This window comes from Chitinophagaceae bacterium (genome assembly GCA_016710165.1).
GTDB lineage: Bacteria > Bacteroidota > Bacteroidia > Chitinophagales > Chitinophagaceae > Ferruginibacter.
On record JADJLJ010000001.1, the window covers coordinates 1,672,472 to 2,133,844 of the forward strand.

Consider the following 461,373-nt stretch of genomic DNA (forward strand, 5'->3'; position numbering starts at 1 on the left):
CAAATCTGAGTTCAATGCCCTCAATTTCAAACAGGCGGGTGAATTGCTTGATGAGTGAGTTTTTGGGCTCGGTCAATATGCTGCGGAGTGTTTCTGCATCCAACGGATTGAGATAGGTAACTACGGGTAAACGGCCCAGCAATTCAGGTATCAATCCAAAATGCTTAAGGTCAACCGCATTTACAAAATGCAGCAGGTTATCGTGCTGGTATTCCTGCAGCTCCTTATTTACATTAAAGCCTATTGCATTGGTATTAACCCGGCGGGCAATGATCTTATCCACGCCGTCGAATGCGCCACCGCAAATGAAAAGGATATTCTGTGTATTTACCTTTATCAGTTTCTGTTCAGGATGTTTGCGCCCCCCCTGTGGCGGAACCAGTACTTCTGTTCCCTCCAGTAATTTCAGCAGGCCCTGCTGCACCCCTTCACCACTAACATCCCTTGTAATGGAAGGATTATCGCTTTTACGGGCGATCTTATCTATCTCATCAATGAATACAATTCCTTTTTCAGCAGCAGCCACATCATAGTTGCACGCCTGCAACAAACGGCTGAGCATACTCTCCACGTCCTCGCCCACATAACCGGCCTCGGTGAACACGGTGGCATCCACAATGGCAAAGGGCACGTTCAGCATCCGGGCTATGGTTTTTGCCAGCAGGGTTTTGCCGGTACCCGTTTCGCCGACCATGATGATATTGCTTTTTTCAATTTCCACATCATTGTCCAGCTTTTGGTTAAGGCGCTTATAATGGTTATATACCGCAACCGACAGTATTTTTTTGGCATCGTCCTGCCCGATCACGTAGTCATCAAGGAATTTTTTTATCTCGATCGGCTTTTTTACACTGAGCTTATGACCCTGTGCATTCTGGTGTTTATTGTCCGAAGAACTACCCAGTTCCTGTTCGATGATCTCCACGGCATGTTCAACACAGTTTTCACAGATATGCCCATCCTGGCCGGCAATGAGTATTTTAACCTCATCACGGCTACGCCCGCAAAATGAACAATGTAGTGTTTGCTGTTTGGCCATATTAGTGTTTTCGTTTACCTGTGTGTTCAAACGACCAGCACAAAGGTAATAAAAGCAAATAATTACAGTGATAAGACAAGCTTTATGTTTATAACGTTGCTTATAATTTATTATGATGAAAAAAGCCTCTAAAAGAGGCTTTTACATATGATTTTGATTTAATTCCCTCAGATTTTGGTCAAAACGGCATCCACAATGCCGTATTCTACAGATTCTTTGGCATCCATCCAGTAATCCCGGTCAAAGTCTTTCATTACCTTTTCAACGGTCTGGCCGCAGTTCTTTGCCAGAATTTCGGCACCCATCAGCTTGGTTTTGCGGATCTGGTCAGCCATGATCTCCAGGTCTGCGCTGGTACCCTGTCCGCCGCCGCTTGGCTGGTGTATCATCACTTCCCCATTCGGGAAAATAAACCGCTTGCCCTTTGCACCACCGCTGAGTAATATACTGCCCATACTGGCAGCCATACCCATGCAAACGGTACTTACCGGGGAACTTATCATCTGCATGGTATCATAAATTACCATACCGCTGGTTACAATGCCACCCGGACTGTTGATATAAAAAGTAATTTCTTTTCCAGGGTCAATGGCTTCCAGGTACATGAGCCTGTTGGTAATGTCCTTTGCACTCTTATCATCCACCACACCCCACAAAAAGACCTTGCGCTGTTCAATAAACTTTTTATCGAATTGCCAGCTGCTCATCATTTTTTCCATCGGGTTCTCCGGCTGAACATCCGGCTTGTCTTCATCATCCATACGGGTAACATTATTCCTGTAGAAATTCATACGAAGTGTTTTTTATTTCTGTTCTTTTTTATTTTTTTCTGGTTGATGAGCAATACTTCATCAAGCAATCCATATTCTTTTGCTTCCATGGCTGTCATCCAGTGGTCACGGTCGCAATCAACAGCCACTTTATCGCTTGGCTGGCCGGTATGAAACGCAATGATCTCGTAAAGTTCTTTCTTCACTTTCTTCACTTCATTAACTGTGATCTCTATATCACTGGCCTGGCCGCCGGCACCGGCACTTGGCTGGTGCATCATGATGCGGCTGTGTTTGAGTGCTGTACGTTTGCCTTTTGCACCCGCACACATCAGCACGGCACCCATACTGGCAGCCATACCGGTACAGATGGTCGCTATATCGGGGGTGATGAACTGCATGGTGTCGTACATCCCCAGTCCTGCATATACTCCGCCACCCGGACAATTGATATACATCTGGATATCCCTGCTGCGGTCAGTGCTTTCCAGGAATAATAACTGGGCTGTAACTATGTTAGCCACTTCATCGTTGATGGGATAACCCAGGAAGATGATCCTGTCCATCATCAACCGGCTGTACACATCCATCACGGCAACATTCATGGGGCGTTCTTCAATGATGTTGGGAGTAAGATTGGTCACATTGTGTTTGATGTATCCATCCAGCATGTTGCTGCTTATTCCCCTGTGCCTGACTGCGTATTTCTCAAATTCTTTTCCAAAATTCATAGTGAGCGATTGCTTTTTTTAAATAATACCTTTAGCAAATATAGTTGATTGTAATGCCTCAAAAATAATTTTGCTTAATCCCTGCTTCTTGACTGGTAGATCAATATGTACTGAACAAGCATGGCGATCGAAGCCAGTGCGGCAACCACATAAGTAAGTGCAGCCCATTTCAAAGCATCCTTTGCCTTTGTGTGCTCCGTATTGGTTGTGATGCGTGCCCCATCAAGCCATTTCAAAGCCCGGGATGAAGCATCAAATTCAACCGGCAATGTAATTACAGAGAAAAGGGTGCTGACGGCAAACAGAACAATGCCTATCAGCAGAACAGTGGGGTTTCCGCCACCAAAGCCAAACATACCCAGGCCTGCGATAATCACCCACTGCGATAAGGTACTGCTGATCTTGACCGCCGGAACTAGCTTGCTCCGCAGCATAAGCATTGAATAAGCGGTGGCATGCTGCACCGCATGCCCGCATTCGTGTGCTGCCACAGCGGCAGCAGACACTGTCCTTCCTTCAAAAACATCCGGGCTGAGATTCACTGTTTTATTTAACGGATTGTAATGGTCGGAAAGAAAACCATCTGCCGAAATAACCTGTACATCATAGATGCCATTATCCTTCAGCATCTTTTCTGCCACTTCCCGGCCACTCATGCCGCTGCTGGTAGCAACCCGGCTGTATTCCGAGAATTTACTTTTTAAACGATACTGAACCAGCATACCGATAAGCATAAATACCACCGATATGGCTATTATTCCAATTGTCATGTTGCTATTTTTCTGTAGGAAATCGCAAACAGCAAGCCAGACCTTTTTTTATGCCATTTCGGCAAGGCAACAAAAAAGAGAGGATCGCTCCTCTCTTTATGCTACTATATTCAGTTTATACTTTTATGCCTTATACTGGCCAGCCAGCCCTGCTGCCAGCTCTGTCATCTTCTTCAGCCCGTCTTCCGGCAAAGCGCCTTTTTTGAATTCAGCCAGGATTTCAGGGTGCTTGTTCTCCATTTCCATCAGGAAGTGCTCTTCGAATGCCTTGACATTCTTTACAGCCACATCCCTCAACAGGCCCTGTGTACCGAGGTAAATAATGGCAACCTGCTTTTCAACGGTCATGGGTGAATACTGTAACTGCTTCAGCACTTCCACGTTTCTTGCGCCCTTGTCAATTACGTTCTTGGTTGCAGCATCCAGGTCGCCGCCAAATTTAGAGAAGGCTTCCAGCTCACGGTAAAGAGCCTGGTCAAGTTTCAGTGTACCTGCTACTTTCTTCATGGATTTGATCTGTGCATTACCACCCACCCGGCTTACCGAGATACCTACGTTGATAGCAGGCCGGATACCGGCGTTGAACAGGTTACCTTCCAGGAATATCTGGCCATCGGTGATGGAGATCACGTTGGTTGGAATGTATGCAGATACGTCACCCGCCTGCGTTTCAATGATCGGCAAAGCCGTCAGGGAACCACCGCCTTTTACCAGGTGCCTGATGGATTCAGGCAGGTCATTCATCTTTTGTGCGATCTCGTCTTTGGAAACCACCTTGGCAGCCCTTTCCAATAAACGGCTGTGCAGGTAGAATACGTCTCCCGGATAAGCTTCACGTCCGGGTGGCCTTCGCAGCAACAGGGAAACCTCCCGGTAAGCCACCGCCTGCTTTGACAGGTCATCATAAATGATCAGGGCAGGACGACCGGTATCCCGGAAGAACTCGCCGATAGCAGCGCCGGCAAATGGTGCATAGAACTGCAACGGGGCAGGATCAGAAGCAGAAGCCGCTACAATGGTCGTGTAAGGCATTGCTCCGTTCTCCTCCAGTGTTTTCATTATACCTGCAATGGTAGAAGCTTTTTGGCCAATGGCCACGTATATGCAATAAACCGGCTTTCCGGCTGCGTAAAATTCTTTTTGATTGATGATGGTATCAACCGCAATGGCGGTTTTACCTGTCTGCCGGTCACCGATGATCAGTTCCCTTTGTCCACGGCCGATGGGGATCATGGCGTCAATTGCCTTGATACCTGTTTGCAGGGGTTCTTTTACGGGTTCCCGGAAGATCACACCCGGCGCCTTACGTTCAAGAGGCATTTCATACAACTCGCCTTTAATGGGGCCCTTGCCATCGATCGGTTCTCCCAGGGTGTTGATCACACGACCGCTCATTCCTTCGCCTACTTTAATGGAGGCGATCTGGCCGGTACGCTTTACTTTATCCCCTTCCTTGATTTCGCTGCTGTCACCCATTAATACCACACCCACATTATCTTCTTCCAGGTTGAGGGCAATGGCTTTTACGCCGTTGTCAAATTCAACCAGTTCACCGGAACGAACATTGTTCAGTCCGTAAACACGGGCAATACCGTCGCCCACCTGTAATACTGTTCCCACTTCCTCCAAACTGGCACTGGCGTTAAAATTGCTCAACTGCTGGCGAAGGATCGCTGAGATCTCGTCTGGCTTGATTTCTACCATAATTATTTAATTGATATGTTTATTAAAAGGCCTTTTTAAATCGGCTGCAAAGGTAGGGGAACAGGGGCGGAATGGCAAAAAAAGGGGGAAGTAAATTGAAAAAAACATATCCGCATAACTGGTAGGGAAATAGCATGCACAAGGCCCGGGAACGAACAAATTGGTAATTACAAATGTTGATTATTAAATGCCTGAATGTTCCTAAAAACGATTCATTGGGACCACGATAAAAACGCCAGAAATTGTTATGCGCATAGTTTTAAAAATTTCAAACCGGGACTATAAAAAAATTTAACTTAGTGGACTGAATTGACCTGCTTTTTTACAGGTACCTTCCATTAATTCTAAAAGGGTATACTTATGAAAATTTTTACAACAGAGAATGTATCTGGACATATTTACAATACTTTACTGCTCCTATGCTTGGTGATGCCAGTCATGACCGGCTACGGACAAACTGATCCGGATATCCCGGATTTTGCCAAATATAAAACTGATAAAGAGGAATTTATGAAACGCCGGGCAGAAGCCATTGGCATGAAAAGGGGCTTTGATACTGCAAGACCAGTTGATCCCGGCTTGCGGATCATGGCCATCCGGCAAATGGAAGATCACCGAAGAATGATCCTGGCCGGCCAGGCACCCTATGAAAGCAATCTGATCAGTGAAGCCTGGATGCCTATTGGTCCGGCACCCATTCCAAATGGCCAAACACAATTTCCACCTACTACCGCTGTTTCCGGGCGGGTAACGGCTATTGCCATTCACCCGGCAAATGCCAATATCGCTTATGTAGGGACTGCCCAGGGTGGTCTATATCGCACAACTGATGGTGGCACCAACTGGACCCCTTTAATGGATAATGCGTTAAGCCTTGCGATCGGCTCGGTAGCCATCTCCCCGTCACAGCCCGAAACAATTTACATCGGGACAGGGGAACCAAACTTTTCTGCTGACAGTTACTTTGGAGTGGGCGTTTACCGGATTGATAATGCCAGCACAACAGCCAACCTGAGCGGACCTTTTAACCAGACCGCAGCAGCGGCTGATATATTTACCGGGCGATCAATAGGTAAGATCATTGTACATCCCAGCGACCCCAATACAATTTTCGTTGCTTCCACGTCCGGCGTTGGTGGAATTTTTTCTGCGGGTATTGCAGCCGGCAACCGGGGAATTTACCGGTCAACGAATGCAACAACGGCAAGTCCTACATTTACCCAGATCGGTGTACTTCCATCCCCCAATAATAATTTCAGTGTACGGGACATCTCCATTGATCCCCTTGATCCGAATATCATGGTGGCAAACCTGGTAGCTAGTGGCGGGGGAATTTACCGGTCAACAAATGCGTTAGCCGCAACCCCTACTTTCACCAATGTTCTTACGTTTACCGGGGGAACAAGTGATGTTACCGCTGAATTTGCTGTTCACCACACGGCAGGCCCGGATGCAACCTTTTATGCAGCAACAGGCTTTGGTGGGGGGAGGGTATACATATCCGTTAATGGCGGTGCAACCTGGACCCAGCAGATCGATAATAATTTCTGCACCGGGCAATGCTTTTACGATATTGCGATCGCAGTAGATCCAACCAATGCCAATACGGTTTACCTCGGCGGAAGTCCAACTATTATTTCAGCCAAATCTACCAATGCTGCCGTTTCATTTACCGACAATAATGCGGGTGTGCATGTAGATACGCATGTTCTTACCGTTTCCCCATCAGACCCCACCCAGGTATGGATGGGAACGGATGGGGGAATTTACAAATCCACCAACAGCGGCTTATCATGGACCCCATTGAATAATTCCCAATTCAGTGCAACCCAGTTCATGAGTATTGCGGTACACCCCACCGACCCGAATTTTTCCATCGGCGGTACGCAGGATAACGGCACAAATTTTTACCAACCCGGCGGAACATGGACCCGTGCAGATTTTGGAGATGGAGGATATGCCCAGATAGATCAAAATGCTCCTGACAATACGAATGTGAGGATGTATCATACTTATTTCAATGCAACAACCCTCCAGGGGTACGGCACGGTGGCATCAACGGCGTCAGCTTCCGATGGTTTGTGGTCATTCAGGGGATGCCAGTCTGCCGGTGCTACCGTCAATGGAATTACCTGTACCGGTACCATTAATTTCTATGCCCCCCTGGAACGTGGGCCGGGAAATCCCAATACGATCTATTATGGCAGTGACCGATTGTACCGTTCTGCAAATACCGGTACTACCCATACGGTTGTCAGCCAAAATCCAATTGTGGCAGGAGTTCCGATCAGTGCTATCGGGATCTCCCCCCAAAACGATGATGTGCGTATGGTAGGACTTAACAACGGAGCTTTGTATGGTACCAGTACAGGGGCAAACCCGTTGGTTGATCTCGACCCCTTAAATACGATCCCGAATGTAGCTATCGCCCGTACGATCATAGACCCCAACAACCAAACAACGGCATATGTTACCCTTTCTGCATTTGGCCAAAGCAGTGTCTGGAAGACAACAAACCTGAACAACAATCCTCCAACCTGGAATGCTGTATCAACCGGGCTTCCTGCTGTACCTGTAAATGCATTTGCCGTAAATCCATTGAATTCAAACGAAATCTTTGTGGGGTCAGATGTTGGAGTATTTTCTTCTGTAAATGGAGGCACATCCTGGTTCCCTGCCGGTACGGGTTTGCCGGTTGTTGCTGTATTTGGAATGGCCGTTACCGCGGGTGCTAAATTAAGAATAGCCACGCACGGCAGGGGCATGTGGGAAATCAGTGTAGCCGGTGCACTCCCTGTTACTTACCGCTCCTTTAATGCGTATGAAAAGCCGCAGGGAAAAGTCACACTGGAATGGAGAACAGCTTCCGAGAATAATAATAAAGGATTTGAAATTGAAAGAAGCATTTACCGTGATAATAATACAGCATTGAACTTTGAAAAGACCGGGTTCGTTGCCGGCAACGGCACTTCTTCTGCCGAACATGGTTATTTACATATAGACGAGCCAACCGGCGGAAATAAATTCATGTACCGGTTAAAACAAATAGATTATGATGGAAGGTTTAAATATTCAGAAACCCGGCTTGTTACTTTATCAGGATTAACAACCCAATTATATAACGCTTACCCCAATCCGGCTGATGCCAGCAGTATCATTAAATATCAATTGGCGAATGATAGCAAGGTGGACATTGCTTTATATGATCTAACGGGTAAAAGGATAAGATCATTAATAAATACCCGGCAGGAAGCGGGCATATACCAGGTACCATTAAAAACCAATGATCTACCTGCCGGTGCTTATATTTATAGAATGTCGGCAGATAATATGCAACTGGCTAATAGAATTATTATCCGTCATTAATCAAATTTGATATTACGGAATTGGCAATTTCTCAGCCCGGTATAGCTTAATTAAGCTATACCGGGCTGATTTTTTTATACCCTCTTACAGCAACTGAGTAAATGGATGATTAAAAAATAAAACTCCCTTCATACTTTTTGTATAAAGGGAGTAATATATAATAATACAAATGAACTAATTATTGCAACCTTCTCATCCGTGGCCGTTGGTTGTTCCGTTGCCTGTATTGCTCCAATAGTTTGCGTTTAAATTCGCCGTCCATCCGGAAGAAACGTTCGCAACGGTTCGTACCGAGTATCCTGGAGAAATTCTCCTGGTATCTTTTTTTCACATCCAGGTAAGCCTGTTGCTTCTGAAGTTCGGGCAGTTCTTTATTTACGCCGCGGATGTCATTTTCAAACTGGGTATGCACCGGCCAGAATTTCTGAGCTTCATCGGGCGTTAACTGCAACTGTTCTGATACATACGCAACATACAGGGCTTTGATCTTTTTCTGGTTGTTCTGTTCATCACCCGGTTGATTTTCCTGCGCCCCGGCAAAAGAGAAACCACCAAGAACCAGTGTCAGTATAAGTAGATATTTTTTCATGATCGTATTTTAATTTTTCAGATCCCCTAAATTGATATTGTTAAGATATTTATCCAATGCCTTTTCGTCCATCAGGTATTCTTCCTGCGAAGGCAGTTCGTTCTCATCAACACTGTTGGCAACGATCGCCGCTTTTACATCACTACCTTCCGCTTCCAGGTATTTCACGATCTCATCATCAGAGATCTTTGAAAACTCCTGGTCAATATTTTCAATCTTCAACCCGGCCATAACATAGTCGGGCAATGCTGTTTTAGACGGACCGGTTAACTTAAAAACACCCAATGCCATCACGCCGGTAAAGGCAGCGGCCACTGCATATTTGAAGAAAGTGGTTGTACGCCTTTTCATCACCACTATTTTAGCCTGCTGTGGCGTAAGCCTGCTGATCACTGCATTACTTAACTCCTCAAAATACCCGGCAGGAACTTCAAAAACATTTTCATTCCGGATGCTGTACAACATGGGTGATAAAGCCCTGGTCTCTTCTGATGCGGTTTCCACCTGGGTGGATTTTATCTTTCCCATGATGGTTTCGGCCAATGAATCAAAATAGCCATGGGGTACCTCTTCAATTGAACCAGAACCGGTATCGCCATCCGTATTTCCTTCATTCCTTACTCCCGCCAGAATATCCTCACTCAAGAGATCAAAATACCCTGCCGGAACCGTAAATACATTCAATTTTTCCATGCCGGCCAAAACCGGGCTTAGTTCCCTTAATTCTTCCAATATGTCATTTGTGCTTTTCATCTGTTCTTTCTGACACTTTTAATTGCTAATAGTTTAACTATTCAGTATAAAATTCTCAATTTTTTTCACGGCGTGGTGATAGCTTGCTTTTAATGCTCCCTCACTGGTCTCCAGTATCCTGCTCATTTTCTCGTAAGGCATCTCGTCATAATATCGCAAATTAAACACAACTCGTTGTTTTTCAGGCAATTGCTGGATAGCTACCTGTAGCTTCCATTCCAGTTTATTGGCATCAAAGTGCTTATCTGCCTTCAACCGGTTACTTAACCCGTTTTCCACATCGCTCAGTGAAACGGATGATCTTTTTTTCTGTTGTTCCAGGAAACTAAGGCATTCATTGGTGGCGATGCGGTATAGCCAGGTGTAAAGTTGGCTGTCTTCCCTGAAATTCCCCAATGCATTCCACACTTTAATGAACATATTCTGTAATACATCATTGGCGTCCTCGTGAGAAACCACCATACGCCGGATATGCCAGTATAGTTTTTCCTGGTATTTTTTAATGATGAGGGTAAAGCTGCGTTCTTTCGTAGCAGGCTCCCTGAACTGCATAAGCAGTTCTTTATCGTCGATTTGTTCTTTCATAATGGTTGAGCAGTAAAAATAAAAAAACCAACCGTAAGATTGGTTTTATCTGCAAAAGTTTAATGGGGGTCACTTCCTCGAAATGGCTTTTTCGGCTGCGGCAACAATATGCGCAGTATCCAGCCCGTATTTTGTAAGCAGTTCAATGGGTTTACCGCTTTCGCCAAACGTATCGTTGGTACCTATGTACTCAATGGGTACCGGGCAGTTTCTTGCTGCAGCCTGTGCAATGCTGTCACCAAGCCCGCCAATGATATTATGCTCCTCGGCGGTTACGGCACATTTTGTTTTACTGATTGAAGCAACAACAGCCGCTTCATCTAATGGCTTGATGGTATGAATATTCAACAGATCAACACGAATGCCTTTTTCCTGGAGAACTTTTGCGGCTTCAATTGCTTTCCACACCAGGTGGCCGCAGGCAAAGATCGAAACATCTGAACCAACGGAAAATTGCTGGGCCTTGCCTATAACAAAATCTGCTTCGTTGGTAAAAATGGGCCAAACCGGCCGTCCAAAACGCAAATAAACCGGCCCTTCATAATCAGCAATGGCCATGGTTGCCGCCTTTGTCTGGTTATAATCTGCCGGAACGATCACGGTCATGCCCGGCAACATTTTCATCAACCCGATATCTTCCAGTATCTGGTGGGTTGCTCCATCCTCTCCCAGGGTAAGTCCGGCGTGCGAAGCACAGATCTTTACGTTCTTGCCGCTGTAAGCAATGCTCTGGCGTATCTGGTCGTAAACCCTGCCGGTAGAAAAATTGGCAAACGTGGTTGTATAAGGGATCTTACCCCCTACGGTAAGCCCGGCAGCAATACCCATCATGTTGGCTTCGGCAATGCCGCACTGGATAAAGCGATCCGGGAATTCCTTCATGAAGCCGTTCAACTTCAATGAGCCTGCCAGGTCGGCCGTAAGGGCCACGATATTGGGATTTTTCCGGGCTGCTTCCAAAATTCCATCCCCAAAACCGCTGCGGGTGTCTTTATTGCCGGAAACCTGGATATTGTTGAGCATACTTGAACTTTTATTCGGTTTTTTAATTGCCGCAAAGTAAAAGAAAGATTTGCAGGGCGTCAAAAGAGAATGAAAAAGTTGCCCACATAGTTTTTAAGTAAATACACACCGGTGATCAAGATGACGAAAAGCAATGATCAGTTCAGGTCGGCATTTTTTGCATTGAATATATTCTCGTCTTCTTTCAGTTTCAGTTCCCATTGCCATGCAGTAGCCATCATCTGGTGCAGGTTGTATTTGGGAACCCAGCCCAACACATTACGGGCCTTGTCATTATTGGCATAAATGGCAATCACATCACCGGGGCGGCGGGGACCAAGGCGGTAGTTCAGTTTTACACCACTTGCCTTTTCAAATTCCTGGATGAGCTCCAGAACAGTATATCCATTTCCGGTACCCAAATTAAAGATCTCACAATTGCCTTCATTTTTATCCTGCAACAGGTAATTGAACGCCAGCGTATGGGCATGCGCTATATCACATACATGAATATAATCTCTCAGGCAACTTCCGTCCCGGGTAGGATAATCGGTTCCAAAGACCTGCATCATAGGCAGTTTACCGATGGCTGTTTGTGTAATGGCCGGGACCAGGTTTTCCGGTTTGCCAAGCGGCAGTTCACCAAGCAATGCAGAAGGATGAGCGCCTACCGGGTTAAAGTAACGGAGTAAGATCGCCTTGCTGTTGTTGCAATTCACTGCTTCCCGTACGATCTGTTCGCCCATTTGCTTGGTGGCTCCATAGGCCGATTCAGCAGCCTTCATCGGGCTTTCTTCAGTGACCGGTATATTATCCGGGTTACCATACACGGTGCAGGAAGAGGAGAAAACAAAATTGTCGACGCCAAACTCATCGGCACATTTTAAGATATTGATGAGCGAGTTCAGGTTATTCTCAAAATAAAGGAGGGGTTTTTTGACGGACTCGCCAACCGATTTGTATGCAGCAAAATGAATGATACCGCTGATATCGGGATTTTCCTGGAAGATGGCCACGGTATCATCATAGATACAAAGGTCGACCTTATAATTCTTTACTTTTTTGCCGGTTATCTTTTCAACCGATTCAAGGATGGTATCGCTGCTTCTGGAGTTGTTATCGGCAGAGATCACCTCAAAGCCGTTCTCTATCAGGTCTACCAAAGTGTGTACGCCTATGTATCCACAGCCGCCGGTAACAAGGATTTTATTCATGGTACAAAGAAAACAAAAAATCACTCATGGTGATGAGTGATTTTTTATGGCCGTTTGTTTATAATTTATAAGATCAGGTTTACGATATAATAGATCCCTGCAGCCAGTAAACCACTCACCGGTATCGTTAATATCCAGGCCCAGAGTAAATTCACCGTAACCCCCCAGCGCACGGCCGACAATCGCTTTGTGGCGCCCACCCCCATGATGGAACCGGTAATGGTATGTGTAGTGGAAACCGGTATACCCATCTGGCCGGTAAAGAATAAAGTGAATGCACCGGCTGTTTCTGCTGCAACCCCTTCCAGCGGGGTAACTTTTGTGATCTTTGTACCCATTGTTTTTACGATCTTCCATCCTCCGCTCATGGTTCCTAACCCGATGGCAAGATAACAGGCAACCGGTACCCAGTTAGGCAGGTCAGAAAAATTCTGGATGGACCCGCTTGCGATCAACGCAGCGCCGATGATACCCATTACTTTCTGGGCATCGTTTCCGCCATGGCCGATACTGAATGCGGCTGAACTGAACAACTGCAGTTTCTTGAACATATTGGCAACCTTGAATGCCGTCGGGGTCCTGATCTTCTCAACGTATAGGTAAACCAGGCAAAACAAAACGGAAGTGAAAATAATACCCCAAACGATCGAACTGTTGTCTGCCTTATCAATGTCCTTGGCCAGGGCCTTTTCGATACTGAACCCTTCGATCTTCTTTCTTACTTTTTCCTTATTGACCTCCTTGATCGGGTAAATGGCATGCAGGGCAGCCATCGTACTGTCGAGACCGATCTCCTGGTTGAAATATTTTTTTAAAGGATCCTTATAATTTTCGGTAGTGTTCTTCGCCGCATTGTATTCTGCTTTTACTTTTTCATCGCCGGTGGATCTTGCTTCCAGTACCAGGAAGTCATTGGCATTGCGGATATCATCTTTTAACCGGCTGGCTTCAATGTCTTTCAGCCACCCTTCATCAGAAGCTTTCTTTGCGATGGCTTTGGCGCCGAGCTTATCAAAGTCTTTGACGAGCGCATCGATCTTTTCATAATTGGGCAATGCCTCATCCAGCTTTTCTTTGGCAGCAGTATAAGCATTCAATGCCACAGTATCATTCGGATCGGCCTCTTTTTTCGCCAACGCGGCCTTTACTTCCTTTTTATATTTATCGATCTTTAAAAACTTCTGAAGGTTCTCCTCCATCTTGCTGCTTTCAAATTTATCGAACAGGAAAACAGTTAAGATGGTAGCCAGCGCAATGATCCCGATCCGGGCCCAGATATTCCGCATGACCGTGACAATGGTGATAAAAATGGAAATGATCATGCCGATGATGGGCGCCAGGAAGATAAATATAACGGTATTGAATATGATGCTTGATTCCACGATTTTGCCCCAGCTGAACCCCAGCCCCTTTTGCATCAATGCATGGGCGATGGCAGCGCCGGCAAACGCACCGATCAGCGTGTGGGAAGAAGAGGAAGGGATCCCATACCACCAGGTAAGCAGGTTCCAGAAAATGGCGGCTATCAGCCCGGATAAAATTACCGGCAGGGTGATGAATTCCTTGTTAACTGTTTTGCTGATCGTATTGGCAACCGCATGATCCTTAAAAATAAAATAAGCCGCACAATTAAAAATAGCCGCCCATACCACGGCCTGGAAAGGGGTAAGCACTTTGGTGGAAACAACCGTAGCGATCGAATTGGCCGCATCATGAAACCCGTTGATGTAGTCAAATATCAGGGCAAGGGCTATAATTAAGATTACTAAAGTCATGTGTTGTGTAAGATTTGAGATTTGCCAATTAACTTAAGCGTATTTCACAATGATACTCTCAATCACATTCGCTGCGTCTTCACACTTATCGGTAACAATTTCCATTACCTGGTAAATCTCTCTCTTCTTGATCACCTCCTTGGCATCGGGTTCTTCGGCAAACAATTTTTCGATGCTCATATCAAAGATATCGTCGCCCTGGTTCTCTATGCTGTTGATCTGGACCAGTGCATCGGTGATCTGGCGCATGTTTTTCATATTCCGTAATTCCTTTACTGCATCATGCACTGCCACACAGCCCTGCGCAATGATATCGGCCATTTTCTGAATGCCTGTATCATTGGGATTCACCCGGTAAAAATTTATCTTTTTGGCAGATGCCTGTATATAATCAGCAATATCATCCAGGGCAGAAGCCAGGTAATGAATGTCTTCCCGGTCAAAAGGGGTGATAAAATTCCTTCCCAGTTCGGTGAATATCTGGTGGGTGTAATCGTCATTCGTATGTTCCATATCCTCAATTTCCTTGATCAGCTTTGCCCGTTCGTCAAAATCAGGTTCATGAACCACTTCTTTCAGTTTTTCGCCCATTTTCACCAACACATCAACTACGCTTTCGAATAGCTGAAAGAACACCCTGTCTTTTGGTAAGAATATCTTTAAGATCGAATTTATGCCTGCCATATCTATGCTTTTTTTGCTGCAAAGGTTAACTTTTAGGCCAGATAAAGTAAAGTACCTTTTAAATGATAATGATTTGTTAACACAGGGGTAACATTAATTTGTTATTCCTTTGTCGCCAAATTTGCTAAATGCTTAAGAAACGACTTCCATTACTGGTAGCCATGCTCCTGTTTTACCAGTGCTTACAAGCCCAGTTTTTGATGGATATGGTGGATACGACCAAGGAAACCGGCAGGGGACTCCTTGCTGTTTATAAGAAATTCGATCACCTCCGTATTGGGGGATACATTCAGCCACAGTTCCAGGTGGCCTCAGCAAAAGGAGTAAAGAGTTTTGAAGGAGGCGATTTTGCCGCCCAGGTGAACAACCGTTTCATGCTTCGCCGCAGCCGGGTTCGGATTGACTATGTTCATTTTGGTAAGGAAACCAAACCGGGGGTGCAGATCGTTTTCCAGTTTGATGCCAATGAACGGGGGTTTACCGTACGGGATGTCTGGGGAAGGATCTTTGAAAATAGATTCAAACTCTTTTCTTTCACAACCGGCATGTTTGCCCGGCCATTTGGTTACGAGGTCAACCTGAGCAGCAGCGACCGGGAAAGTCCGGAACGGGGCCGCATGAGCCAGTTGCACATGAAAAGTGAACGGGACCTGGGCGCCATGCTCAGTTTTGAAGTAAGGCAAAAGGAACACCCGCTGAAAAATATCAAGATCGATGCCGGCTTCTTTAATGGCCAGGGTATAAATGCATCCGGAGATTTTGATAACATAAAAGATTTCATTGGCCGCATTTCCCTGAAACCGTTGCATCTCAGCAAATCAGTGCAGTTAACGGCAGGGGCATCCATTTTGTCTGGTGGGCTCCAAAATAACACCAAATATATTTTTACAACCTCCACAACTGCCGGCATCAAAAAAGTGGTCGTCGACTCCACGGCATCCAACACCGGAACAAGATCGCCCCGCCGCTATTATGGCGCCGATGTTCAGTTGAAACTCAGGAACGGCGCAGGTCGGTTTACTGAACTAAGAGCTGAATTTACTGCCGGCACCCAAACCGCCACAGTCAGCAACCCGGAAACGCCCAACGCTTTGCTGACAGGCACCGATGGTTTCCATCAAAGGAATTTCAACGGGGCTTACTTCTATTTACTGCAACACCTGTTCTCTCCCAACCACCTGCTGATCTTAAAATACGACTGGTATGATCCCAACAGTAAAGTAAAAGGAACAGAGATCGGTGTTCCCGGTTCAAACTTTACGGCTGCCAATATCAAATATTCCACACTGGGTTTGGGATATATGTATCACATAAGCGAGAACATGAAACTGGTATTATACTATGCCCGGGTTTGGAATGAAAAAACGCAGCTGGCAGGATATACAACCGATGTAAGAGACAATGTATTTACCTGCAGGATCCAGTTCAGGTTCTGAACCTCTTTCCTTTTACAGCATAAAAAAACCTACTCCCAGGACCAGGATCATTTTAAACCGGGTCGGTCTCTGCCCCATTTATCGTAATATTGCAATATTAAATTAAAGTAATGGGGGCAACAAAGACTGAATGGTTCACGGGCAAACACAATTCCATTGCCACGATGGCCAAAGCACTGGGGCATCCGGCAAGGGTTGCCATCATTGACTATTTATTATCTGTTGACACCTGTATCTGCGGTGATATTGTAAATAAACTGCCGTTGGCCCAGCCTACTGTTTCGCAACACCTGAAAGAACTCAGGAACGCAGGACTTATTAAAGGAAGCATCGAAGGCAATGCCATCTGTTATTGCCTTGATGAAAAGGCCATTGCCCGGATGCAAACATACTTTGCCGCCATTGCCGCCCGGCTGGAAAAGAAAAAAAATGATTGCTGCTGATACTAAAATAACAGGACCATGACCGCAAACAACTGTGCGCCGGCACACGAAAGAAAGAAACTTGGATTTTTAGACCGCTATCTCACCCTGTGGATCTTTCTGGCTATGGCACTTGGTGTAGCAATCGGCTATTTCTTTCCGGCATCATCAACGTTTATCAATTCATTTTCTTCGGGTACAACAAATATTCCTTTAGCAGTAGGATTGATACTTATGATGTACCCGCCTTTTACAAAAGTGAAGTACGATAAACTGAAGGAGGTTTTCAAAAACACCAGGGTACTTGGCGTTTCATTATTGCTTAACTGGATCATTGGCCCGGTCCTCATGTTCATCCTGGCTATCACATTTTTACAGGATTATCCCGAATACATGGTGGGATTGATCCTTATTGGTCTTGCCCGCTGCATTGCCATGGTGATCGTGTGGAATGAACTGGCAGATGGCAGCCGGGAATATGCCGCCGGTTTAGTTGCATTGAACAGCATCTTCCAGGTTCTCCTGTACAGTGTATATGCCTGGTTTTTTGTAACGGTACTCCCGCCCTGGTTTGGCATCACCGGTTCGGTGGTGGATATAACGATCGGGCAGATCGCAGAAAGTGTTGCCATCTATTTGGGCATCCCTTTCCTGGCAGGATTTCTTACCAGGTATTTCCTGTTAAAATGGAAGGGGAAAGAATGGTACCAGGCAAAATTCATCCCCTTCGTATCTCCCATAACACTGATCGCCTTACTCTTTACCATTGTTGTCATGTTCAGCCTGAAAGGCGAACTGATCGTTCAGATCCCGCTGGATGTATTGCGGATCGCTCTTCCGCTGGTCATTTACTTTGCCATCATGTTCCTGGTAAGTTTTTTCATAGGTAAACGAATGGGTGCTGATTACTCCACCAATGCATCCATCGCTTTTACGGCCGCAGGCAATAACTTTGAACTGGCCATCGCGGTTGCCATTGGTGTATTCGGCATCAACAGCGGCCAGGCCTTTGCCGGCGTGATCGGCCCGTTGGTGGAAGTGCCGGCATTGATCGCCCTGGTGAATGTTGCTTTCTGGTTCAGGAAAAAATACGATGCTTTATGATCCCCCCGCAGGCGATGGGCCCTCACAGCTGTATACCTTCCCTTAACAATTACGTAATATACAGGTAACACTACGGTAACATTCAATTCATGCTGCGATAACATGAAAGTTGTCCTTTTGCAGTAAATATTTACGGCATGAAATCACTGTTACTTCTACTTGCTTTTTTTACCCTCTCTTTCACCCTGAATGCCCAATCCGGAAAGATCGAAGGAAAGGTCACCGACTCAAAATCCGGCGCTGCTTTGTCGGGTGTTTCTGTTTCCGTGAATGGAAGCAAATCCGTTTCAGCCACCAATATGGATGGTTTCTTTGTCATCACACTGGAGGCAGGGAAAAATATACTCTGCAGTTAACTTCGGTAGGTTACCAGCCAAAAGAACTGACCGACGTGGAAATAATTGCCGGCCAGGTATCAAGAATTGACATTAACCTGGATAAGCTTGCCAAAACAGAGGATGCGGTTGTGGTAAGAACAACGTCGGCCCGGAAGGAAAGTGCAGCTGCCCTGATCACGTATCAAAGAAATACTTCTGTGGTGGCCCAGGTCATCAGTGCTGAAACCATTAAACGGTCTCCGGATAAAAACACCGGTGAAGTACTGAAACGGGTTACGGGCACTTCTGTACAGGAAGGAAAATACCTGGTGGTACGTGGTTTAAGCGACCGTTACAATATGGCCATGCTCAACGGCATTGCACTGAGCAGCACCGAACCCGACAGGAAAACATTCAGTTTCGACATTTTCCCCGCTGCCATGATCGACAACATCGTGATGAACAAGACCTTCATTCCCGAACTGCCGGGTGAATGGGCAGGTGGTCTGGTACAGGTACAAACAAAAGATGTTCCGGCTGCTTCCTTTCTTAACGTTCAGTTAGGGACCGGGTTTAACAGCAATACCATTGGCAGGGATTTCCAACAGGCACCGGGGGGGAAATTAGACTGGCTGGGTATTGATAATAAAGAAAGGGGCTTACCTGCTTCTATACCGGTAAAATCCGAGTTCAGCGCATTATCTCCTGCCGAAAAGGCGGCATTGGGAAAAAATTTCAGGAATAACTGGGTTGCAAAATCCGGTAATGCTCCCATCAATTCCTCTTTCCAGGTAAATGGTGGGGGAAGTACAAGGATATTCGGTAAAAAAATTGCCGGCATCTTTGCACTTACCTATAATCAATCCAACAAACGTACTCCTTTTGACAACATCTTTATTGCCAATAACGAGGGCGATGTTGAAATAAGGTACAACAACAATAAATACAGCCGGGATGTACTGGCCGGCGCCCTTGCCAATGTTACCCTGCAACTGAACAACAACAACAAGATCTCGGTAAAGAATCTACTGAATATCAATACCAGCGATTTTGTCAGTGACCGGTACGACGGAAGGGATTATATCATAAGCGGTGGCGGAAACGGAGACCGTGTTAAAGCAACCGAGATTGGCTTCAGGCAAAATACTTTTTTCAATACACAGCTCATTGGCGAGCATAATTTACCAACGCTGCAAACAAAGATCAAATGGTATGGCGGGTTCAATATCCTTGATCAGTACATACCCGACCAGCGCAGGCTGTTCTATACCCAGGACGGGAATGATCCTTCTGCACCTTACTATGCTTTACTGGGCCTGGGCGCAGGACAAAAAAGCGGGAGCATTTTCTACAGCTTCCTGAATGATTATATCTACAATGCCGGCGGCGATGTGACCAAATCACTTAACATCAAAGGAAAGACCCACAGCGTAAAAGCCGGTTATCTTTTCCAGGTAAAGGACCGCTTGTTCGACAGCCGCCCCTTTTATACCAACACGGCCAGCAATGCGATAAAATTACTTTCGCCAGACCAGTTGTATGCACCGGAGAATTTTGGTACGGGCAACGATAAAGTTCAGTTTGACGAGATCAATGGCAATGCGTACCGCTATGTGGCCAATACCATTTTAAATGCTGTTTACCTGCAGTTTGACAATCCCATTGGCAACAAATTACGGCTGGTATGGGGAGCCCGGTTTGAAAGCTATGACCAGTTGGTTGGAAGTGTAAGGAAAGATGATCCCCGGCATGTGAATAGCCTGGTAAAGGATTTTCTGCCCGGACTAAACCTTACCTATAAACTGAATAACAAGACCAACTTCCGTTTTGCAGCAAGCCAGACCGTGATCAGGCCCGAGTTCAGGGAATTGAGTCCTTTTGCCTTCTACGACTTTGAATTGGGAGCCCAGGTGGTGGGTAACAAATCAGCAGAGCGTACCAAGGTCTCGAATTTTGACCTTCGCTATGAATTATATCCGCGTGCAGGGGAATTATTCACCGTTGGCGCTTATTTCAAGCATTTCGACAAACCGATCGAATATTATTTCAACAGAACAGGACCTGGCACCAACACTTTCAATATCCTGAACACCAAAAATGCAACGGCATATGGTGCAGAACTGGAATTCAGGAAAAAACTTGATTTCATAAGTGCCCTTAAGAACTTTACGTTCAGCGGTAACCTGAGTTATATCTACAGCCGCGTTAAAGACACCACCGGAACCGTGGACAGGCCATTACAGGGACAAAGCCCTTATCTCATCAATTTCGGTTTACAGTATGACGTGGAGAAGATCGGGTTCAGCAGTACATTACTGTTTAACCAGATCGGCCGCAGGATCTTATTCGTGGGCAACGAAGCGATCTCCGATATATGGGAAGCCCCAAGGCCCCTGCTGGACCTGCAGCTTGCGCAAAAGGTCTTTAAAAGAAAAGGAGAAATCAAACTCAACATCAGCGACATCATCAACAGCCGGGCCAATTTCTATCACGACCTGGACAATAATAAGAAATACAGTAAGACATCCAAAGATGTTTTAGCCATCAGCAGGAATTATGGCACCAACGTTTCACTCAGTTTTGCATATACCATTAAATAAAAACGCTTAAAAAAAATAAACATGAAAAAGTTATTCCTTGCAGCTACCATTTTAGGTTTAGCAGCAACCAGCTGCCGTAAGATTGAAGTGGATGGCACCACCACCGTTGTAACGGGCGGCGGCGGAACCACTACCGAAAACACCATCCTCGAAGGAAGGATCATTGAGAACCGTACCTTAAAAGCGCAGTATACGTACAAACTGCGTGGCCTTGTGTATGTAACGAACGGGGCTGTGCTTACCATTGAACCGGGTACTAAAATAGTAGGGGAAACGGGTAAAAGCGGCGGTCTGATCATTTGCCGGAGTGCAAAAATAATAGCCGATGGCACACCGGACAAGCCAATTGTATTTACATCTGAAGCCGCTACCCCTTCATCTGGCGACTGGGCCGGCCTGGTAATTTTAGGCAATGCCCCAACCAATTCATCCTTTAATGGACAGGCTGGGATTGGTGAAATCGAAGGTGGCAGCAACAATAGTGACGGATTGGGATTATATGGCCTTGGAGCCAGCAGCAACCCGGCAGATAACAGCGGTGTTTTAAGATATGTACGCATCGAATATGCTGGCTATGCATTCCTGCCCGATAAAGAAATAAACGGTTTAACCCTCGGTGGTGTAGGTAACCAGACCATCATTGATTATGTACAGGTTTCCCGTGCCAATGATGACAGTTTTGAGTGGTTTGGCGGCACGGTGAATTGTAAACACCTGATCGCTTACAAGGGTCTAGATGATGACTGGGATGTTGATAACGGCTTTTCCGGTAAAATTCAATTCGGGATCAGTTTACGCGATAGTTCGGTTGCTGATATAAGCGGAAGCAACGGTTTTGAAGTTGACAATGATGCCAGCGGCAGCACCAACAATCCGCAAACCAGCGCCGTATTCAGCAACATGACGGTTATAGGTCCCCGGGCTACTTTATCCAATATTGGAAACAGCAATTTTAAGCGGGCCATGCATCTCCGCCGCAACAGTTCGATCAGCATTTTTAATTCTGTTTTCATGGGCTGGCCCACCGGCTTGTTGGTAGACGCTTCGACCGGAAGACCCATCGATCTGAATATCTCGGGTGGCTCTATGGTGATCGCAAATACCATCCTTGCCTCAAATAACACGCAGTTCTCTTATACGGCAAGCGCAAGCGCCCCTACCGGCTGGACAACTGCCGACCTTACCAATTATTTTAACCTGCCTGCAAACGGTAACAGTGTGTTGGCTACCAACAACGATGTGGCTTTGACCGCTCCATTTAAATACGACAACACCGTTGATTTCAACCCGGCAGCAGGATCGCCAGCACTAACGGGTGCAACATTCACCAGCCCCAAACTGGCAACCGGTTTTACAGCAGTAACCCACAAAGGCGCTGCCGCTTCCGGTGATACCTGGTGGAAAACCTGGACAAAGTTTGGCTTATAATCAAATACTTCTTTTTGAAAGGGCATCCGCTGTAAAAGCGGGTGCTTTTTTTTAAATTTACTTTTCAGCTTATGAAAATTTTTATTCTCATAATCGTTGCTGCTGTACTGGCGATACCTGGTTGTACGCAAAGGGAAAATAAACCTGCACAGAAGATGACCGTTAACAGGGCATGGCTGGATTCCATCCTAACAATAAGCGACAGCAGTTACGTCAAAGCCTATAAAAGAGGTCATTTTGATTCGGCTTTCTATTATATAAATAAAAAAGATTCCTCCATTTGTCAGCTAATGAAGGATCCCTCGCAGAATATCCGCCAGGTCATCATTGCCCGGAAAAATGTACGCAGTTTTTTTGCTGCATATTATACCAATGGCCAGTTACAGGCCGATCTGCCCCTGGATGCGTTTGGCCAGTATCACGGCAGGGCTACTTATTATTTCGCCAACGGTGGTACTGAAAGCACCGGCAATTATGAACACGGAATAAAAACCGGGACCTGGAAATATTTTGATGAAAAGGGCAAGCTTGTTTCTACGGATACCTATGATGATAACGGGCAAGTAGTTAAATAAGCCGGGGCAGGATATAACAATCCCTTAATCTTCCGGTAATACTGTGGTAAACCACGTTCAGGACCTTGCAGCAGGTTAAAGAAACAGCTTGCAGTCGTTTCAAATTTCTTAAGCAAATAGCAAGTTTCTCATGCTTGTGCCAGCTTTATTCTTATCGCTGGCCTTTTTTTTAAACAGGTATATTAAGTTAATGTTACCAAATTGTTACTACACACATTTAAATCACATTCTTTTTCACATCCGGTAATTGCCATGCTTTGAAATTATATTCACATATTCTATCTTACCAAACCAAAATCAAGCATATGAAATGGGTCAGCGTTAATAATGGTTCGGCCAACGAAACCTTCGAACTGTGGGAAGCCAATGAAAAACTGGCCAATATTTCGTTCAGCGGACGCACCCGGTTTGCCAGAATGGTAAGCCGCCTCGGTAAACGTATTTTCTCTTTTGAGGACCGGGGATTATTCTCTCCCAGGAAACTCATCCGGAACGAATACGGGATCGGGATGGGTAAGGTGGAAGAATTAAAGCCCGGATCCGGTAAAGGATTTGTGGAAATGGATGAAAAAAAATATTTCTTTGTATATAACCAGGATAACTCAGGTGAGCTGACCCTCTATGATGAATCCATGCAGAAAAACCTGTTAAGCTGCAGTTTTAACTCCATCAACCATCGCTTAAGCAAAACAAAGTCTTTATTGACAGAAGGTAAATTTGCCAGCCTCCTGCTGGTGCTTTGCTGGTATGCATTTCAGCCGCACAGCGCTTCTTCTGCACCCGGGATTGCAAAGCAGCCCGACTTAATGTTACCATAATACCTGGTTAATACTGCGTTTATATTGCCGGTGTTTCTTTGTTAAACGCCCGTGCATGAAAATCCGCATACTGCTGATACTCTCTTTTTTCAGCTCCCCCGTTTTTTCACAAACAGATTCCCTGCCAAATATTTTTATCATCACTACCGACGGGTTCCGCTGGCAGGAAATTTTTAACGGGGCCGACCCCGCTATCATCAGTAACCCCAGGTATGTAAAAGACACGGCATTACTCCGGCAAATGTTCTGGCACGAAGACCCCGTAGAAAGAAGAAGGATCCTGATGCCCTTTATATGGAAAACCCTCGCCAGGCAGGGATCTTTGTATGGCAACAGGAATTATGAGAATAACGTAGCCGTGGCCAATCCATACCGGTTTTCTTATGCAGGCTATAATGAACTCCTGACCGGCTATGCCGACCCGGCCATCATTGCCAACCGCAAAAAACGGAACAGCAATGAAACCCTGCTGCATTTCATGAACAACCAGCCGGGTTATAAAAACAACGTAGCGGCATTTGCAAGCTGGAACCTCTTCGATTACATTCTCAACAAGCAGCCTGCTGGTATTTACCTGAACAGTGGCTACAGGAATATTGCGCATGATTCGCTAACAACCAACGAAACACTGATCAATACCATACAGCAACTGGCAGTGAATAACCGGCAACAAACCAGGAATGACATGCTTACTTTTGTTGCGGCCAAAGAGTATATACAGGCCAGGCATCCCAAAGTGGTATTCATAGGTTTTGGAGAAACCGATGAATATGCCCACAGCGGCCGGTATGATGAGTACCTGCAGAGTGCTCACCTCTTTGACGAATTCATTTCACAGCTCTGGTACCTGGTGAATAAAGACCCGTTTTATAAAAACAATACCAGTTTTATCATTACCACCGATCATGGGCGTGGAGCCAGGCCCGGAAACTGGACAAAACACAGTATGTTCATTAACGGCAGCAACAATACCTGGCTCCTGACCATCGGCCAGGGCCTTGATTGCAAAGGAGAAGTAAAAAACAAGGAAGAAATTTATATTGAACAGCTGGCACAAACAATCACCCGGCTGCTCGGGCAAACCTTTACTGCCCCTCACCCTGTAGGTGATCCCCTGTACCTGTCCTTCAATGAAAAATGATATTAATACTGGCTTAATACAGGATTAACAATTTGGTAAACGGCGGGATATAAATTGCAAACCAAACAACCTGCTGATGCAAACCAACCCATTCTCTATCCGAAAGAATAAAATTTACTTCATCGGACTCCTGGCTTCCCTATTGACTGCAGCAGTTTTTTTACTCGCCAACGGCAAGGCCGCTGCTTTCATTTCTCTCAACAGTTATCACCCTTTTCTTTTGAACATTTTTTTTATCAATTACACATTTATGGGGGATGGTATCTTTGCTCTGTGCCTGGTTGCTGTAATGTTCTTTTATTTAAAAAAGAAAAACCAGGGTTTTGCATTACTCTACTCCTTTTTGATTTCCGGGTTAGCTGTACAGGTGATCAAAAATCTCATCAGCGCTCCCCGACCCAGGTTGTTCTTTGAACAGGGGCAGTATTTATTTTTCATGGATGGAATCAGCCTGGCCAATAATTCAAGTTTTCCTTCGGGCCATACTGCCACAGCTTTTGCCATTGCAACCGTTTTTGTGATGATGCTGAAAAACAAGAACTGGCAATGGCTGATCTTACCAGCGGCCCTGCTGGCGGGTTACTCACGTATTTACCTGGCTCAGCATTTCTTACTGGATGTGATCATTGGAGCAATATTAGGCAGTGTTTCCGGCATCATCGCTGTTTACCTGGCATTCAACCCGGCAGGCAACCGGGTATTGCTGAAGAAAATATTCAAACTAATCCAGGGCCGGCCCTCATCACCGGCATCCATGCAAACTGTATGAGCGGAGCCATTCATACACAGTTTATTAAGTTCGGTATGGTTGGGATAAGTGGAATGGCACTGGATTTTTCTGTAACCTGGCTTTGTAAGGAAAAACTCCGCCTTAATAAATACATTTCAAACTCAGCCGGGTTTTGTTTAGCGGTGGTAAGCAATTTTTTATTGAACCGTCGCTGGACCTTTGAAAGCATACAGCAGCCTGCTGCAAACCAATTCGTATATTTCACTCTGGTATCGGTTACCGGTCTGTTGATAAACAACCTGTTCTTATACCTGCTTTTGAAATATGCAAAAAAGAATTTTTATTTTTTGAAATTGGTTGTTACCGGACTTGTCTTTTTCTGGAATTATTTTATGAACCTGCTGTTCACATTTAACCAACCGTAGTGAATTATAGAAATAAAACCGTGGTGCTTATTCTCGTGGCAACACTGGTTCGTTGCATCACCGCCTTTTGTTTGGAACTGGGCAATGATGAAGTATACTACCGCATGTATGCCCAGCACCTTCAATGGAATTATTTTGATCACCCTCCCATGGTGGGCTGGATGATACGGCTTACCACCGCCAACCTGTTGTTTGACAATGAATTTTTTATACGACTGGGCGCCATCATTTCTGCCGCTATAACTACCTGGTTCATCTTTTTGAGCGGCAAAAAACTGAATAATGCCTACACCGGTTATTTGGCAGCAGCAATTTATACCGCAACCATTTATGGAAGCATTGTGGCGGGTACATTTATCCTGCCCGATTCGCCCCAAATGATCTTCTGGGCAGCAGGCCTGTACCTCCTTATCGATATAGCACATTACACAACCATAAATCGGGTGAAGAAGAGAAAGCTGTTGCTGTTTGGGATCATTGCCGGACTAGGTATGCTTTGTAAAATTCATACTACGTTCCTGTGGGCCGGCTTACTGCTTTACCTGCTCCTCAACAACAGGCAATGGTTTAAAGAACCTGTCCTGTACCTTTCAGCCATAACCACCCTGCTGATATTTTACCCGGTCATTAAATGGAATATTGATAACCACTTTGTAACATACCTCTATCATGGCCAACGGGTGAATGTGACCGGAAGCGGCTTTAATTTCTCTGGTTTTCTGAGCTTTGCAGGCGGACAGGTATTGTATTGCAACCCGGTCATCTTTTTTCTCCTTATTCCGGCAACCATTGCTGCCATTAAGAATGAACTGCCTGTTCTGTCATCGCAAAAAGGAATGTTGCTGCTCTGCAGTTTGCCATTACTGATTATTGCTACAATCATTTCTTTTTTTAAGCCGGTACTCCCCCACTGGACCGGGCCTGCATACAGCGGCCTGGTCTTACTTACAGCCTGCTACCTGGACAAACGAAAAAGAACATCCCTGTTTGAAAGAAGAATAATGCCCAAGCCCCTGTTGGTTGCAAATACATTTCTCTTCGTATTGATCAGCTCCGGCATCCTGCTTATCAATTTCATGCCCGGCACAGCAGGCAGTAAAGCCAACCCGCATCTGGGAGATGGAGATTTTACGCTGGACATGTACGGGTGGAAAAAATTCAAAAAAGAGTTTCAAAAAATGATCGAATCAGATCTGCAAAAAGGCCTCGTGAAAAGAAATGCCTGCATCATAAGCAACAAATGGTTCCCGGCTGCTCATCTTGATTATATTGCAGCCTTGCCACTAAAAAAAGACCTTATTGCCCTTGGCGATACGAATGATATACACCAGTATGCATGGATCAATACAGAACGGAGGTTATTGCTGCCCGGCGATGATGCTTATTACATAGCTCCTTCCAACAACTATGCAGATGCCAAAGAATTATACGGTAACCGGTTTACAACAATTCTACCGCCCCAGGTAATTGAACAGGAAAGAGGTGGAAGGATATGCCGTCGTTTTTATGTCTGGCGCCTGAAAAATTTCAGGCCATAAGAAAACCCCCGTTTATAAAAGCAGGGGTTTCTTTTACTTCCCAAAACTGATCCGAAAAAACTGCATGGTGAAAGTAGGCCCGGTTCATTACCGGCATATAAATCCTTCGTTAAGCAATTATTATTTCACAATGCAGCTTCATTTTCCCATATTTCTGCCGATGCGGCCAGTGTATCTTTTAAAAACCGGCTGTACCACCGGCCAGAGTCTTTGACCGTTCGTCGCTGGGTGGCAAAATCAACGTGTACCAGTCCAAACCGGGGATAAAACCCTTCTGCCCATTCAAAATTATCAAGCAGCGTCCATACAAAATATCCATTAACCCTTACCCCCTCTCTTTTGGCAAGCAGTACCTGTGCAATATGGTCCTGCAGGTATTTTACCCGTCTATAATCATCCACCTTCCCGTTTTCAAGAACATCTTCAAAAGCAGCCCCGTTCTCTGTTACGATGATCTCCTTCACCCCCGGGTACCCATTGATCCTTTTCAATGCTTCATAGATCGCCGGTGGGTAAACCTCCCAGTCCATCACCGTATGGTCCACATTTCTTTTGCTTGCTTTAATCAGCTTTGCCCTCACAAAGGGCATCAGTGGCGCATAGGCCACCATTTCCCGTGTATAATTCTGCAGGCCGATAAAATCCATCTCAAAAGCAAGTTTTTTCTCATCATGCGGGTATATGAACCGTTCGATGCGCTCAAGGATCCGGAGGTCCCTGGTGGGATATCCCAGTCCAAGCAGCGGCTCTATGAAAAGGCGGTTAAAGAGAGCATCCGCCTTTACGGAAGCCTTTACATCATTTTCCTCGTAGTGCCTGTAGGGCTCAATATGTGAATAGGAAAATGTGGTTCCCACTTTACAATCCTGCCGCAGCGACCGTATGATCCTTCCTCCTTCTGCCTGGCACAAAGCAGCATGGTGGACGGCTGCCAAAAAACTGCTCAATCCTTTTTTGCCCGGTGCATGCACTCCTAAAAAATACCCCGCCCCGGTAAACACCATCGGTTCATTAAGTACCATCCAGTGCTTTACCCGGTCGCCGAAAGTGCTTTATACAGCAGTCAACATAATAACTGAACCAATGAATGATATCCCGGTTTGTCCATCCTCCCTTCTGCTGCAGGGCTTCCGGCAGGTCCCAATGATACAGGGTTATCCAGGGCTCTATCCCCAACTCCAGGCAAAAGTCAATTACATGATTGTAGAAGTTAATGCCTTTGTAGTTTACCGCTCCTGTTCCATTGGGTAAAATACGGCTCCAGGAGACAGAGAAGCGATAGTTGGGAATGTTGAGGTTATAAACAAGCGCCAGGTCTTCGGCGTAATGGTGGTAAAAATCACAGGCCGTATTGCCGTTATCGTTGTTTGCTATTTTTTTTTTCTTTTGAGAGAATACATCCCATATTGAAGGGCCTTTTCCATCTGCATTATGCGCCCCTTCTATCTGGTAAGCCGCCGTAGACACGCCCCATTTAAAATCTTCCCCAAAATCATTCTTTGTAAAGAGCATGATCTATCCCCCCAGTTGGTTTAATATTTTTCCCAGGCTCTTGTCCTTTAATTTCTTTACCGAATAAATAGCATCGCCCAGTTTAATTTCCTTTTTTATATCCGGAGCTGCATGTTTCCGGATGATCATGCTGATGATCCTTTCGGTACTGTTGGGATAATTAACGGTGATCACCTGCTTTCCCGTTATCCACGCCCTGATCTTATCCGTATGTTTCTTCTTCAGGCTTTTGATCACCGGCACGCCCATATCTTTCAGGGCAGCAGCATTGCATTGCTGTTCATATTGTCCTTTCATAGGGATCACCATCAGCTTCTTTTTCAGGTACAGGGCTTCGGCCGGCGTTTCAAAACCGGCGCCGCATAAAATACCCGTGCAGTGGATAAGGCTCTCAATAAAATCATCATTATTCACCGGCCGGATGTGAATATTCTTTTCCCGGTATTCTTTTTTGGAGTGCTTGCTGAACACCTGCCACCGGATATCCTTTATTTCACCCAGTACCTTGATGATCCGTTGATCACTGTAAGCAGGCAGGTAAACACTGTAATGATCCTTATTCTCCGGTTTTGCCTGTCTTACCTGGCTCCGGATCACCGGCGGAAAAATATTTTTATCATACATACCAAAATGAAAACCATAGGATGCTGTTACGGGCGCATAATTGTTTAAAACCGCTTTACCAACCAGGTCCTTCTTTTTGGGCCGGGGCGATCTTTTATTGATCACGGCTGCCTGGTGGCTGAGCCCGATACAATCCTTTTTTTTCATCTTGCAGGCCCAGGCACTCACGGGTTCAAAATCATTGATCACCAGGTCATAGTTTTCAACAGGCAGGCTTTTGATCTCTTTGTAGAGCTGTTTTAAATTGCTTTTTTTATACGTCGCCACAAGGTCTATACCGCCCTTCTTCCCGAAAATAAAACTGAGCCCTTTGAATTTATATTTCACCGGGTAAGGCAACTCTACATCCGCCTGTATGCCGCTGACCAGGATATCTAGTTCTCCTTTTTTCTGCAGGATGGGGATGATATCCCTGGCCCTGCTCAGGTGACCATTGCCTGTACCCTGTATGGCATATAATATCTTCATGATTGCTTCAACAGGTTGAATTCTTCCACCAGGTTATCAAACAACTGGTTATTGTTCAGTTCTTCTTCCTGGTCGTGTATGCTCATGTTCAGCATTTCAATTTCATCAAACCGGTAAATCTCCCATTTGCCGCCGGCGTACTCCAATGCGGTCAGGTTCTCGATCCAGTCGCCGCTGTTCAGGTAGATTATTTTACCCTCCTCGTTTACGATCTCTTTTATTTCGGGCTGGTGAATATGGCCGCAGACCACATAATCGTATTTGTTGCTGATGCCGATATCAGCGGCCGTTTGTTCAAAACTGTTAATGAACTTCACTGCACTCTTCACACTGTTCTTTATTTTCTTCGACAGGGATAATTTTCCGCGCCGGAATATCTTTTCTGAGATAAAATTGGCTACCCGGTTAATAAGGATCAACGTATCGTACCCCACGGCACCCAGTTTTGCCAGCCACTTGCTGTGCTGCATGGTTACATCAAATACATCGCCGTGAAAGAACCAGGCCGTCTTCCCCTCGTCCAGTTCCAGTATCACTTTGTTAACAATTTTCAGAGAGCCCATCTTGAAACCTGCGAACTTCCGCAGCATCTCATCGTGGTTGCCGGTGACGTAATAGATCTTCACTCCCTTTCCCATCCAGCTCATTAATTGTTTTACCACTTTCATATGGCTTTTAGGCCAGTAGCGTTTGCTGAACTGCCAGATATCAATGATATCTCCATTTAGGATGACCGTTTTGGGCCTGATTGTTTTCAGGTAAAGCAATAATTCCTTGGCGTGGCAACCATAGGTACCGAGATGTACGTCCGACAGTACCAGTATATCCAGTTTTCTTTTCTTTATTTTATCCACTACCGGATCTTATGAAATTTCAACGGCGGATAAAAGGCAGAAAGCATGGGCAGGAATATTCGTACGGATAGTTCCAGGAAAAAATAATGCAGTTTTTTCATAAAAGACCGGGGTTAGTGTTCATGCAAAGTGCACAGATCGTGTGACCAAATGTTTATGCCAATATTATGAACGTGTTAATTCACGCATTAATTATTTGGTAACATGTGCTTAATAACTCCTTAATAATTCTCCGGCAGTTTTGCTGTACGTAAAAAAAACACATGAAAAAAACAGCCGCACTGCTACTCCTGATTTCCGTATTCACTGCATGTAAGAAGTCAGATGAGATTCCGGGCGAGGTCATCGTAAACGAAGACCCGGCCACGTACAAAGAGATCGCTTCCCTGAACCTGGGAGGCCTGGGTTCAGCAGAGATCACCACATTTGACCCGCAGACAAAAAGGTTATTTGCTGTAAATAACGGCACCGTCAACAAGATCGATGTTATAGACATTGTCAATCCCGCTTCCATCACCCTGGTTCATTCCATCAACCTGGGTACCTATGGCGGTTATGTAAACAGCGTGGATGTAAGCAATGGCAAACTGGCCGCAGCCATTGAATCGGCAACCAAACAAAACAACGGCAAAGTGGTAGTATTTAATACCACTACCTATGCAGAGGAAAAAGTAATTACAGTAGGCGCTTTACCCGACATGGTTGTATACAGCCCCGACGGAAAATATATACTCAGCGCCAACGAAGGGGAACCCGATGCCCCATATACCAATGACCCCGAAGGAAGCGTTTCCATCATCAGCGTGGAAAACAATTACAGTGTCACTACACTCAATTTTGCATCCTTCGCCCCGCAGTTAACTGCACTTAAAACGAAAGGCTTCCGCGTATTTGGTCCGGGCAATGATATTGCCAAAGATGTGGAACCGGAATATATTTCCGTTTCATCCGATTCCAGAACGGCCTGGGTTACCCTGCAGGAAAATAATGCCATAGCGGTCATTGATATCGCAACCAAAACGATCACAAAGATATTACCGCTTGGATTCAAGGATTACAATGTGGCGGCCCATGCGATCGACCCAAGCGATAAAGAAGGCGGTATAAATTTCAACCCCTGGAAAGTATACGGAACGTATATGCCCGATGCGGTTGCTTCCCTGAATTATAACGGCATTCCCTATCTATTTACTGCGAATGAAGGAGATGCAAGAGAATACACTGGATTCAGTGAGCTAAAACGGGTAAAAGATATAGCCCTGGATGCAACAGCCTTTCCGGATGCGGTTACGCTTAAGCAGGATATTCAATTAGGAAGACTGAACATTACCACCACCCTGGGCGACACCGATGGCGATGGGGACTTTGATGCGTTGTATGGTTTCGGCGCCCGTTCATTCAGTGTATGGAATGGTAATACGGGCGACCTGGTATATGACAGCAGGAACGAACTGGACGTTAAAGCCAAAGACCTGGGCATCTATGATGATAACCGCAGTGATGATAAAGGAACAGAACCCGAAGCGATAACACTGGGCAAGGTAGGAACCAAAACCATTGCTTTTGTAGGCATGGAAAGAGCAGATGCCATTGCGGTTTATGATGTGACAAACCCAACCGCTCCTGTCTTTATAAAAATGTTTGCCACCGGTGATGCCCCGGAAGGAGTGCTTTTCATTCCTGCTTCAAAAAGCCCCATACAACAAAGCCTTGTTGTGGTAAGCAGCGAAAATGACGGAGCCATTAAAATTTACAAAGCAGACAAGTTGTAGTACTACAGCTAATAACAAACCGTACCATATACAAGTTCATAAAAGGCTTCCGGAGTTTTGAATATTCCGGAAGTCTTTTTGTTTACGAAGCGGATCATTTATACGTTACAAACCTACTCTTTCCTGCTTTGCAACGTAAATCCAAACGTAGTGCCCACATCTATCTTACTGCGAACATGAATGGTCTGCCCGTGTGCCTCAATGATGTGTTTGCAGATGGCAAGGCCCAGGCCGCTGCCGCCCACTTTACGGCTGCGCGCCAGGTCCGTCCGGTAAAACCTTTCAAAGATCCTGTGCAGGTGTTCTTCGGCAATACCGGCACCGTCGTCACTTATCTCGATCAGTACTTTTGCTCCATCCACTTTATAAAAACTGGCTTCCACAATGCCGTTTTGTTTGCCATACTTGATGGCATTATCAACCAGGTTGATGAATACCTGGCGCATCTTCTCCTTATCGGCATAAACCGTTAACGGAAGTTCACATCCCTTTTTAATAATGCACCTGATCTCTTTTTCATCCGCCTTGATGGACAGGGATTCATACACCTCTTTCAACAGGTCCTGTATCACAAAGCTGTCTTTCAATAAAAGCTGTTCGCCGCTTTCCAGTTTAGAGATGGCATCCAGGTCATCCACCAGGTTCACCAGGCGATCAATATTGCGGGATGTGCTTTGCAGGAATTTCTTATTCACTTCGGCGTTTTCGAGCGCCCCGCTTAACAAGGTATCCACGTACCCTTGTATGGCAAAGATGGGTGTCTTCAGTTCATGGCTCAGGTTCTGCAAAAATTCCTTACGGTACACTTCATTCTGCTGCAGCACTTCGATCTCTGCTTTGTGCTGATCGGCCCAGGCCTCTACATCCTCTCTTACTTCATCAATGCCTTTCTGTGGCAGGAGATTTTTGTAATAAAACTCTTCTTTCTTACTGGCCTTGGTCTGATAAATTAATTTATAGATGAGTTTTATTTTCCGGTAAATGAAGGACTGCAGGATGTATAAGATCAACCCGAAGGAACCAAGGAATACCACGACCAGGGAGATCAGCGCAATCCACCATACGGGTTTAAGCACAAAGATACCCAGGGCTATTGGTATAGATAAACCCAGCGCCGTTAATGCGGATAATTGTTGCGGGGAAGAATTTTTTGAAGACGGCATTAAGTAGTCATTTGTCATTAAGTCATTAGAAGATACGTAAAGTTAGCGTCAAAAAGCGACTCAATGACTATTGACTTAATGACCAATGACCAACTGCTATATCTCAAACTTATACCCAACGCCCTTTACCGTGGTGATGCAGTCGAGGTCCAGTTTCTGGCGGATCTTGCGGATATGTACATCAATGGTGCGGTCGCCCACGATCACTTCGGTTCCCCAAACCTGGTTCAGTATCTCATTGCGGAGGAAGACCTTTCCCGGCTTACTGGCAAGCAGGGCTAGCAGTTCAAATTCCTTACGGGCAAGTATGATATCGTTGCCCTGGAAGTTCACGATATATTTTTCCCGGTCTATTTTCAGGTCACCTACCTGCAAAATGCCGGTCTCTTCTTTATTGATGCGCCTGAACAGGGCATTCACCTTACTCACCAGTACCTTGGGACTTACGGGTTTGGTAAGGTAATCATCTGCGCCGGTCTCCAGTCCCTTTATTTCGGTCCCTTCATCACTCAATGCGGTAAGGAATATGATCAGGGTATCGTTAAAAGCAGGTTGCATGCGCAGGAGGTTGCATACTTCAATGCCGGTTTTACCCGGCATCATGATATCAAGGATGATCAGGTCGGGGTTGAATCGTTTCGCAAGGTCCAGTGCATCGTTTCCGTTCTTTGCCGTGGCCACTTCATATCCTTCGTTCTTCAGGTTGTACTGGATGATCTCCAGGATATCCGGCTCATCGTCGGCAATTAATATTTTCTTAACCGTATTTGACGTACTCATATTGGGTGCAAAAATAGTCTTTACCATTAACCAGCAGGGTGGTTTTAACCCCTGCCGGTATTATCAAATTGTTAAGCAAATACAGGGCATTAACAATAATTTTCATCTTAACCGGCGGGCAACATGCAGCCCCTCGCCTATTTTCAGCATCTTTGCAGCAGAACTGACCATGAAAAGAAACCTGCTTCTCTCCCTGTTCCTGCTGTTGGCTGCAAATATCTTTGCTGCCATTGATACTGTAAAAGTGCCCATATACCGCCAGTTATTTCACGACCGGATAAATGAAGAACAACGCCTGCTGGACAGGATGGATGGCAAGGCAGACGGCCTGGTGAAAGCCACGCACAATACCGAGATCAACCTGGCCATAACCGACGTTATGTTCCGGAAGATAAACGAACTGCAGGACCTTGTGGAAGCCAATGCAAAACTGGTGACCAATAACCAGAAGATACGGTACCTGAGCTACATTGAAAATGTGGTCAGGGCCTTCAAAAACAGGATAAAAGGGAAAGAGTTAAGCCCGGTTTACGCCCCCATGCTGGTGGAGAATTTTGAAAAGATAATGATGGCAGACATCGACAGCCTCAGTATGGCCGGCTTTATACAAGAGGTTCCCTACCCCGTAGGTAAAATAAATGCAGAGATATTTTCGGAGAACAAAGGTTATGAAGAGAGTAAAAAGATCCTCTACCAGAAATTCTGTGCCCTTAACCCCGATAAGATACTGCAAACAATAGAACCCTACATCAATGAACCTTTTGCCGACAACCTTATTGTGATCAGTTGCCGGTTCAATCCCACTTCCATTTATTCCATCGCCCAGGCGCCTGATTCAAAAATGGGCGCATTGATCCACCGGAATAAGGATCCCCTGGTTGTGGCGGTGGTGGAACTGAGCAAAACGCCCAATGCCCTTTTATACTTCCCCTTCCTGGATGACCTCTTAAAAGGAAGAAAAACCGTTGAAAGCATTAAAAAATATGTGGGCGATGGTGAACTGGGATACGACAGCGTGGGCTATTTCAAATTACTGGTAAGGACCGAAATCGAATATTTTACCCGGATGACCTCGCCCGCCAGGGATACCCCCATTGCCATGTTTGGCCCCAACGGGTTAAGAGAAGTACTAAAGAACAAGGCGCTGCAGCATTTTGTTACTCCCATCAATACCCTCCACGACCTCAGCAATCTCAACATGCGGATGAAGGCAACCGACTCCTTGTCGGCCGTTGACCTGTATTATATGATGGTACTGAGCGAAAATGAGATCTATACATCCAGTTATAAGCACAGTTTTTTCCGCATGCTGCAACGGATGGGTACCGAACCAAGAACAGATTCCTTATTACTGAGCGTGCATTTTGATTTCTTCAAGAAGTTCATCAAGATGGCTGCCAATTACAACAAGCTGGATACGTTCCTGAAATTCATGCCCAAACAGGCTTCCGAAACACTGATGCGTGGGTTCATTGCCAACCTCGACAATACCGGTAACCTGGAAGACGCCGTGGATGTGGCAGATTCGTACAGCAGCATCAATGATCAAAAGCTGCAGGAAACCATCCTGGGCTATGTGATGGAAAACGAGAAATTATCCATCCGCAATAATAACAACCGCGGCAGGACCATTTATGGTTTATTGAAATCAATTTTCCTGTCGGCCGACAGTACCAATAAGATCGACCTGACCTCGAAACTGGGTATCCCTTCTATTTATGAAATAGAGAACAAAGACATGCGGGACGACAGTGCACGGATCATTCAGCAGGTTTACTGGTATGGGGATGAGGACGGGAAAAAATTCTTCCCGGGTTTTATCAGTTCCTTTTCTCCCAAAGAATGGATCATCACCCCCGGTAAGGAATGGTATGAGATAAGATCGAAGAAAGGAAATGTTTGGGTTTATGCAAACAGGCCATTGGACAATGATGCCAACCTGGACGACAGCGCCCAGGTGCACCTGAACGATTACCTGGCCGAGAACGGTCTTCAACCTGTGGTAGTTGTTCATCGCGGACATAGTTACTGGCTTCCCCGTACCATAAAACGCATGTCGGGCAATGCAAAGATCGTTATGCTGGGATCCTGTGGCGGGTACAAGAACCTGAACGACATCATCGACATTAACCCGGACGCACACATCATTTCTACCAAAGAGATCGGCACCGGGGATATTAACCGGCCCATACTTAATTACCTGAACCAGACATTTGAGTCGGGCAATAAACTGGTCTGGAAGACGATGTGGACCAGCCTCACAAAATTATTTTCTACCGATCCCAGCAAAGCGGTAAGGGAAAGCTGGGAAGATTATATTCCGCCTTACAAGAACCTGGGCGCCATTTTCCTGAAAGGATACAATAACCTGATACAGGAAGAGTAATGGAAAGCCGCAATTGATTGAACCACCCAGGAACATAGTACACATAGTTTGTCTCGCGCAGCTTCCCCTATCGTTCAGTTTTTTTATGAATGGCAATATGTTCAGCCTTCAAACTCCCGTATTTTTGCAGGATGAGTGATACGCCGACTGCCAAACGGAAAATTTTCAATTTTTCATTACTCCGCCGGGTATTCCGTTTTGCAGCGCCTTATAAGAACAAGTTCTATGGATCGTTGATCCTGGCCATTGTATTGGCCGTCATCTCACCGGTACGGCCTTACCTCATTCAATTGACGATCAATGACGGGATAAAAGGGAATACCGCCTCCCATTTCATCAACTCCCCGGGCGGATTCATCATTGAGATCACCATCATACAGATCCTGTTGCTGGTGCTGGAAACCGGCTTCCGTTTCTTTTTTACTTTCCTCACTGCTTCGCTTGGCCAGAGCGTGGTTAAAGACATGCGGGTGAGTACTTACAATAAAATACTGCACCTGAACCTCTCGCAGTACGACAAAACCCCCATCGGCACCCTCACCACCCGGACCATCAATGACATTGAATCCATCAACGATATCTTCAGCGACGGGCTGATACCCATCATTGCCGACCTGTTAGCGATCTTCTCCATACTCACGTATATGTTCTATGTTGACTGGCGCTTAACGCTAGTGTGCCTGGCACCTTTTCCCTTTTTGATCATCGCCACATATTTTTTTAAGGAGAGTGTCAACAAGTCTTTCATCCGGGTGCGTAATGCGGTTGCCAACCTGAACGCCTTTGTGCAGGAACACATTACGGGCATGGCCATCGTGCAGGCATTTGCGGCTGAAAAAAGGGAGTTCAGCAAATTCAACAGCATCAACAAGGAACACCGTAATGCGAACATAAAAGCAATTTTTGCGTACTCCGTTTTCTTCCCGGTGGTGGAACTGGTCATGGCATTGTCTATTGGCCTGCTGGTTTGGTGGGCTGCCAAAGATGCGGTGTATCCGGCACAGGCCGAAAAAGTGGCCGGGGTGATCACCGCTTTCATTCTTTGCCTGAACCTGTTGTTCAGGCCGCTACGGGTGATCGCCGATAAATTCAATGTGCTGCAGATGGGCATGATCGCCAGTGAACGGGTCTTTAAAGTATTGGATAACGAAGACAGCACCATCAATGAAGGAGATAAAAAAACCGACGGGTTGAAAGGAAAGGTTGAGTTTGATAAAGTATGGTTTGCCTACAACGAAGAGAACTATGTTTTGAAAAATATCTCCTTTTCCCTCAATGCCGGCGAAACGCTGGCGATCGTGGGACATACCGGCAGCGGCAAAACATCCATCATCAGCCTGCTGAACCGGCTGTACCCGTTAAATAAAGGCTGTATAAGAATTGACGACATCAATATTTAAGACTTTCACCTGGATGCACTCCCGGCCAAAATAGCCGTGGTGCTGCAGGATGTTTTCCTTTTCAGCGGAACCGTGGCTGACAATGTAACCCTGCGCAACCCGGCCATCAAACAGGAAGACGTGGTACGGGCCGCCAGGCTCATCGGCATCCACGACTTCATCATGCAATTGCCCGGAAACTACGATTTCAATGTAATGGAGAGGGGGGCCACCCTGTCTCTTGGTCAACGCCAGCTCTTATCCTTTGTACGGGCTTTATTATACGATCCCGCCATCCTGATCCTGGACGAAGCCACTTCCTCGGTGGATACCGAAAGTGAGGCCCTGATACAGCACGCCATTGAAAAACTGATCGCCAACCGCACTTCCATCGTGATAGCGCACCGGCTGTCAACCATCCGCAAGGCCAATAAGATAATCGTGCTGGACAAAGGCGAAATAAAGGAAATGGGTACCCACGAAGAACTGCTTGCCAGGCAGGGTTTCTATTACCAGTTGCACAAAATGCAGTTTGAGAAACAGGAAGCGGCGATCTGAAGATCTGAAAACTGAATAAACGGATGCTATTCGCCGGTTAATAGCCAAATCCAGGAGGTTTGAAGGCCTGCATCCGTTCTCAGGTCTTCCGGTCAGCAAATCGCCACATTTTTCTCCCGTAATTTCATATTTCCCCCCTCCAACCTTATCTTTGCGCCAAAATTAAGGCAGAACATGAGATCTAAGAGCATCAAATCATTACTGGCAGCGGTTTTCAGCCTCGGGATACTGTTTTTTTCACAGCCTGCAAAGGCCCAGGGCGGGGAGCATGGTGAGCCAGCCGGGGAACCAGCCAAAAAAGAGAAGATATTTGATGCAAACGAGGTTATTTTCGGTCACATCATGGATGCCCATGAATTTCACTTTTTCTCATACAAAGGGTCCGATGGCCATCAACACCATGCCACCATCCCCTTGCCCGTTATCCTTTACACAAAGGAAAAGGGCTTCTCCTTCTTCATGTCCTCTGTATTCCACCACGGGGAGCATAATCATGATGGTTTCGGTTTACTCACCAATGAGAAGATCGATGCATTAAAGCTTGACAGGAATAAATACGCTGCCGGACATATCGTTGCCGTTAATGCAGCAGGTGAGATCGACGGATCCGTTAAGGTATACGATTTTTCCCTCACCCGGAATGTGGTTCAGATGCTGCTGGCCCTTACATTACTTGTCTTCATTCTCATAAAAGTAGCCCGGAGATATGGTACGGGCGCCGGGGTGACTTCTGCTCCCAAAGGAATGCAGAACACCATGGAAACCATTGTGAACTTTGTGAATGATGAAATTGCAAAACCGAACCTGGGCGCCAAAAGCAGTAAATACCTGCCTTACCTGTTAACCGTTTTCTTATTCATTCTCATTAACAATATTGTAGGCTTGATACCGGGTACAGCCAATGTTACCGGTAATATTGCTTTCACCTTTGTATTGGCCATCATTTCATTTGTTGTGATACTGTTCAGCAGCAACAAACACTACTGGGGCCACATCTTCAATCCGCCGGGAGTTCCAGGCTGGGTTAAAGTGATCCTGGTGCCGGTGGAAGTGCTGGGTATATTCACCAAACCCTTTGCACTTATGATCAGGTTGTTTGCCAACATGGTGGCAGGGCATATCCTCATCATCTGCCTGATATCGCTCATATTCATCATGGCGGCTCTGAACCAATATGTTGGCTGGGGCTTTTCACCATTTTCCATCGCCTTTACCATTTTCATTTATTTTATCGAGGTGCTGGTTGCTTTTTTGCAGGCCTTCATCTTTACCATATTAACAGGAGTATTTATCGGGCAGGCCATTGAAGGTGCACATGATGATCATGCGCATGCAGCCGCTCATTAATAACACGCGTTTTTTTTAACCAACATAAATTCACAATTATGAATTTTTTCTTATTAGAAGCTATGGCTAATGCAGGAGGTGCTATCGGCGCCGGACTGGGAGCTATCGGTGCCGGTGTAGGTATCGGACAGATCGGTAAGGGTGCATTGGAATCCATTGCACGCCAGCCGGAAGCGATCAATGACATCCGCAGCAACATGATCCTTACTGCCGCTCTGGTGGAAGGAGCAGCATTGTTTGCGATCATCATTGGTTTCCTGGCCATGGTACTTTAAACCTTTTACTGCATCCGAAGCACAGGGCGGAGGATGCAGTATTTTTTGCACAGCGCACTGAGCGAAGTCGAAGTGAGAAGTGCATAGGTTTCGAGCGAAGTCGAGAAACGGGCGAAGCCGGGAAACAAATTAAAAACAACTGAATTTAAATACCCATCGGGGAATTAACTATGCAATTACTTACACCGGCCTTAGGCCTCATCGTCTGGACGCTTTTAGCATTCCTTATCGTTTTTTTCCTGCTGAAAAAATTTGCATGGCCCATGATCATTGGTGGCCTGGAAAAAAGGGAGAAGACCATTGCAGATTCTTTGGCTACTGCGGAAAAGATAAAACTGGAAATGGCCCAGATGAAGAATGACAACGAAGCCATCCTTGCAAAAGCACGTGAAGAAAGAGCTACCATGCTTAAGGAAGCAAAGGAAACAAAGGATAAGATGATCAACGAAGCAAAGGAAGAAGCAAAGGTACAGGCAGCCAAGATCCTGGCCGATGCACAGGCTTCCATCACCAACCAGAAAATGGCAGCACTTACCGAGATCAAGAACCAGGTAGGCAGCCTCGTGCTGGAAGTGAGTGAAAAAGTGCTGCGGAAAGAATTAAGCAACAAGGCAGAGCAGGAGAATTATATCAAGACCCTGGCTGCAGAGGTCAAACTGAATTAACCCCTATCCCCTGAAGGGGGAAATGGAGGAAATAAATATTTTTAACCATCGGTGTTTAAATAAAATAAATGCTGATACAAATCAAGTTCCCCTTTAGGGGACAGGGGTATGAATAATCCACGTTTAGCAGGCCGGTACGCAAAGAGTTTACTTGACCTGGCGACAGAACAGAACCAGGTAGATGTGGTATATGCCGACATGAAATGGCTGCACCGCATCTGCAAAAGCAACGCCGATTTTGTGAATGTACTGCGCAGCCCGGTCATCAAGCCTTCTGCCAAGGCAAGCATCATCGAATCGGTCACCAAAGAAAGGGTGAGCAAACTTACCAGCGCTTTCATCCAGTTACTGGTAAGAAAGAACAGGGAACTGAATTTACCCGAGATCGTAAACAGTTTTATTGACCAGTTCAATACACTGCGCAATATTCATAAAGTGAAGATCACCACCGCCGATCCCATTTCGGAAGAAATGAAGGCAGCCATCATGTCGAATGTAAAAGCCAATGCTGCTGCAGGCCAGACCTTTGAAGTGGAGACACATGTTAAGAATGAACTCATCGGGGGCTTTTTACTGGAAACAGGAGGAGTGTTGGTTGATGCCAGCATCTTAAGAGACCTGAAGGATATCCATAAGCAGTTCATGAATAACGATTACCTGCACAAGATACGTTAAAGTAAATCAGAAATATTTTTGGAGAGCTGTTACTGTGTAGCAGCTTTTTTAGTTTGGGGGGTCTACATCGTTTAAGGGTTTAAAGGTTTAAGGGTTGTGGCCCTGTAACTTTAAACCTTTCAACCTTAAACCATTAAACGAAAGAGTACACCGGCATCTTAATATCATGGTAAAATAAGAAAGTCCATTTTTCTTTCTCTCCCTGCTGCCACCACTGCTGGCGCAATTCCATACATTTCTTCCCGTCGTAATCGTATTTGGCAATGAACCGGTTCTTCATCTGCTGCAGCTGGGGTGCCACATCGCCGCCGTAAAATATTTTCTGCCCGTCTTCTTCTATCCAGAACACCTGGTGGAAGGGACTGTGTGCACCGGTCACGTGATAGCTGATATAATCATCGATCCTTCCATCTCCCTCCAGCAAAACAACCTGGTCGGAGTTCTGCATTCCGTCAAAATCTGACAATCGGTAAGAAGGCGGCCCTTTCTTCAACGCAAATTCCATTTCATCCTTATGCACATAATAGGTGGCGCCGGGAAAACCCAGGAATTTCTGTTTCAGGATCTCATCATTTTTATAAATACCGCCTGCATGGTCTTTATGCAGGTGACTAAGCAATACTTTCGTTACTTCCATCGGGCCAATGCCGTTATTCAGTAAGTTTTGGTGTATCTGCAATGTACCATCCGGGTTTGAAAAACCCAGGCCGGTGTCCAGGATGATGATGTCTTTGGAAGTAATCACTGCAAAGGGTTGAATTTCTACCAGTAAACTGCCTGTCGTGCGTTGCTGCAGGTCATCTTTTGCCTTGTTGAAGGGAATAAATTTCTTTGTGGCATCAATGGTAAAAGCGCCTTCGCTGAGTGGAATGATCTTCATAGGGTAAAGTTAATTGGTTAATCAGTTAATACGTTTATACGTCATAACTAATTAACGGATTAACCAATTAACGGATTAACCGATTAACAGATTAACGGATTAACGCAACACCATCTGCCTGTCGGCATCCAGTTTTATCAGAATGAAAAGAAGAATGGTAAACGTGAGCAGGGACGATCCTCCATAGCTCATCAGCGGAAGGGTGATACCGATCACGGGCGCCAGGCCAATGGTAACGCAGATATTTACCGACACATGGAAGAAAATGATACCTGCCACCGAATACGCATATACCCTGCTGAATGTACTTCGTTGCCGTTCCGCAATGCGGATGATACGTAATAAAAGGAAAAGGTAGATCAGCATCAGCGAGCCGCTGCCCCAGAAACCAAAGTTCTCCCCCACGGAAGTAAAGATAAAGTCGGTATGCTGCTCCGGCACAAAATCACCCTGTGTCTGGGTCCCTTTTAAAAAACCCTTACCGGCAAAACCACCGGAACCGATTGCGATCTTCGACTGTTTAACATTATAATTCTGCTGCTCCGATTTTTTTTGTTTTGTTTTTGCTTCTTCGGTACCGGCCGATTCAACAACGGTCTTATCGGCAAACGGATTATCCACCCCTACCATGCTGAATATCCTGTCGGCCTGGTACTGTTTAAACACATGCTTGAATGTAAAGGGTACCGCAAGGCCTACAAATGCCACACCAAAACCCCATGCAAATATGATGACCAGCAGCAAGCGGCTGTTTCGTCTTATCTGTCGCCGGTAAGCATAGATGGCCAGCAGTGCAATGACGGAAAAAGCGATCAGCAGGGTCTGGGTTCGGAATAAAAGCGACGCAACCAGCAATACCGCCATGGAAACGCCGGCGACCAGGTAACCCGGGGGCAATCCTTCCCGGTACATGGGGATCAAAAAAGAAAAGTAAACCAGTGCCAGCCCTGTTTCGCCCTGCAGAATGGAGAACACGGCCGGCGTAAACGCGATGGCTGCAGCGATCAGTTGCGATTTTGGTTTTTCAAAATCGGTTTCCTGCTGCGATAAATACTTAGCCAGTGCCAGCGAAGTGAATATCTTGCATAGTTCCACCGGCTGCAGGTTCATGAACCCGAGCGGTATCCAGCTTTTGGAACCTTTTATCTCCTTGCCCACCACAAACGTTGCCAGGATAAGTAATATGCCCACCAGGTAAGAGAGGTTGGATGTTGCAGTAAAAAGCTTGCTGTCGGTAAGCAGGATAAAAATGGCCAGCACCGCACAGGCAGCAAAAAAATACAATTGCTTGCTGTAGTTCTTTTTAAATCCCAGCAGGGTTTGAACAACATCATCGCTGCTCCGGTACTCTACCGAAAAAATACAAAGTATGCCGATGGCCACCAGTATGGCATACAGCCACACCAGCACCCAGTCAATGCCTTTTGATATGGAAGGATTTTTTTGATACATACTTTTCGTAAGTCGTGAATCGTGAGTCGTCAGTCGTGAATCGTTGGTTGATGTTCTTTTGTTTTCAACTCACGACTGACGACTGACGACTCACGGATCAGGGCTCATTTTTAACTGAATCTTTTAATTCCGGTCTCTTTTTTTCGGCTGGCAATATCGCCTCGGTGTGGATGACCATTTTTTTATCCCCGCTGTCTTTTGCCGGTTTGTTCTTCTTTATTTCCTCTTTATCTTTCTTGATCTGGTCCAGGGCATCCTGTTCGTCTGCATCATCCACTTCCATCGTATCCTTTATCTGGCGGATATATCCTTTGGCCATCAGGTATGCCGAGTCTTTCGCATGAAGCAGGGAATCCAGGGTCTTCATCTCGGTGTAAACACGCGGGGGAATAAGGTTAAGGTTCGTGAATTTATCAACGATGGCCTGCCTGTTGGCAGCAATGGTATCGTTCAGGTACTTTTCGATCATCAGGCCAACAATCGGTGCGGCATAGGTACCTCCAAACCGCCCGCTGTTCTCCACCACGCACATGATGGCGATCTTCGGATTATCCCGGGGAGCAAATCCGCAGAAGAAAGCATGGTTGGGTTGTTTCACTCCCTTGTAATAGTTCTCAACGGTACCGGTCTTGCCACAAATGGCAATGCCCGGAACTTTTGCACCGGCACCCGTACCTCCATCCACCACGGCCTGCATGCCATCGTGCACCACTTCAAACACCGTGTCGGGTATATCCATGGCACTGTGCTTTTCCCTGAACTTCGATAACATGTCGAAATTATCCCCGCCTTCAATAGAATCAACGAGGTGCGGGATCTTATACCAGCCTTTGTTGGCGATGTAAGCCATTTCGTTTGCTACCTGAATGGGAGTAACATCCACCTCTCCCTGCCCGATACTCACCGAGCGGAAGTTGCAGTAATTCCACCTGCCTTCGCCATAGGTTTTATTATACAAAGCAGGTGATGGAACAAGGCCCGGCTTTTCGGAAGGCACATCTATACCCAGTTTATGCCCAAGGCCAAAGGCATACATATACTGGTCCCATTTGGCAAGGCTGCTGTCCTGGCTCGGGTACTTCGGGTTTGTGATCACCCGTTGCATGACGGTGGCAAAATAGGTATTGTCAGACATACGGATGGCATTCCGCAGATCGAAAGTGCCAATATCCAGGCACTTCATGGGCCTGCCGCCACCGCAACCGTAAAAAGCGCCGGAACAGGTAACACGGAAATCGGTTGAGATCACTCCTTCATGCAGCCCGATAAGCGCCTGCAAGGTTTTGAATGTAGAGCCGGGAGAATACGTAGCGCTTACCGAACGGTTGAACAATGGCCTGGCCGGGCTCAGTAATAATTCGGCAAAATGTTTTTTTCTTTCGGCACCCGTCAAAAGTTTTGGTTTGTAGGTGGGGCTGCTCACCATGCAGATTATGCCTCCGGTCCTGGGATCAACAGCCACAATGGAACCCAGTTTGTTCTCCATCAGTTTCTCCCCCAATGCCTGCAGCTCTATGTCAATTGATGTGAACATGTTCTGCCCGGCAACGGCCGCTGTATCAAACTTGCCGTTTTCGAGCCGCTCGGTGAGCCGGTTCTTATTGTCTCTTTTCCAGAACTCGATACCCCGTTGCCCCATCAGCACTTTTTCATAGGTCCTTTCCAATCCTGCTTTGCCGATATAGTCGCCCATAACATACCCCTGGTATTTCGGGTTCTTTAAAATATTGGAGTCCACTTCACCCAGGTAACCAAGGATGTTTCCTCCGGCATCATAGGGATAATCCCTTACCGAACGTTCCTGCAGGTAATAACCGGGGGCCAGTTTATACATGATCTCATTGAGCTTGGCCATTTTTTCATTGCTGAGCAATGGTTCGAAAATGGATGCCCGGTAACTTTTATTTTTAATGATGGCGGTGATGATCCGCTTCCTGAATTCTGACGTATCGATATCTAATATCCTGCAAAGGGTCATCGTATCCGTGCCCTTGATCTTCCCGGGAGTCACCATCAGGTCGTAGATGACCGTATTCTGGAGAATAGATCTTCCTTTCCGGTCGTACACGATCCCCCGGTCGGGGTAGATCACTTTGCGGAAAGTGCCCTGGTCATCGGCCTGTATGCGGTACTTGGTGGAAAACAACTGCAGGTTCACCAGTTGTAAAAGAATGATGACAAACATGCCGATGAACACCAGCATGATCACATTCTTCCTTGATTGATTAAATACGGGCACTTCTGTTTATGTTTTGAAGATCATTTTTCTTTATGCTGACTGAACCCGCTGCTATGCCGTGTTGGTCCGGAAGGATTGCTTACGGGCGAACAACAATTCAGTTACCAGTATCAACAGCAAACTGATGGCTGTTGACAACAGGGTCTTTAAAATAAAATACCAGATATTCCCAAACTGCCAGGCTTCCAGCAAAAACAACCAGCCATGATGGATCAGCGTAAGCACACCCACGAAAATGAAATAGGGTAAAAAACCTCCCATGCTTTTAAAGGAAGGTTCTTCGTAATTGGTATCAGCCCCTTCCTGCGGAATGAGGAGGTTTACCAGGAAAGGACGGATATACGCGATGAGCACACAGGCCGCCGTATGAAAGCCGGGATGGTGACGGAAACTGTCCAGGGTAAATCCCAGCGCAAAGGCGATCAGCATCTGCCAGGTACGCTTCATGCGGAAAGGCAGCCACAGGATGAACAGGAAATAGATATAGGGGGTTACCATCTGGTGCAGGTGGATCTTATCCAGTACATACACCTGTACCAGGATGAAGAGTGCGAACCGGACAATATTTCTTACCAGTGTATTCATGGGCTGATTACTGGTTTTTATTCTTTACGTTATCCAACATGTCTTTTATATTTTCTGCCTGTTTGTTCTCTATCACATAAACATATTCCAGGTTATAAAAATTGGCTGCCGAGCGGAATTTTATCAGGTAGTTGCTGCTGCTTTTTTCCGGAATGGCCTCCAGCACCGACCCGACCATCATGCCCCTGGGAAAACTGGTACTGAATCCGCTGGAAATAATGGTATCTCCTTTTGCAACTTTTGCACTCTTTGCAATGCCGGTCAGGGAAATGATGTTTGGGGTCTTCCCGTCCCAGTTCAGTGTCCCCGTCTCGCCTCCCTTTAATAATTTACCGCTGATGCGGCTATCCTTATGCAACAGGCTCATCACAACGGCAAAGTCCTTGCTTACGTCTGTTATCACACCCACCACCCCGCTGTTGGGATCAATAACGCCCATCCCGATCTTTACCTGTTGTGCCAGTCCCCGGCTTAATACAAGGTAGTTGTTTTGTGCGGCCACAGAATTGTAAACCACTTTGGCCGGGTAATACCGGTATTTGCGGTATCCTTCTATGGAATCAACCTTCAACGAATCAATAAATACCTTTGCCGTGGTGTCGGGCAGTTCAAAATCGGCTTTTAGTTTATTATACAGTTTGGCATTGGCCTTCACCAGGGAGTCATTGGTCTTTTTAAGCTGAAAATAATATTCCACCCGGCTGAACTGTTTATTTACCTTCCCCGTAAGCTGGTTGCTGGCACTGCTGAATATGGCATTGTGATAACGGCTGTAGTGAACGATCAGATAAATGCTGAATACCTGCAGAAAAAGGAATAAGAGAAGATTGAAATAACGGCGGATGAAAAGGAAGATATTACGCACAGTCCAGGTTTATAAAGTATATGAAGTAAATAAGTATTTATGCAAATAAGTTTGATGAAAACCGGACATGACTTTACTTTATTTACTCCTTTACTTTATATACCCTATTTACTTACGGAAATCATCTCATCACGAACGGATAGCGGTCATAATGCTTCAAGGCAATGCCTGTTCCCCTTACCACACTCTTCAATGGATCGTCTGCCACATGAACCGGGAGCTTGATCTTTGCATTCAGTCTTTTATCCAGTCCCCGCAACAAAGCGCCACCACCTGTTATATATAATCCCCGGCGGTAAATATCGGATGCCAGTTCCGGAGGGGTTGTTTCCAGGGCCTTCAGGATGGCTTCTTCAATTTTGAATATGCTTTTATCCAGTGCTTCGGCCACTTCCTGGTAGCTTACCATCACCTGCTTGGGAATGCCGGTAACCAGGTCACGGCCATTAACCGGTATATCATCCGGCGGATTATCCAGGTCTTTCATGGCAGCGCCAACCTGTATCTTGATCTGTTCTGCGGTACGTTCCCCGATCAGCAGGCTGTGGTAGCGCCGGAGTGCTTCCATGATGTCGGCAGTGAATTCATCACCGGCAATACGGATACTCTGGTCGCACACGATACCGGCCAGCGCAATTACGGTTATCCCCGTAGTACCGCCGCCAATATCAATGATCATGTTTCCAACGGGCTCTTCCACATCAATGCCGATACCCAAGGCTGCAGCCATGGGCTCATGGATCAGGTACACTTCCTTGGCGCCGGCCTGTTCGGCACTATCCCGTACGGCACGCTTTTCCACTTCGGTGATGCTGCTGGGAATGCAGATCATCATACGCCAGCTTGGGGCAAAAAGGGGTTTCTTGGGGTAGATCAGTTTTATCATTTCCCGGATCATCAGTTCGGCAGCGTTAAAGTCGGCGATAACGCCGTCTTTCAGCGGCCGTACGGTCCGGATGCTTTCATGGGTCTTTTCATGCATCATCAGGGCTTTTTTACCCACGGCTAAAATGTTCTTCGGGTTATTCCGGTCAAGCGCCACAATGGATGGTTCATTTACCACGATCTCGTCGTTGTGGATTATCAGGGTATTGGCGGTTCCCAGGTCAATCGCGATCTCCTGGGTAAAAAAATTAAAAAGGCCCATATTGGTGTGTGTGAAAAAGGATTTTAATCAATGCAGGCAAAGTTGGTGGAAAATATTTGAAATAACAACGGCAAACCCTTTATTTTTCAACATTTACAAGAAAGTTGTGAATTGCCGTACCGGGCATAAACCCCGCGACAGAAGAAGCATGGAATGCGGGAGAAAGAAACGTTGAAAACCGTGTTACCCGTTTTTGAATTCATACCCGATATCCGGGCGGTAATACATCTTTTCAAAAAATAATTGTTCCATCACATAATTTGATTGCTCCACCGCTTCGGTGATATTATCGCCGAATGATGTTACCGCCAGTATCCTTCCGCCGTTGGTCAGGATCTTATCGCCTTCTTTGATTGTTCCGCACTGGAAAATAATGGTATGCTCAATTTCCATCTCCGCCAGCCCGGTAATTTCTTTTCCCTTTTCGTAATCACCGGGATAGCCCCCGCTTACGGCCACCACCGTGGCGGCAGACCGGTCTTCGGTCTCAATGCGCACTTTATCCAGTTTTTGCTCTGCCACCGCCACCAGTATTTCCACCAGGTCATTTTTTATCCGGGGGATCACCACTTCTGTTTCGGGATCGCCCATGCGGCAGTTGTATTCAATAACACCGGGCTCACCATTGTCGTTCATCAGCCCGAAGAAAATAAATCCCTTGTAATCCAGTTTTTCTTTTTTAAGCCCCGCAATGGTTGGCTCAATTATCTTCTTCTTTACTTTTCCCAAAAAAGCATCATTCACAAAAGGCAGGGGACTTACGGCTCCCATACCGCCGGTATTGAGACCGGTGTCGCCCACGCCCACCCGCTTATAATCTTTTGCTTCCGGCAGCAGCACATAATTCTCCCCGTCGGTCAGAACAAAAACACTCAGTTCTATTCCCTTTAAGAATTCTTCTATCACCACTTTTTTTCCTGCCTCCCCGAATTTTGAACGGTACAGCATCAGTTCAAACTCGGAAGTTGCTTCCAGGTGGTTCTGGCATATCAGTACCCCTTTGCCGGCTGCCAGCCCGTCGGCCTTTAAAACGATGGGCAGCGAATGGGATTTGATGTAATTCACCCCCTCCATATAATTATCTGCATTGAATTCGGCGTACGCTGCGGTAGGAATGCCATGCCTCGTCATGAAAGCTTTTGCAAATGCCTTGCTTCCCTCCAGCTGTGCCGCTTCTTTGGAAGGACCAATGACTTTGATATTCTCAAGCCCGGGCCGGTTCTTAAAAAAATCGTAGATGCCTTTGACCAGGGGATCTTCGGGCCCGACCAACACAATACTGATCGCATGTTCCTTACAGGCTGCGGCCAACGCTTCAAAATCGGTTACGGCAATGGGCAGGTTGGTGCCGCAGGAAGCCGTACCTGCATTACCCGGCGCTATGAACAAACCATCGCACAAAGGGCTTTGTTTCATTTTCCAGGCCAGTGCATGTTCCCTGCCTCCCGAACCAATTAAGAGAATATTCATCGGTGATCTGAATTTTGGATAAGCCTGAACTTTAGGATTGCGAATTTAAAATTATGACAGCGTATTTCAATATATATTTTTATGAACGGCACCGGGCTGCATGTCTTTCTGAACGCTTCCTTAAAAAATAGGGATGTTCAAATTGACTGTTCTAAACATAATTTCACTATTTTGGACTAATAAACCAACTAACAAGCATCTAAAAACTTCATTTATGACAGATCAGATAAAAACAGGCAAACACCCCCGGGCACTGTATGTTTTATTTTTTACAGAGATGTGGGAACGCTTTGCTTATTATTTAATGGTAGGGATCTTACTTCTTTACATGATCGACACCAAAACCGGTGGCAAAGGCTTTGATGAGAAGATAGGCGCTGATATTGTAGGAAGTTTCATCGCATTGGTTTATTTAACGCCATTCCTGGGTGGCCTGATCGCCGACAGGTATCTCGGCTACATAAAATCCATTTTTTTAGGCGGAAGCCTGATGGCAGCAGGCTATATAGGTTTGTCCTTACCCGGCAACACCGCCATGTTCATATCCTTATCGCTGGTCATTGTGGGCAATGGCTTTTTTAAACCCAATATCTCTACCCTGCTGGGAAATATCTATAACCGGGAAGACCTGAAACCCCTGAAGGATAATGCCTACAATATCTTTTACATGGGCATCAATATCGGGGCCTTTGTCTGCAATTTTGTGGCCGCTTACCTGCGTAACAAGTACGGATGGGGATGGGCATTTTCTGCTGCCGGTGTTGGCCTGATCATAGGACTGATCTTTTTGGCAAGCAACCTTAAATCCGTACGGGTTGGTGATGTTAAAAAACCTGCTCAAAAAGAAGATATGTCCATTGCCCAGGTTTTGGGTTATGTTTTTTTACCCGCAATTATAGCCGCTGTTATTGGCTGGTTCTTACCGTTGATGGTATTTGGGACCACCGTGATGGGCACCCAGGCAAATGATGCATTCATATTTGCCTGTCTGCCCATCATTGCGTTCTATATCTCACTGTGGGTAAAGGCAACAGGTTCCGATAAAAAAGCCATTGGCTCCCTGTTGTTCATTTTTGCCATTGCCATTGCGTTCTGGACGATCTACAACCAAAATGCAACCGGCCTTACCTTATGGGCCGAAAAACATACCGACCGGGTTGCATCTGAAACTACGGCGGGTATAACCGGGGCATTATTTCCGATGCAGGAAGTATCGGACACTCCCCGGATGGTAAATAAGGTAAATGAATATTTTGTAGATGTGAAAGATGCCGAAGGAAAAGCTGTGCAGGTAATGGGCCCCGATCCGTATTTCAACAACGTACCAAAAGACCAATGGCCCGGGGGAAAATCGGTGAAACTTACGAATACCGAATTGTTCCAGTCGATCAATCCTTTATTCATTGTTCTGCTTACGCTGGTATTTGTACCGTTGTTTGACTACCTGCGAAAAAAAGGAAAAGAACCAACCACGGCATCCAAGTTCGGGATGGCTATGTTCATATCCGGTCTTTCGGCATTGGTAATGGTCTTTGCAGTGATGTCTGTGCCATCCATCTATTTGTACAAAGCTTCTCCGCTGTGGCTTTGGGGCACCTATTTTGTGTTTACCATCAGTGAAATATTCTTAAGCCCCATCGGTTTATCATTTGTATCAAAACTTGCGCCGGCAAGGTTGACCGCCCTGATGATGGGAGGATGGTTTCTGTCAACTTCCATCGGCGGAAAAGTGGCGGGTGTGATGACGGGTTTCTGGGATGACTTTACCGACAAAAAAATGTTCTTTCTTATTTTAGTGATCGCCGCATTCATCGGCGGCATCCTGATCTATTCAAAATTAAAATCACTGAACCAGATCGTACGGGAAAGAACCGGTTCTGATTAAAATACGCACTTCAGTTAAAGGCGGTACATCTTCTGTATCGCCTTTTTTATTTATCTTACTTTTTTAAAACCAACTGCCATGCCTGAGAAAAAAATATTCCAGCCTTTTGTTTCTCCCCAAACCATCATGAAGGAACTGACCGTTAAGTCGATCCTGCTGGGTAGTTTATTCGGGGTGATATTCGGCGCTGCCACCGTATACCTTGCCCTCAAAGCAGGATTGACCGTGTCTGCTTCCATTCCCATTGCGGTTATTGCCATCACGCTGGGCAGGAAGTTCTTCAAAACCACGATCCTGGAGAATAATATCATTCAAACAACCGGCAGCGCAGGGGAGAGCATCGCCGCCGGCGTGGCTTTTACCTTACCCGGATTTTTGTTTCTTTCTTCGCCCGACAGCGCCTCGTATTTCAATTACCTCACCATACTGATCCTGGCCATTGTAGGTGGCATGCTGGGCACTTTACTGATGGTGCCCCTGAGAAAAGCACTGATCGTAAATGAACATGAGACCTTGCCGTATCCGGAAGGAACCGCCTGCGGGGATGTTTTAAAGGCCGGGGAAAAAGGCGGTGATTTCGCCAAAACCGCTTTCTGGGGCCTGGGGGTCGCTTTCAGTTATGCCATTCTGCAAAAGATATTACATGTTATTGCAGAAACCCCTTTCTGGATCACAAAACAAACCAACAAATTTTTCCCGTCGGCAAAACTAAGCGGCGAGATAACCCCTGAATATTTAGGCGTGGGTTATATCATTGGCCCACGCATTGCCGGTGTACTGGTTGCCGGCGGCGTTCTAAGCTGGCTGGTACTGATCCCGCTCCTTTCTTCTATTGTACCTGCAGATACCATCGCCATCCAGTTGGCAAAACTGGGATACCTGGCCGATATCACAAAAGACGGCGGCAAAGGAGGATGGAATGCTGCCACCCATACTTTTAATGATTATTCTGCGGCCATTTATTATGCCTTCATCCGCCAGATCGGTGCGGGTGCAGTTGCGGCAGGTGGTATCATTACGCTGATCAAAACAGTACCCACCATTGTAAAATCCATCAAAGGCAGTGTCAGTTCCATGAAAAATAATGCTGCTGGTGGATCCAACGGTATTTTAAGGACCGAAAGGGACCTGAGTCTAAAGATCGTAGGGCTGGGAAGCCTGGCACTTGTTGCACTTATCGCCGTATTGCCCCAGGTGCCGGGTGACAGTATATTACAGAAAATACTGATCGGGATACTGGTATTGATCTTTGGCGCATTATTCGTAACGGTCTCTTCCAGGATCGTTGGACTGATCGGTTCCTCCAATAACCCCATCAGCGGCATGACCATCGCCACGGTGATGGGAACCAGTTTGATATTCATTGCTGTAGGATGGACAGGCGAAACCTACGAACCACTGGTTTTGGTTGTTGGCGGCATGATCTGCATCGCAGCTGCCAATGCCGGTGCTACTTCGCAGGACCTGAAAAGCGGCTATATTGTCGGCGCCACACCACGTAACCAGCAAATTGCCTTGTTCGTCGGAGCCATTGTATCCTCCATTGTTATTGGCATCACGATCAAATACCTGGATAAACCGAACAGTGAAATGATCGCACAGGGGATCAATCATGCGATCGGAACAGAAAAATACCCGGCGCCACAAGCCACGTTGATGGCTACCCTGATCAAGGGAATCCTGTCTTTTAACTTAGACTGGCAATATGTTTTTGTAGGCGTTTTTGTGGCCGTGGTAATGGAACTGTGCGGCATCCGGTCGCTTAGCTTTGCAGTGGGTGCATACCTGCCCCTTTCCACCACATTACCCATTGCCATCGGAGGCGCCATCAAAGGGCTAGTTGACCGCAGGAAGAAAAAAGAGAATATCCCCACCGGTCCGGAAGAAGATGAACTTGGAAAAGGCAGTTTATTTGCAACCGGACTGGTTGCCGGCGGAGCTGTTGCCGGGGTTGTCATTGCTTTCATTGTGGGCAGCGACAGCGGTGAGAAGTTATTGAAATCAATAAGTATGGAAGAAAGCATAAGCAGTGGCATTGGCACCAATCTGTATTATTTACTGGGGGTGTTGTTCTTTGCGGCCATGGGATGGATCTTATATAAAACGGCCATGAAAAAATAAACAACCCGTTCAAATCTTATTAAGGCGATCTGACCATCGCCTTTTTTATTTATCTTGAAAATAAAAATCACCGCATGAGCCAGCCAGCTAAACACCCCAAAGCCCTTCCCTATTTATTTTTCTCCGAAATGTGGGAACGTTTTGGTTATTACCTGATGATCGGTATTTTTTTATTGTACCTGAAAAATGTGGAGCATGGTTTTGCCATGACCAACACCGAAGCTTCTGATCTCTACGGCACGTTCATTGCCCTGGTCTTTCTTACGCCCTTCATCGGGGGCCTGCTGGCCGACCGGTATTTTGGTTACCGCCGGTCCATCATTGCGGGCGGGCTGATGATGGGCGCCGGTTACTGCCTGATGGCTGTGCACAGTTTACCCATGCTCTATTTATCCATGACCCTGGTCATCGTCGGCAATGGTTTCTTCAAACCCAATATATCCACCCTGCTTGGTAATTTATATTCCACGCCCGCATTTGAAAAAAGAAAAGATGAAGGGTACAATATCTTTTACATGGGCATCAATATCGGTGCATTCATCTGTAATTTTTTCAGCACGGCCATCATCATCATCTGGGGCTGGAAATATGCTTTTGTTGCCGCAGGCATCGGCATGTTCCTGGGGGTGATCATTTTCATGGCCGGCACCAGGCATTATGCATCCGGCGATGTGAAAAAGCCCATGACAAAAGAAGACATGCCCTTTTCAAGGATCGTTCTTACGATCTTATTCCCTTCCGTTATTGCAGGCATATTGGGCTGGATGATCCCCGGTAATATTTTCCAGTCAGACAGCAATGATGCATTCATTTTCGCCTGCATCCCGGTGATCTATTTTTATTCATCCCTTTACTTCCGTGCCGAAAAATCAGAGAAGCGGCCCATTGCTGCACTGCTTGCAATTTTTGCTGCGGTGGTCTTATTCTGGGCCGTGTTTAAACAGAACGGAAGTGCTCTTACCATCTGGGCAGATAATTATACCAACCGGCATGTGACCGGTGAGGCGGCGGAAGTATTTAATGCGGTGAAGCTGGCGGAGAAAAAAGAGTTTAAAAAAGACTCTGTGGTACTGTACGATAACCAGTTCAGGATACAGAAAAAGAACGGGGTGGTTTTAAAGGAATATGATTACCCGCCTTATTTTAAAAATGTAAGACCGGAAGAACTGCCCGCAGCCAATAGCCAGGCCACCCTTTGGTCAACACCCCTGACGCAGTCCATAAACCCCGGCTGGGTGATCCTTCTAACACCGCTGGTCATTGCCTTCTTTGCTTATTTAAGAAGGAACGGTAAAGAACCATCTACGCCAACCAAGATCGCATTTGGTTTATTGCTCTCTGCCTTATCAGTATTGGTCATGGTGGGAGCGGTCTATGTATCGGGCAATGGAGCAGAAAAAGCCAGTGTATGGTGGTTAATAGGCACCTATGGTGTTATAACGATCGGCGAATTGCTGTTGAGCCCGATGGGATTGTCCATCGTTTCAAAACTCAGCCCCGTCCGCATCACTTCATTGATGATGGGCGGATGGTTCCTGGCAACCTCCATTGGCAATAAACTGTCCGGCCTGCTGGCCACCCTTTGGGATGGGTATGAGAACAAGGCAAATTTCTTCTGGGTGAATTTCATCCTGCTGATGATCGCCACCTTTATCCTTTTTGCCATGCTGAAATGGCTTAACCGCATCATGAAGGAAAAGGGGGTGAACTGATCCTGTTCATTTCACCGCATGGTTTTCCCGGTATTTGTTACCGGTCCGGCACCGGCAATAAACTGTTCCTGCCCCCAAATGCAGGCTGCATAATACCGCCCGGGTAGTGTCCTATTTTGAATATTTTGTGACCTGTCATGCTGAGCCTGCCTGCCGGCAGGCAGGCTCAGCATGACAATCATTCAAAATAGGACACCACCATCGCCCGGCAATACTATAAAATACCCGGTTTAATCCTTAACTTACAGTATCGGCATACTGCATCAGAAAACACTTCCCTCAATTTATCCTCTGTACCCAATTGTTGTCTGGCATAATAAAAAGTTTTTATGAAGCTGAAGATCACAACCGATAGTATACTGGTAGCCACCATTATTTTACTGCTGCTGTCTGTAGCCACCCTGGTAGCCATTTCCATTTCGGAATCGAAGCAAGTGGATAATACAGCTAAAATGGTGGCCCATACCAATGAAGTGATTATGCATGCCGAAAGCCTGTTATCTTCCGTAAAAGACAATGAATCCGGTTCCAGGGGTTATGTACTTACCGGCCAGGGAGCCTTTCTTGAACAGGTTGAAAGATCAAAAAAACGTACCCTGGAAGAACTGCAGGTGCTCAGGGAACTGACTGCCGGTAATCCGGCACAACAGAAAATGGTCGACTCCCTTTCTGTTCACATCAACAACCGCGTTGCTTTCTCTGATAATAATATACGTACGTATGACCAGCAGGGTGCAGCAACAGCGATGGAGATCGTGCGGTCAGGCAGGGGGCGCATCATATCAGAACAGGCAAGGCGTGTAATTGATACGATCCTGTCGGCGGAAAATGAATTGCTGCTTCAGCGTAAGGAAGAAAATGAACATAAGGCAAGAAATTTAACCGGCATACTCAGTACGGGAGTGATCGGCATCCTGCTGCTGCTGGGTGTTTTTATACAGAAGATACGTACCGATTACAGCGAAAAAAGAAAGGCCGCCGCCAAACTGGCAAGGCTTAATGAAGAACTGGAAGAACGGGTACAACAACGAACGAATGACCTGGCAAGGTCACAAAAGGTTTTATCCCAGACCTTTGAACGCATCACCGATGCTTTCCTGGCGCTCGACCGGAACTGGTGCTTTACCTATGTAAATAAGGCCGCCTGCGACCTGACCCGGCGAAACCCGGAATCACTCATCGGGAAAAATATATGGGAGGAGTTTCCCGAAGCCGTTGGCTCCGATACCTACAGGGTTTTTCACAAAGCCATGCAGGAACAGCGGTATATGTACAATGAAGATTACTTTGAACCCCTGCTGCTCTGGCATGAGAATTATATTTATCCTTCCCCGGAAGGCATCTCCGTTTTCATTAAAGACATCTCCGAAAGAAAAAAAGCAGATGAAAAGATAGAAAAGGCAAACCGGCTTTATTTCTTCATCAGCCAGGTGAACCAGATGATTGTTCGCACTACGGATGTAGAAACCCTTTTTAAGGAAGCCTGCCGTATTGCGGTAGAGCTTGGGAAATTTTCGATGGCCTGGATCGGGATGGTGGATGAAGCATCACAAACTGTGATCCCCGTTGTTCATGCGGGTGAAGACCAGCAATATTTTTCTGAAATTACACCCATATCCATTAAAGCCGTGCCCGAAGGCATGGGGCCAACAGGCAGTGCGATCCGGGAAGGAAAATACCATATCTGCAACGATATTGAAAGCGATCCGCAAATGATCCCCTGGAAAGAAGCAGCCCTGGACAGGGGGTACCGGTCTTCCATGGCCCTGCCCATCATTAAGTTTGGAAAAGTGGTTGGCGCTTTTTCTTTCTATGCCCCGGTAAAGGATTTTTTTGATGAGACCGAGATTGCCCTGCTGGAAGAAGCGACCGGTGATGTTTCCTTTGCCCTGGAGGTACTTGAAAAGGAAGACATGCGTAAAAAAGCTGAGCAGGCCGTATTGGAAAGTGAACGGCGTTACCATACGCTGGCCGAAGTATCACCGGTAGGAATTTTTCATACCGATGCAGCAGGACTAACAACCTATGTCAACCCGCGCTGGTGCCGGATTTCCGGTTTGTCTTATGAAGAGGCCATGGGCAATGGCTGGTTCAAAGCGGTTCATGAAGAGGACAAGATGAAAGTGAAAGAAGAGTGGGAAAAAGCCACCCAACAGAAAGATGTCTCCTTTTCTGAATACCGTTTTGTACGCCCCGATGGAACCAACGCATGGGTGATCGGGCAGGCCATCCCCGAAAGGGATGCGGATGACCGGGTGGTGGGCTATGTTGGTACCATAACAGATATTACCGAACGAAAAAAGGCAGAAGAAGCCATACAGCAGACATCAGGGCAGTTGCGCCTGCTAACAGCCCACCTGCTCAACATACGGGAAGAAGAAAGAAGAAGGATCGGCCGTGAAATACACGACGAACTGGGCCAGCAGCTTACCGCCATTAAAATGGATGTGACATGGATAGATAAAAAAATAACCCCGGAGAATGAAGCCATCAAAACGAAATTAAAAAATGTGATCGCACTCCTGAATGGAGGTAACCAGTCCATCCGCAGAATATTGAATGAATTAAGGCCGGTCATCCTGGACGAGTATGGTTTACCCGAAGCCCTGAAATGGCAGGCTGAACAATTCACCAAAAATACCGGTATACCGGTTGAGTTCAGGGCCGGTGAAACACAGATCAAAGTGATGGAAGATATTGCCACCTGTGTTTTCAGGGTTTACCAGGAAGCCCTTACCAATATCACCCGGTATGCCCGGGCCGGCAAAGTGCTTACTTCACTGAATATTGAAAACAACAACGTTATCTTATCGGTGGAAGATGACGGAGCAGGATTTGATACGGAATCAGTGAAGGACAGGAGGTCGTTCGGTATCCTGGGTATGAAAGAGCGGGTTCATTCACTCGATGGGAGTTTTGAGCTTTTCAGCACCCCCGGAAAAGGAACAAGACTAAAAATCAGTTTACCTTTAACCCGTTAAATATTCAGCAACTTTTTACATGCAGATCAAACGCATCATACTGGCAGACGATCACAGTTTTATCCGCCTTGGGTTGATACAGATATTGAAGGATGAATACCCGAATGCAGAAATAAAACAGGTCAGCGATGCAGAGTCACTTATCCGGGAAGTATCCCTGCACGAATGGGACCTGGTAATATCAGACCTGGATATGCCGGGCCGCAGCGGACTGGAAGCGCTGGAACAGATAAAAATACTCAACCCAACCCTGCCTGTTCTTATCCTCAGCATTTACCCCGAAGACCTTTATGCCGTGAGGGTACTAAAGGCAGGGGCCGCCGGGTACCTCAATAAGAATTCTGCACCGGAAGAACTGATCATTGCCATACAGCGTATTGCAATGGGGAAAAAATACATCACCCCCGAGATCGCCGAAAAATTCCTTTACACCGACCCGGAAAAAAAACCGCATGAATTGCTTTCAAACCGGGAATTTGAGGTTTTTAAACTGCTGGCCTCCGGCAAGACCGTAAGCCAGGTTGCTGAAATGCTTTCTGTAGCCTTAACTACCGTGAGTACGCACCGCAGCAGGATCATGGAAAAACTACACCTGAATACCAACTCAGATCTTACCCGGTACGCCATCGCTCACCACATCATCTCCGATATAAGCATGTAGCTGAAACAGTATGACAGTAGTGGTATTACTACAGTCGCTTTTATGATCTTTCTACCCGGGTTAAACCGCTGCTGCTATAGTATTACTGGTAATCCTGGCGGTTCTTCGCACTGCGAAAAAAAGCATTACATGAGAATTTTGATCGTTGACAGTTCGGCCTGGATACCTGACCGGATCGCTAACCTGCTTACCGAGACCCCGCTGAAAAAGACCTTATATAAAGCCCTGTCCCATAAAGAGGCCCTTGAATCATTTTATGAATCCGTACCGGATGTGGTGATACTCGACAAAAGCCTGCCCAATAATGGTTCCATCGCCCTTTTGAAGGAAATAAAATCAGTAAAAAAACATACGGTGGTCATCGTGCTGTCCCTGCATGTTGACCAGAACACGGAACAACAATGCAAAGGGGCAGGTGCTGATTTTTTTTTGGATAAATACAATGAGTTTGAAAAATTACCGGAGATCATTGATGATGTTGCCGGGGCAGTAAACAGTAAAGACATATAAGAAAAACCAGGAACAGGAAAATACACAAACAGTTAAACCAACCGTTGGCAGGGATTGGCAGGAAGGGCGTTTTGCTGTTTGTGTTGTTTTCCTTGCTTCTTACTACAGCTACTGCACAGGAAAAGTCCGGCATACCGGTGGAAAACGATGCTGCCCTTCCGCTGGTCCTTAAATAAAATCCAGGTGGTTGTACTGCCTGCCCAATATCAGTTTATCATCTGCCCCCAGCCACCTGTTCAATACGGTTGCATAAACCTCTTTAAAGTCAACTTTGTGTTTCAGGTCACCCTCGTTCAGATCGGCCAGGTCGGGCATGGCATTTAAAACACCCTTTCCTTTCAGCCCACCGCTTATTAAGAACATATTGTTGGCTGTACCATGATCGGTACCATTGCTTGCATTTTGCGATACCCGCCTGCCAAACTCACTGAAGGTCATCATCAGCACATCCTCAAACCGGTTATTCTTTTTAAGATCGGCCGTGAATGCCTTTACTGCTTCATTCAGTTCGGTGAATAGCCTGGTTTGCTGGTTATCCTGGTTCACATGCGTATCAAAACTGCCCAGGCTTACATAATACACTTTGGTGTTTATATCTGAAAAGATCAGGGATGCAATTGTTTTCAGGTCCTTACCTAATTCAGAATTGGGATAGGTTTGACTGGTAGGGTGTACCCTGCTTTGCCGGTAGATATACTCGGCGCTGCTCAGCGTTTCACTCATTGTTTTGTATAAATAATCCACATTTTCTTCGCTGTGCCGGTGATCGCTGTTTACATCTTTCATGAACCCGCCATTGCTTATATTATACAGTCTCCCGGGGTCTTTAAATGCAAGTCCTTTATTTTCTTCTCCTTTCAGCGCCAGGCTGAGTACATCATCTATCTCTACTGCCTGTGTAGGCTTGTCGCATCCTTTGCACTGGGCATCCAGGTAGCGGCCCAGCCACCCGGTGTTCACATACTCATTGCTGTTGCTTGCACTCTGCCAGATATCCATGCTCCTGAAATGAGAGCGGTCGGGGTTGGGATAACCGACACTGTTGATGATCGCCAGGCTTCCATCGTCATACAATCCCTTCAATGATCCCAGGGCCGGGTTCAGGCCGGTCTCATCAGTCAGCAGCAGGGCCTTGTCTTTGGCAATACCCAGCCGTGGCCGCTCCCGGTAATAGATATCATTCCGCACCGGTATCACCGTGTTCAATCCATCATTGCCCCCGCTGAACTGGATAACCACCACCACTTTATTTCCCGGCGGCACCATCACCGGTCTTTCAAACGCCTTTAAAAACTTCGGCAGCATGAATGATGCGGTGGCCAACGAACCAACCTGAATGAACTCTTTTCTTTTTATGAGCATAACAAATAAATTAAAAATGAAGAATTAAGAATGAAAAATGTTTCAGGTCACCAGCAATTTTTAATTTTTCATTCTTAATTTCTAATCAGCACAGCTGGTATTCCGGTGTACTCATCAGGTTTACGATCGAACTCTTGATGTAGTTTTCCCTGCTTGCAGCATTCAGGTATTTTTCCAGTACCGTATTGCTGACCCTGGTTTTGGTTTGCAATACGGTTGCTGATATGCTTTCCAGTAATTTCTCCCGCTGCTGCTTTTCAAATATCCGGTTCACGGCTGTCCATTCGATGGTTGCTGTACCGCCCTTTGTTGCTTCCCTTAAACGTTTTTTCCCGGCCTGCATCATTTGTCCCATCTGCACATCATCATCCGATTTGGGGCGGATATCCATCATTTCATTTGCCGCCAGTACCTGGGGGATCCGTAGCCGGAGCATCAATGAACTGCTGTCGATCCAGCTCCTGCCACCGGGCCACCCGGCCACATTGGGCGGATAGAACAATACCTGCCCCAGGGCCCGTTCAAAAAGCAATTGTGACTGGTCGTTCTCAAGCCGCATGGGTAATAACCTTCGTATTCCCGCCAGCAGTTCAACGGGCGATTTTATTTTGGTGCCTATATTTTTTTCCGCGTAGAACCAGTCGCTGGTATAAATATCTTCCAGCAGTTTTTTTATGTCGTAGCCGTTTTGATAAAACCGGTTCGCCATCCAGCCAACCCTTGTTTCATCTGCGGTATCATTAACAAAGTACCGGTATATCTTTCTGCTGATGTACACGGCGGTCTGTTTTTGTTCAAGCAGCAGGTCAATGATAGCATCGCCGTCAAAGTTCCCGGTCTTGCCCAGCACGGTCTTACTTCCCTCATCATGCTGGTTTTTTCGGAACATGAATTCGCCCTGGGGGTTAAAGCCCCAGCCGGTGAAAGCCCTTGCTGCTTCTTTAATATCATGCTCCGTATAATTGCCCCTGCCCATGGTAAAGAGTTCCATTACTTCCCGGGCAAAATTTTCGTTGGGTTTTTGTTTGCGGTTTTGCTGGTTATTTAAAAACTGCAGCATGGCAGGGCTTTTACTCACTGCCCGGAGCAGGTCTTTAAAATTTCCCAGGGCATTTTCCCTTACCAGTTGCAGCATTTCCTGCTGGAAAAAACTGTTGTTCACCCGGCAGGCAAAATGCCCATGCCAGAAAAGGCTCATTTTTTCCCTTAACTGGGCCTGGCTGTTGATCATCAGGTCAAGCCAGCGGAGGTTAAGCTCTTTCAATGCCTCCCTCGACATATCCTGCATCTCTTTCCGTTGCTCTTTGGTCAGTTCCTTGCGCTGCATACCCTCATTACCGGAAAAATACAGGTCGATAATATTTTGGGATACATTGATCTTTTCGGGTTTATTCTCCGAGGTCTTTACCAAAAGCTGCCACAGGGCCTTTTGGGAGATCGTATCAAGCGAAGCTGCATTTTCGGCCATGGGGCCAAAAGCCGCACGCCATAATAAATGCTGGTTCTTTAAACGGTTGGATGCCGGCATAATGAAAGAATGAATGTTAGCTGATCAATGCAATGGGGGTTAAGACTGCATTAAACCCCCAAAGTTTAAAACATAAATTTACAATAATAACCGTTGACATAAATCAATCCGGTTTCAGTAACTTGTATACTTAATTCTTATGCAGGCAAGAGCTTTTAAATACGCATCTCCCTTAATTGTATACGGGATGGCCTGGATGGCCTTTACCGGAAATGGATGGCTGACCTGGCTGCCCATGATCTATGCCTGGGTATTATTACCCCTGGTGGAGTTATTCATCCACCCCGATGAAAAGAACCTGTCTGCCGCAGAAGAGGAACTGGCCAAACAAGACAGGATATATGATTACCTGCTTTACAGCATCGTTATACTGCAATATCTTGCCTTATTTGAATTCTTACGATCCATGCAAAACCCACAGCTTCTCTGGTGGGAAACTGCCGGGAGGATATGCAGCATGGGGCTTCTGTGCGGAACATTCGGCATCAACGTAGCACATGAACTTGGCCACCGGGTGAACAGGTACGAACAGGTATTTGCCAACGCATTACTGCTTACATCGCTTTACATGCATTTCTTTATTGAACACAACAAGGGCCATCATAAAAATGTGGCCACGCCGGAAGACCCCGGCAGCGCCCGCTACAATGAACCCGTTTACATTTTTTATTTCCGCACGGTTATCTTCTCCTATATCTCGGCATGGAAGATCGCAAACAGTGAAAGGAGGAAAAAGGGATCCCCGGTACTGCATTGGAAGAATGAAATGCTGCAGACGCAGTTCATCCAGCTCTTATTTATTACAGCCATTTTTTTATTGTTTGGCTGGCTGATAACGGTGTATTTTTTAATGGCCGCAACCATTGGCTTTTTACTTTTGGAAACCGTAAACTATATTGAGCATTATGGCCTGCAGCGTAAACAGACCGCCGAAGGGAAATACGAACGGACGATGCCTGAACACAGCTGGAACAGCAATCATATCCTTGGCCGGCTCATGTTGTTTGAGTTGAGCAGGCACAGCGACCATCATTACCTGGCAAGCCGGAAATACCAGGTACTGCGGCACCATGATGCAGCGCCCCAGCTGCCTACGGGTTACCCGGGCAGTATGATACTGGCCATGCTGCCTCCCTTGTGGTTTTACGTGATGAATAAAAAATAAAGAACCTGGGAACACCGGATTGATACAACTACTTTACACTTATTAAATTACAATTTATGAGGATCATTAAAATTTTAAGCTGCTGTTTATGCCTGCTTTTTACTGAACCGGTATTTGCTCAAACCATGTGGAAATATTTTACAGCAGATGATTTTGCTGCCCGGCGGAAAAAAGTAATGGAAAAGATCGGGGATGGTTTTGCCGTGCTGCTGGGAGCAGAACTGACCGAATCCTATACCAAATTCAGGCAGGACAATAATTTTTATTACCTCTCCGGTGTGGAAGTGCCCGATGCAGTATTGATCATTGATGGCAGGAACAGGCAATCGCTCTTACTGGTACCGGACAATATATCCAACGACATTAAAACAGAAGCCCTCATAAAACCAGGCAAAGAGGCTGCCACTGCCTACAAATTCGACATGGTCATGTCACGAAGTTCGTTGAGCAGTATATTGCAACGGTATGCTTCCGGGGGGCAATCCTTTTACCTGCAGCAATCGCCGCAGGAGCTGGCAGAAATGAGTCGTGACCGTTGTACACTGATCCGGACCAGCAGGACCAATGACCCCTGGGATGGACGCATTTCCAAAGAAGTGAATTTCATCAATAAAATAAAGGAGCGTTTCCCGGCAAACGCGGTCAATGACCTCACTCCGATACTGGATGACATGCGCTGGGTGAAAGACCAGAAAGAGATCGCAGTACTCCGGGAATGCGGAAGGATCGGATGCCTGGGAATTAACGAGGCCATTAAGGTAACCAGGCCCGGCATTTATGAATACCAGACCGTAGCAGCCTGTGATTTCATTTATGGAGACATGGGTTCTGCAGGCCCTGCTTATTATGCCATTGCTGCATCCGGCGAAAGAGGATTGATCTGGCACTACAATGCAAACAACCATTTACTGGAACCGGGTACCGTACTGCTGATCGACTATGCGCCCGAAGTCAGTTATTACGTGACCGATATTACCCGGACCTGGCCCGTGCAGGGAGAATTCACGGCAGAACAGCTTACATTCTACAATTGTGTCAAGGACGCCCGTGATGAAATGATCAAGGCCATGAAACCGGGCGTAACCTACAGCGACCTTCAGAAAGTGGGTGAGCAGGTATACAAAAAGCATGGGCTTGAAAAATACTGGTTCGGCTACGTAGGACATTTTGTAGGCATGGCCGTACATGATGTGGGCAGCCGCGACAAACCTTTTGTGGAAGGCGTGGTATTCAATGTAGAACCCATCCTTGAAGATAAGGACAAGAAAATACATATCCGGCTGGAAGACACCATCGTCATCACTGCAACCGGATCAGAAAATCTTACCCCCGGGTCGCCGGTTGATCCCAGGGCAATTTATGCCCTGATGAAAGAAAAGGGAGTTGGTGAGAAATAAGGGATCGGTATAAAGAAAGCCAGAAGCGGAAGATGCTGAACTATTTTTTAGCATTCGCTTTCACATACTCATACACATTGTTCCGCTCTGTTTCTGTTAAGTTGGCCTTGGGCGCCATTACGGCCAGTATGTTTGCCCAGCGTGTAGCTGTATAATCACCTGCCACTTTTAAACCATGGCAACGGCCGCATTTTGCATTGAAGGTTGCCTGGCCGGCGATCGCAGCATTTTCTTCGGGAGATCTTTCCCGGGAGGCCGCCGTTTTTGTACCCTCGATACCCGTACTTCCCGTGGGCGTAGTGCCGGCAGACCCGGTGATGGTTTCTGCAGGTTTGGTTTCATTAATGACCGATCCCGTGTTTGACGCAGGAGGCGGGGTTTCTGTTTGCGTGGGTGTCATTTTTTTCGCACAGCTCCAGACGAAAATGGCCAGGGTTAAAACGGGTATTATTTTTTTCATGTGTTTATGTTTATTTTTTGAATGCTAAAATAAGGGTTTAATTTTTTTATTCAGGAGCATTAACATGTTTTTTACCGGATGCTATCCCCGCCAAAATAACCATGCAATGTTTTGGGCAGAACGACGCCTGCTTCTGTCTGGTTATTTTCCAATAAACAGGCTACAATACGTGGCAGTGCCAGCGACGAACCATTCAGGGAATGCAGCAATTGTGTTTTGTTATCCGCATCTTTGAACCGTATTTTCATCCGGTTGGTCTGAAAACTTTCGAAGTTGCTGACGGAGCTTACCTCCAGCCATTTTTGCTGTGCGGCGCTGTACACTTCAAAATCAAAGGTTAGTGCCGAAGTGAAACTCATATCGCCGCCGCATAATTTCAAAATGCGGTAGGGCAGTTCCAGCGACTGCAATAATTTTTCAACGTGGTTCAGCATTTCATCCAGCACATCATAACTCTTGCCGGGATGAACCAGCTGTACAATTTCCACCTTGTCAAACTGGTGAACCCTGTTCAACCCCCGTACGTCGCTTCCAAAACTACCGGCCTCTCTCCGGAAGCAGGGTGTGTAGGCGGTCATCTTAACGGGCAGGTCGGCCTCTTTCAGGATCTCGTCCCGGTAAATATTGGTAACCGGTACCTCAGCGGTAGGTATCAGGTAAAAATTATCAACCGTTACATGGTACATCTGCCCTTCCTTATCGGGCAACTGGCCGGTACCATAGGCTGTGGCTTCATTTACCATCAACGGCGGCAGGTATTCGGTATAACCGGCGGCGGTATTATAATCCAGGAAATATTGAATGATCGCCCGTTGCAGTTTGGCGCCCCTTCCCTTGTACAATGGAAAACCACTGCCCGTTAATTTGGCTCCTGTTTCAAAATCAACCAGGTCGTATTTTTTGATCAGTTCCCAGTGTGGCAGGGCTGATGCAGGCAGGGATGGTTTTTTTCCTCCCTCTCTTACTACTTCATTGTCTTCGGGTGTCTTACCTTTTGGAACAGATATATGAGGGAGATTTGGAAGTTTAATAATTTCAGACTGCAGGTCTTTTTCGTATATATCCAACTGGCCATTTAAATTCTGGATGTAGTTCTTTTGTACTGAAACCTGTTGTTTTCTTTGCTCCGCTTCTTCCTTTTGTCCTTTTCCCATTAACATACCGATTTCCTTACTTGCAGTATTCATAGCGGCCTGCGCAGTCTCTGCTTCAACTTTTAGCTTGCGAACCTCTTCATCTAATTTCAGGATTGTGTCAATTACGGACAGGTCGCTGAAATTCTTAACCGCCAGTTTTTCTTTAACCAATGCCGTGTTCTGCCTGATATAGTTGATTTGTAGCATCTATTTCAAAAATTTGAGCAAATATACAATTTTGATGTGGAGCGAAGGATGGAACACGGATGACACGGATAATACTGATCAACGCTGATTTAATCTGTGTAAATCCGTTCCATCTGCGTCATCCGTGTTCTATCATTATATTTGCAGCATGCAACAGGCTCAGGACGATCTGCAGGTACGGTGGCTGAAATTACGGATCAGGATAAAAGAACGCTTTGGCATAAAGCCCGATATGGACGGCATCCTCTTCCTCATTGGCATACAGGAACTGGGCAGCGGCCGGCAGGATTTTACCAAGGAAGAGAAACAGGACCTGATGCACATAGCTGTCTGCACCGTACTTTCGCCAAGCGGCTATTACATACCGGAAGGAAATGATGAGGAAGGATGGCCGCATTTTAAACAGCTTAAGCCCCTGCCCGTTTTTACTATGATGGAGCAGGAAAATTTTTTAAAAGACCATATTTTACTTTATTTTCAAGACCAGGATTTTATTGATTAATCATTATAGCATCATGAACAGACTCAGAATTGGATTTACAACACTGCTTTTATTGTTTACCTGTTTTGCCGGCCATGCACAAACAAAAAAACCGGCGGTAAAAAACCCGGCTGCCAAAAAAACCACCGCAGTGAAAAAAACAACCAAACCGGTTGCCAAAGCCCCCAAACAGGTGCACATTCCCGGGGTGCGGGTTAAAGTAACAACGGATTCCGGCGTTATCGTCATCCGTCTTTATGATAAAACACCAAAGCACCGGGATAACTTCATCAAACTGGCCAATGAACATTTCTTCGACAGCCTTTTGTTTCACCGGGTGATCAATGGTTTTATGATACAGGGCGGCGACCCGTCGAGCAAATATGCCCAGCCGGGTGTTCCGTTAGGCAGCGGCGATGTTGGGTATACCATACCGGCAGAGTTTGATACGGCATTGTACCATAAGAAAGGTGCCCTTGCGGCGGCCCGTACCAACAACCCCGAAAAAGCAAGCAGCGGTTGCCAGTTCTACATTGTGCAGGGAAAGGCTTATACCGATGCCGACCTGAACATGATCGAAATGCAATACGGGACAAAGCTTTCGCCGGCCAAAAGAAATGTATATAAAACCAGTGGCGGTACCCCCTTCCTTGACATGAACTATACCGTTTTTGGTGAAGTGGAAAGCGGCCTGGAAGTGATCGATAAAATTGCTTCGGTGCCTACCGCACCCGGCGACCGGCCTTTGGGCGATCTCCGCATGTTCATAGAAGTGATAAAATAGTTTACTCCCGATGGCCATCGGGAGTGGCTATCGGGATAAAAAACTTATTTTGCAGCCGAATCAGTTAACATCAAATCATATAAAATGAATTTTCCAGAAAATCTCCGCTACACCAAAGACCACGAATGGGTTTCGATAGATGGCAATACTGCCACCATTGGTATTACCGATTTTGCCCAGCGTGAGCTGGGTGATATTGTTTACATCGACATCACCTCAAAAGGAAAATCGCTGAACGCCGAAGATGTATTTGGCACCGTAGAAGCCGTTAAAACAGTAAGTGACCTTTTTCTGCCCGTTGCCGGTACCATCACCGAAGTGAACCCGCTGCTTGATTCAAAACCCGAACTGGTAAATACCGATCCGTATGGCGAAGGCTGGATGGTGAAGATGACGGTGAACAACCCGGCCGATGTAGAGAAGCTGATGGATGCAGCAGCTTATGCAGGTGTGGTGGGATAACCAATGTGAAATGAGCCAACCCGAAATAAAGGATATCCCTGCAAAAAAATTCTATCCAGGCATTGCCTGGTTTTTTCTTATACTGATACTCGTTTGTATTCCCGGCTACGACCTGCCTGAAGTGGACGACTGGCTGATCGAGATAAATTATGACAAATTAATCCACACCGGGCTTTTTGCAATTCTGGCTTACCTGTTCATGCTGCCGGTAGCAAAATCTGATCTGCCCCAAAAAGAAAAATGGAACTGGTTTTTCAGGGTTGCCATTGCCACGGTACTTTGGGGCATAACCACCGAATTCATTCAGAAATTCTTTGTCCCAGGCCGGAGCTTTACCCTGGGTGATTGGCTGGCAGACGGGCTGGGCGGAGTAGCCGCATTATTATATTTCAAATTTCGCCGTACCAGAGCGGGTATTCAGCAAAGGAAATGAGGCCACGCCTTGTTCCCATCATTTTAAACCGTACATTTGTATCATGCAAAATGTCGAGAACATGGAGTACAATACCACCAGGAACCATTTGATCATGAGGGAATATGGCAGGCATATCCAGAAAATGGTAGAATACCTGCTGACGATCCAGGACAAGGAAGAAAGGCAGCGCAATGCCTATGCCGTGATCGAACTGATGGGTTTCCTGAATCCACACCTGAAGAACGTAGAGGATTTCCGTCATAAACTCTGGGATCATCTTTTCCTCATCAGTGATTTTACGCTGGATGTGGAGAGCCCCTATCCCATCCCGACCCGGGAAACATTGAAGGCAAGACCGGAACCGCTCCGTTATCCGAAAAAATATCCCCGGTTCAACCACCTGGGCAAGAATATTGAAGTGGTGATCGACAAGGCCCTCAAAGAAGAGAACCCCGAAAAGAAACAGGGATTTGCCAATGCCATTGCCTATTACATGAAACTGACCTACAGCAACTGGCATAAAGAACTGGTACACGACGATTCCATACAAAGCGAACTTTCGGCCATCACCAAAGGCGAACTGGAATTCAATAACCGGCCGTTTGTAAAACACCGGGTGGAAGATACCCGGGATGATTATGGAAAACGGGCCAGCGGTAACTTCCGTAAAGGTTTTGGCAGCCGGGGTGGCCAGGGCGGTGGTGGAAGAGATAACCGGGGCGGAAGGGATAACCGGGGCGGAAGAGGCGGCGACAGCCGGAATGGTGGCGGCCGGAACTTCAAGAAGAGGTATTAGCAGTTACACGGATCAGACGGGATCACACGAATTTATAAATACTTACCTGATGCTTACAAACGTCAGGTTTTTTTATTTACGTTTGCCATAATTCGTGTAACCTGTCTGCCGACAGGCAGGTCCGTAAAATCAGTGTAACAAAAAATATGCAATCATTTGAAGTAAGAGGCGGCAAAAAATTATCGGGCGATATTACACCCCAGGGAGCCAAGAATGAAGCACTGCAGATTATCTCTGCGGTACTGCTCACACCGGAAAAGGTCACCATTAAAAATATCCCCGATATCATTGACGTGAACCTGCTGATAGAACTGCTCGGGGAGATGAACGTGAAGATCAGCCGGGTAAGCCGGGATACCTGTACTTTCCAGGCTGATGACGTGGACATTGACTACCTGCACAGCGAAGCGTATCATAAAAAAAGCGGTAAGTTAAGAGGCTCTGTAATGCTGGCCGGCCCGATGCTGGCACGATTTAAAAAAGCGTATATACCCAGGCCCGGGGGCGACAAGATCGGCAGAAGAAGACTGGATACCCATATCATCGGATTTGAAAAAATGGGGGCGGATTTTTCTTACCACACCGATGATGGGTTCTTTCATTTACAGTCAACGGGCCTCAAAGGAACAAACATGTTGCTGGATGAACCCAGTGTTACGGGTACTGCCAATATCTTAATGGCAGCTTCCATGGCAGGCGGCACTACCACGATTTACAATGCCGCTTGCGAACCTTATGTGCAGCAACTTTGCAAAATGCTGAACCGTATGGGTGCAAAGATCAGCGGCATTGGCAGTAACATGCTTACCATAACCGGGGTGGATTACCTGGGTGGGACCGAACACCGGATGCTGCCCGATATGATCGAAGTAGGATCTTTCATCGGGCTGGCTGCCATGACACAAAGCGATATCACCATCAAAAGTGCCGGTATTGAACATCTCGGTATGATCCCGGATAAATTTCAGCAACTGGGCATTGCCATGAATTTTAAAGGAGATGACATCCACATCCCTGCACAGGACCATTATGAAGTGCAGAAATACCTGGATGGTGGCGTACTCACGGTTTATGATCATCCCTGGCCCGGGTTCACACCCGACCTGCTGAGCATTGTTCTGGTAACGGCCATACAGGCAAGGGGCAGTGTACTGATTCACCAGAAGATGTTTGAAAGCCGCCTGTTCTTTGTAGATAAACTGATCGACATGGGCGCCCAGATAATTCTCTGCGATCCGCACCGTGCAGTGGTGATCGGATTGGAAAGAGAACAACAATTGCGGGGCATTACCATGAGCAGCCCGGATATACGTGCTGGTGTAGCACTGTTGATCGCTGCATTGAGCGCCCAGGGCAAAAGCACCATCCAGAATATTGAACAGATAGACCGTGGTTATCAGAATATAGATGAACGCCTGAGAGATCTTGGCGCAGATATTAAAAGAGTATAAAAACCTATAAGGTCTGCAGCGCTGCAAAATCTTCCCGGCAGACCTTATAGGTTTGAAATCACATGAAAAAACCAGTGATCATATCAGCAACAGTTCTATGCATATACTTTTTTCATTCCTGCCAAAATAAAACCCAACAGTTACTGACCAAAAAATGGGACTGCATAAAAGTGGATAACCCGGATCTTGCCAATGAGCGCTTTCAGGGTCCGGAAGATTCGATCAGTACCGTGCAATTGATAGCTGCTCTTGAATCACTTAGCTGGACCTTTAAGGAGGATCATGCATATGAATGTACGATCGGAAGCAGGGTTACGGTCAAAGGAACCTACGGCATTATGGACGATGGCAGAACCCTTATTTGTACGCCGGATAGCAGGAATACCATTAACCGCTATACCATCAATACGCTAACAGAAAACGACCTGGTATTAAGCAGCAGTACAGGCAATGCACCGCTGGTGCTGCATTTTAAACCGCATTAGCCAAAATGAAATTTTAATAGTTTCTTTGCGCATGAGTTCGATACACCAGAAGATACTGATCATTACGGCTCCATCGGGTGCCGGAAAAACATCTATCACCCGCCACCTGATGAATGTTTTTCCCGTGCTGGCATTTTCCGTTTCTGCCGCCACCCGCAAATCAAGAGGCAATGAAAAAGACGGCGTGGATTATTATTTCATAAGCGTGGATGATTTCAAACAGAAGATACAGAACAAGGAATTTGCCGAATGGGAAATGGTATACGAAGGAAAATACTACGGCACATTGAAATCAGAAATGAAACGCATTTGGGCGCTTAATAAGGTTCCGGTTCTTGATATCGACGTTAAAGGAGCCATTCACATACAACAGCAATATCCCGAAAATACCCTCAGCCTTTTTATAGACCCCCCTTCGGTAGATGAACTGAAAAAAAGACTTCTCAGCCGCGGCACAGAAACGGAAGAATCATTGGGCGCCCGGATAAATAAAGCCTCCTATGAAATGTCTTTCAAGGATCATTTCAACAAGACCATAGTAAATGACAACCTGCAACGTGCCTGTGCAGAAGCAGAACAGATCGTGCGTGAATTCCTGCTGCAATAACCACTAAAAGGGCTTTTTAAAAACTCTTTCTTATTTTTACTGCATGGATTGGATAACCCCCGTTGCCATCATCGCCTCCCTGTTGCTTATCGGTTTTTTCGCCGGAATAGAAATAGCCTTTATTACGGCCAACAAACTTTCCATAGAACTGAACCGTAAACAGGGCACCCGCAGCGGAAAGGTATGGGGCTATTTTTCCGACCGCCCTGCCCGTTTCATAGGTACCACCCTGGTAGGCATCAACATCGTTTTTGTGGTATATGGCCTGCTGGTGGTAGATATGCTGTTCCCCATCTGGCACTGGATCGAGTCCAAACTGCCTGATTCATTAACCGATTCCGTAAAGTACATCAAGCTATTTGTTGAAACCGTTCTTTCCACACTGATCGTTCTTTTTGTGGAGTTCATTTGTAAGGCTTTTTTCCGGGCAAGGAACAATGATGTGATGAATTCCACCACCATCAGCTACATCGTCCGCTTCTTTTACTGGCTGTTCTCTTCCCTGGCATCTTATTTTGTTGACATCTCCGAATGGATACTGAAATACATTTTCAATGTAAAGATCAACCCTAAAAAGATATGTTCAGCAAAGTAGACCTGGAGCATTTCATGCAACAGAGCGGAAGCCATGAAGAGGAGGATAGCAATGAAATAAACAAAGAGCTGTTCGAGAATGCCCTGTCGCTGAGCGAAACAAAACTCAGGGAGTGCCTCATTCCCCGGAAGGAGATTGAAGCGGTGGGTATCAACACATCCATCGATGAAGTAAAGGGCAAATTCATTTCCACCCAGCTGAGCAAACTGGTGGTGTACGAAAATAACATCGATAACATCAGCGGTTATATTCACCAGCTCGACCTGTTCAAGCGCCCGGCATCTGTAAGGGATATTTTGTTGCCCATCCCTACCGTGCCCGAGAGCATGAGTGCCACCGACCTGATGAACAAATTCAGCAAGGAACACAAGACCATTGCCTGGGTGGTAGATGAGTTTGGCGGCACCGCCGGAATTGTCACCATGGAAGACCTGCTGGAAGAGATATTCGGCGACATTAAAGACGAATACGACACCGAAGAGTTTGTGGAAAAGCAACTGGCAGGTAATGAATTCATCTTCAGCGGCAGGCTGGAACTGGATTACATAACGGAGAAGTACAAACTGAACTTCCCGAATGACGAAGAAACGGAGACCCTGTCCGGCTATATCATCAAAAACCATGAAGAGATCCCCCGGTTGAAAGACCATATCATCATGGGTAATTATGAGATCGACATTTTAAACGTAAGCGATACCCGTATTGAGATGGTGAAACTGAAGGTCATCAAATAGTTTTTGCTTCCGGATTTTTATTTTAACCTGCCTGTGCACATGATAATTGCCATTGATACAAGATTTTTAGGCACAGGCCGCCGCGATGCCGGCAGGAGCTTTGATGTGGATCAGCTGCTTCCGTTCGTCAAAGAAAATGACCAGCACCGGTTCCTGTTCCTGTCCGATAAGGTTTTTGACGCTGAGATGACTTTTCCAAAAAATGTGACTGCATTGGTAACCGGCCCCGGGATAAAGAATGGTTTATTGATGCAGTACTGGTTCAATTACAGGTTACCCCCGTTGTTAAAAAAACAAAAGGCAGATGTTTTTGTGAGCTTGGATGGCATTTGTTCATTACGTACAGAAATTCCCCAGTGCATTGTGATCCCCGACACTTCTTTCCTGCAATACCCTTTGTACTTCAGAAAAGCAAATGCCCGTTATTATAAAAAGAATACCGCTGCTTTTATTGCCAAAGCAAAAGCCGTGGCAACCGTTTCGGAATTCTCAAGAAAAGTACTGGTTGATCATTGTAAAACGGATCCGTCAAAAATTGAAGTGATCCACGAAGGGGCTGCCGGAATGTATGTACCCCTTGGCCAGGAAGAAAAAGAGAACGTCCGGGAAACCCATGCTGATGGAAAAGAATACTTTTTATGTTCCGGGAACGACAACCCACGCAGTAACCTGGTCAACCTGCTGAAAGCCTTTTCATTTTTTAAAAAAAGGCAGAAGAGCAGTATGCTGTTACTGGTCACCGGCAACCCGGGAGAAGATCTTATGAAAAGGCTCAAAACATACAAATACAGGGATGAGGTGAAAGTATTGCAGCGCCTTACCGGAAATGAACTGGCAGGAATAACCGCCGCTGCCTGTGCGGTGGTTCACCCGGTTTTGTATGAAGATGCCGCCCTGGTCCCTTTCCGGGCCATGCAATGTGGTGTGCCGCTGGTATGCAGTGCTGCCGGCTCCCTGCCCGAAGTTTGTGATGATGCGGCTTTGTATGCGAACCCGGATGATTTTGAGGATATTGCCCAGATGATGATGACGGTATTCAAAGACGAGGATAAGGCCCGGGATATGGCCAGGACAGGAATGAAAAGAGCTGGTATCTTTCAAAATAGCAAGGCAGGTGAGTTGTTGGGGTCGCTGATAAAGAAAGCCGTCAATGGCTAATTTCAGTTAATTTTGCAGCGCATAAACAAAACCGGTCTTAGCTAAAAATCACCCCGTATAGTATGAACAAATCAACAATAAAGATCGACGTCCTGCTTGACCCGGATAAAATGCCGGAGCAAATAAACTGGCAGGCAAGCGACAGCACCGCCGATATGGTGCAAAAGGCAAAAGCCATGAGTGTGGCTTTTTGGGACGGAACAGATAAATCAGCGCTGCGGATCGACCTCTGGACCAAGGACATGATGGTGGATGAAATGGCCGACTTTTATTACCAGATGATGATGGGTATGGCGGATTCATTTAAGCGGGCCACCCGCCAGGAGGAAATGAGTGATGACATGAAAAAATTTGCCAAAGAGTTTTTTGATAAATTCAGGGCAATACAACTGAAAGAACAGGGATAGAAATAAGCCGTAAGGGGGAAGTGGCAAGGTACAAGATCTTACATACAGAGATCTTATCCTGATAGCAAACCAAAAGGATGTTTTTTAGTAAAGACCTATCCCGTGCAGCCAGCAGCTACTTCCCTGATTTTAAACCAAGTAAAACATACCACCATGAGTTTAGAACAACAGATAATGGCCGAAATGAAAGAAGCCATGAAGGCGAAGAACGAAGGAGTGTTGCGTGGCTTGCGGGCCATCAAGGCAGAGATCATCAAAGCAAAGACCGAACCGGGTGCCGGAGGCGGGATCAATGAAGCAACCGAACAGAAATTCCTGCAAAAGATGATGAAGCAACGCAGGGACTCGCTGGAGATATTTGAAAACCAGGGAAGAGAAGACCTGGCTGCCAAAGAAAAAGAAGAGATGGCCGTGATCGAAAGATTCCTGCCCAAACAATTAAGTGAAGCAGAACTGAAGGAAGCACTGAAAAAAATAATTGCTGATACCGGCGCCGCTTCTGCAGCAGATATGGGCAAAGTGATGGGAGTGGCCAGCAAACAACTGGCAGGGCTGGCCGATGGAAAAACCATCAGTACGGCAGTAAAAGAATTACTGGCCGGGTAAAAAATAATCTACACAGATACCATATGCTGATAGACCTGGTTTTCGCAGTGCTTATTGTAATGGCCGTAATCAAAGGTTATCAAAAGGGGTTTGTCATAGCTGTATTTTCTGTTCTCGCCTTCATCATCGGCCTGGCAGCCGCTTTAAAATTGTCAACCGTAGTTGCTGCATACCTGAAAGACAGTGTGAGCATCTCAGCCAGGTGGCTGCCCGTTGTTGCCTTTGTACTTGTTTTCCTGGTGGTGGTCATCCTGGTAAGGCTGGGCGCCAAATTCATCGAAAAGACCATTCAGTTTGCATTGCTCGGATGGGCGAACCGGGTAGCCGGTATCTTATTGTATGCTGTACTTTACAGCATCATTTTCAGCATTGCTGTATTTTATGCAGAAAAACTGCAGTTGATACGGCCGGATACCATTCGATCATCGCTGACCTATGGCTTTATAAAGCCCTGGGGGCCTGTGGTAATGGATAATTTTGGCAGGGTCATACCTGTTTTCAAAGACATGTTTACCGAATTAGGGGATTTTTTTAATACGATACCTGACAAAATTCAGCATTAATTTCAGGCATTATCTTATTTGACGTAATTTTAGCCCGGATCGCCGGTTTCATAATATAAAGATTGAGATGGCGCTTTATATTAAACAATTTGTATTTACGGATGAGTTACGAAATAAAACAAGACGGGAAATTTAAATTCATTGAAGAGGGCGATGGAGAACCGCTGATGCTGTTGCATGGGTTATTTGGTGCACTCAGCAATTTCCAGTTCCTCATTGAGCATTTTCGCAAAACCAATAAGGTGGTGGTACCCCTGCTGCCTTTACTCGACCTTGACCTGCTTCATACATCCGTAGGCGGTTTACAGAAGTTTGTACAGCGCTTTGTTGAACACCGCAATTACGATAATATCCACCTGCTTGGAAATTCATTAGGCGGCCATGTGGCGCTGGTTCATATTTTAAAGCATCCCGAACGCATCAAATCCCTTATCCTCACCGGAAGTTCGGGCCTGTTTGAGAACGGAATGGGCGATACCTATCCGAAAAGGGGCGATAAGGAATACATACGTAAAAAGACACAACTTACTTTTTATGACCCGGCCATGGCCACCGAGGAACTGGTGAACGAGGTTTTTGAGATAACCAACAACCGCATGAAGGTCATCAAGATCATTGCCCTGGCAAAAAGCGCCATACGCAATAACCTGGGTGAAGAACTGAGCCAGATAAAACAGCCCGCCTGTCTTATCTGGGGAAACAACGATACCATCACACCCCCCTTCGTGGCGAAAGAATTCAACCGCCTGATACCGAACAGTGAACTGCATTTTATTGATAAATGCGGCCATGCTCCCATGATGGAAGTACCGGAAGAATTTAACAGGTTACTTGACCAGTTTTTATGCAAAGTTTAAGACTGCGGCTGCAACAATTTAAAAATTAAATTGTCCATATAATTTATACCAGAATTCATCGTTATTGGCATAGCGGCAATTAACCCAACCCGGTAATATGTTAACCATTGAACTGATAAATAGCAATATCCCACGCCTGCAACTGAAAGACTCTGTAAGCAAGGCCCTGACCCTCATCAGCGATTTCCGGCTTACCCACCTGCCGGTAGTAGAAGACGAGAAATACCTTGGCCTGGTAAGTGAAGACGACCTGCTGGACGCGGAAGAACCCAAAATGCCTGTAGAACTGTTGCAGGAGAACTTCCTGAAAGCTTCTGTTCACGATAACGAACATTTCCTGAATGCCGTAACCTGCTGCAACCAGTTTGATACTACGGTGGTGCCCGTTGTTAATGAAGAGAATGAACTGGTGGGTGTGATCACCGCCAGCGATCTTTTGAAAACGCTGGGCAATTTTGCAGGCACCAACGAAATTGGCGGCATCATCGTGCTGGAAATGGAACGGAGCCAGTTTGCCATTTCAGAAATAAGCCGCATCGTGGAGAGCAACGATGCCACCATCCTTCACCTGAATACAACGGTTCATTCCGAAACGGGAATGCTTACCGTGACCATTCACCTGAATAAAAAAGAGATCTCGTCCATCGTAGCAACTTTTGAACGGTACGAATTTGACGTGATCTATTATTTTGGCTATGAGAATTTTGAAAATGAGATACACAGCAATTATCGCCACCTGATGAACTACCTTGATATTTAAAGATATTCTTCTTCCCTGTTTTCCCTGCAGCAGCTATCTTTATATTCCTGTCAGGCAGTAAAGTTTTGATGCAATGACCGATCTGATAAAAATAATGCTTTGCTGCCTCCTGCTTTTTCCTGCCCTGTCTTCGCAGGCACAAAAACAAAAAACGCCCCCCGTTACCATGAACAACATATCGGTGCTTCCTTCCGATTCAAACCGAAAGGTCTGCATCAACAGCCTGGAAGTAACCGGAACAAAAAAAACCAAGATATACATTGTTTACCGGGAGATGCATTTCAAAAAAGGCGATTCCCTGCAGGTATCTTCCCTGCAAAAAGAAATGGAACAGGCCCGGCGGCAGGTTTACAACACCACCCTTTTTAATGAAGTGAGCTTTGTGCTGACGGTTGTGGATTCGCAGCACGTGAACATAGCCGTACATGTTACCGAGCGCTGGTACTTTTACCCCGTTCCGCTGTTTCAGCCGGTTGACCGGAATTTTAACGAATGGTACAAGACCTACAACGCCCGTTTTGACCGGGTGAACTACGGGATAAAATTTGTGCATTATAACCTGAGTGGCCGCCGCGACCAGTTGCGTATCTACCTGATCAACGGGTATACCCGGAATATTTCCTTTTCATACAGCAACCCGTACAGCAACCGCTCCCTTACCAACGGGTTCATCGTAAATGCGGGTTACTCTCAAAACCGGGAGACCCCTTACAAAACAGATTCCTCCAACAATATCCTTCTTTACAAAAAAGATGATTTTACCAGAAAGACGATATACGCCGGCGCCGGGTTCATAATCCGCAAGGGCCTGTTCAAAAGGCATATCTTTTCGGCAAGTTATACGTACATCAAAGTGGCGGATTCCATCATCAACATAAAATACAACCCGGATTATTTTAACGGCCCGGTCACTTCAAAGAATATCGTTGAGTTCACATACCAGGTCCAGTACTCCAATGTAAACAATGTTTCTTACCCGCTGACCGGCAGATCCGCCTTTTTGAGTTTCCAGAAAAGAGGGCTTGGCATATCGGGCGGAATAAATGTGCTTACCCTGGAAGCCGGTTACAACAAATACTTCAGCCTGGGCAAGAACTGGTACAGCAGCATCTACCTGAATGGAAAAGTAAAACTGCCGTTCGACCAGGCATACATCAACCAGCGGGGGCTCGGGTATGGCGAGAATTACCTGCGGGGGCTGGAATATTATGTAATTGACGGGGTTGCCACGGCCCTGGTTAAAACAACATTGAAAAAGAAGATCGTTTCATTCAATATTCCATTCACCCTCTTCCCGAAGGTAATTACAAAGATCCCCTTTACCTTCTTTGCGAAGACCTATGCCGATCTTGGTTATGCATACAATAAAAAAACAACCTACACATACCTGAATAACCGGCTGCTTTACACCGGTGGTTTTGGCATCGATGTACTCACCCTGTATGATATAAACCTCCGCTTTGAATACAGTTTCAACCAGTTAAAAGAAAACGGCCTGTTTTTACATAACCAATCCGGATTTTAGGGGTATATTTACTGGCACTTTACTAAAACCATCTCCGCCGGGGGTATGAAAATAGCGATCTACAGCAGGGGCATTAAGGAAAACCAGCACCAGGACATTATACAACTGCTGGATGAACTGGCATTAAGCAATGTAGAACCCGTATTTTACCAGGATTTCTTCAACCAGTTTTATTCTTCCATTGATATCAAGACAAAGTATTCCACCTTCAATTCATCCGACGACCTGGATGAGAGCATTGACTGCATGATGAGCCTTGGAGGTGACGGAACCCTGCTGGATACCGTGACCTTTGTTAAGGACAGCGGCATTCCCATACTGGGCATCAATTACGGCCGGCTTGGTTTCCTGGCAAATATCAGCCGGGATGAACTGCACCTGGCCGTACAGGCCCTGGTTGACCGGACCTATGTACTGGATAAAAGAACACTCATTCATTTAGACGCCAACATTCCCCTGTTCGAAGACGGACCCTCTGCACTGAATGAATTCACCCTGCACAAAAAAGATACTTCGCCCATGATAAAAATTCACACTTACCTGAATGGTGAATTTTTAAACACGTACTGGGCAGACGGGTTGATCGTGGCCACGCCTACCGGTTCAACCGGTTATTCGCTGAGTTGCAATGGCCCGGTGGTCTTCCCCGACAGCGGAAGTTTTGTAATTACACCGGTATCTCCGCATAACCTCAACATACGCCCCATCGTGGTGCCCGACAACAATGTCATCTCCTTTGAAGTGGAAGGAAGAACAGACGGCTTCTTATGCTCCCTTGACAGCCGCCGGGAAGTAGTACCCAAAGAAATTCAATTAGCCGTACGAAAAGAGAATTTTATGGTGAACCTGATCCGCCTTAACGAAAATAATTTCCTCCAAACGCTGCGGAATAAACTGAGCTGGGGGCTGGATAAAAGGAACTGATCACCCGGACAGCATCTGTCTTTTCAACATACCTTTGCAGAATTCCTTTATGCCCGACAAGACAAAAAAACTCCGACTGGTATTTTTTATTTACTGGTTCCTGCTGGCTTACATACTGGCAGCATTGGTCTGGTGGTTCATTGCCCTGAACCGGCAAAACCGGCTGATGACAAAATATGAAATGGAACAACTGCACCCGGCTGATCCCGGTTACGAGGCAGAAGCCGAAAAATTCCGTTCGCTGGAAAAAAGAAAGTCAGCGCAATACATGGGAGAAGGCATCACTTTTTTCCTGCTCATCATAGCCGGGGCGGTATTTGTTTACCGCGCTGTACGCCGTCAGTTGAAACAAAGCCAGGACCAGCAGCATTTTATGATGGCCCTTACCCATGAATTAAAAACACCCATCTCCGTTGCCAAACTGAACCTGGAGACCATACAGAAAAGAAAGCTGGATGAGCAGCAGCAGCAACGGCTTTTGCAAATAACCCTGCAGGAAACCAACCGGCTCAATGCGTTGTGCAATAACATGCTGCTCTCTTCCCAGATAGAAGCAGGCGGTTACCGCATCACCAACGAAGAAACCAATTTCAGCGAACTGGTAAGTACCTGCGTACAGGATTTTATGACCCGTTTTCCGCAGCACATCATCCGGCCGGCTGTAAACGAAGAATTGTTTGTGCAGGGCGACCGGCTGCTGCTGCAGATGCTGGTGAACAACCTGATCGATAATGCGATCAAATATGCCCCAAAGGAACTTCCCGTTACAGTAGATCTTCATGAAGAAAATAACAGGATCATCCTGCAGGTGAAGGATGAAGGCAAGGGTATATCCGATGAGGAGAAACAAAAAATATTCACCAAGTTTTACCGGGTAGGGAACGCTGCAACCAAAGCGGCAAAAGGCACCGGGCTGGGACTTTACCTCTCAAAGAAAATTGCCCGGCAGCACAATGCAAACATTTCTGTGACAGATAATACACCCGCGGGTTCTATTTTTACGGTTGAATTGAATTCATTTACTGAAAAAAGGTAGCTTAGCACAATGGCCGATAAAAAATTTTCCATACTACTGGTTGAAGACGAAGAGAATTTGCAGGAAGCATTGAAACTTAACCTGGAACTGGAAGGCTACGAGATCACCAGCGCTTACGACGGCGCAGAAGCATTAAAGGCGGTAACAAAAGAACATTTCGACCTGATCATACTGGATGTGATGCTGCCCGAACTGGACGGTATCACGGTTTGCGAAACCGTCCGGCTCAGCAACCCGGACATTCCCATCCTGATACTGAGCGCAAAGAACAGCAGTGCCGACAGGGTGCTGGGTTTGAAGAAAGGAGCGGATGATTACCTGACCAAACCCTTTAACCTGGAAGAGCTACTTCTGCGGGTGGACAAGCTCATCAAAAAAAGTGAGCGGCTGAGTGTTAAAGTGCCCGTCCCGGAAATTTATGAGTTTGGTAAGAATAAAATTGATTTCAAGGCATCGGAAGCATATACAAAAAGCGGTGAGCGGGTAACGCTGACCAAAAAAGAGATCATGCTGCTGAAGCTGCTCATCGAAAACAAGAATGAAGTGGTGACCCGGGAAAAGATACTGCAGGTGGTTTGGGGATACAATGTTTACCCTACCACCCGCACCATTGACAACTTCATCCTCAACTTCCGCAAATATTTTGAAGAAGACAGCCGGGCGCCGGAATATTTTCATTCAGTAAGGGGAGTGGGATACAAGTTCACTCATGCATGAGCATGATAGGTATTGAGTAACTGAACAACCTCATTTGCTTTCTCATACAACGCCTTTCTGTTTTCATTTTCCACAACGGGAGTATAAAGCTGGAATTCAATTTCGTCCACCAGGCCGTACACCTGCATGGATGTTTCATGAGCAATGCCCATCTTATCCATCCGGGAGGCTATCGTTCTCCTGTTCAGGTCTTCGGCCGGGATGGAAAGCTTTTTTGCCAGGTATTTTTTCAACTCCTCATTCAGGGTCATGTAAAATAATTTCCCGTCAGCATGTTGCAAAAGTTCATTGGCCTTCGTAAAAGGATTTTGCTGGCCATCCATGATCTCCTGTACCGGTTTTTCATCAACCTCAGGCCTGATCTCTTCTGCTGCCAGTACCTGTTTCTCTTTTTTAAAATCCCGCTTCAGCCAGAATATAAGTCCGCAAATGATGAGTATTGCCACCACACTAATGACCCGCAGGCGGTTCTTAAAAAAAAGGACGAGGTAAGAATCTTCTTTCCGGACCGGGTTCTCCTCTTTGATCACTTTAGGCCTTCCCGTACCGGGCATCACCGTGATAGGTATTGGTTTCGTTTCAACCGATCTGTACACCCCCTGCCGGGGATCGAAGAAACTGAATGAGAATGCCGGGATATTATACGTACCGGGCCTGGAAACCGTGAAGGGGAATTCAAATATTTTTCTTCCGCCCACCGGCACGGTCCCTTTATACAGGTCATCTGTTGCTTTAGGATCAAATCCTTCTATACCTTCCGGCCATGAGATCCCGGGAGCATTTATCATCTGAAGGTTCCCTTCGCCGCTGATGATCACCGCCAACCTGCCACCGTCATCTGTGGTGAAATTATTTTTTTCAACTCTTGCCCCAATGGTAAAGTTGCCTACTGCTCCTTTAAAATTGGCCGGCTTGTTCGTTTCCGGCATGGGTTTCACAACTATCACTACCGGTTTGTTCTTCAGGGTGACTTTCTGCAGTTCCATCCCTTCCGGCGGGATCATCGCATCGGAAAAATCGGGTAACATGCCGTCAAAAATATCAGGGCGCTGGTTGAGGTATTCTGCTTTAATAAAGCGGACATTGTTCTCGATCTCTGCCACTCCCAGTTCCAGGTCGCCGGGCAGCAACGGGTATAGTTGCACCTTACGGATGATGTACACATTATACTCCCTGCCGTCTTTTTTTTCAACCTGGTAGCTGGTATTATCCGGTTGCTGCAGGTCAATTACCGAAAACCCGTTGAAAGAAGGATTCCGGATCAGGTTGCTTTCGCTCTTCAACCGGGTGTACAATTTGTACGTGGCCACAACAGGTTCTCCCACATAACAGCTTTTCCGGTCCACTTCCAGCGCAACAAACATGTTCCTGTTTATTTTCTCCAGGGGATCCTCTCCTTTTTTCAGAATGAAATCCCGGTTCGTTGACCTCGGCGCCGGTTCATCAAAGGGGTTCATGCCGGCAAAAGGGTTGCCGGGGGTATTAAGTTGCTGCGTGTTCCCGGTAGAAGTTGCCACCACTTTAATGGTAACGCCGTTACTCCTGTACATAGCCCCGTCGGCCCTTGCCATGGCAGGTGGAATGAAAAAATTTCCTGTCTGCTTCGGTTTGATGATATAACTCAATGCAATGTATCTTTTTACATTCCCGTTCACCATGCTCATCCCGCTCTCCTGGCTGGGTCCGCTTATAACAGTAAAATCCTTTAAGGGCGGAGGTTCTATCTGCTGCACTTCCCCCGCATTTTCAACCATCAGTTTCAGTTGTGCAAATTCATTCTTTCCGATCACGGCGGGAGCAATACTGGCTGTAAACCTGACCTGTGCGGTTGCGGAATACCCGCAGCATAAGAAGAACAGTAAGAATAGTTTTTGTAGACAATCTTGCATGATAACTGGCATCAAAAATAACGGATTGCCAACTGCCTCAGAAGTTAAACGTAGATAAACGGACGAAATAAATTGTTAAACCAACCCCGGAAGGAATTACAGGTCGCCCAACTGGGGCCGCAGTATTATCTCTTCCACACAGGCCTTTGCAGAGAGTTGAGCGGCGGCGTACAGCATTCCGGCAATATCCGATGCCTCCATGATGCGGTTGGGGTCTACACCGCTTCCGCTCCAGGAATCGGTGTAGGCGGCGCCGGGAAGCACATGGGTGACCTTAATACCGTAGGGCTTCATCTCTTCCCGCAGGTTTTTGCTGAAGCCATACAAGGCATATTTGCTGATGCCATAGGCCCCTCCGTTGGGATAGGCATTCAGGGATGCAATGGAACACATATTGAAGATGTGGCCGCTTTTGGCCTTTATCATGGCAGGCAACAACAGCCGGGTAAGATGATAAGCACTGTAAACATTTATTTCCATCAGGCTTTCCAGGTTTCCGTCATCCTCGCCATAAGCACTCCCGGGCAGGTAAATGCCGGCATTATTTACCAGTATGTCTGTTTTACCGCATTGGCTTTTCACCCAGTCTGCAAATTCCAGCAGCTGATCTTTATCCGACACATCACAAACCCTTGTATACACGTTCACTGCAGGAAAACGATCCCGCAATGCTGCGCCGGTAGCTTCCAGTTCATTTTTGGTCCGGGCACATAGGAACAACTGGTGTGCCTGTCCATCTGCAGCAAACCGTTCAGCAATGGCCTTGCCCAATCCCCTGGATGCACCGGTTATTACGATATTCATCTGTAAAAGTTAATTGGTTATCTTGCAATGATAAGTAAAGTTACTATTCCCCCATTTAAATACGCATGCCCCGATACAAGCACCTGTTCTTCGACCTGGACCACACCCTTTGGGATTTTGATGCCAATGCCCGGGAAACACTGGGTGAGTTATATTCCCTGTTCAGCCTTTATGAAAGGATAGATACCCCGTTTGAAGATTTCTACCCAAAATATTTATTTCATAATGAAGTACTATGGGACCGGTATCACAAAGGGCTCATCAGTTCGGAAGAATTAAAATGGAAACGTATGTGGCGTACATTGCTCGATTTTAAAGTGGCCGACGAGCCCCTTGCCCGCGACCTGAGCGCCAAATTCCTGGAAATACTTCCTACAAAAAAACTGCTGTTTCCTCATACCACAGAAATACTCAACTACCTGACTGACAAAAATTACGTTTTACACCTCATCACCAATGGTTTTGAAAAAACCCAGTGGAGCAAATTGAACAACAGCGGGCTGGGCAGTTATTTTACCCATGTGATCACTTCGGAAGCCAGTAACAGCCTCAAACCCAAGAAAGAGATCTTTCATTATGCCATGGACAAGGCAAAAGCATCCTTGCCCGAAAGCATCATGATCGGTGATAACCTGGATGCGGATATACAGGGCGCCATGAATGCCGGCATGGATTCGGTGTTTGTGAATCACATCAATGCCGTGACCCAATTAAAACCTACCTATACGGTTACACATTTAAAGGAACTGGAAGATATCTTCTGAGCGGGGAAATAAAAAACCCCATCCAGGGATGGATGGGGTTTAGAAAAGATCTTGTGAATTACATCTTAGCGGTTGCTTTTTCTTTGTCTTTGCAGCAGGACTTATCGGTCTTTGCTTTTGCTTCTTTGGTGCAGCAGGTTTTTCCTTTAGCACATTTCTTCTTTTTTCCTTTGTCGGCCAACGCTACGCCGGTAACAAACATAAATGCAGTCGCTAATAAAAGTACTTTCTTCATGAACTAAAATTTTTTGTTTGATTAATCAACGTAAAAATAGGGCAGAAATTGCAGAGTGCCAAGCCTGATTTGTTAAAAATCAGAGGGTAGCTATCACGGTTACCCCGCCCTTTACGGCCTGGTTCAGCTTCACATTCACCCTGGTGCCCGCTGGCAAAAGCAGGTCAACCCGGCTGCCAAACTTGATAAAACCCATTTCATCGGTCTGGCTCACTTTTTGGCCCACCTGAAGATAATTTACAATACGTTTGGCCAGGGCCCCGGCTATCTGCTTTACCAGGATCTCGGTGTTCCCCTGCCGGATGACCACCGAATGCCGCTCATTTTCGGTAGAGGATTTGGGATGCCAGGCCACCAGGTATTTGCCTTTGTGATACTGGTTATACACCACTTCGCCGCTGATGGGATTGCGGTTCACATGTACATTGGCAGGGCTCATGAATATGGAGACCTGCAGGCGTTTGTCTTTAAAATATTCCTCATCGGTTGTTTCTTCAATTACTACCACTTTACCATCGGCTGGAGCAATAACCGCATTTTCACGGATGGTCAGTTTCCGGTTTGGGATGCGGAAAAAAGATATGAGGAATAATAACAGTCCCAGGGTAAGAATGAAAATGATATTACAAAGCCACATCATAGAAGCGCTGAGAAAATAATATACCGATAAGTTTATCGCCCCGAAGATCAGTGTGGCAATGCCGATGCTTTTGTATCCTTCCCTGTGTATGGTCATTATGCTGAGTTAGACCGCAAAGATAATGAGTTATACGTTTGTGGTTTGTAGTTTGTGGTTCAGTCTCTCCTGAAGTAACCATTTCACTCATTTCAGGAATACCTGTACATAAACCCATACAGCAGGAACGGCAAAAAGGAGGGAATCAAACCGGTCCAAGAAACCACCATGACCCGGCATAAAACTGCCGCTGTCTTTAACCCCGGCCATGCGTTTTAATTTACTTTCGAAGAGATCACCGAAAGTGCCGAAGATGCCGCAGAGGGCAGGAATGAAAAACCATGTATTCGTTGGTGCGGATGATACACGCAGTTCCTCTCCAATTATCAGGGGATATAAAAAACCCATAACAATCACACAAAGAATGATACCCCCGATAGTTCCTTCCCATGTTTTCTTAGGCGAAATTTTTGTCAACGGCGTTTTTCCGATAAAAGAACCTACCAGGTAAGCCATCGTATCATTAATCCAGATGGAAAAAATGATGCAAAGAGGAATTTCTGTATCAAGAATCAATTTGTTTTCATATCCGAGCGTATATATTTTGGAAAATGTCCGTAAATCAATCATCATTAAAACAGGTATTGATATATAAATCAATCCCAGTAAACAATAGCCAAAATATTTACCAGCATATATCTTCTTCATCAGTTTCACAAACTCATACCAGCACCCGAAATGGATCACCGTAAACAAAACCAGGAAACTCCAGAAATTCCAGAGCAAACCAGCCAGCATCACCGCTACAAAAAGCAGCGCTGTTAATGCACGGGTCTTAAAGGTCTGAAGGTTGAATGCCACGGTTACACTTTTTTATTTTCAGGGAAATGGTGCAGCAGGTCTTTCTGTTCAAACAGGTCCTGCTCTTCAAAAGCGATCTGCCTGCGGTTCTTAACCGATACCTTTTCAAACAGGATGAACAAGCCCCAGGTGATGACAAGTGCTATCAGTGCGCCCCACATCGGTACTTTGGGGTCCAGTTTGTCTACTTCTACCTTCCCTGCATTCCTCGATATCCAGAACAGTTGTATCACCGCCACAGTATTGTTTAAAAAGTGCGCCACAATATTCACCCAGAGGTTTTTACTCCGCTGGTACATCAGTCCCAATACGAACCCCAGCAATGCACGGCTAAGGAAAAGATAAAGGGACATGTGGATGAAACTAAAGAACAGCGATGTTACCAGTACCGCCAGTAATGGCATCTTCCACCAGCGCTCCAGCAGGTTCTGTAAAGCTCCCCGGAAAAAGATCTCTTCAAACAGCGCCGGGAAAAAAGCCATGATGACAATGGCCATAAAAAATTCGCCCCAACTTTTAAGGTTGCTCAATACAAGCACCTGTTCGGTATAGGCATCTTCCATCTGCTGGGCCATTGCTTTAATGCCGGGAAAATCAGCCAGGGCCATTTTGCTGAGGTCTGCCAGCGGGTTGGCCAGCACATTGGCCAGGAAGATGAGAAAGAAACCGAGTATGACCTGGCGGCTATTGATATGCCTGTTAAAGCCGAGCCAGAAAAAATTCTTACCATGGCAAACCAGTAAATAAAGCACCGCAGGAACAAATAAGAGAAAAAAAGTACCCAGCACCTGGCTCAGCCTGGCATAACCAACATTGGCCGGGTTCGACATTGCTTTTATCAATTCATCCCCCACTTTCTCCAGGGGAGTGCCTGCGGGCATCATTTGAAGCCCGATCAGGAACTGAACAGCACCAGCCATTAAAAAGCCTGCTCCCAAAAAGATCAATAGCATACCCAGCTGGGCCCATCCGTTTAAACCTTTTACACTGCTGTATTGCATAGCTACGCCGATTAGTTGTAAATTTGCCACCGCAATATACAATGAGTAAAAGGTTTAAAAAATAAAATGCCAAGCATCGGTCATATACAACTGCCTGATTTCCCGCTCTTACTTGCGCCCATGGAGGATGTAAGCGACCCGCCGTTCCGGGCCGTATGCAAAGATCATGGCGCCGACCTGATGTATACAGAATTCATCAGCAGTGAAGGGTTGATACGGGATGCAATCAAAAGCCGGAAAAAGCTTGACATTTTTGATTACGAGAAACCCGTTGGCATACAGATCTTCGGCGGGGATGAAGAAAGCCTGGCGCTTGCTGCAAAAATTGTGGATGTCACCAACCCCGATCTGCTGGACATCAATTTCGGATGCCCGGTAAAAAAAGTGGCATTGAAAGGAGCCGGTGCAGGCGTATTAAAAGACCTTGACCTGATGGTGCGGTTGACAAGCGCCGTGGTGAAATCAACGTCATTGCCCGTTACCGTTAAAACAAGGCTCGGTTGGGATGAGAATACCAAAAACATAGAAGAGGTTGCCGAACGGCTGCAGGATGTTGGCATCAAAGCCCTGGCCATTCATGGAAGGACAAGAACCCAGATGTACAAGGGGGAGGCAAACTGGGAACTGATCGGAAAAGTAAAGAGCAACCCAAGGATCAACATTCCCATTTTTGGGAACGGGGATATCGACAGCCCGGAAAAAGCGTTGGAATACAAAAACAAATACGGTATCGACGGCATCATGATCGGCCGTGCCGCCATTGGTTATCCCTGGATATTTAACGAGATAAAACATTTTTTAAAGACAGGCGAACATCTTCCCGCTCCTTCCATTGAAGACCGGGTTGCTGTTTGTAAAAAGCACCTGCATAAATCATACGAATGGAAGGGTCCCAAGGTCGGCATTTTTGAAATGCGAAGGCATTATACCAATTATTTAAAAGGAATGCCGGGCATTAAGGATTATCGTTTAAAACTGGTTACGCTTGAAACGGTGGAAGAAATTGATGCCGTACTGGATGAGATCGTTGTGAAATATGAAGGGTACCAGTTTGAAAAGGCGCCCATTGAACTGATCAACTACCACGAAAAGTGCCCGGTGAATTAGGGTCGGGACGCTACCAGCGGCCTGAACCATTGACTTTCGGAAGAAGAATTTCACCAATCTTAAACGGAAAAAAAACTAAAAAAACGGGACACTACCAGCTTCCTGAATCATTTCGCCTTTGTACTTTTCTCTCCTATGCATTTAACAGCAGGCGAATTCTACCACATTTATAACAGGGGCAATAACCGTCAACCTGTTTTCTTTAACGAAAGCAATTACCTTTTCTTTATTAAAAAAATGAGTGAGCAGCTTGTACCTGCATCAGATATTATCTGCTATTGCCTGATGCCCAATCATTTCCATTTGATGATCAGGGCAACGGAAGAAAGTATAAAAACAAGGCCATCTTTTGGCGGAAAGGCAATGCAGGAATTCCCGTACCGGGTTGGAATCCTGCTAAGCAGTTATTCCCAGGCCATAAATAAACAAAATGGCACTACCGGTTCTTTATTTCAGCAAAAGACAAAAGCAAAAATATTAAGCGAACAGGTTGAAGGAGAAAAAATAAATTATATCGAAAGTTGTTTCTTCTATATTCATCAAAACCCGGTTAAGGCCAAATTGGTAGCTAGTATAAAAGACTGGAACTATTCTTCCTGGCTTGATTACACAGGTGAAAGAAATGGGACACTTTGCAATAAAATTTTCTTTTTCAACTGCACTGGCTTAACTGAAAAAGATATCGTATCAAGGCTAGGAGAAAACTCTACAGAAGATGATCTAAAGAAGTTTTATTGAGAGGATTCAGGCCGCTGCAGCGTCCCGACTCTAACCAACAGGGTCGGGGCGCTGCAGCGACCTGAACCCTTGAAGCCTGTCATTTCACCAGGTTTTCTAACTCCTCAGTATAAACCCCTCCCCTTCTTTCTGCAAAAAAATCAGCGCCCAGCATAAGAAAAGCCTGTATGGCCAATGTAATGCCCAATCCGTACCAGAATGACCGATCCGGGTTTGTCCTGAAAAGAAATATCAATACAATACCTGTAACGATCAAAGCGATCTCCACCCAGCGGTAGATAACGAAATTCTTCATCACGGTTTCCATCCTGGGTAATTCCTGTGTCCTTGTATAAGACACCGGTTCCATACCGATATTGTAGGCAACCTCGTTCATTTGTTTATCTGACCGGGCGTAAACGGCGAACCCTACCACGCACTGAATGATGCCGATTGCCAGCAGGGGTATGGCCGCTCCTTTATAGAACAACGGATTGGACCTGATGAAAATGAAAAATATAATGGCGAGCATGATGGCGACAATGCCTACTATGAGAAACAAAAGGCTTTCCTGTTTTTCAGCTATAAAATATTTGTAGATGAAATTAAAGTCGCGTTGTTCAAACATAAAAGGATTTATTGATTTATTACCTGAATGATCTCATTACCCGTCGGCTCAACCGTGGATGCAAAATAATTTGTTAAGCGTCCGTTCTCATCCACAATATACTTACAAAAATTCCAGGACGGCTGCTGGCTGTTCCAGCCGTTTTGCGCCGGGTCGGTAAGCCATTGAAACACTTTATTCTGTTCGGGGCCTTTCCGTACACTGCTTTTTTTCATCAACGGAAATCCAACGCCAAAGTTGAGTCTGCAGAATGCCGCAATTTCTTCATTGCTTCCTTTTTCCTGCTCTTTGAAATTGTTGGCCGGGAAACCGATAACAACCAGTTTGTCCTTATACTTTTCACTTAGCTTTTGCAGGTCGTCGTATTGCCCGGTATAACCGCAATCGGATGCGGTATTCACCAGCAATACCTTCCTGCCCTTCAGTTGAGCAAAATCAAACGCGGTTCCGTCGATCAGGGTATCCTTTAATGAGTAGAAGGAGACCAATGGCTTTGCATTTTCATTGGATGTTCTCTTTGTATTGAATCCCCGCTTATTTGCCCACCAGATCCACAATGGGTAAACTGCCTTTAAAACTTTCTGCCGGCCGGTCATATTCTTTGAATTTCGGTTTACAATTTCAACATAACCCCAGGAACTGATCATCAATAACGGTATTACAACTAAAACTATTTTCAGTCCCCTGTATTTATTCTTCTTTTTTCCCTCTTTCATTACTTACCGGATGATCCATTTAAACAGTTTCAGCTTCCCTTTAAATGGCGGGTATTTTATCGCCGGGTCAAACCAGGTGGGCGTTCTCATCACAGCTTTTTTATGACTGAAGGTATCAAAGGAGTACTTTCCATGACAATTTCCACTGCCGCTGAAACCCCTGCCGCCAAAAGGCAGGTGATGATTGGTAAGGTGCCAGCTGGAATTATTCACACAGCCGCCGCCGAAGGCCACGCTGTTCAGCCAGTCCTTTTCCTTTGCCCTGCCAGATGTAAAGACATAAAAGGCCAGCGGGTTTTTATTTTGCTCAATTATTTTAAGGGCCTCTTCCTTTGTGCTGAACGGGATAATGGGAAGCACGGGTCCGAAAATCTCATCTTTCATCACATCGGAATCCATGCTCACATTATCCAGTACCGTTGGTTCTATGAACAGTTTGTCTTTATCCGTTCTGCCCCCATAGATTATGGTTCCCTGTTGCAGGTAATTTATCAACCGGTTAAATTGTTTTTCATTGATGATCTTTCCATAATTGTAGCTATCCTCCGGCCTGTCACCGAAAAAATCATGAATGGTCCTTTTCAATGCGGCAATCAATTCTTCCTTTTTGCTTGCATGCACCAATACATAGTCAGGCGCCACACACATCTGTCCGGCATTACTGAATTTTGTAACAGCGATCCGCCGGGCCGCCACGTTGATGTTGGCATCGCTTTCAACGATGCAGGGGCTTTTTCCGCCAAGTTCCAGCGTTACGGGCACCAACCGTTCTGCAGCCATTTTATAGATCTGTTTTCCCACCGCAGTGCCTCCCGTAAAGAACACATGATCGAAAGTGAAATTGTTCATCATCCCGGGTATTACTGTTGCGCCATCTCCTTCAGCAACCTGTATATAGTGCTTCTCAAAAGTTTCTTCCATCAACTGTCTTATTACTGCAGCCGTTGCAGGAGCAAATTCCGAAGTCTTTATGATGGAACAGTTTCCGGCAGCGATGGCACCCACCAGGGGGGTAAGCAATAACATCAGCGGGTAATTCCAAGGGCTAATGATCAGCACGACGCCCAACGGCTCCTTCATTACAAAACTGGAAGACGGGATGTTTACCAGGTTCGTCGGTACGTGGTCTGCGTGCATCCACCGCTTCAGATTCCGGATGGCATTATTGATCTCGGCAAGCAGGAACCCTGTTTCGGTTACCCAGCATTCTTCGGGACTTTTCTTCAGGTCAATGTACAACGCCTCATGGAACTGCTTTTCGTATTTCCTTAAAGCATCCCTGAACTTCATCAATTGTTCCCTCCGGAAAGCATAGGATCTTGTAATGCCGCTTTCATAATACCGCCGCATTTGCAATAAGTCTGCCATTAAACATAAATTTGCTGAAAGGTAGCAAAATCGTTTTATGACTGATGAACAATATATGCTGGAAGCGCTGAAAGAAGCACAGAAGGCTTTTGAGAAAGACGAAGTGCCGGTAGGTGCTGTCATTGTGATGAATGATAAGATCATAGCCCGTGGCCACAACCAGGTGGAGCTGCTGAATGACAGTACCGCCCATGCCGAAATACTGGCCCTTACCACGGCCTTTAATTTTTTGAGCAGTAAATACCTGCCCGAAGCCACCCTGTATGTAACAGTGGAACCCTGCCTGATGTGTAGCGGCGCCTTGTACTGGAGTAAGATCGGCAGGATCGTGTATGGTGCAACCGATGAAAAGAACGGCTACCGGAGATCGACGGGACACAAAAACCCTTTTCACCCCAAAACAGAATTAGCAGGCGGTATTTTGAAAGATGAATGCGGCCGGCTTATGAAGGATTTTTTTAAAAGCAAGCGTTAGTTTTCGAGATAAGAAAGAAATAACAGTCCGTAATTCATAATCAACCTTCCCTTCGTAAATTTGTTATTCCTTTACAGGACAGAAATAATCATCTAACATTCAAAACAAATAATTATGGCATTTACACTACCGGCTCTGCCTTACGCATTTGATGCATTAGAGCCACATATCGACACCCGGACCATGCAGATACACCATGGCAAACACCACCAGGCCTACGTAGATAACCTGAATAAAGCCATTGCCGGGACCGAACATGAAAATAAAACCATCGAACAACTGGTAGCTGCTGCCGGGAGCATCAGCCCTGCTGTGCGTAACAATGGCGGCGGGCACTGGAATCATAGTTTTTTCTGGGAGAGCCTGGCGCCCAACGCCGGCGGAACTCCCCCGGCAGGCGGAAAACTTGCAGATGCCATCAATGCAGCATTTGGCTCTTTTGATGGGTTCAAAGAAAAATTCGCTGCAGCCGGAATGACAAGATTTGGAAGCGGATGGGCATGGCTGATCGTAAAGGATGGCAAACTGGAAGTGACCTCTACTCCTAACCAGGATAATCCCTTAATGGATGTTGCAGATGTGAAAGGAAAACCAATTTTAGGTTGTGATGTCTGGGAGCATGCTTATTACCTGCATTATCAAAACCGCCGTGCAGATTATCTGGCTGCGTTCTGGAATGTGGTGAACTGGAATAAGGTGGCAGAAAGACTCTGACCCCTGCCCTAAAGAGGAATAAATGAAATTCAGCCGTGACCGTAAAGGATCACGGCTTTTTTCAGATACATACCGAAGTAATTAATCTATAGATCTCCCCATGCCTGCCCCTTTAGGAAACGGGCTATGGTACCGGGTCATAGCCATGTCCGCCCCAGGGATGGCATTTGCTCACCCGCCTGATGGTAAGCCAAAGTCCTTTTACGGGCCCGTATTTTTTCAATGCCTCCACGGCATAATGTGAACAGGTTGGTGTATAGCGGCATTTTTGTCCCAGCCACGGAGAGATGATCCATTGGTAAAGCTTTATCAGCATGATAAAGGGGAAACTAAGTATCTGCCAGACTGTTCTCATTTACGATTTTTATAAGTCGCTTTATTACGTTCCCTGTTTTCTCAAACAGGAATGGCGGATCCGGCAATTCATTCCCAACATAAATAAAGAAAACAGCCAGGTGCTTATCGCTGTTTTTCAACTGTTGCCGAAGTGTGTTTCTTTGCAACCGGTATGCTTCCCGTACCAGGCGTTTGATCCGGTTCCGGTCAACTGCCTTTTTGAACTGTTTGCTGCTTACGGTAAAACCAGCCTGTAATTCAGCGCCCGCATTTTCAGTAAACTTCCAGATCACCTTAAAGGGGAAAATGGAAAACGACCTGCCCTCCCTGAACAATAGTTCAATTGTTTTCCGGCTTTTGAGCTTTTCCTCTTTCTTAAATGTATGTCGTTGTTTGGGTTCCAATTCCTCAAAATTAAAAAAGTCCTGCCGGTAAGCAGGACTCAAATATATTGACCAGGTTCCCGTCCGGGAAACCGGTGATCTTATTTTTTATCTCCGTGTTCGCTGGAAACGGTCAGTTTATGACGTCCTTTTTTACGGCGGCTTGCCAATACCTTACGGCCATTGGCTGTCTGCATACGCTGGCGGAAACCATGTACAGATTTTCTGCGACGTTTGTGCGGTTGATAGGTTCTTTTTTTACCTGGCATTTTATTACGTTTTTCCCTGCCTGATGACGGCAGGCAGGCTTTTACAAATTAATTTCCGGATCTATTTTTACACGCAGCAGGGCACCATCCCTGTTGTTTGTGAAAGGACGGCAAAGGTAAGGGAAAACAAGGTATCGGAAACCAGTAATTTGAAGCTTTTTTGCCATTTAAAGCGCCAAATGGGCCGATTGTACGGGCTTTCCGTAGAAAATGGCGGCATGACTGTCAAAATCCTCGGTGGAATCAGTGGTAAAAAAAGCGATCTGGCCATTTTTACTGCAATCCGCATCGATCTCCTTATGCCTGCTCAAGTAGTCCTTCAGGCTTTCGGCCACTATTTCCCCCTGGGACAATATGCTCATGCCGGGCGGCACCGCCTTTTTTATCTTCTCCATCAGAAGCGGGTAATGGGTACAGGCAAGTAAAATGCTGTCGATACGGCCCGATTGGCCCAATAGGTTGCCAATATTCTTTTGTATGAAGTAATCGGCCCCGGGTGAGTTGTATTCATTATTCTCCACCAAGGGCACCCACATGGGGCATGCTTCCTGGTAAACCTTTATCGTGGGATAAAATTTATTTATCTCGATCGGGTACGAGTTTGAGATCACGGTACCACTGGTAGCCAGTATACCCACTTCACCGGTTTTGGTGAACTGGCCGATGATCTCGGTAGTGGGCCTGATAACCCCCAACACCCTTTTACCGGCATCCATTTTTGGAAGGTCATTTTGCTGAATGGACCGCAACGCTTTTGCAGAAGCGGTGTTACAGGCAAGTATCACCAGCGTACACCCCTGGTTAAATAACCACTTTACGCATTCCAGTGTGTATTCATACACGGTCTCAAAACTCCGTGTACCATACGGAGACCTGGCATTGTCGCCGAGGTAGATATAATCGTACTGCGGAAGTTTGGCTGTTATTTCCTTTAATACGGTCAATCCGCCGTACCCGCTGTCAAAAACACCAATGGGCTGTTGCTTCATTTACCAAAAATAACAAAGCCTCCCGAAGTAACGGGAGGCTTTGCGTTTATTCTTTTTTAAAAGATCAGTTCTTGGCGCCGGCAGGTTTCGCTGCTGGGGCCGGGTCCTTTATACCAAGTTTTGCCTTAACCGCAGCCAACAGGTCATCGCCCGGAGGTGCAACTAGCAGTGAATTGGTGGATTCATCCAATACATATGAATAGCCTTTCTCTTTTGCAACATTCTTGATCGCTTCCATCGCTTTATCACGAACAGGGCCAATCTTATCCTGGGCATACCTGCTGGCCTTTTCCTGGGCTTCCTGGTCGTAGTTCTGTAAACGGGTGAACAGCTTAACAAGTTCATCCCTTCTTATCTCTTTCATGCTGGCAGAAAGCGTAGCCGAATCTTTAAAATATTCATCCCTTTTTTTATCTGCATCGATCTGAAGGGCTTGTCCCTGTAACTGGAGGGATTGCTGGTATTCCCTTAACTGGGAATCCACTTTGGCTGCTTCGGGCATTAAACTGATCAATACATCGGTATTAATGTAACCGATCTTTGTTTGTGCTGAGGCACTTAAAGCACTGAACGCCATCACAGCTCCTACGATTAACTTTTTCATTTTTGTTTTACTATTTATTGGTTTGTTTTATAGTTTGTTTTTCAGTCACAATAGCTGCCCCGGGGCAACTATTTAGATATTATTTAACACCCAGATTCCTCAATACGTCGGCGCTCCTGTCCAGTTTGGGGTCGGCAAAGATAACGGTAATTCCTTCACTTTTATCCAGTATGAAATCATATTGTTTTTCAACGGCCAGTTTCTGAACGGCATTATAAACCCGGTCCTGGATAGGTTTTATCAGCTCCTGTCTTTTTTTAAACAGGTCGCCTTCAAATCCAAACCGCTTTTTCTGAAGGTCCCTCAGTTCTTTTTCCTTGTTATACAGTTCATCTTCCCTTTTCTTTTTCAGCACATCACTCAGCATTACCTGCTCGGCATCATATTCCTTGAACATCTTGTCCACCAGCGCCTGTTTCTGGTCTATTTCCTGCTGCCATTGCTCGCTGAACTGGTCAAGCATTTTCTGGGCATCCTTGTATTCCGGCAGCTTATCTAAAATGTATTTAGAGTCAATTACTGCATACCGTTGTGCCGTGGCGGTAAATGCGGTAAGCATTACACAGCAGGCGATGAATAAAATCTTTTTCATTGTTACTCTTTTTATGATTGACAATTACTCGGGTTCCTGTCCCAACATGAATGTGAACTTGGCTGCTCCTTTAAATCCGCTGGTCTGGTTATACCGGTCAAAGCCTATGCCGTAATCAAAGCCCAGCAGGCCGAACATGGGCAGGAAGAAACGCAATCCCAATCCTGCCGAACGGCGTAACTTGAAGGGATTATAATCTTTGAAACTATACCACCCGTTTGCCGCTTCAAAAAACGCCAGTCCGTATATTGTACTTCCGGCACTGGTGCTGAACGGATAACGCAGCTCAACCGTATACTTGTTGAAAATAGTAAAGAATTGTGATGGGGTGATGCCATCCGGGTTTACCCGTGGGTCTGATTTATCATAAACAGGGTACCCCCGGTGTGCGATGATGTCATATCCCAGGAGGGCGAAGTTATTGCTCAGGCCTGCATCACCCAGCTGGAACCGTTCGAACGGTGAAATACTGATGTCTTTATTATACCGGCCAATGAACCCGTATTTGGCGGCTACTTTTAAAATGAACTGTTTGTTCTTTTCTTCTCCTCTTGCCATGCCGATCGGCACATACCACTCCCCGTTCATACGCCACTTATGGAATTCAGGAAGGCGGTAACTGTTGTCGGAAGCTGACGTGATGCCCATGAGTGAATACGGAAGGGTAAACTGCCCGCTCAGCAGGAAGTTGGATCCGCTGGTAGGGAAGATGGGATTTGGCCCGGCTGAGTTACGCACCAGGGATACTTTCAGGCTGATATTGGTTGATGTACCGTTACTGATACCCTGGAATATGTTTGAATAATTGCGAAGCTTGTATCGCTGAACGTTGAGTGAATAAATAAGGTTGAAATAATCATCCGGCCATTTCAGCTGTTTTCCAAGACCAATGCTGAAACTGCTGGTCTTGATATAGGAAGTATCCCCGCATTTCCGGCAATAGCTTCCAAACTGATCGTATGCATTGGCATATTTGGTATTGGAGTACGCAATGGTAAAAGAATTACGTTTCTTTCCGCCCAACCATGGCTCGGTAAATGAAAAATTATAAGAGCGGAAAGCCTTACCATTGGACTGGATCCTTGCCGTAAGTTTTTGCCCGTCGCCGGATGGCAGCGGATCCCAGGTAGACCGTTTGGTAATGTTTTTAATGGAGAAATTATTGAAGGAAACACCGAGTGTTCCCGTGAGGCCGATGCCACCCCCAAAACCGGCAGACAATTCCAGCTGGTCGCCCGATTTTTCTTCGATGCCCCAGTTGATATCCACGGTACCGTTTTCGGCATTGGGCACCACGTTCGGATTGATCTTCTCCGCATCGATGAATCCAAGCTGGCCCAGTTCCCGTTGGGTACGGATGATGTCCGAACGGCTGAATTTTTCACCGGGTACGGTTCTTAATTCTCTCCGGATGACATAGTCCTTGGTCTTCTTATTGCCTGAGATGGTTATGTTGCCATACGTGGCCTGCGGGCCTTCTGTCATACGTATCTCAAAATCGATGGTGTCATTGTATACGGCTGTTTCCACCGGGTCTACCCGGAAGAAAAGATATCCATCGTCCATATAAAGACTTCCGATATCGGCACCCTCGGCAGAAAGTTGTTTGCCCAGGCGTTTGTTCAACAGTTCCAGGTTATAGATATCCCCTTTTTGGATACCCAGTAAGGCATTCAAAAGAGAGTCGCCGTATTTGGTGTTCCCGCGCCATACAATGTTGCCAAAATAATATTTTCTTCCTTCTTCCATTTTGATGAAGAGGTTCAGGTTATTTCTCACATCGGTTATTGAAGTGTCCTTCAGAATGACAGCATCCCGGAAACCTTTGGAGTTGTAATAGTCAAGTACCTTTTCTTTATCCTGTATGTATTTGGTCTCATTGAATTTGGCGCCGCTGAATCCCCTTATCCGGAAATAGGGGTCAACATAATCCCCGGTTTTGGTAATGGAAAGAAAATCCATTTTACCGATATATTCTTTGAACGAGGTTTTTGATACCGTATCACCGAACGGATTTTTGATCACCACCGGGAAAAGGGTAATGCGGTTCATTTCCTTGGTGTCTTTCATCTGCTTTTTCAGCTTCTTGGCTGCAAGGCTGTTGTTACCGCTGAAGTTGATGGAATTAACACGTACTTTCCGTCCCTTGCTGATCGTAAAGATCAGCGAAACTGCATTATTCATGAAGGTGACCGGCTCTTCCTTCAACTGGATATCTACATTACGGTAACCCTTGCCATAATAGAATTTCCGTATGGCCTCGATGGCACTCAGTTTCATGTTCTCTGTCACCACCCTGTCCTTCACCAGGGCAACCTTGGGTTCCAGGTCATCCTTTTCTCCCTTTTTTATCCCCAGGAATTTAAAATCAGCAAGCCGGGGCCTTTCGGTAAGGGCCATTTCTATATACAGGTCCTTGCCCTCCAATCTTGTAAAGCTGATCTCGATGTCTGAAATGAGGTTTTGTCTCCACAGTTTGGAAATGGCCTTCCCAAAAACATCGGTACCGGGGATCTGAACCTTATCGCCAACGGCAAGGCCCGAAATGGAAATAATGAGGTTGGGATCAAATGCTTTGGTTCCGGTAACATGAATGCCGGCAATGATATATTCCTTCGGCGTTTTTGAATTGAATATGGCTTGTAATTCCGGGTTAACCGATACAGGGATGGTGTCGTTCTGGGCCGAAACAAACTGGCTGCTAAATATCAGGGTGGCAATAAAAAAAAATCCTTTGTAGATCCTCTGCATCAATTGGTTTTTACGTGCGGCAAATTAAGCCCATTAATTAAAACTATTTGTTAACCTCATCCTAAATCATTGCGTTAACGAGTATCGGGAACGGGTATTTTCAATCTTTGGAACGTATTGTTAACCAGCGGTTTCCTCGTTCTTTATCTGTTCCCCGGTTTTCCCAAAACGCCTTTCTCTTCCCTGGTAATCCAGTATCGCTTCATACAGGTTTTCTTTCCTGAAATCGGGCCAGAGAGTATTGGTAAAATACAATTCAGAATAGGCAAGCTGGTATAATAAAAAGTTGCTTATCCGGTATTCCCCGCTTGTCCGTATCATTAATTCCGGGTCCGGGAAAGCATGTGTTGCCAGGTATTGCTGTATCGTTTCCTGTGTGATCGAATCCGCATTCAGTTTCCCTTCTTTTACATCGCCTGCAATTTGCCTGACCATATGAACGATCTCCCAGCGGCTGCTGTAACTAAGGGCCATGATAAGGTTTAAACCGGTATTCTTACTGGTCTCGTTCAATGCCTCTCTTAATTCGATCTTTGCCGCTTCGGGCAGCATACCGATGTCACCGATCACATGCAGCCTGATATTGTTCTTATTGAGGGTAGGCACTTCTTTGTGAATGGTATCCACCAGCAGTTCCATCAACCCGCTAACTTCATATTCAGGCCGCTCCCAGTTTTCCGTGCTAAAGGCATAAAGAGTAAGGTATTTAACACCCAATTCCGCAGCGCCTTCCACCACATCCCGCACGCTTTCCACTCCATGCATATGCCCATACAGACGGTCTTCGCCTTTTTCCATTGCCCACCTGCCATTGCCATCCATGATAATGGCAATATGGCTCGGCAGCCGCTGTATATCTATTTTCTCTTTCAGGCTCATAAAATGCTAAAAATGAGTAGTCACGCTCATAGCGTGACTTGGGCGGGCAAAAGTAATAAATTTTAGCTGGAATAAGCTTTTTAGGGTTAAATCTTACAGCTTTATCAACTTACCGGTAAACTCTTCTCCGTTCACCATGACCTTGTACAGGTAAAGGCCGGCCGGCACTTTACTGATATCAAACTGTTTAACATTCTTAAAATTACCAACCCTGGTGCCCTGGGTATTGATGACAGTGATCTCATTGGCCGTTAACACAGCCCCGTTTTGAAGGCAGTTGAACACGCCTGTTGACGACGGGTTTGGGTATAATACCGGGGTTGACGTCTTTGAAGGTAACGGGGCACCCGTGGCACAGGCCTGCCTGGCCTTGAGATAATCCGCATCATCGCCGATACGTTTTGTTACGATGCAGTCAACCCCGTTTGACAAAGTTACCATTGCATTCGGAGAACTGTAATCGGGCAATTCCACCACCACCTGGTTTGAGAACCGCAGCGTACGGCCCATGTCGGAGACTTCCCACTCCAGCTGACCGGAGTTTGAAGCAGCAACCAGCTGGGTAATACAATTGCCATTGCGGTTGATGACAGAAATGCTGAAATTGGCATTACTGCATGGGGCAGGCTTTGGTTCGGCATACCATAAATGGTTACTGATGTTGGCAAACACCAGGTCATAGTTCCCCTTTTTCGTGATCCTGCAAAACCTGCCCTTACTCTCTGCAGGAATATCAATAAAAAATAAAGAAGAATCGTTGGGGGTTACGAACCGTGCTTTTAAAGATTTACTGTTATGATCTATAAAAGCAAATGCGTTATTTATTTTTTCTTCTGTTGCAAACCCGCTGCCGGCAGCATAACTGTTACTCATGCTGAAATACAGTTTGCTTATCCCGGCGGGTATGTAAAAATATCCGGGCAAACTGGCTAAGTCACCGGAATAGATCTCTGTTGCCTTTCCAAAAAAGGCCCCGCTCTTGTAAAAGATATTCTTATTGGTCAGGATCTCCAGGTCCACGGCAGACTGGTATCTGGAAGTAACGGTCAGTTTATAGCTGCCTGCTGAAGGGAGCGGTATCATCAGGCTACCCGCCGGAGAATTCCTGCTGAGCGAAAAATCGTTGATCACATCCAGTGCCCGTTCGGTTGATTCAACGGTGAAATTGATATATCCCTTTCCCGCCATATCGAAAGCGGGCTTATAGATGATGGTAAAACTTCCGGCAGCAGGCGCCTGTATCATGAATTCACTGCGGTTGTAATAATCCTGGCCGCTGGTGTATTTGAGTTGAACATTGATCTTTTTCAGGGGGCGGATATTGCCGGCATCAAACTTATCCTTTACAAAGGAAGCGGCTTCAAACTTATGATCACGGATAGTCCCGCCAAAAGCTGCCAGATCGCTTTGAAAATGAGTATCAATTTCTGCTGAAGTTATTAAAGGCAGGTTGCCATTTTGGTATGCAGACCCGTTTACGTTATTATACTGAACATGGAACGGGCTTCCTGCCGGGTACCTGCTGGCAATTACTGCAATAAGATAATAACTGTTCACCAGTTGCAGCCTGTTTGTTTTTGCCAGGTAAATGCATAATGCTGCTGCCTTATCCATTTTTGCGATGGCAGGCCGCGGGTCTGCGGCCCAGTCGAAATACAGTACCATATAGTGTATATATGCCTTCAACTCACGGAGCCTCTCCTTTACCACTTCCGGTTCATGCAGTGTCTTTCTTTCTGCGTCTTCGACCATTTGCAGGTACATGGGGATCCGGTACTTACCGGAGATACCCCCTGCCATGCTTTTTTTCGTCCGTCCAGAACTGCAGCAGGCTGTAAATTGTTTTACCTCCAGCGGCAAACATATTATTACAGAATTCCTGCAGGGTGCTGTCTATTGAGATCTTATCATTCAATAAAGAATTGTTGGCTGCCAGTAAGTAGGGCAGGCTTGCAAATTTTGCAGGAGATGCTTCCCAAACCAACCCCTGGCTTTTTTTATCTTTTGCGATCTGCACGGTTGCTTTAAGATCATTCAGGAAAAAGGCCGGTGTTTCACCACTCCAGTTCGAAAGGTTCAGATAATTGTATTCAGAAATATTATTGGTCCGCTCAAACCAGCGTTTCCTCAGCCCGTTGGTACTGGTCAGGTTCTGGTAAACCGAAGGTATCAGCTGAACATCAATATTATCATTGATGGAAATGCCGGGAGAAGGGACATCTGCATGTGTTGAATACGCGTATACCTGGAAACGCATCCCGGGGTAAACAGCGTTGATGCGCCGGGCGGTAAAATCAGCCAGGGTGAACTGCTGGTCGCTTTCCGTTGAATACCCTGTGTTCTGGCACCCGGTATTGTCCTTTGTATTTCCCCACCTGGCCCCATCCGGCACTTCAATACCTATATACCGGTATGCATACTCAAAGTTCCTGTATTGATTTACATACAGGGCCTTGTTGCTGAAAATATTATTCCTGTACTGGGTATATTTCTGCTCAATGGTTGTTGCCCACAGGCTCATAGACGCCTGGCTGTTAACATCCGGAACCGACTGGGTATTTGCTGCCCGTGAATTATTGAAGCATGCCACGTAACATGGGTTGTTTTGCAAAGCAGAAAGGTAATTTCCCGTCATGATATCGCCCCGGTGCCCTGCAAAACGGTAAGCGCCCGCCATGCCGTTGCGGCGCTGGTACAATGCCCAGTTATGGCCATTATCACCAAAATAGGTATCCCAGTTGAATGAGGTATTGTTATCCATCGCCCAGCGGTTGTGGCCACCACTGACCACCCAGGTCTTATACCGGAAACTGTTTGTATAAACACTGTCGGACTTCTTATAAGCCGAATGTAAAACAGGAATGATCTCCCAAATGGACCCGGGCTGATAAAACCGGAAGCCGAGGTTTTGCAGGTACTGGTATACCCCGAAGCACAATCCATTATCCTGCGAAGCAGAGAATTTTATGAACCCGGCCCCGTCGCTTTGCACGATGCAGGCCTGGTTATCTGTAATGGTTGAATCGTAAATTAAAATTATTCCTGAAGACGGTATGCTGTTGTAAGGCTGTATGGTGAATTGGCTGCTCCGCACTGCTTTCTGTAACAGCATAGCTGCATCCTCTGCAGTTGACCTGAGCAACTGAGAAGCTCCTTGCGGATAGTACACGGTCTGTGCCTTTGTAATGAACATACAAAAAGCCAATACCGCTGTGGTAAAGCAGCAGCGAATGAACGCCATAGTTTAATGTTTGTGCGGATTGAAACTATGGTCTCATCACAGAAATACAAGGATTTACACGTTGTTCTTCTTTGGTTGGGATATATCAGATAAGGGGGTTTATCTGCGTTACTTGAGGGACTGTAAAAATAGACGTTTTTATTTAAAAACAAAATCTATTGCTGCAATTATTTTGCTGCCGGACATTTATAGCTGCTGATATTAAGAGAAAGTCCTATTTCAGCAATGATATACTGATCCCTTTGCTTACTCCAGCCCCGTTGCCTGCCCTCAACGCCGATAATATTATCCGGGTCAATTTCATAGGATCGGTCCTGCAATAATCCGGCTGTGGATAATGGGGCAAACCGGCTGGCCCCGATATAGGTGGTACTCACATCGTCTAAATAATCGGTGGTGGTAAACCGATGGGCTATCTCAAAAGACAGGTTCAGCCTGTCGGTGATATTGTACTTGATACCTACGCCCAATGGAATGCATATGGCCAGGGTACTGTATTGTTTCCGGCCGTCATAGCCAATCAACTGGCCCTCGGTACCAAGCGGCCTCAGAAATTCTTTTTTACCGTTCAGGTATGCATACGGATCATAGGTAAATGCGCCTATACCCAATGTTATATATGGAGTGAACTGGTAATACGGGTCTCCGGGAATGAATTTGAAGAAATTGAAATCTCCCTGTAAAGCCAGTTCCCATATATTGGAATTGAAACTGAGGTTCCTTGACTTTTGATATTCGTTCTTGCTGTATGTATCGCTGTAACCCAATTGGGCATAATGGGCGCTGATACGCAGCCCAACATAATTACCAAACTGTTTGCGGAAAAATGCACCTACTGCCGGCTTGGGTCTGTTGATGGCAGCACGGGTATTCAGGTCTCCAAAATAATGGGCGGCACCGACCGTGATGCCAAACTCTCCTTTCTGTACATATTCATAACGCTCATTTTGGGCACTGGCATTTAAAGCCACCAGGGTTACGGACAAAATGATCAGGAATTTCATTTTCATAATATGCAAAATAAAGAATTGTTTCGAAAAAAACGGGTTGCAGCGGATTTTGTGCCCAAGGCAATGTTAATCTTTATTGGGTTCTTTCTTTTCGATCCTTAACCCGGCACTCATGATATTCAGCAGCGGATCATCCCGCATGATCTGCGCTATACTGAAGTGATAGGTACCCGCCTTCCGGAACCTGCGTGGCTTGCCATTCAGCAATTTTCTCACTTCCCATATGTCATTCATACCGGCCCCTTCCCATCCATTGGCATCATCGCCCAGTTTCAGGTCAACTTTTTGTTTAAAAAGGCTGTCGCCGGGTGCCTGTAACCCAATGTTAAGCCAGATGTTATTGTACTTATATGCATCGGTATGCCGCAATACCAGGTAAATGCTGTAATAAGAAGTTGTATCGGTGACCAGGAAACTACCCGTGGCGGTAAAGTCGCTTTTCCATTCATACTGCGGTATCACGGTGTTCTGCTCAAAAATCTCCGTCTGTTTGCAGGATGTGATGAGGAACAGGCAACAGGCAATGGGTAATAAGCAGATCTTACGTTTATGTTTATAGGTGGGGTTCATTGAATGAAACGATAATTTTTGCCTGTTTTTACAATACATTCAACACCTGTTCCTTGGCCTTTTCCAGTTCATCCTTCATTTTAACCACACATTTCTGAATGTCGGCATCATAGGCTTTGCTGCCGGTGGTATTTATCTCCCTGCCGATCTCCTGTAAAATAAAAGACAATTTTTTGCCTTTGCCTTCTTCCGGCTCCTGTAAGATCGACCGGAAATATTCACAGTGCTGCCGGAGCCTGATCTGCTCCTCGTGTATATCTATCTTTTCCATGTAGTAGATCAGTTCCTGCTCCATGCGGTTGTTATCAATATTCTCCTTGCCCACGTTTTTTTCCAGCAGCTGGTTGATCTCTTCTTTGATCCTTTTTTTACGGTTTGGCTCCAGTTTCAATATGGCCTCTTCCTGTTCATTGATATTGGTGATGCGTTTTACAAGGTCTTTTTCCAGAACAGACCCTTCCTCCACCCGGTGCAGGTTCAGGTCATTCAATGCCCCCTGCAGCACTTTTTTAAAATCATCAAAATCGGTTTCACTTAAAACATCGTTGGTAGGGGTCACTACTTCGGGCAACCGGAGCAATGCACTTAAAACGGAATTGGTATCGATCTTTAATTCCGCTGCCAGGTTCTCTATCTGGTGGTAATATGCCTTGATGAGATCGGTATTGATATTCACCGGTTTTGAAGTTCCGTTCTGCTTGATGGTGATGGTGCAATCAATGGTACCCCTTACCAGGTTTTCCTGCAGCGCATTCCTTATTTCAAATTCATAAGGCCGCAACAGCGGTGGCAATTTCAGCTGCAGTTCAAATTGCTTTCCGTTCAGTGCCTTTATCTCTACCAGAAATGTTTTCTCGTTTACAGTCTGTTCTGCCCTTCCGAAACCCGTCATTGATTTAAGCATGTGATTTTTATTTTTCTGCAAGTTACAGGATAAAGTTATGAGTTGATTTGCGGATATTCCTCAAAAGGTCTCCTGCCCATGATCCGGTCTGGTTTATCAAGCGGGGTGAACCCGAACTGTGCATAGAGGCCCTGTGCATCCCGGGTGGCCAGCAACCACCTGCGCAGGCCCTGCAGGTCCGGGTGGTTCATAATGGTTCCCATCAGCCATTTGCTCAAGCCTTTGCCCCGGTAATCCGCAATAACAAAAACATCTGCCAGGTATGCAAAGCTGGCATGATCGGTGATCACCCTGGCAAAGCCCACCTGCCTGCTGCCATGATAAATTCCAAAACAAAAAGAACCTTCAATACTTTTTTCAACCACCGGCATCGGGATATTTTTTGCCCAGTAACTTTCATGGCATAAGTAATGATGAATCAATTCCACATCCAGTTTTGCTTTATCGGTGCTGATGATAAAATCATCTTTTATTGTTTCCTGAATCTTCATGTGACATGCATTATAAAATTAAAAACAACAAGTAATAAAAATAATAAAGCCCGGCTTTTGACTGCCAGGCTTTGCTATATAGATGGGTTAGTAAGTACCGGGAACCAAATTCCCTACACAATATTAAAAAGAAATTTTCCTAACCAAAAAATATTTCCGGAATTTTTTATTAACATTTTTTTTTGCCCTGTGGATAAGGAACATTTTTTTTCAGGCAGAACGGCAGCATCTTTTTTAACCGGTGCAGGTCATTCGTTGATCTCTTCTTCTATTCAATGACCGGATCTGTGAATGAAACCATTGATTTCACTGGTGTTTCAGAAGACCGTATTTTTATTTTATGCATTGCTACTCACTGCAAATTGAAAATTTCTCTTTCGTAATGTTGATCCGGTAACCCGTTTTACCTTCCGTTTTCCCGGCCGGAAATACAGAAAAAATATTTTTACAAAAGCTGACCGAAAAGCTGTTTTTACAGCTTTTCCCGAAAAAACAACTAAAAGCAAAGCAGTGTACCTTTGGGAAAATTTTAGTGTATGCAATTCCCTTCTCCTGTTTCATTGCAATGGATCGCAACATTCATCCAGGCAAAATTAGTTGGCAACACCAATGCCCAGGCAACCGGCATCAATGAAATTCACAAAGTTGAAGAAGGCGACCTGGTCTTTGTGGATCATCCGAAATATTATGCTACGTGCCTGAACAGTGCAGCCAGTTTCATCATCATAAACAAAGAAACAGATGTACCGGAAGGAAAAGCCCTATTGATCGTAGAAAATCCTTTTGAAGCCTATTGCAAAATCGTAAACCACTTCCGGCCTTTTGAACCGGCCGGTAAAATGATCAGTGATTCGGCGGTGGTCGGGGAAGGGACATTCATCTATCCCGGTGCATTCATCGGCAATCATGTACGCATCGGAAAGAACTGCATCATTCATCCCAACGTGAGCATCATGGACCATTGCATCATTGGCAACAATGTCATCGTCCAGGCAGGAACGGTGATCGGCAGTGATGCCTTTTATTATAACACGAAAAAAGACCGGGAACTCTGGTACAAAAAAATGCCCAGTTGCGGCCGGGTAATAATAGAAGATGATGCGGAAATTGGCGCCGGCTGCACCATTGACCGCGGCGTTAGCCACGACAGCATCATTGGCAGGGGAACCAAGATGGATAATATGATCCATATCGGGCACGATACCGTAACCGGTAAGAATTGCCTGATCGCTGCGCAGGTTGGTATCGCCGGTGTGGTAACACTGGAAGACGGTGTAACGCTTTGGGGACAGGTTGGTGTAAGCAAAACACTGACCATTGGTGCCAATGCCGTTATTTATGCCCAGAGCGGTGTTGGAAAAGATACCGAAGGCGGAAAGGTTTATTTTGGCAGCCCCATTGAAGATGCCAGGGAAAAGATGAAGGAACTGGTTTGGGTAAAACGGATACCGGAGCTATGGGAAAAAGTAATGGGCAAATAAAATTACATCCCGGTCCTTATTTTACTGTCCTTGTTTCGATCGCCATTAAATTCACTCCATTGGCCTGCTGCAGCCGTGTATAGGAAAATGCTGTGGCGCTGATCACGATATTCTCCAGGTTTACAATAAGCGGCGTGGGATATTGCATGATCATCCGGATCTTTGTTCTTTCCGCATTGCTGTAATTCCAGGTGAATTTATAATCCTGCCCGTTGAACGTCCAGGTACCTGTATTATCTGTGTTGAACCTGTAAAGATCATTATCCAGATTGATCGTGTTCTCCTGTCCGCCCCTTTTGTAATACGAAACATTATTGCCCTCCATTATCCGGCTTTCTTCCGTTTTCCAGGCCAGGCCGGTAAGAGGGTCTGCTGACCGGGTCTCCAGTTGTGGTACAACAGAAGGGGACGTTACCACTTCTTCTTTTGTCACAGCCGGTCCCGGTGTGTCTGAAAAATTATAGGGCAGCATATCGGCCACTTTCTCCCATGCCCAGTAACCGGTGATGGTTATGTTACTCTGTTCATAGTAATAGCCATTCTGTTCGATCTCCAGGGACTCATTCGGAAGGAATGACACTACCGAAAGCTGGAATTTGGCCGACGCTTCCGTGTTTGCCTCCAGGAATAATTTTGAAGGCTCTTCCCCCTTATAAAGAACCGCCACCTCTTTCTGGTTGGGTACGATCGCAACTGTTTTGGCCGTATCATCCATCTTATAATTAACCGCGCTGTAAAAATTCTTCAGCGGGATGGCTCTTTCCTTTTCATTCTCCTTCACCAGAAACTGTATCTCAAAACCCTCTTCCTTCAGTTTTTTCCGGTACATACTGCGCATAAAGTGGAGGATGGAGCCATTGTATGCAGTGGCCCGGTTTGATTTCCAGGTGTTCCTTTGCTCTTCGTTTGCGGGTTCCAGTTCCTTAAACAACGGGTACCCGGTATAAAGGCTCACCTGTGTATTATACTCATGCGTAAAGGAATCAAGTGTATATTTAACGGAATACCCCAATGCATCATTCACTATTTCAACCGGTGCATCGGCCAGTATCTTCAGCCGGTTCTTTCTTTTATAATAAAAGAAGTGCAGCACTTCTCTGTTCCTGATACTGCACAGCCGGCTGTTGGTGGTTTTTCCAATAAAATTTTCCAGGAAAAAATCACCGTATTTCTCCCACCCGTCCTTTACTTCAAAACTTGCCTTGACAACCACATCTTCCAGTTCTTTTTCCTTTTGCCCCAGTTCGATCAAAATGGAGTTATTGCCATCATCCCCGGACGTGATGCGTTTTGTTTCCGTCTGGTAACCGGTAAATGTTATAACGAGGTTATACCCGCCGTTGGGCAGGTACAATGAAAAACTTCCATCTGCATCTGTGGCGGTCCCCAACGTGGTGTTTTCGGCAAATACCGATGCCGCCTGCAGTGGTTGCTTTGTAACTGCATCCAGTATCTTCCCTTTGGCAATAAAATAGGATTGGGAAAAAGATAAGGCCGGAACAAAAAATGCCAGCAGGCTAAAGGTGATTTTTTTCATCAGGTATTCTTTTGGATCAAACGTATTGTGAACCGCTAATTTACATCAACGGCTGTTAAGTTTTTGTTGAAATGCGGCGCAGGTGTCAATAATACTGTCTTCAATGCTGCGATAGGTATACCCGGGGAGGAACTTTTTCAGCTTGCTGTTATCAAAGCTGGCCTTTGTCAACGCGGTGGCAGCAGTTTCCTTTGTCACCAATGGGTCATTTCCCGTTATCATGCTTTTTATAGCTTCCCAGCGCCATACGATCTTTGCCAGGAGGGGAGTAACTTTTTTATACGGGGGCTTTTTGCCAAATGCTTTTGCCATCAGGTCAAAAACTTCCCGGTAGCTCCTGTTCTCTGCACTGATGATGAACCGTTCAGCAGAAATATCGCTTTGCATGAGTTGTATCATAGCAGCAACCACATCCCGCACATCCACAAAACCGGTTGTACCATCCGGGTACCGGGAAATCCGTTGTAAATATTTTTAAAGATGGCCGAAGATCCGCTGTGCCAGTCGCCGGGTCCGAATATGATCGTTGGGTTCACCATCACCGCATTCAACCCTTCGCCGATACCACGCCAGACCTCCATTTCGGCCAGGAATTTACTTTGGCCGTAGGCGCTGTTGCTGGTCTCTTCCGACCAGTTCATGGTTTCATTTATCACCTGTTTTTCCCGGATGCGGCCCAGTGCGGCAACAGAGCTTACATAGACCATTTTCCGCACCCCCGCATCCAACGCAGCGTTCACCACGTTGGCGGTTCCTTCAATATTTATCTTGTACATCTCGTTCCGGCGCTTTGGATTGAACGTAACAATGGCAGCACAATGATAAACCTCTTCCACTCCCTGCATGGCTTCTTCCAGGCCGGTCACATCCAATATATTGCATTGCACCTGTACCAGGTTGGTGGAACCAAAATCCGGTAACGGTGTTTTGTTGTAAAGAGCAATGACTTTTTTTCCCTTATCCAGCAGTTGCCTGATAAGTTCTGCCCCAACTAAACCTGCACCGCCGGTTACAAGCACCATATATTATTTTGAGATTTTTACGTGATGACTGGTTACGAAGATAAACCAACTTGCCTTCCGGCAGGCAGGCCGTTCTTTTAATAGGAATAATAACCCTTCCCCGTTTTTTTGCCCAGTTCTCCATCAGCAACTTTTTGTTGCTGTAAAGGTGATGGCCTAAAACGTTCAGCAAATCCACTGGCTTCGTACAGTGACTGAGAAACAGCCAGGTTGATGTCATTTCCGATCAGGTCCATCAAACGGAAGGGTCCCATTTTAAAACCCGTTGCCTCCATGATGTCGTCTACATTTTCAATGCCTGCAACACCTGTTTCAACCAGTTTCATCGCTTCCAGGTAATAATGACGGGCAACCCGGTTCACGATAAAACCCGGGGCATCTTTACACATCACCGGCGTTTTATTCATCTGCAGGCAAAGGTCATAAATGGCTTTGGCAACGGCATCTGATGTCTGTTCTCCTTTTACCACTTCCACCAGTTTCATGATGTGGGCAGGATTGAAAAAGTGCATGCCAACCACCCGTTGCGGGTGCATGACCTTAGCCTGTATCTGGGAAACAGACAGAGAAGAAGTGTTGCTGGCAAAGATCACTTCCGCATGATTTACTTCTGCCAGTTGATTGAAGATGGCCACTTTGGCCTCCGGCTTTTCAACAATAGCCTCTATGATCACATCGGCCAGGCAATCGTTGGTATCGGTGATGAACTGAATGCGGTTGATAACATTTTCTTTTTCCCCGGCTGATATTTTTTGTTTGTCAACCAGGAACTGCAGGTTCTTTTGAACGGAGGCCCTTGCTTTTTCCAGTACTTCGTTATTGATATCGAACAACAACGTATAAAAGCCACTATGTGCCGAAGCCAGAGCAATGCCGCTTCCCATGGTGCCGGCACCGATGACGCAGATGCTGTTTATTGATTGAGCCATTTATATTTTTATTGCTGAATAGAGAAATACGGTACAAGTGAGTTCCGATAGTTATCGGAACAACGATGATGACCAATGAACAAATGTTTGTCCCATCAACAGGTTACTTCGGTCGTTCCTCCCTCGTAATGACGTTATACCGCTCCTGTAAACTGATCTAAAAACCGTACATCATTCTCACTGAACAGGCGCAGGTCCCTGATCTGGTATTTGAGCATGGTTATCCGTTCGATGCCCATGCCAAAGGCAAAGCCGGTGTATTTGTTGCTGTCGATGCCGCAGTTCTCCAGCACATTCGGGTGCACCATGCCGCAACCCAATATCTCCACCCAGCCTGTTCGCTTACAAACGCTGCATCCCTCGCCACCGCAAATGAGGCAACTGATGTCCATTTCTGCACTGGGTTCCGTGAACGGGAAGTAACTGGGCCGGAAACGGATCTTCACCGTTTCGCCGAACATCTCCTGCACAAAAAAGTAAAGGGTTTGTTTGAGGTCGGCAAAGGAAACGTTCTCGGCAATATATAATCCTTCTACCTGGTGAAAGAAGCAATGTGCCCGGGCACTGATGGTCTCGTTGCGATAAACACGTCCCGGGCAAATGATGCGGATGGGCAATTTTCCTTTTTCCATTTCACGTACCTGCACACTGGAAGTATGCGTACGTAATAACCAATCGGGGTTTTGTGAGATATAAAACGTGTCCTGCATATCACGGGCAGGGTGGTTTTCGGGTAAATTAAGGGCGGTGAAATTATGAAAATCATCTTCGATCTCCGGCCCCTCGGCCACCGCAAATCCAAGCCGCTGAAAAACCGATATCATCCGGTTCTTAACCAGGCTGATGGGATGACGGCTGCCCAAAGGCATCGGGTCACCGGGAAGGGTGAGGTCAATTTCGTTGGCCGTTGATTGTTGGCCGTTGGCCGATCGCGATTTTAGTTCGGTATATTTTTCTTCAGTAAAGAGTTTGAATTCGTTCAATAACTGGCCGGCTTCTTTTTTATTTTCAGCCGCCACATTCTTCATTTCACCCATCATGGCTTTTACGAGGCCCTTTGTACCCAGGTATTTAATGCGAAAGGTCTCGGCATCGCCGTCGTGATAAGCCGCAATTTCTTTTTTCAGCTCTTCGATCTGTGATAACAACTGTTCCATGCCGCAAAGATAAGAAAGTTGTGGCCGGTAGCGTACATACCAAATGGGAAGAAATAACGTTTTTTTAGGTGATAAACCTTTAATTTTATCTCCAAAATTTAATAATATGGAACTGTTTAAATCAGGTAATCCCGCCTTATCTGAAAAAAGATTCAAGGATACCGTACTTGCGGATGTGGTAACCCACGAAAATGCAATGACCGTAAAAGGCACCCTGCAGAAATTCGGATTTTTGTTTTTGATGGTGCTGGGCACCTCCTTTTATTCCTGGAAAGAATTTGCGGAGGGGGGAAATGTTCAACCCCTTATTTATATTGGCGCTTTTGGCGGATTGGTGGTGGCCATTGTATTGATGTTTAAAAAAGAATGGTCGCCATACCTGGCCCCGGCTTATGCCTTGCTGGAAGGACTGTTCCTTGGCGCAATTTCCGCGTATTATCAATATGCTTTTGCCGAACAGGCTCCCGGCATTGTCATCAATGCCATCGGCCTTACTTTCGGAACCGCCATTGCCATGTACCTGCTTTACAGTTTCAGGATAATAAAAGCCACTGCTAAATTCAAAGCGATCATCATAACAGCCACCGCCGGCATCGCCATTTTCTACCTGATCGCCATCGTGCTTGGCCTGTTTGGTATCCAGATCCCTTTTTTGCATGAAGGCAGTGCCATGGGAATAGGTTTTTCTGTTTTCGTTGTTGCTCTCGCTGCACTGAACCTCATCCTGGATTTTGATATGATCGAACGGGGTGTTGAACTGGGCGCTCCCAAATACATGGAATGGTACGGCGCTTTCGGATTACTGGTGACCATTGTCTGGTTATACCTGGAGATACTGCGCCTGTTATCCAAGATCAGTAAAAAATAATCTGCTTCAAGTAATAAAAAAGGTCGTCCCGCCTGCGGCGGGACGACCTTTTTTATTTTAGCTCATTCAACAGCTCTTTTACTTTACCCGAAATAAGGTCCCTTACCTCATTGAACTGTTCCGGTTCCATGTGCTTCGGATCGGGTATCTGCCAGTCGATGAATTTCTTTGCCGGCATCCAGGGACAGGCATCGCCACAACCCATGGTAACCACGGCATCAAAAGGAGCAAACTGCTTTACCTCATCAAGGCTTTTGCTGTCATGCGTACCCAGGTCATACCCTAATTCCTTCATGGCTGCAATGGCTTTGGGATTTACCAGCCCGCTGGGTTTGCTGCCGGCGCTGTAGGCTTCCACATCATTCCCGCCCAGTATTTTGGCAAATGCCTGGCTCATCTGGCTACGGTTGCTGTTTTCGATGCAGACAAAAAGGATCTTCTTTTTCATTCGTTATATACGTTTTTTCATTACCACTGCGGTTGACGGGCAGAGCGCAGTGAATTGCGCTGTCTGCATTATGCTTCCGGGTGTTGCTGCCCGGTCAATTGCACAATATCCCTGGCGGTCAAAAAAGTCTTTTGCTGTGGTGGTGATCAGATAGAGGCAGTTAATGCCGCTTTCCTTTGCATACTTTTCCATACCGTTGTTGATGATCCTGCCCAGGCCCATTCCCTGCGCCTCCTTTATCACGCTTACGCTGCGGAGCAGGGCACAGTCATCAAATATTTCCAGGCCCGCCGTACCGATCATTTTTTCTCCATCCAGCAATACATACAGCAGGGTATCTTCTGTGATATCAGAAACGGGTAACTGCTGCTGCGTTAATAAACCAATTGCTTGCTGCCTCTCTTTTTCGCTTACTACGATCTTTAATGAAACTGTTGGTGCTTCTTTCATGGCTTTACTTTTTGTCCGCAATCCTTTCCCCGACTTTGATCGGGACGGGCTTTTATCGGAGCGGTTAGGAGATAATTTTGTTTTTCAGCAGCATCCGCTCCCGGGTTCACAGCATTTCCGGTCATCCTTCGCAGGCTTTTCAGCATATACCGTAATGCTGGTGATCCGGGTATTGCCTTTTTTATAGGTTGCGATCTCCTCTGCACTGAGGTAATTGGCAAGAATATCGTCCGGGATATTTATGGTCTTGTCTTTTTGCAGGGTGATGTTATTAAACCCGGCCTCTTTGATCATTTCCAGGTACACCTGTTTTTGAACTGCGCCCGAAACACAACCTGCATAGAGCTCTGCCACTTCTTTCCATTTGGCGGGCAACTCCCCTTCCAGTACAATATCCGAAATGGAAAAATGACCGCCTGGTTTCAATACCCGGTAAATTTCGCTGATGACCTTGTATTTGTTGGGCACCAGGTTCAATACACAGTTGCTTACGATCACATCGGCATAACCCGAGGTAACCGGCATATCGTCAATATCGCCCAGCCTGAACTCCACGTTGTTAAAGTTCAGTTTTTCGGCATTGGCCCTTGCCTTTTTGATCATGGCTTCGGTAAAATCAACCCCCAGTACCTTTCCATTCTCCCCCACGATCCTGCGGGCAATAAACGCATCGTTGCCGGCGCCACTGCCCAGGTCGATCACCGTATCACCGGCTTTGATCTTTGCAAATTCGGTTGGCAGGCCGCATCCAAGGCCCAGGTCGGCATCGGGGTTATAGCCTTCCAGTTTTGTGTAATCATCTGCCATTATGTTATAGACCTCATCACCGCAACAGGCGGATGTGGCGCCGCAGCAGGAAGCGGCATTCTGATCCTTGTCCTGCTCCGCAATGGCGGCATACTTTTCTTTTACCAGTTCTTTGATCTGAGATTCGTTGTTCATGACATTATTATTTAGTGTTGAAATTTATTTTAGCAGCAGGCTTTTTCGTTCTGTACTTTCAGTTTATTGAACAGGAAGCTGAATTCGCCCATGAACTTGTCAAAGGCCTTCCAGTTGATGCAGTAACAGCTTCTCGGGCCGTCAATATTTCCGTCAATGAGCCCGGCATTCTTCAGTTCTTTTAAATGCTGGGATACGGTGGATTGCGAAAGGGGCAACCCGTCCACTAGTTCACCGCAGATACATTCATTCCGCTGTGCCAGTAATTTAAGAATGGCAATGCGGGCCGGGTGAGCCAGCGCTTTGGCAAAAGCGGCCAGGTCCTGTTCCTTTTGGGAGAATTCTTCTTTTTTGTGAATGGCCATGTTTTTATTTTATATCGCAAATATACGATAAAAGAATTCAGACCGCCAAATTTTTTCCATAAAAAAAGTCAGGCGGCTGACCTGACTTTTACTAAATCCCTGGAAATGAAGTCCCGGGGAATGAAATTTTTTTAGAAAATTTATTCTCTTCCGTCCAACAAATTACCCAGCCCCCCTAAAATACTTCCTTCTTCCTTCCGCTTATACGTACCGTATTGCATGATGCGGCCCGCCAGGCGGCTGATGGGCAGTGACTGCAGCCAGACCTTTCCCGGTCCCTGCAATTTGGCAAAGAATAATCCTTCCCCGCCAAACATCCAGTTCTTGATCCCCCGCACAAATTCAATGTCAAAATCCACCCCTGCGGTATAGGCAACCACACAACCCGTATCTACTTTCAATATTTCGCCGGCCTGCAATTCCTTTTCTACTACGTACCCGCCTGCATGTGCAAATGCCATTCCATCGCCCTCGATCTTTTCCATGATGAATCCTTCCCCGCCAAAAATTCCGGTGCCAAGCCTTCGTTGAAACTCAATACCGATACTCACCCCTTTTGCTGCACAGAGAAAAGCATCTTTCTGTGCGATGATCTTACCCCCCAACCGGCTCAGGTCAAACGAGATGATCTTTCCTGTGTAAGGCGCTGCAAAGCTTACCCGCTTTTTTCCCTGTCCCACATTGGTGAAGGCGGTCATAAATAAACTTTCCCCTACCAGTAATCTTTTGCCGGCACTGAATAATTTACCGAGTATGCCGTTATCCTGCTGCTGGCTTCCGTCTCCAAAGATGGTGTTCATCTGGATACCGTTGTCCATCATCATAAAAGCGCCGCTTTCGGCAATGGCTGTTTCATTGGGGTCCAGTTCAATTTCCACAAACTGGAGTTCTTCCCCGTAGATCCTGTAGTCGATTTCGTGATTTGATATCATGGCTTGATTTTTTTTGTGAAGTTAAGGCCTGTTCATAAAATGGAACCATTAAATCAGGATGAATGGAAATAAAATGCTGTCCCGCCAAAGGTGGGACAGCATTTTAAAAACCAGCTCACCGGTTTTCAGGACCTCATTTCTTTCAATGTTCCGTTCCATACCTTTTTGCCCTGTATCTTTCTTACTAAATACATGATACCTGCAAATATGAAGAAGAACGGACCGGAAAAACCCAGCAGGGCAATATACTTTGTGCCGTAGAATTTTTCCATCGGCCTTCTTAACCGTTCAGCGATCAGGTACATGCTTGGCACCATGATCAATGTGAGGAAGAAGGCGAATATCAACCCGAATATGATCGTCCAGCTCAACGGCCCCCAGAACACCACACTGTCTCCCCCGAAGAAAATATGCGGATTCAGGTGCTGGAAGAAAGAGATGAAATTGATATTGAACCCAACGGCCAGCGGCAATAATCCCAGCATGGTAGCCAGGGCTGTCAGCAACACCGGGATGATACGGATCTTTCCCGCCTGTATCGCAGCCTCTCTCGTTTTTACTCCCCTTCCACGCAATTCATCCGTAAATTCAATTAACAGGATACCGTTCTTTATCACAATGCCTGCCAGGCCGATCACCCCTACCAGCAACATGATGGTGGCTATGGTCATGCCCGTAAAAGCATAACCCAGCAAAACACCGATCACGGAGAAGAATATTTCTGTCAACACAATGAATGGTTTGCTCATAGAGTTGAACTGCAGGACCAGTATCAGGAATATCAGTCCCAGCGCCAGGAAGAATGCCGTAACCAGGAACGTATTCGTTTCCGCTTCCTGTTCTCCCTGCCCGGTTTGTTTTATAATGACATTATCGGGTATTTTGTTCTTTGACCTGAAGTCGGCAATTTTATCTGCCAGTTTTTTATTGATCTCGCCGGTCATGGTTGGATCCAGCACATTCGACTGAAGCTGGATGGTACGCTTTACATTTTTACGGGCGATGGCGCCGGATGTATTGGTATAGTCGATCGTAGCCACTGCACTCACCGGAACTGATTTTATCATCATGGTATTCATATCCATGAATGTGATACGCATGTTCATCACATCGGTGATATTCTTTCTTTGCAGGTCTGCATAACGTAACTGAATCTTATACTCGTCCTCTCCCTCTTTCAGTTTGCTTACTTCTTTTCCAAATACCGCAGTACGTATTTCCGAACCTATCTGACCGGTGCTCAATCCTTCCATCATGGCCCGTTCCCTGTCAACGTTTATCGTTATTTCCGGGCTGTTCAGGTCAACATCCATTTTCAGGTTTTCAATACCATAGATCTGGTTGGTGTCGAGATAATTAGACAGGTTACTGGCCACTTTTGAAATTTCTTCAAAACTGTCTCCCACAATTTCTATGTTAACCGGGGGGTCGGTTGGCGGGCCACCGTCTTCCTTTGCCACTTCAATACTGGCGCCGGGAATTCCTCCCATTTGTTTCCGTATCTCGTCAAGATAAGGTTTGGTGTGTTTGCCATGCCGCTTTTCAAACTCCACAAACGAAACCTGTATCCTTCCCAGGTTAGGCTGTACACTGCGGTTATTACTGCGTGGGTTATTTGCACTGTTGGCCACGTTGGCGATGATACTTTCCACGATGCTGCCCTCGGTTCCGGGTTTTTCTGCTTCCAGCACTTTGTAAACCCTTTTCTCAAGAACTTGTGTAACGCTGTCCGTTACTTTTACATCGGTACCCACCGGCATTTTTAAATACACATATATAAAATTGGGATCGCCGTCCGGGAAGAATGTCCTGTCATTACCCCGCAACACCAATAAACCAAATGCCACCGGGAACAGAATGAATAAACTCACCAGCATCCAGATCGGCCTGCGGCCATGCAATACCCAGCGTAATAATGTTTCGTAACGCCGCATTAAACCAGGCAATACCCTGTTCTGGAAATAATGAATGATATCCCTGAATACAAAGCGATTGAGTATATTAAGCAATGCCATGAACAAAAGGAAGTTTGCAAAACCATGCCATCCTGCAAAATGAAGCAGTACGCCAAATATCACAGAAAGCCAGAAATACGGCTTTTTGAACAATGCCTTTTTAGGTTCATCAAATTCCCTGCCCTCGGGTTTCATAAAGCTTACGGCAAACACCGGGTTAAAAATGAACGCCACGATCAGTGATGCTGCCAGCGTAAGTATCAGCATCGTGGGCAGGTAGATCATGAACTTACCGATGATCCCCTTCCAGAACAGCAGCGGAAAGAATGGCGCCAGCGTGGTTGCCGTACCTGCCAGTACCGGGATGAAGATCTCACCGGCCGCTTCCTTGGCGCTCCGGATGATCGGCATCTTACCATTACTATAAATACGGTGGGTGTTTTCAATCACTACGATCGCATCATCCACAATAATTCCCAACCCGAACAGCAATGCAAACAACACAATGAAATTGAGTGTTACAGAAGTACCAACCACGAAGTCGGCCACCGGAAGGAATAGGAAAGCGACGAACACACTCAGCGGCACACTCAACGCCACAAAGAAGGCATTGGTAACACCCATGAAGAACATCAATACCACCAACACCAGTATGAACCCGATTATGATGGTATTGATCAGTTCATTGAAGGAAGTAGCCGTAGCCTTGCTCTGGTCGCCAGTGATGACCACTTTCAGGTCCCTGGGTAATTCCCCCTCGTCTTTCATCCCGGTAACAATGTCTTTCACTTTTCCGGCAGCACTTATCAGATTTTCGCCGGCACGTTTTACTATGTTTATGGTGATCACATTTTTCCCATCCAGCCGGGCATAACTTTCTTTTTCCTTAATGGTATCTTTCAGTTCGGCAATATCTTTCAGATAAACAGATGCTCCCCGGGCACTGCTTCGTACCACAATATCCTGCAGGTTCAAAGCGCTGGTGAATTGTCCTTTGATCTTGATGGTACGCTTCATGTCACCCACTTCCAGCAGACCGCCCGTAATATCCCGGTTCTCGCGGCTGATGGCATTCTCAATATCCATGAACGATATCCTGGCAGCCTGCATTTTGTATGGGTCCACGTTTACCTGTATCTCTCTTTCGGGGGCACCCACAATTTCAGCACGGGTGATCTCCGGCAGTTCTTCAAAGTGATCCTGCATCTTATCGGCATATTTCTTCAGTTTGATGCCATCGTAATCACCGCTGATATTTACGAACATAATGGGCATTTCGCTGAAAGCGAATTCCTGTGCATTCGGTTGAGAAGTGAGGTCCGTGGGCAGGTCTGACTTTGCCTTGTCAATGGCATCCTTCACTTTTACCTTAGCCACTTCTGTCTTCACATCGGTATCAAATTCAATTACGATCAGGCTGAAGTCCGTTTGCGAAGTGCTGGTTATCTTTTTTACCTTGGCACCGCTGATCCCCTTCAGTTGTTTCTCAATGGGCCTGGTCACCAGGTTCTCAATATCCCTGGGAGAGTTGCCTACATAGACCGTAGTTACACTGATGGTGGGTACCACGATGTCGGGAAACTGCTCTTTAGGAAGTGTATTAAACGTTATCAACCCATAAGCCGAGATCAGGATCGCAATGATGTAAACTGCCGTACGGTTATTGATCGCCCAGCTTGTTGGACCGAATTCTTTAAATTTTCTTTTTGCTCCTTCTATAAAACTCATAAAATTATTTTAGTAATCCTCCGTTAGTTATCTTTTCGTCTCTTACAACATTGTACTCAATTATTTTATCGTGGTGCTGATCAGCTGACCGTCATAAATATTCTGGTATCCCTCAGTGATCAGTTCATCGCCTGCTTTCAGTCCTGACCTGATCTCCACATTCGTACCATATACTTCACCGATCACTACGGGTTGTTTTTTTGCCACGGTTTTACCATTGCTGAGCCTGGTGAGCAGGTAAACGTATTTACTGTTCTCATCACTCTGTACCGTATTCACCGGGATCACCACCGCATTGGGTGCTGCGTAATCGAGTATCTTAATGATAGCCGATTGATTGGGTTTTAAAGCAGGATCAACGGGTATCTTTGCTTCTGCAATAAAGCCCCTTAATGTTGGATCAATGGACTGGCTGATGAGCGAGATGCTGGAGGTAACTTTTTTATTGGCATCCGGTATGCTGATCTCAACCACCGAACCTTTATGTAACCGGGTAAGATAATTCTCCGGGATATTGGTCACCACTTTCAGGTTGCTGGTGTTCACGATCTTTATCTGTGGACCAGCCGCTGTCATTCCCTGGAAAGTTTCACCCACTTTTACATTCACAATATCCGCCACCCCGTTCACATCGCTGTATACATTGGTGGTCTTCATTTGCTCCACGGCCACCTGCACCTGTTCACCTGCTGATTTCAACTGGTTCTCCAGTGCTTCCACATTATTCTTTGCAGAGATCAGCTGCACTTCGGTGCCAATACCCTGGTCCCAAAGATTTTTCTGGCGTTGGTAAATGTTCCTGGCAAAACTCAGTTGTGTTTTAATGCCTTCTGCTTGCTGTTTGGCGGCCGTTACCTGTTGCTGAACGATGGCATCATCCAATTTCAATAACAACTGGCCTTTCTTTACATACTGGCCCTGCACCACGTATACGGCTTTCACCTGGCCAGGCATTCCCCGGGGAGATATGTAAGAGATATTCTCCGCATCCACATGGCCCTGCAGGTCGATGTAATGCTTGAAGTCCTGGGTAGTGACTGCTGCTGTACCTACTAATTTGATCTTAGCTGTATTGGCCGAATTGCTGTCAAGCTTCTCCAGTTCAGCCTGCAGTTTTTTTATCTCCTCTTCATTCTTTGCACTTTGTACTTTCAATTTCTCAATGGCAGCCTTTTTGTCATTGATGATGGCGGCGTTGTCCTTTTTACTGTTGTTGCAGGATGCCATGAGCAGTATCGCTGACAGGGCAATGGTTATTTGTGTTGCTTTTTTCATCTGTATATAGTTGGTCATTTAGTATTAAAGTTTTCCGGTTGCCTTTAAGAAATCAACCTTTGCAATGATGGCATCCTGCAGGGCTGTGATGTAGTTGGTCTGTGCGGTTTTCAGGTCAAGCTGTGCCGTATTGATCTCGGTGGCAGAGCCGGTGCCTATTTCATATTTCTTTTTGTCTGGTTGTATACCTTTTCTGCCAGCGCCATGTTCTTCTTTTGAAAGTCCATGGTGGCGATGGCAGCAATAAAATTATTCGTTGAACTCTCCACTTCCCGGTCGATACTGATCTTCAATGCTTCTGTTTGATTTTGCGTTTTCTGCAATTGCAATCTTGCCTGTTGCTTCCTTGCCTGCAATGCAAATCCATTGAAGATGGGAACCTTCATCTGCAACCCGATATACGAGCTGGTAAACCAGTCGCCTTTGCCGAAAATATCAAACTCGTTTCGCTGCGCCTGCTTGCTGTAACCGCCAACCAGCAGGAAAGTTGGGACCTGGCTGAGCTTATACCTTCTTACATTCAATCCATTGAGTTTATTGGTTACCTCAGCTATCTGGTAGTCTTTCCGGTCGCTGTATTTGAACTGGCTGGCCTCCAGCACGCCTTCCTTCACCTGGTTGTCATCCAGGGTATCGGTGAGCACAAGGCTGTCTTTTATCGGCATGCCCATCAACAGTTTTAATCCCGAGTAACCGTTCCGGAGCATGTTATCTGCTTTCAGCTTTTCTGTCTGCAGGTTGGCGATCTGTACAGATAATTTATCAATATCTATTCTTTCGGTGAAGCCGTTATCAAACATGATCTGAACATCGTGCTTTAGTTTCTCCAGCCGGCTGATATTGGCATCCAGCAACCCGATCTGAACCTTTCCGGCAACCAGCTGGTAATACACTTTATATACATTGGCCCGTATACCCTCTTCGGTCAGTTCAGCGATCCGTTCCTGCAAACTGATGGTTCCGTTACGTGCCTTCAATGCAATAAACACCTGGCCGTCAAAAACGATCTGGCTTAAGGTAACCCCGGCATTTGCATTCCAGGGATTCCCGAAAGGGAAAAGCAGGTTGCTAAAGCCGCCGGAAGGAACTGTTATGGGATTACCGCCGGCATCCCGTACATCTTCGTTCTTCAGTACATCGTATACCTGGTAACTTATAAAATCCGGTATGGTCTGTACCGGGATATCAATATTCCGGGTAATGGATGCACTACCGTTTATCTGCGGCAGGGCAATGGATGTAACGTCCCGGTTCACCTGTTTTTGGATCAGTATGTCCAGTAAGGCATTTTTTACCTGCACGGAATTCTGTTTGGCATAATCCACCGCCTGCTGCGCCGTAAAGGAATTTATCTTTTGTGCATTCATATCCTTGTTCTGCATCAGCAGGGCCAGCATGAACAGGCTGTACTTCGTTATTTTTTTCATCGCCGCTATTTTATTACTTGTCATTTTTTATCTCTGTTTTGGCTTTTTGTTCCATGTACTTCAATATCAGTTCATATCCTTTCAGGGTCACCAACCCAAACAGGAAATGAACGATGATCTCATCCTGTATCTTGGCCAGGCTGTGTTTGAGGCCCTGCTGAAACTCCGGGTTGAAGGGGATGAACATCGTTTCCACCCGGTACTTGCACAGAATGTCGATGGCTATTTCGGGGCGGTACAATTCTTCCCTTAACCCCCGTTCTGCATTCTGCCTGCAAACATTGTAGAGGAACTCGTTCTTGTGCTTCATGAATTTCCGGAATGCAGCAGGATGGTATTTCTGCATATCAAACAGGATGGAGGGGTTCATCGTTTTGAACATTTCGGCCATCATGTCCATCACCAGGAATATTTCATGGATGGCATTTTCGGCCTTGTCCCTGTCGGCATTGCATTCACACTGGTTGGTAATGATCACATCATCCACCACCGCTTCTACCAGTTCGTCCTTGTCTTTAAAGTACTGGTAAATGGTCTTTTTACTCATCCCGAGATTGGCGGCAATATCATCCATGCTCACGCTGCGGATACTGTACTGCATCACCAGGTCGTGGGCTGCTTTCTGAATGCGTTGTTTTGTATCTGGTATTATCATAATCGGGGCACAAAACTATGGAAACTTTTAATGTAACCAAAGTTTCCATCATCTTTTTTTGCCATTCATAATAAAAAATTAACCGTGGTGAATGTAAAAGCCTGTTTTTCACTGCTTAGAAAAAGGGAACCCAATCAGTTATCTTTGATACATAAAATGAACCATCATGACCAGGAATTTTCACTATAAGAAGGTGTTGCAATACTTTCTGCAGGGGCTTTTGATACTGGGCCCGGTTACCATCACCGCCTACTTTATATACTGGGCGGTCACCACCATCGACAACCTGATACCCATCTTCACTTATACGGATGCCCAGGGCGTGGTGCGTGTGCAGAACTACGGGATCGGTTTCCTGCTGATCATCGTGGCGCTCATTGTGATCGGGTATTTCAGTTCCTTTTTCATTACCACCCGCATCCTCAATTTTTTCGACAAACTGCTGGAAAGGACCCCGGGCATCAAGCATATTTACTCCACCACCCGTGATTTTTTTGAAGCCTTTGCGGGAGACAATAAGAAATTCACCAAGCACGTACTTGCCAATGTAGACGACAATGATGTATGGCGGTTTGGTTTTGTGACCCGGGAGGAAATGGAGGATTTTGGCCTGCATGAATACGTCACCGTCTATATCCCCATGGCCTATTCTGTTGCCGGAAATGTGTACGTGATACCAAAGAACCGGGTGAAGCCGATCTCAAATATCACGGCGGCACAAACCATGAAATTTGCCGTGAGCGGTGGGGTTACCGACATCGATGAAGATGAGGCAAAAAAATAAAACACCATACTTTAACCGGAAAAAAAACAGGGAAAGCCGGAATGATTGATTCAACTTGAGACGACTCAATCGTGTACAATGAAAAAAGCCATCCGGTACTGCTTTCTTCCTTTCGTTCTACTGCTGTTGAATTACCCGGCATACTGCTGGGGATTCTATGCCCATCAGAAAATAAATTATTATGCTGTTTTTCTGTTGCCGCCTGAAATGATGCTTCTGTATAAACCCAACATCGTCTTCCTCAGCGAACATGCCGTTGACCCCGATAAGAGAAGGTATGCAGTGCCGGAAGAAGGGCCAAGGCATTATATTGACATAGACCAGTACGGTGCGTACCCGTATGACGCACTGCCCCGGAAATGGGATGATGCGGTTGCCCGGTTCGGTGAAGACTCATTGAAACGGCACGGCATTGTACCCTGGCATATTCAAACCATGCTGTACCGGTTGACGGAAGCTTTCAAGACAAAGAACTTCCCCCTGGTCATGAAGGCCAGTGCAGAGATCGGTCATTATATTTCCGATGCACATGTGCCCCTGCATGCCTGCAGCAACCACAATGGTCAGTTCACCAACCAAAAGGGGATCCATGGTTTTTGGGAAAGCCGGGTGCCGGAACTGCTTGCAGAAAAAGAATTCGATTTCTTTATCGGCAAAGCGGAGTATATAAAGAACCCCGGTGATTTTATCTGGAAACGGGTCCTGGAAAGCGCCAAAGCAGCAGATTCTGTATTACGCTTTGAACGGGAGCTTTCCCTTCAGTTCCGGGATGATAAAAAATATGCTTTTGAAGAACGAAACGGGAAGCTGATCCGTCAATATTCTTCTGCCTTTACAAAAGCATACCATACTAAACTAAACGGCATGACCGAACGCCGGATGCGGCAATCGGTCTTTACCATCGCTTCGTTCTGGTACACGGCCTGGGTCAATGCAGGCCAGCCGGACCTGAAAGGACTGGGCGGCCGGGAATTCTCCGAAGCCGACCGGAAAGAATTTGAACAACTCAATGTACAATGGGCATCCGGCGCAAAAATGATCGGGAGGGAAGAACAATAAACCCATGAGGTTTTAAAAACCTTATAGGTTTGTTACGTTTTGGGTATTTTTGCCCTTCAAATTTTAAACATGAGTGTTTTAAATTCCAAAATCCTGAGCGACGCCGAAGGAAGGGGGCCGGGGGGCATGGTTCATAACTTTAATGCAGGTCCGTCCATTTTACCCAAAACTGTTTTTGAAGAAGCATCACAGGCTATCCTCAATTTTAATGATACCGGTTTATCCATTTTAGAGATCGGCCACCGTACCCCCATTTTCCAGGATGTGATGGATGAAGCAAGGGCCCTGGTCAGGGAATTAATGAACCTGGATGATGACCATGAAGTGTTGTTCCTCCACGGGGGCGCTTCCACCCAGTTCATGCAGGTACCCATGAACCTGCTGGATGATAAAGAAACAGCCGCATACACCGATACCGGCGTATGGAGCACCAAAGCCATCAAAGAAGCAAAGCTCTTTGGCAAAGTGGAAGTGGTTTGCAGCAGCAGGGAAAGCAATTTTACATATATCCCGAAAGATTTTGCCGTACCCAATGACGCAAAATACCTGCACATCACCACCAACAACACCATCTACGGTACACAATGGCAGCAGATCCCAAAAACAAGCAACAGCCTGGTGGCCGACATGAGCAGCGATATACTCAGCCGGGTGCTTGATTTTAATTCCTTCGACCTCATCTATGCCGGCGCACAAAAAAATGTGGGAGCAGCAGGTGTGAATTTATTGGTAGTGAATAAAAACATCTTAGGAAAAGTAAAACGTACCATTCCCACCATACTGGATTACCGCAACCACATCAGGGAAGGTTCGATGCTGAACACTCCGCCGGTATTTGCCGTTTATGTATGCATGCTCACGTTACGCTGGCTGAAAGACCAGGGCGGTGTTGCGGTGATGGAGAAACGGAACAATGAAAAAGCTGCATTACTTTATAAAGCCCTCGATGAAAATCCTCTTTTTACCGGAACCGCAAATAAGGAAGACCGGAGCAGGATGAATGTTTGCTTTGTGATGAATGACCCTTCATTGGAACAATCCTTTCTGCAGTTCACCAAAGAAAACGGCATCGTCGGCATCAAGGGACACCGGCTGGTTGGCGGATTCAGGGCTTCGCTTTACAACGCATTGCCGCTTGGCAGTGTACAGGTACTGGCCGGGCTGATGAAAGAATTTGCCTTGCAGCATGCTTAAACAATTTCAATACATTTACAACTGATAACCAAACGGAACATGGTAACGATTCATCCTTTTAAAGCATTGAGGCCTGCGGCAGAACTGGCAAAACAAGTGGCATCACGTCCGTACGATGTACTCAACAGCAAAGAAGCCAAAGTGGAAGCAAGGGGTAACAGCGCCAGTTTCTTACACATCACCAAAAGTGAAATAGACTTACCGGATACGACCGATATTCACTCACAGCAGGTTTATGATAAGGCAAAGGAGAACCTGGAAGCCTTCATCAGCCGTAAGATCCTGTTCAGGGAAAGCAAACCCTGTTATTATATCTATCAACTGGTAATGAACGGCAGGAGCCAGACAGGGCTTGTTTGCGGAAGTTCGGTGGATGATTATGAGAATGACCTGATCAAAAAACATGAATTCACCCGGCCGGAAAAAGAAAAGGACCGGATCAACCATATCAAAATAACCGGCGCACAAACAGGCAATGTTTTCCTGGCCTACCGAAATGTGGCTGAGATCGATGCCCTCATTAACAAATGGAAGGAAAAAAGCCCGGTGTATGATTTTACGGCAGACGACGATATCCGCCATACCATCTGGATCGTGAATGATGACGATACCATTGAAAAGATATCATCGCTGTTCAAAGAGAAAGTTCCGTGCACCTATATTGCCGATGGCCACCACCGGGCTGCCTCAGCAGCCAAAGTGAGGGCCGCACTTGGCAGCAATGCACAGGAAGGCGCTGATCATTTCCTTACCACCCTGTTCCCGTCAAACCAGTTGCAGATCATGGATTACAACCGGCTGGTAACCGACCTCAACGGTTTGAATGAAGCGGATCTTTTATCGGCCATCCGGAATAAATTCTCGGTACAAAAGGCAGACAAGGCATTTTCACCAGCCAACCTGCATGAATTTGGAATGTATTTAAATGGCCAGTGGTACCGGCTAACTGCCAATGAAGGCAGTTACAGCAACGACCCGATCGGTATACTCGATGTAACCATTCTGCAGGATAATCTATTAGACCCGGTTCTGAATATAAAGGACCAGCGTACGGACAAACGGATCGACTTTGTCGGCGGCATCCGCGGACTGGGCGAACTGGAAAAAAGAGTAGACAGCGGCGAAATGGCCGTGGCATTCAGCCTGCACCCGGTGAGCATACAGCAACTGTTTGACATAGCCGACAGCGGCAAGGTGATGCCCCCAAAGAGCACCTGGTTTGAACCCAAACTGAGGGATGGTTTGCTTACACACCTGATCGACAATGCAAATGCAGGTAATGAGTAAGAGGGCGTATCTGGCTTATTCTAAATTTTATACTGAATGAAAAAACTTTTTCTGTCCGTTGCTGTTGTCCTGGTCCACCTGTCATTGACAGCACAGGATGCAGCCGAACTGCATAAGACCGCCAGGGCTTATATGCAGCAGGGAGATCACTCCAATGCCATCATCGTGCTGAACAGGGCCGTGGCCCTGCAGCCGGGGAACATGGAGATCTCCAAGGACCTTGCACTCAATTATTATTTTTCCAAAGACTATAAAAAAGCGCTGGATGTGCTGAATCCCTTACTGGATAAGGATAATGCAGATGACCAGTTTTTCCAGATCGCAGGCGATTCATACCTGGCGCTCGAGCAGGTAAAAGAAGCTGAAAAACTTTACCGGAGGGGAATTAAAAAACTGTCCGGCAGCGGCGTCCTGTATAATGAACTGGGAAAGATACTCTGGTCGCAGGGAGATCTTTCAGCAATAAAACAATGGGAAAAAGGCATCGAATCCGATCCGGGGTTTGCGGGCAATTATTACAATGCAGCCAAGTATTATTACTTCAGCACCGACAAGGTATGGAGCCTGCTTTATGGGGAAGTGTTCCTGAATATGGACCCCCTGAATGCATACGCCCCCGAAATGAAAAATATCCTGCTGGAGGGTTATAAAAAATTATTTACCGATGCCAACCTGGAAAAACACAACCCGGAAAAGAACAGTTTTGTGGCTGCCTTTCTAAATACCATGAACAAACAAAGTTCCGTTGCATCTGCCGGCATCAATGCCGAAACACTTACGATGATACGGACCCGGTTCATTTTAGACTGGTATGCCTCACATGCCAATAAATTCCCGCACAGGCTTTTCGACCTGCAACGCCAGTTGCTGCAGGATGGATTATTTGATGCCTACAACCAGTGGTTATTTGCTGCTGCTCAAAACCTGCCCGCTTATCAAAACTGGATAAACGCCCATACAAAGGAATACAGCGAACTGAGCCGTTTCCAGAAAAACAGGGTGTTCAGGATGGGGGCCGGCCAATATTATCATTGATCCCGTTCAATGGTCCTGCTGGCACCCTGTCCGTATGGGTGCAAGTGATGTTTTTTTATTAACTTGTCTATAAAATATTCTTTATGGAAGAGCAACGCGATGAAAAATTATGGCAGATCGCCAAACGCCGGGCCGATTTCCAGGACAGCCTTATCGGGTTTATCGTGATCACCGTTATTTGCTGGGCCGTTTGGTTCTTTACCAGCGGGCGCCATGGATTCACGGATGTAACCCCCTGGCCCCTCTGGGTGATGCTGGGCCTGGGCATTGGCCTGGTATTCAAATTCATCAAAGCCTATAAAACAGATAAAGATACCCTGGCGGAAAGGGAATATGAAAAGCTGAAGAACGGGAACAAATAAACCTTGCTTAATACCAACGATTGCTTATGAATGAAAATTCAAGAATATTTGATTTTGTAGACTACCAACTGAACCGGTTCCCTAAAAAGGATATGTTTTGCGGAAAGGAGAACGGGCAATGGGTACCAACCAGCACCGCCGAAGTAAAACAGCTCATCAACCAGCTGAGTGCCGGGCTGATGAAACTGGGCATAAGCGGCCATGACATGCGGATAGAGAACCAGGATAAGATCGCACTCATCTCAAAGAACTGCCCCGAATGGCTGATACTGGACATGGCCTGCCAGCAGATCGGCGCAGCCATCTGCCCCATCTATCCCACCACCAACATCAATGAACTGGAATTCATTTTCAACGATGCTGCTGTAAAATATGCTTTCATAAGCGGGCAGGAAATAGCAGACAAGGTGAGCAACATACGTGACCGGGTGCCAAGCCTTATCAATGTTTACAGCTTTGATGAACTGCCGGGAGTGAACCGCTGGAAAAAACTCCTGGAAGATATTACGGATGCAGACCTTGCAAAAGTGGAGGAAATAAAGAAAGGTATCCGGGCCGAACATTGCGCCACCATCATTTATACATCCGGCACAACCGGTACACCCAAGGGAGTAATGCTCAGTCACCGCAACATCGTAAGCAATGTGATCAATTCGGTAAAAAGTTTCCCGTTTGAAGAGAACACCAATGCACGTGCGCTGAGTTTTTTACCCCTGAACCACATTTTTGAGCGGATGATCTCATTCATATACATCATCAGCGGCATCTCCATTTATTATGCGGAAAACCTGGATACCATTGCCGAAAATCTGAAAGAAGTAAAACCAACTTTATTTGCCACGGTGCCCCGGTTGCTGGAGAAAACCTATGAAAAAATAATGGCAAAGGGCGCTGAGCTTACGGGTATAAAGAAAAAATTATTCTACTGGTCGGTGGGCCTTGCCAACGAGTATGATAACATCCGGCCAAAAGGTATCGGGTACAACATGCAGCTGGCCCTTGCCAATAAACTGATCTTCAGCAAATGGCGGGAAGCGCTGGGCGGGAACATTGAGCTTATTGTAACCGGCGGGGCAGCCTGCCAGGTAAGGCTGATACGCATTTTTACCGCTGCCCGGATCCCCATTTATGAAGGCTATGGGCCCACGGAGAACAGCCCGGTGATCAGTGTGAACCGGAAGGCCCGGGGAGGAACAAAATTCGGGACCGTTGGCCCGGTGATAGAAGGGCAGGAAGTAAAACTGGAAGCCGACGGCGAAATATGTGTTAAAGGCCCCAGCGTGATGATGGGCTATTACAAACGGCCCGACCTGACTGCCGAAACCATCATTGATGGCTGGCTGCATACCGGTGATATCGGCATCTTTGAGGACGGGATCTATTTAAAGATCACCGACCGGAAGAAAGAACTCTTTAAAACCAGCGGCGGGAAATATGTGGCGCCGCAGCCCATCGAAAATAAAATGAAAGAATCGCCCTTTGTTGAACAGATGATGGTGGTGGGTGCCGAACAGAAATTTGTAGGCGCCCTGATCGTTCCTTCCATACCCAATTTAAAAGAATGGATGCAGCATAAGGGAATAGCCTTTACCACGGCGGAAGATGCGGTTCATAACCCAAAAGTGCTGGACCTGTATAAGGAACTGGTTGATTCGTTCAATAAGTTCTTCAACCACGTGGAGCAGATCAAGAAATTTGAGTTGCTGCCCAATGAATGGACCATCGAAAGCGGTGAACTTACTCCCACCCTGAAACTGAAGCGCAAAGTGATCATGGAAAAATACAAACCGGCCATTGACCGGTTATACAACTAAAAGAAAACCGGGGATCCTGATTAAAATTATTGATCGGGATCCCCGGCTGGTTTACTCATGCCTGTAAGTACATTCATTCAAGGAACCTGGATAAAACAGTAAGGTTGATTTTTCATTAAGTTATAAGGCCATTAATACATCGGGGTTAATCATAGTATCAATATCTTGATTTATATACTTTCCAATATCCCGGGTATAAGATCAAAGTCTTTCGACTTATCGATAAACCCAGCCGCTCCCGTCTTCCTGCACAACCGCTGGTAATACTCACTGGTGTGGTTACTGATCATCACCACTTTTATACCGGGATGATCCCTGGTAATGAACCTCAATAACTCCAGCCCGTTCCTGCCAGGCAACTGGATATCGAGCAATACGATACCGGGACTTTCTTCTGTTAAGATCTTCACTGCATCATTGTAACTGCCTGCGGCAAATACCTGCCCAATGTTTTTTACGTCTTTCAATATGCCCCTGATCCGTTGCACGATCAATACTGAGTCATCTACAATTAATATAGATTGTCCATTAGTATTAGGCATAAGGTAATAGCTGCCGGCAAGTTATTCATTTACGTGGGGCTGTGTGTAGTTGAAGCATGGTTGATGCTGTAGGGCTAATACTACAGGATTGCGCCTGGTGAAGAACCCTAGATCAGTTTATGTTCAATGGCGTATTTGGTAAGGTCTGAATTGGATTTCAGGTTCATTTTTGCCATAACCCTTGCCCGGTAGGTACTTACGGTGGTAACGCTTAAAGAAAGCATTTCGGCAATATCGGATACGGATTTTCCATTGGCCAGGAGTTTCATCACATCAAACTCCCGGTCGCTGAGGGTTTCATGCGGGTGTTTTATTGCAGGGGAAGAAAAGGAGTCGGCCAGTTTTTCGGCAATGGATTGTGAAATATATTTTTTGCCAAGCAATACTTTTTTAACTGCTTTCACCAGTTCGTCCGGGGCCGTGTCTTTACTGAGGTAACCGGCTGCACCTGATTTCAGGGCACGCAGGGCATATTGTTCCTCGGGGTGAATGCTCAGGATAAGCACGGGCAGTTCGGGAAAGCTGATCTTGATCTGCTGCAGGGCATCCAGCCCGCTGCGGCCCGGCATGGAAAGGTCGCTTACCACCACATCCCATTTTTCTGCCATCACCTTTTTTATCAGTTCTTCCGCATCGGGTACTTCATCAATGACGGCATTGGTAAATTCCTCCAGCAGGATCTGCTTCAGGCCTTTGCGTACAACGGTATGATCATCTGCTATTAAGATCCGCAACATAAGTAAGTTTTAAACAGAGGTTTTTACATGTTCAAGGGGGATCGATATCACAATTTCTGATCCCTGGCCGGGTTTACTTTTTATCTCATAGGTTCCGCCAATCAGCAAACTGCGTTCTTTTATTCCCAGTAAACCCAGTGTTTTTTTGCCCTTTATCGAGTTTACATCAAACCCCACCCCATTATCACGTATGCTAAAGTACAAACTTTTATCATCGCTTTCCAGGGTGGCGTTTACCTGTGAAGCCCCTGCATGGCGGGCAATATTGGTCAGCACTTCCTGGTATATGCGGAACAGGGCCGTTGCGGCATGCGGCACTACCGAAATATCACCCGCCTCATTGGTAAATACCACTTTAGTTCCCGAACGCTTTTCAAATTCCTCGCTCTGCCATTCCAGGGCAGCCAGCAGGCCAAGGTCATCCAGGATACTTGGCCGCAGGTCGGTAGCAATTTTACGGACGGTGGCAATGGTGGAATTAACCAGTTCAATGCTGTCCTTCATCTTCTTATTGATCTCCCCGTCGGTACTTTGTATTTTTCGGTTCAGCCAGTGCATGTCCATTTTAAGCCCGGTAAGCTGCTGCCCCAGTTCGTCGTGTATCTCCCTGGCAATATTCGTCCGTTCATCTTCCCGGATGCTTTGCAGGTTGGATGCCAGCTGGCGGATCTCTTCATAGGATTTTTGCAGGAGTACCTTTGCCTTGTGCTGCTCGGTCACGTCATGCGATAACCCCAGCCACACCATCCGGCCCTCGTACATGATCTGGTGGCTGTATGTTTCCACATGGATGACGGTACCGTCCTTCTTTTTGTGGCGCCAGGCCCGCACGTTAATGACATCCGGTTTCATCTTAGCCACTTCCTTTAAAAAGTCGCTCACATCTTCTTCGGGACGTAACTGCTTTGTACTCAGTTGCAGGAACTCCTCCCTGGAGTATCCATACTGTTTGATGGCTGCTTCATTTACATCAATGATCCTCAGATCGGGTATGGTCACCATCCACATCGGCAATGGATTATTGTAAAACAACAGCCGGTATTTCTGTTCAGAAAGATGCAGTTCCTCCATTGATTTCTTCCTTTCGGTTATGTCTTCTGCATACCCGTACTCTATTTTACCGCCCCCGGCATCCTGAACCACATTCGTCTTGGCCGAGATCCACCGTATCTCACCATCGGGCCTTACAATACGGTATGAAATATTTATTTTGCGTGTATTGCCTATATTTTTATGCGCTTCCTCCAGAACCGCCTTATCACCAGGGTGTACCGAGTTGATGAAATCGGCTGGGTTTTTATAAAGGTCTTCGCATTTCAATCCCCAGATGGTTTCATACGACGGGCTTATATAAAGCGTCTGGTATGTTTCCAGGTCATTCACCCAGTACACTCCCGAAATATTCTCTACCAGGTTTTGAAAGAGTTTTCTTGATCTCAATATCTCCGCTTCTGCTTTCTTACGTTCGGTGATATCAATGATGCTTCCCCGGATGAGCACCTTATCTTTGGAGGGTAACCGCACCAGCCATACTTCGCAGGGTATTGTGTTCCCCTTGGCATCGCAATGCGTCCATTCAAAAACAGGTTTTTCTCCCTGGACGGCCTTTGTGATATATGCAAGTGCCGCTTCCGGAGATGGCCGCCCGTCGGGCTGGTATGCAGGACTTACCTGTACCGGGCCGATCTTCAGGAGTTCTTCCTTCGGGATCCCAAAGAGCTTTGCGGCGCTTTCACTTACACTCACAAAATTTCCATTTTCCACGTCAAACACAACCAGTGCCTCCGGGGCGTTCTCAACCAGCACCCGGTAACGTTCTTCACTTTCCCGTATGGCTTTTGCGGCATCTTCCTTTTCCGAAATATCAAATCCAACACCCATCATGCATGGTTCTCCTTGGTATTCTATTGCCAGGCCCGTGAAGTAATAAGGAATGATCTCTTTGTTTTTCAGCAACAGGTTTACTTCCACACTGTCTTCTCCTGCTGCAAATACATTCCTCACTTTTGACCGCATCAACTCCTGGTCTTCTTCTTTAAAAAAGGTCATGGGATGCATGCGGGCGAATTCATTGGCAGTATAACCGGTCACGGTCTCAAAATTCTTATTCCACCGCAAAAATTTCCCTTCTTTATTGAACAGGTAAAATACACCGGGCAGGCTGTTGATGATGGTATCGGAAAGTTCCTTTTCCTTCAAGATCTGCTTTTCACTATGTTCCCTGTCGGTAACGTCCTGCATGGCTCCCAATATCCGCTGGGGCCTGCCATCTGCACCATATTTGATATAGGCCCGGTCATAAAATGTCCGGTATTCACCGGTTGCTGTTTTAAAATGGAACTCCTCCGCTATGGAGTGCTCAGATCTTCCGATGGCATCCTGGAGCCTTTTTACAATCCCATCCCTTTCGTCCGGGTGGATCCGCTGGATGAACATTTGAAAATCGATCTTCGCATTTACAGAATCAAACCCATATAAACTGTATAATTTTTTATTCCCCCACGTTTCATTCTTTGTAAAATCATGGTCCCATACGGCATCGTTGGTGGCCTGTGCAATGATCTCAAACCGCTCATTGGATTTTTGTATCTCCTCTTCTGCATTTTTCCTGTCCGTGATATCCTTGCTGGTTATGATAAAGCCGGCAACAGCCCCCTCCTTATCCTTTAAGGCATTGATACTGCTCAATAAGTGGGTTTTACGTTTTGTTTTGGGCTGAATGAAATCAAATTCCCCCCTCCAGCGCCCGTTCGTGTACACCTGCCTGAAAACCTCCTCATTGCTGGTTCCCGGGTATTCAAATGTTACCAGTTCGGGTATCCTTTTTCCCAATGCTTCTTCCGGTGTAAATCCATACAGTTCTTCACAGGCCTTGTTCCAGCTTACGATGTGGCGGTTAATATCGAGCGAAGTGACGGCATCGGTCACGCTTTCCAGCAGGCGGGCCTGGTACCGCAATGTATCTTCACTTTTTTTGCGTTCTGAAATGTCCCGTATAAAGCCGATCAGTGTATGCGTGGTGGCCATTTTCGAATTCACTTCAATATCCAGCGCCGTGCCATCCTTTTTCAACAACCTCCGTTCATACAACAAGGCCTTGCCCTGCATCAGTTCTTTGAACCGGAGGGGGTTTAAATCTGTATCCTCTGCCGGTAAAAATTTGATGATATGTTGCCCAAGCACTTCGGCTTCACTGTACCCGCTCATAGCGCAGAGGCTCTTATTCACTTCCAGGATATTACCGTCGAGGTCGGTGATCACTATCCCATCCGATGCCTGTTCAATAAGGGTCCGGTATTTTTCCTCACTTACCTTAACCAGCAACTCTGCTTTTTTCATCGCCGTGATATCGATCACGCTGGTAAGCCAGTTTGTGCTGTTTACCAGGTCCAGGCGTTCAATTGAGAGCAGCACGGTAAAAGGTTCTCCTTCCCTGGACAGGATCTCTGTTTCATAATTCCGGAGCTGGCCTTCTGCATCCAGTATCCTTTCTATCTCCTGGCTTACCGCTTCCCTTTTTTCCACGTTGATCCTGCTTATCAGGCCTGCTTCATCGGAGGTTTTACCGATCAGTTCACCGGGTGTTGTTCCCAAAATAGCTGCATAAGGCCTGTTGATGTCCAGTATCCTGAAATCCTTGTCGTAAACGGCAAAACCAACCACGTTGGAATGAAAGGCCTTTAAAAACCTTTCGTCACTTTCTTTCAGTTGCCGGGTACGCACTTTAACAAGCTCATCGAGTTTTTGGGGTCGTATCGCAACGGTATAAACAAATGCACCGCCAAGCAGGGATACAAGCACTCCCAGCACCGCAAGCAGAACAATATCCCCATAGGCCTTGTACGGCCGGGATGGTGCCAGCGATAATTTCCATTCAGCATTACGCACATTTACTGATACCGAAGAGCTGCTTTTAAATTCCTTGCGGTATGGTAAAAAGAACTCTTCCTTCTTTGTATCGGGATTCAGTTTGGAAAGTTGAAAGTAATAACCGTTGCTTCCGGATGTATCGATACCTGCCGCCTTAAGCAGGGTGGGCATTTTTATTACAACGGCCGAAAAACCCCAGAAATCATTGTTCCGGAAAACCGGCAGCCTGCCTACCACACCCATACCACCCTGCCTGAGTTCAAAAGGCCCGGCAAAATACAGTTCCTTTTTTTCGATGGCCTTCAATGCTTCTTTATTTCTTGACGGGTCCTTTAAAATATCATACCCGATCACATTTTCATTACCCTTTAATGGATATACATACCGTATCACCCCGCCGGGCACCAGCTGCAACGCATCGATATCAATACCTGCCTTGAACAACTGGACTGCCACCGAATCAAAGTTTTTAACCGATCCGTCACTGTCAATGAAAAAAGAAAGCGTTTTGGTGGCCGATAAACTGTATGCCAGTGTTTGCTGGAGTTTGTCGCGGCTGGCATTCAATATCTCATACGCTTCATCATTCTTTGCTTCCTTCAGGATCGTATAACGCTGGTAAATAAGAATACTGAATAGGATGGCCAGGATGACAAATGCCAGGATACCCAGCCTGACGGGTTTATTCAATCCCAAATCAGTTTTACCAGGATAACCAGGTAACCCGCTTTCCACCTGCCTGCTGTTTGTTTTTTTGTCTGTCATTTCTTTCTGAGGGCATGCAAAGCAACTGAATTTTCAGTTACCAACAAGATGAATTAACGGGAACGGGTTTCATTACCTATCCTTTTATGAACCTGCCGGTTTTGCTGTAAACTAAATTTAACTGAAAAACCAGGGCCGTCATTTTTTTTCTACCTAAAATAAATGCGTATTACTATAACAGCACCCGGGATAACAGGATGCCTTTTTTTGATTTTTTTTTTTGCTTTTGCCGGCAAGGATAACCGTAAGACCGGGTATGCGTAATGCCGTAACCCGGTATTCCTTTTACAGAAGCGCTTTAAATACCATGGCCTGTTTTGCAGAAGATGGTCCTGGAACAACAATGACCCCCTGGGATAAAAAAGAACCCGGGAATACCGGGGGTTTTTATGAGCAACGGTATATCAACCCAGCGAGGGGAGCAGTTTTATCTCATTGCGGTAAAGAATGATCTTCTTATCGTTCTCCAGTTGCTTAAGCAGCCGGGATACCACTACCCTTGAGGTAGCGAGGTCATCGGCGATCTGGTAATGTGATGCTTTTACCACACTGGAGCCGGTAAGCCGTTGCTTTTCTTTCAGGTAAGCGATGAGTCGTTCATCCAGTTTATGAAAAGCAATGCTCTCGATGGAACGCAGCAATTCCAGGAAACGTTCATTAAAACTGCGCATGATATAACTCTTCCAGCTGGGATATTTGCAAAGCCATTCTTCCAGTTTGATGTGGGGAATAGCGATCAGTTCCACATCGTCTTCCGCAATGGCCTTTACCTCGCTCTTCTTGGCTTCCATGCAGCAACTGTATGCCATGGAACAGCTTTCGTTGCTCGACAGGTAATACAGCAATATCTCTTTTCCTGTTTCATCCATGCGGAACACTTTGATGGTTCCCTTGAGGATGATCGGCATCATGCGGATGTATTTGCCATAGTCCATGATGAGATCCCCTTCACTGAATTGCTTTATTTCTCCGAACTGGTACATTTCCTTTACCAGTTCGGGTTCAAAGATTGCGCTAAAACTGAGCTTGTCCTGCATCATGTTTTAAAAGTGATAGTTCAGTACAAAATTATACAGAATCATATTCACTTTATTAAATTCATATTTTGGGTTATTGTAAGTCTCACCACTCCTTAATTTCGCCACAACCAACAGCTGGGCATCGAGGCCCTTTAAAAAACCCCCGAATGCATAGCGGGCATCTGCATTTACCTGTGTGTAGGAAGGTAATCCATATTTATTTAACCGGTAATTCCGCACATCCGGCAAATGGTAATACCCTGCTGCCAAGGATGTCTTTATCCCCGTACCGGGTATATGGTAATTAACCTTTGCCATAACAGCATGTGCATCACCAAAGCCTTCATTGCGTTCGCGGGGTAAAAAAGTAAAGAAGGGTTCCCGGCCCCATTCCCGGGGCATTAAATAGCGGCCATTACCTGTAATGCGGTTGTAGTTGAGCGTAGCTTCCCAGGTTTTATTTTTCCAGCCTGCTTTTGCCCCAAAGCTGATGGAACCGCTTCCTTTTTCAAAATAGGTCTTGGCAGCATCTGCATTCCCGCCATTGTTTATCGCATCCTGTTTTATGAACTGTGCAGCGGCAATGATCAAACTGCCATTCTTTTGCGGAAATACCAGGTCAGCCTGTACCATGGCCGTATTAAAAACATTATCTGTAAAAATATCCCAGGCCTGCAGTTTTAAATTTTCATGGGCCTTTACCTGTATCCCAACCAGGCCCACCACTTTACTGTTGATATTCTGATTGTACATTGCTTTTGTTCCATCTACATTCACCCCGGTTGAATAAACACCCAATGACTCCCCGATCCCAAACCATGCAGTGGTTCCCCGGGGGGAAAGCGCATAGAGCAGGCCGCCTTCTGCTTTTATTTTTTTGGCATCGTCAAATTCCATCCAGATGCCTTCCACGGCGGTAGGCCTCATCCTGCCATCCTGTAAATTAATAAAGGGTGTATTCAGTAATTGCCGGCCAAAAGTGACGGAAGCATTTTTATACTGGTACTTTAAATAGAATTCCTCCAGCCTGTCTATATTCTTCTTATTGCCCGGGTCACGCACATCAAACAATACTGCTTCATAACGGTTGAACTGGCCGGTTACCGTATCTGCCTTTGAAAGATCGGATGAGCCGATATTAAACGTATAAAAGCCGCTGACCGCAAACCGGAACCCGTGAAAGCGGGCTGTTTCGTACCGGATACCACCCCCTGCTGCATTGGCAAAATAATCGGTAAGGCCGGCCTTATTATCGGTGGCCATAAAAAAATACCTGAAGTGACCGTTGAAATGGCCTCTTTTAAAGGCAGACAATATGGACGTAGTGTCCACTGCCTGGACCTGTTTGCCTTTATACATATCTGGTTTTTCCGAAACCTCCTGGTGCTGTGCCGATACACTGCTCCCTGCAAGCAACATCCATGATGCTACCAGTATCTTTTTCATCTTACGTTAAATTTTACGGAAACTAAAACCCTGATTTAATATAACTCCATCCCTGCTCCTGCTTTGTTACGATCTCAACAATACCTGCTTTAACAAAGCCGGCTTCGGGTATGATCTTTTCTTTCGGTATGTTCCTTTCACTCATGGAAAATTCACAGGCCACGAATTCAACACCCTTCATTTTCATTTGCTGTATTTTTTCCTGCGCTACTGTTTTGCCAATGACCAGCATGCTTAACCCCGGGCCATGACATACCACTTCTATTTTAGTTCCCGGGGCAACCGTAGTAATGTTATTCAACTGTTTCATCAGTGCCTTGTGGGCTAACGTATCATCAATGCTAAGTTGAAAAACAATTTTATGCTGCTGGTTTCCCGCAGTCATTGACCCGGAGGAAGGAACCTGTGCTGTTACTGTTTGAATGGCATTGGCCATCATAAGGACCACGAGTGCTGAAAATATTCTTTTCATTTGTTTGTTTTTTTATTTAATGAAACCGGTAATCCACCCCGGTCACCTGCGTAAGCAGTGTTTGCGGTGCATCCAGGATATCGGCATTTTCGGGCGGCACGGGCGTAACCGGTGAATTGACCGCCAGGTAATCCCTCATCACCGAATGCAGGGTATGGTTGGTGTTCTTTGCATTGGATACATTCCTCATCCGGCAAAGCATATCACTGGGATCCCCATCCCGTTCACAGGCACATATCCTGTATGTTTTATCCAGGTCAAGTGCGGTGGTTTCCACGTTCACAGACTGCACCCTTTTACCCTTTTCCGCAAAAGCATTGAACGTCACTTTCATTCCTTTGAATTTTATGGCCCAGCCACCAAAACGTTCAGAAGCATCTTTTGCAAATACATTGTGCAGTTCACTTTCCAGCCAGTCGTGAATTTGTTTACCGGTCACCATCCCGGTCCGCACCGTGCTGTCAACCGGGAGCATGTCATAAATAAAGCCTTCCGTGATGGGAATGTTCCCGGTATGGTCGGGTGTGGTACGCGGCGGACAAAACCGGAAACCATTCGACAATACTATATCCACATCCGGTTCCTTCCACTTTAATGCATCCAGTATCATGGTATCAATGGGGTTTTCCACCACAAAATACCGGTACAGGGGTATGGTGCTGTAACCTACCACCGAATAAATATCCTTTTCAAATGGCTTTTCATTCTCTTTGATCAAAGCGGTCATTTCAGCGGATGGCCCGAATCTGCCTGCCGCTATTTCCACCAGTTCGTATTTGTCTTTGATCACCTTGCCGTTTTGAATGGTAAGATCCAGTTTACCTACAAATGAACCAAAAGCACCGGGTTCCACCACCTTGCTGTACGTACACTGAATGGGTTTACGAACCCTTTCATGCGTATCGCCGCCAAGGATGTAATCAACCCCTTTGCACTCTTCTGAATTTGCCAGGTGGATCTGTTGTGATAATCCTAAATGGGCCACTATCAAAACATAAGCGCATTGCTCCTGGTTACGTAATACATCCACGTAATGTGCCAGGTTCTCTTCGGGCTTGGTGTAAATGATGCCTTTGCTGTAATTGGGTGATTGGCGCAAGGGAACCAGTGGGTCGGTATATCCCAGGAAACCGATCTTTACGCCCTTGATATTCCAGATATAATAGGGAGGAAAGATCAGTTCCCCCTTTTTATTATCGCCCAGGTCGTGATACATATTGGCACAAACCTTCGGTGCATTCAATGAGCCCAACAGGGTCTGCATGGCCTTTTTATAATAAATGACCTCCCAGTTCCCGGGAAGATAGAGGTCGTAACCCAGTGCATTTAAAAGGGGCACCATTGCCTTGCCGGTGGTTTTAACCGATAGTTCACTTCCCTGGAACATGTCGCCGGTATCAATTAAAAAAGAATGGGGATTCTTCTTTCTTTCTTTATGCAGGTAAGTAGCCAGGTGTGCGTACCCGCCAGTTTTACGGAATACGGCTTTGTCATTTTCCCAGAATAATTCATCGTGCGGATGCACCTGGCAGTGCACATCGGTGGTTTGCAGAATGGAAACGGTAAATGGTTTTTCATCCCCGGGTTCTTCATCGCTCTCCTTTTTGCCGGCTGTTCCGGCCATGGAAAGAATGGGTGTTGAAGCGAGCAATCCTGCCCCGCCAAGGGTGCTTAACTTTTTAATGAAATCTCGTCGCTGGTTTTTCATATGCCACATTATTTTTTTTCTGAGGATGTTTTTTGTTTTACTGCTTCTTCCATTTTCTTTTGTGCTTCCACGATGGGTTTGAAAGGACCGTACTTGTGCTGCGCTTCCGTAAAAGCATCTGCATACGGGCCAAATGGATGATCAGCCGGTTTTTTTGAAATATCGGGCCAGTCTTTCGGAACATTGATGTGCGGTCTTGCCTGTGAAACAACAAAAGCCGCTACATCCCATGCTTCTTCATCGGTGAGTTGCGGATTCTGGTGTGTTACGCCCAGCGGCATATTATATTTTATGTATTTGGCAAAATTGCTGATGCGGTACAGACCGGCACCATCATTAAAACTGTTCTTGCCCCATAAGGCCGGGTACGTATATTCTGTTTTATCCAACGTAAAGACCCCTTCGCCGTTTGCCTGGTGGCAGCTCTGGCACTTTGCAGTATAAACAGACATCCCGTTCTCAGGACTGGCGGCACGGTCAAGCCAGGCAAGGTCTTTAAACCCCGAACCTTCTGCTTTTTTCCCTTTCTCCACATTCGATCCTACAAAGTTGATGTACGAAACAATGGCCTGCATCTCCTTACTTGTTTTAGGCAGGGCTTTACCGTTCAGGCTCCGCTCAAAGCAATCATTCACCCTTTTATAGATATCTTCCACCCCACCGCTCCTTGCCCTGAATTTTGGATAGAGTGAAGCCACGGAACCATAGTTGTTGCCAAAGACAACGGTGCCTGCCTGCAAATGACAATTCTGGCAATTCATGCCATTGCTTATCTGCATTACAGAACCATTGGGGCCAAGATATCTGGAAGTATGTGCAATTAATTCCTGGCCGTATGTTACCTGTTCTTTTTGTTTGGCATCAGGGATGGTACTGATATCAGGTGCCGTCCAGTAATTACCTGCATCCGCTTTCGGTGTACCTGGCTGAGCAGTCGCATCCTGCGTTTGCTCCACGGATTTTCCGGGTTTACCCGTGTAATATAAAATAAATGGTATGGCAACAATGGTGATCACCAATACCACCACAATAAACATCAATCTATTGATGACGGAGACCAGCCCCTGTGTTATTTTACCTTCCTCCTGTTCGTTGTGCATAAGGAATGATTTAAAAATTAATGAGGCAATTTATCCCTGAAGTATCCATATAAGAATGTTCCGATAATGGCGAACAGGAATACGATCGTCATTGTTAAAAAGCCATACCCGATATTTACCACCATCGGACCGGGGCATGCACCGCTCAGTGCCCAGCCCAATCCAAAAATGATACCTCCCGCGAGATAACGTACAACGGATCTTTCTTTTGGATAGAAGGAGATCTGGTTCCCGTGAAAATCCCTTATCTTAAACTTCTTTATCAGTGCCACCCCAATAACACCCAGTGTGACAGCAGTACCTATGATGCCATACATGTGGAAAGCCTGGAAACGGAACATCTCCTGTATCCTGAACCAGGAAATGGCTTCTGATTTAGCCATTACAATTCCAAAGACAATACCGAGTACAAGAAATTTTATAAACTTCATCTGATCAAAATATTAATGGTAGAATTAAAAAGGTCATTGCGAGGCCACCGATAAAAAATCCGATCACTGCGATCAGGGAAGGCAACTGCAGGTCGGATAAACCGCTGATGGCATGACCGGAAGTACAACCACCGGCATACCGGGAACCAAAGCCCACCATCAGTCCACCCATTGCCAGCACAAGAAAGCCTTTTACAGAAAGCATGGCATCCAGGCTGAAAAGTTCGTCAGGCTGTAAGGAGGCTGGTGCTGCAATGCCCAGTTTTGCAAGGTCACCGATGGTTTCCTGCGAGATCTGAACGGGGGCATCGGTTGACAGGAACTGTTTTGCAATAAAGCCGCCAATGATGGCCCCTATCAGAAAAACAAGGTTCCATACCTGGGTCTTCCAGTTAAAGTCAAAAAGTTTGGCTTTCTTTCCCAACCCTGCCACAGCACAAATGGTTCTTAAGTTGGACGAAAAACCGAATGACTGGCCAAAGTACAAAAGAAAGAACATGATCGCTGCAATCATTGTACCGGAGAACCACCAGGACCAGGTTTGTGTTATCACCTCTCTCATGCGATGTATATTAGTCGTTTAAATGAAATGAAATAATGGGTTTGAATAAATGATTGATGAGTTTTTCCGTTGCACTGTGATGGAAGAAACCACCTTTGCCATGAGTACCGATGCAGATGATATCCATATTGATCATCTGGTTAAAATGTATGACCCCGTTCTCCACGTCCTTATCATTTATCAGGTGGCATTCGTAATCGGTTATATTATTCAGCAAAGCAAATTCTTTCATATTGGCTTCAACGGCTGACCGCTCTGCGTCCACGTTGCCGGATGTTATCTGCAGCAGGTGCAGTTTTGTGCCGAAGGCGCTGATCAGTTTATGCATCAGCGCCAGGTCTTCGGGCACCGGGTTGCCGAAATTATGTACCAGCAGTATATTCCGGATGACGAGGTCTGAACGGTCGCACATTAATGAAAGCAACGGTATCCTTGACTTACGGGCGATCATTTGTGTTTCGGAACCGGAGAGTTTTTCCTTTATGCCCCATGCCCCTTTGGTTCCCATTACGATGATATCAAAATGATTTGCCTCGGAAAAATCCAGGATCGCATCGGTCACTTTTCCCAACAACAGGTGTGTCTGGATATGACTGCCATACAATGTTTTAAGATTGGCCAGTTTCCGTTCTGCTATTTCCTTTTGCTTTATCACATAGTTCACGTCGATCTCCCCGCAGGTCTGAATATCCCCATTGGAACCCATGGTTACTGTATCCGGCACAGCCAGAACATGCAGGAAGTGGATCTCGATCGCTGTCTTTTCTTCCAGTTTTTTCACCATCAGGTAAGCAAATTCTGCCTGCACTGAAAAATCGGTCGGTATCAGTATTTTAAAATTTTCCATATTCCTTAAATTACAGGTTTTATACTACTATTTGCACTCAATATTCTGCCAGGCGCCTTTGTTTTCCACATTTTTAATCCCCGCCTGCTCAAGCAATTCCCTGGCAACTCCGGCACGGCTCCCGCTGCGGCAAACCACGATCACCTTATCATAGGCCTTCAATGACCCGATCTTTGCTTCCAGTTCATTCAACGGGTAGTTGACGCTGCAGGTTGCATGGCCGTCGTTATTCCATTCCTCAACAGTCCGTACATCTACAATAATGGTTTTTGTGGCGGCCGTATCAATTGATCGCGTTTCCGTTGTACCGGGTGTTTCCCCGCTGTTTGTGCAGGACAACAGGCCAGCCATAAGCGCAACGGCAAAAAGATATTGTTTTACGTATCTCATTTTACATACTGATTTACGTCCTCCCAGGTACCACCGTTCACCACGTTGGTAAATCCGTTTTGCTCCAGGATCATTTTTGCCTGGCCGCTCCGGTTACCGCTGCGGCAAAATACAATAATGTTCTTTTTGTCTTTGAACTGTGCGATCTGCTGGGTTACGCTGTCTAAAGGAATGTTTACCGATCCTTTTACATGCCCGGAAGAATATTCCCCGGGAGTTCTTACGTCTACTAAAAATGCACCCTCTTCGATCTTCGCTTTCAGATCTACCTGGGAACTGCCACCAAATAATTGTTGTAAAATGTTCATGGTTTTATTTTTATACAGTGAATTTTTTAATTACCCCGATCAGCCCGGCTTTAGGTACCACACCGCTTTGCCTCCAGAGTGGTTTGCCATTCTTGAACAATATCAGCGTAGGCACACCCTGTACCTGGTATTCGTGGGCCGCCTGCGGACTTTTATCCACATCTACCTTTATGATGGTAGCGGCATCGCCCAGTTCTGCTTTTACATCTTTTAAAATGGGAGCCATCATTTTGCAGGGGCCACACCATTCGGCAAAGAAATCTACCAGCACCGGCTTGTCAGAATTTATGATCTCGTTAAATGTCATTTTCGCTGTTTTTTTCTTTTGCGGAACTCCCTTTGTATTCCTTTTTAAACATCCCGAACAGCAAAGCCCCCATCACCGCCCCATACAGCGTGCTGTTCAACGGCTTTGATGTAATGGCACAGGTTCCGGATACACAACCTACCTGCTGCCAGTAAATATACCCGGCTACCGCACCCACGGCTGCGCCAATAAAATAGAGCAGGTTGTTTTTAAACCACTTCTTCATACTGAATTTCTTTTGATACTGATTTATCCTTTACGGGTGGCGCCGCACAATTACCGGCTGCACAACATCGCATGTTAAAAACAGCCATCCCGGTAAATAGTATACCGGCTATTCCAAACAGAACGTCTTTTGCCATCATCCCCTGCACCACTATGGCTATTCCCATAACCAGCCTCAACACCCTTATAAAATTCCAGTTACGGAAGATTGCCTGTTTCATAATAATGTATTTTCCTGTTTTCCCGACAAAGTTAAACCACGCAACCCCTCCCCTACGTAACAAAGGTTACATAAAAAGCAGCCGGTTGGCTGCTTCAAAAAATTAACATCTTACTGTGCTTTCAGCTGGTTTACATACCGGTTATTTCTTTAAAAATGCCGAATACATCCATACCAGTTTTTCCTGTGCCCGGATATAGTCGCTCATTAAAGCATTGGTTCCTTCATCGTTGGCACCTGCGGCCAGTTCCAGTATCTCCCGCTGGATGATGATGATGGTTTTAAATGCCTCCAGGATCTGCTCCACGGACCTTATCCCATCGGTAACCCGGGGGCTTTCCTTGATACCCGAGACCCGGGCATAAGCCGAATAGTTATGTTCCGGGGTAAAGCCCAGGGTAAGGATCCGCTCGGCCACTTCATCTATCTTAAGCAGCAGGTCGTTGTACAGTTCTTCAAACTTCCCGTGCAGTTCAAAGAATTTATCCCCCTTGATATTCCAGTGATAGCCCCTGGTATTCTGGTAAAAGATGGAGTAGTTTGCCAGCAGTACATTCAGTTTTTCTGCCAGCTGTTGGCTCTTTTTCTTATCGAGTCCGATCGCGTTCATGGTTGTCATTTTATATTTAAAATTAATTTTTCTTTCCGGTATTTTCCGTAACATTAGTTACATAAATGCCCTAATTCCCGGTTTACTGCAAATGATAAGCGGTACCATATTTCACTTCTGTCATGATAAAAGAACTCTGTACCGTACCGATATTGGCCAGTTTTGCCAGTTTGTTGAGGATAAAGTCGTGGTAAGCTCCCATATCATCCACTACGATCTTCAGCAGGTAGTCATAAGAACCCGTCATGTGATGACATTCCATTACTTCAGCCAGTTTCACTACTGACTTTTCAAAATCCTTCAGCATCAGGTGGGCATGTTCCTTCAACTGCACATTGGCAAAGGCCACCAACCGCTTCTCAATTAATTCCCGGTTCAAAATAGCCACGTACCCGCTGATATATCCTTCCTTTTCCAACCTCCGGATCCGTTCATAAACGGCGGTAACCGATTTACCCAGTTTGTCAGCGATCTCTTTTGTTGTAAGCCGTGCATCATGCTGCAACAGCATTAAAATGCGCTTATCGGCCAGGTCATACTTTGCCATCTGGATTTTTTATCTAAAAATAAAACATTTCCCAGACTTTTTATCTAAGCGGCCGGTTGTTTGTCCCGGTTAATAGTTTTGTTTTCGGTCATAACCTCCGTCATTTTTTTTCCGGGGGATTCATGTAACCTTTGGTAAAAAATATACCATGAGCAAAAAGATCTTTGCAACCGAAACCCTCATGATGGGGTATGGTTATAAACCTGCATTAAGCGAAGGCGCCGTAAAGTGCCCGGTCTTTCAAACATCCACCTTTGTATTTAATACGGCCGAAGAAGGAAAAGCATTCTTTGAAATGGCCCATGGGAAACCGGGACACGAGGGAGAACAGATGGGTTTGATCTACAGCCGCATCAATAATCCGGATATGGAAATACTGGAAGAAAGGCTGAAATTATGGGATGGCGGGGAGGCTGCCGCTGCTTTTTCCAGCGGCATGAGTGCCATTGCCACTTCACTGGTCAGTTTTTTACAACCCGGCGACATTTTGTTATTCAGCAATCCCATTTACGGGGGTACACACAAATTCATTCATTTTATGCTGCATAACTGGGGGGTCACTTCCATTGGATTTAATGCAGGGGACAGCAAGGAAGATATCATTAAGTTGCTGGAATCAAAACAGGCAGGCGGCAGACTCAGGATGATCTATGCTGAAACACCGGCCAACCCTACCAACGATCTGATCGATATTGAAATGTGCAGTGAAATAGCCGCCCGGTATTCCACCCCCGGGAAAAAAGTATTGGTGGCCATTGATAATACGTACATGGGGCCATTGTGGCAACATCCATTAAAACACGGCGCCGACATAGTATTATACTCGGCTACCAAATATATTGGTGGTCACAGCGATCTTATTGCCGGTGCAGCGGTCGGCAGTACAGAAATCATAAAAACAATAAAAAAGAACCGCACGGTATTTGGCACCATCATTGACCCGCACACCAGCTGGCTGCTGATGCGAAGCCTTGAAACCCTGAAAATAAGGATGGAAACTGCGGCGGCCAATGCTGCCAAAGTAGCTCAGTATCTTTTATCCCATCCCAAAGTTGAAAAGGTCTATTACCTGGGATTCACGGAAACGAATAATCCCGGGCAGGCCGGCATCCTGAAGAACCAATACCTGAGTTACGGCGCTATGCTGAGTTTTGATGTGAAGGGGGGTGAAAAGGAAGCATTCACTTTTTTAAACAACCTTACGCATATCAAACTGGCCGTAAGCCTGGGTGGGACCGAAAGCCTGGCTGAACATCCTTTCAGTATGACACATGCCGATGAACCCGCAGAAGAAAAAAACAGGCTCGGACTTACTGATAAAATGGTCAGGCTCAGTGTGGGAATCGAAAACCCGGAAGATATTATCTGGGACATCGAACAGGCTTTGGCAGCTGTTCAGGAAAAAAACCAGGGTATGTCAGAAACGCGATCGTTTCGGGAACAGGACATAAATGCATGAACCAATACCTCCGCAACACGGGTTATAGCGGAATAAAACCCGCCCAGGAAATTGGTCAATCTTAAATTTTAAAGGGCCCGGCTACGGAAAAATAAAATGCCGGATGGTCTCCGGCATTTTATCTACGGGCTTATATCACATCAAAAAGAATAATTCATTCCGATCATGACCATGTCGGTGGTCATTTTATACGATACGTTGCTGCCGGGAACGGCTCCGTATATATTGGTAGGACTTTTCATCATCGGGCTTAATAAAGGGCCGCTGACAGAACCACTGCTGGTTCCGTGGTGATACACTGCATTCAGGTTAAAGCGGCTATTGAATTCATAGCCAAAACCTACCTGGAATGCATTTTTAATAACCGCTGTTGCCGGAATGGAGAAAAATGCCAACTCACTGCTGATCGGGTTAGAGCTGTATGTATACCCAACTCTTACCGGCAATTTATTGATGCCTTTGAACTGGATCCCGGCAGATATTATGGAAACGTCTTTCCAGCCAAAACCGGCTACGGAAGCAGTGTTTGTCCATCCTTTATCCTTGAACCCTGCTGTATTTTTGTAGTTCACAAACCGGTAATCAACCGCCACATCAATTTTATTCTTTGAATAGCCGATGCCTGCGGAGAGAATACCGGGGTAATTCATTTTAAATTTCACATTGGGAGCTTTACTGCCATCCAGGTAGGTGTTTTCAAAATCAAAGCTGCTGAAATTTTGCGGCGTTTTATAAGAGGCCCCCAGTTTTATTCCTTTACCGGAATTGTAGAACACACCAAACTGTCCACCCATTCCAACGGCTTTTCCTTTATCACTTACCGGGTATCCCAATGCCGGGTTGGGTGATGAAAGAGGGTTTGGCGCCAGTTTTAATGTTGCATAATTAAAAGTAGGAGCCAGTCCAATTGAAAATTGCTCAGAAATCTTATATGCGTATGTCACTCCAACCTGCAGAAGCTGGTAATCTGATTGTATTCGCCCAAATCCGCCCTGGCTTTGCGGCATGTTAACAGGATTTGAATTGCTTTCCGGGAAAGTAACTCCAAATCCACTGATGCCAAATGCAGACAGGCCAAAGGTATGTTTACTGTTCTTTTTGCCCCATACCATTGCCAGTGCCGGCATTACTGAAACGCCCCGGTCATCTTTGGTCATACCACTCATGGGTCCGCCGGGTGTGGGTACCGTTGAATATAAGACCGGTGAAGAAAAGAATAACCCTGCATTCACTGATAATATCCTTGAATCAAAGGCCGAAATGGCTGCTGGGTTCCATTGCAAAGCTCCATTTATATCAACAGGCTGGGCGGTTGCAGCGCCCCCCATGGACATGTTGACAGCACCGATTCCCTGCATAATATGACCCGCCTGTGCAAATAAAATAAAAGGCAGAAACCCCAATCCCAATGTTGCTAATAACTTTTTCATAATCGTAGTTTTTAACTGCATTGACTGCAGTATTGAAATAATTTTTTTGTTGCTATTCCAGCCTGCAAATTGCTTTACCAGGCTGGATAGAAAGATCCTGATCTATACAAAAAGCATATGCACTCCCTCGCCCTGGCTCTGCTTGTAAAAATCCCCCACGGTTATCACATCCTCCACACCTTCATACAGATCTTCTTTCTTGTAATGGAACATATCCATGGCCAGTTTGCATGCCCACAGTTTAACCCCCGAAGCGGTCAGGATATCTAAAAATTCATGCACATCCGGCATATCAATTTTTTCCATTTCTTTTTTCATCATCGTACTTGCCAGCGCTTCCATACCGGGTAAACCACCCAGCATGGTTGGCATGTGCATGGCAGGGTTACCTACGGTTGCCACGTGCAGGTGCTCCAGTTTTCTTTTATGAATTGCTTCCAGTCCGAAAAAAGTAAAGAATATTTCTGATGCGATCCCTTCCATACGGGCCCCGTTGGCCAATACAAAAGCAGCATACACATTCTCCAATGTTCCCTTTGATAGAATGATCATCATTTTTTTAATGGCTCCGTTATTCTCGTTCATAACTGACATATTTTAAGTGGTTAAATACAACTGGCCGGTTTGGGTATGCCGGCAATTTTTGTTGCGGTTTTTAATGGGGCTGTTGGAAATAACTGGTAGAACTCTTTAATGTCCAATACGCCGCTTTTACCAATACGCCGGATACTGAGTGCCACCTGGTTGCTGTGTTCCTTTTGCAGGTACTTTAAGATCTCCCAATGCCTCGGGGTTAAAGCCACTCCTGCTTCTGCTGCAATTACTTCACCTATGCATTCGTCCCATTGACCAAAATCGGTCAGGTAACCTTCTTCGTTTATGGTAATTTGCTTACCTGCTATTGTTTTTTCCATGATCTTTTTATTTTAATGATTTACTAATTTATGCGTACTGTTTCCCGCTTTCAGACATGGTTGCTGAAACAAATGGAATATGTGTTCCTTTCAATAAAACATTCCAGTATATCCACCGGAAGGCCAGTTTACCCATGTGATTCATCCTGCTTTCTTTTAACAACCGCAAAGGCCCGATGCCTGCAAACGGGAAGGTCCCTTCAACCGGCTCATGGGTATAATTAAAATCTATCAGCAGCGCCTTACCATTGCCTGTTTCCACAAAGCAGTTCGCATGCCCGTCAAACTCCTCTTTCAGGGGTTCCCCTTTTACATAAAGCAGAATATTATCGGTGAGTATCTCTGCTTCAAAGTGTGCAACAGAACCGGCTTTGGAAGCGGGTATATCGCTGGCATCACCTAATACAAAAATATTTGCATACGCTTTTGACTGCAGGGTTGCTTTATGCGTAGGTACATAATTCAGGTCATCGCCCATACCGGATCTTTCCATTAATGCATCGCCTTTGTTGGTTGGTACCGTTACCAGCAGATCAAACGGAACGGTTTTACCCCCGTAATCCACAATCTCTTTCTTCTCATTATCAACCCGCTCAATGGCAAAATCGGGTTCAATGTTGATGCCCTTTTCGTGTAACAGATGTTCAAGCGTTTCCGTGGCTTTTGGTTTCGTGAAGGCACCGCTTAAGGGGGTAACATACGTGATCTCCACTTTATCACGCATGTGTTTATGTTTGAAGAATGAATCGGCTAAAAAAGCAAATTCCAGGGGCGCCACGGGGCATTTGATGGGCATCTCTGTAATATGTACCACCAGTTTACCGCCTTCCCATTCTCTTAATTTATTCCGCAAAGCCAAAGCGCCTTCGAAGCTGTAAAAATCAAAAACGGATTTTTGCCACTCGGGCCCTTGCATGCCTTCGGTCTCCTCCGGGGCTATTTTGGCACCGGTGGCTATTATTAAGATGTCATAGCCCAATGCATCGCCGCCATCGAGCTGTATCTTATTTTCCGCCGGCAGGATGCGGCTGATCTGCCGTTTGATCAGTTTTACATCTTTTGGTATGAACTCGTCAATGGATTTAATGATATCTTCCGGCGTATAAATATCAAAGGGTAAAAAGAGATAACCGGGTTGATAGTGATGTTCCTCTTTTTCATCAATAATGCTTATCTCCCAATCGGGTTTTTTCAGGTGATGATGCAGGTGATTGGCCATCATGGTACCCGCTGTACCAGCTCCCAGGATCACAATATGTTTCATAATTGTTGGTTTTAGATTGTTGCTAACGGCCCGGTAATTTTTAGTGCCGGCCTGAAAATGATAGTTGACCGGACAGAATTAGAGACCAGGCAGGCTGCTTCTGCTTTTTCCAGGATACGCAGCGCCTTTTCCTTGTCCGAACCTGGGAGTATGGTCAACACCGGGGATAAAACAATTTCGCTGATCATGTATTTTCCATCCACTTTTTCCAGTTTACCATCGGCGTTGCTTTCAAAATCCATGAAATCGAATTTGAAATTTTCTGCGATCGCCAGGAAGGTTGTCATCAGGCAACTGTTCACTGCAGCCACCAGTAAATGCTCCGGTGACCAGATGCCCTCCATTCCTTTCGGAAATTCAGGCGGAGTAGCCACTTCTATGTTTGAATGTAAGACGGGAGAACTCATTAATCCTTTCCGGTCAGATTCCCAGTTCAGTTTTACTTCGTAGTGATGTGTGATGTCCATAAAATTCAGTTTTGGTTTAAAATCGAATTACAGGGCTAAATTCAAAAAAAACCGGCGCTGAATGTGTAACTTATATCACACAATACCCAACAATGCCGAGCTTCATGAACGAAGATGACGTTGGTCATGAAAGCAGTTAACCAGGGTCAGGAAACGGGAGAAAAGAAGGAGAAGGACGGGAGAAAACTACAAATTTTAAAGCAGGTGTGAAGAACTGAAATAACCCATTTTGCCGGAAATAGAAAGGCTGTTACAGGTTTTATGTAACCCGCAACAGCCGGCACCAATGATTCAACTGGATGCATTAACCCTTTTTAGCCGGGCAGGTATTCAACCCTACCAGGGAATACAGCGGGCAAAAGCTGATTAAACTGGTCAGTACAAATACAGCACCCAGCACCAGCAGCACAATACCCAATGTACCGGTAACGGTATTGGTAAAGTACAGTACTGCAAAAACGGCTGCCAGCAGTAACCGTATTATGCGGTCGGCATTTCCCATGTTCTTTTTCATAATAATTGTTTTATTTTTTAAATGATTGAATAGCCCAAACAATTGCTGTAATCATAGCTATGCAAAACAAACATACCAACAATAACCTGACGATTTTTTGCTTCATTGAAAAACGCTATACAGCAAACAAAGAGGAAAAAGACCGTACCCACCCGTTCAGTTTTTCAACCGGCATCAATAATATCACGGTGTTTTCCTCGGTTATTGCAAAAACCTTACTCGGGCTGTTCTTTAACCCTGCATTGAATGACATGATACAGCTCTCACCACGCTCAATATAATACAATAATAATTCCCTGTCCGCATGCCGGGTAAATACTTTTACCATTCCTTCCAGTACCAGTGGCACAAATTTTACAAACGCACCATCCCGGATGATCTCAGTCTGAGCCGGGAATTCCTTTACAATTCCAAATCGTTCCAATTCATCAATAAAACCGGCGGGCAAAACAGGCAGGTACTGCTGTAATCTTTTCATGCACTCCTTGTATTAAATGCAAGCTATTTAAAAAGCCCGACATCCATGTGGTGGAACCCTGCCGGGAATCAAATTACTTGAGCAGCCCAGCCGGCTTATCCTTTCTTAATAAACACCTTAATGATCTTCCCGTTTGCTTTACTTTCCCTTCCGGTGTTATCCCAAAATATGTTTTTACTGCTGCTGTTAATTCCGCCTACGATGTACCCGATAAGTGTTTCATTTTTTCCCAGGGAATGCATATCTGCAATTCCTTCCTTAACCATTTTAATATCGGGCCTAAAAATGAACTCGGCAGCTGCGCCGGTATATCCCGGCATCTGAACCGGCAAATAAATTTCCTTTTGCTTTCCGTCCTTCCGAATGATAACACCGATGGTCCTGGTAAAAGGCACATCTTTATTATCAATTATTCTGCCATTAGCATCCGGGTAATACCGGGCTATGCCGCCAAAAAATACGGAGTACATGGCTGCTGAAGCCTTGTCATATATGGGCAATACGGCACTGTGATAATGATTGAATTTCTGATCAAACCCTTTACTTACTTTATGGCTTCCCTCAACAATATCTACAAAACTGGTGAACGGTATATCCTCTTCATACTGAAATACGCCTGAAAACATGGTAAAACCCAATTCGTCATTTTTAAATACCTGTGGCACCAGATTATAATCCCTCCGATGAAGATTGATGGTATCCTTTATTGCTGAATAGTTCTTTATGACCGGTGTGTCATTCTCATATTCGATCATAAATTTCCTGATCTCATTTGTGTACTCCTGCACAAAACCAGGGCCATGATCCGGGCCATGCGGGTTATACCTGCCCTCAAACCTTTGTCCCCCGGCCAGCAGGAACGTATCATTTATTTTTGCAAGCCTGCCCCCCGTTACGGCCATTCTTTCATCCCTGATCTGTATAAATAAAGAACCTGCCGGATCCCTGTTCATAATAGCCGTTATCAGCTCATCTACTTTTATTACCACCAGGTACGGAAATGTAATGTGGTCATTGGCAGTTTTGCTATACCCATATCCACCGGTTAACACAAGCCTGTTACCCGTTTGCCAGAACTCCATATTGGTACTTTGCAGTTGCTCTGCAAGGGGGGCAGGTAAATCTTCCAAAGACCGTTTCCACAGTTTTTTATTCAGGGGATCCACCACATAGAGATAGGTGTTTTGCCCTTCTTCATTAAAACTGGCAAAGGGTTGCCTGCGGTGAAGGCCGTCTTTTCTGCCCCCAACCAATAACCATTTCCCCTGCCAGGTTGCATATGCATACGATTGCAATGCAGGCAAATCATTAATTTCCATTGATTCCAGTCGAATAGTAAATGGAAATTGCTTTGCCTGGCTTTGAGCCCCTGCAATCAGTATGATAAAAAGGGAGGCTATGGTAACTACTATATTCTTTTTCATATGCAAATGTTTTTACTGAGCTGACCGGCTGGTTCCCTAGTCAACATGAATCTGTATCCCCTGATCTAATGAATCAATTTTCAGAATCCGGTTTCCATCGGACTATTGATAATGGCATCAAACTCAGCCTGGGTAATATACTGGGGGATGTATGTACCTCCAACATTCAGGATATTACCATAGAATGACCGCATGTGATTACGGCTTCCCTTGGCAAGCATATTATACACCAAACGGATATCCTGGTTGTCAACACTGATCAATGCTTTTGTCAGATCATAAATATCAAGGTCTTCAATGGTAGCACCCACTTTATACGCATTCAACAGGCTGGCAGTGCCTTGTGCCACAAGCTGATGATAAAGATTCTGCAAGGATGCATTGCTGAAAACACCAACGGGATTGGATCCAACCGGGTCTGCTAAGCCATACTTATTCAGCAGCATCAATACTGCATCCATATGTGTTTGCTCGCTGTTGGAAATATTTGAGAAAATAGTTGAACCCCACTTGCTATACAACGTGATATAAACATCCCTCGCAAGTTTTTCTTCTTCCCGCATAAACGGGAGACTTGTTAATTCAGCCGGGCTTAATGGTTCATTCGGCAAACTGTTAACCTGTGCCTGGAGATTAACCATATTACCATTCCCGTTGTTGCCTGTATTATTGGAAGGGTCATCGTCCTTGCTGCAGGAGAAGACTGAAAATATGAGTACGGCCCCTATTAAATAAGAAGCGATTGCTTTTAATCTATTTTTCATGATCAGGTGTTTTAATTATGATTAATTTTTTACGTTATGAAGTTAGCCCGGTAAACAGCTGAAATCAGTAACAAGTGTTACATAGGCTACAACCGGTACAGAATATTTGCCATTGCCCCGGTTATATGCATCCATTTTACTGTGTTTTTCCAGTGATTACTATGACCAGGCGCTCCTGAAAAAAGTACAAGTATTGGCGCAGGTTTCTGAAAAGCAACCAGGATACTTTGCCGGAACCTATCTGATAAGCAATAACTGGCTATCCCGTATTCCTTTTACCAGGTGTTTTACACCTGCTTCGATATTCACATAAATACCGGGCAATAAGATCACTTTTGCCCCCTTTTCATTTTCAAAAACCACTTCTCCGGTCACACAAATCAAAAGGGCTGCTGTTTTGGTCTGGTGCTCCTTCAGGACCTGGCCGTTTAGGATCTGAATAGCTGTCACAGATCCTTCTTCTGCTTTAAAAAGAGGAATAGCGGAAACAGGTTTTAGTCGTGCATGCAGATCGCTTATGTTCATCATGGTCGTTTTTTATCTTTTTCCATTTCCACCACCCAAAGCCCTCTCACTTCAAAAGGGTACAGTTTTTTTATTTTTTCATACGTGGCGGACGTGATATCTGTGTCTTTATTCCCATGGCATTGCAGGCACATTGCATTTGTCAAGATCGGGTAGTATCCAACCATTTTCCCGTTCATGGCTGTCATCTTTGCTACAAGGCTGTCGCCTTTGTTCATCTTATCTTTAAGTACCCGGATATATGTCCGTTCATTTTCATTGGCCTGGTTGCGGGGATTCCTTGGTTTGTCAGTTACTCTTCTGATACCGGCATTCAGTGAATGAGCCATGCTGTCAGTCAGGTGTATGGCCGTTGTGTTACAGAATTCAATGGCATATTCAGTCCCGGCTTTCTGAATGGCATTAACCAGGTTTTTTGCCAAAACAGATTGTGCCTGGGTTGCGGCATTTTTGCCTATCGCCCTGTAATCGTTTTCTGTTTTTCCGGTTTCGGCATCAACAGGATGATCGGCACCCGAACCATTGCAGGCATGAATGAATGCTATCGATAAAAATAACACCCCAGCTATGACAAATGATTTTTGTTTCATGGAGATTTGTTTCCGCACAAATAAAGGTATTTTTATATACCCTGGTAAGTAACTTTTGTTGCACAGCAAGATGATCCTGGTCAGTGAATTTCCAGTCAACCAATATTGTAAAGCCGGTCTTTATATAAATGGGATAAAAAAAAGCCGGGGTATAAACCACCAGCTGTGTATCAATATCAACAAACTGCTTTTCTTACGTTATTTACTCTTCACTTCTTCTGAAACCAGCAATTTCTCCTCTATTATTTTTTTGAAAACATGTTTTGGAAAGGCACCCGGCTGCATCATGGGTTCTCCGTTGGCATCTATAAAAAGTATAGTAGGTATGCTTTGAATTCCAAATACAGCGGATAATTCCTGCTCAATATCTGTATTCACTTTATAGATCACCACCCTGCCTTCATATTCCTTGGAAAGCTCTTCCAGCACCGGGGCCACCATTTTACAGGGGCCGCACCAGTCGGCATAAAAATCAATGATGGCTGGTAATGCTCCCTGGTATTCCCAGTCCTGCTTTGTATCGTAGTTAAACACTTTATCTTTAAAATCCTGCGTGGTCATTTGCATCGTTGCCATAATTGTCATTTATTTCTGTAAAGGTAATATAACCGTAATACCTGCCAGGTAACTTATGTTACTTTTATACAGGTATTAACTGCGGCAGATGGTACGATATACAGCATTTTTTGAAAAGCTGGTTCCTGCATCCGGGTACAAATTAAAGACCGAAGTAAAAAGAGGCAACCTTTCGGCTGCCTCTTTCTCTTTCTATGTTCCTTAACCCTTCAAAAAGTATACTGCAACTACATTCATACTTTCATCACTTTACTCTGGCACACATAATCCGTACGGGGAATAGCTGTATTACTGATCGCCTTGAAGCCTCCTTCAATTTCAGTAAAGTTATGATAGCCCCGTGCCTGCAAAACAGAGGCTGCGATCATGCTCCGGTATCCCCCGGCACAGTGTACAAAAAAGTGTTCGTTGGGATCAATATCATTTATCCACTCATTGATATACGCCAGTGGTTTGTTGTAGGCGTCTTCCACGTGCTCTGCGGCATATTCCGACTCTTTTCTTATATCAATCACTTTATCCTGGCCTTGTCTGAAACTTTTTTCAAACTGTTCTGCTGATATCCTGTCTACCACATCCACCTGTTTGCCTGAGTCGAGCCAGGATCTGAAACCACCCTTCAGGTGACCTACCAGGTTATCAAAACCCACCCGGCTCATCCGGGTCACGGCCTCTTCTTCGTTCCCCTCTTCCGTTACCAGCAGGATCGGCTGGTTCACATCAGCGATCAGCGCCCCCACCCAGGGAGCAAAATCGCCATTAAGCCCAATATTGATCGACTGGGGGATAAAGCCTTTATAAAAAATCCCGTTGTCCCTTGTGTCTATGATCAGCGCTCCTGTTGACTCTGCAGCCATTTCAAAAGCATCGGGGGTCAATGCCCTCAGCCCGTTGTTTAAAACATTCTCAAAACTTTCGTATCCTTTTTTATTCATGGCCACATTCATCCCGAAATATGCCGGGGGCGGCAGCAGGCCATCCGTCACTGCTTTGATGAATGATTCCTTATTGGGCTGGTTGAGGGCGTAATTCATTTTTTTCTGGTTGCCCAATGTGTCCACCGTTTCTTTCATCATGTTTTTACCACAGGCGCTTCCGGCTCCGTGTGCCGGGTAAACGATCACATCATCCGCAAGAGGCATGATCTTGTTGTTGAGGCTCTCATATAATAATCCGGCCAGTTCCTCCTGTGTCATGTGTGCGGCTTTTTGTGCCAGGTCGGGACGGCCCACATCGCCTAAAAACAATGTATCGCCACTGAATATGCAATGATCTTTCCCGTTCTCGTCCTTCAGCAAATACGTGGTGCTTTCCATCGTATGGCCCGGCGTGTGCAGTGCCTTGATGGTTATGTCGCCGATCCGGAACTCCTCATTGTCTTTTGCCAATACCGCATCAAATTCGGGATTGGCATTGGGACCATACACGATGCGTGCTCCTGTTTTTTTACTTAGGTCAACATGACCACTTACGAAGTCGGCATGAAAATGGGTCTCAAAAATGTATTTCAGTTTTACACCGTCCTTTTGCAACCTGTCGATATAAGGTTTTGTTTCACGAAGCGGATCAATGATGGCCGCTTCTCCATTGGATACGATGTAATAGGCACCTTGTGCCAGGCATCCGGTATAGATTTGTTCTATGTGCATAGTTTTTGTTTTTATAGGGCAAAGTTGGGCATTTTTTTCCGGACCGTTTGGTAACATTTGTTGCATTTAAAAAGCCCCGGAACGGGTCCGGGGCCAGTCACTAAACGTTCCTCTTTCTATCACTTTTATAACAAAGTTGTAGGACATACATACGCTGTTTTCGGGACATTTGTTTTTGCCATTTCACTGAAGCCCCCGCTCACATCTGCAAAATTATCCCAACCCCTTTGCTTCAATATGGATGCTGCTATCATGCTCCGGTAGCCTCCTGCGCAATGCAATACAAAGGACCTGTCTTTTGGAAATTCGGCCAGGTGGCTGTTCAGCTGGTTCAGGGGTATATTCACCGCATCGATCACGTGCTCTGCATCGTACTCGCTTTTCTTACGGATATCAATTACCAGCGGCTTCTCCGTTTCATACAATGTTGCAAATTCTTCAGCGGTCATACGTTTAACAGACTCTGTTTCTTTGCCGGCTTTTTTCCAGGTTTCAAACCCGCCGTCCAGGTAACCCATTGTATTATCATAACCTACCCGCGACAAGCGGATAATGGACTCTTCTTCCCTTCCGGGATCGGTTACCAGTAATATTTCCTGTTTCACATCGGGTATCATTTCACCCACCCATTGTGCAAAATTCCCGTCGATACCGATGTTGATGCTGTTGGGAATAAAGCCTTTTGCAAAATCCGAAGCAGCCCTGGTATCCAGTATCAATGCCCTGGTCTCGTTGGCAACTATTTCAAATTCGGAAACGGCCATTGGCCTTTTTCCCCGTTGCATGATCGTATCCAGGCTTTCGTACCCCTTGATATTCATCAGCACATTCTGAGGGAAATAAACCGGTGGGGTGGTAAGACCGGTAAGCAGTTGCCGGATGAATTCCTCTTTCGTTAAAGAAGGATCCAGTGCATAGTTCACTTTTTTCTGGTGACCCAGTGTATCCGTGGTTTCCTTACTCATCATTTTACCACAGGCGCTTCCGGCACCATGATTCGGGTAAACGATGAGGTCATCGCTCAGGGGCATGATCTTATTCCGGAGTGAATCATACAGGTGACCGGCCAGTTTTTCCTGGGTAAGGTCGGCGATCACGTGCTGGGCGAGGTCGGGCCTGCCTACATCGCCGATGAACAAGGTATCACCGGTAATGATCCCGTGTTCCTTTCCCTGCTCATCGATCAGCAGGTAGGTAGTGCTTTCCATGGTATGACCGGGAGTATGTATCACTTTAACCGAAGCGTTCCCTATTTTAAAAACCTGCCCGTCTTCAGCAACAATGGCCTCATAAGCCGGTTTGGCGGTGGGGCCAAAAACGATCTTTGCCCCGGTCTTCTTCACCAGGTCTAAATGACCGCTTACAAAGTCGGCATGAAAATGTGTTTCAAAAACGTATTTGATCTTTGCATTGTCCTTCAGCGCCCGGTCAATATAAGGCTGCACTTCCCTGAGCGGATCAAAAATGGCAGCTTCGCCATTGCTTTCCAGGTAATAGGCTGCGTGTGCAATGCAGCCGGTATAGATCTGTTCTAGTCTCATATTTTTTAAATTTTTTTAGTGAATGATCATTACAATACAACTGATGGTTCGCAATTCCCCCAGGTTCAAGGACACCTTGCCCGGCAGGGCATCATTATGTTAATTTTCCTGGTCATGATTTATTGATATGTTTCACAAAAATTCAAAACAATCGGGTTTTGTAACAGTAACTATTGTTACAATAGAACATGATCTTTGTCATGTTTTAAACTTTTTGGCATAAAAAAGGCTGCCGGGGCAGCCTTGAAAAGATCAATTCTGTATTCTATTAATGACCACCGGACGGGAAGAATATCTCCTTCACTATGATATAGATGCCCATAACAAGTACAAACCAGCCGAATCCTTTTTTTAGTTTATTGCCCGGTATTTTTTTAGAGAGGTATATGCCGATAAATATCCCCGCCACGGCAAATGCGGTAAAACTGCCCAGCAGTTTCCAGTCAATGATCTCTTCTCCCTGCAGGTCGCCGATGAAACCGATCAGTGATTTGGCAGCAATGATGAATAAGGAGGTGCCCACCGCCAGTTTCATCGGCATGCGGGCAAGCAGTACCAGTGCCGGTATGATCAGGAATCCGCCGCCGGCTCCAACCAGCCCGGTGAGGATCCCCACAACCGTCCCTTCCAGTAAGATCATCGGGTAGTTATAGTGGAGCGCTGCGTTCTCATCCGGCTGGGGTTTCTTGCCGGACCGTATCATACTTATGGATGCCAGTATCATGACCACGGCAAATAATAACATCAGGGCAATGGCTTTTGTAATTACGAGTGAGCCTATTGAAAACAGTTCTTTGGGTATATGGGGTACCAGCCACATGCGGGTGGCATACACGGCTGCAATGGAAGGGATGCCAAAAATGAAAACGGTCTTGAAATCAACTTTTTTCTGCAGGGCATTCTGAATCCCGCCCACCAGCGCCGTGGACCCTACAATGAACAACGAATATGCTGTTGCCAGCACCGGGTTCACCCCCATCACATATACCAGGATGGGTACCGTTAAAATAGAGCCGCCACTGCCTATTAAACCCAATGATATGCCCACTAAAGCTGCTAAAATATATCCCAGTATCTCCAAGATCGTTTTATTTAAAGTACCGCAAAGTTGTGATTGTTGAAATAAACGGACTGTTACAATAGTTACAATTCATTTTGCTGCCTGTTTCCGTTGTTCCTGCGACTGTAATATATTCCCAGCACATATACTATCAGTAAAGGTATGGTGAGCAGGGCAGAAACAACTGTCAGGAACATCAGTACAAAATAGGAACTGTCGTGTGGGGTCGGGTCCCGTACGCCACCCATTAAATTGAATACCACCCGGTGCAGATTAAGTGCTGTTAAGACCGAGATGATAAGGCAGATAGGCATTAATGTAACAGTAAGGATATTGCCATAGCTCAGCCGGGTAAACCGCCTTAAAAAATAATTCAGCAGCAAAAGCCGCCAGGCAGCCACGATGGCCAGGAACCAGACATTGATCTTATTTGCTGTACCGATGCTTACAAATTTCTCTACCGGAATGGTATACAGGATAGCCGGGAAGGAAGTGAGGCCAATGAATGTGACTACTGTAAAATAATCCCATTTATCCGCCGGGAATGGCTTAATGATGAGCCATATGAATGCTGCCAGTACAAAGATGTAGATTACAGACCCCAATCCCAGGTGCTGAAGCAGGCCTGCCCGTTCATCGTCCCAGTAGCGGCCCATCCCAACAATCCATGTGCCTGTGAGCCCCGCTGCAAAATGTCTTTTATCAAATTGCCCTATTTCTTCCCGGGTGATCCGGAAGGTTAAAAGCCTGAATATCGTTTTCCATACACGCATACCGGGTGTAAGGTATTTTTTTACAGCAAATAAAAAAAGCCCCTGACCTGTCTGTTCAGGGGCTTTTAATGATGGTGGCCTCGCCAGGAATCGAACCTGGATCTGGAGCTTCGGAAACTCTTATACTATCCATTGTACTACAAGGCCGGGGGCCGTAACTCGTTAATTAGTTAATCGGTGGGCAAATGAATTTTGCAAGCCCTATATTTATCAAACTCTATCCCGGATTAACCAATTAACAGATAACGTATTAACATCATCATTTTCCCAAATGCGTGAAATTACTTCCGAATATTTTTACCGCAATGGCCAGCAATATTACGCCAAAAAATTTTCTGATTACCACCATGCCGTTCGGACCCAGCATTTTTTCTATCCATTTCAGGGAATGCAGGACCAGGTAAATGAAAATGCAGTTGATCAAAATGCTGATGAGAATATTAATATCGGCATAATTTGCCTTCAGGCTCATGATGGTGGTAAGCGTGCCCGAGCCGGCTATCAACGGAAATGCGATCGGAACCACGCTGCCGCTTTTGGGGTTCCCGTCCGGCTTGAAGAACTCAATCCCCAGCACCATTTCCAGGCCGATGATAAAGATCACAATACTTCCTGCCACGGCAAAGGACTGCACATCCAGGCCAAGGATATTCAGGAACTGCTGGCCCACCAGCATGAACAATATCATCAATCCCCCCGAGGCAAGCGTGGCCTGCAGGGACCGGATCTCGCCTCCCATTTTAGCCCTCAATGCTGCCAGCACGGGTATATTACCCACCATGTCGATCACCGCAAAAAGGGTGAACGAAACGGTCAGTATCTCTTTTGCCGAGAGGTTATCGAATGTCATCCTGTTTATTTGTGCAAAGATAATCAGCCTTGCGGTAATCCCCGTGGATCATCCTTTTTTGGGTAGTGCATCAGTTTGAAAATATTAAACTAAAATCCTGTCATGCTGAGCTTGTCGAAGCAAATTGTACTGCTAAATCGCCTTCGACAAGCTCAGGCTGACATCTACTTTTTCAAACTGCTACACTACCCTTTTTTGAAAACAGCCGCTGCAGGCTCCGCAGGCAATGGATGCAAAGGCAATCGTCGTAACCGGCCTCTATATATGCCCGTTCTTCTTCCGAGAGGCTAACCCCACTGCACTGGCATTGCGTGATGCTGCCGGGCTTACACTCAAATACTGTCTTACAACGGGGGCAATGCTTTTCTTCGTGTTTGCACATTATACCGCAGTTTTAATCAGCAGGTAAGGCGGAAAGACGTCATGATCAAATCAAAGAAAAATAAATGATCCCGTCTTCCTGCCTTCCCGGCAATGAGATCATAAACCCAGGTTAACCCCGGCCATAAAATTAAACCGGCGGCTGTTGTATCCCCGTACCTCTGCATATTTTTCATCGGTGATGTTCTTCAGGTCAACAAATACTTTTGCGTTCTTTGAAATGGTATAGGTTGAATAGAGGTTCCAGGTATAATAAGCCGGCATTTCAATAGGTGCAGACATGTAAACCACTTCGTAGCGTTTACTCACACTCTGGATGCCGGTATTCAGGTACCAGTTCCTGGTAACCGCAATACCCAGGTTCAGGTTAATGGTTTGTCGTGGCCGGCGGTAAAGATTAAAGTAGGAAGTATCTTTTGCGCCTGTCTTTGTCTCAATCTTTCCATCCAGGTTCACATAATTGGCCGTGAGGTGTACGTTGCCAAGATCCACACTGGCTTCCAGTTCCAGCCCCCTGTCCTTCTGTTTTTCGGCATTGGTATAATAGCTGGCATACGTGGGCGCACCGGCGCTGTAAAAAATAATATTGTCCTTAATATTCCGGCTGAAGTAAACAGCCCGGAGATTCACATTGTTGTTTGCATATTGAATACCCCCTTCAACACCCAGGGATCTTTCCGGTTTAAGTTCCTGCACCTGGTTGCGGTATTCAGAATATACCTGGTATAACGAAGGCGTTTTAAAGCCAGAACTGATGTTTCCGAATATTTTAATGTGGCTGGTGAATACATAAGAAGGATTGAACGAAAAGGTGAATACATCGCCGTAACTGTTAAAATGATTGTACCGGCCACCCAGTTCCACATTAAAGCCGGCCAGTTCTTTTACAACCACCGAGGCATAAACACCCAGTTGATCTACGTTGGCGCTGTCACCACCTAAAGGTGTGGATGCATAAGGCCCGAATGCGCTTACTGAAAAATAACGCTGATCCGTAAGCTGCTTACGGTAATCGGCGCCCGCCAATACATCCACATTCTTTGTTACAGCCATGTTGCTGTATACTTCTGCAAAATGCGATCTGCCCGTATACTCCCCCTTGCTGTAGTAGGAAAATCCTCCGCGGCTTGCTGAATCATCGAGGTATGTTCTTTTGGTTGCATTGTAATTATAATTGACGTGCAGGATGCTTTTACCAATTGCAAAACCGGCACCAATACCTGCCAGCACATTCCTGGTGCGATTGCTGTAGTCGGCATCATCCGTGAATGGTCCCGCATCCCCGTCCGTCTTATAATGGCTGAATTGTGTATTGGCACGGATCGTGATCTTATTTTTGATCTTTTGGATAACGGATGCCTTAAAAACATCCTCATTCATCCCGTCTTTGTCAAAATCCTTTGTTCCGGCCTGGTCCTCTGCCGTAGAAAATCCTTTGCTGTACAGCTTACTGTACTGTGCCGTATAGGCGGTTTGCCTGATCGTTCCGTTAATGCCGGCAGCCGCTTTGAACGTGTTATATGATCCGGCAGCCAGGTTCAGGTTTGCATTTAATTTCTTTGTGCCTGCTTTTTTGCTGATCACATTGATCACAGCGGCCATGGCATCGCTCCCATATAGGGTCGACTGGCTTCCCTTTAATATCTCCACCCGTTCTACCTGGTCGATGGAAATAAAGTTCAGGTCAAAGGCCCCGCTGATACCGGAGGCATCGTATACCGGGATGCCATCGAGCAGGATCAGTGTTTTTCCGGCGGCGCTGCCCCGTACATATACATCCTGGTTGGTACCCAATGTATTTGTGTTCCCGTTCACAATGATACCGGCCTGGGTGTTTAATACCTCCGCCAGTGTTTTACCATTGTTGCGTTCCAGTTGTTCCCCGGTGATCACGGTTACCACTTTACCCGTAAGGGATTGCTTGATGGGAAATTTGGTGGCCGTGACCACCACTTCATTTAAATGCCTGGCACTGTCTTTTTGTGCAAAAAGGTTGCTGCTGAAGAAAACAGCAGCCGCAATAAAAATTTTCTTTTTCATTGTTGAAAAATTTTTTTGTGACTGCTTCCTGGAAAAAAAGAGATAGAGATATAAAAGCCGTTAAGCCGTTACATTTCCTGCCTTTCACCCGAAAGCGTAGAATGATTGTTGATGGACCAGGCAGGTCTTCTGGCTTAACGTTTACTTTACCTTCCCGTCTGCCTGAAGCAAACAGTGGTTGGAGAAAAGTGCCTTTCCTGAACCCCTTCCTGGAGGGGCCTGGGAGGCCGTCTTACAGCTACGGGGATAGCTCCCGACTTGAACGGGATTCCCTTTTAATCCCCCGCCTGAGGCGGGGAAACCAAATCTGCTGCAAATGTAACGGAGAATAAAAAGAAAGTTTAAAAAGATATCCAGTGTATGTGAAAAAATAAAAGAACCGCTGCTGTGCAGCGGTTCTTAAAGGATCTGTAACGGTTTTATTCTTCCGCTTTGCGGCATTCGCCAACAAGGGTATGAAAAGTACCGTGTGCCTCCGTGATCATTTTCTTCAGTTTCTCATTGGAAGCCCTGCTGTCCACCGCTTTTTTAATGGCACTGCATTGGGTCACCAGTTTAGCCAGGGTTGCCCTGGTTTTTTCCGGTTTAAAATCGGCCGGAATGGCGGATGCCTGCCAGTTCTTTGCTGCGATCAGCAGGCTGTCGGCCTTTTCCTTAAGTGGCACAAAATTTCCTTCTTCAGCCGGGTGGAAAGTAGATGACATGAAAGAATGAAAGGTTTTCAGTTCGGGCCATTGGGCCTGGTCGCCTTGTGAAAAGGCAGTTGAGATACCGCATAGCAGAACGGTTGCCAGCAGCATGATCTTTGATTTCATTTTTTTATTTTTTAGTAGTTAAATATTGTTCGGGGTTCTTTAAAAAATCCTCTTTGCACTCCCTGGCACAAAAACCATACACTTTTCCCTTATAGTGTGCTGTATCTTCTACGCCGGCAGACACAGGCATGCCGCAACTGAAATCCCTGGTATTTGCAATTTCAACTCCGGCAAATTTTTCTTCCCCTGCCGGCTGCGTACCGGTTGGTTCCATCATGCTCTTTACACTGTCGTTTTGTGGTGCTTCTTCCTGCCCGTTATTCCTTCCGCAGGAAACCAGCATGGCAGCAAACAATGCAACAACAACTATTTTTTTGTATTTCATAATTCATGTTTTTTAAATTAATTATTGATGGTCATCCTCACCTGGAGATAGATATTCCTGCCGGGCCTGGAAATATTGCCCCAGTCCAGGTGTTCGTGATATTTTTTATCAAATATATTCTCTATGCCTGCCAGCACCTCCATATTGTTTTTAAACAGGGATGTATAGCAGCCAAACCGGGTATGCAATAAGACATACCCGGGTGTGCCATCTTCGCCGTATTGCATATTAATGTTGTTCTGGCTAAATACACATTCTGTTTCCAGCTGTGCAAAAAACCTTCCGGGCTGGAAGCGAAACGACGTGATGTTCTTAAACGGGGCAACCCCGGGCAGAGGTTTGTTCCGGTCATCGAGCCCGTAGGTATAACGGATGGTTGAAACGATATCAGCAGCAGGCATTGGCTTAAAAAAACCGCTGGCTTCCACCCCCATTACGGAGGCGTGCGGGAGATTACTATATACCTTCACTCCCCTGGTACCTGGAGTCATAGCGCTTAATGAAGCATCAACGCTGCCGCTGATAAAACCGTACACCCGGGAATAATAGCCACTGACCTGCACCCTGCTGCGTTTCCGGTTATACAGCAGGGACAGATCTGCCTGTACCGATCTTTCTTTCCCGAGAAGCGGATCTCCGATATAATCGTATGCATCACTGCTGTTGAAAAGATAGAACCCGAATAATTCAGAGGCCGTGGGCATTCGTTCTGAATAACCAAGGGCGGATGTTATTGTAAGCTTTCGCCCGATCTTTTTGGTAACCTGTGCTGAAACATTTTTTAACCCATCCCTCCTTCCGGTAAAGGCAGCCCTGAAAATACCCACCTGCTCTTTGGCTGTCACAGAAACCAACTTCGATGAAATAAGATCTGCCCGGGTTGATACCCGGAAGTGCCATAAACTATCCGGCTGCCACAACCAGGATGCCGAGATGCCATATTGGTTACGGCGGTTATCGGGCCAGGTGAGCATATACATATCCGGCTGTCCCGCCTGGTGCATCGTCATGGAAGCCTGTAAAAAAGTGGATGCACCGTCTGCCCGTATCACTAATTTTTGCTTCCGGTTAATTGTCATTTCCCCTTCTGTGTAAACGCCATAGGTCTTACTTACACCCGGCATATCCATGTGCATGGGTACCAGCGGGCGTTTACTGTCATCCATAAAATGCCGGATGCGGTTGATATAAATTTTTGTCTGCCAGGTATACAGGCGTTTTGCGGCACGATCCCCGTGGATACTGAACGATGCAATTCTTGCAGCTGCATAACCAACATCCATGGGCAGGGCGGGGTACCCGATATTCCATCCATCATCGGCAAGCATATCTGCCTTTAAGTAGATGTTCCGGCTTTGCTGAAATTTTACAGAAAGAGAATAGTTCACTTTCTCATACCTGGAAAACGGAATTACGGTTCCTCCCCCGCTCCGGTAGTCCTTACTGTTGCGGTATGTTCCGCTGGCTGCCGCTGCCCATTTTTTGGCGGAATAATTGAGCCGCACCGATTCAAAAAAACTTTTGGCTGCTGACTGATACCCGCTGCTGAATACACCGGTTATTTTGTTTGGATGACCGAATGAAGGTTCTGCCATCTTCATATTTACCGTGCCCCCGATGGATGAGCCGTTCATGAACCCGTTGCCGGCTGTTTGTACCTGCAGGTTCTGCAGGTTGACCGGTTCTATGTAAATGGTAACCGGATCCATCCTGTCGGTACATGCACCATGAATACGCATGCCGTCAACCTGTATATTTATTTGTCCGCCGCTGAAATAACGGATAGTGGGCTCCATGCCATAAGATCCTCTTCGTACCAGGGATATTTCTGGTAGCCTGGCCAGGATATCCTCCAGGGTGGCAGCGCTGTTGTTCTTTACAAAATTCAGTAACTGCTGCTGGGGCGTTCTTTTTAAACTGTTCACAACCAACTCCTGCAGGTTAATGATCCGTATACTGTCTCCCGCAAATCCGGTGGCACTGCTTTGTGCCTTTGCTGTACCCGTCAATAAGGAAAGCAGTAAGAAAGTCAATGTCTTTTTCATGATCGGAATTTTCTGAGCATGGTAGCAATACCGGCTCACATTATGAACTAAAACTGCACTTCAAAAAACTGTGTGGTGGAATCTGCAACCGCAGAACCTGCCATATAATCCAGATTCAGTTTCCACAAACCCGTCATCGTAAAGTTTACTTTTCCTTTATAATGTCCCTTTGAAACATGCGCCGGGTTTATATTATTGGGCGAACCATGTCCCATGGTGGGCATCTCGGGTGTAAGAATAACAGAAAGGCTGCTGTCTGCCGGGAAACTCATCATAGAAACCCTTTTGTAGATAGCGATCTCCATATCGTTGATCCCGACTTTAGGAACAGATGGTTCAATGAGAGAAACAAAATATTTATTACCATCATGCGCTGCGGTAAAAGATTTAACCCTTGCTATTGCAGGTTCTGCAACCGTGAGAGGAATGGTGATAAAGCCTTCTTTGCCGGTAAGATGATTATGCACCGTCAGCTTTACCGTCCAGTTCCCCCCCATCGAGGACATGACAAAAACCACGCTGCATGGGAAGAGGTGATTGACCGCCGTTTCATACGCAGGATTTTCAAATGGTGCTGCATGCTTCATTGTGCCCATGTCCATCATTGGACTTAGTTTTACATGAGCGTCTTCAATACGCTGCCCGTTAACCGAATCGTAAAGGGCTATATAAAAGCGGGTATATCCTGCATAGATCGTTGTTTCTTTTGTGTAAACTACCACCCGTGTGGCAGCTCCGGCAGCATAGCCCTCGGCCTGTTTGGTTAAACCGGCTACCGGATCGGTTTCCGTCGTTTCACTTTTAGAACACGAATGCATGATTACTGCAAAAGAGATGAGTGCCGGCAATAGGATTGCCAGGAATGATTTTTTCATAACAAATTTTTTTTAGAAATTATAATATTACGGGATGAGCGGGATCAATTATGCCTTTGGCGGATGGAAAAAGGAATAGGAGATATCCGAAAGCGGGTATGTTTTCTCAAAACCGGTTCTTTTTAAAACGATGAACTTCAACGGTGCAATGCTGCAGAAAGATGAACAGGACGAAAGCACCAGTACCTTGCCTTCTGATTTACGTCCGGTATTCTGCTGGTCTTTCTTTTCTTCCTCCTTCATTTTTTTCATCACCTGGCATTTCCCATTACAATGCAATTTTGGTTTTGCTTTGTTCACGCATTTCCTGGCATAAGCAGCCGTGTTCACATAATAATCCAGCAGGATGAAAGGGCTGCTGAAGGTTTGTGCCGAAAAGGCAAGCAGTAATAGTATCGCTGTAAGCTGCTTAAACATTGCCGCAAAGATAAAAGCTTTATTTTTTTATGTTATGACAGAAATCATAGTACCCGCAATTTTTTTGATTGAAAAAGTTTATTTATTAGTGCCTTTCTGTATCTTTTCGGTATGCAGACAAAATCAACCAAGCTCAACCTGTTTTCCCTCACCATGATCGTGATAGGATTTGTGATCGGCATGGGAATCTTCAGAACAGCCGCCACCAGCGCCAAAGACGCCATTTCGCCTTCTGTTTATTTCAGCGCCTGGGCCATTGGTGGTCTCGTGGCTTTATGCGGGGCCCTCACCTATGCAGAGATCGGCAGCCGTTACCCGGTCACCGGCGGGTATTATAAAGTGTTTGCCAAAGCCTATCACCCAAGTATTGCCTTTGCCATCAACTGCATCATATTGGTAAGCAATGCCGCCAGCATCAGCGGGGTTGCCTTGATCGGCAGCGGTTATCTATTGAAGTTATTCCCGGGCAACTGGACCGATATTGATAAAGCCCTGGTAAGTTCTGCCGCCATCCTTGTCTTTTACATCATCAATTTAAAAGGATTAAAGACCAGTTCTACCGCACAGAATATCTTAATGATGATAAAGATCCTGATGGTTGTGGTGCTGATCGCTGCTTTATTCTTCCCCGCCAAGTATGCCGTGAATGATGCAGCAAAAGCAGTGACAGAACCCGGCTCATTTACCTGGTTCGATTGGGTTAAAAGCCTTGGTATAAGCCTGATCGCTGTTTCCTTTACCTATGGTGGTTACCAGCAAACCATCAATCTAGGTAATGATGTTCATAATCCTTCCAAAAATATTCCCCGCGGGATCTTCATCGGCATACTCGTCATCATCGGGCTTTACATGCTGGTAAACCTCAGTTATTATAATGTGGTTGGTTTTAACCAGATGAAAGGAGAAAGAGAGATCGCTTACCTGGTCATTGACCGGATATTCGGTACAACCGGCGCCACCGTATTTTCTGCATTCCTTTTTTTAGGAGTGCTGGCTTATGTGAACGGATCGCTGCTGAGCAACCCCCGGGTGATGTATGCCATGGGTGACGATGGCAGCCTGCCCAAAATCTTTGCCCAGCACAACGAAAGATCAAATGTGCTGACTTTTTCCCTGACCATCTTTTCGGCACTCTGCATCGTCATCCTTTACTTTGCCCAGGAGTTTGAAAAGATCCTCACCTTTACAATCTTCCTTGACAGCTTTGGAATGATATTAAGCTGTGCCACCATCTTCTGGTTCCGCAAAAAAACAAAACACCTGGATGGAACCGGCATTTATAAAATGAAGCTTTACCCGCTGATGCCCCTGGTTTTTATTTTAGCCTACCTTTTTGTAGCGATCAGCATAACCGTTGCAGACCCCAACGCTGCACTTACCGGGGTGGCAGTACTGGCGGCTTTTATCCTGATCTACTTTTTGTTCAATAAAAAGAGGGCCAATATTACCCCAACCGAAAATTAAACCGAATGGACCTCTCTTATATACTGAATGAGTTTGCCGAAGAACGGGAGAACTATTTCAATGCTGTTTCTCCGCCCATCATGCAAACCAGCAATTTTGTTTTCAATACGGTGGATGAAATGCGCAAGGCTTTTGCAGATGAGTATTCCGTCTTCCTGTACAGCCGGGGTAAAAATCCCACCACGGAGATCCTGCGGAAAAAGCTGGCAGCCCTTGATGGCGCAGAAGATTGCCTGGTGTTCAGCAGTGGTGCTGCTGCCATCTTTGCTGCTGTTTTTGCCAATGTAAAGAGCGGCGATCATATCGTATCGGTAAACAAGCCTTATACCTGGGCGCAAAAAATGTTCGATACCATCCTGCCCAGGTTCGGCGTTACCACCACCTATATCGACGGAAGGGAAATTGAGAACTTTGAAAGGGCCATCCTTCCCAATACCAGGGTCATTTATTTAGAAAGCCCCAACAGCTGGGACTATGCCCTGCAAGACCTGGAAGCGGTTGCTGAACTGGCCAGGTCAGAGAACATCATCACCATCATTGATAACAGTTACTGTACCCCCCTGTACCAGAAACCCATTGAAATGGGCATTGACCTTTCGCTGCAGACAGCCACCAAGTACATCAGTGGCCACAGTGATACACTGGGCGGCGTGTTATGCGGCTGCAAAAAAATGATGGAGCGGATCTTCAACAGTGAGTTCATGACCGTGGGCAGCGGTATTTCCCCCTTCAATGCCTGGCTGCTGATAAGAGGATTAAGAACATTGCCGGCCCGGCTCGACCGCATCACGGCAACAACCCATAAAGTGGTCAGCTATTTAAAACAACATCCGAAAGTTGAATCCCTGCTCTTTCCGCTCGATGAGACATTTCCGCAATACGGGCTGGCAAAAAAGCAGATGAACGGAGCATGCGGGTTACTGACATTTATCATCAAAGCTGGCAATATTGGCCAGGTAGAAAAATTCTGCGAAAGCCTGCAACATATTTTTATGGCTGTAAGCTGGGGAGGCCATGAAAGCCTTATCATACCCAAATGCTCTTCTCTTCAACCACATGAATTTGATGCTGCCAACCCTGAACACCGTATGCTGCGCCTATATGTTGGCCTGGAAGAACCAGGCTACCTCATCAAAGACCTGGAACAGTCTTTTGAAAAGATGTAATTTCTATGCTATACCTACCCCGTTGCCAGAGGGGCAGGGAACGAATGTGCTTTGGATCTGGGCAACGGTTATTTGCCTGATCAAAGTAAAAGCAAAACAGCACCCTCCATATTCTGAAGCAGCCAGTGACCCATTGACAACACTGGCATGGCATAAATTATGACCAAAGAGTTCCTGGGCAAATGCGTTTGCCTGGGCAGACAAAGCGGCTTCCAAACACGGATCAACATTATTAGGAGATATTGTTTTTGAAACTGCAGAAAATTTTATAGTTCCCTTTGTATATCGGATGCCAGAATATCTTTTGCATTCATTGCCAAAGAAGCCAGCAGAATGAATGAAGTTAACATGATCTTTTCATGGTTAATTGTTTTAAAAGGGTTTAATAAATTAACCCTGGGTAACGAACCTATACTCTTGTTTTATCTGTTTCCGGTAGTATTTATTACTTAACATTACCAGTTTCTTGCTTTCTGCCTCTGACAAAGTTTTGAATTCCGGGTATTTCGTAATCAATACAGTGATCAATAACGACTGTTTCATTGTATTGGATTCGATCGTATTGTAATCAGCATAATTCAGTTTTTTATACTTTTCCTCCAGCGACAGCTCCTTGTTGTTCAGGATAGCCGTATCTGCTTTGCCGCTTTTCTTCGAATTGCTTATCATAATGCCGGAGTTAACCCTTGTCAGTTCATAAAAAGCTTTGTAAATGGAGTCGTCTTTGACCCTGCTAAACAGGTCATCAATCCTGTCAAAATTTGCATACGCATCCCTGCCGGTTTTCCCGCAGGAAAAAATAACAAAGAAGAAATAATAATCATTAATCCTAATAGCTTTTCAACTCCTTTTTTCAGATGATTTATATTTTAAGTTAACCTGATCAATTTTCAGTTACTACCTGGTACAACTACTACACCGGAATGGGAATAACACAAAACCGCACCTGTTTTGCTGTACAAATTTATTTTTATAAAATTAAATTGCTTTAAAACATCCTTTTATGTTTTTTTCCACCCGGGGTTTCAACCTTCAGGCCGCTATATGTCCCTATATACTCCGTTGGGAGTGCAGCTTTCTACCGTGGAACCGGTCAATATTTGAAAGCCGGAAGGCAGCCGTCAAAATAATCTTCCCGGGGTCCACAGGATGGAAGCGCCAAATCGCCCGTACGGCCTGATAAAATGCCTTTTACCGCTTTACAAAAGGAAGTGGCATATTTTTGTTGTATGCGTTACAAATATCATCTCCTCATCGTTATATTGGGTATTTCCACTTCTGCCAAAACACAGGAAAAATGGAACCTGTTAAGATGCGTAGAATATGCCATGACCAATAATATCTCGGTCAAACAAACCGACCTGCAAACCCGGATCGCCGCGTTGCAGCTGAAACAAAGCAAACTGGGCCAGTTGCCGAATTTGAATTTCAGCGGCAACTCGGCTACAACAGCGGCCGCAACCAGGACCCCACTTCTTTCAGTCTCATCACCCAGAGTTATTATTCGGCCAATATGCAGTTGCAAAGCAGTGCCGAGATCTTTAACTGGTTCAGCAAGCGCAATACCATTGCTGCCAACGAATGGGAACTGCAGGCAGCTAAAGCAAATACCGATAAACTGAAAAATGATATTGCCCTTACCGTTGCCAATGCCTACCTGCAGATATTGCTGGCAAAGGAGCAGGAAAAAATAGCAGCCGTTCAGCTTCAGCAATCGCAGGCGCAGTTAAACAATACCCGCAAGCTGGTTGATGCCGGCGCCCTGCCTGAACTGAATGCAGCGGAACTGGAAGCACAGGTGGCAAGAGACAGTTCTACTTTGATAAGCGCCAAAGGAATGGTACAGCAAAACATTTTAACCATCAAGGCTTATATGGCGCTTGATGCTGCCACTCCCTTTGAAATAGATACGCCGCCGGTGGATAAGATACCGGTAGAAAAAATAGCCGACCTGCAACCCGAATCTGTTTATGCGCTGGCCATTGCCAATATGCCGCAGCAAAATTCAATGATTTTAAGATAAAAGCCGCCACAAAAACATCGGCTGCTGCCCGGGGAAATTTGTACCCGACTTTATCTGCTTTTGGCAGTCTCAGTGGTTCTAACAGCAGCACCAATGATATAACCGGATATCAAAATTTATTGCCCCACCGGATTCAAAACAGATTAAAGGGAACAATCCTGATTATGATGTTTACTCCCTGCAGACGTACGGGAGCCAAAATTGGTTACTCAAGAACTGATGCGTTTGGTAACCAGTTTAATAGAAATTTCCGTCAATCGCTTGGCCTTAGCCTGAGTGTTCCCATCTTTAATGGATACAATACAAAAGCAGCATACGAAAGAAGCAGGATCAACATAAGAAGCCTGCAACTGCAGAAAGACCTCGACAACCAAACCCTGAAACAGAACATATACCAGGCTTACAATGCGGCCATGGTGGCGCTGCAGAAATATAATGCAGGCAGGAAGAGTTTGGAGACCACGGAACGTACCTATGGTTTTGCCCTGAAGCGTTACGAAGTGGGCCTGATGTCGACCTTTGAATTGATCACCAACCAGAATAATGTTTTCAGGGCCAAACTGGAAAATGCACTGAACCAGTTTGATTATGTGTTTAAAATGAAAGTGCTTGAATTTTATAAAGGCCAGGGGCTGAAACTATAGGCCCCTCCGCCCCCTGAAGGGGGAACCTGGCTTATAATTACTCAGGAACTTTTATAAAACAACAAACTACAAACCGTAAACCGAATTTTATATGAGCAAGTCGCTAAAATGGATATTGATAAGTGTGGGGATATTACTGGTGCTGATGGTGGTACTTTCCAAAGCCGGTGTTTTTGGTAAAGACGAAGGGATAAAGGTTACTGCAGAAAAGGCGCAGAAACGCACCATTACCGAAATCGTGAATGCCAGCGGAAAGATCTACCCGGAGATAGAAGTTAAGATAAGCCCCGACATCAGCGGTGAGATCACCGAACTGAATGTGAAGGAAGGTGATTCGGTAAAGAAAGGACAGGTGCTGGCCCGGATCTATGCCGACATATACAATATCCAGCGCAACCAGGCAGCCAGCGGCGTAGAACAAACGCAGGCACAGGTGGCGAATTCACAGGCAGCCATCGATGCCCTGAAAGCACAGATGGAGCAGGCACAGAAGACCTACGACAGGCAAAAGAAACTGTTTGATGATAAAGTGATCAGCAAAAGTGAATTTGAGGTAGCAGACGCCAATTTAAAAAGCAGCAAGGCGAATTATAATGCGGCCCTGCAGGGTATCCGTGGCGGGCAGGCAAGTGTGCAAAGCGCCCGGGCCAGCCTGGAGAAAGCAAACAAGGACCTGAGCCGGACAGCTGTGATCGCAACGATGGACGGCGTGGTGAGCCTGCTGAATGTAAAACAGGGAGAACGGGTTGTGGGAAGCAACCTGATGAGTGGTACCGAAATGCTGCGTATTGCAGATATGGCCAAGATCGAAATACGGGTTGATGTGGGAGAAAATGATGTGCCGAAAGTAAAGCTGGGCGACAGCGCCCTCATTGATGTAGATGCATATACCGACCGTAAGTTCAAAGGTATTGTTACACAGATCGCCAGCAGCAATAACGGTGCGGCCACCCAAAGTGCATTGGCAAGCACTTCTTCGGATGTTACCCAGTACAAGGTTTATATCCGCCTGTTGCCGGAAAGTTATAAAGATCTTTTAGGCAAAGGGGCATTTCCTTTCCGCCCCGGCATGAGCGCCAATGCCGATATCCAGACCAAAACGCATGTCAATGTAATGAGTGTTCCCATCAACGCGGTAACTACAAGGGACAAGAACGACAGCCTGAAAACAGATAAGAAAAAAGCTGATGAGGAATCCAGCCTGAAGCCGGCATCCGAAACCGACGACGACCTGGAAGTGGTGGTCTTCATCATTGACAAAGAGGGAAAGGTGAGCAAGAAGAAAGTGAAGACCGATATACAGGACATCAACTACATCGAAATAACGGAAGGCCTGAAAGAAGGCGAAGAAGTGGTTACTGGGCCATATGATGTAGTGAGCAAGACATTAAAAACAGGCAAAAAAGTGAAAGTGGTGGATAAGAAGGAATTGTTTGAGAAAAAATAACCCCATTCAACTGATGGTAAAATGCCCCTCGTACGGGGGCATTTTTTATGGAAATAATTTTTCAGCAACCGCAACGCTTTCCGGCTTACCAACATCAACCAGCTTATCCCCGCTGTGGTCATAACCAAGGATGAGGTTATCCTTTGCCAGGTCGAGATAGGTCTCGGTGAGCGAGAATTTGCCCGTTTGTTTTATCAAGCCAAATACTTCCGGTTGAAATACCACTACACAACTATATGCTTTCTGAACCAGGCCGGGCCTGTTCACAGAAATGATCTCTTCATTGGTCTTTATGTTCCTCCACCCGCACAAGCGGTTGTTTTCGTCAAACAAAAAATACCGGGACGTTTGCCGGCTGGTTACCCCAAACGAGATCAGCGGTTTATGCTGCTGGTGAAATGCAAGCAGGTCATTTATGTCCAGGTCGGTAAGGATATCTACATTCAGCGTAATAAAGGGTTCGTCTCCTTCCAGCAGGGCCCTGGCCTTTACTAAACCACCGCCTGTTTCCAGCACTTCATCGCTTTCATCGCTGATCACAACATGACTGCCCCATCCTTTATTTTTTTTCACCGCCTCAATGATCTGACCGGCAAAATGATGAACATTCACCACCACATTTGTGATCCCGTACTTCTGCAGATATTCAATATTACGTTGCAGCAGGGATTTGCCGTTCACCAATGCCAGTGCCTTGGGATGTTTATCCGTCCATGGCTTGAAGCGGGTGCCGAGGCCGGCGGAGAAGATCATGGCTTTTGAAATGTTCATGGGTGATGGTTCATGGTTCATAGCAGCTTAAATAGAAGATCGCAGTTTTGTGATCATCCTGCATAATACATCATATTCATCATAGTACTTTTTAAAATCTGCATCATCAATATATTTTCTTGATTGCGAAATAAAAAGGCAAGACACCACCTCAATGGCAGACCGTAAGGCAATTCCAAGGAAACGTTTAAATTCTGCTTTTGACTGACCGGTGCTGCCCTCAGCAATATTTAAAACTACAGAATCAGCCGCTCTTTTCATCTGGGAACATAGACTATATAATTCTTCCTTTGGAAACTTCTTTGTCAAAATATCAATTTCATTACTCAGGCGCAGTCCAATTTGCCAGACTTTAAGTTCTTCAAACCTAAATGCCATCTTAAATTATTTACTTTACCATGAACTATTATCTATGAACTATGAACCTTCTTTCACAACCCAGTTCTCTTTATTAGTATGATTTAAATTGATCTTTACCTTGAACTTGTTCCGGAGATGCCTTGCGAGTGCTTCGGCAGCAAACACGCTGCGGTGCTGGCCGCCCGTGCAGCCAAAGTTGATCATCAGGCTGCTGAAGCCCCGCTTGATGTAATCGGTAACCGAGATATCAATGATACTGAAAACGGCATTTAAGAAAACCGGCATATCCGTTTGCTGTTCCAGGAAATCCTTTACGGCCTTGTCGAGCCCGCTCTGCGTTTTATATACGTCGATCCTGCCGGGATTTAAAATGCCCCGCATGTCAAAAACATAACCGCCGCCGTTCTCAGAAGCATCCGGCGGGATCCCTTTTTTATAGGAAAAACTGTTGATGGTAACGATCAACGGCGTTTCTGCCGTTGCCTGCACTGGCGTGAATGCATCGATCACTTCATTGCTCACACATATTTCCAGTACTTTTTTGAACTCCGGCACCGCTATGCCCATGGTCTGGTTATTAAAGAACCATTTCAAATTACTCAGGGCCAGTGGTATGCTGGTAAGGAACTGTGCCTTGCGTTCAAACAGGCCCCGGAAGCCATAAGCGCCCAGCACCTGCAGCAGGCGGATGAGCACATAGCCGTTGTACTGGCTGCGGAATGTATCCCGGTCAATACTTTCGCCGGTAACTTTTTCAAACTCGTTCATGTAATGTTCCAGCAGTCCCTGTTTCCATTCGTCCGGCAGGTTTGCCCGGGCCTGCCAGAGTAAGGAAGCCACATCGTATTGCGGGGCCCCTTTCATGCCGCCCTGGTAATCGATAAAATGCACGCCCCCGTCTGCTGTTACCATGATGTTCCTGCTCTGGAAATCACGGAACATAAAATATTTATACTCGGTATGCGACAGGTAATTACTCAGCGCCTCAAAATCTTCCAGCAGTTTTTGTTTGTCATAAGGCCTGCGCAGTGCATCCAGGAAGTAGTATTTAAAATACAACAGGTCGGCCAGGATGGCCTGTTTGCCGAAAGCGCTGTTGGTAAGGCATTTTTTATAATTCAGTTCTTCGTGGCCCTTCACCTGCAGCAATACCAGTTGGGATAAACTCTTTTTATACAGCGCATACACTTCATCCGTAAAGCCTTCCGCTTCCAGCCGGTTCAGCAGCGACACATCGCCAAAATCTTCCTGTATATAAATATTCTTATCCCTGTTGATGCAGAATATTTCAGGTACCGCCAACCCCTTCTTCTTAAAATGAGCGGAGAAATAAATGAAGCTTTCATTTTCCTTCAGGTTAAGGCCATAGGTGGCAATAAAGGTTTTTTCCGCTGTATAAATTCGGAAATAATGCCGTTCACTTCCCGCCTGGGGAAGTTTATCAATAGCGGTGATGGGATCCTTGCTGAATTGTTGAAAAAGTTTTTCTATGTCTTCTTTTACTGCCTGCATGTAGGATGGTTGGCAGTAAAAATAGAATATTTTATCCGATGCTTTCAAAACAACCTCCCCTGTCCGCCCGGCACCCGGAACTTACTCCGGTCCAGGCTCCATTCTTCTGCATTCATCTTATACAGCTTGCCGTATTTTTTATACTGCTGCGCTACCATCTGCGCAATGCTTCCCTCGCCCCGCATGCGTGTGCCCCAGCGGGTGTCATTTACTTTTCCATCGTGACTTTGTTCGATCAGGTGCCATACTTTATCAGCCCGGTCGGGGAAGTTCTTATACAACCAATCGTGAAATAAAAATTTGATGGCGCCATTTAAGCGGATGAATGTGTATGCCGTGAATGTTGCCCCGTTATCAGCTGCTGCTTTCATGATGCGCTGCATCTCGTGTTCATTCAGCCCCGGTATCATCGGGCCCATCATGATGCCCATGCGTACGCCGGCGCTGCTGAGTTCGTTGATGACCTTTAATTTCTGTTGGGCAGTAGTGGTACGTGGCTCCATGGTGCGCCGCAGGTCTTCATTGAACGAGGTGATGGATACCATGGCGGATACGATCTGTTTTTTACCCATTTCCTGCAATACATCCTTGTCCTTCAGTATCCAGCTGTTTTTGGTGAGAATGCCCACCGGCTGGTTGAATTCGTTGCATACTTCCAGTAACCCCCTCGTTAACCGGTACGTTTGTTCTGCCGGCTGGTAGCAATCGGTATTGCCGCTTAACATGATGGGGGTGGCATCCCATTTCGGGTGCGCCAGGAATTTACGCAGCAGCTGCGGTGCATTTTTTTTCACCAGTATCTTTTGTTCAAAGTCAAGCCCGGCGCTGTAACCCCAGTACTCGTGCACATTACGGGCATAGCAGTAAATGCATCCGTGTTCGCAACCGGCATAGGGGTTCATGCTGTAGCTCATGCCCACATCGGGGCTTTCCACTTTATTCACAATGGTTTTGGGATGTGTTTCGATGTATTGTGTTTGCAGGGCCGTTTCTTCCCAGTCGTCAATGGCTTCTATGTGTTCTTTGGTCGTCTCATTTTTGAGAAACCGGTTTTTGGTGTTGATCTGTGCGCCACGACCTGTTTTGTATTGAGTTTTTTCCTGTTGTTCTGTTGCCTTTACTTTGTAATGGTCTTGTTTCAGTTTATTTTCCATTTTTCTAACCACAAAGGACACGAAGAATGATGCCCGAAGTACACAAAGAGCCTTTGTGATCTTTGTGTTTTGCTTTGTGTGCTTCGTGGTAAAATCTAGATGAACAATTCTCCCTGCTTTGTACCTACCGGCAGGTTCTCAAATTCAAAGCGCTGTACGATCTCATATTTCAATTCGCCAACCGGGCGTTTCAGCAGTAACATGCCTGAGGCAATGAACCGGCCGGTAAAATGCTTGTGGCTGTATTCCAGCCATCCCTGTTCGTATTGCCAGGGCTGGAGTTTACGGGCGATGGTTAAATGAGGTTCCAGGATAAAATGAGGCTTGTTTTCATCATTCAGTTTCATCAGCCGTTGCGTTTCCGTCCGTACCTGTTTTACTAAAGTCTGCACCGGTATTTTACTGGTGATATTTATATAGATGGTATGGCTGGGAAAACTGCCGTAATCCTTCAGTTCAATTTTGATGGGGTGGTATCCCATGGCGATGAGCTTCAGCCGGTGGATGATCCTGGACTCGAGCATCTCGATCTGTTGAAAATTTACCAGGGTAACAAAGGGTTTCCCATACAATGGTTTTTCCGGTTTGTATTTTTCGCTGAAATTTTTCCTGCTGTGCATGATCTTCTGGCATAATTCCTCATGCGGCTCCAGTACCAGTTTGTATTCAGAAACTTTATACCCCGGTAAGTTGTTGCTATTGCTTTTCATAATTATAACTTTAACTTGTTGTGTTATTGATAAATAAAAAGTTAATGCACTATTTCAGTCCATTTTCTAAGTTTCTCTCTTTTACTTTTTTGCTTCTCCAAAAAAGGAGCCCCGAATTCGATTACACCCCGAATCCGGGACGGTTCCCTGATTACACTTTTGTACTACTGTAAACTCAAATTCAGTTCCCTGATCTGTAGCACTCTAAAAAATCAAGGGCCTTTTCAATAGTATAACATGATAACTTTATACTTTACATCACTATGTGTTTCCATTATTCCTTAACCAAAGAAAGAACTGAACTGGAGATCCAGTTAGGTGTAACATGGGATGATGACTGGCAGCCGGTGCACTATGTCAATGGTTTCAGTTTCCCGCAAATGCCCGTCATAACGCAACAGGAACCCGGCAAGATCAAGTTGTTCCATTGGGGTTTGATACCGCATTGGGTAAAGACAAAAGCCGATGCAGATAAACTAAGAGCCCAGACCTTAAATGCCCGTGCAGAGACCCTTTTTGAAAAACCTTCCTTCCGTTCTTATATAACCAACAGCCGGTGCCTGGTCGTTACCGACGGGTTTTTTGAATGGATGGACTTTCAAAAAAAGAAATACCCGCATTACATTTATATGAGGTCAAAGACCGCATTTTGTTTCGCAGGCATTTATTCATCCTGGACGGATAAAGAGACCGGCGAACACCTCGATACGTTCTCCATAATCACTACGGATGCCAACCCGATGCTGGCAAGGATCCACAACAGCAAACAACGGATGCCGGTGATCATTGCTCCCGCACAATACAAACAATGGCTAAAGCCCGGTCTGCCGAAGGAAAAGATCATGTCTTTGCTGAAACCCTACCCCGATACAGGGATGCAAAACCATACCATCAGCAAACGCATCACTTCCCGTACCGAAGACCCCAATGTACCCGAAGTGCTGGAACCCTTTATCTATCCAGAATTAGCCCTGGCTGAATAATGAGCCCTGCCCGTTTGAAACCGGCAGACATGCAAACTCAAAACGTTTTACCACTGTATATTTTTTTTCTTCCTTTAACCGTTTTATCAAAAGAAAGGAATCTGCCATGAACCGGCCGCTGAATTTCTTATGCTGGTATTCCTTCATCGCTTCTGTATATTTTTCTTTTTGCAGCCTGGCCGCCAGCGGGATCGTGGGGTCCTGTAAAAAATAAGGGTCTTCTCCCCCCGACCTCATCAATCGCCTGGCCTGTTTCATGTTTTTGATGAGTTGCAATACCCTTTGCTGGTTGGCTATCCGGATAAAAATGGCATGCATGGGATAGCCGCCGTAATCCTGCAGTTCGATCATGAACGGTTTTTCATCCACGGCGATCATTTGCAGCTTATGAATGATCCGTTCTTCAGCCATTTTCATGGCGCTGAACCGGGCCAGGGATACATTTGGCCTCCCGGCCTGTGGCTGGGTAACAGAATAACCGGCTGCGAGGATGCCCCGCTCAGCCTCTATCCTTTCCCTTAATGCTGCGGGTATGTCGATCACCAGCAGGTACTCATATACATGAACCCCCGGCAAACGGAATGGCTTTTCCATACTGAACAGTTCTTGAAATGAAAAATTTGTTTCCCAAATTATTTAGCATAAATTTACTAAACTATTTAGATTTTCCAAGAATAATTTTCCCTTTCCCGGGGGCTTACCTGTAAAATATATGATCATGGAAGTAGAAAAATTTTTTGCCGCAGGCTATCGCGGCAGCAAGGAGTTCAAACAACTGGATGTACCCACGGCCAATGCCACGGGGTTTGGCGCCGCCGCGGATGATTACATGGAACGGGGCATCGACCTCAATGAACAGATCATCCGGAATAAACCCGCCACCTTTTTCATGAAGGTCACCAGCAACAGCATGATCAATGCCGGTATTCACCACGGCGATACCGTCATCGTTGACCGCTCGCTGAAACCCGTGAGCGGTAAGATCGTCATTGCCGTACTCGACGGAGAGATGCTGATCCGGCGGCTTGAAAGAACATTGAACCGGGTGCGGCTTGTTCCGGAAACAACAAAGCTTGCCCCGATCGAGATAAGTGAATACAGCGACATGACCATATGGGGCGTGGTCACTTATGTGATCCATGCCACCTGACCGGGTGCATGGCGTGTAAAAGAAAGATGTATGAAAGCAATTGTGGACTGTAACAGTTTTTATGCCGCCTGTGAACGGGTATTCAAACCCTCCCTGCATGGAAAACCGGTGGTGGTATTAAGCAACAACGACGGCTGCATCGTATCAAGAAGCGATGAAGCAAAGGCCCTGGGCATACAGATGGCCGGGCCCTATTACCAGCATAAAAAAGAAATTGAACAGAACAACGTAGCGGTCTTTTCCAGCAACTATCATTTGTATGGCGACATGAGCTGGCGGGTGATGGAAACATTACGCATACTCTCGCCGCATGTGGAAGTATATTCTGTAGATGAATCCTTTCTTGATCTCACCGGCATCGATGAGAACCAGTTGTATGAATATTCGCTTTTCGTAAAACACACCACCGAACTGTGGACGGGCATCCCGGTCTCCATCGGTGTGGCCCCCACCAAGGTATTATCGAAAGTGGCCAACCGCCTGGCAAAAAAAGACAAGGCTGGAACAAAGGGCGTGATGATACTGCAAACACCCGAACAGCAGATGCATGCCTTGCAGAAGACCCAGGTGGAAGACATCTGGGGCGTGGGTGGCGCTGGCGCCAAAAAATTACACCTGTACAATATCAATACGGCCTGGGACCTGCGCAACATGAGCGAGGAATGGGCGAGGAAAAAACTTGGCGGGGTAGTGGGCGTACGGCTCATCAAGGAACTGCGGGGCGAACCATGCATTGAAATGAAGGATCCGCTGGAAACAAAGAAAATGATCGCCACCACCCGGATGTTCGGCAAACCGGTTTACGAGGTACGGGAGATCCGGGAAGCCGTTGCAACATATATTACCCGGGCGGCAGAAAAACTAAGGCGCCAGGGAAGCGCCGCCAATACCATCAGCGTTTTTGTTGTGACCAACGACCAGGGCAGCAGCTATGAATACAAGCCTTCCTCCCGCTCTGCCTATACCATCCTCCCCTTTGCCAGTTCGCTTACCCATATGCTCATTGCACATGCCCTGCCGCTGGTTGACAGGCTCTACAGCAAGGGAAGCAGGTACCTGAAGGCCGGCGTGATACTGAGCGGCATTGTACCCGATGATTCCGTGCAGGCTAATATATTTGAGCAATCGCTGCACCCCCATGAAAAGAAGCTGATGAAGATGATCGACAACGTGAATTTCAGTATGCGGAATGATGTGATAAAATTTGCTGCTGCCGGAACAAAGCGTGACTGGAAAATGCGGCAGGAACTGAGAAGTCCCAGGTATACCACACGTTGGGATGAATTATTTGAAGTGCACTAATCAAATAACCCTCTTTGTTTGTTGCCCTCCTCAACGAACCGCGGCTTGATCAGATCCAACCCCAGTTCTGCATTCATCTTATCAACCAGGTAAACCGTAAGTTCAGGCGAGGTAGCTTCATCATGCATATGCATGAAAAAATACAATTCTTCCATTCCATTATCCAACCAGTATTTCATCCTGTCTACCCAGTCATCTATCCGCGTAAAATCAGTTGGATGAAGACTGTTGCCAACATAACGGATAAATACTTTCGGAACCGTCAGATGCATGTGTGCACAATCCCTTCTCCCCGCCGTGTCGGTGATCACAGCGCCGATATTCATTTCCTTCAGCCTGGTAAAAAGCTCATTGCTGATCGCGGGTTTTTTAAACCAGTCGGGATGCCTTAGTTCCATAAAAAACTGTAGGTTGGTGGGCATGGTTTGCAGGAATTCAAACAACTCATCTTTCCGTTTCGGGGAAAAGGTTTCACTTACCTGTATGAATATGGGGCCCAGCCACTCTTCAAAAGCAACGATGCCCCGGAAGAATTCATTGATGATGAAATTCTTTCCCTTCAGGCTCCCGCGGTGGGTGATGCCCTGGTACATCTTGGGACAAAACTTAAAATCCTTCCCTGCCGCCTTCGCTGTCCATTTTTAAATCCCGGCTTCTCCATACACTTTGTAGTGTGTGGCGTTCAGTTCAATGCTGTTATAATGATGTACATAATGATCCAGGAAATCCTTCTCTTTAGTTTTAGGGGGATATATCTTCCCCAGCCACTCCGTTCTTCCCCATTTGGCACAACCGATGTATACCTTGGGGATCTTTTACCGGCCGGCCTTTTAAAATAACTTTATTAAATGAAGGTTCGGCCGCAAGCCTGAAATCAATATTACCGAGTTCTTCAGCAGGTACCCTTCCAAAATCCATGCGCTTTGTTTTAGTTATGACAATAAAATTAAGCCGATGTTTTCAAAATACGCCACGATTCATTTCTATGAAGCTATCAGTGAAGTGGTCCGTGGAGACACGAACCACGGCTGGATTTGGCATCTACGGTGACCCATGAGACGAACCATGGCCTGCTCCCTTTTCCAAAACCCCAATCCGCCAAATCCGTTAATTTTGCATGCAACAATATAACTATGACCACAGCGAATAAGAATACATGTGCCGTTATCGGCTCCGGCGTATCGGGACTGGCAGCAGCCATACGCATGCACAACAAAGGATATAAAGTGACCGTATTTGAAGCAAACTCCTTCCCCGGAGGCAAATGCAGCAGCGAATCAAAAGACGGGTACCGCTTCGACATGGGCCCCTCGGTTTTCACCATGCCACACTACGTGGACGAACTTTTTGAGATGTCGGGCAAGAACCCCCGCGACCATTTTAATTATATAAAACTCGACCCCGTTTACCGGTATTTCTTTGAAGACGGCAGCATGCTGGACGCATACCACGGCAAAGAAAAATTTGCTGAACAGATGGCTCTGAAAACAACCGACAGCAAGGAAGACATCGCCCGGCACCTTGAGAAAACAAAAACAATTTACGGGTTAACAGAAGAAGTGTTCCTCCAGAACTCATTGCATAAGCTGAAGAACTTTTTTACCTGGCCCGTCTTCCGCGGCTTCCTCAACTTCGGCAAGATCGGCGCCTTTGATACCATGAATGGCGCCAACCAGAAGGCATTCAAGGATCCCCGGATGGTAAAGATATTCAACCGCTATTCCACCTACAACGGCTCAAGCCCCTTCCTGGCGCCCGCCACCCTGAATGTGATCGCCCACGTGGAGATCATGAAAGGAGCCTATTATCCCCGGGGCGGCATGGTCAGCATCACAGCCTCCCTGGCCAAACTGGGTAAAGACATAGGCATACAGTTCAATTACTCCACCCCCGTGAGGGAAATACTGATCGAAAATAAAAAAGCTGTAGGTGTACGTACCGATAAAGGGGCTGAACGATTTGATGTGGTCATCAGCAATATGGATGTATACAACAGCTATAAAAAATTAATGCCCGGCATCAAAGGACCGGCCAAAACGCTGGACCAGCCAAAGTCAAGTTCCGGCATCATTTTTTACTGGGGCATCAAACACGAATTCAAACAACTGGGACTGCACAATATTTTCTTTGCCGATGACTATGAAGCCGAATTTGATACCATCTTCCGGAAAAAATCGATCTACCACGACCCTACCATCTATGTGAACATCACCAGTAAACATACGCCCACCGACGCCCCTCCCGGCTGTGAGAACTGGTTTGCCTTCATCAACGTGCCCAACAACCAGGGGCAGGACTGGGATGCATTCATTGCCGAAGCAAGGGAACACATGATCCGGAAAGCAAACCGGATACTTAAAACAGATATCCGGCCGCTGATAGAGACCGAAATGGTTTTTGACCCAAGGATCATCGAAAGCAGGACATCCAGCGCTTTCGGCGCCATTTATGGCAACAGTTCCAATAACAAGTTTGCTGCATTTTTACGCCATGCCAATTTTTCAAAGGATATAAAAAATCTTTATTTCTGTGGCGGGAGTGTTCACCCCGGTCCCAGCATCCCGCTTTGCCTATTATCGGCGAAGATCACTACGAACCTGATCAAATAGGGTTGAACCACTTATAAGTTGGATTGAACCACATAGGCACATAGGAAACATAGATATGGTCTATGTGGTTAGCTATGTGGTATAACCTGTCTTTCCTGCCTATCCCGCCGATGGCGGGACAAGTTGTGGTTCAAATGTTCAATAATTTTCCTATACCAAAACATCAAATAAATTATTGGCCCAAGGCTGCTTATTTAGATTAAATTTGCGGCACTTTATTATAAAACAAAAATGAAACCCGCTTTATTATATTTAACCGGTTACCACTGTCAAATGTCAGTTCTCCCCTTTAGGGGATGGGGGCAGGGGCAGTCATGGAGGCGGAACGGGGGCGGCAAAACATGAACAATACGGCGATCATAGAGATAGAGAACCTTACCAAGACCTTTAAAAATGCTACGGAGCCGGCGGTGAACGGAATTTCTTTTTCCATTTACCGCAACGAGATCTTCGGGTTACTTGGCCCGAATGGTGCAGGCAAAACAACCACCATCTCCATTCTCTGCGGCCTGTTTGCCCCTACCAGCGGGAAAGTGATGATAGAAGGAAAAGACCTGCATACGGAATCTGCTTCCATCAAAAAGATCATTGGCGTTGTGCCCCAGGACATCGCATTATACCCTACGCTGACCGCCCGGGAGAACCTTGAATTTTACGGAAGCATGTATGGCCTGCATGGAAAAGAACTCAAAGACAGGATCGGTTCCTGGCTGGATAAGCTGGGATTGACGGATGCAGCCAGTAGAAAGATATCCACCTATTCCGGTGGCATGAAGCGGAGGGTGAACCTCATCGCCGGGATATTACACAGTCCCAGGATCCTGTTCCTGGACGAACCCACGGTTGGTGTGGATGTTCACAGCCGCAACGTGATCATTGACCACTTAAAGAACATCAACGCGGAAGGCACCACCATCATATACACTTCGCACCACATGGAAGAAGCAGAAACATTTTGTACAAGGGTGTCCATTATTGATCATGGTAAGATACTTACACAGGGCACACCCGCTGAACTGATCAGCAGGAATCCCGGCGCCGCCAACCTGGAAACCGTGTTCCTGAACCTGACCAAAAGAAAACTCAGAGACTGATGATGACAAAACTATTGGCAACGGTAAAAAAAGAGACCCTGCTTCTCCTGCGTGATAAGGTCGGGTTGTCTATCCTGTTCCTGATGCCCATGGTACTCATCTTTGTAATGACCCTGGTACAGGACTCGGCCTTTAAGACCATGAATGAGAAAGGGATCCCAGTTGTATTTGTAGATAATGACCATGATTCGCTGGGCATACTGATCGGGCAGGGACTGCGGGACAACGACCTTTGTTATGTGAGCGACCTGATCGACGGAAAACCCGCCACTGCTGATCTTGCACAGAAAGCGGTGCAGGAAGGCAGGTTCCTGGTGGGCATTGTAATTCCAAAAGGTGCCACAGAAGCGATCCGCAAAAACGTGACCCGCCTGGTGAGTGAAACACTGAACAGTGAAGATACGGCTGCAACAACAATAATGCAGCCACAGGATTCGGTAGAGATCACCATCCTGATAGACCCGGTTGCAAAAAAGTCCTTTCTTATTTCTGTCACCAGCAACCTGCGGGAGTTCATCTCCGAAGTTAAAACAAAGATCATGTTCCAGACATTCGCTGACCAGGTGGCCGAGGTCATCCCGGATAAGAACAACGCCCCGAAAAATTCTTATAAAAGATCGCAGATCATAACCTATAAAGAAGTGTATGCTTCCAAATCGGAAGACAAGATCGTTCCCAATGCCGTACAGCACAACGTGCCTGCCTGGACCATCTTTGCCATGTTCTTTATCGCCATCCCCCTTTCGAGCAGCATACTCAAGGAAAAGAATGAAGGAAGTGTTTTCCGCCTGCATACCATGCCCACCCCTTACCTGCTCCTGGTGAACGGCAAGATCATCGTGTATGTGATCGTATGCCTGATACAGTTCTTACTGATGCTTTCGGTAGGGCAGGTATTTTTACCCATGCTTGGTTTGCCCGCCCTTGTGATAGGGAACAGCATGGCCGGCATTTTTATTTTAACCCTTGCCACCGCATTTGCCGCAACCGGTTATGGTGTAATGGTAGGTACCCTGGCCAGCACCGAACACCAGGCTGCCATCATGGGCTCACTTTCCATACTTTTATTATCGGCATTGGGGGGTATTTGGGTTCCCAGCTATGTAATGCCCGAAGTGATGCGTAATATCAGTGCCTGGTCGCCGCTCAACTGGTCGCTGGAAGGATTCTATAAACTCTTTTTAAGAGGGGGTGACGTAGCTGATATTCTTTCAGAAGCCGTTAAACTGGTATTATTCTTTTTGGTAACCATGACCATTTCATCCATTGCAAACCGTAAAAAAAGATCCGTGTAAGCATGAACCAGCAGATCATCATAGAAGATATAAAAAGATATATTGAAAAGAACATCCTGGATGCATCCGTTAAAATTGATGCCGATACCGACCTCAAAAGCGCCGGCATCGATTCCTTTTCAACCGTGGAGATCATTTTGTTCATTGAGCGCAAATACGGTACCGCCATTCCTGATGACAAACTGGTGCCTGAAAATTTCAAAACAATCCGGTCGCTGGCTGCCACGGTGCAGGAGCTGATGCCCTGACCTGCCATAAAGAATCAACCGCTATGCAATCTTTCAACAAACACCTGCTTCCCAAAAAAGTGATCCTGAGCGGTGCCGATTGCTTTCACCTGGTGCTGGATAAACACGCACAGAAACACGGGGCCGGCGGCAATGTGATGCGTAAGGTCTTTTACTTCAACAAACCCTTGTCGTTTGAAAAAATTGACCGTCTCCTGAAAAGTTCCCCGGTCATCTACTGGCTTTGCAATATCCGGCTTTGTGAAGGGCTGCTGTTCCAGAAACCCTTCTGGGAATATACCGACAAGGGCAACGAAATTATTTCCCGGGAACATCATACAGCCGTCGAAAATGAGATACCCGCGGAGATCCTTGCCCGTGACATCACCACCCGGTCTGAACGTTTCATTGAAGCAGACCTGGTGCATTATCCTTCCGGCGCATGTGCTTTTGTAATCTCGTGGAACCATATCCTGCTGGATGCAAAAGGGACCACCCTGCTGTTCGAACATTTAAATCAGCTGTCGGAAAATAAAACACAGGACTTCGGTCTTTTTTTCCCGGGGCCCGAAAAAAGGACAGGTATCGTAACCTACATCCGGAATATGTACAAAGTGAAAAGCTTTGTGCAGAATTCTGCCAGGCCCCCCGTTTGCTCTGTTGCCAGTAAAAAAGTAAAAAGCGAAGGCGGTATTACGGCCGCCAAGGTCATTTCATTCAATACGGCTGAAACAAAAAAAATAAATGACAATGCTTTTAAAGCAGGCAGCCGGTTCGGACCAACCTTATACCTCATTGCCTGTTGTTCGCACATCATCAACCAGCTCAGCCGCCAGAAAAATAAATCGGGCGACCTGTGGCTGCCCGTGCCATACGATGGCAGGCTGAAAGGCGCTACCGGCCCCCTGATATCAAACTGTGTATCCTTCTTGTTTTACCGGATCCCGCAACAGGAGCTGGGGAGCGTATCGCAAACAGTGAAATATTTAAGTGCGCAGATGATGGAGCAGGTAAAGGAAGGCATCCCGCAGCGGTACACAATGTTCCTCAACATGATGCGCCATGTTCCGCTCTGGTTATATTACTTCCTGATAAGCAAGACGGGCAAGGGCGTGTTCGCCAGTTTCCTGTACACGTCCACCGGCGATAATTTCAATAACCTGCATTCCCTGTTCGGCGAACCCATCCGTGACATCCATATGATACCGGCGCTTACTTTTCCGCCAGGCCTTACATTTGTATTTCTGAAGCATGATGACGAACTGAGTGTGAACATCGCTTACTCACCCGACATCATCCATGACGGAGACCTGGATTTTATTGAGCACCGGATTAAACAAATACTGACAGCCGATCATTAATGGAAACTGTTGAACATACCGACATCGTTGTGCTGGGGGGTGGCTCCGCCGGAATTGCAGCTGCTGTAGCGGCATCCCGGAAAGGACTGAAAGTGACCCTGATCGAACGCAATGCTTTTTTAGGCGGAAAAGCAACCGCTTCCGAAGTGGGAACCGTTTGTGGCCTGTATCATTTCAGCAAAACGGAAAATGCCGAATATGTGGTAAAAGGTTTTGCAAAGGAATTTGCCGAAATGCTCCAGGAAAAATCCGGCACAAAACCATTGCACAATCCGGAGGGATTGCATTACCTGCCCTATACTATTGAAGCGTTCAAGGAAATATGCCTGCAGTTACTCAGCCAGGATAATATCACCGTTCACTTCAACGCTGTTTTAAAAAATGTGGAGACGGAAAATGAAAAGATAACCGCTGTTTCGGCCATTGCGGACGGCAAACCAGTCACTATTTTTTTAAGATCGCTCATCGATTGTTCCGGCGACAGTGTAATAAGCAATGCAGCCGGTCTGCCCCTTATCAAAACAACCAATTACCAGGCGGCTGCCCAGCTTTTTACCATGGAAGGCGTTGCAGAAGATAATGAATCCCGCCTGGGCCTCATCATGATGAAGGCATTGAGAGCCGCGATTGATAACGATATCCTTCCGGATTTTTATGACCGGGTTTATGTTGTGCAGGGATCATTGCGGAATAATTGTGTGAGCCTGAAAGTAGGGATCCCGTTACCGGTAACCTATGCATCCGGCAACCTGCAGGAACTGAAAACAGTTGCCCTCAGTTTTGTTGACAACCTTTCAAAATTCCTGGTGAAAAATGTTGCTGCGTTCAAACAGGCACGCATACAGCATATTGCGCCTGAAGTGGGTGTACGAACCGGGCAACGAAGCGTAGGTAAATACCTGCTTACCGAAGACGATGTTCTTCAGTGCAGAAAATTTGAAGATGGCGTTGCCAATGCCGCCTGGCCCATTGAAGAGTGGATACAGCACCGCCGGGTAAGTATGCGTTATTTTGCAGAGCATGATTTTTACCAGGTTCCCGCAGCCTGCCTGCAGTCGGACAGCATATCAAATTTATTTTTTGCCGGAAGGAATATCTCCGCAACCGAAAGCGCCATTGCCAGTGCACGGGTAATGGGAATATGCCTGCAAACCGGCTATGCCGCCGGTTCTCTTGCAGCAGCATCTGCCCTGGGCCTTTCACAAAACGAAGCAGTAAAACAGGTACAAAACGGCCAATTGTAAGTATTTTCGCAGGATGAAGCAACTGCCTGTGTATGAGATCCTGAAAGAGGCTGCCGGAAAATGGCCCAACAATCCCGCCGTATATGATGACCTGGGAATGATCAGTTTCCAGCAACTTTTCACCGAAACAGAAGAACTCCGCGGTCACCTGCTTAAGATGGGGATCAAAGAAGGTATGGGTATTGGCGTGATGGCAGCCAACGGGCGGAGTTTTATCACCGGCATTTTTGCCGCAGTGGGTTGCGGCGCTGCCGTGATGCCCATGTCGCCGCTTTTAAAAAAGCCGGAGGTGGATGATATTCTTAAAGATGCAAAACTGCATGCTATCCTGGACGACCGCTCCGGGATACAACCGCTGGATACCATTGAAACCGTCATTCCCTTACAGCAGGGTTCATTCCGCTTCAGTTATACCAACATCCACGAATCGGTTGCCTTTGCCCCGTTCGTGAACCAGCCGGCATTCATCCGTTTCACTTCCGGCACTACCGGTAAATCAAAAGGGGTCATTGTTTCCCACCAGTCGGTGCTGGAGCGGATAACCGCTGCCAACAAAGGCCTGGAACTGGGCAGCAACGACACGGTGATCTGGGTGCTGCCCATGGCCTATCACTTCATGGTTTCCATTGTGCTTTATGTGAAATTCGGAACAGCCATTGCCGTAGCAAAAGATTTCCTGGCAAAGAATATCATTGACAGCTGCAACCGGCATAAAGGAACATTGCTCTACGCTTCTCCCCTGCAGATAAAATTACTGGCCGGTGATCCGGGCAAAGAACAAATGCCTTCATTGAAAAAGGTGATCTCAACATCTGCCGCCATTTCAACGGAAGTGTGCAAAGCATTTAAAGAACGGTTTCATATTGACGTAAGCCAGGCATACGGAATCATTGAGATCGGTTTGCCGATACTCAACTATGTAAGATCTGCCGAACATCCCGAAGCGGTTGGTTATGCCGTGCCGGGATATACCGTTGACATACTGGATGACAATGACCAGCCTTTGCCAACAGGGCATATTGGACAACTGGGCATTAAAGGACCCGGTATGTTTGATGCCTATCTTGTACCGCCTGCACTTCGCAATGAGGTTTTAAAGAATGGATATTTCCTGACGGCTGACCTTGCATCCAAAACTGCCGATGGGCTGATAAAGATCGAAGGCCGTTCCAAATCGGTCATCAATGTATCGGGACTGAAAGTGTTTCCCGAAGAAGTGGAAGCGGTGCTGGAAACGATCCCCCAGGTGAAGCAGGCCCGTATCAGCAGCAGCCCCCACCCGCTGATGGGACAGATCATTGAGGCCGAACTTGTTTTACAGGAAGGGGCAACGCTTGATCCCGAAGATATTTTAACCTATTGCAAAAAACGCCTTTCCGCTTTTAAAGCACCACAGCGGATAAAGATCGTTGATTCGTTGCCAATGACGGGTAGTGGAAAATTACAGCGGCATTAATTACCTGCCTTCCGTTTTTCATAAATAACAATATTCATCAGCACCAGCAGCATTCCGTAAAATACATCCTCAACCGGAATAGTATGGATGCGGATACCGAGATTTTCCGCATCGTTGTACAAAACAACGGGTATGGCAGTAAGAAACCCATTCACGATCAAAAAGGGAATAAGGCAAACCGCGTAGGAGATCAAAAAGGGAAGCGCATCAAACCCTTTAAAATAATTCCTGAAAAGATAGAGGCTGAAGATGAAAACGCCGTTCAGGATGAATGTCCAGCCGGTATAGTATCTATCATGATAAAGCACCCCGGTAATCAGCAAAACGGCTGCCAGTCCCATCAAAAAATGATCCGCCTGTTTTTTCTCCTTCAGCCGGGGGAAATAACTTCTTATACAGGCATAAATGAAGACACAGCAGTAGGGAACGATCAGAAAGAAAAGCACTTCTTCCAGGGGAAGGTTTATGATCTTTATCCCGGTTATGTACGCTTCATTAAAACTCCATACGCCTTTTGAGGTGAAGTACATATCCCATGCAATGTACAGGATGGCAGGAAAGAGCATGGCCGGGAAAAGGTATTTCCAGTTCTTATAGAATGCCACTTTCTTATCGAAACTCAATGCCAGGGGCCCGGTAATGGATGCTGCCAGGATGAGGAAATATATGTAGTGGTTGTTCAATGCCGGGAATGTCTGGTGCGAAGGGTTGGTCAGTGAGCGGTTTCGGAAACCTGCATTTGTTTTGCATTTCTTTTTTTGTCCTCTCTCACTTTGTCCCAGTACCTTTTATGTACCCACAGCATACCAAAACTTTCGCCTTCTTCTTTGTCGAGGTGCTTATGGTGCATTTTATGTGCCCAGCGTATGGCACGTACATAGGTGTTGTTGCTCCGGGTAAACCATTTGATGCGCTGGTGGATGATCACTTCATGCACCAGGAAGTAAGCCAGTCCGTACAGGGTGAACCCGGCGCCGATAGAGATCATCCAGTATTGTTTATACATCACCCCCAGCATGATGAGCAACCAGCTTGGTATGGCAAAAATGAGGAAGTAGGCATCGTTCTTCTCAAAAAAACCGGGTCCTTTCTCGTGATGGTCTTTATGCAGGTACCAGCCAAATCCATGCATCACATACCGGTGAAGGCACCAGGTAAATCCTTCCATAAGAATGAAAGTGGTTAATGTGATCGCTATGTATAAAAACCAGTTCATTTGATTCTCTATTTCAAAAAGGTCCTGAGTAAAAGGAAAAACATCATCTGGATCAATAACAAATTTACAGCGAATTTGTTTTGTTTGCTGAATTTTGTAAAATGAAATACAGCCAGCAGCAGCAGGCTTACCCCGAGCCAGCACAGGTAATTAAAAAATGGTATGGAACCATCTCCTCCCCAGGTCCAATATCCGAGTTTTACGGCCACCGGTTCCATGAGCCAGTCGAAGAAAACGGCCAGGGTGGCGCCATCAATAATTACCGAAAGGGCCTTTAATGTTTTAGGAGGTTCCCCGGTTCCGGCTGCCAGGCGGTTCACCGCTTTCATCAGCAGGGTGTGAATACTGATACCGCAGCAATAGATAATGAGGAACCAGTTGACGCCGATCAATACCGGAACCTGCTGTATCTTATACCCAAGCACATCACCATAGGCATATTCCCCGAAAAGCATTCCGGTATTTACACCGATCACTTCTGCCAGGAATCCCACCACAAAACAGGCAAGAAAAAAAAGAAAAAACTGGAAATTCTTCTCCTTTTGTGTCCAGAGCAGGAGGGCCAATGAAAGCAGTAAATTGAAAGGGGTTGCCGCAATGAAGAATGCCTTGTCGTAATAAAGCAGGCCGGTCAAACCAACGGCATGAAAAAAAACAGCAATGGCTGTGGCAATATCCTGTTTCGTAAACCTGTTCAATACGTGTCGGGTTCTAAAAATTAACGGAAAGAAGCAGTTTCAAGATACGCTTCCATCTTTGGAAAAGCAATCTTGAACCACTCGGTATATTTCTGCGGATGGGATTGGATGGAGCTTTTTATCTCGTCAATTGTTTTAAAGCAGTAATCGCTTACTTCTTCATCATCGGGAAATATCTCCCCATTGTAAGCCCCTACAAAAACGTGGTCAAACTCGTATTCCGTTAACCCGTTATCAAAACCGGCCCTGTAAACAAAATCAAACGCTTTATTAAGCGGGGTTACAATCCCCATTTCTTCATGCAGTCTTTTTTCTGCCGCTGCCCGGGTATCTTCCCCGGGCCGGGGATGGCTGCAGCAGGCGTTCGTCCAGAGGCCGGCGCTGTGGTATTTTTTATCGGCCCGTTTGTGCAGCAGCATTTCGCCCCGGCTGTTAAAAATAAAAATGCTGAAAGCCCTGTGCAACAGGGCTTTTTGATGAACTTCCATTTTTTCCATGCTGCCAACAGGCTGATCCTGCTCATCTACCAGAATAACATCCATACAATTGTTGGTTAATATAAATTCAACTGACTCCTCAATCCTGCTTTGGCAACGATATAGGCTTTGCCGTAGTTTGGTATGCGTATCCTTTGTTCCAGGATATTTGCGGGCGTGGTACGTTTTATTTTTTTGAACAGGGATAAATAATATTTGTAAGCCACATATACACCAAACCTTGCCTTACTGGGCAGGTTCAGTATACCCTCGTACGCATTTTCAAAATCCTGGTTAATATCCTCCTCGATCTGCCTTTTCATGCCGGGTGTAAAATTCTTGAAATCCACTTCGGGGAAATACGACCGGTTGAGCTGTTCGTAGTCTGCTTTCACATCCCGCAGGAAATTAACTTTCTGGAAAGCGGCTCCCAGGGCCTGGGCAGCAGGTTTCAGATCGTTGTACATGTTCTTATCCCCTTCACAAAAAACATACAGGCACATCAGGCCCACCACTTCGGCACTGCCGTATATGTACTCTTTATAACCATGGCTGTTGTAAGCCGTTTTGCTCAGGTCCATTTCCATGCTGTTGAAAAAAGCATCAATCAGGTCATGGCTGATATTATATTCCCTCACGGTGATCTGGAAACTGTGCAAGATGGGGTTCAGGCTTATTCCCCGTTCAATAGCGGCATAGGTATCCTTCCTGAACTCGGTAAGCAGTTCTTCCTTCCTGTATTGATGAAACGTGTCTACGATCTCGTCAGCAAAGCGTACAAAGCCGTAAATATTATAGATGGGGGTACGCAGGTCGGGGTGCAATAAGCGGATAGCACTGCTGAAAGAAGTGCTGTATTTTTCAGTAACCGCTTTACTGCATTGCTGACTTACATCATGGAAAAGTTTTATCATTTCCGTTTACTTGTTTTTATTTTCTCAATAGGTTAACTGCTCTTCCTCAAAAAACAACAACCGGGTCAGCCAAAATGTTTCTGGATCTCTTTAGCGACCACCTCGCCACTGATCAGGCTTGGAGGTACCCCGGGACCCGGAACCGTTAATTGACCGGTGTAAAATAAGTTTTTTATTTTAATACTCCTGCACGAAGGCCTGAAAATTGCCGTTTGCATCAGGGTATTGGCCAAACCATACGCATTGCCTTTGAACGAATTGTAATCGGTTACAAAGTTGCTTATCGAATAGCTTTTTTTATACACGATGTTATTCCGTATCTGCTGACCTGTCTTTTCCTCGAACCGGGCCAGTATCTTTTGAAAATATCTTTCTCTCAGTTCTTCTGTATCAGCTTCCAGTCCGGCAGCAACCGGGATCAGGAAAACCATATTGTCACAGCCGGCAGGCGCCACCGTTTCATCCGTTACCGAAGATACAGACAGGTAGAACAACGGATCAGTGGGCCATTGCCTGGTTGTATAGATCTCCTTACCGTGTACATCAAAATCGGCGTCAAAGAACAATGAGTGATGCGGCACTCCTTCTGTTTTCTTATTCAGTCCTATGTAATACAGCAGGCAACTGGGCGCCATTAACCTTTTTTCCCAGTACCGGTCACTGTACCTGCGGTAGTTTTCCGGAAGGAGTTTGCTTTCTACAAAATGATAATCAGCGCCCCCGATCACCACATCGGCATCAAAGCTTCTGTTTCCTTCTGCCACTACTTTATTAGCCATGGCCTGGTCAACATTTATCACCGTAACATTGCAATCAAACACAAATTTCACTCCCAGTTCCTCTGCCAGCTTATGCATTCCCTCCACCACGGCATACATTCCTTTTTTGGGATACCAGGTGCCCAGTTTAATATCAGCATAGTTCATCAGGCTGTATAAAGCAGGAGTATCTTTTGGCAATGCACCCAGGAACAATACCGGGAATTCCATCAACTGCCTCAGCTTCGGATGTTTGAAGAACTTACGGATGTGCTTGTCGATGGAGGTGAATACATCCAGCTTAAAAACTCCTTTGATGGTATCCCAGTCTAAGAACTCCGTTAATGACTGGCCGGGTTTGTACACCAGTTTGTTGATCCCAACCTCGTACTTGTAAGCTGCTTCTTCCAGGAACCGGTCCAGTTTTTCGCCACTGCCCGGTTCAATACTTTCAAATAACTTCTTTAATTCATTATAGTCGGCCGGTATATCGGATTTACCGTCTTTCCAGTAAATACGGTAGGATGGTTCCAGTCTTTCCAGTTCGTAATAGTCAGCAACCTTTTTACCAAAACAGTTGAAATAGCGCTCAAACACATCGGGCATCCAGTACCAGCTTGGGCCCATATCAAAGGTGAATCCATCTGCTTTTAACTGCCTGGCCCTGCCCCCGGGAGTACTTTGCTTTTCAAGTACGGTCACATCCCAGCCGGCTTTGGCCATAAAGGCAGCGGCGGACAGGCCTGCAAAGCCACTTCCTATGATTACTACTCGTTTCAAAGTGCGAAAATAAGGCTATTGGTTTTAATTGTACACCGTGGCAATGGGTATTATTGAAATTACTAGGTCTGTTTAGTTTGCTGGTCATACGAGACGTCAGACTAGGATCAGAACCGTTCCAGTTGTTGTTTCAGCAGTTTACGGGCAAAATGTATCCTGCTTTTTATTGTGCCAAGCGGTTCTTTCAAAACCAGGGCTATCTCATGATATTTATATCCTTCAAAATACAGCTGAAAAGGTGTTTTGAAGATCTCGGGCAATTGATGAATTGCTTCATAGATATTCTTCACGGAAAGATTTGTTTCAGCGGCGTTCACCGTGCTGAACTGGTTATGGTCCAGCAGGAAATCGTTTGGTGTATTATCAAAAATGGTGTTTTGCTTTGCGCTGCGCCGGTAGTTATTGATGAAAATATTGCGCATGATGGTATATAGCCAGGCCTTGATATTGGTCCCATCCAGGTACTTTTCTTTGTTGGCAAGCGCCCGGTAAAGGGTTTCCTGCACCAGGTCTTTTGCAGATTCTGAATCCCGGGTCAAGGTCATGGCAAATGGCTTTAGGTAATCTGAGTTATGGATCAGCACCTGGTTGAATTCTATGGTAGACATAACAGTTTGTTTAACTTATTAACCGTAAAGCTAAACAAATTGTTCTGGGAAAAAAGAGTTTTTGTTTAATATTTTTTGTTAAAAATTAAACATATTGTATATCAACGGGTTATCTGCCGGGAGCCAAATGGTAGTTTGGGTTTACAGGCCGGATACAAACTCCATCACCTCGGTATATGACTTTTTAAAATGAATGGGAGGTAAGAGCTTCTTTTCGTAAGTATGGGTCAACTGCCCGGATATTATGATGGGAGTGGCGGTAATTTTCTTATTAAGGTTTGAGATGAATTTATCGAGATTGAATTTGGGACCCACAGTGGTTAAATGCGTATACAAATAGTCCGGCTTTTTCAGTTTCACCACATAATCAACATCATTGGCCGGAATGCTGCAACCCAGGTAAATGGTATCAACCCCCCTGTTCTTAAGCAGGTAGTTCATGAATAAAAGTCCCAGTTCGTGATACTCGCCTTCCGGCAAAAAAAGAAGGACCGTTTTATTAACCTTCACCCGGTTGCTGATATTATCAATTCCAACAATCAGTTTCTGACGGATGATATTGCTCACCAGGTGTTCCTGTGCCGGGTTAATGTGATTGGTCATCCACAATATGCCTATTTTCTCCAGGTAAGGGAAAATGATCTGGAGGATCGTTTTTTCAACTCCCCTGACCGCTATAAAATTATTCAGGGTGTTTTCAAAACTATCCATGTCAAGGTCCACCATATTCTGGATAAGTGTATTCACAATCCTTTCCTGCTGGGCTTCCAGTTGATTCAGTGAAAGTATCCTTTCCTTTATCTCGGCCTCATTCATCCGGTCAATATGAGATATCTTGAAACCATATTTATTCAGCAGGGCAACATTTAAGATCATCTTTAATTCCTCGGCGCTGTAAAAGCGGATATTGGTACCGGTACGGCCGGGTCTTAAGAACGTATAGCGCTGCTCCCATATACGGATGGTGTGGGCCTTGATGCCCGATAGATTTTCCAGGTCCTTGATCGTGAACGAATGCATTTCCGGTTGTTTTTGATATTACAAATGCCCCGGCAGATTGTTTAAACAATCCCGAAAAAACTTTCAATAAAGACAACAGAACAAATCAGAAACTGCGGGGCGGCAGGTCTTTGAAAACCTTTTCCACCAGCTTATTCCCGGGAAAAAGGATCGACCAGGCAGTAAGGAATATGATCATGAAGTCGGTGTACAATGACGCATTGGCCTGGTACCAGAGTTCCAATGCCCCTTTATATGGGTAAATGGCTGCATACATCGCTTTGGGATCTGCTGCTTCGGATACAATCTTTTCCTCATCCTGAAAATGAGTGAGCCGATACCCTTCATGCCCGGCTTACAATGGTAGATCCGTTTCTGCACCTCTTCGGGATAGAGCTTAAAACTTACTTCCATCAACGGCCTCGGACCTACAATGCTCATATCCCCTGTAAATACATTTATGATCTGTGGCAGTTCATTTACTTTGGTCATGCGTAACAGCTTCCCAAAAGGAGTTACCCGGGGATCGTTGCGCAACGTGATCTCACCCGTCCCGATATTCGGACTGTTCTTTACCATGGTGGCAAACTTCCAGATATTGAAAAGACGGTTCTTATAGCCAACCCTTTTCTGAAAATAAAAAACCTCGTGCTCACCGGTAAGCAATAATATAATGATGGATGGAATTAGAATGGGGGAAAGAAGAATGAGAGCAATGGTTGCGATAAGAATATCTATTATGCGCTTAATGAAGTTGTACATACTTTTATTGATCATGCTGATTCGGGATTCAGGATGCAAGATGCAGGATTCGGGATAAAGGATTCAGGATAGACACTTCATCTTGTATCCGGCATCTGGTATCCTGTATCCTGTATCTTGCATCCGGCATCCAGCATCCGTTTAAACACTTCTTTTATCTTATCACAAACAGCTTTCAGTTGTTCGTCCGTAATATTTGTTGAACAGGGAATACTTAAACAACGCTGGTAAACATAATCCGACCGGTTGTCTTTGTTATAAAAAATATTGTCTTTGAACATCCTCAACTGGTTCATCGGTACCCAAAAAGGGCGGCTCTGCATCTTATGATCGTTCAGGATCTTCAGTACCGCTTTTTGGCTGTCCGTCATGATGGTCGGCAGCCAGCAATTGGGGTTTACATCCTTATTTACCTGCTGGAATTTTATATCCCCCACTCCTGCCAGTTCCTTTTTATAAAAATCCATCACTTCGTGTTTGCGCTTTATAAAGCCGGGCAATAATTCCATTTGTGCCACGCCCATAGCAGCTGCCACATTCACCAGGCGGTAATTATAACCGATCTCATCATGTACATATTCAAACGGGTCACTCTTGGCCTGCGTGGTTAAATGCTTGGCTTTTTTTGCCAATACTTCATCATTGGTAACGATCATGCCGCCGCCGCCGGTGGTGATTATCTTATTCCCATTGTAGCTGAATGTGCCTACTCAAGCCAAAACTGCCTGCATGTTTACCTTTATAATAAGAACCCAATGCCTCGGTACTGTCTTCCACCAGGTCAGGTTATGCTGTTTGGCCAATGCCATCAGCCTGTCCATATCGCACATGTTGCCCAGCACATGCACGGGCATAATGACGGGAATTCTGCGGCCATCTTTTTTGTAATGACATACCCCGTTGCGTTGTTCTGTCTTGGGTTGACAGGAATTCTTCCAGCAGGTCCAGGTCCATTTGCCAGGAACCGGGATCGGTATCTACCAGGATCGGGTTGGCACCGGTGTATTTAATGGAATTGCAGGTGGCGATGAAGGTAATATTGGGAGTGATCACATAATCCTTTTCATTAACCCCCAGCATGATGAGGCATATGTGCAGGGCGGTTGTACCGCTGCTGGTGGCAACAGCATATTTGGTGCCGGCGAATTCAGCGCTCATTTTCTCAAACTGGTCCACATAAGCGCCCACGCTGCTTACCCAGCCGGTATCCAGACAATCCTTTACATATTTCCATTCGTTGCCGGCCATGTTCGGGCCACTGAGTAAAAGCATAGTCTTTGGGTTTTGTGATAAACGGACCCCGGGCCCGGTTTATTATTGCTGTGCAAACCTATTAAAAAAAAATGCTCCGGCCTAAAGACCAGATCAACTAATCTATGGCAAATGATTTTCAAGCGGCACTGTTCAACAAAAAAGAGAACCGGCTTCCAGCGCCTATTTCACTTTTCACCCCGATACTTCCGCCCTGTGCTTCAATAAACTCTTTTGAAATGGCAAGTCCAAGCCCCGTTCCTGTCCGCTCCTGTGTACCCGGCACCTTAAAATACCGGTCAAACAGTTTAGGCTGGTATTTCTCATCAATTCCCTTCCCGTGATCCTGTACAGCAAACTCAATTTTGTTTTCATTCAGGTTCACCATTAATTCTATAGAAGATGATTCCGGCGAGTACTTGATCGCGTTGGTCAGCAGATTTATTAAAACCCAGGAGGTTTTTTCCACATCTGCATATACCGGTGGCAGCTTATCCTGTGCCAGGATATGAATGGCGATCTTTTTTTGCTGTGCTTTGAACTGCACGGCTTCCACAGCCTGCTGCACAATTTCAACCGGACTTGCGGGTTGTAATTTCAGTTGTATGTTGCCGGTCTCCACCTGGCTCATATTCAACAACTCACTGGTGATTTTCAGCAGGCGGTCCGAATCATCGGAGATACTTTTGATAAGTTCTGCCTGTTCTTCATTTAGATTTCCCACCCGGTTATCATTAAGCAGCTGTGCACTCATTTTTATGGAAGAGATCGGGGTTTTCAGTTCATGTGAAACGGTGGCAATGAAATTTGTCTTTGCTTCATTCAGTTCATGAAAGGGAGTGATATTCCTCAGCACGATCACCTGGCCTATGACTTCATCGTTGTTCTTTACATTCAGTACATCCTTACTGAAATAGCTCTCCTTTTCGTCGGCATATATTTTCAGTTCCTTTTTACCGTTCTCCTGCAGCAGGGTGCGCATCAGGTCGTTGCTCACCGCTACATCTGCCGAATACCGGCCTTGTACATCGGCCTGTTTAACACCCAGCAACCGTTCGGCCACCGCATTTAAAAAAAGTATATGCTTCTTTTTGTCAAGCCCGATGATCCCGTCTTTCATCTGGTTGATGATGGTTTCGATCCGGCTTTTTTCAAAGCGTAGCTGGGCCAGGCTGCTTCGTTCATATTGATCCAGTTTTTCGGCCATGCTGTTGAAAGCATTGGCCAATTCACCAAATTCATCCTTTTGGTTAAGGTATATCCGTTTGCTGTAATTTTTACCGGCGATCTCCACGATACCGTCTGTCAGTTTTGTGATGGGATCTGATATGACTGCCGGAAAATTATAAATGAAGGTAATGGTGATCAGGAAGAGAACAGAAAAGATAACGGTGAGCCAGAGTTTTGCGTCAGCGGCGTTCCTCTGCACTACGCTGTTCTTGTCAAGGATCGCTTTTTGGTTAAGGTCATTGATCACATGAAGCCCCTTTCTTATCTGCAGGTAAGTGGAAGAATCCATGGACGAAGCAAGCAATTCCGCAAAATGGGTACGTACCTGGCTGGTGGCTTCAAATTCGCCCGGCTCGGTTATATTCGCTTCCTGTTTTTTTAAATTATCCTCAAATATTTTAATGGCTGCGGACCGTGCCGGAATGTCTTCCAGCGCCCTGAGCATATTATTGCTGTATACCAGTGATTCGTGATTATTCTTCAGCACTTTTTCTGCATCATTGCTCAGCCGGTTGATATAAAATATACCCAGGATACCGAATATCAGTATTACCACAAACAGGAACGACAGACCAAGCGATAATTTTGTTTTCAGTTTCATGCTACGATAAAATTACGATGTCTATATCTGCGGCAGACAGTTTGTTCAGCAATTGATTGAATACGGTGGTGTTCATGATCACATTGAACAGGTTCAGGTGCGGTTTGCCGATGCAGATGGTGGTGATCTCTTTTTGGGTAGTTGCTTCAAAAATCCCTTTGGCAATATTGCTGCTTTTTATTCTTATTATTTCTGCACCAAGTTCTGTTGCCAGTTTAAAGTTATTGATCAGGTGCCTTTGCGCCGCCAGGCCTATTTTATCTCCTTCCTCCTTCGGTGTTTGCACGTACAAAAGGTACCACTTGCTGTTATAATAGGAGGCCAGCCGGGCCGTTTTCCGGATGACCTTTTTAGCTATCTCATGATTGCTGCTGATGCAGGCCAGGAAACGTTCCGCCTTCAGGTGTGCGCTGCGGGGGAGTTCTGTTTCAATTTTCCGTTCCACCTGTGAGGCCACTTCCTTTAATGCCAGTTCCCGTAACTGAAGTATCTTTTCGCTCTGGAAGAAATTCTGTAAGGCCCGTTCAATCTTATCGGCCGTATAAATTTTTCCCTCTCTTAATCTTGTTACCAGTTCATCGGCAGTAAGGTCAATGTTCACCACTTCATCGGCCTGTTGCAGTACAATATCCGGAATGCGTTCGGCAACATCAATGCCGGTTATTTCTTTCACATCCTGATACAGACTTTCAATATGCTGGATGTTAACGGCACTGATTACATTGATGCCGGCATCCAGTATATCCATAACATCCTGCCAGCGTTTTTCATTCTTACTTCCTTCAATATTGGTATGGGCCAGTTCATCCACGATCACCACTTCCGGGTGCAGGTTCATTACGGCTTGCACATCGAATTCATCCAGTTCTTTTCCTTTATAAAATAATTTTCTCCGTGGAATAACAGGTAAGCCTTCCATTAAGGCCTGGGTCTCTTTCCGGCCATGTGTTTCTATATACCCGATCTTAACATCAATACCGTTGCGCAACAGGGTTTGCGCTTCCTGAAGCATGCGGAAAGTTTTGCCTACACCGGCACTCATGCCAATGTAAATTTTAAACTTCCCCCGCCGGCTTTTGCGGATAAGGTCTAAAAATTGTTGTGCATTTTTTTCCTGTTCTGGCATAGTTTAAAAACTTACTGCAATAGAAGAGGTAACAAAGGTATTATTATTAGATATCCCGCTACCCTTGGTAAAAACATCATCCTTACTGTTCAACGATCTCAGCTCTAACCTGATGACGGCATTCGGTAAGGGTGCATAATCTACATTAACAGAATAGCCCGCTGTTTTAAAACCATTGGGCGTACCGCTGGCGATAATCACTCCATACTTGTCATCATAATATTCCCCTCTTGTAGCAACAGTCCATTTATCATTAACAGCATATTTCAATATCAAAACCGGGGAATACCAGGTGTTAAAATCACTCCCAGCTTTTGTTTTTTGTTCGGAACCAATATCAAACCCGGCTGTAATGCCAAACTTAGGGGTAACATTAAAAATACCATACAGGTTATGAAAGCAACGCCACAGGCGTGCACTATCCGGCTTATCGGTGCCGACAAAAGTACTGTAATTAAACGTGGTTGTGGTATTGGGTTTGTATTGCAACTGCGTACCAAAACTCATCAATGAATTACCATCCACTCTTTTGATCCGTTGCCACCCATTCAACAGCAGGCCGCTTATGATCCATCTATTATTATTGCTTGTATAAGTAAGTTTAGCGCCTGCTTCAAAATAGGGTGAATTATCTGCCAGCATACTCCTGGTGAGTGTCCAGCAATCTTTTGACACAGCGCTTTCGAAACCAATATGAGATGAAAAAATGCCTGCATCTATCCAGAGATTTTTCTTTTTGGAAATTTTTAAACCGGCATTGGCTTCGAAAATATTTTTTAATACCCCTGTTTCAGCGGCGTAATTTGCATTCATGTATGTACCGGCTGCAATAGCAAGATTTGCCCTTACTCTCTCCGCATTGTAACTGCCTTTTAAAAAACCCAGGTTAAGGTTAAATTCGTTGTGGCGGTTATGACTGTAAATAAAACCGGGCCTGTTATTATCAGTTGGTTTGTTAAAGTCGTATTGGTAATAAGCCTCTACATAACCGCTGAAGCTGAAAGGGTTTGGTGCTGCTGTTTTAACAGAATCCTGTGCGAATAAATTTAAGCCTGCCATTAGCATAGCTCCTAATAAGATCTTTTTCATTGTACTCAATTTTTTACCTGTTGTTATTTTAATTTATCTAATGCGACATTTAGTTGTAATACATTTACTCTTTTTGTTCCGAATAACCCAGCCAAAGGTTTTTCAATATTATTTTCAACCAGTTTGTTTACCGTCTCAACCGGGATATTTCGTACAGTTGCAATTCTTTTTACCTGAACATAAGCTCCTTGTACAGAGATATGCGGATCAAGGCCCGCACCGGATGCAGTTACCAGGTCAGAGGGTATCTCTTCTTTCTTTACAGCAGGATTGTGTACCAAAAAACTATCTATCCTGTCCTTTACCTGTTTCAGATAATCAGGGTTGGAGGGGCCTTTGTTGCTTCCTCCTGAACCTGCAGCATTGTAATCAACAGCCGAAGGGCGGCTCCAGAAATATTTATCATCTGTGAATTTCTGGCCCAGTAACTTCCAGCCTACAACACGGTTATTGGCTGTAACTGTTTCACCTTTCCCTTTACCAGGCGCCAACTGTGCGCCTGCAAGGATCAATAAAGAATAAATACCCATAAAGAATACCATGCAAACCAGGGTAAGTCTTATTGCGGGCAGAATATTTTGTTTCATTTTATAAATTTTAAAAATTAAAATCCTTGTTCCCCTTCAGGGGTTAGGGGCATCAGAACCATATACTCACTAAAAGGTCAATTAATTTGATACCGATAAAAGGGACTACGATACCCCCCACGCCATAAATGAGTAAATTCCTTCTTAATAATAAAGATGCACCAATGGGTTTATAAGCCACCCCTCTTAAAGCCAACGGGATTAACAAGGGAATAATAATGGCATTGAAAATGATGGCAGAAAGGATGGCACTTTCGGGGCTATGCAGCCGCATGATGTTCAACCCCTGTAGTGCTGGAATAGAAGCAATGAACAAAGCCGGCACAATAGCAAAATATTTAGCCACATCATTAGCAATGGAAAACGTGGTCAGAGTTCCTCTTGTCATTAATAATTGCTTCCCTATTTCTACTATCTCGATCAGCTTGGTGGGATCATTGTCCAGGTCGACCATATTGCCCGCTTCTTTGGCAGCAGCAGTTCCGCTGTTCATCGCAACGCCAACATCAGCCTGCGCCAGCGCAGGCGCATCATTGGTACCGTCTCCCATCATGGCTACCAGTTTGCCGCCCTGTTGCTCTTTTTTAATGTAGTTCATTTTATCCTCGGGTTTGGCTTCGGCAATAAAATCATCCACGCCTGCCTTCTCTGCAATGAATTTTGCGGTAAGCGGGTTATCGCCTGTTACCATCACGGTCTTAACGCCCATTTTACGCAAACGTTCAAAGCGTTCCTGTATGCCCGGTTTAATGATATCCTGTAATTCAATCACACCCATTACTTTTTCATTCTGGCTGACAACAAGCGGCGTTCCCCCATTTGAAGAAATAAGACGTACCCTTTCTTCTGTATCCGCAGGAAAACTGTTTCCGGCTTTTAATACCACATTTCTGATGGCATCAAAAGCGCCTTTACGTATTTTCATAACCTCCATACCTGCCTGTCCGGTAGGCAGGTCAATCCCGCTGCTCCTTGTTTCGGCAGTGAATTGAATAAACCTTACTTTATCATTTTGCAAAGAAGGTTTTTTTACCTGTTTTGTTTCTGCCAGTTCAATGATGGATTTTCCTTCCGGTGTTTCATCTGCCATAGAAGCAAGTACACAAGCTTCGGCAAAAACATTTTCATCTACATCTTTTTCGGGCCAGAAGTGCGTAGCTTTCCTGTTACCGATAGTGATGGTGCCTGTCTTATCCAAAAGCAACGTGTCCAGATCGCCGGCAGTTTCAACCGCCTTACCGCTTTTTGTGATCACATTCGCCCTTAATGCCCTGTCCATTCCTGCAATACCGATGGCAGACAACAAACCACCGATGGTTGTTGGTATCAGGCAAACAAATAAAGAAATGAAGGCAGCAATGGTAATGGGTGTACTTGCATAATCGCCAAAGGGTTTCAAGGTAACGCATACAATGATAAAGATGAGCGTAAACCCTGCCAGTAAAATGGTCAGTGCAATTTCATTCGGTGTTTTCTGGCGGCTTGCCCCCTCAACCAGGGCGATCATTTTATCCAGGAAACTTTCTCCCGGTTCTGTAGTAACCCGGACTTTTATCTTATCGCTTAATACTTTTGTACCCCCGGTCACAGAAGATTTATCGCCACCGCTTTCACGTATTACCGGGGCAGATTCACCGGTAATGGCAGATTCATCAATGGTAGCGATCCCTTCAATGATCTCCCCGTCCATGGGGATGGTATCACCGGCTTCGCAAAGAAAAACATCTCCCTTCCCAAGCTGAGAAGAAGGAACGATCTTCATTTCGTTCACATACATTTCACCAACCGGAAATATTTTCTTGGCCGGAGTGTCTTCCCTTGTTTTACGCAGACTATTGGCCTGCGCCTTCCCTCTTGCTTCGGCAAGTGCTTCGGCAAAATTGGCAAACAGAAGTGTTAGCAGCAATATGGCTGTAATAATGATATTGTACAGGAGGCTGCCCTGCGAAGCTTCACCATTCATTATCCAGATGCAAACACCCAGCATAAATATGGTACATAGCTCCACGGTAAACATCACCGGGTTGCGGAACTGGATGCGTGGATCCAGTTTAACAAAGGATTGCTTCAGCGCTTCGTTAACCAAAGCGCCTTCAAATAGTTTATTTGTTCTTCTATGTATTGACATTTTTTTTCTTTTTTATTATTTCATTCCAAAATATTCTGCAATGGGACCTAATGCCAGAGCAGGGAAAAAACTAAGGGCAGCTACTATGAATATTACCACAAACACCATAATACCAAATGTTCCGGTATCGGTTTTCAATGTTCCTGCACTTTCAGGAATATATTTCTTTTTTGCCAGGATACCAGCGATAGCAACCGGGCCAATGATCGGTATAAATCTTGCCAGCAGCATTACGATACCACAGGCAATATTCCAGAATGGCGTATTATCACCTAACCCCTCAAAACCACTTCCATTGTTGGCGGAAGAAGAAGTGAACTCATACAGCATTTCACTGAAGCCATGGTTGCCTGGGTTGTTAAGCCATCCTGCATAGGCCTCAGGGTTGTGTGCATATAAATAAGATGACAATGCAGTACCTGCAAGGATCAGCAGGGGATGAAGTAATGCAATGATGGCAGCGATCTTCATTTCTTTTGCTTCTATCTTCTTGCCTAAAAATTCCGGTGTTCTTCCTACCATTAACCCGCTGATGAAAACAGCTATGATGATGAAGATGTAAAAATTCAGGAAGCCCACACCCACACCTCCATAAAATGAATTGATCATCATCCCCAACAAAGCGCTCATGCCCGCCAGGGGTGTAAAACTGTCGTGCATGGAATTTACAGAACCATTTGAAGTGACCGTTGTAGTAACGCCCCAGTACGCAGATGCCGCCGGGCCAAACCTCACCTCCTTTCCTTCCATGCTGCCCAGCGGTTGTGCAATACCCATTTTTGCGATGGCCGGATTCCCCTTCATTTCAAAATACACGGCATTGAAAAGCAGGAGTAAAAAACCAAGTGTCATCACAGCAAATACCATCCAGGCAATTTTTTTCCTTTTAAGAACATAACCTAACGCAAATACCATCGCAATAGGGATCAAAATGATGCTCAGGTCTTCAACTATATTGGTAAAATAATTTGGATTCTCTAACGGATGAGAAGAGTTAGGGCCATAGTATCCACCGCCATTTGTTCCGAGTTGTTTGATAGCAACCATCGCAGCGGCAGGGCCACGGCTCACATTCACGGTATCACCCTGCATAGAAATATATTGAGCTTTGCCTTCAAAATTCATCGGTGTACCGTTGAAAGCCAGTATCAAAGCAACAACAACAGCCAGCGGGAATAATATTCTTGTGGCTGACCTTACCAGGTAGTTATAAAAATTACCAAGTTTATCTGTTGTCTTTTCCTTCATTGCCCTGAACACGACAGCGCAAATAGCTATACCTGCAGCGGCGCTGATAAATTGCCATAGCATTAAGATCAACTGCCCCAGGTACGACAACCCGGTTTCGCCGGAATAGTGTTGCAGGTTTGTATTGGTTACAAAACTTACTGATGTATTGAAAGCAAGGTCCGCAGTCATAGACGGGTTACCATCTGGATTAAGTGGTAGCCAGCTCATATTCATCAATACAAACATGGACAGTAAGAACCAAATAAGATTGATAGTAAGTAAAGCGCTGAGGTGTTGCTTCCAGTTCATTTCTTTCTTGGGATCAATACCCCCAAGCTTAAAGAATGTTTTGTCAACAGGATTAAACAGCCGGTCCAGCCAGGTTCTGTCGCCTTCAAATACTTTTCCGATATACCGTCCTAATGGAATAGCCAGTGCTACAGTGAGCAGGTACATTAACAGGACGCCTAAGATTTCTGTATTCATTTTTATATTTTTTACTGCAACCCTTTAGGGGATGGGGGTTAAAATTTCTCCGGTTTTACCAGTACATAACACAGGTAGATAAAGACCAGGATTGCGATGATGAATAATAGTAACATTTGAATTACGTTTTTTAAATGATTTAATCAATAAAATGAAGGCAGATGATGTTTGAATTAAATACAAACTGCTGCCATCATTTTAGATTTTTTCAAACCAGTCGATGAATTTGAAAAAAAGAACAAACCCGGCTATTCCTGCCAAATAGAGAATCGCTGTAAGCATAGTTTCATTTTTTAAAATTGTTAATCAATATTTATCTTTTGCTTTAAACAAAGGACAAAAAGAAATTTCCTCAGCTTGCTGTTTTTAGTCAGCTGATAGCATGACTCAAATCACACTGAGATTACTTTCGATCATTAATCTGTACAGGAGTGAATAAATTCTTTTCGTTTAACCATTTTTCGTTTCATTTTGGTGTTTTCCTTTATTCTGTACATAATTGCAAGGCATAGAGGTAGGCCGTACATAGTAATTAAGAGCAAAATTTTCGTCGAGGTTTCCATTTTATCGGTTTATTAATCTGATAATCTTCCAGTTAACAATAATAAGCAGCGATAAAGCAAATAGCCAAACGGCAATTATTACCAGGTTTTCTTTAATATTTGATTTATTGTTGCTCACTGTAGCTGCCGTATACCAAAATTTGCTCCCTAAATACAAAAACCGAATCAATTGATTTAAAATGAATGGTTTAGAAAATTCAGGGAGAAGAAGCAAATAAAAAACCCTTCTGTTTTGGAAGGGTTGGTTATCATTTTGATAAGCTGTTCAGGAAATATTATACTCTTCCAGTTTGCGGTAAAGCGTAGTGATCCCAATTTCCAGTAACCGGGCAGCTTCGGCTTTGTTCCCTTTTGTATAGTTCAGCACTTTCAGAATCTGCAGTTTTTCCATGCTGGCCATGGAAAAAGCGGATAATGCATTCCCGGGCGGAAGCACCGCATACTGTATATCAAAAGGCAGCAACGGTGCCGTAAGTATTTCCCCATCAGATAAAATAACACTGCGCTCAATGATATTTTTTAGTTCCCGGATGTTTCCCGGCCATCTATATTGTTCCAGTTTCTGTAAGAAGCCTGTGTCCATTTTTAAAGCAGGTTTATCTGTTTTGGCAGCGTATTGCTGAACAAAATATTTCGCAAGTACTTCAATATCTTTACCCCTCTCCCTTAAGGCCGGTAATTTAATCTGGAATACATTTAACCGGTAATAGAGATCAGAACGGAAACGATTTTCCTCACTTTCCTTCTGCAGGTCTTTATTGGTTGCGGCGATCAGCCTGAAGTCGGACCGTACGGGTTTGGTATCGCCCAATTTTATATATTCCCCGGTTTCCAGAACCCGTAATAACTTTGCCTGAAGTTCCAAAGGCATTTCCCCGATCTCGTCCAAAAATAAGGTGCCTCCATTCGCTTCTTCAATCAACCCTTTCTGGTCTTTTACAGCCCCGGTAAATGCTCCCTGCCTGTGACCAAATAATTCACTTTCCAGAATATCCTTACTGAAAGTGCTGCAGTTAAGTGCTACAAAATCTTTATTTTTCCTTTTGCCGGCCTGGTGAACAGCCTGAGCAAATACTTCTTTCCCGGTGCCTGTTTCGCCGAGTAATAAAACAGGCATATCGGTAAGCGCCACTTTCTTCGCTTTATCAACAGCGTCTTTTATGGACGCTGAATCACCAAGAATAGCATTGAACGTATAACGATTTCCTACCTGCTGCTCCAGTTGTTCAACACGCTTCTGCAGATCCACTTTTTCCATGGCCCTGTTCAGCAATGGGATTACCTTATCATTATCATCACCTTTGGTGATATAATCAAAAGCCCCGTTCTTCATGGCCTGCACCCCATCAGCAATATTGCCATAGGCAGTAAGTAAAATGATCTCCGTATGGGGATACTTAGGCTTAAGTTCCTTTACAAAATCAACGCCATTCCCATCGGGGAGTTTTACATCACAGAGAACTATATCAATGGGTTCTTTTTCCAATAACCTGGATCCTGCTTTTAAAGTGCCGGCTTCAGTTACAGTATAACCCTCCAGTTTAATGATACGGCTTAGTAAGTTGCGCAGTTTTTCTTCATCATCTATGATCAATATCCTTTTCAACCCTTTATTACTATTATGCTCCAAAAGTAGATAAAATATAAGCAACCCTGTCTGCAGGAAGGTTTTCTATTTCCGCAGTTTCTTCAGATAGGCAATAGAAGGCTTTTCCGTTAACAGATACAGGGGGATCGTGACCAGTACCGCAACACATACGCCTGTATAATAAGGTATCCTGCTGTAATAAACCAACTGGCCGGTGTACAAAGTGATCAGCGAATAAGTAAACAGTAGTACCGGCAAATGATTCAGGTACAGGCTGTAGCTGATGTCGCCCAGTTTCATCAGCAGGGTATTTTTACCTTTAACAAAATAGAGTATATAATCAAAAATGAAAAAGGAAAACAGCAAGGTAACCACATCGGAGAACTTTTCCGAGATCATCCTGTTGGTAAGATTGACCAAAACAAAAAAGCCGGCAAGGATAACCAGGTAGAGAATTTTGTTTTTAATGACCGGGGTTCCGGAAAAGTTATTAAAGTAGTCGTAAAGGATCAGGCCTGCCACAAGAAAGCCTGGTAATAAAAGACCGTCCACCCGGTCAATGCAAACAAAATGACCAGCCCGGCCGCCACGAACCAGTTTGCATACCTGCCCAACTTGCTGTATACCGGAAAAAGCAGGTAGAAGATCAGTTCATGACCCAGTGACCAGTAAGCATAATTGAATCCTGCATACTCACCATTTTCAATGAAAAAGACCGTTTTGATCACCTGGGCCGGGGAAAGTCCGTTATAAGCATCGCTGAGCCTGCTGTTGTACTGCCTGAAGCTGCTTGTGTAAATATCCGGGTTTATATAATTTACACAAATGACAAGGGTGAGTATGGACAAGACCAATGAGAACAAAAATGGCCAGTATATCCTTATCAGGCGTATCTTATAGAAATCTCCCCATTTATAATGATGGCTGGAAAAAGAATGCCGGATGACAAAGGCAGATAAGATAAAAAAAACGATCACACACTCTTTACCGCAGGAGCTGAGCATATCTGCTGAGAACAAGATATAATCCCCGATGCTGTGCAGGCCGACCTCTTTGCTGTAAACCGTTCCGCCAACCCAGAAAACGAATTTTGAATGAAAAAAAACCACCAGCAAGGCTGCCAACCCCCGGGCAATATGCAAATACCTGATGTTGGCTAAGCCTGTTTTCATTTTGATCGAAAAACCAGCCGTTGCAGCGGGAGATCTGCTGCAGGCCCGGTTTATATATTGCGGAATTTTGTGAAAACGAATCCGTAACAATGCCTGTTTTCAACAGGGTGTAAATTTCCTTCACGCCATCCGGAACTTTCTTGGTTATGGTAAAGCCCAGTTCATTCTTTATCTTATCAAAGTTCACCCGGTAATCCCGCGGGTCCTCACTGCTGTCAACATAGATCACTTTTACATTGGGCACCACTTTGCAGACCTCCTGTATCACCATCCCTTTATTGTAATTCTCTTCGGTACTGCCCACATTAAATACATTGGCCCTCACTTTTTCTTCCGGGCTTTCCAGCACCAGTACCACCGACCTGGCCAGGTCATCCACATGGCAGTAAGGGCGCCAGAACTGCTGGCCCCATATTTCCTGTTCGCCATGAACGGCGGCATTACGGGTGAATTCATTCACCGTCAGGTCAAACCGTATCCGGGGAGAGAATCCGTATACGGTGCTGAACCGCAAAGCGGTGCTGCACATCCTGCTGTCCTTTCTTTCCTCCAGTAAATATTTTTCAAACTTTACTTTCAGCTCTGCATATAAGGAAACCGGGTTTAATGCCGATGTTTCGGTAACAAAGGAATCCGGGTCGGGCATTTTGCCATAATTGCTGCAGGTGCTGGCAAAAACAAAACGTTTTACACCGGCGGCTTCCGCCTTATTGAATAAGAGTACAGCGCCGTCCCAGTTGGTCTCATTGGCCTCTTCACTGAATTTTTTACAGGCAGGGTCGCCCACGATGGCAGCAAGGTGTGCAATGGCGTCAATTCCTTTCAGTGCATTGTCCACATCATCCGCATTGCGTACATCCCCTTTCATGAATTCAAAATCAGGGTGCAGCATTACATCATAGAGTGCATCGCCGCCAAACTTCAGGGAATCAAAACCCTTACCTGGTAACCTTTGCTTAATAACTGGCGAACCAATACGGAGCCGATATACCCGGCGCCCCGGTAACTAATACTTTCATAATGTCAGATTTTTTTGCGTTGCAAAGATAAGGGGTTTGGATACAGGATGCCAGATACCGGATGCCAGATACCGGATGCCGGATACCGGATGCTCCCAACAAATTACTAGTGACCAGTATCCAGTATCCAGTATCTAGTATCTAGTATCCGTTTCTCCGTATCCCGTTCATTTCGCCGGAACGCCTACCACGGTGGCTCCATCCGCCACATCTTTCACTACCACGGCGCCGGCACCGATCATGGCATTTTTACCAACGGTGATGCCTTGCTTTATGACTGAATTGGCCCCTACAAATGTTCCGTTGCCAACCTGTACATTGCCGCACAATACAGCCCCCGGGCCGATGTGGGCAAATTCACCCACTACACATTCGTGTTCAATGATGCATCCTGTATTACAAATAACTCCCGGGCCGATCTTTGCCAGGGGATTAATGCTGGCATGGGCAGCGATCATCACTCCGTGTAATGCAATGCTGGCGGAGCCGTCAATAACGGCTGAGGAATGAATTGCGTTTACCGGAAGCAGGTGCTGTTGTGCCAGCTGGTCGTATATCCTCTTGCGGATGGCATTATCACCGACCGCAATAAAAAAACCGGCCTGCTTCAACGCCTGCAATCCGTTTTCAGAAGTTTCTGCACCCCGGTAGGAAAGGCCGAACGGGTTGAATGCCTTTTCTTCCGTATCACAATAGCCGGTAACTTTTTTCCCGGCAGATGCCAGGATGCCGTGAACAACAAATGCATGCCCGGAATACCCGATCAGTATCATACTCCTTTATTAATTATCTAATTTACCAAGGTTTTGTATGCGGCAAGTATATTTTGCCAGATATTTTCCTGCCGGTAATTTTCCTTTATCTCCTGCTGCAGCTTTTCTGCCATACTCTTCAGGTGCTGCGGGTGCAGGATGGCATACTGCAGCATCTTCAGCAGCTGCTGTTCATTGCCGCTACCGAATATCAACCCGGTCTCATTGTTGGTTATGATATCAATGTTGCCGGTTATATGGCTGCAGATGACCGGTAACCCCATGGCACCTGCCTGCAGCAGCACATTGGGAAAACCTTCCCGGTGTGAAGGGAAAACAAAATAATGGGCAGTACATATAGTATTCAACATGATCGGTCCAGGGATGTGTCTGATGCCGCTGTTCTTTTCAATTTCCTGCATGGTCTTTCCAGGCAGCGGGTCAAGAGTTGGCTCGTAACCGCCAACCAGTACCAGTTTTAAAGCGGGGTCCGTTCTTTGCAACTGCACAAATACATTCACCAGTTCAACAATTCCCTTGTCAGCCACGAGCCTTCCGATACAAAGCAGGTACTTATTTTGTGTTGTGTATTGAACCTGTTCCTTAACGGCGCTGATGATCTTTTCATCCAGTATCTCCCTGTTAAAGCGATTAGTGTTTATCCCATTGGTTGAACCCTTACCGATGATGTGCAGCTTTGCGGGATTACAAAGTTTCTTTTCCAGGATGTATTCTTTTAATGAATTACTGTTTGGCCAAACCTGGCTGGCGGACATGCAGGTCAGTTTTTCAATGAATTTGAGCAACTGGTATTTGATCCCTTTCTCTACCATCAGGGGCAGCCCTGCAACCGTATGTATCCTTACTTTAACACCTGTTACCCGTGCAGCCAGCATCCCAAGCAAGCCTGCTTTGGGGGTATGGGTATGTACAATATCCGGTTTCTCTTTCCGGAATATCCGTATCAGTTGGAACAGGCATTGCAGGTCACGGAAAGCTGTTATCTGCCGGGTCATGGGTACGATCATATGCCTGCATTGCTCCTGCCGGATCACTTCGGGGAGTTCCTTTCCATCCGCACTTATCATAAGCACATCAAAGCCGTTTTGAGACATAAAGTGCATTTGCCCCGGAAGTAAATAGCGCAATGCCATGGGCACGGTGGTTATGCGGACCAGTTTTTATTGTACGCTTTTTTCGGGCAATGGTTTGTTTTAATGAATAATGGATATTCCTGCACTCAAAAATAACTTCATAATATTGAAAGACAAATTGATTTTTTAAGATAAATTTGAAGGGGCTTACGGATAAATGAATTCTGTGCAATAAATAAAGTCCATCCTTTAAAAATTTTACAGCCATTAATGGGATTTGCCGAATTCATATTATACCCGGTTTATGTTGCGCTCTTTTACTTTTTTTTCCGTACACGCCGTTCCAATTACGATGACCCGGTCCTGCAGCATTATCACAATCAGGGTTTCTGGATCAAGGCCCTGGCCGTGTTGCCATTCACCTTATTTAATTCAATTCTTTCCCCAGGGGATTCATTCATACTTTATTATACCGAAGGAGCGAATATCTATAACCTGATACTGAAAGATGCTTCACACATCAAATGGCTATACCTTCCCGGGCCGGAGTATGACCAGACCTTACTTAGAAATCCGCTGAACCTGGGTTATTTCCGGGCAGAGAATAATTACATGGTTGCCCGTGTGGTTGCCATCGTGTCATTTTTCAGTTTTGGAAAATACCTCATCACCAACCTCTTTTCTCCATGATCGCTTTTTCGGGGTGTGGAGGCTGTATCGCTTTTTTTTACGAGCAATACCCGCACCTGCACAGGCAATTTGCCATTGCCATCCTTTACCTGCCCACGTTTGTTTTCTGGAGTTCGGGCATCTTAAAAGATCCTTTATGCATCAGTGCGCTCGGCTGGATAACCTATGCCATGTATGAGGCCTTTTATAAGAAGAAAGACCTGCTCAAGAATCTTATCATACTGGCATTCTTTGGCTTCCTGCTGTCGGTATTAAAGATCTATATACTTATTTCCTATGTGCCGTTCTTTATACTGTACCTTATCTTAAAAAATGTGAACCTGGTAAAGAACCGTTTTTTCAAATGGTCACTGGGATTGGTGCTGATCGCAGGAAGCGTGGTGGCAGGGCAGCGTGTAATGAACAGCTTCAAGGAAGAGCTGGGCACCTATGCTGCGGAGGGGATCACTGAACAGATCGGTAAACAGCGAAGCAGCTACCGTGACCCGGCGGCACCGGGAGGCGGTGATTCCAACTTTTCACTGGGAGTGGAATTTGACGGCAGTGTTACCAGCCTGTTGAAACTGGCACCGGCTGCGATCATCGCCACTTTTTACCGCCCCTTTATCTGGGAATCCAGGAAGTTAGCCACCCTTCTGTCTTCTTTCGAGAGTATGTTCATCATGTTCTTTACTTTATACGTACTGTTCAAGGCGGGCCCTTTTAAATCATTACAGGCGGTCAGAAACGACCCGGTCATTTTATACTGCATATTGTTTTCCCTTTTGTTCGGACTTTTTGTGGGAGCCACTACACCCAATTTCGGTTCCCTCGTACGCTACAAGATCCCCTGTATGCCTTTTTACATTATCGCCCTCTTCCTGATACAGGACAGGACCCGTAAAATAAAAAGCAGCCCCGTAGATGACGGAGCTGCGTGATTTCAGAGGGGGCTATTTTAACAAGTAAAATAACCTATGCATTGGCGGCCCTGCGGCCACGTATTGTTGCAATAGGTGTGAATATGGCCGACCAGGTATTCTTCAGGTATCCGTTGATCGAACCTGTAAGGGTAAAGTTCTCGTCGGTCTTTAATTTCGACAGGATGGTCGGGGGCGTTGCTTCAAAATTATTGTTGAAGGCATCGGTGACCGGCCACATGATGAAACTTAATTTTTTCAGTTTGTCTGTCTTCTGGTACAACATCACCACACCGGTAAAGGCCACAATAAAACAGTAGTAATTCAGCAAGGCAACGGCTTTATTATTGAACTTGGCCTGGTGAATGTGAAAACGGTTGCGTACGTAGTAGTACATCTTCCAGCCGGTGCTGTAGTCCCAGTCGTTCTTCAGTGAAAATGCGGTAGCCGGGTGGTAGTGAATGCTGTTGGCCACGGTACGAACGGGTATTTCGTTGCTCCGTACAATGCGGTAGTAGTATTCTGTCTCATCGCCCCACAAAAAATATTTTGGTTTGGGAACGCCTACTCTTTCCACGATGCGGCGGTGCAGCATGGTGCCGTTGAAAGGGTGCCCGATCCCATCAATGTATTTGCAATCAACCTCATCAAGGTTTTTGTATTGCTGTGTTTTCCACACAAATGATCTCTTGTCGGCTTTATCAATAACGGCGCAGTTAAGCAGGCGGAGGCAGCCGTCGTCGGCCATCAACAGGTTTTCCAGCGCATCCTCTTTGGGGTAACCATCGTCATCCATGCACCAGATCCACGAATAATTATTTTCATATGCCCAGCTTATCCCGGTACTGAAACCGCCACTGGAACCCACATTTTTTTGATTGATAAAGGTCAGGTCACCCTGTTTAGAGAGCCACTCTTCTGTGTCGTCGGTGCTTCCGTTGTTTACAACAAGGATCGCATCTAAAGGGCGGGATTGTTTGCGAAGTGCAGCTATGCATTCAGTAAGCAGTGCTTTACGGTTGTATGTAACAACCACAGCAATTACCTTTTCCATAGGATGGCATTTTGGTTTTACTCAGAGATATTTGGACAATACTATAACGGGATGGGAATCCGCTTATTGCACAGACAGGTGAAAATTATTCATTATGCCTCCACATTGGGGAAAACAGGGGGTTTTTGGCCATTTTTGGCAGCTTCCAGCCATGATTTTGCAAAATCCAGGGCCTCGCCAATAACATGGTGCATATCCATGTAGCGGTAGGTGGCCAGGCGGCCGAGGAAAGATACCTTTTCGAGGGATTCGGCATCGTGGCGGTATTGCAGGAGTAGTTTCTTGTCCTGTTCCAGTCTTTTGGGATAATAAGGAATATCGGCAGGTTCCGTCTCCTTGCTGAATTCTTTAAAGTAGATGGTCTTATCGTGCTGCTCCCAGTTGGTGAAATGCTTGTGTTCGGTGATGCGTGTGTATGGCACATCCTCATCGCAGAAGTTCATTTGCGTGGTTCCCTGGAAATCGCCATCGGCATAATGCGTTTCAAAGGTCACCGTGCGGTAACCCAGCCGGCCATACTTATGATCGAACCAGGCATCAATGGGCCCGGTATAAAAAACATGGTCGTACCCGCTGGTATCCATGGATGGATCAAATCTCTTATTCAGGCTTACGTGGATAGCAGGATGGTCGACCAGTTTCTCCATCACTGCCGTATAGCCGTCTACCGGGATGCCGGTGAACAGGTTGTTGTGGTAATTATCATCGTAATTGAACCGGACCGGGATCCTTTTTAAAATGGATGCAGGAAGTTCCGTTGGTTCACAACCCCATTGCTTTTTTGTGTAGCCATAAAAAAATGCATAATAAAGTTCTTTGCCGATAAAGCGCAATGCCTGCTCTTCAAAATTTTGCGGGTCGGTGATGGAACTGTCGGCCAGTGTTTCTAAAAAAGCCTTTGCTTCGCCGGGGGTGAATGATCTTCCGAACAACTGGTTAATGGTATGCAGGTTCACCGGCAATGAATATACTTTGCCGTTGCTCATCGCCTTCACCCGGTGTACATAGGGCCTGAACTCAACGAGGCTGTTCACAAAATCCCATATCTCTTTCCTGTCGGTATTAAAGATATGCGGACCGTACTGGTGAACCATGATGCCCGTCTGTTCATCCCGTTGGGTATGGCAGTTGCCCGCAATATGGTCCCGTTCATCCCATATATCAATACTGCATGCTGAATGCTGAGCCAGCTGGTTGGCCAGTACGGTACCTGAAAAACCTGCCCCGATGATCAAATATTTTTTACCCATAGCTATATTGCAAAATAAATCATTGCCCCAGAATACGGTTATAAATGCCGATATATTTTTTGTTGGCTTCTTCCAGTGAATAAAATTCCTTTGCGCCCCTTCTTATATCTTCCGTATTGAACAAGATCCCTGTTGCAATTTCATCTGCCGCTTTTTCAAATTCAATTCCGGTAAAATTTTCGATCACGATCCCTGCATGGAACATTTTTACGATCGTCTCCACGTCTCCCACCCCGCTGTTGGTGATAAGGGGAATGCCCATCGCCATGATCTCACCGTGCTTGGTAGGCGATGACGACTGCTTGGAATAACAGGGCCTGATAAAAAAAACCGAATAGTTACTCACCGAAAGCAACCCGGGCACCTGTTGCCTGCCCGCTTTTTGAATAATGACCCTGCCGTCCATGATACCGGCTTTGGCAGCGGCAATCCGTATCTCTTCATGGCGATGGGGTGAAACAAAAAGAAGTTTGGTGGCCGGTATCTTATCACAGAGTATTTTACAAAACTGCATCATTTCATCCACCAGGTACCAGCCACCGACAGAACCCAGGTAGCTGATGATAAAATCATCCTTGCTGATATTCAAGTCCGCTCTCAGCTTCCCCTTTTCAGCTTCGGTGATCTTGTCCGGGTTAAAAAGATCCAGGTCGGCACTGCAGGGGATCACTTCCAGGGGAATATTATTCTTATATGCCGGCCATGTTTGAATGATCTTTTCTGCTGCATAGGTAAGGCAAACAATGCCATCACTCTTTTCAACCGCTTCTGTTTCTTTTCTTTTAAAGAAGTCATACACGGCTTTGTACAGCGGGTTGGCCACATCCCACATTTTGCCTTCTACCCTGCTATCGGCATAAAACTCCCGTATATCGTTCAGGAATCTTACCCCCATTCTTTTCTTCATCCATAATCCCACCAGGGCCGGTACACCCGGCCGGGTATGCACCATATCCATATGATGTTGCCGGTGAATCTTCCTGGCCGCCTGCCTCATCTTGATGATATCGATAAGCGTGGAGATCACCGGCGGTTTTTTCGTATAGTTCAGCGGCACCCAGTTTATCCTGCTTTCATCCAGTATAGCCTGTATGGTCTTTCTATGCTGCTGATAAACCTGTTTCTTTTCGCAACTCAGTAAAAAGATATTGTATCCCGCCTTGCTCAGTCCCTGCAGGTATGGTATCACCTGGCTTTGGCCAAGAGGATCGGTCATGCCGTCATACGAGATGAATAAGATATTTTTTCCGTTCACGGGTCAGTTATCATTTAACGTATCCGAATAAATTTTTCGCAGGCCCTGCATGTGATGTTCAAGTGTAAAGTTGTTCAGTACCCGTTGCTTTGCGGCCATTGCCAGCCTGTCACGCAGGTCTTTGCCCGCAGCAAGCTGTTTGAGCTTCGCAATAAAGTCATTGATATCTTCCAGGTCAAAGAACAGCGCCGTACCGGCACATTGCTCCCGGAAGGAAGGGATATCGCTGACCAGCATGGGAACCTGCATCGCCATTGCTTCCAGCATGCTCAAAGAAAACCCTTCAAATTCCGACGGCATTACATACAGGTCGTATTGCGGTAATAGCCGGCTGGCATTTTTTACTTCGCCTTCCAGTATAACATGTGCACCGGTATCCATGATCATTTGTTCCAGTTCTTTCTGCATCCCCCCCGATCCGTAAATGTGCAGTTCGAATGGTTCATCCTTCAGTTTTTCAAATGCCCGGATAAGGTACTGCTGGTTCTTGGGATAACGCAGGGCGCCTATGGTAACCAGCCTGAACATTTCCCTGCCCGTATTAACAGGCACGGAAGCAGGCGGGTTGCCTGATTCCCTTATATCCACAAACGTGTACAGCAGGTATTTTTTATATGGCTGATGGCCGAAGAATTTAAAATACTGTTCCATCACTCCCGTGGACACCCCTACGATCGTAGTCTTGTGTTTGCTGTAACTTATCTTCTCCAGCATCCGCAGGTACCACTTCTTATATTCAGCGGAAGCGGAGACATTGGTATGTATTGTTGTGATAAGCGGGATGTTCTTCGAAGTGGCAAACCGGGCAACCAGCGTAGCGGTGAACAGGTGAGAGTGGACGATATCGATCTTGTGCTGCCGGATGAACTTCCTCAAACGCAGTACGGCCAAAGGAAACCGGGAAAAGGATCCCATGTTGAGGCAATGATATTCATCGCAGGTGAACTCTTCGCCGAAATGGTTTTGCGGGTTGAGCGTTACTACAATATTGGTATACTCTTTCAGTTCTTTCAGCACTTTTACCAGCATAACCTCCGCACCGCCACGGCCCATATTGTCAATGATATGCAGTATGGTCTTTTTGTCGCTCATGCTGCTCAGGCCGGTATAAGGTGTAGGTCGATGAGATCGGTCTGTGAACAGAATTCTTCTTTTGTGATGGGTTTATCCTGGTACAGGGCAGTATAGTTCAGTTCCTTCACCAGGTCGTAGATCGCTTCCAGGCTGTCGCCCTTTGCCTTCACCGGTTCGGGATGTATGGCCAGGATGGCTATTGGCTTGAATCGTTTAAATGTTTTCACGGCTCCTTTCATCGCATCATATTCGGCGCCTTCCACATCGATCTTGATGAAATCGATCTTTGTCAATTGCTGCTCCTGTACAAATGCATCAATGGTGGTCACATCGATCTCAATTCCATGAAAGGGCCTGTCTTCTTTATAGTTCACCAGGCTGTTGGCATTGTCTGCCTGCCCTTCCGAAACAAAGAAGGTGGTCTTACCGATCGAACCGCCCACGGCCTTCTGGAACGTGCTGATGATGCCGGCTGCATTGTTTATCTGCACCGTCTTCTTCAGCAGCTGGTTGGTGGATGGAGAAGGTTCAAAAGCATATACTTTCCCGGTGGGACCAACGGCCTGGGAAGCCATGGCGGCAAACAGGCCGATGTGTGCACCAAAATCCAGTACGGTATCCCCCTTTTTGCAGGAGGAAAAAAAGAATTGAAAATTATCCTTCTCGTAATTATCGGGGAAGAAGCGGTAGAACCGGGTTGGCAGCCGCACGTCGTGCCCGTTGATGGTCCGTTTCATTCCTCTTCCAAAAGTAGACAGGTCAAGCAGTTTGTATAAAAATTCTTTCATCCGGTAAATTGATTTTAGGGTTGTGATCTTTTAAAGATAAAGCTCATTTGCTTACGGGTAAAAAATAAAGTTATCATTAAAACAATAAAGTAACTGCAAAAAACAGAGATGGCTGCACCCATGGAACTCATGTTCTTTATAAAAAAATAGTTGCTGGTTAAACTGATACAGGCAAACGCTGCAGACAGCCCGATTATTTTACGCTTGTGGCGGTAATACAATAAAAAAGAAAAGAACAGGTAGGCGATCGTCCAGAAGTAGTACCCGATGCAGATGAGCCAGTAATAATCCAGCCCGGGGCGGTAGGTCTTATTTACCATGAACCGGTAGGCAAGGGGTACGAACAGCAGCAGCAGCAGCAGGCCGGCGGTCATGATGCCCATATACACCCAAAAGAGTTTCCGGATGGCCTGGTAGTCGATCTTCGGTTCCGACAGCATTTTATAGATCCGGGGAAGGATGTATTGCAGCAGCGCCGAACAGAGGGTAACGATGATGGAACCGAAAATACAGGCAATGGAATACACCCCTACTTCGGCATTATTATCGTTGGTGAACCGGGAGAGGAAGAAGCCATCGGAATAGTTCATGCAGAAAACACTGAACTGCATGACAACGATGGGCACACTGAAGATGAGTTCCTCTTTGATCACCTGTTTCTTTATCTCCCCGAACAGGTAGCCGCGGTGGATAAAAAAGTAAAAAGCATACAAGGCAAACACCCCATAGGATATCACAATGCCGGTGATCCTTCCGTCCCAGGCCATCTTCAACCCGCTTATCAGGGCAATGGCCAGCCCTATCTCCAGGAACAAACGGCCCAGTACGGCTTTCATGAAAAGGTTCGGGTTCTCTTCATTGCGGATGAGGTTAATGGCATGCTGGCTGATGAAGGACAGGAAGGTAACAACCGGTATCAGCCAGATGAAGGAAAGGGGAAAATCATATTTGTCCGTAAATACATTACGAAGAATATAAAATACCCCAAGGGATAAAAGAAAGACCCCCACCGGCAGTAAAAGACCAGTGCTGAAAAAATCCCTGAAATCTTTTTTATTAAGTTTGAAATAGTCGGTGCTGGCGCTTTGCAGTACCCCCATGGAGATGAAGGGCATTAAAAAAATGATGGCGCTGCTGAACAGGCTTATCAGCCCGATATCGCTTTTGGTGAGTACGTTGGTGAAATAAGGCAGCAACAGGAAGGCCACCCCTTTTCCAAAAAAATTGGTGAAGGTGTAAATGCCCAGCGACTTAACAGCCGGGCTGTTCCGGTATTTTAAAAAATTGTCCTTTTTCAGCATGGTATTGGAACGGCCGGCAGATCCATTCCCTTGAATAAGCAGTTATCCCGGCCGGGATATTAATTATTATTCATCCATTTGTCGTACCACATCTGGAACATCAGTAAGAACCAGATCTTTTCCGCCCTTTCTTTTTTGCCGTTGTAAAATGCTTTCCGGATCCGCTGCACTTCGTCGTTATTGAAAATATCCTGCTTCAGGATGAAGGCCTCATCCAGGTAGCGGTCAACAAATGGTTTCAGTTCGGATTCGAGCCAGCCGGCGATGGGAATACCAAATCCCATTTTTGGCCTGTCCATCATTTCTTTTGGAATGTATTTATGAACGATCTCCTTGATGATGAATTTTTTATTGCCCTTATTATATTTATAGTATAGCGGCAACCGGGCAGCCCATTCAATTACATGCTGGTCTAAAAAGGGTTCCCGGCCCTCCAGGCTTACACTCATGGTGGCCCGGTCCACTTTCTGAAGGATATCATCCAGCAAATAGGTCTGGTAATCCACGGCCATCATGTAACTCAGCATCGAATAATTTTCAGCATCCAGTTCATCACTGTCAAAGGCAGAAGGCAGTACACGGACGGGTTGTTTGAACAGGCTGTTGACCGTACCCTCGGTCATGTGCTGTGTTATGTTCTTTAATAAATTCTTTTCGGAAGGGTTTTTTAAAAAGGTCTTCACTTTTTCGTACCGGCTGTGAAAGAGGTATTGTTTATTCAGCAGGGGTATGGCACCGGCAGGAACCATATCCATGACCGCCGCTGCTGATTTGCGCATGATCCCCGGTATGTTCTGAAGTTTCTTTCCGTACTTCAGTATGTAATCATAGCGGTTGTACCCGGCAAAGATCTCATCCCCGGCATCGGCCGATAAGGCCACCGTTACCTTCTCCCGGGCGATCTTACTTACCAGCGATGTGGGTATGGCGCTGCTGTCGGCAAAAGGCTCATCATAAAAGAACGGCAATTGCGGAACAATTTCAATGGCCTCTTTATGGGTGCAGTAATATTCCGTATGGTCGGTGCCGAGGTGCGCAGCGATCTCTTTTGCATAAGGCGCTTCATTCAATCCATCATCGGGTACCCCAATGGTAAATGTTTTGATCTTCTCGGTATGGTTCTTCTGCAGCAGGGCGGTCACACAACTGCTGTCGTATCCCCCGCTTAAGAACACGCCTACCGGCACATCGCTCACCATGCGGTATTCGAAAGCCTTTGAAAGCACTTTTTCCGTTTCCGCCAGCGCTTCTGCAAAAGGTATATCAAGCAACGGCTTATTGTATGCATCATATACGTTCCAGTACTGCTGTGTCCGTATGTTTTGGGAAGTAAGGTCCATTGTTAAAAAATGGCCCGGCTTCAGTTTGAATGTATGCTTATAGATGCAATGAGGCGTAGGTACATACCCGTATTGCATGAAGGCAGCGGCCGCATCTTTATTGATCTCCTTAACAAAAGCGGGGTGCTGCAGCATGGCCTTTAACTCAGAAGCAAATAAGAACAGGCCATCCTTGTGGTAGTAAAAAAAGGGTTTAACACCCGCCCGGTCCCTGCAGGCAAATAACTGCTGTTGTTTTTCATCATAGATAACAAAGGCGAACATGCCGATGAATTTTTGCAGGGCGCTGCTGCCCCATTCGTCGTAGGCGTGCAAGATCACTTCGGTATCGCTGTGACTGTGAAATTCGTGTCCTTTTTGCTCCAGCTCCTTTTTTATTTCACTGTAATTGTATATCTCGCCGTTGAACGTTATGTGCAGGTGGCGGAAGGTCTGTGGCTGGCGGCCACCTTCCGAAAGGTCGATGATGCTCAGGCGGCGGTGGCCCAGCCCGACCGTTGCAGCCGCGGCATCATATATTCCATACCCCTCCCCGTCGGGTCCCCGGTGAGCCAGTACCCGGTTCATTTTTTCTAAAATATCCCTGCCGGTTCGTTTAGTAAAATCGGTAAAGCCGGAGATACCACACATAGTTATTTAAAAATTTAGCAATGCAAAGGTAAGTTTATAAAGGTAAAAATGCCTGTTCCCGTCCGTATCCGGCGGTAGTGTCCTATTTTGAATGATTGTCATCCTGAGGAACGAAGGATCTCCTGATCAGGATCGTTTGCTTAACCTGAGATGCTTCGTTCCTCAGCATGACAGGTCACAAAATATTCAAAATAGGACACTACCCATCCGCCCGGGGGCCACGCCCGTAAAAAACTATTGACTATATTGCAATGATATTTCATTGATCCCGGGCCACATTAAAACACCCCATAGAACTGCCGGATGCAGCACATAACGATATACGATTATCTTTTATTACCACTCTATCTTTTTCTTTTTTATATCCTGGTAAAGCGCCGGTCATTAAAATTTGAGGACAGGGAATTGAGGAAAATATTCATTACGGCATTCGCATTACGCATGCTTGGAGCCATTGGATATTCGTTAATGGTACAATACTACTACGGGTATGGGGATTCATTTACGTATTATGAAGGCGGTAATTACCTGAGAGGGCTCCTGCTGACAGATATCAACAACATCAAATACATTTTCTTTTCGGCAGAAGAGATCCAGCGCCTTTATTCGTTCCAGGAAGGAAGAGTGGGTGGTCTCAATGGCTATATCGCCACCGGGTCTTCCCTGGCCATTATGAAGGCTTCGGCAATCGCTTCGTTGGTTACTTTCAATAAGTACCTGGTCACATCCATCTTTTTCGGTATGTTTTCCTTTATGGGACAATGGAAACTTTTCATGGTCTTCAACGGTATCAATAAGGGGAAATATCAAAAGCTGCTTGCTTTCGCGGTCTTATATACGCCCGCTATCTGGTTTTGGGGCAGCGGGCTTTTAAAGGAGTCCCTTTGCATGGGCGGGATCGGTTTTATTATCAGTATCCTGTATAATGCCATCGCAAACAAAAGGGTGATAGCAAAAGACTGGATCTTACTTGCGTTGTGCGTTTACATCGTTTATGTGATCAAGAGTTACATCATTGTCATCCTTGTAACTGTCGTTTTTTTTACAATCCTGTTTACCTTTTTTCAAAAAGTAAAGATCATTCCGGTAAAATTTGCCTTGATAGCTTTAACTATACTGGGTATTTATTTTTTCCTGAGTTACTCTGATTTTTCTGAGCAGATAAATGACCTGGCGGAAGAGTCTGTTTCACAGATTGAAAATTTTCAGAAGAATTACCAGGTCACCCAGCAACAGGATGAATCCAGCAAGGCTGGGTTTGAGATGGCAAACATCGGTTCGTCATTCAGCAGCATGATGGCCAGGAGCCCGGTTGTGATCTTATCCTGTCTTTACCGGCCGTTCTTATGGGAAAGCAAAAAATTGATTATCTTCTTCTCTTCGCTTGAATCAACTCTGCTATTATTGTCTACGTTGTTCGTATTCTTTAAAACAAGGATAGTGGGATTCTTCTGGTTGCTCTTTGCCGACCCGTATATCTTTTTTTGCTTTCTGATCACGGTCTTGTTTGCCCTGATCATTGGTTTTACCACGTTTAATTTTGGCACCATGGTCCGGTATAAGATCGTGCTACTTCCTTTCATGTATTTTATGCTGGTGAACATGTATGCACGGACAATGGAAAAAAGAAAGAACAAGATGACGGATACATGGCGTGACATTATGCCGGTTTCATAATCAGAATGAATTTTTACCTCCTGGTTTTCCGCAAGGATAACGGGTAATGAAGAAAGATTTTCATAGTGAAAGGCACAGCAGTAGTACTATCATAGTGAAAATGTATTATCAGGCGGCCGACTTGGTCCCTGCTGAAATTCGGGTCCCCTTTCTATAAAAACTTTATTTTACACGGCATGATTGATATGAAGTAAAACAATTAATTTCACGGCATCTAACAAACGGAAAGTATCTGGTTTTAAATGAGTATTTACAATAATGATAAAGGAGTATTTGTAATATCCCTGGACTTCGAGCTACTCTGGGGAGTCTGGGATGTAACAACCAGGGAGAATTACGGCAGCCACATTACCGGTGTGAAGGAGGTAATACCCAGCCTGCTTTCTTTGTTTGCAGATCATGATATTAAGATAACATTTGCCACGGTAGGTTTCTTGTTTGCCAAAAACAAAGAAGATTTACTTCCTTACCTTCCTGAAAAAAAGCCGGCCTACTCTAACAATGGGTATAATGTTTATATAAATGAGTTCAACTCCATAGGCAATGATGAAACAGATGATCCCTACCACTTCGGCTACAGTTTATTTGAACTGATAAAGCAAAGCTCCCATGAGATCGGTTCACATACGTTCAGCCATTATTTCTGCCTGGAAAAGGGCCAGAAAGCTGCCGACTTTGATGCCGATGTTAAAGCAGCAAAAAAGATCGCAGCAGCTAATGACGTGGAAATAACAAGTCTTGTATTTCCCCGGAACCAGGTCAACCCGGAGTATTTTGATATCATATGCAAGAACGGGATGGCTGTTTACAGGGGTAACCCGGAATCCTGGATCTATAAGCCACGAAGATTATCCGGGGATATCCCGTTCATTAGGCTATGCCGTTTGCTGGATACCTACTTCCCTATTTCCGGGTATAATACACATCCACTGAACAACCGTAAAAGCGGACCTGTAAATATTCCTGCTAGCCGCTTTTTAAAGCCTTACAACAAAAGGCTGGCCTGGCTGGAGAAACTGAAGCTGAAAAGGATCATGAACGAAATGACGGTGGCGGCAAAAAGAAATGAACTGTATCATCTTTGGTGGCATCCTCATAATTTTGGTGAGAACCTGAAGGAAAATATGAATAACCTTACCGTATTGCTCGATCATTACAAAAAACTGAACAGAACTTACGGCTTTACCAATCTTACCATGAAGGAAGCCGCCGGTTTATAAAGCAGGCCTGGGGTTTTACACCGAAAACATCATCCGGCCTTTTAGCAAATAATGCAAAATAAAAAAATAGTATTCCTGGCATCCGATTGCGAATCATCCAAATGGGTTTACAATGCCCTTTGCCGCGATTTTACCATAGAAGCTGCCATCATAGAAACCCCTGTTTCAAGGAGGACACTGTTTAAACGGCGGATGAAAAGGATAGGACCTGTAAAAGTGATCGGGCAGGCCTTATTCTCAGTGATCGTTGTTCCCTTTTTAAGAAGAAAGGCCAAAAAAAGAAGACAGGAACTTATTGAGCAATACCAGCTTTACGATACTGATTACCCACCCGGAAAAACAGCCCGGGTCTCTTCCGTGAATGATGAATCCTGCAAACAATTGCTCCTGCAGTTACACCCGGGTATTGTTATTGTAAACGGCACCCGGATCATCCGTAAAGAAATATTACAATGCACCAATGCCGTTTTCATAAACATGCATGTGGGCATTACTCCCTGGTACCGGGGTAGCCATGGAGGCTATTGGGCCATGTACAATAAAGACGTGAAGAATTTTGGCACAACCATTCACCTGGTAGATGCCGGGGTTGATACCGGGGATGTGTTGAAACAAGTATATACCCTGCCTGGTAAAACGGATAACTTTACCACGTACCCCATACTACAGACTGCCATAGGTATTGATGCATTGAAAAATATTTTACCTGCGGTACTGGTAGGCAATTATGAAGTAAGTAGAAATACAGAAAAAGGCACGATGTATTACCAGCCAACGATCTGGCAATACATCTTTGGTTAATAAAATAGCTATGCTATTTATCCATTATAGTATGATACCAATTAACGGTGTCCTTTACCATTCTTTCAGTATTAAAATAATCAACATATTTTTTGTTCCCGTTAACTGCCATTCGATTTCCTTCTCCGGGGTTTTGCAATACATAAATAATTTTATCGGCCAAGGCCTGGCTGCTATTTACCGGAACAAGCAAACCTGTTTCATCATCGGTTATTATTTCATTGGCTGCAGGAGTATTAAAAGCGACAACGGGCACTTTAATGGCAAAAGCTTCAATGAAAACCAGTCCAAACGATTCATATAAAGAAGGCGACACTAAAATATCTGAGTGTGCAATGTAGGGGTATGGATTTTGCTGAAATCCCAAAAACAAAATATTATTTTCAATACCAAGTGTGTTGGCCTGTTTCTGTAATTGTTCCAATTGCGTACCATTGCCAACAACAAGTAACTTAAGATCAGGAAAAAGTTTAATTACTGCGGGCAATGCATCAAACAGATATTTATGGCCTTTCACCTCTTCAATCCGTCCAAGAATTATCAATTGCTTTTTAGCAAATCTGTATTTGTAAGGTTGGTTTATTTCCATAACAGGGGGAATTTTAATCCCATGATGTATGAATGATAATCTATCTGGAGTAAGTTTTAACTGATAATACAGATCTGACATGGCCTTTGATACAGCAAACTGATAGTTAATGTTGGCGCATAGGTATTTTGAAATAAAATAATAAAGGTTATACTTAATTTTCCCTTGATAATAATGGTAGTTACTGCAATATTTCTCTTCATATCCATGTTTGGTTGAGAGAAGGATGATTTTTTTATTGAATATTTTTTTTACCATCACCCCCAATAAATCAGATTTGAATAAATGTGCATGCAGGTACTGAATATTGTTTTCACTCAGGTACCTATTAATGCGTTTGGCTATTGCAAGAAATCCGGTAACTGTACCTGTTATTAACACTGTTTTTACCCCTTTACTGTTAAGCTCCATACAAAACCCATTAAACTTGTATGCATCCCGGGAGGGCGTTACACAAATCAAATGAGTTTCAATACCCTCGTTTTGCAAACCAGGTAGCAGATCCAACAGATATTTCTCTGCTCCTGCAACCTGCTCCGAAAATATAAGATGTAAAATTTTCAAAAATTAAATATGTAATTATTTTTAAAAATATATCAGCTCCGGAATTGTATGAAATTTGGGGTAAAAAAATACTAAAGCATTAGAACACTATTGATAATCATTTATACGAACCTGGCCCTATATTACTATGAAACCCTGAATATTCAAACATGCCAAAGTGATATAGCCATCCTGAAAAGTGCCTTTCAATTTAATTGAAATTATCTATTCAGAAGCTTTTCAAACTCTTTTTTTTCATGATTATAAAGTTTTTCATTATCGCATGCTTCCAGGCCTGCTTTCCGGGAGGCTGTCGCGAAACGTTTTGCCACATCAGGGTGCTGAATAAAACGAACTGCGGTTTCAGCCATCTTCTTCCAATCGCGAAAGGGAACGATCACACCTGCTTTGTTCTTTTCAACAAAGTCTACCTGCCAATCCCTGTCATAAGCTATAATGGGTAACCCGGCCAGCGCACTTTCTATTAAAGATCTTCCGGTCAATGGGCTGAGTACGGTAAAACAACCGGCGAGTAAATTTGCTATTCTTAACTGGCTAATGTTTCCCAAAAAATGAACCTTATTTTGTATCCTCAGATCAACCGTCATTTGCTCCAGTTCCGGTTTCATGGGTCCGTCTCCCGCCATGATCAAAGCGCAGGAAGGAATTCTACTGCTAATCTCGGCAAAAGCACGAATCACGTCGTCAGGATGTTTCAGGTCAAGCATTCGGCCAACATAAACAAAATGATAATCTGCTTTGCTTACATCAAAAATAGACTCTTTCTCTCTCAATGCAGGATCTTTCATGTGCTGCGGGTGTATCAACTTACCAACAGGAAATACAGTTGACCTACTCAATCTTGCACCATTGTTCAGTGCATACTCCAGGTTATTTTGATTTGCACCAGCCACCAGATCCGCCCGCCTGAACACAAACCGCTCTACCATCTTTTCGATCCATCGCAGCTTGTAAAGCCGCGGCATAGCCGTTGCGCCGGTTGCTTTGTAGATATCATCATTGTTGGCTACTACCCAAATCACCAGTTTTGACTTGGTAAAAAACCGGATGAAGAGCCCGATAAGTCCCGAAAAATATGGTTCTGTGCATAAAATAATAGAAATATCCTCCTTTTTAACCAGGTGTATGAGGTATCTGGTAAAGCGTACTTGTGAAAGTAGAAAATTAAGCGGAAACAAGCCTTTAAGTCCCGGATAATATGCAGATGACCCTTCAATAATAGTCTGGTTTTCGGAAAACCTTGTTTCTGATACTTTAAACCCTTTATAATCGGGAATACGTTTTTCAGGAACATCAGCCATCGGGTGTACGCCCCACACATACTCAAAGTATCCACCACAATCTCTGGAACTAAATTCCTGCTCCAATTCCCGCTCCCTCACCATTTTCAGGGTATATGCCATGTCGATATACATGATCCTGGGCTTTTGTGCAGTATTTATATTTCTGTTATCTGTCATTATATAAATTCTATGGCAATGTTGAACTAACTCTAACTAATGTGTCCCATATCTTGTCAAACGCTTCCACCACAATAACAGATAATCCCATGCTATAATACATGTAAGCAAAGTCAAGAGAACACATTTTATACTTATAATGTAGAATGTAATTCCAACCGGGATAAAGAAAATGCTAATAGCACAAACGAAAGCGGTTATCAGTGTTGCAATCAGCAGTTTTCCCCAATTTACGGGTAAGTGGTAGAGTTTTTGACTGATACCACACCAGATAAAAAAGAAGGTTGCTGCTGAAAGTAATGTTGATATAGCAGCGCCCCTAACACCATAAAACCTGGTGAGGAACAAGCCGGTAACTATTGCTACCAGAAACGCCGCGGCACTTGCAGTTAGCTGCGATGCTGATTTACCCTTGATGATCTTTCCCGGGAAAAAAATATATAAATTATTCAGGGCGATACCGAAAGCCAGCACCGGGACAAAATTTGCAGCACGCCCATAACTGGGAACACTGAATATCATAACGAGTTCCCTGGCGAAAACGGTTAAGAAGGCGCTGAACAACAATGCCACTATAGAAAAGCTCTGGAATAATTTACCAAGCATACCCGGTGTTTCAGGCGCTTCATGGTTGGTAAGAACGGAAGGTGTTATGGCCGTTTGTACACCCAATACCGCAAGGGCGGAAAACCCAGCAATCTGGTATGCCAGCCCGTAAATGCCTACGTCCTCAAGATTACCGTATATACTTAAAATAAATTTAGGAACCTGCTGGCCGCCCAACAACAGGAGGCCTGCCGGAACTAAGGGTGAAGAGAAATGCAGCATTTCACGCAGTTTCACCTTACTGAATGGGACACGAAATCTGTTCCACAGCATCAGTATGCTAACAATGTCAATGATTGCCGCACCGGAAGCCTGGCCAAGGATAACACCCTCTGCAGGATGATGAAAAAATAATGCGCCTGCTACTGCCCCAATACTTGTGAGCAATACATATCCCAGGGTGACCAACGCATATTCTTTGGTCTTAAACTCTAACCGAAGCTGGTTTTGTATGAGGAGATAAAATCCATTGGCCGCCAGTAATATCGCTCCATCAATAAAGATAGCCGGCCGGATGTTAACGTCTCCAATCATTCTGGCGATCATATTTCCCAAAAGCAGAACAATGGCAAGCAGCAACAGATACATAAACAGCGAGAAGCGGATGGCCGTACCCGGGTAAGTATCACGATCGGGCCTGTTGCGGTCGGTAAAGTAAAGTGTAACGGCTTGGGAAACTTCGAATGTAGTTATATAGTTCAGCAATAACACCATTGTCAAGGCCATATTCAGGGCGCCATATTCTTCAGGCGCAAGTAAACGGGTAAGAATTGGGATCAGTGCAACAGCCGCAATGCGGGAAACTATTGTAACGGCTCCATAAGTGAAACTTCCCCTAAGCAGGTTTATCTTCATTCGCTTGCTTTTTTGTCAACCATCACCAATTTTCTAATTATTATTTTTTTGTTGTACACCATTCCTTCAGGCTTTTGCAAACCTTCCGGAATAACAGGCCTCCTCCTGGTGAAGAAAGGTTACCTTAAGATCATTTGCTTTTGCCATATCTAGGAATTCTTCTTTGCTAAACCGCTTAGCATTACTTGGAGCGTACCAATCGTAATTGGTACTTTTACTCAGGTCGAAACCCCAGTCTTCTTTCCAGAAGCACTTTAAAAAATTCCAGTAAATAAATCGCTGCACATCAATGACGCCCCCCCTGATGCCCAGCATTGGGATCTCAGGGCAATCGAATGATACATTTAATTCAGAAAGGCGCTTACCCAGCTCTGTTAATTGAGCTGAAAATTCCCACATTTTATCGTTGGGTATTTCGTGGGTGGCTTTTCTGAAGTAATCATCTACCAGTTCCCTTGGCAATGCTTTTTTTGAATAAACATAACAGGCAAATTCACCTTTAGCAGAGGTTATATCACTCAAATGCTTAAATGTGATTTCTGGTTCCTCGGTATGCATTATCACCTGGTCACAAACGGTAAAATCAATTACACCGTTCTTTAACCCTGTATTTGCTATATCCCCCCTAAAGAAGAACAGGTTGGGTACATGGGCATAATTTTTTGCTGCCACATCAATGGCATCTGAGATATCTGTTCCCAGGACAACTGCATGGGGAGCGAGTTCTGCAAACCATGCCGCTTTATAGCCAAGTCCACAACCTGTATCAATAATGGTATGCTTATCCTTTAAAAAAGAGACCAGCTTTTCTTTGGTTTCAAAGCCATATAATTTTAAGAACCAATCCAATTGAAATGAATACATTTTTTCAATACTATCATATTCGGCGGCTTCTACCCACTTGTCTGAAAATATATCTGATGTCTGAACCTGGTTATCTGCTTTATTGCTGTCCGGCTGGTCAAAAGAAATTTTATTGCCCTGAATAAATAGGTCTTTTGCGAACATTTTTTTTAACCTTTCCATTAATTTATTTTAAAAGTCCCCTGCAATTCTTTTGATTGATATCGTTGACCCGATAAACTAAACATCCTGGATCCGTGCCTTTTCAATAATTATCTTTTTATTATCTCCGCTTAAAAAAAATGCGCCGGGATAGGGGCTGCATTGTGCCCGTATAAAATTGTAAATACTTAGTGCCGGTTTGCTAAAATCTATCTGGCCATCAGCAGGACTTCGCTGTGGATATATCCTTATCTTTCCTGGGTCCTGTTTTGTAAACGTATTCTTATCACCAAGTTCAAAGGCTTTATTCAATATACGGATGGATGATTCAGTTGCCTTTTGATATACCTCCCTGATCGAATCTTCGAAAAGGATCGGGAACTCATCCTGCAAAATGATGTCGCCATTATCTACGCCATCATCAAGCTTAAATAAGGTTACTCCTGTTGTTGTTTGCCCTTCCATTATTGCCCATACCAGGGGAGCGCCTCCTGCATAATCGGGAAGCAGGGATGCATGTATTCCCCAGGCGCCAAATTTAGCCAGTGACCTGACAACCTGTGGGACCATATAATACCAACCTAAAACAAGGATAACATCTAACTCCAGTCTTTTAATAAACGCCGAGTGATCCTGTAACCTTTTACCTTTTTCGCCGGTTATATAATGAAAAGGAATATCCCGTTCTTTTGCATGCGCTTCCATATCGGCAAAATTGGAATTCGTTATCAACGATTCGCTATAGCTTATTTTGAACTGTTGGGGTATTGAGAAGACCGCCGCAATTTCAACTTCCTTGTTCTGTATGATATGCAGGAACAACTCTTCACTATATTTCGTGCAACCCAGGAATGCAACTCTCATTATTCTATTTTTCATTGTTCAGAAATAACCTGCACCACCATTCAAAATTCATGAAGCTCCATAACAACAACCGGTGATTAATTCTTTTTTCGCAATGCTCATAGATCGTTTTTTCTATGAAGGCTGGCTGTATGAACTGGTGACAAGCGATATTCTTTCCCAGCAACAATTCCTTCACATACGCTGCATTTTCGCCACGGTACCAACTCTCATCCGGTGCACTAAAGCCCTGCTTTTTACGGTTAATGATCTTTTCGGGAAGGATATGGCTCATGGCATTCCTCAGCACATTCTTGCCATCGCTATACTGCTGGAACTGTGCTCGTTTATTCCCGGCAAAGTTCTCATCGATCCGTTTCATATCCTCGAGGTTGGCCAACTTATATTTTACCGGTATCTTCTGTGCGAAATTAACCAGCTCATTATCTAAAAACGGAAACCTTTCCTCCAATCCGTTCGCCATGGCCAATTTATCTCCAACCAGCAATAAGCCGGGTAAGAAGGTTTTGATCTCAAAATACAGGCTGTTTTGTATATGTTCCTCCGGGGTATCATATCTTAGATTCTTATTGAAAGTAAATACCCGTTCAAATACCCGTCGGGGCTCATTGATATCGATCTGCGATTGTATATGCTGGTGAAATAACCGGGGTTTATCTGCATCCATTACAAGTCGCTGCCAAAATCCATAATAGTTATCAAAGAATTCCGGTGCATTCAGCGACTGGAATACCCGGTAGTAACGCCAGGGGTAGCCACCGTATAATTCATCACCGCCGGTTCCCTGCAGGCAAACCTTTACAAACTTACTCGCCAGCCTGCTGATATAATAATTTGGATAGCTCATTCCTACCCTCAGGTCTTCGAGATGCCATACAACCCTGGGTAAGCTCCACCTGATATCTCCTGCATTTATTACCTGTTCGTAGTGTTCAGATTTAATGAAGTTCGCAGTCAGCTCTGCGTCAACCCTTTCATCAAACCCTACTTCGGTACCCAATACTTCGCTCATTTCAAAACCTGCCGTAAAAGTATACAGCCTCTTCACGTGCCTGCTTGCCAGTACACTTAATGAACCACTATCCATTCCTCCACTTAAATAACTGCCCACCGGCACATCGGCGATCATCTGTCTTTCCACTGCTTTAGATAAAAGCTTTTCTGTTTCTGAACTGGCATCTTCTGCCGACATGGTATTGTCGGGTTTGGTAAAATTATAATCCCACCATGAATGATGCCTGAAGTCCGGCTCGGCCACACTTATTTTTATAGTATTTGCAGGTGGTAACATCGTAACTCCTTTGAACAGGGTATGGTAGGAGAATAAATTCTGAAAAGTAAAATATTCATTCAATGCCACGACATTAAGTTCTACTTTAAATTCCGGGTGTTGCATAAATGCTTTTATCTCGGAAGCAAATAAGAATACAGTACCCGAATTCCAATAGTACAGAGGCTTTACGCCAAACCTGTCCCGGCTCAGCCACAATTCTCTTTTTGATTTATTCCAGGCCGCAATGGCAAACATGCCATCAAGGCGCTCAAAAAAAGATACTCCGTACTCCGCCAAACCCTCGGTGATCACTTCTGTATCGCTTGTAGAAATAAATTCATGCCCTTTCGATTGCAGTTCGAGTTTTAATTCCGGGAAATTATAAATACAGCCATTGAAGACGATCACCCAATCACCATTACGGGATGCCATTGGTTGTGCTCCTTTTGGCGATATATCAAGGATAGCAAGCCTGCGATGACCAAGCCCCGCATTGCCGTCTGTAAATATCCCCTCACCATCCGGTCCCCGGTGTGCAATGGCATTTGTCATTGACCTCAGAACCCGTTCGGTTACAGGTTGATCCTTAAAATTAAATACCCCTGCTATACCACACATTACTGTTTGCCGATTTTTTTAAGGTGATAAATTATATAATCAAAATCTTCTTTTACCATTTTATTATGCATAGGAATACTCATGCTGAATTGATCTGCAGCATAAGCCCCGGGATAATCCCCTGGTTTCAGATTGTACATTTTTGCATACACGTCAAGCATGTGTACGGCATGCGTACCCGGCCTGGTTGATATGCCTTCTTGTTGTAAATACTCCATAATCTCATTACGCTTCATAGGCGCTTTGGCCTCATCTACATATGTTACGTAACTCTGCCAGCCATGTTTATAGCCTGGTGGTACTTTTGGTGTAGTAAGCCAGGGAATATCTTTTAGTTGCTCTTGATAATACTCTGCCCACTTTTGTCTTTCATCTATAAAAATGTCTAACTTTTTAAATTGCACCACTCCAATTGCACCTTGTATATCTGTCATTCTGTAATTATACCCAATCATTTCAAATGCAGATAATATATATGGTTTGGGGCCATGATGCCTTTGTTCTTCTGAAATAGAAGCCCCGTGGTTCCGCAATCTGTCTATTTTAACAGCAACCTCATCATCATTGGTAGTACACATTCCGCCTTCGCCGGTACTTACACTTTTTCGGGGATGAAAGCTAAAGCAACCTACATCACCTAATCCACCGGCCGGCCGGCCGTTCAATGCACTCCCGGCAGCACAGGCGCCATCTTCGATAATTTTTAATTGTGGAAAATTTTCTTTTATCAAATCAATATCAGCACATAATCCGAATAAGTGAACAGGTATTATTGCTTTGGTTTTTGAAGTGATTTTTCCTTCAATTTTATTGATGTCGATATTAAATGTGTTAATGTCGATATCAACAAATACCGGTGTAGCGTTGCAATATTTTATCGCATTGGCTGTAGAAACCCATGTAAAAGCAGGTACTAAAACTTCATCGCCTGGCTGTATTCCGCAGGCTAGTAATGCCAAATGTAATGCAGTGGTGCAATTGCTTACTGCAAATGCGTGTTTAACCTGGTGCCGTTTCGCAAACAAGGTTTCAAATTCCTTTACTTTTGGCCCCTGTGTTATCCAGCCGCTTTCTATAGGTGCCTTACATGCTTCCCATTCTTCTAAACCCATGCTGGGCAACCCGATCGGAATATTTCTTTTTTCCATTTCTTATTTTTTTTTATCTACGCCGGTAGCCATGCGCCAGTTAATTAATTTATTTAATCCCTGTTCAAGATCATGGTTATATAAAAAGCCCAGTTCCCGTTCTGCTTTTTCTTTACTGCCGATGCGGTTCTGCACCAATGCACGGGCATCGTCCTCACTGTATGGTTTATAGATCACTTTCAGGGAAGAATCCTTAAGCCTTAGTATGGTATCGCAAAGTTCCTTGATGGAGGTCTGCACTTCGGTGCCTACATTATAGAAACCGAATTTTATATCCGCCTTCATGGCCATCACATTACAGCGTGCCACGTCTTCCACATAGATAAAATCATAGGCCTGGCTGCCGTCGCCGTTTATTACCGGGGCCTCATTGGCATCTATCTTATTCAGCATGATGGGTATCACGCCGGTGTATGCAGCGGTCTGGTCCTGGTTGGGACCGTACACATTCATGTAGCGGAGTCCTATCACTTCCAGTCCATACCGGTCATTGAATGCGGTGGCCATTGCTTCGCCGGCAATTTTTGTGGCACCGTAGAAGTTCTTATTGTTGTACGGGTGGTTCTCTGTCATGGGCAGTTCTACCGCATCGCCGTAAACCGATGCCGAAGAGGACCATACCAGTTTTTTGATATTGTTCTTCACGCAGGCTTCCAGTACATTAAAGGTACCGGCAATGTTCACATCAAATGCCGTACGGGGATAATCCTTGCAATGCAATAACCACATGGCAGCCAGGCAAAAAACATAATCCTTCCCTTTCATGGCATCGTTGAGGATATCGGTCTCCCGGATATCGCCGCCCACCGGGAAGAATGAGCATCTTTTATCTTTTAATGATCCGGTCAGATATTCCATTTTTCCCCGGGCCAGGTTATCAAAGACAACCACTTCTGCCACATCTTCTTTAAGCAGTTCGGCAACCACGTAACTGCCGATGAACCCGGCCCCGCCGATCACCAGGCATTTTGAGTTTGATAAATTCATATTATTTGTTTTCCCTTATTTGATGAACCAATGCAATGGCTTTCACCGTCTCGCTGATCCGGAAGCCGTTTCCTTTCAATATCTCTTCATAGCTTTTTGTATGAAGCTCGGTAAACCCTTCGCTGAACTCAAAACCTTCCCCGTCGATGGTCAATGCCCGGAACGTACGTTTGCCGGCATCTTTTGCTTCCGGGGGCAGTTTATTGGCGTCGATGCTGAGCATCCATTCCACCGATGCCTTTTCCAGTTCAAGGTTACCGGAAGCCGTTTGTGCCGAATGTTCGGAAACGGTACTTGTAACAACATCGCCGAATATCCAAAGCAGCATATCAAAGAAGTGAACGCCGATATTGGTGGCGATGCCGCCGCTTTTCTGTACATCGCCCTTCCAGCTCGTGTGGTACCAGTGACCCCGGGAAGTGATGTATTGTAAGTTGATCTTGTATTTCTTACCCGCCGGCGCCGCGGCGATCTTTTCTTTTAAAGCAATGATGGCGGGATGCAGCCTCAGTTGTAAAATGGTATAAATGTTCTTTCCCGTTTCTTTTTCAATTTCCAGCAGGGCATCAATATTCCAGGGATTCAATACGATCGGTTTTTCGCAGATCACGTCTGCCCCGATCCGCAATCCAAAGCGGATATGTGCATCGTGCAGGTAATTGGGACTGCATACGCTTATGAAATCTGTTTTCCTGCCGAGGCGTTTTTGTTTCTCCAGGTGGCGGTCGAAGCGTTCAAATTCGGTGAAGAAATCTGCATCCGGGAAATAACTGTCTAAAATACCCACCGAGTCGTGTTTATCAAGGGCGGCTACCAGGCTGTTCCCGGTGTCTTTGATGGCCTTCATATGCCTGGGAGCTATATAACCGCCTGCGCCTATTAATGCAAAATTTTTCATTCCTTATTTTATACGCTTTACCTTATTATTTTCCAGCACATATTCCTGCCCGCTTTCGGGGCAGCTGGCTTTTCCGGTTGCATCAAATTTCAACTTGTGCCCGAACTCGCTCATCCATCCTGTTTGCCTTCCGGGGTTACCAACAATCAATGCATAGGCCGGAACATCCTTTGTGACCACGGTTCCGGCTCCAATAAACGCATATTCGCCGATGGTATTGCCGCAAACAATGGTGGCATTGGCCCCGATACTTGCCCCTTTTTTAATGAGGGTTGTCTTAAATTCATTTTTGCGGCTCACCGCACTGCGGGGGTTTATCACATTGGTAAGCACCATACTGGGACCAAGAAAAACATCGTCTTCACATATCACCCCTTCATAAATGCTGACATTATTCTGTACCCGTACATTATCGCCCAGCACTACCCGTGGTGATACCACTACATTCTGGCCAAGATTGCAATTCATGCCTATGACCGCTCCATTCATGATGTGGGAGAAGTGCCAGATCTTTGTGCCCTCACCGATCTTGCAATTTTCATCAATGAAAGCACTGGGATGTGCGAAATAACTCATGTTTATTTATTTTTCTGTCAACGCCGGTTGCCCCCTATTCCAACAGTTTATACAAATAACTGATTTGTAATAATTTGCAAAATTATTCATTTACTTCATACCAGAACTCTTTTTAAGTCTTATTACCAGTTTCAGCCTGTTTTCCCGGGTAAATGATACAGTTACTTAAATCCCATGCCGGCTTAATTTCTGTTATGGCAACCGTTCTTGTTTCTGCTTAAATGAAGTTGGAAGATCCGGGTGTTCTAACCGGGCTAGCGGATCACCCGGTTCAAATATTCGCCATAACCGCTTTTTTCTAATTCTTTAGCAAGCCTGAGCAGGTGTTCCTTATCAATAAAACCCATCCGGTATGCGATCTCTTCCGGGCACCCGATCTTGAGGCCCTGTCTTTTTTCGATCACCCTTACGTATTCACTGGCATCATTCAGGGATTCAAACGTACCCGTATCCAGCCAGGCAAAGCCACGGTCAAGCACCGCCACTTTTAATTTCTTTTGCTGAAGGTAGGTATCGTTCACCGTGGTTATCTCGTATTCACCCCGTGCACTGGGCTTTATATTCTTTGCGATCTCCACCACTGCATTGTCATAAAAATACAGGCCTGGTACTGCATAATTGCTTTTAGGGTTTGCAGGTTTTTCCTCAATGCTGATGGCATTTCTATCCGCATCAAACTCCACCACACCGTAACGCTCAGGGTCGCTTACCGGGTAGGCAAAGATAACAGCGCCATCCGGGTTGGTGCATGCCTGCAATTTTTTACTGAAGCCGCTTCCATAAAAGATATTATCGCCCAGCACAAGCGCCACACTATCTTTACCAATGAATTCTTCCCCGATCACAAATGCCTGTGCCAGTCCATTGGGGACTTCCTGCCTGGCATATTGTATGCTGCAGCCCCACTGGCTTCCGTCGCCTAACAAGCGTTTAAACTGATCCTGGTCTTCCGGGGTGGTTATCACCAGTATGTTTTTTATCCCGGCCAGCATCAGGGTACTCAGCGGGTAATAGATCATCGGCTTATCATAAATGGGCATCAGTTGCTTGCTGATCCCCTTTGTGATAGGATAAAGCCTGGTTCCGGAGCCGCCTGCGAGAATGATGCCTTTCATTTAGTACTGTTTGAATTTATATAGATGGTTGAAGGTTGTTGAATGTTGTTGAAGGTTGTTGAAGATGGTTGAAGATGGTTGAAGGATGTTGAAGATCGTTGAAGGTTGTTGAACGTTGTTGAAGATGGTAGAGCCTTTCAACAATTTTCAACCCTTCAACAATTTTCAACCTTTCAACTATTTTCAACCCTTCCTCACCTTCAACCCTTCCCCGCTTTCCTTAACTGTGTATTCCTCAAATTATTAATTTTTAGCGACAATGGCTGAATCATGCTCCTGATCGATGACAGTTCTTCATACGTAATAAAATTCAGATCAACCGCTGTTATTAAATGACTCATCGCTTCCATCAGGCTGCCATAAGAAATAGAAGTAAAATAAGCCTGTTCCTTTGCAGATGACCTAGTGGTACCTTCTGCAATATTTGCTGCAACAGAAACTGATGACCTTCTTAATTGATTTGTCAAACCGAATTTCTCTCTTTCCGGAAATTTCTCAGTCAGCCTGTAAATTGCTACCGTTAACTTTCTTGCTTCCTTCCAGACTTCCAGCTTTTCAAACCCAAATTGATACATAGCCTTTCCACTTATTGAACCCAAAGATCGAAAAGCTTCCTTCAACCGTCTTCAACTCTTCAACAATCTTCAACCTTTTTTCCCCCTTAAACCCTGTACATTTTCCCATAATATTTCTGGTAATCCCCGCTTGTAACTTGTTTCAGCCATTCGCCGTTTGCAAGATACCAATCAATTGTCTTTGAGATCCCTTCTTCAAACTGCAGCGATGGCATCCATCCTAATTCCTTCTTTAATTTGGTTGCGTCAATGGCATAACGCATATCGTGGCCGGCACGGTCTGTAACATAGGTAATGAGTTTCTCCGAGGTTCCTTTTTCCCTGCCCAGCTTCTCGTCCATCTGCCTGCACAGTTCCTTTACCAGGTCAATATTCTTCCATTCGTTGTGCCCGCCGATATTATAGGTTTCGCCAACCCTTCCTTTATGAAAGACCACATCAATGGCACGCACATGGTCTTCCACGTACAGCCAGTCCCGCACATTCTCTCCCTTGCCATAGATGGGCAGCGGCTTGTTGTTGATGATGTTGTTGATGCAGAGCGGTATCAGTTTTTCGGGGAAATGATAAGGGCCGTAGTTGTTGCTGCAGTTGCTGATCTTCACCGGCAATTTATACGTATGATAAAATGCCCGCACCATATGATCGGAAGCTGCCTTGGATGCTGAATAGGGACTGCGGGGGTCATAGGCCGTTTCTTCGGTAAAGAACCCGGTCTTGCCCAGGGAACCATACACTTCATCGGTGGAGATATGGTAGAATATCTTATCCTCCATATTGTCCTTCCAGGATTCCTTTGCCGCCTGCAGCAGGGCTCCCGTACCCAGTACATTGGTGGTGATAAAAGCCAGTGGGTCGGTGATGGACCTGTCTACATGGCTCTCTGCAGCACAATGCAGCACGGCAGTGAACCGATGCTCTTCAAATAAGGTACGCAGCAGGTCAAGGTTGGTAATATCGCCTTTTACAAAATGATAATTAGGGGTGTATTCAATATCCTTTAAATTCTCCAGGTTGCCGGCATAGGTAAGTTTATCCAGGTTTACGATCTTATACTCCGGGTAATGGGTAACAAATAACCGGGTTAAGTGAGAACCAATAAAGCCTGCCCCACCGGTAAGTAAGATCGTATGCATTCTCAATATTCTTATTATGGGCAAAAATAGTCAATAATTTAATGCCAAATTTTAATCAAATTTCAAAATTTCTGAATCGTTTGATAACAATAGTTTTATAACCGAGTAGCCCCTTTATATTATTGACAATTGATTTCACTTTACATAGTTTTGATAAATATTATCTTCTCACAAAAACAAACTTAAATGCAAAAAAATGAAACAGTTAATAACCTCAATAATTTTTTTGGCTTTAACAAATTCTGGAAAGTCACAGGTAGCAGTATTAGCAACAGTAAGTGATATAGCTTCTTATTCAAATGCAGCTACAACGACCCTTCTTATTAAGGATACAATAAGAGGGGGACAGTTTCTTCTCTATTCCGGAAATGATACAGCGGATGATGGAATGATATTTACGGATGCTTTAAGTCAAAAATGGAAACGAGTAACGACAAATAGTAAACTAAATGCTCAATGGTATGGTATTGCAAGTTCAAGGCCCGGCTATGGCTACACGGTTGATATGCGATCTAAATTTATAACAATAAGAGATTATATTTATACCCATCCGGTCTTTAATACTATTTATATTCCAACGGATACGTCATTATTAAGCAGTTCTTATTATTATATATCAGATAGCATCTTGTTTAATAAGCCTATTAATATTACTGGCGATGGTACTTTTGGTAATCCAACAAGTAAAATCATGTTTGCGGGACATAAATCAGGATTTGTTTTTCAATATTCTTATGATAGCCTGGCATTTTCATCTTCGGTCTCGAATTTATATATAGCTTCTTCAAGCAGTATTATTGGCGGCATAAGAAATATTACGAAACACGCAATAATTTCAAGAACACTTATAAGTATAGATAATGTAATAATTACTGATATAGACGGTGATGGTATTCATATATCAGCCTGTGCTATTCCGGCTACAGGTGATAATAATAATTATGGAAATGCAGATGGTTCATCTATAAGCAATGTCTGGATTAATTTTTGCTTAAATGGAATTTTTATTGAAGGATGTGATGCAAATACAATTAACCTTACAAATACAAGTACAAATCAAAATGCCCGGTGGGGTATTTTCGATAATGGATTATTGGGGAATATATACACCAAGCCACATTGTGCATTTAATGGGGCAGGCGGTTTAACCCGTCAAAACTCAGTAGTTACTTATGGGGGAAAAAATTATGTGGCAATACCCGGACACGATGGATATTTTGGGGATGCCCCAGATAGCAATTATGCAAAACGGCCAGATACAACCGTAGGAACCTATTGGCGGGTTGTAGGTACAATGGTTGCCGCGGGAGCATGGAATGCAACTACAAGATATTATAGTGGAGGCCCTATAGCAATAGTTAACCAAAATGCCTGGACTAATATAATTAACTCTTATACAGAAGCATTTCAGCCTCCGATATGGTTAAATTACAGAAGTAAAGTTGATGGAGGGGATAATGGTGCCGGAGTTAAGGGTGGTGTTTATGAAACTGTATCTTCCGGAATAAAGTACATATATAATTCAAGTCTTGGACTTCCTAGTATCAACGATGTAACGCAAGATACCATTCAAAAATATTTTACCATTAACAAACCAGCAATTGATTATGCTGCACCTTTAGTTGTTCATAACGACCAATCAAGATCCGGTAATATTGTTGTAGCGAATTTTGAAACAACTGCAACATCTGTTTACTTAGGATTAAAAAATCCATATAGTACCGGATACATAGGATATAATGTTAATGATATAAATTTTTATACCGAGGGATTAGGTGGTTTAAGGGCACAATTAAATTCAACTGGTTTTATACCCGGGGCTAATAATACGCTTGACATTGGTACCTCTTCTGCAAAATGGAAAACGGGATATTTTAGTACTTCTTTATTCAACCCTTTGCTTATTGGTGGCTCAACTTCAGGTGGAAACCTTACATTAAGTTCAACATCTCATGCCACAAAGGGAAAGATCATTTTTGGAAGCACATCCGTTTATAATGAGGCAAATGGATATTTCGGGTTAAACACAACTGCGCCATCTGCTTTTCTGGATATTAACAGTGATAAAGTCAGGATAAGGATTGCTAAAACGCCGTCTTCCTCCACAGATACAGGCAATGCCGGAGATATGTGCTGGGATCCATCCTATATCTATATTTGTGTAGCAACAAATACCTGGAAACGGGTTGCCATCAATTCCTGGTAAAATAATATAATGATCTCTTCGTAAGGAATTCTATTTGCCATACGAACTGAGGTTTATTTACTCTTCGGATCTATACCTGAAGTTTTATAACCAAGACATTAAGTCAATTGTTAATAAAACACAAAAAGAATATAATAAAGAAAATAATGAACCTGCACCAACCTGAACGGCGAGAACGGCATTATAAAATTTATAGGCCCGTGAATGCCACATGAAAATACTGTTTGATCTCGTCCACATCAAATTTCGCGGCACGGGCGGCGGCCTTTTCGGCAAACTGTTTACGCAGGGCTGCGTCTTCGTACATTTTCTTCATGGCCTCGGCCAGGGCAATTACATCATTCACGGGTGTAAGGATACCATATTCCCCGATCTCGTAATTATTGATGGCCCGGTGGTGCAGGTCGGTGGCGGGCGCCAATAACTCTCTTGGGCCGGAACTGCAGTCGGTGGAGATGACCGGTTTGCCACAGGCAAGCGCTTCGATCAGTACATTGGGAAAGCCCTCCACATCGGAACTCAGCACAAAACAATCGCTGCGGCTTACATATTTAAAGGGGTTCTTGTCGAACCCGGTAAAGATCACTTTGTCCATCAGTCCCAGGTCATGCACTTTTTGTTTCAGCTCATTTTCCATCACTCCGCCCCCGACGATCAGTAATTTACAAGGTAAGTTCTTCAAAATAAAAAATGCCTGTATCAGCAGCAGGTGGTTCTTCTCTTTGCGAAACCCACCCACGTTCACAAAGTAGAATGTGTTCTTATCAAAAACAAGACCCGGCGCTTCATCCACATGCGTTTTGATAAAGTTCAGGTCGATGGGGTTGTAAATGACCCTCACCGGCGTTTTGATCCTGAAGTTCTCAATAAGATCGGTCTGCATGGCATACGAGTTTGCCAAAACCAGGTCGGCCCTTTTGTAAGAGAACATCACCATGAACCGGGAGAACATGCGGTAGATGGTGGAATGGCTCTGCTGCATGGTGGTCTGGTGGGTGCGTTCGCACATGATCACGTGCCCTTTATAACCCCAGATACTTTTCATCAGCGCATTGATATAACAGGGGCGGTATAAAAAAGCCACGGAAATATTGATGCCGTTCTTTTTGCAGTAGCGGTACACTTTCCAGGAGATGTAGGGAAGTTTTAAAAAACGGATGGTCTTGTCCTGCACCAGGGGTTCATCCAGGTTGAACCGTTTTATTTCCGGGGGAATTGCATACTCAACAATATTGCTGTATAAGGCCAGGTGGATCTCAAAATCGTCCTTCAGGTGTTCCAGTAAAAGTGAAACCACCCGTTCTGCCCCGCCAGATTGCAGGGTATTTATAAAGATGAGCAGTTTGGGTTTAATGCCATTCATTCGTTTTCATTTTTTCGGAAACAACCGTACAAATATCCGGTATTTATCGCCGGTAAACTAAAAGTAAATAGTATATGTATCCCTTTGCGTTGTATTTTCTTGCGTTCCTTGCGGTAAAAAATACAGTAACCGCAGAGAACGCAAAGTTTCCCGCAAAGAACGCAAAGGAATCCTGCTGTTACAACTGCAGCATCAGGTCTTCCAGCTTTTTCATCATCCCCTCTACAGAAAAACGTTCTTGCGTGGTTTCTATTATTTTATCCCGGTTGAATCCCGTTGCTATTGCTTTATTTATTGCTGCAGCAAAACCCAGCAGGTCATTATCCTCCACCAGCAAACCGTTCCCGCCCTCCGTTATGATCTCCCCAATGCCCCCGGGTGCATTAAAAGCAACAACGGGAATACCATAAGACCCTGCCTCCAGCACCCCGTTCGGGAATCCTTCATAGTACGACCCCATTAAAAACAGATCAGCATCTTCCATCCCGGCAAAGGGGTCCTGTTTTTCACCCTGCAGCAAGACCTTGTCCTGTAACTGCAAGTCATTTATAAGTTTCTGCAGGTCCGCTTTCTTCTCCCCGTCTCCCATGATATAGAACCGGAACGGGATCATCAGCAACCCCACTGCATGGATCAGCCTTTCCATTCCTTTTTCTTCCGACAGCCTGGCCACGGAAATGAATTTATAAATCTTTGCTGCCGTGCTGTTGTTTGAAACGGAAGATGAATGCTGTGCCACTGCATTATGGATCACTGCCGTTCTATTTACATCCATATGGTAATGCTGAACAAGGTCCTGCTGCATGTAGGCACTCTGGCAAACGACGAGGTCGAAGCGACGGTAGTATTTTTTTACCAGCCGGTTGTATAAGGCCGGCAGCGGCGCCCGCTGGCTGTTGATGCTTACAATACTCGATTCACGGGCCAGGAATTTTACCTGCCCGGGAAACCAGTTACGGAAAATGGCAAAATACAGGTTCAGGTGATTGGCTGTGCTGAAAATGATATCGGGCTGGTATTGCTTCACCAGTTTCTTTATTTTAAACAGGGAGTACCGCACCCTGCTCTTCCCCAGGCTGATCATTTCAACAGCGGGATTCTTTATTGCATAAAACGGGGCGGCATTGTTAAGCACCACCAGGCAGACAGTGAATTTTTCTGTATTGATATGATCGCACAGCAGTGCAACAAATTTCTCCGATCCCCCGCATTGCAACGTGGGGGTGAAAATGAGCAGCCTTATTTTCGATCCGTTTTGCACGTTGATAAGTTAATCGGGCAGCCTGCTTTCGTGTACGGCAATATAATCATCCAGCCCGGCAAGCTGCTTATTGTGACTGCCCGTATGCTGCAACCGGTACCCCAGTTGCTGTAAAAGCTGCAGGCACTTGTCCTTTACGCCGGGCAAATGACAATCGTGTGTGGCCAGTAAGATATTCGGTTTGTATTGCTGCAGGGTGTTGATGGCGCCTTTAAGTACATCATACTCGGCTCCTTCCACGTCTATCTTTATCACATCCGGCTTATCATATTTCAGTTGCAGCAGGCCATCCACCGAGTAACAGGGAATGGTCAAAAAATCGCCGGCGTTGCTGAATACCGGGGAACCGGTGATATAGGTATTTCCATCCTGCTGTATGCTGTTGTTGGAGAACTCAACCTGTTTCTCCGAATCGGAAAGCGCATAAGGCAGCAAACGTATATTATTATTATGGATGAACCGGCTGTTCCGTTTAACATGCTGCTGGAAGACTGCCTGTGCAGCCGGCGAGGGTTCAAAGGAGTAAACCCTTCCGCCCTGGATGAACCGGTTTGCCAGCAGGGCATAAAAACCCGCATTGCCGCCCAGGTCGTAAAAAACCGTTTCCGGTTTCAGCCAGGATAAGAATGTCCGTACTGTTTCAGGTTCTTCGTAATTACCCAGGATGTATTCGTAACTGCTGGCCGTTGACCAGGAATATCCCTTCAGGGGGCCTTCCATTACCGGTAAAAATTTTTGCCGGAAAATGTACCGGCAAATCTTTATGTACCATCTTTTAAAAAAATCGTTGACCGGCATGTTGAATCAGTTGGCCCAGTTCCGTATTCAGGTTAAAAATCTTGTTCAGCAGCAGTAAGATAAGAATATAAATCAAGAAGGCCGTTACCAGTATGGCCAGGTTGCCTGCTGCAAAATACCCGGCCAGTAAAAATAAGCCGCCCGCTATCCCTGCATTGATGAGGATGATGAGGGCACAGTAGGTGAGCAGGGCCGCATAATTCACCCATGGCACCAGCGTCTTGCATATAAAGTACATGCCAAAATAATTCACCAGGTTCACCACGATGATGCCCCAGGCATACCCATAAGCGCCGTATTGTTTTGTACACAGCCAGGTGGCCGCTATCAGTAAGATATTCAAAACAACCTGGTAAACGAAGGCCTGGCGGATAGCCTGTACCGCAATGAAGATACGGGTGACCATGGCATTGATGCCGGTGATGAAAAGGGTAAGGGCCAGCAGTTTTAAAAATATTGCCGACTCGGTTATGGCAGCAGGAGTAAAATTCCGGCTTTGATAGAAGAGTTCAACAACGGGCCTGGCGAAGGCAAAAAGATAAAAACCCATCGGCACCAGGATGAAAACCAGCAGTTTTGATGTCTTTAAAAAGGTCTCATTCATGGCGGCATGGTCGTGGCGGGCAACTTCTTCATTCAGTTTTATCCCGCTCACATTGCTTACCTGTGTGGTGACCAGCGTATTGGGGATATCGGCAATATTCTTTCCGTAGTTCATCAGGCTGATCACGCCACTGCCAAAACCACTGAGCAGGTAAAGCGGGAAAAGGCTGCTGGCCAACGTGGCCACCTGGCCCAGTTCTGCATAAAGAATATTATGCCATACCCTTTTCTTTATTGCCACGGACTGAATTTTAAATTTCCAGCCGGCGGTCCGTTTAAGTACATAGACCAATACAACCAGGTTGAGTGCATAGGAGATCAGTCCGCCCAGGAAAACACTCAGCACATCATGATCCGCTTTCAGCAAAAAGATACACACGATGGCCACGGCGCTTTTAATGCTGCTGATGAGCATGGGAACGCTGAAATATTTTAACGAAGTGAGAATGGTGTTTATGTAATTGGTAAGCAGGTGAAAAATAAAGAACAGCGAACCTGCCCAGAAATAATCCCTGTATTGGATGATATCGGCCTCGGAGAATTTGGAGATGAGCCCGAAGACCCGGGTACCGAAAAAATACATCCCCGCCGTGAATGCAATACCGATGGCCAGGTAAACAAACAGGAAAAAGTTCAGGAAATTCTCAGCAGCCCCATTCCCTTCCCGTTGCCGCAGCCGCATGGATTCGGGTACCAGCACCGCCACATCTATATTATTGATGAAGCCCGAGAACAAAAGCATGGTGCCAAAAACAAAGAAATAGATATCGGTCTTGATATTGCTGCCGAAATACCGGGCAATGATGATGGTCATCAGGAAGAGGATCCCCTTGGAAACGATGTTGAATAAGACAGAAAGCGCCGTACCCCTTTTATATGATTCTGATCTTATTAACCACGGAAATTTCATTGACCCGGTACTTATTTAGTAATTTTTACTGCCAAGGCATTTAGCTGTAACTTTTGAAAAAAAAAAGGTTAGCCACCAAGACACGAAGACACGAAGAAAAAACTTCGTTTTTTAACTTATTACTTTGTGCCTTTGTGTCTTTGTGGCAAAAACAAATCAGTTTCCTTCGTAACTCAAACAAAAATAACGGTTCAAAACTACAATCAAACACCGGTCATCCGGATTAGTCCGTTAACTTTGCGGCATGCATTATGCCTCTATAGAAAATATCAGTAAGTCATTCGGTATCCGCACCCTTTTTAAGAACATCACATTCTTTGTGGAGGAGGGCGACAAGATCGCATTCGTGGCCCGCAACGGCAGCGGCAAATCAACCTTACTCCGGATCATTGCAGGGCTGGATACCGCCGACAGCGGCACGGTGTGGGTACACAAAGACATTAAAGTGGTGATGCTGCAGCAGGAAACGGCTTTTGAAGAAAGCAAGAGCATCTGGGACAATGTACTGAAGATGGACAACCCGGTGGTGAGGGTGGTGAAGGAATATGAAATGTGCCTGGAAGATGAACCGGAGAATATTGACAAGCTCACCGGCCTGATGGCAAAAGTGGATGAGCTGAATGCCTGGAACTTTGAAAGTGAACTGAAACAGATACTGGGAAAACTTAACCTGCACCATCTGAATGAGCCGGTGAAGAACCTGAGTGGCGGCCAGCGGAAAAGGGTGGCGCTTGCACAGGCATTGATAGAAGCGCAACTGCACGAAGGAAAATGTCTGCTGATACTGGATGAACCCACCAACCACCTGGATGTGGAGATGATCGAATGGCTGGAAGACTATTTATCGGCGCAGAAAGTAACCTTGTTATGCGTAACGCACGACCGCTATTTTTTAGACGCCGTTTGCAACGAGATCCTGGAGATGGATGATGAGAAGATCTATGTTTACAAAGGCGATTACGATTATTTTCTGGAGCAGAAGAGCCTGCGGCAGGAAGTACAGGCCAGCGAACTGCAGAAAGATAAAAATATTTTCCGCAAGGAACTGGAATGGATGCGTAAGCAACCCAAGGCAAGGACCACCAAATCAAAATCGAGGCAGGATGCTTTTGCAGCCATCGAAGAACGGGTAAGCCAGCGGAAAGACGAGGCCGATGTGAGCCTGCAGGTGAAGATGACCAGGCTTGGCGGCAAAGTGCTGGAGATGAAAAAAGTGCACAAGAGCTATGGCGATAAAGTGATACTGAAGGGCTTTGACTATACTTTTAAAAAAGGAGAACGCATCGGCATCGTGGGAAAGAACGGCATCGGCAAATCCACTTTTTTAAAGATCGCCCTGCAGCAGGAGAAACCCGACAGCGGGAAGATAAACCACGGCGATACGGTGGTGTTCGGCAATTTTAACCAGGAAGGACTGCAATACAAAGAAGACAAACGGGCCATTGAATACGTGAAGGATTTTGCCGAATTCTTTCCGCTGGCCGATGGCAGCAAAGTGTCTGCCTCGCAGTTCATGGAGAAATTCGGTTTCACCGGCGAGCAGCAGTACACCCCGCTGAGTAAATTAAGTGGTGGTGAAAAAAGAAGGCTGCATTTACTGAGCATCCTTTTCCGCAATCCCAATTTTCTGATACTGGATGAACCCACCAATGACCTTGACCTGCAAACCTTGCGTACGCTGGAAGAATTCCTGCTGGACTTTCCGGGATGTATCCTGATCGTGAGCCACGACCGGTATTTCATGGACCGGATGGTAGATCACCTGTTTGCCTTTGAAGGCGATGGAGTGATCCGTGATTTCCCGGGTAATTACAGCCAGTACCGGGAAGCGGTGGAGAAGGAGTTGGCAGGGGGAAGGCGGGAGTCGGGAGTTGGCAGTAGGGAGTCGGCAGTGGGCAGTGGGCAGTGGGCAGAAAAGAAACCCACAGAAGTAAGAACAGAACAACCCGCAGTACCCGGAGCAAGGACAGCAGTTGCCGAAAAACGGAAATTAAGCTTCAAAGAAAAATCCGAATTCGAGCAGATAGAAAAAGAAATGCCCCAACTGCAGGAAGAAAAGAAGATGCTGGAAGAGAAAATGAACAGCGGCGGCATGAGCTATGACGAACTGCAGAAGGCCGCCGAACGCATCAGCATCATTGTTCAGTTGCAGGATGAAAAAGAAATGCGCTGGCTGGAGCTGAGTGAAAGAATTTGAGTAACTTTCTGATTCACCACTACCAACGGCTGTATGAAAGAACGCTTCTACTCCCTTGATGTATTCCGCGGCAGCACGGTTGCCCTGATGATCCTGGTCAATAATCCCGGAAGCTGGGGCCATATCTTCCCGCCGCTGGAACATGCCAGCTGGCATGGCTGCACACCCACCGACCTGGTATTCCCTTTTTTCCTTTTTGCGGTGGGCAATGCCATGGCTTTTGTGATGCCCCGGCTGGAAGCGGCAGGAGAAGGGCGGTTCTGGTTCAAGATCATAAAGCGCAGCCTGCTCATTTTCTTCATCGGTCTGTTTTTGAACTGGTTCCCTTTTGTAAAATATGATGAGGCCGGGCAGCTGGTAATGAAACCTTTTGAGAACGTCCGCATTTTTGGTGTGCTGCAACGCATTGCCGTGAGTTATTTCTTCGCATCCGTGATTGTTCATTTTTTTAAAGTGAGGGGCGCTTTTGTTGCGGGTGCATTTATTTTACTGGGCTATTGGTTCCTGTGCATTGCCGGCAACCCGGCCGACCCCTTCAGCCTGCATGGATGGTTCGGGACCAATGTCGACAAAGCCATCCTTGGCGAAAAACATATGTACCGTGGTGAAGGCATCCCCTTTGACCCCGAGGGACTGATGAACAGTTTTGCCGCCATCGTGCAGGTGATCCTGGGCTACCTCGTTGGAAACTATATTTTACAGAAAGGCAAAACACCCGAAATGCTCAATGGCCTGTTTGTGGCAGGATGTGTTTTGATCTTTGCCGGTTTCTGCTGGGACATGGTGTTCCCCATCAACAAAAAAATATGGACCAGCAGTTATGCTGTTTATACCACGGGGCTGGCGCTGATGATACTGTCTGTCTTTATCTACCTTATTGAATTCCGGGGAGCGAAGGGATGGTGGAGCCGTTTCTTTGATGTGTTTGGCAAGAATGCCCTTTTCATTTTTGCCATGAGCGCCCTTATACCCAAAACACTCTGGCTGATACGCATCAGCAATGGCGTGAATGATGCCGGCAAACCGATATACCTGAACCCGTTGAGCTGGTTCTATGAAAATATCTGCAAGCCCATTCTTCCTGCAGATCCCAGGATCGGCTCATTGATCTATGCCCTGTGTTTTATCGGCATGATGTGGTCCCTGGCCTGGGTACTTGACAGGAAGAAGATCTATATTAAAGTGTAGGGTAAAAAGGCTGCCGCTAAAGACAGCCCATTCCAGGAAAGTAACCCGTAAATACTTGATTGATCCTTACTTCCTGGTCGGTGTACCTTCGCCCCGGTTCCGGTTGGTGAGACAGCAACCAGGGCTACCGAAACTGCATATTTTGGCCGTTTTTCCCTTTTTTTGCCGCAATTTCAAAGGCGCATCCTTCGTAGTTATAAGCAGGTTATAAGCATGTTATAAGCATGTTAACTGCATGTAATCTCTATGTTTGTCTAATACTGAAATAGCTTTACACCTTAAACCGGTATATACTGATTTGACTTTAATGGTTTTTAAGATTTATACCGGGTATTCCCTGGCTCATCCTTCGCTGTTGCCAGCCAGTTGCAAGCCAGTAATCTGCCTGTTGACTGCCTTTTAACTGCCTGTAACCTGCATACCGACTCTGCCCTGGTTCATGGTGCTATCCTTCCGGTTCGTGGGCACGAACCGGAAGGAGTACATTCCAACGGGGGTTCATTCAAGAGACTTATCTTACCAGGTAAGCGTATGCTGTGTAAACCTTGCTGAGACAAAAAACATGGGAAAAATAACGGTTTAAGCGGGACAAAGCTACAGCAGGATGGCCTTCCTTCTTTTTAAATTCCGGCATGAAACAGGTTACCTTAAAACCCTTACAGCACCGGTTACAGGAAAGTATTGGAATATACTTTGACAGTGATGTGGTCTTAAACAAAATTGTACGCAGGCAGCCCGGGGTAAAATGGAGCCAGACGAATAAATGCTGGTACATACCCCTTTCCGAAACGGACTTTCGTTCACTCATCAGCAAACTGGAAGGCCATGCCCTTATTGACAAAAGCCTGCTGAAAGCATACCTTGAAAAAAGAAAGAAAGTATTGGCCACCCTGCCCGATGAAAAGCTGCCTGCCGGTAATTCCGCCCCTGCCCGGGCTTTGCTCAAAAGCCCGGCTACCCGGTTAAGTGCCTGCAACCTGGAAGCGCTTGAGCAATTTGTGCAGTTGCTGAAACTGAAAGCTTACAGTCCTTCCACCATCAATACCTACCGGACCGAGTTCATTCAATTGCTTAAAATACTTAAGAAGAAGCCGGTTGATTCGTTAACCCCCGATGACCTGAAGCGTTACATGGTTTATGCGATGGAAAAAGAAGGCATCAGGGAGAATACGGCCCACAGCAGGCTGAATGCGCTGAAGTTCTATTTTGAACAGGTGCTGGGGCGGGAACGTTTTTTCTGGGAGATCCCCCGTCCGAAGAAACAGTACCAGCTCCCCAAATTGCTGAATGAAACAGAGATCCGGAAACTGTTCAATGCCTTAACCAACAAAAAGCACAAGGCCATGCTTTTCACTGCATACAGTGCGGGCCTGCGGGTGAGTGAGATTGCGGGTCTTCGCATTGCCGATATTGACAGCGGGCGTATGCAGATCCTGGTATCACAGGCAAAGGGCAAAAAAGACAGGTATGTGAACCTGAGTCCTGTGCTGCTGGATATTTTACGGAATTACATCAGTACTTATATACCCAGGCCGGTTTATTACCTTTTTGAATCGGGGGCCACGGGCCAGGCATATCCGACCCGTACCATCCAGCAGATATTTTCCAATGCCAAGAACAGGGCCGGCATTAAGAAGGAGGTAGGTGTACACAGCCTGCGGCACAGTTTTGCCACCCACCTGCTGGAAAAAGGGACGGATATTAAATACATTAAAGACCTGTTAGGACATTTCAGTATAAAGACCACCGAGCGATACCTGCATGTAAGCAAACGTCAGTTGATCAATATCATAAGCCCCTTTGATGATCTTTGGGCCAATGAAAAGCCTGATTGGTAAGTAGAACATAAAAAAAGCATACCCCGGTTCTGATTTAATAATATATTCAGTATTTTACTATCCAGTTCGCAGAAACCGTATCCCTGTGACCGGGGAAGGCGAAGCCTTGAACCATGGAAAACCTATTTATATTACAATTTTTAATAAAAAGCATTTATGCTATAAACAATACAGAATGTTCAACGCTAATTTTTTGATTTTCAATGCTCACCAAAATTAGGCAGTAGCGTCTTATAGCATAAATACTAATGTTGTATGCCATTTATGGACACTTCACTTTTCTGCATCTCAATTGACAAATGACAAAGTATTTTATACCCCTTTTACTGACCGCATATTTTATTTCGTGTGACAATAGTGAGACGAGTAGGAATAAGGAAAATGAACCAGATATTCCTAAACATTTAACACAAGCCACTCTATCTTACCTGGACACTTTATTTGAGCAAGGAACTTCTGTTTCAATTAAATTTACAACAAGGTTAGATAGTAACATTTTCTCAATATTAAGTAAGTGGACATCTTATAATGAGGCAAAGATTGGCAAAGATGATAAATGGCTATTTTCAAAACTGCTACAGTCAAATTTCAACAGTTTATATCTTTCTTCAGGCGACACAACATTTTTAAAAGGGCAGATAGGAATAAAAAGTTACGTACAAGTAAATTTTGGTGGACTGTCTTTTAATGAAGACACGACAAAAATGGCAACAGTTCTTGCGGTGCTTTTCGGTGAAGAAATAAAATCAGGTTGGCAAGAAGTAATAGTCTATAAAAAGATTGGCAATCGTTGGGCAATAAATAAAAGAAACATGATTCTTGAGTATTAAACAGCATACAACATCGGGTTTTGCGTCAACTTGGGCTGGACAAACAATCTTCAGCAGCGGTTCGCTAACAATCATTGGCTATTGGTGCGACCGTTTGGCAGACGAAATTTCGTTTGGCTTTTGCAATTCATTTACTAAATTACATCCAGGCATGGGCGGACACAGCAACAAATACCCAAGCTGCGCAAAGCCCCGCCCGTTGTATGCAAGGCAAAGCATTAAGTTCTGACATTCTATTGATCTGCACGGTGGTTGTTTTCGTTTCTTAAAACTTTTCGTTTGGCAAATGTTCCGCCGGTTTCAGGCAAAAGGTAAATTCAGTTCAGGTTTTTGCGTTTCGCTTTTGGTGGACAGGTGGAAAGTTTGAATATTTCGGTTCCGTAATATTTGAGACGAGTGAGTGTTTTTCATTTTAAAATTCTGCCACTTTCGCTTTCTGTTGGGTTTGACATCAAAAAATACTCTTTTCGTTTTTTACAAACAGCGGCTACCGCCTTTTAGGCTTAATTTTATTTAACTCATTCCGTGGTTTAGGGACTTTTTGTTTTAATTAGCTTTTACGGAAGGCGGTGTGGCAGTTTACGTTTCTTTGTAAAACCCGTTTTCTAAAACCGTTTTGCAGGCTTTTATGTTTCAATTAAGTTTCCGGGGTGGACGGCGGAACTGTTCACATTTTTTAAAAAGCTTTTCGATTGTGTTACAAATTACATTCTATAAATTTTCGGTTCCTAATATCTCTTTTACAAATTGGGTGGTGCCTGGGCGACGAGTTTTCATTTTTTAATTACAGCTCATCTTTGCCCTGACATACAACAAGGGGTTTGGCGCAAAACGGGCGGAAGTGCTGCGTCAACATTTGATCGCTATTGAACTTCAGTCACAATCGTGCGGCCAATTTCCATAATTGGCTTTACGTTGTCATTAAAAATTCGTTACTTTAATTAACTTCAGTGCTGGGGCGGACGAACTTCGATTTCCCGTTCTGCGCCAAGCCCTGACCGTTAGCGGTAATTTTAATTGAAGTTTATGATCCAAAAATTGAAAGATAATTCAGCTTTAATCGCCTATTGGCCTGTTGCGTCATTCATTATAGTCTTAATTGGGTATTTGACATTTTACTTTTATACGAACTATAACGATATACCATTTTCTGACCCTTCGTTAATTCTAATAATTGGCTTGGGTTTATTTGTCTCCACATTTGTCGCTTTAACTTTTTATCTTGGTTACAGCGCAAAGCAGACACCCAAACTCTCTTGGGCTATTTCTTTGTCATTTTTCATGTACATATTAAGTCAAGATTCAACTAAAGTATCATCTATAATAATGATTTTTTTAGTGGCGTATTATTTTCTATACTTAATCAATCCCAAATCTAAAATCAATGCGCAGAAAATAAATCCTTTTCCTATTTTAAGCGAGTTAATAATTACATTAGCTGGTGTGGCTTTCGCAGTATTTTATGATAGCTCTTTTATGTTGGTCTTTCCAGGCGTATTTGTTCTAATGATTATTGTATATTTTTCTAAAGGATCACTGCAAAAATTGCTTGTTGCAGCAGTTATTTCCTTGCTTCTCGCTAGTGCTACATTTCCAACGACGCTTTTAAAAAATGTAAACTATACCTTTTTTGGACTTACCCGAATGAAAGCCAAAATAGTAATGAGTGACAGCACAGTAAAAATTGGTGTAATTAAGTTTCAGGATAATAATTATTTGTACATGGAAGATAGCTTAAAACAAACATTACTTATTCCAAAATCGCATTTGTCACTAATTATTAAGGACAAAGAAGCAATAAAGCCCAATTCTTTAATCACTGATATTAAAAATATGCTTAAAAACTACCGCTAACATGTGGTTTTGTGCAACTTGGGCAAGACAAACAATTTTCAGCAGCGGGTTGCTAATAATCATTGGCTATTGGCGCGACCGTTTGGTAGACAAAATTTCGTTTGGCTTTTGCATTTCATTTCTTAATTTACATTGTGGCGGGGTCGGACACAGCAACAAATACCCAAGCTGCGCAAAGCCCCGCCCGTTGGCTGCAAGTTTTCCGACCTGTTCCAAAATCAGAAATTGACAACAACAATTTGATGCAAATAAAAATTATGTTACTTCTTTTCGGACTACAGTTTTTATACAATTCTTGTTGTCCATTTATAAAAGAAGAAAGCCTGGGGAATAACTTTTATTTATCTGAATATGACAACGTAGACAGAAGGGTTCTCTATTCCGAAGAATCATGCTCAAATTCAGGTATCGAAATCGTTCCTATGACAGTTACCGAATATGCATATAACTCAAAATGGATTATTGCTAAATCTTCTGCATCAAGACAAACGTCGGAAAATAGATATTGGATTGTTGACAAAAGTTTCAAAGTAAAAATCATACAAGACAACGACAGTACAATTAACGTTATCAAGGCACACGTTTTCGGACCTTTCGATTCGACAAATTTTGTTCAATTATTATTTGCTAAAGACATTAAATTAAAACTTAAAAAGGTTCAATCAAATTAACAAAAGCACGTTTAATCAACTAAACCTGCAGCCAACATCGGGTTTTGCGTCAACTTGGGCTGGACAAACAATCTTCAGCAGCGGTTCACTAACAATCATTGGCTATGGGGGCGACCGTTTGGCAGACGAAATTTCGTTTGGCTTTTGCAATTCATTTACTAATTTACATCCGGGCATGGGCGGACACAGCAACAAATACCCAAGCTGCGCAAAGCCCCGCCCGTTATGTGCAATTTTTAACGCACACCTCACAACTCTTTCGCATAATTTTATTGACACTTTAAAAATGACAATATGGAACCGAATAGAAGACTTTGGCTAAAGCAAATTGGTTTAGGTGTTGCTGGCATCGGACTTGCAAACTTTAAATCTTTTGCATCACCGGCACAGGATTTTTTTAAATTTAGTCCCAACGACTTGCCAATTAAATTAAACTCAAACGAAAATCCTTATGGACCTTCTCCTTTGGCAAGAACCGCAATGATTGACAATATAAATATTAGCAACAGATATAATTGGCAACTTACCACAGAACTAATTGACACACTTGCCAAAAAGAATAATGTTACTGCTGACAATATTTTAATGGGTGCAGGTTCGACAGAAATTATAGATTTAGTTGCCAGATTTTCAGCATTAGAAAAAGGCAGTCTTATTATTGCAGATCCAAGCTATGCTTATTGGACAGACACAGCCCAAAAGTTAGGGCTCACAAAAATTACAGTGCCACTAACCGCAGACAAAAAACTTGATTTAGATGCTATGCTTAACTCTATTAAGCCAGACACAAAATTAATTTATGTATGTAATCCAAACAATCCTACAGGAACAATTTGCGACAGGAACAAACTAATATATGTTATAAACGATGCAACAAAGAAAGCAACTAGCAGGTGCAAGAATTGGCTACGCCATTGCAAATACCAAAACTCTCGAACAACTTAGCGAACTACAATCTTGGGTAAATGGAAGTATTAGTGTACCATCTACAGCGGCAGCATTAGCATCTTTGAAAGACGAAAAATTTGTATCAGAAACTTATACATTAAATCAAAAAGCAAGGAAATATACAATTGTACAACTTGAAAAATTAAATCTTGTTTGCATTCATTCTTATTCAAACTTCATTTACTTCTCATTGACAAACTATAAAAAAGATTTTTTTCAACAACTAAAGACTAACAATATAATCGGAACAAAAATATACGAAGAACAAGGCAAGTGGACACGAATTACAGTTGGGACAATGCAAGAAATGCAAAAGTTCATAAGTACGATAGAATAAAACTGCACATAACATCGGGTTTTGTGCAACTTGGGCAAGACCAGCAATTTTTCAGCTTCAGTCCGCTACCAATCATCGGCTATGGGGTTGACCGTTAACTAATTATTTTTTCGTTTGGCTTTTGCATTTCATTTCTTAATTTACATTGTGGTGGGGGCGGACACAGCAACAAATACCCAAGCTGCACAAAGCCCCGCCCGTTAGCTGTAACCTTTTACGAACATCAGCAGTTATCTTATTCAAATGCTAAAAAATAGATTTATTCTTTTTCTAATTTTATTAATTCTTTCCTCCTCTTGCAGGAATAATAAATTATGGACAAAGGTTAATGAAGACATAAGTTCCAAACCACTGACAATCGATTATGTTCAAAGTAAATTTTCAACAGAGGCATTATATTCAATAACAAATGGGCAAGGTGACACTTTAAAACAAATAATAGATTTTTTCGACCATTTTAAAAATGACAAAAACTACAAAGTAGATAAACGAGACAATAAGACTTTCATAATATTCAACCCTAATGATCAAATTACAAGTGGGCCATCGGTTGAAATAAAAGGAACAATTGACAACTGGTATATTTCTGATATAAGATTTGGAAAATAGTTGTGAGACACATTCATTAATAATTGACGAGCAAGGCTACAGCTAACATCGGTTTGGCGTAATTGGGGCGGACGGAAAAAGCTTCAGCGGCAGTTTATATCCAGGCATTGGTCATCGGCTTGACCGTTAACTAATCCGCCAGCGGCAGTAGGCTACGCTCGCAGTGTCGCTGGCTGGTTTTCGTTAATCAAATTAATTTCGTTTCTTCAATAAAAATTTCGGGGTGGGCGGACACAGGGCTAATTCCCCAACTACGCCAAGCCCTGGACGTTGTACGTCACCCTAAACAGCATCCTACTTAAATTCAAACTAACATGACTTTGCCGACACGACCCCACGCTATTTTTAGCACATTGCAAGGCACACAAAACCCCGACACAAAGCCAACCTTGCAAAGAGCTAAAAATGCCAACGCACAGCCCACCCACCCCGGCTGACGAATTTCTATCATCAGTAACAATGTACTTCAGTAATATATCTTTACTCCACACCATGCCCACCCACCACCCTGGAGGTGGACAGGTGAATTATTGATTAACAACTAATTGAACAACAGTTTTATAGCTTAACTTCGAAAATCGGAAAATAGAAGTAATAAATGACGACAAAAACAGAAACAAAACAGTTTCAATATGAAATACAAGCCTATCAAGAGGACTGCGTAAATAACATTATCAGTCTTTTTGAAAGCCTTCGCCAAAAAGCAAATTTTGGTGATGTGCTGACGGCACACCATAAAAAGAACAAATACAATTTTCCGGTTCAAGACACTAAAAACATTGACATAATGATGGAAACGGGAACGGGTAAAACTTTCACGTTTATAAAAACCATTTTTGAACTGAGTAAGCATTTCGGCTACAAAAAATTTATCGTTCTTATTCCGACCGTTCCAATCCGTGAGGGAACAAAAACAAACTTAGAAGACACAAAAGATTACTTTAAAAGTTTTTACGCCAACGAGAAAGAAAAGGAAATAGAAACCTTTGTTTACGAGGGCGGAAACATTTCTGCTGTAAAACAATTTATCGGTACTTCGCATTTATCCGTTTTGGTAATGACACCAAGCTCGTTTAACAGCAAGGATAATATTCTAAATCGTCCATTGGAACGAGAAATGAACGCACCTGAATTATTCGTAAATAATCAGGAACCGCCAAAATCGTATTTGGAATGTTTGAAACGCTTAAATCCAATTGTGATAATGGACGAACCTCACCGCTTTGAAGGCAATGCTTTCAAAACATATTTTGAAGGTTTTGCCAATTTCTATTTGCGTTTTGGAGCAACATTTCCAAAGAAGAAAGACAGTTTGCCTTTATCAAATGTTGCGTATGTATTAGATAGCATTTCTTCTTTCCGACAAAACTTGGTAAAGAAAATAGTGGTTTACACGCAAGACGTAATTGAAAATACAGATACACTCATTGGAATTGAAAAAGTTGGAACAGTTAATAAAGCCTTTGTAAGCACATTAACCAACGGAATTATTGCAAGACGTGAATTAGGTGTTGGGGCAGTTTTTAACGGTAAAAGCATAAAGAAAATAAACAAAGACACCATTGTTTTAGCGGACGACACCATTGAAAAAGTTGATTATTCTTTGTCGGACGAATCATTGCGGGCAATGATTAAAGAAACAATCAAAATACATTTTGAGAAAGAAAAAACATTGTTTGAGCAAGGCGTAAAAGCACTCACTTTGTTTTTTATGGAAGCTGACACCAGTTTGTTTCGTGGCGAAAATCCGAAAGTCAAAAACATATTTGAAGAAGAATATAAAAAGCAATACTCCGAAATTGTAAGCAAACTTGACCAAACGAGTGAGTATTATAAATTCTTGCAAAACGATTTTGACAGCGAAAACACTTTGCAGGTTCACAAAGGATATTTTTCGGGCGACAAAGGCAACGCTGACGATAAAGTAAAAGAAGGAGTTGATGAAATTCTAAAAGACAAAAAGAAATTACTTTCGTTTGAAAGCCCTTCACGTTTCATTTTTTCAATTTGGGCTTTGCAAGAAGGTTGGGACAACCCGAATGTTTTTACTATTTGTAAACTATCCAATCAAGGAAGCGAAATATCAAAACTGCAACAGATTGGGCGTGGTTTACGCATTTGCGTAAACCAAAACTTGCAACGATACACACTGAAAAATCTAAATGACGACCAAGAGGAATTTTGGAAAATCAACAACCTTGATGTAGTTGTTTCAAGCAAAGAACACGGTTTTGTTGAGGCAATTCAAAATGAAATTTTAAGTAACTCTTTCCTGATTTCTGAAACATTTACAGAGCAGGAACTGATTAAAACACTTAAAGAAAAGTCAGGCTTTGATGATGACACAATCGTTACATTGGTTGATGATGTGTTGAAGGACAAGAAAATGATTGTTCGCAGGGCAATTGTTGATGGACAAAAGATTTATGAAAAATCGCCTGAGTTCTCTTCGATTTTGAAAGAACAAAATTTGCCCGAAGAACAAGTAAAAGCAATTGAAAGCTTGTTTGCAACCGACACAAACACTTATGTTCAGAAAGCCGAGAAGAAAAAAGAGAAAAAGAAAGTTTTCATAAAGGCAACACACTTGCAAGAGTTTCAAAACCTTTGGAACGCTATCAACAAAAATGCTTTTTATGTTTTAGAAACTTTGAGTGAAGAACAAGAAAGCCAATTGATACAAAACATTAAAACGCAAATAGAAGCCGTAAACATTGAGGAAATTTTGTTGCAGACCATTCGTGCAGAACTAAACGTAAACAAGATTGGCGAACAGGGAGCAATTACAGAAAAACTAACCGACACAGTTTCATACAAAAGTAAAGTTGATTATTTGGAGTTGGTTCGCACTTTGTCCAACAACACCAAAACGCCTATTTCATTTGTGGTTAAGGTTTTCAATGCCTTGAGTGATGATTTCAAAACAAAAATGCTTTGCAACAATCCCGAACAGGCACAAAGGAAATTTCCGAAATAATCAACAAGAACTTAGTTGCAATGCTCAAAGCAAACATTAAGTATAACGGAATTAACGGAACGGTTTTGCCAAATGTATTTAAAACTGAAAAAGGAAAAACCTATTTAGACACAGGAAGCGTTGGCAAATTCCAAAAGGAAATTGCAAACGACTTTTCGCTGAAAACAAAATGGGTATTTGAAGAAGTGATTGAATACGACAGTGATTTTGAATTGGAAATTGTGGAGCAAGACCCCGACATTGACAGTATTGAAATTTTCGGCAAACTTCCACGCCTGAAAATCAAAACTCCATTAGGGGATTATAATCCCGATTTCTGCTATGCTATCAAAAGCACCGAAGGCAACAAAATATTCCTTGTAGTGGAAGCCAAAGGTTACAAATTGTCAACAGCAATACCCATAGATGAAAAAGGTAAAATTGACTTTGCTAAAAAATATTTTGAGGCATTAGGCGAACACTACAAAGACCAAAACATTAAAATTTCATTCAAAGAACGTATCAATAAAACACAATTAGCAGCATTGATAAACAACGCATAAGACAATGGCAGAACAAGATTTTATAAAAGCAGGATTTACAGTTGTTGGCTCAGAAACCAGCGAAAACAAACTATTGAGTTTTCTGAAAGTGAACTACCCTAACGTAATACGAGACACCGAAATTAACATTGAGGAACTAAAAACCGTTTTGGGTTTGCCAATTGACGAAAAAGTAAACGGTTACGGATTAAATTTTGTGGGCAGAAACTTTGCCAGAGCGAAATATGCCCAAAAAACAGAAAAGGAATTACACCTCAATACCACATTGAGTAAAAATGCTGAGACAACAGAAAACTTGGTGTTAAAAGGCGACAATTTGGATAGTTTAAGAATTTTGAAAAACCATTACAGCGGACAAGTCAAGTGTATCTACATTGACCCACCTTACAATACTGAAAAAGACGAATTTGTTTACCCTGACAAATTTGACAAAGAAGAAGCGGAAGTTTTGGGCTTGGCTAACGTAAGCGAAAGTGATTTTGCTCGTATGGATTTTAGCTTTAAAACGAAAAAGAGCCACAACGGTTGGTTAGCATTTATGTATCCACGTCTTTTATTGGCAAGAGATTTATTAAGTAAAGATGGAGCAATTTTTATAAGTATTGACGACAATGAACAAGCAAACCTAAAACTACTTTGTGACGATGTATTTGGCGAAGAAAATTTTGTTGAAATATTTTCTTGGACGAAGACAGCAACTCCTCCAGCTTTGTCTCATAAATCAAGGAAGACAAACGAGTATATATTATGCTATGAAAAAAATAAAAATAGCTACAAATATTTTGGTGAAGAACTTGATGGGGGCGACCAACCATTATTAAATGATGGCAACAAAGTTGGTCGTTTAGTCATTCCAAAAGAGAAAGTTAAATTTAATTTGGAAGATGGAGTTTATGAGGCAGGAACATATCATAGAATCAAACTTTTAGAATCAATTGAAATTAAAAATAATGTATCTAACAAAGACTTATCAATTGAAGGTAGATTTAAGTGGCAACAATCATTTCTTGATACAGAAATAACAAAAGGAACAACATTCATTGTCAAATCCCAAAATTTTCAATTAGATTTCAGAGGTTTGAAGATGAGAGTTATAAAACTCCTACAAATTATATTAGAGATAGAATAATCAATCCGTTATTGGATAAAGAGAACGGAAATATTGACACTAACGAAACCGCTTCAAGTCAGCTTGAGGAATTATTTGGAAGTAAGATATTCGATTTCTCAAAGCCTGTCTCACTAGTAAAATACTTAATCAATTTTCTAGTAAATGATGACGAAATAATACTTGACTTTTTCGCTGGTTCAGGAACAACAGGTCACGCAGTTATGGAGTTAAATAAAGACGGTGGAAACAGAAGATATATATTGTGTCAAATTGATGAACCAATTGACCCAGTAAAGAAGAAAGAAGCGTATGACTTTTGTATAACAAACAATTTACAGCCAGTAATTTCAAGTATCACAATAGAACGATTAAAACGTGCAGGTGAAAAAATCACCAAAGACGTAGAAATTGAAAACAACAAAAACGAATTATTCGAAGAAGATAAAAAGCAAATTCCTGATATTGGTTTTAAAGTATTTGACAGCGTTGAAGCACCAAAATTGAAAGTGGATGAAAAAGGGCAAATTTTAATTACTGAAAATGAAACTGATGCTTTAAGTCGCATTTACAATATGATTTTCACCGTTGGTTTAGACGAGCCAACACAAGTTCCTGAAGAAGTAGTGAAAGATTGCATTTACAAAATCGGCAACCATTACTACATAACCAACAGCGAAAAAATAACCAGTGATGATTATTCAAACGCTATCAAAAACGGCAAAGTCTTTATTGACGGTTGGACAGCAAGTTTGAATGGAACATTGCAGAACTATAAAGAAGACGTGAAAATTGTATTTTAGAAGCCAACGCTCCAAGCCAGGCACATTTGCAAGGCACACAAAGCCGACACACAAAAGCCAACCTTGCAAAAGAGCCTGCCTTGTGCCAACGCACAGGCAACACTCTACGGGTGGACACAGACCCACATTATAGATGACAGCGGAGATAGGGCGAACGTACAACAGGGGGTTTGCCAAAATACGGGCTGACGGAAGTTATCTTCGGCTTTTTGTAATTCTATTGTGCTTCATATCGGGCAGACGAATATCTATTTAGCTTTTGTTTGTTATCTTCATCATCAGTTTTTCAATCATCATCGGTACCGGGCGGACGGAATACTAATTCCCGTACTTCGGCAAGCCCTGTCCGTTGGGTGAAATAAGTATTTAACTAAACGTGAACAAGCTAACAATATGCGTTTTATCAAATATCTAGCATTACTTTTTCTGTTTGCAAAATGCTTTGCACTAAAAGCGCAAGTAATTACCACCGTTGCTGGCACGGGAGTGATTGGATATTCTGGCGATGGCGGCCCTGCAATAAATGCTCAACTTGGAGATATGTATTATTGCTATCCAGCTTTTGACAATGCTGGTAATATGTATATAGCACAATCAGGTAGTAACACCATTCGTAAGATAGACATCAATGGCGTAATCACAACTATTGCTGGTACAATTGGGCTCTCTGGTTATTCAGGAGACGGTGGATTAGCTATTAATGCTCTTTTGTATCACCCAAATTCAATAGCTATTGACAATGTAAATAATATTTATTTCGCTGATGCAAATGGAAGCTTTATTAGAAAAATTGACCCTGCAGGCATTATTACAACTGTCTCGGGTCAAATTACGCCCAATTGTGGTGTTGGGGATGGCGGCCCACTAGCTTTAGCACGGTTCAGAGCAATTTCTGCGATGACATTTGACCAATTCAACAATTTGTATATCGCAGATTATGGGTGTAACACAATAAGAAAGGTCAATCCAACAGGAATCATTACTACAATTGCTGGAACTGGGACTTCGGGATATTCAGGTGATGGAGGCCCAGCTACTTCTGCTCAACTCGACTATCCGTGCAATGTGGCAATAGATAATTTTGGAAATATTCTTATACCAGATGCTCGAAATCACAGAATTAGAAAAGTAGATAATGCTGGCATAATAACTACTATCGCTGGAACTGGCACATTGGGTTATACTGGTGATGGGGGGCTTGCAACCCTTGCTCAGTTGGCATTCCCCGGGTCAGTGGTCATAGACAATTTAGGAAATTATTATTTTGGTGATTATTATGGCATAGTAATCAGAAAAGTTGATCAAGCTGGTATTATTAGTACTTATGCAGGCAATGGTACTGTAGGGTATACAGGGGATGGAGGTCCTGCCATTCTTGCTTCCTTGAATATAACTCAAGGAAAAATAAGTATTGATAACAACAACTTCATTTACTTTGCAGACGATATAGATGGGGTAATAAGAAAAATTAATGATTGCATAACTGCTTCTATAAGTCAGCAGCCGGCAAATGCAACTATTTGCAATTCCGGCAATGCAAGCTTTTCAGTGTTAGCCTCAAATGCAGTTGGCTACTTATGGCAAATTGATACAGGCACAGGCTGGACTGGTTTATCTAATAATGGCATCTATTCTGGCACAAATACGAGTGTGCTAAATATTACAGGGGCAAATACCTCAATGAACGGCTATCGTTACAGATGCGTAGTGATTAATAACTGTGCCAATATTTTTACAATGCCCGCTATTTTGAATGTTACTATACCTTCCGTTCCTACTGTTACTATATCTTCTAATTCAAATCCTGTATGCCCAAATGAACTAGCGATATTTAAAGCAACCATTACAAACGGAGGATTGGCGCCGATTTATCAATGGGAAAAAAACAATACTCCAGTTGGGATAAATTCTTCCATATACACAGATAATTCGATTAGTAATGGAGACATTATAAACTGTACAATACTTTCAAATGCCACATGTATATCCACACCCACAGCAACTAGCAATACTATTACAATGGCATTGAAGCAATATCCCCCAGTAAATTTAGGGCCTGATACATCGATTTGTTCTGGAAACTCAATTGTAATAAAAGCTCAGCCTGGATATATTTCGTACCTGTGGCAAGACGGGTCGATTAATTCCAGCTACACTGCTAATACTTCAGGAATATATAAAGTAATTGTAACAGATCAATGTGGCGTAATTTCAACTGATTCCATAATTATTAAACTAAACCAGATGCCAGCACATTTCCTTAACTCCGATACTATCATTTGTGTTAATAGCGAGTTGACGCTCTTCGCAAACAAATTATTTCTTCAATATTTATGGAACACAAATTCAATATCTCCTTCAATTCTTATTAAAAACCCAGGCTTATATTGGCTACAAGTTACAGATACTAATAACTGCACTGGAAGGGATTCTATTCTTATTCGTACAAAGCAGTGTGTAAGTACTATTTATTTTCCAAATGCATTTACCCCAAATGGAGATGGTATTAATGATACTTATAAGCCTAAGGTTTATGGGAATATTCTTAAGTACAATATTCGTATCCTAAATCGATATGGAGAAGTTGTTTTCGAATCGACTAATATCTTGAAAGGTTGGGATGGTAAATTCAAAAATAAGCAACAGCCGAGTGGATGTTATGTCTGGTTTTGCTCATATAATATCAACGGCTTAATTGATGAAACTGAAACGGGATCATTTCTATTACTAAAATAAAATACGGTTATTACTTCACCCAACATTGGGTTTTATGCAACTTGGGCCTGACCAGCAATTTTTCAGCTTCAGTTCGCTACCAATCTTCGGCTAAGGGCTTGACCGTTTACTTTGCATTTTTTTCGTTTTTAAATGCAATTTTCGTTTCTTATTTTACATCCAATCCGGGGCAGACACAGCAACAAATACCCAAGCTGCATAAAGCCCCGAACGTTGTATGCAATTTTTATGAAAATTCGTCTCCTAATATTATCCTTAGTGCTAGCAAATTTCTTATCTGCACAAAACTCATTAAAATTTGATTCAGCAATTAACTTCATTAAAGAAAGAGAAATCAAAATAAATACAGTAATTCCTCCTCCCGGCTTCAAGGTTTATTACAATTGCGACTCTTTATTGTTTATGAAAGGAATTTTTGGAGATACCATTAAAATTTGGACATCTGCTATGGATTGGTATCAAGATCTAGAAGCGTTTAAGGATGTTATTAATAATTCTAACTTTGGAATAACTCAATTTATAAAGAGTATTGACGATGACGGTCGCATCTATGTTTCAACGTATCATCAAACAGAATTTCTTTACCGAAATGACTCCTTATTTGAAATAGGAAATTCTAACCCGGCTCCATCCGAACCTGTTGTAAAGCTATTTTCAGATTATTTTAATCAAAGAATAGACAAAGCTACCTATGAGGCTCGTATGGATAGTCTTAACCAAATTGAAGAAAGCCAAGCTATATATACCCCAAAATTGATTTTTACAAAAAAGATGTTCCAAAAAAGTAAAAAAGTTAGATTATCTAAAAAGATAAATTTTCAGGGGGACACAATCGAACTAGAAAATCAATGGATTGAAAATGGGAAAGCCTGTTATTTGATAAGAATAAATAACAAAGAAGACGGTCAAAAAACTTCTTATGCTTATGCAATAAATCAAGACATGAAATTTGTTTTCTGGGAAGGCTGCAAAGGACATTAGTTTTGAATAAACTGCATACAACATTGGGTTTTATGCAACTTGGGCTTGACCAGCAATTTCTAAGCTTCAGTCCGCTACCAATCATTGGCTATTAGCTTGACCGTTTACTTTGCATTTTTTCGTTTTTAAATACAAATTCCGTTTCTTAATTTACATCCAGGCCGGGGCGGACACAGCAACAAATACCCAAGCTGCATAAAGCCCCGCTCGTTATGTGCAATGGGTATTTGACATTTCAAGCTCTTTATGCGTTCACCCTTAATGTTACTTAAAATGAAATTATTGTTTGTTATAGTAATTTTCTTTCTTAGCGGACAACTCAATGCTCAACATTTGCCAATAGAGAGGTTAATTAATAAAACTTTCGGGACAATTTCAGCTATTGACACTGTATATTATATCAAAAATGGGCAACAGTCTTTTGTTATTTCTGACCAAAACGGCAGCCATTCCAAGCCTGTCGTCATTGTAAAAAATGAATCTAATTTTCGAAATATACTGACACACCGAAAAGTTTTCAGATTGGATTTGGATATTTTACAGGTAGACACTGCCAAAATGATTATTAAGCTTAGTCTAAACGAAACTAATAAAGAATTGTATGAGCACTCCCCCAGCATTTATGTATTTTCTGGAGAGTGGATTGTTGAGTGTCTTTTTAAAAACAATGTTTGGGAATACAGTCGCACACTTGAAACGAAACGACATCTGACAGATTAAGTATCCTGCTTCCACTGCACATAACATCAGGTTTGCTGCAAGGCTGGCTGGACATTGGAGCAATGGTCATTATATCGCTGTTGTGCTTCATCTGGGCTGGACTATCGTTGTTGAGCTTTTGTTTGTTAACCTGTACTTTTATATCTTTAATCAGCAGCGGTACCGGGCGGACGAGCAATGAATTCCAGCCCTGCAGCAAGCCCTGCCCGTTGTAGGCAAGGCTGCCGACAGATCAAAATGAAAAGACTTTTACAAATATTTGGCTTGCTGGACATCATTACATTAGTGAGAAGTTATAAGCACATCATTCCGCCAACAATAGATTGGAGTGAATTTCCTTTGACAACAACTGCAAGTGTCTTACTATATCCTTCCTTACTCTTTTCTGCATACTTTTTGATAAGCCAAAAAAAGGCCGGGCTTTGGTTAACATACGTACAATTTCCGCTTCGGTTAGCATTTGTAGTTTTTTCATTTGGTTTCTTGTTCATGCTAAGTCATTTATTTTACAATTCTTCAGAGGCATATAAAATCATATTTTGGGTTTTGCTAGGGTTGGAGATTTTAAGATTGGTCTGTACTATATTCACACATCGAAAATATTTTTTAGCATCTAAAGCTGTTGTGATTTAAGACTAGTTTCTTGTAAAACGCCCTGCCTACAACATGGGGTTTGCCGCAATTTGGGAATGACCAGCAAACTTCAGCAACAAATCGCTACGAATCATCGGCTATGGGGGCGACCGTTTATTAATTCGCCTGCGCAGTTTGCTACGCTCGTAGTGCACAGGCTCAGTTTGGTTTTGTCAATAAAGTTTACGTTCTTTAATTAGCATCGTCAACGGGCTGACACAGCAACGAATACCCAAACTGCGGCAAGCCCTGGACGTTGCCTGCTATGTTAGAGCGACACCCTACACAACATTGACAGACAGACGGCGAAGCTGAAAACCGAACAGAGTAAGCACTACCAAAACCTTAAATAATTATGGCAAATTTCTATTGCAAATGGTGTGGAAGTAAATATTCCAGCGTTTCAAACTTGACATCAGGCTCTTGTTCTAAAAATCCAGAAGGCAACAAACATGGACTTTATGAAGGCAGTGAAAAGTCGCAGTACGTTTGTAAGTGTTGTGGTAGTAAATACTCAAGTCTTACAAATTTATGTTCAGGTTCTTGTTCTAAAAGCCCCACCAAAAGACACCAACCAGCATTGTAAAACATTTTTTCAAAGGCGGCTTCGCCGCCTTTGATATTTTCAACACCCACAATAAATGGAAACAATTACGGCAACCGAAAATAAAACAGCAGAAAGTATAAAATCGCTTTTCCAATCTTCTGAAACTATCAGAATACCTGCTTATCAACGAGCATACAGTTGGGAAGACAAACAATGTTCGCAATTCCTTGAAGACCTTTTAGAACAAAAAGGGAAACGGTATTATTTAGGACAGTTTTTGTTTGAAAAAGATGGCTCTACTCTTTTTATCATAGACGGACAACAACGATTAACGACAACTATTTTATTTCTTTCAGCAGTTGCAAAAGTTAATGCAAGCAAAGGACAAAGCATTGAAGCAATAAAAAAAATCTACTTGACCGACGTTTTCAAAACTATTGAGGACGACCAAGTGATTTTCAAAAAAATTACTCAAAAGCATTTGGTCTCTATCATTGACGACACTGAAACCATATCGCAACGAAGAATAATTGAAGCATTCAACTATTTTGAAACTGAATTAACTAAGCTTGACAACGAAACTCTTGACTTAATTCAAAAGACTTTAGAAAACGCTATAATTAGCACTTTTTTTATTTCCAACAAGGTTGAAGCAACCCAGGTTTTTGAATATCAAAACAATCGTGGCAAAGAACTTTCAAGATTTGAAGTAATCAAGGCGTACTTAATGCATCAAATATATATTCAAAGCCACGACAACAAACAAGCAAACAATGACATTGCGGAAATTCAAAGTATCATTTCCAAAACTTACCGATACATTGAAGCAGTTGAAGGCTATTTTACAGAAAACGAACTTTTGGATAATTGCTGTAACCTCTTTTACAATATCAACGGGAATATTGAAGCCATAAAAGAAAAGCTAAACAAAACAGCAGACAAAACGGAATGGATAAAGCTGTTTTTTGAAAATTTCGTAGAACTTTCGCATAGTGCGAAAAGTATTGTAAGCAATAAAAGGCAGCCTGAAATCACAAATCTTTTCTTTGTTGGCAACGAGGCTAACTGGAAGCTGATTTTACTTGTACTCTTCAACAAAGGGGACAACAAAGGCGAGACATACAACAAGATTTTAAAATTGTTAGAAGTTCTATGCTTTAAATTGAAGTTAGGCGATTACAGAACTGATAATTTACCCTCACTTGCTAAGCATTATTTTAGAAAAACTAATGGCTACGACATTGAAAGATTATATCACGACATTAAACATTCTACCGACTTTGGTTTTCAATGGTACTGGAACAACAATGATTACTTCAAGAATATCATAAACAACTACTTTGATAATCAAAAGCATCATTATAACCGAAATACAATCAAGTTTATTCTTTGGCAGTATGAAAACAGTTTGAGAGCTAAAAATCGTTCTGGTGCATTGTTGGACAAAGACCTTTATAACAGTTATACAATTGAGCATATTAAGCCTCAAAATCCGACAGACGAAGAATACACAGAAGAATTTAAAAAGAACTTTCTTCAACTTGCAGGCAACTTAGCATTATTGACACAGAGCCAAAACAGTAAGTTTGGGAACAAGTCGTTTGACAAAAAAAGTGAGTTATTTCAGGACACAGCACTTTCAAGCTACACTGAAATAAGAGAACATAATGTATGGACAGAAAATGAAATTGCGGAGCGACACAAACGAATTTCGGAGTTTGCTAAAAAGTATTTTGACACTTCAAATCTGTGACGAAGAAACACAGCAGGCAACATGGGGTTTGCCAAAATGGGGGCAGACGGAAGCCGTGTTTCAGCTTTTTGTTTTTCAATTTGGCTTCATATCCAGCTTGACGTTAGTAATTTAGCTTTAGAATATGTCATCAACTTTTTATCTTTATTCAGCAGCAGGTAGCCGGGGCGGACGGAATTCTATTGCCCCCACTTCGGCAAGCCCTGTCCGTTGGCAGTAAGCTTAGACAGACCCTGCGTTTCAAAATATGTTCACAAAAAAACAAGACCTTTTACTTGACAAATTTGCAGACCTAAGCGATAGGCTGTTTGACTTAGGTATTACCACGACAGACAGTTTCACAGGCGAAATAGGAGAATATATTGTTTGCAAACATTTCAAACTAAAGAAATCAAATCGAGTAACAAGAGCCGTGGACGGTGTTTGCGACTTAGGCAATAATTACCAAGTAAAAGCCAAAGTAGTTTCAAATAATAATTTTAATTACAACATTACAAAGCTTGACACAACTGCTTTTCATTTTCTTACAGTCGTTTATTTTGACAGACAATACAATCCGATAAAAATTCTACGAATACCGTCAAGCAAAATTAAAGGAGACCAAATTTCTATTACTTCATCGTTAATGAATTCAGGAATTGAAATTATTGATAAGTCCGAAATTAAAATTCCAGCAGTAGAAAGAAAAGCAATAAATGAATTTGCAAAAGCTTATGATGAACTTGAAGAAAGTGGTATTATTAGAAGCAGGCGAATAGTTGGTGACATTGGTGAGTTTTATGCTTGCAGACGATTAGGTTTAGAAATTAGCGACAGCAAAAATGAAAAAGGTGTTGATGCCAGAGATAAAAGTGGGTTAACTTTTGAAATCAAAACAAGACGAGTTTACGAAAGTGGACGCAGAGTAAGTGAAACAAGACGATTAAATAATTTAGTTGGTAAATCAGCCGACTATTTAATAGTTGTAGCCCTTGACAGAAAATTTAAGTGTGCAGGAATGTGGCTAATACCAATGCAAAATTTGACAAATCCAAAATCGTCAAATTTAAAAGTTGTAAATACGACATTGGGAACTAAAAATTTAATCTAAAGCACAATTAGTTGGTTAGACACAGGCGATAAATTCACATCTTTCAATTTAAAAAAAAAGTTCGTACTCGACCAGTTGTAAAGGATAAAATAAAAACAACATCCAAAAAGGTAACACCAAAAAAGAAAATAGTTCAGCAACATATTCCGACACAGAATTTTCATACTGACAATACAAGTTCTTTTGGTTTAGGTTGCTTCGGTTGGACAATTATTATTTTGGGCATCTTGTATTTAATTAGCCTTCTTTCAAGTTGACACGACAAGCCTACTGCCAACATTGGGTTTTGTGCAAGTTGGGCAGACGGAATAACAATGAGCTTTTTGTAATTCTATTTGGCTTTTGTTCGGGCTAGACGGAATGCTATTTGGCTTTTTGTTGTTATCTTCATCATCAGTTTTTCAATCAGCAGCGGTTCCGGGCAGACGGAATACTAATTCCCAACCTGCACAAAGCCCTGTTCGTAATACGCAAGCCAAAGATTCAGCATCAGATTCCTTTCATGTGTGCGGGGTGTTGACGTTTTCAGTTCCTAATGCTTTTCGGTTAGGTAATGTTCCGTTGCCTCGGGCAATTTGGCTGCCGCTTCTGGCTTTTGTTACTCTCCGGTTGGGACAGGTTGAAAGAATTTAATTCCGGCAGCTTTTAAGCATTTGTAATAGTGAGTGGTTTTGTTCTCCTATCTCCCGCCCTTTCTTTTGCTTTGGGCTCGGACGGTTTGGAAAATTGATCAGATCCTTAGGCAGTGGTTTCTCTTTGATGCTTTCCGGTTTCTGCCGGCAGTACCATTGCTCAATAGGTTTTTGTTTTAGGTATCACTTTTTGGAAGGCGGTGGGGCAGGCTTTAGTGAATGTAAATTCCGTTCAGTTAATACCTGTCGTTTCTGTTCTGGCTCGTTCTTTACCAGCTTGCGGGTGGACAACGGAACAGTTTTCGGGTTTTAACAGTATCGGGTTTAGATTTAGGGACTTCTTTTTATGCATGGCCTTCATGAGTTGGTTTATAGTGGGCTTCGGTGATCGGGCAGAATATTCCGTTCTCCCTGGCATCTCAACTTTGGCCTGCGTATTACATGGGTTTGGCGCTATGGGGGCCGACCGGTAAAATCTCAGCTTCTGTGCATATCCGGGCTTTGGATATGGGCCGACCGTTAACTTAAAAGCCTTTTAGCTTACTTAAAAATTTCGTTTCTTTATATAAATCAACAACCGGGCGGACAAGGGTTAATCCCCCCACAGCGCCAAGCCCCGGACGTTAGCTGCCATTTCAAGTAACACCCAATTAATTTTAAGCAATGAATCTTTCTGGATTTTTTATTCTTGTTGGCCTTATTTATTCATACTTTCTTCTTCAATATTATTTCACCCAGACTTTTTATTTAAAATATAATATTATCTTCCTTTTCATTCTAGCAGTTTTTGCGACTACCTTAATACTAATAATTTCTGCAAAAGGAGAACAAGTGGAAAATATTCTTATGAGTTTAGGAATTTTGTATTACGCATTTCTTTTGCTTTTGGTTAAACTAACATATCGGTTTGCAAATTCCTATTTCATAAAACGGGGTAAAATAAAAGAAGAATTTCTGAATAAGGGATTTACATATATCTCATACCATAAGGGCATATTTTTTAAAGGGCATTCATGGAATAGAGATATAGCGACAAACCCTTCTTGGCTTGATCATGTACTTTCTTGGGTTCTGATTTTATTGCCCATTCTATGTGTTGTCCTTAGCTTGCTTATCTACAGAAACGGCAGCTAACATTGGTTTGGCGTAATTGGGGCGGACGGAAAAACTTTCAACTGCAGCATATATCCGGGCATCGGTTATTGGGTTGACCGTTAACTGATCCGCCAGCGGCAGTTTGCATACGCTCGCAGTGCCGCTGGCTGGTTTTCGTTAATCAAATTAATTTCGTTTCTTCAATAAAAATTCGGGGTGGGCGGACACAGGGACAATTCCCCAACTACGCCAAGCCCTGGACGTTATCGGCAACCCTATCGGCGGCAGTATTAAGATTCATCTTTTACCTTACTTTGCTGGACAAACTAAAATAATTAAAACGACACTTTACTTAATATGCCAACGATTCCAACTGCATCTATTACTGACCCAAATTCCCAATGGCAGATTATCATCAGAGATTTGGTTGCTCCCGGGACACGGTTTCATTTAAATAATAATAAACTAAATTATGACAAGAGTAGTAATGCTTGTCGGTTTTCAGCTTGTACTACAGCCATAAGACGAAACAGAACTAGTGGTCTTTGCGACACACATCAAATACACCAACATTCTTTGTTTTTAGAATTGCAAAATCCCCAACATAATATTGTAAATGCACCATTGCATTTAGAAATTGTTGATAAATTGATAGAATGGGCTGGTACTAGGAATTTTGATTTGACACCACTATTTCAAGACATTTCATTCAATATACTCGGCAATATACCCGATGTTTCGACTTTGTCCAGTGACACAACTCATCATGGCTTTACTCCCCCCTACGTTACAGTCCTTAGTCGATGAAGTAATTCTTATTGTTAATAAGCATTTACCTGATTTCAATAATTCCTCTTACCAACCATTATTAACTAAACAAGGATTAATACCAGCGAGAATTCTTGCGTTAACTTTTGCTGGCCTTGTATTATGCGAAGAGGCTAACAGAGGAGACCGTTGGTTTAGCAGGATAATTCGAAAGGAAGAATTTCAAACAGAATTGTTAGGAGGTGCTATGCCTATTGGTTATTTTGCAGCAAGAATGTTTCCTTGGGGAATTGAGATTGGTAAAGCGGCTTTTCGTTTCGTTCCAAATGGCAGATAAAAAAATATATGTAAGAGATAAAAGATCTCCAACTCCTTCAAGTGAGAATGTTTCAAAAGTCATGAGCAGCAACAAAGCAAAAGATACAAAGCCTGAGCTGCTTTTGCGAAAGTTACTTTGGAAAAATGGACTAAGGGGATATAGAATTCACCCAAAGAAGATTGCGGGAAAGCCAGATGTTTGTTTTATTTCACGAAAAGTTGCAATTTTTATAAATGGATGCTTTTGGCATAGATGTCCGTATTGTAATTATAAATTACCTAAACAGAATAAGCATTTTTGGGAAAATAAATTTAGAAATAATGTGAGAAGGGATAAGGAAAAGATTATGCAGTTGAAAAAAATGAAATGGAAAGTAATCACTGTTTGGGAATGCCAGTTAAAGAAACATAAAGTTGATAAAACACTAAATTCGATAATACACAAAATCAGATATTGATTTTGTTAACCCCATGTTGAAAACTATTTTGGACAAAATTTGTCCTTCTCAATTCCTTCCCCTACATTTGGACAAAATATGTCCCAAATGGCATCTTCCAAAAAAAACATATCGACAGTTGGAGAGCAACTCAGAACAATACGGGAAAAGGCAAACCTTCCTTTGAGAGAAGTAGCAACAAGCATTGGTATCGACACTTCTCTGCTTGGCAAAATTGAACGCAATGAAAGGCAAGCAACAAAGGAACAGGTTAAACAATTAGCTGCATTCTATAAAATCGATGAAAAAAAATTATTGAAAGAGCTGCTGAGTGACCAATTTGCTTATAAGATACTTGAAGAAGAGGCAGACTTAGATACGTTCATACTTGCGGAAGATAAAGTTGAATACTTAAAAACCAATCACAATGCCAAATAAAATTAGAGTTGCAGAACTGTTTGCAGGAGTTGGTGGTTTCAGACTAGGTTTAGAAGGATGGAAAAAGAAATCCGCCTCATCGGGCTATACCAAATCCGTTAAGCCAGTATATGAAGTTGTTTGGAGTAACCAATGGGAACCATCGACAAAAACACAACATGCCTCATTAGTATATGAGCAACGCTTTGGCAAAGATGGACACAGCAACGAGGATATAACAACTGTTGACGTAACAAAAATCCCTGACCACGACATATTAGTCGGCGGCTTCCCTTGCCAGGACTATTCCGTAGCAACTACATTAAAAAATTCAAAAGGATTAATCGGCAAAAAAGGTGTGTTATGGTGGTCAATACATAAAATATTAAGCGAAAAAAAGAAAAAGCCAAAGTACATTTTTTTGGAAAATGTTGACCGCTTACTTATTTCACCATCTAAACAACGAGGAAGAGATTTTGCAATAATTTTAAAAAGCTTAGATGACCTTGGCTATGCAGTTGAATGGAGAATAATCAATGCGGCTGATTATGGAATGCCACAAAGAAGAAGAAGAATTTTCATTTTAGCATACCTAAAAACAACATCCATATACAAAGACCTCAAAAGATGTAATTCCAGAGATTGGATACTTAATGAAGGTACTCTTGCTTCTGCCTTTCCTGTTACTTCAAACGAGTTGGTTCTCCCCACGGAATTTGAATTGAATGGTGATATTGTTGAAATATCTTCTTCTTTTAATAAAATGGCGGAGCATCAATATTTGAAAATAGTGGAGTTATGATTAAGGTATTGTAACTACATTAAAAACCATTCCAGAGTTCTATGGTGAAGCGATTGTACTTAAAGACATAATTCAAAACGGTGAAGTTACCGAAGAGTTTTACATTAATGACAAAGACCTCGATAAATGGCGCTATTTAAAAGGTCCCAAAAAAGAAATCCGTGTAAACACAGACGGGTTTGAATACAATTACAGCGAGGGCGGTATGGTATTTCCTGACTCACTAAACAAACCATCACGGACTATCATTACTGGTGAAGGAGGTTCATCTCCTTCAAGGTTTAAGCATGTCATACAAACTAAAAAAGGGTATAGACGGTTATCCCCTGTCGAGCTTGAAAGACTGAATATGTTTCCAGACAATCATACAAAATTAGATGGCGTTTCAGATACAAAAAGGGCTTTCTTTATGGGCAATGCATTGGTTGTAGGTGTTATTGAAAAAATCGGCTTAGCTTTAAAGGAAAAAATTGAGAATGAAGCCCTTGTACAACAAGTCTGATAAACGTTCAGTTTTAACCTTCGCAAAAAAATTAAGAAACAAAACACTTCGAGAGGTCTGCGATTCAACAATTTTAAAACATACTTATTCTGGCAAAGGAAATTTTGGACAGATACTTGAAAAGTATTACTTCCAATATGAGCCAAACTCTGAATCAGAAGCAGATTTCAACGAAATAGGTCTTGAACTTAAATCTTCTCCGTTAAAACAATTAAAGAATAAAGAGTTTCGCTCCAAGGAAAGATTAGTTCTCAATATTATAAACTATCTCGAAGTCGTAAATCAAGATTTTGCAACAAGTTCGTTTTGGAAAAAGAATGCTAATATTTTGTTGATTTTTTATTTACACAAACCCAATCAGAATCTTTTAGATTACATCATCAAATTAGTAGATGAATGGAATTTCCCAGTTAATGATTTAGAAATTATTAAGAGAGATTGGGAAACCATAAAAAAGAAAATCACTGATGGTAAGGCACATGAATTATCAGAAGGTGATACTTTCTACTTAGGTGCATGTACAAAAGGAGGGAAAGGTGGCAATGAAAGGCCACAACCTAACAATCCATTACCTGCAAAGCAAAGAGCCTATTCTTTGAAACAAGGATATGTTAATCATATAATCGCTTCAATCGCCAATGAAGCCACAGGTGTTTATGGCAAACTCATCAAATCTAGTACAGAAGTTAAAAAGAAAAGCTTAGAGGAGATTGTTTTATCGAAATTTAAACCCTATTATGGCTTGACAGTTGACCAAATAGTTAAAAAATTAGGAATTAAACTAAATGTAAATGCGAAAAGCTTTTATGCAAGTTTGACCAAAGCGATTCTTGGTGTTGAACTTGACAAAGAAATTGAAGAGTTTGAAAAAGCTGAAATAATAGTGAAGACTGTAAGACTTAAAGAAAACAACCTACCGAAAGAAGATATTTCATTCCCAACTTTTAAATATGAAGAACTAATTGAAGAAGACTGGGAAACTTCGGAGTTTAAAGAATTACTAGAACATAAGTTCCTCTTTGTATTTTTTCAATTTTCAAATGGACAACTTATTTTCAAAAAGGTAAAATTTTGGAATATGCCTTATAAAGATATTTTACAGGCAAAAAAAGTTTGGGCTAAGACAAAAGCTATAGTTGCAAGTGGCGACATTGTAGAAAAAGTAGTAAATAAAATTCGCTATACGAATTTCCCAAACAAGGAATTTAACACAGTTTCTCATGTAAGACCCCATGCACAAAATGCAAATGATACATATCCTTTACCGACAAAGGATAAGGTTTCAAAATTGAAAGACTATACTAAACATTGTTTTTGGCTTAATAGCAGTTACATCAGAGATGAAATTTATCTCAAATAAAGCAGTACTGACTCGGGACGAAGAAGGGCAGCCGATAACATTGGTATTGCCAAAATGCAGGCTGACGGAAGCCGTGTTTCAACTGTAGTAATTCTGTTGGGCTGCATATCCAGCTTGACCTTATCTATTTAGCTATGTGCATATCATCATCTTTTTTATCTTTACTCAGCAGCGGTTAGCCGGGGCGGACGTAATTCTATTACCTGCACTTCGGCAATACCTAGCCGTTATACGCAAGCCAAAGATCCAGGATCAATTTCCTTACATGTGTGCGGGGTGTTTACGCTTTCTGTTCCCAATGCTTTTCGATTGAGTAATGTTCCGTTGCCTCGGGAAATGTGGCTACCGTATATGGCTTTTATTAATCTCCGGTTTGGACAGGTTGAAAGAATGTAATTCCAGTAGCTTTTAAGCATTTCGAACAGTGAGTGACTTTGTTCTCCTATCTCCTGCCCTTTCTTTTGCTTTGGGCCTGGACGGTTTGGAAAATTGATCAGATCATCAGTTAGTGGTCGTCTTTGGTGCTTTCCGGTTTCTGCCGGCAGCACCGTTGTTTAAAAGCTCCCTCATTTGACACCTCTTTTTGGAAGGCGGTGGGGCAGGCTTTAGCGGGGGTAAATTTCGTTCGGTTAATACCTGTCGGTTCGGTTCATGCTCTTTCCTTACCGGCTTGCTGGTAGGCAACGGAACGCTTTTCGGCTTTTAAAAGCATTACGGGATGATTCACGGACTTCTTTTCAAAAACAGGCCTCTTTGGCTAATCAGCAGAGGGTTGGGTTTATAGGCTGATAATTGCGTTTTCTCAGGCATCTCAACTTTGGCCTGCGTATAACAGGGGGTTTGGTGCAATTGGGGCCTGACCGATAAACTCCCAGCTTTTGTTCCCCTGGTCATCACTTGCTATGAGCTGGAAGGAGCTAAAATGGATTCGTAACTGATTTTAAAATTTCGTTTCTTTATATCAAGCCCGGGCCAGGCAGACGGAACACTGACTTCCCCAACTGCACCAAGCCCCGACGTAATACGCAAGCCAAAGATTCAGCATCAGTTTCCTTTCATGTGTGCGGGGTGTTGACGTTTTCAGTTTCTAATACTTTCCGGTTAGGTAATGTTCCGTTGTTTCAGGGAATTTGGCTGCCGCTTCTGGCTTTTGTTACTCTCCGGTTGGGACAGGCTGAAAGAATTTAATCCCTTCTGCTTTTAAACATTTGGAATAGTGAGTGGCTTTTTTCTCCTATCCCTGCCCTTTCTTTTGCTTTTGGGCTCGGACGGGTTGGAAAATTAATCTGATCATCAGGCAGTGGTTTCTCTTTGATGCTTCCCGGTTTCTGCCGGCAGTACCGGTGTTCAATGAGTTTTTGTTTCAGGTATCTCTTTTTGGAAGGCGGTGGGGCAGGCTTTAGTGAAAGTAAAGCCTGTACAGTTAATACCTGTCGTTGTAGTTTCTGCTCTTTCTTAAACGGCTTTGGGTGGACAACGGAACGATTTTCAGCTTTTAACAGTATTACGGGGTGATTCAGGGACTTCTTTTCAAAAGCTGTTTTCTTTGGTTAATCAGCAGTGAGCCCTGGCAGGTAATTCCCTTTTCTAAAGCATCTCAACTTTGGCCTGCGTATTACATGGGTTTGGCGCTATGGGGGCCGACCGGTAAAATCTCAGCTTCGGTGCATATCCAGGCTTTGGCTATGGGCCGATCGTTAACTTAAAAGCCTTACGGCTTATTTAAAAATTTCGTTTCTTTATATAAATCAACAACCGGGCGGACAAGGGTTAATTCCCCCACAGCGCCAAGCCTCGGACGTAATACGCAAGCCAAAGATTTAGCATCAGGTTCCTTTCATCTGTGCGGGGTGTTGACGCTTTCAGTTTCTAATACTTTTCGGTTGAGTAATGTTCCGTTGCTTCAGGCAATTTGGCTGCCGCTTGCGGCTTTTGTTACTCTCCGGTTTGGACAGGTTGAAAGAATTTAATTCCAGCAGCATTTATGCATTTGTAAAAGTGAGTGGCTTTGTTTTCCTATCTCCTGCCCCTTCTTTTGCTTTGGGCCCGGACGGGTTGGTAAACTACTCAGATCATCAGGCAGTGGTTTCTCTTTGATACTTTCCGGTTTCTGCCGGCAGTACCGTTGTTCAATGGATTTTTGTTTCAGGTATCTCTTTTGGGAAGGCGGTGGGGCAGGCTTTATCAGTTTAAATTCCGTTCAGTTAATACCCGTCGTTGTAGTTTCTGCTCTTTCTTAAACGACTTTGGGTGGACAACGGAACGATTTTCAGCTTTTAACAGTATTACGGGGTGATTCAGGGACTTCTTTTCAAAAGCTGTTTTCTTTGGTTAATCAGCAGTGAGCCCTGGCAGGTAATTCCCTTTTCTAAAGCATCTCAACTTTGGCCTGCGTATTACATGGGTTTGGCGCTATGGGGCCGACCGGTAAAATCTCAGCTTCGGTGCATATCCAGGCTTTGGCTATGGGCCGATCGTTAACTTAAGCCTTACGGCTTATTTAAAAATTTCGTTTCTTTATATAAATCAACAACCGGGCGGACAAGGGTTAATTCCCCCACAGCGCCAAGCCCCGGACGTTGGCAGTAATGCAAAAGAACATCCTACAAACATGAAAATTCTCGGACTGCTTCTTTCTCTTATTTTGACAACTACTTGTTTGGCACAGCTCAAAATAACAAGGCTTGACAAAAACTCTATACCTAATAACATTCAATATACTGGCAACATTGTTCAAGCGGTTCGTTGGACAGACAAAACTGGTGAAAACATCGTTATTCTCACAGTTACAGATAAAACGCAAAGCAAAAATGCACCTGATGACGGTTACAGTGATGGCGCTTTGTATGCTTATCATTATTTGGTTTCAGGAGACAGTAGTAAACAGACTTGGAGAGTTTTCGATTTTGTAAAAGAATGCCCTGTTGATATGTTTCTCTATTTTGTTGACAAAACTTTTACTGTGACAGACTTAAACAAGAATGGAGTAGCAGAAGTTTGGATTATGTACAAGGTTTCTTGCCAAGGAGACGTAAGCCCAATCCCAATGAAAATTGTAATGTATCAGGACAACAAAAAGTTTGCTGTTCGTGGAACGACAAGAGTTAAAGTCTCAGCAAACGAATACATGGGTGGGGAATTCACGCTTGACGAAGCTTTCAAAAATGCACCAGCAGAGTTTAGACAATACGCAGAAAAACTTTGGAAGCAAAACAAAGTAGAGACATGGAAACAGTGAGAGAGGTGCACTACTGCCAACATTGGGTTTGCTGCTATGGGGGCGGACGGAAGGAAATCCAGGCATTACTCCCCTATTCAGCTTTGGCTATGGGGTTGACCGTTTACTAATCGGTTTTACTTTTAAAATAAAAATTCGTTTCTTTAATCAGGTTTTGCGCCGGGGCGGACACAGCAACAATCCCCCACAGCAGCAAGCCCCGAACGTTAGCTGCAACTTTATGAAACCCTACAATATTATAGTGAGATCTCATGAAACTACGATTCTATTAGCTGTATTGCTAATGGCTATTTTCTTTTTAATTGCTGGGTTTGGTTTTCCTCATATGATTTTTGCAATGCGCATTGGTGTGTCGATAATTTTCGGCGTACTTGCTCACTTTTCCATTCGAAGATTGGCTACTGCTAAAACAGAGTGGACTTTATCCGAACAAGGTATCTCAATAAAATGGTTGACCACTTACTTCGGAACTAAGAGTCATGACATAGAAATAAAATGGTTAGAAATTAACAAGTACAAGGACGTTTCTGGTCGAGGGTATGATCTTTTCAAAATTTATCTTTTTAATGGACACACATTAAAATTTGGTCATGGCGGCTTATTTATACGTGACGATTTTAATGAGTTCTATGAAAAGTTTCAGGAATTGAATCTAAAAGTTAAATATCCTAATGATTGGGAAAAATATTATGGCAAAAGGTGGAAGTCAAGTGTTTGAAGCTGCAGCTAACATGGTATTGCTAATATTGGGGCGGACGGAAGTAAATGAACATTGGTAATGCTATTGAACTTTGTAACTTTAACCAGGCAGACGTAACACGGACGTCCCCAACATCAGCAATACCCGGCACGTTAGCGGTAATTTGTTATGACAGACAGCATTCATTCAAAATATAAAATTTTTGGCGGCTTCGGACTAATCGTAGGACTGAACCTATTAATCGGTTTTGGTACATATAGATTACTGACTGCATCCAAAATTAGTATCAACAAAGTGGACTTGTTAAATGACAGTGAGGCTAGAATAGCTTATGCCATCTTGTTTGGAATATTATTCCTTTTTCTGTTATTGTTTATGACACAATGCAAACGAATTATTGCAGACAAAGACGGCATTACTTTTATAAACCCATTGTTGCCCTTTTTGCGATATAAAAATAACTGGACGGACTTTGACTATTTCATTACGGTTGATGAAGATTCAAAATATAGCAAGCACGAAGCTATTTGGTTCATTAAAAACGAAAAAATAAGTAAACGAATATCTAGCTTTTATTATTCAAACTATTTTGACTTACTAAACCAAGTTAAATCAAAGGCGAAAGGGAAAAGATATTTTGACCCATTCTCTCAGCTCTTCGCTTTATTGAGGCTTAAGAAAATACGAGAATAGACAGAAGAAGTGTTTCGTCCAAAACTACCGCTAACATTGGGTTTTATGCAACTTGGGCTTGACCTGCAATTTCTCAGCTTCTATTCGCTACCAATCATTGGCTATTGGCTTGACCGTTTACTTTGCATTTTTTTGTTTTAAAATACAAATCCCGTTTCCTAATTTACATCCAGGCCGGGGCCGACACAGCAACAAATACCCAAGCTGCATAAAGCCCCGAACGTTGTGCGTCAGCAATAAGCGACTAACCGAAACCTAAAATCAGACTACATAATGAATCTTTCTAAATTTTTATTTATTGCGACAACGACATTCTTAATAGTTTCCTGTGACAATTCACAAAGTTCTTCACAAGAAAAAAAGATTGAGAAACTTAAAGTTGAAATTTACATAGACACAGCACGAAATAAATTTGCAGGTTTTGAAACAAATGGTGCAATTAAAGACGAACTAAATAACTTTTTAAAAACGGACTTTAAAAAAGCTATTGACAAAGGCGTTTTGGCTGATTTACCTTTTAAACTTGACAAAGTTGAAAAATGTGGTAGCCAGTATATTTTAGATTTAGAACATTCACTTAATTCCAAGTTCTATGTGAGAGGAATCTTAAGCATATTAGAAGTAGATTTATATGCTTTGACAGACGAAAAGACAGCAAAATCTCTTCAGGAGGGGCAGTTTTATTTAGCTGACGTTGAATTTAAAGAGTACATAACCTTTCAAAACAATGAAAAATATTGTGCCTTAATTTTGATGTCGCCCTTTATGGGTTATTTTGCCAACGAGATTCAATTTGGCGCAATTGGCGTTAAACTAAAAAAAATTGAAAAGTTTGTAAAATAAATTTGCCGAACGCACAACAAAAGGTTTTGTGCAATTGGGGCATGACGTTGAAGCAATCATCGGCAGTGCATATCCAAGCTTTATATTCGGCGGACGTAATTCTGCCGGGCAGTAGTTCTAAACTTCGGCTTTTAGTTATAAATTTAGCTTCAGTTCCGGGCGGACAGTTGGTCAATTCCCCAACTGCACAAAGCCTCGAACGTTACCTGCCATTTTTATGCAGCACTACATTTTGTCAATTATCTTAAACATTTGTACACTTAGTGTCCTTGCTCAAGAACCAGAAGTGTATGAAGACTTTTATGAAAACGGCAATATTTATTTACGAGGTTATATTGTTCCCGTAGACAGCATTTCAAGTAAAAGTATTGGCCTGTGGACATACTGGTATGAGAACGGAAGTAAATTATCTGAAGAAATTAGGAGTGACCCTTACTTGACAAAGTATATTAATTGCTGACAGGCAGTGGCCTACAGATATGTACTAATGGGAATGGGAAATTCTATGAGACTTGGACAGATCTTGGCTATGAAGATGATAGTACAATTTACACAATTAAAGACAGCATAAGACAAGGACAATTTGTTAGTTATATTCCTTACAAGACAGGACGGATAATAAAGGCACAAGGATGGTGCATAAATGGGCTACGACAAGGGGAAGTAACATTTTTTTATGAAACAGGAGAAATATCATACACTCAAATTTATACTGACGATAAACAAAATGGCCAACGGAAAAAATACTCCAAAAATGGGAGATTAAAAGAAGAGGGATTTCAGAAACAAAGTATTCAAGAGGGCATTTGGCTATTTTATGACAATCAGGGTGTTCTTGAAAAAAAAAATTACCTATGAAAGAAATAGACTGAAATATCTTGTTGAATATTATTCAAATGGAATTATAAAATCTGAAGGTGGTTTTACACAAATAAAGACAATTCCAAAAAAGGAAGAAGTAAATCAATCGCAATCTCCAAGACGTTCATCAAGAAAAACCACTGGCAGCTTGAGGGTAAAAAATGGAGAATGGCAATATTTTAATAGAAAGGGAAAACTTATCAAAAAAGAAAATTATTTGAATGGCAAATTGATCCAAAACGGCATGTAACATGGGTTTCCCGCAATTTGGGCATGCCAGGTAACTTCAGCTTCTTATCGCTACCAATCATTGGCTATGGGGGTTGACCGTTCACTAATTCGCCTGCGCAGTTTGCTACGCTCGTAGTGCGCAGGCTTAGTTTGGTTTTATCAATAAAGTTTACGTTCTTTAATTAGCATCGTCAACGGGGCTGACACAGCAACGAATACCCAAACTGCGGAAAGCCCCGGGCGTTGCCTGCAATAATAATTAAGCACTCTACTACTTATGGACATAGCAATCTTACTTCAGCAATTAGATACTGTCGCTAACATTCATGCTGAACTTCAAAGCCGGTCTCGGTTTAAAGATTTAAGCGATTTACCTAAAAACGAGCGTCAAAGTTTAGTGACAAAAGCAATCACAGCTATACATCGTATATCAGGGAGAAACTCAACATATAGCATGGAAGTAGAGAGGATATTGAACAGGACTCCAGATTTACATATTCACACTTCTAGCATAGTCGGAGTAGCACAAGCTTTAAGAGATGATTTAAATGCGGGATATATTCAAAGTTTAACCGAACTTGTTCATGCAGATGTTTTTTCTGATTTTATTGACATGGCAAAACATTTATGTGAAACTGGTTACAAAGATCCTGCGGCGGTTATAGCTGGTTCGACATTAGAAAGTCATATTAAAAAGTTATCAACCAAATTTGGTGTGCCAATTGAGGTTGGAGGTAAGCCAGTTAAAGCAGAGAAACTAAACCAGGATTTGGCAAAAATTCCAGCATATAGTTTACTTGACCAAAAAAATGTAACTGCATGGTTAGACCTGAGAAACAAATCTGCTCATGGAAATTACGCTGATTACAACATTGATCAAGTGAAGCTATTAATTTCGAGTATTCAAGATTTTATTACTAGAATCCCTGCATAATTACTGCAGGCAACATGGGTTTGGCGTAATTGGGGCCTGACGGAAAAACTTTCAGCTGCAGCATATATCCAGGCATTGGTCATCGGTTTGACCGTCAACTAATGCGCCAGCGGCAGTTTGCATACGCTCGTAGTGCCGCTGGCTGGTTTTCGTTAATCAAATTAATTTCGTTTCTTCAATAAAAATTTCGGGGTGGGCGGACACAGGGATAATTCCCCAACTACGCCAAGCCCCGGACGTTGGGCGCAATTTTTAACGACATCCAGATGACCAAATACATTTTTGTACTTCTTCTAATTAGTTCTGCCTGCAATTATAAAAATTCAGATAGCACTCAAAGTGTGTCGAAAAAAGATGTTTCAGATAATAATAGTTTGAAGGAAATGTTGTTAACGGCCGACACTGTTTTGATAGTTGGTCATTTGGGAATGGTGTATGATACATCTGGGCAAAACAATAAACTTCCACAAGTTCCAAAATATTAGTGAATGGGCGACCTAACTATTCAATTATAAAGAAGCAAAGGGTTATTATGGGTTCAGACTTGGACACTTTAATAACGATTTTAATTAAACCAGCCGCTGAAGAAAATAAAACAATGTGTGTTTTTGATCCCCACCATACAATTTTTTTGATAAAGAATGGAATCACATCATACATTGATTTTTGCTTCACATGTATGCAGTTTGAATCTTCCAATGATTTAGGTTCTTTGGTTTTCTTTGACGAAGATAAATGGTTTGCTCTTGAACGATTTTTTAAACAAATGGGCGTGAGATACGAGCAATATCCTAAGTATCCCGAATAAAACTGCGCCCAACATGGGGTTTGTCGCAATTTGGGCATGACCAGGTAACTTCGGCTTCAGCTCGCTACCAATCATCTGGTATGGGTGCGACCGTTTACTAATTCGCCTGCGCAGTTTGCTACGCTCGTAGTGCGCAGGCTTAGTTTGGTTTTATCAATAAAGTTTACGTTCTTTAATTAGCATCGTCACATGGGCGGACACAGCAACGAATACCCAAACTGCGGCAAGCCCTGAACGTTAGCTGTAACCTTTTACGAACATCAGCAGTTATCTTATTCAAATGCTAAAAAATAGATTTATTCTTTTTCTAATTTTATTAATTCTTTTCCTCCTCTTGCAGGAATAATAAATTATGGACAAAGGTTAATGAAGACATAAGTTCCAAAACCACTGACAATCGATTATGTTCAAAGTAAATTTTCAACAGAGGCATTATATTCAATAACAAATGGGCAAGGTGACACTTTAAAACAAATAATAGATTTTTTCGACCATTTTAAAAATGACAAAAACTACAAAGTAGATAAACGAGACAATAAGACTTTCATAATATTCAACCTAATGATCAAATTACAAGTGGGCCATCGGTTGGAAATAAAAGGAACAATTGACAACTGGTATATTTCTGATATAAGATTTGGAAAATAGTTGTGAGACACATTCATTAATAATTGACGAGCAAGGCTACAGCCAACATCGGTTTGGCGTAATTGGGGCGGACGGAAAAGCTTCAGCGGCAGTTTATATCCAGGCATTGGTCATCGGCCGACCGTTAACTAATCCGCCAGCGGCAGTAGGCTACGCTCGCAGTGTCGCTGGCTGGTTTTCGTTAATCAAATTAATTTCGTTTCTTCAATAAAAATTTCGGGGTGGGCGGACACAGGGCTAATTCCCCAACTACGCCAAGCCCTGGACGTAAGCTGCCATAAATAACGACATTTCAATCTTTATGAAACTTTTGATTTTTGTTTTCTTTATAATTACCTCTTGTAACAACAATACTTCAACAAATCAGACAGTTTCGGTGGACAGTCCCAAAATAATTTCATCAGACTCAATTATTAAATCAAAGAGTGTTTGGGTGGACAGATTAAACAGTGCAAAATATCAATTGCCTGACACAATCAGCGGCAGACCAGTCAGTTTTTATCTTGACAATCCCAAAGTTGCTACAATAGCGAAAGCATTTTTCAAAGGGCAGTTCCGCCCAACCGATAATGATTCCACTACGCAACTCCTATCCTATGCGACAACAACCGATAGTATATTAAGACCATTTTATCGCTGGTGTTTAGACTTTACAATTTCAATTAGTGACGGTGCTTTAGGCGAATATCCTGGTATTTCAGCTTTAGCATATGCAACGAAGTTTCCTAAAGAGTTTTTTGCTTATATGGACAAAGACACCTCAGGACAGCGTTACAAACAATGGACAGAAATTATAGCTTACAGCGGCTTGCCTAATTACGGCAAAAAAGAATCAGATATAGAATCAGATATAATAAGCAAAATGCACAACAACTGCTATTTCTGTGTTGATGACACAAAGAGTAGGATTGTTACATTTGCTCGAGACATTACTAAGGCGACTAAGCTTCAAGATTGACTTTTACGGCAGCTTACATAGGGTTTTATGCAACTTGGGCTAGACCAGCAATTTCTCAGCTTCAGTCCGCTACCAATCATTGGCTATGGGCTTGACCGTTTACTTTGCTTTTTTTCGTTTTAAAATATAAATTTCGTTTCTTAATTTACATCAAGGCCGGGGCGGACACAGCACCAAATACCCAAGCTGCATAAAGCCCCGACGTTGGCTGCAACTCAAAACAGACATTCTGCTAATGACAAATATTTCGACACTTTTTATTTCGGCAATTCTTTTAATGACAATTAGTTCTTGTGGGCAGACAGCAAAGACTGTAGACAATGGTGCTTATGTAGTTGACCCAAACGTAAAAGACAAAGTAGACAGGAAAGTAAAATCCTTTAACGGTATTACAATGTCTTCTATGGATTTTAAAATGTACGAGAATGACAGTATCATTGGAGACACATACGCTAAAGGCAAAAGCATTGACGAGTGTATGACAATGACAACACTTCAAGGCGACACAATCACTATTGTTGGATTTATGGGAATGTTTGCAGGTTTCGGCTATCAAATAGCACTTTTCAAAGACACCTGTATTGTTCAACATTTCGCAAAATCAGACGCAGAGATTTATAAGCTTCATAAAAATGATAGTTTGGAATTTAGCGTTTCTGTTCCTTGCAAAACCTTCAAGTTGACACTTTCAAAAAAGCCTACTTTTAAAAAAGGAGAAATTTTAGAAGGTATTATTGAGCTGACAAGTGACGACTACTACGAAGCTGCAAACGGTAAAGAAAGCCGGTACAAAATGCAATTGACAGGCTATTTCAAGACAGACCCATTAGAAAGTATTGAAGACAGGTATAATAAAACGAAAGACAAATGAGTATGCAGCCAACATTGGGTTTGCTGCTATGGGGGCAGACGGAAGGAAATCCAGGCATTACTCCCCTATTCAACTTTGGCTATGGGGTTGACCGTTAACTAATCGGTTTTACTTTTAAAATAAAAATTCGTTTCTTTAATCAGGTTTTGCAGCCGGGGCGGACACAGCAACAATCCCCCACAGCAGCAAGCCCCGAACGTTGTGCGAAACCCTATACAGACACTTCAATCAAATTCGGCGACAAAAAATATGAATAAGTCATTAAGTTTAATCTTGCTTATTGTTGGACAAATTCTATTTTATTCATGCCATATTGCCCATGACAAGGAAATCATTTGTTATGACAATTTAAAAAAAGCAAGGGATTTAGCTTACAAAAATCCGGACAATAAAGCATCGCTAGACTCAGCACTAATCATCGTAAACCGGTGTATGAAGTGCGATTCAATTAAAGCGGCAGCAGTTGAATTAAAAATTCGCTTGTTAATTACGTTGGGTAAATTCAAAGAAGGTTCCGACTTTATAGACTCATTACAAGTAACCGATTTTACTTATCCTTACAAGAAGAAATTATATCATGATAATTTTCTTGCTAGAAACTTTGCATCAAATAAAGACACAGTGAATCGTGACATGGTTTACAAACAAATGACCGCCTACCTGAACAGTTATATTAATAATAACAACCTAAAGTCAAAAGAATTTCAGGAAGCCTTCACTGAATTAAATAGTCTAATGGAAAATTTAAATAATTCAGTGACAGATAGGCAAATTGAATCGCTAAAAATTAAATATCCTGACGAGGTGAAATTTTTAGACTTCTTTAAGCATTAAGCTAGGGCTTCGCACAACATTGGTTTGGCGTAATTGGGGCGGACGTAATAACTTTCAGCTGCAGTATATATCCGGGCATTGGTCATCGGGTTGACCGTTAACTGTTCCGCCAGCGGTAGTTGGCTACGCTCGCAGTCCCGCTGGCTGGTTTTCGTTAATCAATTTAATTTCGTTTCTTCAATAAAAATTTCGGGGTGGGCGGACACAGGGACAATTCCCCAACTACGCCAAGCCCCGGACGTAATACGCAAGCCAAAGATTCAGCATCAGTTTCCTTTCATGTGTGCGGGGTGTTGACGTTTTCAGTTTCTAATACTTTCCGGTTAGGTAATGTTCCGTTGTTTCAGGGAATTTGGCTGCCGCTTCTGGCTTTTGTTACTCTCCGGTTGGGACAGGCTGAAAGAATTTAATCCCTTCTGCTTTTAAACATTTGGAATAGTGAGTGGCTTTTTTCTCCTATCCCCTGCCCTTTCTTTTGCTTTGGGCTCGGACGGGTTGGAAAATTAATCTGATCATCAGGCAGTGGTTTCTCTTTGATGCTTCCCGGTTTCTGCCGGCAGTACCGGTGTTCAATGGGTTTTTGTTTCAGGTATCTCTTTTTGGAAGGCGGTGGGGCAGGCTTTAGTGAAAGTAAAGCCTGTTCAGTTAATACCTGTCATTGTAGTTTCTGCTCTTTCTTAAACGACTTTGGGTGGACAACGGAACGATTTTCAGCTTTTAACAGTATTACGGGGTGATTCAGGGACTTCTTTTCAAAAGCTGTTTTCTTTGGTTAATCAGCAGTGAGCCCTGGCAGGTAATTCCCTTTTCTAAAGCATCTCAACTTTGGCCTGCGTATTACATGGGTTTGGCGCTATGGGGGCCGACCGGTAAAATCTCAGCTTCGGTGCATATCCAGGCTTTGGCTATGGGCCGATCGTTAACTTAAAAGCCTTACGGCTTATTTAAAAATTTCGTTTCTTTATATAAATCAACAACCGGGCGGACAAGGGTTAATTCCCCCACAGCGCCAAGCCCTGAACGTCAGACTGTGAAAAAACTCTCCATCAGATAAAAATCATCTTGTACAATTCAATGTAAAGCTTACAGCGGTTCATTTAAACAGCCCTTAAAAAAAGTAGTTGGTAGTTGTTGAAAATAAATGATGGCTTATTCTGCATGTATATCATTTTGATAAAGCCGTTTTTAAAAGCACAGGCTATTTTAGTGTAGTCTGGTTGCCAGTTTTGGATCGCTTCAAGCATTTTTGCAAAGCCCAGTATATTTTTTGTTCGCAAAAAGTTGTAACAAAACATGATCAGGTTCATCTCTCCGTTTACTTTTTGAAGCCCCTTTAGCAAGGTGTGGGTAAAGCCAAAGTGACGTTTGATGGTGCCAAAGGGATGCTCTACAATGGCTTGCCTCCTTTTATAATATTGTGGGTTTTGTTTGATGTTGTTGTCATTGATCTCTACTGCATCCTGGTATTCGCTGCGCTGTATAATGCGTTTGTTCAGTTTGGTGCATTGGCTTTTTAATGCACAGCTTTTACAGGCATCAGTACGGTAGGTCTTAAATCGAAAACTGGTTTCGTTGGCTTCGCCTTTTTTATTGTGCCAGGTACCAAGTGATGTAAGTACGGCTCCTGCAGGGCAGGTGTAACTATCGGTGGCTTTATCATAATCAAAACTTTCGGCTAAAAATTCGTTTGCAATATGTTTTACACCAGGCTGTTCTTTATAGGCTACATGGGTTATCATGTTTTCCTGCTGGCAATGCTGTAACTCGGCTCCGGTATGGTAGCCTTTGTCGGCAAGTACCATCAGGCTATCTTCTTTTTGTAATTGCAAATTTTGTTTTGCCTGCGTAGCTGCCGTGTGTAAAGCTTTGCCATCATTGCTATTGGTGGCCTGGGTTTGTACTACCAGGTTGTGTTTATCGTCAACTGCATTTTGTACATTGTAGGCTACTTCCACAATACTTTTGGTAATCAGTATGCTGCGGCTGTCAGCATCGGTAGTGCTGATCTGTTTGTCGGTTGTATTGTTTAGCTGCTGTTGCAGCATATCGTATTTTATGGTGCGCTCTTTTAGTTTTTCAAGCCCTTGTTTTATTTTGTCTCGTTTGGGTTGAACCTCCTCTTTGCTTTGTGTTTGTTCTTCCTTATCCAGTTCATCAAGTTCCTGTAAATATTTTTCGGCCTTTTCTTTTATAAACTGCTGGTGCTTGTCTATTTTCTTTTGACTGTAATTGTTCTTTTTGCTGTTTACTGCTTTAAATTTGCTGCCGTCTACGGCAATGGTTGTTTTACCCAGTAGCCCGGCATCACCCAAAAAATGAACATACAGCCTGAACATCGATTGTAAAGCAACTCCATGAAGCTTTCGGAAATCAGCAATCGTATGATAATTGGGATGCAGCCCCCGGAGCAACCACTGTAACTCGATATTGCGACTGCACTCCCGTTCCAGCTTACGGCTGCTGCGAACCTTGTTTAAATATCCATACAGGTAAAGTTTTAAAAGTACTTGTGGCCCATAGGACGGACGACCTTCGCTGCGTTCTGCTCCTTTTTGGAATCCAAGCTGTTGCAGATCAAGCTTATCAATAAAGGCATCTATCAGCCGTACCGGATTATCGACAGCCACCTGGTCTTCCAGTGTAGTAAAGTATGTTTGCTCTCGGAGTTGTCCTTGTATAAATTGCATGCATTCTTTTACACAAAAATCATACAGGGTTTGAAGCTATTAACATTGTGTGTATATTTAGAAATACAACGGGAGTTTTTTCACAAACTCCCGTTGTACGCAACCTTAATTCGATGCACAAAGCCTTCATAATATTAACCACTTTCATTGCAAACGCTTCTTTTGGACAGAGTATTTCTGAAACGGCAATAACAATCTTTTCAAAAGAAAATCTCATTTCAAAAACTGTATCTAATCCCGTATTTATTAAGAACAAAATATTAGCGGAGCCGTACAGTGTTGACAGCATTGACTTTGGTGTAACAATTTATTTTGACATTTTTAATGACAACGGACAGGTTGGAATAGTAAGAGCCCTTGGTACATCAAAAGAGCCAGCGCCAGATTATCAAATTGTCGCTTATACAACAAACGACACAATATTTTTAAAAGAATAAGCCGAATTAACTACCAGCAAGACACTGTTGATGTAAAATCAAAAGCAACATCCGTTTTTTTTCTGTAGATACGACAAGAGCTTTAAGTTTCATAGAAAAGCATAATAAAAAGTACCAGTCTGCATTTACACTTGACGTTTTTTGAATAAGTCAGGTGAATTTGGCTCATTTGGTTTTTTGTGTGGTGGTTATATTCCTTACGTGACGGACGACGCTTATAAATTGGCGAAACTTATAAAAGAAAACGACACAACAACTTTAAAGATTTTAGCTTCTTCATTTTCTGCACAAGACAGAGCATACGGGTGTGCTGGACTTTTCTTTCTTCAATTGAGAGGGAAAAAAATATCTCAAAAGATGATTGATTTGATTAAGCTAAATCAGCAGTCCGAAATTAAAATTTACACATGTGGTGGGTGTATTATTGACAAAGAGCCACTTTCGATTGCACTTGAAAAATTAAAGCTCAAGGCATTGTATCAGCTTTTGATTAATTACAAGTTGCTGTGACTGACACACAGAAAGGCAGCGTACAACATCAGGTTTTGTGCAATTGGGGGGACGTTGAAGCAATCATCGGCAGTGCATATCCAAGCTTTGGTTTCGGCGGACGTAATTCTGTTGGGCAGTAGTTCTTAACTTCGGCTTTTAGTTATAAATTTAGCTTCAGTTCCGGGCGGACAGTTGGTCAATTCCCCAACTGCACAAAGCCTCGGACGTTTGCTGCCATTTTTAACGACACTGCTAAATTAAACAAACGACTGACAAATCAAAAGTATGGAGGGCTTAGTTTCAGCAGACAGATTTCATAGTAGACAACCGATTAGTTATTCGGTTGCTGAGCAGTTGCTTGAAATGCCTAGACTTAAAGTCATACAATTTCACGATATTAAACCGGACAAGACAACTTTAAATATTTTGAACGATGTGATTTTCAAAAGGCGAAAGGATATTACTTTAAGGGTTTATGGTTATCCAGACACTTGGGCAGACATTAGTTTCTTAAATCTACTCCCTGACTTGGAAAGATTTGATTGGGATACAGCAGTATTTGGTTCTTATGAGCCCCTTTATAAATTAAACAGGCTAATTCACCTCGGACTAGGTTTCACTCAGCCTAAACCAAAAATCAGTTTAAAGTTTATCGCTGATTTTAAAGACACCCTAGAAAGCTTAAATTTAGAAGGAGATTACAAAGATTTATTGACGACTATTCCGCAACTTGAAAATCTAAAAACAATTTGGTTGGTATCAACTAAACTGAAAGGTTTTGATTTTCTGCAAGGACTTCCGTTGGAAACAATTGGGAATTATGGCGGAAGAGTTGAAAGTTTTGAGTTTTTACCAAAAATTCAATCTCTAAAAAAGTTATGGATTAAGACAAATTCAAAGATTGAAAACATTGACTTCATAGAGCATCTACCAAACCTTGAGGATATAGAACTTCAATATGTCGCTAAGGTTACAAGGTTTCCGCAATGTAACCATCTTAAACATCTTAAAAGAATTTTTGCTTTTGAATGCAATAGACTTGAAGATATAAGCGAAGTGAAAAAATTGAACAACTGTGAAATATTTCTTTCAGGCAATAAATTGAAAGGACGACATTATAAAGTAGAACTGACGAAATAAAACGGCAGCTAACATCGGGTTTTGCGTCAACTTGGGCTGGACAAACAATCTTCAGCAGCAGTTCGCTAACAATCATTGGCTATGGGTGCGACCGTTTGCTAATTATTTTTAATTAAAATTTATAAATTTCGTTTACTAATTTACATCCAGGCGGGGGCGGACACAGCTTCAAATACCCAAGATGCGCAAAGCCCTGGACGTTGTACGTCACCCTATTTCTAAAGCCTGCATAGTAATCAAAACCAAAAACTCTAATTTTGAGTGGCCCTAAAAATGGGTGAGCTTACAATTATAATATATTAATTAAGTTTTTTTCATTAAAATTATACGACACTATGAGCGGAATACTTTTTTTCTTAATTATTGCGCTTATTCTTTTTATAATAATTAAATGGATCTATATTTTTCTTCGAGATTATAAGAGAATAGTCTTTATTTACAACAATTCATCTCCTAAAGAAGATGAGACTCTGTTTCTAATTTCAAATAGAATAATACAAAAATATAATAAAAGAATATTTATTTCAGTGATTATTATTATTTTATTATTCATTTATTTATTTATGTATTATAGAGCAGAGGTGATGGGAAAAAAGTCATATACAAATATCGATTATCTACTTCCAGCTATAATTATAATAATAATTACTCTTTTTGTTTTGTATTTAGTTTTAAACTTTTTAAGAATTAAGCCTGAAGATTTGAAGAATAAATATAGAAGTCCAGAAGTACTATCAGATGAAGAAACTAGTGAAAAAGAAATTAATGTAGAAGAGGCAATAACTGAACCAGGAATTAAGGGAGTCCTTTTGAAACTTATTGCAACTGAAGGAAACAATATTTCTGAAAATTATCGATGGTTATATGAACAATACAGATGGACTGAACTTGTTTTTACAATTTTGGCACAATTCGTACCATTAGATTACTCAGACATTAGGCAGATTATAGAACAAATGGCCACACGAGGATTAATTGACTTGAAATCTTTGTCTGCCACCCGGTTTAATAACACTCAGGAAATAGATAATAATCAAGAAGCAAATAAAATAAAATCATTTTTACTTGAAGTTGGATTTACAGAGGATTTAGCAAAACGAAGTGTTAGATGTATTTGTGAAGTTGCAACTGGATTAGGGGAACATTATAATGGCAAAATTCAATATTATATTCGAAGTTATGGGGAACAGTTGTTGAAAGACTTACCCAATAAATTTCGTTTTAGCCAATTAAATAATGATGAAGTTAGAAATGCCTTCATTTACTGGATGCAAAATGTTTTAGATATGCCAATACCTATAAATATAAAAGCTATAAAGGAATTTGCCGAAATAAATAATGTAACTTTTGAGCTTCTAATTACAGAAGCAGATAATCTTGATATAAATTTATCATATCTTGATGATATGATCCAATTGAATAAATTCAATGCAAAAAATAATGAATAAAATATTAGAACTGTAAATGCCCAAATTATTGATTTATAATGTTGAACAAGTCAAAAGCAAAATCGTTGTTGATAAGCAATATTCTCTGAGAGAATTAAATGAAATATTTCCCCATTTCATTATTCCTGAAGGGGCTTCGTTAAGGCTTGATTATGCTCGTTGGAAAATCAAAGAAATGGACACAAAGATTGTATTTGTAGATAAATTACCAAAGAACCACATATCAAGTTTTAGTTCTGATGCGAATACAATATATATAGCGATTAATCATCCTACTCTTAAAAAAAAGGAAATAAATTTTACACACTCTATTTTACACGAAATATTTCATGCTTCCATTTTTTATGATTTGTACTTCACTAAATACCCAGATGAAGAATCAAGAATGCATGCAAGTATTATTAATGCGAAAGAAATGGGGAGTTCAAATTTTATTAAAATGAAGCTTTCCCTTGAAAAACAAACTCAATTTAATGTTTATGAAGTTATTAATGAGTACAAATTATATTTACATAGAAATGATTTGATTGATGCTGATAAAGAAGCCACAAATTGGCTTAAAAATAAAAAATTAGATAAGAAATATTTTAAACACTATTCATTACAGTATGCCGAATGCAAAGAAGCCTATGAAAAATTGATGGCCCATTACCAAACAACCTTAACGGAATCCGGCATTAGTTTGAAAGAGTTAAGGAATAGATGGAAAGTAAAGAAACCCTTTTGGCGTTCATATTGGGATAATTTTTCCAGTGGAATCGAACCTGGATTCTTAAAAGATAAATTTTTTTCATTTCTTAGTAAAATGGGGGAAAATAAGAAACCTTTGGATACAGGTTTTATTAAAAAGAACAAATCAACAGATATTAATATGAAGTTGTTTGAAGAGTTCATTAAAAAGAAAAAGATGGAACGAGATGAAGAGCATAAAAAATTCACCATGTCAATCTGGCCTCCAAAGAATCGGTTTAAGCCATTGCCTTTAATTCCGATATCCCGAAGAAGAGAACAACAAGGGGGTAAATTTATCATTCGTGGCACCAAAGCAGAAAGAGTAAAACCCTGGTGGGAAAACCCTTTTCACCCAAAAATTTCTTCACCACAACCTGGTGGGGATTCATCTCTTTATAAATTAATTAAATTCCATGTTGGAATTGATGGGCCAATACAAATTATTAGAAATGGAAAAATTCGTTATGAAAATCAAGTTTGGGATGAGTATGGAATAGTTAAAATTAATAAAAACCATAATTAAAATAAGATCAGTTTTTGATTGGATTTTATAATCTTTTACCATATTACAATAACTTCAGGATAAATTCAACTTTAATAATCACTGTCATTCATTTTGACACACTATGACGAAGTGCGAACGTACAACATGGGGTTTTATGCAAGTTGGGCATGACCAGCAAACATCAACAAATTACAAATCCAAGCTTCAGTTCGGGCTGACGAATAACTATCAACTTTTGTATTTAACTTCATCAAAATATTTTCAATCAGCAGCGGTTGTGGGCGGACGGAATTCTAATTCCCAACCTGCATAAAGCCCTGCTCGTTAGCGGTAATGCCGAAACAGCTTCTCGGTTTCTATACTATTTTTGTCTTATGCATTTCACACTCTTAAGTCCCATAAAAGTAGCTAAAACCAAAAAAGACGGGCCATTTCAAGGTTCTTTTGAAGCAAGGGTTCAACACATTCATACTTTCCAAGAACATGGCTTAGAGATTAAGAAACCAATAGAAACTTTCTTTAAATCGATACCAAAAGGTCAATATCAAGCAGAGATACCAAGCTTATTGCCGTTGACAAAGGAAGTTGCCGAGACCTATCTTAAATTTCAATCGATAATTACTCATTGTATTACCAATGGTGAGGCAATAAATAATCAGCTTCGGGAACTGTTGCTTACATTTAAAGAACTAAAGCATAGCAAAGAAGAAATTATGCAGATGGATTTTATGGGCCTCCGTGGAGTATTTAGTGATTTTTTACACCACTATACGGCTATAAAAAAGGAACCAAACTTTAGCACCAAGGAACAGAGGAAAGGTTTGACAAAAATGATGCATCAATTTATTTCTGACAGAAATATTTATACTCATGGTACTTTGCTTATTCAAAGGCCTGAAGAAATATTTGTAATAGATTATATTGAGGAAAAGAAGACGAAACAACGCTGCGAAATAACCCTTGCAATTTTACAATCGTTCCTTCAGGCATCTATTTTAATAAGAAATCTTTTACTTGAAGTAGGTACATTCTATCGTAATTCAAAAAGAAATGAACCAACAAATTCATAGAATAATTGCGCAAAGGCACTACCGCTAACATGAACTGTGTAAAAAACCAAATAAAATTTGATCTTTTTTACGGTTTTGCTGAACAGTAATTTGGTTGATAAAGCGTATTGTTTTTCACCACGGCAAATACCTGTTTCAAAAGCTTATTACACACTGCTATCAATGCCTGTTTACCTGTCTTACCGTTGGCTCTTAGCCGTTCGTAGAGTGCCTTACAGGCCGGGTTGGTCTTCATTGCATTCATACTGCACATGTACAGCACATCCCGCAGGTTTTTTCCACCCCGCTTATAGATCCGGGGCTTACCCTGTATACTGCTTCCGCTGCTGTACTCGGTGGGGGCCAGCCCCGCAAAGCTGATCAGCTGCCGGTGATTTTCGGTGTGTTTAAACCCTTGTGTAAACACGATCAGCATCGCCGCTGCCCTTTTGCCTATGCCCTTCACACTGCTTACTCTTTTTAACTGCTCGGGCTGCCATTGCTCCAGTAACAATTGCAGTTTATGCTCCAGCTGTTTAATCTCTTTTTCCATGCACACAATCATTCTCTCAAGCGATTTTATGCTGTCTTTGCTGGGCACAGGCAGTAAACGCAGGCTGTGCAACTGGTTGTTAAACCGTTTGATCTGCTCGGTGTATTCCCGGATGCTGTTGTACAGTTGCTTACTCTCAAAGTAAGCACTGTCGGGCATTACCCAGTATGCAGGCTGCTGCTCTATCCCGTAGCGGCAGATCCAGCCGGCATCTTTTTTATCGCTCTTGTTGCGCTCCAGGTGCATCTGGATGTAACGCTTGATGGCGATCGAGTTTACCACACTTAGCTTGCAGCCCCGATGCTGCAAATAAAAAGCCAGGCGGATGTAATACACTCCCGTGGCTTCCATTACAAAGTGATAGCCCGTGCCAGTATGTTCCAGGATTTTTGCAAAACCCTGGTTGTTATTGCCCACCTGGAGGTGGAATAGTTCTCCAGGTTGTTCTGGTAACAAACATCCAGTTTAGTGTGGGAAACATCAATACCACAGCATAGTTTTTCGCTTCCATAACCATTTGATTTTTGAAGTGATTGTAGTATTTTTAAACAAGCAAATAAACAAACGGAAAGAACACTCTTACACTGTGCTATCTATCCTAATGCAGGCTTGTAGTGAAGCCTGTTGAACTGTTCAGCATCGGGTAAGAAAAGGGGCGGTGACTATCATGTTATAAAGGCTTATCGCCTATTAGGTTTGTCAGTCTTATTCCGCCCTTTGTTCTTTCTGAATCTGTTACTCCCCTGCTTAGTAAATTTATTGAATTGTAAACATAGAAAAAGGTTTGCCGCAAGGCTGGCGGACGGAATAACAATCGGCAGTTGTACTACTATCAGCTAATATCGGGATTGACCGAATTCTATTTGGCTTTTCGTTATTAACTTCATCATCTTTTTTTCAATCGGCTTCAGATGCCGGACTGGCACAGTAACAATTCCAGCCCTACGGAAAGCCTTGAACGTTGTACGCAAAGCCTAAGAACTTTTCATTTGCAACCAGATTTTTATCTTTGCGGAATAGATTATGAAATGGCAAAGCAGATACAAATAATTCATACTTTGCAGTTTATAAAATACCATTTATGAAAATAAAGATCAGTTATTTTTTAATTCTTTTTTTGGGCACTATTCCCTCCTCTACTTTAGCCCAGCGCATCCAAGCAATTGACTGGGCAAATAATCCCTCCTATCCCCTCCCTTATAGTTACACGGCCAATCATATGAGATTAACAGGAAAAGTAAAAAAACTTTCTGAGATGTGGAAGAATGAATATGGTGATGATTTTATCATGATCAAGTATGAGTTTAGCAAGGAAGGCTATTTGGAAAAGCAAACTTATAGCAGTAACGGGAAGGAAAAAAGAGTTACCACTTACAAAGATACTGTTTACGCTTTTCTGCCTGAAGGGATTACTGTTATGGAGGAATCAACTCACAATGGTGAGACCCTCAAATCAGAAATAACTTACTATAAAATGTTGCTGTCTTCCAAAAAACTTTTTTTTCCCGGAACCACCAACTTAACACATAAGACTTTTACAAAATATGCTCACAATGATAAAGGCCAGCTTATAGAAACAGATAAACTGGACAGAGGTGTAGAATGGACAGTAGAAAAATATACTTACAACACAGTAGGTCAATTAATCAAAACAGAACAAACGATAGAAATGAAGATAAATAAATGGCAGGAATTATCTTATGTAAAGGAAGGTGATTTTTTAACGGTTACTACCTGGTATCGTTTCAACATGGGAAGAGATTATAAATTGGTAGATGTTTATGATAAGACCGGTTTGATAGTTAAAAGTACCAGGGAATCAGATAAAGCAGAATTTACTTATCACTATACTTTCGACAAAATAACCAACTGGACAAAAAGAATACAAACAACAAAGAACTTAGAAACCGGTGTTGAGACTATAACTACAAAGTATCGTACAATAGAATATTATGAGTAATGACCTCGCCCAACATCGGGTTTTATACAACTTAGTTTTGACGAGCAATTTTTCAGCTCCAGTCTGTCCCGTACTGAAACAGGTTGACTAAAAATCAACCATCATGGAATTAAAAGAACTGATCACTATAAAGTACCAGCAGCAAGCCATGCTCGTTATGGGTAATTTTAGAGACAACCTACAAACAGGCCCTCCGGCTGAAATTTCAGATTTCCTAAATAAATTTGAAAATTTATAAAGCAATGAAAAAGAAAATAATTAATTTTTTTACAGTAATACTATTAGCTAACCTAATGGGTTGTGGAAATTCTCAACAGAATTCTCACAAAAACAGTAAAATTGATTCAACTTCCAATCAAACTTTAACAAAAAAGCCAGATTCGATTATGCAAAAAATAACACCCTGTCTTTGGGTTGATAAAGATGCAAAAGCAGTAGTAGATTATTACCTTTCTATTTTCAAAGATGGAAAAATGAAAGAATACCGCCAATATAAAAATCCACCAGAAGCAAAAGAACAAGGTGGCCAAGACAGCTTTGAAACAGCTGTTATGGAAATTGGTGATATAGAATTTAACATTTTAGCTGCAGGCCCATATTTTAAATTTAATGAGTCCATTTCGTTTGTAATCAATTGCAAAGATCAAGCAGAAGTAGATTATTATTGGAATGCGTTGACATCAAACGGTGGACAAGAAAGTTCATGTGGCTGGTGCAAAGACAAATATGGTTTATCGTGGCAGGTTGTTCCTGTTGAATATTTTGACCTGATAAACAGCGATGACCCTAAAGTAAGAGAAAAGGCTATGAGGAATACACTAAAACAGAAAAAGTTAATACTATCAGAACTTAAATGAAGTAAATAATTGTGGGTAAGAAGGACAAGTCAGAATTTGGATACGAATAAGAATTGACCCCTACCCCGAAAACTGACAAAAGGTAAATCAGAGTAAACCGGGCAATATAGTTTGACACAAAATTAAATACATATCTTTTGCCTCTTAAAGCCGAAGTTAGAAAATTGGAAAATATTGAAATAGGAAGATCACTAACAACTTATATTTGGGTATAAACAAAAAATAATAAAAAATGGCAAATGCAATTAATTGGTTTGAAATCCCGGCAACTGATTTCACAAGAGCAAAAAAATTTTACGAAACTATTTTAGCTACAGAAATTATGGAAATGCCTTTCCCTCACGGAAAATATGGAATGTTTGCAGCAGACATGGAAAATGGTGCTGTTGGTGGCGGACTAATGCAATCAGAGGGATTTAATCCATCAAAAGACGGCTCTGTAGTTTATCTGAATGGTGGAGAAGACTTAAGTGCATCATTAAGCAAAGTTGAACAAGCAGGCGGAAAAATTATAATGCCGAAAACTTCAATTGGACAAAATGGATTTATGGCACATTTTATTGACACTGAAGGCAACCGGGTGGCTTTGCACTCAATGAAATAGTCAGCTATGCCATAGATTTTAACAACAGGGCAAAATCTTCCAGTAAAAAATCCAAGTGGGTGAACGCCAAACCACTGCCGCTGACATGAAATCTGTGTAAAAAAACAAACAAAATCTGATCTTTTTTACTTCTTCCCTGCAACGTCTTCTGCCAGGTGACGTTGCATCAACGAATTTTTTTAACTTATGCAAGGTCCTCAGCCAGCACTCAAATCAAAGGAGAGAACTTGCTGAGAATAAAGGAGCCCCAAAATATGGGGCTCCTGTTAAACAAACTGTGATCATTTTAATATCCAAATATCTCTTCCAGGCTGAGCTTCTTCACTTCTCCATACTTCTTCATCTGTTCCTCCGGTAATTTCTTCTCAGAAGCTACAATGCAATATGTGTAGGGCTTGTTCGCAATATTCTCGCTGTGGAATTGTTTCAGTTCGGTATAGCCGATCTTATCAACCGCCGCGTATGTTTTTTTACGGATGTCTTCATTCATTCCTTTCTGCTGTGCGGTAAGATAGTTGAAGATGATCCCGTCCTGCGTGATGCGCTCGGTCTCAATATCCTTCTTGATGCCTGCACGGGCAAACTTGATGTTCTCTTCCACGTTGGGCAATTCGTTCAGCAGTTCGTTCATCGCCACAACGGATTCATTGAATTTGTCTGCCTGGCAGCCTACATAAGCCAGCGTATAGAACGGGTCCTCCTTCTTATCTGGCTTGGCATAAAAAGCGAAGGTTGAATACGCCAGCGCTTTAGACTCCCGGATGGTCTGGAATACAAGGGCGCCCATGCCACCGCCAAAGTAATTATTGAAGATATCGATCACCGGTTCTTTGTCTGCACTGTATATACCGGTATTTCTCACCCAGCGTATTTCCGACTGAACCATGTTGTAATCCGCAAATAATACCTGGTTGTTTGTCTGCGTAGCCGGCGTGAATCTCATTTTATCACCTGCGGCTTTAAAAGTTGCCGGTACAGTATGAATGGCTTTCAATCCTGCAGTCAGCTGTGTCAGCGGTTGCGGACCATAATAAAGAATTTTGTGCGCATAACTGTTCAGGTCGTGCAAAATACCGACCAGCTCTTCGGCCGTGGTGTTTTTCAGTTCTTCATCGGTCAGCACATAGTTGAATGGGTTCTTACTGCCAAACCGTGCATAACTGACCAGTCCGTTCATAATAGCGCCTTTATTGGCTTTGGCATCTGTTCTTGACTTGGTTAATCTTGCCTTTAATGACTTCAATGCATTTTCATCCCCCTTACAGTTCTTTAAAACATCTTCAAACAGTTTAACGGCTGTAGGGAAGTTTTCCTGCAGGCCTTCGATCATTACAGTGGTATACTCAGCGGTAGCGCTCACATTAAAGCTGCAGGCAATTTTATAGAATGCCTTGGTGATGTCCTCTGCACTCATTTTATCCGTTCCCAGGAACTGCAGGTACTGTGCGGCCAGGCTCAGTTTTTTATTATTCCAGGTACCCATATTAAAGCGGTAGCGCAGGCGGAAGATACTGTTGTCTTTGTTCTGTACATACAATACTTCTGCAGGGCCGAAGGAGGTCTTTTGCAAGTCCCTGTTATAATCCAGCCAAACGGGTTTTACCGGGGTGGCAGGCATGTTGTTCACTTGTTTCACAAAACCGGATTGCGCATCCCGGTTTGTTTCCACCGGGGTAATAGGTGGTTTTTCAACCTTCACAATATTCTTGTCCTCGCCCTTCCGCTTTAAGATACATACATAGTTATCGCCGAAATATTTATTGGCAAAGGCAACAATGTCTTTCTTGGTGAGTTTGGAAAGCATATCGGTATAGGCCACCTGCTCTTTCCAGTCAAGCTCCGATGTAAATGCACTCATCAGGTCGTTTGCCCTTGAGCCATACGATTCTGTAGCCAGTATCTTATTCTTCTTTTGATTGTTGATGATGGAAGTAATGAGGTTATCATCAAAATTCCCTTTCTTCAGGTTTTCGATCTCCCCCAGCATCAGCGCTTTCACGTCTTCCAGCGACTGGCCCAATGTAGGCCTTCCCTGCATATACATGATGCCATAGTCGATCAGGGTGAATACAGATGCAGAAGCGCCCAGCAGCTTTTGTTTCTTTACCAGGTTCAGATCCATCAAACCGGCCTTGCCGTTGGTGAGTATCTGTCCAACCAGGTCGGCCAGCAATACGTCTTTTGATCTGTTACCCGGCAGCCTGAAGCCGATGGTTACGCTTTCCGCGTCAGGTCCAACCAGTTCTGTCAGTATGGGCGATGCGATCGGTTGCTCCGGCTGAAACGTATATTTAGGCACCGCTTTATTCTGCATATAAGAGAAAGTGACATCGATCTTTCTGATCATCTCATCCGGGTTAAAATCACCACTCATAATCACTCCCATGTTATTGGGTACATAATAGGTGTTGAAATATTTCCGTATCTCCACCAGCGAAGGGTTCTTCAGGTGGTCAATGGTGCCAATAGTTGTTTGCAATCCATAATTATGGTTCTTGAACAATTCGGCAAACAATTTTTCAAACACCCTTCTTCCGTCACTATCCAGCCCGCGGTTCTTTTCTTCATACACGGCTTCCAGTTCGGTATGAAAGATCCGCAGGATGGGATTCCGGAAACGCTCTCCCTGTACTGCCAGGTATTTGTCAATAGCATTGGCAGGCACGTCATCCGTGTAGACCGTTTGTTCAAATGATGTAAAAGCATTGGTACCCTGTGCGCCCATGGAAGACATCATCTTATCGTATTCATTGGCAATGCCGTACCTGGAGGCAACGCCGGATACCGAATCGATCTGCTGATAAATGGCCTTGCGTTTTTCAACATCCGTTGTCTTGTTATACTGTTCATACAAAGCATCTATTTTATCCAGCTCAGGTTTTTCTTTGGCCCAGTCCAATGAACCGAATTTATCCGTTCCTTTAAAAAGCATGTGCTCCAGGTAGTGGGCAAGGCCTGTATTGGTTGACGGATCCGTTTTACTCCCTGCCTTGGTGGCTATATAGCATTGTACCCGTGGATCCTTATTGGTAGGACTTAAAATAACGGTAAGTCCGTTCTTTAAGGTGTAAAATCTTGCTTTGGCAGGATCATTACTCACATATTTGTATGTGTATCCGCCGGAAGCAGCCGTTTTCCATTCATAGTTGCCGGTTTGTGCATAGCTGAACACGGCGGTAAATGCCAGCGCTACAAATAAGAATGTTCTGATAGATCGCATAGAAACTGATTTAAAATTAGTGGAGTGTAAAATTACAGGTATTGGACAAGCAATTATTTACCGTTCACAAAATTTTTACATTTACTTTTGGCAAAATCCCGGCAGGCAGATATGAAACGATTCTTTAAGATCCTCATCCGTACGGCCCTTGTGCTGTTCATCCTGGTAAATGTGATCGTGGCCTTTCATGCCTGGAAGTTCACCCATTTTTATGATGCCGGGAGCATCCGGGTAAAGCCCATGGAAGAAAAGACCGGGTGGGACAAGACCAAAGAGATCCTGTTTGGCATCAACGCCGTGAAGCAGGTAAATATGCCTGCGGCCGATTCCGCCTTCCAGGCTGTTTATTTAAAAACTGCCGACGGCCTTAAACTGGAAGGCTGGTATATTAAAGCCCCCAAGGCAGTCGGCACCGTTTGCCTTTTTCACGGGCATGGCGGTAAAAAAAGTGGTACCAATGATGAAGCAGCCGCTTTCCGGAAACTGGGTTACAATACCCTTCAGTTAGACTTCAGGGCGCACGGCAGCAGTGGAGGAAATACATGCACCATTGGTTATGACGAAGTGGAAGATGTAAAACTGGCATATGATCACATTAAGAACAAGGGCGAAAGGAATATTGTGCTTTGGGGGATCTCCATGGGAGCAGCAACAATCACCAAAGCGGTTCATGATTACCAGTTACAGCCGCAAAAAATAATTCTCGAAATGCCATTCGGAACCATTGAAGATGCCGTAAAGGGGCGGTTGAAACTGATGGGACTGCCGCCGCAACCCATTGCAACCTTACTTACCTTCTGGGGTGGCGCTGAGCATGGCTTCTGGGCATTTAGCATGAAACCGCAGGAATATGTAAAAGACATTCATTGCCCGGTATTGCTGCAATGGGGAAAGAACGACCCACGGGTTACCCAGGCTGAACAGGATATCTTATTCAGGAACATCCCGGGCAGCAATAAAAGATTTGTGGTGTACGAAACGGCCGACCACCAGAGTATTTGTACAAAAGAACCCGGAAAATGGGATGCCGAAATTGCCGCATTTTTAAAATGATCCACCCAAAAAAAATATCCATACTTGATTATACCTATGAGCTGCCGGCTGACCGGATAGCCCTCCATCCCCTGGCAGAAAGAGATGCATCAAAACTGCTGGTTTATCAAAGCGGGGTGGTCAAAGAAGATATTTATAAGAACATAGATCAATATCTTCCCCCGGGTTGTTTACTCATCTTTAACAATACCCGGGTGATCAATGCACGGGTTCTTTTTCAGAAAAGTACGGGTGGGATCATAGAGATATTTTTACTGGAGCCCTGGCATGCAGATCATACAACAGCCCTGTCTGCAACCGGTAAAATAAACTGGAAATGCATGATCGGTGGGGCAAGCAAGTGGAAGGAGAAAAATTTAAAATTAAAAATTAAAAATGTTGAATTAACGGCTTCGCTGATAGAAAAACTGCCGGATGCCTATGTAGTAGCGTTTACCTGGGAGCCGCCCGGGCTGAGTTTTGCAGAAGTGCTGGAACAATGCGGGGAGATCCCCTTGCCGCCATACATAAAAAGAAAAGCAGAGACGGGAGACGCCGAGCGCTATCAAACCATTTATGCCAAAGACGAAGGTTCTGTGGCGGCACCCACCGCAGGCCTGCATTTTACCAGCGAGATCTTTGATCGCCTGGCGGAAAAGAATATTCAGAAGGGCTTTGTTACCCTGCATGTGGGTGCCGGAACCTTTAAGCCCGTAAAGGCAGCAACCATGGAGGGCCATGAAATGCATGCGGAATGGATCGAAGTAAGTATCCAAACGATCGGGGATCTTTTACTCCTGGCTGATAAACCGGTTGTAGCCGTTGGCACCACATCACTCCGAACACTGGAAAGCCTGTACTGGATGGGGGTGAAGACCATTCTTGAGCCCGATGTAAAAGATCTGCAGCTTACCCAATGGGAAGTGTATGAAGAACCATTGGTCAATAGCAGGGTTCCTGCCGTGGAATCATTATCTTCTTTACAGAACTGGCTGAAGGTAAATAAGCAGGAAAGATTATTTACCCGGTCACAGATCCTGATAGCTCCCGGCTATACTTTTAAAATTGCCCATGCGGTCATTACCAATTTTCATCAACCGCAATCAACATTGCTCCTGTTGGTGGCTGCCGCCATTGGCAACGACTGGAGAATGCTTTATGAACATGCCCTGCAGCATGATTTCCGTTTTTTAAGCTATGGGGATGGAAGCCTTTTATTCATCAACAAATAAGATTACTTGCTTAGCTTTGCCTGCCTGATATTATAAAACATTCTTCCTTCATGTCACTAAAGAAAATAATACGCAGCCTTTTTGATAATACCGGCATTTACATCGGCAAAAGGCCTGTTTACAAAGGCAGGGCAAACTTCTGTATCGACGGGCTTCATTATGGCTTTTCATTTCCCTCTGCCAATTACACACCCTGGCAGGGTGATGCTGCATTCCTGAATATCTACAACCAGATAAAGGACAATACCCTGGTGGATATTTACCGCTGTTATGAACTCTGGCAGCTGGTGCATAAAGTACATGGGCTGAACCCGGGTGCGGCTATTCTTGAAGTGGGTGTATGGCGTGGCGGAACCGCAGGCATCATGTCGCAGCGGTTGACCGACCTGAAGAGTACGGCCACTTTGTACCTTGCCGATACGTTCAGTGGTGTGGCCAAGGCCGGCGCCAACGACAGTTTTTATACCGGCGGTGAACACAGCGACACCAGCCAGCAGATTGTGGAAGATGTTTTAAAGAATAAAAGCCGTTACCCGCATTATAAGATCCTGAAAGGTATTTTTCCCGAAGACACAGCCAATGAAATTCCTGCAGGTGAGCCCTTTGGTTTATGCCATATTGATGTGGATGTTTATGATTCGGCCAAAGACATCCTGGAATGGGTTTGGAGCAAACTCATCACAGGGGGGGTTGTTGTTTTTGACGACTATGGATTCCATTCCTGTACCGGGGTGGCAAAACTGGTAGAAGAATACAGGAACAGGCCGGACCGGCATATCATTCATAACCTGAACGGGCATGCCATCATGATCAAACTGAATTAACGGGAAACCTTTACTGCTGGATGGTTACGGGTGTACCTACGGGTATATAACTAAACAGGTCTTTCATCTCGGTGTATTTGACCGAAACACATCCATCCGTCCAGTTATAAAAATTATCTATCGTCCATTCTTCCTGCGGACGGGTGGCATGTATGGCAATGCCTCCTCCTATTTTGGCTGTCCGGGGTATCAGGCCCCGTGATTTTCTTTCTTTGAACCGCTGGTAACTGATGTCATTCGGGTAATCAAGCAATAACTCAGGCCCCCATTTGGGGTGAATTTTCTTGAGGATAACCTTAAAGCTTCCATCCGGCGTCCGCTTATCACCTTCCTTCATCTTATCGCTCAAGTCCTTGCTGCCGAAAACGATGGGGTAAGTAGCATACCAGCCCTCATCGTCATAGACTTTCAACTCGTAATCACTTTTGTCCACAATGATGTAATAAGGATTTTCAATGCTGTCTTTTACAGCAGGTTTTGCTGCTTTTGCTACCGGGGCCTTTTTAGCAACCGTTCTCTTCTTTTTTACCGGCGGAATAAAGGATAGGGCCGCCGCCATTACGCCGCCTAAAATGACAAATTGAAAAAATTTAGAACCCCTCATTGAAAAATAATTTTTCTACTAATCTCAAACGATGTGCCACATAAAAATATTTTAATCTGGGGAAAAACATTAACAAAAATTAATAAATGTGGAAAAAAAACTTCCGGCCCGGGCCGGAAGCAGTATGATGAACCCACCCCTCGCCACCGGGGGTAAAACCTTCCCGATAGCTGCGGGAGCAACGGAATGAGTGAGGGCGTATTTTACCAGTTGCTGAACCGTAACCCGATCGTATAAGGCCTGATGTCAAGCGCCCTTTTATACATGGAGTTGGGGCTGTATGATCCGTAAATCCGGATAGGACCCAGTCCCAGTTCTGCCACATAGGAAAACTTAAATCGTTCCAGGTCATACTCGCCTTTGTTGATCCACTTACCTCTTTCGTCGCTTTTTTGTTTGTTACGCTGGCTGTACAGGTAGCCGGCACTCACCCCCACACTCACGCTCACTCCTTTATTATTATGGGCAGGGTGGGTCGCAAAATTCAGCATCAGCGGAACAGTCAGGTAATCAGCTGCCAGTTTATTCTTTGAGAATGAGACCGAATCCCTGAAAATGAATGGATCACTGGTAATGGCCGGCAGGTTGCCATAAGGTACCTGTCCGCCTTCCCTGTAACTGATGCTTGATTTATAACGGTAATTATTCAGTTCAATGCCCAAACCATATTTCAGGTTTACATGATGTTTGACCAGGTTAAGCCTTTGCATGAACAGCCAGATATTTACATTGACGCTCTTGCCGGCACGAAGCTTGAAATCGCTTTTACCCAATGCAGGATAACCCGGCCTGTCAACCAGGTAACCACCCATGTTGCCGCTGTAATTGGTCTTGTCATCATAATTACTGAAACCCAGGTCCAGTATACCCCAGTTGGTACTTACGTTGCGTAATTTCCTGGGCGAATGATCTCTTTTCATTTTCATTCTTTTTTCTCCGCCGCTGTTTGTCTTCCCTTCTTTAACAATGATCATACCTCCTACGCGGATGGTGTCTTTTTTTTCCTGTGCCGATACGGTCAATGCGTTCAAGCAAATAATTGCCATTGCTAATAGTAACGTTAGCCTTTTCATTTGTTCTTTTTTTAAGTGATTATTTTAATGCGATCTCGAAGCCGGCTACTTTCAGTCCGTCGCCGGTCTTTACGTTGGTGGTACGTTCCAAAGCCCTTTTTGCCTTGCGTATGAATCCACCCAACTTTGTTCTTTTCACTTTCTCTTCATCCATGTAAAGAAAGCGGTCGTTGTTATTATTCTCATCCGTATAAACTACCGGAATGGCAGCAGCTATTGGATCAGCAGCGCTTTTATTGATATCAGTCAAAACCGGATTGGTTTTAACTACAACAGCATTCACCCCGGAAGTGTTGATGTTGTTCATTTCAGGTGTTACGTTTGTCACAGCATATTCGTTACGGTCCTGCCTGTTAATATTTTCAAAATACGGCTTGGGTAGATTGTTGTTTGGCTTTTCGTTTTTATTCTCTGCTGCTATTGTGTTTTGCTGGCTGTTGTTGCCCTGTTTATTATTCTTCCCGGTAGCCTGGTCTGCATTTGTAACAACCTGCGCTTTTATATTTTCCGGCGCTTCCATGGAGGCCACATTTTGAGGCTGCTGCTCATCACCTGGCTGGCTTTTCACCTCAGCCCTGTTTTCTGCAGTGCTGTTCTTTATTTCTCCGGGAGCCGGGTTGTTTGCTTTTGCAATTCCACCCTCCGTGCCTGTTGTTGTATTGAAATTATTGTTATAAACTGCCACCCCGGTCCACAACCCCAGGCCCAGCAGAACAGCCGCTGCTGCTGCGGTCCTCCACCATCTTATCCCAACCACCCTGCCGCCTTCTGTTCGGTATAAGGACCTTTTATCGTTAAATACCACCGAATCATCCGGTCGTATTTTTGTCTGCCTTAAAATATTCCATTCAGCCGCGGCAATCTTATCCGTTGCCAGCATTGCTTCCACTGTTTTTTTATCAGCAGGAGACAATTCATCATCGGCATACAGGAGGAGATTTTCCTGGAGGGCAGAAACACCATCTTCCATATACAACCAGTCCTTCTTATCGAGCACTGCATCATCCGCTTTCAAAACAGTTCCCTGCAAGGCCGATAATTCCACCTGCAGGTCGGGGTTTTCCTGCACAAATACTTCAACAGCTTTTCGCTCTGCGGCAGACAATTCCTTGTCTACATACAGCAGGAAGAACTCTTCGTAATTATGGCGGTTTATGTTCATTCTCTTTAAATATTCATTCTCCCAAGTTTCTCCGCCAGCTGGCGGGGGCGGAGGGGGTTAAATAACGTTCTCAGGACTCACAATGTACTCCCTCAATTGCAACCTTGCCCGGTGTAAGTACACTTTTACCTGGCTCTCATTCAGCCCGGTTATCTGCCCGATCTCTTCATAACTGTACCCCTCATAATCTTTCAGCATCACCAGGCTCCGTTGCTGTTCACTTAATTTGGCCAGGGCTTCATTCAAAACTCTTTTGGTGTCGTGTTTCTGGGATATTGCCCCTTTGGCATTATCAGTAAAGTCTTCTTTCAGGCTTATGCGTTTGCTTTTCCGCACATGGTCGATCATCTGGTTATAAGCGATCGTAAACAGGTAGCTCTTGCTCCGGTCATTCTCCACCTTTTCCCTGTTGATCCATAGTTTTTCATATGCCCCCTGCACCACATCCTTGGCGTCCTCAGTATGCCCCAGATTCTTGAGGATAAAGCGGTACACATTGTCTGCATACAGGTTTACGCATTCATTATATTCTCTCTCCGTCATAAAGCTTTGGGGCGGTTAAATTAGTTCCTGTTGGGTTGTTTTAAGTATTATACGAAGTTGGGTAATAAAATGTTACAGCCGAAGGGAAAAAAGTTAATTTTTGCCTCATCCACCCCTTCTCCCCGGAGAAAAGGGGTGGCACAATCAACATAACCAACCATTATTTCTGCCAAATCAATAGAAAAACAAAGATTGGCAATTATTCACAGGCTCCATTTTTCGCTCCAATCTTCCAGTTCCCTCTCCGCCAGCTGGCGGAGAGGGGTTGGGGTGAGGTCGGGTATTTTAGCCTATTTTTGCCCCACCTAATAATTCTATATATATATGAACGAGAAATTTGTAGCCCGGATATCCGCAGAACTGAAGGAAATAGAAGCCGCCGGCCTTTTAAAGAAAGAACGCATCATCAGCAGCGAACAGGGTGCCGAGATCATCGTAAGCGGCAAGACCGTACTGAACTTCTGTGCCAATAACTACCTGGGACTTTCCTCCCACCCCAAAGTGATTGCTGCCGCCAAAAAATACATTGATATACGTGGGTATGGCATGAGCAGTGTCCGTTTCATCTGCGGCACACAGGATATCCATAAGGAACTGGAAAAAAAACTGGCCGATTTCCTGGGAACAGAAGATACCATTCTGTACGCTGCTGCCTTTGACGCCAATGGCGGTGTGTTTGAACCGTTGTTTGGAGAGGAAGATGCCATCATCTCCGACGCACTCAACCATGCATCCATCATTGACGGGGTTCGTTTGTGCAAAGCACAGCGATACCGCTATGAGCATAACAATATGGAAGACCTGGAAGCAAAACTTAAAGATGCGGCCCACCTGCGCAGCCGGATCATTGTAACCGACGGAAGCTTCAGTATGGATGGCACCATTGCCCGGCTGGATAAGATATGCGACCTGGCGGATAAATACGATGCCATCGTAATGATCGATGAATGCCACAGCAGTGGATTCTTGGGCAAGACCGGCCGGGGAACGCATGAATACCATGGCGTAATGGGACGGATCGACATCATCACCGGTACATTAGGCAAAGCACTCGGTGGTGCAAGCGGAGGTTTCACCAGCGGACGAAAAGAGATCATTGAAATGCTGCGCCAAAGAAGCCGTCCTTATTTATTCAGCAATACGCTGGCACCAAGTATCGTGGGCGCATCCATTGCGGTGCTGGATATGCTGAGCGAAACAACCGAATTGCGTGACAGGCTGGAACAGAACACCAAATACTTCCGTAATAAAATGACCGAAGCCGGTTTTGATATAAAGCCCGGCGACCATCCCATCGTTCCCATCATGTTATACGATGCGGTACTTGCACAAACATTTGCAGCCAAACTATTGGATGAAGGAATCTATGTGATCGGGTTCTTCTTCCCCGTGGTGGCAAAGGGACAGGCAAGGATACGGGTGCAGTTAAGTGCAGCGCACAGCCAGCGGCACCTGGATAAAGCGATCGAAGCATTCACTAAGATCGGGAAGGAATTAGGTGTAATTAAATAATCGCAAATGTCAGAACAATCTCAAACCTTCATAGCCAAAAGCACCGTTAAAGCGGCCGACCTGGAGCACCGGCGTAAGATCAATTTCAATATTGGTAAATACAATGCGGTGGTACCGAAGGGAAAGGAACAATTTGCCAATGTGCACCTGGCCAGGGAACGGGCCAAGAACCTGAAATGGCGTGCCATTGAAACACTGGACCAGCAACTGGAAGAATTTGAACTCAATTTTACCAGGCGGGGCGGCAAAGTGATATGGGCCGAGAACGGTGAGCAGGCCATTGAAGAAATATTGAAGATATGCCGGGAGAAGAATTGCAGGTCGCTGGTTAAGAGCAAGAGCATGGTGACCGAAGAGATCCACCTGAACGATGCCCTGGAAAAGAACGGCATTGAAAGCATTGAAACCGACCTCGGCGAATATATCCAGCAATTAGACGGAGAACCACCTTACCATATTGTGACCCCGGCCATGCACAAGAGCAAGGAAGATGTGGCCCGGCTCTTCAATAAAAAATTAGGCACCCCCATTAATTTCACCCCTGAACAACTGACGTTGAAAGCAAGGGAAGTGTTACGGGAGAAATATGTGCAGGCCGAAGTGGGTGTTACCGGAGCCAACTTTCTCATCAGCGATATCGGCGGTATTGCCGTTACCGAAAATGAAGGCAATGCAAGACTGAGCTGTGCTTTTCCAAAAACCCATATAGCCATTGTGGGTATTGAAAAGATGATCCCCTCCATAACGGATCTTGGTTTATTCTGGCCCTTACTCTCCACGTTTGGTACCGGGCAGAAGATCACCGTGTATAATACCATCATTACCGGGCCAAGGCAGGAGAATGAAACAGATGGACCGGAAGAAATGTATGTGATACTTTTAGACAACGGCCGCACCAACATTCTGCAAAACCCAAAACAACGGGAAAGCCTGTACTGCATACGCTGCGGCGCCTGCCTGAATGCATGTCCCGTTTATAAGAACATAGGCGGCCATGCCTATGGCGTTACTTACAGCGGCCCCATCGGCAGCGTGATCACACCGCACCTGCAGGGCATGGATGAATTCAAACATTTAAGTTATGCTTCATCCCTTTGTGGCAATTGCACGGAGGTTTGTGCCGTAAAGATCAATTTGCATGAACTGCTGCTGGAGAACCGGTACGAATCCGTGGAAGAAGGATTGACCAGCTTCACCGAAAAGATGGCCTGGAAAGCATGGCGTATTGCCAGCCTGAAAAGAGGCCTGATGAACCTGGGAAGCGGTAGCCTGAAGAACAAAGTGGTGAATGGGATGTTCAAAGGCTGGAAAGAAAACCGCAGCGACCTGAACTTCAGCCAAAAGACCTTTAACCAGATGTGGAAAGAGCGGTACAAAAAATAAAATCTTTCATTTGTGTTTGGTGAGGATCGTGGCCGGTGAGGACACCGGCCACGGAGGACCGCCGTGGTTGGTGTCCTCACCAACCACTCCCGGTGCTGGTCGCCGTGGCTGCTGTTCCATCGGTCACTCCTGGTAAATCATGAATTAGCCCACTCTGCCGGAACTTTTTTCTTTTGTGTAAGAATGGTATTGATCTGTTCCCGTATTACCTCGCCAAGGCTGCAGTATATCTGCTCTTCGCCGTGGCCGGTGTCCTCACCGGCCACTCCTGGTAAATTATGAATTAGCCCACTGTGCCGGAACTTTTTTCTTTTGTGCAGGAATGGTATTGATCTGTTCCCATATTACCTCGCCAAGGCTGCAGTATATCTGCTCTTCGCCGTGGCCGGTGTCCTCACCGGCCAATCCTGGTAAATCATGAATTAGCCCACTGTGCCGGAACTTTTTTCTTTTATGCAGGAATGGTATTGATCTGTTCCCATATTACCTCGCAAAGGCTGCAGTATATCTGCTCTTCGCCGTGGCCGGTGTCCTCACCGGCCACTCCCGGTAAATCATGAATTAGCCCACTGTGCCGGAACTTTTTTATTTTGTGCAGGAATGGTATTGATCTATTCTCATATTACATCGCCGAGGCTGCAGTATATCTGTCATTTTATTTTTAAAGAATTGATGGAAGTTGATTTTTCAATAACCATCGACCCGGAGGAATTCAGGAACTACCAGGGCGTAAAGATCAATTACAGTGATGCGGATATTCATTCCGCCGGGGGCGTGAACGCATTTAATATACAAGGCAACAGTTTATTGTTTGATGAGATAATCATCCGGCAGGAGGTCATCTGCTTTGAGGTGAATGGCAGCAAAGCCTTTTTCAGAACACATAATTCGGATCTTCCCTTCGATATTTTTGCGGCTTCCTTTTACCTGCTCACCCGGTATGAAGAATACCTGCCGCATGAAAAAGACATGTACGGAAGGTATGCCCACCAGAATTCACTGGCTTTTAAAGAAGGTTTCCTGGACATGCCATTGATCAATATCTGGGTGAAGGCGTTTGCAGAAAAACTAAAGGAGAAATTTTCAATATTCAATGCGCAGTTTACGAATTTCCGTTTTCAACCAACCTATGATATTGACATAGCTTATTCGTACAGGCACAAGGGCCTGCTGAGAAATATCGGTGGTTTCATCAAATCCCCTTCGGCAGAAAGAATACGTGTACTGGCCAGATCGGTGCAGGACCCTTTTGATTCCTATGAATGGCTGCACCGGTTACACCAGCGTTATCATTTGCAACCGATTTATTTCTTCCTGGTTGCAGAAAAGAATGGCCAATACGATAAGAATATCCTCCCGCATAAAGATGCCGTCTGGAAGCTGGTAAAGCAACATGCAAAAAAATATTCCATCGGCCTGCATCCTTCCTGGCAAAGCGGGGATACTCCTTCCCTCCTAAAAAAAGAAAAGGAACTGCTGGAAGCCATGGCCGATGGCGGTCGGGGCGCTTCCAGCGACCTGAACGCCATCAGCAGGTCACGCCAGCATTATATCCGTTTTAACCTCCCGGGGGAGTACCGTAAACTGGTTGAAGCAGGGATCACCGACGATCACTCCATGGGCTATGGCAGCATCAACGGGTTCAGGGCCTCCGTTGCATCATCCTTTTACTGGTACGACCTGGAGAAGGAAGAGCAGACTGAATTGAGGGTTCATCCCTTTTGTTTCATGGATGCCAATGCGTATTACGAACAAAAGCAATCGGTCCGGCAAACGGCTGATGAACTGCTGCACTATTCATCCGTTTGCAAAGAAGTGAATGGCACCCTTACCAGTATCTGGCATAATAATTTTTTAGGTACCGCAAAGGAGTTTACCGGGTGGAAAGAATTGTATGAAAAATTCATAGCTCTGGCTCAGCAATGATCTTCTCCCGGTTGCGCTTTATGCTGTAATTCACCAGGAACACCCCGATCAGGGTTACAATGGCCCCCACAGGATATTCATGGTTAGCTTCTCATCCAGCACAATGGCGGCGGTTACCATGGCCACCAGCGGGTTGATATACGCATATAAAGAAGACAATGCAGCGGGCAGTTTTTTCATGGAATAGATGAATGCAACAAATGCCAGTAAAGAACCGGCCAGCACCAGGTATGTGATGGCCACCCAGGACCTGGTTGTTATATTTTGCAGGGCAACAGCCGGTTGAAACAGGTTTGCAACCACAAAAAGTATCGCCGAACTGATAAGCATTTGCCAGCCGGTGGCATAATAGGGATTCATGTTCAGTTTATTCCGTACAATGAAAATGGTACCCACACTCCACGACAGCATGGCGATAACAGAAAGCAGCACACCAAATAAAAAACCCTCGGGGTGATGCTGAAATGCACTTTCGTAAAATACAATGCCGATGCCGGTTATGCCAAGCAACAACCCGATGAATGTAATGGTATTCAGGTTGCGGTTCCTGAAAAAAAGCATTTCAATGATAACTACACTCAACGGGTACAAGGCGCCTATTAAAGCGCTTAACCCTGTTGGGATATAATTCAGGCTCCAGGTGCTTAACCCGTTTGCCATCACAAACATCAGTATGGCCATCATCAGCAGCCAGCCAAACTGCTTACGGGTAGGGAACCCGATCTTTTTATAGAACAGGAAGAACAAAACAAAAAAGCTGCCCCCGAAAAACTGGCGGATGGAAGCCATCTGAAGGGCCGGCATATCTGTAACAGCAATCTTACTGGCAACCCAGGTGGTGCCCCACACTATGCTGGTAATGCTTAGTGCAAGATATCCCCCGGCCTTCCCTTTAGGTAAATTTTTGCTGATGTTCATTTACTTGCGGTACTTAATGTTTAAAATGACGGAGCCCTGTTATCACCATGGCCAGCCCATTGGCTTTGCAGTAATCAATTGAATCTTTATCACGGATGGATCCCCCGGGCTGAATAAAAGCACCGATGCCTGCTGCATGTGCGATCTTCACACAATCATCAAAAGGGAAAAAGGCATCGCTTGCCAATACGGCGCCGTTCAGGTCAAAACTGAACTGCTTTGCTTTTTCCATCGACTGCCGCAATGAATCGATCCGGGATGTCTGACCACAACCCTTACCGATCAGCTGTTTGTTTTTCACCAGCGCAATGGCATTGCTCTTTAAATGCTTGCAGACAATATTGGAAAATACCAGGTCCTCTTTTTCTTTTGCAGATGTTTCTCTTCCTCCCGCTTCTTTCCATTCGGTATAATTGCCCAGGTCCGTTCCCTGTACCAATACCCCGTTTAAAACAGACCTGTACTGATCCGCATTTGCAGAATGTTTTTTCTGCTGCAGTAATATCCTGTTCTTTTTTGACCGGAGGATCTTCAATGCCTCTTCATCATAAGCCGGGGCGATCAGTACTTCAAAAAATATTTCATTGATGGCATCGGCGGTTGCTTTATCAACAGCCGCATTACAAACCAGCACACCGCCAAAGGCGCTTTCCGGGTCTCCGGCCAGGGCGGCATCCCAGGCTTCTTTTACCGTTTTCCTTGCTGCAATGCCACACACATTGGTATGCTTGATGATGGCAAAAACGGTTTCCTTAAATTCTGCAATGATCTGCACCGCAGCATCCACATCCACTAAATTATTATACGAAAGCTCCTTGCCATTCAGCTGGTTGAACAATTCATCGAGGTTGCCATAGAAAACACCCTGCTGGTGTGGGTTTTCGCCATAGCGCAGGATCGTCTTCTGCTTATTAAAGGGATCGATGAACCCGGTGCTGTTAAAATAATTGGAGATGGCAATATCATAGCCGGTACAAACATCGAATGCTTTAATGGCAAACATGCGGCGCTGCGCAAGCGTTGTTTCCCCGTTTTGGGTATTCAATATTTCTTCCAGCAGCGCATAATCCTTTTTTGCTGCAACCACTGTAACAGCAGCATGGTTCTTTGCTGCAGCCCGTATCATGGATGGGCCGCCGATATCGATCTTCTCAATGATGAGTTTTTCGGCCTCCTCCTGACCTCCTCCAAAAGAGGAGGAAGAAACCTGCGCTACTGTTTCTTCAAACGGGTAGAGATCAACGATCACCAGGTCGATCTCCGGAATTTTGTATTGTTCCATCTCAGCCACATGCTGCGCATCATCCCGTTTACCCAATATTCCCCCAAAAACAGAAGGATGCAATGTTTTAACACGGCCCCCTAAAATAGACGGGTAGGTTGTTAATGATTCAACCGGCACACAGGGCACCTGGAGATCTTCAATGAATTTTTGTGTTCCGCCGGTGGAATAAATGGTTACCCCCAACCGGTTCAGCTGCTGTACAATATTCTCCAGTCCATCTTTATAAAAAACGGAAATAAGCGCCGACTGAATTTTCTTCTGCATGTGTGGTGATTGAAGTGAATTGCCCCGAAAATCTGGGCCTGTAAATCAATTTCAGCGGCAAATTTATGGTATTTTGATCTCCCGGGGGGGTCATTGTTGAGGCCGGTAGTGTATCAGTTTGAAAAAATAAATGTCAGCCTGAGCCTGTCGAAGGCGGTTTATCAGTACGATCAGCTTCGACATCCCGATAGCTATCGGGACAGCCTGACAGGATTTGTGGTTTAAAATTTTCAAACTGATACACTACCTGCGGCCTGAACCCTGTCGGCAGAAAAAGATCCTGTTGATCATAAACAGGAATCAATGCGTGGAGAAAGAAATCTGGGCCCTTGAATTACGCAGTATTTCCTGTGGATTATTCCCGGCATTCAACGGTCTTGTATTACCCAGTCCTTTAACAAAGTCGATCCGTGACAGATCAACATGGCGGGACAAAAGGTAGTTCTTAACGATCAGGGCCCTTTCTGTTGACAGGCGTTCGCAGACCTGGCTGATGCCTTCGGTTTTGTATGCATGCCCTTCAATGGAAATGGTCAGAGAGGGATCTCCGCTTAAAATATTTATAACACTATCCAATACCTTATAGCTTGTTGTAAAAAGGTTCGACTGCAGTGGTTCAAACGGTACAACCACAAAACCCCTGTTGGGACAACCGTCTTTATCTATGTAGCCAAACTCATCCGGGCATTTATCGTTGGTATCAGCAATCCCATCTCCATCCCGGTCGGCGATGATGATCTTTTCAGGCAGTGCAGGATAATTGAGTGTGATCTCGGCCCGGCAGTTTATCTTAAAACCATCCTTGTCGGTACCCTGGTATAAGGATTTTGTTTTACCATGGCCTGTTACAGAAATGATCTTGGTATTGTCCACCCCCCTTCCCAGTATATATGTTTGAATGAATAATGCCCGGTTAAGGGAGAGATAATAGCAGATGGTATCGCTGCCTTCATCTTTATACGCATAGCCGTCGATGGAAATGGTAACTTCCTTGTTCTTTTTCAGGATGGCAATAACGCTGTCCAGCACATCAAACGTAAACGTATGATAGAGGGCCGATTGCTTATAGTCGAACCGTATCAATACCGTATCCCTGGTCTTACCGGGAATGGAATGGCCTGCCTTTACACCCTTAACAACAGTACCGGCTAAAAATGAGGAACAGCACGCAAACAACAACAAGATCACCAGCAGCCGGGTAGCATTCATTCTTAAAAATTTAATGACAGTGCAAATTTAGCTGCTCCCTGCCAAACGAAAAGTAATTTGGTCAAATTAACAGGAAATTAAAGATGCAACTTACATGCCAATATCCAGTATGAATGCACCCTGGCCTGGAATGGAATGGCCCTGTACATTCAGCGAACTGCACTCTTCCAGCCATTTTTCAATTTTCCAGGAAGGATTTGAAGCATCAAAAACAAATTGGCTGCAATTGAAAACAGCGGTTAGCTGTGAGATATGCAGCCGGGGATCTTTTGAGATGACAACAAGATCAACCTTTGGTTTTGGCTGAATGGGTACTGCCCGGAAGGATCCATTGATGACCACAACTCTCCTGTCAAAGAACTGGTAAAAGATCCCGCGGTGGAAAAGGTCATTCATCGGATCCACCCTTTTGTTCAGTTGCATGGATATTCTCCCGGGCTTCAGGTGAAAGTTCTGCAGGAGCCCGTCTTCGAGCAAAACACGGTCGCCGATGAACCGGTAGCGGGTGCCGCTGACAAAATCGATGGCCTGGTGCCGGGGTACATTGTAAACGATTATCTTTTGTTGCTTCCCTACCTGCCATTCATTATACGTGAGAATGGCAGTAAAAATCAAGAGGCAGATCAACCCGGACTTAAAAAGGTTTTTGTTTTTTGTCATCAGCCAGGCACTGAAACCTGTCACCACCGCATACAGCAGCCAGGTGGTAAGCGCCGTAGCCGGTATCTTATCCCATACCGCAAAGGGTAATTCATTTATCCGGAGAATGATCTTATTCATTACCCAAACCAAACCGGCCACCAGTTTACCAAGCCAGGCGCCTAAAAACGGCACCCAGGATAAAGCCACCAATGCGATCTCTGCATAGAGGATAATGGCGGACAACGGAACCGCAATGATGTTCGTAATGAGAAACAGATTCGGGAACTGGTGAAAATAATAAATACAGGCCGGGAATGTGAGCAGTTGTGCCGCCGTGGAAACCGCCATCAACTGCCAGACCTTATCCAGCCATTTATTTTTAACATAGAAACAATTGTAAAGGGGTCGTTGAAATACCACGATGCCAACTACGGCCAGGTACGACAGCTGAAAACCAACATCCCACAAATAATAGGGGTCGTAACAGAGCATTGCAAATGCTGATGCTGCCAGTGAACTGAATATGGATGATTGTTTTTCCATAAATGCCTTACCAAGTGCAATGAATGTGAACATGACCGCAGAACGTATGACCGAAGCAGCGCCCCCCGTGAGCAGGGAGAATAACCAAAGGCAGGTTAAGATCAAAATGGCCTGAACCCGTTTTGAGTCTTTAATAAAAGGCAGCCTGGCAAACAGCCAAACCAGCATCACGTATATCAACCCCAGGTGCATACCGGAAATAGCAATGATGTGCACCACGCCGGTATTGCTGTAAGCCTGCACCAGGTCCTTATCCAGGTCGTTGGTATAGCCGATCAGCAAGGCCTCGGCAATGCCCAGTTCATCGCGGTTGCTGCCGGGATGACCAGCCCCTACTCTTTTTCGTAAAACAGACAGCACATATTCCCTTGCATCAAAAATGAATTGTTGCAGCCGGCTGGCATGTTCACTTTTATCGTTTGTTTTAATCCAGTCCTTCTCCTTTAAAAAAACAGTATGAAAGGTCTGTTGAAAAGCAGCATAGCGCTGGTAGTTAAAAGCGCCGGGGTTACCGGAATTCTTTATGGGCTGAAGCGCTTTTTGAATCAGTATCCTGTCGCCATATTTCAGGTCATGCTCAAAACTGTCCTTTGAAAAATAAAGCAATAGTTTTCCTTTACACGGAATGAGATCATCCTTTCGCATAACTGCTTCCACAATGGCTTCTGCCTTAAAGGACCTGTTTTTCTCAACCAGTGGTTCGTCAAGGCGGACCAACAGGAGGCTCCCGTTCTGATACTGATTCCCATACCAACGCTTATCATGCCGGGTATCTTTCTGCCAGGTGATCAATAAACCAACGCCAACCAGCATCAGGTGAATGATAAAACCCTGCATCGGCTGAAATTTAAACCGCAGTGATACAGGAAGCAGGAAAAACAAAAGAAGGGCAAGGCTGAAGGAAATCAAAGCAACCAGGATCACCTGCAGGGAGATCTGCAACTGCCATTGGAGGAGAATGCCTGCAATGAATGGCAGCAGCAAACGCAATACAGGCGCTTTCTTCCAAACGGGTATGCCGTAAGTGGGGGACATGCGGCAAAATAAATACAGGTGTAAGGTTCCGCCACGATTTATTTCCCGTTAAAATATGTTTTTAGCCTGCTGCCGCCGGCCAACAGGATGGAAGACAACGATAAGCCTTATGGCATGGCCACCAAAAGCGACATGAGGAACTAACCCGGATGATCCATACGATCAAAGAGTAAATTGCCAGTCTGAAGGCGAGCTTGCCTGCTCCGCAGAAGGGAAAAAAGAAAGCATGATATTTTTATATCCGGGAGTGAACTTCGCAGCATAAGATGCCTCGTTCCCTGTTTGCCAACAAGGCGGGCTTAGCATGACAGTCCTTTTGTACTACCCGTTAGGAGACTATTTACTCAGGTGCATACTCCGTTCTTTATACAATTGCCTGAAGTAGGGATCCCGCAGGTCCTTGATAAAGCGGATGGCTTCACCCGTGCTTTTCATCTCCGGCCCAAGCTCTTTGTTCACACCCGGGAATTTGTTGAAAGAGAAAACGGGCTCCTTAATGGCAAAGCCGGTAAGCTTTTTCTCGAACGTGAAATCTTTAAGCTTGTTGACCCCCATCATGATCCGGGTGGCAATGTTCAGGTAGGGTATCTGGTATGCCTTGGCAATGAACGGCGTGGTACGGCTTGCCCTTGGGTTGGCTTCAATTACAAACACATTGCCGTCTTTGATGGCAAACTGGATGTTGATGAGCCCTTTGATCTGTAAGGTTCGTGCGATCTTTTCTGCATACTCTTCCATCGTTTGCACGATCAATGGAGACAGGTTGAATTGCGGCAGCACCGCATTGCTGTCGCCGCTATGGATACCGGCTGGTTCAATGTGCTCCATCACACCCATCACATGAAAATCGTCTCCGTCGAAAATGGCATCGATCTCCGCTTCCTGGCAGCGGTCCAGGAAATGATCAATTAATATCTTATTGCCGGGCAAATGTTTTATTAAACTGAGCACCCCTTTTTCCAGGTCTTCGTCATTTATCACAATCCGCATCCGTTGCCCGCCCAGAACATAACTGGGCCTTATCAGCACCGGGTAACCAACCTGGTTGGCAACCTCGATGGCTTCATCGGTATTATACGCGGTGCCGTAATTCGGGTACGGGATCCCGAGTTCTTTCAGCTTGTCGCTGAACCGCCCCCGGTCTTCGGCAATATCCATATTGTCGAATGAAGTGCCGATTATCTTTATTCCTTTTTCATGCAGGCGTTTGGCCAGCTTCAGCGCGGTTTGTCCGCCCAGCTGAACGATCACCCCGTAGGGTTTTTCATGTTCTATTATCTCCCACAGGTGTTCCCAGAACACCGGTTCAAAATAAAGTTTGTCGGCAATGTCAAAATCGGTGGAAACGGTTTCGGGATTGCAGTTGACCATGATGGCTTCGTAACCGGATTCTTTGATGGCCTGCAGACCGTGTACACAGCAATAGTCGAACTCGATGCCCTGGCCGATCCGGTTGGGGCCGCTGCCCAGCACGATTATCTTCTTTTTACCGGAAACGATGCTTTCATTGCTTACCAACCTGTTTTCATTAGCCGGTTCATTCTCAAACGTAGAATAGAAATAAGGCGTCTTTGCTTCAAACTCGGCACTGCAGGTATCTACCATCTTGTACACCCGGGTAAGTCCCATCGCTTTTCTTTTTTCATAAACCAGCTCTGCATCTTCCTCCTTCATAATGTTTTTAAGCTGTTCATCGCTGAATCCAAGCAACTTCGCTTCTCTTAATAATCCTTCCGGCAGGGTATTCAGATCATACTTAGCGATCTCTTTTTCACAATCGCATATCTTCTGTATCTGGTAAATGAACCAGCGGTCGATCTTGGTGCTTTCGCAGATGCGTTTAATGCTGGCTCCCGCCATGAGGGCGTCTTTGATCCGGAATATCCTGTCCCACTTGGGGATCTTGATGTACTCCAGTAATTCTTCGGTATGCATCAGGCTTTTGCCATAATAACCAAGTCCCACCACATCATTCTCCAGGCTCTGGCAGGCTTTCTGCACCGCCTCGGCAAAGCTTCTTCCGATCCCCATCACTTCCCCCACGCTCTTCATCTGGAACCCGAGTGTATCCTTTGCCCCTTTGAACTTATCAAAATTCCAGCGGGGGATCTTTACGATCACGTAGTCCAGTGCCGGTTCAAAATAAGCAGATGTTGATTGGGTGATCTGGTTCTTTAATTCATCCAGGTTATAACCGATGGCAAGCTTTGCAGCAACTTTTGCAATGGGATAACCGGTGGCTTTACTTGCCAGGGCCGACGAACGGCTGACCCTCGGGTTGATCTCCACCACGATCAGTTCTTCTGTTTTCGGGTTGAGTGCAAACTGGACATTACATCCCCCTGCAAAATTTCCCAGGTTACGCATCATGGAGATCGCCGTGTTACGCATGTGCTGGTAAGCGGTATCACTCAACGTCATGGCCGGTGCCACGGTAATGGAATCACCGGTATGCACCCCCATGGGGTCGAAATTCTCAACCACGCAAATGATGGCAACATTATCTTCATTATCCCTTAAAAGTTCCAGTTCAAATTCCTTCCATCCCAGCACGGCTTTTTCAACCAGCACTTCATGTATGGGACTTGCAGTAAGGCCTGCATTCAACGCCTCATCCAGTTCTTCTTTATTAAAAACAATGCTGCCCCCCGTTCCTCCCAGCGTAAAGGAAGGACGAAGTACCAGCGGGAAACCGATCTGCTGGGCAAATTCCTTTCCTTCCAAAAATGAGTTGGCAATTTTTGCCGGGCATACAGGAATATTCATTTCTATCATCCACTGGCGGAATTTTTCCCTGTCTTCCGCCTTGTCGATGGCTTTAATATCCACGCCTATCAGCCGGACACCATATTTTCCCAGATACCCAGTTCATCCACTTCCTTGCACAGGTTGAGGGCTGTTTGTCCGCCCATGGTTGGTAAAACGGCGTCGATCTGATTTTCCTCCAGTATCTGCTCCACACTTTCCACAGTAAGTGGCAGGAGGTAAACCCGGTCGGCCATCATGGGGTCGGTCATAATGGTGGCTGGGTTACTGTTGATCAGGATGACCTTTACACCTTCTTCCCGTAGTGAACGGGCTGCCTGGGTACCGGAATAGTCAAATTCGCAGGCCTGGCCGATAATGATGGGGCCCGAACCTATGATCAAAACCGATTGAATGGAATTATCTTTTGGCATACGCAGAATTGCCGGTTATGTGGCGTGCAAAAGTAATTGTTAATGATGTAAATAAAAAACCCGGCGGGAAACACCGGGTATAATAGTTTTGAACGTGAACATCTTATTTATTGATGGGTATCCTTACATCCCACGCACCCTGTTCAAAAAACTCAATATCTATCATGGTATTGCCAAAATTGAATATGGCCCGGAAAGGGAAGATAATACCCCGGAAAGTGGTTACTTCTTTATTGGTAAGCGCATTGGTGGATTTACTTACATAGGAGCCCCGGGTTACCTGGTGTGCCGTCATGGTAGAACTGGTCTGAAAAGTACCGGATGTAAGGGTAGCCCCGCTAACCAGGTTTTCCACCGTAACGCTGAGTGAAAAATCCTTGTCGTTCATCTTTGATACCTCCACCCTCCCGATATCGGTGGTAACATTATTGATAACATAGGGATTTTCATATTCACCGCGGTAATTCCCTTTTTTCCAATAACCCGTTATAAGTGATTCCTTCCCGTTCTCAAACCGGTGCAACTCACCTTTACCCTCTTTCAGTCCTTTTTTCCAGCTCCCGTAATAATAATCGCCGTTGGCCCAGGTATACTTGCCTTTTCCTTCGGGTAGCCCGCCTTTGAATTCACCTTCGTACGTATGGGCCCCTACTGCTTTTCCACTGCCGCTTGCCTTGCCATTGCTGCATTCCCCCGCGTAGGTCCCTTTTATGGAATCAAGCAGCACTTTGCAATCGGGGTTTTGAGCGGAAAGGACCTGGGCTGAACAGATCACAAGCAGACTGATAAATACCTGTTTCATGGCAGTTGTTTTAGATTAAGTGTTGTTTAAGCGAATATGAGTAATTTTATGCCCTGTTGATTGCATTTTTTTCTAACCGGATAAAAGTAACGATTCTGAAAATACGGGGATTACATAAGCTGCTCATACTTTTGTTAATTTCCCCCTGTTCTTTTTCCCAGCCATCGCCCTTGTATCCCAAAGGATATTTTATCTGGCCACTGGACATTACCCCGGAGATCGTAGCCAATTTCGGGGAGCTGAGAAACAATCATTACCATATGGGGCTGGACTGCCGTACTGCACAAAAGCAAAACCTGCCTGTGTTTGCTGTAGCAGAAGGTTATATTGCCCGGGTAAAGATCGAACCCCTGGGATATGGCAGGGCAATCTATATAGATCATCCAAACGGGTTTACGACCCTTTACGCACATTTGAATGAGTTTTTTCCCGAACTGGAAAGGTATGTGAAGGAGCAGCAGTACAAATTAAAAAACTGGAGCGTTGACCTTACTATCCCCTCAAACCTCTTCCCGGTTGAAAAATGTCATTTCATAGCCTACAGTGGCAATACAGGGGCATCGCAAGGGCCGCATGTGCATTTTGAGATACGGGAGACCAGGACGGAAAAAGTACTGAACCCCTCTTTATTCGGCATGCCGGTTCCCGACACCCTGCCACCGGATGTTTACCGGCTTGCCGTTTATGACCGGAACATCAGCACCTATGAACAGAACCCAAAACTTTACCCGCTCAAAAAATTAAACGGCGTTTACAGAACAACGCCGTCGCTGATCGAAGTCAATACAGACAGGGTAAGCTTCGGAATTACGGCTACCGACCGCTGCAACGGCTCTTCAAACCGCAATGGGATCTATGAGGCCTTTTTGTATGACAGTGGAAAAATGATCACGGGTTTCCGGATGAACAACATTGGTTATGATGAAACCCGCTACCTGAATGCCCATATTGATCATAAACTGAAAAGCAGCGGCGGACCTTATGTTCAGCACTTGTCCCAATTGCCGGGATACAAAGACGGCATTTATCTAAGACCGGGAAATACCGACCTGGTTCTTTTGAACGACAGCAGTACAAGGGGAATGAAAATAACCGTGACGGATGCAGATGGAAACAGTTCGGAACTGATCTTTGACATCAGACAGAGCATAAAAGAAGAAGTGAAAAGAACAACATCCCCGGTTTTGAATGCCGGGCAGCAATGGTTTGCGCCTGGGATGATCAATGTCTTTGAAAACGAAAATATTTCCTTTTACCTGCCGCCCGGTTGCCTGTATGATTCCTTCCGTTTTGTTTACAGCGAAATAAGACCCAAACAGGACAACCCGGTTTACCAGCTGCACAACGTCAGCATTCCCCTGCATAGTTATTTTCCGCTCAGCATGAAAGCATCCACCACATTACCCGGCAAAATGGTGATGCACCGCTTTGCAAACGGACGGCATGACTATGCCAAAGCCGAGCCGGTAAAAAATGGAAGTCAAGAAGGATGGTTCCGGGCCTCTTTCCGGGAGTTTGGAAGTTTCCAACTGCTGACCGATACGCTTCCTCCATCCATAAGGCCTTTAGGTTTTAAAGAGGGGATGAATACGGGTAAATTGAAACAACTTGTCTTTGTTATAACAGACAACACCGAAGAAATAAAAGATTTCACAGCAACACTGGATGGTCAATGGCTCCGTTTCAGCAACGACAAAGGCCGCCGGTTCGTTTATGACTTTGATAACATGTGTGCGCCGGGAGAACATGAATTAAAGATCACAGCGGAAGACCAGGTGGGCAACATCACAACAAAGGTTTATCATTTCACCCGGTAGTTAACCAGTTAATTAGTTAATCTGTTAATTCGTTAATTTGTTTATACGGGGTTAATCCTTTAATCTGTTAATTTGTTTATATGGGTCACCCAGTTAACGGATCAACGAATTAACTAATCAACGGATTAACGAATTAACAGATCAACCAATAAACAAATTAACCAGCTACAATGGCAACACATTTAACAGAAGGCAGCAAAGCCCCCTCATTTAAAGGAAAAGACCAGGATGGCAAAACGGTTTCCCTGAGTGACCATAAAGGAAAGAAGGTTGTTCTTTATTTTTATCCGGAAGATGATACCCCCACCTGTACCGTCCAGGCCTGTAACCTCCGGGATAATCATGCCCTGCTGAAAAAAGCGGGTTTTGTTGTATTGGGTGTAAGCCCGGATGAAGAAAAGAAGCATAAGAAATTTGAAGGCAAATACGGATTGCCTTTCACCCTGGTTGCGGACCCCGGTCATACCATTATTGATAAATATGGTGTATGGGGAGAAAAACAGTTATATGGCCGGAAATACATGGGACTGCACCGTACCACTTTTTTGATCGATGAGAAAGGAATTGTTAAAAAGATATTCCTGAAGCCCAGGAACAAGCAGCATGCGGAAGAAATCATACAGGCATGGCAACTTATGGAAGAAAAAAAACGTTAAGAGCAAAACAACATTAAAATACATTGTTTATGAAAGTAACGGCCATTATTATTCTTGTTTTTACAGCAGGGTCACTCTTCGTTTCATGCAGCAAAAGCAGCCCGGGTAACAGTGGGGGAACCGGTGGAGGCATTACTTTCTCCTGTGCCGGCATCAGTCCGAAATTTTCTACAGACGTACAACCGATATTCAATACGGTTTGTTCCATTAACAGCAACTGTCATGCAGCGGGCAGTGCAAATTCCGGTGGCCCTTTTACAACGCATGCTGAAGTATTTGCCAAAAAATCAAATATACGGGCGGCCATCCTTTCCGGCGCCATGCCCCAAAGCGGAACCATATCGCAGGCACAGATCAATGCTTTCATATGCTGGATCGACAGTGGTGCCCCAAACAACTAGGTACTGCTGGCTCCGGGTCATTAAAGCACCCATTCCACTTCCCCAAAATCAAATTGCTGTTCTGGATCACCTGAGGTCATCAACCTGCCTTCTGCCGAAACCCCTTTTATCGCTGTGGTAAAATTGCTGCCCCCCTTTTTTAACATGACCTGCCTGTTCAACCGGTACAGGTTCCTGTTATACTCTTCCAGGAGGTCTTTATCAGCCCCTTTATTCAGGGCCGAACTGTTTTTCATAAGCAGGTCATAGAGTTCTTTTGCCAGGGCAATGGCATCAAATGCCTTCCCGGTGACCTGCCGCAGCGACACGGGGTTTTGCAGTGAATCATCAAAAACCACCTGGTTGATGTTCATCCCGATCCCGACAACGGCCCATTTCCAGGTCTTGCCATGAAATACATTTTCAATCAGTACCCCTCCTGCCTTCCTGTCACGCCAATACAGGTCATTGGGCCATTTGATTTTTGTTTCATCGCCGGCATATTTTGAGAAAAGGTCAAAAACGGCCAGGGCTACAGCCGCACTCAGTAAAAACTGCTGCTGGCTGTTAAAGCGCCCGGGCTGCAGTACAATACTCATGATTATGTTGCTGCCTTTTTCTGTTTTCCAGGCCTTTCCCCGTTGCCCCTTTCCGGCCGTTTGATCGTTGGCAAACCAGGCCATTCCATGGTTTGCCAGTCCGGCATGCACCTTCTCCATGGCATAGTTGTTGGTACTGTCCACCGTATCTACTATTTTGAAAAAACCGCCTGCGGGCATAATGAATCAAATGGCAAAGAAGTGTTACTTTTGCGATTATTTGCAAGCTACAAGCTACTTTGTAAAAAAACAATAACAAACAGGCTTTGCAGCGGGATAAATGACCGCGGCAGGCAAAAAAAAATAAAAACAGTACCGCATTTGAACAATTTGAACGCATTAAATACCCGTAAAAAGAGCAGCATAGTACGATTAACGAGAAACAGTAAGATCTTCAAAACAATCATTCATGCCATCGAGGAGAAAAAAGGTGAAAAGATCGTAAGCCTCGACCTCCGTAAAATACCCGAAGCCGTGGCCGATTTTTTTATAATTTGCCAGGCTGGCAATACTACCCAGCTGAAAGCCATTGCAGATTTTATTGAAACAGATCTGAAAGAAAAATGCGGGGAAGTGGCCTATAAACACGAGGGCAGGCAGGCACAACAATGGATCCTGATCGACTACGTGAATATCGTTGTTCATGTAATGATGCCTGAACCAAGAAAATTTTACCAGCTGGAGGAAATGTGGAGCGATGCCCCCATGATGGAACATAAATAATTACACGATTTAAAATAACAATCTGATACGTCCGTCTGTTATATAAAGCCTGAAGTAACAGAACCAGTAAGTACCCAAAATGGCAAAAAACAATATGAGTCAAGACAATAACAGAAAATACAATCCGGATAATATTCCTCCGAAAGGAGATGACCCCCAGAAGCGGAAACCCCGGTTCAATATCTACTGGGTATACGGGATCATCTTCCTGTCCATTGTGGGCTGGAACCTGTACCGGGGCGTAACCAATGCCGGCATTGAGACAGACCAGCAGAAATTTTATGCGATGGTGCTGCAGGGCGATGTAACCAGGATCAAAACGATCCGCAATAAGAAGATTGTACGGGTATTCATCAATAGCGACAGCTTAAAAACAAAATCCGGCTTATACAGGCAGTTACTGAACACCAAACCGGAAGAAAAAAATTATGAAACGGCTGTGAATATCAAGGCCGATCAGCCGCAGCTTTATTTCAGCATCATTGATGACAAGACCTTTGCCGATCAAATGGGTGAATTCTATAAAAAGAACCCCGGCTTAAAAGAGATCGCCGACAGCCCTGCTGATGAAGACCAATGGCTCGGCCAGCTGATAACCACCTTACTTCCGCTCCTGTTAATAGCCTTACTCTTCATCATGATGATGCGTAAGGTGGGTGGGCCCGGTGGCGGCGGTGGACCCGGTGGTATATTCAGTATCGGGAAATCAAAAGCAACCTTGTTTGAAAAAGGCACCCGGGTTAATATAAACTTTGGTGATGTGGCCGGCCTTGATGAAGCAAAGGTGGAAGTGATGGAGATCGTTGACTTCTTAAAGAATCCAAAGAAATATACAGCCCTTGGCGGTAAAATTCCAAAGGGTGCATTACTGGTAGGCCCTCCGGGCACCGGTAAAACATTGTTGGCAAAAGCGGTTGCCGGGGAAGCACAGGTTCCTTTCTTCAGCCTGAGCGGAAGTGATTTTGTGGAAATGTTCGTAGGCGTTGGCGCCAGCCGTGTCCGTGACCTGTTCAAACAGGCCAGGGAAAAAGCGCCTTGTATAATCTTTATTGATGAAATTGACGCCATAGGAAGGGCCAGGGGAAAGAACATGATGATGAGCAACGATGAAAGAGAAAATACCCTCAACCAGCTGCTGGTGGAAATGGATGGTTTTGGAACCGATCTCGGCATCATTATCCTTGCAGCCACCAACAGGCCAGATGTATTGGACAGCGCCCTGTTGCGCCCGGGCCGTTTCGACAGGCAGATCTCTATTGACCGTCCCGATCTGGTTGGCCGTGAAGCTATTTTTAAAGTTCACCTGATGCCAATTAAAGTTTCGCAAACGCTGGATGTTCATAAACTCGCTGAACAAACACCCGGTTTTGCCGGAGCAGATATTGCCAACGTTTGTAACGAAGCAGCCCTCATCGCAGCCCGTAAGGGAAAAGATGCAGTGGACATGAGTGATTTCCAGGATGCCATTGACCGTGTGATCGGCGGATTGGAAAAAAAGAATAAGATCATTTCTCCCGAAGAAAAAGAGATCATCGCCTACCATGAAGCCGGCCATGCTATCTGCGGCTGGTACCTGGAGCATGCTTACCCTTTATTGAAAGTTACCGTAGTACCAAGGGGAACAGCTGCATTGGGTTATGCCCAATACACACCGAAGGAACAATATCTCTATAATACCGACCAGTTGATGGACCAGATATGTATGACCCTGGGCGGAAGGGCCAGTGAAGACATCTTCTTTGGAAAGATAAGCACCGGCGCCAGCAACGACCTGCAGCAGATCACCAAGATCGCTTACAGCATGATCACCGTATATGGCATGAATGATAAAGTGGGTAACATCAGTTATTACGATCCCAACCAGGAGAATGTGTTCACCAAACCATTCAGTGAAGAAACCGGCAAGATGATCGATGAAGAAGTACGTAAACTGATCGATAATGCGTACCAGATAACCAAGAGGCTGCTGATCGAAAAAAAGGGTGACGTAGAGAAACTGGCAAAGGAATTATTAAAGAAAGAGGTCTTGTTCAAGAGTGATGTGGAAGCATTGATCGGGAAACGCCCCTTTGAAGAAAAGAAGGCATTGGATATAGACGAGGCGGATGCGGTGAATGAAGAACCGAAGACAGCAATGCCCGATGAATTAAAGTCCCCACCGGCTATTTAATCATTTCTATGGCGGTAACTCCTGCAAAAGAAAATATTTTAAAACGCATCAGGCAGGCACTGAGTAACCCGGTGCCTTTGCCTTTTCCGCAAAGCGAGGGTACCAATTCTGTTTTCTTACCGGCCGCCGATGACCTGGAAGTTCTGTTTGCACAGGAGTTCACCAACCTGCAGGGTAAGTTTGCGTTTTGCGTTAATGAAGAGGATATGCTTAAACAGGTTCAGCAACTGATCGCGGCAAAAGAATGGACAAAAATTTACTGCAATACCGGCAAATGGAAAGACCCCTTCAGTAATACCATCAACCTGGCAGGATGCGATGCTTCCATCACCGGTTGCGAATACCTGGTAGCCCGTACCGGAACCATCGTAATGAGCGCTGCCCAGCAAAGCGGAAGAACCGTTAGTGTGTATGCCCCCGTTCATATCTGTATCGCTTATACCAGCCAGCTTGTTTACGATGTTAAAGATGCCCTGCAGTTCATAAAAGAAAAATATGCCGGCAATATTCCCTCGCTGATAACTTTTGCTACCGGTCCCAGCCGCACCGCCGACATTGAAAAGACCCTGGTAACAGGTGTACACGGCCCCAAAGAAGTTTACTGCTTCCTCGTAGAAGCATAATTGCATTTTTACAAGTATCTTTATTGCAAGATGAGTACAGAGATTTATAACCTGTTTGTATACGGATCGCTGCGCAGCGGATTCCGCAATCCCGTTTACCAGTACCTCACAAAATATTTTCATTTACTGGGTGAGGCGGTGGTAAAAGGCAAGCTTTACGACATGGGCGAATTTCCCGTGGCCCGGTCAACCAATGATGAAAAATTCATCTCCGGGGAATTATATACAATAAATGACCCCCGTGAATTCTCCTGGGCCATTGGCCAACTGGACGATTACGAAGGATTGAATGCCGAAGAAGGGGAAACGCCTCCTTACAAGCGGGAAGAAGTGATCGCATACCAGGATGGCCGGCCGGTTACCGCCTGGATATACTGGTTCAATGGCAATGTGGATGGCAAACCGGAAATAGAGTCCGGAGATCTGCTGCAATACCTGCAGCAGAAAAACAAACCCTGAAATCATGGAAGCCAGCGGCAATAAAAAGATCTACTTCCTTTCCGATTTTCACCTGGGGGCGCCCGATGCTGCAGCCAGTTTACTCCGGGAGAAAAAGATCATCCGGTTCCTGGATGAGGTAAAATCAACCGCTGCTGAAATTTTCATTGTGGGCGACCTCTTTGATTTCTGGTACGAGTACAAAAAAGTGGTTCCCAAAGGATATGTACGCATTCTGGGCAAGCTTGCCGAATTAACCGATGCCGGCATACCCGTTCATTTTTTTGTAGGCAACCACGACATGTGGATGAAAGACTATTTCCAGGAAGAACTGAACATACCCGTATATTTTGAACCCGTTGCTTTTGAATTCAACCGGAAAAAATTTTTAGTAGGCCACGGCGATGGCCTGGGGCCCGGCGATCACGGCTATAAGTTCATAAAAAAGATATTCCGCAACAAGGCCTGCAACTGGCTCTTTGGGATGCTGCCCCCCTTTATCGGCATGGGTATTGCAAACTATTTCAGTAAAAGGAGCAGGGCGCAAACGGGGCAAAGCAACGAGGTCTTTTTGGGAGAAGACAGGGAATGGCTGATCGCTTATTGCAAGGATGTTTTAAAAAAGGATCATTATGATTATTTCGTTTTCGGCCACCGGCACCTGCCCATTGATTTTGCGCTGAATGCCGGGAGCCGGTATATCAACCTCGGCGACTGGATAAAATATTTCAGCTATGGGGTTTTTGATGGCGAAAATTTAGAACTTAAGTACTACAACAAATGAAAAGATCGGGTATTATAGTTTTTTTTCTGTGCTTCTGTGTTTCTGTGGCAGTCCATGCGCAAAGCGACTCCGCCTTTAAATTCCTTAAGAACATCAAAGGGAATTATTCTTACTTCAATGTTGATAACCTGGATAATATCTACCTCATCACCGGCAATAACCGGCTTAAAAAGATCAATGCAAACGGCGATTCGGTGGCTGTTTTCAATGACGTGAAGCGGTATGGCAATCCGTACTCCATTGACGTGACCAATCCCCTCAAGGTTTTGCTTTACTACAGGAATTTTTCGACCATCGTAACACTCGACCGTTTACTGGCCATCCGTAATACCATCAACCTGCGGACACAGAATATTTTTTTAGTGAACAGCATTACCCTTGCCTACGACAACAACATCTGGCTTTTTGATGAAGAGGATTTTAAACTGAAAAAAATTGATGAACAGGGCAAGCTGATGCAGGAAACCACGGGCTGGAGGCTTTTGTTTGATACCGTGCCCTCTCCCGTAAAGATCGTTGACCGGGATAATTTTGTTTACCTCTACGATCCGGAGAAAGGATTTTACATTTTTGATTACTACGGTGCATTCAAGAACCGGTTGCCTTTTTTGCAGTGGAGCAACGTGGAAGTGTCGGGCAAGACCATGTATGGCTTCAGCGATGGTAAACTGTACAGCTATGAACTGAGTTCCCTACAGTTAAAAGAATACAAACTTCCCGCCTTCTTTGGAGAGTACCTTGCCATCAAAGCGATGAACCGCAAAATTTACCTGTTAAAAAATGAAGGGATCGATGTGTATGAGATCCGGTAGATGAAATTTATTGGTTCAGGATATCCACCAGCTCCTTATCCCACTTACCTGTTTTTCCATACTCCACCACGCGGCCGATCTCTTTTCCTTCTTTCATGACAATGATGGTGGGAACCAATGTTACATTAAATGCGCTGGCAATATTGCCCAGCGATCTTTTTGCCCGGTTCACTCCAAAAAGAGTAACGGCATCATCCGGTATGCCGCTCTTCTCCTGTATCTTAAAGAATTTGGGCAGAACAAACTGCGTGTCCTCACACCAGGTGCCGCCAAAAACCACAAACTGCACCTTGCCCTTTGCCCTTTCAAAAGCATTCAGCGTGGCGGTATCGGGACTGTAATAGCTCTGGCTCTGGTTATACCATTTATATGCCGTATCGTTCTGGATAAGGTATTTATTTACGATGCCCCGCAGTACTTTGATCTCGGGATGTTTTTCATCCGGGCTTATTTCATATTGTGCCTGGCTGTATCCATTCAATGCAAACAGGATGAATAATGATATCGTTGCTGAAAATCTCATGGGAAAAAATTAAGTACACTAAAGTACTGTTGAATGCTGCCTGGCAAAAATCAATTTTGTTAAGGGCTGGTTATAAGTCTGCCTTCAGTTCATTTAAAAAACCTTTCAGTTTCTTAAGGGATTCTATTAACCGGAATTTTTCTTCGGCCTGCTTGTTCTGACTGAGAAACTCCCGGGCGCCTTCCATGGTATATTTACGCTCCCGCAGCAGGTGATAGATCAGCTTCAGGTTCTTAATGTCTTCCGGGCGGAAAAGCCGGTCGCCCTTGCCGTTCTTACGGGGCTTTAAAATATCAAATTCATTTTCCCACAACCGTATCAGCGACTGGTTCACTTTGAACATCCCGGCCACGGTTCCAATGGAATAATAACTTTTTTGAAAAAGGATCTCATCTTCCGGTATCTCGATGAGGTCAATACCGGTATCCATCTCCTTCAGCCGCATGCGTCCCCGGGTTTGTTTTTTATTATCTGTTGCCTTTACCGTAATTTTCTGGGGAGACGGTTTTTCAATAGCAACCGCTTTAACGGCCGGCTTTTCGGCAGCCGGCGCTTCATCAAAAGCGAATGATATCTGGTTAAGTGGCATAATTAAAATTAATCAAAACTTTTGGCACTTCCTGTAGCCGCTATTTTTAATACCTGGGCGTACTGTTCGGCATTCAGGTCATTAAAGAAGAAATAAACCGGGTCAACCGCATTGCCATTGATATGTACCTCATAATGGCAATGCGGCCCCGTACTGGCGCCGGTACTGCCCACCCAGCCGATCACTTCACCCCGTTTTACCCGCTGGCCCCGCCTGGCCTTGATACGCACCATGTGCAGGTACTCGGTCTCGTACCCATAACCATGATTGATGATCACATGGTTTCCCGTGCCGGTACCGTATTCAGCCGTGGTAACAACCCCATCGCCGGTAGCATAGATCGGGGTACCCTGGGGGGCTGTAAAATCAAGGCCGCTGTGCATTTTGGCGATCCCGTAAATAGGATGGATACGCATGCCAAAACCGCTGGCGATCCGGTTAAGTTCCTGGTTGCTCACCGGCTGAATAGCCGGGATACAGGCTAATTTACTTTCCTGGTTGTTGATGAGCTTTTCAATGGCATTATAGCTCTCAAACTGGAAAGCCGCCCTTGCCGATATGTTGTTGAGTGTTTTGGCGATCTCCGTGGCGAGGTCATCGTCCTGTATCAGGTTCACTTTGGCGATCTCTTTTTTCTTCTCGATCAGTTTTGTCCGGGCACTGTCGGTTAACGGGTTGGCCTCAAAAATGGAGCGGTAAACCTGGTTATCCCTTTTCTCCAGTTCGGCCATTTGTTGCTGGAGCAGTTTTGCTTTTTCTGCCAGTGCATTGTAATTGTCCCGTACCATTTCGTATTTCAGCCGGGCCTCCTTATCGGCAGCTTTGGGGAAGAATTTTGTATATGCCGAGATGATAAGCACCGAAGTGACCAGCGCAGCAGAGATAAAACCAAATGCCCGTAACAACTTCACCCGGAACGGGGTCACCAGCTTCTCGTAGCGGAGCGTATGGGTATTATAATAATATTTTATTTTTTTCATGCCAAGCCTTTAACGAGGATATTGTTTTGAACGTCACCCGACCTCAAGGCCTTTCCCTTGCTGCTTGAGGCTGATTTATTACCTTTGCCCACGCCGAACAAAAGTTTACAAATATAGCTTCATAAATCGCAAAAATCAACCCATATAAACAATTGGCATATGATGACGAGCGCTGAGATACGACAACAATTTCTTGATTTTTTTGAATCAAAAGGACATACGATAGTTCCTTCGGCACCCATTGTGATAAAAAATGATCCCACCCTGTTATTTACCAATGCAGGCATGAACCAGTTCAAAGAATTTTTCCTGGGCGATAAAACACCGCCTTACGGCCGGGTGGCCGATACACAAAAATGCCTGCGTGTGAGTGGAAAACATAACGACCTGGAAGAAGTAGGTGTGGATACCTACCACCATACCATGTTTGAAATGCTCGGGAACTGGAGTTTTGGCGATTACTTTAAAAAAGAAGCCATCAGCTGGAGCTGGGAATTGCTTACGGAAGTTTATAAGATCCCTAAAGACCGCCTGTATGCTACCGTATTTGAAGGAGATAAAAAAGAAGGATTGCCTGCATCGGTAATTGCATTGCAAAAATGGAAAGAGTTTTTGCCGGAAGACCATATTGTACATGGTAATAAAAAAGATAATTTCTGGGAGATGGGCGATACCGGGCCATGTGGTCCGTGCAGCGAAATTCATGTGGACTGCCGTTCTGATGAAGAAAGAAAAAAGATCCCGGGAAAAGACCTGGTTAACAAAGACCACCCGCAGGTGATCGAGATCTGGAATAATGTATTTATCCAGTTCAACCGTAAAAAAGACGGAACCCTGGAACCCCTTGCCTCAACCCATGTAGATACCGGGATGGGCCTGGAGAGACTTGTTCGTGTATTGCAGGGTAAATCCTCTAACTATGATACCGATATTTTTACCGGAACGATCGAGGCAACAGGCAAACTGGTAAAAAAAGTATATAAGGGAGATGATTCAAAAGAAAGCATTGCATTCCGTGTGATCGCCGATCATATCCGTGCCATTTCCTTTACGATCGCCGATGGCCAGTTGCCTTCCAATACAGGAGCCGGTTATGTTATCCGCCGTATCTTAAGAAGGGCCGTTCGGTATTATTACTCCTATTTGGATTACAAGCAGCCATTGTTGCACAAATTGTTACCAGTGCTGGCAAAGCAGTTTGAAAATGTATTCCCCGAACTGAACGAGCAATTGGATTTTGTGAGCAAGGTGGTGAAGGAAGAAGAAGATGCGTTTTTGAGAACGGTGGACAAAGGCTTATCGATGCTTAATGAAGCTTCCCGTGACATATCGGGAGAAGAAGCCTTTAAACTCTATGACACGTTCGGTTTCCCTCTCGATCTTACCAAGCTGGTTGCAAATGAAAAAGGATTGAACGTGGATGAGAAGGGTTTCGAAATTGAAATGAAAAAACAAAAAGACCGCTCCCGTGCTGCCACCACGTTAGATACCGAAGACTGGATCGCCGTCCTGAGCGGAGTCGAAGGGAGCGGAGTCGAAGGGAGCGGAGTCGAAGGGACGGATGCCGGATCTGTTGAGCGCAGTCGAAACAACGGCTTTGTCGGATATGATTCCCTGGAAACAAGATCAAGGGTGATAAAATACAGAAAGGTTACGGCTAAAGGAAAAGCGCTGTACCAGATCATATTAGACAGCACTCCTTTCTATGCAGAAAGCGGAGGACAGGTCGGCGATAGTGGCTCCCTCTCCTTTGGAGAGGGCCGGGGTGAGGTCAGAATTACAGATACAAAAAAAGAGAATGATCTCATCATTCATTTTGCAGAAAGCATTGCTGCCGACATGAGTGGCGAAGTAATTGCTAAAGTTGATGCAGCAAGAAGAAAACACATCACGGTTCATCACAGCGTAACCCACCTGATGCATGCCGCTTTGCGTAATGTACTGGGAACCCATGTAGCGCAAAAGGGAAGCCTGGTGAATGAAGAACATCTCCGCTTCGACTTCAGTCATTTTGCAAAGATGAAAGATGAAGAGATCACCGCGGTTGAAAAATCAGTAAATGAAAAGATCAGGAAGAACATTCCGGTAGTGATAAAACTGATGCCCAAAGAGGAAGCAATGAAACTTGGCGCCATGGCTTTGTTTGGTGAAAAATACGGCGATGTGGTACGTGTGGTGATCATGGACCCCGGCTATTCCGTCGAACTATGCGGGGGCACCCATGTGGGCAGCACCGGCGAACTCGGATTGTTCAAAATAAAGAGCGAAGGCGCTGTGGCTGCCGGCGTGCGGCGTATTGAAGCCGTTTGTGGCACTGCAGCAGAGGAATACGTATCGGTGCAATTAGAGCAGATCCGTGTAATCCGTGATCTTTTAAAAAATCCTGCTGATCTTAACAAGTCGGTTGAAAATCTATTGGCTGAGAATTCGGCACAGCAAAAAAGAATCGAAAGCCTGGAAGCAAGACAACTCGTTGGAATACGCAATGAACTGATGCAGAAAGATGAGATCATTGACAATGTGTCTTTCATAGGCGACATCATCGAAGTACCCAATGCTGATTCATTGAAAAAACTCTGCTTCGACATAAAGCATCATGTGCATGATCACCTCGCCGTACTATGCAGCAATATTGATGGCAAGGCCCATGTTGCCATCAGCATTTCCGATACCGTTGTTGCTGCCAAAAATTTAGACGCCGGAAAAATAATCAAAGAGCATGTGGCGGCTTTAATAAAAGGCGGCGGCGGCGGGCAAAAGAACCTGGCTACCGCCGGCGGACAGGATGCCAGTAACCTGAAAGGGGTAATTGAAAAAGTGAGGTCATTATTAGGTTAAGAGAACAAAAGAGACCAGAAGTATCTGTATTTCCCCTTTTTCTCTTTTGCTCTTTTAAGCTCTTAGCTCTATTTACATACGTCATGAATATCATCTTCCAAACTCCCCGTCTCCTCCTCCGCCAATTCACAGAAACGGATGCGCCACTGATCCTGGAGCTCAACAGCGACCCGGAAATTGTAAAGTATGTGCATGAGCCAACGCTGAAAACAATTGAACAGGCAGAAATAATTCTCAACAACAACATCCTGCCCCAATACAAAAACAACCTTGGCCGCTGGGCCATCCATACAAAAAAGGATAATGAATTCATTGGCTGGTGCGGTTTAAAATACCGTCCCGAGCTGGACGAGATCGACCTGGGTTACCGGTTGATGCAGAAAGCCTGGGGTAAGGGCTATGCAACCGAGGCCGCCCGCCATACATTGGATCATGGATTCAGGTTCCTTGATCTTAAACTCATAACCGGCAGGGCACATATAGAAAACACCGCTTCCATCAGCGTACTGGAAAAGATAGGGATGGATTTTATCAGCGAAGGCATCGTGGATGACTGCCCGGTAAGAACCTATACCATGGCCAATCCCCGGTAAACCCCAAAATTTTTGTTAAACCCAAAAATTTATCTGCGAAATTTTTCGTAAATCAAAATTCTTCTCTACATTTGACCTACTAAATATTTCGTACATAAAACAGCGTAGCATGAAAAAACTATTATTGATTACAGCGATAGCGGGCCTCACCTGCCTGAGTTTAGCCGTTAATGCCCAAAACGAGAAAGGCGACAAGGGAGATAAAGGAGACAAAGGCTCAAAAGAAAGCCAGGAGATCATCATCCGCAAAAAAGGCGATAAGGATGCAAAGATCACGGTTGAGATCAGCGGCGACAAAGTGACCATCAATGGTAAGCCACTGGCTGAATTTAAAGACGACCAGGTTACCATCAACCGAAGGAATATCATTATCCGGGATGGGAAAGGCAACCAGCGGTATACATTCTCACCCCGTGACTTTGAAGGGTTAAGCGGCACCTGGAGCGATGACAATGCTGGGAGCAGGGCTTTCCTGGGGGTAACTACTGAAAAAGCGGATGGCGGCGCCCGGATCACCGACATTACCAAAGAGAGCGCTGCAGAAAAAGCGGGACTGAAAGAAGGGGATGTGATCGTGAAACTGGGAGACAGGAATATCGACGGGCCGGATGCTTTGTATGATGCCGTTTCCGGCCAGAAACCAAAAGACGAAGTAAAACTATCGTATAAAAGAGACGGAAAAGAAAGTTCAACCAAAGCTGTTTTAGGCGAAAGGAAGAATTCAGGTGCCATGGCTTATTCTTTTACCGGGCCCGATGGAATGGCAAGGACCTACACGATCCCCCGTGTGAATCCTGCTCCAAAAGTGGAGATGTGGAACGACAGGAATTTCGGAGAAACCTTCCCCAAAATATACAGCCCCGGCCTGGGAGAAACATATAATTACTTTGGCGACATGTATCCCCGCCAGCAAAAGCTGGGCCTGAAGATCCAGGACACAGAAGATGGCAAAGGAGTAAAAGTACTGGATGTAGATAAGGACTCCCCGGCAGAAAAAGCCGGACTGAAAAAAGATGATATTGTTACCGAGATCGGTGGCGAAAAAGTTTCAAATACCGATGAGGCCAGGGAACAACTGCACGATAATGCAGAAAAAGGTTCATACAATATCAAAGCAACCCGCAATGGCAATGCCATGAGTTTTGACATCAAGATCCCTAAAAAACTGAAGACAGCGAATTTATAAGCCGTGAATAAGCATGAAGCGACTGCCTTGGTCATACTACCGGGGCAGTTTTTTATTATGTCATTTAACATTCCCTTTCCGCAGCGGTAAATCCCTCTGCCTCGTATTTCTTACCTTTGCCGCCGTGAAAGAAAACGATACATACCAGGTGGTGATCGGTCTGGAAGTACACACACAGCTGCTTACCCAAAGTAAATTATTCTGCGGCGACAGCGCTGCTTTCAGTACCGACCCGAATACGCATATCAGTCCCATTACGCTTGCCCACCCCGGTACGCTGCCCATGACGAATACAAAAGCCATTGAATATGCCATCAAACTGGGCCTGGCTTTGCATTGCGACATTGAGCAATACAACTATTTTGCCCGCAAGAATTATTTCTATCCCGATCTGCCGAAAGGCTACCAGGTATCACAACATACTACGCCCATCTGCAAAAATGGTTTTGTGAAGATCAAGGTTGGTGAAACAGATCGTAAGATCCGGCTCAATCGCATACATATAGAAGAAGATGCCGGCAAAAGCCTGCATGATACGGACGAGAATTATACTTCCATCGACCTGAACCGTGCGGGCGTTCCGCTGCTGGAGATCGTGAGTGAGCCCGACATCCACAGCAGCGATGAAGCCTTTGCCTACATTACTGAATTACGCAGGCTGGTTACCTGGCTGGGCATTTGCGATGGCAACATGGAAGAAGGCAGCATGCGCTGCGACGCCAATATCTCCATCCGCCCGAAAGGAGATACAAAGCTGGGTACCCGGGTGGAAGTAAAGAACCTCAACAGCATCCGCAATGTAAAAAGGGCCATTGATGCAGAAGTGACCCGGTTGGTTGGTATTACTGAACGGGGAGAAAAAATAATCCAGGAAACGAGAAGTTATGATGCAGACAACAACATCACATTCTCTTTACGTACCAAAGAAGATGCGGATGATTACCGGTATTTTCCGGAACCCGATCTCACTCCCTTTAAGATCACCGATGACTATCTGCTGAAAATAAAAAACGCTTTACCTGTTTTACCCGGTGATCTGAAAGAACATTATATAAAAGATCTTCAGCTCCCGGAGTACGATGCCACTGTGATCTGTGAGGATAAAGAACTGGCCGATTATTTTGAGGAACTGCTGATCCATTGTAAAAATCACAAAGCAGCGGCGAACTGGCTATTGGGCCCGGTTAAAAGTCATTTGAACTACAACAATACCGGTTACCGGTCTTTTTCTTTGAAGCCCGGCAAACTGGCTGCACTGATACAGCTGGTGGATGAAGGAAAGATCAGTTTTGGAATGGCTTCTGCAAAACTGCTGCCCGCATTGATCGGTCAGCCCGGCAAAGACCCGGAAGCGCTGGCAGCAACACTTAACCTTGTGCTGGAAACCGATAGCCGGTCCATTGAACAATGGGTGGATGAGGCCATAGCAGGCATGCCGGATAAGGCAGCGGAATATAAAAAAGGAAAAAAAGGACTGATCGGCTTGTTTGCCGGGGAAGTAAAGAAACTCAGTAAAGGAAAAGCCGATATGCAGCAGGTGAATGCATTACTCAATAAAAAATTAAACAACCAATAAATGAAAAAACTAGTAGCGGCCTTGGCAATGACAGCGTTTTTATTTTCCTGCAGCACGGAACAGGGAAAGGGAAAATTTACCCTGTATGGTGAACTGAAAGGAGTAACAGATGGCGAAAAAATGATCCTGGAGGAATTATTTTTCAGCGATAAAGCGCCTGAAGTACTGGATACCGGTATGGTAAAGGATGGAAAATTCACCGTGTCTGCCATCGCAAAAGAAGAAGGATTGTACCGGGTACGTAATGAAAAGGGAGATAATTCCTATCTTTTTATCAATGACGGGGAAAACATACGTTTTAACGCTGACCCGGGTAAGAATGAACTTACCGGTCATTCATTCAGCGGCTCATCAAACAGTTCATTAAGATCGATCATGCAGGAAACGGACAGTGTTGGTAAGCTGATGGCAGCTAAAGGCCAGTTGATAAATACGCTTGTAAAATCCGGGGTTGCAGGCAATGACAGTGTATTAATGGTGCTGAACAATGAATATAAGGCGCTGAATGAAAATTTCACAGGTTACTGTTTTGCCTTTGCAGATTCTGCCAAAAGCCCGATGGTCTCTCTTTTTGCTGCCACCATGGCCCCTGTTGACATTACGCTGATCGATGCTACTTTAACAAAACTTACCAAACGGTTCCCGAAACACAAAGGAATTGGAACGGCGGCGGCTTATATCAAAGGCCGAATCACAGGCCAAACAGGTACGCAACCGGCCCCGGCCCCGTCACAGGTATATGTTTCCGTGGGAAGCCCCGCACCGGATATTACAATGAACGATGTTGATGACAAACCTTTTTCTTTAAGCAGTCTGAAAGGTAAATATGTGCTGGTAGATTTCTGGGCAAGCTGGTGTGGCCCATGCCGGGATGAAAATCCAAATATAGTGGCTGCGTACAACCAGTACAAGGATAAGAATTTTACGGTACTGGGTGTATCGCTTGATAAGAATAAAACAGCCTGGATAAATGCCATTAAAGAAGACAAATTGAACTGGCAGCATATCAGCGATCTGAAATACTGGAGCAGCGCTGCGGTAGACCTGTATGGTTTTGATGGCATTCCTTATAATGTGCTGGTCGATCCGCAGGGAATGATCATCGCTGCCAACCTGCGGGGAAATGCATTGCAGAATAAATTAGCAGAACTGCTTAAATAAAAAAAGGCCGGCCTGAAGATCAGGCCGGCTTTTTTATGATCCGTATATTTATTAGTTATCCGTCATTAACCTGTTCAACGACATTTCATCTGATGAAATAGGCCAGATATAGCCGCTTTCACTGGGTGTTTTTGCAGCAACGGATCCTTTGGCCGGTATGGTTTGCAGCAAACGCATGATGTCATTATTGCGTAATCCCTCTCCTAAGAATTCGATCCTTCTTTCCAGCATAATGGCATCGATCAAAGCCTGCTGGTTAGCAGCCGTGATGGTTGTGGCAGGATCAGACCGCTTGCGCACTGCATTGACCAGGGCCAACGCCTTTGCATCAACACCGGTATTGGTACGGGCAAGCGCTTCGGCAAGGTTCAACATCACCTCTGCATAACGGATCACCGGCGCATAATCCAGGTATGGAGAAGGACTTTGATACTTGGAAACAAATTTCTTCCCGGTAGATACATTGGTATAAACGAGGCTGGTCTTCCTTACGTCGGTTGCAGACCAGTTTGGATTGGCAAGTATTCCATTTACATTCATAGAATACTCTGCTGTGCCCAGGCTGGCGCCGTTTCTTACAAAGTAAAATCCAAGCTGGTTTTGTGTACCGGGGTTGTCGCCTGCCGTTGAGGTCATGGGCAATGAGAAAATAGACTCCGTAGTGTTGTAAATAGCCCCTGCACCAAAAATAGTTGTAATGTTTGGCTGTAACGAGTCAGCCACACCTGTTAATGCTTTGAAGGGGGCTGTTGACTGACTGGCCAATTTATTTCCTTCGGTAATCACAGCAGTATAGTTTTGCATACTCAGGTAAACCCTGGTCTTTAAAGCAATAGCGGTATTACGGTGAGCACGGGTTGTATTTAATTCAGCGGTTGCATTGGTTAATGGCAGGTTTGTTTCTGCAAAATTGAGGTCGTTGAGTATCTGTGTGTATACTTCCGCCACAGTACTCCTTGCCAGGTCTGAATATCCCGATCCCTTTATGCCGGTTAAGCGTAAAGGCAGACCCGGTTTACTCCCACTGCCATCGGCATAGGGCCTTGCATAAAGCTGCAGAAGGCTGTAATAGGATAATGCACGGATCAGCCTGGCCTCTCCCAGGTAGTTGTTTGAAAGCGCTCCTCCAACCACCGCAGTTCCCTTGGTAGCCATACCATCAATGAACAGGTTACACAGGTTAATGGTAAAATAAGCCTGTGACCATAGATTCTTTACAGAATTTTGAGATGTTCCCAGCGGGTTCAGGTTCCATACATCAAAACCGGTAACCCCGTTGGTGGTTTCATTGATGAAATCGTCTGCCCGTATATCCCCGTATACCTGGAACCTTCCACCGTAAAAATTGCCGTTCTTTAAAGCCTGGTACAGGGAACGTGCCTGGTTCAATACACGTTCCGGACTGTCGAAAGCGGTGGCATCTGTAATAGAGGTCTGCGGAACAGGAGTCAGCAGTTCCTTCTTGCAGGAAACCGATAACAGAGCGCAGAAGCCCAAACTGATTATATATTTCATTTTATTTTTCATTCTTATAGAATTTAAAATTTGTCATTCAATTTTATTAAAACCCGATGTTTATTCCCACCGTGAACGTACGTCCATTGGCAATGGTGTTCCTGTCAACGCCTGGTGAACTTGGCGTGTTACCATTTGAAGAAACTTCAGGATCAGGGCCGGGGTAGTCTGTAAATATGAAAAGGTTTTGTCCACTCACAAAGAACCTGGCACTGTTGATCCTTGCCTTGCTTATAAGTTCCTGTGGAAGATTATATCCCAACGTCATATTTTTTAATTTGATAAAATCGCCCTTGAACAAACTGTACGTCATTGGCAGGGCCGAACCGTTGGATACGTTATCTCCGTAAACAGGCCTTGGAACGGAACTCTCATCACCAAATTTCTTCCATGCGTTCAATACGTCCACGTGGTTGTTCCAGAAACGCATGTCGTGCAATCCTGCCCATGATCCGTAGTAAACATAATTGCCTCCCTGGTATGTAACTAATATATCCAGGTCGAAATTCTTGTACCGGAAGTTATTGGACAACCCACCGTAGAATTTAGGCAGAGCATTGTGCATATAGGCATCTGCGGTCTGGTTAATGGTATTGGCCGATCCATCTGCTTTATTATAACGTGTTCCGTCGGGGTTGCTCCAGTTGAACTGGCCGGGACCGGGTGCAAAACGGTATAATACCCTGTTGCCGATGCTGTTCAGCAACACCCTGCTACCGGTAGCAGGATCAACACCTGCTGACCGTACCAGCCAAAGGCTGCCTACTGAATATCCAACCGCAGTACGATTAACCGTTTCCAGACCAGAAGTGGAAGTTAATACCTCAGCTAAACCTGGCGCAAGTTCCGTTACTTGATTTGCTATATTAGTATAGTTGAAATTAACTGTCCAAGCGAAATTTTTTCTTTGAACCGGAACTATGTTCGTTGAAATCTCAATACCTTTATTTATCATTTTACCTACATTAGAAGGTACAGAGGTTGGCAAGCCCGCAGATGGGGCCTGGGGTACATTCAATATTAAATTACTAATATTATTTTTGAAATAACTTGCTTCTACTGTGATTCGCTCATTTAAGATTCCAAAATTAACCCCCACATCAAGTTTATAACTGGTTTCCCACTTTAAAAGATTATTTCCAGCTTGGTTAAATACCAAAGTTGGCAGACCTCCGTACAAACCAGAACCATAGGTTGAATAAGAAGCATAGTCTCCAATACCGCCCGTGTTGCCTACTTTGCCATAGCTACCTGTCAATCTGAAACTACTGAATACATTCTTCATCACATTCCAGAACTTTTCGTTGTTCAGGTTCCATCCTGCTGAAACACCCCAGAAGGTCTCTTTCTGGAATGGCAGGGCTGAATACTCATCCTGGCGAAGGTTTACACTAGCAAAATATTTCTTATTGAAGTCATACCTTATACGGCCAAAAACAGACGTAAGGTAATTCTCTCCATAAACCGACCCGGTGGAATTATTGATTCCCCAGCCTGCCTGTATAACGGTATAAACAGGATCCGATACCTGCTGGCGGTTTATGCCAAACCCGGTTGAGGTACGGCGGTCCTGCTCCTGGCCCACTAAAGCGCTTACCGAGTGCTTTTGCCTGAACACATAATCAAATTGTGCTGTATTGCTCCAGGTCCATCTTTTGTATTTACCCAGGGTGCTGCTGGCATTTCCCACAGCTGCAAAACCATCTCCATGAAGAGGGGTCTGGAATATTTCATTATCTACAAACAGGTAGTCAATTCCATAAGCTGATTTCAATGTAAGCCAACTGAATGGCTTGAACTGTATATATACATTCGACTGTATGTGGTTGGTCTCACTGTTGGAACGGTTCCGGTCGAACATAACTACCGGGTTGTAGAATCCAACCTGGGCAATGGAGTTATTCATTCCCCCGATAAAGTTCCCGGCTGTTGAGATATTATACGTTCCGTCATTTTTATACGGCGACACATTGGGCGATGTAACAAATTGTAAACGACCCACCCCGGCAGTACCAAAGGCTTCCCCGTTCAGGGATCCGGACGACGCATTGATCCTGTTCAACTCATTGGAATAAGATATCTTACCACCAATGGTGATCCGCTTATTGAAGCGGCTGTCCACATTCATTAAGATATTCTTGCGGGTGAAATCATTGGTACGCAAGATTCCTTCCTGGCGTGAATAGCCCCCAGAAAAATAATACGAAGTGGTCTCATTGGCGCCGGAAACATTCAGGTTATGGTCCTGGTTAAAGCCCTGGCGGTAAATGATATCTGCCCACCGGGTATCAATGGGTTTTCCGTCAGGTCCGTTGGTCAGGGCAAATTTTGTATAATTAGCTCCTGCCGGATTGGTTGTATTTAAGTTCTGGTTATTGGTGGCCGCCATATTCTTGAAATCGGTCCATTGCTGTGCATTCATCACTTCAGGGATGCCATACGCACTGGTAAATCCAAAGGAAGCATTGTAGTTGATCCTTGTTTTACCGGCCTTCCCCTTTTTGGTGGTGATATATACAACCCCGTTGGCAGCACGGCTGCCATAAATGGCTGTTGCAGCAGCATCTTTGGCCACGTCGATCGATTCAATATCATTCGGATTAATGCTGGCCAACGCATTTCCGGCAGCATTGGTAGAGCTGAAATCTCCCGTCGGGGTAGGAATTCCATCAACTACAACCAAAGGATATGAGCTAAGTGAAATTGAACTGGTTCCCCTTATGCGGAAAACAGGTGGGGTATTTAATACCCCATTTGGAATTTGAACTTGTACACCTGTTACCCGTCCTGCTAAAGCCTGGTCAAAACTCTGCACCGGCTTATCGGCAACGGCAGTACCTTTAATACTGGCAAGGCTTCCAGTAAATTCACGCTTTCTTTGCGTACCGTAACCTACCACCACCACTTCTTCCAGTTTTGAATCCCTGGGCCGTAAGGTTACATTGATCGTAAGCTGGTTGCCGATCGTTTTTGATTGTGCCTCAAAATTCACGTTTGAAAAATTCAGGCTCTTTACAGAAGCGGGAACCGAAATACTGTATGTCCCGTCTTTGCCTGTCTGGGTTCCTTGTTTTCCATCAGAACTCGTAACGGTAACACCTTCAATGGCTGCTCCTTTTTCATCAGTGACTTTACCACTGATTGTACGGTTCTGGGCAGCTGCATTTAGTACGAAAACAAATACAGCCGATAAGATTAAGATCAGTTTTCTCATTTGCTTAGTAGTTTATGACGACAAATATATACCAGAATCCCGGTAATTATCAAATACACAGACAAGTTTATTCACTTTTTAGCTGCTTTTCTACGGCCCCGTAATTCAGGCCGAACGATGCTTCCGGGAAGGCTTTGGTGCGAACGCAAGCAATAATACCGGCAGCAAAACAAGGTTGGTTAACGTGGCAACAAGCAAGGTGCCGGAAGTTAACCAGCCAAGTGCTTTTGTACCCCCGAAATCGCTTACGCAAAAAATGATAAACCCGGCGATCAGTACCAGGGCTGTATATACAATACTCAACCCGGTGTTCTTAATGGTAACGCTAACGGTTTCAGGAATATTATTATTGTAGGCGGATAATTCCTGTTTGTAATTGACCAGGAACCGGATGGTAATGTCAATGGCGATGCCAAGGGCCACACTAAACACCAGTACCGTTGATGGCTTGAGCGGAACCCCGGCCCAGCCCATGATGCCTGCCGTGATGACCAACGGGATCAGGTTCGGGATCAGCGAACACAGTAAGATCCGTACAGACCTGAACAGGTAAAGCATACACAGGGCGATTAATAGAAATGCCCAGAAGATACTTTCCTTCAAACCGTTCACAATAAAACGGCTACCTTCCAGGAAAGTGATGCTGGTGCCGGTAAGCTGCACGTTGTAAGATGCGGTGTCAAACAACTGGTTCGCCCTTTCTTCAATTCCCTTTAATACAAGCGGTAGTCTTTCTGTGCCCACATCGGCCATGTTCACGCTGATGCGGGTGCTTTGCCTTGCCGTATCAATGAAACTGGTCATCATTTTGGCCAGGTTATTCTTATTACTGCTGTCTCCTTTGGCAGGCCGCAGGTATTCCCCTACAAATGCCCCGTCAAAACTGTTGGGCAGGAGGTAGTTCGCAGAATCGCCTTCAAAAAAAGCCTGCTTGGCAAACTTGAGACCCTCGGCTACACTGAGCGGCCTGTTCATCTCTTCCTGTGCCGCAATATAGGCTGACAAGGAATCCACTTTTTCAAACACGGCCAGGGCCTTCATACCTGCCAGGCCATATCGTTTCCTGGTATCCACCACGATCTCCAGCGGCATTACCCCATGAAAGTTCTTTTCAAAGAATTTAAGATCGGTGTAAACCTTATCTGTTTTCGGAAGATCATCCACAATGAACGAAACACTTTTCAATTTAAAAATTCCCGCTACCGCAAAGATCAATGAAGCGGCTGTTATGGCATACAACGTTTTTTTATGATGAATGACCCAACGTTCAACCCGTAATAAGAATTTCACGATCCACCGGTTGTTCAGGTATTTTGTCTGCGATGCGTTGGGCGCAGGCAAATAACTTAATGCGGCGGGAAGCAGGATAAAGGAAATGAAGAAGATCACCATGATGCTGATGCCGGCCACCACGCCAAACTCTTTCAATATGGCGCTTTTGGTAAGTGCAAAAACGGCAAAACCAATGGCGGCGGTCAGGTTGCAGAACAAGGTAACCACCCCCATCTTACTTACCATATCCACCAATGCCTTGTATTTATCGGCTCCCTGCAAATAAGAAGTATGGTACTTATTGATGAAATAAATACAGTTGGGAACCCCGATCACCACTACCAGGCAGGGTATCAATGCCGTTAACAGGGTGATCTTGTATCCGCATAACTGCAGAACACCCAGTGCCCATACCACCCCAAATACTACCACCAGCAGCGAAAGCAATGTAGTGCTGATGGAACGGAAGAACAACAGCAGGATCAGCGTACTCAGTAAAAGCGAACCAAAAAGAAAGTACCGCATCTCATTTTGTATCCGGTCGGCAACCACGGTCCGTATCAGCGGAAGGCCGCTTAAATGCACTTCAATATTTGTTTTCTTTTCAAACTCTGTGACCGCGTCAGTTATATCGGCCACCACTTTTGTCCGCCCCGCCGAATTCAATATTTCTTTATTGATACGGACCGCTGCCAGGTAAGCATGCGCCTCCGGGTTGTAAAGCAGGCTGCGGTAAAAAGGATAATTATAAAAAACATGCACGGCGCTGTCGAGTGCCGCCTGGCTGTTTATGGAATCCGGGAATATCCGTTCTGCAACCAGTTTTTCTGTAAGTGAATCCTTGCGCAGTAAAACAGCCGATGAGATACCCAACACATCTTCTACGTACTCTACTTTTTTCAACTGCCGGTGAAGTTCCCTGTACGCCTCAAATATTTTCAGCGTGAAGAGACTGTCTGTTTGAATACCGGCCACCAGCAAATTACCATCATCACCGAATTTTTCCTTGAATGCCAGGTACTCCCTGTACCTGGGATTATCGGTTGGTATTGCTTTGGAGAATTCATAACTCAGTTTTACCTGCCTGGCATAATAGCCCATCAAAGCGGTCAATGCCAGCAATAAAATGAGTAAGGGCGCCCTGAACCTGAGTACAAATTCTCCCAAACGTTTCCACATAGATATTCCGGTTTAGAATTTTAGATCTAGCTTGTGCAAAGAACGTCAATTTGAATTGTTTTGCATGGGGCAAGCGTATAATGTTTACTATTTTGAAACAATACAAATTGACCCCCATTGGGGTCAGGGGCATGACACACAAGACCAAAAGGCATCGTATTGCGAAGTATCAGGTATGGCGAAACCAGCCTGGTGGTAACTATATTCACCGAAATGTTCGGCGTGCAGACCTATATGGTAAACGGGGTACGCACCGCTAAAAAGACCTCTGCAAAAGCCAGCCATTTTCAGCCAACCGCCCTGTTAGACCTGGTGGTATACCACAGCGACAACAGGTCCATGCAACGGGTAAAAGAGTTCTCATGGGCTGTGCTCTATACCCATCTGCTGAGCGATGTAATAAAGAACAGTATTGCTGCTTATATGGCTGAATTGATCTATAAATGCCTCAAGCAGCCCGAAGCCAACACCGACCTTTTTAATTTCTGCGAAGATTCTTTTTTGCAATTGGACAAAGCAGCCAGGCCGGTGGCAGCAAATTTTGCATTGTTCTTCACCCTGCACCTTACTCATTTTTTCGGGTTCCGGTTGGCGGATAACTTCAGTTCAGAAAATACTTTTCTTGACCTGCAGGAAGGGTGCTTCACAAACCACCAGCCATCCCATCCGCACTTTATTGATGGAAAATACGCCGAACTCACATCCCAGTTGCTGAAAGTGATGCAACCACTGGAACTGGAGGAATTCAGGCTGAACCAGGAAATAAGAAGAACTCTTTTAATTAAATACCTGGAGTATTATGCCCTGCACATATCCGATTTCGGGCCAATGAAAACACTGATGGTGCTGCACGAAGTGCTGTAAAGGACCTGAAGGCTGTAAGCCGTCGGGGCCGTTAAAGATCCTTTACAAAATTCTTTTTGCATAAGTTTCTTTATTTAGCTGAAGATTATCTGTCCCTTCTATCAAGACCACCCCCGGCTGTTTTCCTTTTTCAAAACTACCAAGTTTTATATCCAGCTGCAAAGCTGCAGCGCCATTGGCAGTTGCCCATTTGAGCAATTCGGCGAGTTCGGTTCCCGGGAAATTTTTTTGCAGGGTTTTTATTTCTTCCAGTATACTCAGGGTATCATTGGAAGCAAGGCTGTCGGTTCCCAGCACAATATCCACTCCCTGCTGCATAAGCATCTGTACCTCCGGCAACCTGTTGCTGATATGGAGATTGGCATTGGGACAAAGACAAAGAACAGTGTGGAGCCGGGGGTCTGTAATTTGTGATTTTATAAATGCGATGTCCTTTTCTGTTGTGCATACATTATGCACCAGGATGAGGGATTGACCTTTCCCGAAATAAGGTAAAAATGTTTGCAGGCTGTTTTTGCCGGAGGGCTGAAAGAAAGAAATATCAATGCCCATTTTTTCATACAATCTTAAAAGATCTCCGTTGCCTTTTTCAAACAATTCATCCTCTGCAGCAATTTCCTGGTTGTGGATGGTTAAAAGTTTATTACCGGGAAACGCATCGATCATCCGGAACATTTCAGCCGATACCGAGTAAGGTGCATGCGGCACAATGGAGTTTGCCGGCAGTGAAGCTGAATACGCATTATAAAGATCCACCGCCCGTTGAAACCGCAGTGCAGCAACGGCTGGCGGAAAACCACTGGCTTCAATAAAATTATGATACTGCAACCTGCCTTTTGTCTTCTGCGGAATGGTAATCGTGTTGTTACAAATATCCCCACAGCAACGATCCCGTTCTCCCGCATTTCAGTTTCTGCGGTGTCAATGGCCGATAGTATCTCCGCCTCTTCAAAATGTCTTTCATTTACCACTTTCAGAACAAAATCAACCAGGCCGGTATGCCTGGGAATATGGCCCCGCATGTGCGAGAGCTCAAGATGGCAATGGCAGTTGATAAAGCCGGGGCTGAGTATCCCGGTAAATTTCTCTATCCCCTCCCCGGCTTCTTTTTCATTGACCAGGTCAACAATTACCCCCGCAGGATCCGTTATCAGGACCTGTTGCCGGAGGATACTGTACCCGTTGAAAATATGGTCGGCTGAAAATTTCCTGTACAAAACGAATGGTTGATATGATGTAAATTTGCGCCTCCCGCAGTTGCCGGAACAAAAAGCAGCAAAAAATAATTATAAAATACGGTCCTCCCCGGGGGGAACCGGAACAAAGATACTATGTTAGATAAACTGGATGCCATTAAAGGAAGGTTCGATAACCTGGCGGTAGCGCTTACCAACCCCGAGATCGTGAGCGACAATAAAAAATTTGCTGCCACCAGTAAGGAATACCGGAGCCTGGAAAAGATCGTTAACGCCCGCAATGAGTACATAAAGCTGCTGGACGACATTGAATTCAACAAAGAGGTGCTGAACGGTGATGACGATGAAATGAGGACGCTGGCCAAACAGGAACTTCCTGCATTGGAGGAAAAAAAAGAGAGCCTGGAAAGGCAATTACGCAATATGCTTATCCCCAAAGATCCGTACGATGAAAAAAATGCCATCCTGGAAATACGTGCGGGTACCGGTGGTGATGAGGCTTCTTTGTTTGCAGGGGACCTGCTGAGAATGTACCTGAAATACTGCGAAAAGAGAGGTTGGAAAACAGCCATACTAAGTGAAAGTGAGGGTACCGTTGGAGGATACAAAGAAGTTCAGGTGGAAGTGGTTGGCGATGATGTGTATGGGATATTGAAATTTGAAAGTGGCGTACACCGGGTTCAGCGAGTGCCTGACACCGAAGCCAGCGGACGGGTACACACCAGTGCTGCCACCGTGGCAGTAATGCCCGAAGCCGATGAAATAGATTTTGAGCTGAAGGAAAGTGATGTAAAAATGGAAACTGCCCGGAGCGGTGGTGCAGGCGGACAGAATGTAAACAAGGTTGAAACCAAGGTATTCCTGACCCATAAACCAACAGGGATTACCGTGGTTTGTCAAACCGAACGTACCCAGCTTGCCAACCGGGAAAAGGCCATGGACATGCTGCGTACCCGGCTGTACGATGAAGAAGTACGGAAAGCAGAAGAAGCCATTGCACACAAAAGAAAGAGCCTGGTAAGTACCGGCGACCGGAGTGCCAAGATCAGAACCTATAATTTCCCCCAGGGCAGGGTTACCGACCACCGCATCGGGTTAACCGTATACAACCTGGATGCTGTTTTGAACGGGGATCTCCAGGAATTCCTGGAAGCCCTCCAGTTTGCCGAAAATGCAGAAAAGCTGACTATGCAGAATTAAAAGGGCTGGTATGCCCTATCCGGACACATCCACTAAACGGGAGTGCTTTTATATTTTTAACCATTATCCCCCTGATCAGCATCTTGATGCACGCATTTACTACCGGTTCCCGGCTAAAATGCCGTGTAACCGGTTAAAATAATCCGTCCATTTTTTACGTTACTATAAATGGCCTGTTGCATTTAAGGAATGCTTAACAAAAAGCCTGAAACTTTTGGCACCTGTTTTGCGTAATACTATACATAACAACGAAATTCAAATTTTCTCATAAGCAGTTAGTTTTGGTAACGGCCCCTGTTTCTACGGGGGCTTCTCTTTTTCCGGCAGGCAGGCTGTTGAGCGGCTGAAACGATGCTAAGAATGAAAATAAAAGCAGGTTTCTGATTAAACCAAGAGTACTTTACCTTTGCCGTCCAAATCATTGTATTGGCAACATCAGCATCCGATAGAAAATCTTTTTTTAAACGCATCCAGAACAAGAATAATCCGGAGCCCGAGGAAATGTCCTTTATGGGTCACCTGGAGGCCCTGCGCTGGCATTTGATGCGTTCTGTTGTTGTCTGGCTGGCAGCCGCCATTTTTATCTTTGTTTTTATTGACTGGGTATACGATGAGATCATCCTGGCGCCCGCCAGTGAGAATTTTATTACGTATTCCGCCCTGTGCAATTTCAGCCATTGGATCGGTATCGGGGACAGGCTATGCATGCCGCCAATAAAGATCGACTTCCAGGTAACGGCTGTCAATGGCACATTTACCTCGGCCATTTCCATTGCCCTGATCGGCGCTGTGATCATTGCATTTCCGTATCTTTTTTGGGAATTCTGGCGTTTTGTCAAGCCGGCGCTTTCCCCAAAAGAAAAAAGATATGCCCGGGGCAGTATATTCTGGGTATCGCTTTGTTTTTTTATCGGGTCGGCCTTTGGGTATTACCTCCTTGCCCCGTTCACATTTAATTTTTTAGCCAGTTTTACCCTTGGAAAATCCGGGATGATACTCTACCGGCCTTCCATCAATGATTATATCGACAGCCTGACAAACCTGGTCCTGGGTTGCGGGATCGCATTTGAATTGCCCATCCTCGCCTATGTAATGGGCAAAATCGGTCTGATCACATCAAAATTCCTGAGGAATTACCGGAAATATGCATTCATAATCATTCTCATTGTTGCCGCCATCATAACCCCTTCTCCCGATATTACCAGCCAGATAATTGTTGCTGTCCCGCTCTTACTCCTCTATGAGATAAGTATTTTCCTGGTGGCCCGGATCGACAGGCAAAAAGCCAAAGAAGAAAAAGAATGGAGCTAAGGAAGGGTTAAAGGGTTAAAAAGTTTAAGGGTTAAAAAGGTTTGCCTAACTTTGAACAACTGATCCAACCTTAAACCTTTAAACGTCCAAACCTTTAAACGATTTAGAATGTCTCCTTTCAATTTTAAAACTTCCCATTGCCCTCGGGTGCGATCATGCAGGATTTGATTGCAAAGAAGACCTGATCTCTTTTCTGGAAGGAGAAGGAGTTGCATTTAAAGATTTTGGAACCTACAGCAAAGACTCGGTTGACTATCCCGACTTTGCACACCCGGTTGCATCAGCCGTTGAAAAAGGAGAAGCGGCTTTCGGGGTCTTATTATGCGGCAGTGCCAATGGCGTAGCCATCACCGCCAATAAACACCAGGGGCATACGTGCGGCCATTTGCTGGGGAGAAGAACTGGCAGAACTGGCCCGCAAACACAATGATGCCAATGTCATCTGTATACCCGCCCGTTTTGTACGGGACGGCGATGCTGAAAAAATGCTCGATGTTTTCATGAACACCGTTTTTGAAGGTGGACGACATGAAAACAGGGTTAAGAAAATAACCTGTTAGCATTCCCGGGCGAAATGGAATACGTAAGCAGGTATAAAAAGTATATAAAGTAAACCGGGTTATCTTACGGAACAGACCTTATATACTTTATTCACTTTCCATACCAAATCCCTCACCGCTTATCAAAATAATAAAGCCGGGCTTTATTGATTTCAGTATTTTGCCTGCAATTAAAATCTACAAATGAAAAAAACAGTTTTATCACTCATCCTGGTGCTTGGCATCAGTACGGCATTTGCGCAAACCGATCCTGCAGCCAGGTACGCCACAGTTATCACAGGCAACGGCCTTAATAAACACCTCAGCATTGTAGCCAGTGCCGAAATGCAGGGAAGGGAAACAGGCACCGAAGGCCAGCGCAAAGCGGCAGCCTATATCGAATCCCAGTTCAAAGCAATGGGATTGCAACCGGCGCCTTCTTTGAATGGGTACCAGCAATATTATCCCCTTTACCAGGACAGCCTGTTAACCACCACCCTTAGTGCCGGTGGAAAAGACGCTGTGTTCGGGACGGATTTCATCAGCCCGATGAACTCAAATGAAAATGGAAAATTCAAAGGCAAAAAAATAGTCTTCGTCGGCTATGGCATCGACGACAAAGCCTACAGCGATTACACGAACGTAAATGTAAAAGGCAAAGTGGTTGTCTTCTTTTTGGGCGAACCCAAAAAAGACGGGAAGTTCATCATCAAGCGGAACCACCCGTGGCAGCGAATGGAGCTTCCCCGGCATAACAAAAAAACTGGCTGTTGCCGCGTCCAAAGGAGCAGCGGGTGCCTTGGTGATCAACCCCAGCAGGAAAGTTTTAACCAGCGGGCGGTTGAGAATGGTAAAAAACAGGCGTTTATTTTCCCCGGGCCAACGATGCCAAAATGTTAAACTATGCATTGCTTTCCCATGCTTTTGCAAAAACCATCATCGGGGATGGCTTTGCCTTGGATTCTGTAATTGTTTCCGCAAAAAAAAGTGAACTGCTGAAGATAAATGGCTATGAGAAAAAGTATAAGACCGGTTTCAGCTTCAGCAAATACCGCAATACCATCAATGCAAGCAATGTTGTCGGCATCATTGAAGGAACCGATAAAAAAGACGAGTATGTTTTTCTTACTGCACACTACGATCACCTGGGTATGCGCAACGGGCAGATATACCACGGGGCCGATGATGACGGCAGCGGAACGGTTGCCGTTATCCAGATGGCAGAAGCATTTATGAAAGCTGCCAGGGAAGGCAACAGGCCCCGGAGAACACTGGTCTTTATGACCGTCAGCGGTGAGGAAAAAGGGTTATGGGGAAGTGAATATTATAGCGACCATCCTTTCTACGCTTTGGATAAAACCACGGTGGACCTGAATATTGACATGATCGGCAGGGTTGATACCGAAAGAAAAACGGCAGACAGCCTGAATTATGTTTACGTGATCGGTCACGATAAGATCAGCAGCGACCTCCCGGTCATCAATGAAGGAATGAATAATAAATACACCCAACTGGTGCTTGATTATAAGTTTGACGATCCCAATGACCAGAACCGGATCTACTTCCGCAGCGACCATTACAATTTTGCCCGCAAAGGAGTGCCCATTTTATTTTTCTATGACGGTATGCTGAAAGCAGATTATCATAAACCAACCGACACGGTTGACAAGATAAACTGGGACCTGTTTGAAAAAAGGGCCCGTATGATCTTTCACACTGCCTGGGAAATGGCCAACCGTGATGAGATGCTGAAGAGGGATACGCCGCTGAATATGGGAACCCGATAGGAATATTGAACAAGAAACAAGGAACAAGGAATGTTGATTGGAGTTAATTACTTCGTAATTCAGCATTCCTTGTTCCTTGTTCAATATTCACTACCATCCCAACACCCACGCAAAGATCAGCGGCGCCACGATGGTAGCATCACTTTCTACAATGAATTTGGGTGTATTGATATCAAGTTTGCCCAGGTGATCTTTTCGTTTGGCACAGCGCCGGAGTAAGAACCATAGGATGTGGTAGAATCACTGATCTGGCAGAAATAACTCCAGAACGGAACGTCGTGCCACTCCAGGTCCTGGTACATCATGGGCACCACGCATATCGGGAAGTCGCCGGCAATACCTCCGCCTATCTGGAAGAATCCAACTCCCTTGCCGGATGAATTATTGCGGTACCAGTCTGCCAGCCATACCATGTATTCAATACCACTCTTCATGGTGGTCGCCTTCAATTCATTCTTGATAACATAGGACGCAAAAATATTTCCCATCGTACTGTCTTCCCAACCCGGCACCACAATCGGAATATTCTTTTTTGCAGCAGCAAGCATCCAGCTGTTCTTCGGATCAATTTCATAATATTGTTCCAGCACGCCACTCAGCAACATCTTGTACATGTACTCATGCGGAAAATAACGTTCGCCCTTATCTTCCGCATCTTTCCATATTTGATGAATATGTTTCTGTAACCGGCGGAATGCTTCTTCTTCCGGTATGCAGGTATCGGTAACGCGGTTATAATGGTTTTCCAACAGGTCCCATTCTTCCTGCGGGCTCAGGTCGCGGTAGTTAGGCACCCGTTTATAATGACTGTGCGCCACCAGGTTCATGATATCTTCTTCCAGGTTGGCGCCGGTGCAACTGATGATGGCCACTTTATCCTGCCGGATCATTTCAGCCAGGCTGAGGCCCAGTTCTGCCGTACTCATGGCCCCGGCAAGGGTTACCATCATTTTGCCGCCTTCCTCCAGGTGTGTCACGTATCCTTTGGCAGCATCCATTAAAGCCGCTGCGTTGAAGTGGCGGTAATGATGTTCAATATACTGGGAAACAGGTCCTTTGCTCATAGTCATTTGTTTAGGGGGCGAAGTTAATTTTTTTTGTGTAGTTGGTAAATGAATTTTCATGCTCACCCTTACTTTAAAGAACCTGATTTAAAATCTACCTTTAAATTGTAATACTTAATTAGTAATGAATGGTGTCAATGTATGATAAAGCTACCTGCTTAGTTTGCAACTTTTAGTTTAAGAGCAGAGATAAAATATTGAAGTCACAGTAGCACAAACGCCGAACATAGCTGTCAGGCAGGAACGATGACAGCCCGTTCCTGCCTTGATTTTTTTGTTACTTTTTGTATCAAGACAAAAAGTAAAGAAAGAGAAACAGGGCACTTCCTGCCTCAGCATTACAAACGTCCATTAGGCCTGTTGGCCTGGAGATCATATTCCCGCTTTCTTTGTATATTTATACTCAACCCCCGGTTTTATGAGAAAGGTATTATTCATAGCTGCATTGTTTTCTTTTCATACTTCAATTTCGCAGACCATCATCCAGCGTGACCCCGAGATCGAAAGAATGGTAAAAGAGGTTTCAGCTGATTCCCTGAAGAGTTACATCAAAACACTGGTGGCTTTTGGAACCCGCAATACATTGAGTACTCAAACAGATCCCAAACGTGGCATCGGTGCAGCAAGAACCTGGGTACTCAACCGGTTCAATGATTTTGCCCGGCTGTCCGGCGGGAGGTTATCTGCTTTTATTGATACCATTACGTTACAACCGGATGGCAGAAGAGTAGATGCACCCTTACTCCTGGGAAATGTGGTAGCAACCTTACAAGGGACCGACCCCAATGATAAACGCATCTTCATCATCAGCGGTCACCTGGACAATATGCGCAGCAATGTGATGGACCGTACCGGCGATTCCCCGGGCGCCGATGACGACGGCAGCGGAACGGCAGCCGTGATGGAATGTGCCCGGGTGATGAGCAAACACAGTTTCCCGGCAACGGTGATCTTTGTTGCCGTAAGCGGCGAAGAGCAGGGATTGCTGGGCTCAACCTTCATGAGTGAAAAAGCAAAGAAAGAGAACTGGAATATTGTAGCGGTGCTCAACAACGATATCATGGGCAGCAACAACAGCAACGAAACGAATATCATCAACAATACAAAGGTCCGTGTGTTCAGTGAAGGCTTGCCTGCTTTTGAAACGGAAAAAAATGCTGCCGGTATCCGCAACCTTGGTTTGGAGAATGATGGCAGATCGAGACAGCTTGCCCGCTATGTAAAAGAGATCGGTGAACGCTATGTAGATAACCTGGAAGTGGTGTTGATCTACCGCAACGACCGTTTTTTACGGGGTGGTGACCACACGCCTTATGTACAAAGAGGTTTTGCGGCCGTGCGTATCACCGAGATGAATGAAAATTACACCCGCCAGCACCAGGATGTGCGGACAGAGAACGGGATAGCCTATGGTGACCTGGAAGAACACATCGATTATGAATACCTGCGCAGGAACACGGCCCTCAACCTGTGCAACCTGGCCAATCTTTCCAAAGCGCCTTATGTGCCTGATTCCGTAAAAATAGAAGTGAGGCGGTTAAGCAACTCAAGTTTCCTGTACTGGAAAGCCCCGGCTGTTGGAAAAGTAAAAGGGTATTATGTGCTGGTACGGGAAACCACCAGCGCTTTCTGGCAGAAGAAAATATTTACCACGGGAACCGAAATGCGTTTGCCGTATTCAAAAGATAATTATTTTTTTGCAGTACAATCTGTGAATGAAACGGGCAATGAAAGCCTGCCCGTAGTTCCGGGTGTGGGGCGTTAGCCGGAACCATCACCCTTGATTCCCTCCCAGTATCCTTTTTTATTAACCAGGAACATTCCTGTTAAAGAATTAAAACCATGAAAGAAGATACAAGGTACTGGTATGCCGTGTACACCAAACCACGTTGGGAAAAAAAAGTGGCTTCGCTGCTGGAAGCAAAAGGAATTGAATTTTACTGCCCGCTGAACAAAGTGGTGAAGCAGTGGAGCGACCGGAAGAAAACAGTACTGGAGCCTTTGTTCAAGTCGTATGTTTTTGTGCACGTGGAAGAAAAGCAGAAATGGGAACTGATGAACATGAACGGCATCCTCAATTATGTGCATTATATGGGCAGTCCGGCCAGGATCCGGGACAGTGAGATTGAAACAGTGAAAAAATTCCTGAATGAATTTGAATCGGTGAACGTGGAGGAGAATACCACGCCGGTGAATGCAAGGGTAAAGATCAGGCAGGGAGTGCTGATGAACTACCAGGGCTTATTGCTTGAAGTTACCGGCAACAAAGCCAGTGTGAAGATTGAAAGTATGGGCCTGCAACTGACCGCCGTTTTCGACAAGAGTAATTTAGAAGTGCTGGAAGAGAAAAAGAAATAAGTTTTTCTTTACCGGTCTTAACAATAATTTTTCAGCCGCTAACCGGTATTTGTTCTATTTTCAACCGTGCCAGTTAATAAACCCTTTAATCTTGACCATGTTTAACTTCTTCAGAAAAAAAAGGACGGAGGGAAACATATACAGCAGTTTACCTGTTTCAACAGACATTCACTCACACCTGTTGCCCGGAATTGATGACGGTTCGCCCGATGTGGAAAATTCGGTGGAGCTGATACAGGGACTTTTGACCTCGGTATCCGGAAGTTCATTGCCACCCCGCACATCATCGGCGACCTGTACCGCAATACACCCGAAACGATCAATACCGCTTTGGAGGAAACGAAGGCGGCCTGTAAAAATGCCGGGCTGGATATTGAACTGTCGGCTGCTGCGGAATACATGATCGATGATTATTTCTTAGATCTGCTGCGGAACAGATCGCCTTTATTAACGCTGCATAAGAATATCCTGCTCACCGAGATATCCTACTCCACCCCGCCGGTCAACCTGGAAGCGATCACGGCTGCGATCTTCGCCGGGGATACAAACCGGTGCTGGCACATCCCGAACGGTATCACTTTTATCATAATAACCCGAATGTTTACCAGCACCTGAAAGAAATGGGTTTTCATTTACAGGTAAACCTTTTGTCATTAATTGGTTATTACGGGAAAGATGTAAGAAAAGCAGCAAAATTCATTATTGAAAAAGACCTTGCCAGCCTGGTTGGTACCGACCTGCACCATAAATATCATTTAGCGGCCCTTAAGGACCCAAAAAACCGGGAACTGCTTCATCAGCTGCTGGGCAACAAAACATATAATGACCTGGAGTCTCTTGCCAATCAGAAATAATTATCGTTATTTACAAAGTCTAAAACGATCCCCGTTGATGAGATTCCTTTGCAGCTTTGTGATCCTGTTCTCTTTTTTTGGCAGCAATGCACAAACCTATTACATCAGCCCCGGCGGAAGTGATGATAAAGGCAATGGCACTGCCGGTAATCCATGGCAGACCTTGTACAAGGCAACTACTGTTGTTACTACGCCGGGCAGCATCATTCATGTAAATGCCGGCACCTACCTGGAGACCGGCCAGGTTGCTTTGGCTGCAGGGGTCAGCATTGAAGGCGAAGGGGTATCGTCGGTGATAAAGAGTACACTTACAGCCGACTGGAAAGAACTTTTGTCCCTTCGTTCAGAAGAGGGAACGAACGGCGACCAGCATATTTCCAATGTAAAATTCGATGGGCAAAACCTCTCCACGTTCTGGGCCATTCATGTAAGCGGCCGAAGCAACGTAAGCATTTATGATTGTACGATCGCCGACTTCAAGGACCGGGGAGTGATCTTTAATGGCAGGAGTGATGATAAAGCCGAGCCCCCCGGCATTTATGCCACCGGCAACAGATTTTACAACAATACGGTTTCAAACTGTGCAGCATACAACACCCCGAATGGAGTATATGGAAGAGGGTGCCTTAACATCGGCGGGCAGGAGGGGATGCTCATCTACAACAATACCATGGTTCAAAACCAGCGGCCCAATGGGCAGAATGGTTACCTGATAAAGTATTACAATGATGGTTACCTCAAGGGAGTCAGGATATACAACAATGTCTTCACAAAAATTCCTTTCGCCGGCAACTACCCGGGAGACAACGGATGGGATTTTGCATTGGAGTTCTGGAATGTTCTCGGGGGCATGGAGATCTACGGAAATACCATCCAGGGAGCAATTGACCTGGTGAGTGTTAGCAAAGGCAATTACGATCACGGGGTCTGGATACATGACAACAAGATCGGCCAGCCGGTTTTGAACAGCCATTACGAAAGCGGGATAATATTTGAAGTGTCGACCGAATCGGTGATCGTTGAAAAGAATGTGCTCAGCAAAATTTCGGGCGGCATTTTGTTCAATGCACAGGAAAATACCTTCCTCAATGATATCATCATCCGGGATAACCGTTTTGAGGACCTGGGCCGCAAGACAGGCAATGGCAATAACGGAAGCGGGATAAATATCAACTGCGGCACGTTGCTCGGCAATGTGAACCACTACATCCTGTCGGGCATGCTTGTTCATAATAACTCATTTATTGCTGCACCCGGCAATGCCCCTTTTTATGGGATTGAAATAACCGGGGCTGCAGAAGTGGTGAATATGAAGATCCGGAAAAACACCATTAAAGGTTTCAGGGCTGCCTGTATTGTGGCAAACCCGGCAAAAGCATTGGACTCCTTTTTTGTGGAAGAGAATATTTTATCGGAGAACGGAAATAACAATGACCCCCTTTATATCATAGGCACCCCGGCCAATTACCTTTTTAAGAAAAACACCAAATCCGGTTCCACTGCGGGTTTTGGCCAGGGTTTTAACTACCGGGAGCATTTGCTGCGGCCACTTTACCATGAAGCAAAGAATATAAACCCGCTGCAGGCTGTTGCATTTATCTGTTTTATTGTTTTCTTTTTATTTTCCCGCAGGGAAAGCATCTATGCTTTCCCAGTTTGCATATTATACGCCGGGCTTTCTCTTTTTTTATGTTACGAGGAGGGACTACCGGGATATATACTGCTGTATCTTTATTTTTTGACGATGAGTATTTATGGCTGGATAACCTGGTCAAAAAGGGACCGGAAAAATCACCGCATAGTACGCATCACTGCTTCTTCAAAAAAAGACTGGTTGATACAGGCAACGGTATTCGGGTTGTCGTATGCAGCCGTTTACACATTGATGCTGTTCTTTAAACAACATTTTGCTGCCGGCTCGGTTGCCCCGCTCGATTCCTTCGTTTACGCGGCGTCCATTACCGGCATGTGGCTGCTCACCGGAAAAAAAGTGGAGAGCTGGTATTGGTGGATAGCCGCCAATGCAGCCGCTATACCTGCATACCTGTCAAGGCATTATTTGCTCAATGCTTCCTATCATGCCTTATTACTTCTGCTATCGGTCTGGATATTTTTCAAATGGAGAAAAAGAATGCTTGCAAAAAGAAACAGGTGAACTGCTGATCTTTGCAACAGACAAGGGCTCCTTTACCAGGTCCTGAACAGATCTATTTACATTATTTTTTTTACATGGTCTGAAAGACGAAGGCTTATGGCTACACAGGTAAGCGTTGGGTTTACAGCGCCCCCGGTGGTATAACAGGAAGCCCCGGCAACATACATGTTATCAATGCCGTGAATTTTACAGTTGGCATCCACTACTCCTTTTTTCGGGTCTTCGTGCATCCGGGTGGTTCCTAAATGATGCCATCCGCCGCTGGTATAATCCGGCAATTGCGGATCATCATTAAGCAGGTAGTCGTGGAGCTTTACCCGGCCCAGGCGGGCAGCGCCGATCTGCTGGCCTAAAAGTCTGGTAATATTATACACGGTTTTTTTATCAATGGGAGATAATGCCCAGTGCAGGTTTGCACGGGGTACACCCAGTTCGTCTTTTTCTTCACTCAGCACCACTCTTGAATCGGGGTTGGGAAGTTGTTCGGCCCTTGTAAACAAACCATAGGACTGGTAAAATCCTTTGGAGAAAAGTTTCTGCAGATAGTTTCGTTTATCCAATGCTGAATATTTGTGAAAAGTATCCAGTGCTTTACGTGTGTCATTCTCGGACCATATTTTTATGGAGGGTATGGCATGCTTGGACATGGCCAGCGGCATCAGCGATATGGAACCATTTAATACTTTTAGTTCTTCCTGCTTTTGCGGCGATATGGCCAATTCAGCCCGGATCTTGGTTGCTCCGTCCATCTTATAAAACAAAAGAGGGTCGGTATGGTTCAGCCACAATTCACCGGATTGTATTTCAACATGCTCCATGAAATAACGCCCAACCAGGTCATTATCGTTGCCAGGCCGGCAGGGGCCTGCTTATTGCAGGCAAGTAATACCCTTGCATTCTGAATGGAACAGCACGCCAAAATGAATTTCTTTGCTTTTACAGTATGTTCTTTCCCGGCATAGTTCTTTACCGTTACCTGTTTGACGGAAGCAACATTTTCTGTGGCCGTAATGTCAACCACATTGGCGTAAGTATATAAATGAATGTTCTTTGCATTAACAACCGCATCCCGGTATTTATTTCCAAATCTTGTTGGCGGACTGAAATGCCACATCTTGCTCCAGATGATTTTATCGTCAAGTGGCAAAAGCTTGTAGGCATTGTTTTGTTTAAGCCAGTAATCGGTTCCCCATTCAAAAGGGCCAAGATCCAGGATATCGTGAGCTTTCGGATAATAGGGGGAAATGTCCTTCAGCGTAATGGGCCAGCCACTGTTCTCGACCCAATCCCTTTTTTTAAAATCGATCTCATCAAAAGTGGAACACATGCCACCCCAGTGCCCGGTGCTTCCGCCAAAATAATGCAGGCGGCTTGCTTTCATCGGGTAATACGGATGCCCGGTAAGTTTTCCATTGTATAGTTCCTGCACCCGGTCATCATATTCCATTCCCCCGCCTTCAAGCAGGATCACTTTATATGGTGTGTTCTCCCAGTCAAGGGCAATACTGATTCCGGCAGCGCCTGCTCCGATAATGCAGATGTCTCCTTCAATTACCGATTGGTTATCTAATTGTCTGGCATCGATATGCATAGGTGTTGTGGTCCGGTTTTATCAGGTTAAAGAAAATAATGCACATTGCCGTGCCTCTGTTACAGAAATAACCCACCCAAGGAGGATTTGTATATTGTAGTTGTTGAAATCATTTTGAATTTTTTTATCCAGCAATTCCGCAACAGCATTTTTATCGGACGCGGATATTGATTTCCCGGCATCGTCTGTCAGAAGTACCTGTTCCAGTTTTACTTTTTCACTTTCCTGCGGCACCAGTTTCCGGTATTGAATTCCTATATCCCGGATCGTCTTTTCTTCGCAAAAATTACCCAGTTCCGCAGGCATTACCAGGGGATGGTAGTTCTTCTTCCCATTGCTGTAATACCTGATAACAGGAACGGATGCGACAACCAACGCAGCGGTTGTGGTTACTAAAAAAGTTCTTCTTTTCATGGAGGTCAGCAGTGTTGTTTACTGTTTGGATTTTTAGTGAGGAAACCCTGGGGTTTCAATTCACTTCAAAACAGAATTATGTTATTTTTATTGTATTTGTAAATTAAAAATAGAGAAATAAAATTAAACGGATATCCATGCAAATTTCATTGGCCAAAACTTGTTTGGGATTTGTCATGGGCATTCATTTATTTATTGCCTGACTTGCCTGTTGTTTTATAAATAAATCATTAAAATTTATCAACATCTGTGGATTACTAATCACCCAAAATTACAAAATCATGACAGGGGATTTTCACATATGTTTGTTTCCACACATTTATACATTTTTCAAATATTCATATAAGAAATACGGGTATTTTTAGGTCCGCGGTAGTATTTCGGCTACCAAATGCTGAAAAACCTAGCACTATTTTTGCAAAAAAGCAATCCAGTGAACAGGATGAGTAGTTTTATTTTGTTTGCATTTACAACGTACCATGGATCAGATACTAAATGCGTAAATACAGCGTTAATAATAGTTATACATCCAATAAATCTTGATATTCTATGAAAGTATTTTTACTGGCATTATCGCTATTCTTTTATAGCCTTACACAAGCCGCCACTTATTACATCAGCCCTACGGGCAATGATGCCACCGGTACCGGGACCCTTGCCAATCCCTGGAGAACATTGTTCAAAGCAACCTCCACCGTTACAGCAGCCGGTAACACCATCCATGTACTGCCGGGTACTTACACCGAAACCCAGGAATCGAACCTGGCTGTAGGCGTCAGCCTTGAAGGAGAAGGGATCGCCAACTCCATCATACTCAGTAATATTACCGGACAGTGGACAACCCTGTTAAACCTTAGTTCGGGCTGGGATACCAACGGTAACCAGACCATTTCCGGCATTACGTTCAACGGGCAGTATGTTTCAGAAGCCAACTATAAAACCTGGTGGGGCATACATGTAAGCGGTCGCAGTAATGTAATTATTCACGATTGCCGGATCATAAATTTTTATGACCGGGGCGTTAATTTTGACGGCAACACGGTTTTTAATCCACTTACGGACCCTGGGCATTACGCCACCGGAAATAAATTTTACAACAACACCATGTTGAATACTGCCCGTTGCACCAATGGTTATGGTGCCGGACAGCTTAATATCGGTGGACAGATCGGAATGGAGATCTACAACAATACCATGATCCAGGACCAGCGGGTGAACTTCAAGAACGGATGGCCTATCAAATACTGGGAGAATGGCTGGCTGAAAGGAGTAAAGATTTACAACAACACCCTCAAGAAAGCCTATTACCAGGGAACCTATCCCGGCGAGAACGGTGACTGGGATTTTGCCATTGAATTGTTTAACATAAGCGGACTGGAAATTGCCAACAACCAGATCCAGGGTTGTATCGACCTTAATTACAACTACAAAGGCACGTACAATTTTTGTGCATGGATCCATCACAATGTGCTTGATCACCCGACAGTAAATACAAATTTTGAGAGCGGGATCATCCTGGAATTTGCAACAGAATCCGTCATCATTGAAGACAACATCATTAACAACAGTTCCACCGGCATACAGTTTAACACCCGGGGACCCGGTAACAGCGGTGGGTACAACTATCCGCCTCCAACCGGCGGGTACAGCGCCCTTACCAATAACATCATCCGCCGTAACCTGTTCAGCAATATTTACAGGGGCAATGGCACCGGCATCGGTATCTTCAGCGAAGGCACCAACGACCCGTATATAAACGGCCTTTACATATACAACAATACCATTGTGGCCAAGCCTGGAAATGAGCCCTGGTGGGGGATCGATTTCTCCTCGCAGGATAACGGGAACTGCAGCAATATCCATATCCGGAACAACATCTTCACCGGATTTGCAGGTGCCTGGATCGTGGGTACGGCCGGCGCCGGAAATACCAATATCAATGGCATGACACTTACCCACAACAATGGGTTTGGGAATGGCAATAACAATACACCCTCCTGGCCCGGTGGTAACCCGGCTAATTATGTTTACAATAATAATTTAGCGGTCAATCCTTTATTTGTCGGCAGCGGTTATTATACTTTACAGGCTGCATCACCCTGTATTGATGCCGGTGTAAATATCGGTTTGCCTTATAATGGAACTGCCCCGGATATGGGCTATGCAGAATATGCATCTGCTTCTAATATTCCGCCAACTGCCAATGCAGGACCTGATCAGACAATCACATTGCCTACTAATTCTGTAACGCTTTCAGGCAGCGGCACCGATCCGGATGGTACGGTTACAGCATACCTCTGGACAAAGATCGCCGGGCCGGCTGCCGGTACAATCACAAGTCCGACCACTGCCGGTACAACTGTTACCGGCCTGGTGCAAGGCACATATCGTTTTGAACTAAGGGTTACCGATAACGCAGGTGCTTTTGGAAGAGACACCATGCAGGTTACCGTGAATGCCTCTTCCAATATTCCGCCTACTGCCAATGCAGGGCCGGATCAAACAATTACTTTACCTACTAATGCTGTTACACTGGCAGGCAGCGGTACTGACCCGGATGGTACGGTTACAGCTTACCTGTGGACGAAGATCGCCGGGCCGGCTGCCGGTACGATCACAAGTCCGGCTACTGCCGGAACAACTGTTACCGGCCTGGTGCAAGGCACATATCGTTTTGAGCTGAGGGTTACGGATAATGGCGGGGCATTTGGAAGAGATACCATGCAGGTTACTGTTAATGCTTCTTCTAATATTCCACCTGTTGCCAACGCAGGTGCTGACCAAACCATTACTTTACCTACAAACACTGTTACACTTTTTGGTAATGGGGTAGATCCTGATGGTACCATCACCGCTTATTTATGGACCAAGATCGCCGGGCCGGCTGCCGGTACGATCACAACCCCAAACGCAGCCTCAACCACTGTTACCGGTTTGGTACAGGGTGTTTACAGGTTTGAATTAAGGGTTACGGATAATGCAGGTGCCTTCGGCAGGGATACCGTTCAGGTAACCGTAAATGCTGCTATTCCGAATAATCCGCCCACAGCTAATGCCGGGCCAAATCAAACCATTACATTACCAACAAACTTCGTTATATTATCCGGCAGTGGTACGGATACGGATGGAACCATTGCAGGTTATTTATGGACCAAGATCTCCGGGCCGGCTGCAGGTACCATTACAAACCCAACAACGGCTGCTACTTCGGTTACAGGATTGACGCAGGGTGTTTACCAGTTTGAATTACGGGTTACGGATAATGGCGGGGCATCGGGAAGGGATACCGTACAGGTTACTGTTAATCCTTCCGCATCAAACATTCCGCCAACAGCCAATGCAGGAGCCAATCAAACCATCACCTTACCTGCCACATCTGTTATATTATCCGGCAGCGGTACGGATCCGGATGGTATCATCGTAGCTTACCTGTGGACCAAAGTTTCAGGTCCTGCTGCAGGAACGATCACCAACCCGAACGTGGCCGCCACTTCGGTTACCGGACTTGTGGTTGGAACATATCAATTTGAATTACGAGTTACTGATAACGGAGGCGCATCTGGCAGAGATACTGTCCAGGTTACAGTAAATCCAGGCGCTACCAACACACCTCCCACTGCGAATGCAGGACCAGATCAAACGATCGCTTTACCGACAAACGCTGTCATATTATCCGGAAGCGGAACAGATCCGGATGGTACTGTTGTCGCTTATTTATGGACCAAGATCGCCGGGCCTGCTGCCGGTGCAATTACCAATCCTAACGTGGCCGCCACTGCAGTGACCGGCATGGTAGCCGGTACATACCGATTTGAATTACGCGTTACAGATAATAACGGCGCATTCGGAAGGGACACCATGCAGGTGATCGTGAATGCTACACCTAATACTCCGCCAACTGCCAACGCAGGGCCAGATCAAACCATAACGTTACCAACTAATTCTGTTATCCTTTCCGGAAGCGGAACAGATCCGAATGGTACTGTTACGGCTTATCTATGGACCAAGATCTCCGGGCCGGCTGCAGGCACAATTACCAACCCGAACGTGGCAGCCACTTCCGTAACAGGACTTGTGGTTGGTACGTATCAATTTGAATTAAGGGTTACAGATAATAATGGTGCATTCGGAAGAGACACCATGCGGGTCATTGTTAATCCCGGCGCAACCAACACACCTCCATCTGCCAATGCCGGACCAGATCAGACCATTGTATTACCGAATAGCACGGTTATTTTATCCGGCAGCGGTATAGATCCGGATGGAACCATCACGGCATACCTGTGGACGCAGGTCTCAGGCCCTGCTGCTGCAACCATCACCAATCCCAACACAGCCGCCACTTCTGTTACAGGTCTTGTTCAGGGTGTTTATCTGTTTGAATTGAGGGTTACCGACAACAGCGGTGCTTTTGGAAGGGATACCGTGCGGGTGACCGTTAACCCAACTGCCGCAAATATGCCCCCTTCGGCTAATGCCGGACCAGATCAGACAATTGATCTGCCAAACAATACGATCATCCTGTCCGGAAGCGGTACAGATCCGGATGGAACCGTTGTGGCTTATTTGTGGACCAGGATCTCCGGCCCTGCTGCAACCATCACCAACCCGGCGACCTCTGCCACTTCTGTAACAGGACTTGTTCTGGGCATTTACCAATTTGAATTAAGGGTTACGGATAACAACGGAGCGGTTGGAAGGGATACCGTACTGATCACTGTTAATGCCGCTAACATACCTCCTGCTGCAAATGCAGGACCTGACCAGGTACTTACGCTGCCAACTAATAATGGCACGTTATCGGGCAGTGGTACGGATACGGATGGAACCATTGCAGGATATGAATGGCAGCAATTATCCGGCCCATCCAACAATGTACTTTCCTCAACAAATACAGCAACAACATCAATCAACAACCTGGTTGAAGGTGTTTATGTTTTTGAATTGACTGTTACAGATAACAAGGGTGCAACCGGTAAAGACATAGTAACTGTGCTGGTAGCTTCTGCCCCGTCTCAGCAAACAGGTATAAATGATGCCAATGTTTATCCAAACCCGGTGGTTGATTTTGCCACCCTGGATATAAAAAGAATAAATGCGAATTCTAAACCAACCATCATTATTGCTGATATGTCAGGCAAATTGGTTTATGCAAAAGAACTGAATTCGACCCAGCAGAACTTTACCGAAAAATTAGATCTGCGGATCCTGCGCAAAGGCATGTATGTTGCCCTGGTGCAATTCACAAACGGAGAAAGAAGATCTTTCAAATTGATCAAGCAATGATCCGTTTCAATTAATAAAATTAAAAGGGAATGATGATCATTCCCTTTTTAATTTAGTTTGACATATAAAGCAATAACAGGTACTCTTTAAACTTTTTATGACGGATTTGTATCCCCCTGTCAGTGATGCCACTATATTATTTATATAGTGTATTAAATCTGGTTGCTGTACCGGCAATTCCTTTTTTTGATCCATCTACGCTTTAACCTCATTATAATTGACTTTCAATACTTTAACTTAAAAATAGGTCGATTTTATTATATATTTCTTTTGATTCATAAAATTTCTTGCTACTTTCCCTGCCGCATATTTTGTATTCTATATTATTCATTATATATTTACTTCCGGAATCTAATACCTCCCAAAGTAAACTGCGACGATTCAATCCTTTATGTATTAATCTAGTGCTCTAATACCTATGTTTTCCGCTAAAGGAAATTCAATAATTGCCTATAACCTATAGTTCAATTTAGATAACTCTGTAAATCGCTTTATCATGCTAAGAAGTTTACGACTAGCAATTCCTGTCTTATTATTGTTTAGTCTTCCTGCCCGTTCTCAGGTCATATATTCTGTACAGGCACACCAGGACGACTGGCAACTATTTATGTCAAGCCGGATTGTAAATGATGCAAACAACGGTGCAGCAAAACTCGTTTTTATAACCCTGACAGCCGGCGACCAGGGTTGCTCGGGTTGCCAATACTATTTAAACAGGGAAACGGGAAGTGTTTATTCTACTAAATTCCTGTCTGACATTACTTCTGTTACAGCCCCGGCAGATCTGCCGGCATTACAAAACGTAACGGTTAACGGAAAGTCTCTTGTAAAATATACCTACAAGAATACAGTTAATTATTTTTTCCGCCTGCCTGATGGGAATACCAATGGAGCCGGTTACCCTTCAACAGGAAGTCAAAGCCTGCAGCGATTACAAACAGGAGCTATCCCCAACATGAGTGTATTGGGACATACAAGCGCAGAAGCCTCATACACATTTACCTGGTCCAGCTTAATTGCCACGATCCGGACAATTATCTATAGCGAAAGAATACCGGGAGCACAGGCGTGGCTGCATTCAACAAGCCTGAATGCGGCTTATAATCCCGGCGACCACTCTGATCATCTATATTCAGCAACTGCCGCACAGGCAGCAGTTCCCACATCCGGCTCAGCACCAACAGGTGGATTTGGCTGGGTGGGTATAACTGAATTCATGAATTATGCCTCTTCAGTACAGCCTGCCAACCTGGACTCGGTTCAGCATGAGAATGCTGCGATCATTTTTGGCCTGGAATCATGGGCAATAAGTGAAGGGGAATATGCCAATGAGTATAACTCCGTTCACTTAGGTTGGGTCCCGATGGATTATTATACCGTTAAACGTTTCCCTACCATTAATGCGCCCGCTTTCGCAAACCCGGGCGGAGGAAGCAGTGATCCGGGCCCGGTCATCGGCTTACAATCACAACAAAACCAGGGATCATCTGCATTGATCAAAATACCAATGATCGTGTCTGTTACCGGTCCCATTATAGCCGGGAAAGTGATAAAAGCCATTATCAGCCCTTACGAACCCGGTCAGCTTATTGCATCCGTTTATGATGAATCCGGAAATAAGGTAATGGCTGACCTTACCTTAAAAGCAATGAACCGTGATCCCCTGACAGCGATCTTACCTGAACCCTTAAAAGCAAAAGGTAATTATGTGTTGCGGTTTGTCCTGAACAATAAATACACGGAAAGTCTTAAAATCACAGTTGACTAACAGAAATAACTGATCACAAAATGAAAAAGATATTTTTACTTATAGTAAGCGCAATAACAGCAAATTCACTTTTCGCACAAGGAGTAACCTACTATGTACAGGCTGACCAGGATGACTGGCAGTTGTTCATGGCGCAGAAGGTTACGGCGGACCTGGCCGACGGAAAGAAAGTGGTTTTCATCACCCTTACGGCGGGAGATGCGGGAAATGGAAGCAGTGCGTATGGCGGAGCTTCGGTTCCCTATTTTTCATCCAGGGAAAGAGGAGCAATCTATTCCACCAAATTGGTTGGTGATATGATCAATGCGCCCATACCACCATTTAATAATACCTATCCGTTGCCTACCCTGGGATATGCCAGCATCAATGGAAAGAATATTGCAAAATATTACTTTGGTAATCCCAGCGGCCCCGGGGCCCTTGTAAATTATTTTTTACGGCTTCCCGACGGTGGTCCTGCAGGTGCAGGTTATGCCGGGACAGGGAATAAATCATTGAAAAAACTGAAAGAGGGAACGATCCCCAATATGACATCGGTGGACGGTGCGAATACGTATACCTGGACAGAACTCGTGAATATGATCACGGCAATAATTTTCGCTGAAAGTGGAACTGGCACACAGGCATGGTTAAATACTTCCAACCTGAATACCGCTTTATACCCGGATATCTCGGACCACGTTTTTTCATCTACTGCCGCACAGGAAGCTGTTGCCTCACATTGGGCAATAGGGATTAATGAATTTGTAATGGATTATTCCTCCAATTCGTCAGCCAATCTTTCTACCGAAGACTACCAGATTGCAATTCAGCTTTTCGGGATCTATAACTGGAGTTTACTGAGAGACCGGTATTCCTCTCAACTGAACAGCACTACCAGGGCCTGGTTCCCCATGGAGCTTTATACAGAAAAACGTGCGCCGGTTGGTGTACTGCCTGTAGCCCTGTCGGATCTAACCGGTACCCTTAAAGGGAACAGCATATTGCTTGAATGGACTACTTCACAGGAAGTGAACAGCAAAGAATTCCAGGTTGAAAAATCATACGATGGGATGCTGTACCAGAAAATAGCTACCATAGCAGCTTCCGGGAACAGCACTTCCGCAAAAAAATATAATTTCCTGGATAAGGATGTTGCCGAACTGAATTACTACAGGCTGAATATGGTAGACCAGGATGGTTCTTTTAAACGCAGCAATGTAGTACTTGTTAAATACTCCGGTATTGTGCAGGATGTTTTTGCAACGACTAATCCGTTCAGGGATTATGTCGGACTTCGTTTTGCAAAGGCTCCCAAAGGGGAACTGTCATACCGGTTAATTGACCTGTCCGGAAAACAGGTGACTTCCGGAAAATTGTACAATCCATTCTCTTCCATGGCGAGGATCAACTTAAATACAGTACTGAGCAGGGGAATGTACTTGTTGCAGGTAGAAACGGAGGGAAAACAATACAGCATCAAATTACTGAAGGAATAAACAAGGATCACCAGGTATCAAATGCTTTGACCGGTAACTTTAATCAAGTCTGCCGGTTTTTTATTGCCCGTTGCTGGGATACAGGATGTTTTGCATTTGCCGTTCTCTTAAAAGGCATTTTTATTCCCTCTTAAAACATGATAGATCGTTAAGAAAAGGATTTGTATATCCAGCCACAGGCTCCAGTTCTCCAGGTACCATAGATCTTTATTCACCCGCATCTTGATTTGTTCGGGGTTCGTTATTTCACCCCGGTAACCGTTTATTTGTGCCCATCCCGTTATTCCCGGCTTTAAAAACTGCCTGATCATATAATCCTCCACCACTTTTGAATAATCGGTAGTATGTTTCAGCATATGTGGCCTTGGTCCTACCAGGCTCATTTCGCCTTTAAATACATTGATGAACTGGGGAAATTCATCCAGGCTGGTTTTCCGGATGAACCTTCCTATGGCTGTCACCCTCGAGTCGTTCTTTGTTGCCTGCTTTGTATCCGCCTCCTTATTGGATCGCATGCTCCGGAATTTGAGGCATTTGAAGCTTGATTTGTTTTTCCCGGTGCGCAATTGTGAAAAGAAAACAGGGCCCCTGGATTCCAGCATGATCAAAAGTCCCAGTATCGGTATCAGCCATGACAGGATGAATACAATAACCAATGTACTCACCACCAGGTCCAACGCCCTTTTTTTGATACGGTTACCCACATCATCCAATGGCTCGCTGCGAAGGGAAAGTATAGGAAGGTCACCAAAATATTCTATATGCACATCCCGGGTGATAAATACGGAAAGGTTGGGAACGATTTTAAACCGGATACATTCTTTTTCTGACTGAAACATCAGCTCATAGATGTCTTTATTCTGTTCCGGCGTTATGGTGGAGAAGATCTCGTTGATTTTCATTTCTTTGGCAACACGCAAGGTATTCTCAATACCCGTAAGGACCGGGTAGTGCGTAAGCTCATGCACATTCCCTTCATTTTCCACATACCCGATCAACTGCGTATTAATTCCGTCTTCCTCAAAATACTTTGCCAGCTTTTTGGCAGTATCATTATATCCAAGGATGAGAACTTTCTTGAAAATATGATCGCTTTTTTTATAGTAGTTCCTTATCCCAAGGTATAAGAACCGGTTTAAAAGCAATCCCAGGCCAAAGCTGATGAAGATTGAAAAAATAAACAGCCTGGAAATATTTACCTCGAAAGAAAAGAACAGGTAAACCAACACAAAGATTATCCAGAGCAAATATACCTGGATGGTTCTTTTGGTGAAGAATTCAAAGCTTAAAATGATCTTCCCCGCATAGGTTCTCAGCAGGAAAGAAGGTACGATCCAGAAAATATTTGAAACAACCCAGAAATTAAAATAAGCGCCCGCCGTGTTGGATGAGAGGTGTGTTTTAAATATGACCTGGCAGATAAAAAATATAGTATTTAATATCAGCAGGTCCAGTAAAACCAATGTTATCTGCAAGTATCGTTCAAACTGCCGGTTCATTCCATGAGATTTTTAAACTACGTACCCGAATTTTTATTTTCAGAAGATTTTTCCGGTATCTTTTTCTTACCGTTCTTTCAGGCGCCGACCAATGTTTTCACTTTGTATATGGAGCATAACACATCAACTATTCTTTCAGAGGTCTTTCCATCCCAATAAGGCGGGATTACACCTTTCTTCCATTCGCCATCTATGATCTTTTTCAAACAGGGTTTCAGCTTGCTGATATCGTCTCCAATTAATTCATTGGTGCCAAGGGTCACCGTTTCGGGTCTTTCTGTTGAATTCCGCAAAGTCAGGCATGGTACATGCAGCACCGTTGCCTCTTCTGTAATTCCGCCGGAGTCTGTTATTATTCCCTTGGCATTTTTTACAAGGTAAATAAATTCAAGATACCCCTGGGGATCGATCATGATCATTTTATCATCCCTGATCTTAAACTTATCTATAATCTGTCGTGTGCGTGGATGCACCGGAAAAATTACCGGGAAATCCATGGATGCTTCGTCGATTGCAGCAATAATGGATGCGAGCTTTTGCGGGTCATCAACATTGGAAGGACGATGGAGGGTTACTAAAAAATATTCTTTCCTTTTAAGTTCAAAAGCATCCCAAAAAGCAGGTTTTTTCAAACGGTCTTCATTTTGAAAAAGAGTGTCGATCATGGTGTTTCCAACAAAATGGATGCTGTTATCCGGTGCCCCGTTCTTTTTCAACTGCCGGTTGGCCTGCTCGCTTGTTGTAAAATAGTAATCGCAAAGGGCGTCTGTAACAATCCGGTTTATTTCTTCGGGCATGGTCATGTCCCCTGACCGTATTCCGGCTTCTACATGGGCCACATCCACACAAAGTTTTTTTGCAGTAATGGTACATGCCATGGTAGAAGTTACATCGCCTACAACCAAAACAAGGTCGGGCCTGTTGGCCACTAATTCCTGCTCAAACTTTACCATAATGCCGGCTGTCTGCTCTGCCTGTGTACCCCCCCCGCATTCCAGGTTTGTATCCGGCTCCGGGATACCCAACTGTTCGAAAAAATCCCCACTCATTTTTTTATCATAATGCTGCCCGGTATGAACCAGGCGGTATTGAATATCCTTCCCTTCCGACTGGGCGGATTTGATGGCCCGGATTATGGGGGCGATCTTCATAAAATTTGGTCGGGCGCCGGCAATTAAAGTTATGTTCATTTTATTTAATAAATTTCTTCAGATATTATTAATGTTAATGCTTTAACGCATTAAGAAAGTATTTATTTTATCCGAAAAATTTGTTTTGTCTTTTCTTTTATTACTAAGTAAATAAACTCCGAATTTCCAAACAAATAACGCTTCCACATCCGCCGGGGCTCCTGCATTACCCGGTAAAACCATTCCAGGCCGGTTTTCTGCATCCACATGGGGGCTCTTTTAACAAGCCCCGATACCACATCAAAACTCCCCCCCACACCCATGATAAAAGGGGTCTGAATGATCTCCTTATACGTATTTAAAAATATCTCCTTTTTGGGGGAGCTCATGGCCACAAAAAGAATACTTGCCCCGGAACCGGCAATTTGCTTAGCTACATTTTGTTCTTCCTCTTTTGTAAAATACCCGTTGCGGTAGCCGGCAACGATGTTATTCCCATATTCCGCTGTATATATTTCCGCCACTTTTTTTACAACCTCCTCCCTGGCACCCAAAAAGAAAATACGGTATTTTTTCTCGGCCGCCAGTTTTACCAGGTTTGCCATTATATCTATACCCGCCACCCGCTCGGGCAAAGGTCTTCCTAAAAATCGTGAAGCCCAAACGATGGCTTGTCCGTCTGCATTGATGATATCACAACTGACAATAGACTCTTTTAAAGCGGTATCCTTTTGTGCATTCACCACTTTAGCGGCATTAATGACCACATGATGAATTGGCTTCCGCCTGGTTATTGCATCATCGATCAACCCGATGGTCTCCCGCATGGTAAGTGAATCAACCGGGATATCACAAATAGTTACTCTTTTCATTGTTTTCGGATTTAATGTACGTGGTAAGGGCATAAAACATCCACGATTGTGCCCAACGTATGTAGGGTATCTTTGATGAAAAATACTTATTGACCTGGTAATAAAAAAAACCCTCCCCGGATTGCATGTTCTTGATTGTCCAGTCAAGTACTTTATCCATTATTTTTTTATGCGCATGAAATTTCCCGAGTTTGGCCAGCGTGATGATCAGCTGGGCCGGTGCATGAATGTCTATCGGGTAAGTAGAGTTACTGTAATACCTGGGAATACCGTCTTCTGTAAAAAACGTATTTATATAGTACTGAAATCCCTGGTCTACGTTTTTTTGATAGTCGTTATTCCCGGTAAACCTCATGTAATCATGAATACACTCCAGGTTATACCCTGTGTGAAAATTATCGATCCATTGATGGAAAGGCAATGTACCATATCCCCATGATCCATCCTGTTTCTGGTAAGAACAGCAAAAGCTTACCGATCTTTTTGCCGCATCTGCCAGCGCCGTTTCTTTCGTGATACTGTAAACACGGCTCATCAGCCGGCTCCCCAACAAGGAGGCATTGAAGACAACGCTTTTATCCACCGGCGAATAGGAAAAAGCAAAGTTGCCGTCACTGTCATATGTCCTGTTCAGGTCTTTTAAAATGAAATCGCAGGTGCTTCGTGCAGTTTTGAGCAGTTTTTCATCTTTTGTGATATGATATGCATCAAGCAGGGCATTGGCGATAAAAGCAGTAGCCACTACCGTAGGGGTGTGTTTGGGCTGGAAAAAAGCCCGTGCCTGCCAGTCGAAGTTATATCCCCAACAGGCACCGCTATATCCTTCACTCTTTAATTCAAGTATCCGTGCTGTAAGAAAACTGATCTTATTTTTATAGTCTTCCCGTGGTTCATGATCGTACAGGTTGCAATACCCGGCCAGGAATAAACCAAGTCCCTTCGGGTTATACTCCTTTTTTATTCCGGTAAGCGACCGCAGGTTCATGGGAGACCGCTTGAAAAACTGTATCCATGCCAGACGGAAGAACCTGTTCCTGGAAATAAACGGTAAAGATTGAAAAAAGCGGCTGTTCAGCCCGTCATAAGGATCGTAGCCTTTAAAACCCTCAGATTCACAATATCTCTGAAGTTTGTTTAATGATTCTATGACGGCGGTACTGTTCAATGTGGTCGGGTTTGATAATATTACAATGCATCGGGTTTTACCTTAAATGCTTTATCAATAATGAACGCCTATACTTTACATGTCCGTTAATTCAATGCTTTGCGGCATTCCGGTATAGAGGCTGTCGTGTATTTTAAAGGTCGTTAATGTTGTCAGGCAAATTGACCTGAAATCAATCGGGCTGTCATTCCCGGATTTAAGGGCATTGATGAATGCTTCCACTTCTTCTTTATGCCCTTTGCCGGACGATTTCAGCTTCGTTGCTTTTCCGTTCTTATAAATCAGTCCCTCCCTGAAATCATTGATCACGCCGATCTTTGATCCGCTAAAGACCTCGATCAGTTCTTTGGGCATTGCTTTATCGCCATTGGCAAGGTAGGTGAGATTGCCTACGGAACCGTTCTGGAATTTCACTACAATTGAAATATTATCTGCCGCCGTGATCTTGTCGTTCGTGGTACTGATACACTCCGCATATACTTTTACAGGGTCAGAGCCGGTGAAATACTGCATGAGATCAATAAAATGGCACATTTCGCCAATGATCCTTCCCCCGCCGGTATCCTTTTGCTGCACCCAGTTGTCTTTGGGTATAAACCCGGCATTGACCCGGATATTGATAACCATGGGTTCGCCGGTATTCATAAGCGCATTTTTGATGCCGGCGCTTACCGGGGCAAACCGCCTGTTAAATCCAACCATCAGGGGCTGCGTATGCGTTCTCCGGGTTTCAATGATCTGGTCCAGTTCCTGGCTATTCATCGCAAGCGGCTTCTCCACAAAAACATTTTTGCCTGCTTTTAATGCCTGCATTGCCAGGCCCGCATGGGATGAATGCGGGGTGGCGATAAACACCGTATTCACCTTTTCATTCTTCAGTACATCGTTCGCATCGGAAGAACAAAAATTAAATCCGAATTTATCTGCTGCGTTCTTGGCTGTTATGCCACGGGAAGTAACCACGCCATCGAGTGAAGCCCCGGTTGGTTTGATGTTTGGTATGAGGTAGCTTTGGGCAAAACTTCCTGCCCCTATGAATGCAGTATTAATGGCAGAAAGCGGTTTGTTTGAAACTGCAACCAGTGACCTTGATTTTGTTTCATTCGCCGGGTATTTAAGCAGGATACCAATATGATGCTCCTTTATTTTCCCCAGGATGATGTCGTAGGCTTTCTCCGCATCATCAATATCCACTACATGGGTCGTTAATGGTTTCAGGTTAATGCTTTTACGGGCGATCAGGCCAAGAAAACTCTCCATATTCCGTTGTTCCGTCCAGCGTACATAGGCATACGGATAATCCTGACCATTTTCTTCATAATCGGTATCATACCTGCCCGGTCCATAGGAACATGACATCCGGATATCAAGTTCTTTCCTGTAATAAAACGGATCCCTTGGTACATTCATGGGCACTCCTCCCACTACAACTACCTTTCCTTTTTTCCTGGCCAGTTCGCCTGCCAGTTCGATCGGATCGTTTGATTGAGTGGCTGCTGTTATGATAACGGTGTCAAAACCGTGGCCATTTGTAAAATTATCGCAGGCTGTTTTCAGGTTTGCATCATTTCTCAAAACTGCCTTATCGGCCGAATGTTCATTTGCAATGGAAACAAAGGATTCGGAAAGATCGGTCCCAAAAACGGAACAGCCGTTTGCACGAAGCAACTGGCAGGTTATTTGCCCGAGCAGGCCAAGGCCAATAACGCATACTTTTTCTCCAATACCGGCTTCTGCCTGCCGGACTCCCTGCATGGCAATAGCACCGAGTGTTGTAAATGCTGCGTCATCCAGGCCCACTTCATCGGGTACCTTAACCACAAGGTTCTGCGGAACGGCAACAACCTCTGCATGCGACGCATAATCAACTCCGGCACATGCAACCCTGTCGCCTGGCCTGAACATGCCTTTGGTGTCCATGCTTGACAAAACAACGCCACTTGTACTGTAACCCATTGCCTTTAACGAATCCAGTTTGGTTTTTACCTTACTGATCGTGGCCATCAGCCCTTCCTTTTTTATGTTTTGCATTACCTGGGCAACAAGATCAGGCCGTTGCCTTGCCTTATTAAGCAGGTTTGCCTGCGCTACTTTTACTGTTCCCCTTTCTGTGCCGGCACTGATGAGTGAAAAATTGTTTTCCACCAATACCATCCCTTCCGAAAGTGCGGGCAATGGAACATCATCTACATATAGCTCTCCTGTCTTGAAATTTTGAATTACCTGTTTCATTATTATTTGTCCGTTTTGGAAAGGGCTCTGGTGACCGCTTTTTTGAGGTTTAAAGTTAGTTTAGTTGAATTTGAAAATTATGAACCAATGAGGTTAACATATTATTACGGGTTTCTAACGCAGAATCTGCATCATTATTATATAAAATTCTTATATGGCCTTTATTTTTTATAATCCCGGGTATTTTAAGGTCTTTTACTGATATCAGTTCCTGGGTTGCGGGGTAAACTTTGAGAACCGGGCAAATTCCGGCTTATTCAGGATCATTTCCCGTATCATCAACCGCGAAACAGAGTCGATGCTATGAAGCGGGTCCAGGAAATTATTTTTCTCCCCCGTAATAGCATTCGGCCAGTTAAAATCGTACAGGTCGCCAAATGATCTTATGTCTTCCAGGAATTTTTCGTATTCCTCCCCCAGCTTAAACTGGTTGATCTTATCCTGCAGTTCCGTATGTGCAGGAGAAATAAAAAACACCAGTTTGATGTTATTCTTCACACAGTGGTCGGAAATCCTTTTAAGTTCGTTATAATAATTTTTAGGGTAAGAATAGTTTCCCAGGAACCGGTCCTCCTGGGCCAGTTCATATTTCCAGAATTCTTCTCTTGAAAATGGCGGAGGCTCATACTCAACACGTTGTTTGAACAGTTCTGACTTTAAGATCAGCATGGTGTTCTCCAATGTAAACTTATTCATCAGGTACAGCGGTTTTGAGTTTTTCACTTCAATGGCCGCCGATACCCTGTCCTTGAGCAAGGTGCCGCTATATCCTTCTATTCCTATACCAATATAGACCGTATCGAGTTTGTTTCTTGAGCTTAGGTCCCAGAATATTTTAATTACGTCCTGTAATGACCCGGCGCCGGCTGCCAGGTTGATGACCTTCTTCCCATTTACTTCCTCAAAGAACTCTGCATTTAATCTTTGTGCACGGGAATCGCCCAGCACAATTACCGGGGTTGGATCCCGCTCGTATTCAATAAGCCGGTACAGGTATGTGTTCTTTTTCCGGGCCAGGGCATTTTTTAATTCCAGCAACTCTTTATCTTTTTCCGGAGAAAAATAATTGAACGGGTCAATCATGACCTCCAGGGCGATGAGGATCATAAAGGGTGAGATGAAAATCAATATTTTTTTAATAAACTGCAACATGTGTCATTCTGCTTTAAAACTGGAAATAAACGAACTGTTCCCCGCTGAACACCCCTAAATAAAAGATCAGGAATATCACGCAATAGTAAGCAAGCCACCGGACCGTATTGTTCTTATGATTAAATAAAAGAATGCGCCCGGGGTAATATTCTTCCATAAAATCCTTGATGAACAGGATCGAAAATGCTATAAAGCCATACAGCATGGTATCGCCATCTTTGTACGGCAAATGAAACGAATCGGTTACAATTCTTTTAAATATCTGAAGTACTTCAGCAACCGTTGCTGCATCACCGCCAAAACTTAATGAAAAGGCGAATAACAGGTATGTGAAGACACAACCCAGCATGATATACCACCATCTTTTCTTTAAACGGAACCTGTCCTCAAAAGCATCTTTCCGTTTCCTGGTAAGCATTTCAAAACTCAAGGCAACTCCCTGTATGCCGCCCCACACCAGGAAATTTAGTGCAGCCCCATGCCATGCCCCGGAAATAATAAAGGTCAGATTCAGGGCAATGACAATACCCCACACTCCATATTTTCTGAAACCAAAAGACAATGGGGTATACACATAATCAGTAAGCCATTTTATCAATGAGATGTGCCAGCGCCTCCAGAATTCCGACATCGTTGTTGCAAAGAATGGGCGGTTGAAATTTGGTATCACATTAACACCCATCACTTTTGCACAGCCGATCGCAATCAGCGAATAGCCCCCCAGATCGCCATATACCCGTATGGGTTGCATCAACGTTGCCAAAAGCAATGAAGAACCAACATGCTGATCGGTATTTTTAAACACGGCATCAATGTATATGCTGATCCGGTCAGCCAATGCAAGCTTCATGAAATATCCCCAAAGCATCAGTTGCAGGCCGCTAACAACCATCTCGTAGCTGAACCGGAGTTTTCCTTTGAACTGGTGAAACATATTTGATGCCCGCTCGATAGGACCCGACATCACAACCGGGAAAAAAGAAAGGAATAAGGCCACTATCCCAAAATTCTTTTCTGCCTCTATTTCTTCATTATACACATCTATTATATAGCCCAAGGCCATAAACGTGTAAAAAGATATGCCTACCGGCAACAGAAGGCTTATATGCGGAAGAGACAAATGCAATCCTGCATAGTTGAGCAGCCCAAAAATACCCTCGTTCACAAAATTGAAATATTTAAAGAAAAAAAGCGGCAGCAGGATCAATACGATTGCAGCAATAAGCAATAGCCTTTTACCTCTGTCCGACGTTGCTTTGGCAATTAAATTGGTGAAAAGATAAGTGGTTATGGTAACCCCGGCAAGCAGCAGTGCATAGACCGGTTTGATATTGATATAAAAATAATAGCTTGCGATCAGCAAAAATACTCCCCTGAATTTTTGAGGAAGCAAAAAATACAGGATCAGCACCGCCGGGAAAAAAACCAGAAAATTGAACGAAGTAAAAACCATTACATTTTAAAATTTAGAGCTGATGATGGCAACCATATCACCCACGTTTGCCATTTTATTCAGGTCCTTCAGTTTAAATTTTATGGAGAACTCATTTTCCACTTCCGAAATAAGCAGCATATGCGATAAGGAATCCCAGTTCTCAACATCCAGGGCACTTAGTTCATCCGTGATCACCAACGAATTATCAGAGAACACTTTCCTGAAAACCGGGGTCAACCTGTTAACAATTTCTTCTTTTTCCATTTTGTTAGTTTTTAAATTCTTTTTCCATTACCAACTTTTCATTATAGGGCAGGTAATCAAATATTTCTTCATCAGCTGATTTATACGACTTAGCAATCCTAAAGCCGTGTCGCAACAGTATTTTGATTGAAAAAACACTGTTTTTAAATATCTGGCATTGCACTTTTCCCAGTCCCGGGTATTGTGCACGGGCATTTTCTTCAATCCGGTGCATCAAGTCAGCATCAAGCCCTTTACCCAGGTGTTCATTCAGAATATGAAAGTATTCCAGTTGAAGCGTCATGGGCTCCCGTTCTATCAAAACATCCTGTACAATATGCGCCTTTGTTCTCAGGTACCGGACACTTTCTTCTCCGAATGTATAACTGATTAAATTCGATTTTAGTATTTTAGAAGGCAACGCCCCATTAAGGCCTTCAATCCATGCACCGGAACCTGAAATGGGCCTGCCTTCAAACTCTGTAATAATAAAACTGCTCAGCGATAGTTCACATCCTTCTGTTTCTTCTTCCAGCATCAGCATTATAAGGTCTTTTACCTCTGCCTCTGTTTTATTAAACAACGTTGCGAAACTTAACCGGTCGGACATACCTTTTTCAGACGCAATAACCACATCTGCTAAAAAGGGTATATCGTTAACTATTGCTTTCCTGATCAGGTATTCACTCATATATCAATTTTACTGGCTTACCGAATGGCTGCTGCTGGGATCAGCCATTTGGTTTTTTACCCACTAGCTTTTCACTTTCTGTTCAATCAAGTCAACCAGGTTTTTCACATTCTCAAGTTTACCCAGCTCTTTCAGTTTGAACCTCACTGAAAATACTTTCTCCACTTCGCCGATCATCAACATATGTGTTAAAGAATCCCAGTTGGCAACTTCATTTGCTGTCAGATCATCACGTAATATTATTGCATCATCGTTAAAAACATTCCTGAAAATTGCCGCCAGCTTTTCGGTAATTAACGTTCTTTCCATAATTAATATTGATCCTGGTTTAATCCTTTTTAATCTCAAAATCTTCCGATACCAAACATCCGTCTTTAAGCCGGATAATAACCCTGTCTTCTGCTTCTTCGCAATACAGGCCCACGTTTTTATACTTTTCCACCAGGATTTTATCCTCCCCGATACCGGCAGCCCAGATTACATAATCCTTATAAAATGCCCCCTTGTAAGGTAAAGATACAGCCCTTATAAGATCATATATCTCTTTGCTGGATCTTGACAGGTCTATTTCCCTGTCGGCCTTTTTAAGCGGGCCAAAATAACTGACCTGTTCATGGTCCTGTTTCATGGCCCGGAAGGAATCGCTTTCCAGTAATTCAAGCGCTTCCACAACGATCGTTTTATAAATAGTCAACATCCGGGCCTGAACATGTAAGATATAATCCTCCGTACCTATCGCAAATTTCTTTTGCAGGATGATGTCGCCGGTATCCACGCCTGCCTCAATAAAATGAACGGTCACGCCCGACTCACTGTCTCCATGCAGGATTGCCTGATGCTGGGGTGATAGTCCCCGGTATTTAGGCAAGAGCGAAGGATGAATATTGATGGCTCCTTTTGCGGCCAGTGTAAATATTTCCTCCCTTAAGATTCGTCGCAGATGAGCTGATACGATAAGGTCAGGTTTTACTTTACTGATCTTTCCGGCAACAACTGCTGAGTTGACATCTGCCGTTTTTAAGAACTCAATGCCATTCTTTTCAGTCACTTCCCCAAGCACTTTAAAGTTTGCCGCAGGGCTATCCGGGGTAACCAGCAACGAAACCTTATGACCGGCTTTTACCAGTGATTCGGTCACTGCGGCCGTGTACATATCTTCTCCGAATACAACCAGTTTCATTTTTTAAAATTTTTCTTTTAGCAGTTTCCTGTCGATCTTTCCATTCGTATTAAGCGGGAAAGCATTTATGAACCGGATCTGCGTTGGTATCATATACCCCGGCATTTTCGACTTCATATACTCTACCAGTGGCTTTGTATTGAATTCTGCTGCCTCTATGACCATGCCGATCTCCGTATTATGTAATTGGTTTGTAAATGCAATGGCCACGGCATTTATTTTTTGCAGGAACTCCTTTGCAAAAAATTCGATCTCCGAAAGCTCCACCCGGAAACCCTGCACCTTTACCTGTGAGTCTATCCTGCCCAGGTACATGATATCCCCTTCTTCATCTGCCTGGCAGAGGTCGCCTGTTTTATAAAACCGGGTTGATTCTCCATGATACATCGTATAAAAAAAGGCCTCTTTATTTTTTTCCTCATTTTTCCAGTAGCCGGGGGTTAACTGTATACCACCCAGGCACAATTCCCCTTTTTCTCCTGGAGCAAGTATTTCGTTTTTGTCATTTATGATAATGGTAAATGTTCCGTTCATCGCCTTGCCAATGGAAAGCAGGCCGTTGGAAACTTTATTCTGTCCATCCTGGCCATAGGTGTAATGGGTGCAAAAAATGGTATCTTCTGTAGGGCCATATACATTCATGATCCGGGCGTTTGGTATACTGTTTGCCCATTCGCTTGTTACATCCAATGGAAGCGCCTCTCCGCAAAACAAGCTATACTTCATGCTTGTACAATGTATTTCATCCAGGTACGGACGCAGGTAATGAATGATGGAAGGCACCATCAACGCTACGGTAAGCTGATGTTCCTCCAGCAGATCGGCAATGTAATTGAATTTGATCTTGTTTTTGGGAATGGTATAAACGCAAGCCCCTCTTAGCAACGGGGCCAGGTATGACATCACCGACAGGTCAAATGTAAGTTCAAACATCTGCAGGCATTTGTCGGTTGGATCCATTGTTATACCAAGTTCAAAAAAGGCTTTAATGAACCCTGCCAGGTTTGCCCGGCTGATGGGAACCCCCTTTGGCACACCCGTGGTTCCGGATGTAAAGAATATGTATGCCCGTGCATCATCCGGAACAGGCAATGCTGCCAGATCCAGCGTTCCGGCAGGCAGCTCCTTCGACCTGATAACCTGTAATTCCTGGAACAAACTGTGCTCCGATGAATCAATGACAACCGATGTCCCTGCCTGCTGTAAAACATTCCTGTTCCGTTCCGCAGGCGTGTCGGGATTAACGGGTACATAACATTTCCCCTCCAGCCATAACGCAAGGATAGCAGCATAGGTTTCAATATCATCATTGGCCACCAGTCCTACATTTACATTATCCGGCTCCAGTTTTTTAACAGCGGCCCGTATGGATGAAACCTGTTCGCCGAACTGCCTGTAGGAGTAAAAAACCCCGTTGATACAAAATGCATTATTGGCCCCATAGCTCTCCGAAGCAAGAAGGAAAGGTTGCAGAACGATGTTCTCAAATGCACTGGTGTTATTCATTTTTTTCCGGGGTTTGGGTTGCTAATAGTATCTTTTGCTGAACACATCATTTGTTTCTGTAAGATTTATCGGCATTTAAAAATGCATTGAACGACTCCCGGGCGCCTATGGTAGCCCGTACAAACTCCCCGTTAAAATAACTTTTCCTGTCACGCAGGTATACTTTATTATCTGCCATGTACTTGATATATCCGGCAGCATTATCCACTTCATAAGAAACAAAGTTCGCTTTAGAGGGATAATGTCTTATGTTATTCTGCCGGCAGTATTCATAAAATATTTCCTTGTTGCTATTCACCTCATCCACATATTTCTGAATTTTATCGTAGTTGTTCAACATGTATTCACCTACCGAAGCACTGAGCATGGTTACATCTTTCGGGTTGTATACCTTATTTAATTCAGCTACCACTTCCTCATTGGCAAGCAGGTAGCCAAGGCGTATCCCTGCCAAACCAAACGCCTTCGAAAAGGTCCGGATAATGATCAGGTTGCTGTACTGCTGCAGCAGGGCCAATGAAGTTTCTCCCGAAAACTCATAGTATGCCTCATCTGCGATCACCAGTGCATGGATCGCTTTTGCGGCATCCAGTATCTTTTTAAGGCCTTCATTATCGATCTGGTACCCGATGGGATTATTGGGGTTGGTGATATAGATCAATTGAGGCTGGATCCGGGCGATCTCCTCTGCGATCATGATTATACTTTCATTTGATGAATCGGAAACAGGAATGCCTATAACGGTATTACCGAATGATTCAGCCTGTGCCCTGAAATTATCGTACGTGGGTAACAGCACCATGCATTTACTGTGGCTGGTAAATACCTGCAGGATCATCCGCAATGAATTATCCGAACCGTGTGCCAGCAGTATCTTATTCACGGAATCCAGGCCGTTGAATGACCTGATCTTTTCCAGTAATTTTGAATGGCTGGCTTCCGGATACCATTTCAGGTAATTATCCTTTTGGAACAGTCCCCTTATAAATTCAAGTACTTCCTGGCTCGCCACTTCATCTGCTTCATTCCAGTCTAACTTATACGAAACAATATCCTTTCTGAAATTGTCCCATGCTTTTTGGGTAGATAGGGAATACGCATCATAGCTGGCCAGTTTGTAGCTGCCCGGCTTTTTTACGATCACAAGTGTTTTACCATCCGCATTGGTGAAAAATTTCTCCCTTTCCTCAATGGAGACCGGGATGCCTGTGCCGATCCGCAGTTCAAGGCCTTTGCGCAGGGCAGCCATTTCTTCATTCGCCAGTTTCTCAGATGTTCTTATCAGCACCAGTACCTCCAGCGTGGAGTATTGCACTATCTGAAATGCCTTTATTTTTGAGAACTCCCTGAAAAGCGTATAAAAATTGATGGAAGGAAGTTTTGCGCCGTTCAGCCCAACAATAAAATCATCCTTCCGGCCTATAACGGTCTTTACCAGCGGCAGCGTTATTTTTCCATCAGCCTGTTTTGTATCAAATACCTCGATCAGGTCGCCTGTATCATACCGGATAAACGGCATAACAGAATTATAAAATGAAGTGGTAACAAGTTTTTTTACGGAAGCGGTTTCTGTGTCCACCAGTTCCGGGTACCCGTATTCCAGGCACATGTGCATCCCATTGTGGGACGGGCCTTCTTTTATAATGATCGCCGGTTCCGTCATTCCATACCAGTTAAAAAGCCTTTTCCCAAACAAGGCTTCAATCTTATTTCTTTCTTCAGCGCTCAATGTTTCGGAAGAAGTATAAATGCCTTTCAGGTTTGAAAGCCTGGCTACCTCTTCTTTTTTCAGGTAGTCGCACAAAAAACTTATGGAAGATGGATATCCCCTCAGGATATCGGGGTTGATCTGTATAAGCTGCTGAATATAAAACGCGGCGTTGGTATGATTCAGGTCGTATGCCGAAAAATAGTACGTATTCTCAACTGCATTGTATTTAAACAGTGGGGCGCCTTCTGCCGGCCGTACATAGCTTCGCAATGAAAATATCCTGGGCCTGCTCTTGTTTGTACACCAGCTGTGGTGGCGGAATATCATTGCTTTATCCATAGCCACCATGTATGGGGTTAAAAGCATTTTTTGCGGCTGACCGGTTGAACCGCTGGTGGCATATTCAACGGCTATACCCTTGTACCTGGGGTTTATAAGATTCCTGTACTCTTTCCGGATTATGTCCTTTGTTAAAACGGGTATCTTTTCCAGGTCTGAGAGCTGGTTGAAATCCGTCTCCGGATCAAAACCCACCTGCGCAAACAGGGCTTTGTAGTAAGGTACATGCCGTGCTTCCAGCAGTGTCTTTTTTACCTCCCGGTACTGAAAGTCCTTAAATGCCGCCTCCGTTCTATATTGCGTATCAGACAGCTTTCTTTTATACAGCCAGTAACCATAGGCCTTAAAGAACAAATTAATCTTACTGGACTTTGAAATGATCATTTTATCTGGTTTAATTATTTTATAAGCATTCGGTTTTACAGCGTATCCAGGATCGTTTCAAATACCAACGACCTCCTGCCGTCCTTATAGTTTTTATAAGCCGGGAATACCTTTTTTGCAAGCGCTTTAAAAGCCGCCGGCGGGTTCACTATTTTTTTTACCCGGTAATACCCGGGCAGATAATTATTCGAGCCCCACTTCTTAACTCCTTCTATTTTAATTGAACCTGAATTCTTATACCCCGTGAGCGTTTCAAACAGATCGCCCTTTTGCTCAAGGGTGCAGATGCATTTCCGGATATCATAATTATAATGTGCATCGCTGCCTCCCAATGGCTTTAAATGGTCATAACCGGACAGGCTGTTCACCGCTGCCTCATTATACTCATGACTGATCTTTGCATTGAAACATTCATAAAAATCTCCCCAGGGTAAAACCTCTTCAAACGAAACGGAATTCAGTATGCCGTCATGCCGCTGCGGATGCGGGAAGTAAACAAAAGCACCCTGCTCCTTTATCTCCTTTACCACATCCAGCGGTGTTTTAGATACAATGGCCTTTTTAAGGAACAGTCCTATGATATGCGTTCCATCAGCGCAGGTAACTTCTTCGCCCATGATAACACGGAGGTCATTTTTCTTTTTCACCCGCAGCCATTGTAAAAAATCCACGGCTCCTTCCGTGGTATCATGATCGGTAATGGCCAGCACATCAATATTGTTTTTCCGGGCATGACGGTATATGGCGGAAAAGGAATTATACCCATCCGATGAATAGCTCGTATGCACATGAAAATTAAAGGTCAGTGTATTGCTCATCTTACATATGAATGGCCGTTTATTTCATCCATTGATCACTATTATTTTCAGTTATAAATATTATTGCAGTAATACGCAGTATAAGAAGCAATATCTTTTGCCTGGTCATTCATACCACCGTCATTACCTGTGTTGCCGGTTTTTGCATCCGTGATCGCCCGGGCAAGTGAACCGGCATCCCTGGTTTTAAAGAGCCTTGTGCCCGCAGGCCGCATCACCACATCCGAAGCGATCACCGTTTTTCCTAAAAACAACGCTTCCCTGACCGTAAGCGCATCCCCATCAGTATTCGTAGGCCTCAATACAATATCCGAATCACCAATAAGCCGGATAAAAGACAAAGGCGCCTCAAACAAAAGAAAACAGTCTTCCAGGCCAAACTCCCTGATCAGTTGCCTGTATTTTTCAAGCTTTATGATGCCCGTATCTTCACAAACAACAAACACAAAAGCAACTTTTTCATTCTTCTTTTTCAGTTCAGATGCTGCTGCGATACACAGATCCAGCCCGTACATGTCTTCATTATTATGACTGTCAAGCCGCCAGGCGTTTGCTGAACAAACCTGGTAGCCAAGTCCCCGTTTTTCGTTCACCCAGTTCTTTACCGGGGCTGGTATTTCTTCTTCAGCACCCAGGTCCGGCGGCAGAAATGCATCTTTAATAAGATACTGTTTCACATTGAACCTTCCCGCAATTTCCCTGCTTACAAAAATCGTCTTATTACAGGTCCTGAGCATTATTTTATCCAGCACCCTTTCAACAACCCCCCTGCCCGGTTCGTATCCATGAATCGTAATTATCCTCTTTTTAAAAAATAAACTTGCAGCCAGGTAGTGCAGTATTCTCAAAGAAAGAAGTCCGCTGTGAATATGAACAATATCGGCAGCCAGTACTTTTTGCAAATACCGGCCAATCTTTAACGAACGTATATTAAAAATATTATCTTTTTTAACTCTTGCTTCATCGATCACATCCACATCAAACCGGCCCGCAAGTAAGGGCTTTAGCCGTTTAATGTGGATACTTACCCCGCCAAAAGGAGGCGGATAAGGCCCGATCAATAGAATTTTTTTGTTTTTCATACTTTTATCCTGTCACAGATACAAATTAATGAGATATGTGCCCCTAGGCTGATCTGAAGATCGATAATAGCCGCAACCCTACTTTTTCAGAATCGAAATTCGTTTCAGCTGTTTTTCTTGCCCCTGCCCCCAGGAGTTTTATTTTTCCCGGTTCATTGATGAACGTCAATATAGCATTTGCCAGTTCATTTACTGTATTGGGGCTTATCAGTAATGCATTCACTCCATCTTCCAGGTAACTGGAAACATCACCCACGTTTGTAGCGATCACCCCTTTGCCTGTGGCCAGGAACTCCCCCAGTTTGAAAGGGAAGCCGGCATTGGCGAATCGGGAGTTTATCCTCGTCATGCAAAAAATATCACAACTGTTGAGTGTAGCATAATAATCGCTGATGCTCAAAAAGCCCATGAAAATGACCCGATCCCGGTTGGGTGAATTTTCAATTCGCTGTTTTATCTTTTCAACATCCCGGTTGTTGCCTGCGCCGGTTAAGATCAGTTTCACCCTGCTGTCCGTTTTGCATACTTCATCAAAAGCGTCAACCAGGTATCCCAGCCCGTCCTTTTCTCCAAAAGAACCTCCGTAGAATATTTTCAGGTTGTTCCTGTCAGGTTCGTACCCCTCGTTCTTAAAATAATTCAGGTTGACAGTTACCGGTATCAAATGTACCGGCACACGGTCTTTTGAAATTTCCTGGCATCTTTGCCGCAAATGCTCTGAAATAGCGACATAGGTATGCACAAAGTACCTGGAAAACCGGAACAGGAATATGGAGGTTTTAAGCCTTGCCTTGTTGATAAAACTTATATGTGACTCATAGCGGTTGTCTTCTATCACGTCTATGATTATCCTGTAGCCCTTCAGCTTTGCATAAAGTATGAATACAATATTCTTTAAATCAGGATAATTGTAATTATAAAGAATGTTCTTACAGTCCCTTTTCCTGTTCCTTTTCAGGAACGATATACCACGGTACCAAAAACTGAATATGGAAAAAAAATTGGCCAGCCCGAAACCAATGACCTCAAACTCTATATCATTCAGTTTCCCCTGGCGCCCGATCGGTTCTTTATTATCCGTTTCAAAAACCAGGTTACTTGCCGTAACCAGGTTCATTTTGATCAATGGCTCAAAAAGATTTCTCACCCTTGTTGAACTGGCCATACCGTCAAAAAGGGAAACACCCGTTACCACTATGTTACATCCCGGATCACTCATATTTTATCTGGCATTGGCCAGCCGTTGTTTATTTTCTGTTATGGAAGAAATGATGTTCCTGAAATCACTCCTGATCTTCACGGAGTTGAAATTTGTTTCCGCCAGCTTAATTGCATTCTGTGCGGTCTGCCGGCGTAAAAAAGGATCGCCCAGTAATTCCTTTACTGCATCTGCCAGCAGTTGAATATTATTTTCCGTTACTACTTTGGCCCATTTGTTCTGAATGGCATCCTGCACCAGGGCCGTTTCTTCAGGTCCGAACATGATCACCGGTGTACCACTAATCATGAACTCCGGTGCCTTGGTGGGCATCGAGTATTTTATAAAGCGAATGGATTCTTCGGAAAAATCATACGGCAAATAGAGAAAATCAGCCTGTGCAAAAACCCGTGGCAGGTCTTTATACGCCACCATTGAATGGTGCTTTACACATGTATACTTTTCCATCCAGGAAGGTCTGTCTTTTGTTTGCAGCACAAACTGCACCGGTGAACCCGATCCCTCATTTACCTTCTCCACTGCCTTTGCCATTGATTCCAGCGTTTCTTCAATACCGGTTCCGATCCGGCCAGCATACAGTATTACCGGGGCCTGGCCCAGCTCATAACTGCTTCGCTGATGGCTCTTCCAGAAATCTATTTCAATGGGATTGTGAAATGTGATGAAATCCATTCCATACCTGCGCCTGTATTCTTTTGCCATTGCATGGCTGATGCTCATCAAAACGTCTGCTTTACTCAACAACGTCCTGAATTCAGCATCGATTTTTTTGTGCCAGTACTTTTTGAATGGCCCCCGCTGGCTTATGGTAGATGGCCAGTCATCCATCACATGATAGATCATGGGTTTTTTTACATACGCTTTGACCTGTTTACAAAATGATACCGTTTCGAGGGTAGAAGCCTGTGCGTATATGAGATCCGGCCTGTACGCATCTATCCATTCGCATAAACTTTTCGACAGGGATATCTTTGAAACGCAATGGATCAGGCCGATGTATTCAAGAAAGGGATAAAAATACCTGTCAACGATCCTGCCCCGGAGTGTTGTCTGGGCCTTTACCGGCGGCGGCTGTTTCGTATCCTGGTCATCTATTTTACGCAGGCCTGAGGCTACCTTTCGCTGCAATAAATTAAAGGGAAATATCCATTTGTATTCTTTATCGCCGAGTATATAATACGTATCACAAATAGTTGTATTCAGGTTATTGAACATATGCACCGTACTCACAACCGCGATCTTATCTTTTTCCCATCCACCAAACAGGTTTGCCTGCGTGATGCCTCCGCCACTGTTATTATTAAAGGGCTGTCCAACGATCAAAACTCTGGGCAAATGCATTTTTCTGTTTTAATTTATTCTCTTAACTGTTGCTGAATCAGTTTTGTAAATATGTTTTAATGGTCTCATCCGGTAAATTCCTGATCTTTTCCGAGTAGCATATTCCAACAGCAACCCAAACCAGCACATAGTTCATATTAAATACGATGCCCCCGGAGGGATACAGGTAAACGATCCAAAGAAAGATCCACATGGAAGCCGCTTTTGACAGCACATTCTTTGATTTAAATAAGCCGATATACACGGCAGGAATAAATATCAGCAGTAATAAAGAAAGGCTCAGGATGCCTCCCTTCAATATGATCTGCAGGTATCCTGTTTCAATATTATCCCGGTAACCGAGGCCTTCTGCATCATTCACATTGTCTACAATCGGACAATAGTATTTTCCCTTTATTCCTTTCCCGATCACCCAATCGGAAGGCGACATGTCGGAATACATCCATACTTCAACACCTGTCCGGGTGTCTTCCTCTCCCCGGTCTATCAGGAATCCGAACATGGCCGGGGTTTTCATATTGGGAACAACGAAGGCGCCTGCCACCAGCAGTATCACTGCCGTTGCTATGATCAGGGTCCTTTTTTTTGTCGTGATCACATAGATCATTCCCATACAGATCAGCGTGGTGAGGCACATGAAAATCAACCCCCTCCGGGCCCTGAAAATGGCAAAGAACAAAGTGACCAGGATCACGAACAGGGCAAACATGTTTTTGATACCAAAACGCATGAGCCCCTTTTTTCCTGTTTGATAAACAAAATTTATCAGAATGTAGCCGATGGGTAGCGCCAGCAGGGTGGAAAGAATTTCCACAAGTCCCTGGGCAACCAGGTTTAAGCGGTCATAGTCATGCAGGGTGTTATAAAACAAAACAACACAGATAAGAAAAAATGCTGCCAGTATCAGCAGGGAATTGAATATTTTCCTGTAATTACTGATACTTCTCGGAATCAGTACTACCACGGAAGCGAAATAAGGCAATATACCAAACGTAACATCCAGGAACATGAGTTTTAAGGAGTTGAAATCATATTGGGAACCCCTTAAGACAATGGTAGCTGAATAAAGGAAATTGATTATAAAAAGTATCTTCAGGTATTCGTTGTCAAATTTAAAATTCATGAGACCAAACCCGCCAAGGGCCATAAGCATAAAGCCCAGGATCTGTAAGGCCTGGTAGTTGGCGGGCGAAAGAAACGGTGCCTCCGCGGAACCCAAGACAAAAAATATTGTATAGGCCACAAACCCATACCAGAAAAAAACCCAGATTCATCTCCTGATTTTTTGAAACAGTAAGCAGGCCATCCCCGGTAAATCTTTTTTTCTGTATCACGAAACTTAAAAATTGAGAGCTGTTATCTATGAAAGCCGGTACTGGTATTCCCCGGCTTATTATGCAGTTGTTTTACCTGGCAGTTTTTTGTCTGAAATCAGTTTGACCTTTTGCTTTTATATGATCCAGCAGGAATTTACTGAGTGCATGCCCGGCTTTGATGTGACCACTGTTTTTCCAATGTCCGCCATCAATGGTCAGGTAATCCTCTTTGGTGAACTGCCCGATCGGGTCAACATATTTTATGGACAGTTCTTTGAATAATTTCAGGGCGTTCACATACGTCTCTCCTTTTTCCTGGACATCATCAAGCGCCGGGATGACGAGGACGATCAGTTCGGCATTATTTGCCTTCACGTATTCATCCAGTTCCTTCAGGTAATCCTTTGTCAGTTTATATCCCAGTTCCTTTGTTTTTTCCCTGTTGCCACTTACCCGGTTCTGAACCTTGGTCGTAAGATCCGAAACAAAAGCAAAAGCCCTGCTGCGTGCAATTATTTTCTGGAAAAAATTCAGCTCTTCCATTGGGTAAGAGCCCGTGGCTATTTTATAAGCCTCCCGGTTGGTTATTTCAACCGGTTTCAGGTCCTTATCAAAATCGTATTGACTGTAGCAGGATGCCAGTTTGTTAAAAATGATCCGGTCAAAAGGAAGCAGGTTGTCGGCAAAATCATTCCCTGTATAAAAGCCCAGCACCACGTAATTGGAATGCTGAAGGGGCAGGTATTTCCTGGTTGTGAAAACGGCATGGTTAGTTCCCGTAGCCGGTATCCCGGTATTCCATACAACTGCCGGGTGAACTTTATTGACATCGCTTTCCAATACATCGATAAAGGAACTGCCGATATCGGAAGAAGCGCCCCACGTAAAGCTGTCGCCTGCAGCCAGTATTTTTACAGAATCACTTTCGGGAGAAAGAGGGTTGAATTCGTCCTTGTCATGGTATCCATCCCGGTTGATCATCATCAGCCTCTTGTAATACCATATCTCCCTTAAGAAATATACGGAATCATCGGGCGTGGCCTGGTGGGCAACGTAGCGGGGCCCCGAGACCGAATCGCAGGTCCACCATTTAGCCTGGGTGTAAGAAACCTTCTGCATTTTATCGTAGCTGGAAGGATACTTCATGAAATACAAAACAACCTCCGAAAGAAGAAGAATGATCACTGCCAGGAAAAGAAGGGTGAACAGGGCAAATTTTATCTTCTTTCCTTTTGAAATATTTTTTTTATCGTTTTTATCAGCCATACGTAACTCCTTTAATCGAGTTTAAACTCTTCCTTCCAGTTTGAATCATTCACCAGTTCTTGCTGGCGTGTTTTATCAAAAACAAAATTACCTACTACCAAAAAATCCATTTCGGTACGCATGAAACACCGGAAAGCGTCGTCCGGAGTACAAACGATGGGCTCACCCCGTACGTTAAAACTGGAGTTCACCAGTAACCCGTATCCCGTCTGGTTCTTGAATTCATTGATGAGGTTCCAGTAACGCGGATTTGTTTTTTTGCTTACACTTTGAATCCTTGCTGAGTAATCCACGTGGGTTACGGCAGGAATATCGGAACGCAGGTGGTAAAGCCTTTCATACATTTCCATGCTGTTGTAGTTTGACGGCAATGGTTTAATATGTTTTTCCTGTACCGGCATTACTACCAGCATGTAAGGAGATGTTCCTTCCAATTTAAAGTACTCATTAACATCTTCCTCTAAAACAGAGGGTGCAAAAGGCCTGAACCCTTCCCGGTACTTAATTTTAAGATTCATCTTTTTTTGCATCTCCGGATTCCTTGCATCACCAAGTATACTTCGGCCGCCCAGCGCTCTCGGGCCATATTCCATTCTTCCCTGGAACCAGCCTACCACATTGCCTTCTTTCAGTTTGGATGCAACCAGCTTTGTGAGTTCACTAAAATCTTCGAAGTGTGTATGTGTTGCTCCATATTTTCTCACCATGCCCATGATACTTTTCTCGTCAAATTCAGGGCCCAGGTAAGCGCCTTTCATTTCATCGGCCACATTGGTATTTACGGTTCTTTTTTCTCCCTTCCACAAATACCACCCTAAGTAGGCAGCGCCCAATGCACCTCCTGCATCACCTGAGGCAGGCTGTATCCAGATGTTTTTAAACATACCGGTCTCAATGAGCTTTCCGTTTGCCACACAGTTTAATGCCACGCCGCCGGCCATTACCAGGTTCTCGCTGTTGGTTAATTTTTTTGCCGTGGCGGCCAGTTTTATAACAAGTTCTTCCGTTATCTGCTGAATGGCCAATGCCATGTTCATATAGTCCTGCGAAATTTCTGATTCCGGATTGCGGGGAGGAAGTCCGAACAACTCTGTCCACTTAGCATTATTGGTCATCTTTAACCCGGTGGCATAATTAAAATACTTCATGTTCAGCAAGATCGACCCGTCTTCCCTTACATCTACAAGTGTACTTAATGTCTTTTCCTTGAATTCTTTTGTTTGCGGAGAATCCGGATTTCCATAAGGAGCAAGTCCCATCAGTTTATACTCTCCGCTGTTTACAGTAAACCCGGTATAGTATGTAAAAGCAGAGTATAATAAACCGAGTGAATGAGGAAAGTGTAATTCCCTGAGCATCTTTATTTCGTTACCAACACCATGTCCAATGGTGGTGGTTGCCCATTCACCCACGCCATCGATCGTTAAGACAGCCGCCTCTGTAAAAGGACTTGGATAGAATGCACTGGCAGCATGCGATAAATGGTGTTCCGGGAATAATACAGGAATTTTTTTGTCACTGAATTTCTTAAACTCATCATTCAGCATCTTCTTCATGAACAGCTTTTCCTTTATCCATACCGGAACGGCCGAAAGAAAACTGGTAAGCCCTTTGGGTGCAAAAGCATGGTAGGTTTCGATCAGCCGTTCAAACTTAATGAAAGACTTATCATAAAATGCAATTGCTGCCAGGTCTTTGAATTCGATACCGGCTTCCTGCAATACATACCGTACGGCATTTTCGGGAAAAGATGCGTCGTGTTTTTTCCTGGTAAAACGTTCCTCATGGGCCGCTGCTATGATCTCTCCATCACAAACGATGGCAGCAGCACTATCATGATAATAGGCAGAAATTCCTAAAATAAATGTAGCCAAAGCGTAGTCTTTTAAATTAAAACAATGTGTAAATAAACGGTGCTATTGCAGAACCTGCAGAAAGCACGATCAATACTCCGAATACCAAAAGCACAATAATGAGGGGCAAAAGCCAGAATTTCTTTCTTACTTTTAAAAAAGCCCACAGTTCACGTAAAAATTCCATGATACTAATTTTTAAATTGCTTAATAAGGGTGTTCAATATCTTTTGAAACAAAAAGGTGGTCCCTTGTAACCATTACCGATCCGTTACTTTTCTTAAATGTCTTCAGGCTTAACGTGTCTTTTCCCATCAAACGCCTGGCGATGCTTACCGGGAATAATATAACAAAGTATATTACCGATAAAAGCACTTTCGATACCACTTCACCCAATAAGGTGGTCAACCCAAACCAGATCGTGGCAATATAGGTTATGGAAAAGAACATGGGAGCGGCCATTGCCAGTACCAGAACAGGTATGGCAATTTTGTAATAAATGACCTTTTGGGTGAAATACCCAAGCAAAAGCATGATAAGCACCATTGCCATCCCGGTGTCGGAAGCCTGTTTTTTTGAAATATTGACAGGAAAATATTTCTTTAAACTATGTTCAGCCATGTATAAATAATTTCATTTTTGATTGATAATACGACTTAAATATATGATTTTACGAAAAATCCATATGTAAAAGAACCTTAACGCTCCGATCAGGCATCTTATTTTACCGGGCACCCTTCAGGAAAAAAATAAATAGATCCCGTTCGGCTGCCCATTACTTACCGGGGTCAAAAGTAAAATCAAAATCCTTTACCCCGTATTATTATTTGCTTACCTGTTCTATTAACTCCAGGTGCTTCCTTACTGTACGCTCCGGTTCTATTTCGGGCGGCAAATACCCTTTCACCCCGTTGTTAATACAATACCTGACCCCTTCCGCAAGATCTTCAGCATCTTTATACCTGGCCAGGTAACCATTTTCCTTATGCTTTACCATATCCGGTATCCCTCCCACATCAAAACCTACTACGGGTGTACCACAGCTTAATGCCTCCATCACCACATATCCAAAAGCCTCAGCCAATGAGGGCGCAATGAATACATCGGCCGCATTATAAACCAGGGCCGTTGAATATTCATCTTTCAGGTAACCCATGAATCTGACATTAAATGGTATGGCATCAGCGATTTCTTTCCGGTAACCGCTTCCAAATATTAAAACAGAGATATTTGCTGCCGGGGAGGTCTGCATCAATAATGCAAGGGCTTTTTGCAGGTAAGCCCAGCCCTTGTAAGGACTGTCGACCGTAATGGCGCCAAAAGCTATCACGGTTTCGTTGCTGTCGATATTCAATATCTGCCTGGCCGTTCTTTTATCTGTTGGTTTAAAGATATTCTTATCAAGCAGGTTGGGTATATAAAAAGCAGGTTTATCTTTTGTAAGCAGCGACTCCTTTGCACAATCATATAACCATTTGCCAGGTGATACAAAGTACAGGTTCCTGTACCTGGAATAAAGCCGCATCTTCTTACCGAATCCTTTTGCGGAGAGATCATGTTTATTTTCTCCAGGGAACATCGGGCAATTGTTGCAGCCTTCTGTTTTATACCTCACACAATCAAAACTATGGTGACATCCCCCGGTGATATTCCACATATCGTGCAGGAAAATAACAACCGGTTTGTTCAGCTTTGCAATCTGTTCCATACTCCTGAAATTCAGCAGCCCCTTTAACGCCCAGTGAATATAGATGACATCGGCGTTCTTTACTTCTTCAAGCCTGGCCACATTGCTGCCCAAGACGGGGTAAGAAAACGAGCCCAGCTTCCTGTTGATCTTCCTTGTTAAGTATGACTGGATCCTGTCTTCCAGTTTTGCTATCAGCCTGGCAACTGCACCCAGGTATTTTACCCCCTGGCTTTCCTGCACACTGTGCTCGAGTGAAATAATGGTTGAAACAACATCGGTATGCTGAAATGCCCTTTGCAGCCTGAGTGCCGCACGCCCGGCAGACTCCATGGAATATTGTATGTGTACAATTTTTTTCATTTACGACAGGTTACCTGTACCAGATTCGGGCGGTGGATTTTTTATAGAAAACATTATAATACTGTATGGGTGCGATGATATAACCGAATACGTTTGAAGCAATGGAAGAAATAATGACCGCTTCCACCCCCATGTTAAAATATTTTATGAGCAGCAACGATAAAACAAAAAAGACGATGGAGGCGGCGATGGCTGCGAAGAACTGTATCTGCAGGGCGCCGATACCATTGATAACACTCACAAAGATGCTGGCAAACATGGTAGTGGAAAAGAACAGCAGGCAAAGCAATGAAACGGAAAAACTCACATGCACCACATCTTTTCCTATCCACAATTCATATACCCGTGCCGACACGGCAAGCATGATCACCCCCACGATCATGAAAGGGACCAGTATCCGGAGGTATTTTTTAACCGCATTTTTTATCCATGCGGTATCCCCGGAACTGTAGGCATCCGTAACACTGCTCCAAAGCGGGGTCAGTAAAATAATAAAGCCCATCTGGAGAACAGAGAAATATTTGAAAGCAATATTGTAGTTGGTAACTTCTTCGGTCCCAAAATAATGGGCTATCAGGAAGAGCGATGTTTCAAACTGTATGATCGCTGCGATCTGCAGCACAAAGAACTTCAGCCCCAGCTTCATGATATCCTTTGCATATTCCTTTCTTACGAACTTAAGTGAGGGCGTATACTGCCTGAACCTCGTTTTAAAGAAATAAATATTTGCCGCCAGTAATATTAACACAGGCGCTATCCCTACTGACAGACCCAGGTATAAAAGAGACCCTGTGGTGAATCTGGTCAGTAAAAAGATCAGTACCAATCCCAGCAACTGGCCGAGCATATCCAACAAGGATGCTTTTGCTGGTTGCTGGTCGGCTGTCAGCACCGTACTGATGACCCGGAAGATGAACTGAAAACAGAAATAGGTGAAAACAAGCATAGCCAGTTGAGAAACTTCCTTCTCCATAGCCGGGGGCAGGCTTAATAAACTATGCCAGGTGATAAACTGGTTGATGAAAAGCAGGAACAACCAAAGTGCAATAAAAATAAGGCTGATGTAATAATAGGTTGTGCTGATGTAGATCCGCACGGCCTGGTCATCGCCTTTTGCCTTGGCCTCTGCAAATTTATTGCGCAGGCCATGCGTGAACCCAATGTCGAAAAAAGAGATCCAGGCGATCATTGAACTCAATGTCAGCCAGATCCCGTATTGGGAAGGATTGATATAATGGATTGTCAGCGGGACAAGAACGAGGCCTATTGCAATGCTCATGCTTTTTATAAGCAAAGAGCCGATGATGTTTTTTTTTGCCGTAAGGCTTCGTTGATTGCCTTTGGTAAAAAAATCAATTGCATATTGCCATAAAGCTCCCATATGTTTACTGATCAGTATCATTTCAAGCGTTTCTCCGCCGGTTCAAAAAGGCGGTCAGGTAAGAAAGTAAGCAGTCTCTGAAAAATCCGGGTTCCCGGTTATGTTCAATCCCTGTTCTGCGCCAGGGTTTTCTTTACATTCATCACATCGCCTGCCACCATTTCTTTCACCAAAGATGCCAGGTCGTGTTTGGGTACCCATCCCAGTTTTTGTTTTGCCTTGCTGGCATCCCCGATCAATAGTTCCACTTCGGTGGGACGGAAATATTCCGGGTCTACTGCCACTACTTCTTTACCAATGGGCAATTGGTAATCAGGGTTGCTGCACGAAACAACATTGGCTTTTTCATTAACACCTTCCCCGGAAAATGACAATTCAATACCAAGTTCCCTGAAAGTTAATATAATAAACTCCCGTACACTGGTTGTAACACCCGTAGCGATCACAAAATCCTCCGGTTTATCCTGTTGCAGGATCAGCCACATGGCCTCAACATAATCCTTTGCATGTCCCCAGTCCCGTTGTGCATTCAGGTTTCCTAAATATAATTTATCCTGCAGGCCGTGTGCAATGGCAGCGGCAGCCATGGTTATTTTCCTGGTAACAAATGTTTCGCCACGCCTGGGACTTTCGTGATTAAAAAGAATGCCATTGCAGGCAAACATATTGTACGCTTCCCGGTAGTTCACAACGATCCAGAAACCATACATTTTGGCAACCGCATAAGGGCTTCTTGGATAGAATGGGGTTTTTTCGCTCTGCGGCACTTCCTGCACCAGTCCGTATAATTCGGATGTGGATGCCTGGTAGATCTTTGTCTTCTTTTCCATTCCCAGTATGCGTATTGCTTCCATCAGCCGCAATGTTCCGATCCCGTCTGCATTGGCTGTATATTCCGGTGTGTCAAAACTCACTTTCACATGGCTCATGGCTGCCAGGTTATAGATCTCATCCGGCTGTGTTTCCTGCACAATACGGATCAGGTTGGTGCTGTCCGTCATATCGCCGTAGTGCATACTAAAGCGGACATCCTTCTCATGCGGATCCTGGTAGAGGTGGTCCACCCGGCTGGTATTTATCAGGGATGAACGCCTTTTAATGCCATGTACCCGGTAACCTTTTTCCAGTAAAAGTTCTGCAAGATAGGCCCCGTCCTGTCCGGTGATACCGGTAATTAAAGCAGTTTTCATAAACTAAAAATAAGTGAAAAAACGGAATGATTTTCCTATTGGACCGCCTGCAGCATTTGTTGTTTGATTAAAAAATCCTGGTAAGCAATATTCATTCCTTCTTTAAGTGAGGTCTTATAACGCCATCCTAGGGCATTTATTTTAGATACGTCCAATAATTTACGCGGTGTGCCATCTGGCTTGCCGGTATCAAAAACCAGGTTCCCGGAATAGCCGGTTACCTCTTTGACCATTTCTGCCAGTTCTTTTATACTGAGGTCCTCGCCACAGCCAATATTCACGATTTCCTTGTGGCTGTATTCTTCCATCAAGAACAAACAGGCATCTGCCAGGTCATCGGCAAAAAGGAATTCACGCTTCGGACTACCCGATCCCCAGATAACCACTTCATTCAACCCCGAAACCTTTGCTTCATGAAATCTTCTTATCAATGCCGGCAATACATGTGAGTTCTCGGGATGGTAGTTATCATTGATGCCATACAGGTTTGTCGGCATCACGCTTATGAAGTCGGCACCATACTGGTCCCGGTAACTTTCGCACAACTTGATCCCGGCAATTTTTGCAATGGCATACGGTTCGTTGGTGTATTCCAGCGGCCCGGTAAGCAGGTATTCCTCTTTGATCGGCTGTGCAGCCATTTTGGGATAGATGCATGAACTTCCCAGGAAAAGCAGTTTGGTAACGGCATGGGCATGTGCCGCATGAATGATGTTTGAAACGATCATCAGGTTATCGTACAGGAACTCTGCACGGTAGGTGTTGTTGGCAACAATGCCTCCCACTTTGGCAGCGGCCAGGAATACAAACTGCGGCTTTTCGTCTTTAAAGAAACGCTCAACGGCAGCCTGGTCCCTGAGGTCCAGTTCTTTTGAGGTACGGTAAACAAGGTTGGCAAAACCCTTTTGCTTTAATGCCCTTACGATCGCCGAGCCAACCATTCCGTTATGTCCGGCCACGTAAATTTTGTCAGTCTTTCTCATCACGAATGAGCTAATCTATAGTTTTGTACTGCAGGAATTTCCCTTACGAAGATGCTTTCTTCTTCCAGTTCGGCGGTTAAAAAATAACCCAGTGAAGGCAATTTTACCCTGACCATTTTATTTTTTACAGCATACAATTTCCCCTCGATGGAAATAGAAGATCCATTGTAATTATTCACTTCTTCTTCGTTATTCACCGTGGTAGGTTCCAGTTTGATGTTCCGGTAATTCTCGGTAAATTCCCTGATGGCATTTATTTCCAAAGTATCTATCACCGCTGGTTTTCCCAACCAGTGCAACAGGTTTATAACTCCATTCGTCTGCTTCAGGACCTGTGTTTCTTCCTGGGTGGCATTTACGAATACTATGGATTTGAACAAAGGTTCAAAAACAAACTTGTTTTTCCGGAACAGTTTTGTTTTTGCATTCACCATAGGGACTAAAACTTCCATTTTCTTTTTTGTTAACAATGCTGCCACTTTTTTTTCTGCCTGTGGCTTCGTGTAAACAGCATACCAATTTTTCTGCATAACCATTTTTTTTAAATTAGAAATGTGCAGTTGATCAGATAGTTGGAAAAGGACATAGTTAATCAGATAGTTGGAAAGGCTGTTGATCGGATAGAGGAACAGGTAATTGGTAAGATAGTTGGAAGCAGGTGGTTTAAAACAGGATAAAGGTACAATTAATAATTAAGCATGGCTTCGCCTATCTCAGTCACAGCTTAAATTGAGTCGAATGGTGTGTTTTTTCATGATATTGGGATTTTTTTTATGCTGATTTTTTTTGTTTTCTGTTTTTGGAACCATACCCGTATTCCTTTTTGCCATAAACGTAATTGTACCCATACCCGTAACTGTTCTTGAATATCCCCCGGTTCTTAAGCCCGTTAAAAACGATGGCCGGGTTCTTAATGGGGTTGATCTGGTTATTCTCATCAATGCGTTTAATGAGCATTTTCGGGGTATAATTATGCCGGATCACATACAACGTGGCGTCACACAGTTTTGACAGGATGAAGGCATCGGTGACCAATGCCGACGGGGAGGTATCGATCACCACCATATCATAATTGTTCTCCAGATATCCGATCAGCTTTTCCACTTTGCCGTTTGCCAGCAATTCGGTCGGGTTTTCGGGTAAATTCCCTGCCGAAATAAAGTAGAGGTTATCGTGGGTCTTTAGCTTATTTACCACCGCGTAAGCGTCTTTTTCGCCGTTCAGAAATTCTGTAGCCCCGTATTCATAATGCACATTCATGATCTTTGAAAGCGTCGGCTGATTCAGATCCAGGTCAACCAGCACTACTTTCTTCCCGGTAAGCGAAAGGCTGACTGCCAGATTTGCGGCAATGAAACTCTTCCCCTCGCCCGATATGCTTGAGGTGAGCAATATTTTTTTATGGGCCGAATCAATTCCCAGGAAAGACAACGAAACCCTCAGTTTCCTGAATTCCTCAGCCACAAAACTCCGGGTACCCTTCTCGATGACCAGCGGATTCTGTGTTTTTTCAAAGGCGATCTCTCCAATGATGGGAATGGAGGTCATCTTTTCGATCTCGTTCCTGAATTTTATCTTACCCGTGATGGTATCCTTTAAGATAATGATTCCCGCAAATGCACCAAGGGCCCCGATCAGCGCCATCATGTATATCATTGTTTTTTTAGGGCTAACAGGATCTTTTCCGGCCATCGCTTTATCAACCACCCGGCTGTTGGAGATCACAGAAGCCAGGGACATTTCAATCTCCTGTTGCTTTTGCAGCAGGGTTTGGTATTGATTGGCCTTGGTCATGTGTTCCCGGCTGATCTCCAGCAGTTGTTTCTCCTTTTTAGGTACGGTGGCAAGCATTGCATTGTAGCCGCTGTTGGTGGAATTTAAACTCTGCCTGGATGCCACCAGGCTCTGCTTTTGATTTTTAATGTTGTCTGCAATGCTGGGCCTGAGGGTGTTGATCTGGCTTTCAAGCGCCTTCAGTTTGGGATTATTCTCACCGACCGTTTTTTTCAATTTCTCGTATTCCAGCTGTGTGGTCTGAAGCTGGGTGATCAGGTTTGAAAGAGACGGGTCATTTACGCCCAATGTTGAAGGAGCAAGCATTTCTCCATTTTGTTTTCCGGCAACAAATTTTTCAACCTTGGTTCAGCATGGAGATCTGCATATTCAGGTCGCCGAGTTTCTGGTCATTTTCCCCCACATTTTTCAGGTAAAACCCGCCCTGTGTTCCGATATCCACTGCCCCGCTTCCGGATTTGTACTGTTGTATCTTCTTTTCAATTGAATCAAGTTCTATGGTAACGCCCCGGAGCTGGTCATTTACAAAAGCCAGCGTATTCCTTGCAAACGAGTTTTTCTCATTGATGGAAACCTGTTCATAGCTTATGATGAGCTGGTTTAAAATATCAACTGCCCGTTGCGGTATCGGATCCTTATAGCTAAGTTCTACAATGGCCGATTGTTTGTTGGGTGATATTTTCAGGATCTTTGTCAATCCCGAAGCTACATTCTGCGGTTCGTCCAGCGAGAAGAAAAACTGGTTATTTGCAGTATTCATGGAAGCATACTGGTACTTGTTGGGAAGGAATTTTAAAACGCCATAGGGCGTGTTTACAAATTGGTTGACCGGATACCTGTCTTTCTTCCCCACGATAACCGTCTGGCTATTCTTATCATAGCTGAACTCGACCTTATATGCTCCCTGGATTGAATCGGGGTTCCTTGCCTCAATGGTTACCGGAGACAAGACATATGCATCCCCTTCCTTTACTTTACCCCCTTTTAAAAAAGAAGCATACAGGCGAAGGGTTTTTACCACTTTTTCCATCAATGCCCGTGACTGCAAAACCTCGATCTCATTTTCGATCGTCTTCTTGGAAGCGATCAGGTCCAGGGACTCAAGCAGTTTTGAGTCTTCATTTGATCCCCTGCGTTCATCCTTTATGATGATGGTGGCAGACGCTTCATATACGGGGGTAGAAAAATGCAGGTACGTATATGCCGCTGCAAACGCCATAAGTACAAATAATATAAGCAATGGCCAGTAAGGCAAAAACTTAGTGATCAGTTGCTGACCCATGTTCGTCTCTTTCTCTTCCACCATCATATTTTTATCCATTTCCATCATTTGTGCTCCCTGTTATTTTATCACCCTGTCTAATACAAGAATGAGAACAGATATACTGCTGAATATAAGAGGTAATACCTGTTGCGAACGGTTGGTTGTGGCAATCTTCGCTTTGTTGGGTTCCACATAAACCACGTCATTCGGTTTCAGGTAATAATATTCTGAACTTAAGAAATCCGCTGAATTGATATCCAGGTGCCGGGTCATCCTTTTGCCGTCTTCCTCCCGGATCAATAAGATATTATCCCTTTTGCCGTAAATGGTGATATCGCCGGCCAACCCCAACGCCTTTACCAGTGATATCTTTTCACTGGGTACGTTTATTACAGTAGGGTTGGTAACCTCGCCCAATACCGTGACCTCAAAGTTGAGCTGACGTATCTCTACGATCGGGTTCAGCAGCTCCTTTTTTTCCAGGATTATATTGGTTATCTTATCTGTCAGTTGTTTTTTAGTAAGACCGGCAGCCATCACATTCCCTAATTTGGGAAGCTGGATGGTGCCATCATTATTTACCAGGTAACCCTTGGTTGTGTTATCAATACGGTTATACTTAACATCCTCTTCAGGACTAAGACTCGAAACAACTATATTAAGGATATCATTTTTCTGGATAGGAGCTTCAATCGTTCCTAAAACCTGGCGAAATGCAGAATCCTGGGCATTTTGGAAGTATGCGACCTTTTTAGAGGGTGTGCAAGAGGTATAAACCAACAAAAATTGTAAGATAAATATAGTAATATATCTTCCAGCCATAATATCAAATTATAGGTTACTCAATTAAAAAATCTAACAATTTTGGGGAGAAGCCTTTGGATAGGATAGGGAGGTAAGGAGTGTTAAATCAGAAAATCAGTTTTAGTTTCTTTCTAACTATATCCGGGGTAAAAATACTATTAATAATATAATTTCCAAATTAAACTTCCCTTATTTTACCATTGTCTCCTTTTTTTCAAAATAAGATCTTGCCCCAGGCTATTCAATTGCAAGTTGCCGGACTTACTCTTTTCCAAAAAGCTAACCTTTCCCTTCAGGGGTTCAAAGTTGTTGATTTTGTGGCACTTTTTATAATTAAATTTTTCAACATCTGTGGATTAAAGTTTTGAAGTTTGATAAATTATTTAGATATTTGTCTAAATATATAAACCAGGTAGAATGAACATACTCTTCAAGGCATTGAACGACAAGACGAGGAGAGAGATCCTTGAACATTTAAAGAAGGGTGATCTGACAGCGGGTGAGATTGCAAATCTTTTCAGTATCAGCAAACCAAGTATCTCTCACCACCTTGACCTGCTCAAACAGGCAGGGTTGGTTCAGTCCGTTAAAGAAGGACAGTTCATCAAATATTCGCTGAATACCACAGTAATGGATGAGATCATAAAATGGTTTGTGGATTTCAGAACAAAGAACTAAACACTGTAAAATATGAAACGTTCAGCTTTATTTCACATGCTGTTCCCGTTTGTGATGATGTGCATCCCCTGGATCTATCTTGCAATGATCTGGGGAGACCTTCCGGAGATCATCCCAACCCATTTCGGGATCGGCGGAACCCCCGATAAATTTGGAGCAAAGAGTGAATTATTGATCGCCCCGGCGATCCTGTCGGTTGTGGGGATCCTGATGTATTTTATACTCAGGAATATCCATAAGATAGACCCCAAGAAGAAATATTCTGCCACCACTGCCGCTGTGATGGGTAAAATAGCGTTTGTTGTTATCCTTTTCCTTTGCGCTGTAACAATGCTCATCATATACTGGATGGTGAAAGGTAAAGTAGAAGGCTTGCCGGTCTTCTTTTGTGGCCTCGGCCTGTTTTTGGCCTACCTCGGCAACCTGATGCACAGTATAAAACCAAATTACTTTGTGGGGTTCCGCATTCCATGGGCACTGGAAAACGAAGAGAACTGGAGAAAGACACACCAACTGGCAAGTAAGATCTGGTTTGCAGGAGGTTTGCTCCTGGCAGTGATCTCCCTGCTGCTCAGCACCAAAGTTATTATCCCTGTATTTATCAGCAGCATCTTCCTGATGGCGGTGATCCCCGTCGTTTATTCTTTTAATATTTACCGGCTGTCTGACAAACCGGGCAACAAAAAATAGTTTACCAAACAGGGGCCCTTCCAGGTTGGATAAAAACCGACATTCCCAATTTAAAAACCCCCGGATTTTATCCCGGGGGCTCCAAAACCCAAAAACCAACTCTCTATTTTTTTCTTTTACCTTCCACTTCCAGGTCACCATTGCTTAAGCATTTGAGACTAACCGTCTGTTTGCCGTTCCCAACCGTGACATAATACCTGGTCTGTCCTTCATAGGTCAGTTCAATGGCATTCTTTGCCATTTCGTACCCGGTATATTTTTCAGCAATGGCCAGCGAAACATTCAACGGCATCTGTTCCACAGTAATGCCCCTTGATGTACCAACCAATTCGCCGTCTTCGTTGTAAGCGGCATCCACCCTTACATTGTTAAGCAGGAAAGAGGCAAAGTAAAAATCGCTTGTCTTTTCCCAGTTTACATGGCTCGCTTTTGAAAAATCACTTTCAAAGGCTGCTTTTACTTTGGGAGTCACGTTTTCGCCTCCTGTTGCAAAAGCGGTTGCAGCAAACAGCATTACAACCGCTGTTAAGATCATTTTGAACTTTTTCATAACTATACTTTTTATTTGTTTAGAATAACTGCCCATGGCCGGCAGTTTTGATTACACACCAAAAATAGGTGCCCATCAACCGCAGTACAAGCACATCTTTACCGGGTATGTTAAGGAATGTTAATCTCCATACAAACGGTAATCAAGTACCCGGAAGGGTGGCCCTTATTTTTCATAAAACCCAATACCAGCTGGCCATTGCGGTTTTTTCTTAATAATTTACTAAAAGATGATTCCGGACTGTTAAAAAGTGAAAGTGGTATTAACTTTTTATTACCCGGTACAGAAAGGCCGGTAGGGCATCAGCCGCTTTAAACTGATTATCTTTATGCATCCCGTTATGAATTACCTGGCCCACGCATATCTTTCCTTTCAGCAACCAGAGATACTTCTGGGCAACATGATCAGTGATTATATAAAAGGTAAGAACCAGTTCAACTACCCCGTTGCCGTACAAAAAGGTATCCGGCTGCACCGGGCCATTGATGGTTTTACCGATACCCACCCCGCAACACAGGAATTGAAATCGTTTTTCCGGCCACAGTACCGTCTCTATTCAGGTGCATTTTCCGACATCGTATACGACCATTTCCTGGCAACTGACACGGGTGAGTTTGGTTCAGAAACAGACCTGGCCGGATTTGCCGGAAATACCTACCGGCTTCTGGATGCAAGGGCTGATCTCTTTCCGCCCCCGTTTCAAAAAATGTTCCCTTACATGAAAGCGCACGACTGGTTATCCAACTACTGGTTCACCTGGGCCATTGAAAAGAGTTTCGAAGGACTGGTCCGAAGGGCCGTATATCTTACAGAAAGCAGGATCGCTTTTGAAATATTCAACCGGCACTACAATGCCATGCAGCACTGTTATGCTGCTTTTTTTCCTGAACTGAAGAAATTTACCGTACATCAATTCGATGAACTTTTGAAAAACTGATTTGACTATCTTTAAATAAAAAATATGATGCGGTTGTTATTGGCATTCCTGCTTCTTTGTTTTTCTGTCCCCGGTATACATGCGCAGGGTAAACTACCCCCGCTGGACAAATCACCCATGGACATGAGCCATTACCCCAGCAATTATCCCCTGCTTAAGATCCAGGATAAGCTGACAGGGCCCCTTATAGCCCGCATCATTTACAGCAGGCCCCAAAAGGGCGGCCGGTTGATCTTTGGCGACCTGATCGAATACGGTAAGGTCTGGAGGCTGGGTGCCAATGAAGCCACAGAAATTGAATTTTACAAAGACGTCAGGATCAACAACACAAAAATAAAAAAGGGACGATATACCCTGTATTGCATACCCTATGCCGACAAATGGACGATCATTATTAACAAAGAAACGGACACCTGGGGTTCGTTCAGGTATGATGCAAAAAAAGACCTGCTCCGCGTAGACATAGCCTTGCAAAAGCAAACGGAAACAACCGAGGAGTTTGTGATGGCTTTTGAAAAATCATCAACCGGTGATGTGTTGATCATTGCCTGGGAGGATGTAAAACTGAATTTACCGATCGTATTTTAATCCCCTGAAACCATGAATACAAGAAAAGTTTTTTTATCCCTCGGACTGTTTTCCAATATGTTCCTTTTTATCGCCTGCGATCAGCAAAAGAAGAATGTAGAAGATCAAGGTCCCGTTCCCGGACAGATACCGGCAGTTATAAACGACAGCGGATCATTGGGCATTGACAAATCTCCCATGGATATGATCTATTTCCCGGTTGATTACCCCAAAGAAAAGATGATCACTCCGGGTCTTGAAAACCCTTTGGCAAGAGTAATATACAGCAGACCCCAGAAGAACGGCAGGACAATCTTTGCAGATTCATCCACCGCAAAAAACTTTATCCAGCATTACGGGCAGGAGTGGCGGCTGGGTGCCAATGAGGCCACAGAGATCGAATTCTTTAAAGCGGCAACCATACAGGGGAAAAAGATTCCTGCCGGCCGGTATATTTTGTATTGCATCCCTTACAAGGATACGTGGAAGATCATTTTCAACAGCAATCTCTTTAGCTGGGGATTGCACATGGATAAAACCAAAGATATTGCTGAAATTGAACTGTCTGCAGGTAAAAGCAATACCCAGGCAGAGTATTTCACCATGCTGTTCCAGAAAGCTTCTTATGGCTGCGACCTGCTGATGGCCTGGGGCGATGTTAAAGTGACCATGCCCATCGGTTTCAACTGAGCCATGCCTTTCCTGCTCATTCACTCGCTTTTTTTATTGATATTTACACCATGTGTGGTATTGCCGGGATATTATTGAACAAACCCAACAGCGAGGCGCCCGTCTTTTTAAAAAAAATGACAGATGCCCTGGCCCATCGTGGGCCGGATGCAGAAGGTTCCTGGAGCAATGAAAAAAACACGGTTCACCTGGGGCACCGCAGGCTTTCCATAATTGACCTGAGCAACAACGCCGCCCAGCCCATGCCCTATGCGGCCGGACGTTACCACATTGTTCATAATGGAGAAATATACAACTACGCCGGAATAAAGAAGTTTTTACAGAACAAGGGGTACAGCTTCTCTTCCCGGACCGACACCGAAGTGATCGTGGCCGCATACGATTACTGGAAAGAAAGATGCCTGCAGCAATTTGACGGTATGTTCTCCTTTGTGATCTGGGACGAAAAAGAAGAACAGCTTTTTGCAGCCCGGGACCGCTTTGGAGAAAAGCCTTTTTATTACTACGAGGATCATGAGCATTTTATCTTTGCCAGTGAAATGAAGGCCTTATGGAAGACCGGGATCGAAAAGAATATTGACCGGAAAATGCTGCTCAACTACCTTACCCTTGGGCATGTACAGAACTGCGTAGATAAAGAGCAGACTTTTTTTGAATCCGTTTATTCACTCCCGCCCGCACATTATTTAAAAGTTTCACCCGCCGACAGGCAATCAAGAATTAAACGCTATTGGCAGCTTAATAAAGAAACAAGGATAGAGATCTCTGAAACCGATGCTGCAGAAAAATTCACCGAAATATTTGATTCCTCTGTGAAAAAGAGGCTGCGAAGCGATGTGCCTGTTGGAACAAGTTTAAGCGGCGGGCTGGATAGCTCGTCGGTAGCTGCTTCTATAAATCACCTGAACAGGATAAGCCCTGCCGCAGAAGATATTGCCCATATCCTGGGCAACCCCTCCGGAAAGCTGCAAAGCTTTTCTGCAGTTTTCCCGGGTTTTGAAAATGATGAATCTGCCTACATAAACCTGCTGACCGGGAATTTATCCATAAAAAATCATCAAACCCAGCCGGATGCTGCCGGGCTCATCAATGAATTTGAAAAACTATGTTATCACCAGGAAGAGCCTTTTCAGTCTGCCGGCATCTATACACAGTACAAAGTATTTGAACTGGCCAAACAACACGATGTAAAAGTATTGCTTGACGGCCAGGGTGCCGATGAAATACTGGCCGGTTATCCCAGGTATATACATTGGTACCTGCAGGAGGTGCTGAGCAGGCATAAACTGGGTGCATCCCGGAAAGAAAGAAAAGCATTCCTGAAAAATGATCAGCATTTCCCATGGGATATTAAAAATATTTTCGCCGCATTCCTGCCTTCGCATGCAGCCATTCAGCTTGAAAAGAAAGAATACCTTAAAACGATTCACCAGCCGGATATAAGTACTGACCTGATCCGGTCACTGGCGGGGCGGGAGTGGGAAGGCATTCACAAACCCATTGTTACCAAACTCAATGATATCCTGTACTTCAATACCTCCGAAATGGGCCTGGAAGAACTGCTGCGCTTTGCCGACCGGAACAGCATGGCCCATGGCAGGGAAGTAAGGCTTCCCTTCTTAAGCCATGAACTGGTTGAATTTGTTTTTTCACTTCCTTCCCAATTAAAAATGCAGGCTGGCTGGACAAAGTACCTGCTGAGAAAAGCCATGGATAAACGGTTGCCCCCTGAGATCACCTGGAGGAAGAATAAAGTGGGTTTTGAACCGCCGCAAAAATTGTGGATGCAGAATGGCGCCGTTCAGGAATACATCCAGGAATCAAAACGAAAACTGGTAAAGGCCGGTATTCTCAATAAAAAAGCGCTCGATAAAAAGATCGAACCAGCGGCGGCACACGCCGAAAAAAATTACGACTGGCGGTATTTATGTGCCGCACAACTTCTATAAATTGTCGGTAGTGTCCTATTTTGAATATTTTGTGACCTGTCATGCTGAGGAACAGCCTGTCCCGATTCATCGGGAAAGCATCTCAGGTTAAGCAAACGATCCTGATCAGGAGATCCTTCGTTCCCTGCCTACCGGCAGGCAGGCTCAGGATGACAATCATTCAAAATAGGACACTACCAAATTGTCATTCGGTTTTAATTTCTCAACTTTGCTGATAATAAAAAATTTACACCAATGAAGCTTGCTACGAAATTTATTCATGCCGGTGCCGAACCCGACCCCAGCACGGGCGCCATCATGGTCCCCATTTATCAAACCAGCACTTATGTACAGGAAGCCCCGGGAAAGAACAAGGGCTACGAGTATGCCCGTTCCCAAAATCCCACCCGGAAGGCCCTGGAAGATGCCTATGCTAGCATTGAGAATGGCAGGTTTGCCCTGGCATTTGGCAGTGGGGTGGCGGCTACGGACAGTGTAATAAAATTATTGAATCCCGGCGATGAAGTAATTGCCGCCAATGATATGTATGGCGGAACCTACCGGCTGTTCACCAAAGTGTGGGAACGGTATGGCATAAAATTCAGGTATGTGGATACCACGAATGCCGAAAATGTAAAAGCGGCTGTTACGGCTGCTACAAAACTGATCTGGATCGAAACCCCCACCAACCCGCTGATGAACATCACCGATATTGCTGCCATGGCGGCGATAGCAAGATCGGCAAAAGCCCTGCTCTGCGTGGATAATACCTTTGCTTCCCCTTACCTGCAAAATCCCCTGGACCTGGGTGCCGATATTGTCATGCATTCCGCCACCAAGTATTTAAGCGGCCACAGCGATGTGATCCAGGGTGCCCTGATGATGAATGACCCGGAACTGAGGGAAAAATTATATTTCATACAAAAAAGCTGCGGTGCAGTACCGGGTCCGATGGATTGCTTCCTGATCCTGAGGGGGATCAAAACGCTTCACGTACGCATGAAACAGCATTGCGAGAACGGAGAAAGGATTGCCACCTGGCTGCGCAGCCATCCCAAAGTAGCCAGGGTTTACTGGCCGGGCTTTGAAGACAGTGCAGGTTACGCTGTTGCTAAAAAGCAAATGCGTGGCTTTGGCGGCATGATCAGCTTTGAGCTCAAAGATGAAAGCGTGGCTGCGGCAACAAAGGTCCTTTCTTCCACCCACCTGTTTTCGCTGGCTGAAAGCCTCGGTGGTGTTGAATCACTGATCAATCATCCCGCCAGCATGACGCATGCCAGCATACCCAGGGAAGAACGGATCAAAAACGGCTTGTCAGACTCCCTCATCCGGTTAAGTGTAGGCATTGAGGATGCCGACGACCTGGTAGAAGACCTGGAACAGGCAATTGGATAAACAATGAACTATTTTGTTGAAATCATTGGCTGGATCGGTGCCGTACTGATCGTGGGTGCCTACTTCCTGAATATCAACGGCAGGTTGAAAAGCTCTTCGGGTGTTTATATTTTAAGTAACCTGTTCGGCGGCATTTTCTTTACCGTCAACACACTGGTGCACCAGGCATATCCGTCCATGATCGTAAATATCATCTGGGTGTTTATTGCGATCGCTGCCTTATTCAAAAAAAACCGGTAAACCGATGCGTCTGTGAAAGATGATCTCAGGAAATTTTTAGACAGGAAGGTGGAACTGTACAACAAGCCTTCTTTCATCAAAGATGACCCCATTTCCATACCCAGGCAATTCACAAAAAAACAGGATATCGAGATCGCCGGTTTTTTTACCGCCCTGTTTTCCTGGGGTAACCGTACCACCATCATCAATAAATCCAATGAATTGATGCAGCTGATGGGCAATCAACCGTATGCATTCTGCCTCCATCATTCAGATGCGGATCTGAAAAAATTACTTGCGTTCAAACACCGCACATTCAATGCAACCGATCTGTTGTATTTCGTGTCATTCTTCAACATGCATTACAGCAAACAGCCTTCCCTTGAATCGGCCTTTACCCAATGGATGAACAAACGGGATGTAACCGTTGAAAATGCCCTGAACGGGTTCTATCATTATTTCTTCTCTTTACCCGATGTTCCCCCGCGAACCCGGAAACACATAGCAGCGCCTGAAAAGGATTCGTCCTGCAAAAGGCTGAATATGTTCCTCCGATGGATGGTACGCAGGGACAAAGCGGGTGTTGATTTCGGGATCTGGAATGATATCCGTCCCCCGCAACTGGTATGCCCGCTGGATGTTCATGTAGCAAGGGTGGCCCGGCAACTGGGTATTTTGAAAAGAAAGATACCCGACTGGAAGGCTGCATTGGAATTGACCTCTTTTTTGCGTACATTGGATAAGGCCGACCCGGTGAAATACGATTTTGCCCTGTTCGGGACCGGGGTGATGGAAAACAAACGCTGACCTTCCAAAAACAAACAGTTGACCATGGAGAATAATGAACTGATCCGGTTGCTCAATAAAGAGCTGGCGGTTGACCTTGCCGGGAATGCCACATATCATGAGATACACAGTCAACTGGCAGCCTACATCAACCAGTTAATAAAAAATGATTTTGAAAAACTGGTAACCTATCTCTACCGCATTGATGTAAGTGAACAGAAATTAAAATCGCTGCTGAAACAATTCCCCGATGAAGATGCCGGTAATATTATTGCATCGCTCATACTGGAAAGGCAGGAACAGAAATTAAAGACCCGCGAGCAGTTCAGCAGGCAGGGTAATGAGATGGATGAGGAAGAAAAATGGTAATGCCTTATTGCTCCTGTAATTGTTTCTTCGAACTGTTTTTACTGAACATCAGTTCCTGCACTTTTGCTTTGTCCTCTTTTTCTTTTTTCAGGTCGAACATGGTGCCAAACACGTGGTCCCATAACGTAGAGCTTACCCCAAAGCCCATGTGCTCATTCTTATAATGATGCAGGTGATGATTTCGCCATAAGGGCTTCATCCATTTAAAAGGCGGGTTCCAGGCATGAATGGCATAGTGCATGGATCCGTACATAAGATACCCCAGCAAAAATCCCGGGAAAAAAGCAAATGCATTTCCGGGTACCCCCAATAACCAGGCAACGGCATAGGATATACTGAAAAGCGTTGAAGCAATGAGCAAACTTGGCACCGGGGGCATGAACAGCCTTTCCCTGTCACGTGGGTATTCGTGATGATTGCCATGGATAACATAAACGGTCCGCATGGCCCTTTCGCTTTCGGCAATGTAATGAAAAACAAAGCGGTGAATAAAGTACTCGAACAGCGACCAGGCGATCATCCCTCCCAAAAAAAGCAATATGATTCCGGGGATCCCGATCGCTAAACGGGCATGGCTGTGATACAGCATGAACCCGATGATTGGAATATACAAACCCCATATCACCAGCGGATGTGTCTTTGTAAGATATTCCAGGTACTGGTTCTGAAAGATCCTGGCTTGTCCTTTATTATGAATTTTCTCAAACTTCATAGTAAAAAGTTGGATACAAAAATAAATAAAGCAGGTTAAAATTGAACTCCCGATACTGCTTATTTAATAGTTAAATTTGCAACCAACAATTTAACACGAATGAAATTAGTCACTTATTTAAACGACGGCCAGGCCCTGTTGGGAATGGTGGTGGATGATACCATTTATCCCCTGGATACGGTACACAGTGAACTGCCCTCCACCATGTCCATGTTCCTGAATTTTTGGGATGAGTTCATGCCCATGGCAAAAATGGTAGAGCAACGGATCAAGGACGGGATGGTGAGAAATGTTAAGGGAGAACCCTATGCAGGAGCAACGATCCTGGCCCCTGTTCCACACCCGACCAGCTGCCGGGACGGCTATGCCTTTCGCCAGCACGTAGCTGCTGCCAGGCGCAACAGGAAGGTGGACATGATCCCCGAATTTGACCAATACCCCATCTTTTATTTTACCAACCACAACAGCATACAGGGCCCGGGAGACATTGTTTGTATGCCCGATCATTTTAAAAAGCTGGATTTTGAGCTGGAAGCGGCCATTGTTATCTGCAAACCGGGCAGGAATATAAGGGCATCGGAGGCTGACGAATATATTGGCGGCCTGATGATCATGAATGACATGAGTGCCAGGACCCTGCAAATGGAAGAAATGCTGCTGAACCTTGGCCCGGCAAAGGGAAAGGATTTTTGTACGGTTATCGGACCCATGCTGGTAACCCCCGATGAACTGGAGCAATATGAGATCCCCTGCAAGGAAGATCATACCGGCAGATCCTGGAACCTTAAAATGAAATGCTGGGTCAACGGACAACAGGTCAGTGAAGGAAATGTGGGTGATATGGACTGGACCTTTGCTGAAATAATCGAACGATGCAGTTATGGAGTGGACCTTTTCCCCGGCGATGTGATCGGAAGCGGGACGGTTGGTACAGGCTGTTTTCTTGAGCTGAACGGAACCGGGAAATTAAATGACCCAAATTATACCGAACAATGGCTGCAGGAAGGCGATGTGGTGGAAATGGAAATAGATGCCCTGGGAAAACTAAGCAATACCATTGTTAAGGATGAAAGTGATTTTTCAATTTTAGCGCTGAAGAAAGTTTAACCGCAAAGACGCTAAGGCGCAAAGTAAATGACCAGGGAAAAATATAATGAATTGGCTGCACAAATTGTTGATGCATGCTTTCATGTTCATAAAGAATTAGGTCCTGGTTTGTTGGAATCTGCCTATGAATATTCATTGCTAAAAGAGTTTGAGTTAAGAAACATTATTGCCTGTAACCAGGTCCAGGTAAAATTATTTTATAAAGGGCATGATACAGGAAAATACTATGTAATAGATATATTGGTTGAAGGAGAAATAGTGATCGAAATTAAATGTTGTGACACAATACCCCCTGTTTACACAGCCCAGATAATCTCTTATTTAAAATTATCACAAAAGAAGTTAGGTTTTTTGGTTAATTTCCATGTGCCACTTATTAAAGATGGCATCAAGCGATTTGTAAATGATTTTTAAACTTAGCGGCTTTGCGCCTTCGCGGTAAAAAATGACAATCACCTTAAAAGACCTGAAACCCGCCGATGTTCAGAACTACCTGCAGCACGCCATTGCTCCCAGGCCCATCTGTTTTGCTTCTACCGTTGATAAGGCCGGTAATGTAAATCTCAGCCCTTTCAGTTTTTTCAATTTATTCTCTTCCAACCCACCCATTGTTGTTTTCTCCCCGGCAAGAAGGGTAAGGGACAATACCACCAAACATACTTTGCAGAATGTACTGGAAGTGCCTGAGGTTGTAATTAATATGGTAGATTATGATATGGTGCAGCAAACATCACTTGCCAGTTGTGAGTATCCGAAAGGCACCAATGAATTCATCAAAGCCGGTTTTACGGAAGAGAAAGCTACCCTTGTTACCCCGCCAATGGTAAAGGAAAGCAAAGTAAAACTGGAGTGCAGGGTCATAGAAGTTAAACCGCTTGGAACAGAAGGCGGCGCCGGAAACCTGGTGCTCTGTGAAGTGCTTCGCATGCACATAGATGAAAGCATCCTGGATGCGCAGGGGAAGATCGATCAAACCAAACTGCACCATGTGGCCCGGCTTGGCGGCGACTGGTATTGTAAGGTGGATGAAACAAACCTGTTTAAGGTAGCCAAACCGAATACACAACTGGGCATTGGCCTGGATGCCTTACCCGAAAGCATCCGCAGGAGCAACGTACTTACTGCCAACAACCTGGGCCAGCTGGCCAATGTGCATGAAATGCCCTTTGTGGATCCCGCTTTTACAGATGATAAACTCAAAAATATCATCCAGTATTATGCCATCAACCCCGATGATATGGATAAGGAACTGCACCGCTATGCCAAAGAATTACTGGATGCCGGTAAGGTGAACGAGGCCTGGCAGGTATTGCTGGCTGATTATTGATCATAATATTCCGCCAAATACTTTTTTCAACAGGTCCGTTGTTCTTGCCGCAAAATTTGAACGGATATTCTTTTCTTCCTTTGCCACCAGGTCAAACAGGGCATTGGTTGCTTTCATCGTTACATAACCGGTAAGGTCAGGATTTATTTTTTTTACCAGCGGAATGCTGTTGTACTTATTAACCATATCTCCATAATATTTTGTTGCATTTACTTTATCCAGCGAGGATCTAATGACCGGTGTAAAAGCCGCAATCAACTGTTCGGTTGTTTTCTCCCTGAAAAAATGGGTAGCGCTGGTATCGCCGTTCCTTACCAGGCCGATCGCATCCTGGATACTCATGTTCTTAATGGCGTTCGCAAATATGGGTTTGGCATAACCTGCTGCATCTTCTGCCCCACGGTTTATCTGTAAAATGGCTTTATCAACCATACTGCCCAGGCCTATATCCCTCAATGTATTCTCGACCCTGCGGGCATCTTCGGGAATCAGTATTTTATAAAAGGCATCTTTAAAAAACCCGTCTTCTTTATTCAGTTTTAACACAGCCCCCGCAAGTCCCTGGCTCAATGCTTCTTTGATCCCATCAGCCGCTTCCGCTTCGGTGATCCCGGTTGACTGGGGAATTTGCTTTATCACTTCACAGCCGTAAAAAAGAGAACAGATCAGCAGCCCGGTAAATATTCTTTTCATTTTTTTTATTTTACTAAAGGTAAACAAGTTTCCTGCCAAAGTATAAAGTGCAGGAAAACGGTAGTATCCTGTTTTGAATATTTTGTGACCTGTCATGCTGAGGAACGAAGCATCTCAGGTTAAGGAAACGATCCTGATCAGGAGATCCTTCGTTCCCTGCCTACCGGCAGGCAGGCTCAGGATGACAATCATTCAAAACAGGGCACTACCAAGAAAACACACCAGATGGCTGATTGCGATGTATAAAGTATCTTTGCCGCCATTGCCACATGAGGCAGGACCTATAAATACTATGAGCACACAACATTTATCAGAGCAGGAGATCATCCGCAGGGAGAAACTGGCAGAATTGAATAAACTGGGCATTGATGCCTACCCGGCAGCCTTGTACCCGGTTAATATAACATCGGTTGATATAAAAGAGAACTACAAGGGCGACGAGAACAAAGCCGGTTTTGCTGATGTATGCATTGCAGGGAGAATTATGAGTGTTCGTGATATGGGCAAGGCAAATTTTGCCGTGATACAGGACAGTGTGGGTAAAATACAGATCTATATCAAACAGGATGATATCTGCCCCGGTGATGATAAGACCCTGTTTCAAACCGTTTGGAAAAAGTTGCTGGACATTGGCGACATCATCGGCATCAAAGGATATGTGTTCACCACAAAGACAGGTGAGACCTCCATCCACGTAAAGGAATTCACCCTGCTTACCAAAGCATTGCACCCATTACCCATCGTAAAGGAAAAAGACGGCGAAGCCTTTGATGAAGTGACCGATCCTGAATTCCGTTACCGCCAGCGCTATGCCGACTTAATTGTGAACCCTGCTGTAAAAGAGACGTTCATCAAGCGTACCAAAATGGTGAATGCCATGCGTGATTTTTTAAATGAGCGTGGCGCCCTGGAAGTGGATACCCCGGTTTTGCAAAGCATACCCGGCGGCGCTGCAGCAAGGCCGTTCACTACGCATCATAATGCCCTGGACATACCCATGTACCTCCGCATTGCCAATGAACTGTATTTAAAAAGACTGATCGTTGGTGGGTTCGATTGGGTATATGAATTCAGCCGCAACTTCCGCAATGAAGGAATGGACCGTACGCATAACCCCGAATTCACTATTCTTGAATTTTATGTGGCATACAAAGATTATGAGTGGATGATGGAAACAACCGAACAGCTTCTGGAAAGGGCAGCCATGGCAACCAACAGCAAGACCAAAGTAACGGTTGGCGGGAAAGAGATCGACTTCAAAGCGCCGTACAAGCGGGTGACCATGTATGATGCCATTAAAGAACATACCGGTTTTGACATCAGTTCCATGGATGAAGCAGGCATCCGGGATGTGTGCAGGCAACTGCATATTCATACCGATGAGAAGATGGGCAAGGGCAAACTGATCGACGAGATCTTTGGCGCCAAATGCGAAGGCAACTACATACAACCTACGTTTATCACCGACTACCCGGTAGAGATGAGCCCGCTTACCAAAAAGCACCGCAGTAAACCCGGGCTGGTGGAACGTTTTGAACTGATGTGCAACGGCAAGGAAATTGCCAATGCCTACAGCGAGCTGAACGACCCCATTGAGCAGCGGGAACGATTTGAGGAACAGACCAAGCTGATGGAAAGGGGCGACGACGAAGCCATGTTCATTGATTATGATTTTTTACGTGCCCTTGAATACGGGATGCCACCCACCAGCGGCATCGGTTTTGGCATCGACCGCATTGCCATGCTGCTCACCGATCAGCATTCCATACAGGACGTGCTGTTCTTCCCGATGATGCGTCCAGAGAATATGGAATAATTTTTTTTATATTCAGAACAGGCTGCTGTAAAAAAATACAGCAGCCTGTTCTTTTTTTACACTAAATCATATCCGCCCATCAATTTATCCAAAAGTATTCTCCCAAAAAAACTACCTTCCACTTTCAAAAATCAAACAACCAGAACATGATAAAATTCAGAAAACAGGCCGCTGCCCTTGCAGTGGTAATTATTTTCAGCTTTGCTGCACAGGCACAAAAGAAAGACCTGGGAAATGACCAGTATTTCAAAAGTAATTTCAAAGGCATCACACAGACCCTGCCCTCGGTAGCAAGATGGCTGGATGACAGTCACCTTATTTTAAGGCGTGACGGCAAGAATTATGTGATCGACTGCAAGACCGGTACTGAAACAGAAGCCACCGAAGCAGATATGAAAACAGAGGCCAGGCCGGACAAAACAACGGCGTATCTTAAATCGGGCGATGTGTATGCAAAAGTGGCCGGTACCGAGATCCAATTAACGAATGACAAGGGTAAAAAAGCAAACCCCACGCTTAGTCCCGATGGCAACTATGTTGCCTTTACCAAAGACAATGACCTGTATGCTGTAAACATCACTACCAAAAAAGAAACCAGGCTTACCACCGACGGCAGCGAAACCATCCTGAACGGTTATGCAAGCTGGGTATATATGGAAGAGATCCTGGGGCGCCGTTCCCAGTACCGGTCTTTCTGGTGGAGCCCGGACAGCAAACACATTGCTTTTTTCCGGTCGGATGATGCTCCCGTTCCGGTATTCACCATTACAGATGCCAATGGCCTGCACGGGATTGTTGAGAAAGAACGGTATCCAAAAGTAGGCGATCCAAACCCGGAAGTAAAAGTGGGTGTGGTAAAACCGGATGGCGGCAATATCGTATGGGCCGACTTCAACCCGAAAGGCGACCAGTACTTCGGCCTTCCGTACTGGATGCCCGACGGAAGTGCTTTATTGGTGCAATGGATGAACCGCCTGCAGGATAACCTGGTCATTTACGAAGTGAGCACAACCACCGGCGCTAAAAGAGAATTTTATAATGAAAAACAAAAAACATGGATCGACCTGGATGATGCAGGCGAGCGCATCTATTTTATGAAGAATGGTACGGGGTTCATCCTGTTCAATGATGCCAGCGGCTGGAAGCATATGTATTTCCACGACATGAAGGGAAAACTGGTGAATGCCATTACCGCCGGAAAATTCACCGTAACGGACCTGACGTACGTGGACGAGAAAAAAGGCGTTGTTTACTTCACCGCAAGAAGCCTGGAGAACACGGCCCGGAATGATTTCTACCGGGTGAATATCAATGGCAAGAACATGGAGCGGCTTACACTGGGTGAGTATAATAATTCCATCAACCTGTCACCGGATGGTTCTTATTTTGTTACTACATACTCCAACGCCACCACGCCGCCCAGGATGACGCTGATAAGCAATAAAAGAAAGATCATAAAAGAACTCGGTGACAGTAAAGGACCCGAGTTTGATACGTACAACCTGGCCAAAACAGAAATTGTACGTGTAAAAAGCGATGATGGTTTGTATGACCTGCCCATGAAAGTGACCTGGCCGGTAAATATGGATAAAAGTAAAAAGTACCCTGTGCTTATTTCTGTTTACGGCGGACCCAATGCCGGAACCGTAATGGATACCTGGGGCCTGGGCGGCAACCAGCAATGGTATGCCAAAGAGGGCTTGATACAGGTTTCGATGGACCACCGGGCCAGCGGCCATTTTGGTAAAGAAGGGGTGAACTATATGTACCACAACCTGGGCTACTGGGAAATGAAGGATTACAGCACGCTGGTCAAATGGCTGATCGCAAACGGAAGTGCCGATGCTTCAAAGATCTGCATTACCGGGTTTAGTTACGGCGGATACATGAGCTGCTATGCACTCACCTATGCAAGTGATGTTTTCACCCATGGCATGGCGGGTGGCAGTGTTACCGACTGGACATTGTATGACTCTCATTATACCGAGCGTTTCATGGGTACTCAGGCCAACAATGCCGAAGGATATAAGAACAGCTCTGTTTTGACCCATGCAGATAAATACAAGGGTGTACTTCAGATCGTTCACGGTATGATTGATGATAATGTGCATATGCAGAACAGCATCCAGTTCATCAGCAAACTGCAGGACCTGAAAAAAGACTTTGAGTTCATGCCTTACAGCGGCGGACGGCATGGATGGGGTGGAAACAAGGGGGTACATTTCCAGAACCTGAAAACAAAATTCATTTATAAATATTTACTGGAAAAAGAGGCCCCCAAAGAAATGATCAGGTAAGCATTATGGCCTTATAAATAAAACCCCGTTCCTGTAACGGGGTTTTATTTATGGCCTGGTTTATCCTGTTTTCTTTCTGTTTACTTTATTTCTGAACGTAAGGTAATCGAGGAAGTAGATCACCCGTACCGAAAGGCTGTTGAACTGCTGGCCATTGATCGTATTGGTAAGGTTCTTTGCGTAGTTCTTTTCAAACTGGCGGTTGAAACTTTCGCCAATATCTTTCCACACGATGCTGAAGAAACTTCCCTGGGCAAACTGCCAGTTGTACACCATGTCCACGCTTAGGTAATTATAATTCTGCCTTACATTTTGAGTAAAGGGGCTGGTGGGTGTTTTCAGGTCGCCGTATGTATCCAGTTCATAAAACTGCAACGGGTTCACTTTACTCCAGTAATGTCTTGCCCGTAAGGTAAGGCCCATCTTGTTGGTGAAATTGTATTTGATGTTCAGAACATTCTCCACACTGTTCACATTTCTCCGGGAGAAGATAATGGTATCATACAAAGGACCCACTTTACCGGCAAAGCCGGATTGGTTGAGGCTGTTGCTTACATACATAGAACCATCCACAGAGAATTTGCTGTTGAAACGAATCTTTCCAAACAGGTTCAGGTCGTAGTTCTTCCGGTGAAATACCCCCCCTGTTCCTGCATATATGCTTCCGCCCCAGGAAAGTTTTTTTGCATAATTGCTTTCCCACCACAGGTTCACATTTATCCTTCCTTTGTTCTTAAATACGCGGCCATACGCCCTTGGTTCATAAAAATCGTTGCTGGCCGGGCCTCCATTTATATTTGCTCCCACCCACCACAGTTTTTTGGTTTGTGCATTGAAATTGAAGTTGAGACCGGCATTCTGGTACATCATGGATCTGCGGCGAAGGTTATCAATGGGAGAGACAAGCCTGCTGTACCAGAAATTGGTGTTTATCCGCAACTGGTTATACCAGCCTTTGGGTTTGGTCCAGTTATACCCGGCCCAGAAACCCTGGTCCATGGTATTGTTGTTGGTGAAATAACCAAGGTCACTTTTATCATACTTATCATTGTACAGGTCCTGCCACACATTGAAGTTGAACCGGCCACTCGTTTTACCGAAGTAGATGCTGTGGGCATAGCCGGTTGTATTCTTCCCGTCCCGGCCAAGTATGTTGCTGAAACTGACATTGCCGCCTACATTCCAGGTGTTCTTTTTATCGTTCAGGTCAAAAAGGGCAGAGGTTACGTTTGCATCATATGCATCGCCGCTGCGCCATACATTTGTGTTCACCAGAGAAATGCTGCTGTTGTGTTTCAGGGTCTGGTCCAGAACAAAAACATTGTAATTGGTCAATGGCATGCTTTCTTCTTTACGGGTGGCATCGGTAACCTTATCCCTGAATTTTGTGTATTGCCGCTGTGTGATGGCATTCAGAACACCCACGCCCAATCCCTTTTGGGTACGGCCGCTTATCTTGGTTGCATTCAATATCTTGGCCTGTGCCGGGTCTTCCACCACGGTTTCGGATGGTTGTGCTGAATTCCATTTCCGGTACCTCGATTCAATACCTATCCGCCTGCTGTAAAAAGATTGCCTTTGTTGAAAAGTTCTGTACCCTCTGTAAAGAAAGCCCGGTTCTCGTTGAACTTTTGCTCAAACGGGGTAAGGTTTAAAATACGGTTGTCGGATTGAACCTGTCCAAAGTCGGGTATCAGGGTCATATCGAGTGTAAATGCCTGGTTGAGTCCGTACTTAACATCCATACCCCCATTAATGGTGGAAGAATTTTTCTTAACGCCGGCAGCAGCGGTACCATCATGATTCAGGTAGGTAGAGAAGTAGGGAGAGAATTGTAACCGCATCGGTGGCTTAATGTCTTCCAGCCCTTTGTAAAAACCTTCCTGTGTTAAAAACCCATTTGTATTCGGATCGATGGATTGCCAGAATAACTGCTGGCCGCTTTTTTGCCTGCGGCGCACAATATTCAATCCCCAATCCTGTATTTTTTTCTTCCCGAACCGGATGGCAGAGTAGGGAATGAACATTTCAAAACTCCAGCCATCGCTTTGAAGCTTGGAAGCGCTTTGCCAAACAGCATTCCAGCTGAAATCTTCACTGTTGCCATTCATATTGGGTGATACTTTCGCATCCATCTGTTCTCCCAGCGGGGTAACGAAATATTCAAACCCATTCAGTTTATCCTTATAGGTATCGAAGATCACTCCCACAAAATCATTGTTGCCAAACCCATCCCGGCCGGTCAGCTCGGCTGCGATGCTGTCCTTGTTCTTTTCATGTAAATACCCGCCAACATAAATGCCTTCGTTGTTATACACGAAGTATACCTGTGTGGCATTATCCGGGTTTTCGGGTTTAAAAGGCTCCGGCCTGAGCATGGTAAATTTATCCGCCACCGGGGCATCTTTCCAGGCAGCATCATCTAAAATTCCGTCCAGCTTAATGGGGGTTTGAATACGTTTGGCAGGCAGGATCCTTTTCTCAGTTTGGCTGTAGGCCGATGCAGTAATAAGCGCACAAAAGCATAATGCTTTCAGTTTAAAGGAAATCATGGCTATACTTTATTGGTTTGCGAATGCATCATTCATGGCGTAATGATGCAGATACGAATTTAAACGTACACGCCCCAACAAAAGTTACCGCTCATCAAAGAAAAAGGCATTTAGGAATTTATTAACATGCGAGGTTACATAAACAGGTCGTTATACAACCGGCCCCCGGGCACCACGGAATATTTATCAAGATCGGTGATCCCTTCTGCTGCCAGTACAGCTTCATCAATAAAACTGTTGCCGGTGCAGGAAGTTGAAGGCTTTGTTAAAATATAATAAGCTGCATCGGCCATGATCTCGGGGATACGGCTCATCTTCATGAGCATTTCTCCCCCCAACAGGTTATTTACGGCAGCGGTGGCGATGGTGGTACGTGGCCAGAGGCTGTTGGCTGCAATATTGTATTTTTTCAGTTCAGCAGATAAGCCGAGGGCGATCATGGTCATATCGTATTTGCTGATGGTGTACGCCAGGTGTTTTTCAAACCACTTCAGGTCCATGTTTATCGGTGGAGACAGATTCAGGATATGGGCATTGGTTCCTTTTTTAAGATGCGGGATACATGCCCGGCTCATCATAAATGTTCCCCGCACATTAATATCATACATCAGGTCAAACCGTTTGGGTTCCGTTTGCTCGGTGGGCAGCAAATTGATCGCCGAGGCATTGTTCACCAGTATATCAATGCCACCAAACCGTTCAACGGCTTTATCAACTGCATTTTGAACCTGGTCTTCAAACCGGATATCGCACTGAACGGCCAGCGCCTTTCCCCCGGCAGCTTCCATCTCTGCTGCGGCAGAAAAGATAGTGCCCCCCAGTTTGGGATTTTCTTCCACGCTTTTTGAAGCGATGACAATATTGGCTCCTTCCTTTGCCAAACGAAGGCCCATAGCTTTACCTATTCCACGGGAAGCCCCGGTGATGATGACTGTTTTATCTTTAAATGACATGGTGATCGTTTTTTCAAATGTAGCTAAAAACACCGGTTGACACCCGGTACTATTTCCATTCGCCGGCCAATGAAGAATATCCCTTAATTAAAAATGTATAATTGCTTAACCTGTTTCCAGCCCGTTCCATGGGCCGCCTGGTATAGATCGCCAGGGAACCTCCAAGTCCGTTATCATTTATTCCTCCGCCCAGCCGGAAACTCTGTCTGAAAAATTTAACCAGGGCAACGTCCTGCAGGCTGATACTGGACAATGAAAAGTCGGTATCGAGGTATTCATCCACATAAATATCAACGGTTTCATTCCGGTAGGTTAAAAAAGGTTGCCCATTCCCGGCATTGATCTTCTGTTCAAGGCCCGGGATCTTGAAAGTAAGATAGGTAAACAGGTCAGGGAATTTCAATGGCTCGTCTGAATCCAGGAAGTCGAATACATGGTTTTCTCCTCCGCCAAACAATCCGTTGACATACTTATTGCTGTATTCATCAATGGCCTTTTTGGTCTTTGCTTTTACGATGACCTCTTTCATCAGTGGTGGAGCGTTCATATCGCTCATGCTGAACGAATATGAATTTTTCAGTTTTGGGCTTATGCTGTCAGCGATCCCGACCGTTATCCACTCTGTTTCTGTTGTCCCGGGTATGAACAGGGAGTCAACAGGCGTCTCAATGGCAACCCGCAGTTTGTTTTCCTTTTTTTTCTGGCTTTGAACCGGGGAGAAGCTGAATAAAACGGAATCGGTGAAGAAAAGATTTTCTATTTTAAAGTAACCCCCGGGTTGCAGATCAGCACCATCAATAACAGGCACCCTGTTCGGAGCCCGGGCAACGTAATTGACCGATGTATCCTGCTTAGCGGCATTCAATACTTTTCCCTTTACAGTAAGAAACTGGTTCTGCAGCAGAAAATTAAAAGCATACGTACCCTTTGGAATGCTGTCGGATATTTTCAGGCTGATGGTACACCGCCCTTTTAAAAAGGGATAGCGGTATTTCCAGCGCTGCCCGGTTTTTACATTGTCGATCCACAAATGCAGTGTTTGTGCAGGCGGGTTGTTCCGGTAGGGTTCTGTATAAACTTCTATATCAATACTGTCGCCCTGTACGAAATTCTGCCTGTCGAAAATAACCACCAGTGTATCTGATCCCGATGCCTTTACATACAGGGAAGACAATACAAGCAACAGTATTGAAATTGTTATTATGGATCCTGTTTTCTTCATCCGTTAACGGATTGACCACCTTATTGAAGGGTGGCTTCGTGTGTGATATTGGATCTGAGTGTTTTTGAAATGGGGCAATTGGCCTTGGCATCCGCCACGGCTGCTTCAAACTGTTCGCTACTGATACCCGGTACTTTTGCAGAGACCGTTAAGTGTGATCCGGTGATGGCACCGTCTGCCAGGGTCACCTCACAACGGGTGTTGATCTCTTCCGGTGTAAAACCTGCTGCACCCAGTACAAAGCTCAGCTTCATGCTGAAGCAACCGGCATGTGCGGCTGCCACCAGTTCTTCCGGATTGGTACCGATGCCATTTTCAAACCGGCTGCTGTAGGAATACTGTGTTTTACTCAATACAGAGCTTTGTGTTGTCAGGTGCCCGTTACCTTCTTTTCCGGAGCCGTTCCATACGGCAGTTGCGTTTCGTTTCATGTTGTTTATTTGCCCCAGATCCGCCAGTTGGCGGAGTTTAACTTTTAAACGTCCGGGGTCTTGTTTAATGGTGATTATAAATTTATTTAAAGATCTTATTGTATTGCTCTTCCTTAAAACCCACGACCAGGTCATTCCCATGCTCCATGACCGGTCTTTTAATGATGCTGGTATTTTCCATCATGATCTTTATGGCTGCCTGCTGGCTGGTTGCTTTTACCTGTTCACCCGCCGGCAGTTCTTTCCAGGTAGTACTTCTTTTATTGAAGATAATATCCAGTCCTGCCTTCCTGCACCAATCTTCCAGTTTATTCCTGCTTATGCCTTCCTGCTTATAATCATGAAAGGAAAAAGGGATCTTGTTCTTATTGAGCCAGGCCATTGCTTTCTTCGTGGTATCACAATTCGGGATCCCGTAGATGATCACTGCTTCCATTTTAATAATCGGGTGGTTTTGGTTTTGTCTTCAGTATGGTCTCGATCTTATCCATCACTTCGGGCGTAAGCTGTTCCATTGCTTTCAGTGCTTTCAGGTTATCCAGCAGTTGTGCTTTTTTTGTGGCGCCCAGGATCGCTGTGCTTACATTCGGATTCCTGATACACCATGCGATACTGAGTGCAGCGGTGGTCATGCCCAGTTTGGCAGCCAGGTCACTGAGTTTTTTTACTTTCTTTATCTTTTCATCCATTACCCACCGCTCCTTCAGCCAGTCGAACCCTTCCAGTGCAAAGCGGCTTCCCTTCGGGATCCCGTCATTATACTTCCCGGTTAAAAGGCCGGATGCAAGCGGGCTCCAGATGGTGGTTCCCATCCCAACCGTTTTAAACAACTGCAGGAATTCATTCTCCATTTTATCCCGTTCAAACAAATTATACTGCGGCTGCTCCATGGTTGGACCGATCAGGTGGTATTGCTGTGCCGCTTTATGGGCTTCCATGATCTCCACGCCACTCCATTCACTGGTGCCCCAGTATAAGATCTTTCCCTGCTGAATAAGATGGTTCATTGCCCATACCGTTTCTTCAACCGGTGTATTCTTATCGGGCCGGTGGCAGAAATACATATCCAGGTAATCAACCTGCAGCCTTTGCAGTGCTTCATCGCAGGCTTCCATCACATGCTTGCGGCTAAGCCCGCTTTGATTGGGTTTATTCTCCTTGCCACGCCATCCCCAGAATACTTTGGAGGAAACCGTATAGGAGGTCCTGTCCCATTTTTTCTTTTTCAGTACACGGCCCATCATCTTTTCACTTTCACCCAGGGCATATACTTCTGCGTTGTCAAAGAAATTAATGCCCGCATCGTAGGCAATACCCATCAGCTCGTCGGCCACCTTATCATTTATCTGTTTGCTGAAACTGACCCAGCTTCCGAAAGACAAAACACTTACCTGCAGGCCGGATCTTCCAAGTCGACGATATTCCATAATGAATTAAATTGAATGCGTTTTTGATCGCTGTAAAGATAACAAAACAACCATGCATTTGTTGGGGTCAGTCAACCGGGAATTGTGAATTGGGGACCCGGATAAAACTATTGGATACATTTTTAATGACCCATTCCTTAAAATCCTGCCTTGCTTCCATACCAATGCCGTCAATGATCTGCAGCTTGCGGCGGATGCGCACTTCCTTATCGGTATAGAATTCAAACCCGGTTCGGTTCCTGTCCCACCAAAGTTCCTGGCAGTAAAGCGTATCGCCCAGCACATTGATCACCACCACGCTGTCTTTTAAAAAGACCTTGCTCTCGGCTTCAAAATATTTTCCGTAAAGGGCGTCCAGCCGGCTGTCGACAGACCCGGTATCATTATAAAAATCAACATGCAGTTTTTTTGGGAATTCAACATAGGGGTTCACATCCTGCACCCGCAGCATCAGCGGGGATATGAGTTTAGCCTTTGCTTTGCCGCCCAGTGTATAGTTGATATCGGCATTCTTTACTTCCTCAATACCCAGGTTCTTACTGCTCATGTCCTGCAGCTCCTTGTCGGTGTTCTCACAGGAAAACAACAACAGGGCAAACAAGATCACAACCGCATTTTGTTTGAAATGTGCAGACAGGAATGAACGGGTTAATTTGCCTGAAAAGGAAGCCATGTATATGATTGCAGTAATAAAGCGTAAAGTTAGCTTAATAATACTTACGCTTCTGGAACCAGCTTGCATTCATTGAAACGCCGATGCTGATCCGTACCAGGTTTTCCCGCAGGTTGGTTTGCTTGTTACCCCTGTTACCTACTTCAATGGCGGTGTTCAGCATCACAAATTCCCCGGTATAACTGATCTTTTTTAAGGAAGTCAATGGCATACCCGTACCAATGGTAAAACCATATTCGGGCCTGTTCTTATTTACGTTGATATAATCAGGGCCATAGTAGAACCCCGCCCTGTATTTTACAAAGTTGAAATATTTTATTACCGGGCTGGCTCCCTTATTGGGATAATATTGTGCGCCAACCCGTACTGTCCAGTTGTTCTTTACCGCATCCGTCTGTCCATAATACCGGTAGCTGCTCCAGTTGCCGAATTCAAAGTCGGCACCAAACATCCAGTGCTTGTCCAGGTAGTTCAGCCCAAAGCCGCCTCTTGCCGGGTACCGGATCTTCCCTTTTATATCCTTATTGTCAAACACACTGTCGATGCGGTAATACGTGCCATTGGGATCATAAAATATCGTCTCCCGGATATTATCACTGCTGGCGTTCAGGTTCTGCTGCAGGTTTCCATAAACTCCTATCCGCAGGTTTTTTGTTACGTTATCATTATTATCCTTTGCCAGGGCAATATCATATTGCATCCCGCCATTTATGAACAGTCCGCCAAACGTGGTTTTATTTTCGGAGTTGGAGAGATAATAAAATGTACTGTCATTGATGAAAGTAAGCTTGGTGCTGTAATCTTTGCTGCCAAACATGTAACCTGCATTAAAACCAATACTGAAATTCCTGATCTTAAGGCCTGTACCGATAAACGCCTGGTTCAAACCACCGCTGCCCTCGTACACCGTATTCAAACTGTCGATGCCGGCAAGTCGCTCGTTCTTCTCGATCTTATAGTTTATTTTAGAAACCGGCTTAATGCCAAAACTCATTCCCCAGAACATTTTCTTCCTGGCCATTTTAGGGGTGGTGAGCGGAAAACCGATCTGCAGGTATGAGAAGTAGGTATTGGCAGAAGTGAATTTATCTGCGGGGCTGCTGCTTTTTAACGTGCGGATATCTACTTCGGCGCCTATGTCAAAAATGGTCAACCCGATCGTTGACAGGGATGCCGGGTTGGTGAAATTTATGCTCCGGTTATCGATCGAAGCAGCGGAGATACCAGCCATGCCGCGGGTAAAAATATTCTGGTTGGGAGTAAGGTCACCCAGGCCATAGCGTGAATAAGGTGAATTTTCCTGTGCGCTGGCTGCCGTATAAAGGCCAAAAACCACGAAAAGTACGGATACGGATTTAGCTATTGTTAGTTTCGCTGAGTGCATACAAGCCTTTAAATAAAAAATTATAGTCGGCAAATATCTTGTTTTTAAGCTGCCCGGCAAAATAGGCGGTATCCCCCCCGGTTAAAACAGCGTTAAAGTTGCCATATTTAGCGGCATATGCATTAATGAAACCATCTATTTCATAGGTAATTCCGGCTATTACACCACTTTGCATATTTGTCCTGGTATCGTAACCAATTAACGGAAAATTCCAGTCTTTTTGCACCAGTGGGAGTTTTGCCGTGTAATACTGCATGGCTTTGAACCGCATTTCCATACCCGGCGATATGCTGCCTCCCATGAACTGCTGGTATTGATTAATGAAATTATACGTGATGCAGCTGCCCAGGGCAATGACCAGGTTATTCCTGCCCGGGAAAAAGCGGGCTGCTGCTGCACAAAGGGCCAGCCTGTCGGACCCGATCGTTTCCGGTTTGGCCGACGGAACGCTGAAATTTAATTTAGTAAGATGAGAAACCCGGTGAAAAGCAGTTTTTGACCTTAGCAGTTCTTCTAATTCAGTATTGTGATCGATCACCGAAGAAAGAATTGACCTTTGCGGTTTGTACTCTGATAATATCCTCTCAATGGTTGCCCTGTCATCATTTTCCAGTATGAATTCGCCGTGGTAGCTGTCTTCTTCAAACAAAGCCGCTTTAAGCCGGGTATTTCCAAAATCGAAGCAAAGGGTTTTCATGCATTTTTATTTATCGGATCGGGCCTTGGTCATTAAGTCATTTAAAGTTTATACTGTTTCAGTAAGAGCCCGATAACCCAATGAGCAATGACCCAATGACTCAATGACTCAATGACTCAATGACCCAATGACCAATGACCAATGACTAATATCCATCTCAACTATCCAATCCTTTCAGGTTTTTAAAATGTCCGTTCAGCTTCACGCGCTCTTTCAGCAATTCCATCTCTGCCAGCAGCGGTATCACTTTTTTCAGATGCCTTTTCAAATATTCCTGCCGCTGCAGTTCCTGTAACAGTTCCAGCAGTTCATATTCTTCCTGCAGGGAAAGTCCTGCGTGGTGGGCCACATCGTAACTCCACAATTCTTCATCCGGCTTGGAAAATTTCTTTTCAATATTAAGCAGTTTGTGCAGTTCCTTTATTCCCTTCACAATACCCTGCATCAATGCCCGGTTCCCTTTTTCGTCGTTATCCGGGTAGCTTACGATGGCGCCGCTGTACAATTTATCGGGCAATGTATTGATCATTTCCAGCATGCGGAATACCTGCAGGCCTTCTGTTTTAATGTCCATCTTTCCATCATCATATACCTGGCTTATTTCTTTCACCTGCACAAGAGTTCCCATTTCATTTATTTTATCATTTACAACAGCAGGGATGCCGAAGGGTTTTTTTGTTTCAAAACATTCACTGATAAGTTGCTTATACCTGGGTTCAAATATATGCAGGTTAAGCTGCTCGCCGGGATAAACCACGATACCAAGGGGGAATATGGGGATGAAGTTGGTCATGGTTGGCTAATAAGTACGCAAATATAAGGCTGCAAATAATTATGAAACCCTGATTTAAAAGTATAAATTTACCATAGTATCAGTTTCTGATCCACAACCTGCTGTTCAATAAATATAAATCTAGCATGTACCGGAAGTTATTATTAGCTGCTGTTCTTGTTTTTTCCTGTATCACCCTCCGTGATATTGCTCCCCCGGACAGGTCATCTTTACCAACCCCAGCTTTTAATTTTACAAAAGCAAATTATCCAGGTAAAACAACCGGCATCCCATTCTGGGAGACCGGTAAAAAAGATTCTGTTGTTGATACGGCTGCCTTAAAACAAGGCAACTGGTATGCAACTGTAATAAAAAATATTGAGGCCAGTGAATACGAAATAAAGAGAGATGATAAGACAGGGCTGTATTGCGGACCTAACCGTCAACAACAATTACGGGCATTCTTTAATTACAATAGTTTTACCCTGCAACCCCGGAGTGAAGAAAAAGGCTGGACATTAAGAATGCAGCTTACCGGTATTTATGCAAACAAAAAACTTATTGCCTGTCCGGGTGAAAATGATCTGCCGGTAATAGGTTCCAACAAAATCATTTTCAACAATGATGATTTTTCAACCGAATATATCAACAGCAAAGAAGGAATTCGCCAGAACTTTATAATACAGAAAGATCCTGGCTGTCCGGCAGGCAGGCCTCAAACCTTAAACATCAAACTTCAAACAGACAAAGGCTGGTATATTAATAAAGTGCACGATAAGGAACTGCATTTTGCCAAAGCAAAAGGCGATCAACTCTCCAAAAAAATCACTTATAATAGTTTAAAAGTTTGGGATGCCAATAATAAAGAGCTGGCTGCAAGGTTTTTGGTAAATAAAAAACATGCGGGTTTTGACATTGAAGTGAATACAAGCAATGCTGTTTACCCCATTACCATTGATCCGCTAAGCACAACACCAAACAGCATCTTGGATGACTGCGACCAGGCCAATGCCAATTTCGGGATCAGTGTCGCCTCTGCCGGGGATGTGAATGGAGATGGATATAGTGATGTTATAATCGGTGCTTATAGTTTTGACGATGGCTTTACAGATGAGGGAAAGGCCTTTGTTTATCATGGATCTGCAACTGGTTTATCTGCCACACCCAACAGCACCCCTGATGATGCAGATCAGGCCGGAGCAAACTTTGGGTATTGCGTTGCTTCTGCCGGAGATGTAAATGGGGATGGGTACAGTGATATTATAATTGGAGCTTTCAGTTTTGATGAAGGCTTTACAGATGAAGGAAAGGCCTTTGTGTATCATGGATCTGCAGCTGGTTTATCTGCCACACCCAACAGCACCCCCGATGATGCTGACCAGGCATTTGCCCAGGTTGGCATCAGTGTGGCTTCCGCAGGAGATGTAAATGGGGACGGATTTAGTGATGTAATGATCGGGGCCCGTTTGTATGACGACGGCTTTTCGGATGAAGGAAAGGTATTTGTTTATCATGGCTCCGCAACTGGATTATCTGCCACACCCAACAGCACCCCTGATGATGCAGACCAGTTAAATGCCTATTTTGGATTTAGCATAGCCTCTGCCGGGGATATAAACGGCGATGGGTATAGTGATGTGATCATTGGTGCTTACAGTTTTGATGACGGCTTTACAGATGAAGGAAAGGCATTTGTTTATCATGGCTCTGCTGCAGGATTATCTGCTACACCCAACAGCACACCTGATGATGCTGACCAGGTATTTGCCTATTTTGGATTTAGCGTCGCCTCTGCCGGGGATGTAAATGCTGATGGATACAGCGATGTAATTATTGGGGCTTATCAATATAACGATGGTGCAAATACTGATGAAGGCCGGGCTTTTGTTTATCATGGCTCTGCTGCAGGATTATCTGCCTCGCCTAACAATACTCCTGATGATGCTGACCAGTCAGGTGCCAATTTTGGGGTAAGTGTTGCCTGCGCAGGAGATGTAAATGGTGATGGATACAGCGATGTGATCATTGGTGCATGGACTTACGACGATTCCGGCAACAATGATGAAGGGCGTGCTTTTGTTTATTTTGGTTCGGCAACCGGTTTGTCTGCCACACCCAACAGCACCCCTGATGATGCCAACCAGGCATTTGCCCAGTTTGGGATCAGTGTTGCCTCAGCAGGAGATGTAAATGGTGATGGATACAGCGATGTGATCATTGGAGCAAATGGATATAATGATGGTGCTAATGCAGATGAGGGTTGGGCTTTTGTCTATCATGGTTCAGCTGCGGGCATAAATACCACACACACAGCTATTGTTGAAAGCAACCAAGCAAGCGCCCAGATGGGTTATTCAGTAGCTAGCGCCGGCGATGTAAACGGCGATGGGTACAGCGATGTGATTGTTGGTGCTTATTTATACGACAATGGACAAACAGATGAAGGTACTGCCTTTGTGTACTATGGTTCGTCAACGGGTATTAATACTATGGCTGTTGATACGCTAGAAAGCAATCAAGCAAATGCATTAATGGGTAGGTCTGTAGCCAGTACCGGTGATGTAAATGGAGATGGATACGGCGATGTGATTATTGGGGTGTATAGTTTTGATAATGGGCAGATAGACGAAGGTGCCGCCTTTTTATACCATGGTTCGCCAACGGGTATTAATACTACGGCTGCCGATACGCTAGAAAGCAATCAAGCAAATGCATTTATGGGAGTTTCAGTAGCTTCTGCCGGTGATGTAAATGGCGATGGGTACAGCGATGTGATTGTGGGGGCTCTTTTTTATGACAATGGTCAGTCAGATGAAGGCGCCGCCTTTTTATACCATGGTTCGCTAACGGGTATTAATACTATGGCTGCCGATACGCTAGAAAGCAATCAAGCAAATGGATTTATGGGAGTTTCAGTAGCTTCTGCCGGGGATGTTAATGGCGATGGGTACAGCGATGTAATTGTGGGGGCTTCTTATTACGACAATCTTGAGATAGACGAAGGCGTCTGCTTTGTGTACCATGGTTCGTCAACAGGTATTAATACTACATCTGCCGCTATGGTTCAAAGTAATCAGACGTTTGCCTATATGGGAGTTTCAGTGGCTTCTGCCGGGGATGTTAATGGTGATGGGTACAGCGATGTAATTGTGGGGGCTTCTTATTACGACAATCTTGAGATAGACGAAGGCGTCTGCTTTGTGTACCATGGTTCGTCAACGGGTATTAATATCACGGCTGCCGATACAATAGAGAGCAACTTAGCAAATGCATATATGGGCATTTCTGTCGCCAGTGCAGGCGATGTAAATGGGGATGGGTATAGTGATGTGATTGTGGGGGCATTTTTATATTATAATGGGCAAGCTGCCGAAGGCGCAGCCTTTTTCTACCATGGCTCGCCAACGGGTATTAATACCACGCCTGCTGCTATCGTAGAAAGCAACTTGGCATTTGCACGTATGGGTATTTCCGTAGCCGGTGCAGGTGATATAAATGGCGATGGGTACAGCGATGTGATTGTTGGGGCTTATTCATACGCCAATGGACAAACCGATGAAGGCGCTGCTTTTGTTTATCATGGAAACAACCCGGGTACCAATAAACGCAATAACCTTCGCCTGTACAACCAGGACCTGGTAACTCCCATCCAGCAATTGAATATTACCGAGCCCAATTTATTTGGTGCCGGCTTTTTTTCAAAATCACCCTTAGGCAGGGTAAAGGGCAAACTGGTTTGGGAAGTAAAAGCACAGGGAGTTGCATTCAGTGGAAACCCCATTACCAACAGCACGGCTTACCTGGATAAGCAGACTTCGTTTACCGATTTGGGCACTGCCGGCACAGAATTAAAAAGCCAGGTACAAAAAGTTGGAAGTAAAGCGAATAAAATAAGAACCCGGGTTGAATACGACAAGGTAACCGCCATAACCGGGCAGGTATATGGTCCCTGGCGCTATCCGCCCGGTTATACCCAGGGTGCTTATGGTATGAATTCCGTACCACTGCCGGTAAAATTAAATGGGTTTTCTGCGGCATTGATCGAAGGAAAAGTAAAACTGCACTGGTCAACAGCTGATGATGAAAACGTGAGGACTTACCAGGTTGAACGAAGTGCTGATAATATGAATTTTACATCGACCGGAACTGTTTCTTCGCTTCATCAAAATAATAAAACCTATACTTTCACCGATAACCATCCGCTTAAAGGCAGGTCATGGTACCGCCTGCGTGTGATGGATGAATACAACCGTATTGGTTTTTCAAATACTGCTTTAGTTAAAAATACAAAGGATGCCGTTCTTGTTTATCCAACCATCATCGGCAGGGGCGAAACAGTAAACCTGTTGTTCAATAACAATATTTCAGGAAACGTGGAATTGTTGCTGGTTAACGGCAACGGGGCTTTGGTTTTCAGAAAAACGATCAACGCTTCGGGCAGTAATAATTATCCGGTAACATTGTCTTCATTGCCACCGGGTGTTTATGTTCTGTCGGTAATTCATAAAGGGGTAAAGGTAATTACACAAAAGATCATTGTACGGTAAGATCAGGAAGGATTTTTTTTATACATGCTATTAAGGTTGCTGTATTTCAAAAAAGTATACCAGGCCGTTGTCCTCGCAATGATGAACCCTTCTTTCCCGTCTAAAAAACCCAGCCGGAAAATATAATGCTGCAAAAAAGCAAAGACAGGAGAAAAGTACTGTTTGAAGAAATTAGGTTTCTTCCCCGATTCAAAATATTTCTTTGCATTCATTTGGGCATAGCCGGCCATTTTATCGGTATACTCCTGCCGGTTCTGTGCCGTATAATGCAGGATATTGCCGTTAAGCCGGCTTATTGTAACGCCGGCCGGAAAAATAAGATTCTCATGTACGGCCACGTCGTTCCACTTTACCTGTTTACGGTTGAACAGGCGGATATGGCTGTCGAAACCCCACTCGCCATACCGTATCCATTTACCGCAAAAGAAATTTTTAAAGCGTATGTTGAATACCTCCTTTTCATCGGCCAGGGACAGTTGCTGAAGCGACCGTTTCAGTTCTGCATCGATGGCTTCATCGGCATCCAGGCTCAGTATCCAGTCGTACTTTGCTGCAACTATGCCTTTGTTCTTATTAATGCCGTAACCACCCCAATCGGTTTCAATAATGTTGGCACTAAATTGCCTGCAAATTTTCACAGTTTCATCGGTGCTGCCGCTGTCAACGATCACCATGTCATTGAACTCCGGCTGCAGGCTTTGCAGGGTATTGGCAATTACATGGGCCTCATTTTTAGTGATGATGACAACCGAAATGTTCATGCTGCAAAGAAACAATAAAAAACAGGATAAGGAGTTCAGGACCCATTCCGGGTAAAAAACTAATTAATTTGGAATTTGGGTGCAGAAAAATGAAATTTGTTCAATGTGGAAACAACAGCTTGATGAAATTAAAAAAGGCAACAGCAAAACACTTGCCCGCTGCATTTCGCTGGTTGAAAACGAGGCCAATGGTAACGACGAACTGTTGCAGCAACTGCCCCCGTCTGATACACCCGTTATCGGCATAACAGGTCCGCCGGGTGCCGGAAAAAGCACACTGGTTGATGCCCTTATCGGCACACTTATCGCCAAAGGAAAATCCGTTGCAGTACTTTGTGTAGATCCATCTTCTCCCTTCAACCTGGGCGCCCTGCTGGGCGACCGCATCCGTATGAGCGACTGGTACGACAATCCAAACGTGTTTATCCGTTCCCTGGCCACAAGGGGTTCGTTGGGCGGGCTGCATCCCAAGATCATTGAGATAAGCGACCTGCTGAAAGCAGCGCCCTTTGATTACATCATCATTGAAACGGTTGGTGTCGGGCAAAGCGAAGTGGAAATTGCCGGGCTTGCAGATGCTACCGTGGTGGTGGTGGTTCCCGAAGCCGGGGATGAGGTACAGACCATGAAAGCCGGGCTGATGGAAATTGCTGATATTTTCGTTGTAAACAAATCCGATCGTCCGGATGCCGACCTTTTTGTAAGGAATTTACGGTTAATGCTTGCTCCTGCATTTCACAATCATGCCGACCCGGTTCCGGTGATCAAGACTATTGCTTCACAAAAAAAGGGGGTGGAGGAACTGGCCGACAGGATCAACGAGGTCATTTTGCACAAAAAGGACAATGAAAAAAAATACTGGCTGCTGGCGGAAAAAGCCTGTTACCTCATACAACAAAAACGGATGAGCGACATTGATAAAAAGATGTTGAAGGAAAAAATAAAGAATGCGGGCAGTGCATTCAATCTATACCGGTTCATCCGGGATTATTAAGTGACCGGATCGCCCTCCTGCTCTTCCAGTTTCTTATTGGTCTTCCACCAGCGGTACCCGATGAATCCCACGATCGCAAAGGGCATCATCATTAAATAAAGTATGGCCGAATTCATGCCCTGGGCGGGCTTTTCACCAAGTTGCAAAGATGTTTTTGTACAAACCGAGCACTGGGCATCGGCGGTTGACGCCAGCAGGACAGCTGATATAAGCAATAGTAATATGAATGAAAATCTCCGCATTCGCCCTGCAAAGGTAAGGCGGCGGAAGCTATCCGGGCACTATGTTTAACAGAAAATAAATAACAATTTTGTCTGCCGCAACCAAAGATGATTTTAATTTGCATTAAATAAAACCAGGCTATGCTGAAAAAAAATTTATCGCTCTTTTTTTTGATATTTACCGTTTCCGCCCTGTTCGCCCAACCCTATAATGCAAAGAGTTTTTATAAGGCCGGTATAGATTATAAAAACAAGAATATGTTCCTGGAAGCGATGGGGGCTTTCAAAAAGGCATTTTCAATGGATAAGAAATTTGATTCCGCCTACCTGGAAATGGGGCTTTTGTATTCAAAAACATCCCGGCCCGACAGTGCGGTCTGGTATTATAACAAAACGATCTCCATCAACCCGGCCATGGCATCGGCGCATATAGCCCTGGGGAATTTTTACCGGGATGCAAGGCCCAATTACGACTCGGCCTTGATCTGCTATTTTAATGCCCTTAAGACAGACAGCCTGAATAAAGTGACCTATTACAGCATTGCCTGGTGCTATAACGCCAAAGGAGAATATGAAAAAGCCATCCCCCCTGCCATAAAATCGCTGGAAATAGACAATGAGTACAAACCCGGTTACAGCGAACTGGGGCATGCCTACCGCAGAACAGGTAAGTTTGCCGAAGCCATTGAGCAGTTCAAAAAGAATCTTTCGGTTTCGGTAGTTGACCTTGCCTTACTCTATTCCGGCTATTGCTATGCAGAATTAAAGGATAAGGAAGGCGCCCTGCGGCAATACGAAGCGCTTTTAAAAGTAAATGAAAAAATGGCTGCTGCGCTGAAGAAAAGAATTGACAGCATGCAGTAATAGGCCCATGGCCCGGTTCCCAAATACCCATTGGCACGTATTGCATAATATGCCAGAGCGCTGTACTTTGTGAGAAACTTCATACCATGTTCAAACGCATACTATCCGTTTCCATTAGCCTGCTGATACTGAATGCCGGTTTTGCCCAAACAGGAAAAACGGCCAGCCAATATTACGATGAAGGCATAAAATTCAAGGACCAGAAAAAATACACGGAAGCGGTCGGTTCTTTTAAAAAAGCGATCAGCCTGAAAACCGAATACAAAGAGGCATTGTACTATGCCGGCTGGTGCAGCATTGAATTAAAGAATTACGACGAAGCCCTTACGTACCTGCAAAAGGCCAAAGCGCTCTGGCCCAACGAACCAAAAGTTTATTTAGAGATCGGCTATGCCCTGGAAAACCAGGGTAAAAAAGAAGAAGCAAAACAGAATTACACGAAATGCATCAGCCTGAAGCCTGATTATGCCCTTGGCTACAAATACCTGGGTTATATTTATTATGATGAAGAGAACTATACTAAAGCGCTGGATAACCTGAAACTCTATATTTCCTATGAGCCCAACAGCACCAGCGACGAAGTGTATTACCGCAAGGGATATTGCGAAAATGAACTGGGCAAATATTCCGATGCCATCGCCTCTCTGAATAAGGCCAACGAGCTCTACCCCGATGATGCAAGCACCTACAATGAACTGGGTTATGCGTACCGCCAGCTGGAGAATGCAGACGATGCACTGAAGAATTATAAAAGGGCCATGGGGCTGAATTCCAAATCAGTGGCTGCCACGAATGGGGTTGCCGATGTATACCGTGACCTGAAGAATGATGCCACGGAAGCGCTCAGGTATTATTTAAAGACCCTTGAAATAGACCCGAAGAATAAAAAGGCAAATTACTGGACCGGCTGGTGCTACAATGACCAGGAGCGTTACAATGATGCCATTCCTTACCTTAAAAAAGCAATAGAGATCGATAACAAATATGTGAGTGCCATCACGGAACTTGGTTACAGCGATTACGCTTTACAGAACTATGATGATGCACTGATCCAGTTCAAGCGGTCCATCGCCCTTGAGAAAACGGAACTGAACCTGTATTATTCCGGCCTCTGCTATGTGGGCAAAAAACAAAAAAGCGAAGCCATGAAGTATTACGATGAACTCACGAAAATGAAATCCGATTATGCAGGCAAACTGAAGAAGAAGATAGATGCCCTGTAAGTTCAGACTGCCGGTTTAATTTCCGACCCGATGGCAGCATTATGAAAGATCTCCTGGTCGAAGAATTTTGGTTCGGTTACAAACGCCTTCAGTTCTCCTTTCATGATCGTTGCACTTAACAGGTCATCTGCCCGGTAAACCACGGGGGTTTGTGCAACCAATAATTTTTTTGCCGCCTGCAATGTGATCGCATACGCATGGGTACAATCATGAAAGCCCGCTTTTTTTAAATGTTTGCTCCAAGGCTTAGGCAACAGGTTGCTTACCATCTTAAAACTCCAATTCATCAGGCCCAGGGCGCTCAGTATTTTGTAAAAGAATTGTTTTGCTCTTAACCCGGCTGTTACGTGCTCGTGTTTCAGGTATCCGAGGTAAACCAGTTCCCAATCCGGCGGTAATTCCTGCAATGCTTCCGGCAAGTGGGCCATATTGTCTGCCAGGGGAAGAACATCATCTTCCAGTATGAGTATTCTTTGCCATTGCTGCTCCACCATGGTTGCATACAGGTTCCTGTGCGAAAGGGAACAGGCGACCTCTCCCAGGTTCAGTACTTTTCCCTGCCGTTGCAATTGCCGGGCCCTGGGTTCATCATAGGTGCCGTTTGTTTTAACCGTTTCCGGGTCCAGCTGCAGTTTATCGGCCCCCCAGAAAAATTCGAAGGAAAGGCCCTGGAGCTGTTGCTTTACTTTTTCATGCCTGTCTGTAAACCGGGGAACGGATACTACCAGTATCTTATCAAAATACTGTTGCAAAGATCGTATGGCAGCTTGCGGGATCGGCAAGGGTGATCATTTATTTATTCAGAATTTTTTGTGCAATACCATAAAAGGTCTTCCCCCAATGCTCCCAGTTCAGCTCTTCCTCAAATTTCTTCCGGCTGTTTTTGCTCAGCTGCCGGTAAGCTGCATCATCAAAAAATAATTCCGCTATTTTTTCAGCATAGTCCGCTGCCGTTGCTTCAGTCGGCAGGGCAAAACCATTAATGCCGTCCTGCACATTGGTACTCACTCCCCCGGTGTTGGTTGTAATGGAAGGTACGCCAAAAGCACTGGCCTCGCAAAAAACAATACCGGCGCATTCGGCTCTTGTTGGCAATAATAAAAAATCGCTGTCACGGGTTATATCATACAGGCGTTTTGCCTCCTCTGTATTATGCCGGTCAATAAAAGGTATCACGGTAATATCCTTATCCGTGACCGGAACCGGGGGAGTACAACCAATGATCGTTAAGTGAACGGGCACTCCTTTTCTTTGTAAAGCATAAAAAGTATCCAATGCGATCTGCCCGCCTTTTCTTTCCCACTCAACACCCAGGAAAAGCAGTTGGCAAACATTGTTCTTTCGGCTTTTCACTTCATCCGGGCCCGGGATGATGTCGAAATTGGCACCAAAAGGGGCAACCGTTATCTTATCTTCAGGGATACCATAATCACGGATGGCAGATCGTTTTGCCCAATCAGAAGCCAGCATGCAATGCGCTGCTTTTTGAAAGGCAAGCTTATCTAATTCAATACCCTGGCTGATATTATACGGCGCCAGGTTGTCAAAAGAATCGTAATAACCCTGTATCTGCTGAAAGGTTGCATCCGTCATAAAGATGACCGGCACAGATGTCTTGCAGTAAGCAATGAGTTGGGGGGCTGCCGGAACAAATAAAATATCCAGCCTGGCAGTACGCATGTCTTTTTCCAGTTGCCTGCTGAACCATTTGGCATATGTCCGTAAGAACTCAACCGCCACTTTTTTATGCCGGAGTTTCTGTACCTGTTTATGAAGGATCAGTTGCTCCCGTATATACCATGGCCATTTATAGTGAAAGACCTCCACCTCGCTGTACTTTTTGATCTCCTGGTACGTGGAATAATAGATCCCCGACCAGGAATTCTTTTGCAAGGGATCCCATCTTCCGGCAAAACCAGTTCTCATTGATTGACTGTTTGTCTGCAAATATCTTTTTAAAATTGAAAAGGGCCGGGTAAATTTTACTTTATGTAGTTTTGATGCCAATGAGGATCGCATTCATAAGTTTTGAATTTCCGCCCGACACTGCTATTGGCGGCATTGCTACCTATGCAGAGAATGCTGCCTTGCTGATGGCCAATAAAGGACATGCTGTTGAAGTGTTTACAGCCAGCCCGGAAAGGTCCTCGCTGCATGAGCCGTTTGCAGACAATGTGCTTGTACACCGCATCCATACAAAGGACCGTGATAATTTTTGCAGGCAGATCTTACCCGTTTTCGCCGAGCGCCACAAACAGGTGGGCTTTGACCTTGCAGAAAGCCCGGAATACGGCCAGGAAGGCATGGAGATAAAAAAAAACTTCCCCGCATTGCCAATGATCGTCCGGTTCCATACCCCGTCATTCTGGGTGAAGCAGCTGAATAAGAAATTTGTAGCCGGAAGCCTTAAGGAGAAACTGAAAAAAAGTCTTGGCATCGGGCAGTACAAAAAAGAAAAGGATAAGGAATACCGGTTTGCAACCATGGCAGATGGATGGGTTGTTCCCTGCACAAGCATGAAAGACATCCTGGTTCAGCACTGGAACCTTGACCCCGCAGGAATTGATATGATCCCCAACCCTTTTTTACCATCACCAGCCCTTCTGGAGATTCCGGTTGAAACAAATACCAATACGGTAACCTACCTTGGAAGGCTTGAAGTAAGAAAAGGTGTAACCCAGTTTGCAGCTGCCATACCCTTGGTGCTGAAAGAAAGGCCGGACACTTTGTTCCGTTTTGTCGGCAAGCCCAATCATGCACCTGATAAAAAAGGGATGATGGATGCGCATCTGAAAGCGCAGCTAAAGGCCTTCGAAAAAAATATTCAGTTCTTTCCACAGGTTCCCAAAGAAAAGATCCCGCAGATCCTGGCGCAAACAGACCTCTGTGTATTTCCCAGCTACTGGGAGCTGTTTGGGTATGTTTGTACCGAAGCAATGGCTGCCGGCAGGGGCATTGTTGCCGGCCGGGAAGGAGGAATGAAAGATATGCTGGAAGATATTAACGGAGGGGTGCTGGTTGACCCCATGTCGGTAAAAGAGATTGCAGATGGCATCTTGTTTCTACTGAATAACCCTGCAGAACGGTTCTTAATGGCGGCAAGAAGCAGGGAAAAAGTGATAAACTACTATGCCAGGGATGTTGCTGAAATGATGGAACGGTATTACATGGGTAAAATAAAAAAGCACTGAAGATATTCCAGTGCCCTTTCCTGTAGTTCTTTATTTTTTATACTGCTTCCGTACTCATTGACTTCTGCACTTTCTTCCTGTCTTCCTCATTCAGTATCACTTTGCGCATGCGGATATTTTTCGGCGTAACCTCAATGCACTCATCCTGCTGGATATACTCCATGCATTCTTCCAGTGTCATCAGTGTTTTTGGAGCGATCCGGCTTGCATCATCACTGCCACTTGCACGATGGTTAGTCAACTTCTTAGGTTCCGTTGCATTCACAACAAGATCTCCTGGTTTTATATGCTCCGCAATAACCTGTCCTGCATAAACCTCTTCTCCCGGGTCAACAAAGAAGGTTCCTCTGTCCTGTAATTTGTCTATGGAATATCCGGTTGTTTTCTCTGTATTCTTCGAAAGCAACACCCCGTTATTACGTCCGGGTATTGGCCCTTTCCAGGGGCGATACTCAATAAAGCGGTGAGCCATAACGGCTTCGCCTGCTGTATTGGTAAGCATGTTGCTTCTTAACCCGATCAAACCGCGGGAAGGGATCTCAAACTCCAGGTGCTGCATCTCGCCCTTGGTTTCCATTACGATCAATTCTCCTTTGCGTTGAGTTACCAGGTCAATGACCCTCCCGCTGAATTCCTGTGGCACATCCACGACCAGGTTTTCGTATGGCTCACATTTTTTACCATCGATCTGTTTAACCAGTACCTGGGGTTGTCCTACTGTAAGTTCATAACCTTCCCGGCGCATGGTTTCAATCAATATGCCTAAATGCAGAATACCACGTCCAAATACCTGGAAGCTGTCGGCACCATCCGTATCCTCAACCCGCAGAGCAAGGTTTTTTTCGGTTTCTTTCATCAGCCTGTCACGCAAGTGACGGCTGGTCACAAATTTTCCGTCCTTTCCAAAGAATGGCGAGTTATTGATGCTGAAAAGCATGCTCATAGTTGGCTCATCCACGCTGATAACCGGTAACGCTTCCGGGAATTCAGAATCGCAAATGGTATCACCAATGTTAAATTCTTCCAAACCCACGATGGCACAAATATCACCTGCACTTACCTGGGTCGCCTTCTTTTTACCCAATGCTTCAAAGGTGTATAATTCTTTGACTTTTGATTTCAATATCCTGCCATCAGCCTGTACCAATACTATATTCTGTCCCTCTTTGATAACTCCTCTTGCTACTTTACCCACTGCAATTCTTCCCAGGAAGGAAGAATAATCAAGTGACGTGATCTGCATCTGTGTAGTTCCTTCATTCACTTTCGGCTCCGGAACATGTTCCAGGATGGCATCCAGCAACGGAAAGATATTATCCGTTTCCGTCAACGAGGTATTCATCCATCCCTGCTTGCTGCTGCCGTAAATGGTAGGAAAGTTCAATTGTTCTTCGGTTGCATCCAGGTTAAAGAACAACTCAAAGACCGCATCATGCACTTCATCCGGGCGGCAGTTTGGCTTATCAACCTTATTGATAACAACAATGGGATGTAATCCTAATTGCAACGCTTTTTGCAGTACAAAACGGGTTTGGGGCATGGGACCTTCAAACGCATCCACCAGCAGCAACACCCCATCGGCCATTTTTAAGACCCTTTCCACTTCGCCGCCAAAATCACTGTGGCCCGGGGTGTCGATCACGTTGATCTTCACTCCCTTGTAGGTCACGGAAACGTTTTTGCTGAAGATGGTAATACCTCTTTCCCTTTCCAGGTCATTATTATCCATGATCAGTTCACCCGTTTCCTGGTTTTCACGGAAGATGTTGGTACTGTGCAGGATCTTGTCCACCAGGGTCGTCTTTCCATGGTCTACGTGGGCAATGATCGCAATGTTTCTGATATTCATTATTAAAATTATTAAGCTGTATCCTGCAAACCACGGGCCGTGCATAAAACCCAGCCCCAGCGGCTTATCCTTTACAGCTGTTTTTAAGGGCGCAAAGGTACGCTAATTCAGCCGGATGGCAAGGGTAATTATGAATTAATATAGGACGTGATTACTTTTCAAAAAACGGGGTATTAAGAGTAAATTACCTCACAATGAAGAATATAAGAAGAACGGGGGCCCGCAAACGGATAGCGCTGGTTGCACACGACAACAAAAAAGCAGAACTGATCGAGTGGGCTGTTTACAATAAAACATCCCTGGCAAGGCATGAACTGGTTGCTACCGGTACAACCGGCAAACTGCTGGAGGAGGAATTAGACAGGCCGGTCAAGAAAATGCTCAGTGGTCCTTTGGGAGGCGACCAGCAAATAGGCGCCATGATCGCGGAAGGCAAAATTGATGTGCTCATATTTTTCTGGGATCCGATGGAGGCCCAGCCGCACGACAGCGATGTAAAAGCATTATTGAGGCTGGGTGTTGCCTGGAATATTTTACTGGCCTGTGACCGGGCAACAGCCGATTTTATTTTAACCTCCCCGCTGATGCAGGATGAATACGAGATCATTATCCCGGATTATAGCCTGTATATGAACCGGAAACTGGCAAAGTAAAACCTTCTGCAAATAGCAGAAATGCTGAACAGCAGAAACAAAAAGCGGCCATGATGATCATGGCCGCTTTTGTTCTTCGATCAAAATGGTTTTATTGTTTCACCAATCTTTCCAGGTATGTCTTTTTATCTGCCTCCACTTTAATATAATAAACACCCGGGGCTAAATTTTCTACATTCATCACATAAACACCACTTGCACTGCTGCTCATTGCCTGGTCCTTCACAGTCCGCCCGGAAGCATCCGTAATGCTTATACTGACCGCCTGGTGCCTGAAAGGAAGAATGATCCGCACAGTGGATGAAGCAGGATTGGGTTGTACGATGATCTTATTCCCGTCGTCATCGATCCTTGCCTTGCGGATCTCAGAAAATCTTTCGGTACCGTCAATATCCACCTGGAGAATCCGGTAATAATACCACAACCCTTTTGCTACATTATAATCAACAAAATTGTATTGACTGGGCTGGTTGCTGTTTCCACGGGCGTTCACAGTACCAATGGATGTGAACTGCACCCCATCTGTACTTCGTTCCGCTACAAAATTCTTCGTATTGATTTCTGCTTTGGTTGTCCAGTTAAGCACGATGGACTGGCTGAGCGGTTTTACGGTAAACTGCAGGTCATGTACCGGCAGCGGTGTCGGGCTTCTGTCTGTAAGAAGGAACTTTGAAAACCCTGTAAAATCACTGGTGTATGCTATATATCCTTTGGTGGCACGCTGGTCATCAACAATGGTGGGCGCTACCACGGTACCGCTGATAGTGGCACCCAAAGGATCGCTGTCTGCTGCTTTCAAAATATTAAGATTTGGTACAGCGCTTCCCCATACGGATACTTCGGCATCGGTAAAATAAATGGTTGCCCGGTAAGAACCTGCATAAGCAGCATCCGGTGTCAGTTGTATGACTTTATCGCTGCGGAAAGCACTCACACCATTGATCGTTGCAGATTGCCTTCCCGTTCCGGCTGCTGCCACGGTGGCGTTGAGACAGCCTATATTGGTCATATTTGTTATGGATGTGATCAGTTCCCCATCAGCACCGCTTTGCAATGATGCAGGCTGGATACCGGTAATATATCCACTGCCCGAGCTGGCAGCAGCCGTTTCCACTTTTACACCTTTAACAAACACCGCTATGGTATCTAATGTAAATGGCGGGTTCGTACCGGCAGTATTATCGTTTTCCCAATAGAAGGCAACATAGAACTGTTGTCCTTTTAAAGACGCCGGTAAATTCACGGTAAGATTTGCGGCGGTAGTTACACCCTGCAAAACAGTGGTACCGGGTATATTGCTGAACGTGGTACCATTCAGTGAATACTGAAGGCGGCCAAAATCATAATAGGTACCGCTAAAAAGCTCTCCATTACATTTATAGGTTATAAATAACTTTAAGGAATCACTTGTACCGGTAATTGCAGTTGCATCAATGAGCGGAGACCGCAACCTGGAAGTAGCCGTAGCCGTGTTGGTATAAGCAAGTGGTTTGGTAACGGTATTGTTGGTAATGTGCGCAGCCCCCCCGGAAGTTCCGGCAGCCCCGTTAGCGCTATACGTCCACACATTGGTGCTGCCTGTGCTTGCGATCGTCCATGTACCCGATGGGCCGGGGGTTGCGGCAGTTCCAAAACCTTCTGATAGCAGAATGAGGTCTGTCTGCAGGGGTGATGCAAGCTGGTCATTATCGTAAATGGAAAAGTTACAGGTCTGGTTGAAGGCATCCGCTACCGCATTTCCGCCGGAAGCATTGATGCTGTATGATAGCTGCAGGGTTTCTGTTCCCTCAAAATTATTATCGGCAAAAACCCGGATGGTAACCGGTTGTGATAATGTGCCGCTGTTCAATGTTACCGATGCCGGGGTAACAGTATAATCCGACCCGCTGGTGGCGGTTCCGGATGTATTGAATGTTATGATCGCCGGTTGGGAAGGGGCTGCTTCAATCACTACGTTCACCACATAATCCCTGTAACGCTGGCAGCCGGTCCCAACTGTTTTTAAACTGTCTTCATAAACATGTACCTCGTTTGTATAGAATCTTACTTTGGGCTGTGCATTACAGTTATTCAGGTTAAAAGTGGCTATACGGGTTTTCCAGGTGGTAGAACCATTATTATGCTGGGCTGTAAGCCAGAAATCACGGTCGGTAGCGGGGTCAATGGTTAGCACATTATAATCGCCATAACGGGTACTGCCATTGGAAGCTGTTCCGGCAATGATGGTGGTTTCCGGCAGCGTCATAGTACCCAGCGGATCACATTCGTTACGGGCAGTAAAACGTATGGATGGATTAGCTGTGGTTCCGGAAACATTATATACCAGGCCGATGTTACCAATTGCATCATAACAAACAGAGCCAAGCCAGCGCTCATTTCCATCAGGTGCCCAGGTTGCCTCTTGATAAATACTCCAGCTCCCGGTATTCCGAAGTTCCATCCAGCGGATACCTCCCTTTCCGGCACCATCGGCATCTACCGTAAAATTGCAGACAATACCCTGGTGGGTTCCAAAATTCCGGTATACAATTTTATTGGTGATCCGGCCAGCCAGGTCTTCCAGGTCGGTAGTGGTATTTGTCTGCTGGTCAATGCAACGTCCACGGGTGGCTGTACATAATTGTTCATCAAAAGCTGCTGTCGCAAAACGGACAGGGGTGGAAATTACCGTATTGGCAGGGGTAACAAAATCAGGTGTCATGGTGATCATGTATATCGAATCCACATCCGCCGGGTCACTGGTGAACGCATTGTCGGTATAATAAAGAAAGCTTCCTTTCATACCGGCCGGGGGTGCCGTTGTTCCTTCAATGGTTACCGGGGCCATGGAAAAATAACGGCCATCAGCATTGGTAAGTCTTGTTCGGATCGCTGTTACTGTGGGATCTCCTGCCAGCATTTTGGTGCGGTCAAATGCATACACGGAAGAGCCCAGGTACGCAGAGCCTGCTGTGTTGAAGTCATTTGACGTGGCATAATAGGCATCTGTCCAAACTGAGAATTTAGGAAAGTCAACAAAAAAACTGTTATCGGCAAATGCATACACATACCAGTTCCCCAGTGGATTATCTGTAGCAGAAACTGCCAGGAT

General features: G+C 44.6%; 403 protein-coding genes, 1 tRNA gene, 16 pseudogenes and 1 riboswitch (2 of these 421 only partly in view). Of the genes and pseudogenes, 179 read left to right on the top strand and 241 right to left on the bottom strand.

The window, feature by feature from the left end:
- The 5 genes from clpX to IPJ02_07190 all read right to left on the bottom strand — a co-directional run.
- A protein-coding gene (clpX, locus tag IPJ02_07170; protein MBK7375327.1) for an ATP-dependent Clp protease ATP-binding subunit ClpX crosses the window boundary here: on the bottom strand, nt 1-1,039 show its 5' portion. Its footprint begins 203 nt before the window's first position; the window shows 1,039 of its 1,242 coding nt (coding positions 1-1,039); the start codon lies at nt 1,037-1,039; its stop codon lies off the left edge, out of view.
- Between the two features lie 167 nt (nt 1,040-1,206).
- Complete coding sequence (locus tag IPJ02_07175) at nt 1,207-1,800, bottom strand: ATP-dependent Clp protease proteolytic subunit (GenBank protein MBK7375328.1); 594 nt, start codon at nt 1,798-1,800, stop codon at nt 1,207-1,209.
- 26 nt (nt 1,801-1,826) lie between these two features.
- Complete coding sequence (locus IPJ02_07180; protein ID MBK7375329.1) at nt 1,827-2,540, bottom strand: ATP-dependent Clp protease proteolytic subunit; 714 nt, start codon at nt 2,538-2,540, stop codon at nt 1,827-1,829.
- A 74-nt stretch (nt 2,541-2,614) separates the two neighbouring features.
- Nucleotides 2,615-3,310 (bottom strand): zinc metallopeptidase, encoded by a 696-nt coding sequence (locus IPJ02_07185; GenBank protein ID MBK7375330.1) that lies wholly within the window; start codon nt 3,308-3,310, stop codon nt 2,615-2,617.
- A gap of 123 nt (nt 3,311-3,433) precedes the next feature.
- On the bottom strand, nt 3,434-5,014 hold the full coding sequence (locus IPJ02_07190; GenBank protein ID MBK7375331.1) for a F0F1 ATP synthase subunit alpha: 1,581 nt from the start codon (nt 5,012-5,014) through the stop codon (nt 3,434-3,436).
- Between the two features lie 510 nt (nt 5,015-5,524).
- Here IPJ02_07190 and IPJ02_07195 point away from each other — a divergent pair.
- The gene (locus IPJ02_07195; GenBank protein ID MBK7375332.1) at nt 5,525-8,380 is read left to right on the top strand and encodes a T9SS type A sorting domain-containing protein; all 2,856 of its coding nucleotides are present in this window, start codon (nt 5,525-5,527) and stop codon (nt 8,378-8,380) included.
- Nucleotides 8,381-8,558: 178 nt separating this feature from the next.
- On the opposite strand, the gene IPJ02_07200 is transcribed toward IPJ02_07195, so the two are convergent.
- From IPJ02_07200 to IPJ02_07230, 7 genes are all read right to left on the bottom strand, one after another.
- The gene (locus tag IPJ02_07200) at nt 8,559-8,969 is read right to left on the bottom strand and encodes a hypothetical protein (GenBank protein ID MBK7375333.1); all 411 of its coding nucleotides are present in this window, start codon (nt 8,967-8,969) and stop codon (nt 8,559-8,561) included.
- Nucleotides 8,970-8,978: 9 nt separating this feature from the next.
- The gene (locus IPJ02_07205; protein MBK7375334.1) at nt 8,979-9,722 is read right to left on the bottom strand and encodes a hypothetical protein; all 744 of its coding nucleotides are present in this window, start codon (nt 9,720-9,722) and stop codon (nt 8,979-8,981) included.
- A 33-nt stretch (nt 9,723-9,755) separates the two neighbouring features.
- The gene (locus tag IPJ02_07210; GenBank protein ID MBK7375335.1) at nt 9,756-10,307 is read right to left on the bottom strand and encodes a sigma-70 family RNA polymerase sigma factor; all 552 of its coding nucleotides are present in this window, start codon (nt 10,305-10,307) and stop codon (nt 9,756-9,758) included.
- A gap of 69 nt (nt 10,308-10,376) precedes the next feature.
- The gene (locus IPJ02_07215; protein ID MBK7375336.1) at nt 10,377-11,330 is read right to left on the bottom strand and encodes a transketolase family protein; all 954 of its coding nucleotides are present in this window, start codon (nt 11,328-11,330) and stop codon (nt 10,377-10,379) included.
- 137 nt (nt 11,331-11,467) lie between these two features.
- Nucleotides 11,468-12,523, bottom strand: a complete 1,056-nt coding sequence (gene galE, locus IPJ02_07220) for a UDP-glucose 4-epimerase GalE (protein MBK7375337.1) — start codon at nt 12,521-12,523, stop codon at nt 11,468-11,470.
- Between the two features lie 65 nt (nt 12,524-12,588).
- Complete coding sequence (locus IPJ02_07225; protein MBK7375338.1) at nt 12,589-14,298, bottom strand: inorganic phosphate transporter; 1,710 nt, start codon at nt 14,296-14,298, stop codon at nt 12,589-12,591.
- Nucleotides 14,299-14,331: 33 nt separating this feature from the next.
- Nucleotides 14,332-14,982, bottom strand: coding sequence for a DUF47 domain-containing protein (locus IPJ02_07230; GenBank protein MBK7375339.1), 651 nt, complete (start codon nt 14,980-14,982; stop codon nt 14,332-14,334).
- A gap of 200 nt (nt 14,983-15,182) precedes the next feature.
- Here IPJ02_07230 and IPJ02_07235 point away from each other — a divergent pair, with 200 nt between their 5' ends.
- The 12 genes from IPJ02_07235 (at nt 15,183) to IPJ02_07290 (ending at nt 27,516) form a co-directional block, all read left to right on the top strand.
- On the top strand, nt 15,183-16,418 hold the full coding sequence (locus IPJ02_07235; GenBank protein ID MBK7375340.1) for a porin: 1,236 nt from the start codon (nt 15,183-15,185) through the stop codon (nt 16,416-16,418).
- Nucleotides 16,419-16,528: 110 nt separating this feature from the next.
- Nucleotides 16,529-16,861 carry a winged helix-turn-helix transcriptional regulator gene (locus IPJ02_07240; protein MBK7375341.1) on the top strand — a complete coding sequence of 111 codons (333 nt, stop codon included), beginning with the start codon at nt 16,529-16,531 and terminating at the stop codon, nt 16,859-16,861.
- A gap of 18 nt (nt 16,862-16,879) precedes the next feature.
- Nucleotides 16,880-17,944, top strand: coding sequence for an ACR3 family arsenite efflux transporter (gene arsB, locus IPJ02_07245; GenBank protein ID MBK7375342.1), 1,065 nt, complete (start codon nt 16,880-16,882; stop codon nt 17,942-17,944).
- 137 nt (nt 17,945-18,081) lie between these two features.
- On the top strand, nt 18,082-18,300 hold the full coding sequence (locus IPJ02_07250; protein MBK7375343.1) for a carboxypeptidase-like regulatory domain-containing protein: 219 nt from the start codon (nt 18,082-18,084) through the stop codon (nt 18,298-18,300).
- 35 nt (nt 18,301-18,335) lie between these two features.
- Nucleotides 18,336-20,861, top strand: coding sequence for an outer membrane beta-barrel protein (locus tag IPJ02_07255; protein ID MBK7375344.1), 2,526 nt, complete (start codon nt 18,336-18,338; stop codon nt 20,859-20,861).
- A gap of 21 nt (nt 20,862-20,882) precedes the next feature.
- Nucleotides 20,883-22,289, top strand: coding sequence for a hypothetical protein (locus IPJ02_07260; GenBank protein MBK7375345.1), 1,407 nt, complete (start codon nt 20,883-20,885; stop codon nt 22,287-22,289).
- A gap of 71 nt (nt 22,290-22,360) precedes the next feature.
- Nucleotides 22,361-22,864, top strand: a complete 504-nt coding sequence (locus tag IPJ02_07265; protein ID MBK7375346.1) for a hypothetical protein — start codon at nt 22,361-22,363, stop codon at nt 22,862-22,864.
- A 305-nt stretch (nt 22,865-23,169) separates the two neighbouring features.
- Nucleotides 23,170-23,682 carry a hypothetical protein gene (locus tag IPJ02_07270; GenBank protein MBK7375347.1) on the top strand — a complete coding sequence of 171 codons (513 nt, stop codon included), beginning with the start codon at nt 23,170-23,172 and terminating at the stop codon, nt 23,680-23,682.
- A 55-nt stretch (nt 23,683-23,737) separates the two neighbouring features.
- Nucleotides 23,738-24,823 (top strand): alkaline phosphatase family protein, encoded by a 1,086-nt coding sequence (locus tag IPJ02_07275; protein MBK7375348.1) that lies wholly within the window; start codon nt 23,738-23,740, stop codon nt 24,821-24,823.
- 76 nt (nt 24,824-24,899) lie between these two features.
- Entirely contained in the window at nt 24,900-25,592 is a 693-nt protein-coding gene (locus IPJ02_07280; GenBank protein MBK7375349.1) for a phosphatase PAP2 family protein, read from the top strand.
- A 35-nt stretch (nt 25,593-25,627) separates the two neighbouring features.
- Complete coding sequence (locus tag IPJ02_07285) at nt 25,628-25,978, top strand: GtrA family protein (GenBank protein MBK7375350.1); 351 nt, start codon at nt 25,628-25,630, stop codon at nt 25,976-25,978.
- Complete coding sequence (locus tag IPJ02_07290) at nt 25,978-27,516, top strand: glycosyltransferase family 39 protein (GenBank protein MBK7375351.1); 1,539 nt, start codon at nt 25,978-25,980, stop codon at nt 27,514-27,516. The genes IPJ02_07285 and IPJ02_07290 overlap by 1 nt, the downstream gene beginning before the upstream one ends.
- A gap of 125 nt (nt 27,517-27,641) precedes the next feature.
- Here IPJ02_07290 and IPJ02_07295 read toward each other — a convergent pair.
- The 3 genes and pseudogenes from IPJ02_07295 to IPJ02_07305 form a co-directional block, all read right to left on the bottom strand.
- A pseudogene (locus tag IPJ02_07295) lies at nt 27,642-29,028 on the bottom strand (beta-glucosidase).
- 3 nt (nt 29,029-29,031) lie between these two features.
- Nucleotides 29,032-30,120, bottom strand: coding sequence for a glycosyl transferase (locus IPJ02_07300; protein MBK7375352.1), 1,089 nt, complete (start codon nt 30,118-30,120; stop codon nt 29,032-29,034).
- Nucleotides 30,117-30,965 carry a UDP-2,3-diacylglucosamine diphosphatase gene (locus IPJ02_07305; protein MBK7375353.1) on the bottom strand — a complete coding sequence of 283 codons (849 nt, stop codon included), beginning with the start codon at nt 30,963-30,965 and terminating at the stop codon, nt 30,117-30,119. The genes IPJ02_07300 and IPJ02_07305 overlap by 4 nt, the downstream gene beginning before the upstream one ends.
- A gap of 272 nt (nt 30,966-31,237) precedes the next feature.
- On the opposite strand from IPJ02_07305, the gene IPJ02_07310 reads away from it, so the two are divergent.
- Complete coding sequence (locus IPJ02_07310; protein ID MBK7375354.1) at nt 31,238-32,746, top strand: choice-of-anchor I family protein; 1,509 nt, start codon at nt 31,238-31,240, stop codon at nt 32,744-32,746.
- Between the two features lie 113 nt (nt 32,747-32,859).
- On the opposite strand, the gene IPJ02_07315 is transcribed toward IPJ02_07310, so the two are convergent.
- Nucleotides 32,860-33,909 carry a sensor histidine kinase gene (locus IPJ02_07315; protein MBK7375355.1) on the bottom strand — a complete coding sequence of 350 codons (1,050 nt, stop codon included), beginning with the start codon at nt 33,907-33,909 and terminating at the stop codon, nt 32,860-32,862.
- A 96-nt stretch (nt 33,910-34,005) separates the two neighbouring features.
- The gene (locus IPJ02_07320) at nt 34,006-34,689 is read right to left on the bottom strand and encodes a response regulator transcription factor (protein ID MBK7375356.1); all 684 of its coding nucleotides are present in this window, start codon (nt 34,687-34,689) and stop codon (nt 34,006-34,008) included.
- A 169-nt stretch (nt 34,690-34,858) separates the two neighbouring features.
- On the opposite strand from IPJ02_07320, the gene IPJ02_07325 reads away from it, so the two are divergent.
- The 6 genes and pseudogenes from IPJ02_07325 to atpH all read left to right on the top strand — a co-directional run bounded on the left by IPJ02_07325 (nt 34,859) and on the right by atpH (nt 41,974).
- Nucleotides 34,859-37,075, top strand: coding sequence for a hypothetical protein (locus IPJ02_07325; protein ID MBK7375357.1), 2,217 nt, complete (start codon nt 34,859-34,861; stop codon nt 37,073-37,075).
- A 131-nt stretch (nt 37,076-37,206) separates the two neighbouring features.
- Nucleotides 37,207-39,012: pseudogene (locus tag IPJ02_07330) on the top strand (ABC transporter ATP-binding protein).
- 174 nt (nt 39,013-39,186) lie between these two features.
- Nucleotides 39,187-40,359: a F0F1 ATP synthase subunit A gene (gene atpB, locus IPJ02_07335; protein MBK7375358.1), complete on the top strand. Its 1,173-nt coding sequence runs from the start codon at nt 39,187-39,189 to the stop codon at nt 40,357-40,359.
- Nucleotides 40,360-40,421: 62 nt separating this feature from the next.
- Nucleotides 40,422-40,634, top strand: a complete 213-nt coding sequence (atpE, locus tag IPJ02_07340; protein MBK7375359.1) for an ATP synthase F0 subunit C — start codon at nt 40,422-40,424, stop codon at nt 40,632-40,634.
- Nucleotides 40,635-40,804: 170 nt separating this feature from the next.
- On the top strand, nt 40,805-41,299 hold the full coding sequence (atpF, locus tag IPJ02_07345) for a F0F1 ATP synthase subunit B (GenBank protein MBK7375360.1): 495 nt from the start codon (nt 40,805-40,807) through the stop codon (nt 41,297-41,299).
- 108 nt (nt 41,300-41,407) lie between these two features.
- Complete coding sequence (gene atpH / locus IPJ02_07350; GenBank protein MBK7375361.1) at nt 41,408-41,974, top strand: ATP synthase F1 subunit delta; 567 nt, start codon at nt 41,408-41,410, stop codon at nt 41,972-41,974.
- 133 nt (nt 41,975-42,107) lie between these two features.
- Here the strand turns inward: atpH and IPJ02_07355 are convergent, their stop codons facing one another.
- The 7 genes from IPJ02_07355 to purD form a co-directional block, all read right to left on the bottom strand.
- Nucleotides 42,108-42,854 (bottom strand): MBL fold metallo-hydrolase, encoded by a 747-nt coding sequence (locus IPJ02_07355; protein MBK7375362.1) that lies wholly within the window; start codon nt 42,852-42,854, stop codon nt 42,108-42,110.
- 99 nt (nt 42,855-42,953) lie between these two features.
- Nucleotides 42,954-44,306, bottom strand: coding sequence for a rod shape-determining protein RodA (locus IPJ02_07360; GenBank protein ID MBK7375363.1), 1,353 nt, complete (start codon nt 44,304-44,306; stop codon nt 42,954-42,956).
- A 97-nt stretch (nt 44,307-44,403) separates the two neighbouring features.
- Complete coding sequence (locus IPJ02_07365) at nt 44,404-46,545, bottom strand: penicillin-binding protein 2 (protein ID MBK7375364.1); 2,142 nt, start codon at nt 46,543-46,545, stop codon at nt 44,404-44,406.
- A gap of 51 nt (nt 46,546-46,596) precedes the next feature.
- On the bottom strand, nt 46,597-47,130 hold the full coding sequence (mreD, locus tag IPJ02_07370) for a rod shape-determining protein MreD (GenBank protein ID MBK7375365.1): 534 nt from the start codon (nt 47,128-47,130) through the stop codon (nt 46,597-46,599).
- Nucleotides 47,131-47,137: 7 nt separating this feature from the next.
- On the bottom strand, nt 47,138-47,995 hold the full coding sequence (gene mreC / locus IPJ02_07375) for a rod shape-determining protein MreC (protein ID MBK7375366.1): 858 nt from the start codon (nt 47,993-47,995) through the stop codon (nt 47,138-47,140).
- A gap of 121 nt (nt 47,996-48,116) precedes the next feature.
- Nucleotides 48,117-49,142, bottom strand: a complete 1,026-nt coding sequence (locus IPJ02_07380) for a rod shape-determining protein (GenBank protein ID MBK7375367.1) — start codon at nt 49,140-49,142, stop codon at nt 48,117-48,119.
- 183 nt (nt 49,143-49,325) lie between these two features.
- Nucleotides 49,326-50,612, bottom strand: a complete 1,287-nt coding sequence (gene purD, locus IPJ02_07385; protein MBK7375368.1) for a phosphoribosylamine--glycine ligase — start codon at nt 50,610-50,612, stop codon at nt 49,326-49,328.
- A 214-nt stretch (nt 50,613-50,826) separates the two neighbouring features.
- Here purD and IPJ02_07390 point away from each other — a divergent pair, with 214 nt between their 5' ends.
- From IPJ02_07390 to IPJ02_07415, 6 genes are all read left to right on the top strand, one after another.
- The gene (locus IPJ02_07390; protein ID MBK7375369.1) at nt 50,827-52,497 is read left to right on the top strand and encodes a peptide MFS transporter; all 1,671 of its coding nucleotides are present in this window, start codon (nt 50,827-50,829) and stop codon (nt 52,495-52,497) included.
- Nucleotides 52,498-52,575: 78 nt separating this feature from the next.
- A complete protein-coding gene (locus tag IPJ02_07395) occupies nt 52,576-54,618 on the top strand; it encodes an OPT/YSL family transporter (GenBank protein MBK7375370.1) in 2,043 nt (680 codons plus the stop codon).
- A 74-nt stretch (nt 54,619-54,692) separates the two neighbouring features.
- The gene (locus IPJ02_07400) at nt 54,693-56,330 is read left to right on the top strand and encodes a peptide MFS transporter (GenBank protein MBK7375371.1); all 1,638 of its coding nucleotides are present in this window, start codon (nt 54,693-54,695) and stop codon (nt 56,328-56,330) included.
- Between the two features lie 329 nt (nt 56,331-56,659).
- Nucleotides 56,660-59,311, top strand: coding sequence for a PAS domain S-box protein (locus tag IPJ02_07405; GenBank protein MBK7375372.1), 2,652 nt, complete (start codon nt 56,660-56,662; stop codon nt 59,309-59,311).
- A 19-nt stretch (nt 59,312-59,330) separates the two neighbouring features.
- Nucleotides 59,331-59,972, top strand: a complete 642-nt coding sequence (locus IPJ02_07410) for a response regulator transcription factor (GenBank protein MBK7375373.1) — start codon at nt 59,331-59,333, stop codon at nt 59,970-59,972.
- A 129-nt stretch (nt 59,973-60,101) separates the two neighbouring features.
- Complete coding sequence (locus tag IPJ02_07415) at nt 60,102-60,482, top strand: response regulator (protein MBK7375374.1); 381 nt, start codon at nt 60,102-60,104, stop codon at nt 60,480-60,482.
- Nucleotides 60,483-60,650: 168 nt separating this feature from the next.
- On the opposite strand, the gene IPJ02_07420 is transcribed toward IPJ02_07415, so the two are convergent.
- Together IPJ02_07420 and IPJ02_07425 are read right to left on the bottom strand one after the other, a co-directional pair.
- On the bottom strand, nt 60,651-61,844 hold the full coding sequence (locus IPJ02_07420) for a DUF1501 domain-containing protein (protein ID MBK7375375.1): 1,194 nt from the start codon (nt 61,842-61,844) through the stop codon (nt 60,651-60,653).
- A gap of 85 nt (nt 61,845-61,929) precedes the next feature.
- Nucleotides 61,930-63,372, bottom strand: coding sequence for a DUF1800 domain-containing protein (locus IPJ02_07425; protein MBK7375376.1), 1,443 nt, complete (start codon nt 63,370-63,372; stop codon nt 61,930-61,932).
- A 139-nt stretch (nt 63,373-63,511) separates the two neighbouring features.
- On the opposite strand from IPJ02_07425, the gene IPJ02_07430 reads away from it, so the two are divergent.
- Both IPJ02_07430 and IPJ02_07435 read left to right on the top strand, forming a co-directional pair.
- Nucleotides 63,512-64,537, top strand: coding sequence for an alkane 1-monooxygenase (locus IPJ02_07430; GenBank protein ID MBK7375377.1), 1,026 nt, complete (start codon nt 63,512-63,514; stop codon nt 64,535-64,537).
- Between the two features lie 56 nt (nt 64,538-64,593).
- Nucleotides 64,594-65,934, top strand: coding sequence for an aminopeptidase P family protein (locus IPJ02_07435; protein ID MBK7375378.1), 1,341 nt, complete (start codon nt 64,594-64,596; stop codon nt 65,932-65,934).
- Nucleotides 65,935-65,974: 40 nt separating this feature from the next.
- Here the strand turns inward: IPJ02_07435 and IPJ02_07440 are convergent, their stop codons facing one another.
- Complete coding sequence (locus tag IPJ02_07440) at nt 65,975-66,394, bottom strand: cytochrome c (GenBank protein MBK7375379.1); 420 nt, start codon at nt 66,392-66,394, stop codon at nt 65,975-65,977.
- A gap of 71 nt (nt 66,395-66,465) precedes the next feature.
- A complete protein-coding gene (serS, locus tag IPJ02_07445) occupies nt 66,466-67,737 on the bottom strand; it encodes a serine--tRNA ligase (GenBank protein ID MBK7375380.1) in 1,272 nt (423 codons plus the stop codon).
- Between the two features lie 148 nt (nt 67,738-67,885).
- Here serS and IPJ02_07450 point away from each other — a divergent pair, with 148 nt between their 5' ends.
- The 19 genes and pseudogenes from IPJ02_07450 to IPJ02_07540 all read left to right on the top strand — a co-directional run bounded on the left by IPJ02_07450 (nt 67,886) and on the right by IPJ02_07540 (nt 83,100).
- On the top strand, nt 67,886-68,239 hold the full coding sequence (locus IPJ02_07450; protein ID MBK7375381.1) for a hypothetical protein: 354 nt from the start codon (nt 67,886-67,888) through the stop codon (nt 68,237-68,239).
- Nucleotides 68,240-68,252: 13 nt separating this feature from the next.
- Nucleotides 68,253-69,002: a peptidylprolyl isomerase gene (locus tag IPJ02_07455; GenBank protein MBK7375382.1), complete on the top strand. Its 750-nt coding sequence runs from the start codon at nt 68,253-68,255 to the stop codon at nt 69,000-69,002.
- Between the two features lie 84 nt (nt 69,003-69,086).
- On the top strand, nt 69,087-69,464 hold the full coding sequence (gene gcvH / locus IPJ02_07460; protein MBK7375383.1) for a glycine cleavage system protein GcvH: 378 nt from the start codon (nt 69,087-69,089) through the stop codon (nt 69,462-69,464).
- A gap of 10 nt (nt 69,465-69,474) precedes the next feature.
- On the top strand, nt 69,475-69,897 hold the full coding sequence (locus tag IPJ02_07465) for a VanZ family protein (protein MBK7375384.1): 423 nt from the start codon (nt 69,475-69,477) through the stop codon (nt 69,895-69,897).
- A 61-nt stretch (nt 69,898-69,958) separates the two neighbouring features.
- Nucleotides 69,959-70,675: a DUF4290 domain-containing protein gene (locus tag IPJ02_07470; protein ID MBK7375385.1), complete on the top strand. Its 717-nt coding sequence runs from the start codon at nt 69,959-69,961 to the stop codon at nt 70,673-70,675.
- Nucleotides 70,676-70,821: 146 nt separating this feature from the next.
- Entirely contained in the window at nt 70,822-72,126 is a 1,305-nt protein-coding gene (murA, locus tag IPJ02_07475; protein ID MBK7375386.1) for a UDP-N-acetylglucosamine 1-carboxyvinyltransferase, read from the top strand.
- Between the two features lie 170 nt (nt 72,127-72,296).
- Nucleotides 72,297-72,611 carry a hypothetical protein gene (locus IPJ02_07480; GenBank protein ID MBK7375387.1) on the top strand — a complete coding sequence of 105 codons (315 nt, stop codon included), beginning with the start codon at nt 72,297-72,299 and terminating at the stop codon, nt 72,609-72,611.
- A 31-nt stretch (nt 72,612-72,642) separates the two neighbouring features.
- Nucleotides 72,643-73,218: a guanylate kinase gene (gene gmk, locus IPJ02_07485; protein MBK7375388.1), complete on the top strand. Its 576-nt coding sequence runs from the start codon at nt 72,643-72,645 to the stop codon at nt 73,216-73,218.
- A 43-nt stretch (nt 73,219-73,261) separates the two neighbouring features.
- Nucleotides 73,262-74,547: pseudogene (locus IPJ02_07490) on the top strand (HlyC/CorC family transporter).
- 39 nt (nt 74,548-74,586) lie between these two features.
- The gene (locus IPJ02_07495) at nt 74,587-75,705 is read left to right on the top strand and encodes a glycosyltransferase family 4 protein (protein ID MBK7375389.1); all 1,119 of its coding nucleotides are present in this window, start codon (nt 74,587-74,589) and stop codon (nt 75,703-75,705) included.
- Between the two features lie 62 nt (nt 75,706-75,767).
- A complete protein-coding gene (gene gldC / locus IPJ02_07500) occupies nt 75,768-76,112 on the top strand; it encodes a gliding motility protein GldC (protein MBK7375390.1) in 345 nt (114 codons plus the stop codon).
- Nucleotides 76,113-76,265: 153 nt separating this feature from the next.
- Nucleotides 76,266-76,718 carry a GatB/YqeY domain-containing protein gene (locus IPJ02_07505; protein MBK7375391.1) on the top strand — a complete coding sequence of 151 codons (453 nt, stop codon included), beginning with the start codon at nt 76,266-76,268 and terminating at the stop codon, nt 76,716-76,718.
- A gap of 23 nt (nt 76,719-76,741) precedes the next feature.
- Entirely contained in the window at nt 76,742-77,281 is a 540-nt protein-coding gene (locus tag IPJ02_07510) for a CvpA family protein (protein MBK7375392.1), read from the top strand.
- A gap of 101 nt (nt 77,282-77,382) precedes the next feature.
- Nucleotides 77,383-78,138, top strand: coding sequence for an alpha/beta hydrolase (locus IPJ02_07515; protein ID MBK7375393.1), 756 nt, complete (start codon nt 77,383-77,385; stop codon nt 78,136-78,138).
- A gap of 97 nt (nt 78,139-78,235) precedes the next feature.
- Nucleotides 78,236-78,898, top strand: coding sequence for a CBS domain-containing protein (locus tag IPJ02_07520; protein ID MBK7375394.1), 663 nt, complete (start codon nt 78,236-78,238; stop codon nt 78,896-78,898).
- A gap of 73 nt (nt 78,899-78,971) precedes the next feature.
- The gene (locus IPJ02_07525) at nt 78,972-80,423 is read left to right on the top strand and encodes a hypothetical protein (protein ID MBK7375395.1); all 1,452 of its coding nucleotides are present in this window, start codon (nt 78,972-78,974) and stop codon (nt 80,421-80,423) included.
- Between the two features lie 45 nt (nt 80,424-80,468).
- Nucleotides 80,469-81,347 (top strand): NAD kinase, encoded by an 879-nt coding sequence (locus tag IPJ02_07530; protein MBK7375396.1) that lies wholly within the window; start codon nt 80,469-80,471, stop codon nt 81,345-81,347.
- Between the two features lie 49 nt (nt 81,348-81,396).
- Nucleotides 81,397-82,383 (top strand): two-component sensor histidine kinase, encoded by a 987-nt coding sequence (locus tag IPJ02_07535; GenBank protein MBK7375397.1) that lies wholly within the window; start codon nt 81,397-81,399, stop codon nt 82,381-82,383.
- 9 nt (nt 82,384-82,392) lie between these two features.
- Complete coding sequence (locus IPJ02_07540) at nt 82,393-83,100, top strand: response regulator transcription factor (GenBank protein ID MBK7375398.1); 708 nt, start codon at nt 82,393-82,395, stop codon at nt 83,098-83,100.
- Here the strand turns inward: IPJ02_07540 and IPJ02_07545 are convergent.
- Both IPJ02_07545 and IPJ02_07550 read right to left on the bottom strand, forming a co-directional pair.
- Nucleotides 83,091-84,989 (bottom strand): protein BatD, encoded by a 1,899-nt coding sequence (locus IPJ02_07545; GenBank protein ID MBK7375399.1) that lies wholly within the window; start codon nt 84,987-84,989, stop codon nt 83,091-83,093. The genes IPJ02_07540 and IPJ02_07545 overlap by 10 nt on opposite strands.
- Before the next feature lie 96 nt (nt 84,990-85,085).
- Entirely contained in the window at nt 85,086-85,793 is a 708-nt protein-coding gene (locus IPJ02_07550) for an SDR family oxidoreductase (GenBank protein MBK7375400.1), read from the bottom strand.
- Between the two features lie 65 nt (nt 85,794-85,858).
- On the opposite strand from IPJ02_07550, the gene IPJ02_07555 reads away from it, so the two are divergent.
- On the top strand, nt 85,859-86,557 hold the full coding sequence (locus IPJ02_07555; GenBank protein MBK7375401.1) for a noncanonical pyrimidine nucleotidase, YjjG family: 699 nt from the start codon (nt 85,859-85,861) through the stop codon (nt 86,555-86,557).
- A gap of 58 nt (nt 86,558-86,615) precedes the next feature.
- Here IPJ02_07555 and IPJ02_07560 read toward each other — a convergent pair whose 3' ends face one another.
- From IPJ02_07560 to IPJ02_07575, 4 genes are all read right to left on the bottom strand, one after another.
- Complete coding sequence (locus tag IPJ02_07560) at nt 86,616-86,792, bottom strand: hypothetical protein (GenBank protein ID MBK7375402.1); 177 nt, start codon at nt 86,790-86,792, stop codon at nt 86,616-86,618.
- A gap of 79 nt (nt 86,793-86,871) precedes the next feature.
- Nucleotides 86,872-87,528: a phosphatidylserine decarboxylase family protein gene (locus tag IPJ02_07565; protein ID MBK7375403.1), complete on the bottom strand. Its 657-nt coding sequence runs from the start codon at nt 87,526-87,528 to the stop codon at nt 86,872-86,874.
- 87 nt (nt 87,529-87,615) lie between these two features.
- Nucleotides 87,616-88,329, bottom strand: coding sequence for a phosphatidate cytidylyltransferase (locus IPJ02_07570; GenBank protein ID MBK7375404.1), 714 nt, complete (start codon nt 88,327-88,329; stop codon nt 87,616-87,618).
- Between the two features lie 2 nt (nt 88,330-88,331).
- Nucleotides 88,332-89,330, bottom strand: coding sequence for a CPBP family intramembrane metalloprotease (locus IPJ02_07575; GenBank protein MBK7375405.1), 999 nt, complete (start codon nt 89,328-89,330; stop codon nt 88,332-88,334).
- 66 nt (nt 89,331-89,396) lie between these two features.
- Here IPJ02_07575 and dusB point away from each other — a divergent pair, with 66 nt between their 5' ends.
- Together dusB and IPJ02_07585 are read left to right on the top strand one after the other, a co-directional pair.
- Nucleotides 89,397-90,437, top strand: a complete 1,041-nt coding sequence (gene dusB, locus IPJ02_07580; protein MBK7375406.1) for a tRNA dihydrouridine synthase DusB — start codon at nt 89,397-89,399, stop codon at nt 90,435-90,437.
- A gap of 135 nt (nt 90,438-90,572) precedes the next feature.
- Nucleotides 90,573-91,175: a transposase gene (locus IPJ02_07585; GenBank protein MBK7375407.1), complete on the top strand. Its 603-nt coding sequence runs from the start codon at nt 90,573-90,575 to the stop codon at nt 91,173-91,175.
- A gap of 79 nt (nt 91,176-91,254) precedes the next feature.
- Here the strand turns inward: IPJ02_07585 and IPJ02_07590 are convergent, their stop codons facing one another.
- From IPJ02_07590 to IPJ02_07600, 3 genes are all read right to left on the bottom strand, one after another.
- Nucleotides 91,255-91,782, bottom strand: coding sequence for a hypothetical protein (locus tag IPJ02_07590; protein ID MBK7375408.1), 528 nt, complete (start codon nt 91,780-91,782; stop codon nt 91,255-91,257).
- Nucleotides 91,783-91,790: 8 nt separating this feature from the next.
- Nucleotides 91,791-92,378: a glutathione peroxidase gene (locus IPJ02_07595; GenBank protein MBK7375409.1), complete on the bottom strand. Its 588-nt coding sequence runs from the start codon at nt 92,376-92,378 to the stop codon at nt 91,791-91,793.
- 123 nt (nt 92,379-92,501) lie between these two features.
- Entirely contained in the window at nt 92,502-93,866 is a 1,365-nt protein-coding gene (locus IPJ02_07600) for an aldehyde dehydrogenase family protein (GenBank protein ID MBK7375410.1), read from the bottom strand.
- A 37-nt stretch (nt 93,867-93,903) separates the two neighbouring features.
- On the opposite strand from IPJ02_07600, the gene IPJ02_07605 reads away from it, so the two are divergent.
- Both IPJ02_07605 and IPJ02_07610 read left to right on the top strand, forming a co-directional pair.
- Nucleotides 93,904-94,341, top strand: coding sequence for a nucleoside deaminase (locus IPJ02_07605; GenBank protein MBK7375411.1), 438 nt, complete (start codon nt 93,904-93,906; stop codon nt 94,339-94,341).
- 114 nt (nt 94,342-94,455) lie between these two features.
- On the top strand, nt 94,456-95,055 hold the full coding sequence (locus IPJ02_07610; protein MBK7375412.1) for a superoxide dismutase: 600 nt from the start codon (nt 94,456-94,458) through the stop codon (nt 95,053-95,055).
- A gap of 124 nt (nt 95,056-95,179) precedes the next feature.
- Here the strand turns inward: IPJ02_07610 and yidD are convergent, their stop codons facing one another.
- The 14 genes from yidD to IPJ02_07680 form a co-directional block, all read right to left on the bottom strand.
- Complete coding sequence (yidD, locus tag IPJ02_07615) at nt 95,180-95,410, bottom strand: membrane protein insertion efficiency factor YidD (GenBank protein ID MBK7375413.1); 231 nt, start codon at nt 95,408-95,410, stop codon at nt 95,180-95,182.
- Nucleotides 95,385-95,795 (bottom strand): ribonuclease P protein component, encoded by a 411-nt coding sequence (gene rnpA / locus IPJ02_07620; GenBank protein ID MBK7375414.1) that lies wholly within the window; start codon nt 95,793-95,795, stop codon nt 95,385-95,387. The genes yidD and rnpA overlap by 26 nt, the downstream gene beginning before the upstream one ends.
- Nucleotides 95,796-95,875: 80 nt before the next feature.
- Nucleotides 95,876-96,043, bottom strand: coding sequence for a 50S ribosomal protein L34 (rpmH, locus tag IPJ02_07625; protein MBK7375415.1), 168 nt, complete (start codon nt 96,041-96,043; stop codon nt 95,876-95,878).
- A gap of 167 nt (nt 96,044-96,210) precedes the next feature.
- Nucleotides 96,211-97,032 carry a glutamate racemase gene (gene murI / locus IPJ02_07630; GenBank protein ID MBK7375416.1) on the bottom strand — a complete coding sequence of 274 codons (822 nt, stop codon included), beginning with the start codon at nt 97,030-97,032 and terminating at the stop codon, nt 96,211-96,213.
- Nucleotides 97,033-97,096: 64 nt separating this feature from the next.
- On the bottom strand, nt 97,097-97,636 hold the full coding sequence (locus IPJ02_07635; GenBank protein ID MBK7375417.1) for an OmpH family outer membrane protein: 540 nt from the start codon (nt 97,634-97,636) through the stop codon (nt 97,097-97,099).
- Between the two features lie 79 nt (nt 97,637-97,715).
- On the bottom strand, nt 97,716-98,228 hold the full coding sequence (locus IPJ02_07640; protein MBK7375418.1) for an OmpH family outer membrane protein: 513 nt from the start codon (nt 98,226-98,228) through the stop codon (nt 97,716-97,718).
- Between the two features lie 24 nt (nt 98,229-98,252).
- Nucleotides 98,253-100,979, bottom strand: coding sequence for an outer membrane protein assembly factor (locus tag IPJ02_07645; protein MBK7375419.1), 2,727 nt, complete (start codon nt 100,977-100,979; stop codon nt 98,253-98,255).
- Nucleotides 100,980-101,099: 120 nt separating this feature from the next.
- Nucleotides 101,100-101,858, bottom strand: a complete 759-nt coding sequence (locus IPJ02_07650; GenBank protein ID MBK7375420.1) for an isoprenyl transferase — start codon at nt 101,856-101,858, stop codon at nt 101,100-101,102.
- 93 nt (nt 101,859-101,951) lie between these two features.
- Entirely contained in the window at nt 101,952-103,658 is a 1,707-nt protein-coding gene (locus IPJ02_07655) for a T9SS type A sorting domain-containing protein (protein MBK7375421.1), read from the bottom strand.
- Entirely contained in the window at nt 103,636-105,099 is a 1,464-nt protein-coding gene (locus IPJ02_07660) for a hypothetical protein (protein ID MBK7375422.1), read from the bottom strand. Before IPJ02_07660 ends, IPJ02_07655 begins: the two co-directional genes overlap by 23 nt.
- Before the next feature lie 167 nt (nt 105,100-105,266).
- Complete coding sequence (locus IPJ02_07665) at nt 105,267-106,109, bottom strand: outer membrane beta-barrel protein (GenBank protein ID MBK7375423.1); 843 nt, start codon at nt 106,107-106,109, stop codon at nt 105,267-105,269.
- Nucleotides 106,110-106,175: 66 nt separating this feature from the next.
- Nucleotides 106,176-106,679, bottom strand: a complete 504-nt coding sequence (locus IPJ02_07670; protein ID MBK7375424.1) for a gliding motility lipoprotein GldH — start codon at nt 106,677-106,679, stop codon at nt 106,176-106,178.
- Nucleotides 106,680-106,707: 28 nt separating this feature from the next.
- On the bottom strand, nt 106,708-107,583 hold the full coding sequence (locus IPJ02_07675) for a YicC family protein (GenBank protein MBK7375425.1): 876 nt from the start codon (nt 107,581-107,583) through the stop codon (nt 106,708-106,710).
- 35 nt (nt 107,584-107,618) lie between these two features.
- The gene (locus IPJ02_07680) at nt 107,619-108,074 is read right to left on the bottom strand and encodes a GNAT family N-acetyltransferase (GenBank protein MBK7375426.1); all 456 of its coding nucleotides are present in this window, start codon (nt 108,072-108,074) and stop codon (nt 107,619-107,621) included.
- A 536-nt stretch (nt 108,075-108,610) separates the two neighbouring features.
- Between IPJ02_07680 and IPJ02_07685 the strand changes: the two genes are divergently transcribed.
- Nucleotides 108,611-109,555, top strand: a complete 945-nt coding sequence (locus IPJ02_07685) for a UDP-3-O-(3-hydroxymyristoyl)glucosamine N-acyltransferase (GenBank protein MBK7375427.1) — start codon at nt 108,611-108,613, stop codon at nt 109,553-109,555.
- A 16-nt stretch (nt 109,556-109,571) separates the two neighbouring features.
- On the opposite strand, the gene IPJ02_07690 is transcribed toward IPJ02_07685, so the two are convergent.
- From IPJ02_07690 to pheS, 5 genes are all read right to left on the bottom strand, one after another.
- Nucleotides 109,572-111,092 carry a carboxypeptidase-like regulatory domain-containing protein gene (locus IPJ02_07690; protein MBK7375428.1) on the bottom strand — a complete coding sequence of 507 codons (1,521 nt, stop codon included), beginning with the start codon at nt 111,090-111,092 and terminating at the stop codon, nt 109,572-109,574.
- A gap of 45 nt (nt 111,093-111,137) precedes the next feature.
- A complete protein-coding gene (locus IPJ02_07695) occupies nt 111,138-111,518 on the bottom strand; it encodes a hypothetical protein (GenBank protein MBK7375429.1) in 381 nt (126 codons plus the stop codon).
- Nucleotides 111,488-112,114, bottom strand: coding sequence for an NAD-dependent epimerase/dehydratase family protein (locus IPJ02_07700; protein ID MBK7375430.1), 627 nt, complete (start codon nt 112,112-112,114; stop codon nt 111,488-111,490). Before IPJ02_07700 ends, IPJ02_07695 begins: the two co-directional genes overlap by 31 nt.
- Nucleotides 112,115-112,191: 77 nt before the next feature.
- Nucleotides 112,192-113,043 (bottom strand): 3-hydroxybutyryl-CoA dehydrogenase, encoded by an 852-nt coding sequence (locus IPJ02_07705; GenBank protein ID MBK7375431.1) that lies wholly within the window; start codon nt 113,041-113,043, stop codon nt 112,192-112,194.
- Between the two features lie 134 nt (nt 113,044-113,177).
- The gene (gene pheS, locus IPJ02_07710; protein ID MBK7375432.1) at nt 113,178-114,200 is read right to left on the bottom strand and encodes a phenylalanine--tRNA ligase subunit alpha; all 1,023 of its coding nucleotides are present in this window, start codon (nt 114,198-114,200) and stop codon (nt 113,178-113,180) included.
- Nucleotides 114,201-114,306: 106 nt separating this feature from the next.
- Here pheS and IPJ02_07715 point away from each other — a divergent pair, with 106 nt between their 5' ends.
- Complete coding sequence (locus IPJ02_07715) at nt 114,307-115,068, top strand: Bax inhibitor-1/YccA family protein (protein ID MBK7375433.1); 762 nt, start codon at nt 114,307-114,309, stop codon at nt 115,066-115,068.
- A 52-nt stretch (nt 115,069-115,120) separates the two neighbouring features.
- On the opposite strand, the gene IPJ02_07720 is transcribed toward IPJ02_07715, so the two are convergent.
- The 9 genes from IPJ02_07720 to IPJ02_07760 form a co-directional block, all read right to left on the bottom strand.
- Nucleotides 115,121-115,516 carry an arsenate reductase ArsC gene (locus IPJ02_07720; GenBank protein MBK7375434.1) on the bottom strand — a complete coding sequence of 132 codons (396 nt, stop codon included), beginning with the start codon at nt 115,514-115,516 and terminating at the stop codon, nt 115,121-115,123.
- 3 nt (nt 115,517-115,519) lie between these two features.
- Complete coding sequence (locus IPJ02_07725) at nt 115,520-115,966, bottom strand: GNAT family N-acetyltransferase (protein MBK7375435.1); 447 nt, start codon at nt 115,964-115,966, stop codon at nt 115,520-115,522.
- Between the two features lie 84 nt (nt 115,967-116,050).
- Nucleotides 116,051-116,908 carry an arsenite methyltransferase gene (locus IPJ02_07730; GenBank protein ID MBK7375436.1) on the bottom strand — a complete coding sequence of 286 codons (858 nt, stop codon included), beginning with the start codon at nt 116,906-116,908 and terminating at the stop codon, nt 116,051-116,053.
- Nucleotides 116,909-116,937: 29 nt separating this feature from the next.
- Nucleotides 116,938-117,273, bottom strand: a complete 336-nt coding sequence (locus IPJ02_07735; GenBank protein MBK7375437.1) for a winged helix-turn-helix transcriptional regulator — start codon at nt 117,271-117,273, stop codon at nt 116,938-116,940.
- A 140-nt stretch (nt 117,274-117,413) separates the two neighbouring features.
- On the bottom strand, nt 117,414-118,205 hold the full coding sequence (locus IPJ02_07740) for a TIGR00266 family protein (GenBank protein ID MBK7375438.1): 792 nt from the start codon (nt 118,203-118,205) through the stop codon (nt 117,414-117,416).
- A 125-nt stretch (nt 118,206-118,330) separates the two neighbouring features.
- Nucleotides 118,331-121,888, bottom strand: a complete 3,558-nt coding sequence (locus IPJ02_07745; GenBank protein MBK7375439.1) for an efflux RND transporter permease subunit — start codon at nt 121,886-121,888, stop codon at nt 118,331-118,333.
- A gap of 60 nt (nt 121,889-121,948) precedes the next feature.
- Nucleotides 121,949-123,181 carry an efflux RND transporter periplasmic adaptor subunit gene (locus tag IPJ02_07750; protein MBK7375440.1) on the bottom strand — a complete coding sequence of 411 codons (1,233 nt, stop codon included), beginning with the start codon at nt 123,179-123,181 and terminating at the stop codon, nt 121,949-121,951.
- Between the two features lie 137 nt (nt 123,182-123,318).
- Complete coding sequence (locus IPJ02_07755) at nt 123,319-124,590, bottom strand: TolC family protein (protein ID MBK7375441.1); 1,272 nt, start codon at nt 124,588-124,590, stop codon at nt 123,319-123,321.
- Between the two features lie 13 nt (nt 124,591-124,603).
- Nucleotides 124,604-125,245: a TetR/AcrR family transcriptional regulator gene (locus IPJ02_07760; GenBank protein MBK7375442.1), complete on the bottom strand. Its 642-nt coding sequence runs from the start codon at nt 125,243-125,245 to the stop codon at nt 124,604-124,606.
- 166 nt (nt 125,246-125,411) lie between these two features.
- On the opposite strand from IPJ02_07760, the gene IPJ02_07765 reads away from it, so the two are divergent.
- The 7 genes from IPJ02_07765 (at nt 125,412) to IPJ02_07795 (ending at nt 132,780) form a co-directional block, all read left to right on the top strand.
- Nucleotides 125,412-126,029 (top strand): DUF502 domain-containing protein, encoded by a 618-nt coding sequence (locus IPJ02_07765; GenBank protein MBK7375443.1) that lies wholly within the window; start codon nt 125,412-125,414, stop codon nt 126,027-126,029.
- 78 nt (nt 126,030-126,107) lie between these two features.
- Nucleotides 126,108-127,088 carry a S1/P1 Nuclease gene (locus IPJ02_07770; protein MBK7375444.1) on the top strand — a complete coding sequence of 327 codons (981 nt, stop codon included), beginning with the start codon at nt 126,108-126,110 and terminating at the stop codon, nt 127,086-127,088.
- A 126-nt stretch (nt 127,089-127,214) separates the two neighbouring features.
- A complete protein-coding gene (gene serC, locus IPJ02_07775; GenBank protein ID MBK7375445.1) occupies nt 127,215-128,282 on the top strand; it encodes a 3-phosphoserine/phosphohydroxythreonine transaminase in 1,068 nt (355 codons plus the stop codon).
- A 39-nt stretch (nt 128,283-128,321) separates the two neighbouring features.
- Nucleotides 128,322-129,569, top strand: coding sequence for a DUF1015 domain-containing protein (locus IPJ02_07780; protein ID MBK7375446.1), 1,248 nt, complete (start codon nt 128,322-128,324; stop codon nt 129,567-129,569).
- A 36-nt stretch (nt 129,570-129,605) separates the two neighbouring features.
- Nucleotides 129,606-130,604: a tetratricopeptide repeat protein gene (locus tag IPJ02_07785; GenBank protein ID MBK7375447.1), complete on the top strand. Its 999-nt coding sequence runs from the start codon at nt 129,606-129,608 to the stop codon at nt 130,602-130,604.
- 83 nt (nt 130,605-130,687) lie between these two features.
- Nucleotides 130,688-130,966, top strand: coding sequence for a 2TM domain-containing protein (locus IPJ02_07790; GenBank protein ID MBK7375448.1), 279 nt, complete (start codon nt 130,688-130,690; stop codon nt 130,964-130,966).
- Between the two features lie 26 nt (nt 130,967-130,992).
- Complete coding sequence (locus IPJ02_07795; protein ID MBK7375449.1) at nt 130,993-132,780, top strand: long-chain fatty acid--CoA ligase; 1,788 nt, start codon at nt 130,993-130,995, stop codon at nt 132,778-132,780.
- Nucleotides 132,781-132,950: 170 nt separating this feature from the next.
- Here the strand turns inward: IPJ02_07795 and IPJ02_07800 are convergent, their stop codons facing one another.
- The 18 genes from IPJ02_07800 to IPJ02_07885 all read right to left on the bottom strand — a co-directional run bounded on the left by IPJ02_07800 (nt 132,951) and on the right by IPJ02_07885 (nt 148,886).
- On the bottom strand, nt 132,951-133,322 hold the full coding sequence (locus IPJ02_07800) for a response regulator transcription factor (protein ID MBK7375450.1): 372 nt from the start codon (nt 133,320-133,322) through the stop codon (nt 132,951-132,953).
- A 107-nt stretch (nt 133,323-133,429) separates the two neighbouring features.
- Nucleotides 133,430-134,059 (bottom strand): response regulator transcription factor, encoded by a 630-nt coding sequence (locus IPJ02_07805; GenBank protein MBK7375451.1) that lies wholly within the window; start codon nt 134,057-134,059, stop codon nt 133,430-133,432.
- A gap of 9 nt (nt 134,060-134,068) precedes the next feature.
- Complete coding sequence (locus tag IPJ02_07810; GenBank protein MBK7375452.1) at nt 134,069-138,694, bottom strand: PAS domain S-box protein; 4,626 nt, start codon at nt 138,692-138,694, stop codon at nt 134,069-134,071.
- Between the two features lie 404 nt (nt 138,695-139,098).
- A complete protein-coding gene (locus tag IPJ02_07815; GenBank protein ID MBK7375453.1) occupies nt 139,099-139,734 on the bottom strand; it encodes a Crp/Fnr family transcriptional regulator in 636 nt (211 codons plus the stop codon).
- A gap of 3 nt (nt 139,735-139,737) precedes the next feature.
- Nucleotides 139,738-141,159, bottom strand: a complete 1,422-nt coding sequence (locus IPJ02_07820; protein ID MBK7375454.1) for an outer membrane porin, OprD family — start codon at nt 141,157-141,159, stop codon at nt 139,738-139,740.
- A 22-nt stretch (nt 141,160-141,181) separates the two neighbouring features.
- The gene (locus tag IPJ02_07825) at nt 141,182-141,631 is read right to left on the bottom strand and encodes a DsrE family protein (GenBank protein ID MBK7375455.1); all 450 of its coding nucleotides are present in this window, start codon (nt 141,629-141,631) and stop codon (nt 141,182-141,184) included.
- 16 nt (nt 141,632-141,647) lie between these two features.
- On the bottom strand, nt 141,648-143,339 hold the full coding sequence (locus tag IPJ02_07830) for a 5'-nucleotidase C-terminal domain-containing protein (protein ID MBK7375456.1): 1,692 nt from the start codon (nt 143,337-143,339) through the stop codon (nt 141,648-141,650).
- 8 nt (nt 143,340-143,347) lie between these two features.
- Nucleotides 143,348-144,439 carry a c-type cytochrome gene (locus IPJ02_07835; GenBank protein MBK7375457.1) on the bottom strand — a complete coding sequence of 364 codons (1,092 nt, stop codon included), beginning with the start codon at nt 144,437-144,439 and terminating at the stop codon, nt 143,348-143,350.
- Between the two features lie 17 nt (nt 144,440-144,456).
- Nucleotides 144,457-144,870: a YeeE/YedE family protein gene (locus IPJ02_07840; GenBank protein MBK7375458.1), complete on the bottom strand. Its 414-nt coding sequence runs from the start codon at nt 144,868-144,870 to the stop codon at nt 144,457-144,459.
- A gap of 4 nt (nt 144,871-144,874) precedes the next feature.
- Complete coding sequence (locus IPJ02_07845) at nt 144,875-145,432, bottom strand: YeeE/YedE family protein (GenBank protein ID MBK7375459.1); 558 nt, start codon at nt 145,430-145,432, stop codon at nt 144,875-144,877.
- A 10-nt stretch (nt 145,433-145,442) separates the two neighbouring features.
- Complete coding sequence (locus IPJ02_07850; GenBank protein ID MBK7375460.1) at nt 145,443-146,279, bottom strand: universal stress protein; 837 nt, start codon at nt 146,277-146,279, stop codon at nt 145,443-145,445.
- A gap of 27 nt (nt 146,280-146,306) precedes the next feature.
- Nucleotides 146,307-146,669 carry a rhodanese-like domain-containing protein gene (locus IPJ02_07855; protein ID MBK7375461.1) on the bottom strand — a complete coding sequence of 121 codons (363 nt, stop codon included), beginning with the start codon at nt 146,667-146,669 and terminating at the stop codon, nt 146,307-146,309.
- A complete protein-coding gene (locus IPJ02_07860) occupies nt 146,666-146,977 on the bottom strand; it encodes a rhodanese-like domain-containing protein (GenBank protein ID MBK7375462.1) in 312 nt (103 codons plus the stop codon). Before IPJ02_07860 ends, IPJ02_07855 begins: the two co-directional genes overlap by 4 nt.
- A 10-nt stretch (nt 146,978-146,987) precedes the next feature.
- Nucleotides 146,988-147,284, bottom strand: coding sequence for a thioredoxin (gene trxA / locus IPJ02_07865; GenBank protein ID MBK7375463.1), 297 nt, complete (start codon nt 147,282-147,284; stop codon nt 146,988-146,990).
- The gene (locus IPJ02_07870; protein MBK7375464.1) at nt 147,274-147,510 is read right to left on the bottom strand and encodes a hypothetical protein; all 237 of its coding nucleotides are present in this window, start codon (nt 147,508-147,510) and stop codon (nt 147,274-147,276) included. The genes trxA (IPJ02_07865) and IPJ02_07870 overlap by 11 nt, the downstream gene beginning before the upstream one ends.
- Nucleotides 147,494-147,730, bottom strand: a complete 237-nt coding sequence (locus tag IPJ02_07875; protein MBK7375465.1) for a hypothetical protein — start codon at nt 147,728-147,730, stop codon at nt 147,494-147,496. The genes IPJ02_07870 and IPJ02_07875 overlap by 17 nt, the downstream gene beginning before the upstream one ends.
- 141 nt (nt 147,731-147,871) lie before the next feature.
- Nucleotides 147,872-148,348 (bottom strand): DNA starvation/stationary phase protection protein, encoded by a 477-nt coding sequence (locus IPJ02_07880; GenBank protein ID MBK7375466.1) that lies wholly within the window; start codon nt 148,346-148,348, stop codon nt 147,872-147,874.
- Nucleotides 148,349-148,421: 73 nt separating this feature from the next.
- Nucleotides 148,422-148,886 carry an Lrp/AsnC family transcriptional regulator gene (locus IPJ02_07885; protein MBK7375467.1) on the bottom strand — a complete coding sequence of 155 codons (465 nt, stop codon included), beginning with the start codon at nt 148,884-148,886 and terminating at the stop codon, nt 148,422-148,424.
- Between the two features lie 148 nt (nt 148,887-149,034).
- Here IPJ02_07885 and IPJ02_07890 point away from each other — a divergent pair, with 148 nt between their 5' ends.
- A complete protein-coding gene (locus IPJ02_07890; protein MBK7375468.1) occupies nt 149,035-150,345 on the top strand; it encodes a cystathionine gamma-synthase family protein in 1,311 nt (436 codons plus the stop codon).
- Between the two features lie 140 nt (nt 150,346-150,485).
- Here IPJ02_07890 and IPJ02_07895 read toward each other — a convergent pair whose 3' ends face one another.
- The 25 genes from IPJ02_07895 to IPJ02_08015 all read right to left on the bottom strand — a co-directional run bounded on the left by IPJ02_07895 (nt 150,486) and on the right by IPJ02_08015 (nt 172,062).
- On the bottom strand, nt 150,486-151,775 hold the full coding sequence (locus tag IPJ02_07895) for an outer membrane protein transport protein (GenBank protein ID MBK7375469.1): 1,290 nt from the start codon (nt 151,773-151,775) through the stop codon (nt 150,486-150,488).
- Between the two features lie 102 nt (nt 151,776-151,877).
- Nucleotides 151,878-152,360, bottom strand: a complete 483-nt coding sequence (locus tag IPJ02_07900) for a DsrE/DsrF/DrsH-like family protein (protein ID MBK7375470.1) — start codon at nt 152,358-152,360, stop codon at nt 151,878-151,880.
- A 20-nt stretch (nt 152,361-152,380) separates the two neighbouring features.
- Nucleotides 152,381-152,689, bottom strand: coding sequence for a TusE/DsrC/DsvC family sulfur relay protein (locus IPJ02_07905; GenBank protein ID MBK7375471.1), 309 nt, complete (start codon nt 152,687-152,689; stop codon nt 152,381-152,383).
- A 28-nt stretch (nt 152,690-152,717) separates the two neighbouring features.
- Entirely contained in the window at nt 152,718-153,953 is a 1,236-nt protein-coding gene (locus tag IPJ02_07910; protein ID MBK7375472.1) for an NAD(P)/FAD-dependent oxidoreductase, read from the bottom strand.
- 11 nt (nt 153,954-153,964) lie between these two features.
- The gene (locus IPJ02_07915; protein MBK7375473.1) at nt 153,965-154,420 is read right to left on the bottom strand and encodes an OsmC family protein; all 456 of its coding nucleotides are present in this window, start codon (nt 154,418-154,420) and stop codon (nt 153,965-153,967) included.
- A gap of 304 nt (nt 154,421-154,724) precedes the next feature.
- On the bottom strand, nt 154,725-154,934 hold the full coding sequence (locus tag IPJ02_07920; protein ID MBK7375474.1) for a DUF2892 domain-containing protein: 210 nt from the start codon (nt 154,932-154,934) through the stop codon (nt 154,725-154,727).
- Between the two features lie 115 nt (nt 154,935-155,049).
- A complete protein-coding gene (locus tag IPJ02_07925; GenBank protein ID MBK7375475.1) occupies nt 155,050-155,412 on the bottom strand; it encodes a hypothetical protein in 363 nt (120 codons plus the stop codon).
- Nucleotides 155,413-155,507: 95 nt separating this feature from the next.
- Entirely contained in the window at nt 155,508-156,836 is a 1,329-nt protein-coding gene (locus IPJ02_07930) for a T9SS C-terminal target domain-containing protein (protein ID MBK7375476.1), read from the bottom strand.
- Between the two features lie 80 nt (nt 156,837-156,916).
- A complete protein-coding gene (locus IPJ02_07935) occupies nt 156,917-157,477 on the bottom strand; it encodes a DUF2202 domain-containing protein (GenBank protein ID MBK7375477.1) in 561 nt (186 codons plus the stop codon).
- A 360-nt stretch (nt 157,478-157,837) separates the two neighbouring features.
- A complete protein-coding gene (locus tag IPJ02_07940; protein ID MBK7375478.1) occupies nt 157,838-158,125 on the bottom strand; it encodes a hypothetical protein in 288 nt (95 codons plus the stop codon).
- The gene (locus IPJ02_07945; protein ID MBK7375479.1) at nt 158,125-158,715 is read right to left on the bottom strand and encodes a DUF3365 domain-containing protein; all 591 of its coding nucleotides are present in this window, start codon (nt 158,713-158,715) and stop codon (nt 158,125-158,127) included. Before IPJ02_07945 ends, IPJ02_07940 begins: the two co-directional genes overlap by 1 nt.
- 198 nt (nt 158,716-158,913) lie before the next feature.
- Nucleotides 158,914-159,291, bottom strand: coding sequence for a thioredoxin (trxA, locus tag IPJ02_07950; protein ID MBK7375480.1), 378 nt, complete (start codon nt 159,289-159,291; stop codon nt 158,914-158,916).
- 233 nt (nt 159,292-159,524) lie between these two features.
- The gene (locus tag IPJ02_07955) at nt 159,525-160,940 is read right to left on the bottom strand and encodes an MBL fold metallo-hydrolase (GenBank protein MBK7375481.1); all 1,416 of its coding nucleotides are present in this window, start codon (nt 160,938-160,940) and stop codon (nt 159,525-159,527) included.
- Nucleotides 160,941-161,065: 125 nt separating this feature from the next.
- A complete protein-coding gene (locus tag IPJ02_07960; GenBank protein MBK7375482.1) occupies nt 161,066-162,481 on the bottom strand; it encodes an MBL fold metallo-hydrolase in 1,416 nt (471 codons plus the stop codon).
- A gap of 268 nt (nt 162,482-162,749) precedes the next feature.
- Entirely contained in the window at nt 162,750-163,562 is an 813-nt protein-coding gene (locus tag IPJ02_07965; GenBank protein ID MBK7375483.1) for a sulfite exporter TauE/SafE family protein, read from the bottom strand.
- A gap of 62 nt (nt 163,563-163,624) precedes the next feature.
- Complete coding sequence (locus tag IPJ02_07970) at nt 163,625-164,314, bottom strand: hypothetical protein (GenBank protein ID MBK7375484.1); 690 nt, start codon at nt 164,312-164,314, stop codon at nt 163,625-163,627.
- 72 nt (nt 164,315-164,386) lie between these two features.
- A tRNA-Arg gene (locus IPJ02_07975) sits at nt 164,387-164,461 on the bottom strand.
- A 112-nt stretch (nt 164,462-164,573) separates the two neighbouring features.
- Nucleotides 164,574-165,164 carry a MarC family protein gene (locus tag IPJ02_07980; protein ID MBK7375485.1) on the bottom strand — a complete coding sequence of 197 codons (591 nt, stop codon included), beginning with the start codon at nt 165,162-165,164 and terminating at the stop codon, nt 164,574-164,576.
- A gap of 172 nt (nt 165,165-165,336) precedes the next feature.
- Entirely contained in the window at nt 165,337-165,546 is a 210-nt protein-coding gene (locus tag IPJ02_07985; GenBank protein MBK7375486.1) for a cysteine-rich CWC family protein, read from the bottom strand.
- A gap of 98 nt (nt 165,547-165,644) precedes the next feature.
- Nucleotides 165,645-167,585, bottom strand: coding sequence for a TonB-dependent receptor (locus tag IPJ02_07990; protein ID MBK7375487.1), 1,941 nt, complete (start codon nt 167,583-167,585; stop codon nt 165,645-165,647).
- 101 nt (nt 167,586-167,686) lie between these two features.
- A riboswitch (cobalamin riboswitch) is annotated at nt 167,687-167,906 on the bottom strand.
- Between the two features lie 98 nt (nt 167,907-168,004).
- Nucleotides 168,005-168,400 carry a hypothetical protein gene (locus IPJ02_07995; protein MBK7375488.1) on the bottom strand — a complete coding sequence of 132 codons (396 nt, stop codon included), beginning with the start codon at nt 168,398-168,400 and terminating at the stop codon, nt 168,005-168,007.
- Between the two features lie 4 nt (nt 168,401-168,404).
- Complete coding sequence (locus tag IPJ02_08000) at nt 168,405-168,725, bottom strand: YHS domain-containing protein (protein ID MBK7375489.1); 321 nt, start codon at nt 168,723-168,725, stop codon at nt 168,405-168,407.
- Between the two features lie 17 nt (nt 168,726-168,742).
- Nucleotides 168,743-170,770 carry a TonB-dependent receptor gene (locus tag IPJ02_08005; protein MBK7375490.1) on the bottom strand — a complete coding sequence of 676 codons (2,028 nt, stop codon included), beginning with the start codon at nt 170,768-170,770 and terminating at the stop codon, nt 168,743-168,745.
- A gap of 47 nt (nt 170,771-170,817) precedes the next feature.
- Nucleotides 170,818-171,645 (bottom strand): FixH family protein, encoded by an 828-nt coding sequence (locus IPJ02_08010; protein MBK7375491.1) that lies wholly within the window; start codon nt 171,643-171,645, stop codon nt 170,818-170,820.
- Between the two features lie 48 nt (nt 171,646-171,693).
- The gene (locus IPJ02_08015) at nt 171,694-172,062 is read right to left on the bottom strand and encodes a hypothetical protein (GenBank protein MBK7375492.1); all 369 of its coding nucleotides are present in this window, start codon (nt 172,060-172,062) and stop codon (nt 171,694-171,696) included.
- 111 nt (nt 172,063-172,173) lie between these two features.
- On the opposite strand from IPJ02_08015, the gene IPJ02_08020 reads away from it, so the two are divergent.
- Both IPJ02_08020 and IPJ02_08025 read left to right on the top strand, forming a co-directional pair.
- A complete protein-coding gene (locus IPJ02_08020) occupies nt 172,174-173,526 on the top strand; it encodes an APC family permease (protein ID MBK7375493.1) in 1,353 nt (450 codons plus the stop codon).
- Nucleotides 173,527-173,531: 5 nt separating this feature from the next.
- Entirely contained in the window at nt 173,532-174,692 is a 1,161-nt protein-coding gene (locus IPJ02_08025; GenBank protein MBK7375494.1) for a PLP-dependent transferase, read from the top strand.
- A gap of 390 nt (nt 174,693-175,082) precedes the next feature.
- Here IPJ02_08025 and IPJ02_08030 read toward each other — a convergent pair whose 3' ends face one another.
- Nucleotides 175,083-175,361, bottom strand: a complete 279-nt coding sequence (locus tag IPJ02_08030) for a hypothetical protein (protein MBK7375495.1) — start codon at nt 175,359-175,361, stop codon at nt 175,083-175,085.
- Between the two features lie 715 nt (nt 175,362-176,076).
- Here IPJ02_08030 and IPJ02_08035 point away from each other — a divergent pair.
- From IPJ02_08035 to IPJ02_08045, 3 genes and pseudogenes are all read left to right on the top strand, one after another.
- Nucleotides 176,077-176,715: pseudogene (locus IPJ02_08035) on the top strand (TolC family protein).
- Complete coding sequence (locus IPJ02_08040) at nt 176,655-177,359, top strand: TolC family protein (protein MBK7375496.1); 705 nt, start codon at nt 176,655-176,657, stop codon at nt 177,357-177,359. The pseudogene IPJ02_08035 and the gene IPJ02_08040 overlap by 61 nt, the downstream one beginning before the upstream one ends.
- A gap of 91 nt (nt 177,360-177,450) precedes the next feature.
- A complete protein-coding gene (locus tag IPJ02_08045; protein MBK7375497.1) occupies nt 177,451-178,806 on the top strand; it encodes an efflux RND transporter periplasmic adaptor subunit in 1,356 nt (451 codons plus the stop codon).
- Nucleotides 178,807-178,851: 45 nt separating this feature from the next.
- Here the strand turns inward: IPJ02_08045 and IPJ02_08050 are convergent, their stop codons facing one another.
- The 5 genes from IPJ02_08050 to IPJ02_08070 form a co-directional block, all read right to left on the bottom strand.
- Entirely contained in the window at nt 178,852-179,577 is a 726-nt protein-coding gene (locus IPJ02_08050) for an NTP transferase domain-containing protein (GenBank protein MBK7375498.1), read from the bottom strand.
- 27 nt (nt 179,578-179,604) lie between these two features.
- Nucleotides 179,605-179,955: a four helix bundle protein gene (locus IPJ02_08055; protein ID MBK7375499.1), complete on the bottom strand. Its 351-nt coding sequence runs from the start codon at nt 179,953-179,955 to the stop codon at nt 179,605-179,607.
- Between the two features lie 39 nt (nt 179,956-179,994).
- The gene (locus tag IPJ02_08060) at nt 179,995-181,449 is read right to left on the bottom strand and encodes a phosphotransferase (GenBank protein ID MBK7375500.1); all 1,455 of its coding nucleotides are present in this window, start codon (nt 181,447-181,449) and stop codon (nt 179,995-179,997) included.
- Nucleotides 181,450-181,493: 44 nt separating this feature from the next.
- On the bottom strand, nt 181,494-182,603 hold the full coding sequence (locus tag IPJ02_08065) for a PA0069 family radical SAM protein (GenBank protein MBK7375501.1): 1,110 nt from the start codon (nt 182,601-182,603) through the stop codon (nt 181,494-181,496).
- Nucleotides 182,604-182,698: 95 nt separating this feature from the next.
- Nucleotides 182,699-183,313, bottom strand: a complete 615-nt coding sequence (locus IPJ02_08070) for a 2'-5' RNA ligase family protein (GenBank protein ID MBK7375502.1) — start codon at nt 183,311-183,313, stop codon at nt 182,699-182,701.
- 263 nt (nt 183,314-183,576) lie between these two features.
- On the opposite strand from IPJ02_08070, the gene IPJ02_08075 reads away from it, so the two are divergent.
- Nucleotides 183,577-184,296, top strand: a complete 720-nt coding sequence (locus IPJ02_08075) for an SOS response-associated peptidase (protein ID MBK7375503.1) — start codon at nt 183,577-183,579, stop codon at nt 184,294-184,296.
- Here IPJ02_08075 and IPJ02_08080 read toward each other — a convergent pair.
- Entirely contained in the window at nt 184,279-184,890 is a 612-nt protein-coding gene (locus IPJ02_08080; GenBank protein MBK7375504.1) for a hypothetical protein, read from the bottom strand. The two genes, IPJ02_08075 and IPJ02_08080, sit on opposite strands and share 18 nt — an antisense overlap.
- Nucleotides 184,891-185,014: 124 nt before the next feature.
- On the opposite strand from IPJ02_08080, the gene umuD reads away from it, so the two are divergent.
- Both umuD and IPJ02_08090 read left to right on the top strand, forming a co-directional pair.
- Entirely contained in the window at nt 185,015-185,446 is a 432-nt protein-coding gene (gene umuD, locus IPJ02_08085) for a translesion error-prone DNA polymerase V autoproteolytic subunit (protein ID MBK7375505.1), read from the top strand.
- Between the two features lie 30 nt (nt 185,447-185,476).
- Nucleotides 185,477-186,748, top strand: coding sequence for a Y-family DNA polymerase (locus IPJ02_08090; protein ID MBK7375506.1), 1,272 nt, complete (start codon nt 185,477-185,479; stop codon nt 186,746-186,748).
- Here IPJ02_08090 and IPJ02_08095 read toward each other — a convergent pair.
- Nucleotides 186,745-187,666, bottom strand: a pseudogene (locus IPJ02_08095) (DUF72 domain-containing protein). The gene IPJ02_08090 and the pseudogene IPJ02_08095 sit on opposite strands and share 4 nt — an antisense overlap.
- A 215-nt stretch (nt 187,667-187,881) precedes the next feature.
- Here IPJ02_08095 and crtI (IPJ02_08100) point away from each other — a divergent pair.
- The 7 genes from crtI (IPJ02_08100) (at nt 187,882) to IPJ02_08130 (ending at nt 196,034) form a co-directional block, all read left to right on the top strand.
- Nucleotides 187,882-189,357, top strand: a complete 1,476-nt coding sequence (gene crtI, locus IPJ02_08100) for a phytoene desaturase (protein MBK7375507.1) — start codon at nt 187,882-187,884, stop codon at nt 189,355-189,357.
- A 341-nt stretch (nt 189,358-189,698) separates the two neighbouring features.
- Nucleotides 189,699-190,451, top strand: coding sequence for an ABC transporter ATP-binding protein (locus tag IPJ02_08105; GenBank protein MBK7375508.1), 753 nt, complete (start codon nt 189,699-189,701; stop codon nt 190,449-190,451).
- Nucleotides 190,451-191,746, top strand: coding sequence for an ABC transporter permease (locus tag IPJ02_08110; GenBank protein ID MBK7375509.1), 1,296 nt, complete (start codon nt 190,451-190,453; stop codon nt 191,744-191,746). The genes IPJ02_08105 and IPJ02_08110 overlap by 1 nt, the downstream gene beginning before the upstream one ends.
- 2 nt (nt 191,747-191,748) lie before the next feature.
- The gene (locus tag IPJ02_08115) at nt 191,749-191,994 is read left to right on the top strand and encodes a hypothetical protein (GenBank protein ID MBK7375510.1); all 246 of its coding nucleotides are present in this window, start codon (nt 191,749-191,751) and stop codon (nt 191,992-191,994) included.
- A gap of 23 nt (nt 191,995-192,017) precedes the next feature.
- Nucleotides 192,018-193,334: a hypothetical protein gene (locus IPJ02_08120; GenBank protein ID MBK7375511.1), complete on the top strand. Its 1,317-nt coding sequence runs from the start codon at nt 192,018-192,020 to the stop codon at nt 193,332-193,334.
- Nucleotides 193,334-194,578: an FAD-dependent oxidoreductase gene (locus tag IPJ02_08125; GenBank protein MBK7375512.1), complete on the top strand. Its 1,245-nt coding sequence runs from the start codon at nt 193,334-193,336 to the stop codon at nt 194,576-194,578. The genes IPJ02_08120 and IPJ02_08125 overlap by 1 nt, the downstream gene beginning before the upstream one ends.
- Before the next feature lie 13 nt (nt 194,579-194,591).
- A complete protein-coding gene (locus tag IPJ02_08130; GenBank protein MBK7375513.1) occupies nt 194,592-196,034 on the top strand; it encodes an AMP-binding protein in 1,443 nt (480 codons plus the stop codon).
- Here the strand turns inward: IPJ02_08130 and IPJ02_08135 are convergent.
- The 25 genes and pseudogenes from IPJ02_08135 to IPJ02_08255 all read right to left on the bottom strand — a co-directional run bounded on the left by IPJ02_08135 (nt 196,031) and on the right by IPJ02_08255 (nt 219,429).
- Nucleotides 196,031-196,717, bottom strand: a complete 687-nt coding sequence (locus tag IPJ02_08135; protein ID MBK7375514.1) for a lycopene cyclase domain-containing protein — start codon at nt 196,715-196,717, stop codon at nt 196,031-196,033. The genes IPJ02_08130 and IPJ02_08135 overlap by 4 nt on opposite strands.
- Before the next feature lie 29 nt (nt 196,718-196,746).
- The gene (locus IPJ02_08140) at nt 196,747-197,250 is read right to left on the bottom strand and encodes a sterol desaturase family protein (protein ID MBK7375515.1); all 504 of its coding nucleotides are present in this window, start codon (nt 197,248-197,250) and stop codon (nt 196,747-196,749) included.
- A gap of 8 nt (nt 197,251-197,258) precedes the next feature.
- Entirely contained in the window at nt 197,259-197,948 is a 690-nt protein-coding gene (locus IPJ02_08145) for a carotenoid biosynthesis protein (protein MBK7375516.1), read from the bottom strand.
- Nucleotides 197,949-197,968: 20 nt separating this feature from the next.
- The gene (gene idi, locus IPJ02_08150; protein MBK7375517.1) at nt 197,969-198,490 is read right to left on the bottom strand and encodes an isopentenyl-diphosphate Delta-isomerase; all 522 of its coding nucleotides are present in this window, start codon (nt 198,488-198,490) and stop codon (nt 197,969-197,971) included.
- An 11-nt stretch (nt 198,491-198,501) separates the two neighbouring features.
- Complete coding sequence (locus IPJ02_08155; protein ID MBK7375518.1) at nt 198,502-199,338, bottom strand: phytoene/squalene synthase family protein; 837 nt, start codon at nt 199,336-199,338, stop codon at nt 198,502-198,504.
- A 65-nt stretch (nt 199,339-199,403) separates the two neighbouring features.
- Nucleotides 199,404-200,876 carry a phytoene desaturase gene (crtI, locus tag IPJ02_08160; protein ID MBK7375519.1) on the bottom strand — a complete coding sequence of 491 codons (1,473 nt, stop codon included), beginning with the start codon at nt 200,874-200,876 and terminating at the stop codon, nt 199,404-199,406.
- Between the two features lie 107 nt (nt 200,877-200,983).
- Nucleotides 200,984-201,484 (bottom strand): RNA polymerase sigma factor, encoded by a 501-nt coding sequence (locus tag IPJ02_08165; protein ID MBK7375520.1) that lies wholly within the window; start codon nt 201,482-201,484, stop codon nt 200,984-200,986.
- A gap of 141 nt (nt 201,485-201,625) precedes the next feature.
- Nucleotides 201,626-202,504: a MerR family transcriptional regulator gene (locus IPJ02_08170; GenBank protein ID MBK7375521.1), complete on the bottom strand. Its 879-nt coding sequence runs from the start codon at nt 202,502-202,504 to the stop codon at nt 201,626-201,628.
- Nucleotides 202,505-202,589: 85 nt separating this feature from the next.
- Nucleotides 202,590-203,245 (bottom strand): annotated as a pseudogene (locus tag IPJ02_08175) (sugar transferase).
- A gap of 77 nt (nt 203,246-203,322) precedes the next feature.
- Entirely contained in the window at nt 203,323-203,925 is a 603-nt protein-coding gene (locus IPJ02_08180) for a DegT/DnrJ/EryC1/StrS family aminotransferase (protein ID MBK7375522.1), read from the bottom strand.
- Nucleotides 203,926-204,031: 106 nt separating this feature from the next.
- Nucleotides 204,032-204,517 carry an aminotransferase class I/II-fold pyridoxal phosphate-dependent enzyme gene (locus IPJ02_08185; GenBank protein MBK7375523.1) on the bottom strand — a complete coding sequence of 162 codons (486 nt, stop codon included), beginning with the start codon at nt 204,515-204,517 and terminating at the stop codon, nt 204,032-204,034.
- Nucleotides 204,518-204,635: 118 nt separating this feature from the next.
- Entirely contained in the window at nt 204,636-206,327 is a 1,692-nt protein-coding gene (locus IPJ02_08190; protein ID MBK7375524.1) for a PAS domain-containing protein, read from the bottom strand.
- A gap of 1 nt (nt 206,328) precedes the next feature.
- A complete protein-coding gene (locus IPJ02_08195) occupies nt 206,329-207,453 on the bottom strand; it encodes a sensor protein KdpD (protein MBK7375525.1) in 1,125 nt (374 codons plus the stop codon).
- A gap of 3 nt (nt 207,454-207,456) precedes the next feature.
- The gene (locus IPJ02_08200) at nt 207,457-208,542 is read right to left on the bottom strand and encodes a porin (GenBank protein ID MBK7375526.1); all 1,086 of its coding nucleotides are present in this window, start codon (nt 208,540-208,542) and stop codon (nt 207,457-207,459) included.
- A gap of 23 nt (nt 208,543-208,565) precedes the next feature.
- Entirely contained in the window at nt 208,566-209,129 is a 564-nt protein-coding gene (locus tag IPJ02_08205) for a K(+)-transporting ATPase subunit C (protein ID MBK7375527.1), read from the bottom strand.
- 52 nt (nt 209,130-209,181) lie between these two features.
- On the bottom strand, nt 209,182-211,257 hold the full coding sequence (gene kdpB / locus IPJ02_08210; GenBank protein ID MBK7375528.1) for a potassium-transporting ATPase subunit KdpB: 2,076 nt from the start codon (nt 211,255-211,257) through the stop codon (nt 209,182-209,184).
- Between the two features lie 15 nt (nt 211,258-211,272).
- Nucleotides 211,273-212,973, bottom strand: coding sequence for a potassium-transporting ATPase subunit KdpA (gene kdpA, locus IPJ02_08215; protein MBK7375529.1), 1,701 nt, complete (start codon nt 212,971-212,973; stop codon nt 211,273-211,275).
- A gap of 38 nt (nt 212,974-213,011) precedes the next feature.
- Nucleotides 213,012-213,089 carry a potassium-transporting ATPase subunit F gene (locus IPJ02_08220; protein MBK7375530.1) on the bottom strand — a complete coding sequence of 26 codons (78 nt, stop codon included), beginning with the start codon at nt 213,087-213,089 and terminating at the stop codon, nt 213,012-213,014.
- 712 nt (nt 213,090-213,801) lie between these two features.
- Nucleotides 213,802-215,142 (bottom strand): sigma-54-dependent Fis family transcriptional regulator, encoded by a 1,341-nt coding sequence (locus IPJ02_08225; GenBank protein ID MBK7375531.1) that lies wholly within the window; start codon nt 215,140-215,142, stop codon nt 213,802-213,804.
- Nucleotides 215,143-215,208: 66 nt separating this feature from the next.
- Entirely contained in the window at nt 215,209-215,646 is a 438-nt protein-coding gene (locus IPJ02_08230) for a hypothetical protein (protein MBK7375532.1), read from the bottom strand.
- A complete protein-coding gene (locus tag IPJ02_08235) occupies nt 215,634-216,233 on the bottom strand; it encodes an acyltransferase family protein (GenBank protein ID MBK7375533.1) in 600 nt (199 codons plus the stop codon). The genes IPJ02_08230 and IPJ02_08235 overlap by 13 nt, the downstream gene beginning before the upstream one ends.
- 142 nt (nt 216,234-216,375) lie before the next feature.
- A pseudogene (locus tag IPJ02_08240) lies at nt 216,376-217,307 on the bottom strand (NAD(P)-dependent oxidoreductase).
- Nucleotides 217,308-217,482: 175 nt separating this feature from the next.
- Nucleotides 217,483-218,088 carry an acetyltransferase gene (locus IPJ02_08245; protein ID MBK7375534.1) on the bottom strand — a complete coding sequence of 202 codons (606 nt, stop codon included), beginning with the start codon at nt 218,086-218,088 and terminating at the stop codon, nt 217,483-217,485.
- Nucleotides 218,089-218,105: 17 nt separating this feature from the next.
- Nucleotides 218,106-219,182, bottom strand: coding sequence for a glycosyltransferase family 4 protein (locus IPJ02_08250; protein MBK7375535.1), 1,077 nt, complete (start codon nt 219,180-219,182; stop codon nt 218,106-218,108).
- Complete coding sequence (locus IPJ02_08255) at nt 219,163-219,429, bottom strand: hypothetical protein (protein ID MBK7375536.1); 267 nt, start codon at nt 219,427-219,429, stop codon at nt 219,163-219,165. The genes IPJ02_08250 and IPJ02_08255 overlap by 20 nt, the downstream gene beginning before the upstream one ends.
- Nucleotides 219,430-219,431: 2 nt before the next feature.
- Here IPJ02_08255 and IPJ02_08260 point away from each other — a divergent pair, with 2 nt between their 5' ends.
- Together IPJ02_08260 and IPJ02_08265 are read left to right on the top strand one after the other, a co-directional pair.
- Nucleotides 219,432-219,851: a hypothetical protein gene (locus IPJ02_08260; GenBank protein MBK7375537.1), complete on the top strand. Its 420-nt coding sequence runs from the start codon at nt 219,432-219,434 to the stop codon at nt 219,849-219,851.
- Entirely contained in the window at nt 219,848-220,771 is a 924-nt protein-coding gene (locus tag IPJ02_08265) for a hypothetical protein (protein MBK7375538.1), read from the top strand. The genes IPJ02_08260 and IPJ02_08265 overlap by 4 nt, the downstream gene beginning before the upstream one ends.
- A 34-nt stretch (nt 220,772-220,805) precedes the next feature.
- Here the strand turns inward: IPJ02_08265 and IPJ02_08270 are convergent, their stop codons facing one another.
- The 7 genes from IPJ02_08270 to asnB (IPJ02_08300) form a co-directional block, all read right to left on the bottom strand.
- The gene (locus IPJ02_08270) at nt 220,806-221,804 is read right to left on the bottom strand and encodes a glycosyltransferase family 2 protein (GenBank protein MBK7375539.1); all 999 of its coding nucleotides are present in this window, start codon (nt 221,802-221,804) and stop codon (nt 220,806-220,808) included.
- Nucleotides 221,805-221,896: 92 nt separating this feature from the next.
- A complete protein-coding gene (gene glf, locus IPJ02_08275) occupies nt 221,897-223,054 on the bottom strand; it encodes a UDP-galactopyranose mutase (protein MBK7375540.1) in 1,158 nt (385 codons plus the stop codon).
- A gap of 19 nt (nt 223,055-223,073) precedes the next feature.
- Nucleotides 223,074-224,309, bottom strand: a complete 1,236-nt coding sequence (locus tag IPJ02_08280; protein ID MBK7375541.1) for a hypothetical protein — start codon at nt 224,307-224,309, stop codon at nt 223,074-223,076.
- Nucleotides 224,310-224,312: 3 nt separating this feature from the next.
- Nucleotides 224,313-225,401: a glycosyltransferase gene (locus IPJ02_08285; protein ID MBK7375542.1), complete on the bottom strand. Its 1,089-nt coding sequence runs from the start codon at nt 225,399-225,401 to the stop codon at nt 224,313-224,315.
- 5 nt (nt 225,402-225,406) lie between these two features.
- Nucleotides 225,407-226,171, bottom strand: coding sequence for an FkbM family methyltransferase (locus IPJ02_08290; GenBank protein ID MBK7375543.1), 765 nt, complete (start codon nt 226,169-226,171; stop codon nt 225,407-225,409).
- Nucleotides 226,172-226,185: 14 nt separating this feature from the next.
- Nucleotides 226,186-227,472 carry an oligosaccharide flippase family protein gene (locus IPJ02_08295; protein ID MBK7375544.1) on the bottom strand — a complete coding sequence of 429 codons (1,287 nt, stop codon included), beginning with the start codon at nt 227,470-227,472 and terminating at the stop codon, nt 226,186-226,188.
- Between the two features lie 59 nt (nt 227,473-227,531).
- The gene (asnB, locus tag IPJ02_08300) at nt 227,532-229,442 is read right to left on the bottom strand and encodes an asparagine synthase (glutamine-hydrolyzing) (protein MBK7375545.1); all 1,911 of its coding nucleotides are present in this window, start codon (nt 229,440-229,442) and stop codon (nt 227,532-227,534) included.
- Between the two features lie 303 nt (nt 229,443-229,745).
- Between asnB (IPJ02_08300) and IPJ02_08305 the strand changes: the two genes are divergently transcribed.
- The 3 genes from IPJ02_08305 to IPJ02_08315 all read left to right on the top strand — a co-directional run bounded on the left by IPJ02_08305 (nt 229,746) and on the right by IPJ02_08315 (nt 233,140).
- Nucleotides 229,746-231,119, top strand: coding sequence for a hypothetical protein (locus tag IPJ02_08305; protein MBK7375546.1), 1,374 nt, complete (start codon nt 229,746-229,748; stop codon nt 231,117-231,119).
- Between the two features lie 242 nt (nt 231,120-231,361).
- A complete protein-coding gene (locus IPJ02_08310) occupies nt 231,362-232,339 on the top strand; it encodes a polysaccharide deacetylase family protein (GenBank protein MBK7375547.1) in 978 nt (325 codons plus the stop codon).
- Between the two features lie 51 nt (nt 232,340-232,390).
- Nucleotides 232,391-233,140, top strand: coding sequence for a formyl transferase (locus IPJ02_08315; GenBank protein ID MBK7375548.1), 750 nt, complete (start codon nt 232,391-232,393; stop codon nt 233,138-233,140).
- A 13-nt stretch (nt 233,141-233,153) separates the two neighbouring features.
- Here IPJ02_08315 and IPJ02_08320 read toward each other — a convergent pair whose 3' ends face one another.
- The 13 genes from IPJ02_08320 to rfbB form a co-directional block, all read right to left on the bottom strand.
- Nucleotides 233,154-234,293 carry a glycosyltransferase gene (locus IPJ02_08320; GenBank protein ID MBK7375549.1) on the bottom strand — a complete coding sequence of 380 codons (1,140 nt, stop codon included), beginning with the start codon at nt 234,291-234,293 and terminating at the stop codon, nt 233,154-233,156.
- A 200-nt stretch (nt 234,294-234,493) separates the two neighbouring features.
- Nucleotides 234,494-235,708 carry a glycosyltransferase gene (locus IPJ02_08325; protein MBK7375550.1) on the bottom strand — a complete coding sequence of 405 codons (1,215 nt, stop codon included), beginning with the start codon at nt 235,706-235,708 and terminating at the stop codon, nt 234,494-234,496.
- An 81-nt stretch (nt 235,709-235,789) separates the two neighbouring features.
- Nucleotides 235,790-237,214 carry an oligosaccharide flippase family protein gene (locus IPJ02_08330; protein ID MBK7375551.1) on the bottom strand — a complete coding sequence of 475 codons (1,425 nt, stop codon included), beginning with the start codon at nt 237,212-237,214 and terminating at the stop codon, nt 235,790-235,792.
- 66 nt (nt 237,215-237,280) lie between these two features.
- Entirely contained in the window at nt 237,281-238,240 is a 960-nt protein-coding gene (locus IPJ02_08335) for a class I SAM-dependent methyltransferase (protein MBK7375552.1), read from the bottom strand.
- A 57-nt stretch (nt 238,241-238,297) separates the two neighbouring features.
- Nucleotides 238,298-239,083 (bottom strand): methionyl-tRNA formyltransferase, encoded by a 786-nt coding sequence (locus IPJ02_08340; GenBank protein ID MBK7375553.1) that lies wholly within the window; start codon nt 239,081-239,083, stop codon nt 238,298-238,300.
- 4 nt (nt 239,084-239,087) lie between these two features.
- Nucleotides 239,088-240,974 carry an asparagine synthase (glutamine-hydrolyzing) gene (gene asnB, locus IPJ02_08345; protein MBK7375554.1) on the bottom strand — a complete coding sequence of 629 codons (1,887 nt, stop codon included), beginning with the start codon at nt 240,972-240,974 and terminating at the stop codon, nt 239,088-239,090.
- Complete coding sequence (locus IPJ02_08350) at nt 240,974-242,122, bottom strand: DegT/DnrJ/EryC1/StrS family aminotransferase (protein ID MBK7375555.1); 1,149 nt, start codon at nt 242,120-242,122, stop codon at nt 240,974-240,976. Before IPJ02_08350 ends, asnB (IPJ02_08345) begins: the two co-directional genes overlap by 1 nt.
- A 3-nt stretch (nt 242,123-242,125) precedes the next feature.
- Nucleotides 242,126-243,109, bottom strand: coding sequence for an NAD-dependent epimerase/dehydratase family protein (locus IPJ02_08355; GenBank protein ID MBK7375556.1), 984 nt, complete (start codon nt 243,107-243,109; stop codon nt 242,126-242,128).
- A gap of 1 nt (nt 243,110) precedes the next feature.
- Nucleotides 243,111-244,007 carry a Gfo/Idh/MocA family oxidoreductase gene (locus IPJ02_08360; protein ID MBK7375557.1) on the bottom strand — a complete coding sequence of 299 codons (897 nt, stop codon included), beginning with the start codon at nt 244,005-244,007 and terminating at the stop codon, nt 243,111-243,113.
- Between the two features lie 3 nt (nt 244,008-244,010).
- Nucleotides 244,011-244,583 carry an N-acetyltransferase gene (locus tag IPJ02_08365; protein ID MBK7375558.1) on the bottom strand — a complete coding sequence of 191 codons (573 nt, stop codon included), beginning with the start codon at nt 244,581-244,583 and terminating at the stop codon, nt 244,011-244,013.
- Between the two features lie 254 nt (nt 244,584-244,837).
- The gene (rfbA, locus tag IPJ02_08370; GenBank protein MBK7375559.1) at nt 244,838-245,698 is read right to left on the bottom strand and encodes a glucose-1-phosphate thymidylyltransferase RfbA; all 861 of its coding nucleotides are present in this window, start codon (nt 245,696-245,698) and stop codon (nt 244,838-244,840) included.
- A gap of 200 nt (nt 245,699-245,898) precedes the next feature.
- Complete coding sequence (locus IPJ02_08375; protein ID MBK7375560.1) at nt 245,899-246,273, bottom strand: four helix bundle protein; 375 nt, start codon at nt 246,271-246,273, stop codon at nt 245,899-245,901.
- Between the two features lie 86 nt (nt 246,274-246,359).
- Nucleotides 246,360-247,409, bottom strand: a complete 1,050-nt coding sequence (rfbB, locus tag IPJ02_08380; protein MBK7375561.1) for a dTDP-glucose 4,6-dehydratase — start codon at nt 247,407-247,409, stop codon at nt 246,360-246,362.
- A gap of 196 nt (nt 247,410-247,605) precedes the next feature.
- On the opposite strand from rfbB, the gene IPJ02_08385 reads away from it, so the two are divergent.
- A complete protein-coding gene (locus tag IPJ02_08385) occupies nt 247,606-249,615 on the top strand; it encodes a hypothetical protein (protein MBK7375562.1) in 2,010 nt (669 codons plus the stop codon).
- Between the two features lie 190 nt (nt 249,616-249,805).
- Here IPJ02_08385 and IPJ02_08390 read toward each other — a convergent pair whose 3' ends face one another.
- The 4 genes from IPJ02_08390 to IPJ02_08405 form a co-directional block, all read right to left on the bottom strand.
- Nucleotides 249,806-250,978 (bottom strand): glycosyltransferase, encoded by a 1,173-nt coding sequence (locus IPJ02_08390; GenBank protein ID MBK7375563.1) that lies wholly within the window; start codon nt 250,976-250,978, stop codon nt 249,806-249,808.
- 178 nt (nt 250,979-251,156) lie between these two features.
- Nucleotides 251,157-252,239, bottom strand: a complete 1,083-nt coding sequence (locus IPJ02_08395; protein ID MBK7375564.1) for a glycosyltransferase — start codon at nt 252,237-252,239, stop codon at nt 251,157-251,159.
- Between the two features lie 9 nt (nt 252,240-252,248).
- Complete coding sequence (locus IPJ02_08400; GenBank protein MBK7375565.1) at nt 252,249-252,959, bottom strand: FkbM family methyltransferase; 711 nt, start codon at nt 252,957-252,959, stop codon at nt 252,249-252,251.
- Between the two features lie 55 nt (nt 252,960-253,014).
- Nucleotides 253,015-254,550 carry an oligosaccharide flippase family protein gene (locus tag IPJ02_08405; protein ID MBK7375566.1) on the bottom strand — a complete coding sequence of 512 codons (1,536 nt, stop codon included), beginning with the start codon at nt 254,548-254,550 and terminating at the stop codon, nt 253,015-253,017.
- A 244-nt stretch (nt 254,551-254,794) separates the two neighbouring features.
- On the opposite strand from IPJ02_08405, the gene IPJ02_08410 reads away from it, so the two are divergent.
- The 14 genes and pseudogenes from IPJ02_08410 (at nt 254,795) to IPJ02_08475 (ending at nt 274,889) form a co-directional block, all read left to right on the top strand.
- Nucleotides 254,795-256,747 carry an ABC-F family ATP-binding cassette domain-containing protein gene (locus tag IPJ02_08410; protein ID MBK7375567.1) on the top strand — a complete coding sequence of 651 codons (1,953 nt, stop codon included), beginning with the start codon at nt 254,795-254,797 and terminating at the stop codon, nt 256,745-256,747.
- Nucleotides 256,748-256,780: 33 nt separating this feature from the next.
- Nucleotides 256,781-257,935 (top strand): DUF1624 domain-containing protein, encoded by a 1,155-nt coding sequence (locus IPJ02_08415; protein MBK7375568.1) that lies wholly within the window; start codon nt 256,781-256,783, stop codon nt 257,933-257,935.
- A 632-nt stretch (nt 257,936-258,567) separates the two neighbouring features.
- Nucleotides 258,568-259,773 (top strand): tyrosine-type recombinase/integrase, encoded by a 1,206-nt coding sequence (locus IPJ02_08420; protein ID MBK7375569.1) that lies wholly within the window; start codon nt 258,568-258,570, stop codon nt 259,771-259,773.
- 299 nt (nt 259,774-260,072) lie between these two features.
- The gene (locus IPJ02_08425) at nt 260,073-260,603 is read left to right on the top strand and encodes a hypothetical protein (GenBank protein MBK7375570.1); all 531 of its coding nucleotides are present in this window, start codon (nt 260,073-260,075) and stop codon (nt 260,601-260,603) included.
- 1,026 nt (nt 260,604-261,629) lie between these two features.
- On the top strand, nt 261,630-262,457 hold the full coding sequence (locus IPJ02_08430; GenBank protein ID MBK7375571.1) for a hypothetical protein: 828 nt from the start codon (nt 261,630-261,632) through the stop codon (nt 262,455-262,457).
- A 101-nt stretch (nt 262,458-262,558) separates the two neighbouring features.
- Complete coding sequence (locus tag IPJ02_08435; GenBank protein ID MBK7375572.1) at nt 262,559-263,128, top strand: DUF3997 domain-containing protein; 570 nt, start codon at nt 262,559-262,561, stop codon at nt 263,126-263,128.
- Between the two features lie 294 nt (nt 263,129-263,422).
- Nucleotides 263,423-264,413 (top strand): annotated as a pseudogene (locus IPJ02_08440) (histidinol-phosphate aminotransferase family protein).
- Nucleotides 264,414-264,656: 243 nt separating this feature from the next.
- The gene (locus IPJ02_08445) at nt 264,657-265,022 is read left to right on the top strand and encodes a hypothetical protein (protein ID MBK7375573.1); all 366 of its coding nucleotides are present in this window, start codon (nt 264,657-264,659) and stop codon (nt 265,020-265,022) included.
- Between the two features lie 598 nt (nt 265,023-265,620).
- Nucleotides 265,621-268,541 (top strand): annotated as a pseudogene (locus IPJ02_08450) (DEAD/DEAH box helicase family protein).
- A gap of 4 nt (nt 268,542-268,545) precedes the next feature.
- A pseudogene (locus tag IPJ02_08455) lies at nt 268,546-269,319 on the top strand (site-specific DNA-methyltransferase).
- A gap of 306 nt (nt 269,320-269,625) precedes the next feature.
- A pseudogene (locus IPJ02_08460) lies at nt 269,626-270,452 on the top strand (hypothetical protein).
- Nucleotides 270,453-270,845: 393 nt separating this feature from the next.
- Nucleotides 270,846-273,188, top strand: coding sequence for a gliding motility-associated C-terminal domain-containing protein (locus IPJ02_08465; protein MBK7375574.1), 2,343 nt, complete (start codon nt 270,846-270,848; stop codon nt 273,186-273,188).
- A gap of 228 nt (nt 273,189-273,416) precedes the next feature.
- Nucleotides 273,417-274,169: a hypothetical protein gene (locus tag IPJ02_08470; GenBank protein ID MBK7375575.1), complete on the top strand. Its 753-nt coding sequence runs from the start codon at nt 273,417-273,419 to the stop codon at nt 274,167-274,169.
- Nucleotides 274,170-274,442: 273 nt separating this feature from the next.
- Nucleotides 274,443-274,889: a hypothetical protein gene (locus IPJ02_08475; GenBank protein ID MBK7375576.1), complete on the top strand. Its 447-nt coding sequence runs from the start codon at nt 274,443-274,445 to the stop codon at nt 274,887-274,889.
- 293 nt (nt 274,890-275,182) lie between these two features.
- Here IPJ02_08475 and IPJ02_08480 read toward each other — a convergent pair whose 3' ends face one another.
- Complete coding sequence (locus IPJ02_08480; protein MBK7375577.1) at nt 275,183-275,380, bottom strand: hypothetical protein; 198 nt, start codon at nt 275,378-275,380, stop codon at nt 275,183-275,185.
- 783 nt (nt 275,381-276,163) lie between these two features.
- On the opposite strand from IPJ02_08480, the gene IPJ02_08485 reads away from it, so the two are divergent.
- From IPJ02_08485 to IPJ02_08570, 18 genes and pseudogenes are all read left to right on the top strand, one after another.
- On the top strand, nt 276,164-277,822 hold the full coding sequence (locus IPJ02_08485) for a DUF262 domain-containing protein (protein MBK7375578.1): 1,659 nt from the start codon (nt 276,164-276,166) through the stop codon (nt 277,820-277,822).
- A gap of 247 nt (nt 277,823-278,069) precedes the next feature.
- On the top strand, nt 278,070-278,912 hold the full coding sequence (locus IPJ02_08490) for a hypothetical protein (protein MBK7375579.1): 843 nt from the start codon (nt 278,070-278,072) through the stop codon (nt 278,910-278,912).
- A 2,493-nt stretch (nt 278,913-281,405) separates the two neighbouring features.
- Nucleotides 281,406-281,744: a hypothetical protein gene (locus tag IPJ02_08495; protein ID MBK7375580.1), complete on the top strand. Its 339-nt coding sequence runs from the start codon at nt 281,406-281,408 to the stop codon at nt 281,742-281,744.
- Nucleotides 281,734-282,183 carry a very short patch repair endonuclease gene (locus IPJ02_08500; GenBank protein MBK7375581.1) on the top strand — a complete coding sequence of 150 codons (450 nt, stop codon included), beginning with the start codon at nt 281,734-281,736 and terminating at the stop codon, nt 282,181-282,183. The genes IPJ02_08495 and IPJ02_08500 overlap by 11 nt, the downstream gene beginning before the upstream one ends.
- Before the next feature lie 87 nt (nt 282,184-282,270).
- Nucleotides 282,271-282,600: a helix-turn-helix transcriptional regulator gene (locus IPJ02_08505; protein ID MBK7375582.1), complete on the top strand. Its 330-nt coding sequence runs from the start codon at nt 282,271-282,273 to the stop codon at nt 282,598-282,600.
- Nucleotides 282,590-283,883, top strand: a pseudogene (gene dcm, locus IPJ02_08510) (DNA (cytosine-5-)-methyltransferase). Before IPJ02_08505 ends, dcm begins: the two are co-directional and overlap by 11 nt.
- Complete coding sequence (locus IPJ02_08515) at nt 283,858-285,243, top strand: DNA mismatch repair protein (protein MBK7375583.1); 1,386 nt, start codon at nt 283,858-283,860, stop codon at nt 285,241-285,243. Before dcm ends, IPJ02_08515 begins: the two are co-directional and overlap by 26 nt.
- A 2,611-nt stretch (nt 285,244-287,854) precedes the next feature.
- Complete coding sequence (locus IPJ02_08520; GenBank protein ID MBK7375584.1) at nt 287,855-288,481, top strand: hypothetical protein; 627 nt, start codon at nt 287,855-287,857, stop codon at nt 288,479-288,481.
- Between the two features lie 22 nt (nt 288,482-288,503).
- The gene (locus IPJ02_08525) at nt 288,504-289,199 is read left to right on the top strand and encodes a hypothetical protein (protein ID MBK7375585.1); all 696 of its coding nucleotides are present in this window, start codon (nt 288,504-288,506) and stop codon (nt 289,197-289,199) included.
- 150 nt (nt 289,200-289,349) lie between these two features.
- Entirely contained in the window at nt 289,350-289,874 is a 525-nt protein-coding gene (locus IPJ02_08530) for a hypothetical protein (protein ID MBK7375586.1), read from the top strand.
- A 273-nt stretch (nt 289,875-290,147) separates the two neighbouring features.
- Nucleotides 290,148-290,717, top strand: a complete 570-nt coding sequence (locus IPJ02_08535) for a hypothetical protein (GenBank protein ID MBK7375587.1) — start codon at nt 290,148-290,150, stop codon at nt 290,715-290,717.
- Nucleotides 290,718-291,170: 453 nt separating this feature from the next.
- Complete coding sequence (locus tag IPJ02_08540; GenBank protein ID MBK7375588.1) at nt 291,171-291,575, top strand: hypothetical protein; 405 nt, start codon at nt 291,171-291,173, stop codon at nt 291,573-291,575.
- Nucleotides 291,553-291,828 (top strand): hypothetical protein, encoded by a 276-nt coding sequence (locus IPJ02_08545; protein MBK7375589.1) that lies wholly within the window; start codon nt 291,553-291,555, stop codon nt 291,826-291,828. The genes IPJ02_08540 and IPJ02_08545 overlap by 23 nt, the downstream gene beginning before the upstream one ends.
- Nucleotides 291,829-292,086: 258 nt before the next feature.
- Nucleotides 292,087-292,743 (top strand): hypothetical protein, encoded by a 657-nt coding sequence (locus IPJ02_08550; GenBank protein ID MBK7375590.1) that lies wholly within the window; start codon nt 292,087-292,089, stop codon nt 292,741-292,743.
- 532 nt (nt 292,744-293,275) lie between these two features.
- Nucleotides 293,276-293,551, top strand: a complete 276-nt coding sequence (locus IPJ02_08555) for a hypothetical protein (protein ID MBK7375591.1) — start codon at nt 293,276-293,278, stop codon at nt 293,549-293,551.
- A 949-nt stretch (nt 293,552-294,500) separates the two neighbouring features.
- Complete coding sequence (locus tag IPJ02_08560; protein ID MBK7375592.1) at nt 294,501-295,157, top strand: hypothetical protein; 657 nt, start codon at nt 294,501-294,503, stop codon at nt 295,155-295,157.
- Nucleotides 295,158-295,392: 235 nt separating this feature from the next.
- Entirely contained in the window at nt 295,393-296,028 is a 636-nt protein-coding gene (locus IPJ02_08565; protein ID MBK7375593.1) for a hypothetical protein, read from the top strand.
- 249 nt (nt 296,029-296,277) lie between these two features.
- Complete coding sequence (locus tag IPJ02_08570; protein ID MBK7375594.1) at nt 296,278-296,862, top strand: hypothetical protein; 585 nt, start codon at nt 296,278-296,280, stop codon at nt 296,860-296,862.
- A 1,097-nt stretch (nt 296,863-297,959) separates the two neighbouring features.
- Here IPJ02_08570 and IPJ02_08575 read toward each other — a convergent pair.
- A complete protein-coding gene (locus IPJ02_08575) occupies nt 297,960-299,549 on the bottom strand; it encodes an IS1182 family transposase (GenBank protein ID MBK7375595.1) in 1,590 nt (529 codons plus the stop codon).
- A 113-nt stretch (nt 299,550-299,662) separates the two neighbouring features.
- Between IPJ02_08575 and IPJ02_08580 the strand changes: the two genes are divergently transcribed.
- The 6 genes from IPJ02_08580 (at nt 299,663) to IPJ02_08605 (ending at nt 305,373) form a co-directional block, all read left to right on the top strand.
- Complete coding sequence (locus tag IPJ02_08580; GenBank protein ID MBK7375596.1) at nt 299,663-299,986, top strand: hypothetical protein; 324 nt, start codon at nt 299,663-299,665, stop codon at nt 299,984-299,986.
- 141 nt (nt 299,987-300,127) lie between these two features.
- On the top strand, nt 300,128-300,496 hold the full coding sequence (locus IPJ02_08585; GenBank protein MBK7375597.1) for a hypothetical protein: 369 nt from the start codon (nt 300,128-300,130) through the stop codon (nt 300,494-300,496).
- Nucleotides 300,497-300,763: 267 nt separating this feature from the next.
- Complete coding sequence (locus tag IPJ02_08590; GenBank protein ID MBK7375598.1) at nt 300,764-301,618, top strand: hypothetical protein; 855 nt, start codon at nt 300,764-300,766, stop codon at nt 301,616-301,618.
- Nucleotides 301,619-301,953: 335 nt separating this feature from the next.
- Nucleotides 301,954-303,066 (top strand): hypothetical protein, encoded by a 1,113-nt coding sequence (locus IPJ02_08595; GenBank protein ID MBK7375599.1) that lies wholly within the window; start codon nt 301,954-301,956, stop codon nt 303,064-303,066.
- 16 nt (nt 303,067-303,082) lie between these two features.
- The gene (locus IPJ02_08600) at nt 303,083-304,321 is read left to right on the top strand and encodes a hypothetical protein (GenBank protein MBK7375600.1); all 1,239 of its coding nucleotides are present in this window, start codon (nt 303,083-303,085) and stop codon (nt 304,319-304,321) included.
- A 356-nt stretch (nt 304,322-304,677) separates the two neighbouring features.
- Nucleotides 304,678-305,373, top strand: coding sequence for a hypothetical protein (locus tag IPJ02_08605; GenBank protein MBK7375601.1), 696 nt, complete (start codon nt 304,678-304,680; stop codon nt 305,371-305,373).
- A gap of 67 nt (nt 305,374-305,440) precedes the next feature.
- Here the strand turns inward: IPJ02_08605 and IPJ02_08610 are convergent, their stop codons facing one another.
- Nucleotides 305,441-306,361 carry an IS110 family transposase gene (locus IPJ02_08610; GenBank protein MBK7375602.1) on the bottom strand — a complete coding sequence of 307 codons (921 nt, stop codon included), beginning with the start codon at nt 306,359-306,361 and terminating at the stop codon, nt 305,441-305,443.
- A gap of 625 nt (nt 306,362-306,986) precedes the next feature.
- Between IPJ02_08610 and IPJ02_08615 the strand changes: the two genes are divergently transcribed.
- The 3 genes from IPJ02_08615 to IPJ02_08625 all read left to right on the top strand — a co-directional run bounded on the left by IPJ02_08615 (nt 306,987) and on the right by IPJ02_08625 (nt 309,326).
- Entirely contained in the window at nt 306,987-307,865 is an 879-nt protein-coding gene (locus tag IPJ02_08615; protein ID MBK7375603.1) for a hypothetical protein, read from the top strand.
- A 293-nt stretch (nt 307,866-308,158) separates the two neighbouring features.
- Entirely contained in the window at nt 308,159-308,722 is a 564-nt protein-coding gene (locus IPJ02_08620; protein MBK7375604.1) for a VOC family protein, read from the top strand.
- A 232-nt stretch (nt 308,723-308,954) separates the two neighbouring features.
- A complete protein-coding gene (locus IPJ02_08625; GenBank protein MBK7375605.1) occupies nt 308,955-309,326 on the top strand; it encodes a VOC family protein in 372 nt (123 codons plus the stop codon).
- 286 nt (nt 309,327-309,612) lie between these two features.
- On the opposite strand, the gene IPJ02_08630 is transcribed toward IPJ02_08625, so the two are convergent.
- Nucleotides 309,613-312,546 carry an insulinase family protein gene (locus IPJ02_08630; GenBank protein MBK7375606.1) on the bottom strand — a complete coding sequence of 978 codons (2,934 nt, stop codon included), beginning with the start codon at nt 312,544-312,546 and terminating at the stop codon, nt 309,613-309,615.
- A gap of 111 nt (nt 312,547-312,657) precedes the next feature.
- Between IPJ02_08630 and IPJ02_08635 the strand changes: the two genes are divergently transcribed.
- The 3 genes from IPJ02_08635 to IPJ02_08645 are packed head-to-tail and all read left to right on the top strand — an operon-like array spanning nt 312,658 to nt 315,634.
- Complete coding sequence (locus IPJ02_08635) at nt 312,658-313,599, top strand: alpha/beta hydrolase (GenBank protein ID MBK7375607.1); 942 nt, start codon at nt 312,658-312,660, stop codon at nt 313,597-313,599.
- Entirely contained in the window at nt 313,596-314,810 is a 1,215-nt protein-coding gene (locus IPJ02_08640) for an S-adenosylmethionine:tRNA ribosyltransferase-isomerase (protein MBK7375608.1), read from the top strand. The genes IPJ02_08635 and IPJ02_08640 overlap by 4 nt, the downstream gene beginning before the upstream one ends.
- A gap of 50 nt (nt 314,811-314,860) precedes the next feature.
- The gene (locus IPJ02_08645; protein MBK7375609.1) at nt 314,861-315,634 is read left to right on the top strand and encodes a class I SAM-dependent methyltransferase; all 774 of its coding nucleotides are present in this window, start codon (nt 314,861-314,863) and stop codon (nt 315,632-315,634) included.
- 10 nt (nt 315,635-315,644) lie between these two features.
- Here the strand turns inward: IPJ02_08645 and IPJ02_08650 are convergent, their stop codons facing one another.
- The 4 genes from IPJ02_08650 to IPJ02_08665 form a co-directional block, all read right to left on the bottom strand.
- Nucleotides 315,645-316,238 (bottom strand): L,D-transpeptidase, encoded by a 594-nt coding sequence (locus IPJ02_08650; GenBank protein ID MBK7375610.1) that lies wholly within the window; start codon nt 316,236-316,238, stop codon nt 315,645-315,647.
- Between the two features lie 203 nt (nt 316,239-316,441).
- A complete protein-coding gene (locus tag IPJ02_08655) occupies nt 316,442-317,284 on the bottom strand; it encodes an outer membrane beta-barrel protein (protein MBK7375611.1) in 843 nt (280 codons plus the stop codon).
- 46 nt (nt 317,285-317,330) lie between these two features.
- The gene (locus IPJ02_08660) at nt 317,331-318,473 is read right to left on the bottom strand and encodes a hypothetical protein (GenBank protein ID MBK7375612.1); all 1,143 of its coding nucleotides are present in this window, start codon (nt 318,471-318,473) and stop codon (nt 317,331-317,333) included.
- 57 nt (nt 318,474-318,530) lie between these two features.
- Entirely contained in the window at nt 318,531-319,016 is a 486-nt protein-coding gene (locus tag IPJ02_08665) for an RNA polymerase sigma factor (protein ID MBK7375613.1), read from the bottom strand.
- A gap of 324 nt (nt 319,017-319,340) precedes the next feature.
- Between IPJ02_08665 and kbl the strand changes: the two genes are divergently transcribed.
- The 3 genes from kbl to IPJ02_08680 all read left to right on the top strand — a co-directional run bounded on the left by kbl (nt 319,341) and on the right by IPJ02_08680 (nt 323,837).
- Complete coding sequence (gene kbl / locus IPJ02_08670; protein ID MBK7375614.1) at nt 319,341-320,528, top strand: glycine C-acetyltransferase; 1,188 nt, start codon at nt 319,341-319,343, stop codon at nt 320,526-320,528.
- 6 nt (nt 320,529-320,534) lie between these two features.
- Nucleotides 320,535-321,911 (top strand): iron-sulfur cluster-binding protein, encoded by a 1,377-nt coding sequence (locus IPJ02_08675; GenBank protein ID MBK7375615.1) that lies wholly within the window; start codon nt 320,535-320,537, stop codon nt 321,909-321,911.
- A 600-nt stretch (nt 321,912-322,511) separates the two neighbouring features.
- On the top strand, nt 322,512-323,837 hold the full coding sequence (locus IPJ02_08680) for a hypothetical protein (protein MBK7375616.1): 1,326 nt from the start codon (nt 322,512-322,514) through the stop codon (nt 323,835-323,837).
- 54 nt (nt 323,838-323,891) lie between these two features.
- Here IPJ02_08680 and IPJ02_08685 read toward each other — a convergent pair whose 3' ends face one another.
- The 6 genes and pseudogenes from IPJ02_08685 to IPJ02_08710 all read right to left on the bottom strand — a co-directional run bounded on the left by IPJ02_08685 (nt 323,892) and on the right by IPJ02_08710 (nt 333,714).
- Entirely contained in the window at nt 323,892-324,755 is an 864-nt protein-coding gene (locus IPJ02_08685; protein ID MBK7375617.1) for an EamA family transporter, read from the bottom strand.
- Between the two features lie 13 nt (nt 324,756-324,768).
- Nucleotides 324,769-326,304: a bifunctional phosphoribosylaminoimidazolecarboxamide formyltransferase/IMP cyclohydrolase gene (purH, locus tag IPJ02_08690; GenBank protein MBK7375618.1), complete on the bottom strand. Its 1,536-nt coding sequence runs from the start codon at nt 326,302-326,304 to the stop codon at nt 324,769-324,771.
- Between the two features lie 300 nt (nt 326,305-326,604).
- A complete protein-coding gene (locus tag IPJ02_08695) occupies nt 326,605-327,513 on the bottom strand; it encodes an OmpA family protein (GenBank protein MBK7375619.1) in 909 nt (302 codons plus the stop codon).
- A 90-nt stretch (nt 327,514-327,603) separates the two neighbouring features.
- Nucleotides 327,604-329,733 carry a ComEC family competence protein gene (locus IPJ02_08700; GenBank protein ID MBK7375620.1) on the bottom strand — a complete coding sequence of 710 codons (2,130 nt, stop codon included), beginning with the start codon at nt 329,731-329,733 and terminating at the stop codon, nt 327,604-327,606.
- 336 nt (nt 329,734-330,069) lie between these two features.
- Nucleotides 330,070-332,912, bottom strand: a pseudogene (gene carB / locus IPJ02_08705) (carbamoyl-phosphate synthase large subunit).
- A gap of 103 nt (nt 332,913-333,015) precedes the next feature.
- Nucleotides 333,016-333,714 (bottom strand): hypothetical protein, encoded by a 699-nt coding sequence (locus IPJ02_08710; GenBank protein MBK7375621.1) that lies wholly within the window; start codon nt 333,712-333,714, stop codon nt 333,016-333,018.
- Between the two features lie 131 nt (nt 333,715-333,845).
- Between IPJ02_08710 and IPJ02_08715 the strand changes: the two genes are divergently transcribed.
- The 3 genes from IPJ02_08715 to IPJ02_08725 all read left to right on the top strand — a co-directional run bounded on the left by IPJ02_08715 (nt 333,846) and on the right by IPJ02_08725 (nt 336,588).
- A complete protein-coding gene (locus IPJ02_08715) occupies nt 333,846-335,531 on the top strand; it encodes a M23 family metallopeptidase (GenBank protein MBK7375622.1) in 1,686 nt (561 codons plus the stop codon).
- 170 nt (nt 335,532-335,701) lie between these two features.
- Nucleotides 335,702-336,187, top strand: coding sequence for a thioredoxin-dependent thiol peroxidase (gene bcp, locus IPJ02_08720; GenBank protein ID MBK7375623.1), 486 nt, complete (start codon nt 335,702-335,704; stop codon nt 336,185-336,187).
- A gap of 29 nt (nt 336,188-336,216) precedes the next feature.
- Complete coding sequence (locus IPJ02_08725) at nt 336,217-336,588, top strand: hypothetical protein (protein ID MBK7375624.1); 372 nt, start codon at nt 336,217-336,219, stop codon at nt 336,586-336,588.
- A gap of 20 nt (nt 336,589-336,608) precedes the next feature.
- Here IPJ02_08725 and IPJ02_08730 read toward each other — a convergent pair whose 3' ends face one another.
- The gene (locus IPJ02_08730) at nt 336,609-337,346 is read right to left on the bottom strand and encodes a biotin--[acetyl-CoA-carboxylase] ligase (protein MBK7375625.1); all 738 of its coding nucleotides are present in this window, start codon (nt 337,344-337,346) and stop codon (nt 336,609-336,611) included.
- Here IPJ02_08730 and rsfS point away from each other — a divergent pair.
- The 6 genes from rsfS (at nt 337,272) to IPJ02_08760 (ending at nt 342,716) form a co-directional block, all read left to right on the top strand.
- Nucleotides 337,272-337,889, top strand: coding sequence for a ribosome silencing factor (gene rsfS / locus IPJ02_08735; protein MBK7375626.1), 618 nt, complete (start codon nt 337,272-337,274; stop codon nt 337,887-337,889). The two genes, IPJ02_08730 and rsfS, sit on opposite strands and share 75 nt — an antisense overlap.
- Before the next feature lie 94 nt (nt 337,890-337,983).
- On the top strand, nt 337,984-340,059 hold the full coding sequence (gene ftsH, locus IPJ02_08740; GenBank protein MBK7375627.1) for an ATP-dependent zinc metalloprotease FtsH: 2,076 nt from the start codon (nt 337,984-337,986) through the stop codon (nt 340,057-340,059).
- Between the two features lie 8 nt (nt 340,060-340,067).
- Entirely contained in the window at nt 340,068-340,682 is a 615-nt protein-coding gene (locus IPJ02_08745) for an LUD domain-containing protein (protein ID MBK7375628.1), read from the top strand.
- A gap of 30 nt (nt 340,683-340,712) precedes the next feature.
- Nucleotides 340,713-341,141 (top strand): gamma-glutamylcyclotransferase, encoded by a 429-nt coding sequence (locus IPJ02_08750; protein ID MBK7375629.1) that lies wholly within the window; start codon nt 340,713-340,715, stop codon nt 341,139-341,141.
- A gap of 4 nt (nt 341,142-341,145) precedes the next feature.
- Nucleotides 341,146-341,904 carry a UDP-2,3-diacylglucosamine diphosphatase gene (locus IPJ02_08755; GenBank protein MBK7375630.1) on the top strand — a complete coding sequence of 253 codons (759 nt, stop codon included), beginning with the start codon at nt 341,146-341,148 and terminating at the stop codon, nt 341,902-341,904.
- 44 nt (nt 341,905-341,948) lie between these two features.
- Entirely contained in the window at nt 341,949-342,716 is a 768-nt protein-coding gene (locus IPJ02_08760) for a hypothetical protein (GenBank protein ID MBK7375631.1), read from the top strand.
- Between the two features lie 7 nt (nt 342,717-342,723).
- Here the strand turns inward: IPJ02_08760 and IPJ02_08765 are convergent, their stop codons facing one another.
- The 3 genes from IPJ02_08765 to IPJ02_08775 all read right to left on the bottom strand — a co-directional run bounded on the left by IPJ02_08765 (nt 342,724) and on the right by IPJ02_08775 (nt 344,808).
- Nucleotides 342,724-343,239: a thioredoxin family protein gene (locus IPJ02_08765; GenBank protein MBK7375632.1), complete on the bottom strand. Its 516-nt coding sequence runs from the start codon at nt 343,237-343,239 to the stop codon at nt 342,724-342,726.
- A 70-nt stretch (nt 343,240-343,309) separates the two neighbouring features.
- Nucleotides 343,310-343,828, bottom strand: coding sequence for a MerR family transcriptional regulator (locus IPJ02_08770; protein ID MBK7375633.1), 519 nt, complete (start codon nt 343,826-343,828; stop codon nt 343,310-343,312).
- Nucleotides 343,829-343,836: 8 nt separating this feature from the next.
- Nucleotides 343,837-344,808 (bottom strand): peptidoglycan DD-metalloendopeptidase family protein, encoded by a 972-nt coding sequence (locus IPJ02_08775; protein ID MBK7375634.1) that lies wholly within the window; start codon nt 344,806-344,808, stop codon nt 343,837-343,839.
- A 162-nt stretch (nt 344,809-344,970) separates the two neighbouring features.
- Between IPJ02_08775 and alaS the strand changes: the two genes are divergently transcribed.
- The 5 genes from alaS to IPJ02_08800 all read left to right on the top strand — a co-directional run bounded on the left by alaS (nt 344,971) and on the right by IPJ02_08800 (nt 352,162).
- Complete coding sequence (gene alaS, locus IPJ02_08780) at nt 344,971-347,646, top strand: alanine--tRNA ligase (GenBank protein ID MBK7375635.1); 2,676 nt, start codon at nt 344,971-344,973, stop codon at nt 347,644-347,646.
- A gap of 83 nt (nt 347,647-347,729) precedes the next feature.
- Nucleotides 347,730-348,239: a GNAT family N-acetyltransferase gene (locus IPJ02_08785; protein ID MBK7375636.1), complete on the top strand. Its 510-nt coding sequence runs from the start codon at nt 347,730-347,732 to the stop codon at nt 348,237-348,239.
- Nucleotides 348,240-348,348: 109 nt separating this feature from the next.
- Entirely contained in the window at nt 348,349-349,425 is a 1,077-nt protein-coding gene (locus IPJ02_08790) for a PDZ domain-containing protein (protein MBK7375637.1), read from the top strand.
- A 13-nt stretch (nt 349,426-349,438) separates the two neighbouring features.
- Nucleotides 349,439-351,001 carry an Asp-tRNA(Asn)/Glu-tRNA(Gln) amidotransferase subunit GatB gene (gene gatB, locus IPJ02_08795; protein ID MBK7375638.1) on the top strand — a complete coding sequence of 521 codons (1,563 nt, stop codon included), beginning with the start codon at nt 349,439-349,441 and terminating at the stop codon, nt 350,999-351,001.
- Entirely contained in the window at nt 351,002-352,162 is a 1,161-nt protein-coding gene (locus tag IPJ02_08800; GenBank protein ID MBK7375639.1) for an AhpC/TSA family protein, read from the top strand. It begins immediately after the preceding gene.
- 51 nt (nt 352,163-352,213) lie between these two features.
- On the opposite strand, the gene IPJ02_08805 is transcribed toward IPJ02_08800, so the two are convergent.
- The 3 genes from IPJ02_08805 to IPJ02_08815 all read right to left on the bottom strand — a co-directional run bounded on the left by IPJ02_08805 (nt 352,214) and on the right by IPJ02_08815 (nt 359,342).
- Nucleotides 352,214-353,689, bottom strand: coding sequence for a RagB/SusD family nutrient uptake outer membrane protein (locus IPJ02_08805; GenBank protein MBK7375640.1), 1,476 nt, complete (start codon nt 353,687-353,689; stop codon nt 352,214-352,216).
- A gap of 34 nt (nt 353,690-353,723) precedes the next feature.
- Nucleotides 353,724-356,891: a SusC/RagA family TonB-linked outer membrane protein gene (locus IPJ02_08810; protein MBK7375641.1), complete on the bottom strand. Its 3,168-nt coding sequence runs from the start codon at nt 356,889-356,891 to the stop codon at nt 353,724-353,726.
- 105 nt (nt 356,892-356,996) lie between these two features.
- A complete protein-coding gene (locus tag IPJ02_08815; GenBank protein ID MBK7375642.1) occupies nt 356,997-359,342 on the bottom strand; it encodes an MMPL family transporter in 2,346 nt (781 codons plus the stop codon).
- Between the two features lie 153 nt (nt 359,343-359,495).
- Between IPJ02_08815 and recO the strand changes: the two genes are divergently transcribed.
- Nucleotides 359,496-360,206, top strand: a complete 711-nt coding sequence (gene recO, locus IPJ02_08820) for a DNA repair protein RecO (protein MBK7375643.1) — start codon at nt 359,496-359,498, stop codon at nt 360,204-360,206.
- A 42-nt stretch (nt 360,207-360,248) separates the two neighbouring features.
- Here the strand turns inward: recO and IPJ02_08825 are convergent.
- Nucleotides 360,249-361,423: pseudogene (locus IPJ02_08825) on the bottom strand (amidohydrolase family protein).
- Between the two features lie 114 nt (nt 361,424-361,537).
- On the opposite strand from IPJ02_08825, the gene prfA reads away from it, so the two are divergent.
- The 5 genes and pseudogenes from prfA (at nt 361,538) to IPJ02_08850 (ending at nt 366,239) form a co-directional block, all read left to right on the top strand.
- Nucleotides 361,538-362,602: a peptide chain release factor 1 gene (prfA, locus tag IPJ02_08830; GenBank protein MBK7375644.1), complete on the top strand. Its 1,065-nt coding sequence runs from the start codon at nt 361,538-361,540 to the stop codon at nt 362,600-362,602.
- Between the two features lie 501 nt (nt 362,603-363,103).
- Nucleotides 363,104-363,913, top strand: coding sequence for a twin-arginine translocase subunit TatC (gene tatC / locus IPJ02_08835; GenBank protein MBK7375645.1), 810 nt, complete (start codon nt 363,104-363,106; stop codon nt 363,911-363,913).
- A gap of 121 nt (nt 363,914-364,034) precedes the next feature.
- Nucleotides 364,035-364,473, top strand: a pseudogene (gene rpiB / locus IPJ02_08840) (ribose 5-phosphate isomerase B).
- A 183-nt stretch (nt 364,474-364,656) separates the two neighbouring features.
- Nucleotides 364,657-365,352 (top strand): hypothetical protein, encoded by a 696-nt coding sequence (locus IPJ02_08845; GenBank protein ID MBK7375646.1) that lies wholly within the window; start codon nt 364,657-364,659, stop codon nt 365,350-365,352.
- Entirely contained in the window at nt 365,346-366,239 is an 894-nt protein-coding gene (locus IPJ02_08850; protein ID MBK7375647.1) for a M28 family peptidase, read from the top strand. Before IPJ02_08845 ends, IPJ02_08850 begins: the two co-directional genes overlap by 7 nt.
- Nucleotides 366,240-366,329: 90 nt before the next feature.
- On the opposite strand, the pseudogene IPJ02_08855 reads toward IPJ02_08850, so the two are convergent.
- Nucleotides 366,330-367,303 (bottom strand): annotated as a pseudogene (locus IPJ02_08855) (deoxyhypusine synthase family protein).
- 418 nt (nt 367,304-367,721) lie between these two features.
- Between IPJ02_08855 and IPJ02_08860 the strand changes: the two are divergent.
- From IPJ02_08860 to IPJ02_08880, 5 genes are all read left to right on the top strand, one after another.
- Nucleotides 367,722-369,068 (top strand): M20/M25/M40 family metallo-hydrolase, encoded by a 1,347-nt coding sequence (locus tag IPJ02_08860; GenBank protein MBK7375648.1) that lies wholly within the window; start codon nt 367,722-367,724, stop codon nt 369,066-369,068.
- Nucleotides 369,069-369,145: 77 nt separating this feature from the next.
- The gene (locus IPJ02_08865) at nt 369,146-369,661 is read left to right on the top strand and encodes a UpxY family transcription antiterminator (GenBank protein ID MBK7375649.1); all 516 of its coding nucleotides are present in this window, start codon (nt 369,146-369,148) and stop codon (nt 369,659-369,661) included.
- Nucleotides 369,662-369,991: 330 nt separating this feature from the next.
- Entirely contained in the window at nt 369,992-370,276 is a 285-nt protein-coding gene (locus IPJ02_08870) for a hypothetical protein (protein ID MBK7375650.1), read from the top strand.
- 5 nt (nt 370,277-370,281) lie between these two features.
- A complete protein-coding gene (locus IPJ02_08875) occupies nt 370,282-370,515 on the top strand; it encodes a hypothetical protein (protein ID MBK7375651.1) in 234 nt (77 codons plus the stop codon).
- A 37-nt stretch (nt 370,516-370,552) separates the two neighbouring features.
- A complete protein-coding gene (locus tag IPJ02_08880; GenBank protein ID MBK7375652.1) occupies nt 370,553-372,670 on the top strand; it encodes a nicotinamide mononucleotide transporter in 2,118 nt (705 codons plus the stop codon).
- 56 nt (nt 372,671-372,726) lie between these two features.
- Here IPJ02_08880 and IPJ02_08885 read toward each other — a convergent pair whose 3' ends face one another.
- Genes IPJ02_08885 through IPJ02_08895 form a run of 3 tightly spaced genes read right to left on the bottom strand, consistent with a single transcriptional unit; the run spans nt 372,727 to nt 374,675 of the window.
- Complete coding sequence (locus tag IPJ02_08885) at nt 372,727-373,488, bottom strand: hypothetical protein (GenBank protein MBK7375653.1); 762 nt, start codon at nt 373,486-373,488, stop codon at nt 372,727-372,729.
- The gene (locus tag IPJ02_08890; GenBank protein ID MBK7375654.1) at nt 373,449-374,261 is read right to left on the bottom strand and encodes a GMC family oxidoreductase; all 813 of its coding nucleotides are present in this window, start codon (nt 374,259-374,261) and stop codon (nt 373,449-373,451) included. Before IPJ02_08890 ends, IPJ02_08885 begins: the two co-directional genes overlap by 40 nt.
- 21 nt (nt 374,262-374,282) lie before the next feature.
- Nucleotides 374,283-374,675, bottom strand: coding sequence for a hypothetical protein (locus tag IPJ02_08895; protein MBK7375655.1), 393 nt, complete (start codon nt 374,673-374,675; stop codon nt 374,283-374,285).
- Between the two features lie 549 nt (nt 374,676-375,224).
- Between IPJ02_08895 and IPJ02_08900 the strand changes: the two genes are divergently transcribed.
- From IPJ02_08900 to IPJ02_08910, 3 genes are all read left to right on the top strand, one after another.
- On the top strand, nt 375,225-379,961 hold the full coding sequence (locus IPJ02_08900; protein MBK7375656.1) for a T9SS type A sorting domain-containing protein: 4,737 nt from the start codon (nt 375,225-375,227) through the stop codon (nt 379,959-379,961).
- A gap of 607 nt (nt 379,962-380,568) precedes the next feature.
- Nucleotides 380,569-381,729 carry a hypothetical protein gene (locus IPJ02_08905; protein ID MBK7375657.1) on the top strand — a complete coding sequence of 387 codons (1,161 nt, stop codon included), beginning with the start codon at nt 380,569-380,571 and terminating at the stop codon, nt 381,727-381,729.
- Nucleotides 381,730-381,749: 20 nt separating this feature from the next.
- Nucleotides 381,750-383,207, top strand: coding sequence for a T9SS type A sorting domain-containing protein (locus IPJ02_08910; protein ID MBK7375658.1), 1,458 nt, complete (start codon nt 381,750-381,752; stop codon nt 383,205-383,207).
- A gap of 107 nt (nt 383,208-383,314) precedes the next feature.
- On the opposite strand, the gene IPJ02_08915 is transcribed toward IPJ02_08910, so the two are convergent.
- The 30 genes from IPJ02_08915 to IPJ02_09060 all read right to left on the bottom strand — a co-directional run bounded on the left by IPJ02_08915 (nt 383,315) and on the right by IPJ02_09060 (nt 417,125).
- Nucleotides 383,315-384,706, bottom strand: a complete 1,392-nt coding sequence (locus IPJ02_08915; protein ID MBK7375659.1) for an undecaprenyl-phosphate glucose phosphotransferase — start codon at nt 384,704-384,706, stop codon at nt 383,315-383,317.
- A 77-nt stretch (nt 384,707-384,783) separates the two neighbouring features.
- Nucleotides 384,784-385,896, bottom strand: coding sequence for a UDP-N-acetylglucosamine 2-epimerase (non-hydrolyzing) (gene wecB, locus IPJ02_08920; GenBank protein MBK7375660.1), 1,113 nt, complete (start codon nt 385,894-385,896; stop codon nt 384,784-384,786).
- A 62-nt stretch (nt 385,897-385,958) separates the two neighbouring features.
- The gene (locus IPJ02_08925; GenBank protein ID MBK7375661.1) at nt 385,959-386,708 is read right to left on the bottom strand and encodes a WecB/TagA/CpsF family glycosyltransferase; all 750 of its coding nucleotides are present in this window, start codon (nt 386,706-386,708) and stop codon (nt 385,959-385,961) included.
- Nucleotides 386,686-387,873: a delta-aminolevulinic acid dehydratase gene (locus IPJ02_08930; protein ID MBK7375662.1), complete on the bottom strand. Its 1,188-nt coding sequence runs from the start codon at nt 387,871-387,873 to the stop codon at nt 386,686-386,688. The genes IPJ02_08925 and IPJ02_08930 overlap by 23 nt, the downstream gene beginning before the upstream one ends.
- Before the next feature lie 75 nt (nt 387,874-387,948).
- Nucleotides 387,949-390,105, bottom strand: a complete 2,157-nt coding sequence (locus tag IPJ02_08935) for a bi-domain-containing oxidoreductase (protein MBK7375663.1) — start codon at nt 390,103-390,105, stop codon at nt 387,949-387,951.
- A 204-nt stretch (nt 390,106-390,309) separates the two neighbouring features.
- On the bottom strand, nt 390,310-391,212 hold the full coding sequence (locus IPJ02_08940) for a hypothetical protein (protein ID MBK7375664.1): 903 nt from the start codon (nt 391,210-391,212) through the stop codon (nt 390,310-390,312).
- A gap of 58 nt (nt 391,213-391,270) precedes the next feature.
- Entirely contained in the window at nt 391,271-392,710 is a 1,440-nt protein-coding gene (locus IPJ02_08945) for an MBOAT family protein (protein ID MBK7375665.1), read from the bottom strand.
- Between the two features lie 6 nt (nt 392,711-392,716).
- Nucleotides 392,717-392,956 carry an acyl carrier protein gene (locus IPJ02_08950; protein MBK7375666.1) on the bottom strand — a complete coding sequence of 80 codons (240 nt, stop codon included), beginning with the start codon at nt 392,954-392,956 and terminating at the stop codon, nt 392,717-392,719.
- Nucleotides 392,957-392,960: 4 nt separating this feature from the next.
- The gene (locus tag IPJ02_08955; protein MBK7375667.1) at nt 392,961-393,626 is read right to left on the bottom strand and encodes a hypothetical protein; all 666 of its coding nucleotides are present in this window, start codon (nt 393,624-393,626) and stop codon (nt 392,961-392,963) included.
- A 63-nt stretch (nt 393,627-393,689) separates the two neighbouring features.
- Nucleotides 393,690-393,935, bottom strand: coding sequence for an acyl carrier protein (locus IPJ02_08960; GenBank protein MBK7375668.1), 246 nt, complete (start codon nt 393,933-393,935; stop codon nt 393,690-393,692).
- Nucleotides 393,936-393,954: 19 nt separating this feature from the next.
- Nucleotides 393,955-394,806 (bottom strand): methionyl-tRNA formyltransferase, encoded by an 852-nt coding sequence (locus IPJ02_08965; GenBank protein MBK7375669.1) that lies wholly within the window; start codon nt 394,804-394,806, stop codon nt 393,955-393,957.
- A gap of 3 nt (nt 394,807-394,809) precedes the next feature.
- The gene (locus IPJ02_08970; GenBank protein MBK7375670.1) at nt 394,810-396,312 is read right to left on the bottom strand and encodes an AMP-binding protein; all 1,503 of its coding nucleotides are present in this window, start codon (nt 396,310-396,312) and stop codon (nt 394,810-394,812) included.
- A 46-nt stretch (nt 396,313-396,358) separates the two neighbouring features.
- Complete coding sequence (locus IPJ02_08975; protein ID MBK7375671.1) at nt 396,359-398,746, bottom strand: aminotransferase class I/II-fold pyridoxal phosphate-dependent enzyme; 2,388 nt, start codon at nt 398,744-398,746, stop codon at nt 396,359-396,361.
- Between the two features lie 35 nt (nt 398,747-398,781).
- Entirely contained in the window at nt 398,782-399,564 is a 783-nt protein-coding gene (locus IPJ02_08980; protein ID MBK7375672.1) for a PHP domain-containing protein, read from the bottom strand.
- Between the two features lie 47 nt (nt 399,565-399,611).
- Nucleotides 399,612-400,646, bottom strand: coding sequence for a glycosyltransferase family 4 protein (locus IPJ02_08985; protein ID MBK7375673.1), 1,035 nt, complete (start codon nt 400,644-400,646; stop codon nt 399,612-399,614).
- A gap of 43 nt (nt 400,647-400,689) precedes the next feature.
- A complete protein-coding gene (locus IPJ02_08990; protein ID MBK7375674.1) occupies nt 400,690-401,865 on the bottom strand; it encodes a glycosyltransferase in 1,176 nt (391 codons plus the stop codon).
- 3 nt (nt 401,866-401,868) lie between these two features.
- The gene (locus tag IPJ02_08995; protein MBK7375675.1) at nt 401,869-403,206 is read right to left on the bottom strand and encodes a glycosyltransferase; all 1,338 of its coding nucleotides are present in this window, start codon (nt 403,204-403,206) and stop codon (nt 401,869-401,871) included.
- A 37-nt stretch (nt 403,207-403,243) separates the two neighbouring features.
- Nucleotides 403,244-404,425 (bottom strand): hypothetical protein, encoded by a 1,182-nt coding sequence (locus IPJ02_09000; GenBank protein ID MBK7375676.1) that lies wholly within the window; start codon nt 404,423-404,425, stop codon nt 403,244-403,246.
- Nucleotides 404,426-404,612: 187 nt separating this feature from the next.
- Nucleotides 404,613-405,788, bottom strand: a complete 1,176-nt coding sequence (locus IPJ02_09005) for a hypothetical protein (GenBank protein ID MBK7375677.1) — start codon at nt 405,786-405,788, stop codon at nt 404,613-404,615.
- A gap of 11 nt (nt 405,789-405,799) precedes the next feature.
- Nucleotides 405,800-407,662, bottom strand: a complete 1,863-nt coding sequence (locus IPJ02_09010; protein MBK7375678.1) for a carbamoyltransferase — start codon at nt 407,660-407,662, stop codon at nt 405,800-405,802.
- A gap of 16 nt (nt 407,663-407,678) precedes the next feature.
- The gene (locus tag IPJ02_09015) at nt 407,679-407,828 is read right to left on the bottom strand and encodes a hypothetical protein (GenBank protein MBK7375679.1); all 150 of its coding nucleotides are present in this window, start codon (nt 407,826-407,828) and stop codon (nt 407,679-407,681) included.
- 20 nt (nt 407,829-407,848) lie between these two features.
- Nucleotides 407,849-408,262, bottom strand: coding sequence for a hypothetical protein (locus IPJ02_09020; protein MBK7375680.1), 414 nt, complete (start codon nt 408,260-408,262; stop codon nt 407,849-407,851).
- A 202-nt stretch (nt 408,263-408,464) separates the two neighbouring features.
- Nucleotides 408,465-409,691 carry a glycosyltransferase gene (locus IPJ02_09025; protein ID MBK7375681.1) on the bottom strand — a complete coding sequence of 409 codons (1,227 nt, stop codon included), beginning with the start codon at nt 409,689-409,691 and terminating at the stop codon, nt 408,465-408,467.
- 10 nt (nt 409,692-409,701) lie between these two features.
- Nucleotides 409,702-411,072: an MATE family efflux transporter gene (locus IPJ02_09030; GenBank protein ID MBK7375682.1), complete on the bottom strand. Its 1,371-nt coding sequence runs from the start codon at nt 411,070-411,072 to the stop codon at nt 409,702-409,704.
- A 104-nt stretch (nt 411,073-411,176) separates the two neighbouring features.
- On the bottom strand, nt 411,177-412,262 hold the full coding sequence (gmd, locus tag IPJ02_09035) for a GDP-mannose 4,6-dehydratase (GenBank protein ID MBK7375683.1): 1,086 nt from the start codon (nt 412,260-412,262) through the stop codon (nt 411,177-411,179).
- Between the two features lie 35 nt (nt 412,263-412,297).
- A complete protein-coding gene (locus IPJ02_09040; GenBank protein ID MBK7375684.1) occupies nt 412,298-413,245 on the bottom strand; it encodes a GDP-L-fucose synthase in 948 nt (315 codons plus the stop codon).
- Nucleotides 413,245-413,775: a UpxY family transcription antiterminator gene (locus IPJ02_09045; protein ID MBK7375685.1), complete on the bottom strand. Its 531-nt coding sequence runs from the start codon at nt 413,773-413,775 to the stop codon at nt 413,245-413,247. Before IPJ02_09045 ends, IPJ02_09040 begins: the two co-directional genes overlap by 1 nt.
- 241 nt (nt 413,776-414,016) lie before the next feature.
- Nucleotides 414,017-415,345, bottom strand: a complete 1,329-nt coding sequence (locus tag IPJ02_09050; GenBank protein ID MBK7375686.1) for a polysaccharide biosynthesis tyrosine autokinase — start codon at nt 415,343-415,345, stop codon at nt 414,017-414,019.
- Nucleotides 415,346-415,376: 31 nt separating this feature from the next.
- Nucleotides 415,377-416,360, bottom strand: coding sequence for a hypothetical protein (locus IPJ02_09055; GenBank protein ID MBK7375687.1), 984 nt, complete (start codon nt 416,358-416,360; stop codon nt 415,377-415,379).
- 21 nt (nt 416,361-416,381) lie between these two features.
- On the bottom strand, nt 416,382-417,125 hold the full coding sequence (locus tag IPJ02_09060; protein MBK7375688.1) for a polysaccharide biosynthesis/export family protein: 744 nt from the start codon (nt 417,123-417,125) through the stop codon (nt 416,382-416,384).
- Between the two features lie 399 nt (nt 417,126-417,524).
- On the opposite strand from IPJ02_09060, the gene IPJ02_09065 reads away from it, so the two are divergent.
- Nucleotides 417,525-417,785, top strand: coding sequence for a winged helix-turn-helix transcriptional regulator (locus IPJ02_09065; GenBank protein MBK7375689.1), 261 nt, complete (start codon nt 417,525-417,527; stop codon nt 417,783-417,785).
- 12 nt (nt 417,786-417,797) lie between these two features.
- Complete coding sequence (locus IPJ02_09070) at nt 417,798-418,475, top strand: SdpI family protein (protein ID MBK7375690.1); 678 nt, start codon at nt 417,798-417,800, stop codon at nt 418,473-418,475.
- Between the two features lie 103 nt (nt 418,476-418,578).
- Here IPJ02_09070 and IPJ02_09075 read toward each other — a convergent pair whose 3' ends face one another.
- Nucleotides 418,579-419,025, bottom strand: a complete 447-nt coding sequence (locus IPJ02_09075; protein ID MBK7375691.1) for a hypothetical protein — start codon at nt 419,023-419,025, stop codon at nt 418,579-418,581.
- 340 nt (nt 419,026-419,365) lie between these two features.
- Here IPJ02_09075 and IPJ02_09080 point away from each other — a divergent pair, with 340 nt between their 5' ends.
- The 8 genes from IPJ02_09080 (at nt 419,366) to IPJ02_09115 (ending at nt 425,916) form a co-directional block, all read left to right on the top strand.
- Nucleotides 419,366-419,962, top strand: a complete 597-nt coding sequence (locus tag IPJ02_09080) for a DUF479 domain-containing protein (protein ID MBK7375692.1) — start codon at nt 419,366-419,368, stop codon at nt 419,960-419,962.
- A 24-nt stretch (nt 419,963-419,986) separates the two neighbouring features.
- Complete coding sequence (locus tag IPJ02_09085) at nt 419,987-420,550, top strand: DUF2911 domain-containing protein (GenBank protein MBK7375693.1); 564 nt, start codon at nt 419,987-419,989, stop codon at nt 420,548-420,550.
- Between the two features lie 12 nt (nt 420,551-420,562).
- On the top strand, nt 420,563-421,219 hold the full coding sequence (locus IPJ02_09090) for a DUF2911 domain-containing protein (GenBank protein ID MBK7375694.1): 657 nt from the start codon (nt 420,563-420,565) through the stop codon (nt 421,217-421,219).
- A gap of 50 nt (nt 421,220-421,269) precedes the next feature.
- Complete coding sequence (gene asnB, locus IPJ02_09095) at nt 421,270-423,168, top strand: asparagine synthase (glutamine-hydrolyzing) (GenBank protein MBK7375695.1); 1,899 nt, start codon at nt 421,270-421,272, stop codon at nt 423,166-423,168.
- A 234-nt stretch (nt 423,169-423,402) separates the two neighbouring features.
- Nucleotides 423,403-424,542 (top strand): cystathionine gamma-synthase, encoded by a 1,140-nt coding sequence (locus IPJ02_09100; protein MBK7375696.1) that lies wholly within the window; start codon nt 423,403-423,405, stop codon nt 424,540-424,542.
- Nucleotides 424,543-424,545: 3 nt separating this feature from the next.
- A complete protein-coding gene (locus IPJ02_09105) occupies nt 424,546-424,782 on the top strand; it encodes a hypothetical protein (protein ID MBK7375697.1) in 237 nt (78 codons plus the stop codon).
- Between the two features lie 12 nt (nt 424,783-424,794).
- A complete protein-coding gene (locus IPJ02_09110) occupies nt 424,795-425,568 on the top strand; it encodes a TIGR02757 family protein (protein ID MBK7375698.1) in 774 nt (257 codons plus the stop codon).
- A gap of 24 nt (nt 425,569-425,592) precedes the next feature.
- On the top strand, nt 425,593-425,916 hold the full coding sequence (locus IPJ02_09115) for a hypothetical protein (protein ID MBK7375699.1): 324 nt from the start codon (nt 425,593-425,595) through the stop codon (nt 425,914-425,916).
- A gap of 4 nt (nt 425,917-425,920) precedes the next feature.
- On the opposite strand, the gene IPJ02_09120 is transcribed toward IPJ02_09115, so the two are convergent.
- Nucleotides 425,921-426,628, bottom strand: a complete 708-nt coding sequence (locus IPJ02_09120; protein MBK7375700.1) for a sterol desaturase family protein — start codon at nt 426,626-426,628, stop codon at nt 425,921-425,923.
- A gap of 99 nt (nt 426,629-426,727) precedes the next feature.
- On the opposite strand from IPJ02_09120, the gene IPJ02_09125 reads away from it, so the two are divergent.
- The 3 genes from IPJ02_09125 to IPJ02_09135 are packed head-to-tail and all read left to right on the top strand — an operon-like array spanning nt 426,728 to nt 429,062.
- On the top strand, nt 426,728-427,735 hold the full coding sequence (locus IPJ02_09125; protein ID MBK7375701.1) for a fumarylacetoacetate hydrolase family protein: 1,008 nt from the start codon (nt 426,728-426,730) through the stop codon (nt 427,733-427,735).
- A gap of 27 nt (nt 427,736-427,762) precedes the next feature.
- Nucleotides 427,763-428,149, top strand: a complete 387-nt coding sequence (locus tag IPJ02_09130; GenBank protein ID MBK7375702.1) for a GxxExxY protein — start codon at nt 427,763-427,765, stop codon at nt 428,147-428,149.
- Nucleotides 428,150-428,180: 31 nt separating this feature from the next.
- A complete protein-coding gene (locus IPJ02_09135) occupies nt 428,181-429,062 on the top strand; it encodes a flavin reductase family protein (protein ID MBK7375703.1) in 882 nt (293 codons plus the stop codon).
- Here the strand turns inward: IPJ02_09135 and IPJ02_09140 are convergent, their stop codons facing one another.
- Entirely contained in the window at nt 429,063-429,755 is a 693-nt protein-coding gene (locus tag IPJ02_09140) for a DUF4197 domain-containing protein (GenBank protein MBK7375704.1), read from the bottom strand.
- Between the two features lie 292 nt (nt 429,756-430,047).
- On the opposite strand from IPJ02_09140, the gene lysS reads away from it, so the two are divergent.
- Both lysS and IPJ02_09150 read left to right on the top strand, forming a co-directional pair.
- The gene (lysS, locus tag IPJ02_09145; protein ID MBK7375705.1) at nt 430,048-431,571 is read left to right on the top strand and encodes a lysine--tRNA ligase; all 1,524 of its coding nucleotides are present in this window, start codon (nt 430,048-430,050) and stop codon (nt 431,569-431,571) included.
- A 146-nt stretch (nt 431,572-431,717) separates the two neighbouring features.
- Nucleotides 431,718-433,868: a S9 family peptidase gene (locus IPJ02_09150; protein MBK7375706.1), complete on the top strand. Its 2,151-nt coding sequence runs from the start codon at nt 431,718-431,720 to the stop codon at nt 433,866-433,868.
- 60 nt (nt 433,869-433,928) lie between these two features.
- Here the strand turns inward: IPJ02_09150 and IPJ02_09155 are convergent, their stop codons facing one another.
- The 11 genes from IPJ02_09155 to IPJ02_09205 all read right to left on the bottom strand — a co-directional run bounded on the left by IPJ02_09155 (nt 433,929) and on the right by IPJ02_09205 (nt 444,000).
- Nucleotides 433,929-435,368, bottom strand: a complete 1,440-nt coding sequence (locus tag IPJ02_09155; GenBank protein MBK7375707.1) for a hypothetical protein — start codon at nt 435,366-435,368, stop codon at nt 433,929-433,931.
- Nucleotides 435,369-435,418: 50 nt separating this feature from the next.
- On the bottom strand, nt 435,419-436,420 hold the full coding sequence (locus tag IPJ02_09160) for a carbohydrate binding family 9 domain-containing protein (protein ID MBK7375708.1): 1,002 nt from the start codon (nt 436,418-436,420) through the stop codon (nt 435,419-435,421).
- A 134-nt stretch (nt 436,421-436,554) separates the two neighbouring features.
- Nucleotides 436,555-437,373, bottom strand: a complete 819-nt coding sequence (locus IPJ02_09165; protein ID MBK7375709.1) for an NAD(P)-dependent oxidoreductase — start codon at nt 437,371-437,373, stop codon at nt 436,555-436,557.
- A gap of 49 nt (nt 437,374-437,422) precedes the next feature.
- On the bottom strand, nt 437,423-438,595 hold the full coding sequence (locus IPJ02_09170; GenBank protein ID MBK7375710.1) for a hypothetical protein: 1,173 nt from the start codon (nt 438,593-438,595) through the stop codon (nt 437,423-437,425).
- A gap of 20 nt (nt 438,596-438,615) precedes the next feature.
- Nucleotides 438,616-439,026, bottom strand: coding sequence for an OsmC family protein (locus tag IPJ02_09175; GenBank protein MBK7375711.1), 411 nt, complete (start codon nt 439,024-439,026; stop codon nt 438,616-438,618).
- A gap of 82 nt (nt 439,027-439,108) precedes the next feature.
- Nucleotides 439,109-439,462 carry a Spx/MgsR family RNA polymerase-binding regulatory protein gene (locus tag IPJ02_09180; protein ID MBK7375712.1) on the bottom strand — a complete coding sequence of 118 codons (354 nt, stop codon included), beginning with the start codon at nt 439,460-439,462 and terminating at the stop codon, nt 439,109-439,111.
- Nucleotide 439,463: 1 nt separating this feature from the next.
- The gene (locus IPJ02_09185; GenBank protein MBK7375713.1) at nt 439,464-440,453 is read right to left on the bottom strand and encodes an aldo/keto reductase; all 990 of its coding nucleotides are present in this window, start codon (nt 440,451-440,453) and stop codon (nt 439,464-439,466) included.
- Between the two features lie 67 nt (nt 440,454-440,520).
- Nucleotides 440,521-441,000: an LPS export ABC transporter periplasmic protein LptC gene (lptC, locus tag IPJ02_09190; protein MBK7375714.1), complete on the bottom strand. Its 480-nt coding sequence runs from the start codon at nt 440,998-441,000 to the stop codon at nt 440,521-440,523.
- 160 nt (nt 441,001-441,160) lie between these two features.
- Nucleotides 441,161-442,510, bottom strand: coding sequence for a hypothetical protein (locus tag IPJ02_09195; GenBank protein ID MBK7375715.1), 1,350 nt, complete (start codon nt 442,508-442,510; stop codon nt 441,161-441,163).
- Complete coding sequence (locus IPJ02_09200) at nt 442,482-443,207, bottom strand: type III pantothenate kinase (protein ID MBK7375716.1); 726 nt, start codon at nt 443,205-443,207, stop codon at nt 442,482-442,484. The genes IPJ02_09195 and IPJ02_09200 overlap by 29 nt, the downstream gene beginning before the upstream one ends.
- A gap of 157 nt (nt 443,208-443,364) precedes the next feature.
- On the bottom strand, nt 443,365-444,000 hold the full coding sequence (locus IPJ02_09205; GenBank protein MBK7375717.1) for an LON peptidase substrate-binding domain-containing protein: 636 nt from the start codon (nt 443,998-444,000) through the stop codon (nt 443,365-443,367).
- A gap of 125 nt (nt 444,001-444,125) precedes the next feature.
- On the opposite strand from IPJ02_09205, the gene IPJ02_09210 reads away from it, so the two are divergent.
- Nucleotides 444,126-448,526 carry an FG-GAP repeat protein gene (locus IPJ02_09210; protein ID MBK7375718.1) on the top strand — a complete coding sequence of 1,467 codons (4,401 nt, stop codon included), beginning with the start codon at nt 444,126-444,128 and terminating at the stop codon, nt 448,524-448,526.
- Between the two features lie 2 nt (nt 448,527-448,528).
- Here IPJ02_09210 and IPJ02_09215 read toward each other — a convergent pair whose 3' ends face one another.
- Complete coding sequence (locus IPJ02_09215; GenBank protein ID MBK7375719.1) at nt 448,529-449,287, bottom strand: glycosyltransferase family 2 protein; 759 nt, start codon at nt 449,285-449,287, stop codon at nt 448,529-448,531.
- Between the two features lie 103 nt (nt 449,288-449,390).
- On the opposite strand from IPJ02_09215, the gene meaB reads away from it, so the two are divergent.
- Nucleotides 449,391-450,281, top strand: coding sequence for a methylmalonyl Co-A mutase-associated GTPase MeaB (gene meaB / locus IPJ02_09220; protein ID MBK7375720.1), 891 nt, complete (start codon nt 449,391-449,393; stop codon nt 450,279-450,281).
- On the opposite strand, the gene IPJ02_09225 is transcribed toward meaB, so the two are convergent.
- The gene (locus tag IPJ02_09225; GenBank protein ID MBK7375721.1) at nt 450,278-450,523 is read right to left on the bottom strand and encodes a hypothetical protein; all 246 of its coding nucleotides are present in this window, start codon (nt 450,521-450,523) and stop codon (nt 450,278-450,280) included. The two genes, meaB and IPJ02_09225, sit on opposite strands and share 4 nt — an antisense overlap.
- Nucleotides 450,524-450,643: 120 nt before the next feature.
- On the opposite strand from IPJ02_09225, the gene IPJ02_09230 reads away from it, so the two are divergent.
- Together IPJ02_09230 and IPJ02_09235 are read left to right on the top strand one after the other, a co-directional pair.
- On the top strand, nt 450,644-451,366 hold the full coding sequence (locus IPJ02_09230; protein MBK7375722.1) for a tetratricopeptide repeat protein: 723 nt from the start codon (nt 450,644-450,646) through the stop codon (nt 451,364-451,366).
- Between the two features lie 86 nt (nt 451,367-451,452).
- Nucleotides 451,453-452,589: a tetratricopeptide repeat protein gene (locus IPJ02_09235; GenBank protein ID MBK7375723.1), complete on the top strand. Its 1,137-nt coding sequence runs from the start codon at nt 451,453-451,455 to the stop codon at nt 452,587-452,589.
- Nucleotides 452,590-452,591: 2 nt separating this feature from the next.
- Here IPJ02_09235 and IPJ02_09240 read toward each other — a convergent pair whose 3' ends face one another.
- Nucleotides 452,592-453,371 carry a glycosyltransferase family 25 protein gene (locus IPJ02_09240; GenBank protein ID MBK7375724.1) on the bottom strand — a complete coding sequence of 260 codons (780 nt, stop codon included), beginning with the start codon at nt 453,369-453,371 and terminating at the stop codon, nt 452,592-452,594.
- 10 nt (nt 453,372-453,381) lie between these two features.
- Nucleotides 453,382-454,515 (bottom strand): glycosyltransferase family 4 protein, encoded by a 1,134-nt coding sequence (locus IPJ02_09245; protein MBK7375725.1) that lies wholly within the window; start codon nt 454,513-454,515, stop codon nt 453,382-453,384.
- Nucleotides 454,516-454,595: 80 nt separating this feature from the next.
- On the opposite strand from IPJ02_09245, the gene IPJ02_09250 reads away from it, so the two are divergent.
- Complete coding sequence (locus IPJ02_09250) at nt 454,596-455,780, top strand: glycosyltransferase family 4 protein (GenBank protein MBK7375726.1); 1,185 nt, start codon at nt 454,596-454,598, stop codon at nt 455,778-455,780.
- 37 nt (nt 455,781-455,817) lie between these two features.
- On the opposite strand, the gene typA is transcribed toward IPJ02_09250, so the two are convergent.
- Nucleotides 455,818-457,632 carry a translational GTPase TypA gene (typA, locus tag IPJ02_09255; protein ID MBK7375727.1) on the bottom strand — a complete coding sequence of 605 codons (1,815 nt, stop codon included), beginning with the start codon at nt 457,630-457,632 and terminating at the stop codon, nt 455,818-455,820.
- A gap of 191 nt (nt 457,633-457,823) precedes the next feature.
- On the opposite strand from typA, the gene IPJ02_09260 reads away from it, so the two are divergent.
- Nucleotides 457,824-458,282 carry a methylglyoxal synthase gene (locus IPJ02_09260; GenBank protein ID MBK7375728.1) on the top strand — a complete coding sequence of 153 codons (459 nt, stop codon included), beginning with the start codon at nt 457,824-457,826 and terminating at the stop codon, nt 458,280-458,282.
- Between the two features lie 91 nt (nt 458,283-458,373).
- Here the strand turns inward: IPJ02_09260 and IPJ02_09265 are convergent, their stop codons facing one another.
- On the bottom strand, nt 458,374-461,373 hold the 3' portion of the coding sequence (locus IPJ02_09265) for a T9SS type A sorting domain-containing protein (GenBank protein ID MBK7375729.1). The gene runs 588 nt beyond the window's last position; 3,000 of the gene's 3,588 nt are visible here — the last part of the coding sequence; its start codon lies off the right edge, out of view; the stop codon is at nt 458,374-458,376.

Excerpts from the sequence above, each read along its gene's own strand:
- IPJ02_07205 (MBK7375334.1), bottom strand. The coding sequence starts at position 9,722 with ATGAAAAGCACAAATGACATATTGGAAGAATTAAGGGAACTAAGCCCG.
- IPJ02_07440 (MBK7375379.1), bottom strand. The coding sequence starts at position 66,394 with ATGAAAAAAATAATACCCGTTTTAACCCTGGCCATTTTCGTCTGGAGC.
- kdpB (MBK7375528.1), bottom strand. The coding sequence starts at position 211,257 with ATGTCAATACATAGAAGAACAAATAAACTATTTGAAGGCGCTTTGGTT.
- IPJ02_09120 (MBK7375700.1), bottom strand. The coding sequence starts at position 426,628 with ATGAAGTTTGAGAAAATTCATAATAAAGGACAAGCCAGGATCTTTCAG.
- IPJ02_08335 (MBK7375552.1), bottom strand. The coding sequence starts at position 238,240 with ATGGAAAGGTTAAAAAAAATGTTCGCAAAAGACCTATTTATTCAGGGC.
- IPJ02_08080 (MBK7375504.1), bottom strand. The coding sequence starts at position 184,890 with ATGGAAAAGCCATTCCGTTTGCCGGGGGTTCATGTATATGAGTACCTG.
- IPJ02_08495 (MBK7375580.1), top strand. The coding sequence starts at position 281,406 with ATGGCTTTACTCCCCCCTACGTTACAGTCCTTAGTCGATGAAGTAATT.
- IPJ02_08105 (MBK7375508.1), top strand. The coding sequence starts at position 189,699 with ATGAACAATACGGCGATCATAGAGATAGAGAACCTTACCAAGACCTTT.
- IPJ02_07845 (MBK7375459.1), bottom strand. The coding sequence starts at position 145,432 with ATGAGAGAGGTGATAACACAAACCTGGTCCTGGTGGTTCTCCGGTACA.
- serC (MBK7375445.1), top strand. The coding sequence starts at position 127,215 with ATGGTTCATAACTTTAATGCAGGTCCGTCCATTTTACCCAAAACTGTT.
- umuD (MBK7375505.1), top strand. The coding sequence starts at position 185,015 with ATGGAAGTAGAAAAATTTTTTGCCGCAGGCTATCGCGGCAGCAAGGAG.
- IPJ02_07810 (MBK7375452.1), bottom strand. The coding sequence starts at position 138,694 with ATGACAGACAAAAAAACAAACAGCAGGCAGGTGGAAAGCGGGTTACCT.
- IPJ02_08580 (MBK7375596.1), top strand. The coding sequence starts at position 299,663 with ATGCACAAAGCCTTCATAATATTAACCACTTTCATTGCAAACGCTTCT.
- wecB (MBK7375660.1), bottom strand. The coding sequence starts at position 385,896 with ATGAACATAACTTTAATTGCCGGCGCCCGACCAAATTTTATGAAGATC.
- IPJ02_08245 (MBK7375534.1), bottom strand. The coding sequence starts at position 218,088 with ATGATACTGATCGGGTATTCCGGGCATGCATTTGTTGTTCACGGCATC.
- IPJ02_08560 (MBK7375592.1), top strand. The coding sequence starts at position 294,501 with ATGAAACTTTTGATTTTTGTTTTCTTTATAATTACCTCTTGTAACAAC.
- IPJ02_07225 (MBK7375338.1), bottom strand. The coding sequence starts at position 14,298 with ATGACTTTAGTAATCTTAATTATAGCCCTTGCCCTGATATTTGACTAC.
- IPJ02_08680 (MBK7375616.1), top strand. The coding sequence starts at position 322,512 with ATGGTATTGATCTATTCTCATATTACATCGCCGAGGCTGCAGTATATC.
- IPJ02_07560 (MBK7375402.1), bottom strand. The coding sequence starts at position 86,792 with ATGAAGAAAGTACTTTTATTAGCGACTGCATTTATGTTTGTTACCGGC.
- yidD (MBK7375413.1), bottom strand. The coding sequence starts at position 95,410 with ATGAGAACAGTCTGGCAGATACTTAGTTTCCCCTTTATCATGCTGATA.
- IPJ02_07450 (MBK7375381.1), top strand. The coding sequence starts at position 67,886 with ATGCAACAGGCTCAGGACGATCTGCAGGTACGGTGGCTGAAATTACGG.
- IPJ02_07420 (MBK7375375.1), bottom strand. The coding sequence starts at position 61,844 with ATGCTCATAAAAAGAAAAGAGTTCATTCAGGTTGGTTCGTTGGCCACC.
- IPJ02_08635 (MBK7375607.1), top strand. The coding sequence starts at position 312,658 with ATGAAACGATTCTTTAAGATCCTCATCCGTACGGCCCTTGTGCTGTTC.
- IPJ02_08155 (MBK7375518.1), bottom strand. The coding sequence starts at position 199,338 with ATGATAAAACTTTTCCATGATGTAAGTCAGCAATGCAGTAAAGCGGTT.
- IPJ02_08615 (MBK7375603.1), top strand. The coding sequence starts at position 306,987 with ATGAAAATAAAGATCAGTTATTTTTTAATTCTTTTTTTGGGCACTATT.
- IPJ02_08170 (MBK7375521.1), bottom strand. The coding sequence starts at position 202,504 with ATGCATTCGTTCACGATCAAGGACCTGGAAAATCTATCGGGCATCAAG.
- IPJ02_09170 (MBK7375710.1), bottom strand. The coding sequence starts at position 438,595 with ATGAAGAAAACAGGATCCATAATAACAATTTCAATACTGTTGCTTGTA.
- IPJ02_08565 (MBK7375593.1), top strand. The coding sequence starts at position 295,393 with ATGACAAATATTTCGACACTTTTTATTTCGGCAATTCTTTTAATGACA.
- IPJ02_09210 (MBK7375718.1), top strand. The coding sequence starts at position 444,126 with ATGTACCGGAAGTTATTATTAGCTGCTGTTCTTGTTTTTTCCTGTATC.
- IPJ02_08410 (MBK7375567.1), top strand. The coding sequence starts at position 254,795 with ATGCATTATGCCTCTATAGAAAATATCAGTAAGTCATTCGGTATCCGC.
- IPJ02_08220 (MBK7375530.1), bottom strand. The coding sequence starts at position 213,089 with ATGTTACTATTATTCATCATCGCAATCCTGGTCTTTATCTACCTGTGT.
- IPJ02_08555 (MBK7375591.1), top strand. The coding sequence starts at position 293,276 with ATGGGTTCAGACTTGGACACTTTAATAACGATTTTAATTAAACCAGCC.
- rfbA (MBK7375559.1), bottom strand. The coding sequence starts at position 245,698 with ATGAAAGGCATCATTCTCGCAGGCGGCTCCGGAACCAGGCTTTATCCT.
- rsfS (MBK7375626.1), top strand. The coding sequence starts at position 337,272 with ATGCACCTTCTCCATGGCATAGTTGTTGGTACTGTCCACCGTATCTAC.
- IPJ02_09115 (MBK7375699.1), top strand. The coding sequence starts at position 425,593 with ATGGAGAATAATGAACTGATCCGGTTGCTCAATAAAGAGCTGGCGGTT.
- IPJ02_09045 (MBK7375685.1), bottom strand. The coding sequence starts at position 413,775 with ATGCAGAAAAATTGGTATGCTGTTTACACGAAGCCACAGGCAGAAAAA.
- IPJ02_08045 (MBK7375497.1), top strand. The coding sequence starts at position 177,451 with ATGAGCAAGTCGCTAAAATGGATATTGATAAGTGTGGGGATATTACTG.
- IPJ02_08905 (MBK7375657.1), top strand. The coding sequence starts at position 380,569 with ATGTCAAGCCGGATTGTAAATGATGCAAACAACGGTGCAGCAAAACTC.
- atpH (MBK7375361.1), top strand. The coding sequence starts at position 41,408 with ATGAATAATCCACGTTTAGCAGGCCGGTACGCAAAGAGTTTACTTGAC.
- lptC (MBK7375714.1), bottom strand. The coding sequence starts at position 441,000 with ATGAGCAGTAAGAACCTGGGTATTGAGGAAGTAAAGAATGCCGATATC.
- IPJ02_08750 (MBK7375629.1), top strand. The coding sequence starts at position 340,713 with ATGAGTACAGAGATTTATAACCTGTTTGTATACGGATCGCTGCGCAGC.
- IPJ02_07595 (MBK7375409.1), bottom strand. The coding sequence starts at position 92,378 with ATGACCGGCCGGCAGAAAGTTTTAAAGGCAGTTTACCCATTGTGGATC.
- IPJ02_08050 (MBK7375498.1), bottom strand. The coding sequence starts at position 179,577 with ATGAACATTTCAAAAGCCATGATCTTCTCCGCCGGCCTCGGCACCCGC.
- IPJ02_08790 (MBK7375637.1), top strand. The coding sequence starts at position 348,349 with ATGAAAAAACTATTATTGATTACAGCGATAGCGGGCCTCACCTGCCTG.
- IPJ02_07495 (MBK7375389.1), top strand. The coding sequence starts at position 74,587 with ATGATAATTGCCATTGATACAAGATTTTTAGGCACAGGCCGCCGCGAT.
- IPJ02_08515 (MBK7375583.1), top strand. The coding sequence starts at position 283,858 with ATGAAGCCCTTGTACAACAAGTCTGATAAACGTTCAGTTTTAACCTTC.
- IPJ02_08745 (MBK7375628.1), top strand. The coding sequence starts at position 340,068 with ATGGCGGTAACTCCTGCAAAAGAAAATATTTTAAAACGCATCAGGCAG.
- IPJ02_08290 (MBK7375543.1), bottom strand. The coding sequence starts at position 226,171 with ATGAAAGAATTTTTATACAAACTGCTTGACCTGTCTACTTTTGGAAGA.
- IPJ02_09185 (MBK7375713.1), bottom strand. The coding sequence starts at position 440,453 with ATGGAATATCGTCGACTTGGAAGATCCGGCCTGCAGGTAAGTGTTTTG.
- IPJ02_09090 (MBK7375694.1), top strand. The coding sequence starts at position 420,563 with ATGAATACAAGAAAAGTTTTTTTATCCCTCGGACTGTTTTCCAATATG.
- IPJ02_08355 (MBK7375556.1), bottom strand. The coding sequence starts at position 243,109 with ATGAATTTATCAAACTCAAAATGCCTGGTGATCGGCGGGGCCGGGTTC.
- tatC (MBK7375645.1), top strand. The coding sequence starts at position 363,104 with ATGTCCTTTATGGGTCACCTGGAGGCCCTGCGCTGGCATTTGATGCGT.
- IPJ02_08350 (MBK7375555.1), bottom strand. The coding sequence starts at position 242,122 with ATGGAAAAAAGAAATATTCCGATCGGGTTGCCCAGCATGGGTTTAGAA.
- IPJ02_08815 (MBK7375642.1), bottom strand. The coding sequence starts at position 359,342 with ATGTGGAAACGTTTGGGAGAATTTGTACTCAGGTTCAGGGCGCCCTTA.
- IPJ02_07805 (MBK7375451.1), bottom strand. The coding sequence starts at position 134,059 with ATGTTGCGGATCTTAATAGCAGATGATCATACCGTTGTACGCAAAGGC.
- IPJ02_08800 (MBK7375639.1), top strand. The coding sequence starts at position 351,002 with ATGAAAAAACTAGTAGCGGCCTTGGCAATGACAGCGTTTTTATTTTCC.
- IPJ02_08500 (MBK7375581.1), top strand. The coding sequence starts at position 281,734 with ATGGCAGATAAAAAAATATATGTAAGAGATAAAAGATCTCCAACTCCT.
- IPJ02_07925 (MBK7375475.1), bottom strand. The coding sequence starts at position 155,412 with ATGAAAAGATTACAGCAGTACCTGCCTGTTTTGCCCGCCGGTTTTATT.
- IPJ02_07190 (MBK7375331.1), bottom strand. The coding sequence starts at position 5,014 with ATGGTAGAAATCAAGCCAGACGAGATCTCAGCGATCCTTCGCCAGCAG.
- IPJ02_08890 (MBK7375654.1), bottom strand. The coding sequence starts at position 374,261 with ATGCATATCGATGCCAGACAATTAGATAACCAATCGGTAATTGAAGGA.
- IPJ02_08520 (MBK7375584.1), top strand. The coding sequence starts at position 287,855 with ATGAAAATTCTCGGACTGCTTCTTTCTCTTATTTTGACAACTACTTGT.
- IPJ02_09140 (MBK7375704.1), bottom strand. The coding sequence starts at position 429,755 with ATGAAAAGAATATTTACCGGGCTGCTGATCTGTTCTCTTTTTTACGGC.
- IPJ02_07180 (MBK7375329.1), bottom strand. The coding sequence starts at position 2,540 with ATGAATTTTGGAAAAGAATTTGAGAAATACGCAGTCAGGCACAGGGGA.
- IPJ02_08420 (MBK7375569.1), top strand. The coding sequence starts at position 258,568 with ATGAAACAGGTTACCTTAAAACCCTTACAGCACCGGTTACAGGAAAGT.
- atpF (MBK7375360.1), top strand. The coding sequence starts at position 40,805 with ATGCAATTACTTACACCGGCCTTAGGCCTCATCGTCTGGACGCTTTTA.
- IPJ02_08125 (MBK7375512.1), top strand. The coding sequence starts at position 193,334 with ATGGAAACTGTTGAACATACCGACATCGTTGTGCTGGGGGGTGGCTCC.
- IPJ02_07650 (MBK7375420.1), bottom strand. The coding sequence starts at position 101,858 with ATGAGCCTGAAAGAGAAAATAGATATACAGCGGCTGCCGAGCCATATT.
- IPJ02_08140 (MBK7375515.1), bottom strand. The coding sequence starts at position 197,250 with ATGAACTGGTTTTTATACATAGCGATCACATTAACCACTTTCATTCTT.
- bcp (MBK7375623.1), top strand. The coding sequence starts at position 335,702 with ATGGCAACACATTTAACAGAAGGCAGCAAAGCCCCCTCATTTAAAGGA.
- IPJ02_08205 (MBK7375527.1), bottom strand. The coding sequence starts at position 209,129 with ATGAAACAAAATATTCTGCCCGCAATAAGACTTACCCTGGTTTGCATG.
- rfbB (MBK7375561.1), bottom strand. The coding sequence starts at position 247,409 with ATGCATACGATCTTACTTACCGGTGGGGCAGGCTTTATTGGTTCTCAC.
- IPJ02_09130 (MBK7375702.1), top strand. The coding sequence starts at position 427,763 with ATGACCAGGGAAAAATATAATGAATTGGCTGCACAAATTGTTGATGCA.
- IPJ02_07680 (MBK7375426.1), bottom strand. The coding sequence starts at position 108,074 with ATGAAGATTCAGGAAACAATAAAAGATGATTTTATCATCAGCACCGAT.
- IPJ02_09235 (MBK7375723.1), top strand. The coding sequence starts at position 451,453 with ATGTTCAAACGCATACTATCCGTTTCCATTAGCCTGCTGATACTGAAT.
- IPJ02_07705 (MBK7375431.1), bottom strand. The coding sequence starts at position 113,043 with ATGGCTCAATCAATAAACAGCATCTGCGTCATCGGTGCCGGCACCATG.
- IPJ02_07355 (MBK7375362.1), bottom strand. The coding sequence starts at position 42,854 with ATGAAGATCATTCCACTCAGCGAAGGCGCTTTTACCATTGATGCCACA.
- IPJ02_07215 (MBK7375336.1), bottom strand. The coding sequence starts at position 11,330 with ATGCTCAACAATATCCAGGTTTCCGGCAATAAAGACACCCGCAGCGGT.
- IPJ02_08970 (MBK7375670.1), bottom strand. The coding sequence starts at position 396,312 with ATGAATAACACCAGTGCATTTGAGAACATCGTTCTGCAACCTTTCCTT.
- IPJ02_08400 (MBK7375565.1), bottom strand. The coding sequence starts at position 252,959 with ATGGAAGGCCCCCTGAAGGGATATTCCTGGTCAACGGCCAGCAGTTAC.
- glf (MBK7375540.1), bottom strand. The coding sequence starts at position 223,054 with ATGGGTAAAAAATATTTGATCATCGGGGCAGGTTTTTCAGGTACCGTA.
- meaB (MBK7375720.1), top strand. The coding sequence starts at position 449,391 with ATGTGGAAACAACAGCTTGATGAAATTAAAAAAGGCAACAGCAAAACA.
- IPJ02_07665 (MBK7375423.1), bottom strand. The coding sequence starts at position 106,109 with ATGAAAATGAAATTCCTGATCATTTTGTCCGTAACCCTGGTGGCTTTA.
- IPJ02_08360 (MBK7375557.1), bottom strand. The coding sequence starts at position 244,007 with ATGAAAAATTTTGCATTAATAGGCGCAGGCGGTTATATAGCTCCCAGG.
- IPJ02_08255 (MBK7375536.1), bottom strand. The coding sequence starts at position 219,429 with ATGGCTGTAAAATTTTTAAAGGATGGACTTTATTTATTGCACAGAATT.
- IPJ02_08470 (MBK7375575.1), top strand. The coding sequence starts at position 273,417 with ATGAAAATTCGTCTCCTAATATTATCCTTAGTGCTAGCAAATTTCTTA.
- IPJ02_08570 (MBK7375594.1), top strand. The coding sequence starts at position 296,278 with ATGAATAAGTCATTAAGTTTAATCTTGCTTATTGTTGGACAAATTCTA.
- IPJ02_07820 (MBK7375454.1), bottom strand. The coding sequence starts at position 141,159 with ATGAAAAAGATACTGGTAGCATCATGGATGTTGCTTGCAGGGAGCAGT.
- IPJ02_08755 (MBK7375630.1), top strand. The coding sequence starts at position 341,146 with ATGGAAGCCAGCGGCAATAAAAAGATCTACTTCCTTTCCGATTTTCAC.
- IPJ02_07945 (MBK7375479.1), bottom strand. The coding sequence starts at position 158,715 with ATGAAACAAAAATCATTTGTCATAGCTGGGGTGTTATTTTTATCGATA.
- IPJ02_07830 (MBK7375456.1), bottom strand. The coding sequence starts at position 143,339 with ATGAAAAACCAGCGACGAGATTTCATTAAAAAGTTAAGCACCCTTGGC.
- IPJ02_07195 (MBK7375332.1), top strand. The coding sequence starts at position 5,525 with ATGAAACGCCGGGCAGAAGCCATTGGCATGAAAAGGGGCTTTGATACT.
- IPJ02_09100 (MBK7375696.1), top strand. The coding sequence starts at position 423,403 with ATGAAGCTTGCTACGAAATTTATTCATGCCGGTGCCGAACCCGACCCC.
- IPJ02_07465 (MBK7375384.1), top strand. The coding sequence starts at position 69,475 with ATGAGCCAACCCGAAATAAAGGATATCCCTGCAAAAAAATTCTATCCA.
- IPJ02_08060 (MBK7375500.1), bottom strand. The coding sequence starts at position 181,449 with ATGCAGGCAGTAAAAGAAGACATAGAAAAACTTTTTCAACAATTCAGC.
- IPJ02_09200 (MBK7375716.1), bottom strand. The coding sequence starts at position 443,207 with ATGAAAACCCTTTGCTTCGATTTTGGAAATACCCGGCTTAAAGCGGCT.
- IPJ02_08550 (MBK7375590.1), top strand. The coding sequence starts at position 292,087 with ATGGACATAGCAATCTTACTTCAGCAATTAGATACTGTCGCTAACATT.
- IPJ02_08110 (MBK7375509.1), top strand. The coding sequence starts at position 190,451 with ATGATGACAAAACTATTGGCAACGGTAAAAAAAGAGACCCTGCTTCTC.
- IPJ02_08330 (MBK7375551.1), bottom strand. The coding sequence starts at position 237,214 with ATGAAGATAAACCTGCTTAGGGGAAGTTTCACTTATGGAGCCGTTACA.
- IPJ02_08055 (MBK7375499.1), bottom strand. The coding sequence starts at position 179,955 with ATGGCATTTAGGTTTGAAGAACTTAAAGTCTGGCAAATTGGACTGCGC.
- IPJ02_07300 (MBK7375352.1), bottom strand. The coding sequence starts at position 30,120 with ATGAAGATATTATATGCCATACAGGGTACAGGCAATGGTCACCTGAGC.
- IPJ02_09080 (MBK7375692.1), top strand. The coding sequence starts at position 419,366 with ATGAATTACCTGGCCCACGCATATCTTTCCTTTCAGCAACCAGAGATA.
- IPJ02_08505 (MBK7375582.1), top strand. The coding sequence starts at position 282,271 with ATGGCATCTTCCAAAAAAAACATATCGACAGTTGGAGAGCAACTCAGA.
- IPJ02_07250 (MBK7375343.1), top strand. The coding sequence starts at position 18,082 with ATGAAATCACTGTTACTTCTACTTGCTTTTTTTACCCTCTCTTTCACC.
- IPJ02_07765 (MBK7375443.1), top strand. The coding sequence starts at position 125,412 with ATGACCAGGAATTTTCACTATAAGAAGGTGTTGCAATACTTTCTGCAG.
- IPJ02_07530 (MBK7375396.1), top strand. The coding sequence starts at position 80,469 with ATGAAAATAGCGATCTACAGCAGGGGCATTAAGGAAAACCAGCACCAG.
- IPJ02_07600 (MBK7375410.1), bottom strand. The coding sequence starts at position 93,866 with ATGGCAGACTTATTGCAAATGCGGCGGTATTATGAAAGCGGCATTACA.
- IPJ02_07285 (MBK7375350.1), top strand. The coding sequence starts at position 25,628 with ATGGTTGGGATAAGTGGAATGGCACTGGATTTTTCTGTAACCTGGCTT.
- IPJ02_09225 (MBK7375721.1), bottom strand. The coding sequence starts at position 450,523 with ATGCGGAGATTTTCATTCATATTACTATTGCTTATATCAGCTGTCCTG.
- IPJ02_08655 (MBK7375611.1), bottom strand. The coding sequence starts at position 317,284 with ATGGCAATTATTTGCTTGAACGCATTGACCGTATCGGCACAGGAAAAA.
- IPJ02_09150 (MBK7375706.1), top strand. The coding sequence starts at position 431,718 with ATGATAAAATTCAGAAAACAGGCCGCTGCCCTTGCAGTGGTAATTATT.
- IPJ02_07915 (MBK7375473.1), bottom strand. The coding sequence starts at position 154,420 with ATGGACATCACACATCACTACGAAGTAAAACTGAACTGGGAATCTGAC.
- IPJ02_07795 (MBK7375449.1), top strand. The coding sequence starts at position 130,993 with ATGAATGAAAATTCAAGAATATTTGATTTTGTAGACTACCAACTGAAC.
- IPJ02_07230 (MBK7375339.1), bottom strand. The coding sequence starts at position 14,982 with ATGGCAGGCATAAATTCGATCTTAAAGATATTCTTACCAAAAGACAGG.
- IPJ02_08120 (MBK7375511.1), top strand. The coding sequence starts at position 192,018 with ATGCAATCTTTCAACAAACACCTGCTTCCCAAAAAAGTGATCCTGAGC.
- IPJ02_08415 (MBK7375568.1), top strand. The coding sequence starts at position 256,781 with ATGAAAGAACGCTTCTACTCCCTTGATGTATTCCGCGGCAGCACGGTT.
- IPJ02_08685 (MBK7375617.1), bottom strand. The coding sequence starts at position 324,755 with ATGAACATCAGCAAAAATTTACCTAAAGGGAAGGCCGGGGGATATCTT.
- IPJ02_08190 (MBK7375524.1), bottom strand. The coding sequence starts at position 206,327 with ATGAAACTGAAAACAAAATTATCGCTTGGTCTGTCGTTCCTGTTTGTG.
- IPJ02_08270 (MBK7375539.1), bottom strand. The coding sequence starts at position 221,804 with ATGGAAAAGGTAATTGCTGTGGTTGTTACATACAACCGTAAAGCACTG.
- atpE (MBK7375359.1), top strand. The coding sequence starts at position 40,422 with ATGGCTAATGCAGGAGGTGCTATCGGCGCCGGACTGGGAGCTATCGGT.
- IPJ02_07640 (MBK7375418.1), bottom strand. The coding sequence starts at position 98,228 with ATGAAAAAGATTTTATTCATCGCCTGCTGTGTAATGCTTACCGCATTT.
- galE (MBK7375337.1), bottom strand. The coding sequence starts at position 12,523 with ATGAATAAAATCCTTGTTACCGGCGGCTGTGGATACATAGGCGTACAC.
- IPJ02_07890 (MBK7375468.1), top strand. The coding sequence starts at position 149,035 with ATGAGCAAAAAGATCTTTGCAACCGAAACCCTCATGATGGGGTATGGT.
- IPJ02_08770 (MBK7375633.1), bottom strand. The coding sequence starts at position 343,828 with ATGCCACTTAACCAGATATCATTCGCTTTTGATGAAGCGCCGGCTGCC.
- IPJ02_09060 (MBK7375688.1), bottom strand. The coding sequence starts at position 417,125 with ATGGCTGGAAGATATATTACTATATTTATCTTACAATTTTTGTTGGTT.
- IPJ02_07590 (MBK7375408.1), bottom strand. The coding sequence starts at position 91,782 with ATGTTTGAACAACGCGACTTTAATTTCATCTACAAATATTTTATAGCT.
- IPJ02_07610 (MBK7375412.1), top strand. The coding sequence starts at position 94,456 with ATGGCATTTACACTACCGGCTCTGCCTTACGCATTTGATGCATTAGAG.
- IPJ02_07855 (MBK7375461.1), bottom strand. The coding sequence starts at position 146,669 with ATGAGATACGTAAAACAATATCTTTTTGCCGTTGCGCTTATGGCTGGC.
- IPJ02_07645 (MBK7375419.1), bottom strand. The coding sequence starts at position 100,979 with ATGCAGAGGATCTACAAAGGATTTTTTTTTATTGCCACCCTGATATTT.
- IPJ02_08990 (MBK7375674.1), bottom strand. The coding sequence starts at position 401,865 with ATGAGTGATCCGGGATGTAACATAGTGGTAACGGGTGTTTCCCTTTTT.
- IPJ02_08765 (MBK7375632.1), bottom strand. The coding sequence starts at position 343,239 with ATGAGATTTTCAGCAACGATATCATTATTCATCCTGTTTGCATTGAAT.
- IPJ02_07970 (MBK7375484.1), bottom strand. The coding sequence starts at position 164,314 with ATGCGTGTATGGAAAACGATATTCAGGCTTTTAACCTTCCGGATCACC.
- IPJ02_08700 (MBK7375620.1), bottom strand. The coding sequence starts at position 329,733 with ATGTCCCCCACTTACGGCATACCCGTTTGGAAGAAAGCGCCTGTATTG.
- IPJ02_08645 (MBK7375609.1), top strand. The coding sequence starts at position 314,861 with ATGTCACTAAAGAAAATAATACGCAGCCTTTTTGATAATACCGGCATT.
- IPJ02_07415 (MBK7375374.1), top strand. The coding sequence starts at position 60,102 with ATGAGAATTTTGATCGTTGACAGTTCGGCCTGGATACCTGACCGGATC.
- IPJ02_07505 (MBK7375391.1), top strand. The coding sequence starts at position 76,266 with ATGAGTTTAGAACAACAGATAATGGCCGAAATGAAAGAAGCCATGAAG.
- idi (MBK7375517.1), bottom strand. The coding sequence starts at position 198,490 with ATGGATGTTATTCTGGTAGATGAGCAGGATCAGCCTGTTGGCAGCATG.
- IPJ02_08860 (MBK7375648.1), top strand. The coding sequence starts at position 367,722 with ATGAGAAAGGTATTATTCATAGCTGCATTGTTTTCTTTTCATACTTCA.
- IPJ02_09195 (MBK7375715.1), bottom strand. The coding sequence starts at position 442,510 with ATGCACTCAGCGAAACTAACAATAGCTAAATCCGTATCCGTACTTTTC.
- lysS (MBK7375705.1), top strand. The coding sequence starts at position 430,048 with ATGAGCACACAACATTTATCAGAGCAGGAGATCATCCGCAGGGAGAAA.
- IPJ02_08945 (MBK7375665.1), bottom strand. The coding sequence starts at position 392,710 with ATGGTTTTTACTTCGTTCAATTTTCTGGTTTTTTTCCCGGCGGTGCTG.
- IPJ02_07565 (MBK7375403.1), bottom strand. The coding sequence starts at position 87,528 with ATGACCATACACAGGGAAGGATACAAAAGCATCGGCATTGCCACACTG.
- IPJ02_07840 (MBK7375458.1), bottom strand. The coding sequence starts at position 144,870 with ATGAAGTTTATAAAATTTCTTGTACTCGGTATTGTCTTTGGAATTGTA.
- IPJ02_07555 (MBK7375401.1), top strand. The coding sequence starts at position 85,859 with ATGCCCCGATACAAGCACCTGTTCTTCGACCTGGACCACACCCTTTGG.
- IPJ02_08535 (MBK7375587.1), top strand. The coding sequence starts at position 290,148 with ATGAATCTTTCTAAATTTTTATTTATTGCGACAACGACATTCTTAATA.
- IPJ02_08000 (MBK7375489.1), bottom strand. The coding sequence starts at position 168,725 with ATGAAATACAAAAAAATAGTTGTTGTTGCATTGTTTGCTGCCATGCTG.
- IPJ02_08305 (MBK7375546.1), top strand. The coding sequence starts at position 229,746 with ATGCAGCACATAACGATATACGATTATCTTTTATTACCACTCTATCTT.
- IPJ02_08265 (MBK7375538.1), top strand. The coding sequence starts at position 219,848 with ATGATCGCTTTTTCGGGGTGTGGAGGCTGTATCGCTTTTTTTTACGAG.
- IPJ02_09230 (MBK7375722.1), top strand. The coding sequence starts at position 450,644 with ATGCTGAAAAAAAATTTATCGCTCTTTTTTTTGATATTTACCGTTTCC.
- IPJ02_09050 (MBK7375686.1), bottom strand. The coding sequence starts at position 415,345 with ATGCTTGCTCCTTCAACATTGGGCGTAAATGACCCGTCTCTTTCAAAC.
- IPJ02_09165 (MBK7375709.1), bottom strand. The coding sequence starts at position 437,373 with ATGTCATTTAAAGATAAAACAGTCATCATCACCGGGGCTTCCCGTGGA.
- IPJ02_08010 (MBK7375491.1), bottom strand. The coding sequence starts at position 171,645 with ATGAAAAAATCATTCCTGGCAATCCTATTGCCGGCACTCATCTCTTTT.
- IPJ02_08070 (MBK7375502.1), bottom strand. The coding sequence starts at position 183,313 with ATGAAAAGCAATAGCAACAACTTACCGGGGTATAAAGTTTCTGAATAC.
- IPJ02_08640 (MBK7375608.1), top strand. The coding sequence starts at position 313,596 with ATGATCCACCCAAAAAAAATATCCATACTTGATTATACCTATGAGCTG.
- IPJ02_07470 (MBK7375385.1), top strand. The coding sequence starts at position 69,959 with ATGGAGTACAATACCACCAGGAACCATTTGATCATGAGGGAATATGGC.
- IPJ02_07685 (MBK7375427.1), top strand. The coding sequence starts at position 108,611 with ATGCAATTCCCTTCTCCTGTTTCATTGCAATGGATCGCAACATTCATC.
- IPJ02_08310 (MBK7375547.1), top strand. The coding sequence starts at position 231,362 with ATGAGTATTTACAATAATGATAAAGGAGTATTTGTAATATCCCTGGAC.
- IPJ02_07675 (MBK7375425.1), bottom strand. The coding sequence starts at position 107,583 with ATGCTTAAATCAATGACGGGTTTCGGAAGGGCAGAACAGACTGTAAAC.
- gldC (MBK7375390.1), top strand. The coding sequence starts at position 75,768 with ATGAACAAATCAACAATAAAGATCGACGTCCTGCTTGACCCGGATAAA.
- IPJ02_08530 (MBK7375586.1), top strand. The coding sequence starts at position 289,350 with ATGACAGACAGCATTCATTCAAAATATAAAATTTTTGGCGGCTTCGGA.
- kbl (MBK7375614.1), top strand. The coding sequence starts at position 319,341 with ATGAACGAGAAATTTGTAGCCCGGATATCCGCAGAACTGAAGGAAATA.
- IPJ02_08425 (MBK7375570.1), top strand. The coding sequence starts at position 260,073 with ATGACAAAGTATTTTATACCCCTTTTACTGACCGCATATTTTATTTCG.
- IPJ02_08375 (MBK7375560.1), bottom strand. The coding sequence starts at position 246,273 with ATGTATCAATTTGGGTTTGAAAAGCTGGAAGTCTGGAAGGAAGCAAGA.
- IPJ02_09075 (MBK7375691.1), bottom strand. The coding sequence starts at position 419,025 with ATGAAAAAGTTCAAAATGATCTTAACAGCGGTTGTAATGCTGTTTGCT.
- IPJ02_07315 (MBK7375355.1), bottom strand. The coding sequence starts at position 33,909 with ATGCCGTCTTCAAAAAATTCTTCCCCGCAACAATTATCCGCATTAACG.
- IPJ02_09105 (MBK7375697.1), top strand. The coding sequence starts at position 424,546 with ATGAACTATTTTGTTGAAATCATTGGCTGGATCGGTGCCGTACTGATC.
- IPJ02_07390 (MBK7375369.1), top strand. The coding sequence starts at position 50,827 with ATGACAGATCAGATAAAAACAGGCAAACACCCCCGGGCACTGTATGTT.
- IPJ02_09020 (MBK7375680.1), bottom strand. The coding sequence starts at position 408,262 with ATGGCTGAACATAGTTTAAAGAAATATTTTCCTGTCAATATTTCAAAA.
- pheS (MBK7375432.1), bottom strand. The coding sequence starts at position 114,200 with ATGGAACAGTTGTTATCACAGATCGAAGAGCTGAAAAAAGAAATTGCG.
- IPJ02_08475 (MBK7375576.1), top strand. The coding sequence starts at position 274,443 with ATGAAATTATTGTTTGTTATAGTAATTTTCTTTCTTAGCGGACAACTC.
- IPJ02_07730 (MBK7375436.1), bottom strand. The coding sequence starts at position 116,908 with ATGAACAACGAATCTCAGATCAAAGAACTGGTAAAAGAAAAGTATGCC.
- IPJ02_08030 (MBK7375495.1), bottom strand. The coding sequence starts at position 175,361 with ATGATAAGCAATTCGAAGAAAAGCGGCAAAGCAGATACGGCTATCCTG.
- IPJ02_07320 (MBK7375356.1), bottom strand. The coding sequence starts at position 34,689 with ATGAGTACGTCAAATACGGTTAAGAAAATATTAATTGCCGACGATGAG.
- IPJ02_09025 (MBK7375681.1), bottom strand. The coding sequence starts at position 409,691 with ATGAAAAAAATTGTACACATACAATATTCCATGGAGTCTGCCGGGCGT.
- IPJ02_08910 (MBK7375658.1), top strand. The coding sequence starts at position 381,750 with ATGAAAAAGATATTTTTACTTATAGTAAGCGCAATAACAGCAAATTCA.
- purH (MBK7375618.1), bottom strand. The coding sequence starts at position 326,304 with ATGCAGAAGAAAATTCAGTCGGCGCTTATTTCCGTTTTTTATAAAGAT.
- IPJ02_08625 (MBK7375605.1), top strand. The coding sequence starts at position 308,955 with ATGGCAAATGCAATTAATTGGTTTGAAATCCCGGCAACTGATTTCACA.
- IPJ02_08260 (MBK7375537.1), top strand. The coding sequence starts at position 219,432 with ATGGGATTTGCCGAATTCATATTATACCCGGTTTATGTTGCGCTCTTT.
- IPJ02_07880 (MBK7375466.1), bottom strand. The coding sequence starts at position 148,348 with ATGACAACCATGAACGCGATCGGACTCGATAAGAAAAAGAGCCAACAG.
- IPJ02_08675 (MBK7375615.1), top strand. The coding sequence starts at position 320,535 with ATGTCAGAACAATCTCAAACCTTCATAGCCAAAAGCACCGTTAAAGCG.
- IPJ02_09160 (MBK7375708.1), bottom strand. The coding sequence starts at position 436,420 with ATGATTTCCTTTAAACTGAAAGCATTATGCTTTTGTGCGCTTATTACT.
- IPJ02_07725 (MBK7375435.1), bottom strand. The coding sequence starts at position 115,966 with ATGAAAGAAGCACCAACAGTTTCATTAAAGATCGTAGTAAGCGAAAAA.
- IPJ02_07690 (MBK7375428.1), bottom strand. The coding sequence starts at position 111,092 with ATGAAAAAAATCACCTTTAGCCTGCTGGCATTTTTTGTTCCGGCCTTA.
- IPJ02_08005 (MBK7375490.1), bottom strand. The coding sequence starts at position 170,770 with ATGAAAAAGACATTGACTTTCTTACTGCTTTCCTTATTGACGGGTACA.
- IPJ02_08845 (MBK7375646.1), top strand. The coding sequence starts at position 364,657 with ATGAAAAAAACAGTTTTATCACTCATCCTGGTGCTTGGCATCAGTACG.
- crtI (MBK7375507.1), top strand. The coding sequence starts at position 187,882 with ATGACCACAGCGAATAAGAATACATGTGCCGTTATCGGCTCCGGCGTA.
- arsB (MBK7375342.1), top strand. The coding sequence starts at position 16,880 with ATGACCGCAAACAACTGTGCGCCGGCACACGAAAGAAAGAAACTTGGA.
- IPJ02_07720 (MBK7375434.1), bottom strand. The coding sequence starts at position 115,516 with ATGAAAAAGAAGATCCTTTTTGTCTGCATCGAAAACAGCAACCGTAGC.
- IPJ02_09250 (MBK7375726.1), top strand. The coding sequence starts at position 454,596 with ATGAGGATCGCATTCATAAGTTTTGAATTTCCGCCCGACACTGCTATT.
- IPJ02_07740 (MBK7375438.1), bottom strand. The coding sequence starts at position 118,205 with ATGATATCAAATCACGAAATCGACTACAGGATCTACGGGGAAGAACTC.
- mreD (MBK7375365.1), bottom strand. The coding sequence starts at position 47,130 with ATGAATACACTGGTAAGAAATATTGTCCGGTTCGCACTCTTCATCCTG.
- IPJ02_08485 (MBK7375578.1), top strand. The coding sequence starts at position 276,164 with ATGGAAACAATTACGGCAACCGAAAATAAAACAGCAGAAAGTATAAAA.
- IPJ02_07520 (MBK7375394.1), top strand. The coding sequence starts at position 78,236 with ATGTTAACCATTGAACTGATAAATAGCAATATCCCACGCCTGCAACTG.
- IPJ02_07455 (MBK7375382.1), top strand. The coding sequence starts at position 68,253 with ATGAACAGACTCAGAATTGGATTTACAACACTGCTTTTATTGTTTACC.
- IPJ02_08465 (MBK7375574.1), top strand. The coding sequence starts at position 270,846 with ATGCGTTTTATCAAATATCTAGCATTACTTTTTCTGTTTGCAAAATGC.
- IPJ02_07900 (MBK7375470.1), bottom strand. The coding sequence starts at position 152,360 with ATGAACGAGAATAACGGAGCCATTAAAAAAATGATGATCATTCTATCA.
- ftsH (MBK7375627.1), top strand. The coding sequence starts at position 337,984 with ATGAGTCAAGACAATAACAGAAAATACAATCCGGATAATATTCCTCCG.
- IPJ02_08950 (MBK7375666.1), bottom strand. The coding sequence starts at position 392,956 with ATGGAAAAAGAAGAAATTGTTAACAGGTTGACCCCGGTTTTCAGGAAA.
- IPJ02_07920 (MBK7375474.1), bottom strand. The coding sequence starts at position 154,934 with ATGAAAAAGAACATGGGAAATGCCGACCGCATAATACGGTTACTGCTG.
- IPJ02_08195 (MBK7375525.1), bottom strand. The coding sequence starts at position 207,453 with ATGCCAGAACAGGAAAAAAATGCACAACAATTTTTAGACCTTATCCGC.
- IPJ02_09030 (MBK7375682.1), bottom strand. The coding sequence starts at position 411,072 with ATGGGAGCTTTATGGCAATATGCAATTGATTTTTTTACCAAAGGCAAT.
- IPJ02_09055 (MBK7375687.1), bottom strand. The coding sequence starts at position 416,360 with ATGGATAAAAATATGATGGTGGAAGAGAAAGAGACGAACATGGGTCAG.
- IPJ02_07540 (MBK7375398.1), top strand. The coding sequence starts at position 82,393 with ATGGCCGATAAAAAATTTTCCATACTACTGGTTGAAGACGAAGAGAAT.
- IPJ02_07425 (MBK7375376.1), bottom strand. The coding sequence starts at position 63,372 with ATGCCGGCATCCAACCGTTTAAAGAACCAGCATTTATTATGGCGTGCG.
- IPJ02_08980 (MBK7375672.1), bottom strand. The coding sequence starts at position 399,564 with ATGAGCAATACACTGACCTTTAATTTTCATGTGCATACGAGCTATTCA.
- IPJ02_08925 (MBK7375661.1), bottom strand. The coding sequence starts at position 386,708 with ATGAAAAGAGTAACTATTTGTGATATCCCGGTTGATTCACTTACCATG.
- IPJ02_08660 (MBK7375612.1), bottom strand. The coding sequence starts at position 318,473 with ATGAACATAAACCGCCATAATTACGAAGAGTTCTTCCTGCTGTATGTA.
- gmk (MBK7375388.1), top strand. The coding sequence starts at position 72,643 with ATGAGTTCGATACACCAGAAGATACTGATCATTACGGCTCCATCGGGT.
- IPJ02_07745 (MBK7375439.1), bottom strand. The coding sequence starts at position 121,888 with ATGAGTTTTATAGAAGGAGCAAAAAGAAAATTTAAAGAATTCGGTCCA.
- IPJ02_08365 (MBK7375558.1), bottom strand. The coding sequence starts at position 244,583 with ATGAGTTATTTCGCACATCCCAGTGCTTTCATTGATGAAAATTGCAAG.
- IPJ02_08430 (MBK7375571.1), top strand. The coding sequence starts at position 261,630 with ATGATCCAAAAATTGAAAGATAATTCAGCTTTAATCGCCTATTGGCCT.
- IPJ02_08975 (MBK7375671.1), bottom strand. The coding sequence starts at position 398,746 with ATGATCATTTCAAAGTCCAGTAAGATTAATTTGTTCTTTAAGGCCTAT.
- IPJ02_07585 (MBK7375407.1), top strand. The coding sequence starts at position 90,573 with ATGCATTTAACAGCAGGCGAATTCTACCACATTTATAACAGGGGCAAT.
- IPJ02_09215 (MBK7375719.1), bottom strand. The coding sequence starts at position 449,287 with ATGAACATTTCGGTTGTCATCATCACTAAAAATGAGGCCCATGTAATT.
- IPJ02_07435 (MBK7375378.1), top strand. The coding sequence starts at position 64,594 with ATGAGGATCATTAAAATTTTAAGCTGCTGTTTATGCCTGCTTTTTACT.
- IPJ02_07670 (MBK7375424.1), bottom strand. The coding sequence starts at position 106,679 with ATGAACCCCACCTATAAACATAAACGTAAGATCTGCTTATTACCCATT.
- IPJ02_08865 (MBK7375649.1), top strand. The coding sequence starts at position 369,146 with ATGAAAGAAGATACAAGGTACTGGTATGCCGTGTACACCAAACCACGT.
- IPJ02_08695 (MBK7375619.1), bottom strand. The coding sequence starts at position 327,513 with ATGAATGCTACCCGGCTGCTGGTGATCTTGTTGTTGTTTGCGTGCTGT.
- IPJ02_09245 (MBK7375725.1), bottom strand. The coding sequence starts at position 454,515 with ATGAGAACTGGTTTTGCCGGAAGATGGGATCCCTTGCAAAAGAATTCC.
- kdpA (MBK7375529.1), bottom strand. The coding sequence starts at position 212,973 with ATGAATACAGAAATCTTAGGCGTCCTGTTAATGTACCTGCTCACTGTA.
- IPJ02_07515 (MBK7375393.1), top strand. The coding sequence starts at position 77,383 with ATGAGTTACGAAATAAAACAAGACGGGAAATTTAAATTCATTGAAGAG.
- IPJ02_07635 (MBK7375417.1), bottom strand. The coding sequence starts at position 97,636 with ATGAAAAAGTTAATCGTAGGAGCTGTGATGGCGTTCAGTGCTTTAAGT.
- IPJ02_08775 (MBK7375634.1), bottom strand. The coding sequence starts at position 344,808 with ATGAAAAAAATAAAATATTATTATAATACCCATACGCTCCGCTACGAG.
- IPJ02_07755 (MBK7375441.1), bottom strand. The coding sequence starts at position 124,590 with ATGAAAAAAATAACGAAGTACAGCCTGTTCATGCTGGCCCTGCTGATG.
- IPJ02_08885 (MBK7375653.1), bottom strand. The coding sequence starts at position 373,488 with ATGGAGCATGTTGAAATACAATCCGGTGAATTGTGGCTGAACCATACC.
- IPJ02_07785 (MBK7375447.1), top strand. The coding sequence starts at position 129,606 with ATGAAAAAACTTTTTCTGTCCGTTGCTGTTGTCCTGGTCCACCTGTCA.
- murI (MBK7375416.1), bottom strand. The coding sequence starts at position 97,032 with ATGAAGCAACAGCCCATTGGTGTTTTTGACAGCGGGTACGGCGGATTG.
- IPJ02_07185 (MBK7375330.1), bottom strand. The coding sequence starts at position 3,310 with ATGACAATTGGAATAATAGCCATATCGGTGGTATTTATGCTTATCGGT.
- IPJ02_08605 (MBK7375601.1), top strand. The coding sequence starts at position 304,678 with ATGCATTTCACACTCTTAAGTCCCATAAAAGTAGCTAAAACCAAAAAA.
- IPJ02_07835 (MBK7375457.1), bottom strand. The coding sequence starts at position 144,439 with ATGCACAACGAACAGGAGGAAGGTAAAATAACACAGGGGCTGGTCTCC.
- IPJ02_08390 (MBK7375563.1), bottom strand. The coding sequence starts at position 250,978 with ATGAATGGCATTAAACCCAAACTGCTCATCTTTATAAATACCCTGCAA.
- IPJ02_07545 (MBK7375399.1), bottom strand. The coding sequence starts at position 84,989 with ATGCAAGATTGTCTACAAAAACTATTCTTACTGTTCTTCTTATGCTGC.
- trxA (MBK7375480.1), bottom strand. The coding sequence starts at position 159,291 with ATGGCAACGATGCAAATGACCACGCAGGATTTTAAAGATAAAGTGTTT.
- IPJ02_07715 (MBK7375433.1), top strand. The coding sequence starts at position 114,307 with ATGGAACTGTTTAAATCAGGTAATCCCGCCTTATCTGAAAAAAGATTC.
- trxA (MBK7375463.1), bottom strand. The coding sequence starts at position 147,284 with ATGACATTTAACGAGATCATAAATTCTGACAAGCCGGTGCTGGTAGAT.
- IPJ02_07735 (MBK7375437.1), bottom strand. The coding sequence starts at position 117,273 with ATGGCCATTCACAAAAAAGAAGAATTCTCCCAAAAGGAACAGGACCTG.
- IPJ02_07850 (MBK7375460.1), bottom strand. The coding sequence starts at position 146,279 with ATGGAAAATTTTAAAATACTGATACCGACCGATTTTTCAGTGCAGGCA.
- IPJ02_07575 (MBK7375405.1), bottom strand. The coding sequence starts at position 89,330 with ATGCAATACAGCAGTGTAAAAGGTTTAAACGGATGGGCCCAGCTGGGT.
- IPJ02_08850 (MBK7375647.1), top strand. The coding sequence starts at position 365,346 with ATGTTAAACTATGCATTGCTTTCCCATGCTTTTGCAAAAACCATCATC.
- IPJ02_08185 (MBK7375523.1), bottom strand. The coding sequence starts at position 204,517 with ATGCTTTTACTCAGTGGCCCGAACATGGCCGGCAACGAATGGAAATAT.
- IPJ02_09040 (MBK7375684.1), bottom strand. The coding sequence starts at position 413,245 with ATGAGAAAGACTGACAAAATTTACGTGGCCGGACATAACGGAATGGTT.
- prfA (MBK7375644.1), top strand. The coding sequence starts at position 361,538 with ATGTTAGATAAACTGGATGCCATTAAAGGAAGGTTCGATAACCTGGCG.
- IPJ02_07360 (MBK7375363.1), bottom strand. The coding sequence starts at position 44,306 with ATGTATCAAAAAAATCCTTCCATATCAAAAGGCATTGACTGGGTGCTG.
- IPJ02_08130 (MBK7375513.1), top strand. The coding sequence starts at position 194,592 with ATGAAGCAACTGCCTGTGTATGAGATCCTGAAAGAGGCTGCCGGAAAA.
- IPJ02_08725 (MBK7375624.1), top strand. The coding sequence starts at position 336,217 with ATGAAAGTAACGGCCATTATTATTCTTGTTTTTACAGCAGGGTCACTC.
- IPJ02_08405 (MBK7375566.1), bottom strand. The coding sequence starts at position 254,550 with ATGAAATTTCCGTGGTTAATAAGATCAGAATCATATAAAAGGGGTACG.
- IPJ02_08875 (MBK7375651.1), top strand. The coding sequence starts at position 370,282 with ATGGGTTTTCATTTACAGGTAAACCTTTTGTCATTAATTGGTTATTAC.
- IPJ02_09125 (MBK7375701.1), top strand. The coding sequence starts at position 426,728 with ATGAAATTAGTCACTTATTTAAACGACGGCCAGGCCCTGTTGGGAATG.
- IPJ02_08895 (MBK7375655.1), bottom strand. The coding sequence starts at position 374,675 with ATGAAAAGAAGAACTTTTTTAGTAACCACAACCGCTGCGTTGGTTGTC.
- IPJ02_08200 (MBK7375526.1), bottom strand. The coding sequence starts at position 208,542 with ATGAAAAAGATCTTATTAGGAGCTATGCTAATGGCAGGCTTAAATTTA.
- IPJ02_07875 (MBK7375465.1), bottom strand. The coding sequence starts at position 147,730 with ATGAAACAGGCAATCTTCCGTAACTGGAATTTTATAAGGGTGTTGAGG.
- IPJ02_07310 (MBK7375354.1), top strand. The coding sequence starts at position 31,238 with ATGAAAAAAACAGCCGCACTGCTACTCCTGATTTCCGTATTCACTGCA.
- IPJ02_09260 (MBK7375728.1), top strand. The coding sequence starts at position 457,824 with ATGAAGAATATAAGAAGAACGGGGGCCCGCAAACGGATAGCGCTGGTT.
- IPJ02_07955 (MBK7375481.1), bottom strand. The coding sequence starts at position 160,940 with ATGCACATAGAACAAATCTATACCGGATGCCTGGCACAAGGTGCCTAT.
- IPJ02_07270 (MBK7375347.1), top strand. The coding sequence starts at position 23,170 with ATGAAATGGGTCAGCGTTAATAATGGTTCGGCCAACGAAACCTTCGAA.
- IPJ02_07405 (MBK7375372.1), top strand. The coding sequence starts at position 56,660 with ATGAAGCTGAAGATCACAACCGATAGTATACTGGTAGCCACCATTATT.
- IPJ02_07995 (MBK7375488.1), bottom strand. The coding sequence starts at position 168,400 with ATGAAATCAAAGATCATGCTGCTGGCAACCGTTCTGCTATGCGGTATC.
- IPJ02_08810 (MBK7375641.1), bottom strand. The coding sequence starts at position 356,891 with ATGAGAAAACTGATCTTAATCTTATCGGCTGTATTTGTTTTCGTACTA.
- dusB (MBK7375406.1), top strand. The coding sequence starts at position 89,397 with ATGCCAAGCATCGGTCATATACAACTGCCTGATTTCCCGCTCTTACTT.
- IPJ02_07655 (MBK7375421.1), bottom strand. The coding sequence starts at position 103,658 with ATGGCAGGGGGTATCTCCGGTAAGTACCGGATCCCCATGTACCTGCAA.
- IPJ02_07870 (MBK7375464.1), bottom strand. The coding sequence starts at position 147,510 with ATGAAGAAGTGGTTTAAAAACAACCTGCTCTATTTTATTGGCGCAGCC.
- IPJ02_07175 (MBK7375328.1), bottom strand. The coding sequence starts at position 1,800 with ATGGATGATGAAGACAAGCCGGATGTTCAGCCGGAGAACCCGATGGAA.
- IPJ02_08325 (MBK7375550.1), bottom strand. The coding sequence starts at position 235,708 with ATGTATATCGACATGGCATATACCCTGAAAATGGTGAGGGAGCGGGAA.
- IPJ02_08995 (MBK7375675.1), bottom strand. The coding sequence starts at position 403,206 with ATGCATTTGCCCAGAGTTTTGATCGTTGGACAGCCCTTTAATAATAAC.
- IPJ02_08590 (MBK7375598.1), top strand. The coding sequence starts at position 300,764 with ATGGAGGGCTTAGTTTCAGCAGACAGATTTCATAGTAGACAACCGATT.
- IPJ02_08575 (MBK7375595.1), bottom strand. The coding sequence starts at position 299,549 with ATGCAATTTATACAAGGACAACTCCGAGAGCAAACATACTTTACTACA.
- IPJ02_08445 (MBK7375573.1), top strand. The coding sequence starts at position 264,657 with ATGCTAAAAAATAGATTTATTCTTTTTCTAATTTTATTAATTCTTTCC.
- IPJ02_07780 (MBK7375446.1), top strand. The coding sequence starts at position 128,322 with ATGGTAACGATTCATCCTTTTAAAGCATTGAGGCCTGCGGCAGAACTG.
- IPJ02_08940 (MBK7375664.1), bottom strand. The coding sequence starts at position 391,212 with ATGATCCTCATCGCCCTGGAGGTCATGATTGACCCGTTCAATTATTTT.
- serS (MBK7375380.1), bottom strand. The coding sequence starts at position 67,737 with ATGCTACAAATCAACTATATCAGGCAGAACACGGCATTGGTTAAAGAA.
- IPJ02_08710 (MBK7375621.1), bottom strand. The coding sequence starts at position 333,714 with ATGAAACAGGTATTTATCAGTCTGCTTGTGATCTGTTCAGCCCAGGTC.
- IPJ02_08620 (MBK7375604.1), top strand. The coding sequence starts at position 308,159 with ATGGGTTGTGGAAATTCTCAACAGAATTCTCACAAAAACAGTAAAATT.
- IPJ02_07325 (MBK7375357.1), top strand. The coding sequence starts at position 34,859 with ATGAAAAGAAACCTGCTTCTCTCCCTGTTCCTGCTGTTGGCTGCAAAT.
- atpB (MBK7375358.1), top strand. The coding sequence starts at position 39,187 with ATGAGATCTAAGAGCATCAAATCATTACTGGCAGCGGTTTTCAGCCTC.
- IPJ02_08665 (MBK7375613.1), bottom strand. The coding sequence starts at position 319,016 with ATGACGGAGAGAGAATATAATGAATGCGTAAACCTGTATGCAGACAAT.
- IPJ02_08630 (MBK7375606.1), bottom strand. The coding sequence starts at position 312,546 with ATGCGATCTATCAGAACATTCTTATTTGTAGCGCTGGCATTTACCGCC.
- IPJ02_07910 (MBK7375472.1), bottom strand. The coding sequence starts at position 153,953 with ATGAAACATATTGTGATCCTGGGAGCTGGTACAGCGGGTACCATGATG.
- gcvH (MBK7375383.1), top strand. The coding sequence starts at position 69,087 with ATGAATTTTCCAGAAAATCTCCGCTACACCAAAGACCACGAATGGGTT.
- asnB (MBK7375695.1), top strand. The coding sequence starts at position 421,270 with ATGTGTGGTATTGCCGGGATATTATTGAACAAACCCAACAGCGAGGCG.
- murA (MBK7375386.1), top strand. The coding sequence starts at position 70,822 with ATGCAATCATTTGAAGTAAGAGGCGGCAAAAAATTATCGGGCGATATT.
- IPJ02_08480 (MBK7375577.1), bottom strand. The coding sequence starts at position 275,380 with ATGAACAAGAAACCAAATGAAAAAACTACAAATGCTAACCGAAGCGGA.
- IPJ02_09065 (MBK7375689.1), top strand. The coding sequence starts at position 417,525 with ATGAACATACTCTTCAAGGCATTGAACGACAAGACGAGGAGAGAGATC.
- IPJ02_07770 (MBK7375444.1), top strand. The coding sequence starts at position 126,108 with ATGAAAAAAGCCATCCGGTACTGCTTTCTTCCTTTCGTTCTACTGCTG.
- IPJ02_07525 (MBK7375395.1), top strand. The coding sequence starts at position 78,972 with ATGACCGATCTGATAAAAATAATGCTTTGCTGCCTCCTGCTTTTTCCT.
- asnB (MBK7375545.1), bottom strand. The coding sequence starts at position 229,442 with ATGTGTGGTATCTCCGGCTTTACCGATTTTACTAAACGAACCGGCAGG.
- IPJ02_08315 (MBK7375548.1), top strand. The coding sequence starts at position 232,391 with ATGCAAAATAAAAAAATAGTATTCCTGGCATCCGATTGCGAATCATCC.
- IPJ02_07895 (MBK7375469.1), bottom strand. The coding sequence starts at position 151,775 with ATGAAAAAGTTATTAGCAACATTGGGATTGGGGTTTCTGCCTTTTATT.
- IPJ02_08805 (MBK7375640.1), bottom strand. The coding sequence starts at position 353,689 with ATGAAAAATAAAATGAAATATATAATCAGTTTGGGCTTCTGCGCTCTG.
- IPJ02_08015 (MBK7375492.1), bottom strand. The coding sequence starts at position 172,062 with ATGTTTAAGCAGCTTACAGCGATACTATTACTGCTTGCCTTTTCGGCA.
- IPJ02_07800 (MBK7375450.1), bottom strand. The coding sequence starts at position 133,322 with ATGCCTAATACTAATGGACAATCTATATTAATTGTAGATGACTCAGTA.
- IPJ02_07990 (MBK7375487.1), bottom strand. The coding sequence starts at position 167,585 with ATGAAAAAGAAAATTTTTATTGCGGCTGCTGTTTTCTTCAGCAGCAAC.
- asnB (MBK7375554.1), bottom strand. The coding sequence starts at position 240,974 with ATGTGTGGTATAGCAGGGGTATTTAATTTTAAGGATCAACCTGTAACC.
- IPJ02_07200 (MBK7375333.1), bottom strand. The coding sequence starts at position 8,969 with ATGAAAAAATATCTACTTATACTGACACTGGTTCTTGGTGGTTTCTCT.
- IPJ02_08295 (MBK7375544.1), bottom strand. The coding sequence starts at position 227,472 with ATGCTGAAAAAGGACAATTTTTTAAAATACCGGAACAGCCCGGCTGTT.
- IPJ02_08880 (MBK7375652.1), top strand. The coding sequence starts at position 370,553 with ATGAGATTCCTTTGCAGCTTTGTGATCCTGTTCTCTTTTTTTGGCAGC.
- IPJ02_07815 (MBK7375453.1), bottom strand. The coding sequence starts at position 139,734 with ATGATGCAGGACAAGCTCAGTTTTAGCGCAATCTTTGAACCCGAACTG.
- IPJ02_07935 (MBK7375477.1), bottom strand. The coding sequence starts at position 157,477 with ATGGTTAATCTCCAGGCACAGGTTAACAGTTTGCCGAATGAACCATTA.
- IPJ02_07940 (MBK7375478.1), bottom strand. The coding sequence starts at position 158,125 with ATGAACATAAGCGATCTGCATGCACGACTAAAACCTGTTTCCGCTATT.
- IPJ02_07760 (MBK7375442.1), bottom strand. The coding sequence starts at position 125,245 with ATGATAATACCAGATACAAAACAACGCATTCAGAAAGCAGCCCACGAC.
- IPJ02_08340 (MBK7375553.1), bottom strand. The coding sequence starts at position 239,083 with ATGAGAGTTGCATTCCTGGGTTGCACGAAATATAGTGAAGAGTTGTTC.
- IPJ02_08955 (MBK7375667.1), bottom strand. The coding sequence starts at position 393,626 with ATGAGTGAATACCTGATCAGGAAAGCAATAGTTAACGATATACCCTTT.
- IPJ02_07550 (MBK7375400.1), bottom strand. The coding sequence starts at position 85,793 with ATGAATATCGTAATAACCGGTGCATCCAGGGGATTGGGCAAGGCCATT.
- IPJ02_08595 (MBK7375599.1), top strand. The coding sequence starts at position 301,954 with ATGAGCGGAATACTTTTTTTCTTAATTATTGCGCTTATTCTTTTTATA.
- IPJ02_08250 (MBK7375535.1), bottom strand. The coding sequence starts at position 219,182 with ATGTCTCAAAACGGCTTTGATGTGCTTATGATAAGTGCGGATGGAAAG.
- IPJ02_09015 (MBK7375679.1), bottom strand. The coding sequence starts at position 407,828 with ATGGAATTTTTACGTGAACTGTGGGCTTTTTTAAAAGTAAGAAAGAAA.
- IPJ02_08385 (MBK7375562.1), top strand. The coding sequence starts at position 247,606 with ATGAAACAGTTAATAACCTCAATAATTTTTTTGGCTTTAACAAATTCT.
- IPJ02_07700 (MBK7375430.1), bottom strand. The coding sequence starts at position 112,114 with ATGGTGCTTGTAACCGGCGGTGCAGGTTTAGTTGGGGCAGAACTTATC.
- IPJ02_07980 (MBK7375485.1), bottom strand. The coding sequence starts at position 165,164 with ATGACATTCGATAACCTCTCGGCAAAAGAGATACTGACCGTTTCGTTC.
- alaS (MBK7375635.1), top strand. The coding sequence starts at position 344,971 with ATGACGAGCGCTGAGATACGACAACAATTTCTTGATTTTTTTGAATCA.
- IPJ02_08285 (MBK7375542.1), bottom strand. The coding sequence starts at position 225,401 with ATGAGCGACAAAAAGACCATACTGCATATCATTGACAATATGGGCCGT.
- IPJ02_07930 (MBK7375476.1), bottom strand. The coding sequence starts at position 156,836 with ATGAAAAAGAATATAGTAGTTACCATAGCCTCCCTTTTTATCATACTG.
- IPJ02_07395 (MBK7375370.1), top strand. The coding sequence starts at position 52,576 with ATGCCTGAGAAAAAAATATTCCAGCCTTTTGTTTCTCCCCAAACCATC.
- IPJ02_08730 (MBK7375625.1), bottom strand. The coding sequence starts at position 337,346 with ATGCCCGCAGGCGGTTTTTTCAAAATAGTAGATACGGTGGACAGTACC.
- IPJ02_08115 (MBK7375510.1), top strand. The coding sequence starts at position 191,749 with ATGAACCAGCAGATCATCATAGAAGATATAAAAAGATATATTGAAAAG.
- IPJ02_08165 (MBK7375520.1), bottom strand. The coding sequence starts at position 201,484 with ATGTCTACCATAGAATTCAACCAGGTGCTGATCCATAACTCAGATTAC.
- IPJ02_09180 (MBK7375712.1), bottom strand. The coding sequence starts at position 439,462 with ATGGAAGCAGTGATCATCTACGGGATCCCGAATTGTGATACCACGAAG.
- IPJ02_09070 (MBK7375690.1), top strand. The coding sequence starts at position 417,798 with ATGAAACGTTCAGCTTTATTTCACATGCTGTTCCCGTTTGTGATGATG.
- IPJ02_07265 (MBK7375346.1), top strand. The coding sequence starts at position 22,361 with ATGAAAATTTTTATTCTCATAATCGTTGCTGCTGTACTGGCGATACCT.
- IPJ02_08490 (MBK7375579.1), top strand. The coding sequence starts at position 278,070 with ATGTTCACAAAAAAACAAGACCTTTTACTTGACAAATTTGCAGACCTA.
- IPJ02_07235 (MBK7375340.1), top strand. The coding sequence starts at position 15,183 with ATGGATATGGTGGATACGACCAAGGAAACCGGCAGGGGACTCCTTGCT.
- IPJ02_07605 (MBK7375411.1), top strand. The coding sequence starts at position 93,904 with ATGACTGATGAACAATATATGCTGGAAGCGCTGAAAGAAGCACAGAAG.
- IPJ02_07905 (MBK7375471.1), bottom strand. The coding sequence starts at position 152,689 with ATGGAAAAAACAATAGCAGGTAAGCAAATTACCATAAACGAAGAAGGT.
- IPJ02_09205 (MBK7375717.1), bottom strand. The coding sequence starts at position 444,000 with ATGACCAACTTCATCCCCATATTCCCCCTTGGTATCGTGGTTTATCCC.
- gmd (MBK7375683.1), bottom strand. The coding sequence starts at position 412,262 with ATGAAAACTGCTTTAATTACCGGTATCACCGGACAGGACGGGGCCTAT.
- IPJ02_07825 (MBK7375455.1), bottom strand. The coding sequence starts at position 141,631 with ATGAAAAGAATATTTTCAGCACTCGTGGTCCTTATGATGGCCAATGCC.
- IPJ02_09005 (MBK7375677.1), bottom strand. The coding sequence starts at position 405,788 with ATGGCTGATAAAAACGATAAAAAAAATATTTCAAAAGGAAAGAAGATA.
- IPJ02_07260 (MBK7375345.1), top strand. The coding sequence starts at position 20,883 with ATGAAAAAGTTATTCCTTGCAGCTACCATTTTAGGTTTAGCAGCAACC.
- IPJ02_08900 (MBK7375656.1), top strand. The coding sequence starts at position 375,225 with ATGAAAGTATTTTTACTGGCATTATCGCTATTCTTTTATAGCCTTACA.
- IPJ02_07410 (MBK7375373.1), top strand. The coding sequence starts at position 59,331 with ATGCAGATCAAACGCATCATACTGGCAGACGATCACAGTTTTATCCGC.
- IPJ02_07535 (MBK7375397.1), top strand. The coding sequence starts at position 81,397 with ATGCCCGACAAGACAAAAAAACTCCGACTGGTATTTTTTATTTACTGG.
- IPJ02_08965 (MBK7375669.1), bottom strand. The coding sequence starts at position 394,806 with ATGAAACTGGTTGTATTCGGAGAAGATATGTACACGGCCGCAGTGACC.
- IPJ02_07860 (MBK7375462.1), bottom strand. The coding sequence starts at position 146,977 with ATGAACATTTTACAACAATTATTTGGTGGCAGTTCCCAGGTAGATCTG.
- IPJ02_07985 (MBK7375486.1), bottom strand. The coding sequence starts at position 165,546 with ATGTGCAAACACGAAGAAAAGCATTGCCCCCGTTGTAAGACAGTATTT.
- IPJ02_08915 (MBK7375659.1), bottom strand. The coding sequence starts at position 384,706 with ATGAACCGGCAGTTTGAACGATACTTGCAGATAACATTGGTTTTACTG.
- IPJ02_08020 (MBK7375493.1), top strand. The coding sequence starts at position 172,174 with ATGCAGACAAAATCAACCAAGCTCAACCTGTTTTCCCTCACCATGATC.
- IPJ02_09085 (MBK7375693.1), top strand. The coding sequence starts at position 419,987 with ATGATGCGGTTGTTATTGGCATTCCTGCTTCTTTGTTTTTCTGTCCCC.
- gatB (MBK7375638.1), top strand. The coding sequence starts at position 349,439 with ATGAAGCGACTGCCTTGGTCATACTACCGGGGCAGTTTTTTATTATGT.
- IPJ02_08075 (MBK7375503.1), top strand. The coding sequence starts at position 183,577 with ATGTGTTTCCATTATTCCTTAACCAAAGAAAGAACTGAACTGGAGATC.
- IPJ02_07275 (MBK7375348.1), top strand. The coding sequence starts at position 23,738 with ATGAAAATCCGCATACTGCTGATACTCTCTTTTTTCAGCTCCCCCGTT.
- IPJ02_08960 (MBK7375668.1), bottom strand. The coding sequence starts at position 393,935 with ATGGAAAGAACGTTAATTACCGAAAAGCTGGCGGCAATTTTCAGGAAT.
- IPJ02_08025 (MBK7375494.1), top strand. The coding sequence starts at position 173,532 with ATGGACCTCTCTTATATACTGAATGAGTTTGCCGAAGAACGGGAGAAC.
- rpmH (MBK7375415.1), bottom strand. The coding sequence starts at position 96,043 with ATGCCAGGTAAAAAAAGAACCTATCAACCGCACAAACGTCGCAGAAAA.
- IPJ02_07660 (MBK7375422.1), bottom strand. The coding sequence starts at position 105,099 with ATGGCGTTCATTCGCTGCTGCTTTACCACAGCGGTATTGGCTTTTTGT.
- IPJ02_09175 (MBK7375711.1), bottom strand. The coding sequence starts at position 439,026 with ATGAAACGAAACGCAACTGCCGTATGGAACGGCTCCGGAAAAGAAGGT.
- IPJ02_07210 (MBK7375335.1), bottom strand. The coding sequence starts at position 10,307 with ATGAAAGAACAAATCGACGATAAAGAACTGCTTATGCAGTTCAGGGAG.
- IPJ02_07380 (MBK7375367.1), bottom strand. The coding sequence starts at position 49,142 with ATGGGCCTTTTTAATTTTTTTACCCAGGAGATCGCGATTGACCTGGGA.
- IPJ02_07240 (MBK7375341.1), top strand. The coding sequence starts at position 16,529 with ATGGGGGCAACAAAGACTGAATGGTTCACGGGCAAACACAATTCCATT.
- IPJ02_07430 (MBK7375377.1), top strand. The coding sequence starts at position 63,512 with ATGCAGGCAAGAGCTTTTAAATACGCATCTCCCTTAATTGTATACGGG.
- IPJ02_08650 (MBK7375610.1), bottom strand. The coding sequence starts at position 316,238 with ATGAGGGGTTCTAAATTTTTTCAATTTGTCATTTTAGGCGGCGTAATG.
- IPJ02_07960 (MBK7375482.1), bottom strand. The coding sequence starts at position 162,481 with ATGAGACTAGAACAGATCTATACCGGCTGCATTGCACACGCAGCCTAT.
- IPJ02_08785 (MBK7375636.1), top strand. The coding sequence starts at position 347,730 with ATGAATATCATCTTCCAAACTCCCCGTCTCCTCCTCCGCCAATTCACA.
- IPJ02_07750 (MBK7375440.1), bottom strand. The coding sequence starts at position 123,181 with ATGACCAACTATATACAGATGAAAAAAGCAACACAAATAACCATTGCC.
- IPJ02_09135 (MBK7375703.1), top strand. The coding sequence starts at position 428,181 with ATGACAATCACCTTAAAAGACCTGAAACCCGCCGATGTTCAGAACTAC.
- IPJ02_07400 (MBK7375371.1), top strand. The coding sequence starts at position 54,693 with ATGAGCCAGCCAGCTAAACACCCCAAAGCCCTTCCCTATTTATTTTTC.
- IPJ02_08985 (MBK7375673.1), bottom strand. The coding sequence starts at position 400,646 with ATGAAAAACAAAAAAATTCTATTGATCGGGCCTTATCCGCCTCCTTTT.
- purD (MBK7375368.1), bottom strand. The coding sequence starts at position 50,612 with ATGAATATTCTCTTAATTGGTTCGGGAGGCAGGGAACATGCACTGGCC.
- IPJ02_08600 (MBK7375600.1), top strand. The coding sequence starts at position 303,083 with ATGCCCAAATTATTGATTTATAATGTTGAACAAGTCAAAAGCAAAATC.
- IPJ02_07790 (MBK7375448.1), top strand. The coding sequence starts at position 130,688 with ATGGAAGAGCAACGCGATGAAAAATTATGGCAGATCGCCAAACGCCGG.
- IPJ02_08065 (MBK7375501.1), bottom strand. The coding sequence starts at position 182,603 with ATGGAAAATAAACTGAAACAAGACCATTACAAAGTAAAGGCAACAGAA.
- IPJ02_07885 (MBK7375467.1), bottom strand. The coding sequence starts at position 148,886 with ATGGCAAAGTATGACCTGGCCGATAAGCGCATTTTAATGCTGTTGCAG.
- IPJ02_07510 (MBK7375392.1), top strand. The coding sequence starts at position 76,742 with ATGCTGATAGACCTGGTTTTCGCAGTGCTTATTGTAATGGCCGTAATC.
- IPJ02_08935 (MBK7375663.1), bottom strand. The coding sequence starts at position 390,105 with ATGAAACAGGTAATTCAAAATTTCAAGACAGGAGAGCTATATGTAGAT.
- IPJ02_08090 (MBK7375506.1), top strand. The coding sequence starts at position 185,477 with ATGAAAGCAATTGTGGACTGTAACAGTTTTTATGCCGCCTGTGAACGG.
- IPJ02_07280 (MBK7375349.1), top strand. The coding sequence starts at position 24,900 with ATGCAAACCAACCCATTCTCTATCCGAAAGAATAAAATTTACTTCATC.